This window comes from Burkholderia oklahomensis C6786 (assembly GCF_000959365.1).
In the GTDB taxonomy this organism is placed as follows: Bacteria; Pseudomonadota; Gammaproteobacteria; order Burkholderiales; family Burkholderiaceae; genus Burkholderia; species Burkholderia oklahomensis.
This window is the reverse complement of sequence record NZ_CP009555.1, coordinates 3358954-3820326: the sequence shown is the minus strand read 5'-3', so window position 1 is coordinate 3820326 and position 461373 is coordinate 3358954. Positions and strand designations below refer to the sequence as shown.

Here is a 461373-nt window from a genome sequence, read left to right as displayed (position 1 = left end):
CCGCACACCGAGGTCGACGTCGTCCGCTACCAGCCGGACGACGAGCGGATCGCGTTCGTCGCCGAGCTGAGCCGCCGCTGGTGCCGGCTGCGCACGCTCGACAATGCCGAGAAGCGCGTCGCGCTCGTGCTCGCGAACTATCCGGCGAGCGAAGGACGGATCGGCAACGGCGTCGGGCTCGACACGCCGGCGTCGGTGCTCGCGGTGCTCGCGATGCTGCGCGACGAAGGCTACCGCGTCGCCGAGCTGCCCGGAGACGGCGACGCGCTGCTCGCGCGGATCACCGAAGGCGTGACGAACGATCCGTCGACGCGCGCGCTGCGCCCGGCGTTCCAGAGCTATCCGCTCGACGATTATCTGCGCCGCTTCGCGCAATTGCCGGACGCGGTGCGCCGCGCGCTGAACGAGCGCTGGGGGCCGCCCGAAGCGGACCCGACGCTGCGGCAGCGGCGCTTTGCGATCGCCGGCTGGCGCGCGGGCCGCGTGTTCGTCGGCGTGCAGCCGTCGCGCTCGCGCGGCGGCGACGACTACGCGAACTATCACGACGCCGATCTCGTGCCGCCGCACGCGTATCTCGCGTTCTACTTCTGGCTGCGCGACGCATTCGGCATCGACGCGATCGTCCACGTCGGCAAGCACGGCAATCTCGAATGGCTGCCGGGCAAGAGCGTCGCGCTGTCGGACGCGTGCTGGCCGGACCTGATCCTCGGACCGATGCCGCACCTGTATCCGTTCATCGTCAACGATCCGGGCGAGGGCAGCCAGGCGAAGCGGCGCGCGCAGGCGGTGATCGTCGACCACCTGATGCCGCCCCTCACGCGCGCGGAAAACTACGGGCCGCTGCAGGACCTCGAGCGGCAGGTCGACGAATACTACGACGCGCTGATGGTCGACGCGCGGCGCGCGAAGGTGCTGCGCGAGACGATCCTCGCGACGATCGTCGAGCACCGGCTGCACGAAGAGCTGAGCATCGCGCGGCCCGACGGCCGCGACGCCGAGGATGCGCTGCTCACGCGCGTCGACGCGTGGCTCTGCGAGCTGAAGGAGGCGCAGATCCGCGACGGGCTGCACACGTTCGGCAGCTCGCCGCGCGGCCGGCAGCGGCGCGACACGCTCGTCGCGCTCGCGCGCTTTCCGGCGGGCGACGGACGCGGCGGGCACGCGGGGCTGATCGGCGCGCTCGCGCGCGATCTCGCGCTCGGCGACGACTTCGATCCGCTCGCGTCCGACTGGGCCGCGCCGTGGACGGGGCCGCGGCCCGACGCGCTCCGCGCGGTCAGCGGCGAGCCGTGGCGGCATGCGGGCGATACGCGCGAGCGGCTCGAGCTGCTCGCGGGCCGGTTGATCGAGCGGGTGTGCGGGGAGGGCGGCGACGCGGACGCTCACGGCGACGAAGCGTCTCTTTCCGCGCATGACGCGCGCGACGGCGGCGAATTCGCAGCCGATGCGCACGGAGCGAACGGCGCGCTCGCGAGCGAGGCGTCGCGCCGGGTGCCGGATGTGAACGGCGCGGCTTCCGCGGAAGCGCTGCGCGATGCGCCCGCGCCCGCGCACGGCCGTGCGTCGCAAAGCGGCACGGCTGCCGGCGCGATGCGTCGCGACATCCGCGCAGCGGGCCGACCGCCGGCCGATCGGGCGTCGTTCGACGGAACGGCGCTCGACCCCGCGGCGCGGCGCCTGACGACAGTGGACGGCGAAGTCGCGGCAAGCGTCGAGCCGCAGGCCGGGCCGCGACAGTCCACGCGAGCCGCGCGGGGCGAATCCACCGCAGGCGCCGCACCCGCGAGCGGCGCGACGCGCGAGGCCGAGACGCCGGATGCGGCGACGCGGCCCGATGCATCGACGTCCGTCGATCTCGCCCGCGCCGCCGCCCATTGGCCGCACGCGCACGCGGTGCTCGAGCGCATCGCGCGCGACGTGCTGCCGCGCCTCGACGCGTGCGGCGACGAAGAGCTGCGCCAGTTGCGGCGCGGCCTCGAAGGCCGCTTCGTGCCGCCGGGGCCGAGCGGCTCTCCGTCGCGCGGCCGGCCGGACGTGCTGCCGACGGGCCGCAACTTCTATTCGGTCGACACGCGCGCGGTGCCGACGCAGGCCGCATGGACGATCGGCCTCAAATCGGCGCAGCAGTTGATCGAGCGCCATCTGCAGGAGCACGGCGACTACCCGCGCGCGGTCGGCCTGTCGGTATGGGGGACAGCGACGATGCGCACGGGCGGCGACGACATCGCGCAAGCGCTCGCGCTCCTCGGCGTGCGGCCGAAATGGGCGCCCGGCAGCCACCGCGTGACCGATTTCGAGATCCTCCCGATCGAGATCTTCGACCGGCCGCGGATCGACGTGACGCTGCGCGTGTCGGGCTTCTTTCGCGACGCGTTCGCGAACGTGATGCATCTGTTCGACGCGGCGGTGCAGGCCGTCGCCGAGCTCGACGAGCCCGAGCACCTGAACCCCGTCCGCGCGCGCGTGCGGCGCGAGGCGGACGCGCTCGCCGCGCGCGGCGTGCCGGCCGACGAGGCGCGCCGGCGCGCGGGCTGGCGCGTGTTCGGCGCACGGCCGGGCGGCTACGGCGCGGGGCTGCAGGCGCTGATCGACGGCCGCCACTGGCAGACCGACGCCGATCTCGCGCACGTGTACCGCACCTGGGGCGGTTACGCGTATGCGCAGAACAGCGCGGGCGAAGCCGCGCACGACGCGTTCGGCGCGCGCCTCGCGACGATCGACGCCGTCGTGCAGAACCAGGACAACCGCGAGCACGACATCCTCGATTCGAACGACTACTACCAGTTTCACGGCGGGATGGCGGCCGCGGTCCGCCACGCGTCGGGCCGGCAGCCGAGCCTCTATCACGGCGACCACAGCAATCCGGCCGCGCCGCGGATGAACACGCTGCGCGAGGAGATCGCGCGCGTGATCCGCTCGCGGGTCGTCAATCCGAAATGGATCGACGGCGTGAAGCGGCACGGCTACAAGGGCGCGGCGGAGATCGCGGCGACCGTCGACTATCTGTACGGCTACGACGCGACCGCGCGCGTGATCGCCGATCATCAATATGCGCTCGTCACCGACGCGTACCTGCACGACCCCGACACCCGAGCGTTCCTCGAACGGCACAATCCGCACGCGCTGCACGGGATCTGCGAGCGGCTCGTCGAGGCGATGCAGCGCGGCTTGTGGCGGGAGCCGGGCGCGCACCGCGACGCGATCGAAGGCTATCTGCTCGAGAGCGAACAGCATCTCGAAGGGGCGCGGCGATGAGCGATCGGGCGATCGCAGCCGGGCGCGCCGCGCGCCGGACGAACGGCTTGAATGATGGCGGAAGCGCGGCGCAGTCGATGCGCGGGATGGACGAACCGGGTGTGGCGAACGGCGCGGCGGGTGCGATGCCGTCGCCATCAGGAATCGAATTGGGCGTGCGGCAGTGAGCGAAGGAACAACGGTCGGCGGATACCGCGTAGATCGCCCGGACGGATCGACGAACGTCGAGTGCTCGACGCCAAGCGGTGCGCGCCCCGAACGGCGCGAATGGCGACGACGTTGCGAATGGCGCGACGGGCGTTGACGGCGCGCAATCGCCGCCGTGCGAGAAACTCGTGCGAGAAACGGGAAATGCAGCGATGAGCGAAGGAAAAGCGATCGGCCGCCGCAGCGACAGCGACGCGGACGATTCGAGGCGCGGCGAGCGCGCGGCGCAATCGGCGCTTGCCGAGAACGCCGTGAACGATGCCGGCGTCGAGCGCGGCGCGACGTGCGCGCGCGGCGCGCAATCGCCGTCGGGCGAGCGCGTCCGCGACGGCGCGAGCAACGCGAATCGCGCGGTCGAGTCGAACGTCGCGCGCCACGCATGCGATGCAACGTCATCTTCATGGGAAGCCAAGTGAACAAAACGAACGAAGCCTGCGCGGCGACGGACGCCGCATCCGGCGACCGCGCGCTGCCGGCCGCATATCCGTTTACCGCGCTGATCGGCCAGGACGCGCTGCAACGAGCGCTGCTCCTCGTCGCCGTCGATCCGGGCCTGGGCGGCGTGCTCGTCAGCGGCCCGCGCGGCACCGCGAAGTCGACCGCCGCGCGCGCGCTCGCCGAGCTCCTGCCCGAAGGGCGCTTCGTCACGCTGCCGCTGTCGGCGACCGACGAGCAGGTGACAGGCTCGCTCGACCTCGCGAGCGCGCTCGCCGACAACGCAGTGCGCTTCTCGCCCGGCCTCATCGCGCGCGCGCATCTGGGCGTGCTGTACGTCGACGAGATCAACCTGCTGCCGGACGCGCTCGTCGACGCGCTGCTCGACGCGGCCGCGAGCGGCGTCAACACGGTCGAGCGCGACGGCATCTCGCACAGCCACGCGGCGCGCTTCGCGCTCGTCGGCACGATGAATCCGGAAGAGGGCGAACTGCGGCCGCAACTGCTAGACCGCTTCGGACTGATGGTCGAGCTCGCGAACTGCTACGAAGCGGCGACGCGGCAGCGGATCGTCAAGGCGCGGCTCGCGTTCGATCTCGACCCGCATGCGTTCCGCGCGCAATACCGCGACGCGCAGGCGGCGCTCGTCGCGCAAATTCGCACGGCGCGCGCCGCGCTGCCGGCGCTCGCGTTCGACGACGCCGCGCACGCGCGCGTCAGCGCGCTTTGCATCGACGCGGAAGTCGACGGCCTGCGCGGCGACCTCGTGATGCTGCGCGCGGCGCGGGCGCTGGCGGCGCTCGAAGGCGCGACGATCGTCGATGCGGCGCACGTCGAGCGCGTCGCGGCCGACGTGCTGCGCCATCGGCGCACGCGGCCCGATGCGCCGGCGGGCGCCGGGCCCGAACGACGCGCGCCGACGGACGACTCCGCGGGCGATGCCGCGACCGATCGGGCGCATCGGGACGCGCCGCCGCCCACGGGTGACGATGCGCGGCACGCAGGCGCCGCCGGGCCCGCGCGCGCGCGATCGCCCGCGTCGCCCGAGGCCGAGGAAGGCGCGGCCGGCAACCGCGGCACGCCGAACGACGGCGTCCGGCGCACATCGGCCGACGACGGCAGCGACTGGGGCTATCTGCCGCCCGAGCCTGCCGGCATGACGCCCGTCAAAGGCGTGATTCCGCTGCCGCTAAAAAAACGCTGAGCCATCGGACGGATGCCGCCGCTGCCGCCGCGAACGCGCCGGGCAGCGGATTTCGATGGCTCGAGGCAGGCATGCGCGCGGACGACGCGAGCGATGCGCGGGGCCGCCCCGGCACGCGCGTCGCGTGGCGCGCGACGCTCGCGGCGAAGCGCGGCGACGCGCTGCGCGCCGATCATCTGCGGTACCGGCCGCGGACCGGCGCGCCCGTCGCGCTGCATTGCTTCGTGCTCGACTGCTCGGCGTCGATGCTGACGGCCGGGCGGCTCGCGCGTGCGAAGGGGCTCGTCGTCGCGCTCTTCGACCGCATCGCGCGCGAGCGCGCCGATGCGGCGCTCGTCTGCTTCGGCGGCGGCTCGGCCGACGTGCGCTTCGGTCCGGCCGTGCCGCGCTGGTGGAACGAGCGCTGGCTCGCGCCCGTCGGCGGAGGCGGCGGCACGCCGCTCGCGCAAGGAATCGACGCCGCCGCGCGGCTGCTCGCGCGCGCCGCGCGCCGGCGTCCGCAGCAGCCGCGCTGGCTGTGGGTGCTGTCGGACGGGCGAACGAACGAGGCGCCGGCGCGGCCCGCGCACGTCGATCGGATCGTCGTCGTCGACTTCGACGATGCGCCCGTCAGGCTCGGCCGCTGCGAGCGGCTCGCGCATGCGTGGGGCGCGGCGCTCGTCGCGCCGGACGAACTCGCGCGCGCGTGACGGATGGGATGCGCGCCGGCCCGGCCATGGCGCGCACGTGCGGCCTTCGCGAGCGATCGGAGACCGCAGCGCGGCAAAATCGAGCGGCACCGAGCGATATCAGGCGATATCAGGAGATACCGAGCGGCGACGATGCCCACGGCGCGGCACGACAGGGCCTGGCCTGACTGCGGAGCGCGAGGAACGCGTACGCCACCGAGCCCGCACCGCATGTCGTCCCCGCAACGCCGACTGCCCGTCCTGGCATCGGCGACCCACGCCCCGCCCGGCATCGATGCAACTCCCCATGCCGGGCGCGGGCGGTCGACCGCCGCCGCGATATGCGATCATCGATCCATTTTCCCCATCCAACTTCGCGGAGCTGACCAGCATGCTCGACGACCAGCCGACGATCGAAATCGAAACCGGACCCAACCCCGCGTTTGCGGTGATCCTGATGCACGGCCTCGGCGCCGACGCGCACGACTTCGTGCCGCTCGTCCCGGAATTGCGGATCGCGGGCGGCCCCGCGGTGCGCTTCGTGTTCCCGAACGCGCCCGAGATCGCGGTCACCGCGAACAACGGCTACGTGATGCGCGCGTGGTACGACATCCTGTCGTTCGAGGGCGTGAACCGGGAGGTCGACGAAGCGGGGATCGACGCGTCGTGCGCGACCGTGCGCCGCCTGATCGACGAGCAGAACCGGCGCGGCGTTCCGACGTCGCGAATCTTCGTCGCGGGCTTCTCGCAGGGCGGCGCGATGGCTTATTCGGCGGGCCTCACGCATCCGGATGCGCTCGCCGGGCTGATCGTGCTGTCCGGCTACATTCCGTCGCCGCGCTTCATCGACGAACGGCTCGCCGACGCGAATCGCCGCACGCCGATCTTCGCCGCGCACGGCACCGACGACGACATCCTGCCGATCGGGCTCGGCGAGGCTGCCCGCGATTTCGCGCGCGCGAGAGGATGCGCCGTCGACTGGAGTGCGTATCCGATGCCGCATTCGGTTTGCGGGGAGGAGGTCGACGCGCTGCGCCGGTGGCTGGAGGCGCGGCTTGCGGCAGCGGGCCTCGCGTAACGGAAGGAACGCCGCATGGTGCCGATTCGCGCGCGGATCGACGAAGTCCGACGAGGCCGCCGCCGCGGTCTTCGCCCGATTCATCCGGATGATGCGACAGGCCGGATTTTCCGTCGCGACACGGTCGGCCGACCGCCGTCCGGCTGAGATCGGCGCTGCGTCGAATTCGTCGCAATTGGACGTCAGCCGCGCGGGCGGCTTGATCCGATCGAGCCGGGGGCAGCCGGGATTCGTCGAGAATCCGCGGCGTCGCCAGCTGAACGGTCGCCCGAGATGCCGATTTCATCGTTGGAGCAAGCATCCTCGAATGCAGCCGATCGGCAGACACGGCGTCGCGCGCCGGAGCGACATCGCGTCTTTCCGGCGCGCGACGCTCACTTCCCGTTCAGCCACGGCGACTTCGTGCTCCAGAAGATGAGATCGGCGCCGAGATAGTCTTGCGCGTAATCGACGAACTCGTCCCGCGTGAAGGGTTTGCGGGTTCGAGGATTCGTATAGGTCAACGTCGGTTCCTGAACCGCCATGGCGACCAAGGCGAGCTTACCTTTGTACCGGTGGAAAAACGGGTATGCGTTTTTCATTTGGCCTTTCTTTCCGGGCACGATGTCCGGTCCGCCGAGGCCGATCCGGTTCTGGCTGGCGAATGAAAACAGGCGGGACATGTATTGATGGTCGTTATTCCACTCGCACGGCCAGAAATTGACATATTGAACGACGTAAGACTGGCGGAATGCTTTTCTCGCGAAGTCGAGATTGCCCAAGGTCGCATCGAAATACCTGTCGCAGCTGAACCCGGTCTTATCGCGCTTCATGTCGAGATCGATCGCCGTCTCCGGCAGATTGATGCCCATGACGCGACCGTCGAACTGCTTCGCCAATGCGGCGAGGAGTTGCTGATAGCGCTTCTGTACCGCTGGATTCCACTGCTGCGCGACCCAGCCATTGCCGATAGGGCGATTTTCGCCGGGGTTGTCGTATTGCGGCACGATGCCGCCGCCATAAACCGGATCATGCTGGAGATAAGACGGGATGTTCCGGGCTTGCGGCTCGAAGAATCGATCCTGAATCTGGATAAACAGTTTTCTGTTCAAGCCGTTCAGATATCGCAAATCTTGCTCGATTCGCGAGAAGTCATATTGTCCTTTGCTTTTCTCGAGATCTTTCCAGTTGTATACGATCTGAACCCCTGCGATGTCCGGCCGCTTGATCATCGCGTCGATCTGCTTCAGGTCGCCTGAGCTGGTATAGAGAAAATTCTGTACCGCAGCGGCATTCGCCGGGCCGGCCAGGACCGACAACTGCAGGAAGGCCGCAATCACGAACCTGCGCGGCGAGATTGAGCTGGAAGGCCGCATCGAAACTCCTTGCATTTTTTAGCGGTCCGTGTGATCCGATGATCGCAGTTTGGTTCAAATGGCTCATCCATCTTCGATGGGGGCAGCGTAGTTCCCGGCAGCGCGCTCCGGCCAATCGCGCCGGCAGTTCCTGCGGCATTGCCCCGCGGGTGATATCGAGCGGCCTTCGTGCGGCGGCGGCGCGCCGCGCCGGCCCCCGCATCCGCCGGCGATATGCATCGCGCCCGGACGGAGGCGATCGATCGCGGGGCGCCGCGCGCTTCAACGAACGCGCGCGGCGTCGCCGCTGCCGGATCAGGGATGCGAGTAGAAGCTGTCGTTCTGCAAGCTGCGTGCGCGGCGATGCTTCCGGTGATGCGTTCGATGCGGGTGATGCCGATGCGGCTTCACGTGGTGCGTGCGGGCCTGCGCGGGAGCCGCGGCGGGAGCAGGCTGCGTGGCCGCGCCCGTCGGCGCCGTGCCGCCTTCGTTGAAATGATAGGTCTGGGTTTGCGCGTGCGCGGCGGACATCGCGACGCAGAACGCGGCAAGGCTCGACAGCAAGCGTTTCATGGCGGCTCCGGAAGGATCGACGCGCATCAGGATACTGCACGCGCGCGGCTTTGCCCCGTCGTCCGACCGTCATATTCCGCTCGCTTGCCGGCCGGCGTTTGCGCGCCCGAAACGACGCTCGGCGATGTTTTTGGCCGACATCGCCGGTCGATGCAGCTTGACACTGAAATTCTTGAGAGTGAATATAAATTTTCTCACAAGAATTTTGTGAATTCGACGCATCGCCCATTGAGCCGCGTCGCGAGCGCCGTCGATCCGCGCCCGCCAAGTGGCGAAGCCCGCAGCGAGCACGCCGCGCGATGCCGCGCCGCCGCGCGCGTTCGTGCCGCCGCGCGTTCGAATTCCCGCCGCTCGATCCGCCGCCGGGCAAGCCGAGGAGACATGCCGATGGATTTCGAACTGACCGACGACCAGCATGCGATCGAAGCCGCGATCGAGCGCATCTGCGCAGACTTCGACGACGACTACTGGCTCGAGCGCGACCGCGCGGGCGGCTTCCCGCACGACTTCCACCGCGCGCTCGCCGATGCCGGCTGGCTCGGCGTCGCGATGTCGCCCGAGTACGGCGGAGCCGGGCTCGGCATCACCGAGGCGGCGCTGATGATGCGCGCGATCAGCGCGTCGGGCGCGGGGCTGTCGGGCGCGTCGGCCGTCCACATGAACATCTTCGGGCTGAATCCGGTGCAGGTGTTCGGCAGCGCCGAGCAGAAGGCGCGCTTCCTGCCGCCGCTGATCGCGGGCCGCGACAAGGCATGTTTCGCCGTCACCGAGCCCGACGCCGGCCTCGACACGACGCACCTGAAGACGCAGGCCGTCCGCGACGGCGACCACTACGTGCTGAACGGCCGCAAGATCTGGATCTCGACCGCGCAGGTCGCCAACAAGATGTTGATCATCGCGCGCACGACGCCTCTCGAGCGCGTCGCGAAGCCGGCCGACGGCCTGAGCCTGTTCTATGCGGATCTCGACCGCAGCCGCGTCGACGTGCGCGAGATCGACAAGATGGGCCGCCGCGCGGTCGATTCGAACCTGCTGTTCATCGACGATTTGCGCGTGCCGGTCGCCGACCGGATCGGCGACGAGGGCGAGGGCTTTCGCTATCTGCTGCACGGGCTCAACCCCGAGCGGATCCTGATCGCGGCGGAAGCGGTCGGGCTCGGCCAGGCGGCGCTCAGGCACGCGACGCGCTATGCGAACGAGCGGATCGTGTTCGGCCGCCCGATCGGCCGGAACCAGGCGATTCAGCATCCGCTCGCGCTCGCGTGGATGCAGCTCGAGGCCGCGCATCTGATGGTGCTGAAGGCGGCCGCGCGCTACGATGCGGGCCTGCCGTGCGGCGCTCAGGCGAACGCGGCGAAGTATCTCGCGGCCGAGGCCGCGTTCGGCGCGTGCCAGGCCGCGATGGCGACCCTCGGCGGCATGGGCTATGCGAAGGAGTATCACGTCGAGCGCTATCTGCGCGAATGCATGATTCCGCGGGTCGCCCCCGTCAGCCCGCAGATGATCCTGTGCTTCATTGCGGAGAAGGTGCTCGGTCTGCCGAAATCCTATTGAAGCTTTCGCCGCGCGGCGCGAGCTCGCCTCTTGCGATGTCGCCCGGTGTGCCGTCGCCCCCTTTTCTTGCCCGATTGAGATGGACGTCAAACTCGTTTCCCGCACGCTCGATCTGTTCGAGGTGTTCGCCGCCGTCAGGCGCCCGCTGTCGCTGACCGAGCTCGCGCAGCGGCTCGACGCGCCGATGTCGAGCTGTCTCGCGCTCGCGCGCACGCTCGTCAATCGCGGCTATCTGTACGAGGTGCGCCGGCGCGGCGGTTACTATCCGACGCCGCGTCTCGCGCGGATCGCGGCCGCGCTCGGCGCGACCGATCCCGTCGTCGAGATCGCTCGCCCGCATCTGATCGCGCTGCGCGACGCAACGGGCGAAACGGCCGTGCTCGGCAAGATCGACGGCACGGCGGTCGTCTATCTGGACGTCGTCGAATCGAATCACGCGATCCGCTATACGCGAAAGCCGGGCGACATGCGCCCGCTGCACGCGAACTCGATCGGCAAGGCGATCTTCGGCGAGCTGCCGGACGACGCGCAGCGTACGCTCGGCCACCGTCTGTCGCTCGACGCGTACACCGACGCGACGGTGACGAGCCTGCCCGCGCTGATCGAGCAGGGGGCGCTCGCGCATGCGCGCGGCTTCGCGGAAAACTTCGGCGAGAGCGCGCCGGAATTGTCGGCGCTCGCGGTCGCGTTCGCCGTGCACGGCGAGTGGTACGGCGTATCGATCGCCGGTCCGACCGAGCGGATCCGCGTCGCGCGCGACGCGCACGCGGCCGCGCTCGCCGCCTGCAAGGCGGAAATTCTCGCCGACTGCTGAAAAATCCGGCGGGCTCGCGCATCTCCTCGCAAAGGTCGCCCACACGTCCACCGCGTTGGCGCCGCAGGCGGATGCAACGCGCGTCGCGCATGCGGAACGCTGCGTGGGCGACGGCGCGTTTGCGTTTCGTCGTCGCGAAGCGCGAAGCGCGGCGCGGGCGCCCGCACGATCCGCTCGAAACGGTGGCGGGCGCCATGCTGCGGTGCTTCGATAGCGCCGCGATCCGGCGGCGGTCCGCGCCCGCGCGTTCGCCCGCGCGGACCCGTGCCGTCTCGCGGCGCGCCGCGGCCTACATCACGACTTTCACGACTTCGCCCACACGCCGCCCGCGCTCGGCGTGTCGCCCTGTGTCCACCATTTCGCGCAGTACTTCGCGCCCTGGTACATCACGCACGCGCCGGCCGGATACGCGGTCGTCGACGACCACGCCGGCGCGTTGCCGCCGATCGGCTTCCACACCGACGACTGACCCGGAATGTCGCCCTGCGTCCACCATTGCGCCTGATAGGTCGTGCCCTGGTACGTGACCGTCGCGCCCGCCGTGTAAACCTGCGTCGCCGACCACGGCGCGCCCGGCTGCGGCTTGCCGCCGCCGTCCGAGCCGCCGCCGTAGTTCGGGTCCTGCGTCACGCCCGAGCCCCACTGGCCGCCCAGCTGCTTGAAGATCGACGAGAACGCGTACGGCTGCTGCGCGACGCCCGAGCAGATCGGCGACGCGTACTGCGAGCCGCCGTCGCACGCCTTGTCGCGTGTGATCGACCAGATGCCGACGAAGCCGTAGTTGTTGTTCGCGGCCGTCGTCTGCACGCTCTGCGCGTTCGCGAGCGTGAACGTTTCGCCTTGCACGTCGTTCACGCCGATCATCGGCGTGACGCCGACGAGCTGCTTGAGCTGCGCGTCGGTCTGCGGCTTGCCGACCGACTTGTATGCGGTGTCGAGCTGCGAATAGAGTCCCTGCGCCGCGCTGATCGCGGCCGCGCCCATGTCGATGCCGGCGGGGCCGTAGTCCATCGTCATGATGTTCACCGCGTCGAGCGTCACGTTGTTCGCGAGCGCCGCGTTCAGCACGTTCAGGCCGTCCTGAACCAGACCCGTCGGCATCGCCGGCAGCGTCAGCGTCACGTGCAGCGGCTTGCCCTTCGCCGCATAGTCGGCCTGCAGTTGCGCGACCGCCTGGAAATTGCGCGTGACGGCCGCCGAATCCTGCTGCGACGCGCCTTCGATGTCGAAGTCGACGTGCGTCAGGCTGTACGTGTCGATCACGGTCTGATACGCGCCCTTCAGCGCGGCCACGCTCGAGCACGCCTGCATCAGCGGCAGCCCGGCCGCGCCGCCGAACGACACCGCGACGTCGCCGCCTTTCGCGCGGTAGTTCGACACCGACGTCGCGATCGTGTTGAGCAGATCGCCCGTCGCGCCGTTGCCGATCGGCTGCACGCCGCCCCACGACGGCGCGCACTGGTTGCCGCCCGACACGACGAACGCGAGCATGAATTGCTGGATCCCTTGCTGGACGCCGATCTGATCGACGAGCGGCGTCGGATAGAGCGTCACGTCGACGTACGGCGCGTAGGCGCCCGCCGCCTGCGACGCGCCCGCCGCCGCGAACAGACAGCCCGCCGCGATCGCGCGCGGGACGAAGCGGGACAACATGCTGAAGTTCATTGTTCTCTCCATGTTGATGAGTGGATATGCTGGCCTGCATATCACCGTCGCGTCGCCGCGCTCGATGGGCGGTCGACGCTTCGGCGTGCACATCATGGAGGAATCGCTCGCATTATGGAATCGTTAGTCGTTCTTTTTATTATTCGGATTCAAGGTTTGATGCGTGACTCGATTTGAGATCCGAAACGATCGCTTTCATTGATCGCGCGGATGCGACTGCGGCGCGAGACGCGTGCGGTTCATGCACGGCCCCGCGTGCGTGAAGTGAAACGCGATGCGCGGCGCATCGCATGCCGCGCATCGCATCGTTTCGCTTCGTTTCGAGATCAGCGATACCAGCGCGGCGTGTACACCCATTCGCGCGCGCCGTCGCGAACGACGCGGCGCGTCGACGACGAGCCGACGATCACCATCGTGCGCATGTCGACCTGCTGCGCGGACAGCGCGCCGAGCGTCGTCGTGACGCGCGTCGCGCCGGGGCGGCCGATGTCGCGGCCGAGCACGACGATCGTGTCCGGCGCGCGGTGTCTGCGCACGACGTCGAGCGCGCGGTCGAACTGCACGGGCCGCGCGCGCGAGACCGGGTTGTAGAACGCGAGCGCGAGATCGGCGGCCGCCGCGTGATCGATGCGTTTTTCGATGATCGCCCACGGCTTCAGGTTGTCCGACAGCGAGATCATGCAGAAGTCGTGGCCGAGCGGCGCGCCGGCCTCGGCGGCCGTCGCGAGCGCGGCCGACACGCCGGGCACGACGTCGAGCTCGACGGCCGCCCAGCGCGCGTCGTCGGAACCGTCGAGCGCTTCGAGCACGGCCGCCGCCATCGCGAACACGCCGGGGTCGCCCGACGACACGACCGCGACGCGCCGGCCTTGCGCCGCGAGCTCGAACGCGTGACGCGCGCGCTGCAATTCTTCGCGATTGTCGGAGACGTGCAATGCCTGGTCCGCGCGAAACGGACCCGCCATGTTCACGTAGGTCGCGTAGCCGACGACGTCGGTCGCGTCGGCGAGCGCCGCGCGCGCGGCGGGCGTCATCAGGTCGGCGCGGCCGGGGCCGAGGCCGAGCACCGTCAGGCGGCCGCGCGCCGCACCGAGCGTTGCGGGATCGACGGGCGCATCGGAGACGGCGATCGCGAGATCGTGCGGCGTCGCCTCCGCGCGCGGCGCGGCGACGCGCCGCGCGAGCGACGCGGGGAGGGCGGCGTCAAGCACGCCGGACGCGTCGCGTGCGTCCGTATCGGCGAAACGCAGCGGCACGCGCAGCGCGCGCGCCGCTTCGGTCAGCGCGTGATCGGAGAGGCGACGCGCGGGCGCGACGACGGCCGCGAGCGCGAGCGGCGCGAGATCGTGCGCGGCGAGCCGCGCGACGATGCGCGCGGCGAGCGGCGGCAGGTCCGGCATCGCGCCGTTTCCGCCAGCGTTGGCGTTTTCGTTCGAGTTCGCGATTGCATCGTGATCCGAAGCATTCCGCGCGCGATCGTCGACGCGGCCTTCATCGCCGAACGCCACGACGACGCTTCGCGGATGAATCAGCAATTCGCGCGCATCGCCGCGCGACGCGTAAGGCGTCACGCGGATCGCGCGCGCCGCGTGCGATCCGCGCGGCAACGCGACGTCGTCGAGCCACTGCGCATCGCCTTCGATCCGCGTGCTTTCGCCCGCGAGCAGATCGGACACGAAGCGCTTGCCCGCGTCGAGATCGGCGAGCGCGTAGCCGTCGGGCGGATTCAGCACGCATGCGCCGAAGCGCAGCTCGCCGCTCGTCGTGATCGCTGCCGCGACGCCGAGCGCGTCGGCGATTTCGCGCGCGAGCACGTTCGCGCCCGCGAGCCCGCCCAACAGCGGCACGACCGCGCTGCCGTCCTCGGCGACCGCGAGCACCGGCGGCTCCGCGCCCTTGTCGGCCAGGCACGGCGCGACGCAGCGGATCACGATGCCGGCCGCGAAGAGCGCGACGATCGGCGCGCCGCGCGCGTACAGCTCGCGCAGATGCGGACCGAGTTCGGTGAACGAAACATCCGCATCGGCGCGGCCCGCGAGCGCATGCACCTGCGCGCCGTCGTGGCGCGCCTGGATCCGGCGCGCGGTTTCGAGCGCGCCGGGCCCGAGTATCACGATCGAGGGCGCGGTCGTCATCCTTGCCATTTTTCCCCCGGCACGACGAGCAACGAAAAATACGGCGACGCCATCGGATCGACTTCCGCGAGCGGCACGATCCGCTGCGACTGCATCGTCGCGCGCTCGACGTAGCGCGCGCGATGCGCGAGCCCGAGCTGATCGAGCACGCGGCGCACCTTGTCGAAGTTGCGGCCGAGCTTCATCACGACGGCCGCATCGGCCTTCGCGAGACGCTCGCGCAGCGCGTCCTCGGGCAGCACGCCGGACAGCACCGATAGGCTCTGATTCCGGTAGACGAGCGGCACGCCGAGCACCGCCGCGCCGCCCAGCATCGAGCACACGCCCGGCACGACTTCGGCGTCGTAGCGCGGCGCGAGCCGGTCGTGCAGGTACATGTACGAGCCGTAGAAGAAAGGATCGCCTTCGCAGATCACCGCGACGTCGCGGCCCGCGTCGAGATGCGCGGCGACGTGCTCGGCGGCCGTGTCATAGAAGTCCGCGATCACGGTTTCGTAGCAGAGCGGCGGCGGCAGCGCTTCGGTCGTCACCGGGTAGGCGAGCGGCATGTGCGTTTGCGCGTCGCTCAGATGCGCTTCGACGATGCTGAACGCGTTGCCTTTCTTGCCCTTCGCGACGAAATACGCGACGACGGGCGCCGCCTGCAGCACGCGCAGCGCCTTCAGCGTCAGGAGCTCGGGGTCGCCCGGCCCGACGCCGAGCCCGTAGAGGCGGCCGGTCTTGCGCGTCATTCGGCCTCCGAAGCGAGCGCGTTGACGGCGGCGGCGACCATCGCGCTGCCGCCGCGGCGGCCGGCGACCGCGACGAACGGCACGCCGCGGCTGTCGGCCGCGAGGAGCGCCTTCGATTCGGCCGCGCCGACGAAGCCGACCGGGAAGCCGAGGATCAGCGCGGGGCGGGGCGCGCCCGCGTCGATCATGTCGAGCAGATGGAAGAGCGCGGTCGGCGCGTTGCCGATCGCGACGACGCTGCCCGCGAGGTGCGGGCGCCACAGCTCGAGCGCCGCCGCCGAGCGCGTGTTGCCGATCTCGCGCGCGAGCCGCGGCACGTCGGGCTCGCCGAGCGTGCAGAGCACCGGGTTCGCGGCGGGCAGCCGCGCGCGCGTGACGCCTTCGGCGACCATCCGCGCGTCGCAGAGGATCGGCGCGCCGGCTTTCAGCGCCGCGCGGCCCGCCGCGCCCGCGCCCTCGGAAAACCGCAGGTCGCGAACGATGTCGACCATCCCGCACGCGTGGATCACGCGCACCGCGAGTTTTTCGAGGTCGGGCGGCACGCCCGTCAGATCGGCTTCCGCACGGATCGTCGCGAACGATTCGCGGTAGATCGCGTCGCCGTCGCGAAGGTAGTCAAGCATCAATGTCATCCTGAATGGGCCGCGCGTCGCGCGATAGCGCGGCGGCGGCCTGGTCGATCGTCAGTTGGCGCGCGACGGCGCGGCCGAAGCCCGTCGCGCCGTCGCGCCGATAGAGGTCGTAGCGGCCCGCCGCGGTCGCGACGAGCGTGTGCGCGGCCGCGTGCGGCAATGCGCACGAGCGCGCGCAGCCGGTCAAGTGCACGTCGGCGGGCGCGGCAAGCCGCGCGGCGAGCGCGTGCGCGTCGGCTTTCGTGTCGGCGGGCGAACGCGCGCAGCCCGTCGAGCCCGCGCACGCGACGACGTGCGCGAGCGGCGCCGACGCGTCGCACACGAAGCCGAGTGCGGCGATGCGCGCGAGGGCGTCGCAAGCGGCATCGCACGCGACGCCCGGCAGCATCACGCCTTGCCACGGCGTGATCCGGAGCGTGCCGTCGCCGTGCGTATCGGCGAGCGCGGCGAGCGCTTCGAGCGTCGCGGCATCGAGCCGGCCGAGCGGCGGCTGCGCGCCGACGACGCGGCGCGCCGGGTCCCGCTCGGGGTGGATGCCGAAACGCAGCGCCGCATCGGCGCGCGCGCGCCGCCAGTCGGCGAGATCCGCGCCGCGCCGCAGCGTGAACGGCAGCCGCGCTTCGGCGTGCGAAAGGAATGCATCGGGCGCGCACGTCGCGAGCAGATCACGCATGCGCGTCGCGCCGGCCGGCGCGAGCGCGACGAAGCCCGTCACGAGCGCGCGCACGCATTCGACCGCCTGCGCCGGCGCGACGGCGGCGAGCGCGCCGGCATGCGGCGCGGCCGGCTCGCCCTCGACGGGCGGGCAGCCCGCCAGGCCGATCGCGAGCCACGTTGCGCCTTGCGCGTCGCGCAGCGCGGACAGCCAGATGTCGTGCGGATGATCGAGCGCGGCGAGCCGCTCGCCGCAGTCGAGCAGCACGGAGAATTTCGGCGACAGCGCGGCGCAGCACGGCTGCGTCTGCAGCATGTCGAGGAGGCGGGCCGCGAGCGCGGCGCTGTCGATGAGCGCGTGCGGATCGCGGCCGGCCGTCGGGCTCAGCATCAGGTTGCGCACGTCGTCGCGCGCGGCGACGCATGCGTCGAGCGACGCCGCCGGCAAGCCTTCCGTCAGCGGCCCGAGCCCCGCATCGATCAGGGCGCGGCTGACGCGCGCCTCGCTGCCGGCCGTCACGCCGCGCAATTGCAGGTTCGCGCGATTGGTCGCTTCGATCACGCCCGAGCCGAACGCGCGCGCGACGGCCGCGACCGCACGCGCCTGCGCGGCGGCGAGCGCGCCGCCCGGCAGCTTGATCCGGCACAGGCCGCCGTCGCGCGCGGCGACGATGCGCACGAGCCCCGGGCACGCGCTCGCGGCGCGGGCGGCGTCGGATGAAAAAACGGCGGCGGAAGGATTCAACGGCGCTCCGGATCAAGCGTCGCGCGACGGCCCGAGCCGGCCGTTCCGCGCGAATGCGCACGGGCGGCGGGCTACGGCATCGGTACACCCCGCCCGATGTTGGCTGGCACGAACGAAACGTCCCGGCAGGTCTCCTGGCTGGCAGGTCGTCATCCGCAGCGGGCCTTCCCGGCGGCCGCGAGTGGGCGGCGTGGCCAGTGGCGTGGATCGGATGCGGACTCGCTACTCACAGTTGCGGGGGCAGCCGCAGCGGCGCGGCGCGCCCTGCGTTCCCTCTTGGGCCCCGTAGGGCGCCGGTCGACGGACGCTGTATTATGCCTTTTTTCGCCACGCCCGCGCGCAGGATGCGCGGCGCGCGGGCGACGCTTTCAGGATCGACAGGAACACGATGGAGTACGACGGATGACCGCGTGGTTGACGGTGGTGGGCATCGGCGACGACGGATACGCGGGGCTCGGCAAGAGCGCGCGGCGCGCGCTCGCGGAGGCGGCGGTGGTGATGGGCGGCGAGCGTCATCTCGCGATGCTGCCGGCGCGGCATGGGGCCGAGCGCGCACCGTGGCCGAAGCCGTTCGATCTCGCGCCGCTTCTCGCGCGCCGTCCCGCGCGCGCGTGCGTGCTCGCGAGCGGCGATCCGATGCTGTTCGGCGTCGGCGCGACGCTCGTACGCACGCTCGCGCCGCACGAATGGCGCGTACTGCCCGCGCCGTCGTCGCTGTCGCTCGCGGCCGCGCGCGTCGGCTGGGCGCTGCAGGACGTCGACGCGGTGTCGCTCGTCGGCCGGCCGCTCGCGTCGCTCCACCGGCATCTGTATCCGGGCCGGCGCCTGTTCGTGCTGAGCGCCGACGGCGCGACGCCCGCCGCGATCGCGGGCGCGCTCGTCGCACGCGGCTTCGGGCCGAGCGCGCTCAGCGTGTTCGAGCATCTCGGCGGCCCGCTCGAGCGGCGCATCGACGCGCGTGCGCAAGCATGGGGCGACGCGCGCACGGCGGCGCTCAATCTCGTCGCGATCGAATGCCGCGCGTGCGACGACGCGCCGCGTCTCGCGCTCACGCCCGGCTTGCCCGACGACGCGTACCGCCACGACGGCCAGCTCACGAAACGCGATCTGCGCGCGCTCGCGCTCGCCCGGCTCGCGCCCGCGCCGGGCGAATTGCTGTGGGACGTCGGCGCGGGCTGCGGGTCGATCGGCATCGAATGGATGCGCGCACATCCGACTTGCAGGACGATCGCGATCGAAGCGCACCCGGACCGGCAGCGCTTCATCGAGCACAACCGCGACGCGCTCGGCGTGCCCGCGCTCGAACTCGTCGCGGGCCGCGCGCCCGACGCGCTCGCGGGCCTGCCCGCGCCCGACGCGGTGTTCGTCGGCGGCGGCGTGAGCCGCGACGGCGTGCTCGACGCGTGCTGGGCAGGCCTGAAGCCGGGCGGCCGCTTCGTCGCGCACGCGGTCACGCTGCAAGGCGAAGCCTCGCTCGTCGCATGGCGCGAGCGGCACGGCGGCACGCTCACGCGCGTGTCGGTCGCGCACGCGCAGCCGCTCGGCGGCTTCGACGCATGGCGGCAGGCGCTGCCCGTCACGCTGTACGACGCGCGCAAGCCGCGCGAGCTGCACGATAGGCAGCCGGAGCGCGGATGATGCGCGACGAAACGCCCGAGCAGCGGGCGCCGCTGCGCTTCGGCTACACGACGGGCAGCTGCGCGACCGCGACGTCGCTCGCGGCCGCGCGCCTGCTGTTGAGCGGGCACGCGAGCGACATGGTCGAGATCGTGCTGCCGAAGGGGCAGCACGTCGCGATGCGGCTCGAGTTCTGCCGCGCGACCGACGACGGCGGTGCCGAGGCGGGCACGATCAAGGACGCGGGCGATGATCCCGACGTCACGCACGGCGCGCTCGTGTTCGCGCGCGTGCAGCTCGTCCACGAGCCTGGCGTGCGTTTTCGCGCGGGGCCGGGCGTCGGCACGGTCACGCGGGCGGGGCTCACGATCCCGGTCGGCGAGCCGGCGATCAACCCGGTGCCGCGCCGGATGATGACCGAGCACCTCGTCGCGCTCGCGGCCGAGCATGGCTACGCGGGCGGCTTCGACGTCGAGATCGGCGTGGAAGGCGGCGCAGCGCTCGCGTTGAAGACGATGAATCCGCGTCTCGGGATCGTCGGCGGATTGTCGATCCTCGGCACGACGGGCATCGTGCGGCCGTTCTCGTGCTCCGCGTACATCGCGTCGATTCATCAGGGGATCGACGTCGCGCGGGCGAACGGCGTGCGGCACATCGCCGCGTGCACCGGCAACGCGAGCGAGGACGCGGTGCGCGCGCGCTACGGCCTCCCCGACATCGCGCTGATCGAAATGGGCGATTTCGCGGGCGCGGTGCTCAAGTACCTGCGCCGCGCGCCCGTCGAGCGGCTCACGCTGTGCGGCGGCTTCGGCAAGCTGAGCAAGCTTGCGGCGGGCCACCTCGATCTGCACAGCCGCCATTCGAGCATCGACTTGCCGCTGCTCGCCGAGTGGGCGGGCGAAGCCGGCGCGAGCGCCGTGCTGCGGCACGAGATCCGCGCGGCGAACACGAGCCAGCAGGCGTTGGCGCTCGCGCTCGCGCACCACGTGCCGCTCGGCGACGTCGTCTGCGCGCACGTGCGTCGCGTCGCGCGCGACATCGTGCCCGACGGGGTCGAAGTCGAGGCGCTCGCGATCGACCGCGAGGGCCGCATCGTCGGCGTCGCGCCATGAGCGCGCGCCGCGTGCTGCTGCTCGGCGGCACGGGCGACGCGCTGCGCGTCGCGCGCACGCTCGCGCCGAGCGACGTATACAGCCTCGCCGGCCTCGGCAAGGTGCCGGACGATCTCGCATGCGGCGTGCGCGTCGGCGGCTTCGGCGGCGCCGACGGGCTCGCGCGCTATCTGCGCGAGCACGCGATCGCGCTCGTCGTCGACGCGACGCATCCGTTCGCCGCGCGGATCAGCGCGAACGCGGCCGCCGCGTGCCGCGCGGCCGGCGTCCGGCACTGGGCGCTGCGCCGCGCGCCATGGCGGCCGCAGCCGGGCGACGACTGGCGCGGCGTCGCCGATTGGGACGGCGTCGCCGCCGCGATCGCGCCGTTCGCGCGGCCGCTTTTCACGCTCGGGCGCGAGCCGCTCGCGCATCTCGACGACATCCCGCCGCATCAGCACTGGATCGTGCGCTGCCTCGACGCGCATCCGGGCAACGCGCGCGCGCACGTGCTCGCCGCACGCGGGCCGTTTACGGTCGACGGCGAGCGCGCGCTCTTCGCGACTGCCGGGATCGACGTCGTCGTCAGCAAGAACAGCGGCGGCGCGGCGACGGAAGCGAAGCTCGACGTCGCGCGCGAGCGGAGTGTTCCGGTCGTGATGGTCGAGCGGCCGGCGCTGCCCGATGCGGATCGCGAATTCGGCGACACGGCCGCGCTCGCCGACGCGCTGCGCGCGTTTCGTGCGTTTCGCGCGTCGTGATGAACCGCGTGTGCATTTGCTTTCGAGCGAGAGATCGGCGCGACGCGCCGACCGGGAAGGGCCGTGCACCGTGCGGATTTCTCGCGTTGCGACGAGCGGCGTATTCGGTGCAGTTGCATCGAAGCGAGACGCCGGGACGATGATCGAACGCGAACGGCCATGCGCCGCGTGCATTTCACGCGCTGCGACGAGCGGCGTGCTCAGCGCGATTGCGTCGGCGCGCGACGCCGGGACGGCGACTGCACGCGGACGATCCGGCGCACGAACCGCCGCGCAGCGCGCGGGTCGCGATACGGGCAATGGCCGCGGCACCCGGCGAACGCGAATGTCCGCTTCGCCGAAGCAATGCGCCCGCCGATACGCACGGCGCGCGGCGCATGATGCGCGGCGCGCCCATCGCATCCTCGAAACGAATCATCGAATGACGGAGCATTGAATGACGGTGTACTTCATCGGCGCGGGTCCGGGCGACCCCGAGCTGATCACGGTGAAGGGCCAGCGCCTCGTGCGCAATTGCCCGGTGATCCTGTACGCGGGCTCGCTCGTGCCGGCCGCGGTGCTCGACGGCCATCGCGCCGAACAGGTGGTGAACACGGCGGAGCTCGATCTCGACGCGATCGTCGCGCTGCTCGCGCAGGCGCACGCGAAAGGGCAGGACGTCGCGCGCGTGCATTCCGGCGACCCGTCGCTGTACGGCGCGATCGGCGAGCAGATCCGCCGGCTCGCCGCGCTCGGGATTCCTTACGAGATCGTGCCCGGCGTGACCGCGACGGCCGCGTGCGCGGCGGCGCTCGGCGTCGAGCTGACGCTGCCGGGCGTCGCGCAGACCGTGATCCTCACGCGCTACGCGGGCAAGACGACGATGCCCGAAGGCGAGACGCTGACGAGCCTCGCCGCGCACCGCGCGACGCTCGCGATCCATCTCGGCGTGCGGCATCTCGCGCGGATCGTCGCCGATGTGCTGCCGCATTACGGCACCGACTGCCCGATCGCGGTGATCTACCGCGCGAGCTGGCCCGACGAGGCGCGCGTGACGGGCACGCTCGCCGATATCGTCGACAAGGTCGCCGGCACGCCGATCGAGCGCACCGCACTGATCCTGATCGGGCGCGTGCTCGACGCAAAGGGCTTCGACGAGTCGACGCTCTACGCGAAGGGTTGACGGCCGCTTCGGGCGGCGCGTGCCGGCGCATGCGTCGATGCGGGCGCGTCGGGGACGCGTGCGAACGCGAAGGGATCGAGTGTTTCTCCAGCGGCGTGCATGCGCCGGCGCGCGCGTCGATGTCGGTGTGCGACGTTCAAGGCCCGGCGGACGGGGCGTCGGCGGAGCGGGGCGTCGGCGGAGCGGGGCGATTCGCGGCGCCTTTTGTCGAACCGTGCCGCCGGCCTCCGACGCCGCACGCCGCTTCCGGCGCCGATGCGTCGGGCCGTTTGCGACCGTCTGCGCGGCGCTTCGTTGTCGGCGCGTCCGAGCGGTCGCGTCAGTGCGCCGCCGCGGCCGGCGTGACGATGTCGATCGGCTCGCTTTCGTTCCACAGACGATCGAGCGCGGTGACCGCGTAACGGTATTCGCGATCGGCGCGCGCGGTGATGTCGACATATTCGGTTCCCCGAACCGTCGCCAGCAAATGGCGCGCGTCGTGGTCGGCGCACATGTCGTGCCGACCCGGCTCGTGGCGATAGATCGCGTACGACGTCGCGCCGTTCGAACGCGGCGTCCATCGGAGCCGCACGCCGTCCGGCGTCCGCTCCGCGCGAAGATCCTTCGCGGGCGGCGGCGAAGACGCGTCGATCGCGCGCATCGCCGGCACGAGCGCGGGACGCGAATACCACGTGCGATTGACGAGCGTCGTCGCGCCGAGACGGTCCGCGCGCACGTCCTTCGCGGAAAAGTAGATGTCGCCCTTCACCTCGGGGACGGTGCGATTGAACGCCAGGTGGTTGCTCAATTCGGCGGGCTCCGACCAGCCCGGCGATTGATTCGACGTGCCGACCTTGTACGCCGCCTGCCCGATGTACAGGTGCACGTCGCCGCCGCGCGCCTCGTTCGCCCACCACGACACGACCTTGTCGTAATCGGCGGGCGCGAAGCCTTGCGCCCAATACACCTGCGGGACGACGTAATCGATCCAGCGCTCGCGCAGCCATCGGCGCGTGTCCGCGTACAGGTCGTCGTAGGTCTGCACGGCGGCCGAGGTCGGCGAGCCCTCCGGATCGGTCGCCGCATTGCGCCAGACCGCGAACGGCGAGATCCCGAATTTCACCCACGGCTTCGCGGCCTTGATGCGCCGCGCGAGCGTCTCGACGAGGCGGTCGACGTTGTCGCGGCGCCAGTCGGCGAGCGTCGGAAAGCCGGCGCCGTATTGCGCGTAAGCCGACGCATCGTCGAACGTCTCGCCCTTGACCGGATACGGATAGAAGTAGTCGTCGAGATGAACGCCGTCGACATCGTAGCGGCCGACCGCATCCATGATCGCGTCGACGACGAACGCGCGCACGGCCGGGACGCCCGGGTTGTAGTACAGCTTGCCGCCGTAGCGGACGACCCAGTCCGGATGCTGGCGGGCCGGGTGCGTGGGAACGAGCGCGTCGATGCGCCCGTCCATCGCGATGCGATATGGATTGAACCACGCATGCAGCTCGAGATTGCGCCGATGCGCTTCGGCCACGGCGAACGCGAGCGGATCGTAGCCCGGATCGCCACCCTGCGTGCCCGTCAGATACTTCGACCACGGCTCGAACGGCGACGGCCAGAACGCGTCCGCGGTCGGACGGATCTGCAGGATCACCGCGTTGCGGTTCATGCGGACCGCGTCGTCGAGCCAGGCGCGCAGCTCGGCCTGCTGATCGGCGACGGCGAGGCCCGGGCGGGACGGCCAGTCGATGTTGATCACCGACGCAATCCACGTGCCGCGGAACTGCCGCTTCGGCATCGTCTCGTCCGGCCGGCACGCGACGTCGGACGCCGCGCCGGCAGGCGCGGCGAACGCACCGGCGGACAGCACGAGCGCGGTCGCGACGAGATGACGGAGTCGAGTCGACATCATGGGAATTTCCTTGGCCGGATCGGTTCGATAGGGGCATGAAGTTCAATAGGGACCGTGACGCTCGGAACGAGTTCCGGATCGGATCTGGAGCGGCGCGCACCGGCGACGCGCCAATGCGCCGAGGTCGGCTCGCGAAATTCGGCGCGTGAAGGAAAGCGCACGCTGCGCGGCGGATCCCGGGATCGCGCATCGCATGCGATCGTCGGCGCGCGATCCGGCGACGCGAGAACCTGCCTTCTGACGCGACATGTCCGCGCCGATCCATGTCATGCAGCGTAGCTCACGGAAGCGAGGAACGGGCGCCATTCGCGGTCGATGATTGCGCCGGCGAAGCGGGATGCGAGTCGTGACGCACGCGTCGTTGCGCCCGAAGCGGCGCAGTGCCCCGCGCCGGCAGTCGAGCCGGCAATCGCGTGCTGGTCGCCGCGTCGGCGAATCGAATCGCCGGATCCCGCCGAAATCGTGCCGCCACGGCGGCCTCGATCCGACCGCCGCCACTGCGGCCGTCGCCGGCGACGCGACAAGCATGACGGACATGGACGACTTGACGATTTGACGCGAGACGCCGGAAAACGCACGGCATACGCACCGCGTCTCGCGAAGCACGCAAATCAAATCACGCGCCGCTTCGCGCGACGGCGAGCCGCAGCGGCGCGAAGCGCGCGGCCATCGCTGCCATCACGGCGCACACGGCGGCCATGAAGCCCCACGCCGGCGACAGATCGGCGACGTTCTGCCGGATCACGCCCGCGACGAACGGGAAGAGGCCCGCGATCAGGTAGCCGATTCCCTGGACGAATCCGGCGAGCGCGCCGGCCTCGGCCGCGCTCGGCGCGTGATCGAGCGCGACGATCAGCGGCAGCGGGAACAGTGCGCCGATGCCGAGGCCGATCAGCAGCGACGCGGGCAATGCGAAATCGAGCGGCGCCGCGATCAGCGCAATCAAGCCGGCGAACAGCGACGCGATCGCGGCGAAGAGCGCGGGGCGGCGATCCGGCAGGCGATCGATGAACGTCGACACGGTGAGCCCCGCGACGACCTCGGCGAGCGTCACGCCGCCGAGCAGGCCGCCCGCCGCTTCGGGCGACCAGCCGAGCGACACGTAATAGGGCGGCAGCCACGCAAGCACGAGCGTGTAGGCGCCCGTGCCGAGGCCGAAGAAAGCGGCGAGCAGCCAGGCGCGCGCGCCGTGCGTGCGCCGCGCGGCCGGGCGCGCATGCGCGTCGCGGGCCGCCGCGCGCGTGGCGGGCGGCCACAGCATCGCGGCCGCGACGGCGGGCAACGCCCAGCCGGCGAGCGCGAGCGTCCAGCCGATCGCGTGCGCGGCAAATGGCGTCGCGACGCTCGCGAATACGGCGCCGCCCATGATCGACGTCGAATAGAAGCCCATCACGCTGCCCGCGCGCGCGGCGAATTCGGCCTTGATGAAGGCGGGCAGGAGCGCCTGCACGGCCGCGATGCCGAGCCCCGCGCAGAGCGCGGAAGCAAGCAGCACGGCGGGCGTGCTCGCCGCGGCGCGCGCCGCGCACGCGAGCCCGATCAGCGCGACGCCGAGCCACACGCCCGCGCGCACGCCGGCGCGCCGCGCGAGCCATGGCGCGCTCAGCGCGCCCGCGCCCATCAGCAGGATCGGCACGGTCGTCAGCAGGCTCGCCGCGCTGTCGGACAAGCCGGTCGCGCGCTGGATCGTATCGAGGAGCGGCCCGAGCGACGCGAGCACCGGACGCAGGTTGAGGCCGACGAGGACGATGGCGGCGAGCCGCCAAGCAGGAGAAACGAATGGGCGCATATCGATTGGATCAGCAGGCGGCCGGACGGCGTGCCTTACGTATAATTGTCTCGGCATCAAGATAAATTCGGCTTATCTCTACGTCAAGATAACTTGGATGGACGGGAGGGTTAATGGATCGTGCAGCACATGCGGTCGAGCAGTGGCGCCGCGAGCGCCCGGATCTCGACGCGTCCTCGATGATCGTGCTCGGCAGGCTGCAGGAGGCGGCGCTCGTCATCTCGCGCGACAGGCTCAATCCGCTCTTCGCGCGCTACGGCCTGCAGCCGGGCGAATTCGACGTGCTCGCGACGCTGCGCCGCAGCGGCGCGCCGTACGCGCTGACGCCGACGGCGCTCTATGATGCGGCGATGATTTCGTCGGGCAGCATGACGAACCGGATCGATCGCATCGAGAAGGCGGGGTGGGTCGAGCGGCGCCCGAATCCGGCGGACGGGCGCGGCACGCTCGTCGCACTGACGCCGGCGGGGCTCGCGCTGATCGACGACGTGGTCGTCGCGCACGTCGACAACCAGCGGCGCGTGCTGTCTTCGCTGAGCGACGCGGAGCGGCGTCAGCTCGCGAAGCTGCTCGACAAGCTGCTTCAAGGACAGGCGAAAGACTGATTGCGCGGCGTCCGGCGTCGCGCCCGGACGCCGGCCCATTTCACGGTTCGCGGTTCGAGGTTCGCACGCGAGCGTGGAACGGGGTGAGCGACGTGTCGTGCCGCCTCGCGACGATCGCGGTCGCTTGGCGCGAACCGGCCCTCCCATCCCGTGAAGACGAGCGCTGCCAGGCGATGTCCGGCCCTTCCGATCACCTGTCCTTTTCTTCTCCGCGAAACACGAAAACGGCCTTGCGGCCGCCGCGGCATCGCATGCGCAAAAAACCTTGCGGCAATTTTGATTGCCATATACTTGCATCATGCAAGCATTCGATCCGGAGCCGTCAGCATGCCCGCCGTCCCGTCCGCCACCCGAACGCCGAAATCCCCCAAATCGCAGAAACCCGCTGCGCCGCTGCGCCTGGGCAACTGGCTTCCGTATCGGCTGTTCGTCGTCGCCGCGCAGGTCGCGCGCCCGCTCGAGGCGTTCTATTCCGAGCGCTTCGGCCTGACGCAGGCGGCATGGCGCATCCTGGCGGTGATTGCCGATCGCGCGGGCGCGAACGCGACCGAGATCGGCCTCGCGTGCGCGCTCGATCCGTTCACCGTGAGCCGCGGCATCGGCCAGCTCGTCACGCTGGGCTTCGCGCGGCGCACGGTCGCGAAGAACGATCGACGCTTCGCGTCCGTCACGATCACCGCGAAAGGCCGCGCGGCGTTCGACGAAATCGCGGCGCTCGGGATTGCGATCGAGCAAAACCTGCTCGCGACGCTGTCGGACGACGAAACGCGCGTGCTCGATGCGGCGTTGCGCAAGCTCGAGAACGCGAGCGCGCGGATCGAGGCCGAGGACTGGCGCTCGCTCGTCGGGCGAGGCGCGTCATGACCGCGCTCCTGTTCGGCCTGACCGCGCTGCTGTGGGGCGGCGGCGCGCTCGCGACCGCGATGCAGGCGGGCGCGACGCCCGTGCTCTGGTCGGTGTCGATGCGCATGGCGCTCGCCGGCGTGCTGCTGCTCGGCTACGGTCGCTGGAAGGGGCAAGCGCTGGGAATCCCGCGCCGGGACCGCGTGTTCGTCGCGCTCCAGGGCGCGCTCTTTTTCGCGTTCGCGTTCATCACGTTCTACGAAGCGACGCGGCGCATTCCGAGCGGGCTCGCCGCGCTCGTGCTGTCGACGTCGTCGCTGTTCGCCGCGCTCCTCGGCCGCGCGCTGCTCGGCACGCCGCTCGCGCGCTCGTTGCTGTGGGGCGCCGCATGCGGAATCGCGGGCGTCGGCATCATCGTCGGGCCGTCGCTCGGCACGGTGCGGGCCGGGTCCGCATCCGGCTTCGCGTGGGCGCTCGTCGCGGCGGTCGCGACGGCGGCGGGCACCGTCGTCGGCGCGCGCAACCAGCGGGCAGGGCTGCCGACCGTCGCGATCCTCGGCTGGGGCGCGCTCGTCGGCTCCGCGACGAGCGCCGCCTGGGCCGGCGCGCAGCACGTGCCGTTCGTCGCCGACTGGTCGGTGCGCTACGTCGGCAGCCTGCTGTATCTCGCGATCGGCGCGTCGTGCGTGACGTTCATGCTGTACTTCGACCTCGTGCGGCGGCTCGGGCCCGGCAAGGCCGCCTATACGCTCGCCGCGGTGCCGATCGTCGCGCTCGGGCTGTCCGCGCTGTTCGAAGGGCTGCATCTGGATGCGCGGATTCTCGTCGGCGCGGCGGCCGTGCTCGCCGGAAACGTGCTCGTCCTGCGCGGATGAGCGCGGCGAGCCAAGCGTGCGGCGCGGGCTTCCGCTGGCTGCCTCGCAAGCGGATGCGCATGCGTCGAACGTCGGCCACCGTTCATCCGAGCCGGTTCGTCTGCAATTCGAATGAACGATCCGGAACGCCGCTCGCGCAAGCGCAATGCGCGCGCCGGCGATCGTCCGGCGCCGGATCGCCACCGCCGCGTCGATATCGAAGTCCCGCTCCGCACCCGAGCGCGGCGCGTCAAGCGAGCCGCTGCGCGACCATCACGGTCATCGGCCACATCAGCGCATGGCCGGCGCGCGTCGTGCTGACGCTCAGGAACGTCTCGGCCGCGGCCAGACAATCGGCGTCGGAATACGCGTCGGTCGCCGAAAAGAGCAGCCGCAGGAAATGGCCGATCGCCTTGCGGCTGTCGAATTCCCACGGCACCGTCACCTCGCAAAAACGCGGCTCGCTCCACCCGGTCAGTGCGCACAGCGTCTTCGCGAATTCCTCGGACAGGAACGCGACTTCATGTCCCGTCGAGCAGCTTTTCGCGATGAAGCCGTCGAAGTAGCGCGCGAGCGGCGTGCCCGCGAAGATGTCGTAGATCACGAGGCGCGCGCCGGGACGCACGTGACGCGCACAGGCGGCGAACGCCGACGTCTTGTCGGTCACGTGATGGATCGCGCCGCGGCTCCAGACCGCGTCGAAATCGCGCGTGTCGAGATGCAGCGCGTCGGCCGCCTGCTGGACGACGCGGATGTTCGAATCGGGCGCCCCGCGCAGCGCGTCGAGCTGCTCGATCGACGGATCGGTCACGACGAGACGCCCGGACGGTCCGAGCGCGGCCGAGATCGCACGGCTGAAATAGCCGCTGCCGCCGCCGATCTCGAGAATCTTCTCGCCCGGAGACGGCCGCAGGAAGCGGCGCATGCATTCGATGTCCTGCCGCCACGCGTCGGGATAGAGCGACAGCGCGTCCTTGTAGTGCGTCGAGCGATTGCCGGCGAATTCGATTACGTCCGTCATGTGGGATCTCCAGGCGACCGGGGCGTCTCCGGGCCCGCGGCCGCAATGAGTTCAGGATTTTTCTTCGAATGGATGTCCATCGTGTGCGTGCCGTGTGCGGCGTATGGATCGGGCGATGCAGGTTGGCCTCGTCGCGCCGTCCCGGCCATGTTCGTTTGTCGCTGCGGCCGGCTGCCGGGCGCTCCTGCGATGCGATCGATGCGATTCGGACATCGCACGCACGCGCGGCCGCCGAACCCGGCGTCAGTCGAGCACCGGCACGAGCGCGCCGCGCTGCACCCGGTAGAGCGTCACCGCGCCGTTGACGTTGTCGCCCTGCGGATTGAAGCGGATCCTGCCGATCACGCCGTCATAGCGCGTCTTCGCGAGCGCGCCCAGATAGACGGCCGGATCGGGCGAGTTCGCCCGGCGCATTGCGTCGGCGAGCAGCATCACGGCGTCGTAGCCGTACGGCGCGAACACGATCACCTTGCCGTAGCGCGCCGCGAAGCGCCGCTCGAAATCGGCGTAGCCCGCCATCTTCGTATGCGGGGCGCCCGCCTGCGTGCAGTACTGGCCTTCGTTCGCGCCCGACGACAGCGCGGTCCATTGCCCCGTGCACACGCCGTCGCCGCCGACGAAGATCGCGTCGAGCCCGAGCGCCTTCATCTGCCGCACCATCGGCCCCGCCTGCGCGTCCGCGCCTCCGTAGACGATCACGGCCGCATGCTCGCCTTTCACGCGCGTCAGGATCGATGCGAAATTGACCGCGGCGTCGGTCGTGTAGTCGCGCGAAATCCGCGTGACGCCGCTCGCGCGCAGCGTCTTCTCCGCTTGATCGATGAGACCCTGCCCATATGCGCCGCGATCGTCGATCAGCGCGATCGGCTGGCCTTTCGCGAACTTCGCGGCGAGCGCGGCGAGCGACGCGCCTTGCTGGTCGTCGGTCGCCATCAGCCGGAACGCCGTCTTGTAGCCTTGCTGCGTGTACGCGGGGGTGGTCGCGGCGGGCGCGATCTGCGGAATCCCGGCGGCCGCGTAGACTTTCGCCGCCACGATCGTCGGCCCGGAATTCAGGTCGCCGACGACGCCCGCGACGCGCGCGTCGACGAGGCGCTGCGCGACCTGCACGGCCTGGCGCGGATCGCCCTGATCGTCTTCGACGACGAGCTCGAACTTCACCGGCTTGCCGCCGATCGTGGGCGACGTGCGATTCAGATCGTCGACGGCCAGTTGCGCGCCGAACTGGACATCCTTGCCCAAGTGCGCGACGGGCCCCGTCAGCGGCATCGCGACGCCGATCCTGACGATCGATTGCGCGTGCGCGTCGAAGCCGATCGCGGCCAGCAACAATAGACACCCTATGCGAACGTTCATGTCGACCCTCGCTCGAGGACAGGTAACGACCACCGACGCCAGACGACCGGCGAAAACCGCATCGATCCGGATGCCGAATCGTTTTCCGCATGGATCGACGGCATCCGGCACGGCTGGTCGCGAACACGCCGCACTATCGAGTTCTCGTTGTGTTCGTCGCGCGCGTGCGGCGATGCCGCGCGCGATGCCCGGCCCTCGGAAATGGCCGTCGAAACCGGCGCTCAAGGCTCGTCGAGCAGGCGCTGCCAGCCGACGATCGCGAGGCGCTCGCTCTCGCGCCCGATCTTCGGCAACGTATCCCTGAGCAGCGCGCATTGCTCGGGCGTCAGCACGTCGAGCATGCGCTTCTCCGCCGCGACGCCCACGGCGGCGATCTCGTCGAATGCGTCGCGGCCGACGGACGTCGCCATCAGGCACGCGTAGCGGCGGTCGTTGTGCGCGGCGTCGCGCCGGGCGAAGCCCGCCGCGACGAGCTGCGCGATCCCTCGGCTGACCGACACCGCGTCCATGCCGAGCGCCGCGCCGATCTGCCGCGCGTTCGCGCCCGGCCTGTCGACGATCGTCGCGAGAATCCGCCACGCCTGCTGGCTGATTCCGTAGCGCGGGCCGTAGAACTCCGCGAGCAGGCGCGCGACGTGCTGCGCGGGCAGAAACAACTGGTAGGGGAGCCATTCGTCGAGCCGCAGCGCCGGCGGGGCGGAAGCCGCGAGCGAATCGTCTTGCGGCACGGCCGCCCCCGATTGTTTGCCGATTGGTTTCATTTTGAAAATATTCGAGCCCAAAAAAACGGCCGATGCCGATCCGGTGTTCATGCCGCCGCCGCCGATTGCGCGCGCAGCGCCTTTTCGTATGGAGTCCGTACGCAAGGAGCGCGCCAACGCCGCCGCCATCCTTGGCCGGCGTGGCTTCGCGGTCAAAATGAAGCACAGCGTCCCGAAACGACGCCGCGCTTTATGCACCATTCGGAGAACAATCCGCACCAACGCGCGACCGGCGTGCCGTGATCGGATGCATGCGCGCGGCGCGTGCCGGGCCGGGCGACCGGACACGGCCCGGCGGCGGATCGGGAAGAGAGGGGAAGCGAGACCTGCGCGATGCGGTCGCGCTGAGCGTTGCCGATCGCGTCCGTCACGACCGTCATGATCGCGACGGACGGGAAGAGATCGGCCGAGCCGCAGGCGGCCGCCTATGCGCCTATGCGCCGGGCGCCGGTTGCCCGGCCACGCGCGGCGGCGCATCCGCGTGACGAGACGCGGCTACGGCCGCGCGGGAATGTTCAACCCGCGCGCGACCGCGGGCCGCGCGAGAAACGCGTCGAGCGCGCGCGCGACGTTCGGATAGCGGTCGAATTCGACGAGCTCGCGCGCTTCATAGAAGCCGATCAGGTTGCGCACCCATGGGAACGTCGCGATATCGGCGATCGTATAGGCGTCGCCCATGATCCACGTGCGGTCCGCGAGGCGGCCGTCGAGCACCGCGAGCAAGCGCTTCGCCTCGCCGACGTAGCGGTCGCGCGGACGCTTGTCCTCGTACTCGCGGCCCGCGAACTTGTGGAAGAAGCCGACCTGGCCGAACATCGGCCCGATGCCGCCCATCTGGAACATCAGCCACTGGATCGTCTCGTAGCGGCGCGCGGGATCGGCCGGAACGAACTGGCCGGTCTTGTCGGCGAGATAGAGCAGGATCGCGCCCGATTCGAACAGCGCGAGCGGCTTGCCGCCCGGACCGTGCGGATCGATGATCGCCGGAATCTTGTTGTTGGGGTTCAGCGACAGGAACTCGGGCGACATCTGGTCGTTCGTGTCGAAGCGCACGACGTGCGGCTCGTACGGCAGCCCCGTTTCCTCCAGCAGGATCGACACCTTGACGCCGTTCGGCGTCGGCAGCGAATAGAGCTGGATGCGGTCCGGATGCTGCGCGGGCCATTTCTTCGTGATAGGGAACTCGGAGAGATCGGACATGGAGGGACTCGGTCGATGAATCGATGAATCGATGAAGAAGGCGAGCCCGGGCGGGCGGCGCGGTTCGCACAATGTAGCCGATCCCGCGCATTGTTGCCGGCGGCGGCGCGTTGCGCCGCGCAGGCGCTTGCGCGCGAGGCGCGCGGACCATGCCGTCGCCAGGCGAGAGCGAAGCGCGGAGCGGACCGGCGCCGCGGCGGCGAACGCGAGCCGTCAGCGCCGTCCTTCGGCCGCCGCGTGCTCGCGCAGCACCGCGATGAACGCGCGCAGCTTCGGCGGCACGTGCTTGCGGTTCGCGTAGTAGAGCCACATCGGCGGCAGCGTGCGGCACGCGCCCGGCAGCACTTCGCGCAGCGTGCCGCGGCGCAGGTCGTCCTCGATCCGCTCGCGCATGAACACGAACGCGATGCCCGCGCCCGCGCGCGCGGCGTCGATCACCGCGCCCGTATCGGTGCTGACGAAGCGGCCCGCGACGTCGAGATCGACGTCGCGGCGGCCGTCGCGCAGCGGCCACTTGTGCAGCCGGCCGCTCTTCGGGAAGCGGAAGCGGATGCACATGTGCCGCGCGAGGTCGGCGACCTTCGCCGGCGTGCCGTGCTGCGCGAGATAGCCGGGCGTCGCGACGAGCGCGCACGCGAGCGCGGGCGCGATCTTCACGCCGACCATCCCGGGCTGCAGCCGGTCGGCCAGGCGTATCCCGGCGTCGAACCGCTCCTTGACGATATCGACGAGATGATCCTCGTAGCGAATCTCGACGCTCACTTTCGGGTAGCGGCGGAAGAACTCGGCGAGCACGTCGGCCGTGACGACCGATTTCGCGAGATGCAGCGCGCTGATCCGCAGCAGGCCTTCGGGCTCGTCGCGCGCGTCGTTCAGCGCGTCGCGCGCGTCGACGACCTGCCGGTACGGCTGCGCGGTCGCGTCGTGATAGCGCTGGCCGGCTTCGGTCAGGCTCACGCCGCGCGTGCTGCGGCTGAACAGCTTGACTTTCAGCTCGCTTTCGAGCTGCCCGATCGCGAGGCTCACGGCGGCGGGCGTCAAGCCGAGCGCCGCCGCCGCGCGCGTGAAATTGCCGTGCGTGACGACGCTGATGAACACGTGCAGACCGCCGAGCGGATCGCGTCGCAGAGTCATTAGAAAAACTTGATACGTTTGTGAGCGGAATAGCGATTCTCTCAGATACCGCCGATCCCTACACTGGCTCGCAGTCGAACCGCCAGGAGCCGCCGATGTCCGCCGAACTCACCCTCGAACGCGCGCAGCGCATCATCGACGCCGGCGTCGCGAACGCCGCGCGGCTGAACGCCGCGGGCGTCGCAGTCGCGATCGCCGTCGTCGACGCCGGCGCGCATCTCGTCGCGTTCGCGCGGATGGACGACGCGTTCATCGGCGCGATCGACCTCGCGACGCGCAAGGCCGGCACGTCCGCGCGCTTCCGGATGCCGAGCGCGTCGCTCGGCGCGCTGTCGGCGGGCGATGGGCCGATCCGGACGATCGAGCACAGCAACGGCGGGCTCGTCACGTTCGGCGGCGGCCTGCCGCTCGTCGGCGCGCACGGGCGCTGCATCGGCGCGGTCGGCGTGTCGGGCGGCACGGTCGACGAGGACGACGCGATCGCCCGGGCGTGCGTCGACGCTTTCGCAACCCTTCTGAACGCAGGACAAGGAGCAAGGACATGACTCAGAAACGCATGCTGGTGACGGGCGCAGGCTCGGGCTTCGGTCGCGAGGTCGCGCTGCGGCTCGCCGCGAAAGGCCATCACGTGATCGCGGGCGTGCAGATCGCGCCGCAGATCACCGAACTGAACGCCGAGGCCGCGCGGCGCGGCGTCGAGCTCGACGTCGTGAAGCTCGACGTCACGTCGGCGCGCGACCGCGCGCAAGCCGCGCATTGGAACGTCGACGTGCTGCTGAACAACGCCGGCGCGGGCGAAGCGGGCGCGCTCGTCGATCTGCCCGTCGACATCGTCCGCGAGCTGTTCGAGACCAACGTGTTCGGGCCGCTCGAGCTGACGCAGCAGGTCGCGCGCGGGATGATCGCGCGCGGGCGCGGCAAGATCGTGTTCGTGTCGTCGATCGCCGGGCTCATCACGGGCGCCTACACGGGCGCGTATTGCGCGTCGAAGCACGCGGTCGAAGCGCTCGCCGAGGCGATGCACGCGGAGCTCGAAGCGCACGGCATCCGGATCGCGGTCGTCAATCCTGGGCCGTACAGCACGGGCTTCAACGACCGGATGATGGAGACGCCGCGCCGCTGGCTCGATCCGGCGCGCGACACGGCGACGCCCGCGAAGCTGACGTTCCCGCTCGAGCAGTTCGATCCGGAGGAGATGATCGAGAAGATGGTCGAAGTGACCGAAGGCGACGGCGGGCTGTTCCGGAACCTGCTGCCCGCCGCGGTCGAGCAGTTCGTGCGCGACGAGCAGGCGCGCGCGTGGACGCGCCGTCAGAGCGACGACGGCGGGGCGTGAGCGCACGGGCGGGCGGGGCGCGGCGTGTTGCCCGCCGGCCGCAGGACGACGATGATGCGGGCCGCATCGGCCGGCGATCTCGCGCGGGCCTCCTTCTGCACGCGATCAAGACGCCAACCACGACGATCGCGCCCGGCCGTCCACCGCTTCGCCCGCCCCCCGGCGCACGCGACGCCTTCCGTTACCGCGGCTTGCGGTAGCGGATCCCGTCCACCTTCGTGCTGACGCGCGTGCCGGCCCGGCCTTCGGCGATCGCGACGATGTCCGCCAGCGAGCCGATCACCGCGTCGCCCCCCGTCTGTCTCGCGAATTCCATCGCCGCCTGCACCTTCGGCCCCATCGAGCCGGCGGCGAAGCCGAGCCGTTCGAGCGCGTCCGGATGCGCGGCCTCGATCAGCGACTGCGTCGGTTTGCCCCAGTCGACGTACGCGCCGTCGACGACCGTCGCGATCACGAGCAGGTCCGCATGCAGCTCGCGCGCGAGCAGCGACGCGCACAGATCCTTGTCGATCACCGCCTCGACGCCCGCGAGCTTGCCGCTCGCGTCGTAGCGCGTCGGGATGCCGCCGCCGCCCGCGCAGATCACGATCGTGCCTTTCTCGAGCAGCCACTTGACCGGACGGATCTCGAAGATGCGCCGCGGCCGCGGGCTCGGCACGACGCGGCGGAACTGGTCGCCGTCGGGCGCGATGCGCCAGCCTTTTTCCTGCGCGAGCCGCTCGGCCTCGTCGCGCGAGTAGACGGGGCCGATCGGCTTCGTCGGATGATCGAACGCCGGATCGGCCGGATCGACCTCGACTTGCGTCAGCAGCGTCGCGAACGGCGCGTCGGGCGGCAGCAGATTGCCCATCTCCTGCTCGATCAGATAACCGATCATCCCTTCCGTCTGCGCGCCGAGGACGTCGAGCGGGTAGGGCGCGACCTCGGCGTAGGCCGCGCCCTGCAGCGCGAGGAGCCCGACCTGCGGCCCGTTGCCGTGCGCGATCACGAGCTCGTTGCCGGGCGCGATCTGCGCGATCTGCGCGACCGCGATCTTCACGTTGTGCCGCTGCTGAGCCTCGGTCATCGGCTGATTGCGCTGCAAGAGCGCGTTGCCGCCCAATGCGATGACGATACGCATCATGTTTCTCCTTGAAAGTGCGGACGGCGCGATGCGCCGCGCCGTCCGGTTGCGCGCGTCGAATCGTCAGATGGCGCCGAGCGTCGACACGAGAACCGCCTTGATCGTATGCATGCGGTTTTCCGCCTGCTCGAACGCGATGCAGCGGGGCGATTCGAATACTTCGTCGGTGACTTCGATGCCGTCCTTCAGATGCGGATAGCGCTCCGCGATCGCCTTGCCGACCTTCGTCTCGCAGTTGTGGAACGCCGGCAGGCAGTGCATGAAGCGCGTGCGCGGGTTGCCCGTCGATTCGATCAGCTTGCGGTTCACCTGGTACGGCAGCAGCGCCTTGATCCGCTCGTCCCACGCGTCGACGGGCTCGCCCATCGACACCCATACGTCGGTGTGGATGAAATCGACGCCCTTGACCGCCTCGTACGGATCTTCGGTCAGCGTGAGCCGCGCGCCGCTTTCGGCCGCGAACGCCTCGCATTGCGCGACGAAGTCCGCGGCGGGCCAGAGCGATTTCGGCGCGCCGATCCGCACGTCCATCCCGAGCTTCGCGCCGATCAGCAGCAGCGAATTGCCCATGTTGTTGCGCGCGTCGCCGAGATACGCGTAGCGGATGTCGTGCAGCGGCTTGTCGCTGTGCTCGCGCATCGTCATCACGTCGGCGAGCATCTGCGTCGGGTGGTATTCGTCGGTGAGCCCGTTGAAGACGGGCACGCCCGCGTGGTGCGCGAGCTCCTCGACGATCTCCTGGCTGAAGCCGCGGTACTCGATCGCGTCGTACATCCGGCCGAGCACGCGCGCCGTGTCCTTCATGCTCTCCTTGTGGCCGATCTGCGACGACGTCGGATCGATGTACGTGACGTTCGCGCCCTGATCGTACGCGGCGACTTCGAACGCGCAGCGCGTGCGGGTCGACGTTTTTTCGAAGATGAGCGCGATGTTCTTGCGCAGCAGGCGCGGCTGCTCGGTGCCGCTGTACTTCGCGCGCTTCAGGTCGCGCGCGAGGTCGAGCAGGTAGCGCAGCTCGCGCGCGTTGTGGTGCATCAGGCTCAGCAGATTGCGGTTGTGCAGGTTGAAGCTCATCTGGTTTCTCCGTAGGTTGTCGGGAGGGCGGCGCTCGCGCGCCGCGACGCTTGCGCCGGCGCTCAGTAGTCGACGGGGTCGCGCAGCACCGGGCAGGTCATGCAGTGGCCGCCGCCGCGGCCGCGCCCGAGCTCGCTCGAGCCGATCGTGATCACCTCGATGCCCGCCTTGCGCAGCAGCGTGTTCGTGTACGTGTTGCGGTCGTAGCCGACGACGACGCCCGGCTCGACGCAGACCATGTTGTTGCCGTCGTCCCATTGCTCGCGCTCGGCCGCGAAATCGTTGCCGCCCGTCTCGACGACGCGCAGCGACTTGAGCCCGAGCGCCTGCGCGACGACATCGACGAACGGCTTGTCTTCGCGCTCGATGTCGATCCCGTAGTGCGCGTCGCCGCCCGGGCGCAGCGAGAACGGCACGATCCGGTTCACGACGTCCGGGAAGACCGTCACGAGATCGCGGTCGCAGAAGCTGAACACGGTGTCGAGGTGCATCGACGCGCGCGAGTTCGGCAGGCCGGCGACGATCACGCGCTCGGCCGCCCCCTTCGCGAACAGCGACTGCGCGAGCTGGCCGATCGCCTGGCGCGACGTGCGCTCGCCCATCCCGACGAGCACGACGCCGCGGCCGATCGGCATCACGTCGCCGCCTTCGAGCGTCGCCATGCCGTGATCCTGGTCGGGATCGCCGTACCAGATGTCGAACTTCGCGTCGGCGAACTGCGGATGGAACTTGTAGATCGCGGCGACGAGGAGCGTCTCCTGCCGGCGCGCCGGCCAATGCATCGGATTGAGCGTGACGCCGCCGTAGATCCAGCACGACGTGTCGCGCGTGAACATCATGTTCGGCAGCGGCGGCAGCACGAACGACGACTGGCCGAGGTAGTCGCGGAACAGCGTGAGCACCTTCGAGCGCTCGCCGCCCGTGATGTCGCTCGCGGCGACGCCGCCGATCAGGAATTCGGCGAGCGCGCGCGGCTCGAGGCCTTCGAGCCACGCGCGCATTTCGTCGACGAGGCCGACGCCGACGCTGTCGGGCGTGATCTTCCGGTCGAGGATCCACTTGAGCGCGACGGGATTCTTGACGGTCTCGGTCAGCAGGTTGTGCATCTCGAGCACTTCGACGCCGCGCTCGCGCATCTTCGACACGAAGTCGAAGTGGTCGCGCTTCGCCTGGTTCACCCACATCACGTCGTCGAACAGCAACGCGTCGCAATTGCTCGGCGTGAGACGCTGATGCGCGAGCCCCGGCGAGCAGACGAGCACCTTGCGCAGTTTGCCGACTTCGGAGTGGACACCGACTTGAGAGATGGCGTTGGTCATGTTGGTTACCTCTTCGATCAAAGGGTGATGAGCCCGCTATGGAGCGCGTAGGCCGCGAGAACCGCCGCGGCGGCCGCCGCCGCGAAGATGGGTTTCTCGGCGGCGGTGAAAACCGGCTTGCCGAGCTCGCGCTTCGCCTTCGCGAAGAAGAGCGCGCCCGGCGCATAGAGAAGGGCGGACAGCAGCAGGTACTTGACCCCGCCCGCGTACAGCAGCCAGACCGCGTAGAGCACGGCGAGCGCGGCGACGAAGCCGTCCTTGCGGCGGGCGCGCGCGTCGTTCTCGTAGGTCTCGCCGCGCACGGCGAGAAGGAGCGCATAGGCGGCCGACCAGAAATACGGAATCAGGATCATCGACGTCGCGAGATAGATCAGCGACAGATAGGTGCTTTGCGAGAACAGCGTGATGAGCAGGAACACCTGGACGAGCGCATTCGTGAGCCAGAGCGCGTTCGCGGGCACGTGATTCGCGTTCTCCTTGCGCAGGAACGCGGGCATCGTGTGGTCCTTCGCGGCCGAGAACATGATCTCCGCGCAGAGCAGCACCCACGACAGCAGCGCGCCGGCGAGCGACACGACGAGGCCGACGCTGATGAGGACGGCGCCCCAGTGGCCGACGACGTGCTCGAGCACGGCCGCCATCGACGGGTTCTGCAGCTTCGCGAGCTGCGGTTGCGTCATGATGCCGAGCGACAGCACGTTGACGAGCACGAGCACGAGCAGCACGCCGACGAAGCCGATCACGGTCGCGCGGCCGACGTCGCTACGCTTTTCCGCGCGCGCGGAGAAGATGCTCGCGCCTTCGATGCCGATGAAGACCCAGACCGTCACGAGCATCATGCTGCGGACCTGGTTCATCACCGAGCCGAGCGACGGGTTCGCGCGGCCCCAGATGTCGGCCTTGAACACGTCGAGCTTGAACGCGAAGAAGCAGATCAGGATGAACAGCGCGAGCGGGACGATCTTCGCGACGGTCGTGACGAGGTTGATGAACGCCGCTTGCCGGATCCCGCGCAGCACGAGGAAATGCACGGCCCACAGCAGCACCGACGCGCCCGCGATCGCGGCGGGCGTGTTGCCTTCGCCGAATATCGGGAAGAAGTAGCCGAGCGTCGAGAAGAGCAGCACGAAGTAGCCGACGTTGCCGATCCACGCGCTGATCCAGTAGCCCCACGCGGACGAGAAGCCCATGTAGTCGCCGAAGCCCGCCTGCGCGTACGCGTAGACGCCGCCGTCGAGCTGCGGCTTGCGGTTCGCGAGCGTCTGGAACACGAACGCGAGCGTGAGCATGCCGACCGCGGTGATCGCCCAGCCGATCAGGATCGCGCCGGCTTCGGCGGTGGCCGCCATGTTCTGCGGCAGCGAGAAGATGCCGCCGCCGATCATCGACCCGACGACGAGCGCGGTCAGCGCGCCGAGTCGCAGCTTGTTCGCGGCGGGTTTCGCCGCGACTTCTTGAATCACTTCAGCCATGATGTTTCCTCGCAGTCGCGTTCGCGCAAAATCGCGGCGTGCACGCGGCCATCGCGCGTCCGCCGGGGCGGATGAGCGCGGCGGTCTGCCGCTTGCATGCGCGGTCCGGCGGAACGCGCGTCGTTTGAAATCCGAAGGTGCGTGCTCGATGCGAGCGTTATCGGCGGAGCGTCGTCATCGGTCCGCCTTGTGGTGGTTGTGTCCGGGCTTCGCGTTGACGCCGCGCTTCAGCCGCGTCGCTGCGTTCCCAGAACGAAAAGACCCAGATGCCGATCCGGCGCCGCTTCCAGTACATGCCGTGCAGGCGGCGGCGGATTTCCGCGAGTGCGCCCCAGTTGGCGCCTTCGATGTCGATCAGCGCGCCCGGCCTCGGGCCCGATTGCCCGATGAATTGAATAGCGGTGAATTTTTTTCCGGTGTATTTGAATAGAAAAGCTTGAAGCTCTTCTCGTGTGACCCCCGGTTGAATATTTTCAATGCAGATTCTCATCACGCTTCCTGCTTTTGCTCGTCCGAATCCGCTCTCGATCGCTTTTGGCGATCGAATTTCCGCAGGCAGCGGAATCGAGCGATATATCCCGGTTCTTGCATGCGAAACGAGCTGATCGAACCCATCCAAAATTCGTCAAACTGGGCATTTGAATTCGCTGTCGTCGAATCAATTCTTCCTGATAGCTTACCGATTGAAAACAATTTAAACGGCTCTTTATGTCATGGATCAAAAAACGCGGAAAGGCGGCCGGGCGATGTGCAAACCGTATCGGGATCGGCGTGCATGTTGCCGTCGTTCGTGCTTGCGGTGGAGCCGTTTTTATCGGCCGCGCGAATCGACGTTCGTCGGACACGTGCGTGTCGCAATGACCTCCGATCGACGCAATTCCATCTTGCTGAAATCGTGATTGGTCGCGCTTCGGAAGCACGGGCGGACGGACGCGCTTGCGTCGCGTGCGGGCAGCGGTCCCGCGTGCCATGTTCGCGGTGAGCGAAGCGTTCGCCGCAACGGGCCGGAAGTGAATTCGTGGCGATGCGTGCGCGTCCATGCGCATCCCGTCATGCGTCGAGAGCATCGATCGATGACGCTTTCGATTTGTCTGTCGCGCATCGCGATCGCTCGCGCTTCACCGAGCAGCGCGGCGAAGCATTCGGCAAGCAAGCCGCTTCGCTCGATGCGACGATAGCCCGCGCTCGCGCGCGTCGCTCCCGCGTCCTACTCGCCGCCTTCGCGCGGCGTCGCCCTCACGGGCGCGATCCATCGCCCGATCACGCCGAGCGCGTCGTAGATCAGCACCGCGAGCAGCGCGACGATGAGGCCGCCTTGCAGCACAAACGCGGTGTTCGACGTCTGCAGCCCCGCGATGATCACGTCGCCGAGCCCCTTCGCCGCGACGGTCGAGCCGATCGTCGCGGTGCCGAGATTGATGACGACCGCGAGCCGGATGCCGTTCAGGATCACAGGAAACGCGAGCGGCAGCTCGACCCATGCGAGCCGCTGCAGCGCGCTCATCCCCATTCCGCGCGCGGCGTCGACGGCATCGGCGGGCACGTCCTGCAGCCCCGCGATCGTGCTCTCGAAGATGGGCAGCAGTCCGTACAGGATCAGCGCGATCAGCACGGGCTTCACGCCGAAGCCGACGGCCGGCACCGCGAGCGCGAGCACCGCGACGGGCGGGAAGGTTTGCCCGATATGCACGACGCTGCGCGCGACCGGCAGGAATTCCGCGCCCGCGCGCCGCGTGACGAAAATCCCGGCCGCGAGCGCGACGATCGCGCCCGCCGCGCTCGCCGCGCCGACGATCGCGAGATGCGACAGCGTCAGATCGAGGAGGCTCGCGCGCCGGTAGATCGCGGGCGCGCCGTTGTCGGCGAACGGTGCGAAGAGAGGCTCGAGCCAGCCGGGCCGCGCGAGCATCACGGCGAGCGCGGCCAGCGCGGCGACGCGCGCGAGCGTGACGAGCGCGTGCCGGCCCGCGGCGCCGAGCGCGCCCGGCGTGCGCGCCGCGCCCGTATCGGGCGCGGCGCCTGCGGCTTTGATCGCGCGCCTCATGCCGGCCGCTTCGCCTGCGCGACGATCGCATCGAGCGTGATGCGCTTCGTCGCCGCGCCGTCGGCGCTCGACACGGGAAGCGCGCTCGCGCCGCGCCACAGCAGCTCGGAGATCGCGTCGCGCAGCGTGAGCGCGCCCGATATCGGCTCGCCGGGCGCCGCGCCGGGCTCGGCGAGCGCGTCGACGCGCGTGAGCGCGAGCAGGCGCAGCGGCCGGTCGAGGCCCGCGACGAGCCGCTCGACGACGCCCGGCTGCGGCCGCCCGAGAATCTCGGCGGGCGAGCCCGCCTGCAGGATGCGCCCCGCGTCCATCACCGCGATCTGGTCGCCGAGCCGCAGCGCTTCGTCGATGTCGTGCGTGACGATCACGACCGTGATCCCGAGCCGCCGCTGCAGCGCGACGAGATCGTCCTGCGCCTTGCCGCGGATGATCGGGTCGAGCGCGCCGAACGGCTCGTCCATCAGCAGGATCGCGGGCTCGGCCGCGAGCGCGCGCGCGACGCCGACGCGCTGCTGCTGGCCGCCCGACAACTGATGCGGCAGCTTGCGCGCGTACGTGTCGTAATCGAGCTCGAACAGCTCGAGCAGCTCGCGCACCCGCGCGTCGATGCGCGCCGCGCGCCAGCCGAGCAGCCGCGGCACCGTCGCGACGTTGCGCTCGACCGTCCAGTGCGGGAAGAGGCCGTGCCCCTGGATCACGTAGCCGATCCCGCGCCGCAGCGTCTCGGCGGGCACGCTCGCGGTGTCGACGCCGTCGACGCGAATCGTCCCGCTCGTCGGCGCGATCAGCCGGTTGATCATCCGCAACAGCGTCGATTTGCCGCTGCCCGATGCGCCGACGAGCGCCGTCACCGTGCCGCGCGCGACCGCGAGCGACACGTCGTCGACCGCGGCGAGGTCGCCGAACAGCCGGCTCACGCGTTCGATCTCGATCATCGGCGCGCTCCTTTCGCGATCTCGGTCGCGGCCTCGAACAGCACGGCCGTGACGAGCGCGAGCGCGATCGTCGGCAGCGCGCCGAGCAGCACGAGGTCGGTCGCCGACTGGCCGATCCCCTGGAAGATGAACGTGCCGAAGCCGCCGCCGCCGATCAGCGCGGCGACCGCGGCGAGGCCGATGTTCTGCACGAGCACGATGCGCACGCCGGACAGCACGACGGGCAGCGCGAGCGGCAGCTCGACCGCGACGAGCCGCTCGCGGCCCGTCATCCCCATCGCCTGCGCGGCCTCGACGACGGCGGCCGGCACCTGCGCGAAGCCGACGACGACGCTCGACACGATCGGCAGCAGCGCATACAGGAAGAGGGCGATCAGCGCGGGCGCGACGCCGATTCCGCTCACGCCGAATGCGGCGGCGAGCGGCACGCGCGCGGCGAGGATCGCGAGGGGCGCCATCAGCAGGCCGTACAGCGCGATGCTCGGGATCGTCTGCACGACGTTCAGGAGCGGCAGCAGCGCGCCGCGCAGCGCGGCCGAGCGCGTGCAGCCGATGCCGAGCGGCACGCCGGCCGCGACCGCCGCGGCGACCGAGCCGGTGACGAGCGCAAGGTGGCGGATCGCCTCGCTGCGGAACGTGTCGGCGCGCACCGCATATTCCTGCATCACCGACAGCCCGTCCCAGCAGCCCCCGTGGATGAACGCCGCGAGCGCCGCGACCGCGGCGGCGAGCGCGACGAGACGGATGCCCGGCGCGAGCGCGATGCGGGCGAGCGCATCGGCGATCAGCACCGCGAACGCGAACAGCAGCAGCCACGCGCCCGCCGCGGGCGACACGCGCGCGAGCGGCGTGTCGGGCGTGACGAGGTGCGCGGGCGCGGCGCCGACGGCGATGCACAGCACGACGACGAGCGCGGCGCCGGCGGCGGCGCGCAAAGCGGCGCGGCTGCGGACGAGCGCGAACAGCGCGCCCGCCGCCCACAGCGAGGCGAGCGCACGAGCGTGTAGAGCGGGAAACACCGCGTCGAGCGCAAGCCCCGATCCGCCCGCGATCCGGTTCGCGCGCAGCGTGACGAACGGCTCGAAAAATGCCGCGTACGCGACGAGCACCGCGATCAGCACGCCGACCTTGTCGACGCGCGCGAGCCACGCCGGCGCCGCGTCCGGGCGCGACGCGGGGGCGGGCGCACCGGCTCCGCCCGCCGTGCGCGCCGTCATTTGACGAAGCCCTTCGATTTCAGATAGCTCGCCGCGACGCTCGCGGCCGGCTCGCCGTTGATCTGGATCCGCGCGTTGAGCGTCTGCAGCGTCTTCAGATCGAGGCTCGCGAACACCGGTTTCAGGTAATCGGCGATCTGCGGATGCGCTTTCAGCACCGCCTCGCGGACGATCGGCGTCGGCGCGTAGACGGGCTGCACGTGCTTGTCGTCGTCGAGGACCGTGAGCCCCGTCGCCGCGATGCCGCCGTCGGTGCCGTAGACCATCGCGGCGTTCACGCCGTCCGTCTGCTGCGCGGCGGCCTTGATCGTCGCGGCGGTGTCGCCGCCCGACAGCACGAGCATCTGCTCCGGCTTCAGCTTGAAGCCGTACGCCTTCTCGAACGACGGCAGCGCGGACGCGCTGTTGACGAATTCGGCCGACGCGGCGAGCTTCACCTTGCCGCCCGCGCCGACCCACTTGCCGAAATCGCTGAACGTCTTCAGATGCTGCGACTTCGCGACCGAGCTCAGCACCGCGACGCCCCACGTGTTGTTCGCGGGCGCGGGCGCGAGCCAGACGATCCGGTTCGCCGCGTAGTCGAGCTGCTTCGCGAGCGCGTAGCCTTGCGCGGCGTTCTTCCACGCGGGATCGTCGGCCTTGTTGAAAAAGAACGCGGCGTTGCCGGTGTATTCCGGGTAGATGTCGATTTCGCCCGTCGTCAGCGCGCGTCGGACGATCGGCGTCGCGCCGAGCCCGATCTTGTCGACGACGGCGATGCCGTGCGCCTTCAGCACCTGCGCGATCACGTTGCCGAGCAGGTTGCCTTCGGTGTCGATCTTCGACGCGACGGTCACCGCGTCGGCGGCGTGCGCGCCGGGCGCGGCGCAAACGAGCGAGACGGCCACCGCGGCGGCGGCCGCGCGCAGGGTACGGCTGAAACGGGGAATCTTCATCGGGGCTGGCACTCCTGTCGGACAGCAAAGGAACGGATGCGACGGCGTTCGTGCGCCCGCCCGGCGGGATTCGGCCGGGGGCGAAGCGGGGCCGAACGCATGCGGCAGGGGTTCAAGGTACTTGAGCAGGCGCGCTTTGGCAAACGAGGGCGCATTCAGGCGCGGCCGGAACGATCGTTTTGGACTGCGCATTTCCGTACCTTGGCGATACAATGCGACGGGCGAGGCAGCATATCCGAACGGATATTGCACTGCACCGTCATTCGTCGCTTTGAGCCGCTTTTCCGCCGATTGCCGTCTACGTCAAGGAGCGTCCATCGTGAGCAGCGATCCCAACACGGCGCCACCGTCCGCGCCGCAGAACATCTACGACGACGCATCGTTCTTCGAAGGCTACCGTACGCTTCGGCACGGCGACACCGGCTTGAACGGCGCACTCGAATTTCCCGCGCTCAAGCGCCTCCTGCCCAATCTCGCGGGCCTGCACGTGCTCGACCTCGGCTGCGGCTTCGGCGAGTTCGCCCGCTACGCGCGCGCGCACGGCGCCGTGTCGGTGACGGCCGTCGACGTGTCGTCGCGAATGCTCGACGAAGCGCGCGCCCGCACCGAAGACAACGCGATCACCTACTTGCAGCGATCGATCGAGACCTATCACGCGGCGACGCGCGCGTTCGATCTCGTCGTGTCGTCGCTCGCACTGCACTACGTCGAGGACTACGCGGGCGTGGTCGCGCGGATCTACGATTCGCTGCGCTCGAACGGCCGCCTCGTGTTCTCGGTCGAGCATCCGATCTGCACCGCGTATCCGACGGGCTGGGTGCGCGACGACGACGGTCGCAAGCAGCACTGGCCCGTCGACCGCTACCGGCAGGAGGGACGGCGCGATACGCGCTGGTTCGTCGACGGCGTGGTCAAGTACCACCGCACGGTCGAGACCTACGTGAACACGCTGCTGAAGGCGGGCTTCACGCTCACGCACCTCGGCGAGCCGGCGCCGATTCCCGAGGCGCTCGCGGTGCGGCCGGACCTCGAAGCGGACTGCCGGCGGCCGCCGGTGCTGTTCCTCGCGGCGACGCGTGCGGGCAGTTGAGCGGCAATTGCGGCCGCGGGATGCGGCCACGCGCGCAGAACGGCCGTCGCGCAAGCCCGCGTCATGGGCGCGAGGGCACCCGATGCGCCGCGGCGGCGACGCCGTGTCCGCATCGACGGAAACGGATAGCACGGCTCGCTTCGGTTCTTCACGGCTGAGCGCCGCCGCGTGACGGCGGCGCAGCCGGCGTCCGATTGTCTCGATTGTCCCGATTGTCCCGATCGTCAGCGCCCCGCTGCGTGCCGCCCCGTCGATTCGACTCGACGACCGCGGCTTGTCAAGTTCGTGCAGTGGTTCGTGCGACGACTCGCCGTCACTCGCGCGCCCGCCCGGCGAGCCCTTCGCCGGCATCGGCCGGCAGCGCCGCGAACATCGGCACCGATGCGAGCACGACGAGCGCGATCGCGACGAACGCGCACGCGAAATCCATCTGGCTCGCGCGCCCGCGCCCGCCGATCAGCATCGTCAGATGCAGCGCGCTCGCCGCGACGGCGACGCCGACTGCCCTCATCAACTGCTGCGCGGTTCCCTGGAACGACGTCGCCGCCGACAGCCGGTCGCTCGGCACGTCGGAGAACACGAGCGCGCCCATCGACGCGAAGCTGAGCGAACGCGACAGACCGCCGACGAGCAAGAGCGCGAACACCGCCGCGTCCGGCCACGCGGCCGACAGCGTCGCGCACGCGACGAGCACCGCCGCGAACGACACGCTGCCCGCGATCAGCACCGTGCGCATCGACGTGCGATGCAGCGCCGCATGCGTCATCGGCCGCATCACGAGCGAGCCGAGCGCGCTCGCGAGCGTGATGACGCCGCTTTTCGACGCGCTCGCGCCGAAGCCGACCTGCAGCGTGAGCGGCACGAGAAACGGCAGCGCGCCGGCGCCCGCGCGAAACAGGCTGCCCGCGACCGTCGCCGCATGAAAGGTCGGAATCCTGAGCAGCGACAGGTCGACGGCCGGATGCTCGACGCGCCGGCAATGACGGATCGCGAGCGCGCCGAGCACGATGCCCGCGCCGATGCCGAGCGCCGGCCCGCCGGCGGGCAGCACGCCGCGGCCCGCCGTCTCGACGCCGAGCATCAGCGCGGCGAGCGCCGCGCCGACGAGCAGCATGCCCACGAGATCGGGCGGCGCGCGCCGCTCGCCCGCCGACGCGGGAATGAGCCGCGCCGCGAGCGCGATGCCGGCGATGCCGACCGGAGCGTTGATCCAGAACACCGCGCGCCACGACAGCGCGTCCGTCAGGAAGCCGCCGAGCGGCGGCCCGAGCAGCGGGCCGACGAGCGCCGGCATCGTGAGCCAGGTGGTCGCGGCGAGCATCTCGCTGCGCGACACGCCCCGGTAGAGGATCAGGCGGCCGACGGGCACCATCAGCGCACCGCCCGCGCCTTGCAGGATGCGCGCGGCGATCAGCGCCGCAAGCCCATTCGCCGCCGCGCACATCATCGACGCCGCCGTGAAGATCGCGATCGCCGCGATGAATATGCGCTTCGCGCCGAAACGGTCCGCGATCCAGCCGCTGACCGGGATGAACACGGTCAGCGCGACGAGATACGACGTGATCGCGCTGCTCAGGAACACGACGTTCACGTGGAGGTCGCGCGCCATGCTCGGCAGCGCGGTCGCGACGACCGTGCTGTCGAGGTTCTGCATGAAGAGCGCGCTCGCGACGACGGCCGCCGTCACGCGGAAATTATCGGAACGCTTCAAGATTCGGCGGGCATGACGGACGGACGACGGGACGGACGAGGAAAAGGACGGCGGTCATGACGTGCGATGGCGCTCGGCGGCTGCGGCGAGCGCGTCGTCGCCGGCGCGCTCGCCCCGTTCGACCCAATCGACCGCAAACGCATGGCGGGAGAGCCGCTCGGCGAGCGCGTCGCGCGGTCCGCGCACGGCGACCTTCGCGACGAGCCCGCGCCGCGCGTCCTGCACGACGTCGACCCGCTCGAGCGCGGCCTGCGCGTCGCGCGCGCACGCGGCGACGACGTCCGCGATCTCGCGCCGCTGCAGCTCCGGCTTGAAGATCTTGCCGACCGCGGTGGTCGGCACGGCGTCGAGGATCCGCACGTGCTTCGGCACCGCCGCGCGCTCGGGGATCGCGCCCGCGGCGAACGCGAGCAGCGCGTCTTCGTCGGCGCTCGCGCCGGCCTTCAGTTGCACATAGGCGACGGGCAGCTCGCCCGCGTGCGCGTCCGGCCGGCCGATCGCCGCCGCGAGCGCGACGGCCGGGTGCGCGACGAGCGCGTCCTCGATGACGCGCGGATCGATGTTGTGCCCGCCGCGAATGATCAGCTCCTTCTTGCGGCCGACGAGCCAGAAATAGCCGTCCGCGTCGCGGCGGCCGAGATCGCCCGTGTTCAGCCAGCGTTCGCCCGCGACGTCGATCCACAGTCCGCGCTCGTGCGCCGGATCGAGATAGCCGCGAAACACGTTCGGCCCGGACAGCGTGATCAGCCCGACCTCGTCGACGAGCGCGTCGCGCACGTAGCGGCCCGTGTCGTCGACGATCACCGCGCGCATCCGCTGATACGGCAGGCGCAGGCCGATCGAGCCGATGCGCCGCTCGCCGTCGAGCGGATTCAGCGACGCGACGCATGCACTCTCGGTGAGCCCGTAGCCTTCGACGATCTTCACGCCGGTCGTCCGCTCGAAGCTGCGCGCGAGCTCGACGGGCATCGGCGCCGCGCCGCATGCCGCGTATTCGAGCGAGCCGATGTCGTGCCGGCCGACCGGCTGCTGCAAGAGCGCCGCGTACAGCGTCGGCACGCCGGAGAACGCGTTGATCCGGTACGCCTCGACGATCTCCCAGAACCGCGCGATCACGTTCTTGCCGCGATAGCCTTGCGGCGTGCCGAGCACGACGTGATGGCCGCGCAGCCACGCCATCAGGCCCGTCACGAGCTGGCCGTTCACGTGAAAGAGCGGCAGCCCGCAGAAGACCGTCCGCGCGTCGTCGCCGTCGCGCACCTGCGTCTCGCTCGCCGACCACACGTCGAACACCTCGCAGCCGTGCGTGCGCACCGCGATCTTCGGGCGCCCCGTCGTGCCGCCCGTGCAGAAGTACGACGACGGTTCGTCGGGCGCGATCGTGCGCGGCTTGATCAGCCGGTCGCCCGGCTGCCGACGCATTTCGGCATGCAGATTGACGATCCGGACCCGCGTGCCGTGCGCGCGCGCCTTCTCGCGGCGTTCGATCCACGCGAGCGCCGCGCGCTTCGGCAGCGACACGTAAGGCCGCAGGTCGACCCACACGACGGTCTCGACGGTCGGCATCGCGTCGAGATGCGGCGCGAGCTTAGGCCAGATGTCGACGCCGGGCGTCGGCGCGACGCAGAGCAGCACCTTCGCGCGCGCCGCGTCGACGAGCTCGGCGATCTGCGCGCCGTCGAGGAGGGGATTGATCGCCATCGCGATGCCGGCCGCCTCGCCGCCCCAGATCGCGAAATGCGTTTCGGGCAGATTCGGCAGCACGAACGCGGCGACGTCGCCCGCGCCGATGCCGAGACTCGCGAGCACGTTCGTGGTCCTGACGATGTCGGCGCGCAGCTCGGCGAAGGTCCACGTGTGCGACCGCTCGTGCCGGTCGGCGTCGAGAAAGAAGGTGAGGGCGGGCGCGTCGGGCGTCTTGGCCGCGCGCTCGTCGAAGATCTGCAGCGTGTTGGCGGGCAGCGCGCGCGCGTGGAGCGGCACGCGCTCGATCTGCTCGATATCGTGGATGTCGCGAACCGCCATGGATGAACTCCTGTCGGACTGCGAAAGTCGAGTAAAGGATGCGAACCGCGCGCGGGCCGTTTTGCGCGCGGCGGCGGTTCGTTCTGGCGACGCCGGGGCGCAACGTCGCGAATGCGACGAGAGTGTAACGTGCCGCGCCCCGAAGCGCCGGCAACCGGCATCCGACCCTCCACGGGGCATCGCAGCCGCGGCGCGTCATTCCGATCCGGTCGTATCCGAATTTGTCCGAATAGAGATGGGGTCGCGAGAGCAAAACGTTCATAGAGGGATTCAATTTGCATCGGCGCTTTTGGCGTCATTCAATAGGCGTCCGCGCGCAAGCCGTTTTGTCCGTTTCCCATTCCAGCGGAGAGCAAACATGGTCCAGAATCGCGTCGACGAGATCGTCCAGGCGATCGCGTCCGAAACCCACACGCCCGCCGAGGCGGTATCCCGGCTATACGAAGAAACGCTGGCCGAATACAGCGAAGGTGCGCGGATACGCGATTATCTGGCCGTTCTCGTCGCGAAGCGCGTGAGGGAGACGCTGCTGCGCAAGCGGGCGCATTGAGCGGCGGCGCCGCGCCGGATGCGGGCGCGGCGGGCGCCCGATCGACGGCGAAAATCCGTCGGACAGAAACGCCGGCGCGTCAGCCGTCGGCAAGGCCCAACAGTACTCGGTCGTTGGGGGAAACCGGTTGAGGCGGCGACCGAGATACGGGCGACCTCGGGTGGGAATGCCACGCTATTTCCCGGCATCTTTTATTTTACATAATATCAATCGCTGTGACCCCATTTTCTTGATGAGGCGCGGCTTGAGCGGGCGAGGGCGTCACAAAATTTGTGAAGACACCTATCGCAAGTGCGGCACTAAGCCCCGCCATCTTCGGCAAAAAAATTTCCCACAGCGATTGCTGCCCCGCCTTTTCGGCGCGGTCCATGTCGGCGGCCATAATGATGAGCAATGGATTGTCCATTCCCAAGCCGGCAGCCACCTTTAGACAAACGTCGTTGCTCATGAACGCTTTGCCGTGTCTGTATTGGCTAATCGTGTTCTGCTTCAGTCCCAAAAATTCCGCAAGGGCAGTGTCAGTTTTTAGGGCTTGGGTTTCACGCAGCTTGTCGAGGTACTGAATCGATTTCACGGTGCCATCTCCGAAAAGTGCTTGACTAATCTGTATGACAGATTATCATCTGCACAACAGATATCTGTCTTGCAGATGCGCTCAGTGTATCAGGTGACGCCGAAAGGTAAACCCTGCGCTGACGGGGCCATATCACAACCAAACGGGGGTAGGTGGTGCCGAGATACCAAGTCCATGCCTACACGCAATGCGGTAACAACCGCGTTGCCGTTGTCGCTGTCACTGCCCGCAATGCCGAAAGTGCGCGGGGAAAGGCCCGCTCGGAGCTGTCGCGCCGTGGTCGCCGCGCCGAGTCCCTCACGTTGATTTCCGTTCAAGTCGGTGCGCCGTCAGGCGCTATCGCTCGCATGGCGTAGGGGGCAAGTTGAGCGAAATCTACCCTTATCGCCTCGTGTTCTGCGTTTTGCTGGCGTCCGTATCGTCGACAGTGCTCGCTATCCAGTTGGAGCGCATTCTCGACGGCTTCATTCGGCGTGTCTGGGGCCGATTGAGTCGCCGGAACCGTTAAAGCGATTCCCCTGTGGTACGCCGCGCCATTTCGGCCCTCGGATAGCGTGGCGGTTCGTGGACGGCTGACCTAGCGTCCACCTTTTTCGATTAGCGCGTTCGTCGCGCATGCATGCGGAGTCCAAGTGACTCCGTTCAATGTGAATAGCAGTCCTAAACCAAGGAACGAAGATGGCAGAGCAAAAGTTGACGATTCTGCAAGTGGTCCCGCGCGGCGGCATTTCGAAGCGAACCAATCAGCCGTGGGAAATCCATACGGCGCAATGCGTGCTCGAACAGGAAACCAGCGAAGGAAAGCAAATCCTCGTCGGAACGATCAACCTGCCGAACGCGTTGAAAGATTCGCAACCCGGCGATTACCTCGCAGAGTTCGCGCTTCAGCAGTCGATGGAGGGCAAGCTGGAACCGCGCATCGTCTCGCTCGTTCCGTTCGGCCGGCCGACTGCGAAACCGGCGGCGAACGCTACCGCATAACCCGTCATGGGCTATCGGTCGTTCGAAGCTGGCCCACTAGAACGGCCGTCTACATCCGGGCTAGAACCTGAGAGAACAGATATGAAAAAGATGATTGCAGCAGCACTGAGCTTCGCGAGCGTGGGTGCGTTCGCGGCGGACGCGGGTATGCCGGCGATGGACGTGTCGGTCGTCGTGGATTCGATCAAGAGTATCGGGCCGAGCGTCGCGCTCGTCGGCGGTGCGGTGCTCGCGCTCGCGGCAGTGACGTACGGCTACCGCGTGATCAAGGGCTTCATCGGTCGTTGATCGTGTGACGCGCATAGCCCCCGGTATGCCTCGGCGCGCCGGGGGCTTTTTCATGGAACGGATCGAATGAAACGCTTGCTGTGTGTCGCGCTGATTGGCGTCGCCTTGGGCGCGCACGCAGCGCAGGGAATCGATGTGGTCGTGTGCGGCGCTGCGCCTGCTTCGGCCGCTGTCGGTGTGCAAGTGCCGTGCACGTTGTCGGATGGCTCGGCCGGGGTGCAGCAGGTTACACACCTGACGCTTGTCAACGAAGGGGCGACGAGCGATGCGCCGATTTCCGGCGGTATTGAGGCAGGTATGGCCGTTGGTAGCGCGGTGTTTCTGGTGTTGGCGATCGCGTTCGGCATGCGCGCATTGCGGCGCTTCGTGGATTCGGCATCGGAGAGTTGATCATGCTTTGGTTCTGCATTGAGTTCGGGGTGGTCGTCGTGACCATCTATACGGCCGGATTGATTGTGCTGTCATGAGGCTTGCTCACCTTCTCATTGTGGCGTTGCTGATTGCGTCGTTTGCGACAGCATCAGCGGGTGCGCCGCCGAGCCCCGCACCGGCACCTGCGCCTGCACGAGTGCATTTCGATCCGCATGGAAATGTGGTGGTGGAGCCGGGAACGATTGCTAAACCTGCGGGACCGCTCGATCGTGTGGTTGAGGCGACCGACGCTACGTCGCCGCTCGATCGCGTAACCGTCGCTACCGAATCGCGTTCTTCGATGCAGCTGGCGGGCGTGATTGCCGCGACCGAAGCGAAGCGGGGGCATAGCGCGTTGGACGCGGTGGCTGAGGCGACGATTGCACATATCAACACGATTACCAGTGTGGGTGGCACGATCGCGGGCGGGCTCGCGGTAGCTACTTGTTCGGTGGGAAGCGGTTTTCTCGGTGTGGCCGCGTGCTCTGCGATTGGTGCTGTAGTTGGCACGTCAGTACAGATTGCGCTCGATGGCTTGATTCGCTGGGTCTTTCCAAGCAAACCGTCGCTTACGATTGAGGAGGTGGCTAAGGCGACGGATACGGCTAACGCGCCTTGCCCGACGGATGGCTTTGTCCAGTTTTTTTACGCTTGTACGGGTAACTCGGCCGGCGCAATTTGCTGGCCCGATCCCAAGCAATACGGGGCTCGTCGCGGCAATGTCACCAATTTCTTTGTGCTCGACGTGAGGAAGATGCCGACGGATGTCATTGCGTATGGAAATCGACTCACTGCTTTCCTCAGCGATATGTATCCGAAGTGCGGGCGCGAGCCAAACTATCGTGAGCAGGGGCGCTCACTACCAGTAACGGACGCTTTGAAGTTAATGCCGGATTCGGATCGTTCCAAGCCGATCAATCCGGCGATTGTGGCTGCGCTCGCTAATGCATTGTGGCAGCAGGCGAGCACTCAGCCCGGTTATCAAGGCGTGCCATACGATCCGACCTATCCGATCACGGCGGACGACGTGACCGACTGGAATCGGCGCAATCCCCAGTGGGTGCCGAGTGTGGACGAGTTCGCATCAGTGAGTCCGGGCGGCGGGTCGACAAGACTTCCGATGCCGAACGGCAATCCCGGAACGGGCACAAGCCCCGGCACCGGCACGAACCCCGGCACTGGTACGGAGCCCGGCACCGGCACGAATCCCGGCACTGGCGCGAACCCCGGCACCGGCACGCATCCCGGCACCGGTACGAATCCCGGCACCGGTACGAATCCCGGCACCGGCACGAATCCCGGCACCGGTACGAATCCCGGCACCGGCACGAATCCCGGCAACGGTACGAATCCCGGCAACGGTACGAATCCCGGCAACGGTACGAATCCGGGAGATGGTGGCGGCAAACCGTTGCCACCGCCTGACGTGTGCGCCTTGCATCCCGACGCGTCCGGATGCGCGCCCCTCGGCAGTGCGAACGATGTGCCAGTGAACCGCGATTCGAAGAGCGTTTCGCTGTCGCCCGTCTCGGTCGGTTTGCGGAATGGCGTGTGTCCGCCGCCGCGTCACGTCACGGTCCTCGGTGCCGATCTCTCGTTTAGTTACGAGCCGATCTGTGAATTCGCGATCAAGCTGCGCCCGTTGATCTTGTTGGGGTGCGCGCTGCTCGCCGGTCTGATTTTCATCATGGGGTTCATGGCATGAGTTGGGCGAGCTTGCTGGTGTCGCTGGTCGGGCCGATCGTTACGCGTGTGCTGGTTGCGCTCGGTATCGGCCTTGTGACGATCACGGGAATCGATCTCGCGTTCGATCAGGTCGTGCAGTGGATGACGGCGAGCGTCGGCGGGTTGAGTGCCGATATCGGGAACGTGCTGGCGCTCGGTGGCGTGGGCGATGGCATCGCTTATGTGCTCGGTGGGCTCTCGGCGCGCGTGTCGTTCTACATGCTCACGTCTACAACCAAAATGGTGTTCAGCAAATGATCACGCTGATTACGGGGGTTCCGGGGAGCGGTAAGACGCTACATGCGGTCTGGTTGCTGACGAAGATTGCGAAAGGGCGTCGCGTGCTGGTCGACGGGATTCGCGATCTGGCTATCGAGCATGTCGAGATTGACGAACCTTGGTTGCGCCAGTGGCACGAAAAAGCCGAAGCACACGACTTGATCGTGATCGATGAGGCGCAACGCATCTACCCGCCGACGACGGTGAGCCAAAAGCCGACGCCTGACGTGGAGCAACTGCACGTGCATCGTCACAAGGGCGTCGACTTCATCCTTATCACGCAGCATCCGCAGCGAATCAGTAAGACGGTGCGTGATCTGGTCGGGCGGCATATCCACGTGCGCAACCTTTTCGGGCTCAAGCGCGCGATGATTTACGAGTGGGACCATTGTCACAACCCAAGTAGCCTGAAAGACGCGGTGAAACGGCAATGGCGTTATCCGCGCGAGGTGTTCAAGCTTTATACGAGCGCTGAAGTCCATACGAAAAAGCAAGCGGTCATTCCCAAGGCGTTGTTTGTCGTGCCGATCGCGTTGGTGCTGTTCATCGTGCTCGCCGTGCAGATTTTCCATAACGCGCGCGGTGGCTTCGGCATTACGCCCGGAATGGAGGCTTCCGCGCCAATCGCGGCGACAGCGCCGTCGTCGCAGTCCTCACTGTCGCATCCGTCGGCCGGTGCTGCGGCGCAGTCGCCAGATTGGCGCGTTGCGGGGCGTTACGCGATCGGCAGTGCGGGCTACGTTGTGTTGGCCACGTCGGACGGCCGGTTGCGTGTGGTGTCCGGCGCGGATTTTCGCGGCGAGGGTGTGCGGTTGACAGGCGACGTTGACGGAAAGATGGTGAGCGGGTGGACGGGCGCGCGAGCGGGGAAAACAGAACAAGGCGAGAGGGCAAGATGATGCGATTGAGGGCGCTTGTTGGAGGCATGGTGCTGTACGCGGGTGTCGCTGCTGGCGCGATGCCTCCGTTACCGACGCTGCCGGCCGATCCGAGTTTGACGACCGTGGCGGCGCCGGCGACGTCGGCCGCTCCGATCATCACGCCGTTGAAGCATGTGCGCGGCACGGCGTTTGATTTGCGATTCGTGACGGTCGCGCAAGTGGTCGATTTGATCTATCAGGATGCGATGCGCACGCCCTATGTGCTCGGACCCGACGTGCTCAACGATATGCGCTTGGTGTCGTTCCGCTTGGACGATCAAACCCGCGACGTGCGTGCCGTCATGGTCGATTTTCTCGATTCGCTCGGCTTTCGCGTGACGAGCAAGAATGGTGTCGATTACGTTGCGAGAAAGGCCCCTGACAGTCGGGCGCGGGCGGATCAGGAAGTGTTCGTCTACCGGCCGCGTTACCGAAGCGCCGAATCGCTGCGCAGTCTAGTGGAGCCTGTGATTGGTTCGCGGTCGATGATGCCGATGTCCGTGATTGCTGCGACGCCGCCCGCTGTGACAAGTCCCGTTCAGGTTCCGGGCGCGCCGATCAGCACTGCGAGCGATATCGCGGCTGCGCCGGTTGCTGTGGGCGTGCAGGCGCGCGGTAACGAGCTGGTGATCGTCGGCTCGCATGATGAAGTCGCGATGCTGCGAAAGCTGGTGCCGGAACTCGATACCGCGCCGGGTGAGGTCGTGGTGCGCGGCTGGGTGTATGAGGTCGCAAACACCGGTTCGGCAAATTCTGCGTGGAGCATCGCGGTTCGGCTGCTGAGCGGTCAGCTTCGGCTTTCGAGCGGCGACACGGCGTCAGACACAAGCGCAATGCGATTCACGGGGCCGGGCGTCGACGCGGCGATATCCGCGCTGAACGCCGATTCGCGTTTCAAGGTTGTCAGCTCTCCGCACGTGCGGATCGTGTCGGGCGAGCGCGTGCGCCTGAATGTCGGGCAACAGGTGCCGACGCAATCGAGCGTGAGCTACCAAGGGTCGAACGGTACGCCCGTTCAGTCGATCACGTATCAGGATGCCGGGTTGATTTTCGACGTGGAGCCGACAGTCATGCGCGATGTGATCGAGCTGAAGGTGCGTGAGGAGATTTCCGATTTCGTCGCGACGAAAACCGGCGTCGACACGTCGCCGACGAAAAACACGCGCCAGCTACAGACGGTCACGCGCTTGAAGGATGGCGAACTGGTGGTGCTCGGCGGGTTGATTCAGGATCGCGACGCGACGGCGCGCAGTGGGTATTCGTGGCTGCCGAGCTTTTTCGATGGTCGATCCAGCTCGAAGCAACGGACGGAGGTGCTGCTCGTGTTGCAGGTGCAGCGGATCTGAGCGAGTCAGCGAATTTTATTTACCGTTACGTGTTACGAATATTGATTTTACGTTACTAGTAACGCAAAATCAGATCAATGCCGATATGGAGTGTTCGTCATGATCCACCCCGAAGACACGAAGACAATTCCGTTACCGCTTCAGCCCATAACGGAAAAACGCAGTCGCGGTAGGCCGCGCAAAGAGGGCGGCGCATTAACCAATGCACAACGTCAGGCGGCATACCGCGAGCGGCGCAAGGCATCAGGCAATCCCGTTACGGTAACGAAAAATATTCCACTTGCTGCGGACGCCTACGACGAGCTGGTAATGGAGAACGAGCGGCTTCGCGAAGAGATAGCGGAGATGCGTCACGAGGTGGAGGGACTGCGCGGATCGTTGGCGGCTGCGGAGAGGGTTGGCGACGGCTGGTGTGCGGAGAGTGAGCAGCTTCGCGAAGAATTGGCAGAACTCCGCCGCGATTTAGAGGCGTCGAAGCGCAAGGCTGTCGACGCGCAACGGTCGCGAGCGTCAGTCGTGCATGAGGTCGATTGGGTTCGACGCGTGGTGCGGCTGCCGCTATACGAGAGCAAGGATTACGGCTGCCGCCGATTCAGTTTTACGCTCGACGAACGGGCGCATTCCGCGCTTAATCGGCTGGCGGTCGATGCGGGGGCATCAAGGGCTGACGTGGTCGAGCGCTTGGCGTTTTGGGCTGACGAGTTGGTGCTGGAATCGTTTCGTTACGACGATGAGGCGTTTAGTCGTTATCTCTATCGCGGACGTAACGAAAAATCAGGCGTCTAGCGTTGGGAGTGTCCGGCCGTGGTCGAAGCGGCGTAGGGCGACGGCGGCAATGCGGAGTCCAGGCCGTCGTCGCGCGGCTCAGCGCGGCCCGCCGGACCGAGTAGCGGGTAATCGCGGGGGCGGGAAGTGAGGACGTGGCGGCGGCCAATCCCCCTTTCTGCAAGACACTGCCGCGCGAGGTGCTTCCGGCGCGATAGAGGCGGGCGTAGGCGGTTCGGTGGCGATGGGTTGGGGGTTGAAGTGCGCGCGGCTCGCCCAGCGCAGCAGAGCGCGCCGGGCGGGCCGCGCGCAGCGCGGCCCCTAAACTTGTATCTCTAACACTTAACGGAAATAGCTCACGTTGACGCCTGGAACAAGCGTGAGAAAAAGAAAAGCCCGGCGATCGTTCGCAGCGATCCCGGGCCGTGATCAACATCGGATATACGAGGTATCCAACGTGAATGCAGCCATTGTAGGACAGGAAGCGCGTTCCTTCCAAAGTTTGGTGAACGAAGCCGGTTCGATGCAGGCGCTGAATCACTCACGCCTTGACGGCGCGTCGGCGGTCCAGTGCTCGGACTATTCGCCGTTCAGCGATGAGTACATCGTGCGCACACAACGTTTCGAAGACGGGCAGCAGGAAGTCGTAGCGTTCAGCGTGGCCGTGCAGCGCCACTTTCACGAGCTGCGCTTGCGGCCGCGTGGCCTTCGTGGAAAGCGTGTGGCTCTGGAGGGCGAGACGCAGGACGACGTAGCCGCGAAGTCGGACAAGTCACTTCGCACGTCGATCGAGCGATCGAAGCGGATGATTCGTAAGCGTTGCAAGGCAATTCGCGCCGATCGCATGCTGACGCTCTCGACGCGTGCGAATGAGACGCGGATCGAGGTATGGGCGAAGTGGTGGGATGAGTTCCGGCGACGGTTGAACAAGTTGCAAGACTTCCATTACGTGGCCGTGCTCGAACGTCAGCAACGCGGCGCGTGGCATATCCACGTGGCCGTGAGCGGTCGGCAGAACTGGAAACTGTTGCGCTCGATCTGGCTCTCGGTGATCAGCAAGGCGGGTACTGACGGCGCGGTGAATGACAGCACACGTGGCTTCGGCAAGAACGGCTTTTTTCGGCGGATCGGTGGCAAGGGCCGGGCGATGCGGCATCGGATCGCGACGTACATCGCGAAGTATGTCGGCAAGGATGCGGACGCGTCGACGTTCAACAAAAAGCGCTATTGGACGAGCAAGGGCATTGTGGTTCCAGAAACGATGACCTATGCGCATTTGGACTCAGAGGCGGGTGCGATGGATGCAGTTGTGGCCGCGCATCGGTGCGTACTCGAGAATGGTGCGACGTGCGACGGGGCACAGTTCTATTGGAATCAGGGAGTGGGGGTGTTCTGGATGGCGACAGGGAACGTTAACAGCTGAATTGAGTGTCACGAACTGGCGCGAAGTACTCTCGACGCCCGGGAAGGCCTTACAATAGGTCAACCGAAATTAGGGGAAGCATATGCTTACGGTGACTTTGCCCGCCGAGCTGGAAACCGCCATCATGACGGCGGCGCATCGATCGGGCCAATCTGTCGATGAATACGCGGCGGCGGTTTTTGCTGACGCCTTGTCGCTCGAACTGGATCGCGCGCGGCTGGATTCGTACCTAGCTGGAACGCCGGGTGTGCCGCACGAGCGGGTTAGCAAGTGGTTGGAGGATCTCGCAGCAGGAAACCGTACCGAATGCCCGCGTTGATCTGGCACCCAGACGCGCTGGAAGATGTTGCACGGCTATACGATTTTCTCGTTGTAAGCAGCCCTGCGGCTGCGCGCCACGCGGCTCAAATCATCGTGGACGCCGCTGATTTGATCGCTGAAAACCCCGGCATCGGTGCGCCTCGGGCGGAATTCCGCGAATGGGCAGCCAGATTCGGCCGAAGCTCCTATGTCATCAGGTATGCCGTACTGGACGGCGACGAGGTGCTCGTAACCCGGGTATGGCATAGCCGCGAGCATCGTTGAATGTCAGCAGAGGGCCTGTCAGGTTTGCTGGTTTGCCAAATGTATGAAGATTTGGTAGCTTGCGGCCGACCAACAAACGGGGTTTCTCATGCCGATTTCGTGCACGTTTGCACTCAACAATCAGAAATTTTCGACCCTCCAATGCCCGGGCGTTGGAGCTTTTCCGGCATTTTCGGGAACGGGCAAAGGTCGGGATAATCCGACGGCAGTCGCCAAAAAAGATGTCGGTCCGTTGCCGCCTGGACGCTATTACATCGTCGATCGGGAGTCGGGCGGGCGTTTGGGCAACATACGCGATTTCGTTTTGGAGCACTTCTACGGAACCGATCGGACGAACTGGTTTGCACTGTATCGCGCGGATGGTCAAATTGACGATTGGACCTTCATTAACGGCGTGAGGCGAGGGAACTTCCGTCTTCATCCGAACGGCCCGCGAGGCTTGAGCGAAGGCTGCGTCACCTTGGTGAATCAGCGGGATTTTGTAAAGCTGCGAGCCGCACTCAAAGCAACGCCCATGATCAGCGTGCCCGGTTTCGCCGGTCGCGCATACGGTACGGTCGATGTTCGATGAAAGCTTCTCGAGTCGCGCTTAATGTAGTGGCTACGCTGGCGGTCACGTTGGTGCTTGCCAAGGTAGCTGGATCGATCCAGTTCGCGCCGTGGGCTACGGATGCCTTGATCCGTTTTGCGGGAATCTTCGGTGCTTACGGCGACGAAAGCGTTGAGGATGTGTATCTGGTCTCGTCGTTGCTGGCGTCGCTGATTCTGGCTATTGCCGTTGTGTGGGGCGCGAATCGGCTGGTGCTGCGTCCGAATCGTGAGAAATGAAGATGCAGCTTGAATTGCTGGAGCGACCGTATCTGTCGGCGCAAGAGCTGGCTGATGTGGCTCGGGATATCAGGAATCTCTACTGGGTGATTCGCAACACTCGGCGCGGCATCCACGACGCGAAGCGACGACGCGTGTACTACAAGATTGCCGAGCATAAAAAACGCCTGCTCATGGCAGGCGTGTCGAAGGAGATGATTTTGGGCTTGCTACGCTGTTGCCGGGCGCGTGATTGTCAGGGACAGGACTGCTTTGATTGCCCGAATCGTCGCAGTCAGTCTACGTACAAAATTTGACATAATATCAATTATCGACATTTCGGATTGTAGAGGCTAGATAGAAATGTCGTGTTTTTGATCTCGCAAACATCCTGCGTCTGCAGGAGCCGGCACGAATCCGACGGCGTCGCGATGAAGCCTCAACGCTCTCCGCAAACGACAGATTTCAGCCCGGCAGCTCGACGTCGGCCGTCTCGGCTTGCCCGAGCCGGTCCCACGGCGGAATCGGCGTGAAATAATCGGTCAGTTCTTCGACAACCGCCCGCACCTTCGGCGAAGGTCCGCGCGCGACCGGCCACAGCGCGTGAATGGGCATGCTGCCGCCGGTAAAATCGGGCAGCACGGTGTCGAGCCTGCCCGTACGCAGATCGTCGGCAACGAGCCACGTCGGCAGGTACGCGAGCCCGTTGCCCGACAACACTGCGTCGCGCAGCGCATCGCCCTGGCCGATCGTATGCTTCGCCCGGATGTTTGCCGTCACCGCCCGATTCCGTACGTCCGACAATACCCAAGGTATCGCCCGTCCGTCGCGAGCGAACACGATGCAATCGTGACCGGTCAATTCGTCGATCGTCTCAGGACGTCCTCGCGCCGCGAGATACGCCGGCGACGCGCACAACACCGAACGCTGAATCCCGAGCGGGCGACAAGCCGTGTTCGCGCAGTCGCGAAGCTCGCCGAGCCGCACGACCACGTCGACGCCTTCGTCGATCAGGTCGACGAACCGATCCGTGAACGACACGTCGAGTTGCAGCAACGGATGCCGTCCGGCCAAATCGATCAGGACCGGCAACACCCAGTGCCTGCCGAACGAAGTCGACAAGCTCACGCGCAGCGGTCCCGCAACTTCGTGACGCCGTTGCGCGAGCACCGCTTCGACGTGGACGAGCTGATCGAGGATGCGCAGACAGCTTTCGTAATACAGGCGTCCCTCCGTCGTGAGCGTCAGCGCGCGTGTCGTGCGCTCCAGCAGCCGCACGCCGAGCCGCTGCTCCAGCCGTGCGACGTTCTTTCCGACGGCGGACTTGGACAGACCCACTCGACATGCGGCTGCGGTGAAGCTGCCTGCCCCGACCGCGTGCACGAACGCAACCATGGCTTGCAAATGAGTCACTTTGATTCGGTTCATGAAATTGGCGACGAAATGGCGCAGATATGAGGAGCAGATATCGCCACTGCCGAGCGCGGCGCGCTCGTAAAATGAACGACAGGAATTCGCGATGGCGCGGGTTCGTTCTCGGGCGGGGCAACAGATGGCGCAGACGATGAGGATCTGGGAACTCGACGCATTCGGCATTGACCGCCTCGCGCTGGCGCAAAGACCCGTGCCGAAACCCGGTGCCGGGGAATTGCTCGTGCGCGTGGCGGCTGTGTCATTGAATTATCGAGACAAGCTCGTGATCGAAGGCCAGTTGATGTCGACAAAGCCTGCGATGCCATTCACGCCCGTCTCCGACATGTGTGGCGAAGTCGTCGCGACGGGCGCAAACGTCGCGCGCTTCAAACCGGGCGACCGCGTGATGGGCAATTTCTGGACGCCATGGATCGGCGGCACGCTGCCTTCCGAAATGCGCACGTCGGAACGTTCGCTCGGCGGGCCGTTGCCCGGCGTGCTCGCCGAATACGTCGTGCTGCCGGAGTCGGCGGTCGTCATCGCGCCCGCGTCGTTGTCCGACGCCGAGGCATCGACGCTGCCCGTCGCCGGCGTAACCGCTTGGGTTGCACTCGTCGAACGCGGGCAGCTCGCGCCGGGGCAGACCGTCGTCGTACAAGGTACCGGCGGCGTCGCCCTCTTCGGCCTGCAGATCGCGCGCGCGCTCGGCGCGAAGGTCGTCGTGCTGTCCCGTCACGACGACAAGCTCGCTCGTGCGCAGACGCTCGGCGCATGGGCGGGCATCAACACGACGCGCACGCCGAAATGGGAGGATGCCGTCCTCGAGCTCACCGCCGGCCGGGGCGCTAACGTCATCGTCGAGCTCATCGGCGGCGACAACGTGATGCATTCGGTCGGCGCGATCGCGGATCATGGTCATATCGTCCAAGTCGGCTTTCTTGCGAGCCCGAAAATGCACATCGATGCGATTCCGCTAATGCTGGCGCGCGCGTCGATCCACGGCGTCTCGGTAGGCAGCCGGCAGTCGTTCGAAGCGCTCGTCCATGCAATCGATCGGCACGCGATCAAACCGGTCATCGATTCGGTCTATCCGCTCTCCGACGCGCGCGCCGCATTCGAGCACCTCGACCGCGGGCCATTCGGCAAGATTGTCGTCTCCGTTCGCGACTGACGTCGCCGACCGGCCGTGCGTCGCGTGCGCCGTCAGGTCAACGTCGAGAACATGTCCTTGCGATACGGGACGATCCGATCGTACTCGCCCGCGCGCACCTTCGCGGGCCACGCCGGGTCGGCCAGCAAAGCGCGGCCGAGCGCGATGCAATCCGCCCTGCCCGCCTCGATTCGCGCCACCGCGCGATCGAGATTCTCGACGCCGACCGACAGACCTTCCGCGCCGCGCACCTGCGCCGCCGAGAATGCATTGTCGATCCCGACGCTCCCGACCATGATCACCGGCTTGCCGGACAGCTTCCGCACGAGCGACGCGAGATCGGCGTCGCTTTCGGACGGGAACGCGGGCTCCCAGAAACGGCGCGTGCTGACGTCGAAGATGTCGACACCCGCGGCAACGAGCGCATCGAGCATCGTCTTGAGCTCGCCCGACGATTCGACGATATGCGCGGTGTAGTCCTGCACCTTCCATTGCGAGAATCTGAAGATGATCGGCACGCTCGCGCCGACTGCCTTTCGCACCGCCGCGGCGACCTCGGTCGACAGCCGCAGGCGGTTCTCGAGCGAGCCGCCGTATGCGTCGGCGCGCGTGTTCATTTTCGCCCACAGGAACTGATCGAACAGATAGCCGTGCGCGCCATGCAGTTCGATCGCGTCGAAGCCGGTTTCGACCGCGTCGCAGGCGGCGCGCGCGAACGATGCAGCGATGTCGCGCGCGTCGGCGTCCGTCATCTTCTCGACCGCGACCACGCCGTCTTCGACGATGCGCTCGGGCCCGATGCTCGGCAATTCCGGATGAGGCGGCGTGCCGCGCCGACGCACGTTGCCTAGGTGCCAGAGCTGCGCCGCGATCGCGCTTCCGGCATCATGCACGCCTTCCACGACGCGCCTCCAGCCGTCGAGCGCTTGCTGGCCGAAGCAATGCGGCACGTCGGCGAATCCGCCGGCGACCGGATGATCGACATACGTTCCTTCGGTGATGATGAAGCCGACGCCGCCTTCGGCGCGCTTCGCGTAATAGCGTGCGACTTCGCGGTCGGGAATGCCGCCCGGTGATTGCCGCCGGGTCATCGGCGCCATGACGATACGGTTGGGCACGCGCAGGCCGCCCAGCGAAACCGGTTCAAAAATGATGTCGAAATTCGAGACGTTCGTCGTCGACATGGCGTCCTCGTCGGCTGACTATGTTGGGCGCACGCGACACGCGGCGAACCGGCGTATCGCGCACGGCGGATGGATCACAGGGGAAGTCGTGCGACCGGCGGGCCGGATCACGCGACTTCGTCGTGTTGCAGGTTTTCGCGCGGATCGCGCCTCGCCGACAGTTTTTCCGAAACCAGGAACGCGAGCTCGAGTGCCTGCGATCCGTTCAGGCGCGGATCGCAATGTGTGTGATAGCGTTCGCACAACTGATCGTCGCGAATCTGCTGCCCGCCGCCGGTGCATTCCGTCACGTCGGTTCCCGTCATTTCGAGATGCAGGCCGCCCGCGTGCGTGCGTTCCGCCTCGTGGACGTCGAAGAAGCGTTCGACCTCGAGCAGGATGCTCTCGAAGCGGCGCGTCTTGTATCCGGACGCCGACTTGATCGTGTTGCCGTGCATCGGATCGATCGACCAGATCACTTCGCGCCCTTCGCTCTTCGTCATTCGCACGAGGCGCGGCAGCAACTCGGGAAGCTTTTCCGCGCCCATTCTCGCGATCAGCGTGAGGCGGCCGGGCTCGTTGTCCGGATTGAGCGCGTCGATCAGCCGCAACAGATCGTCGGGCTTGATCGTCGGACCGCATTTGAGTCCGATCGGATTCGAGACGCCGCGCAGGAACTCGATGTGCGCGTCGTCGGCGCCGCGCGTGCGCTCGCCGATCCATAACATGTGCGCGGAGCAGTCGTACCATTCCTCCGTCAGCGCGTCCTGTCGAGTCAACGCCTCTTCGTAATGCAGGAGTAGCGCGTCGTGGCTCGTGTAGAGATCGGTTTCACGCAGCGAGCGCACCGACTCCGGCGATACGCGGCACGCGTTCATGAACACGAGCGCCTGTTCGATTCGGCACGCGATCTGCCGATAACGCTGCCCCTGCGGCGCGGACGCGACGAAACCGGCATTCCATTCCTGTACTTGACGCATGTCGGCGAACCCGCCATGGCTCAACGCGCGCAACAGGTTGAGCGTCGCGGCCGCCTGGGAATAAGCCTTGAGCACGCGCTCGGGATCCGGTCTCCTCGCGGCCGCCGTGAATTCGATGCCATTGATGATGTCGCCTCGATAGCTCGGCAGCGTGACGTCGCCGACCGTTTCATCGGGCGAACTGCGGGGCTTCGCGAACTGCCCTGCGATGCGGCCTACCTTGACGACAGGAAGCCCGGTGCTGAACGCGAGCACCGTCGACATCTGCAGGAACACGCGGAGCAAATCGCGCACCGCGTTCGGATGAAACTCGGCGAACGACTCCGCGCAATCCCCCCCTTGCAGGAGGAAGGCCTTGCCGCGCGCGACGTCCGCGAGCTGCGCCTTGAGGTCGCGAATTTCTGCGGCGAGCACGAGCGGCGGCAACCGCCTGAGCTGCTCCTCCGACGCCGCGAGCTTCTCCGCGTCGGGATAGCTCGGCACCTGGTGGATCGGCCGCTCGCGCCAGGACGATGGGAACCAGTCAGGATGCGTCATGGCGACCCTCTCGCGTCCCGGCTGGCTCGACACGCGAACCGCGGTCGCCGGCCGACATGCCGGCGAAGAATCGGCGCTCCGCCTCGGCGTGCGGCTCCGCATCGGGAGATGTCCGGTTCGCGGGAAGCGTTGCGCCAATCAACACATCGTAATCGTAGTGATCCACAGTCAGGCTCCGACAAAGCAGATGATCTCCCGCGGCGCACGCCGGCGGGTCCTTGCCTCACTCCAGCCTACTTATCGCGACCGACGTCTTTCTCCATCGGTGCTGCGGCGTCTCGTCGGCGCTCCGACGCCGTCATGCGCATCGGAACGCTCGGCCGACGACTCGCGCGCCGCATTCGCCGTGCCGAACAGCCGCAATCATCGTGTCGCCGTTTCCGGAAAAATCTGATTGACCACCTGGTATGCGAGCGCCGTCCAGTATTCGCTCGCATCGTCCGCGACGAGTTTTGATTCTGCTTCGGCAAGCCGCACGACGCCGGGATCGAGCAGGTAATCCTCGAGATCGTTGATCGAAGTGAACGCGAGGATCGACACGCCGTCGATCGTGTGCCCGACCGGATGGAAGAACGGCTGCCCTTCCTGCGTCGGACCGATGTTGTGCAACTGAACGTAGCGCTTGACATAGCGGCTCGTCGCCGGCTGGGCGAGCACCTGCTTCGCGTACTGGTTCAACCAGGCGTCGTGGAAATCGGCGCGGGACAGCGATGCGTGGCGACGCGCGACCTTGATGAGCAGAAACGACTCGCGCTGCGTTTCGCTCGGCACGATGATGTGCTGCCGGGCGAGCACCGGGCACAGCTCGCGGAAAATCGCCTGGTCTTCGGGCAAGACTTTGGCTGCGATTTCCGGCTGACTGAATACCGCCTGCAGCCCTTCGACGTTCTCGAAGCCGAGGTATGCGATGCCGTCCCACTGCGGACGGCGGTATTCGGGAATATGGCCGATTACGGTATCGAACAGCTTGCCGTCACGGTCGACGGGCGGCTCGTACGGCAGCGGTGCGCCGCTCGATGGGCCGGCCGGCAACCGGTGAATCTGGTCGTAGCGAAGCAGGTGCTGGATGCCGTTCGCCTCGGGCGGCTGAGCATAGACGAAGCGCGGTCCGTGCACCTTGCGCCAATACTCGGTCCATTTTTCGAACGCAAGATTCGGGTTGCGCTCGAAGGCGCTCGTTTCGACGGCGGGATCCTTGATCAGTTCGCCCGTGGGGTTCAGCAGCAGGTTCGGATCTCGGCGGCGCTCGTCGAGCGGCGCGTTGTCCGCGCGGGACAGCAGCGAGCAGATGACCGTCAAAGGCTCATCGTACGAACGGTAGGTTTTCAGATAAGGCGAACGAAACTGACTTTCGGCGGAAGTACTGGACACGACTGACTCCTGCTCTCCGGAATGGTTGATCGCGTTGCGGACGCTCGCCTCGTCGCCGTGCGCCGCATGGCCCGCGGCAAACAGCGAGAACGCAACGGCGAGGTCTCGCAACAGTTTTGTACTGCTTATCGTTTAATCAACGTGTTGAGCGAATCGAGTCGGCCGCGAGCGCGATGCACTTCACATATCACGACCGGCTGCGCCGACCGAACGGCGCGTCGCGTACGACCTCTCGCTCACACCCTCGGGTTCTGGATGCGACGGAAGGATCGGCGAGCCGGGCTCGAGCGAGCGGCACGGGCCCGAACGGCAGGGCCGGCCGCCTCGCTCCGCTCGGCGTAATCGATCCGTGCGTACAATAATCGCACGAGATTAGATCGCATGCAATCTAATTTGATTGGCTGCCGATGCGCCGAAGCGCAAGCGGTCCCGCGCATCGGCGAGCGCCGCTCAAGCCGGTGACGCGGGGCGTGGGCGATATCCCTCCTCGTCCTCCGAATCGTCGTCCAGAGCGACGTGGCTCGCCGGATGGACGACCGCTCGCGCGGCCCCGGACAGCACGGTCGTTCCATCCGGCAGCCACGCCCTGCCGCTGAAACGTACGACGTCGCCCCGGAGCCCCGCATGCGGCTCGACCGCCTCCACCCTCCACGCGAGCAGACAGGTGCTGCCGGGCTCGGGCGCGCGCCGGCAGTCGACCGTGAACGACAGCAGCGAGCTCGTGTCGTGCTCCGCCGCGAACATGAAGAACAGCTTCGAGAACGCGGACGCGAGCGCCGCCTGATCGGAGAGGCGATGCGTCGACATGCCGTCGTTCGGCGGCTGAATCGCGCTGCGCGCGTCGTGTTGCGCGACCGCGCGCAGCGCGACCCAATCGCTGCGCGTTTCTCCAATCGAGTATCGGAATCGTGCCATTTCTTTTCCCGGAAATGAGGGGCACATCGGCCGGCGTCGCGACGCAAAATCTGCCCTCAACATCCAACTTTTGCATCGTAGTGATATTAGTCTCTTGAGATGTATAGTGGCGAATATAGCGGAAATCGATGGGCAATTTCGTGCCAGAGGAGATATCCGGATGGGGACACTTTTCCGTCGAACGGTTCGGCGTAGTCGGCGTGGGCTCGCGGGTGGCTCGGTTGCGCGCGCGGTCGGGAAACGCCACGCCGGCGTCTGGTCGATCGGGTTCGATGCGATCGACGGCGTCCGGCGCCGCGCTCGAAACCGCGTTGCCGGACGACGCGCCGCCGGCATTGCTCGAACAACTGGAGCGCTTCCAGCGCAGACCCGCGGCTCGGCGCGATCCGATCGCCCGCGCCCCGCAAAACCCGCAGGCTCGGCTTGCGCGAGCGCCTCGATCGGCGTGTGCGTTCGCATCGGCGAAGCATCGCTTTGGCGTAGCCGGAAACGCGTGGACTCGGTAGTTACCAGTACGGGGCCCGCGCGAATGGCGACGGTACATATGCTATATTGGAAAGATTGCTCTACAAGCCGTGCGCATGCCGCAAAGCCCGAGGGCCGCAGCATTCGTGGACATTCCCCGGCAAGCGCGACGCACTGCGCACCCCGCCATTCGCGGCGGCCCGCACGCGCCGCATACCGTTTATTTTTGAGTTGGTCACATTGAATGTCTTCCAGTTTGCTCTCTCTCGCTGAAGATACGTTCTGCCTGCGCCTCCAGCGAGCAGCGCGCATGTGGCGCAAGGTCGCGGACGTCGAACTTAGCAAGCTGAATCTGTCCGAAGCAACCTCCACGCCGCTGTGGCTCATCTACAAGCTCGGCGAAGGTCTGCGTCAGCGTACGCTGGCCGAGCATCTGGGCATCGAAGGCCACTCGCTCGTCCGCCTGCTCGATCAACTCGAGGAGGCCGGGCTCGTCGTGCGCCGCGACGACACGTCGGACCGCCGTGCGAAGACGCTGTATCTGACCGAAGCCGGCCGTCGAGTCGGCGAGCAGGTCGATACGATGGTCAAGCGCATCAAGGGCAAGCTGTTGCATGGCGTCGCCGCCGATCAGCTCGCGCTCGTCGATTCGGTGTTGAACACGATCGCGACTTCCGCCGAGGAATAAGGGGGCGGCGCTGACCGCCGACCTTCGCCTCGCAGGTCTCGCCCCGCTTCGCTCCCTCGCCTCTCCCCGCCTGCCGCGCCGACGTCGGCGCTCGTCCCCGTTCATCGAATTCCGTCCAACCGTTCGCGGCCTCGCCGGCGTGACCGTGGCGTTGGGTCTTTCGCGCTTCCTCGCGCGAGCCCGTCGAGCGCCAGCGCCACGCAGGCCGCATTTTTAGGCGGACAAATTATGGAGTATTGCGATTAAATCGTTCATGATTTACTCTCGCTAGCGGATTGTTCCTGTGTCCAATCCGGACTCCCATTTACCCGAGCATCGCCGTTTACTCGTTGCTGCACCGGGCGAAGGACGGCGATTGCGCCATCGAACCATGTTCAGGGCGACTCGATGAGTGATCTTTCCGGAGTAGAAGAACGTTCCCGCGAACGGCAAGCGCAAGCGGCAGAGCCGCCCGTCCACATCCGGCGGATTCGGGAACTGCTGGACCCGGGCTCGTTTCGCGAGCTCGACGCCCTCGCCGAGCACGATTGCACATGGTTCGGCGCGGATCGCCGAAAGCAGCCGGGCGACGGCATCGCGACGGGCCATGGCACGATCGACCAGCGCCCCGTTCTCGTGTACGCGCACGACGGCGGCTTTCTCGGCGGCAGCTCGAGCCGCGTCCACGCGCTGAAGATCGGCAAGGTGCTGGATCTCGCGCTGCGTATCGGCGTGCCGGTTGTCGCGCTCAATCATTCGTCGGGCCTGCGCATCCATGAAGGCGTCGACGCCGACTCTCAGTTCAGTCACGTGTTCTACAAGACGGTGCGCGCATCGGGCGTCGTGCCGCAGGTGTCGCTGATTCTCGGCGACTGTGTCGGCGGCGCGGCCTATACGCCCGCGCTCACCGATTTCATCGTGATGGTCGATCAGGAGTCCGCGCTGTTTCTGACAGGCCCCGCGGTGATTCGGCGCGCGACCGGCGAGGAAGTCACGAAGGAGGAAATCGGCGGCGGCCATCTGCACGCGGCCGAGACCGGTCTCGCGCACTTTCTCGTCGAATCCGGCGACGAGGCGCTCGCCGTCGCGCGCGAACTGCTTTCGTATCTGCCGCAGAACAACGCGTCGCCCGTTCCGCCGACGCATGGGCCGGCAACGCTGCCTCGCATGCTCGACGGCATCGCCGACATCGTTCCCGTGAGCAAGACCGAGCCGTTCGACGTGCGGCAGGTGATCGAGCTGCTCGCCGACGACCGGGCGTTCCTCGAAGTGCACCGGCTCTACGCGCGCAACATCGTGGTGGGCTTCGCGCGCATCGGCGGCCAAAGCGTCGGCATCGTCGCGAACCAGTCGGCGTGGCTTGCCGGCTGCCTCGATATCGACGCATCGGAAAAGGCCGCGCGGTTCGTTCGCACCTGCGATGCGTTCGGCATCCCGATCCTCACGCTCGTCGACGTGCCGGGCTACCTGCCCGGCAAGCAGCAGGAGCGCTCGAACGTGATCGGCGCGGGCGCGAAGCTGATGCATGCGTACTGCGAAGCGGTCGTGCCGAAGGTCGCGGTGGTCTTGCGCAAGGCGTACGGCGGCGCCTATCCGACGCTCGCGAACCGGTCCGCGACGGACATGATCTATGCGTTTCCCTCCGCGGAAATATCGGTGATGGGGCCCGAGGCCGCGGTCGACGTGATCTTCCGCAAGGAGCTTGCAAACGCGCCGGACGCGGCCGAACATCGCGGCAGGTTGATCGACGAATATCGCGACGCGCATGCGAGCGCGCGCTATTCGGCGAGCCGCACCTATATCGAGGGACTCGTCGAGCCCGCCGAGCTGCGCAACACGGTGATGTCGACCTTCGCGCTGCTTCGCGACAAGATTCCGGGCGCACCGAGCCGCCGCCATTCGAACATTCAACTATAAAGAGAGCGCAAATGGGCATTCCGAGGGATTCGCAAAACGACTACGCCGCCGCCCAGATCGAGGCCCGCTTGCGCTGGGTCGAGGATCTGACGGGCCGGCGCTATCCGCATCTCGGCGGCGAGCCCGTCCCGCCCGAAGCCGTCAAAGGCACGTGCGAGAACTTCACCGGCTTCGTCGGCATCCCGCTCGGACTCGCGGGGCCGCTCAAGATCAACGGCGCGCATGCGAGCGGCGAATTCGTCGTGCCGCTCGCGACGACGGAAGGCGCGCTCGTCGCATCCTTTTCCCGCGGCATGAGTCTCATCTCCGACAGCGGCGGTTGCACGACGACGCTGCTCGACAACGCGCTTCCGGACAGCGAGCGGCCCGCATATCGTTTCCTCGGCGATGCGCTCACGAAGGTCTCGGCGATCGTGCTGCGTTCGGCGAACCATGCGAGCGCGTTCGACGCGTGGCTGCGCGTCCACGTCGCGCGGATCGTCGAGGCCGCGAACGCGACGAGCCGGCATGCGCGGCTGCTCGAAGTCACGCCGCTGCTGCAAGGCGATCTGGTCGGCCTCGCGTTCACGTACGAAACGGGCAACGCGATGGGCCTGAACATGGCGACGAAGGCGAACGAGGCGGCCTGCCGATACATCGCCGAGCAATGCCCGCAGTTCGTCGAGGGCTACCTGAACACGCTCGGCGGCGACAAGCGCTTCGTCGCCGACCAGGCGAAGGGCCGCTACGTGTCGGCGAGCGCGCGCATTCCGGCCGCGCTGGTCGAGGCGCGATTGCGCACGACGCCTGCGCGCATGCGGCGCTTCCTGCAGGCGTGCAACACGTTGCTCGCGCAACGCGGCGCGACCGCGCCGAACATTCACGTCGCCAACGCGCTGACCGCGCTGTTCATCGCGTGCGGCCAGGATCCGGCGTTCGTCACCGTGTCGTTCAAGAATGCGTGCACGACGTTCGACGTGCTCGACAACGGCGATCTGCTGGCGGCCGTCACGCTGCCGAACGTGATCGTCGGCGTCGTCGGCGGCGGCACGCGCCTGCCCGCGCAGCAGGAATGCCTGCGCATGCTCGGCTGCGAGAACGACGCGCGCAAGCTCGCGGAAATCGCGGCGGCCGTCGCGCTCGCCGGCGAGGTTTCGGTCGCGGGCGCCGTGAGCGCAGGCGAGTTCACGCGCGCGCACACGGTGCTCGGCCGAGGTATCGAGCAAGCGGCGCGCGCGCCGTCGGAGCTCGCGACATGAGCATCAAGCGCGTGCTGCTGTGCTGCCGCGGCGAAATCGCGCTGCGCTTCGTCCGCACCTGCCGGCTGCTCGACATCGAGACCATCGCGATCTACACCGACGACGATCGCAATGCCGGCTTCGTGCTCGCGGCCGATTCGTCGTTTCACATCGACGCGTGGAATCCGGCGACGATGATCGACACGGTCGTCTCGATCGCGCAGGCGGTGCGCGCGGACGCGGTCGCGCCGGGCTATGGGCCGCTTGCAGAAAACGCGGAATTCGCGGCCGCGTGCGCGGCTCTGCGGCTCGTCTTCGTCGGGCCGCACGCCGAGGCGATCCGCCGCACCGGCGACAAGATCGAGGCGCGCGCCGCCGCGCAGCGGGCGGCGGTGCCTGTCGTGCCGGGCGCGACCGTGCCGAGCGACGCGCAAGCGGCCGCCGCCGCGGCCGAGATCGGCTTTCCGATCCTCATCAAGGCCGCGCTCGGCGGCGGCGGCCGCGGAATCCGCGTCGTCGAGCGCGCCGAGCAGTTCGAGTCGGCGCTCGCCGAGGTTCGCCACGAGGCCAAGCTCGCGTTCGGCAGCGACGAAATCTACCTGGAGCGCTTCCTCGGCGAGCGGATCCGCCATATCGAAGTGCAGGTGCTCGGCGACCGGCACGGCAATCTGCTGCATCTCGGCACGCGCGAATGCAGCGTGCAGCGCCGGCGGCAGAAGATCGTCGAGGAGGCGCCCGCCCCCGCGCTGTCGGACGCGCTGCGCGAGCGGCTGCACGAGTCCGCGCTCGCCGTCGCGCGCGAGGTCGGCTACGACAGCGCGGGCACCGTCGAATTTCTCGTCGAGGGCGACGAGCGCTTCTACTTCATCGAGATGAACGCGCGGATCCAGGTCGAGCATCCGGTCAGCGAGGCCGTCACCGGCGTCGACATCGTCGAGCAGATGCTGCGCGCCGCGGCGGGCGAGCCGCTCGGGCTGTCGCAGGACGACGTGCGCTTTCGCGGCTCCGCGATCGAGTTCCGCGTATGCGCAGAGGACGCGCATGCGGACTTCCTGCCGACGGGCGGCGCGGTCTCGCACTACCGGGTGCCCGAAGGGCCGGGCGTACGCATCGACTCGGGCGTCCACGCCGGCGCACGGCAATCGACGCGTTTCGACAGCCTGTGCCTGAAGCTGATTGTCGACGGCGCGACGCGCGAGATCGCGCTGCGCCGCGCGCGGGATGCGTTGAGCGAACTCGTGATCGCGGGCTTCAGCACGAACCTGCCGTTCCATCGCTGGCTGATCGATCATCCGCCCTTCGGGCTCGGGCGCTACGACCTCTCGGTGACGCGCGATTTCCCGTTCGCGCACGGCGTGCCGGACGGCACGGCGCGCGTGCTGCACGCGCTCGCGGCGCTCGCCGCGCACGTCGGCGAGCCGACGCTTGCGCCGAGAGCGAGCGAGCCGACGGACCGTGCGTCGGTTCCTTCCGCATGGGTGATCCGGAACGACCGACGCTCGTGGCTGTCGTGACGACGCCCGTTCGACGAGTCCTGTCAACCACGACGAGGAGCGCTCGCATGAGCATCCCCCTGCTTCGCACAACTTATACGGGCGCGTTGAGCGACGCGCCGGAAGACGAACCGCCCGTGCGGATCGACGTCCAGACCCTCGAGCCCGACGTCTATCGCGCGACGTTCGGCGACGGTCATACGCTGCTGCTTCGCCTGATATCCCGCGAATCGCTGCCGGACGGCGTCGTCAGGCTCGTCGCCGAAGCGGACGGCGCGCATCATGACGTGCTGCTGACGCCCGCCGCGCGCGGCGGCATGACGCTCGACTACGCCGGCATTCATCGGGCGATCGGGACGCGCGGTGCGCGGCGCGGCTCGAACGGAACGCGGCGCGGAGGCGGCCGCGCCGCGCACGCGGCGATCACCGCGCCGATGCCCGCGCGCATCGCCGAAATCCTGGTCGCCGAATCGGACGTCGTCGACGAAGGCGCGCCCGTCGTCCGCATCGAGGCGATGAAGATGCTGATGACGCTGACTGCGCCGCGCCGCTGCCGAATCGAGACCGTGCACGTCGCGGCGGCGGTGAACGTCGAGGCCGGCGCGTTGCTCGTCAGCGTGGCGGACGCCGATCCCGCCTGACTGCCCTCGCCGAGCGGCCGGACCGTGCGCCGCGCCGGCGCGGCCGCTTCAATCGAAGTCCTGACCTTCCACCCTAGCGGAGTTGCCGTGAGTCTCGAATCCAACATCACGCAGTATTGCGACACCCTCACGTATTCGAAGATCGATCCCGCTGCGATCGAAATCGCGAAGCATTCGCTGATCGACATTCTCGGCGTGTCGATCGCCGGATCGCGCGACGCCGAAGTCGAGCTGCTCGCCGGCGTCATCGAGCACTGGGGGGGCCTGCCCGAAGCGCGCGCGATCGGTCGCGCGGGCCGCCTGCCCGCGCCGTCCGCCGCGCTCCTGAACGGCGCGGCCGCGCGTGCGCTCGATTTCGACGACGTCGCCGACCCGCTCGGCACGCATCCGAGTGTCGCGATTCTGCCGCCGCTGCTTGCCGTCGCGGATCTCAAGGCCGACGAAATCGATCACCGGACATTCGTCGCCGCCTACGTCGCCGGGCTCGATCTGTCGATCCGGCTGTCGCGCGCGCGCCGCGAGACGCTGCTCGAGAGCGGCCGCTACGATCTGTGCAAGGTGATCGCGGCCACCGCGGCGGCGGGCATCCTGTACGGGCTGAAGGGCGATCGTCTGCGCGATGCGCTCGGGATCGCGTACACGTCGGCGCTCGGCGAGACGCAATGCATGATCGACGGCGCGCCGACCGTGTTCTATCAGCAAGGGCTCGTCGCGGCCAACGCGGTGCGCGCGGTCGTGCTCGCGTCGCACGGCTTCACGGGCGCGCGGGACTTCCTGACGGGCCGCTGGGGCTACTATTCGGCGTTCGAGCCGGGCTCGGCAGTCGAGACGGTCGACGCCGATCTCGGCAAGACGTTCGCAAATGTCGACGGCATCGCGTTCAAGCCGTTCCCGACTTGCCGCCCGAACACGTCGGCCGCCGCGCTCGCGCTGGCGCTGACGAAGGGCGAGCGCTTCGACGCGACGCAGATCGAGCGCGTCGACATCCGGACCAATCAGCAGATCTACGATCTCGTCAGCGCGCCGGTGGCGCGCAAGCAGGCGCCGACGAGCGTCGTCGAGGCGCGCTTCAGCATCGCGTACAACGTCGCGACGGTCCTCGCCACCGGCGATCTGTTCATCGGCGACTTCACCGACGATGCGATCCGCCGCCCCGACGTGATCGCCGTGAGCCGCAAGATTCATCCGACCACCGATCCCGATTGCGAGCGCCGTGAGCTCGGCACGCACGGGAAGATCAAGATCGCGATCCAGCTCGTCGATGGGCGCGAGCTGTCCGGCGAAGTTTCGTACGCGAAAGGCAACCCGAAGAATCCGATGACGTTCGACGAACTCGTCGCGAAGTTCGACAAGTGCGTCGCCTACTCGCGCCTTCCGCACGCGCAGGCGAATCGCGCCGGCATCGTCGATTGGATCGTCGATGCGTCGAATCGGAATCCGAAGTACGCGCAATTCGCGTCGCTGCTGCACGCGCCCGCCGCGGCCTGACGCCGATTCCGCCCGCTCGCCGGGCGGGCGGCGCGGGACCGAAGCCGCATGCGACACGGGACCGACGCGCGGGGCTCCGCTTCCCGCGCGTCGGTTCCATGCGCCTTTCAGCTCACTCGACCGTCTCGGCTCCGCTCTCGTCGTGCGCCCGCACAGTGACGGGAGCCGCCGCCGGCTTCGCGTGCCCGCCCAGGATCCGCTCGACGAGCTCGGCTTGCCGTTCGCGCGCCTTCACGATCGCGCCCGCCTTCACGTATCCGTAGCCGCGAATCGCGTCGGGCGTTTTCGCCCATGCGACGACGTCGGCGAGCGTGTCGCGCGAAAGCCGCGGCAGCAAGCGATCGAGCGTCTCTTCGTATTCGTGGACGAGACGGCGCTCGTCGCGACGCTCGGCCATCCAGCCGAACGGGTCGAGCGGCGTGTGCCGAAGCACGCGCCCTGCCGCGAGCACGCGCAACGCCGGGATCATCCAGCGCGAGAATGCGCGCTTGCGCGGCGGCCGGCTGCCTTGTTTCGAGAGCGCGTCGAGCGCCGGCGGCGCGAGATGGAAGGTCAGCTTCGCGCGGCCGTCGAAACGCGCGCGCAAGTCGTCGAGAAACGCCTTCGACGTATGCAGGCGTGCGACCTCGTACTCGTCCTTGTAGGCCATCAGCTTGAACAGCATGCGCGCGACCGCGTCGACGAGCGTGACGTCGCCGAGCGGCGCCGCAGCCGCGCGCACGCGCTCGACCATTCGCCGGTAGCGGGCCGCATAGCGCGCGTCCTGGTACTGCGTGAGAAATGCCGAGCGGGACTCGATCAATTCGTCGATGGTCTCCTTCTTGCGCCGCACGAAGCCGACGGGGCGCCACGCGCCCGACGGCTTCGAGCCGGCCGTGCCGAGATGGTGCGCGACGAACGCCGGATTCGCGGCCCACAGCCGTCCCCACGAGAACGCGAGATATTTTGCGTCGGCCTGACCGCCCTGCAGGCTCAGCGCGTGGCGCAGCGACGCGAGCGATACGGGCACCGCGCCGCGCTGCCACGCGTAGCCGAACAGCAGCATGTTGGCCTGCATCGGATCGAGCAGCTCGGTCGCCAGCGCCTTCGCATCGATCGCGTCGTAACGCTCGGCGCCTGCGATCTTCTCGATCAGCGACTGGATCGCGTCCGTCTCGATGCGCGCGTCGACATCGCGCAACATCGCGCCCGTCTGCGTCTGCGCGGTATTCGCGATGACGAGCGTCTTGCCGCGTTCGAGCGACGCCAGCGCGTCGTCCTCGGTGGCGACGAGCAGATCGGCGGCGAGCAGCGCGTCGGCGCCGCCGCGGTCGATCCGATACTGATGCAGCACCTCCGCCTCGCGCGCGATCCGGATGTGGCTGAGCACCGCGCCGCCCTTCTGCGCGAAGCCCGTGAAGTCGAGCACGCTGACCGCGCGCCGGTCCAGGTGCGCGGCGAGCCCGATCGCGTTCGCGACGGTGACGACGCCCGTTCCCCCGACGCCCACCAGCATGATCTCGAACGGCTCGTCGAGCGAGTGCGGCTTCGGTGGGGCGAGCGCGTCGGCGCGCGCGATCACGTCGGCGGGATCGGCTTGCGCGGGCCGGCGCTCGCGCGGCCTGCCCGTGACCGTCACGAAACTCGGACAAAAGCCCTTCACGCACGACAGGTCGGTGTTGCACGAGTGCGCGTCGATCGCGCGCTTCAGGCCGAACGGCGTGTCGACCGGCACGACCGACAGGCAGTTGGACTTCACCTGGCAATCGCCGCACCCTTCGCACACGGCCTCGTTGATCACGACCCGGGTCTGCACCGCCGGCGGCGGCTGCCGCTTCTTCCTGCGCCGCGCCTCGGTCGCGCAGACTTGATCGAAGATGAGCACGCTCACGCCGCGCGTGTCGCGCAGTTGGCGCTGCACGTCGTCGAGCTGATCGCGGTGATGGACGTCGACGCCCTTCGGCAGGCTGTCGTGAGCCTGGTAGCGGCCGGGGTCGTCTGCCACGACGACGACGCGCCGCGCGCCCTCGCTCAGCACGAGCTCGGCCGCCTTGCGGACGGTGAGCTGGCCGTCGACCGGCTGGCCGCCCGTCATCGCGACCGCGTCGTTGTAAAGCAGCTTGTACGTGATGGTCGCGCCCGCGGCGATCGCCTGCCGAATCGCGAGATAGCCCGAATGGAAGAAGGTGCCGTCGCCGATGTTCTGGAAAATGTGCGGCGTATCGACGAAAGGCGCCTGTCCGAGCCAGTCGACGCCCTCGCCGCCCATCTGCACGCTGCCGCTCGTCGTGCGCTCGGGCATCCGCGCCGCCATCGCGTGACAGCCGATGCCGAGACGCGCCTCGCTGCCCGCCGGCACGCGCGTCGACGTGTTGTGCGGGCAGCCCGAGCACAGATACGGTGTGCGCCGGATCCACGCCTGCGCGCGGACCGCGGGCGCCGCGCCCCACGCGTGCGGGATGTGCAGCGGCACGTCGAATGCCTTCAGCTGTCGCGCGAGCGGCGGCGCGACGCGCGACGGGCGCAGTTCCTCCAGTTCCGAGACGAGCGGGGCGCCCTTCTCGTCGACTTTCCCGACGATCGTCGCACGGCGGTCGTGCCGCGCGTTGTAGAGACAGTGCTTGAGCTGCTCCTCGACGACAGGCTGCTTCTCCTCGATGACGAACACCTTGCCCGCGCGATGCGCCCACGTTTCCAGCAACGGCGACAGCGGATAGACGACGTTGATCTTCAGCAGCGCGACGCCTGCCCGCTCGAGCTGGTCGAGCGACACGCCCCCTTGCCGCAGCGCTTCGCGCACGTCGCGATAAGCCTTGCCGACCGCGGCGATCACGAGCACGGGCCGCGCGGGCGTCGTGACGGCCTCGTCGAGCGGATTGGCGCGCATGAACGCGCGCGCCGCCTTGAGCTTGTACGGATGGCGTCGCTCGATCTGCATGCCCGGCAGATCGGGCCACCGCCAATGCAGTCCGTCCGGACCGGGGTCGACGGGCGGCTGCGTGAAATGCGGCGGCTCGAACGTCGGCACCGACGCCGACGCCTCGACCGTCTCGGTGATCGCCTTGAAGCCGACCCACAGGCCCGATGCGCGCGACAGCGCCCAGCCCCACAGCCCGCAGCGCTCGTAGTCGGCGAGTCCCGACGGGTGGATCACGGGCAGGCCCCACGCGATCAGCGTGCGATCCGACTGGTGCGACATCGACGACGACACGCAGCCATGGTCGTCGCCCGTCACGACGAGCACGCCGCCGTGCGGAGAAGATCCGTACGCGTTGCCGTGCTTGATCGCGTCGCCCGAGCGATCGACGCCCGGCCCCTTGCCGTACCACATGCCGAATACGCCGTCGTAGCGCCTCGTCGCATCGGTTTCGACGCGCTGCGTGCCGATCAGCGCCGTTGCGGCCAGATCCTCGTTGATCGCCGGCTGGAACCGGATATGCGCGTCCTCGAGTCGCGCTTTCGCGTGCCAGAGCTCGTGGTCGACGCCGCCGAGCGGCGATCCCCGGTATCCGCTCACGAAGCCCGCGGTGTTCAGACCCGCCGCGCGGTCGGCGGCGGCCTGCGCGAGCAGCAGACGCACCAGCGCCTGCTGGCCGCTCACGAAAATGCGTCCGGGCGGATCCTCGAATCCTTGGCGATAAATGGAATCGCGCCTGTATTCAGTAGTCTTGAACATGGTTTCGTGCCCTCGATCGCGGAAATCCCACATTGAAACGGGCGGCAGCGTCGTCTCGCGCGCTCGCCCGGAAATTTGGCCTCGTGGATCAGTCGATGCCGGCGCGCGCGATCGCGATGGCGTCGCGCAACACGTCGGGATCCGCGATGTGATGCATCAGCACGAGCACGAGCTGAGCATGAAACAGGTGGCCCTGCGCATCGTCGAGATCGCGGCACGCATCGGTCAGCATCGAAAAACAGGCATCCGGATCGGCAAGCTCCGGAACGCGCGCGCCCATCAACGGCGCGGCAAAGCTGTCGCTCACGTTGCCGCTCATGATTGCGTCTCCTCGAACCAAAGGGGAACCGGTGCGCCGACGGCCCGATCGAGGATCGTGCGCAGCGCGCTCGAATCGACACGCTCGAACGAGCCGAGCACGTGCTGATCCGGCCGCAGCAGCACCGCGTTGCCCGGCGCGAGGCCGTAGCGCAGCGCGACGAAGCCTTCGTGATCCCACAGCGTCGAACATCCCGGCGCGTCGTGCTCGCGCGCGGGCCGGGTCGGCGACGCAACGACGATGTCGAGCAGAGCGGCGCGCGGCGCGGCGGCGAGCGCGGAGATCGCCGGGTCGTCGGGATCGCCGTAGACGAGCAGCGTGTACCCCGGCCCGCCCAGGTGCGCAAGCAGCCAGTCGGGCTCGCCGGCGCGCTTGACGGGCGCGTCGACGGCGGGCGAGCCGGGCTTCAGCACGCCGGGGTGCGCGACGGCGCCGGCGAATTGCCCGACGCCCGTCAGCACGGCCGGACGCGACAGCCGCCCGGAATTGACGAGCGCGCGGCCGAACGGCGTCGTGCGCGCGAGCGCGAGCGCCGCGCGCCGCAGCACGTCGACGGCCGGGCTCTCGGGCGAGATGAAGCGCGCGCTGCGCGTCGAGTTGAGGATATTCTCGTCGGCGGCGAACGCGCGCTCTTCGCCATACGAATCGATCAGCGATGCCGGCGCGCCATGGCGTACGATCGCGGCGAGCCGCCAGCCGAGATTGTCGATGTCCTGCAGGCCGCCGTTGCCGCCCCGTCCGCCGAATGGACTGACCTCGTGCGCGCTGTCGCCCGCGAACGCGATGCGCGAGTGGACGAAGCGCGCGAGGCGCCGGCAGCGAAACGTATAGACGCTCACCCAGTCGATCCGGAACGCCGCTTCGTCGCCGAACATCGCGCGCAACCGCTGCTCGACGCGTTCGGGCTCCCGTTCGAGCACCGGGTCGGCATCGGCGCCCAGTTGGAAATCGACGCGCCACAAGTTGTCAGGCTGCTTGTGCAGCAGCACCGACCGATTCGGATGGAACGGCGGATCGAACCAGAAGCGGCGCTCGGCGCGAAGCGACGCGTCCTTCATCTCGATGTCGACGATCAGGAAGCGATCGGGAAACATCTCCCCGACGAACGGCAGGTCGAGCACCTTTCGCACGGTCGAGCGCGCGCCGTCGCACGCGATCAGCCAATCGCAATCGAGCCGGTAATCGCCGTCCGGCGTCTCGACCGCGACGGTCGCGCCGTCGGCGCGACCGATCACGTCGGTGACGCGGCTGCGGCTGCGCAGATCGACGAGGCCGCTCTCGGCGCACGCTTGCGCGAGCCATTCTTCGATATAGGATTGCTGCACGTTGATGAACGGGGGCCACTCGAATCCCGGCTCCGGCTGGAAGTCGAAGCTGAACACTTCGCGGGATTGGTGATACAGGCGGCCGACCTTCCAGTTGACGCCCTGTTGGCGCAGCCGGGGGCCGAGCTTCATCCGCGCGAGAATTTCGAGACTGCGCTGCGCGAAGACGATCGCGCGCGAGCCGTCGATCGGCGCGTCGCGCGCCTCGAGCACCACGCTCGCCACGCCGCGCTGGGCGAGATCGCAAGCGAGCGCGAGGCCGATGAGCCCGGCGCCCACGATCACGACCGGAACGCGCGCGGGCTCGTCGAGGTCGAGTTCGGCGGGCCGGGTATAGGAAAAACGAGGTGGGGTATGCATCCGCAGGCACTCCCGAAATGCCGTTTTAGCAAAGAAACGACTGGATGAGTTGTTTCGATTTCAACGCGATGCTGCGCAATATTAGATCGCATACGGTCAATTCGCAACAGCAATTAATTTGCCGGATGCTGGCGATTTTTTCGCCTAAATTCCGTCAATTTGGACGCCAAATCCTCAAATGACACGAATTAGACTCAATTCTCTCTATCGATATGCTCATATCGATTGATTGCCACAACACAATAAATATCGCATAAGATTTATTTGCATGAGATCATATTTGGCCGCCTAATCGGCGAAAGGGTCGGATTGCAATTCGGCTGGTCGAGCCGGAATCCGCGTCGCGACATTCGCCGGCGGGCATCGGTGCGCGTCGATGGCCGCGCGCCGTCCGCCGATGGGCGTTGTCCATTCATTCTTCGAAGCAAGGAGCACATCTTGACGACACCTGCCGCGTTATCGATGGGTCATGAAACGCTGTCGCGACGCCTTGTCTTGCTGCTGGCAATCGGGACCGGGATCGGCGTCGCGAACGTGTACTACATCCAGCCGATACTCAGCCTCGTCCAGCGCGACTTCGACGTTCCGCCGCAGCTCATCGGCTGGGCGCCGACGCTCACGCAAATCGGCTATGCACTGGGCATTCTGCTGCTCGCGCCGCTCGGCGACATGCTGAGCCGCCGCTCGCTGATCGTCTGCAAGGGGCTGCTGCTCGTCCTCGCGCTCGTTGCCGCGGCGCTGTCGCCGAACTATGCGGCGCTCATCCTGACGAGCGCCGCGATCGGACTGTTCAGCAGCGTCGGGCAGGATTTCATTCCGGTGGCGGCGCAGCTCGCACCTGACGCGCATCGTGGCCGCATCGTCGGCACCGTGACGACGGGCCTGCTGACGGGCGTGCTGCTGTCCCGAACGCTCGGCGGCCTCGTCGCGCAGCAATTCGGCTGGCGCGCGATCTACGCGGTCGCGGCGGCGCTCGAAGGCCTCGTCGTGCTGGCGGTCTGGCGCCTCCTGCCGGCGCTGCCCGTGAGCGCGGGCGGCCGGTATTCGCAGCTGATGGCGAGCCTCGTCAAGCTCTGGCGGCAGCACGCGGCGCTGCGCCGGGCGGTGTATACGCAAGGACTCCTCGCGATGTCGCTCGGCGCATTCTGGTCGACGCTCGCGCTCGTGCTCGCCGCGCCGCCCTATCATCAGGGTTCGGGCGTCGCCGGCGCGTACGGCGTCGCGGGCGCCGCGGGCGCGCTCGCAGCGCCGCTTTTCGGACGGTTCGCCGACCGTGCGGGACCGCTGCCCGCGATCCGCGTCGGCTGCCTGCTCGTCATCGGCTCGTTCGTCGGCATGTGGATTTTCTCGGGCTCGCTGATTGCGCTCGCGATCGGCGCCGTTCTGTTCGATCTCGGCGTGATGGCCGCGCTCGTGTCGCATCAGACGATCGTCAACACGATCGATCCGATCGCGCGCAGCCGCCTGAACGGCATCCTCATCACGGGCGCGATGTTCGGCGTCGCCGTCGGCGCGGAAGCCGGCAACCTCGCGCTGATCTATGCGGGCTGGCCCGGTATCTGCGCCGTCGGCGTGATCGTCGGCGGCCTGGCGCTCCTGCTGCGGCTCGGCAACCGATGACCGCGCCGGCGGCGCGACTCGCGCCGAGCGCGCCGCCGTTGCGGCGCGATTCCGCCGAGGCCGCGCCGACCGGCGGCCGGCGCGGCGCAACCGCGCGTGCGCCGCGTCCCGCCAGCTCTCGCGTACGTCGATCGTGGGCTGCATGCGACGGTCGCTCGATTCTTTGTCCACCGCATCACAACCGGAACAGGTACTCCATCGTGAATCGAACCTCACTTCGCGCCGGCCGACTGATCGGCGCGCTTGCGCTCGCCGCGCTCTCCTACGCCAGCGTCGCCCAGACCTCGAACGGTCTGGCGAGGACGAACCCGTTGAAAGCGGCCGACGCGATCGAGATCCAGTATCTCATCGCGCAGTACGCGGCGACGCTCGACGCCGATACCGTCGGAGAGCCGGCGCAAAGCCGCGTGGACCGATTTACGCGCCTGTTTACGCCGGATGGCGTATGGACCCAGCACGTGTGGAACGCGGGCAAGCCCGCGGACGACGGTCCGGGCTGCTTCGTGCGCGGCCAGGCCCAGCTCGCGCGATTCGCACAGGTTCTGTTCGGCAGCGTGACGAACCGGCCCACCGCGACGACTCGGCACAATCTCGTGACGCCGCTCATCGACGTGTCGGGAGATCGCGCGGAGGCGGCCGTCAATTGGATGCAGACGCGCGACGCGACGCTTTCCGAGGGGCGCGTCGAGCTGCTCGCGACGGGCCGCTATTACCTGACGCTTCGCCGGCAGCCGTCGGGCTGGGCGATCGAAAAGCTCGATCTGATGAGCGATCATCCGCTGTACGGCACGCCGCTCGGGCCGCCGTGCACGCCGACCGGACCGCGCTAGGCGCGGCTCCGGGCGCCGCCGCGCGGCACGCCAGCGCCGCGCGGCGGCGACGCCCGCTCAACCGACGAGTCCGATATCGGCGGCCGCGATCAACCGCTCGATGTCGAGCAGAATCAGCATCCGGTCGCCGTCCTCGCCCGCGATCGAGCCGAGGTCCGTGATGAAACCGGTGTCGATCGACGCGCCGAATTCGGGCGCCGGCCGCCGGTCGGCCGCCGCGAGCTGGAGCACGTCGCTCACCGCGTCGACGACGACGCCCACCGTGCGCGTCGCGACGTTCAGCACGATGACCACCGTCGACGTGTTGTACTCGGCCGAATCGAGCGCGAACTTCAGCCGCAGGTCGACGATCGGCACGATCACGCCGCGCAGGTTGATCACGCCCTTGATGAACGCCGGCGCGTTCGCGATGCGCGTCGGCTCTTCGTACGACCGGATCTCCTGCACGCGCAGGATGTCGATTCCGTATTCTTCGGCGCCGAGCCGGAACGTGACGAACTCCTGCGCATCGCGCGCCGCGTCGTGTCCGCTCATGCGCGCCACGTGCGGCGCTTCCAGAATTGCATTCATTGCCTTCTCCTCCAAGCGCGTGACGCGCGTGTCGTCATCAGAATCAGAACCTCTGCCAGTCTTCGGTCGCGACCGCCATGGCCGGCGCCGCCTTGCCGAACGTCGGCGCGGCATGCGCCGGACGCGGCGCCGCCACGCTGCGCTTCGTCATCGGCTTCGCCGGCGTTTGCGCCGCGTGCTGCGCATGTGGCGTCGCGACGCCCGCATTCCCGCGGAAGAACGCGACGGCCTGCGTCAGCTGGCGCCCCTGCTCTTCGAGCGACTTCGACGCGGCCGCCGCCTCTTCGACGAGCGCGGCGTTCTGCTGCGTGACTTCGTCCATCTGCGCGATCGCCTGATTGACCTGCTCGATGCCGCGGCTCTGCTCGCCGGACGCCGCCGCGATCTCGCCCATGATGTCGGTCACGCGCGCGACCGCCTGCGTCACTTCGGTCATCGTCTTGCCCGCTTCGCTCGCGAGCGTCGAGCCGTCGTGGATCTTCTGCACCGACGCGCCGATCAGATCCTTGATTTCCTTCGCCGCGCTCGACGAGCGCTGCGCGAGGCTGCGGACTTCGCTCGCGACCACCGCGAAGCCGCGCCCCTGCTCGCCCGCCCGCGCCGCCTCGACGGCCGCGTTCAGCGCGAGGATGTTGGTCTGGAACGCGATCCCTTCGATGATCCCGGTGATTTCCGCGACCTTCTCGGAGCTTTGGCTGATGTCGGTCATCGTGTCGACGACCTGTCCGACCACCGCGCTGCCCTTTTGCGCGACTTCCGATGCGTTCGCGGCCAGCGCGCTCGCCTGCTGCGCGTTCTCCGCGTTCTGCCGGACGGTCGACGTCAGCTCTTCCATGCTGGACGCCGTTTCCTGCAGCGACGAAGCCTGGTGCTCGGTGCGCGACGACAGATCCTGATTGCCCGATGCGATCTGGCTCGAGCCGGTCGCGATGCTGTCCGCCGCCGTTCTCACCTGCCCGATCAGCCGCACGAGACTCGCCTGCATCTCGCCCATCGAGGCGAGCACGCTGCCCGGCGGCGCCGACTGCACGCCCGCGACCGGGCTCAGATCGCCGTTCGCGACGCGCTGCGTGACGTCGCCGAGCGTCGCGGGCTCGGCGCCCAGCGCCCGCATGAGGCCGCGCGCGATAAGGAGCGCCGCGAGCACCGCCGCGCCGACCGACGCCGCGCAGAGGCCGACCAGCAGCATGCGCTGGGTCGCGTAATGATCGGCGGACTCACGCACCATTTCCTGCGCACGGGTGCGCGTGTAGTCGCTGTACGCGTTCGTCGCCTTGATCAGCTGGGCGAGGAGCGGCCGGCACTGATCGTTCATCATCGCGATCGCTTCGTCGTGCCGATTGTTTAGCGCGGCGTTGACGATCGCGAGCGCGACCGGACCGTATTGCGCCTCGACGCGATCGATATCGGCGACGAGGCTGCGTGCCTTGTCGCTCGAATCCGATGCATTGGCGATCAGCGCCTTCAGTTGGCGCAGATGCGCCTGCACGTCCCCCTCCGCCTGCATCACGGCGGCCTTCTCGAGCTCGACGTCGGCCGGCTTCGTCACGAGCACGAGATTGCGCGCGGCGATCGCGCGCCGGTCCACCGCCGTGCGCACCTGTTCGGCCGCCTCCGCACGCGCGGTGATGCCGCTCACGTAGCTCGCGAAGCGGTCGTTCGCGTCGCCGAGCGCGTGCAGCGCGAGAACGGACACGAGCAGCACCAGCCCGACCAGCGTGCCGAACGCGATCGTCAGTTTCGCGCTCACAGTCATTTTCTGAAAATTCATTGCTTCACCTCGATTGATCCAACATCGAAACTCGCGTCGCGCCGCGCGACGCATTGCCATGTTCTAACGGCCGCGATGAGGAATGCTTGAGATGCCCTTCGGCATGGAAATCGTTTGCGTCAGGGTTTACGGCTTCAAAAATCGTTTCGATGACCGAAGCGTCAGCCAATCGTTAGCCAATCGGCAAAAATCTGTCACATGACGGGTCGCTGGCCGCGGCCAAACGGGGGGCGATCGATTCGCACAACCGATCGAGGCGAAGCGGTCGATTGCGCGGGGTGCCCCTATGTTTTTCGTCAAGCGTTAGGGGCCGACTTGGGGTGGTAAATGGTGCCGTCGCGCAGCATGGCGAGCAGGACGTCGCAGCGTCGTCGTGCGAGCGCGATGAGCGCTTGTGTGGCGCTTGCCCTGCTGGACCTTGCGCGCGTGGTAAGCCCGCGAGACGGGGTCTCGCAAGGCCGCGAAGGCGGAGCGGAGCAACGTGCGTTTGAGCATCTTGTTGCCGCGTCTGGACGGATGTTCGCCTCGGATAGACGAGCCTGAGCGCCGGGTGACCGGGGCGAGGCCAGCGTAGGCCGCCAAGTGAGCGGCCGAAGCGAATGGGGGCGTACTGTCAACGGTGCTGGATGCGATGCATGTCGCTATCGAGCGACGCGCAGGGTGTGCAGCGACACTGTAACGTTCACGATATTGCGGTCAGGATTGGAGGCCCGCTTGTCTGCCGCGCCGGCGATGATGCCCTCGGTGCGCGTGGCGGCCGGCTTTCGGCGCGCGTGGCCGCATGGATTCAGGACGGCTCTTGTACGCCGCCGCCGCTGCACCGCAATTCGAATGGCGCACGATCTTTGCCGCGAATCCACACCGGCTCGCGCCCGACGCCCGACCAGGTCGCGCCACTGACAGGGTCATAATATTTGGCCCGGACCTTTCGTCTGCCGTGCCCGCCGTCGGGAGGAAATACGTCGTCCAGGGAGAAGCCGAACTCGTCGACACAAGCGCGTATCTCGGCAAGGACAGCTTCCTTGACAGCCCTGCGCTCATCGGCCAAACGGGCCTCGAGTTCGATTTTGAGTTCCTTGAATCGTTGATATGCAATCATTTCGTCACTCTCTCAAATTTCGGATCTCACATTTTTTTGCCATTCGATTGAAATTCGTATTTCGCGAAGTCTTGCATCGCCCTCAAACCCTCCACGGTTTCCTGCGACGGAGAACGCACCGGTATTGCCTTGCTTGCAGTCGAGCTCCAGCATGAAATCCCACGACGGCGAAGTCGAACCGATGCCGGAGCCGGGAAGCGCTACGCGATCCGCGACGCGCGCGCCGACTGCCCTCGCACCCGGTGCACGCTTGCCAACCCTTCGCGCGGCATCCGCACGTTCGCCTTCGAAGGCGAACGGCGGGGCATGCGCGAAGCGCAAAGCGCCTGGCTCGGCGCGCCATCACAACGAACCGCGAAAGCGCGCGGCGCGGCCTGCATCGCCCGTCGGAATTCGACTGTACAGATCGCGGATGTGCCGCTGAATCAAAGTTCTTAGAAATGTCCGCGCAGCCGGCTCGACGCACGCGCTCGATGACGTTCGGCGCCGCGGTCAACGATGAAAGCGTGTGCGGACAACGACATGGGGACGCGTCTCTAACAATTGTGATTTCCGGGCGAAGAAAAGAAAGGCAATGTCTGATCGTAGGTTCGCGATGAGCCGAGCCGTCAGGCGATGGCGCTCGATATCGGCAGGCGAACGGACCGCGCGCCGGCCATCACGAGCCGCGCCGGCGTTGGGCCGGGCGGCCTGCGTGCGGAGACGCGCGTTCGCGCTCGCGCTCGCGCTTCATCGACATCCGTCGAACCGGCTCGCCGCGATTGCAATCGGCACGGCGTCACGCAACGCGCCGGCCGCGAACGCGTATTCCGTCGTCGGACGCATCGCACCGCGCGCGGGCCACGTCGAACGCGCGGAGCCGCCGCGCATGCGCGCACGGACACGCGCGAGCGCATCGGATGCGCGATCGGCGGGCGGCCGGATCGCCGAAGACTGGGGATGGAAAGCGTGGGCGGCATGAGCGTCATCCGCAACGCCCGCGTCAGACGTCGGCGCGCGCGAGCGCGGCGCGGATCTCACCGGCCGCGACTCGCGGCCGTCCTTGCGTCGGCGCGCGCGACGGATGCGGAACCCGGCTCGCGACGCGGGCGGGCCGGTCTGCACGCGCGCCCGATCCCGCTCTTCGGAATGAAGCCAGGTGGCCGCGTCAGAACGGCGACTCACGCAGACTCAACTGCGACAGCGCTCTCGGATTCACGCGCTCGTGCCAGACCTCGGCGCGCATCGGCTCGAACAGATAGGCGCCCTGCAGTTCGATATCGCGGAAGCGACGCAGCAGCTCGAACTGGCGGCCGTTTTCGACGCCGGACACCGTCAACGTGAAACCCAGATCGTGCGCGAGCCGCGAGACGCTCGACAGGATCGCCTCGGCAGTCGGCGAACCGGGCAGTCGCTCCGTGAACGATTCGCCGAATTTGACGCCCGTGACGGGCAGCACCATCAACGTCGACATCGCCGTGTGATGGGCCCCGAAATCGTCGAGCACGATGCCGTAACCTTTCTGCCTCAGCCGCTTCAGGCGATCGAGGAGACTCAGCGATTCCTCCAGCGCCGACATTTCCGGCACTTCGAGCGTCAACTGGCTGCTCGAGATATCGAATTCCTCGATCGATAGCGCGAGTCGCTCGAATACGCTTTCGGCGCCCAACTGGGTGCCCGAGAGCCGCATCGACAGCGCCGATACGCCGGCGCCCTGCTGCTTCCAGCGTGCGAGCTGCCTGCACGCCTCGCCGATCGCGTGGCCGGCGATCCGGGACGCCGCGCCCAATCGGTCCGCGGCGGTGTGGACGACGCGCTGAGGCAGCGCCCCCCACTCCGGATGATCCCATCGTATCGTCGCTTCGGCGCCCGTCACGGCCCCCGAACGGATCGAAACGATCGGCTGATAATCCATGACGAATTCTCCGGCCTCGAATGCCCGCTCGAGATCGGCCTCATCCAACGAAAGTCCGTTTTCGTGCTCCCGGGCAAAGAATGCACCCCTACGACGCGTGATGCCCGCTTCCATATCGCTCTCCCAAAGACGCTGCCGTCGCAGCATCGTTCGTCTCGGCTTGGCGACCGCCGGAAGACGGCCTCGCCGCACGACGCCGACGCTCGCCGGTCCAATCGCCCCGCCAATCGTCAGGAAACGTTAAATCAAGTCGCGGGTGGGGAGAATCACAAATCTTCGAATCCGAGTCGGAGCGCGCGACGCCGCGCGGAATCCCGCGCCGCGTCATCCCGGACGGGCAGCGACCCGATCCGGCATACCTGCGCCTGCGACGATCACGCGCTCGTCAGCGCCGCGACCATCCGCTCGAGCGCGTCCCGAATGGCCAGCGCCTGCAGTTCAATCTCGCGACTCCATTCGCCGGATTCGCGCGCGTAGGTCCGAAGCTCCTGACATTGCTCATGCAGCGCGGAAGGCCCGAGGACCGCGATGCCGCCCGATACGCCGTGCAGCCATCGCCTCAGTTTCGGCAGCGCGCGTTCGCGCAGGATCGCGTCGAATTCCGCAATTTCCCCGCCGGCTTGCGCGGCGAACGCACGCGCGTAGGCGGCCGGCACGTCGGGAAGCTCCGGCAGTTCGTCCTGCGCGTCTTCTTCGGCGCGCGCGCCCGCCGGCGCGCTGTAACATGCGCGAACGACCGTCTCGAGCCGCTCGAGCGAAACCGGCTTCGCGAGATAGTCCGTAAAGCCGCGCGCCCGGCCTTCCGCCACATCTTCCGGCCGCGCGCTCGCGCTCACCGCGTACACCGGCATCGTCATGCCGAGCCGCCTCATTTCGGCGAGCAACTGGAAACCGTCCATCATCGGCATGTCGATGTCGGTCATCACGACGTCCACGGGCTCCTTCGACAGCAACGCGAGCGCCTCCTCGCCGTTCTTCGCCTCGATGACCCGCACACCCAGCGTCGTCAGCTGATCGAGCAGCAGGCTGCGGTTGAGCAGATTGTCCTCGGCGATCAACACCGTCATTCCCGCCTCGGCCCCTGGCGGCTCGCGCCCCGCGTCGACGAGCGCCGTGCGGCCGGCCCCGAGCATGTGCGTCGCGGATTTCAGCCCCGCGAGGCTATACATGCTGATTTCCACTCCGCCGTCGTCGCGTCGTCTCGGCACGAGCGGGCCGGTCTGTCCGACCCACGCGATCGAGTCCGGCCTTTTCCACCACGGCAGCACCTCGGCCGGCGCGAATTCATCCGTGACCATCAGGAAGTCGTGCGCGTGCGCGTCGATCGGATCGGCCGGACGCGAGAAAGCCGTCACGGCCGTGACGGCCGGGTCGAACAGGTTGGTCAGCCACTCGAGATTTTCCTGCGCGCGGCCGAGCACGGCGACGCGCCGATAGGGAAGCGTCCAGTATGCATCGCTCGGATCGGCCTCCGACACGCCGAGCGGCAATGCCACTGCGATCCGGGTTCCCACGCCGACGGTGCTTTCCAGATCGATGCGCCCTTTCATCAGCTCGCACAGACGCGCGCAGATCGATAATCCGAGGCCGGTGCCGCGCGCCTGCCTCAGCCGGTTGCTGTCCCCCTGCGTAAAGGGCAGGAAGAGGCGGTGCTTCAGGTCGTCGGGGATGCCGATGCCGGAATCCGTCACGCTGATTTCGAGCGCGCCGGCATGCCAGCCAGCGCGCAGCACGATCTTGCCGGACGGAGTGAACTTCAGCGCGTTGCTCAGCAGATTGTTCACGATCTGCGAGACCCGGATCGGATCGAAGTAGAGTCGCGCGGGCAGGCTGCGATCGAACACTATGTAGAACTTCAATCCCTGCTGTGTCGCGAGCGGCGCGTGCGAGAGCGCGAGCCGGTCGAGCAGATCGGCGATGTTCGACCACTCCTCCATGAGGCTCAGCTCGCCGACGTCGATCTTCGAGAAGTCGAGGACGTCGTTGACGATCTGCATCAATCCGCGCGCCGACGTCTCCATCGCCTTCACGCGCGCCTGCTGCTCGGGCGCGAGCGGCCCGCGCGCGATCAGCTCGATGTTGCCCACGAGCGACGACAGCGGCGTGCGGATTTCATGACTCATCGATGCGAAGAACGCCACCTTCGCCTTGGCCGCCGCGTCGCTCGTCAGCTTCGCCTCGCGCAGCAGGATCTCCGCCTGGTGGTGCGCCGTCATGTCCGTGATCGCGCAAAAGAACACCTCCTGCGTGTTCAGCGTCGCGGGCGCGTACGTGATTTCGATGTGGACCGCGGCATGCCCTGCGCGCGACAGCGTGAACGGGAACTGGAAAATGCGCGCGTCGTCCGACTGGGTGTCCTGCGCGGCCAGCGACGATTCGAACGCGCTCTGCAATTCCTGCGGCAGGTGCCGGTCCGACAGCCGCAAGCCGAGCATCGTGCGCGCGATCGGGTTGGCGACGACGATCTCCAGTGTCGTCCGCCGCACGATGCACAACCCGACCGGCGTCGCATGAACCAGCAGATGGTTAAGCATTTCGCTTTCGAGCGCGCGCGACGCTTCCTCGTAGATGCGCGTCAAGAACCGGTAATTCCAGTACCGGAACGCGACGAACAGCAACACGATCAGCAGGAGCGTCGCGCCGCCGACGAGGCTCAGCTCGTACCGCATCGACCGCAACTGCAGATCGAGCGGAAGCAGATACGTCATGTGCCCGAAACCGGAGAACGGCGCGGGACGGCGAAGGGCCCATCCGAAGCCGGGAATCCAGTGATACAGGCCATCCTGTTTTCCGGCGAGCCGCTCGTCGACCTTCCGGACCGTTTCCGCGTCGTCCGCGTTCACGAGCGGCACGCCCTCCGAATCCACGACGACCGGCTGCTGCACGCGGCCCGCGCGTTCGATCGGCGAAACGAGGCTGTGAAGATCCACGCTCGTCAAGACGAGCGCGTAGAGCCGGTCGTCCTTGAACACGACGGACACGCCGATCATATGCAGCTCTTCGCCGCGCCCGCCGCTGCCGACCACGAACCAGAGGATCCGCTTCTTGCGCGCGGCCTCCAGCGGGTCCAGGCCGCGCTTGCTGTAGCGCTCGAGCACGGCCGACACGAGTTCGGACGGCGTGCTGGAGCGCAGCGCGCTCAGGTCGCCCGTCGGAAACAGATATCCATAGCCGACTGCACCGTCAACCGTCACCATTTCGACGCTCGGCGTCTGCCCCGAGTTGGCCAGCAACTGCACCGTGTAATCGCAGCTCTCGCGCAGGATCGCATCGTCGCGGATGTTATGGGCCATCGGCGTGCATGCGTTCGGCGCTGGCGCGTTCAGCGCCGAAGGCGCGCCGTTCATCCGAAGTTGCAGCACGAGACTCGCCGTCGTCAACATCATGCGGCGCTGCAGGAACACGTCGACTACTTCCTTCTCGTGGATGCGCGCGGATTGCTCCTCCTGCCGGAAAGCGGTCTGAAACAATCCGGTGACGGTCATGGCCGCGATGCTGAGGGCCGCCGAGACGAGCAGCATGATGACGATCGTGAAGACCCGCCGCTCGCGCTTCAGATTCGATTCGAGAGAATAAAACTTCCTCAGCGGCGACCCGTCGAGCTTTTGCAGAAGTCCTTGCATCAGAGCAGTCCTTGCTCGCGGGCGCAGTTGATGAGATCGACGTTGGTGTCCACGTGAAGCTTGCGCATTGCCGAGCGCTTCTGCGTCGACACGGTCCCCAGCGAGCGATTCAGCGTCCGGGCGATGTCCGTGAGCGACATGCCGCCCGTAAACAGCCGCACGACCTCCAGCTCCTTCGGCGTCAACGCATTGAATGCCGCTTCGCCGGGCCTGATGCTGCCGACGGCGGCAAGCCGGTGGGCCATGCCGGGCGACAACGATTGGCCGACGCCGCGCGCCACGCTCAGGCACACGCGCCCGAGCTCGGCGATCTCTTCTTCCTTGCCGACGAGCCCCGCCACGCCCATGCGGCACAGCTGGCTGATCACGCCGCTATTGGTCAGCATCGTGAACACGATGATCGGCGTGCGCTCGTACGCCCTCATCAGATGCGAGATCAAGCGCAAGCCGTCCTTGTCGTCATTCGCCTGATGCATCGTGAAATCGGTCACGACGAGATTGGCCTCCTGTTCCCGCATCGCGGACAGCAGCGCGTCTCCCGACGAAACCGACGCCACGACGTGAAAACCCGCCAGCGAATTGACGTAGTCCGTCACCGCACGGAGGACGATCGGATGATCGTCAGCCACGACGACTCTTCTTGTATGCAGGGCAACGTTGGACATGGCGGCTCCGAAAAAAAAAGCGGAAAGCGCATCCGTGCCGCGCGAATGATGTCCGGCGCGCGCTCATGCGCATTCCATGCAAAACGATAACGATTGCCTGTGTTCCTGCATATGCTTTGCGAGCACGATTCGCTCGAATGCAACGGCGCCGGCGCTTGTTCGGTTCGCCTCGCTATGCCGCGAATCGACTTCGAATCACAAGCGCATCCATTGCATATTCATATTTTCAATATGCTTTCATTTTTCATACGATGGCACTTCGCATGCATGCGCTTGCTCCGCTTGCCTGGGCAATCGTTCGGTTTCCTCTGCTCCATGCATAAACGGGCAATTCGTGTTGTAACAGCTTACCCGAAACGCACCGACCTGCCCTGATCTAAACATGCAATGAACCGTCTTCACGCCGTCGAATCCCACCGGAAACGGTAAATCGGTATCGTCCGGCTGATTCGCGTAGCACAAGGCCGTCCTCGCATCGCGCTCGCGCCGCCGCCGGCGCGATATCCGCATCATCACGAAGACGAAAAACCCGATGCCGATCAACATGGCTTCAATGAGCAGAGCGAAAGCCGCGATCAGCCATCCGGTCAAAATATCGACGTACCAGAGCGAAATCAGGAGTGCGCAGAATGCGACGAAAACGATCGGCATCAGAAAGAGAATCCATTGAGAAATCCGATCGCACGCGTCCTCGGATCGCGCACGCGAACGAGCCGCCCATCCAATCGACGTCGTGTGTTCCATCAAATCAATCTCCCATCGCCCCCGCCGCGAAAGCCGCGCGACGCAATTGCCCAATACGCTCCCAATCCAGAGAGAAAAAGTGCCCGCTCGCCGAATCGAGCGAGAATCGACGTGATTTGAAATTTCACGCATTTCCACACCGGCCTTTCACGAAGATAGACGCGCGGCCGGGCGGCGAGAATAATAGAGTTCCGAAAAAACGCCGCGAGTGGAAATCGACGAGCGCCGGCCGGACGCTTCCGCGCGAACGCGGCCGGCGAGCGCATCACGAGAAAACGCGCGTCCGGGATCGCGCCCGATGGCGGCATCTCGTTCGGAATCCGAACGCAGTACGATTCACGATCGACTGTTCGAGCGCGTGTGCGGTGAAATGGCATTCGCCGCCGAACGATCGCGCCACCGTTGACATCTTGTTGGCGCCCGACGTCCGCATCCGGACCGGCACGCCGCTATTTTCTTGCTCGGATGCGTCGCCCAGGCTTCGCGGGGCGGCCTGACTGCGGCCGATATCCATTTATATGCGAACCCGCGTCGGACGAACATCAAAGAAGTTAGAATTCCATCCGGTCGATTCGGGCATCGACCGGTCGACACGCCTACGGCACGACGTGCGAATGCGATCCATGTGTTGCGTCGATGCCGACCCGCTGGCGTGTCATGGGCATTGCGCACGCACGCTCGATTGCACCGAACCGGCCGGCGAGCGCCACGCGTGCAGGCGCGACAGCGCACGTTCCGCTCCGCTCGCTCGTTCCGGAAAATTTGCATATCGAAACGACTGCATTTGGCCACGCGCGCGCATTGCACTGGCGATCCGGCGCGAGGCTGCGTACGAAGCGACACGGGTTCGACGATAGCGTTCGCGATGAACGATCGAGTCGCGCGCTCATCTCGATCGCGACGTCGGGATTCGCGAGCGCGTCCGTGATGTCCGGCGGCGTCATGCCGAAACGCCGAAATCGGCGGGAACGCGCTCCGCGCGCTCGATACGCGTGTCCGGACCGCAACCGCGACAGCAAGACAGGTTTCGGCGACGACCGGCGAGCGCGAGCGCAGCGTCGCCATGAAAATGCAGTTCCGGCAAACACCATGCTGTCTGAGCGACCGCCCGCGCTGAAGCGCCGTGCATCGCACGCCGTTCCGCGATTTCCGAGACGCAAGCGAATGCGGCACGACCTGGTTCAACCGCGCTTCGACGCTCCGGAACGCGCACACGAATGTCCCAGTCTCTCGGCATACGCGGCGAGATTGTCCCGGCGGAACGGATCGACCGCGGCGAAGACCGCGCGAGAGCGGCATTCGTATTCGTCGGCGCATCGCGCATGGTGCGCGATTGCTCGGCCGACGAGTCGCGCGCCTTCCTCGATGTCGGCATCCGGATAGTAATAACCGCCCTGCTTCATCCGCTGCGTGTTGTGAATCAGCGGATAGCCGCCGTACAGCAGCTCGAGCGATGTGTAGTTGGGCGCGCTGCGCCGTTCGTGTGCGACTGCGATGTCGGCGAACCGCGGCATGAAGCTCACGACGCCATGCGAGCCGTGAAACGATGCGGCGCCGTCCCTGACGATGTCGAGCGAAGCGGCGAGGCGGCGCATCGTCACACGATTCGTCAGGTATTGGGCGTTCAACACGTGCATATGCCGTATCGCCGAGCGATCGCGCCGATAGACGGCGTCGCAGATCAGCATCGGAATGATGCCGCTCCTGAGCACCGACGCACTCGGCTCGAATATCGCGACGCGCGCCGCCGCTCCGCGACCGGCCGCGGGCGCATCCGCCGCGCGCCCGTATCGCAGGCCGTCACGTCGCAGCTCTTCCGCACGCCGACTCACGAATTCGCAATGCCAGACGAACGGCACGTCGAATACATCGCACCGATGCTTGGTTCGTAGCATCGGTGCAAACGCGCTGTCCCAGCCGCCGTCCGGCATCCAGATCTCGTCGAACCGGACGCCCCAGCGATTATCGCCGCCCCGACCGAAGATCAGCGGTTCCGTGAGTCGCACATCAGGTTGGTCCGCCTGATACAGCACGAGCTTCTTGCCGCGCGCCCGCATCGATTCGAGCCAGGAACGTTCGAACACGCCCGCTAGCTCGACGACGATGTCCACCATATCGCACGCTTCGCGCGCCGGCACGATCCGAAGCGCTCCGGCAACGGACGTTTCGAGCGACGTCGCCTCGGCATGCGCCGCGACGTCGATCAGCACGATGAGGGATACGAAGGGAATGCGCAGACAGACCGCCGCAAGAAAGACCGCGTTCTGATACGCGCTGTTCCGCCAGATATCCGGCGCGCGCGAATCAATCGAGATACCCACGCGCAACTGCTGCATTTCAAGCATGCGTCCATTCCTTCACTAGTCCACGGCCTCTTGCCCGTGCGCACGATCGCGCATGCCGCGCCGTCCCGAAAGGCTCGTTCCGCGCGAGCCCGGTTGAGCGTACGGCGGGCTTCGCTCGACGCGGGAAACAAGAAACGACGAACGTCGTAAAAAAAGCCGTCGCATGCACGCATGCGACGGCCCGGAAAACGGCCCGCGAACCGAGCGGCACGCGCCGGCTCGCGGGATCACCGCGCGGTTACCACTGATACGACATGCCTGCGCCCCACACGTAGTTGCTGCCGCTGTAGCTCACGCCCGTCTTCACCTTGAGGTTCTGGGTGATACGTGCGGTCGCGCCGAGCGCGGACGCCTGGTAGCCCTTGAAATTGGCCGTTCCGATGCCCACGGCCAGCGTCTTGCCCGGATCCACGTCCGGAATCATCGTCAACGCGGTCGCGGCCGCGATACCGGAGTACGCGTCGCGTGCAAGCGTATCGATCTGGCCTTGCATGCCGTTCATCTGATTCTGGATGCCCGACACGGCGCCGTTCAACTGGCCGACGTTGACGGCGTCGGTTTCATTGACGCCGGCGGCGACGTTGGTGATCCTGCGCTCGCTGCCTGCGGAACCAACCGACACCGTGTTGGCCTCCGACGCAACAGAACCGGTGCCAAGCGCGACCGAGTTCGATCCCGTGGCCGTCGCGCCCTGACCGATGGCGACACTGCCCGTGCCCGTCGCGTTCGAGCCCGTACCGTACGCCGAACTGTTCGCGCCGGACGCGATCGAACCGGCGCCCGTTGCGACGCTGTCGGTGCCCGACGCGACCGCGTTTGCGCCCAGCGCCGTGCTCGAATCGCCGGTAGCGGACGCGTTCGCGCCGGCGGCCGTGCTCGTCGTGCCCGAAGCGACCGTGTTGACGCCGAGGGCCGTGCTGCCGTCGCCGGCTGCCGCCGCGTTCTCACCGAACGCCGAGCTGCCGCTGCCGGATGCAGTCGAGTTCGCGCCGTTCGCCGTGCTGTTGTCGCCCGACGCGATTGCATTCGCACCGCCGGCCGTGCTGCTCGCGCCCGATGCGGATGCGTTGTTGCCCGTCGCCGTCGCACCCGCGCCCGTGGCTGCGGCGTTTTCGCCCGTTGCCGTCGCACCCGCGCCGGATGCGTTCGAGTTCGCGCCGTTCGCCGTGCTGTTGTTGCCCGATGCGGTCGAATCCGTGCCCGTCGCCGTGCTGTTTTCACCGGTCGCCGATGCGTTCGTGCCGCTCGCCGTGCTGTTATCGCCCGACGCAGTCGCGTTCGTGCCATTGGCCGTGCTGTTGCTGCCCGATGCGGCCGAGTCCGTGCCCGTCGCCGTGCTGTTCTCTCCGGCCGCCGATGCGTTCGTGCCGCTCGCCGTGCTGTTATCGCCCGACGCAGTCGCGTTCGTGCCATTGGCCGTGCTGTTGCTGCCCGATGCGGTCGAATCCGTGCCCGTCGCCGTGCTGTTTTCACCGGTCGCCGATGCGTTCGTGCCGCTCGCCGTGCTGTTATCGCCCGACGCAGTCGCGTTCGTGCCATTGGCCGTGCTGTTGCTGCCCGATGCGGTCGAATCCGTGCCCGTCGCCGTGCTGTTCTCACCGGTCGCCGACGCGTTCGTGCCGCTCGCCGTGCTGTTCTCACCCGACGCGGTCGCGTTCGTGCCATTGGCCGTGCTGTTGCTGCCCGATGCGGCCGAGTCCGTGCCCGTCGCCGTGCTGTTCTCACCGGTCGCCGACGCGTTCGTGCCGCTCGCCGTGCTGTTGTCGCCCGACGCGGTCGCGTTTGTCCCATTGGCCGTGCTATTGCTACCCGATGCGGCCGAGTCCGTGCCCGTCGCCGTGCTGTTCTCACCGGTCGCCGACGCGTTCGTGCCGCTCGCCGTGCTGTTCTCACCCGACGCGGTCGCGTTCGTCCCGTTGGCCGTGCTGTTCGTGCCTGACGCGGTCGCGTTGTCGCCGCTCGCCGTGCTGTTGTCGCCCGACGCGGTTCCCGTATTTGCCGAGGCGCTGCCTTGAAGATCCGACACCGAGGTACTGAGCGACGACACTTGCGACGTCAGCAGATCGTACTGCTGCGAGAATTCTTGCTGGAGCGTGTAAAGCTGCGAACCGTTCACTGCATCCGTGCTGGTCGCGGCAATCTTCCCTGCGGCCACGTTCGTCAGCAGGACAGGCGTCGTGACGCCCACGCCGCCGAGGGTGATCGTGGACTTCGACGAATCGTCGTATGACACGACGTTGTCCATCGACGTCTGCAGGCCGGCCAGATTCGCGTTGACCGCGCTGAGGCTCGTCGACAGCGACGTCACGTTGTCCGCGGTGCCGAGCAGCGACGTGGACAACGACGCAATGCCGCTATCCGCAGTGGCGAGCCCCGTCGACGCGCTCGTCGACAGCGACGTCAACTGGCCGACATTGACTGCGTCCGTATCGTTGACGCCAGCGGCGACGCCCGTCAGCGTGCGCGCGCCCTGGCCACCCGCGAAATCCACCGTCAGGCCCGGCGAATTGGCGCCGACGCTGATCGCGCCGGTCGAGGCATCTTGCGTCACGACGCCCACGCCAAGCGAAAGCATGCTCGTCGAAAGCGAAGCGATGCTGGTTGCCGTCGAAGTCGACAGCGAGGTGATGCTGGTTGCCGTCGAAGTCGACAGCGAGGTCAACTGAGACATGTTGACTGCATCGGTCGAATTGACGCCGGCCGCGAGGCCACTGAGCAATACGCCGCCGGTCGCATTCGACATCGTCAACACGTTGCCGTTTATGCCGCCCGTCCGGAAATAAATGCTGCCCGCACTGCCGTCGAGAACGATCTGCGTGTCGTCCGCGGTCAGCCCGACCCAATCCGTCTTGCTGTCCGTAACCATGCCCTGCGCCCAACCGGCCGAATTACAACCATTAGCGAACCAGCCGCCAGTACCTGACGTATTGTTGCTACTACCGTTGTACGTCAAGCACAGACCGGCGTTATTCGCCGCCATTGCCTCGCCGGCAAATGGCCCGACCACGCCCATCGCAATCAGCGATGCCGCGCCCAGAAGCGACAGCTTGAGCACCTTCTTCAATCCGCCAGCGGATTCCACGACGCTCGACGCGCGGCCACCGCGCGCCACTGCGTGCTCCGACGCCGCAACCCACGTATGCGTCTCTTCGCACCAGATCGATTTGAAAATCTTGTTCATAAGTTACCCCTCACGATATTAATTTCGGACTGCTATATGAATAAAAGAACCAGAGAACGCCGATTTGGGCATGCGACTTGTCGCTTGAATACGCGGCGAATATGAAATCAATCGAAGCTGTGGATTGAACCCCGAGCGCTCGCACTATCGGGATACGTCCGCTCCGAACCACCGATTCTGATCATCAAGATACAGAGGAGCGTCTTCCGGATACATCTCAATACTTCGAAATGAACTGCCGTTCGGCTAAATGCGCAGAGCGCAAGCATTCTCGTGCGACGTGTCGCCGCATCGGACATCCATTTGCATAGCGAAATATTGCTTCGGCATGCGACCCTCGATAAGCGAAGATCATTCTTCCGGCATCTCTGGCTGCATCGCGACGCACGGAACCATGCAGTTGCGCCTCCCTCGCGCCGCATTTCGCATCGGCGACGCCGGAGGATTCCCACGCGCGCCAATCGACGAACGGCCGCACAAGCGGCGCGAGCAAACGTGCAGAAGAGAGAGAACCGGTGAGACGACAATCCGGCTGAAGGCTCGCGCCTCGAGCGCCCGATGCGGCGCAATCGGTTTCGCGAGTGGCGGCGGCATGGCGACGCCACGGAAAACGCGCCGCCCGTTAAACCTGGCGAAAACGCCCGATGCACGACGCCGCCCGACGAATTCCCATTCGCGGCGAAGCATCGTGCAAGACAGCGCAAGCCTCTGCGTTCCCTGTGATTCCCGCTCCAGAACGATTTCGACACGCCGCATTCGATGCCGCCGGGTTCCATTTACCGAAGCCGTTCATGACGAAGCGATCCGCCTGCCATTCATGCTCGCGCAAATGGCCGATGACGGTGTGTGCGCGGCGAGCTGAAAGCGCATCGTTGAAGGCGTCCGAAACGACGCGATGGCATATCGACGTTTTCGACGGACGAGCGATCGGTCAACGCGCAAGCATGCGATGGGCGCGCATCGATCGGTTGAAGACCTATGCGCGCCGACGTTCGTTCAGGCCGGCACGCTCCTGTTGCGCCCGTAAGATTAACGGCGGTCGATCTATTCGGATATCGAAGTTCTAAGAATATGGCGGCGCGACGACGGACGGGCGTGGCGCGCGAATGAGCGTGCGAGAGGATTCATCCGCTACGCCGGCATGAGTCACTTGTAGCTGATGGCGAACGTCGCGATGCCGTTCGCCGCGCCCGGAGTCACGACACTGCCGGTCTGATAATAGCGTGCCGTCATCGGAATCGTCAGCGTCGCGCCCGCGGTCGCGCTGCCCGCGTCGAGGACGGTGCCGAAAGTCACAGGCGAACCGTTCATCAGCAACTGAATGCCGACTCCGGACGCGGGAGACGCCCCCTGCGTGATCGCGAGCACGCCCGGTGCGCCGGAACTGTCCGCCGTCGCGGAAAACGTCAGCGCGACATCGTACGTGCCGGCCGGCTGCGTGCATGTCATGCCGATACTGAAATTCTGATCCGCGAAAGTGGAGCCGATGCCACTGAAGCGATCGACGCGCACGTCGCCGAGCGGCACGGTCATGCTGCGCGACCCCGTATCGATGTCGCAGGTATAGGAAACGAACGAAATGTTGGTCAGCCCGCGGATGTAGTGCGAGCCTTTGTTGTAGTTCGTATTGCTATCGAGATAGAACGCGGGGATGTCCGCCGCGCTGACGGCGCCTTGCGCCGGCGTCACGCCCGTCTTCCTCAGTTCCAGGTCGACGGAGCCGCTCGCATAACCGGCCTTTCCGCCGAGGTCGACAACCATCGGATCCTTGATTTGCTGGGCGGTGTTGCCGCCCTGCCCTCCGTAAGTCAACCAGAACGTCAGCCCGTATTGCTGGAGCGTCGAGCTCAAGTCGGCGCGCCAAACATAAATGTTGCTGGTGTCGAACCACCCCAACGTGCAATAGGTGCTGAAGGCGATCCCTTTCCGACTCCACAACACCGTTCCCACCGGCGCATCGGCCGCCACCGCGATGGCCGGAAGCGTGACAAGCGTCTTGTCGCCTTCGCAAGTGGCCGCCCGCGCGCCAACCGGCAGCGCGGCAGCGACAAGCCACAGGCCGCATGCCGCCGTATATATGGCCAGGCGTCGCGCGCGCCGTTCGCGTTTCAATCGCATGTCGCCTCCACGGCCGAGTACGCGCCAATCGCCGCTTTTCCGGGCAGCGCGTAATTCACCCGGCATCGATTCTGTCGCGCAGCCCCCCAGCGTACGACGAAATGCCCGTCGGCGGCGGGCAAGCCCGCCACGAACGTCTCGCCATCCATCCCGACGACGCCGAGCACCTGTCCCTCGTCGTTCTCGGCCGTCGCGCCCTGCGGCGGAGACGAGCCGTCCAAGCGCGTCAACGTGAACAGCGCGCGAAGCCCGACGACGGAATCGAAGTGCGTTTGAACGACCGCCGCGCGGGTCGGCACGACTTCGCTCACCGGATTCCGGATCTCCACGTCCTGCGGCATCCGGCGCTGATCGACGACGATGCGGTTGATCCGGTATGGATTCAGACGCGGAATCACCGCTTCGCCCGCCCGATCCGTGCTCACGCCCGGGTGCATTTCGAAGCGAACGCCCCGCACGTTCGGCACGTCCACCACCGCCACGGTATCGCCGAGCGGCTGCGTGAACAACAATCCGGCTCCGTGCCACAGCATGCCGCCGGCGGCCGTGAACGCGGCCTGCGTGTACCCGCGGCCGCTGCCGATCGACGCGTCGTAGCGGCCGAACGGCGCGAGGTAACTGGTCGACACCGAGCCGCTCACGTCCGAGTGGCTGGAATGCGCGACGCCCACACTGTAGTTCAAGCGCTGATCGCTGTTGCTGCCGCCGATCGTCATCTGCTGATTGACATGGTTCTCATTGTTCCGGCTGACGAAGTACGAGACATTCGAGCTGCCGCCCGCCGTCGCACGCATGCGCGCGCCGCCGAAAAGCACTTCCAGCGGCATCGACAGCGACAACGAGACATTCCAACTCGACGGCACACCGCTTCCTTTGCTGTAGGCCGCATAGAGTCCGTAGCTCGCGCGCCCCCAATTCCCGCTGTGCCCGAGTTGATACACGGTGCTGCGCGCCGCGCTGCCCCAGTAGGTCTGCACGACCACGGTCGCGTACATCGAGCCGAAGCGGCCGAGACGCTGGTTCACCGTGCCCTCGAGACGCTGGCGTTTTGCGCCCAGCGCGGCGGGCTCGCTGCCGTCGCGCAATTGCACCGCATCGGCGAAGCTTCGATAGCCGGCGGTGGAGTAGCGGTATGCGAGCAACCGGAAATCGGTGCCCCAACTGCCCACGGCCTTCGCATAAAGCACGCGAAAGGCATGCCCCGATACCGTGTTGCTGTCGGCCAGATCAACCGCGCTGCGCGCGTGCGTCACATCAAGCGATACCGCGCCGATGTTGCCCAGGTTCTTGCCGATTCCGACGAGCACCGATTGATACATGCCGGCCCCGATGAAACCGCCATACAACGAGAATTCGCCCGCCAGCCCGCGTGCGACCGTCGCCATCGCAAAGCTCGGATGCGAGCTTGAGATGCCGTCGCGATATTGGCCCGCCGTGACGTTATATCGCCACGAACCGTCGCGCATCAACATCGGCACGGCGGAATACGGTTGCGTGAATGTCGTGACGTGCCCGTCGGCCTCGGTAATCGTCACCTCCAGATTGCCCGACGACGACGTCGGATAAAGATCGTCGATCGTGAACGGCCCGGGAGGCACGTAGGCGCTATAGATGACGAAACCATTCTGCTTGATCGTCACCTGCGCATTGGTCTGCGCGACGCCGTGCACGGTAGGCGCGTAGCCCTGCAGACTGTCGGGCAGCATGGTCTCGTCGGTATTGAGCTGCACGCCGAGAAACTGAAAACCGTCAAAAATGTTCGCGGGCGTGGTGCCTTCCCCGGCCGTCAGGCGGCTGTTCCAACCGGCGATGTCGCGCTGGACGAACGTATTGACGATCTGAAAACGATTCCTGCCGTCGAGCCCGCGCAGAAACGACGACGTGTGCGACAGCCGCCAGGCGCCCAGGTTGATGCCGCCGCGCAACCCCGCGTACAACGTCGTGCGCGAATTGGCGGACGCGAAATTGCCGCCCGCGTACTGGGCGGCGCTCAGTTGATAGTCGAGCAGCGCGGCGTCGATACCCTGATCCCAGCGCGCCGGGTCCACCGCACCGCGCGCGCGCCGCTTCAACGCGGCCTGGGGCACCGTTACGTTCAACCGCAGTTGATGGCTGTCGAACTCGGTTTGGGCGTGGGGAACGCTGTCGGCGATGTCGACGCATGCGTTTTCGCCGGCTTGCGCAAGCTTCGCAAACGCGGCGATGTCGACACCCCATTCGTCGAACATCCGGGCGGTCAGGCAGGGGGTCGCGTCCTCCCGCCCTTCGCGTGCGCCTTCGGACACGAACGTGATGTCACGCCGATCGATCGCCTCGCCGTTGACGAAGACCGACACCGGATAGACGCCGGGCAGCACACGGTTCGATGTCGCGTACACGGAAAGATCGGCGCCGCCCTGGCCGCCGCCCAACTCGAGAAAGGCGGGATCGAACTCCAGCGTCTGTTGGCCGCGAGCGGTCGCCGAAAGCGCCGTCAGCGCGGCGGCCAGCATGGTCACTCGTATGCGCGAAAGGCCGACATCGGCGACACGATGCCGAATCATCGCGCCCTACTGCGGCGCAGCCCCGGTCGAACCGGCCGGTTGGGCCGTCACTTCCGTCGCCGGCGTGACGGCGCCGTAATCGTTGATGGTGGTATAGCTGAATTTGACGGGGCCGACCTGCGAAACTGCCTTCGGCGGAATGGGAACGATCAGTTCGCCTTTCGGATTCACCATGTCGGCGTTGATGCTCGCGTTCTGCGCGGCCTGAATCTCGATCGTCGAAAAGGTCACGTGGTACGCGCTCGGGTTGCTGACCTTCAGCGCCACGCCTTGCCCGATCGGGTTCGGCACGACGGACCATTTGAGCCGCGACGGCGCGTCGGCCGCACTGCCGGCGAGGCCTGTCGGCCGGTAAAAGAGCTTGATGCGCGTGAGGACGGCAATCTTGAGCGTGTTGATGTCCGCCTTGTGCCTCTCGGTGGGCGGAATCTCCTTGACGTTGATCCAATAAACGGATTCGACGTCCTGCGGCAACCCGGCGCCCCGCTTCACGTAGCGCACGCTGACGCGCTGCTCCTTGCCGCCGTCCAGCCGAAAAAGCGGCGGCGTCACCGTAAACGGCATGCGGCGGGTGTTGCCGTTTCCGTCGTCGACGAAAATCTGGATCACGTACGGCGTCTCGCCCTTGTTGCGCACGGCAACCGATGCATCGCGCACATCGACTTTCGCATCGAAGACCACCCGCGTACCGCCTACCTGGATACCTGCGTGGGCTGCGGCGCCGCACAGGGCGAGGACGGCGGTAAAAGCGGCATGACAAACGGTAGGCAGGCGCATGTTTCGTTTCTCCCAGGGAAAGCCGCGGCTCGGGGCCGCGTCAAAGAATCCGGTTTTGCATCCTCACTTGCCCGCATGCGGGAACGATTCGGCGCCCGCTACTTGTACGTCAGCGCGAATACCGCCGTGGCATTGGCCACGCCGCCCGTCACGGTCGCGGACGTCGCGATATAGCGCGCCGCAAAATTGAAAGTGTTGTCGCCCTCGGCAATCGTGTATGCCTTGCTGCTCGAGCCGATACTGATCGGCGTGCCGGAGTCGTCGACGAGCTGCAACGCAACCCCTCCCGCCCCGCCCGCGGTCGTCTGGAGCGCCGCGGGATTGGCGCTGTCAGTCGTGCCCGTGAAGAGCACCGTCGCGCCGGTCGTCGATGCGCCGCAATTCTTGAGGACGATCTTGAATGCCGTCGTGCCGGTGGTCGATCCCACTCCGCTGAAGTCGTTCGCGAAAACCTTGGCCATCGTCACGATACTGCTCGTGGCGGCCGTGTCGATTTCGCACGGCACGTCGGTGATGCTGCCGGTGAAATTGATGGTGCCGGTCGTCGCGGTCTGCGGATAAACCGCGCCGCCTGAGAGCATCGACAGCAGAACGGCCGTCAGGCCGTATTGCATTCCTTTTGCTTTCATCTCGACTCCGTCCGCAATGGATAGGCGAAAGCATTCTAAATCCCGCCATTCATCGTGTCACCATTTGCAACAAATAAAATTCTTCGACAAAAACCGCTTTGACGCGGTGCGATTTCGGATAGCTTTTTTAGCGAATCGAAATTCATCCACTATTTGGAATATTCATTTCAATTTCGTTTCTTTGCGCTTACAAGATCGATGCGGACGCACCGGTATGGCGCATTTGATTGACCGTTCGAAGAAATGTACGCAACGGAACGCCGCATTCGAATGAACGCGTCAGCTCGTCGCCGGCTTGGGGATCGAGGTGCGCGCGACCTACCCGATGAGTGCGGTGCCCCCGCCCAAAAAAGAGCATCCTGCCAATCGACGACGCAGCGAAGATTCAACCGTGCATGCGCGACGTCTCCGGAACGAATGCATTGCCGTCCATCGAACTCAATTGTTCATATTATTTGCGAATTGTGTCATCCAAAACTGCCGCATGCCTCTATGCGACGTCCCGTAATAACGGATCGCATTTCCAGTGAAAATGATTGGCCATGCAACGAAAATTCCTGTGCCGCGCCGGCTTTTTCCGCCAATCAAATCGTCAAGGACATTCATGTTTTCAGGATATTGCGAATAATCTTTTCCGGGATGCCCAGGAATCCGAATCAGCAGACGGCACAAGGTGTTCAACGAGCTCAAGACGCGCGGCTGCCAGGACATCCTGATCGCCGTCGTCGACGGCCTGAAGGGACTGACTGAGGCCATCAGCACTGCCTACCCTCGCACGATCGTGCAGACCTGCATCGTGCATCTGATCCGCAACAGCCTGGAATATGCCGGCTGGAAGGACCGCAAGGCGATTGCGCAGGCGCCGCGGCCGCCAGCAAGGCAGGCGCTGCAAGACTTCTCTGAAGGTTCCTGTGGTGCAGTACCCGACGATCGTGCAATCGTGGCAACGCGCGTGGGAGCATGACATTCCGTTCTTCGTGTTTCCGCCGGAGATTCGACGGGTCGTGTACACCAACGCCATCGAGAGCATGCACATGTAGTGGCGCAAAATCGTCAAGGATCGCGGCCGCTTCCCGAGCGACGAAGCCGCCAGCAAACTGCTGTATCCGGCCTTGCGCAATATCGAAAAGGACTGGAAGATGCCACCCATCACTTGGCGGCAGGTGGTCAATCCGTTCGCCATTCTGTTCGGCGAGCGGTTCACCATCGCCATCAGCCGAGATTTTTAACCAACCTCAGCACACAAGATTTCTGACACCTTCGGGGCGCACACTGCTCGAAAGTCCGGGACCACCGAACCGACCACGGCACCTCCTGATGGACAAGGCATACGAAGGCAACGAAACCTGGCAACTCGCACTCGACCTCGGCTTCATCCCGGTTGTTCCTCCGTTGCATACACGCGTTGAGCCTTGGGAATACGACCGCGAAATGTACAAGCGTCGAAACGAAGTCGAACGGCTGTTCCGACGCCTGAAGGGCTTTCGGCGCATCTTCTCGCGCTTTGACAAACTCGATTTGATGTTCATCGCCTTTATCAACTTCGCCTTGATCGTCGAAGCTCTTCGATAGTGTGAACGCGCCAAAGGGACAAACACGGATCGCCGAGCGACGCGGTCGGGCTGCACGTCGTGCAATCGTTGTGTCGTGGTGATGTATATGCCGGGCGAAACGTCGTGCGTGATGCATGCGCGCGAACAATGCGGCGCTCAATCGTGAGCCGGCTCGCTGAGCAACGTGGCGGCGATCGTTCCAACGATCGCTCAACAAGCGCCTTGATCCTTGACGCCCGTCGCCACGCTCAACGGCTCGCCGATCACATGGAAGTGGCCGCCCGCGATGCGGTGAACGCTTCCGCGCGCCGGGCGGCGGGTTGCGCGTGATCTGCTTGAGGCATCCTGAACCAAACCTCCTGCATCGATTCCTGAAGAATGGCCGCAAGAGGCGGCGACCTAATGATGCGAGCCGAACACCGGGGGAGCTAGCCTCCCGCGAGCAGCCTCAAGATGCGGCTATCATGCGGCGCTTGCACGACCTCGACAATCCGCACGTCAGCCGCGTCCGAATGAACGGGATTGAGCAGGTAGTTGTGCGCGAAGGGCACGATTGCGCTCGGCACGCGCAGCAGTGCACTCGGTTGCGTTCCCAGCCATTCCGTGCCCGCGCCGCGTGTCCAGCTCGGATTCACCCGCCAATCGGTCGGCGCGTCATCCTCGGCAATCTCCGCCACTGTCATCGCGTCGGAAACGTCGACCCGCAACAGCTGATAGCCGTCCGGTAGTTGGTCAATGCTGCGAATCTCCAGATGCACCAGCGTCTCGAGCAAGGCCAGCGCTGGATGCTCGGCGAGGTAGACAACGGGCTGGCCCGCGTAGTGCCATCGACCCGCGGCGCGCAGCCCGCCGATGCCCTTCAAATCGGCATGGTTACTGATTCGCCACAGCAGCATCAGGCAAAGTACCCTTCGTCGATCTGAATCAACGCCTCTTCGACGAGGCGCGCGCCGTGCTCGGTACTCGCCATGTCGAGTGCCGACTTGCCACCGAAACGCGTCAGACCTTCGCGCAACCACGTCATCGCCTTGTCCGGCGAGCCGAAGGTCGCGGTCGCCTGCGCGAGGATCTTCGCGAGTCGAATCGCCTTGTCCGATTCGTCGGTCGATAAGCGTTCATGATGCTGGCGGCGATGGGTCAGCGTGCGGCGTGGAATGATGAACGCCAATTCGTCGTTCTTCAGTCCCAGCTCCGACAACCGGTCAATCACGCCGACCCCGACCCGCGCGCTGGCGAGCTCGGCCAGATCGGCGCCAGATCGGACGCGGGCCTCCAGCAAGCGTTCGAGCACGCTGAATTCGGCGCGCCGAGGATCGGCGGCGCCGGTCGGCTTGAATGCGATGGTGGTCATCATCCTCTCCATGGCAATTTGCCCGTCTATTATAGGCGTTTTGCCGATTGGCGCACGTGAGAATGTCTCAGCGGCAAGAGCACCGCCGGCCCCAACGTTCTCGCAGGACGATCGGGTGGGGCCGCCAAAGGAATCCGGTCCGATTATCGAGGCGCCGTACTGCCCCCTGCTCGCGCTCGCACACCGGCGTTGTTGGCGCGGCGAACTCCGTCCGGTCGTCGGCGCTGGCTCGATCAGCGTCGCTGCACGCGCCGCGCCGCGTCCTCGCCTCGCTCAAGCGTCGACCTGTGCGACGGACCGGCCGACGCGCGCCGGCCGGCCCTCTAGTTGCGCGCAGTCGTGCGTCCACCAGATCGCGCTCGGCCGTCACGAGCCGCAGTTCGCCACGCAAAGCCCCACGTCCGGCGAGCGCAGCGATCAGGGCCGGATACGCCTCGGCACTCGGCGTGACGGTATCGTTTGGCATGGCCGATGAGACCATGCCAGTACGCCGCGCGTTCAGCCGATCCGCGCGTAATAGCGCCGCGGATGCTTCTGGATCTCACCGCGAGGTCGATGCCGTCGAGCAGCCAATGCGGTTGCTCGACGCTCAACGACACCATTTCGTCACCGTCCGGCCAGATGAACCGGTCGGCTTCGAGCCGCTTGAGGCGTAACCAGCCGTGCTCGAGCGACGTGGCCGCGTACCAGCCCCGTACCGCCCGCGAGCTTTCGCCTTGTCCAGCGACGTGCAGATGCGGAACAAGGGCAATGATGCAGCAGGCTGCAGCACAAAGTCAGGCGACGGCTACGCTTGCGCGAGTGCGCGCAGGTACTTGAGGTTGCGTCAGCCTGGCGAATGTTCGAAATGTCGATCGGTCAGCGCGAGCCGGTTGATTTCATATTTGTAATCGAGGAATGCCCGGAAGCTGCTGAAATGTTCGTCGACGAGCGAGATCGCCTCGGCCCGCTTTTCATTGGATAACGGCTGTTCGAGGAAAACCGACGAATCAATCGGGTGATCCATCTCGCTGTCGATGTGCTCGGCCCCCAGATAACGCAGCCTGTCGCCCGTATCCGCCTCGTAAGCGGCCGCAATCCTGCTGGATGTGGTGAAGAAGATCTTCGAGGTCGCTTCGCCGGCCTCCATCGCGGCCATTCTCAGCAGCGGGCAGTCGCCGCAGCGCCGCGCGCGAGCCATGACCGAATACATGTATTCGCGAACCGGTTCGCCGGTATCGTCCCAGATCAGTTTGATCGCGCTTTCGCAATCGGAGGCCTTGTCATTCGTATCCAGGGTCTTGAGATCGGCCACCATCAATTGCCAATGCGAGCTATCGACGTCGACATGCTCGTTGATTGCCCGTTGCAGCTTGTCCGCCGGCTTCTTGTAATGGTAGTACATCCGGTTGATGTCCCTGAACGTCATCGCAAAATGAATCAGAAGCGGCGCCCATGTCCGCATCAATTCCTTGATTTCCGGAACCGTGACGTTGGCGAGTTGCGGGAAGAACGGATGATCGGCAAGGGTTTCTTTTTTGCGCGGATTCTATCGATAACTTTCTTCATGATGAAAACTCCTATTCATTTTAATTAATCGATCCACTTGTTCAATTGAGGTCCACATCATTCCCAGGCTCAAGCCGCAAACCTCAATGCCCATTCTGTAATTTTCACATGAATTTAAAAGATTCAATGCAAATCAAAGAAACCACAAATAAATATCAATTCGACCCGATCAAATTGATTCACAAGAATTTGAATCTCCATTTCGATATACATAAACTTAAAAAATTGAAATTAATTTTTCGATATTGAAATCGTTCGCATCAGTCAATGGTGTCTGGAAATACCTCTACCGGGCCGACGACAAGGCGGGCAACACCGCCGCTGATTTCCAGCTGCGCGCCCACCGAGACAAGGCGGCCGCCCGTCGGTATTTCGAAAAATCGATCAGCCAGAACGACGCGCCGCGGACCGTGACTGGCGTCTCGTTCTCCATCGCAAAAAAAGCTTCGTCGCCGGTCAGGCAACCATACGTCTGTCCGCCTGTTCCGCAAGGGCCATCCGCTGGCCAAGGCCGGCATCACGGTGACAGCCTTCAGCAAAGCGGAGCACGATTCGATCGTCGCAGAGGGCGCCGCCCATGCCGGTGGTACGCGCTTGCGGCGGGACTTGGCCTTTGGAAATACACGGCGATTTGTAGTGGCAGTGAGGACGTGCTGCGCGAGCGGCGCACCGGCGCGGGTCGCCGGCTGTTCGTTTCGAGTCGAAGAGGTCATTCTCGTCCTGCCACTTGTCGACGGCACGCTGGACGTAATACGGACTACGCTGGATGATCTCGACGAAGATTTCACCGATCACGGATTTCAAGAAATCCGGCTGGCCGACCCTTCACGTGAATGATCGCTACATTCAGGAGAGCATCAGTCATGGTCGAAATAAAACGAATTCATGCTGCGCTTCTCGCCTCGGCTATCGCCACGATTGCGCCGGCCTGTCAGGCGCAAAACACCACGGACTGGCTGGCGAACACCTATGGCACCCTCGCCGCCCACGTGGGCAACACCGCGCGCTCCATGTGGGTCGCGCCCGACGGCGTCATCTATACGGCCTCCATGTGGGACGAGTACGAGGGCGGCGTCGCAATCTACCAGAACGGCAAGAGCCTCGGCTCGATCGGCACGCACGCCGAGTTTCAGGGCGGCGCGATCACGGGCAACGCGACGTCGATCTTCGCGGCGCTGCAGTCCAGCAGGACGTACGGAAGCGGCGCGGTGGGACGATACAACCGCGCCACCAGAACTCGCGATCTTTTCATTCAGGTCAGTGCGTCGAGCAACCAGCCTCGGGTCGACGTCGTCACCGGGCTCGCCACGGCGGGCTCGCTGCTCTATGCGAGCGACTTCTATGGCAATCGCGTCCGGATCTTCACCACCGACGGTGTCTGGCAGCGGGACATCGACGTCTCGGGCCCGGGCGCGCTCGCCCTGGATGGTGCAGGCAACGTCTGGGTCGCACAGAAGCGTGCAGGCGCGATCGTCGAGTTCAGTCCAACCGGCGCCCTGCTGAACACCATCCGGATGCCCAGCGGGTCGCAGCCGTCGGCGCTCTATTTCGATGCGTCATCGGGGCAGCTCATGGTCGGGGACGAGGGCCCCGACATGAACATCAAGCGCTACAAGCTCTCGGGCACGCCGACGCCGGCCGGTACATTCGGCATTCAGGGCGGCTATCTCGACACCACCACGGGAATCAAAGGCCAGGTCGGCGCAAAGCGCTTCACCCGCGTCACCGGCATCGGCAAGGACAACGCCGGCAACCTCTATGTGCTCAACAACCCGTGGGGCGGCGGCTGGGATCTCGGCCGCAACGGCGGCACCGACATTCACGCGTATGGCAGTGCCGGCAACCTGCGGTGGACGCTTCAGTCCCTCAACTTCGAGGGCGTCGCCGCCCCGGACCCGGCCACGGATGGCGCCTTGTTCTATGGCGGCACCAACATCTACACCGGCAGCGCTGGGGGCACCTTCGTCGCGAACACCGTCGATCCGTTCGCCTACCCGTCGGACCCGCGCATCGACGTGAACGACGTCCAGCGCGACGAGCATTTCGGGCAACTCGTCGCCATTGGCGCGAACCGGATACTCGTGGCGTCCGGCCAGAACCCTCCGATCTTCTATTTTTTCCATTTCAACAAGGCGAATGGCTACATCGCCATTCCGGATGCATCGATTCCGGGCACCGCGTTCCAAACGACCCAGCGGGTCACAGGCGGATTCTGCATCGACAGCAAGGGGGGCGTGTGGGCCGGTCTGGACAAGACCGGCTACATCTACCACTACCCGCTGACCGGCTTCGACGCCAGCGGCAAGCCAACATGGGGACCCGGCATCCCTATCCGCATTCCCGAGAGCATTCAGCCGCTGACGCGCATCGTCTACCTCGCGGACAGCGACACCATGATTCTCGGACAGGGCATCGCCGGGAGTACGGATTGGACGTCGATCGGCACGCGGATCGAGGTGTATCACGGCTGGAGCGCGGGCAACACCACGGCGCCCAATCCGGTGATCAACCTCCCCCACGGCGACGCCAAGTCGATTGACGCGGCCGGCAGCCATCTCTTCGTCGGCTACTGGTTCAGCAGCAGCGGGCAAGCCTGGCCGAACATCGACGCCTTCAATCTCGCGACAGGCAACCTCGACGCCACGCTCGTCAACACCAGCAACGGTACCGTGGACGCCAGCAGCGCCATCGATTCGATGTACGGCATCAGGGCATACCTTCGATCGACGGGCGAGTACGTGGTCACGAAGAACAACGTCAAGGGCTCCAGCATCACCGTTTATCGCTGGACGCCCTGAACCTGCGCTTCATCCATGACAGAGGCTTGGCGGGGATTGGCGATCACGCTCCACCAAGCACGATGACGAATCCTGGTCATACCCCTTTATGCGCCGCCGACCATAATCACGAATCCTCGCCGCCCTCCAGCCGCGCCGCTCGATCAGCCACCGAAAGAGGACGCCGCGCACGGAGCGTGCGTAGGCGGCCGCCCCGCTCATCCCGTCGCCGCTCCCGTGACGGCTTCAGGAGTGACGCTGCGGCGCATCCGGCAGTCCTGTCTCGCGCATCCGTTAAAATCACGACATGCGCGATCCTCCATCGCCGCCTGATCAATCATCCACCTCGACGAAACATCAAGCGAACGGCCGCGTGGCATCCGCCCATTCATCCGGATCACACACGCCGTGGCCGCGCAACGCACGCGCCTTCACTCGAACCAGCGAAGGCGCGCAACAGAATCCAGCGGGAGAATGACCGTGTTTACTTGTAGAAACCAGAGCTGCGGCACGCAGTGGGCGCAGTCCGACGTCGTCATCAAGGACGAAGGCCAGGGACTGCTGTTCCGCTGCCCGCTGTGCGGCGCGCGCAACTACGTCGAGCGGTTCGACGCCGACGACGGCACGATCGTCTACGAGCAGCTCGAAGGCCGTCCGTTCATCCAATCCGACGCCACGACATGACGAACAAACCGACAGCCACGCCTTTCAGCGCGCTTGCGCTCGCGCCCGCCACGCTCGCCAATCTCACGCAGCTCGGCTATGTCGACATGACACCGATCCAGGCGGCGAGCCTGCCGATTGCGCTCGCGGGTCACGACCTGATCGCGCAGGCGAAGACCGGGAGCGGCAAGACAGCGGCATTCTCGCTCCCGTTGCTCGCACGGCTCGACGCGCGCCGCTTCGACGTGCAAGCGATGGTCCTCTGTCCGACGCGTGAACTCGCCGATCAGGTCACGCAGGAAATCCGCCGCCTCGCGCGCGCCGAGGAGAACGTCAAGGTGCTGACGCTATGCGGCGGCACGCCGATGCGTCCGCAGACGGCGAGCCTCGAACATGGCGCGCATATCGTCGTCGGCACGCCGGGGCGCATCATGGACCATCTGGAGCGCGGCAGCCTCGCGCTCGGCGCATTGAATACGCTCGTGCTCGACGAAGCGGACCGGATGCTCGACATGGGCTTCTTCGACGATATCGCGACAGTGGCGCGCCAGTGTCCGAAAGAGCGTCAAACGCTGCTGTTCTCCGCAACGTACCCGGACGGCATCGCCAAGCTGAGCCAGCAATTTCTGCGCAATCCGAAGGAAGTGAAACTCGAAGAGCGTCACGAAGACAGCAAGATTCGCCAGCGCTTTTACGAAGTGACCGAAGACGAGCGGCTGCACGCGGTCGGCATGCTGCTGAATCACTATCGTCCCGTGAGCACGCTTGCGTTCTGCAACACGAAGCAACAATGCCGGGATCTGCTCGACGTGCTGCGCGCGCAGGGTTTTCATGCGCTCGCGCTGCACGGCGAGCTCGACCAGCGCGAACGCGACCAGGTGCTGATCCAGTTTGCGAACCGCAGTTGCTCGGTGCTCGTCGCGACCGACGTGGCCGCGCGCGGTCTCGACATCGCGCAACTCGAAGCGGTGATCAATGTCGACGTGACACCCGATCCCGAAGTGCACGTGCATCGCATCGGGCGCACGGGCCGCGCGGATCAGGACGGCTGGGCGCTGAGTCTCGCGAGCATGAACGAGATGGGGCGCGTCGGCAGCATCGAGCAGGCGCAAAAGCGCGATGTCGAATGGCATCCGCTCGCCGAGCTCGAAGCCGAGAGCGACGCCCCGCTGTTGCCGCCGATGGAAACGCTGCAGATTCTCGGCGGGCGCAAGGAGAAGATTCGTCCCGGCGATGTGCTGGGCGCGCTGACGGGCGAAGCGGGCTTTAGCGGTGCGCAGATCGGCAAGATCAACGTGACCGAGTTTTCGACGTACGTGGCGGTCGAGCGCAGCATCGCGCGCGATGCGCTGCGCAAGCTCGGCGCAGGCAAGGTAAAGGGCAAGAAGGTAAAGGTACGACTGATGGACGAATAGCACGCGGCGCGCCGGCCGACTCGATGCGCTCCGTCAGCGCCCGATTAGCGTGGCTTCATTGGGCGCCGGTCATGCAAGGCGCCGGCGCGTAACCGTCTGTCCCGGCGAAGGCGCTCGGCGACGCGGCAAGATCGAGGCGATCCGTCCGGCGCGTGGTATCCGCCGCCGCACCGGCGCCGCTTCGTCTATCGGCTGCATTGCCTCATCGGCCGGCGATCGCCGGTACGCGCACCGTGAAGCGCGACCGATTTCAGCCGCCAAATCGCCAAATCGCGGGATCGCAAAGCCGATGATCAAGATCATCGCCAGGTCTTTCTAGAAATCAGACTCGAGCCGCCGCCCGGCCTCGCCGCTCAGATCCATTGCGGATGCAGGCAACACGGAAGCCATCGTCGCACGTCAATACTGAGTCGACCGCAATCGCGACGCCCGTGCGCTCTGTATCGATGACGTTGGCTCATCGGAGTTCGATCATGAACCGAGCGCGGAGCGCGCCACCCGCCCTCGCCGCCAACAAGCACAGCAAGCCACGCGTCCCTCCATCGCCACGCCTTTCGCTTTGGCTTTCACTCCCGAGCCGCCGATACGTCGAAGCACGCTTCTCAATAGATTGACCGATTGTTTCCCTCGCCCGGATTTGTAAATTTCGCGTCCCATCCAGCACAATCGAATCAACAATAAAAATTTCCGGCCTCTCAATTCGCACTATTCAGATGCTCGCGCATTAATCTATTTTTCGAAATGCTCAATCATTTAAATAACAAAGTAATCTTACAGATTTGAAGGAAAAGTGAAATTTTCATCAACCCTCAAATCACGACAACTACCAATTCTAGTTATTTTTAAAAAATATTCCGCCCCTTTTATTGACATCTCCGGATATATACCTAGACTCCTCGTGAGGCATAACAATTGGGTCGATAATCCCCAGCCTCGATCAAAAACCCGCAGCGATACAACTCATTCATAACAGGAGTTTTCGTCATGAGGGACATTCTCGCGACAATTCGTAAGAAAAAGGCAGCGCTCCTCGACCACCCGGTCTTTCCGCAACTCGAAGCAGTCACTCTCCCCCAAATCAAGGAAATGATGCGCGTCTGGTCGCCGTTGCTGATTCATTTGGCGATGACGTTCCGCGATATCAATCGAATGTATTACCACTACGAAAAGCCGGAAAACGACTTGCAGAACGCGATCAACGATCATGTCGACGTCGACAGCGAGCACTGGCGCATGATGGTTTCGGACATCAAGACGCTCGGCGTCAACGGTAGAGCCGTCGATTGCGAAAGCGCAATCGACGTGATCTGGGACGATCTCGGCGCGCCCGTGCGGAAGTACATGTATTCGCTCGTGTCGCGCGCGCGGCGGTGCGGCGACTGCCCGCTGCTCAAAATGGCGTCGATGGAAGCCGGCGAAGCGACGTCGAAGGTCTTCTTCACCACATCGCGCAAGCTCGCGGCGGCCTACGAGGCGGACACGGGCCATACGCTTCGCTATCTGGGCGCGGAGCACATCGACAGCGAGCTCGATCATGCGATCAACGAATCGATCTTCTTCGACCAGCGCCTGTCCGCCGACAAGCAAGCGGATGCGCTGTCGATCGTCGACGATCACTTCCGCAGCTTCCTTGCCTTCCTCGACTACAAGTACGAGGTCAACAAGCTCGCGCTCGCCAATTGACAAGAATCCGGGCACCGCCCGGGCATGACTCTCGCGAGACCGAAGTCCGGCTCAATCATTAAGTGATTCCAACCGAATTGCCGCGCCGGGCGGCGGGATCCGCTCGCGAACTTGACGTTCCCCAATACAAGGAGAAGCAAGCATGCGTCTTCCGAATCGCACCAAAGTCCTCGTGATCGGCGGCGGTCCGGCCGGGGCAACCGGCGCGGCGTTTCTCGCCCGAGAAGGCATCGATGTCATGCTGGTCGACAAAGAGGTGTTCCCCCGCTATCACATCGGCGAATCGCTGCTGCCGTCGTGCCTCGAAATCCTCACGCTGATGGGCGCGCGCGACACGTTCGACCGTCACGGCTTCCAACGCAAGCCGGGCGCCTACTTCAACTGGAAAGGCGAGACCTGGAAACTCGATTTCGGCGAGCTCGGCGGCACCTATCACTACAGCTACCAAGTGCGTCGCGAGGAATTCGACCACCTGCTCCTGCAGCATGCGCGAGCGGTCGGTGCGAAGGTGCACGAAGGCGTGAGCGTGCGCGAAATCCGGTTCGACGACGGCCGTCCGTGCGCCGCCTTGTGCGTCGCGCAAGGCTCCGACGAGACGACCGTCGTCGAATTCGACTATCTCGTCGACGCGTCGGGACGCAACGGGCTGATGTCGACCCGATACCTGGACAACCGCAAATTCCACGAGATCTTCCGCAATGTCGCGGCCTGGGGCTACTGGGAAGGTCTCGCATGGCCCGACGATTGCGCGCCGGGCTCGATTCTCGTCAGCTCGATTCCGGACGGCTGGTGGTGGGCGATACCGCTCGCCGATCGTCCGACGAGCGTCGGCGTCGTCATGCACCGCGACGCATTCGTCGCGGCGAAGCGGTCCGGCTCGCTCGAGCAGGTCTACGAGCGGGCGATCGCGCTGAGCCCGGTGATGACGAAGCTGACGCAGCACGCGCGCCTCGTCACGCCGCTCAAGACCGAGCAGGACTATTCGTACACCTGCGATTCCTTCGCGGGCGACGGCTACTTCCTGTCCGGCGACGCCGCGTGCTTTCTCGACCCGCTGCTGTCCACGGGCGTTCACCTCGCGATGTACAGCGGGATGCTCGCCGCCGCATCGCTCGCCAGCATCCTGCGCGACGAAGTGTCCGAGCGGGAGGCCGCCGCGTACTATCGCGACAGCTATCAACAGGCCTACCTGCGCTTTCTCGTGTTCGTGCAGACGTTCTACGAAGCGCACGGCAAGCTCGGCTACTACAGCAAGGCCGACGAGCTGAGCCACTACATGATCGAGGCGGGCGACATCCGGCGCGCGTTCCTGAATCTCGTGTCCGGCCTCGAAGACATCGCCGACGTCGAGCAGGCCACGTCGCACCTGATGGGCGAAATGTCCCGCCGCATCGATCAGAATCTCGCGCTTCGCAAGGACAAGGGCGCGCTCGCCGCGGCGATCGGCAGCTCGGAAATCGAGGACAACGCGCGATTCTTCGACGCGATCGAGGGCCTGCCCTGCCTGTCGCAGAACATGGCGCTCGACGGGCTTTACGTGTCGACCCGGCCGCGGCTCGGCCTGCAGCGGGTCGCCGCGGCATAGCCCGCGAGCGCGGCCGCCGCGCTCGCGCCGAGCGGCCGGCGTGGCCGAAGCCGGCTGCCCGCGCGGCGGCCGGCCGGTTGCGACCGCGTGCGGCCGTGCACGACTGCCGCGCGGCGGCGCACGCGCCGCCGGCATTCATCGAACGCAAGCAGTCAAGACCAAGGAAGCGACGAAAGATGGCTGATTGGATACTGCAACTGTGCATCGTGATCGTCGTGGCGTCCGGGCTCGGCGCACTCGCGCAACGGCTGGGGCAAGGCCGCGTCGTCGGCGAGCTGCTCGCCGGGCTGCTGCTCGGTCCGTCCGCGTTCGGCGCGCTTGCCGTGGGCGGCCCCGGCGTGCTGCTCGGCCAGGATTCGACCGCCATCCTCTCCCGGCTCGGCGAACTCGGGCTCGTGTTCCTGATGTTCCAGACGGGTTCGCACATCGTGTGGAAGCTTCCGCAGAAGCGCTCGGCCGCGCTCGTCGCGACCGTCGTCGCGGGATTCGGAATGGCGTTGCCGTTCGCGGCCGGCTGCGCCATCGCGGTCGCGTCGTCCGGCGCGTTCCAGCCGCAGGCGTCGCATCTCGCCTACGTGCTGTTCTGCGGAATCGCACTGTCCGTTTCGGCGCTGCCCGTCATGATGCGCATCGTCTCGGACGCGCGCATCGCCGAGCGCCCTTCGGCGACGCTGTCGATACTCGCGGCGACATTGACCGACTCGCTCAGTTGGCTGATTCTCGCCGCCGTCGGCGCGATCGCGACATCGGGCCTGTCGCCGGCGTCGACGATGCGCGCGGTGTGCCTGCTCGTCGTGTTCTTCGTCGTGTCGATCACGCTCGTGCGCAAGATCGTCCTTTCGCTGCTCGATCGTGCGCGCCGGGCCGGAAGCGATTCCGCGACGTTGATCTGCGCGCTGTGCTACGTGCTGCTGTCGTCGTGGGCCGCGTCGCGGCTCGGCTTTCACAGCGCGTTCGGCGCGCTCGTCGCGGCCGCCTGCCTGTCGGGCCGGGACGACCTGCGGCAGTTGTGGAACGCGCGCTTCGCGGGACTCGCAGACCTCGTCCTGATTCCGCTGTTCTTCGTCAGCATGGGGCTTCAGGCGTCGTTTTCCGCGCTCGATACGGGCGCGGCGTGGGGCTGGCTCGTCGTCTTCCTGATCGGCGGCGTCGCGGCGAAGTTCGGCGGCTGCTACGCCGGCGCGCGACTATGCGGCATCGATCGCGCGGAGGCGACCTTGATCGGCGTGCTGATGAACTGCCGCGGGACCGTCGAGCTGATGGTGCTCGCGATCGGTCTGCAGTTGCGGATCATCCCGGCTTCGCTGTACACGGTCTTGCTGATCGCGACGCTGACGATGACGTGGTTGAGCGCGATGTCGACCCACCGGCTCGCGAAGCGGCATCGACAGCAAGCGCGGCGCGTGGCCGCCGACGATTCGCCTGCGGGATTTCCGGCGCCGCAGGTCCGCGCCGCCCGCCAAGACCCAACCCAGGACACGCATCTGCCGGGATTGCCGGAGGCATCGCGACCATCGCGGTGAACGCCCATGGATACCGTCGTTCCGCTTTTTTCCGATTCCGCGGCGCACTGGCTGCCGCTCGCCCTGTCCGAGCAGGTGAACGGCGAGGCGCCGCTCGGCGTCGTCTGCATGGGGCGGCCGCTCGTGCTGTATCGCGACGCGTCGGGCGCCGTGCGCGCGATGGAGGATCGTTGCGTGCATCGCCGCGCGCCGCTGTCGCTCGGACGCATCACGCCCGACGGCCGGCTGCAGTGCGGCTATCACGGCTGGACCTACGACGGCGCGACGGGCGCATGCGTCGCCATTCCGAATCTGTCGGAGCACGAACGGGTGCCGGCGCACTACGTCGCGCGCGCGTACGAGACCCGCGAGCGCGACGGCTTCGTGTGGGGACGTGCGACGCGCGGCGTCGACGCGGGCGAGCCGGCCGACGCGGCCTCGCCTCCGTCGCGCTGCACGCAGCGATTCGCGGGCTCGGCGACGGTGGCGGTGGCGTGCGACGAATACGTCGCCGCGCTGGCCGACGGTCCGCATTTGCTGATGCGCATCGCGGGCGTGCGAATCACGGACTACGTGATCGCGGATCCGGAGCCGCGCGGCGGCCGCGTCGGCATGGAGCGCGGCGTCACGTGGGCGGCGAGCCGGCGCAATCATCGGTTCGGCGCGCATTATCCGTGGACGCTTCGGCTCACGTCGCCGCAGGACGGCGCGCTCGCGTCGGTCGAGCTCGACACGCGCGACGGCGCGCCGATGCTGTGGGCGTCGATCGCCATCGTGCCCGCGGCACGCGGCACGACGAACGTCCTGTGGCGCGGCGGCGTCGCCGCGGATACGGGCGGCGCCGGCGCGGCGTTGTTTCGCCTGTGGGCCCGTCTGCGCCGTTCTCCGTTCGCGATGCTCGAACACGTCGACGGCCGCGCGCTGTCGAAGCTCGACGTGTCGTGCTCGCGCGCCTGGCCTCGCCCACACCCGCAGGCGGCGTGCGCAGGCCCGGTGAGCGTCGATCGATTACCTTGTTCGAGGAGCAGATGATGCCGACTGTCGACGACCAAGACATCGGGACGGCAAGCCGCCGGAACGAAGACGACTGGCTGCCCAACCGGATTCGGCTGCGCAATGCATGGTTTCCGCTCGCTCACACGTTCGAGGTCGGCGAGCGCGCATCGCGCTGGCAGATTCACTCGCAGCCCTGCTATCTGTGGCGCGCCGGCGGGCGCGTCCACGCGTCGCGGCGGCATCCCGACCTGCCGGCTCCGGCACGCCCCGCTCCCGGCTCGCCGACCGATTCCGCCGGAAGCTATCCGGCGCTCGAGCGGTACGGCTACGTATGGATCTGGTACGGCGATCCCGAAGACGCGAGCGACGCGCTCGTGCCCGACGTGCCGTTCCTGTCGCGCGACGGCGGACTGCCGACGTACATGCAGGGCAACGTCCGCCTCGACTGCTGCTCGCCGCTCCTCGTCGAAAACCTGCTCGATCTGACGCACGCGGACTTCCTGCATGCGAACGTGCTCGGCAACGAGCAATCCGACGAGGACCGGATCGACGTGCAGTTCACGTCCGAGACGGTGACGATGATCCGGCGCTGCACGAACAAATCGGTCGCGCCGATCATGCGCTGGTTCGGCGGCGTGCGCGCGAAGCATCAGGACGTTCACGCCGTGATCCATGTGCACGTGCGCAGCTCGGTCGCGCTTGCGTATGGACGTTACACGCCGGGTACCGACCTGCCGTTGTTCCACCCGTGCCTGCCGGAGTCGCGCGACCGCTGCCGGCTCAGCTTCGCGTTGAACGCGACGTCCGCGCCCTGGCCGCTGCGCGTGCTGATGCCGTTGACGCCGTATGTGGTCGCGCCGCAGGACAACCGCATGGTCGGCCCGCAGAGCAGTCGCTATCAGGACGCCGGCGAGCGGCGCGATCTGTTTTCGCGCTTCGACCGCGCGGGCCTGCGCTATCGGATCCTGTTGCAGCAGCTCGCCAAACGGCAACGCGACGGTGATTTCTCGTACGCCGCCGACGCGCTCCCCGGCCAGGACGCGCGGGGCATTCTCGGCATGCCGTCCCGTTAGTGCGCGCGTCGCGCCCCAAATCCGTCGGCGGCGAAATCAGGTCGACACCGTATGCGGCGGGATCGAACGCGGCCGCCGAGCGAATCCAGTCCGGCGCGAGATCGAGCGGATAGAGCCCGCCCGACAGGAAGAACATCGGCAACATCGGCGGCAGCAAAGCGCATCGGCATCGCCGTCTTCGTCGGCTGGACGCTCGCCGTCGTGCTGTTCTTCGCGACGCTCGACCGCCGGGTGCGCCGCGCGATGCGCGCCGACAAGCGCTGGGTGTCACGGCCGAAGACCGCGAACTGGCTGATCGCGATCGGCTTCGCCGGCGGTTATGAGATGGCGAAGCCGTCGATCACGCAGGGGCCGACGCTCGCTCATTCGCTCGCGAGCGGCTGAAACTGGGGCTCTTCCTGTCCGATCCGCTCATCTTCGTCTTCTGGATCGTGATCGCCGCGACGGTGATCGTCCGAGGCCGGGTCTCTTCTGCGGCTGGATGTGCCCGTTCGGCTCGCTGTCCGGCTCGTCTACAAGATCGCACGCGCGACGGGCCTGAAAAAAGTGGCGGCGCAAGCTGCCCGCGCCGTCGCACAACCGGCCGCGCAAGCTCAAGTACGGGGTATTCGCCGCGCTGCTCGTCGTGTCGTTCTTTTCGATGCCGTGGGCCGAGAAGCTCGCCGAAAGCGAGCCATTCAAGACGACCTTCGTCATCGGCGAGGACGGGCAGTACATTCCGATCGAGCGGATTGGACGCGCGCGCGCCGCCGCACGTGACGGCCGGTGCAGCACATCGCGGCGCCCTTAAAATATTTCGCTTTCCTTTCAATTGTTTCGGATTGTCGTCGGCGATACGCAAGCCGAAAAACCGTGGCAATCTACAGCGCATCCCGGTTGTCCGTTCGCGCAACCGATCTGTAAGGTTTCCCGATGGTCCGTCATCCGAAATTCGCGCGATGCGTCGCGCTCGTCTTCCTATTGCATCTGCTCTGCGCCGTGCTGCCCGCGTCGGCAGCCGCCGACCTCGCATCGAGCGCAAGCGTGCCGCCCGCGCCGACGATCTCGCGCGACGAGGCGCTCGCCGAGCTCAAGCGCGTGCAGGCCGCGCTCGACCGAATCAAGCAGCAGGCGTCGGCCGCGACGACGGGCAAGCAGTTGAACGGGCTCGACGAGGCGACGCAAGCGCTGACGTCCGACGTGGAGAAGCTGACGGCCGCGCTCGTGCCCACGCGCGCGCAGCTGCAGGCGCAGCTCGACGTGCTCGGGCCGCCGCCCGCGCCGGGCGCCGCGCCCGAGACGGCCGCCGTCGCTCGGCAGCGCGCGGATCTGAATACGCGCAAGGCGCAGCTCGACGCCGCGCTGAAGCAGGCCGCCGACGAAAAGGACAGTCTCGCGAACCTGACCCAGCAATACTCGAAGCTGCGCCGCAGCCTGTTGCGCGATCAGCTCGTGCTGCGCTCGGGCAGCATCCTCGGCGCGCAGTTCTGGGCGCCGCTCTTCCACCCGTCTGACGACGACCGGCAGGAGCTCGACGCGTTCAGCGCGCAGATCGCGCAGGTGCTACGCGCGGCGTGGGAGCCGGGCCGGCGGATCGGCACCGCGCTCCTGCTCGCCGCCGCGCTCGCGGTGTGGACGATCGGCAGACGGCTCATCGAACGCGTGCTCGCATGGTTCAGCCTGACGAAGCTGCCGGAAACCCGTGTGCGGCGCAGCGCGCTCGCGACGTCGATCGCGCTGTCGAGCGTCGTGACGACAGGCATCGCGGTGCAGTTCGTCTATCTCGCGCTCACGCGCGACTACGCGCTGTCGAGCGCGCTGCAGGACTTCGCCGACGAGCTCGCGAAACTCGCGCTGACCTGCGCGCTGATCGCGGGCCTCGGCCGCGCGCTGTTGTGCACCCGCCATCCGACCTGGCGCCTGCCCGCGCTCGCCGACGAAGTCGCGCTCGCGATGCGGCCGTTTCCGGCGATTCTCGCCGCGCTTCTGCTCGTCGCGGGCGCGCTCGAGCAGTTGAACAGGACGGCCGACACGAGCCTGCAGGTCACGCTGTTCGGCCGCGGGATCGTGTCGCTCGTCGTCGTCGTGACGATCGGCGCGTCGCTGCTGCGCGCGAACCGAGTCCGCACCGCGCTCGCCGCGGCGGGCGAGCCGCCCGAGGCGCGCTCGACGCTCGCCGGGCTGATCCACGCGGGCGTCACGCTGACCGTCGTCGCGGCGTTCGTCGCGCTGCTGATCGGCTACATCTCGGTCGCACGTTTTCTGACCTACGAGCTCGTCTGGTTCGAGATCGTGCTCGGCAGCCTGTATCTGCTGACCCGCCTCACGCGCGATCTGTGCGCGAGCGCGTTCTCCGCGAGCCTGTCGAGCGGCAAGCTGATCAAGCATCTGTTCGGGTTGAACGACAGCCATCTCGATCAGGCGAAGACCGTGCTGTCCGGCATCGGCTCGAGCGCGCTGCTGCTCGTCGCCGTCGTCGCGCTGTTGACGGGCGGCTTCGGCACGACGCCGACCGACCTGCTCGTGAGCGTGATCTCGATGTTCGGCGGCGACAAGCTGCAGCGCCTGAACATCGTGCCCGACCGGATCCTGAACGCGGCGCTCGCGCTCGGGATCGGCATCTATCTGCTGCGCTCGATACGCCGCTGGCTCGACAACGAGCTGCTGCCCGCGGTCGGCATGGATCCGGGCATGCGCGCGTCGCTCATCACGCTGTTCAGCAATCTCGGCTACGTCGCGATCGTGCTGCTCACGCTGTCGCTTCTCGGCGTCAAATGGGACAACCTCGCGTGGATCGTGAGCGCGCTGTCCGTCGGCATCGGCTTCGGCTTGCAGGAGATCGTGAAGAACTTCGTGTCCGGGCTGATCCTGCTGACCGAGCGGCCCGTGAAGGTCGGCGACATGATCAGCATCTCGGGCGTCGAAGGCGACATCCGACGGATCAACGTGCGCGCGACCGAAATCCAGCTCTCCGACCGCTCGACGGTGATCGTGCCGAACTCGCAATTGATCTCGCAGAACCTGCGCAACGTGACGATGGGCAACAGCACGCAGGGCGTCGCGACGCTGATGCTCACATTCCCGCTCAACACCGATCCCGAACAGGTTCGCGACCTGCTGCTCGGCGCGTACCGCGAGCATGCGTCGATCCTCGAGAAACCCGCGCCGTCCGTCACGTTCAGCCAGCTGACGCCGGACGGGATCACGCTCAGCGTGACGGGCTACGTCGGCAGTCCGCGGATCGCCGGGACGACGAAGAGCGATCTGCTGTTCGAGATCCTGAAGCGGCTGCGCGCGGCGGGCATTCCTCTGTCGAATCCGCAGACGCTGATGGTGCAGAACCTGCCGCCGCCGCCGCCGCTGAGCGAGTGATGCGGGCGCGCCCGATCGCGGCGCGTCATGCGGCGTTATGCGTTGTGTATGGCGCGACGCGATCGGGCGGCGGCATGCATGATCGTTATCGTGAATGCATGGCTTGCGGCGACCGCGCGAACGACACGTTCCGCCGTCGTTCGTCCGCGGATCGGCTCGACGGGCGGCCGCGCGTCGCTTCTCGCAAAGCGCCCTGCCGCCGGCCTGCGCGGCAGCCGTCATATACGGTTGCAATCCTTTACACGCCGAGGCTCGCCGGATTTCTATCATTCGGGATACGAACCGACTTCAAAGGACTGCATCGCGATGAAAAAACTGATCTTACTGCCGCTCGTGGCGAGCGCGATGCTCGCGGGATGCGCGGTGTATCCGTCGGAGCCTGCCGTCGGCGTCGATGTCGGCATCGGCTGGCACGGGGACCGCTATTGGGACGGCCAACGCTACTGGGACCGCGGCGAATGGGAGCATGCGCATCCGCAGCCACAATACTACCGGCGCGACGATGGCCGGCGCGACAATCGCGGCGGCTACCGAGGCGACGATCGGCGCGACGGCGACCGCCGCGGCGACGACAATCGCCCGTACTGAGCTCGCCGCCCGACCCGCTGCGTCCGGCCGCATGCGGCGATCCGCGGCCGGCGCGTTTGCTTCGTCGCGCGACGCTCGGGCGTCGAATGTCCGGCGCCTCGCGCGATTGTCAAAGATCATTCGACGCAGGCAAACGGAAAGGTACGCGCGCCGCAGTCGCGCTATGCTCGTGCGCCTCATTCGACAGGAGCATACTCGTGAAGCTTTCGATCTTCATCGCGGCCGCCTGCGCCGCGCTCGCACTGACGTCGGCCGTGCATGCGCAAACGTCGCAGACCTATCAATTCGGCGAAGGCCAGTCGAATCTGTCGGGCGGCGCGCAAGCCGCGCCGGCGCGCCATGCCGCGAAAACGACGCATCATCGCAAGCAACGGCGGCACCATGCGCGCCGCACGCATGCGGTGCGCACGCAGCGTACGTACGCACATCACTGACGTACCGCGACGCGCGGGCCGCGACTTGCGGCTCGCGCGGCCGAGTCGGTGTCCGCCCTTGCCTTTTGCCGATACTCCCGCCGATCGTTGATCGTTGATCGCAAGCGAACGCGCGACATCGACAGCGACGGCACGCGCGCCGCCATCGACGCTTTCCGGTCGGCCAACCGGCTTTCGCTGCAAGCGATCCGCATGCGGCATGCGCCATGCGGCTTCGATCGCCGCAACGATCCGTCCAGGCGGAACGCAAGCCGCCGCCCGAAGTCGACTACGCGCCGTTCACGTCCGTTTCAAGCCACCGGCAACCCGCCACACGCGGCATCGCTCGACGCGACGATCACCGCGACACGCACGCCACCCGCCGAAAACCGACGACGAACGGCTCACTGCGCCCCCGACGCGCCGCTCGCCGCGACCGCGCCGCTGATCCGGTCGATCAGCGACTTCGCCGCGCCCGCGGCGAGCGCCGCATCGACGTGCGACGTCTGCCATGCGCCGTCGCTGTCCTCCGTGAACGTGAGCGTCGTGCGCAGCGACGCGTCGCCCTCGTCCTGCCGCCCGTCGTGCCACACGATCGCGACGTTGCACGAATACGTGCGCTCGGCGACCTTCGTGCAATCGCCGACGGGCTTCACCGACGCGACGTCGGCCGCGACGGGCAGCGGCTGGCCGAGCATCGTGTTGAGCGGCCCGCGGTTTTCCGCGTCGAGCGCGCGGCGCACGGCGGCGTCGATGTCTCGCTCGCCGGGACCGGCATGGAACCAGCCGCAGGCGGCGAGCATCGCGGACGATATTCCCAGTAGCAACAGTGTTCGGAGCTTCATCGATTCGAGTGGGTTCGTGTGGTTCGATGCGGCATCGCGATCGCGCCGCCGCCTGTGTTTCGAAGATTGCGCGCGTCTCGAACGCGCCGCGCATTCGGCCGCGTCCGCCGCGCGGTGCGCCCGCGCAATCGGCATGCGCTTTGCGCGCAAGTCTGACGCGTGCGCGGGCCGCGGTCCGTATCGTTTTGTAACGGCGTGTTCGCCGCGAAACGCGGCCAAATCCGCGTCGGCGACGCGATTTAACGCCGAAGTCCGCCGGGCGCGCCGAAGCGCGCGACGCGAGCGGCGGCCCCGACGATGCGAGGCGAGCGGGCGCGACCGATTGTTACACGATGCGGCGCGCGCGACGCCCGGCCTATACTAAGCGTTGCCCGTACAACCGGCCGCCGGCCCGCTCGAACGGACCGGCACGCCATCGCTCGAGGAGCCCCCCATGCACTACCTGCTGACCTACGAACTCGTCGACGACTATCTCGAACGGCGCGGCACGTATCGCGCGGAGCACCTCGCGCTCGCGAAGGCGGCGACCGCGCGCGGCGAGCTGCTGCTCGCGGGCGCGCTCGCCGATCCGGCCGATCAGGCGATGCTCGTGTTCGACGCGCCTTCGCCCGCCGTCGCCGAAGCGTTCGCGCAAGCCGATCCGTACGTCGCGAACGGCCTCGTCAAGCGCTGGCGGGTGCGGCCGTGGACGGTCGTCGTCGGCAAGCTCGCGACGCCCGCCTGACGCGCGCGCCGGCTCACAGCCAGCCGGCTTTCCTGAAGCGCCGCCACAGGAACAGGTCGGCGGCGGCCATCGCCCCCAAGCACACGTAGAAACCGAAGCGCCAGTGCAGCTCCGGTATGTTGTTGAAGTTCATCCCGTAGATCCCGGCGATCATCGTCGGGATCGCGAACAGCGCGGCGAACGAGCCGAGCCGCTTCGTCACTTCGCTTTCCGCGAGCGAGATCATGCCGAGGTTCACCTGGATCGCGGTGACGAGCATCTCGCGCCGCCCTTCGATCGTCCGCACGATCCGCAGCAGATGGTCGTAGACGTCGCGGAAATAGTGGTCCATCCCCACGCAGACCTGCGGAATACGGCCGCCGACGAGCTTCGCGAGCGGCTCGACGAGCGGCGCCGTGTGCTGGTGCAGCATCACGAGCCGGCGCTTGAGCGTATAGAGATCCTCGATCAGCGCGCGGGCGGCCGCCGTGCCCGTCTTCTCGAAGATCCGGTCCTCGAGCGCCTCCAGCTCCGCGCTCAGCGCCTCGAGCGTCGGAAAATAGCGGTCGACGACCTGGTCCATCAGCGCGTAGAACACGTACGCGGAACCCTCCTTCAGCAGATGCGGCTCGCGCTCGCAGCGGACGCGCACCGCGCGGAAGTCCTGCTCGGTATGGTTGCGGATCGACAGCACGTAGTTCGGACCGACGAACACGTTCAGCTCGCCGAGCTGGAGCTCGCCTTGCTCGTCGATCTCGACCGTGTGCAGCACCGCGAACAGCGCATCGCCGTACTCCTCGATCTTCGGGCGCTGGTGGCCCTTGCGTGCGTCCTCGAGCGCGAGCTCGTGCAGGCCGAACTCGTCGCCCATCCGCTCGATCTCGTCGGGCTCGGGGTCCTTCAATGCGACCCAGACGAAGCACTCCGGCTTCGCGACGTAGTCGCCGATGTCGTCGATGTCGATGTCGGCCAGCTTGCGGCCATCCTGGTATGCGGCGCAGTTGATCAGCATGCTCTTGCTTGGTTCGAAGCGATTCCGGCGCACAGTTTAGCCGCTGTCGCGCGCCGCGGCGGCGGCGCGTCGCTTGCGCGGGCCGCCGTTATTGGTCATGATCGGCATCGTGCACGCGTCGCCGCCCGCTCGTGCGGGCGGCGCGCCCTCGAATCGTCCGGCGGCCCGCGCCGCCGGCCTGACCGTCAAGGAGGCTGCGATGTGGTACTTCTCATGGATTCTCGGCATCGGCGTCGCGCTCGGCTTCGGCATCATCAACGCGATGTGGCTCGAAGCGAACGGCACCCTCCCGGCCGACGCCTCCGACGACAAGAGCCGGGCAGACGGGCCCGCTGTTTCGGAGGGCGGCCGTTCGTGACGTATCTGGTGTTTTTCTGCGGCCATGCGGGCACCGGCAAGACGACGCTCGCGAAGCGGCTGATCCGGCCGCTGATGAAGACGACGGGCGAGGCGTTCTGCCTGCTCGACAAGGACACGCTGTACGGCCGCTACAGCTCGGCCGCGATGGGCGCGCTGACGCACGACCCGAACGACCGCGACAGTCCGCTCTATCTTCAGCATCTGCGCGATCCCGAATACCAGGGGCTTCTCGACACCGCGCGCGAGAACCTCGAGCTCGGGATCAGCGTGATCGTCGTCGGGCCGCTGTCGCGCGAGGTGCGCGACCGCCGCCTCTTCGACCGCGCGTGGCTCGGCATCGGGCCCGACGTCGAGCTGCGCATCGTCTGGGTCCACACGTCGGAGGAGACCGCGCATGCGCGCATCGTCGCGCGCGGCAATCCGAACGACGCGTACAAGCTCGCGCACTGGGACGAATACCGGCAGCGCCGCTTCATTCCGTCGGGCGCGCAGTGCGACGGTCTCCTGATGTTCGACAACACCGCGCCGTCGGATACGGCCGTCGACGTGCTGCTCGACCACATCGCGCCGCCGCCCGCGCGCGGCGCGTCGACGGTGCCGCCGCTGCCCGCCTGATACGGCGCGACCGCCCGGCCCCGCCCTCGCCCCTGACTCGGCCACGCACGAAAAAACGCCGGGCGGCCCGAAGGCCCGCCCGGCGCTTGGTCGCGGCTCGCGCATCGCGGCTCGGTCCGGCCGTCGCATCACCGGCAGGCCGCGAAGCACGCCCGCGTGCGCGAGCGCGCGCGCGTGGCGAATGCGTTACGCGAGCGCGTGCATCCGCTCGAGCGTGCCGCCTTCGTACAGCTTGCCGAAGCGGTTCGCGAGGAACGCGTGGAGCGGCACCTGCTCCTGGCGAACGAAACCGCCTTGCGGCAGCTTCTTTTCGCGGAACAGATCGAGCACCGCGCACATCGCGCCCGCCGTCGTGATCTGGATCGCGCTCATCGGCATCCCGCAGATTTCCTTCGCGAAGATCTTGCGCGTGAACACGTCCTGCACGAGCTGGCCGTGCTTCACGCCCGTCACCGTGACGAACACGAGCACGACGTCCTGCTTCGTCGACGGCACCGCGCGGCGCATGATCGACTTCAGCGTGTCGCGGTCGGTCGACAGACGCAGGTCCTCGAGCAGGAACTGGATCAGTTCGCGGTGGCCGGGATAGCGGACCGACTTGTAGTCGAGCGTCTCGACCTTGCCTTCGAGCGTCTCGCACAGCGTGCCGAGGCCGCCCGACGTGTTGAACGCCTCGTATTCGATGCCGTCGAGTGAGAAATGCTCGAGCCCTTCGAGCGGCTGCACCCACTGGCGGCGGCCGTCGCGAACCGCTTCGCACGGCTGGCAGTATTCGTTGATGAGGCCGTCGACGCTCCACGTCAGGTTGTACTTGAGCGCGTTGGTCGGATACTCGGGCAGCGCGCCGACGCGCATCTTCACGTCGCGCACTTCGGAAAAGCCGTTGACGAGCTCGTGCGCGGCGATGCCGATGAAGCCGGGCGCCAAGCCGCATTGCGGCATGAACGCGCGGTCGGCGCCTTCGGCGAGCTCGCGGATCGCGCTCGTCGCGCGCACGTCCTCGGTCAGATCGAAATAATGGACGCCCGCGGCCTTCGCGGCGGCGGCGACGTTGACGGCCAGGTAGTACGGCAGCGCGTTGACGAGCGCATCGAAGCCCTTCACCGCTTCGCGGATCGCGGTCGCGTCGGCGGAATCGACGCGCTGCGTCGCGATGCCTTCCTTCGCGAGCTTCGCGAGCGCGTCCGGATCGCGATCGAACGCGACGACTTCGTAGTCGCCGGTTTCACGCAGCAAATGAGCGATGGTGTGACCGATGAGACCTGCGCCGACGATGGCGATTTTCATGTCTTCTCTCCTGACAAGATGATTGTTGTAGACGGCGTGTTGCCCTGTCGGAGAGTGTAGGGATGTGCAAAAACACTTTATAGACGAAAACTGATGCGGAACGACGTCAATTTTCGACGAATTGCCGATCGTTTTCGACGAATTGTCGAAAACGATCGATAAGTCGCCGTTTCGAACGAACCGCCTGCCCCTCGGCACCGCCGCACCGCATGGCCTCGGCCGCTATCCGGCGTGCGTCGCCCGCCCACCAGATTTCGCAGCTTGACGGCATGCTTTCGGCCTACTTACGCTCGATCACGGGTATCGTCGACGCCGGCCTCGTTCGGCTGGCGCGCCGATCCCGCCCGCTCCCGGCGCGCCGCCGAACGCGTCGCCGGCCCGTCGCTCCGACTCGTCCGAGGCCGGTCTCGGCCCCATCCGCTGGAGAAGAACAATGACAATCGTGACCCGAAACGCATGCCGTCTGATCCGTCTTGCCGTCGTCGCAGGCTTCGCGTCGCTCGCCGCCGCGCCCGCCGCGCATGCCGCGAAAATCAGCCAGGAAGGACGCTGCTCGATCAAGGAAAACGCGCCCGCCGATCCGTGCAAGGCCGACCGCGGACTGTCGGCCACGGGCGTCTCCCCGGGCAAGAGCCACGACGCGTGCACGGCGGCCAAGAAGCTCGCGCGGGAGAATCTGGAGGGGCTCGTCTCGAACAAGAAGTGCATGGCCTACACGGACTGCAGCAAGCCCTGCAAAGTGATCGAATCGCAGTGACCCGACGGCGCGCGCAAACGGCCGCGCATCATGCGGCATTCGCGCGCCGCCCCTTGTCATCCGCGCGGCTCACCGCCGTCCCGCAGCCGCCGCAGAACGGAAAGAACGCGAAGTTGCGCGTGCCGCACCCGCACTGCTCGAACAGCTTGAGCCCACAGTGGATGCAGAACGTCGCGCCGTCGCCGCCGAGGTTCCACGGCCTGTCGCACGATGGGCAGAGCTTCTTCCGATACGCGGCGATCGCCTTCTCGTAGCCGATCGCCTGCGCGCGCTCGTGCTGGCTGCGCCGCATCTCCTCGCGCTTGCGTTCGACGTAGCGCTGGAACGCGCGCAGCATGTAGACGCCCGCGAACACCGTCAGCACGATGCCGACGATGACGCGCACGTAGCCGCCGAAGCTCGGCAGATACGGCACGAGCTCGACGAAGAACGCCGTCAGCGCGAACATCCCGAAGCCATAGACGAACGGCCAGTAGCGCACCTTCCGGTAACGGACGAAGAGCCAGACGGCGAGCACGAGGATCGGCAGCGTGAACGCGAGCCGCCACGCGAACACGACGAGCTCGTAGCGGCGGCTCGCCTGCTCGAAGTTGCGCTCGGCCTGCGCCTGCGATTGCGCGAGCTGCGCGCTCACGTCGTCCTGCCGCTTGCGCAGCGCGTCGAGCTGGTCGCTGATCTGATCCTGCTGGCGCTGCCAGCCCGCCACCGCCGCCTGCAGCTCGTCGAGCTGGCGCGTACGCGCGAGCACGTCCGGGTTGCGGCTCGCGTCGCCCGTCGCGCTGCGCGTCGCGATCCAGTTGCGAAAGCTCTCCTTCGCCTGATCGTAGTCCTGCTGCGCGCGGTTGCGGGCGGTCGTGAACGCATCGGCCTTGTCCGTCAGCGCGCCCTGCTCGCGCTGCAGCTCCCGACGCGTCGCGCGCAGCGACGCGTCGGCCTGCGTGTCGGCGTAGCGCGCGAGCGTCGGCGGCCCGCCGCGCGGCGCGAACGCCATGTCGCGGATCACGAGGCTGCCCAGCATGTTGAGGAACAGCGCGAACGCCACGGCGATGCCCCACGACGCGATCTGCAGCAGCCGTTCGGGGCGCGAATAGGTTTGGCTCGTCGTCATGATCCCGGTCTCTCTTCAGGGTTGTCCGGTCCGCCTTCGCTCATCGGGCGACGCGGCGCGTCAGCCGATCGTCCCGCGGTCGATCTTGCGCGCGAGGATGATCGACGTCGTCGTCCGCTCGACGCCGTCGAGCGCGCCGATCTGATCGAGCAGATCGTTCAGGCGCTCGGGCGAATCGGCGCGCAGCCACGCGACGTAGTCGTACTCGCCGCTCACCGCGCACAGCAGCTGCACCTCGGGCATGCGGTCGAGGCGCTTCAGCACGTCCTTGCCGTACCTTGGCGCGAGGATGATGCCGACGTACGCGTAGATGCTCGCATCGAGCACGTCCTGCCCGAGCCGCACGCTGTAGCCCGCGATCACCTGCGTGCGCTCGAGCCGCGCGATCCGCGCGAGCACGGTCGTGCGCGCGACGCCGAGCTGCCGCGCGAGATCCGCGACGCTCGCGCGGGCGTTCGCCTGCAGCAGCGCGACGAGGTTGCGGTCGAGTTCGTCGAGTTGATCGAGTCGGGGTGGACGCATGGCGGATCGGCGAATGGAAGTGCCGCGATGATAGCGCCGAACAGCCGTGCACCCAACCATGCGCGCGTTCGCCGCGCCGCATCGGACGGCGGATCGCGCGACGCGCGCCGCGTGGGCGCGCCCGCCGCCGGCCGCACGATCCGTGCGCTGCCGCGCCGAACCACGCCCTCGCGATTTCGATTCGTTTCGGTTGTAAGCAGATGTCGCATCGCCGCCCAACGGCCCGATACCGTGCTACTAATAGCGCGGGACGCGCGTCGCGCATGCTGTCGGGCGCGCCGCGCCTCGCATCCGGACCCCGTCCGACGACCACACAGGAGCTCCAATGAAAAAGATCACGCTGACTTTCGCTGCCGCGCTCGCGCTGACGGCCGCGCTCGCGCACGCCCAGACGCCCGCGTCGGCGCCGGCGGCCGCCGCCTCCGCCCCCTCCGCGGCCGCGCGTCACGAAGCGCGCGTCGAGGAGCGCATCACGTACCTGCACAACCAGCTGAAGATCACGCCGGAGCAGGAATCGCAATGGAAGACGTTCGCCGATACGATGCGCGACAACGGCGAGACGATGGCGCGTCTCTATCGCGAACGGATCGCGAACAAGAACGCGTCCGCGCTCGACGACATGAAGCAGTACGCCGAGATGACGCAGACGAATGCCGACGGCGCGAAGAAGCTCGCCGACGCGTTCGCGCCGCTGTACGCGAGCTTCCCTGCCGAGCAGAAGGCGCTCGCCGACTCGACGTTCCGCAAGTGGCTGCACCCGGAGCCGGGCAAGGCCCGCGCACGCAAGCATTCGGGCAAGGCGGACGGCCAGGGCGCCGCGAGCTCGGGCGCCGCGCAGTAACGCGTATCGCGCGGGTCTGCGCGCGGCGCGCTCACGTTCGTCGACGTGACGCGCCGCGCAACTGCGCGACCGCGTCGACGAACGGACGGACGGCGAACCGCCCAGCGGCAATCCGCAAGCGCGCATTCGCGTCACCGATCCACGATCGCCGGCGCCGATCGCCCGCCCCTCCGCTCGCGCGAGTCCCGGCGGCTTTCCCGCGCTGCTCGCGCATCGGCGCGCACGCCGCGCCCTTCCGTCACCGCGCGGACGTGACCCGCTCGATCATCGCCCGCACCGCGCGCATCTGCGCCCCCGACTTCAGCGCATAGTTCTGCCCGGTATACGCAAACCAGTCCCAGCATCCCTGCGGATTGTTCGGCACGCGGGTCTTCGCGACCTGCGGATACAGCACGACGATCCCGTTCGCATCGGCCCAGTTGTCGTACGTCGTCATGTCGCGCACGACGGCCGCCGACTGCAGGCAGCCATGAAACACGACGTGGACCTTGCAGCCGGCATTGGCGTCGCACGCGCGCGGCACGTACGCGTAGCCGTCCGCCGCGAGCCCGCTCGACGCCGCCGCGAACTCGCGCTGGTCGAACGTGACCGCGCGTCCGGTCGGCTGGGCAATGGGCGGCGCGAGCGCCCCGTAGATCGTCTCGAGCAGCGCGCCCGCCTGGTCGTAGCCCGACTGGCCGACATTGCAGTGGCTGATGTACGGCGCGGCATTCGCGTCGCATACGTTGCCCGCGGACGGCGTGATGAACGCATGCCCGGCCGGGATGTCGGCGACGTAGATGATGTTCGACACGGGCACGCCGGCGAGCCAGAAGAAGGCCCACGTGGCGTCGACGGCGGACTCGTGAACGATCGTGTCTTTCGTCCCGCTGAACAGATAGATCTTCGCGCGCTGCAGGTTCGCGAGCGGATCGATCTGGCCGCTCGCCGCAAAGCCTTGCGCGGCGGCCAGCAGTAGCCCCGAATCGGGCACCATGTTCGACACGAGGCCCATGCAGACGCCCGTATTCGCGAGGCTGCCCGTCGCGCAATAGTACGGCCCGCCCGCGATCGCGCCCACGCCGATCACCGACGCCGAATACGCGACCTGGTACTGGATCGCCATGTACGCGCCCGACGACAGCCCGGACACCGATACCTGGTTCGCGTCCGCGCGCAGCGCGGGCAGCGGCGGCGAAGCTTGCGCGCTCGCGGGCGCGACGACGGCGAGCGTGATCGTGAACGCGGCGGCGTGGCGCATCTGCATGGATTTCCCCTTGGTCTGCGCCGAGCGACGGCGGCAACGGCCGGCGTCGCTCGGACGGGTCGAGACAGTCGGACGGCAAATCGAGACGCGATCACTTCATATTCGTATCAACGCCCGCCACCCGCAAGGTTGGCGTTCACGCGCGTCCGGATTCGCGCTAAAGTGATGCGCTTTTATTGACGAAAATCGACATGATCGAACTGAAAAACGTCGACCTCCGCAATGATCCCGACGCATTGCGCGTCGTCAAGGACGAGACGGTCCAAGTCGAATTCGCCGCGCAGCCAGGCGAGCTGATGAGCCTCGAAGGCCCGAACCGCTATGCGGCGGGCGACGCGCTCGTCACCGGGTCTACGGGCGACCGCTGGGTGGTGTCGCGCGAGCGCTTCGACGCGAAGTACGCGCCCGCCGCCGAAGGACTCGCGCACGGCGAGCCGGGCGATTACCGCAACCGCCCGGCCGTCGTGCTCGCGAAGCGAATGAACGCGCCGTTCTCGATCGCGCGCTCGACGGGCGGCGACACGCTGCGCGGCGACGCGGGCGACTGGGTGATGCAGTACGCGCCGGGCGACTACGGCGTCGTGCAGGCGAAGCGCTTCGCGCACGTGTACCGCGAGGCGGACTGACGCCGTCGCGGGCGGCGTGCCGTTCACCCCGTGCGCCGGTCCTGCGTCCGCGCGCCGGTTGCCGTTCGCGCGGCGAACGGCGAACGAAGCTCGCGCACGCTAGGCACGCCGCCGTTCGACGCCCGCCGCGCCTCTTGCGCGACCACGCTCCCGCGTCAACGCGCCGACGTCACCCGCTCAATCATCTTCCGCACCGCGCGCATCTGCGCCCCCGACTTCAGCGCGTAGTTCTGCCCGGTATACGCAAACCAGTCCCAGCATCCCTGCGGATTGGCGGGCAAATCGGCCGCCACCTGCGGGTACAGCATGACGATTTTGTTCGCATCGGCCCAGTTCCTGTACGTGGTCATGTTGCGCACGACGTCCGCCGATTGCAGGCAGCCGTGAAATACCACGTGGACCTTGCAGCCCGCGTTCGCGTCGCACGCGCGCGGCACGTAGGCATAGCCGTCCGTCGCGAGCCCGCTCGACACCGGCGCGAACTCGCGCTGGTCGAACGTGATCGCACGCCCCGTCGGCTGCGCGGCGGGCGGCGAAAGCGGCCCGTAGATCGTCTGAAGGAGCACCCCAGCCTGATCGTAGCCCGCCTGCGCGACGGTGCAATGATTGATGTACGGCGCGGCATTCGCGCTGCAAACGCCGCCCGCGGACGGCGTGACGAACGCATGCCCGGCCGGCACGTCGACGACGTAAGCGAGATTCTTCACGGGTACGCCGGCTTGCCAGAAGAACGACCACGTCGCGTCGACGACGGGCTGGCTCACGACCACATCCTTCGTGCCGCTGAAGAGATAGACCTTCGCGCGCTGAAGATTCGCGAGCGGATCGATCTGGCCGCTCGTGGCGAAAGTCTGCGCCCTGGTCAGCAACTGCTTCGAATCCGGCATGCCCTGCATGCAGTTCTTCGCATTGGCCAGTTCGCCCTTCGCGCAGTAATACGGACCGCCCGCGACCACGCCCGCGCCGATCACCGATGCCGAATACGCGACCTGGTACTGGACCGCCATGTACGCCCCCGACGACAGCCCGGACACCGACACCTGGTTCGCGTCCGCACGCAGCGCGGGCAGTGTCGGCGAGGCTCGCACGTTCGAGGACGCAACGACCGCGAGCATGATCGGGAGCGCGGCGGCGAGCATCGCACGCGACGCAACGTGACGTATCTGCATGGACTTCCCCTTTTGTCATGCCGACCGACCGTCGAATACGATCGGAGTCGATCGGCCGGTTGGCGAAACCGCTCGGCACATCGAGATGCGATGCGGGCATCTTGACCGCGCCGCCGCGCCGTCGACAAGCGCTGCGCCCGTGCGGATCCGGTTTCAAATCGGCGCGACGGTTTTTTTTCGGCGCAAACCGATGCGATCGCGCTGAAAGACGCCGACCTGCGCAACGATCCCGACGCAAGGGCAACCATCGAAGGGCAGGACAATCCGGGGAAAAGCGCTGCGCGCGGATGCATCGCACCGCGGCACCGATGCGTGTCACGGCACGCTCGCGCGAAAACGCGTGCGCGTCGCAGGCGGGGCGAAGGCGTTCCGCGCGGGGAAGGCGGGCCGTCGCCGGACCGCGCTCAAGCCGGGCGTCGATCAGGCCCGTGGGAGGAACATTCGCTAAGAAGCGAAACGAACGGCCCGTGCAAGCGCGCGCCCGCACATCCGGCAGGCGGGATCGGGGCCGTGTCCGCGACGACGCGTCACGGCGCCGGCCGATCGCCGATCCGCGGGCGCGTCGCGGCCGATTGCCAGCGCGGCGACCGCAAACGCGCGCCGCCCGTCACGCGAACTCGTCGCCCAATTCGAGCGTCGCCTCGCGCGGCACCGCCTCGCCCGCCGCGTGCCGCTCCTCGAGCGTGCCGAGCATCGCCTCCACGTACGCGCGCAACACCGCGTGGCTGCGCGCGCGCTGCATCGGCTTGAACGCGAGATAGCGCAGCAGCGCGGCGGGCGCGAAGCGCACGTCGAGCGTCATCTTGCGCGGCGTCGCGCCGAAGCGCATCGCGAGCCAATGCACGGCAAGGAAGCGCCCCGCTTCGTCGGTACGCTCGGCAAAGTGCGTCTGCTCGGGAAAGAGATCGCAGATCACGCGCGCGAGCTCGTCGAATTCGGCGCTCGCGCAGTCGTATTGATAATCATCCATCGTCGTGTTTCGGTTCAGCGTGCGGCGCGCGCGGGCCGGCACAGTTTCATCAGCGCGGCGGCGAAGCCCGCCGTCAGCAGCAGATACAGCGCGACCATCCATTCGAACGGCACGCCGCCACCGTTATACAGGATCGACGGCAGATCGATGATCGGATGCAGCACGATCATCGCCGGCAGAATCCATCGCTTGCCCGCGCGGATGCCGCGCCACATCAGCACGGAAAGCGCGGCCTGGACGACGAACGCGGCGACGCGCTCGAGCGCCGACACCGCGACCGACGCCGGCGACATCGTCGCGAGCGTCACCTGGATGCGCAGCGCGAGATCGGCGGGCATCGTCGAGAGTTGCGCGTTCAGCTCGCCGCGGTTCGCGAGCCACGCGAGATAGACCCATTGCGCGAGCACGACGACGCCGACGAACCACGCCTGCGCGCCGCCGTGGCCGATGCCGTTGGCGAAGCCGCGGGCGTCGCCGTCCGACGCGCCGTAGCGCCGCACGAGAAAGCGCAGCCCGAGATAGCGGCCGATTTCCTCGAAGAGCGCGGCGACGACGGTGCCGAACACCGCGAACGTGACGGGCTTCGACAGCCACATCACGGCCGACGGCTGGTTGAGCAGCACCGCGTAGAGGCCGCGTTCGAGCAGCGTCGCGAACAGCGCGTAGGCGGCGACGCCGACGATCGCGTCTCGCCGGTCGAGCGCCATCGGCTTGCGGAGGAATCGATAGAGGCCGATCGGCAGCAACGCCACGACGAGCGTGGCGATGACGAGCGCCGCCAGCGTGACGGGAGCAACGGTCATGACAATCCTTGTTCGGAACCCGCACCGGTGCGGTGCGTGCCCCGAATGATACTCAGCTTGCGGTCGATGCGCGTACGCAAAGCTCGCCGGGCAGCAGCGCTTCGTGGAAGTCGCCCGTGCCGCCGTCGATCCGCTCGTGGACGAATTCGACCGCGCGATAGCCGATGTCGTAGGTCGGCTGGCGGATCGTCGTCACGCCGATCAGCTCCGCCCAGTCGGGATCGTCGATCGCGATCAGCGCGACTCGCTTCTGCCACGCGTCGCCGAGCCGCGCGTGCAGATGCCGCGCGATCGCGAGCGCCACAGGCGCGTTCGCCGCGAAGATCGCCGGGCGCGCCGGCTCGCCCGCGGCCGCGTCGATGCGCGCGTCGAGCGCCGCGAGCGCGCGCTGCGTCGAATCCGGGTTCTTCGGTTCGAGCACGATCGTCGGATGCACGGTGCGCCCCGACGCGGCGATCTTCGCGCGGAACGCCGCCTCGCGCAGCCGCCGCGAGCTGACGTGCTCGAAAGGCTGCACGACGAAATGAATCGACTGGAAGCCTTGCGCGAACAGGTGCTGCAAGCCCATCTCGATCGCGGCCGTGTTGTCGAGGCCGATCATGTCGGCCTCGAAGCCTTCGACGTTGCGGTCGACGAGCACGGTCGGGATGCCGCCGCCGCGCAGCGACTTCAGCGCATTCTCGTCGGCGCCGAGCGCGTTGACGATCATGCCTTCGACGCGGTAGGTGGTGAGCAACTGCAGATAGCGACGCTCCATCTCGAGCTCGTTCGCCGCGTGGCAGATGAGCGGCATGTAGCCGAGCGCGTGGCACGCGGCCTCGACGCCGCGCAGCACTTCGACCGTATAGGGATTCGTCAGGTCCGCGGCGAGCAGGCCGAGGAGCCGGTTGCGGCCGCGCTTCAGGCCGCGCGCCATCTGGTTCGGACGGTAGTTCAGGCGCGCGATCGCATCCTCGATGCGCTTGCGCAGGTCGGCGGACAGCACGTTCGTCTCGCCGTTCAGATAGCGCGACACGCTGGTCTTGCCGGTGCCCGCCTCGCGGGCGACGTCGCTGATCGTCGCGGGACGCGACGGTTGAGTTCGGGATTCGCTCACAGTGGCGCCTCGTGACGAGCGGCCCGCGCCGCCTCGCGAACGGGCGGGTCATTGTTGTTGGATGGAAAGGCCAACTGGCGATGTCTCCTGTCGGCCGATTCCGGCCCGGCAAAGCTACGGACGGCGCACGAGCGCCCATCTTGCCGCGACGGCTCCGCGACGATTAGCGGGCGATCATAACGCAGGCGATCGGGCCGTACCAAGACGGCCTCCTCTAGCGTGGAGGGGCGCGCCGCGGGCGAAGCGGCGCGCATGCCGGATGTGCGTCGCGCAGCGGCAGCGCGTTGCCGCCGTTGCGCGGCGTGAATCGAATGAAGGGTCGCTGCGTCGCGCATCATCGCATTCTCCGCATCGAAGCCTGCGTTCGCGGGCAAGCCCGCAAGCTGTCGGACTGCTGACGATTCGGCGACCGAATGTCGCCGCCATGCCGCCGCAGAGCGGCGCCGCATCGGACGCCCGCGCTGAAAGCGCGCGATTCGTCGTGCCGCTCGGCACGACGCGCCGAAGCGCGCACGCGAGGCCGCATCGCAAATCTTCCGCTCCCCCGCTTCCTTCGCGCCCGGCGAACACGCCGCGCACGATCCGCGCGACGTTCACCTCGCCGGCTGCGCGCGCGGCAACACGTTGCGGTTGACGATGTTGCGCGCGAGCGTGCCGTCGAGCGCCGCGACCAGGTTCTGCGCCGCGCAGCGCGCCATCGCGTGCCGCGTCTCGCGCGTCGCCGAGCCGATGTGCGGCAGCGCGACGACGTTATTCATCGACAACAGCGGCGAATCCGCGGCGAGCGGCTCGCGCTCGAACACATCGAGCCCCGCCGCGCGGATCGTGCCCGCGCGCAGCGCGTCGATCAGCGCGGCTTCGTCGACGACGGGCCCGCGCGACGCGTTCACGAGGATCGCGTTCTGCTTCATCTTCGCGAACTCGCGCGCGCCGATCAGATGCCGCGTGTCCGGCGAAAGCGGCACTTGCAGGCATACGAAATCGGCGGTCGCGAGCAGCTCGTCCAGTTCGACGCGGCGCGCGCCGAACTGCGCTTCCGCTTCCGGATTCGCGCTGCGGTTCGTGTACAGCACCCGCATCCGGAAGCCGAGCGCCGCGCGGCGCGCGACCGCCGCGCCGATCCGCCCGAGCCCGACGATGCCGAGCGTCTTGCCGTTCACGTCGGTGCCGTACAACGACTCGCCGATGCTCTGCCGCCACTGCCCCGCCTTCACGTATTCGGCGAGCTCGACGACGCGCCGCGCGCTCGCGAGGATCAGCGCGAACACGGTGTCGGCCGTCGCTTCGGTCAGCACGTCGGGCGTGTGCGCGAGCACGATCCCGCGACGCGTCAGATCGGCGACGTCGAAGTTGTCGAAGCCGACCGAGATCGTCGACCATGCGCGCAGGCGCGGCGCGCGATCGAGCAGCTCGGGCGTGATCCTGAGGCTCGCGCCGAGCGCGCCGTCGGCGGTGTCGAGCGCGCGCGCGAGCGCGTCGGCGCCATCGACGACGGTCACGTCGGCGCGCTCGCGCAGGGTCGCGAGCACATCGTCAGGGAGCGGCTTGTAGACGACGATGCGATGCTTCATCGATTCATTTTCCTTGCAACGGATGGGCGAGCGGCGGCGTCTCGCCTGCCTGCTTCACGGACAGCGTGAGCACGACGGCCGCGATGAGCGCGGCGCTCATGAAAGCGTAGGATGCGGCGGGCGAGCCCGTCGCGCCGTTCAGATAGCCGACGACGTACGAGCCGACGAACGAGCCGAGCGCGCCCATGCTGTTGATGAGCGCCATCGCGCCGCCCGCGACGTTCCTCGGCAGCAGCTCCGGCACGATCGCGAAGAACGGCCCGTACGGCGCGTACATCGCCGCGCCCGCGACGACGAGGAGCGCGTACGAGATCCAGAAGTGCGTCGAGCCGAGCGCATACGACGCGGCGAACGCGGCCGCGCCGATCAGCAGGAACGGCCACACGAAGCCCTTGCGCGAGCCGAGCTTGTCGGACGCCCACGATGCGGCGAGCATCGCGATCGTCGCCGCGAGATAAGGCAGCGCGGAGAGCCACCCCGTTTCGACCATGCCGAGCGCCGAGCCGTTCTTCACGATCGACGGCAGCCACAGCACGAAGCCGTACACGCCGATGCTCCAGCAGAAGTACTGCGCGCATAATTTGACGACGGCGGGCGAGCGAAACGCCTCGCGATAATTGCGCACCGGCTTGAGCGCCGCCTGCTCGGCGGCGAGCGCGGCGTCGAGATCGCGCTTTTCCTGATCGGTGAGCCACTTCGCCTGCGCGGGCTTGTCCTGCACGAGGAACCACCAGCAGACCGCCCACACGACGGCGGGCAGCCCTTCGGCGACGAACATGTGGCGCCAGCCGAATTCGTGGACGAGATAGCCCGAGACGACCGACATCCACAGTACCGTGACCGGATTGCCGAGGATCAGGAACGTGTTCGCGCGCGAGCGCTCGCGCTTCGTGAACCAGTTGCTGATGAAGACCAGCATCGCGGGCATCACCGCGGCCTCGACGACGCCGAGCATGAAGCGGATCGCCATCAGCGACGGGATGTTGCTGACGACGCCCGTGAGCGCCGCGCAGCCGCCCCACAGCACGAGGCTCCAGAACACGAGCGTCTTCACGCTGCGCCGCTCCGCGTAGATCGCGCCCGGGATCTGGAAGAAGAAGTAGCCGAGGAAGAACAGCGCGCCGATCAGCGACGACAGCCCCTTGCTGATGCCGAGATCCTGGTTGATCCCGGCCGCGGCGGCGAAGCCGTAGTTCGCGCGGTCGAGATACGCGAGGCTGTACGTGATGAAGACGATCGGCATGATCGTCCACCAGCGGCGAAGCGCGAGCGTTGCGGGCATGATGTGAGTCTCCTGTTTCGAGCGGCGCCGTATGAAACGCGCGGTTCGCCGCGATTGTGCCCGTCCTGCGTCGGGACGGGCGGCTTATCGGGCGAGCGGCGCCTCTAGCCGATTCGGCGCATTGCTCAGGTTTTCGATTCGATCGAGCTGTTCGCGCGTCGGCAATCCTTCCGAGTCGCCGATCACCTGGATCGCGAGCGCGCCGATCCGGTTGCCGCGCCCGACCGCGTCTTCGATCGCGCGGCCTTCGAGCAGCGCGCTCACGACGCCGACCGCGAAGCCGTCGCCCGCGCCGACCGTGTCGACGACGTGTTCGACGCGCTCGGCCGCGACCGTCCCTTCGCGGCCGTCGGCCGTGCGGAAGTATGCGCCCGCCGCGCCGAGCTTGATCACCACGCCGCGCGCGCCCCGCTCGAGGTAGAAGCGCGCGATCTCGGCCGGCGTGTCGAGCCCCGTCAGCTGCCGGCCTTCGGCGAGCCCCGGCAGCACCCAGTCCGCATGCTCGGCGAGCGCGTTCAGCGTGCGCGCCATCGCTTCCGGCGACGGCCACAGCGTCGGCCGCAGGTTCGGATCGAACGACACCGTCTTGCCCGCCGCGCGCATCGCGCGCGCGAGGTGGAACGCGAGCTCGCGCGACGATTCGGACAGCGCGGGCGCGACGCCCGTCAGGTGCAGGTGCCGCGCGCCGAGCACGTAGTCGGACGCGTAGTCGTCGAGCGACAGGCGGCTCGCGGCCGAGCCCTTGCGGAAATACTCGACTGCGGGATCCGCGCCGTCGGTCGCGCGCGACTTCAGCTGGAAGCCTGTCGGATAGCGCGCGTCGACCGTCACGCGCGACGCGTCGACGCGCTCGCGCGCGAGCGTGTCGAGCACATAGCGGCCGAACGAATCGGCGCCGACGCGGCTGATCCAGCCGACGCGAAAGCCCAGGCGCGCGAGGCCGATCGCGACGTTCAGATCGGCGCCCGCGATGCGCTTCGTGAATTGCGTCGCGCTGTCGAGCGGGCCGGGCTCGGCGGCGACGAACATCGCCATCGCTTCGCCATAGGTGACGACGTCGAGCGGGGCTGGCATGGTGTTGGCTTACTCCTTCGGTCAGTGGCCCGGAGTCGGCGCGAGCGCGGCGCTTGGCCGAATCGGGCGCGAGCGGGTGGGTTTCATGCGGCCTTCAGCCACGCGACGCGCGTCGTCGCATCGTCGGCCACGCGCGCCGCGTCGAACGGAAATTCGATTCCGCGCGGCACCGTGCGCGGCAGCAGCGCGAGCGCGTCGTCGCAGAAGCGGTCGCGCGGCGGCGGCGCGATCGAGAAGCGGCGCGCGCCTTCGCCGTCGACCGCCTTGCAATGGATGTATTCGACGTGGTCCGCCAGCGCGCGCGCGGCGGCGAGCGGCGCTTCGCCCGCCCACAGCCAGTTGCCGATGTCGAACGTCATGCCGACGAGCGCCGGGAACGCTTCGTCGCGCAGCGCGGCGAACAGCGACGTGAACTGCGCGAGCGCGCCGCCCTGCCGCATCTGGCCGTTCTCGACGAGCACGCGGGCACGCGCGCCGCGCGTCGCGGCGGCGATCTCGGCCGCGTGCGCGTGCGCGGCGAAGCCGCCCAGCTGGAATTTGACGAAGCGCGCGTCGAGCGCGTCGGCTTCCGCGAGCGTAGCGGCGAGCGCGTCGCGGTTCAGGCCGCCGTCGTCCGCGTAGAGCGTCGCGGGCGTCGAGTACACCGACCACAGCCCGGCCGCGGCGAGCGCGTCGCCAAGCTGCCCGAGCGCGGGCGTCGCCGCGTCGTCGTCCGACGCGAACAGCTCGCGCCGCACCTCGAAACCCGCCGCGCCCGCGTCCGCCGCCGCGGCGACGAATGCGCGATGACCCGCGCGGCGTACCGCGTCCGCGCCGAATGCGCTCGCGACGATCACGATGTCGATCATGCTTTGCTCGCCTCCTCTGCGATCGGGTTTCACTGGAACCACGATCTTGGAACCGGTTCCATTCGCCAGTGAACGAATAGTGCGCCGAGCGTTCGAAGCGGACTATAGAGGAAATCCCTAGGCACGGCCGCCGGTGAACCCGCGGCGTTGACGGCTCGCCGCCGGTGCAGAATAGCCGACGGCGCGCCGCCGGGATGCGGACGAAAATCGGTCGTCCCGCGCCGGCCGGCGCCCCGGCGTTTCGTCCCGCCCGTCCCACAGGAGCAAACGGCATGCTCGACCTTCCGTACCTGCTTGCGAGCGCACTCTTCTTTCTTCTCGCCGTCCCGCTCGCGGCAAAGCGAATCGGCCCCAACCGCTTCTACGGCGTCAGGACACGCGCGACGCTGCGCGACGCCGCGCTCTGGTATCGCCGCAACCGGATCTTCGGCCTCGCGCTGATGCTCACGAGCGCCGTCTTCATCGTCGTCTTCGGATATGGCCGCCTGCGCGGCGCGCGCGTGCCGAACACCGTCCTGCTGGCGGCGTTCGTCGCCGAAATCGCCGTGCCGGCCGGCCTCTGCTTCCTTGCGCCGGGGCCGCCGGGCGACCGCGCCGACCGCGGCCGTCGATAGCCGGCCACCGCCCGCCTCAAGCCCGATCGGCCTGCGCGACGCACAGCTCGAGAAAGCGCGCGGCGACGCGCGACGGCGTCGCGCCGTGCGGCACGAGGATCGAGAAATGGCGCGTGAGCGGCTCGGGCGCGATCGACACCATCGCGAGCGCCGCGTCGTCATGCCGAAGCGACATCGCGGACACGAAGCCGATGCCCATTCCCGCACGCACCGCCTCTTTCACCGCCTCGACGCCCGCGATCTCGAACGCGACCGCGAGCGGCGTCGCCGCGCGCGCGAACGCGCGCTCGACGAGCTGCCGCACGCCCGAGCCCGCCTCGCGCAGCACGAGCGGATACGCGGCGAGCTCGTCGAGCGTCGCACGCGGACGGCCTGGCGCGCGGCGCGCCGCGAGCGGGTGCGACGCCGGCACGATCGCGACGATCTCGTCCTCGCGCCACTCGTGAACGGTCGTGCCGGTCGGCAGCGCGTCGCCGGGCGGGCCTTCGACGAGCGCGACGTCGAGCGACGCGAGCGACGCGACGACGTCCGACGTGTTGCCGCTCATCGTCTGGATCGCGACGTCCGGCGCGAGCGGGTGGAACGCGGCGAGCAGGTACGGCAGCAGGTAGCTCGCGGGCGTCGTGCTCGCGCCGATCCGCAGCGTGCCGCGCTCGAGCCCGCGCACCGCGTCGCGATACGCGCGCGCCTGCGCGAACGTGTCGCGCAGTTGCACTGCATGCCGCGCGAGCGCCTCGCCGACCGGCGTGAGACGCACGCCGCGCCCGTCGCGCTGGTACAGCGGCTCGCCGAACGCGTCCTGCAGCTGGCGCAGCTGGCCGGACACTGCGGGCTGCGACAGATGGAGCGCGAGCGCCGCGCGGCTGATGTTCCGATGCTCGGCAACCGCGGCGAACGTTATCAGTTGATCAGGGGTCATCGCTCGAAAATATCGGGTTTCCGGATATCTTACGTTACAAATGACGATTTTTCATATCGATATATCCAAATTAGGATTAGGTCCGTTGTCACGGAAAACGAATCGAACGACGCCATGTCCACGCTCACCTCTCCCCAACTCAGCGCCGCCGCGTCGTCGATGCGCGGACGGCTCAACGGCATCCTGTTCGTCGGCCTCTTCGCGCTCGCCGTCACGAGCGTCGCGCAGATGCCCGCGGTCGCGCATTTCGGCCTGAGCCCGCTCATCGTCGGAATCGTCGCGGGCGCGCTGTACGGCAACCTGCTGCGCGAAGGCATGCCCGCGAGCTGGGCGGCCGGCGTCGACTTCTCCGCGCGCAAGCTGCTGCGGATCGCGGTCGCGTTCTTCGGATTGCGCGTGAGCCTGCAGGAAATCGCGCAAGTCGGCCTGCCGGGGCTCACGGTGTCGGCGCTCGTCGTCGTGAGCACGCTCGCCGTCGGCACCTGGGCCGGCATCAAGCTGATGAAGCTCGATCGCGACGCCGCGCTCCTGACCGCCGCGGGCAGCGCGATCTGCGGCGCGGCCGCCGTGCTCGCGTTCGAATCGACGCTGCGCTCGAAGCCGCACCAGAGCGCGATGGCGGTCGGCAGCGTCGTGCTGTTCGGCACGCTGTCGATGTTCGCGTACCCGCTCGCCTACCGCGCCGGCTGGCTGCACCTCGACGCGACGGGCCTCGGCCTCTTTTTCGGCGGCACGATCCACGAGGTCGCGCAGGTGGTCGGCGCGGCGAGCGACGTCGGCCCGGAAGTCACGCGCGTCGCGACGATCGTCAAGATGACCCGCGTGATGCTGCTCGTACCCGTGCTGCTCGTGCTGGGCGCGTGGCTCGCCCGCGCGGCGCGCAGCTCGGCGGCCGGTCACGGCGCGTCGCGCAAGCTCGCGGTGCCGTGGTTCGCGCTCGGCTTCCTCGGCTTCGTGATCGTGAATTCGCTGCAGATGCTCCCCGCCGCCGCGATTGGCACGCTCAATGCGCTCGACACGTTCGCGCTGACGATGGCGATGACGGCGCTCGGCATCGAGACGCGAATGTCGCAGATCCGCGCGGCCGGCCCCCGTGCGCTCGCGACGGGCTTCATCCTGTATGCGTGGCTGACCTTCGGCGGCTATGCGATCGTCTGGGCGACGGAGCGCTGGCTTGGCTGAACGGCCGCCTTCTTCGTCGCGCCGCCGCGCCGCGTGCGCCGGGTCCGCCCCGCGCACGCGGCGCGATGCTATTCTTCCGCTCGATTTCATCCGCAGAACCACCTTCGTCGTGCTCTCGTTCCTGCTCAAGCTGCGCACCCGTGCGCAAACCCTGTTTCGCCTGTCCGACGCGCACACGATGCTCGTCTGGTCCGTGATCGTCGGCATCGGCGGCGCGCTCGCGACGGTCGCGTTCCGCGAAGGGATCGAGCTGATCCAGCGCGCGGTTTCCGGCACGAGCGGCAGCTTCACCGAAATGGCGAAGCACCTGCCGTGGCAGGTCCGCTTCTGGCTGCCGGCCGCGGGCGGCTTCCTCGCGGGCTGCGTGCTGCTCGTCGCGCAGCGCGGCGCGCGCAAGGAAAGCAAGAGCGACTACATGGAAGCCGTCGCGCTCGGCGACGGCATCGTGCCGGTGCGGCAGAGCCTGTGGCGCAGCGCGTCGTCGCTGCTCACGATCGGCAGCGGCGGCTCGATCGGCCGCGAAGGCCCGATGGTGCAGCTGGCCGCGCTCGCCGCGTCGCTCGTCGGCCGCTTCGCGCACTTCGATCCGCCGCGGCTGCGCCTCCTCGTCGCATGCGGCGCGGCGGCGGGGATCACGTCCGCGTACAACGCGCCGATCGCGGGCGCGTTCTTCGTCTGCGAGATCGTGCTCGGCTCGATCGCGATGGAGAGCTTCGGGCCCGTCGTCGTCGCGTCGGTCGTCGCGAACATCGTGATGCGCGAGTTCGCCGGCTACAAGCCGCCTTACGAGATGCCGGTGTTTCCGGCCGTCGCCGGCTGGGAAGTGCTGTTCTTCGTCGCGCTGGGTCTGCTTTGCGGCGCGGCCGCGCCGCAGTTCCTGCGCCTTCTCGATCTGTCGAAGACGCAGTTCAAGCGCCTGCCCGCGCCGCTGCCGGTGCGGCTCGCGCTGGGCGGACTCGTCGTCGGCGTGATCTCGGTGTGGGTGCCCGACGTCTGGGGCAACGGCTATAGCGTCGTCAACGCGATCCTGCATTCGCCGTGGACCTGGCAGGCGCTCGTCGCGGTGCTCGTCTTCAAGCTGATCGCGACCGCGGCGACGGCGGGCTCCGGCGCGGTCGGCGGGATCTTCACGCCGACGCTCTTCGTCGGCGCCGTGGTCGGCTCGCTGTTCGGCATCGCGCTGCATGCGCTGATGCCCGCGCACGTGTCCGCGTGGTACGCGTACGCGATGGTCGGCATGGGCGCATTCCTCGCGGGCGCGACGCAGGCGCCGCTGATGGCGATCCTGATGATCTTCGAGATGACGCTGAGCTACCAGGTCGTGCTGCCGCTGATGATGTCCTGCGTCGTCGCGTACTTCGCGGCGCGCGCGATCGGCAAGACGTCGATGTACGAGATCACGCTGCGCCGGCATCGCGACGACGAGGCACGGATGCGCCTGCGCACCACGCAGATGCGCGACCTGATCCAGCCCGCCGCGACCGTCGTGCCGCTCACGGCGAGCGTCGCGGACATGACGCGCGTGTTCCTCGAATATCCGGTCAAGTATCTGTACGTGACCGACGACGCCGGGCGCTTTCGCGGCGCGGTCGCGCTGAAGGACATCACGTCCGATCTGCTCGAGAAGCGCGACACGACGCACAAGCGCGCGGCGAACTACCTGCACACGCCGTTTCCGCTGCTCACGCCGGACATGCCGATCGGCGCCGCGCTCGAGCACTTCATGCAGTTCCAGGGCGAGCGGCTGCCCGTCGTCGAGCGCGCGGACGATCCGACGCTCGCGGGCGTCGTCTACAAGACGTCGCTCCTCGACGCGTATCGGCGCCTCAACGCCGACCGCTGAACGATCCGCCGGCGCCGAGCCGCGCCGTCGGCCGGCGTGCGCCGGAATCGACGATTCGTCGCGACGGCGACGCGGCGGCGCGCGAGTCCTGTCCGTCGCTCCGGGTCGCTGCGGACTGCGTCCCGCCGCGCCTCACGCGGCACGAGCGGACGAAGCCGGCCGCCGAGCGCGCCGCCGCGCACGCCGCCGAGAACCGGGCGTCAATCCGGCGTGCGACCGAGCACGACGCGTGCGAAGAAGCCGGCGAGCACCTCCTGCGCGGTATCGCCCGTCACGTGCCGCGGGTCGGCCGCATGGTACGACTGCACGCCGTCGCACAGACTCATCAGCCCGAGCGCGAGCACGTCGGCGGGCAACAGAAGCGGCGTGCCCACGCGCTCGGCGAACGTCAGGATGTAATGCGCGAAGCGATCGCGCTTTTCCTTCACGAATTCGTTGAAGCGCGTGCGGAACTTCGCGTCGCGCGTCGCCTGCAGCTTCGCCTCGCCCCACAGCAGAAACGCCTGGCTGTTGCGGAAGAACTGGCTGTAGTACTCGAGCGCGTGCGCCTCCATCTGGTCGCGCGTGCCGCCGCTCTCGAAGATCTTCTGCAGATCGGACTCCGCCTCTTCGTGATCGCGCCTGAGCAGCTCGAGCAGCAGCTCGGCCTTGCTGCGGAAGTTCGAATAGAACGCGCCGCGCGTATAGCCCGCCGCCGACGCGATGTCCTCGACGCTCGTCGCCACGTAGCCCTTCTTCGTGAAAGTCTTGTGCGCAGCGTTGAGCAGACGCTCGCGCGTCAAGTCCTTGCTTTGTTCTCGGGTCAGGCGGGTCGGTCTCATGGTCGGGGAGTCTAGCATCTTCTCGCGAATCGAAACACCTTTGCATCCAGATACAACCCTGTATTAAAATTCAGCCAAGTTTTTTTAAGGAAGTCAGCAACGTGCGCGCCGATTGTTTTTCCGCGTGCGATGCCGGGCAAGCGCATCCGGCTTGCCGGTTTTTTCCGTTTTCTCCTGTCCGAGGGGTCACCGTGAATCGTTCCGGTTCTCGCGCCGCGCTGATGATCGGCGTTGCGCTCATCGTTGCCGCCTGCCACCGCAAGGAAGCCGCGCCGCCCGCGCCGCGCCCCGTCGTCGCGGTGCCGGTCCAGGCGGACGGCGTCGCCGCCGCCGTGTCGCTGCCCGGCGAGATCCAGCCGCGTTACGCGACGCCGCTGTCGTTCCGGATCGCCGGCAAGATCGTCGAGCGCAAGGTGCGCCTGGGCGACGCCGTGAAGAAGGGTCAGGTCGTCGCGCTGCTCGACACGTCCGACGTCGCGAAGAACGCGGCGAGCGCGCAGGCGCAGCTCGACGCCGCGACGCATTCGCTCACGTTCGCGCAGCAGCAGGTCGTCCGCGACCGTGCGCAGGCGCGCGAGAACCTGATCGCGCCCGCGCAGCTCGAGCAGACCGAGAACGCGTACGCATCGGCGCGCGCGCAGCGCGACCAGGCCGCCCAGCAGCTCGCGCTCGCGAAGAACCAGCTGCAATACGCGACGCTCGTGGCCGATCACGCGGGCTACATCACCGCCGAGCAGGCCGACACCGGGCAGAACGTGTCCGCCGGCCAGCCCGTCTATCAGCTCGCGTGGTCGGGCGACGTCGACGTCGTCACCGACGCGCCGGAAAGCGAGCTGCCGCTCCTCACCCCCGGCCATGCGGCGCGCGTCACGCTGCCGGCGCTGCCCGGCCGCACGTTCGACGCGCGCGTGCGCGAGATCGCGCCCGCCGCCGATCCGCAAAGCCGCACGTACCGCGTGAAGCTCACGCTCGCGCAGCCCGATCCCGCGGTGCGGCTCGGGATGACCGCGAACGCGTCGTTCTCGTCTAACGCATCCGGCAACGCGCCCGCGCAGACGCGCTTCACGCTGCCGTCGACGGCCCTCTTCCACGCGGGCAACGCGCCCGCGCTGTGGGTCGTGCGCAAGCAGGACGACACGCTCGAGCTGCGCCGCGTCGACGTCGTCCGCTACAACGAGCGCACGGTGACCGTGTCGAACGGGCTGCAGCCGGGCGAGCGCGTCGTGCTGCAAGGCGTGCACACGGTCAGCGCGGGCGAGAAGGTGCGCGCGGTGCCGCCGCTTCATCCGGAGGACGTCGCGTCATGACGGCGGGCCGAGAAGAAGGCGGACGCTTCAACCTGTCCGCATGGGCGCTGCGCCATCAGGCGCTCGTCGTCTACCTGATCGCGCTCGCGACGATCGCGGGCATCCTCGCGTACACGCGCCTCGCGCAGTCGGAAGATCCGCCGTTCACGTTCCGCGTGATGGTGATCCGCACGTTCTGGCCCGGCGCGACCGCGCGCCAGGTGCAGGAGCAGGTCACCGACCGGATCGGCCGCAAGCTGCAGGAGACGCCCGCGATCGACTATCTGCGCAGCTACTCGCGCCCCGGCGAATCGCTGATCTTCTTCGCGATGAAGGATTCCGCGCCCGTCAAGGACGTGCAGGAGACCTGGTATCAGGTGCGCAAGAAGGTCGGCGACATCTCGTTGACGCTGCCGCCCGGCGTCCAGGGGCCGTTCTTCAACGACGAATTCGGCGACGTCTACACGAACATCTACACGCTCGAAGGCGACGGCTTCTCGCCCGCGCAGCTGCACGACTACGCGGACCAGCTGCGCGTCGTGCTGCTGCGCGTGCCGGGCGTCGCGAAAGTCGACTACTTCGGCGATCCCGACCAGCGGATCTTCGTCGAGGTCGACAACACGCGCCTCGCGCGGCTCGGGATCTCGCCGCAGCAGATCGCGCAGGCGATCAACGCGCAGAACGACGTGTCGTCGCCGGGCGTGCTGACGGCCGCGCACGACCGCGTGTTCATCCGCCCGAGCGGCCAGTACGAGAGCGTCGACGCGATCGCCGACACGCTGATCCGCATCAACGGCCGCACGTTCCGCCTGGGCGACCTCGCGACGATCAAGCGCGGCTACGACGATCCGCCCGCCACGCAGATGCGCGCGAACGGCCGCGCCGTGCTCGGCATCGGCGTCACGATGCAGCCGGGCAGCGACGTGATCCGGCTCGGCAAGGCGCTCGACGCGAAGTCGAAGGCGCTGCAGGCGCAGTTGCCCGCGGGTCTCAAGCTGAACGAAGTGTCGAGCATGCCGCACGCGGTGTCGCATTCGGTCGACGATTTCCTCGAGGCGGTCGCCGAGGCGGTCGCGATCGTGCTGATCGTGAGCCTCGTGTCGCTTGGCCTGCGCACCGGGATGGTCGTCGTGATCTCGATCCCGGTCGTGCTCGCCGTCACCGCGCTCTTCATGTACCTGTTCGACATCGGGCTGCACAAGGTGTCGCTCGGCACGCTCGTGCTCGCGCTCGGCCTCCTCGTCGACGATGCGATCATCGCGGTCGAGATGATGGCCGTGAAGCTCGAGCAGGGCTTCAGCCGCGCGCGCGCCGCCGCGTTCGCCTATACGAGCACCGCGTTCCCGATGCTCACGGGCACGCTCGTCACCGTGTCCGGCTTCCTGCCGATCGCGCTCGCGAAATCGAGCACCGGCGAATACACGCGGTCGATTTTCGAGGTGTCCGCGATCGCGCTGATCGCGTCGTGGTTCGCGGCCGTCGTGCTGATTCCCCTCCTCGGCTATCACATGCTGCCCGAGCGCAAGCATCCGCCGAAGGACGCCGCCGGCGCGCCGCACGCCCCCGACGCCGCGCACGATCACGCGCACGGCCACGACATCTACGACACGCGCTTCTACACGCGGCTGCGCGTGTGGATCAAGTGGTGCATCGAGCGGCGCTTCATCGTGCTCGCGATCACGATCGCGCTGTTCGTCGTCGCGCTCGCGGGCTTCTCGCTCGTGCCGCAGCAGTTCTTCCCGAGCTCCGATCGCCCCGAGCTGCTCGTCGATCTGCGGCTGCCCGAAGGCGCCTCGTTCGACGCGACGCTCAGGCAGGCGCAGCGCCTCGAGAAGCTGATCGAAAAACGGCCCGAGATCGACCATTCGGTGAACTTCGTCGGCTCCGGCGCGCCGCGCTTCTATCTGCCGCTCGACCAGCAACTGCAGTTGCCGAACTTCGCGCAGTTCGTGATCACCGCGAAGTCGGTCGAGGATCGCGAAAAGCTCTCCGCGTGGCTCGCGCCGATGCTGCGCGACCAGTTCCCGGCCGTGCGCACGCGGATCTCGCGGCTCGAGAACGGCCCGCCCGTCGGCTATCCGGTGCAGTTCCGCGTGAGCGGCGACAGCATCGCGACCGTGCGCTCGATCGCCGAAAAGGTCGCGGCGACGATGCGCGCCGACTCGCGCGCGGTCAACGTCCAGTTCGACTGGGACGAGCCCGCCGAGCGCTCGGTGCGCTTCGAGCTCGACCAGCACAAGGCGCGCGAGCTGAACGTCACGTCGCAGGACGTCGCGGGCTTCCTCGCGATGACGCTGTCCGGCACGACGGTCACGCAGTACCGCGAGCGCGACAAGCTGATCGCGGTCGATCTGCGCGCACCGCGCGCGCAGCGCGTCGATCCGGCGAATCTCGCGAACCTCGCGATGCCGACGCCGAACGGTCCGGTGCCGCTCGGCTCGCTCGGGCGCTTCCACAACACGCTCGAATACGGCGTCGTCTGGGAGCGCGACCGCCAGCCGACGATCACCGTGCAGTCCGACGTGGCGGCGGGCGCACAAGGGATCGACGTCACGCACGCGCTCGACACGAAGCTGAACGAATTGCGCGGGCAACTGCCCGTCGGCTACCGGATCGAGATCGGCGGCTCCGTCGAGGAGAGCGCGAAGGGCCAGACGTCGATCAACGCGCAGATGCCGCTGATGGTGATCGCCGTGCTGACGCTGCTGATGATCCAGCTGCAGAGCTTCTCTCGCGTGCTGATGGTCGTGCTGACCGCGCCGCTCGGGATGATCGGCGTCGTCGGCACGCTGCTCTTGTTCGGCAAGCCGTTCGGCTTCGTCGCGATGCTCGGCGTGATCGCGATGTTCGGGATCATCATGCGCAACTCGGTGATTCTCGTCGACCAGATCGAGCAGGACATCGCCGCCGGCCACGGCCGCTTCGACGCGATCGTCGGCGCGACGGTGCGGCGGTTCCGGCCGATCACGCTGACGGCCGCGGCCGCCGTGCTCGCGCTGATTCCGCTCCTGCGCTCGAACTTCTTCGGCCCGATGGCGACCGCGTTGATGGGCGGCATCACGAGCGCGACCGTGCTGACGCTCTTCTTCCTGCCGGCGCTCTATGCCGCGTGGTTCCGCGTGAAGCCGGACGAGCGCGACCCGGAGCCGCCCGCCACGCCCACGGGAGCCTGACCATGCGCGTTTCGATCCAACCGTTCACGGCCCGCGCCGCGCGGCGCGCGACGGCCGCGGCCGCCGTCGCCGCACTGGCCGGCCCGCTCGCCGGCTGCTCGCTGTTCGCGCCGAGCGACGCGCCGCCGGCGATGCCGTCGCCCGCGCATTACGGCGCGACGCCGCTGCCCGAGCGCACCGCCGCGGCGCAGGGCGTCGCGCAGCGCTTCGACGTCGGCGCGCAGCCGGTGCCCGACTGGTGGAAGCAGTACCGGTCGCCCGCGCTCGATTCACTCGTCGACGAAGGCCTGCGCAACAGCCCGACGCTCGCCGCCGCCGAGAAAAGCCTGACCGCCGCGCGCGAGCAGTTGCGCGCGCAGATCGGCAGCTCGCTGCTGCCGTCGATCGACGCGGGCGGCCAGGCGACGCGCGAGCGGGCGCTCGGCGTGCCGACCTTCGGTCCGCAGACCGTGCTCTACGACGTGTTCGCGGGCCAGTTGCAGGCGAGCTACACGCTCGACCTGTTCGGCGCCGCGCGTTTCGCGAACCGCGCGCTGTCCAGGCGCGTCGACGTGAGCGCGTATCAGCTCGAATCCGCGCGGCGTGCGCTCGCCGCGAACATCGTGACGGCTGCCGTCACGTCGGCCGCGCTCGCCGAGCAGGTCTCGACGACCGAGCGGCTCGTCGCGCTTGCACGCGAGCAGGCGAACGACACGGCCGCGCGCTACCGGCTCGGCGCGGCGTCGCACGCGGACATGCTGAACGCGCAGCAAAGCGCGGCGGCGCTCGAAGCGAGCCTGCCCGCGCTGCGCCAGCAATGGCAGACGACGCGCCACGCGCTCGCCGTGCTGCTCGGCCGCACGCCGGATCAGGCGAGCGCCGATCTCGCGCTCGCCGACCTGCATCTGCCCGAGGACGTGCCCGTCGTCGTGCCGTCGACACTGCTGCAGGCGCGGCCCGACATCCGCGCCGCCGAAGCCGGGTTGCAGGCGGCCGCGGCCGAGGTCGGCGTCGCGACCGCGCAGTTGTTCCCGCAGTTGTCGCTGTCGGCGTCGATGGGCCATGCGGGCTTCAACTGGCCCGCGATGCTGTCGGGCGCGGGCGCGATCTGGAGCGTCGGCGCATCGCTCACGCAGCCGCTCTTCCACGGCGGCGCGCTGCTCGCGCAGCGCCGCGCGGCGCGCGCGACCTATGACGCGGCCGTCGACCAGTACAAGCAGACCGTGCTCGCCGCATTCCAGGACGTCGCCGACAGGCTCGCCGCGCTCGACAACGACGCGAGCGCGCTCGACGCGTCGAACCGCTCGGCCGCCGCCGCGCGCGGCGCGTTCGACGACACCGCGGCGCGCGTGCGGCTCGGCGCGCTGCCGCCGTCGGCCGCGCGCGCGAGCGAACAGCAGTACCGCAACGCGCGGCTCGACGAGATTCGCGCGACGGGCACGCGGCTTGTCGATACCGCGCGGCTCTATCAGGCGATGGGCACGCCGACGGACGGCGGAAAGGATGCGAAGCGCGCGAGCGGCGCGGACGGTGCGCAGGATGCCGGCGACGCGAAGCGCATGCACGACGCTGGCGGCACGGGCATGTCCGGTACTGCCGGCACAGTCGATGCTGTTGCGGATGCCGCTCGCGCCGCGGGCACCGGTGTCGGAATTCCTGCTGCAACGAACGTTGCGACCGATGCGAACGCACCGCGTGCGATTGCCGCAACTGGCCCGACGAACGCGAAGAGCGCGGCAAGTTCGACGAATGCGCGCGACACCGCGGGCACGCAGGGCTCAGCGAACTTGCCGAACTAGGCTGGCGCGTTGAATACGTCGAGCGTTTTCGGAGACGAAGATGCGGATCTACGAGCGCTATCTGTCGCCGGACGAAGCGCGCTTCATGCGTGCGAACTACGGCGAGCGGGCGATGGAATGGCCGCAGTTGATGGCGGACCCGCGACACGGTGGCGAAGCGCGCTCGCACGTCGGCTCATGCGGCGCATCCGCGATGTGCGCCGCTTCGGCACGGCCGGTCCTCAACGGTTCTCGATGAGACGCACATGAGTCAAGAAAAGGCAAGACACCCGCTCCTCATCTGGCTGCTGATCGTAGGCACTGGCTTCGTCGTGATGGCGCGCGCGATGAGCCTGCCGTTTCTCGCCATCTATCTGCACCAACGGATGGGACTCGACGCGGCGTCGATCGGCTTGCTGCTCGGCACGGGCGCGCTCGTCGGCACGTTCGGCGGCCATCTGTCCGACGTGCTCGGCCGGCGCAAGGTGCTGATCGGCTGTCTGCTCGTATCGAGCCTGTCGTTCGCCGCGCTTCATTTCGCGGCAGACGCGTGGCAAGTCTTCGCCGTCAACCTCTTCATCAATCTCGCGAGCTCGTTCTACGAACCGGTCTCGAAGGCGACCATCAGCGACAATCTTCCGCCCGAGCAGCGACTTCGCGCGTTTGCACGACGCTACCTGGCGATCAACGTCGGCTTCGCGATCGGGCCGTTGCTCGGCGCGTCGCTCGGCCTGCTCGACAAATCGCCCGTGTTCCTCATCACGGGGGCGGTATACCTGCTGTTCTCGATCGCGATCTACGCGATCACGGCCCGGCTCGTGTTCGGCAGCCCACCGCATGGAGCGGCGGCGTCCGACCTTCCGCTCGCCGCGAAGCTGCGCATCATCGGCACCGACCGGCGCCTCATTCTCTTCACCGCGGGCAGCATGCTCGCGATCGGCGCGGCCGGCTTCGCGAATTCGCCGAACATGACCGCTCTCGTCGTGTCGATGGTCGTCTTCACGTGGGGCGAAGTGCTGCGATCCCGTCGGAATACGCCGTCCTCGACAGCATCACGCCCGAGCCGATGCGCGGCATCTATTACGGCGCGCATTCGCTCAGCAACGTCGGCAACCTGCTCGGCCCATGGCTCGGCGGCCTCGCACTGCTGCACCACGGCGGCTCCGCGATGTTCTACGCGCTGGGCATCGTCGCGCTGCTGAGCCTGTCCGCGTTCGTCGTCGGTTCGCAGATCAAGCCTGCTCCTGACGGATGGCTCGAAGTCCAAAACCGCTGACGGGCTTCGCCTGCCGGCGCATCGCGACCGCAAGCGAATACCCGCGCCCTCGTCCGCTCATATCCGATGTCGAAGTACGCGGCCTGTTCGGGCTGACGAAGGCGCGCGACTGGCCGGGTTTCCGGCGTGCGTTGGCCGACATTCAGAGCCTGTCGCTGAATTTCATGTTCGCGTCGCGCAGCGTCGACACCGGCGTCAAGACGGTCGGACGCGTGCCGCGCCGCCGCACCGGATTGAAGCACACGCTCGCGCCGAACGATTGGGACAGCTTCCTCGAATTCGATGCGCTTCCCGAGTTGCTCAATCCGCCGAGCGGCGTCATCGTCAACTGCAACAATCCGATCGCCGACGCGCGCGACGACGTTCCGCCCGCACTGCTCTGGAACCCGAGCTTCCGAGCATGGCGTGTGGACACGCTGCTGAAGGCGAAGTCGACGTGGACCGTCGGCGACATGGAAGCCGTCCTCGGCGACACGACCCATTTCCACGCCCGGCAGCGACTACCGATGCTGCTGCCGCTCCTCGACGCGCATGCGGGCGAGCACGTTGCGCTGCTTCGTCAGTGGGATTGTCGCGACGAACGTGCGTCGCCCGCCGCGCTCGTCTGACATCGCTCCTTCAAGGCGCTGGCGACGGCGATCTACGGGCCCGAATTTCAGCCGTATCGCGCCTATTTCGAGAACGGCGCGATGGCGACGACGCATCTCGTGTCGCGTGCGCCGCGCGGCGAACCGTCCCCGTGGATCCCGGCTCCCGCAGCCTTTGCATCGACCGTCGCCGCCGCGTTCGGCGACGCGCTCGAATCGCTGCGCGCGGCCGGCGATCGGCCGACATGGGGCCGGCATCATCGGCTCGGCTTCACACACCTTCTGTCGGCCGCGCCCGGCCGAATGCGCCGAGCCGCCGCGCTCTCGCCCCGGGCCCCGGGCCCCGAGATCGACACACGTCGCTGCCGTGCGGAACAGCACACCCGCCTCGGAGGACACGCGGCGCAAGCGCTGCGGAGGCAATTCCATCCCCGTTTTTGCAATGCCCCCTAGTCTCCACGCCACGGCGACCGAACGCGTCGTCATCCCGCAAATTTGATCTACTTCAAGAAAATATGGTTGTGCTTCGTTACGATCGACTTGAGGATCTTCAACGTTCGCCACCGAGTCCGAAGATCCCACGCAAGCATCTTCGATCTCGCGACCGGCACGGTACGGTCGAGTTTCCCGACGCGAAGGACATGCGTGCGCCATCTTGCGATCCCGCTCGCCGCAATCCAAGCGCGCATCGCCTCGCGTCAAGCGGAGAAACGGAGAAGACCATGAAGATCAACAAGCTCGCGGCCGGGCTGTCGGTGTCGCCGCAGATCGTCGCGGCGGATCTGCCCGCGATCCGCGACGCGGGCTTCCGGACGATCGTCTGCAATCAGGCGGACGGCGAAAGCGCGGACCAGCCGACCTTCGCAGAAATCGCCGCGGCAGCGGCGCGCGTCGGCATCGCGGTCCATTACCTGCCCGTCGAAGCCGGCAACGTCGACGACGAGCAAGGCGCGGAGTTCCGCGCGCTCGTCGCGACGCTCGACGCGCCCGTGCTCGCATACTGCCGCACCGGCATCCGCTCGGCGACGCTGTGGGCGCTGTCGCAGGCGGGCGCCCGCCCGCTGCGGGACATCGTCGCGGCGGGCGAAGCGGCCGGCTACGATCTGTCGGGCGTCGCGCGCCGCATCGCGCAACGCGGCCGGCCGGCGTCCGACACGGCGGTCGCGAGCCACGACGTCGTGATCGTCGGCGCCGGCGCGGCGGGCCTCGCGGTCGCGTCGAGCCTGCTCGCACGCGATCCGACGCTCGACGTCGCGGTGATCGATCCGGCCGACGCCCATTACTACCAGCCCGGCTGGACGATGGTCGGCGCGGGCGTGTTCCAGCCGCAGGCCACCGCCCGCCGGATGGCCGCCGTGCTGCCGCGCGGCGTGCACTGGATCAAGGCCGGCGTCGCCGCGTTCGAGCCGTTGAACAACGCCGTGCTGCTCGAAGCGTGCCGCGTCGTGCGCTACAGGCAGCTCGTCGTCTGCCCGGGCCTCAAGCTCGACTGGCACGCGATAGAAGGCCTGCCCGAGACGCTCGGCAAGAACGGCGTCACGTCGAACTATCGCTACGATCTCGCGCCTTACACGTGGCAGCTCGTGAGCGAATTCGGCGGCCGCCGCGCGCTCTTCACGCAGCCGCCGCTGCCGATCAAGTGCACGGGCGCCCCGCAAAAGGCGATGTATCTGTCGGCCGACCATTGGCAGCGCACGAGGCGGCTCGATAAAGTCGATGTCGCGTTCTACTCGGCCTCGCCGACGCTCTTCGGCGTGCCGGCCTACGTGCCCGCGCTGATGGAATACGTGAAGCGCTACGACATCGCGCTGAACTTCAGCCACAACCTGATCGCGATCGACGGCCCGGGCAGGCGTGCAGCGTTCCTGCACACGCGCGGCGACGGCTCGACCGAGATCGTCACGCGCGCGTTCGACATGATCCACGTCGTGCCGCCGCAGAAGGCGCCCGACTTCGTCCGCGCAAGTCCGCTCGCCGACGTCGCCGGCTGGGTCGACGTCGATCCCGCGACGCTGCGCCATCGTGCGTATCCGAACATCTACGCGCTCGGCGACGCCGCGAACACCCCGAATGCGAAGACCGCGGCCGCCGCGCGCAAGCAGGCGCCCGTCGTCGCGCACAACGTGCTCGCCGCGCTCGGCCGCGCGCATGGCGAGGCGGCGTACGACGGCTATGGTTCGTGCCCGCTGACCGTCGAGCGCGGCAAGATCGTGCTGGCCGAGTTCCGGTACGGCGGCAGGCTCGCGCCGACGTTTCCCGCCTGGCTCATCGACGGCACGCGGCCGTCTCGGCTCGCGTGGCTGCTCAAGGAGCGGCTGCTGCCGCCGCTCTACTGGCAGGCGATGCTCAAGGGCCGCGAATGGCTCGCGCAACCGGAGATCGTCGGTTGAGCGACGCGGCGCGAGACGCTTTACCGGGTCGAGCGGCCGCGCGTGGAATGCGGGCGCGCGACACTGGCAGGTCGCGCGTCGGCGCAGGCGCGCCGAGGCTGATCGCGCCGGTTTGTTCTCCCGTTCGTTCTCCGGTTCGCTCTCCCGTTCGTTTCCGGTTCATCCCCCGATTCATCGCGTCGAGCCGAAGCGGCGCTCACCGCCCGGCAATCGACCGCGTCACCACTTGCAGCCGTCATCCCTGACGGCGTCGATCGCGAGCGCCGGAATCGCGAGCAGGCCCATGCCCGAATACGCGTTCCGGCAATCGGCACGGCTCGCTTTCGACATCTCGCGCGCCAGGGTCGACGCCGCCGTCTCTTTTCGTGGAAGAGCGAGGCCGGACGATGTGCCCGCCGCTCCAACCGCCGCGGCCGCCGATCCTCGCCCGATCGACCGGAATGATCCGACCGAGTCCAGATCCGCCCGCCAGTTGGCGCCGGCAGCCGTTGCGCCCGGCGTCTGCGGCGGCAGCCATTGCGCGTCGTTCGCCTCGGCGTGCGCTTGCACCGGATCGGGCAGCGTGTCGCCGCCACCGCGACGCGGCGGCGAACGAACGCCGGCGCGCGCGGCCGCCCGCATGCCCCGCATCGATGCGGCGTGCGCCGGCGCGCGCCGCGCCGAAAGCGACGGCGACGGCGACGGTAACAGTAACGGCGGCGGTAACGGCCGCGACCTCGGGATCAGCCTGACGATCAACGCTCGCCTTTCCGGCTTCGGCACATAGGACGTCGATGCGCCGGGCGTCGATACATCCGCCGCCGACGGCGGCCGGCGTTCGAGCGCGAGCCAGGCCAGCACGTGAATCGACGTCGCGATCGCCAGCGCGAGCACGCCGCCCCCCAATTGCCGACACTGCCGCCGATGCCGCCCGGCGCCGCCCTCCGTCGCCTCGCCCGCGCGCATCACGCGGGGCCCGGCCACCGGCCTGCCGCCTCAACCCGCATCGACGCCGGGCTCGTCGCTGAATTCCAGCAGATCGCCGGGCTGGCAATCGAGATGGCGGCAGATCGCCTCGAGCGTCGCGAAGCGGATGCCCTTGACCTTCCCTTGCTTGAGGAGCGACAGATTCTGCTCGGTGATGCCGACGGCCGCGGCGAGATCCTTCGAGCGAACCTTGCGGATCGCGAGCATCACGTCGAGCTTGACGATGATCGGCATGGCGCGCGCGTCAGACGAATTGCCGGTGCTCGGCGTCGAGCTCGCTTGCCTGCCGCAGGATGTGCGCGACGACTGCGATGCAGGCGGCCGTAAACAGCGCGACGACGTATGGCAAGCCGAAGCTCAGCGTGACGACGCGGTGCCCGACGGGCTCGCGCATCGTCGCCCACACGCTCAGCAGCGGTTCGCACAGTACGCTCAGCACGACCCAGATGCCGACCGCACGTCCCATCTTGCCGAGATGGCGGGCGGCTTCGGCCGAGAAGTAATCGCGGCGGGCGTAGGTCCGGAACAGTTGCCGCAGGTGGCGCAAGCCGCTCGCGAGCGCGAAGAGCGGCACGCTCGACAGCACGATGCCGCCCGCCTTCTGCCACCACGGAAACGCGGCGACGTCGACGCCGAGCCCGGAGATCAGCGAATCGGTGAGACCGAACCCGAGGCCCGCGCCGGACTTGACCGCGTTCAACGACGGGTAGGCCCAGCACGCGGCGTTGAGCAGCATCATCGCGACGATGAACCAGAGCGTGACGGCAGCCATCCGTTGACTGAGACGGGCGACGCGATCGGAGTGCATGTGAATTCCTCGACGAATGAGATCATGGCCCGGATTGTAGGTCGATTTTTATCGTAAAACAATAATTAATGATTGTATAAGTTTTATTATTCGTCGCGAAGCGTGCATTGGGCGACACGCATCCGGACCCCGCCGGAAAGCACCATGCGCAACCGGCACGCGCCCGACGCGAGCCGCCATGCCGGCTCGCCGCCTGACCGATTCACGCGTCCCGCGTCGCGATCCCGAGCGCGCGCAGCCGCCGGTACAGCGTGCGCTCGCTCATCCCGATGTGCGCGGCAAGCGAGCGTCGCGTGCCCTCGAACGCGCGCGCGATGCGCGCGAGCTCATCGTCGGACAGCTTCGCCGACAGATCGGGCCGCCCCGGCGCGTCGCCCGCGCGCGCGACGTCGTCGGGCAGATGCTCGACGCGAATCACGCCGTCGTCCGCGAGCAGGCACGCGCGATCAAGCACGTTGCGCAGCTCGCGGATGTTGCCCGGCCACGCGTACGCTTCGAGCCGCGCGAGCGCCTCCGGCGCGACCGCGAAGCGCTGCCCGGAGACAGGCCCTTGCGTCGCGATCCGGCGCAGGATCGAATCGACGAGCAGCGGCATGTCGCCCGGCCGCTCGCGCACGGCCGGCAGGTGAATCGGATATGCGCTGATCCGGTAGTACAGATCCTGCCGGAACCGGCCGTCGCCGATCATCGCCTTGAGCGGCTTGTGGGTCGCCGCGACGAGCCGGAAATCCGCGCGCAGCACCTCGATGCCGCCCACCCGGCGGAACGTCCCCGATTCGATGAGCCGCAGCAGCTTCACCTGCATCGGCAGCGGCACGTCGCCGATCTCGTCGAGGAACAGCGTGCCGCCCTGCGCGGTTTCGACGAGGCCCGGCTTGCGCGCGGTCGCGCCGGTGAACGCGCCCTTCTCGTAGCCGAACAGCTCGCTTTCGAACAGCGTCTCGGCGATACCCGAGCAATCGACGACGACGAACGGCCCCATCGCGCGCGCGCTCGCCTCGTGCAGCGCGCGCGCGAACAGCTCCTTGCCGGTGCCCGATTCGCCGAGCAGCAGCACGGGCAGCATCGACGGCGCGACGCGCTGCAGCGCGGACAGCGCCGCGTTGAACGCTTCCGAGCCGCCGACGAGCCCTTCGCCGCTCGGCTTCGCCGACGCGCTGCGCACGGTCGTCAGACGCTCGACGTACGCGATCACCTCGCCTTGCGCATCGAAGATCGGCCGCAGCTCGACGTCCACGTGCTCGGGCCCGCGCGGCGTGTGATGGATGTGCAGCACGCGGTTGAGGCTGCGCGATTCGGCCGCCTGCTTCATCGGGCAATGCTCGCCCGCCTGGTCGCACGGCGCGTCGTAGTGATGCGAGACCTGATAGCAGCGCCGCCCGACGTGCGCTTCGCCGGCGATGCCGAACTGCCGCTGGTACGCGGTGTTCGCGGCGAGGATCCGGTAGGACGGATCGAGCACGATCATCGGCTGCGGGTCCTGGTCGAGGTACGAGACGAGCACGCCCACGTCGGGCGGCGAGACGGGGACGATCGGGATGACGTCGCGCTGATCCATGGCTAGGGCTCCGGCTGCGCGGCCCGCGGCCGCATCGACTGCCAATTCTGCCATCGAACTGCCAATCGTGGCAGCGAACGTGCGCGAAAACCGCCTCGGCTGCATCGCGCGTTGCGCGGCGTCAACGCAAAAACACGATATGAATCAAGTCCCTGTCCCCGGCGATCGGCAATGCTGTCTGCTTGGCACGGTTCTTGTTCAATCGATCGCCATATCGATGAATCGGATCCAGGAGGAACTTCGTGACAACAGCGTCCACGATGACCGTCGAAGGCTTTTTCGACCCGGCGACGTGCACCGTCAGCTACCTGCTGCTCGACGGCGGCAGCGGCGAATGCGCGCTGATCGACAGCGTGCTCGACTACGACCCGAAATCCGGCCGCACGCGCACCGCGAGCGCGGACCAGTTGATCGCGCGCGTGAACGCCGTCGGCGCGCGCGTGCGCTGGCTGCTCGAGACGCACGTGCACGCCGACCATCTGTCGGCCGCGCCCTACCTGAAATCGCGCGTCGGCGGCGAGATCGCGATCGGCCGCCACGTGACGCGCGTGCAGGACGTGTTCGGCGCGCTGTTCAACGCGGGGCCCGCGTTCGCGCGCGACGGCAGCCAGTTCGATCGGCTCCTCGACGACGGCGACACGCTCGCGCTCGGTTCGCTCGCGATCCGCGCGCTGCATACGCCGGGCCACACGCCCGCGTGCATGACCTACGTCGTCACCGACGGGCACGCGGCGCACGAGGCGGCCGCGTTCGTCGGCGACACGCTGTTCATGCCCGACTACGGCACCGCGCGCTGCGACTTCCCCGGCGGCGACGCGCGCACGCTCTACCGGTCGATTCGCAAGGTGCTGAGCCTGCCGCCCGGCACGCGCCTCTACATGTGCCACGACTACCAGCCGAACGGCCGCGCGATGCAGTACGCGAGCACCGTCGCCGACGAACTGCGCGAGAACGTCCACATCCGGGACGGCGTCACCGAAGACGATTTCGTCGCGATGCGCACCACGCGCGACGCGACGCTCGACATGCCGGTGCTGATGTTGCCTTCGGTGCAGGTCAACATGCGCGCGGGACGCCTGCCGGAGCCCGAGGACAACGGCATGCGCTACCTGAAGATCCCGCTCGACGCGCTCTGATCCTGCCCGCCTTCCCCAACGACGACACACTCGCGACACGCACACGCACACCATGGATATCCGCACGTTGACCGATACGCTGTCGGTCTCCCCCCAAATCGTCGCCGCCGATCTGCCGGCGCTTGCGCAAGCGGGCTTTCGCTCGATCGTCTGCAACCGGCCGGACGGCGAAGGCCCGGACCAGCCGACCGTCGCCGAAATCGAGGCCGCCGCGGAGCCGTTCGGCATCGCGGTCCGCTACCTGCCCGTCGACTCCGGCAAGGTCACCGACACGCAAGGCGAACAGTTCGGCGCGCTGCTCGGCACGCTTCCGGCGCCCGTGCTCGCGTACTGCCGCACCGGGATGCGCTCGGCGACGCTGTGGGGGCTGTCGCAGGCGAGCCTGCGGCCGCTGGACGACATCGTCGCCGCGGGCCGCGCGGCCGGCTACGATCTCGCCGCGCTCGGGCGTCGGATCATGCAGCGCAGCCGGAGCGCGTCGACGCAGACCGTCGAGGCGAGCCACGACATCGTGATCGTCGGCGCCGGCGCGGCGGGCCTCGCGGTCGCGTCGAGCCTGCTCGCGCGCGACCGCTCGCTCGACATCGCCGTGATCGATCCGGCCGATATCCATTACTACCAGCCCGGCTGGACGATGGTCGGCGCGGGCGTGTTCCAGCCGCAGACGACCGCCCGCCGGATGGCCGCCGTGCTGCCGCGCGGCGTGCACTGGATCAAGGCCGCCGTCGCCGCGTTCGAGCCCGATGCGCATACGGTCGTGCTCGACGGCTGCCGGCTCGTCCGCTACAGGCAGCTCGTCGTCTGTCCGGGCCTCAAGCTCGACTGGCACGCGATCGACGGCCTGCCCGAGACGCTCGGCAAGAACGGCGTCACGTCGAACTATCGCTACGATCTCGCGCCTTACACGTGGCAGCTCGTGAGCGAATTCGGCGGCCGCCGCGCGCTCTTCACGCAGCCGCCGATGCCGATCAAGTGCGCGGGCGCGCCGCAAAAGGCGATGTACCTGTCGGCCGACCACTGGCGGCGCACGAACCGCCTCGACAACGTCGACATCGAGTTCTTCAACGCGGGCGCGGCGCTCTTCGGCGTCGCCGACTACGTGCCCGCGCTGATGGAGTACGTGAAGCGCTACGACATCGCGCTGAACTTCGGCCACAACCTGACGGCGATCGACGGCCCGGGCAAGCGCGCGACGTTTGCGCGCACGCTGCCGGAAGGCGGCGTCGAGACGATCACGCGCGAATTCGACATGATTCACGTCGTGCCGCCGCAGAAGGCGCCCGACTTCGTCCGCGCGAGCCCGCTCGCCGACGCGGCGGGCTGGATCGACGTCGATCCGGCGACGCTCAGGCACAAGCGCCACCCGGACGTGTTCGCGCTCGGCGACGTGACGAACACGACGAACGCGAAGACCGCGGCCGCTGCGCGCAAGCAGGCGCCCGTCGTCGCGCACAACGTGCTCGCCGCGTTCGGCCGCGCGCACGGCGAGGCGGCGTACGACGGCTACGGCTCGTGCCCGCTGACGGTCGAGCGCGGCAAGATCGTGCTCGCCGAGTTCCGGTACGGCGGCAGGCTCGCGCCGACCTTCCCCGCGTGGCTCATCGACGGCAAGCGCCCGTCGCGGCTCGCGTGGCTGCTCAAGGAGCGGCTGCTGCCGCCGCTCTACTGGCAGGCGATGCTCAAGGGCCGCGAATGGCTCGCGAAACCCGAGATCGTCGGCTGATCGCCGCCCTTCGCTGACAACGACCGGAACAACGAAGCATGCTGATTTCTCTGGTGCTCGGCGGCATCGTCGGAGCGGTGCTGGGCTTGACGGGCGCGGGCGGCGGCATTCTCGCCGTGCCCGCGCTCGTCGTCGGGATGGGCTGGCCGATGCAGCAGGCGACGCCCGTGGCGCTCGTCGCGGTCGCGGGCAGCGCGGCGCTCGGCGCGCTCGAGGGCTTCCGGCGCGGACTCGTCCGCTATCGCGCGGCGCTCTTGATGGCCGCGGCCGGCGTGCCGCTGACGACGCTCGGCGTGCGGCTCGCGCACGTGCTGCCGCAGCGCGTGCTGCTCGCCCTCTTCGCGCTCGTGATGCTGATCGTCGCGGCGCGCCTGCTGCGCCAGGCGCTCGCGCATGCGGCGGGCGAGCCGCACCGCTCGCCGCTTTGCGTCGGCCGCATCGATCCCGACACCGGACGCCTCGTCTGGTCGTGGCCGGCCGGCATCGCGCTCGCGTCGACGGGCGCGCTGACGGGGCTGATGACGGGTCTCCTCGGCGTAGGCGGCGGCTTCGTGATCGTGCCGATGCTGCGCAAGTTCACGAACGTGACAATGCACGGGATCGTCGCGACGTCGCTGATGGTGATCGCGCTCGTCGGCACGGGCGGCGTGATCGCGACGATGATAAGCGGCACGCCCGCGCCGCTCGACGTCACGCTGTGGTTCACCGTGACGACCGCGCTCGGGATGGCGGCCGGGCGCTGGGTGTCGCGCTTCCTGTCCGCGCGGCACGTGCAGACGGGCTTCGCCGTCGCGCTCGTGTGCGTCGCGGCCGGTCTGCTCGGGAAGGCGGCGCTCGGCCGCTGACGCGCCCGCTGCGCGGGGCGCTCGCGTGTCGGAGCGCGGCGACGGCGGTCCGCGCGGCGATGCCGACAAAAAAGCCCGTGCGGCATCCGCCGCACGCGCTTCTTCTTCGAATTTTCTTCGACTTCGTTCAGGCGAGCGAACGACCGGCGTCCGGCATCTCGGCCACCGGGCTAGCCGCCGAGATCGCCCGCCTTCGCGTCAGGCGGCCTCCGCCATCCGCCGCCGCTCCTGACGCAGCATCACGTAGTTCGCGGCCACGACGCCGATCGTCACCGCGACGATGAAGAGCGTCGCGAGCGCGTTCATCTCGGGATTGAGGCCGAGACGCACGCGCGAGAACACGACGAGCGGCAGCGTCGTCGAGCCGGGCCCGGACAGGAACGCGGACAGCACCAGGTCGTCGATCGACAGCGTAAACGACAGCAGCCAGCCCGACACGAGCGCCTGCGAGATCAGCGGCAGCGTGATCGAGAAGAACACCTTGAGCGGCGTCGCGCCGAGGTCGAGCGCGGCCTCCTCGAGCGACGGGTTCAGCTCCCGCACGCGCGACTGCACGATGATCGCGACGTATGAGATGCACAGCATCACGTGGCCGAGCCAGATCGTGAACATCCCGCGGCCGGCGGGCCATCCGAACCACTTGCCGAGCTCGATGAACAGCAGCAGCAGCGAGATGCCCTGGATCACCTCGGGAATCACGAGCGGCGCGTTGATCATCCCGCTGTAGAGCGCGAAGCCGCGAAAGCGGCCCATCCGCGCGAGCACGAAGCCCGCCCACGTGCCGATGAACACCGATGCGAATGCGGTCATCACCGCGATCTTCAGCGACAGCCACGCGGCCGAGATCAGCTCGTCGTCCTCGATGAGCGCCGCATACCAGCGCGTCGAGAAACCGGACCAGACAGTGACGAGCTTCGACTCGTTGAACGAGTAGACGACGAGGCTCGCGATCGGGATGTACAGGAATCCGAAGCCGATCGCCAGCATCAACACCTGCAGAAAGCGATTCGGCTTCATCGGCGACGGCCCTCCTGCTCCTTCGCCTGGAAGTGCTGGAACATCGCCATCGGCACGAGGAGCAGCAGCACCATCGCGCAGGTCACGGCCGAGGCCATCGGCCAGTCCGCGTTGTTGAAGAACTCGTTCCACATGACGCGGCCAATCATCAGCGTGTTCGCGCCGCCGAGCAGCTCGGGAATCACGTACTCGCCGACGGCCGGAATGAACACGAGCAGGCAGCCCGCGATGATCCCGTTCCTCGACAGCGGCAGCGTGATCTGCACGAACGCCTTCCACGGCTTCGCGCCGAGATCGTACGCGGCTTCGAGCAGGCGCAGGTCCATCTTGACGAGGTGCGCGTAGAGCGGCATCACGAGGAACGGCAGGTACGAATAGACCATCCCGATGTAGACGCCGATATTTGTCCGGTACAGCTCGATCGGCGTGCTGATGAGGCCCGTCCACATCAGGAAGTTGTTGAGCAGCCCGTTGTTCTTCAGGATTCCGATCCATGCGTACACGCGGATCAGGAACGACGTCCAGAACGGGAGCATCACCGCCATCATCAGCATGTTGCGCGTGCCCGGGTTCGAGCGCGCGATGTAGTACGCCATCGGATAGCCGAGCAGCAGGCACAAGAGCGTCGTCACCGCCGCGACGACGACCGAGTTCACGTAGGTCGCGAAGTACAGGCTGTCGCTGAAGAGAAACGCGTAGTGCTGCAGGTTCAGCGTGACGTGCAGCACACCGTCCGCGAGCGACGTGAGCTCCGTGTACGGCGGAATGCCGAGCTGAAGCTCCGCGAAGCTGATCTTGACGACGAGGATGAACGGCACGAGGAAGAACAGCACGAGCCAGAAGAACGGGCCCGCGATCACGGCCGTGCGCCCGGTGAGGCCGAACCGCTTCACCGGCCACGCGAGCAGGGACGAAAGCGCGTTCATGAGGTCAGCACCACGCCCGCCGCGGCGCTCCAGCGCACGTAGATCTCGTCGCCCCAGCCGGGCGAGTCGAGATCGGCGATCGCGAGGCTCGACACGTTCGCGATCACGATCTTCCCGGAATCGAGCTTCACGTGATACAGCGAGTAGCCGCCCATGTACGCGACGTTCGTGACGACGCCGTGCCCCCAGTTGTACGCGCCGTCGGCGGGCTTGCGCGTGAGCGCGATCCGCTCCGGGCGCACCGACACCGTGACCGGCATTCCGAGCGGGCCCGTGATCCCGTGGTTCACGTACAGCCGGCAAGGCAGGTCAGGCGACTCGATGAACACGTGATCGGGCTCGTCCTCGACGGTCGTGCCTTCGAACAGGTTCGTCGAGCCGATGAACTCGGCCGAGAAGCGGCAGTTCGGATATTCGTAGACTTCGTGCGGCGTGCCGATCTGCACGATCTGGCCTTCGCTCATCACGGCGAGCCGGCTCGCCATCGTCATCGCCTCTTCCTGGTCGTGCGTGACCATGATGCAGGTGACGCCGACCTTGTCGAGGATGTTGACGAGCTCGATCTGCGTGCGCTGGCGGATCTGCTTGTCGAGCGCGGACATCGGCTCGTCGAGCAGCAACAGCTTCGGCCGCTTGACGAGCGAGCGCGCGAGCGCGACCCGCTGCTGCTGGCCGCCCGAGAGCTGATGCGGCTTGCGGCTCGCATAGCGCGCCATCTGCACGAGCTCGAGCGCATCGCGCACGCGCTCCTTCAGCTCGGCCTTCGGCACGCCTTCCTGCTTGAGGCCGAACGCGACGTTCGCTTCGACCGTCATGTGCGGAAACAGCGCATACGACTGGAACATCATGTTCACGGGCCGCTTGTACGGCGGCATCTGCGCGAGGTCCTCGCCGTCGATCAGGATCTTGCCCGACGTGATCGTCTCGAGGCCGGCGAGCATCCGCAGCAGCGTGGACTTGCCGCATCCCGAGCTGCCGAGAAGCGCGAACAGCTCGCCCTTGCATACGGTCAGGTCGACGTTGCGCACCGCGAAGGTCTCGCCGAACTTCTTGACGACGTCGATGATCTGGACAAAGTTCTCGGCGCGCTCGTCGGCGCCCGTCTGAGGCCGATAGGACGGCGCGCCCGCCACCGCCGCGTCCGACTGACTATTCATGATGTGCTGCTGTGCTCCTACGTTTGACGAACAAAGCCCCCGGGGACACCAGGGGCTTCTCAGGGTTGCCGCGATACTGCGCGCTTCGCGTCAGCGTCCCGATTTCAGCTCGGTCCAGAGACGCGTTTGCAGGCGCTGGATTTCAGGCGGCAGCGGCTTCAGCAGGAACAGCGTCTTCACGACGTCCGGATGCGGGTACACGGCCGGATCGTTCGCGACGTCCGGACGCACGTACTTGCGCGCTTCCGCGTTCGCGCTCGGGTAGTAGACCGCGTTCGTGATCGCCGCGTGAACCTTCGGATCCTCGATGTAGTTGATCCATTGCAGCGCGGCGTCCTTGTTCTTCGCGTCCTTCGGGATCGCCATCACGTCGAACCACACGGGCGCGCCGCCCTTCGGAACGTAGTATTCGACCTTGTACGGTTTCTTCGCTTCGAGCGCGCGGTGCTTCGCGATCACGACGTCGCCCGACCAGCCGAACGCGAAGCAGATGTCGCCGCCGACCATGTCGTTGATGTAGCCCGACGAGTTGAACTGCGTGATGTACGGGCGGATCTTCTTGAGCACCTGCATCGCGGCCTGGTAGTCGGCCGGGTTCGTGCTCATCGGATCCTTGCCGATGTAGTGCAGCGTCGCCGCGAACATCTGGTCCGGCGCGTCGAGCACCGACACGCCGCACGTCTTCAGCTTCGAGATGTTCTCCGGCTTGAACAGGATGTCCCAGTTGTCGAGCGGCACCTTGCCGAGCAGCTTCTGCGCCTTGTCGACGTTGTAGCCGAGGCCCGTCGTGCCGTACGCCCAGGGCACCACGTACTTGTTGCCCGGATCGGCGCCCGCGACGAGCGCCATCAGTTGCGGATCGAGATACTTGAGGTTCGGCAGCTTCGACTTGTCGAGCGGCGCGAAGATGCCGGCCTGGATCTGCTTGCCCGCATAGTTGCTGGTCGGCACGACGATGTCGTAGCCCGAGTTGCCGGTCAGGAGCTTCGCCTGCAGCGTGTCGTCGCTGTCGTAGTTGTCGTAGCGAACCTTGACGCCCGATTGCTTCTCGAAGTTCGGGATCGTGTCCTTCGCAATGTAGTCCGACCAGTTATAGACGTTGAGCTGCGTATCCTTCGCCGCCGCCACCGATGCGCCCGCGCAGAGCGCAAGTGCCGTCAACCGGCCCGCCACCTTTGCCTTCATCCCGTTCTCCCTGATCGAACCGATTCGATCGCAGTCAGCCTCGCCGCCGCGGCGCGCCATTTCGCGCCGCCCCTTGAAAACCTCGAAAGCTACCACTAATCCGGCCCCGCCACAAAAATTTCCCGCCTTTGTCGCACAAACGGAACACATTTGCACTTTTCGATTGCACGGCGGGTCACTGCGGCGCGGCCAGGTGGGCGCAATTTTATCGGGTTATCGCCGCGTGTCCATCCTCAAAAAAGGTCCGCGCACGACAAACGGATCATCTACCTTAAATTCAGGCGGCGCCCGTTCGTCGTTCCATACAGGAGGACGAGCCGCGCGCCCGTCCGAACACCGCGCCCGCCCCGGCCGTGCGCGTCGAACCGACCGTCGAACCGCCACCATGAACAGCAATCCGCTCGCTGCCCGCTCCGCGTCGTCGCGCCGTCCGCCCGCCTCCGGCGGGCCGGGCGGCGGCCACCGCTGGGCAACGTTCGTCGGTGCGGGCGCGCTCGTCGCCGTCGGCTACATGGACCCCGGCAACTGGGCTACCGCGCTCGCGGGCGGCGCGGGCTACGGCTATGCGCTCCTCGGCGTCGTGATCGCCGCGAGCCTGATGGCGATGCTGCTGCAATGGCTCGCCGCGCGGATCGGTGTCGTATCCGGGCGCGACCTCGCGCAGCTATGCCGCGAACGCTTCGACCCGCGCGTGACCGTGCTGCTGTGGATCGCAGCCGAAATCGCGATCGTCGCGTGCGACGTCGCCGAGGTCGTCGGCGCGGCGGTCGCGCTGCAGATGCTGCTCGGCGTGTCGCTGACGACAGGCGTGCTCATGTCGGCGGTCGGCACGCTCGCGATGCTCGCGCTCGAGCGGCGCGGCCGGCGCACGCTCGAAGCGGCGATCACGTCGCTCATCTTCTTCGTCGGCTTGTGCTTCGTGATCGAGGTCGCGCTCGCGCGGCCCGACTGGCACGCGGCGCTCGCGGGCGCCGCACCGTCGCCGCAACTGCTGCGCGACGCCGGCATGCTGTGGCTCTCGGCCGGCATCCTCGGCGCGACCGTGATGCCGCACAACCTCTACCTGCACTCGACGCTCGTCAAGCACCACGCGAACGTGCGCGACGAGCAGTCGATCCGGCACGCGCTCTTCGGCGTCAATCTCGATACGTTCGTGTCGCTCGGGTTCGCATTCGTGATCAATGCGGCGCTCCTCATCGTCGCGGCAGCCGTGTTCCACGCGAGCGGCCATCACGACGTCACCGATCTCGCCGACGCGCACCGGCTCATCGCGCCCCTCGTCGGCAACCGCTGGGCGGGCCTGCTGTTCGCCGCCGCGCTGCTCGCGTGCGGGCTGTCGGCGACCGTGACGGGCACGCTCGCCGGACAGGCAGTGATGGAAGGCTTCCTGAAGCTGACGCTGCCGCGCTGGCAGCGCGCGCTCCTGACCCGCGCGCTTGCGATGGGGCCCGCGCTCGCGGCGGTCGGCCTGTTCGGGCAGCACGGGTCGAACCGGTTGCTCGTCGCGAGCCAGGTCGTGCTGAGCCTGCAGTTGCCGCTCGCGATGGTTCCGCTCATCGTGTTCGCGTCGAGCCGCGAGCTGATGCGCAACTGGCGCGCCCGCGGCGTGCCGCTCGCGGCCGCGTGGGTGTGCGCCACCGTGATCCTGCTCCTGAACGGGGCGCTCGTCTGGCAACTCGCGACGGTGGCGTAGACGAGCGGAACGTCGGCGACGCGCAGTTGTTCGATTTGCTCGATTTGCGTTCCGCCGGCGGTTCTTCGGTTGGGACTTCGGTTGGAAGACCGGCGCGATTTCGGCTTCGCGTTTCCGCGACGCGGCTCGTCTTGCGCGGGAATTGAGTGCTTCGCTTGACGCCTCTCCAACTCAGCGCTTCGACCGAGCCGAAAGTCGAGCGCGCCGATTGTCAGTGCGGAACGGGCAACTCCGGATGAGCGGCGCCGGATCGATCATTCCCGATTGGCCGTTCCGGATTGACGGCTTCAGCCAAGCGTCTCGATTCGGCGCTTGCATCGAGCCGTACTATCGCCCACCCGGCAACGCCGGCTGCGCAGCAATCGGACGACCATCCCGGCTTCATCACAGTTGGTCGCCCGACGGCCGAAGCCGGCCGGCGCGAACACCGATGCGAATCGCCACGGACCGCGAAAGCGGCGCGCCGCCCGCCAGCCGACGAGACATCGCCGCTCGACTCATCGCCGCGACATCCCGCGATATCGCCGCGGCACCTCGGCCCAGGCCCGTACCGCTCGACTCGGCCGCGTCGGCGGAACCGCCCTCGACGGCGTCGCCGGACGTTCCGAGCACATGCTTTAACATAACGGCTTGCCGCTCGCGCGGCGACCACCGAATTCAATGTTCCAATGACCTCGAATCTTCACGACAAACCCGACAGCCCCTGCATCGGCGTCTGCTCGACGCTCTTCGACGAAGTCTGCAAAGGCTGCGGACGCACCGCGCTCGAAGTCTCGAACTGGGTGTTCATGACGGACGCCGAGAAGCAGGCGGTCTGGGAGCGCATCACGCGCGAAGGCACCGCGATGCGCTTTCAGTACGACAAGCTGTAAGCGCGGCCTGCCGCACGAGCGGCGCACACGGATTCCATCAGCATCCCGAAACGAAGCGGCGCAAAAAAAAGACGGCACGCATGAAGCCGTGCCGCCAACCCCAACACTTTTCGATTCTCTCGATACTTAGAACTTCATCCCGACGCCGACGCCCACGACGAGCGGATCGATGTTCAGCCGGCCAAGCGGCTGGCCGCCGAGCGTCGCATCGGTGTGCATCCAGATCTTCTTCACGTCGACGTTGACGAACAGCTTCTTCGTCACTTGCACGTCGACGCCGAACTGCAGCGCGGGACCGAAGCTGTGGTTGTTGATCCCGATCCCCTCGCCGCCCGCGTGCAGCCCGTTGTTGTAGAACAGCGTGTAGTTGATGCCCGCGCCGACGTACGGCCGCACCTTGCCGGCGTGATTGAAGTGATACTGCAGCAGCAGCGTCGGCGGCAGCACGCCGACGCCGCCGAGATCGCCGAGCGACGACGTGAGCTGATGCCGCGACGTGCCGAGAATCAGCTCGACGCCCAGATAGTCGCGAATCATGTAGGTGAAGTCGAGTTCGGGGACGATTGCGTTGTTCACGCCCACGTTCAACGCCGACAGCGTATTGCTCGTGCGTTCGTCCGGCATGATGCTGATCCCGCGAACGCGCGCGATGATATCGCCTTGATTGATGCCCTCCCCGGGCGAAGCCGCATGCGACAGCGACGGAATCATCGCAAGGCCGACTGCACAGGCGATGGCGGTGGTGCAATTACGAATTGTTTGACGACGCATGTTAAGGACCCCCTAAGAACAGGCTTCATTCTCAGGGGATGGTTCCCCACTTATATTGATGAACATCAAGTCTCACGCAAGCGAGAATGTAGGACGGTTTGTCGCAGGCTCGGGCGCGGTGCCCGTCAGCAGCAGCTCGAGCAGGTCGCGCACGCTGCGGATCGCCTGCCCGAACGGCAGCGACTCGCGGCCGCGGAAGAACAGTCCGTTCGCGACGTCGCCGCGCAGAGCGGCGGCGAGGCGCGTGTCGATGCAGAAGTGGCCGAAGCGCTCGATGCCGTCGCGCAATCCGCATACGGTCAAGCATTCGAGCGCTGACGGGCAGCGCTGCTTGAGCGCGCCGATCTTCGCGCGGATGCGCGCCTCGTGCCGCAGATAGCGCTCGAGCCACGGCGTCTTCACCGCGCGTGCGGGCAGCCCCGTGACGCTCACGAACTCGACGATGTCGTCCGGCGTCGCATTCGCGAGCACGCGCTTGAAGTTCGGATGGGCATCGCCCTCTTCGGTGACCGCGAACGGCGTGCCCACCTGCACGCCGTCCGCGCCTTCGGCAAGCGCCGCACGCACCGCATCGTGACTGTTGATGCCGCCCGCGACGATGAGCGGAATCTGCTCGCGCTCGAGCCCGAGCGACGCGAACGTCTGCACGGTCTCTTCGATGACGCGCGCGAATTCGAAACGCGGATCGCCCATGTCGTCGAGATTCGTCACGCCGAGATGGCCGCCCGCATGCGCCGGATGCTCGATCACGATCGCATCGGGCAGGCGCCCCTTCTTCATCCATTTCTTCAGCACGAGCGCGATCCCGCGGCTGTCCGACAGGATCGGAATCAGCGCGATGTCATGCCCCTGCGTCATATCCGGCAGATCGAGCGGCAATCCGGCGCCCATCACGATCGCGTCCGCACCGAATTCGCATGCGATGCGCACATAGTCCGCATGCGAGCGCACCGCCTTCATCACGTTGACGGCGACCATCCCATGGCCCTCGCTCCATGTCTTCGCGCGCTGAATCTCGCGCGCGAGCGCTTCGAGATTCGCGGCCTCCATCGTTTCGCGATCGGGATGCCGCTTGCAGCGCTCGATCAGATCGGTGTGGTGATGGCGCAAGTCGATGCTCGCGATCGTGCCGAGCGCGCCCTCGCGCGCGACGCTCCCGGCAAGCCGATGCGCGGAGATGCCGACGCCCATTCCGCCCTGCACGACGGGCAACAGCGAACGGCCGCGGATCTTGAGCGGCGGAAAAGGTGTGGGACCGGTCATCGCAACCTCTCGATACGGCAGAAAAAATTCGATGATCGGCGATTGCCGGCGAAGCGTCTTGACCGTCGTCAAGAAAAACGGCATGCGTCCGCGTGAACGCATGCCGTGTCGCCACAAAAAGATGCGTGCTTGATGCACGCTTATGCATGCTTCCTTATGCGTTCTTTTTCGGACGCAACTGCATCGATTTGTATTCCAGATATTCCTCGAGCCCGTACACACCGTTCTCGCGGCCGATCCCCGACTGTTTGAAACCGCCGAACGGCGCAGCCATGTTCCAGGCACCGCCGTTGATGTCGACCTGGCCCGTGCGAATGCGCCGCGCGACGCGCAGCGCGTGCTCGTCGCTGCCCGACCACACCGCACCGCCGAGACCGTACGGCGAATCGTTCGCGATCCGCACCGCGTCGTCGTCGTCGCGATACGTGACGATCGACAGCACGGGGCCGAAGATTTCCTCCTGTGCGATCGTCGCATCGGGCTTCACGCGGCCGAACACGGTCGGCTTCACGAAGAAGCCGCGCGTCAGGCCCTCCGGCATGCCGAGCCCGCCCGTGACGAGTTCCGCGCCTTCGTCGATGCCGCGCCGGATGTAGTCCTGCACGCGCGCTTGCTGAACCGCCGACGCGAGCGCGCCGAGCCGCGTCGCGTCATCGCGCGGGTCGCCCGCGACATATGCTTCGGCCGCCGCCTTCGCGAGCTCGCGCGCTTCGTCGTAGCGCGATTCCGGCACGAGCATCCGCGTGTGCGCGGAGCACGTCTGGCCCGCGTTCAGATAGCACGCGGATACCGTACCCTTCACCGCGGCCGCGAAATCCGCGTCGTCGAGAATCACCGACGCGGACTTGCCGCCCAGTTCGAGCGCGACGCGCTTCACGCCGGCCGCGGCCAGCTCGGCGACGCGCTTGCCCGCGCGCGTCGAGCCGGTGAACGACACCATGTCGACATCGGGATCGCTCGCGAGCGCTTCGCCGACGACGGGCCCGTAGCCGCATACGAGGTTGAACACGCCGGCGGGCAGCCCGGCATCGTGAATCGCTTCGGCAAGCATGAACGCATTGAGCGGCGCGATTTCGGACGGCTTCAGCGCGACGGTGCAGCCTGCCGCGAGTGCGGCCGCGACCTTCAGCGTGATCTGGTTGAGCGGATAGTTCCACGGCGTGATCGCCGCGACGACGCCGACCGGCTCGCGCACGACGAGCGAATTGCCGACCTGCTCTTCGAACGCGAACGTCTCGGCGAGCTTCGCATACGCGCCCCAGTTGTAGACCGGCCCGCCGACCTGGATCGCGCGCGACAGCTTGATCGGCATGCCGACTTCGCCCGTGATCGACTGCGCGAGTTCCTCGCTGCGCGCCTTCAGGTTTTCGGTGATCTTGTAGAGATAGCGGGCGCGCTCGGCGGGCGGCGTCGCGGCCCAGCCGTCGAACGCGGCGCGCGCGACGGCGACGGCCGCTTTCGCGTCTTCGGCGGTGCCCTCGGGAACGCGGCCGATCACGGCCTCCGTGCCGGAGTCGATCACGTCGATCGTGCCGTTGCCGGCGCTCGGGCGCCACGCGCCGCCGATGTAGAACTGTTCGTAGATCTTCATTGCAGCCTCTTGTCTCCCGTCGAAATGTGGTCATTCTACCCAGTCGAACGCATCGACTCACCCGGCATCCCTATTGCTTGGGGTAAGAAGCGGACGTTATCCCCCATCGTTGCGGAGAACGTGGGGCGCACCGGGCGAGCTACACTCGAAGGATTGCATTTCAATAGGAGACGCTCTCGCGCCGCAACGGCCTGCGGGCCCATTTCGTCGAGCCGCTCGAAACGCGCGACCGACTTTCGGTGATGTACGTTGGGCCCGCCTTTTCGCCCACCATGTGAATCGCCTTTCCTCGAAAGGACGTACGACCATGTCTAATTCACTCGAAACCCAGATTCGCCAGGCAATGAAAACAGGCAGCGCTTTCACTGTCGAATTCGATCAGAGTCTCAATCAGAAATCGCCGGGCACCTTGAGTGTATTTCTTCACTCGATGAATGGCGGCGTCAGGATCGATCTCGATTCGGGCAATCACGGCGAGTCGGCAAAAATACTTTGGCTGCCGTGGAAACAAGGCGAACTGCAAACGCTGCAACCCGGATCGATCTCGACCAAGGACATGCTGTTCTTCACCTACTACTTATCCGGTTGCAAGGTATTCGCAGGCAGTGGCGGTCCGATCTGGCACATCGACGCTCCAGTCGACGTCACGCAATTCTGGCGTAGGATGACGAGCGACGAATGGATGGAGGATTGGGACACCGGAACCGATCGAGCCGTGGCCTACCTTCATCGCGCAGGCCAAAGCGAAAACCTGTGGAATCTGTCCGAGTATCTCGAAGGCCCCGCGCCGAGCACCTACGGTAGCGGCAACCTTGGACAAGCGGTGGTGGGCGGAATCGTCAGCGGCCCCAAGCAAGTCGACCTGTATCGGTACGCCACGACATCTTCGGGCTCGTCTCCTTGGAGCCCATTGGCGTACGCCAATCAACGACGCAGGAGATAAGCGGGAACCGTCCGCCCCGCTCGAGAACCGACGGCAAAGCGCGCATCGACGGCAGAGGGCAGGAAACCCATCGGACCACATTCCTGCCCCACCTCGAACAAAACCGAATCTGATTGTCCGGCGGCCATTTCCGATCGGGCCGCCGTCATCGTCTCCCTTATTGCAGCCCCTTGCTCGCGAGGAAATCCTCGTAGTTCCCGCCGAAGTCGACGAGCGTGCCGTCCGTCGTCACTTCGATGATCCGGTTCGCGAGGCCGCTCACGAATTCGCGATCGTGCGACACGAAGATCAGCGTGCCTTCGAACTTCTCGAGCGCGATCTGCAGCGACTCGATCGATTCCATGTCCATGTGGTTGGTCGGCTCGTCCATCAAGAGCACGTTGTGGCGGCCGAGCATCAGCTTGCCCCAGATCATGCGGCCCTTCTCGCCGCCCGACAGTACCTTCACCGACTTCTTGATGTCGTCCGCCGAGAACAGCAGGCGGCCGAGCGTGCCGCGCACCATCGTCTCGTCGTCGCCGTCCTTGCGGTACTGGTCGATCCAGTCCATCAGCGTGATGTCGTTCGGAAACTCTTCGTACGTGTCCTGCGGCATGTAGCCGACGTTCGCGTTCTCGGCCCACTTGACCGTGCCGTGATCGAGCGTCAGGTTGCCGAGCAGCGAACGCAGCAGCGTCGTCTTGCCCGCGCCGTTCTCGCCGATGATCGCGATGCGCTCGCCCGGCTGCACCGACAGGTTGAAGTTCTGGAAGATCGTCCGTTCGTATTGCTTCGTGATCGAATCGGCGACGACCGCGATGTTGTGCAGCTTCTTCTCGAACTCGAAGCGGATGAACGGATTCTGCCGCGACGACGGCTTGAATTCCTCGATCTTGATCTTGTCGATCTGCTTCGCGCGGCTCGTCGCCTGGCGGGCCTTCGACTTGTTCGCCGAGAAGCGGCGCACGAAATCCTGCAGCTCGGCGACGCGCTCCTTCGCGCGCGCGTTCGCGGCCGCCTGACGCTCGCGCGCCTGCGCGGACGCGAGCATGTAGTCGTCGTAGTTGCCCGGCCAGACCTTCAGCGTGCCGTAGTCCATGTCGGCCATGTGCGTGCACACCGAGTTCAGGAAGTGACGATCATGCGAGATGATGATCATCGTCGAGTTGTAGTTGTTGAGCGTATCTTCGAGCCAGCGGATCGAATTGATGTCGAGGTTGTTGGTCGGCTCGTCGAGCAGCAGCACGTCCGGATTCGAGAACAGCGCCTGCGCGAGCAGCACGCGCAGCTTCCAGCCCGGCGCGACGTCGCGCATCGGACCGCTGTGGAATTTCTCTTCGATGCCGATGCCGAGCAGCAGCGCGCCCGCGCGCGCCTCGGCGTCGTAGCCGCCGTACTCGGCGAACTTCGCCTCGAGCTCGGCCGCGTGCATGTAGTCGTCGTCGGTCGCCTCCGGGTTCGCGTAGATCGCGTCGCGCTCGGACATCGCGGCCCACATCTCAGTGTGGCCCATCATCACGACGTCGAGCACGCGCACGTCTTCATACGCGAACTGGTCCTGGCGCAGCTTGCCGAGACGGACGTTCGGCTCGAGCGCGACGTTGCCCCCGGACGGCTCGAGATCGCCGCCGAGAATCTTCATGAAGGTCGACTTGCCGCAGCCGTTCGCCCCGATGAGGCCGTAGCGGTTGCCCTCCCCGAACTTGACCGAGATGTTCTCGAACAAGGGCTTGGGCCCGAATTGCATCGTGATGTTGGCGGTAGAAAGCACAGCGTGGCCTCGTGAAAGAGGAGAGATCGACGGGAAACCGGATATTTTAGCAGGAGTCGGTGACGTGCTGCTCGCAAGCGCGCTCGACAGGCATGCAATGCGCGGGCAAACGACCACGAGCGGCTTGTGTTGCGACAATCGGGGATCGATCGGCTTGCGCCGCGGCGGCACGGGAACGGACGCGTTTGGCCTAGCTCGGCGGCGGCGCACACATCCCGCACGGCGGCAGCGAGGAAAGGCGACAGCGGGCGCGACGGCGGCAGTCTTGCACGAGATCGCGAAGACCGCCGCCCAAGCCGTCCGCCGCTGCGAGCGGCTCCGTCGACTACCTCTTCGACACGTTCGGCGCGAGCGCCTTGGGCGGCATCTTCAACTGCGCGAACAACACCGAACACGGCACGTCCTTGTTGTTGCTCGGCGCGATCAGCGGAACCAGCGCCGCGAACGGATTGATCAGCCCGAGGCCGACCATCGCGCCCGCGCGCAACGCGAGCGCGCCCACATCGACGCCGACGTCAGGATTCTTGAACGTGCCCTTCGCGTAAAGCGGCGAGCGCAGCGAGAACACACGGAAGCCCTTCGTGTGCGGATGGATCTTCAGGTCCAGGGTTTCGTCGCGCAAACTGATCGGGCCGTCGACGTTGATCAGCGCATCGTCGGTGTCGAACGCAAACACCTTCGTATCGAGCACCCCGTTGGTCGCGACGAAATCGACCGCCGCGCAATTGATCTTCACGTCGCGGTCGCCGAACAGCTTCTCGTAGACGACGTTCGCGACGTTCAACCCGGCCGCCTCCATCAGCAGCCGGCTGATCGCGCCGTTGGTGACGAGCGCCTTCACCTCGCCGTCCGCGGTCGCCGCGAGCGCCGCCGGCGAGTTGCCGGTCGCCGACAGCGCCGCGTCGCCGTTGATCTCGCCGAACGCCGATTGCATCACCTTCTGCGTGGGGAACAGCTGCTTCAGCTTCAGGTGGCGCGCCGACACCGAGAAGCGCCCCTTCAGCGGCGCACCGCTGCCGTCGAGCCGCGCGTCGGTCGCAAGCGACCCGCCCGCGACGCCGAACTTGAGCGGCAGCAGCGACAGCACGCCGTCCTGCATCACGACGTGCGTGTACAGGTCGGTGATCGGCAAATCGGCGCGCTTGACGAGCTTCTTGCCGGTGAACTTCACGTCGGCGTCGAGCGCGCGCCAGCGGTCGGTGCGGAACGTCTCGACAGGCAGCACGCGGCCCGGCGGCTGCTTCGTCGTGTCGCCGCGCCGCGCCTTGCTCGCCGCCGTATCGGCGCCGATGATCGGCGCGAGGTCGGAGAACTGAAGCAGGTTCGACACGAGTTCGCCCGACAGCAGCGGACGCGGCTCGCGCTGCGCGTACTCGAGCGTGCCGCGCAGATCGCTGCCGCCGACGCGGCCATTGAAGTTCTCGTAGCGGAACGTGCTTCCGCCGCGCTTGAAATTGCCGATGAGGCGCCCTTCGGTCGCGTACGGCGGCGTGTCGGGCAGCGTCACGCCCGTGAGCGGATACAGATGCGACATGCTCGAGCCCTGCAGCCACAGGCGCAGATCGATCGCCGCGAGATGCACGGGGTCGGAGAGCGTGCCGACGATCGCCAAGCGCGTGTCGCCCGCCTTCACGTCGGCCTGCAGCGGGAACGGGCGCGACGCGTCCTGCAGCGCGAGCACGCCGCCCATCTTGCCCGTGCCGTCGACCGGCACGCCCTTGTAGCGTCCCTTCACCGTCAGGCCGAATGCGTAGGTCGGACCGGTCGGCTTCTTCGCAGCGGCCGCGCCGGACGCCGCGCTGGCGCTGCTCGCGCCGGAGGCGATCGTGGACGCCGGGACGGCCAAGGTGGCCGACGTCGCCGATCCGCCGGCCGCACCCGCGCCCGGCGCGGCAGGCTTGCCCGCCGCAACGCGCGCGGCGCTCGCGCCGGACGGCGCGGGCGTCGCCGATGCGGCAGTCGCATTCGATGAAACGTTCTTGCTTGCCGCCTTGGCCATCGCCGCCCGATCCGCTGCGGAAGCCTTGCCGGCCGACGCCGCCGCATTCGCGCCCGACGCGCCGCTCGCCGCGGAAGCGCCGCCCGATCCGGGCGCCGTCGCAGCCGAGGCCGCCGACGCCCCGGATGCGATCTCGGCCTGCGCCTTCGCGGTCAGCTGCGCCGCGCCCTTCTTGCCGACGCGCTGCGCCGACGCCGCCCGCGACGTCTCCTCCTGCTGCCTGAGCACGTCGCCGAGCGGGATCTGCTGGCCGAGCGTGTCGATCGCGACGGTCAGATCGGCTTTCGTGATCGCATCGCGATACACGACCGTCCCCTTTGCGAAGCCGAAGTCGCGCAATTGCACCTTCCACGGCGAGGGGCCGGCAGTCTTCTTGAATTCGAAGGTCCAGTTATTGCGGCCGTCGGCGAGGCGTTCGACGTCGAGCGCCGGGTTGACGAGCTCGATCGTCGGAATCACGACCTCGTGTGCGAGGAGCGGCAGGACCGCGAGCTCGAAGCGCGCTTCGTCGAGCGTCGCGAAATTGGGCGCCTTCGCCCAGGCCGGGTTGCCGATCACGACCTGGCTCGCCGAGAACATCGGCCACGGCACCCACGCGCGCCAGCCGGTTTCGCCGTCGGGGCGCCGCCAGCCGACCTTGATGTCGCCGCGGATCTCGAACGGCCGGCCGATCGACGCGCTTGCCTGCTCGTTGATCCAGGGTTTTGCGCGATTCCAGTCGAACGTGAAGATGAACACGCCGAGCGCCGCGGTCAATACCGCGACGATGCCGACGATCCACGCCGCCGTTTTGCCGAGGGTACGGGTGAGCGTCATGCCAGATTCCGTCACATTGTGCATCCTGAACCGGCAGCGCCGCGCAGCGCGCGCGACGCTGCCACTGACGGTTATTATGGCGCACGACGCCGCACTACCCGCCCCCATTTACCGTTTTTTGCGTTTTTTGCATTTATGACAGCCGATGTCCTGATCGAGACCCGACAGATCACCCGCCGCGACGCGGCGAGCGGCAGGACGCTCCTCGCCCCGACCGACTTCGCGCTCGCGCCGGGCGAGCGAATCGCGCTCACCGGGCCGTCAGGCTCGGGAAAGAGCGTGTTTTTACGGGTTCTGGCCCTGCTCGACCCGATCGACGGCGGCCGGCTGCTCTGGCACGGCAAGCGCGTCCCGCGCGCGGCGATCCCGCGCTACCGGCGCAGCGTCGCATACGTGCGGCAGCGCCCGGCGACGGCCGACGGCACGGTCGAAGACCTGCTGCGCTACCCGTATTCGCTCGCCGTCTATCGCGACGCGCGCTTCGATCGCGCCCGCGTCGCGCACCTCGCCGCACAGGCCGGCCGCGGCGACGACTTCCTCCGCAAGGCCTCGAGCGAGCTGTCGGGCGGCGAGGCGCAGATCGCCGCGTTGCTGCGCGTGCTGCAGCTCGATCCAGACGTGCTCCTGCTCGACGAGCCCACTTCCGCACTCGACCCCGATTCGACCCGCGCAATCGAGGCGCTCGTGTCCGCATGGTTCGACGCCGCGCCGAGCGCCCGCTCGTATCTGTGGATTTCGCACGATCCGGCCCAGGCGGCGCGCGTCGGCGCGCGGCGCCTGACGATGCGCGCCGGCGTGCTCGGCGTCGCCGCGACGGAGGAGGTCCGATGAACACGCCGCTGCAAGATCTGAGCCTCGTCGACGTCGGAATCGCGGCGGCCCTCGTCGCGATCAACGGCGCGATCTCGGTCGCGCTGTCGCTCGGCCTCGGCCGCAAGCTCGCGTGGGCCGCCGCGCGCACCGTCGTCCAGCTGCTCGCGATCGGCTACGTGCTCGGCTGGGTGTTCGGCCATCCGCACTGGTACGTCGTGCTGCCGCTCGTCGCGCTGATGACGCTGATCGCCGGCTTCGCGGGCGCCGCGCGCGGCAAGCGCACCTATGCGGGCCAGCGCGTCGACAGCATCCTGTCGATCTGGGCGAGCAGCTGGTTCGTCGCGGCGGTCGGCCTGTTCGTCGTGATCCGCATCCATCCGTGGTACGCGCCGCAATATGCGATCCCGATCCTCGGGATGATCCTCGGCAATACGCTGACGGGCGTGTCGCTCGGCATCGAGCGGATGATGGAGGAGCTGACCGCGCGGCGGGATCGCGTCGAGACGGCGCTCGCGCTCGGCGCGACACGCTGGGAGGCCGCGCAGGATGCGGCGCGGCAGGCCGTGCGCGCCGGGATGCTGCCGACGCTCAACCAGATGGCCGTCGTCGGCGTCGTAAGCCTGCCGGGGATGATGACGGGTCAGGTGCTCGCCGGGCAGTCGCCGTTGCAGGCGGTCCGCTATCAGATCGTCATCATGTTCCTGATCGCCGCGGCATCCGCGCTCGGCACCGTCGGCGCCGTGCTGTCGACGTATCGGCGGCTCTTCTCCGCCGAACACCGCTTTCTCGCTTCGCGGCTCGTCGAGCGGGCGGCGGCGAAGAGCGGCGGGTGAGATGCGGTTGTTCGCGACGCGGATCGACGACGTATCGGCTTGACGAGTCGGTGATTCGCCGGGTCGTGGCGGTTCGGGGACCCGGCGGTTTGGCGATCCGGAGAATTGACCGTTCGCGGCGCCCTTGCCATTCGCGGTTTGGCGGCGTAGCGGCGTAGCGGCGTAGCGGCAGCGATTGTCGCTGATTCGAACGATCGTCGAATCTCGTCTCGTCGCGCGGCAACCACCCGCGCGAATCGGCGCGGCCCGTCGCCAGTGCAGTTCGGCGACACCGCGCGCCCCACACGCGAAGCGCGTGCGCCGAGCACGCATCGAAATCCGGCACGCGCCGCGCGGCCATGCATGCCGCGCGTACGCCACACGCTGCGCGAACGGCGCCCGCGCAACCAACCCAGCTTACCGCTTGATCGACACCGTGACCTTCGAGCCGTCGCGCATCGTGATCGACTTCGAGCCGCCGGTCGATATCGACAGCCACTTGACCTGGCTCACCGACACCACGTTCGGGCATTGCAACGTCTTGCCGCCCGCCGCCACCTTCTTCGTGCCGTTCGGCGCGCTCGCCTGGAAGCTCAGTTGCACGTTCGCCCTGCCCTTGCTGTCGACGGACGGCGCGAGCCGAACCTGCGTCTGCCGGACCATCGCGCCGTTCGCGTCGCGCGGCAGCATGTCGGCGTTCGGGCAGGCGTCGGGCATCGGCACGGCGCCCGACGGCGGCACCGACTTCCAGTTGAAGTCGTCGGTTTCGCCAGAGCGGATCTTGCGCGTCTCCTGCATCGAACCGAACTGCTTCGAGTCGACCTTGACCGTGTATTGAAGCTGGCCGTCGTTGCCGCCGAGCACGCTCGCGTTGATGGGCGGCGCCGCATGTGCGGCAAAAGCCGAGAGCAGCGTCGCGACGGCGCACGACGCGGCGAGCGGCGACAGAATGCGTTGACTCATGCGGACCTCTCCTTTTATGGCGACGAACTGCGCGAATCGCCGGGTTATCGATGCATGACGCAGTGCCAGTCTAACGCGAAGCGGCACGCGTGGCGCTTGCCGCGCATCGGGTGTTACCCGTGCTTGCACGACGTGCGTCAAGTATGCGCGACGCACGCTCGCGCGCCTGCGATCCGCGTATCGGCGCACCAGGCGCATGCGCGCCGACGCTCGCGCGACGCGACGTCGCGGCCTGTCGCGTGGCGTTCGTTTCGCTCGCTTGTCGCTCGCTTGTCGCTAGCTTGTCGTTTACATGTCGTTTGCATGTCGTTTGCATGTCGTGCGCGATGAATCACGCGCATGTCACGGCCGCGCCCGCCGTCGGAACACGCATACGAGTTGCGCGCGAGCGTGCCAAGGTCGTGCGCGCAACACCTCGATCTTTCACGTGCTTTTGCGCCGGATCGCTTGCGCCGTCGCGCCGCCTCGACCGCGAACGCCGAGCATCGGACGCTGTCCGACCGAGAGCCGAGAGCCGAGAGCCGAGAGCCGAGAGCCGAGAGCCGAGAGCCGAGAGCCGAGAGCCGAGAGCCGAGAGCCGAGAGCCGAGAGCCGAGAGCCGAGAGCCGAGAGCCGACCCGACGCCCGAAGAGCGACGTCCGCCGCCGAGCCATTCGCCGCCAGCCATCCCTCGGCGACCGAGACATCCCCCTACCGCCCGTTGGCCGGTGCCCCCGCCGCGACCGGCTACAATGACGGGTTCGCCGAACTCACCTCGTCGGCCCCCGTCATCCGCTCCACCGTGACCCATCCATGACCACGAATCTCGTCATCCAAAGCACCGCGCCGCTGTCCGATGCGCATCACCGGCCGCTCGCCGCGCTCGCGCGCGGCAAGCGCGTCGTTCCGCTCGATGCGCGGGCGATCCGCATCGAAGGCGCGGACCCGGCGCAGCGCGCCGACGTCGACGCGTACTGCGGCGCGCATGCGCTCGACTACGCGTTCGTCGACGCAACCCGGAAGCTCGCCGACTTCGGCCTCGTCGCGATGGACATGGATTCGACGCTGATCACGATCGAGTGCATCGACGAAATCGCCGACTTCTGCGGCCTGAAAGCCGAAGTCTCGGCGATCACCGAGGCGGCGATGCGCGGCGAGATCAAGGATTTCAACGAGAGCCTGACGCGCCGCGTCGCGCTGCTGGCCGGCCTCGACGCGAGCGCGCTCGAGCGCGTCTACGACGAGCGGCTGCAACTGTCGCCGGGCGCCGAATCGATGCTCGCCGGCGTGAAGGCGGCGGGCCTGAAGACGCTTCTCGTATCGGGCGGCTTCACTTTCTTCACCGAGCGGCTGAAGGCGCGGCTCGGCCTCGACTACGCGTACTCGAACACGCTCGAGATCGTCGACGGCAAGCTGACGGGCAAGGTCGCCGGCGAGATCGTCAACGCGGACGTGAAGGCGCGCGCGGTGCGCGAGACCTGCGCCGCGCTCGACATCGAGCCGGCGCGCGCGATCATCCTCGGCGACGGGTCGAACGACTTGAAGATGATGGCCACGGGCGGCTTCTCGATCGCGTTTCGCGCGAAGCCGGTCGTGCGCAGCGCGGCGAGCGCCGCGTTCGATCACGTCGGCCTCGACGGCTTGCTGCGGCTGTTCTGAATGCGGCCGTTCTGAAGCCGCGGCTGTTCCAGACCGGAATGCTGCGCGGGCGCCGTCGCTGCACGCAGCGTCCCTCGAACGAAAACGGCGCGCGGGCGAAGGCCCGCGGCGCCGTTTTTGCATTTCGCCATGCAGAAGCGCAGCCGCACGCGAGCCACTGCGGCAAGCGCCGTGCGACGTCGCACGCGACGCTTCGCCGAACCGCCTGCGCCGCTCTCGCGTGTTACGCGAGCGCCGCGGCAAGCGCGCGCTCGATATCCGCGCACAGATCGGCTTCGTCTTCGAGGCCGACGTAGAAGCGCACCAGCGTGCCGCGATGCGGCCAGGCGGTCGTGCGCATCGATTGCACGTCGTACGGCATCGCGAGACTGCACGCGCCGCCCCAGCTCCAGCCGATCGCGAACAGCTCGAGCGCCTCGACGAAGCGATCGACCTGCCCGGCGCTGAAGCGTTCGTCGAACACGACCGAGAACAGGCCGCCCGCGCCCGTGAAGTCGCGCATGAACGCGTCGTGGCCCGGACAATCCGGCAGTTGCGGATGCAGGACCGTCGCGATCTCCGGGCGCGTCTTCAGCCAGCGTGCGAGCGACAGCGCGCTCTTGCTGTGCGCGTCGAAGCGCGCCTGCATGCTCGGCAGGCCGCGCAGCACGAGCGAGCAGTCATCGACCGACACGCCGATCCCGAGCCGCATCCGCGCGAGCTTCAGCTTCGCGTGCAGTTCGTCGTCGGCGGTGATCGTCGCGCCCATCAGCACGTCGCTGCCGCCCGACTGATACTTCGTCAGCGCCTGCACCGAGATGTCGATGCCGTGCGCGAACGGCTTGAACGCAAGGCCCGCCGAATACGTGTTGTCGATCGCGGTGACGATGCCGCGCGCCTGCGCGACCGCGGTGATCGCCCGCACGTCGGGCACTTCCATCGTCACCGAGCCGGGCGCTTCGAGCCAGATGAGACGCGTGTTCGGCTGGACCAGGTCCGCGATTCCCGCGCCGATCATCGGATCGTAGAAGCGCACGGTGATTCCGAAATCCTTCGCGAGCCATTTGCCGAAGTCGCCGTTCGGACCGTACGCGTTGTCGGGAATCAGCACGTCGTCGCCTTCCTTGACGAGGCCGAAGTACACGTTCGTGATCGCCGAGAGTCCCGACGGCTGCAGCAGCGCGTGCGCGCCGCCTTCGATCTCCGCGAGCCGCTGCGCGAGCGCGAGCGACGTCGGCGTCGCGTGCAGGCCGTAGCGCCACTGGCCGTCCTTGCGCCAATCGAGATTGCGCATCGTCGCGAGATCGGGAAACACGACCGTCGACGCTCGCGCGACCGGCACGACGAACGATTCGAAACCGGCGGGAATGCGGTCGTCCGGCTGGACGACGCGGGTCTGCAGCGCGCGCTTGGAAGTGGATGCGGTCATGACTGGGAAGGCTCGATACAGAACGAGCCCGAAAAAATTGGAATCCGGCTAGCTTAGCCGGATTCCATGCGTTTGGCCCGGTACAATCGGCGCGGCCGCGACCGTGTCGGCGAACACGTCGCCCGCCGAGACCGAACCGACGAGCAGCCGAAATCGACCGCCGCGCCGGCCGGCCGCGCTACTCGGCGGTCTTCAGGTTGCTCACGCCGCCGACGGACCGCCCCTGAGCGCCCGCTGGCGCCGCTGCGCCGGCCGACGCCGGCTGCCCGGCCGCCGCATGTTGCGGCGCGGACGCGCCGCTCGCCGGATGCAGCACGACGGGCAGCGGATCCGATTGGTCCGCGTTCATCCGGTCGGCCGACAAGCCGCCCGACGCGTCGAAGCGGCCAATCCACACGCCCGTGATGTTCGTGCCGTCGTCCGATTCCTCGATCTCGAGCGTGTCGCCGTCGCGGTCGCCCGCGAGCAGGACGACGGCGCCCGTGTCGAGATACTGGCATTCGCCGTGCACGCCCGGCTCGTCCGTCTTCGGCCCGAGGCGCACGACCACCGGCCGGCCGCCGAGCGTCCCCTCATAGCGCGGCAACCGCGCATACGCCGGATTCGGCTTGAGCGGCGCGGCGAGCGACGGCACGTCCGCCGGCATCGCCGCGGCAGGCGCCGCGCCCGATGCGCCGTCCGAAGCGGCCGCAGGCTGAGGTTGAGACTGCGCGAACGCGAGCCCCGCCGCCGTTGCGAGCGCGACGGCGAGCGCCGCGCCGCGGATTCCGATGATCAGCTTCAACAGCGCGGCCCTCTCGTCACAGACGCTCGAACACCGCGGCGATGCCCTGCCCGCCGCCGATGCACATCGTCACGAGCGCGTAGCGCCCGCCGATACGCTGCAGTTCGTACAGCGCCTTCACGGTGATGAGCGCGCCCGTCGCACCGATCGGATGGCCGAGCGAGATGCCCGAGCCGTTCGGGTTGACCTTCGCCGGATCGAAGCCGAGCTCGTTCGCCACCGCGCACGCCTGCGCGGCGAACGCTTCGTTCGCCTCGATCACGTCGAGATCGGCGACCGTGATTCCCGCGCGCTCGAGCGCCTTGCGCGTCGCGGGCACGGGGCCGATGCCCATGTACGCCGGATCGACGCCCGCATGCGCATACGAAACGAGGCGCGCGAGCGGCTTCGCGCCGCGCTTCTCGGCCGCGCCGCGCTCCATCAGCACGACCGCGGCGGCGGCATCGTTGATGCCCGATGCGTTGCCCGCCGTCACCGTGCCGTTCTCCTTGACGAACACCGCTTTGAGCTTCGAGAAGTCGTCGGGCGATGCGTCGTGGCGCACGTGCTCGTCGGCGTCGAACACGACCGTGCCCTTCCTCGACGCGATCTCGATCGGCAGGATCTGCTCCTTGAAGTAGCCGGACTTCGTCGCGTGCGACGCGCGCCGATGCGATTCGAGCGCGAGCGCGTCCTGCGCTTCGCGCGTGATCCCGTACTTCGCGGCGACGTTCTCGGCCGTCACGCCCATGTGGATCGACTGGAACGGGTCGTTGAGCGCGCCGATCATCATGTCGACGAGGCGTGCGTCGCCCATCCGCTGACCGAAGCGCGCGGCGGGCATCGAATAAGGCGCGCGGCTCATGTTTTCCGCGCCGCCCGCGACCGCGATGTCCGCGTCGCCGAGCAGCACGCTCTGCGCGGCTGACACGATCGCCTGCAGCCCCGAGCCGCACAGACGGTTCAGCGTCAGCGCGGGCGCGTGCTGCGCGACGCCGCCGTCGATCGCCGCGACGCGCGCGAGGTACATGTCCTTCGGTTCCGTGTGCACGACGTTGCCGAACACGACGTGGCCGACTTCGTCGCCCGACACCTGCGCGCGCGCGAGCACCTCGCGCACGACCCGCGCGCCGAGCTCGGTCGGCGCGAAATCCTTCAGGCTGCCGCCGAAATCGCCGATCGCGGTGCGCACACCGCTTACCACCACTACTTCGCGTTGCATCGTTGCCTCCCTTTCTTCTCTTGATGAAAACCGATGGAGCACGCGGCCGCCGCCGCGCGCGTCACGCATTCGAGTCACGCATTCAATAGCCGTTCGACCGCGTCGCGCGACGGGATCGGCGCAACCGCGCCGAAGCCCTGCGTCGACAAGGCGGCTGCCGCGTTCGCGTAGCGCGCGGCCGCGAACGGATCGTCGCCCGCGATGAGCCGCGCGACGAACGCGCCGCCGAAGCAGTCGCCCGCCCCCGTCGCGTCGACCGCGTCGACGACGAAGCCGGGCACGACGCGCCGCTCGTCGGGCGTCGCGACATACGCGCCTTCACGGCCGAGCTTCAGCGCGACGACGCTCGGCCCGTAGCCGAGCAGCGCGTCGACGATCGCGTCGCGCTCGTCGAGCCCGGTGAGCGCCGTCACGTCGTCCCAGCTCGGCAGGCAGACGTCCGTGTGGCGCAGCGCCTCGCACATCGCCGCACGCGCGCGCGGCAGCGGCCAGAGCTTGAGACGCAGGTTCGTGTCGAAGCTCACGCGCGCGCCGTTCGCCCGCGCGTGCGCGATCGCGGCGAACGCCGCGTCGCACGCGCTCGTGCTGATCGCGAGACTCACGCCCGACAAATGGACGAAACGCGCGGCCGCAAGCGCATCGAGCGGCAGATCGCGGACCGCATAGCGGCTCGCGGCCGAGCCCGCGCGCAGGTAATCGAACGCGTGGCCGTGCTCGCCGTGCGACACGAAATAGACGCCCGTCGGCGCGCGCTCGTCGATCCGCACGTACGACGTGTCGACGTGCTCGCGTCGCCAAAGATCGAGCAGCAGGCGGCCGAAGTGATCGTCGCCGACCGCCGACACGAAGCCCGCTCGCGCCCCCTGCCGCGCGGCCGCGACGCAGAAGTTCGACGTATCGCCGCCGAAGCCCTGCAGATAGTTCGGCTCGCCCGGCCGCGCCTGATTGAATTCGACCATCGCCTCGCCGAGCGCGAGCACGTCGGGGAACGTCGCGGACATCGTCAGACCTCGCCCCACAGATCGTGGCCGTCCGCGCCCGTGATCTTCACGGACACGAAATCGCCGACCTTGTAGCGCTTCGACGCCTTGGTCGCGGGCTCGACATAGACGACGCCGTCGATCTCCGGCGCATCGGCCGCAGTGCGGCCGATCCCGCCTTCCGCGTTGACCTCGTCGATCAGCACCTTGAGCGTCTTGCCGACCTTGCGCTCGATGCGCGCGGCCGACACCGCCTCGGCAACCTCCATGAAGCGCGCGCGGCGCGCCTCGCGCACGTCGTCGGGCAGCGCGCCGTCGAGCTCGTTCGCGCTCGCGCCTTCGACCGGAGAATACGCGAAGCAGCCGACGCGATCGAGCTCGGCCTCGCGAATGAAGTCGAGGAGCGTCTCGAATTGCGCCTCGGTCTCGCCCGGGAAGCCCGCGATGAACGTGCTGCGGATCGTCAGATCCGGGCAGATCTCGCGCCACTTCTGCACGCGCTCGAGCACCTTCTCCGCATTCGCCGGGCGCTTCATGCGCTTTAGCACGTCCGGGTGCGCGTGCTGGAACGGCACGTCGAGATACGGCAGCACATGGCCCTTCAGCGGGCCTTCGGCCATCATCGGGATGATCTCGTCGACGTGCGGATACGGATAGACATAATGCAGACGCACCCACGCGCCGTACTGCGCCGCGAGCTCGCCGAGCGCGCCGACGAGCTCGGTCATCCGGGTCTTGAGCGGACGGCCGTTCCAGAAGCCCGTGCGGTACTTGACGTCGACGCCGTACGCGCTCGTGTCCTGCGAGATCACGAGCAGTTCCTTCACGCCGGACTTGAACAGGTTCTCGGCTTCGAGCATCACCTCGGCGACGGGCCGCGACACGAGGTCGCCGCGCATCGACGGAATGATGCAGAACGAGCAGCGATGATTGCAGCCTTCGGAGATCTTCAGATACGCATAATGGCGCGGCGTGAGCTTGATGCCCGCGGCCGGCACGAGATCGACGAACGGATCGTGCGGCTTCGGCAGATGGCTGTGCACGGCCTGCATCACTTCGCCGACCGCGTGCGGGCCCGTGACGGCGAGCACTTTCGGATGCACTTCCTCGATGAGGCCGGAGCCGCTCGCGCTCTTCTTCGCGCCGAGACAGCCGGTGACGATCACCTTGCCGTTTTCGGCGAGCGCTTCGCCGATCGCGTCGAGGCTCTCCTGAACGGCTTCGTCGATGAAGCCGCAGGTGTTGACGACGACGAGATCCGCGCCATCGTACGTGCCGGAGATCTCGTAGCCTTCCGCGCGCAACTGGGTGATGATCTGCTCGGAGTCGACGAGGGCCTTCGGGCACCCGAGGCTGACGAACCCGACCGTGGGCGTGGCACTCGCCTTACCCATTGATTCCAAATGATTCTTCACTAATGCATCCGTGTCTTGTGGGAGCCGCGAAGCGCGCGGCTGCGAAGCCCGCATTTTACCCCGTCGGGCGACGCCTCCGGCCGTCGGCGCCTGTAAATCCTGTCGAGCGACCCTACCAGCGGCGGGAGGCCGACGCGTGGCCGGATAGAGCCGCGACGGCGGGCGCACGGACCAGCCCGGAAGCGACGACCGCTGCCGTCGGAGGCATCAAAAATGGGGATCGGCACGCTCGGCGTGGGCCCCTCCACGCATCCATCCCACCCGACAGAAATACGACAGGTTCATCCGGGAAGAACAGCCTCGCGATTTCGACGCGACTCGCGCGATCGTCGAAGACACTTTTCGCGGTCACAATTCGCGGAACGAGACAGGCCACGTCCCGCGCGAGCATCTGATGATCGACGCATTGCGCAAGGACGATGCGCTCACGCTCGGTCTCGTCGCCGTGGACGACGACGCAATCGTCGGTCACATCGCATTCCCGCCCGTGCTGAACGACGGGAAGCGGCTCGACTGGTATGCGCTCGCACCGCTGGCCGTGCGGCCGGATCGACAAAACGCGGGCGTCGGCGGCGTACTGGCGCGCGAAGGGCTCGATCGGCTGCGCCTGCTGGGCGCACATGGCTGCGTCGTGCTCGGGCACCCAGACCATTACGGCCGCTTCGGATTTATCGCGCGTGCTGCGCTGAGCCTCACCGGCGTGCCGCCCGAGTATTTCATCGCGCGGTCGTTCACGACCGATTTGCCCTGGGGCGCCGTCACGTTCCACGCGACGTTTTCCGACGAATCCCGACAGGTCCGCACGTTCGTCATATGACGATTGCCGCGCGACACCCAGCCGGAACGGCGCAACGATGATGTGGAGATGAGATCCCGCTCGCCGCGACGCGAGCGAGCGAGCGCCGTCCGCGGTCTTGCTCGCGCACCCGCACACGCGATTGCCGGCAAACCCGATCGAATCCAACGGGCACCGCACGCCATCCCCGGCCTGCGGCACGCGCCGGCCGCCGCCTCGCGGCCGCGCGCATCGAAGCAGATCATGGCCGGCGCCGGGCGCGACAACCCGTCCGGCCGCCGCACTGCGGCCACAAGACCGCCACGCGACGCGGCCGCGCCGAACGGCGCCGCGCCGTCTCCGCTTACTTCTTCTCGGGCTCGCTGCCCGGCGGCGTCGGCTTGAACGGGAACGAGCTGAACATCGTCTTCGCCTGGTTCTGCATCTGCTCCTGCATCTGCACGAACATGTTCTTCGACTGCTCGATGTAGCTCGTCATCATCCCTTGCATCATCGGCGCCTGCATGTTCATGAACTGCGACCAGACTTCCGGATTCATCGCATTGTTTTCGTACAGGCTCTTCGATTGGTCGGCGAGCTTGCTCTGGATGTCGATGAACGCCTGGATGTTCTTCTCCAGATACGCACCCATCATCCCCTGCATCGCATGCCCGTAGAAACGGATGATCTGCGACAGCATCGACGACGAGAACATCGGCACGCCGCCGCTTTCCTCTTCGAGAATGATCTGCAGCAGAATGCTGCGGGTCAGGTCTTCGTTGCTCTTCGCATCGATGACCTTGAAATCCTCCTGGCCAAGCACGAGCTGCTTCACGTCGGTCAACGTAATGTAGGTGCTCGTCTCCGTATCGTACAAACGGCGGTTCGGATACTTCTTGATCAGCCGTTCGCCAGTTTTCTTTGTAGTAGTCATGTAACGCCTTTGAGCGCCTGATGAGCGCAGTGACGGCACCCGGTGCCGCACGCAGTGCACGACCGCGCGCGGCACCGGGCGTTCCCGGAACATCCGACCCACACGGCCGGACGGCATGCGCCGCCCGGCCGCATGGCTCAGCCCATATGCAAGCCGCCGTTCAGCGAGAAATCGGCGCCCGTCGAAAAGCCGGACTCTTCCGACGCGAGCCAGGCGACGATCGAGCCGATCTCGTCGGGCGAGCCAAGACGGCGCACCGGGATCGTCGCGACGATCTTCTCGAGCACGTCCGGACGAATCGCCTTCACCATGTCCGTGCCGATGTAGCCCGGCGACACCGTGTTGACCGTCACGCCCTTCGTCGCGACTTCCTGCGCGAGCGACATCGTGAAGCCGTGAATGCCCGCCTTCGCGGTCGAGTAGTTCGTCTGGCCGAACTGCCCCTTCTGGCCGTTCACCGACGAGATATTGATGATGCGCCCCCAGCCGCGCTCGACCATGCCGTCGATCACCTGCTTCGTGACGTTGAAGAGACTCGTCAGGTTCGTGTCGATCACGGCCGTCCAGTCTTCGCGCGTCATCTTGCGGAACACGACGTCGCGCGTGATGCCCGCGTTGTTGACGAGCACGTCGACCTCGCCGATCTCGGCCTTGACCTTGTCGAACGCCAGCTTCGTCGAATCCCAGTCGCCGACGTTGCCTTCGGACGCATGGAACTCGTAGCCGAGCGCCTTCTGGTCCTCGAGCCATTTCACGCGGCGCGGCGAGTTCGGGCCGCAGCCCGCGACCACCTTGAAGCCGTCCTTGAACAGGCGCTGGCAGATGCTCGTGCCGATGCCGCCCATCCCGCCCGTTACGTAAGCAATTCGCTGAGACATAACCATCACTCCATTATCGTTTTGAGAAGCGCCGAGCGGCAACCTCTCCGTCGCCTGCCTGCCGATCCGCCTGTTCGCCGGGTCGCGCCAACCGGCACGGCCCGGCCGGTTGCCGCCTGATTCGCGTTACGGACGCTCGACCGCGAGCGCGACGCCCATTCCGCCGCCGATGCAAAGCGACGCGAGGCCGCGTTTCGCATCGCGCTTCTGCATTTCGTGCAGCAGCGTGACGAGGATCCGGCAGCCCGATGCGCCGATCGGATGGCCGATCGCGATCGCGCCGCCGTTCACGTTGACCTTCGACGTATCCCAGCCCATCTGCTTGTGGACCGCGAGCGCCTGCGCGGCGAACGCCTCGTTGATCTCCATCAGGTCGAGATCGCCGACCGACCAGCCCGCGCGCTCGAGACAGCGTCGTGATGCCGGCACGGGACCCATGCCCATCACGCTCGGATCGACGCCCGCGTTCGCATACGCCTTGATCCGCGCAAGCGGCTCGAGGCCGAGCGCCTCGGCCTTCTTCGCCGACATCACGAGCACCGCGGCCGCGCCGTCGTTGATGCCGGACGCGTTCGCGGCCGTCACCGTGCCGTCCTTCGCGAATGCGGGTTTCAGGCCCGCGAGCGACTCGGCCGTCACGCCGTGGCGGACGAACTCGTCGGTCGCGAAGCGAAGCGGCTCGCCCTTGCGCTGCGGGATCTCGACCGGCACGATCTCGTCGTCGAAGCGGCCCGCCTTCTGCGCGGCTTCTGCCTTGTTCTGCGACAGCGCGGCGAACTGGTCCTGCTCTTCGCGCGTGATGCCGTATTCCTTCGCGACGTTCTCCGCCGTGACGCCCATGTGGTACTTGTTATAGACGTCCCACAGGCCGTCGACGATCATGCTGTCGACGAGCTTCGCGTCGCCCATCCGAAAGCCGTCGCGCGAGCCCGGCAGCACGTGCGGCGCGGCGCTCATGTTCTCCTGGCCGCCCGCGACGACGATTTCCGCATCGCCCGCGACGATCGCGTTCGCGGCGAGCATCACGGCCTTCAGGCCCGAGCCGCACACCTTGTTGATCGTCATGCCGGGCACCGCGCTCGGCAGCCCCGCCGCGATCAGCGCCTGGCGCGCCGGGTTCTGGCCCGAGCCCGCCGTCAGCACCTGGCCCAGGATCACTTCGCTGATCTGCTCCGGCTTCACGCCCGCTCGCTCGAGCACCGCGCGGATCACTGTCGCGCCGAGCTCCGGCGCGGCGATCTTCGCGAGCGAGCCGCCGAACTTGCCGACCGCGGTACGCGCGGCCGATACGATCACTACGTCAGTCATTTCACTATCCTCCGAGCGAACACGGCACGGCGCGCCGCGAACCGCCCTGTTAAAAATCGGTAGCGAAGGAAAGCGTGCTCCGCCTTCCGCCGTTCGTCAATCGCGCCGCATCACATACCGGCCGGGCGCGGGCTCGATCACCGGGAAGCGCGCGGAGCCGAGCTGCGCGCGCGGCTTCACCTTGCGGCCGCCGTACTGACCGAGCCACTCGATCCACTCCGGCCACCAGCTGCCCGGATGCTCGGTCGCCGCGTCGAGCCAGTCGCTCGCCGATTCCGGCAGCTCCTTCGCACCCGCGTCGTAGGTCCAGTAGCTGCGCTTCTTCTTCGCGGGCGGGTTGATGACGCCCGCGATGTGGCCCGACGCGCCGAGCACGAACTTGAGCGGCCCCGTCAGCAGCGACGTCGATTCGTATGCGGTCTGCCACGGCACGATGTGATCCTCGCGCGAGCCGTAGATGAAGGTCGGCAAGTCGATCCGCGACAGATCGACGGGCTCGCCGCACACCGTGAGCGCGTCCGGCTCGCGCAGTTTGTTCTCGAGATAGGTGTTCCGCAGATACCACGCGTACATCGGGCCGGGCAGGCTCGTCGAATCGCTGTTCCAGTACAGAAGGTCGAACGGCGCCGGCGTGCGGCCCTTCAGGTAATTGTCGACGACGTAGTTCCAGACGAGATCGTTCGGACGCAGGAACGAGAACGTGTTCGCGAACTCGACGCCGCGCATCAGGCCCGGCGTCGCGCCGTTCTTGCCGCCGATCGTCTGCTCGCGCATTTGCACGTGCGCTTCGTCGACGAACACGTCGAGGATGCCCGTATCGGAGAAGTCGAGCATCGCGGTGAGGAGCGTCATCGATGCGGCCGGATGCTCGCCGCGCGCGGCGAGCACCGCGAGCGCCGTCGCAAGCATCGTGCCGCCGACGCAAAAGCCGAGCGTGTTGATCTGCTCGCGCCCGCTCACCTGCTGGACGACGTCGATCGCGGCGAGGAGCCCCTCGTCCATATAGTCGTCCCAGGTCTTGTGCGCGACCGACGCGTCGGCGTTGCGCCACGACACCAGATAGACCTGATGGCCGCACGAAAGCGCATGCGCGACGAGCGAATTCTCCGGCTGCAGATCGAGGATATAGAACTTGTTGATGCAAGGCGGCACGATGAGAAGCGGCCGCTCGAAGACGGTTGCCGTCGTCGGCTTGTACTGGATCAACTGGATCAGGTCGTTCTCGTAGACGACCGCGCCTTCCGTCACCGCGAGATTCTTGCCGACGACGAACTGCGATTCGTCCGTCTGCGAGATCTTGCCGCGCTGCATGTCGGCGAGCAGGTTCATCATCCCGAGCCGCAGGCTCTCGCCTTGCGTCTCGACGAGATTCTTCTGCGCCTCGGGATTGAGCGCGAGGAAGTTGCTCGGCGACGCCGCGGCCGTCCATTGCTGGACCGTGAAGCGGATCCGCTCGCGGGTCTTCGGATCGGTCTCGAGCGCGTCGGCGAGCTCCTGCAGATAGCGCGCGTTCAGCAGATACCACGCGGCCGCGAACGCGTGCGCGGGCGACGCCTTCCACGCGTCCGAGCTGAAGCGCCGGTCCTTCAGATCAGGGGCGGCCGGCGTCGCGGCCGTCGCCTGCTGGATCAGTGCGAGACAATCGCGCGAATAGTCGGCCTGCAGCTTCTGCAGTCGCGCGGGCGGCACCGACGCGACGGGCGCGAGCCCCGCGAACGACGCGGCCGCGCCGGGCCATTCGGGCATCGGCGGCATCTTCGGCATTGCGAACGGGAACGACTGAGGCGGCTGGAACGCCGCGAACGGCGGCTGCGCTAGCGCGCCGCCTGCTGCTGCCCGGGCCGGGTCTGCGAAGCCGCGCCACGCGCTGAGCCAGGCCTCGAACATCTGTTGCATGGGCTGGGTCGCCGATCCGGCTGTCTCGCGACCCTGGGGAGTATCCGTATGAGAGGACGTCGACGAATTTTTCGATGCTGTCATACCTGCCTTAACGGTGGTTCCTCGGTGTTTCCTCGGTATTGCCTGCGGGGACCCTGGAAATCCTGCTCGAGCCGCATGATGTCGACCACCCACTGCGCGCCCCGTCCAGCCGGGCGTCGCGCTCCGGAGCGTTTCTCCAGATTCTGCCGCAGTGCAGTAGTTTTATCATTATCGTTTTCCCCATGTGATCCGTCACCTCCGACAACACATGCTTCGCAAACCGGAATGACTGTTGCGAAACGCGCCGCGCGAGGCCCGGCGGCCACGCCCGGCCAATTGGGCCGGCGAGAGTCTAAGCGATCTTGATGACAGCAATCGCACAGAGCGGCGCAGCAAATCGCGCCAGGCGGCGCGGCGAAAATACCGCTTCGACTCCGTAGTGACTTGCAATAAAGGGCCGCTCGCGGCGGGCGGCCGTCATTCGGCAAGCCAGATCATCGCGGCCATGCGGCCCGTCACGCGATCGCGCCGATACGAATAGAAGCGCGCGCGCTCGGTCACCGTGCACGCGGCGGCGCCGCTCACGCGCGTGACGCCGGCTCGCGCGAGGCGCAGCCGCGCGAGCGCATGGAGATCCGCCAGATACTTGCCGGGGGCGTCCGCCCGCGGCGCGAACGCGCGCTCGGTCGCCGCATAATCGGCGAGCGGCGCCGCATCGAGAAAGGCCGAACGCACTTCGGCGCCGACTTCGAACGCGGTCGGGCCGATCGCCGGTCCGAGATACGCATGAAGACCGTCGACGCGGCCGCCCGCCAACGCCGCGACGCGCTCGGCCGTCTTCTCGACGATCCCCGCGACGAGGCCGCGCCAGCCCGCGTGTGCCGCGCCGACGGCGCGGCCCGCGCCGTCGCACAGCAGCACCGGCAGACAGTCGGCGACCATCACGACGCAGACCGCGCCCGGCGTCGCGGCCACGCTCGCGTCCGCGCGCACGACGCCGCCTGCTCCCGCCTCGCCCGATTCGCCCGCGCTCGCGGCAAGCACGTCCTCCGCGCGCACGACGTCCGTGCCGTGCACCTGGTCGAGCCAGGCCGCGCGCGACTCGCCTGTCAACGCGAGCAGCCGCGCGCGGTTCGTCTCGACGTGCGCCGGGTCGTCGCCCGTATGCCGGCCGAGGTTCATCCCGCCCGCGACCTCGCCCGCGTCGCCCCAACCGCCGTAAGGTGGCTCGCTCACGCCGCCGTTGCGCGTCGAGACGAGCGCGCGCACGCGCGGCGGCGCGTGCCAGTCGGGTTGCACGCAATCGGCCAGCGTCAGGGGTCGCAACGTCGTCATCGGCAGTCAATCCTCATCGTCGTCGGCATACGGGATGCCTTCATCGTAACCGTCGTCATAGACCGCGTCGTCATCACCGAATTCCGCATCGTCCGAGCCGAAGCCGAGCGCGTCGACGAGCGCCGCGAGATCGTCCGGCAGCGGCGCGCGCCATTGCATCGTCCGGCCGGTCGCGGGATGGACGAGGCCGAGCCGCCACGCGTGCAGCGCCTGCCGCGCGAAGCCGCCCGGCAGCGGCGCGACCGAGCGCTTGCCGCGCGCGCGGCCGTACACCGGATCGCCGAGGAGCGGATGCCCGACGTGCGCGCAGTGTACGCGGATCTGATGCGTGCGCCCGGTCTCGAGATCGCAATGGATCGCCGATACCGGCTGGCGCGCCCACATCGCCGTATCGACCGTGCGGAAATGCGTGCGCGCCGGCTTGCCCGCCGCGCCGGTGACGACCGCCATCCGCGTGCGTTCGCGCGGATCGCGGCCGATCGGCGCATCGATCGTGCCCTCGGCGGGCATCTGCCCCCACGCGAGCGCGAAATAGCGGCGCTTCACCGTGCGCGCCTGCAATTGGCGAATCAGATCGGTCTGCGCGGCGAGCGTGCGCGCGACGACCATCAGGCCCGACGTCTCCTTGTCGAGCCGATGCACGATGCCCGCGCGCGGCAGGCCGGCCGCATCGGCATAGCGGTGCAGCAGGCCGTTCAGCAGCGTGCCGCTCCAGTTGCCCGCGGCCGGGTGGACGACGAGACCGGCCGGCTTGTCGATGACGACGAGCGTGTCGTCCTCGTAGACGACCGACAGCGGCACCGGCTCCGGCGCGAACGCGAGCTGCTCGGGAAGCAGATCCGGCAACAGCTCGATCGTCGCGCCGAGCGGCACGGGCTGCCGGATTTTCGCGAGCGCGCCGTCGACGCGCACGCGCTCCGACTCGATCCATTGCTGCAGACGGCTGCGCGAGAACTCGGGGAAAAGCTGCGCGAGCGCCTTGTCGAGGCGCTCACCCGCAAGCGCGGGCGGCACCTCGATCACGCGCGGCGCATCGGCGCCGGGATCGGCGCTCGCGGGAGCGACGAGCGCGTCGCTCGTCAGATCGTCGTCGAGCGAATCGCCGGGAGAAGCGTCGGCGGGGCCGGCGCTTGGGCTATAATCGTCGCGGTTTGACGTGCCCGTACGGGCATTTAACGAACTTGAACGGGTCATTTAGACTGGGTCACTTGAGACTTGAAGCTAGGACAATGCGAGCCCTATTCACCATGATGCATTCGACCAAACGCGTCGCGAAACCTGCGGCAGCCTGGGCCGCGCTGGCTGCGGCCGCGGCGCTCGTCGCGGGCTGCCACGGCTTGCCGCAGAAGACCGATGAGACGGCAGCCTGGTCGAACAACAAATTATACTCAGAGGCTCAGGATGCATTGACGGGCGGCGACTGGGGCAAGTGCGCGAAATACTTCGAAGCGCTGCAGGGCCGCGATCCGTTCGGCCATTTCGCGCAGCAGGCGCAGATCAACGTCGCCTACTGCAACTGGAAGGACAACGAAGCGGCCGCGGCCGACCAGGCGATCGACCGCTTCATCCAGCTCCACCCGGATCACCCTGATATTGCCTACGCGTACTACCTGAAGGGGATGATCCACTTCAACGACGACCTCGGTCTCTTCGGCCGCTTCTCCGGCCAGGACATGAGCGAGCGCGATCCGCAGGCGCTGCGCGAATCGTATGACGCATTCAAGGTCGTCGTCGACCGCTATCCGAAAAGCAAGTACGCGCCGGACGCGGCCGCGCGAATGCGCTACATCGTCAACGCGCTCGCATCGCACGAAGTGCACTCGGCCGACTACTACTATCGGCGCGGCGCGTACGTCGCGGCGATCAACCGCGCGCAGCTCGCGATCAAGGAATACAAGAACGCACCCGCGATCGAGGACGCACTGCACATCATGATGCTGTCGTACGCGAAGCTGAATCAGCCCCAGCTCGCCGACGACACGAAGCGCGTGCTCGCGTCGACGTTCCCGGACAGCCCGTACGTCACGGGCCGCGCACGGCCGGGCGCGAAGAAGTCGTGGTGGCAATTCTGAGCGTCGCGCGGTCGACGCGGCAAAGAAAAACCCGGCCTGTCGAGCCGGGTTTTTCTTTTTGCACGCCTTCGATCCATGTCGCGATGACTGCGCCGGCCGCGTCGCGCGCCACGCGCCGCCGCGGCCGTCGTCGACGACGCGCCTGGGCGCCCTTGCCTATGCCTGCTCGGCCTCGCGCCGCTCGGTGAAGAATTCGCGCACGACGTCGATCTCGCGCGTGCGCTTGAAGGGCGGCAGGCTCTGCCAGATGCGCCGGCCGTACGGCTTGTCGACGAGGCGCGTGTCGCAGATCATCAGCACGCCGCGATCCGTCTCCGCGCGAATCAGCCGGCCCGCGCCCTGCTTCAGCGTGATGACGGCCTGCGGCAGTTGATGAACGGCGAACGGGCTCAATCCCTTTTTCGTCAGCGCATCGAGCCGCGCGGCCAGCACCGGATCGTCGGGCGGCGCGAACGGCAGCTTGTCGATCACGACGAGCGACAGCGCGTCGCCTCGCACGTCGACGCCTTCCCAGAAACTCTGGCTGCCGACGAGAATCGCGTTGCCGTACGCACGGAACCGATCGAGCAGCTCGGTGCGGCTCGCATCGCCCTGCACGAGGAGCGGCGTGTCCCAGCCGCGCGCCTCGATCGTGTCGCGCAGCTTCGCCGCGATCCGGTCGACCGCGCGCAGCGTCGTGCACAGCACGAACACGCCGCCGCCCGACGCCTCGATCGCCGGCAGCGCGGCGTCGAACACCGCGTCGGTGAACACGGGCGACGACGGCTGCGGCAGGTTCCGCGGCACGTACAGGAGTCCTTGCGTTTGATAGTCGAACGGGCTCGGCAGCGTCATCGAGCGGCGCGCATCGAGGCCCATCTGCGCCGCGTAGTGCGTGAAGTCGCCGCGCACCGACAGCGTCGCCGACGTGAAGATCCACGCGCGAGGCACGCCCGCGCGCTGCTTCGCGAAGATCGGCGCGACGGACAGCGGCGTCTCGTGCAGCTGGACCGTATGCGCGAATACTTCGACCCAGCGCACCTTTTCGTTCGGATCGCCGCGCTCGCCCGCTTCCGCGGCGGCTTGCGCATCGGCTGCGTCTTTTTTCTCGCCGGGCGCGACCCAGCCCGCGAGCAGATCCTGCAGTTCGCGCGCGCGGCGCTGGCATGCCGCAATCGACTCGGCGCGCTCCGCCTGCCCGGCGAGCGCGGTCGACAACGCGTCGAGCGCCGCTTCGACCGCATCGAGTGCGCCGAAAAGCGGATGGCCGTCGCCCAGCTGCGCGAGCGACATGCGCACGATGCCGTCGTCGGCGAACGCGAGCCGCACGTCGCGCGCGGCACGCTCAAGCGCGCCGCCGAGCTTCACCCATTCGACCGCGTCGCGCGCATGCGCGAGGCCCTCGACGACCGAGTCGCGCGCGAGCTCGAGCATCTGCGTCGTCGACAGCGTCTCGCCGAAAAAGAGCGTCGCGGTCTCGGGCAGTTGATGTGCTTCGTCGAAGACGATCGTGTTCGCACTCGGCAGCAGCTCGGCCATCCCGGTATCGCGCAGCATGATGTCCGCGAAGAACAGGTGATGATTGACGACGACGATGTCCGCCTGCTGCGCCTCGCGGCGCGCCTGCATCACGAAGCAGTCCTTGTAATGCGGGCATTCCTGGCCGAGGCAGTTGTCGCGGGTCGACGTGACCATCGACCACACGGGCGACGTCTCCGGCACGCTCGCGAGCTCGGCCTTGTCGCCGCTCTTCGTGAGCTTCGCGAAGCGGACGATGTCCTGCAGGTACGCGGTGTCTTGCCTCGACGGCAGGCGGCCGTTGTCGGCCGTGCGCTGCAGATAGTAATGGCACAGGTAGTTCGCGCGGCCCTTGAGCATCGCGACCGTCACGGGCACCGCGAGCGCGTCGCGCACCGTCGGGATGTCGCGCTGGAACAGTTGATCCTGCAGGTGCTTCGTGCCCGTCGACACGATCACCTTGCCACCCCAGAGCATCGCCGGGACGAGATACGCGTAGGTCTTGCCGGTGCCGGTGCCGGCCTCGACGATCAGCGTGTTGTCGCCGTTGTCGGCTCTTTCGTCGCCGGACGACGCGGCGGGCGCTCCATCGCGGCCGGCGGACGCGCCGTCCTGCAGGCGCCGCGCGGGACGCTTGCGCGTCTCGAAGATCTCGGGCTCGGGCATCAGCTTGCCCGACGCTTCCATCGCGGCGGCGACGGCGCGCGCCATGTCGATCTGCGACGCGCGCGGACGATAGCCGTCGAGCGCGCGCGCGAGCAGGCCGCCGTCGCCGAAAATGGCGTCGAGCTCGTTGATGCGTTTCACGCTCGGCGTGTACGCTCCGGCCGCCGCCCCGGCGTCGGACGTGCGTGAGCGCGCGGCGGACGACTCGTCGCGCCGCGCGTCGGAATTGGCATCAAGCGGTGAATTCAAGGCAAGCGGTTCCTAGTATCCGGCGCTTGCCGCGGCGCCGGCGCTTGCCAGGGCCGCGCCTAAGCGCGCTTATCCGGTTCGAGCTGCGATTGCAGCATGATGATTTTGTCTTTGGCCAGCAGCTTTTCCTTCTTCAGCCGGTGCAGCGCCAGGTCGTCGATATCGGAACGACCCTCCTTCAGCTCGATCTCGCGGGCAAGCTGCCTGTGCAGCTCCTGCAACGACGCCAGTCGGTTGTACAGTTCCTGTTGCGTTTCCGCCAAACGGGTTTGCATACTCGCCTCCTCACTGAACCAGCATGCCGGCCGAGCCGCCCGCATGCCCGAGATTGCCTTGCGAAACCACTACCCAACGTACCGCGTTACCGCCCCTGCTGCTTGGCCGTTACTGCTGCTGTTGCTGCTTCTGCTGCGCCTTCTCGGCGGCCTGCCGCTGGCGCTCCTCGACGTCGGCCTTGTGCTGCGCCGCGTCACGCTGCTTCTGTTCGTAGCGCCCGGCGTTCTCCGCGCGCTGCTGCGCGTCCTTCGCCGCTTGCGCATGCGCTGCATCGAGCTTGCGCTGGAACTCGGCCTGCTTCGCGTCATAGGCCTTCTGGTCCGCCGCGCGCTGCGGCGCCTGCGCGTCGCGTTCCGCGCGCTTCAGCGCGTTTTGCTGCTGCTTGCTTTCGTATGCGGCCGCGCTCGCTTTTTCGTCGGCCGCCCGCTGCGGCGCTTGCGCCTGGCGGCCGGCCTCCTTCAGCGCCAGCTGCCGGTCGCGCTCCTGCGCACGCACCGCGCGCTGCTCGTCGTCGAGCGCCAGCTGTTCCTGGCTGATGCTCGCGCGCTCGGCGCGCATCGTCTCGCGCGCCTTGTCCAGGCAACGATTGACAAAAAACGTGCTGTAGCAGTCGTGCTGGGCCACCGCATAACGATAATCGTTTTCCGCCGTGCGTTGATTGAGCACTTTTTGACGCGCATCGAAATTCGCTGGCGCAGCAAACGTGCCCGCATCGGATGCGGCGGCGACAGGCGCTGCGGTGGCGGATTCGGATATCTGCGCGATGCCGGCGACGGGCGCGCAGGACAGCGTCGCCGCAAGCGCTGCGGCGAACGCGACAACGGAGAATCGGGAGGTAGGCAACGTCGTAGGAAAGCTGCGGGTCATGGGTGAAATTCTAACACCCGCGGCTAGCCCCTTTTGCATTTATGGCAAAATGCCCCGCTCCATTCACCCGCCCACCCCGGCTCGAGGGCGCAGCCGGCCGGACCGGGCGATTTCAGCAGGCAGCAGACGCACATCACGACATGACGGAAACCGTAGCACTCAAGATCGTACAGCGCATCGCCGACGAACTGGCGGTCCAGCCCAGGCAGGTCGCCGCAGCGGTGCAACTCCTCGACGAAGGCTCCACCGTTCCGTTCATCGCCCGCTACCGGAAGGAGGTCACGGGCAACCTGGACGACACGCAGCTGCGCCAGCTCGAAGAACGCCTCCTGTATCTGCGCGAGCTCGAAGAGCGGCGCGCGACGATCATCGCGAGCATCGACGAGCAAGGCAAGCTGACCGACGAGCTGCGCGCGGCGATCGAAGCGGCCGACAGCAAGCAGACGCTCGAGGATCTGTACCTGCCCTACAAGCCGAAGCGCCGCACGCGCGCGCAGATCGCCCGCGAAGCGGGGCTCGAGCCGCTCGCGCAGGCGCTACTCGCGAACCCGCTCCTCGATCCGCAAACGGAAGCCGCCGCATACGTGGACGCCGACAAGGGCGTCGCCGACGTGAAGGCGGCGCTCGACGGCGCGCGCGACATCCTGTCCGAGCAATTCGGCGAGACGGCCGAGCTGCTCGGCAAGCTGCGCGACTACCTGTTCGAGCGCGGCGTCGTGTCGTCGGCCGTCGTCGAGGGCAAGGAAGGCGAGGAAGGCGAGAAATTCCGCGACTACTACGACTACTCGGAAACGATCAAGACGGTGCCGTCGCACCGCGCGCTCGCGCTGTTCCGCGGCCGCAACGCCGGCGTGCTGACCGTCAAGCTCGGGCTCGGCGAAGAGCTCGACGCGCAAGTGCCGCATCCGGGCGAGGCGATGATCGCGCGCCATTTCGGGATCGCGAACCAGAACCGCCCGGCCGACAAGTGGCTGTCCGACGTGTGCCGCTGGTGCTGGCGCGTGAAGGTGCAGCCGCACATCGAGACCGAACTGCTCACGCAGTTGCGCGAGACGGCCGAGCATGAGGCGATCCGCGTGTTCGCGCGCAATCTGAAGGATCTGCTGCTCGCCGCGCCCGCGGGCCCGAAGGCCGTGATCGGTCTCGACCCCGGCCTGCGCACGGGCGTGAAGGTCGCGGTCGTCGACCGCACCGGCAAGCTGCTCGCGACCGACACGATCTACCCGCACGAGCCGCGCCGCGACTGGGACGGCTCGCTCGCGAAGCTCGCGCGCATCGCCGCGCAGACGCAGGCCGAGCTCGTCAGCATCGGCAACGGCACCGCATCGCGCGAGACCGACAAGCTCGCGAGCGAGCTGATCGCGAAGCACCCGGCGCTCGGTCTGCAGAAGATCGTCGTATCCGAAGCGGGCGCGTCCGTCTACTCGGCGTCGGAGCTCGCGGCCAAGGAATTCCCGGAACTCGACGTGTCGCTGCGCGGCGCGGTGTCGATCGCGCGCCGGCTGCAGGACCCGCTTGCCGAGCTCGTGAAGATCGAGCCGAAGGCGATCGGCGTCGGCCAGTATCAGCATGATGTGAATCAGCGCGAGCTCGCGCGCTCGCTCGATGCAGTCGTCGAGGATTGCGTGAACGCGGTCGGCGTCGACGCGAACACCGCGTCGGCCGCCCTTCTTGCGCGCGTGTCGGGCCTCAATGCGACGCTCGCGCGCAACATCGTCGACTATCGCGACGCGAACGGCCCGTTCCCGTCGCGCGAGCACCTGCGCCGCGTGCCGCGCCTCGGCGACAAGACGTTCGAGCAGGCCGCGGGCTTCCTGCGCATCAACGGCGGCGAGAACCCGCTCGATCGCTCGTCGGTGCACCCGGAAGCGTACCCCGTCGTCGAACGGATGCTCGCGAAGATCCAGAAGCGCATCGACGACGTGCTCGGCAGCCGCGACGCGCTCGCGGGCCTGTCGCCCACCGAATTCGTCGACGAACGCTTCGGTCTGCCGACGGTGCGCGACATTCTCTCCGAGCTCGAGAAGCCGGGCCGCGATCCGCGCCCCGAATTCAAGACCGCGACGTTCCGCGAAGGCGTCGAGAAAGTGTCGGACCTCACGCCGGGCATGGTGCTCGAAGGCGTCGTGACGAACGTCGCAGCGTTCGGCGCGTTCGTCGACATTGGCGTCCATCAGGACGGGCTCGTCCACGTGTCCGCGATGTCGACGAAATTCGTCAAGGATCCTCACGAAGTCGTGAAGGCGGGCCAGGTCGTCAAGGTGAAAGTGCTCGACGTCGACGTGAAGCGCCAGCGGATCTCGCTGACGATGCGCCTCGACGACGACGCGGCGCCGAGTGCAGCGGGCAGCGGCGGCGCGGAACGCGGCGGAATGCGCGGCGGCAACCGTCCGCCGCGCGCGCGCGAACCGGAGCCGGCGGGCGCGATGGCCGCCGCGTTCGCAAAGCTCAAGCAGCAGCGCTGAGCGCGCGTCGCCCGCAATGAAATCTATCGCCCCCCCGGTTTTTGCAAGACTGATCTTTGATGATGCGGTTGGCTTGCCTAAATCTATCCGGCGTCGTTGTGGGGATTGCTCCCCGCGCCATGATGAGAATCGCGCCCGAGGGCCCTGAAAAAGCCCTCGGCTTCGAAAGCCGATTCCATTGACAGGTTGTCCGTCAGGCCGGTGTTCACGTCATCCAATTTCAGCGATCGCAAAACCAGGTGGGTGGACTACGGTAAAACGTGATGCGGAATCGAGCGCTCAGGCTGGCATGACGCTCGTTCCCGCATTGAAGGCAGTGTGGCGGCTCGCCCGTGCCCTAGCGGTACGCATGAGCTTGTTTGCCAACGCGCAGGCGACCACATTGGCGTGCCGTTGCGTGAGCATGGTGCGCCCCCAGTCGGCCAATCGACCGCTCTGGCGGTCGAGCCGCTGCATGCAGGCACGAGCGCATCGCACCAGCAGACGCCGGATGCTCTTGTCGACTGGCTGACCGATCGGCAGGCCGATGCCGAATTCGAGCAGAAAGCCATGCATCTGGTTGACGGCCTTCGTGCGGTCGCGGATCAGCGATTCGCGAACCCGATGCAGTGCTGACAGCGCTTGTTGCGATCCGGTTTTCGATGTGACAAAGCGCATGGACGGGCACGAAGCCGCCTCACAGATCGCCTCGGCATCCACGAAGCCGTTCTTGTTGCTCTTGACGAAGGGACGCACGAATTGCGGCGAGATGAGCTTGACCTGCTGCCCGGCGCCGGCCAGTTTGCGAGCCCGGCGCAGGCTTCCCTGACCACCTTGCAGACGTGAAATGCGGCAAAGCACTCGATCCACTGCTTGCGGCTCACCTTCTTGCGAAACACGGCCTTGCCATGCCGACCCCGCCCGTGAAGGTGAAACGAATGCCTGCCCAGATCGATTCCAACCAGCGCGACGCGCTGCATGATGGCCTCCAGAAACAAAAACACCCTACAGCGTAACCTGCGTGCAGGGTGGAGGTGACCATCTCTCGAGCCCGCATCGATGCGGGCTTTTTTGCGGTTGCGGCGCCGGTCGAGGCCGGCAAGCGGCTCAACGCCGCTCATGCGTCGAGCCGCGCCGCTCGACGACGAACGGCGCGGCATGCGTTGCTCAGATCTCGATCTTCGTGCCGAGCTCGACGACGCGGTTGGCGGGAATCGAGAAGAAGTCGGTCGGCTTCGCGGCGTTCTGGTGCATCCACGCGAACACGCGCTCGCGCCAGATCGACATGCCGGGCAGATGGGTCGGCACGACCGTCTCGCGCGCGAGGAAGAACGACGTATCCATCAGCTCGAACGTGATGCCGCGCTGGCGCGCGACTTCCTCGAGCACCGCCTTCACGTCCGGCGTCTCGTTGAAGCCGTACTCCGCCTTGACGATGTAGAGCCCCTCGCCAGCGTCTTGGATCGTCACTCGTTCGTCATCCTTCACATACGGAATGTCGCGCGTGACGAACGTGAGGAACAGCGTGCGCTCGTGCAGCACCTTGTTGTGCTTCAGGTTGTGCAGCAGGCTCACCGGCACGAGCTTGTCGTTGCCGGTCAGATAGATCGCGGTGCCCGACACGCGATGCGGCGGATGTGCGAGCAGCCCCTGCAGGAACGGCGCAAGCGGGATGCCGTCGGCCGCGGTGCGCTCCTTGACGATGTGACGCCCCTTGTACCAGGTCATCAGCAGGAAGAACAGCATCGCGCCGATGCCGAGCGGCAGCCAGCCGCCCTGTTCGACCTTCAGCAGGTTTGCGCCGAAGAAGCCGAGATCGACGACGAGAAACACGCCGATGATGAGCGAGACGAGCAGCTTGTTCCAGTTCCAGACCTTCACCATCACGACGGCGGCGAGGATCGTCGTGATCACCATCGTCGCCGTCACCGCGATGCCGTACGCGGCCGCGAGATTGTCGGAGCTCTTGAAGCCGATCACGATGCAGAGGATCACGAACAACAGCAGCCAGTTGACGACCGGCACGTAGATCTGGCCGATCGCGAGGTCGGACGTGTGCAGGATCTTCATCCGCGGCACGTAGCCGAGCTGGATCGCCTGGCTCGTCAGCGAATACGCGCCCGAGATCACCGCCTGCGACGCGATCACGGTCGCGACCGTCGACAGCACGACGAGCGGCAGCGCCGCCCACTGCGGCGCGAGCAGGAAGAACGGATTCTCGATCGCCTTCGGATCGAGGAGCAGCAGCGCGCCCTGGCCGAAGTAGTTGATCACGAGCGACGGCATCACGAGCACGTACGCGGCGAGCCGGATCGGCTTCGCGCCGAAGTGGCCCATGTCCGCGTAGAGCGCCTCCGCGCCCGTCAGCACGAGCACGACGGAACCGAGCACCACGTATGCGAGCAGCACGTGCTCGGACATGAACGAGAACGCGTAGTACGGATTGATCGCCGCGACGACCATCGGCGCGCGCGCAATGTGATAGACGCCGAGCACCGCGATCGTGACGAACCAGAGCACCATGATCGGGCCGAACAGCTTGCCGACCATCGCCGTGCCGTGCCGCTGGATCCAGAACAGCGCGATCAGGATCACGATCGTGATCGGCAGCACAAGATGCGACAGCTGCGGCGCCGCGACCTCGAGGCCCTCGACCGCGGACATCACCGAGATCGCCGGCGTGATCACCGCGTCGCCGTAGAACATGCACGCGCCGAATATGCCGAGCGCCATCATGAGCCCGGTGATGCGGGACTTCGGATTCAGCGGCCGCAGCGACAGCGCCATCAGCGCGAGCACCCCGCCTTCACCGTTGTTGTCCGCGCGCATCACGAACAGCACGTACTTGATGCCGACGACGAGAATGATCGCCCAGAACAGCAGCGAGATCACACCGAGAATCGAGCTTTGCGTGAGAGGAATGCCATGGGCCGGACTGAACGCTTCCTTGAGCGAGTACAGCGGGCTCGTGCCGATGTCGCCGAAAACCACGCCGATTGCGGCGATCGCGAGCGATTGCAGCGAATGCTGGCGCGTGGACGAGTGATTCGTGTCGGTCATAAAAGCGGTATAAATCCGTGCTGGGGTCGGAAAATCGAGCGCTATTCTAACTGGGCACGCAAAAATGCCGCCCACTGGTGTTGTCAGCGCACCACTGGCGGCGGCGAGCCAAGTGTAGCATGGGGTCGTGACGCTTCCCGCCGCGACGGGGCGTCATGATAGCCGGGCGAAGGCGGCGCGCCTACCCTCTTGCCGCGCGATTCTTCCGGCGCTTGTAAAGAGGACGTAAAAAAAACGGCGCCGTCAGGGCGCCGTTTTCGATGCGGCATTGGCCGCGCTCACGCGTCGGACGCGTCGTCGCGCTGCGTGTTGCCGCGCTTGATCCATGCCGCGAGATTGTGCGGGCGCACCGTATCCCATTCTTCGAACGGCTGATGAATCCACGGATTCGTCGGCAGGTACTGGACATGATAATCGGGCTTCACCTTCGAGCAGCCCTTGTACCAGAGCACCGCCGAACGCACGGCCGTCACGGCCGGATAGCGCTCCTTCAGGTGCTGCTGGACGCGCGCGAGCGTCACGCCCGAATCGACGAGATCGTCGACGAGCAGCACGTTGCCCGACAGATCGCCGCGCGTCATCGTGATGTACTGCGCGATGTCGAGATCGCCCTGCTGCGTGCCCGCCGCCTCGCGATACGAGCTCGTCGCGAGAATCGCGAGCGGCAGGTCGTAGATGCGCGACAACTGATCGCCGACGCGCAGACCGCCGCGCGCAAGGCACAGGATCTTGTCGAACTTCCAGCCCGAATCGTGCACCGCGAGCGCGAGCATCTCGATCAGCCGGTGGTATTCGTCCCAGCCGACCCAGAGATTCTTGTCGTCGTTGCGCGGGTCGGACATCGTGAACGTCGCCATGGGATTCTGCGTCATCGGCGCTTACACCTTGAACGGATGGCGCAGCAGGATCGTCTCGTCGCGATCCGGGCCCGTGGACACCATGTCGATCGGCACGCCGGCCACTTCCTGCACGCGCGTGAGGTACGCACGCGCGTTCGCGGGCAGCGCATCCCACGATTTGATGCCGACCGTGCTTTCCTTCCAGCCGCCGAACGTCTCGTAGACAGGCTCGCAGCGCGCGACCTCGGCCGCGCCGCGCGGCAGCAGATCGACGTCTTCGCCGTCGATCTTGTAGCCGACGCACAGCTTCACTTCCTCGAGGCCGTCGAGCACGTCGAGCTTCGTCATGCAGAGGCCCGACACGCCGTTGATCTGGATCGAGCGGCGCAGCGCCGCCGCGTCGAGCCAGCCGGTGCGGCGCGGACGGCCCGTGACGGAGCCGAATTCCTTGCCGACGTTCGCGAGCGTGACGCCGATCTGGTCCTGGCGGCTCGGATTGTCCGCGTCGTACAGCTCGCTCGGGAACGGGCCCGAACCGACGCGCGTGCAATACGCCTTGGTGATGCCGAGGATGTAGTTGAGCTTCTGCGGGCCGACGCCCGCGCCCGCCGCCGCCGCGCCCGCGACGCAGTTGCTCGACGTGACGAACGGATAGGTGCCGTGATCGATGTCGAGCAGCGTGCCTTGCGCACCTTCGAACAGCAGGTTGCGGCCCGCGTGGTTCTCCTCGTACAGACGGCGCGACACGTCCGCGACCATCGGCTTCAGACGATCCGCGTAGCCGAGCATCGTGTCGAGCGTCGCCTGGAAATCGACGGCCGCGCCGCCGAGATACTGGGTCAGCACGAAGTTATGGAAGTCGAGATTCTCGCGCAGGCGGTCGGCGAACGTTCTCGCGTCGAACAGATCCTGAACGCGCAGCGCACGGCGGCCGACCTTGTCTTCGTACGCGGGGCCGATGCCGCGGCCGGTCGTGCCGATCTTGCTCGCGCCGCGGCGCGCTTCGCGCGCCTGGTCGATCGCGATGTGGTACGGCAGAATCAGCGTCGCCGCCTCGGAGATGAACAGGCGCTCGCGAACGTTCAGCCCTGCCTCTTCCAGCTCGCCGATTTCCTTGAAGAGCGCCTCGGGCGACAGCACGACGCCGTTGCCGATGTAGCAGGCGACGCCTTCACGCATGATGCCCGACGGGATGAGGCGCAAGATGGTCTTCTTGCCGCCGATGATGAGGGTGTGGCCGGCGTTGTGGCCGCCCTGGAAACGCACGACGCCCTGAGCGTGGTCCGTCAGCCAGTCGACGATCTTGCCTTTGCCTTCATCACCCCATTGAGTCCCCACGACGACGACATTGCGTCCGGGAGTCGCGTTCACTGCGCTGGCAGACATGTTGATTCGTTAGCTGGTTAAAAACGTATTCTACCTAGGTTCGCCGCCGGTTCCGAATTTTTCCGTTTCGCTTCAACGACATTGCACTCTGGAAGCGCGTCGGAAGCCCGGCGGCGCGGCACGTTCAGCGGGGCTCGACCACCCATGCGCCGCCCTGTTCGACGAGCGCGCGATCGCACGCGAACTCGTCGAGCACGTGATCGTGCCCCGGCAGCGCCTGGATCACGACTTCGCCTGCGTCGCGCAGCGCGCCGACCGCCGCGCGCAACGCGTCGTCCTGCTTCCACGGCGCCAGAATCGCGGCGCCGCGCGCCTCGATCGGCGAAATTCGCGCAATCTCGCGCAGATCGAGCGAAAAGCCCGTCGCCGGACGCGCGCGGCCGTACGCCTGGCCGACGTGATCGTAGCGGCCGCCGTGCGCGACCGCGTTCGGCACGCCGTCGACGTACGCGGCGAACATCGCGCCGCTGTGATACGCGTAGCCGCGCAGATCGGCGAGATCGATCGCGACCTCGGCGTCCTTCACCTGCGCGGCGAGATGCGCGAGGTCGTCGAGCGCCCGCGCGATTTCGGGCAGCGCCGGCAGTTGGCGGCGCGCCTCGTCGAGCACCGACGCGTCGCCGTACAGGCGCGGCAGCGCGCGAAGCGCGGCGCGCGTATCCGTGCCGAGATCGTCGGTCAATTCGTTCAGGCGCGGCACGTCCTTGCCGGCGAGCGCGTCGTAGAGCGCCTCGCCGCGCTCGGCCGCGACCGCGTCGCGCGCGAAGAGCGCCGCCAGCACGCCCGCATGGCACAGGTCGAGCCGGATTTTCTTCAGACCAGTCAGGTGCAGCGCGTCGAGCATCAGTTGCTGAATCTCCAGATCGGCCTCGAGACCCGCATGTCCGTAGATTTCCGCGCCGACCTGGAGCTGCTCGCGGCTCGCGTGCAGCCCGCGCGGCCGCGTGTGCAGCACGGGACCCGCGTAGCAGAGGCGCGTCACGCCCTGGCGGTTCAGCAGGTGCGCGTCGATCCGCGCGACCTGCGGCGTCATGTCCGCGCGCAAGCCGAGCGTGCGTCCCGACACCTGGTCGACGAGCTTGAACGTGCGCAGCCGCAATTCGTTGCCGCCGCTCGTCAGCAGTGACTCCAGATACTCGAGGAGCGGCGGCATGACCATCTCGTAGCCGTACGAACGAAAACGGTCGAGCAGCCTGCGACGCAGTTCCTCGATCTTGCGCGCCTCCGACGGCAGCACGTCGGCAATATTCTCGGGAAGTAACCAGGTCGACATCGTTGCGATCCTACGACGGGAAACACGGCGCGCGACGCGCGCCTCGGATTGAAATCGGGTCGGCGCCCGGCGGATGGCCGGGACGCGCCGAACGGGCGCGGGCGGCCGGGTCAGGTAACGAGCAGAAGCAGCGCAAGCCCGATCGCCATCACGATGAAACCGCCGATCCGGATATGGTGCGGAGGCCGCTCCGCTATTCTACGAAACGTGTCGCGCCACGCGCTCGGAAACACGAACGGAAAGGCGCCCTCGATGATGAGCATCAGCGCGAGAGCAAGCAGTAACGAGCCAGCGAAATCCATGCGAACGACGACGCCCCTTGCACATCAACGGTTGCGGGGAGCGGCAGCCGGCGCCGCGGCGCCGCCCGTCGGGCTGCGCATGAAGCGGAAGAACTCGCTGTCCGGATCGACGACGATGACGTCGTTCGGCTTGAAGCTGTTCCGGTATGCCTGCAGGCTCGCGTAGAACTGATAGAACTGCGGATCGCGGCCGAACGCGTCGGCGGCGATCGACGCGGCCTTCGCGTCGCCTTCGCCCTTGATCGACTGCGCGGCCTTGTAGCCTTCCGCGAGAATCGTCTGCTGTTGCCGGGCCGCATCCGCCTTGATCTCTTCCGCCTGCGCCGCGCCTTCCGCGCGCTCGCGCTCGGCCTGGCGCTGCAGCTCGGCCGTCATCCGCTGGTACGCGCCGTCCGCCTGCGAGGCGGGCAGATCGACGCGCGTGAGTTGCACGTCGACGATGTCGATGCCGAGCGGCGCCGCGTCGGCCTGCAGCGCGCGCTTCGCCTCGTCGGCGATCGCGCGCTGGCTGCCGAGCGCGTCGTCGAGCTCGCGCTTCGCGAACGCGCCGCCGAGCGCGCCCTTGACGGCCGCCGACAGGCGATCGACCTCGCCGCGCGGCGCGCCGCCCGTTTCCTTGTAGTACTTGAGCACGTCGGCGACCCGGTACTTGACGACGGGGCTCACGAGCACGTCGCTCTTGTCCTTCGTCGTCAGGCTCTGCGGATCGGCCGAGTCGAGCGTCTGGACGCGAACGTCGACGAACGTCGCCGTCTGCAGCGGCTGCGGCAGCTTGAAATGAAGGCCGGGGCCGGCAAGCGTCGGCGCGTCGCCGTCGCGCGACGACAGCACGGCCGTATGGCGCGGATCGACGACGAGCACCGTCGACGAAGCGACCAGCGCGACGATGACGATCGCTACGACGAGCGCGATGATTCGGTTCATGTAATGCGCTCCTCGTTACTGCAGATCGTCGGTGCGCGAGCGGCTGCGGAACGCCTCGCGCGAGCGCAGCGGATCGCTGCCGGACGCCGGACTCGCCGCGGCGGGCGCCGACGCGCGAGGCGCGCTCGCGGCAGCCGCGGCCGACGCTGGCGCGGAGAACGCAGGCGCCTGCGCACCGCTCGCGGGCGCGGCAGTGGCGGCGCTCGCCGCATCGGCCGCGCGCTGGCGGCCCGCTTCGACAATCTTGTCGAGCGGCAGATACAGCACGCTGTTGCCCGCCTTGTTGCCGACGTACACCTTCGTCGTGTTCGAATAGATCTCCTGCATCGTCTCGAGGTACATCCGCTCGCGGATCACCGCGGGCGCCTTCGAGTACTGCGCATAGACCTGCTTGAAGCGCTCGGCGTCGCCTTCCGCCTGCGCGACGACGCGCTCCGCGTACGACTTCGCGTCGTCGACCATCTTCGCCGCGTCGCCCTGCGCACGCGGCAGCAATTCGCTCGCGTACGCCTGCGCGGCGTTCTTCGCGGCTTCGCCGTCCTGACGCGCCTTCGCGATGTCGTCGACGGCCGCCTGCACCTGCTCGGGCGGCGCGACGCTCTGCACGGTCACGCCGGTGACGACGAGCCCCGTCCGGTAGCGGTCGAGGTCGTGCTGGATCGCCTTCGCGAGCGCATCGCGCAGCACGTCGCGATCCTGCGCGAGCACGTCGTCCGCGCTCTTCGCGCCGACGATCTCGCGCACCGCCGCCTGCGCCGCCTGCGACACGCTGCGCTCGGGATCGGCGGCACGGAACAGGTAGTCGGTCGCGGACCCGATCCGATATTGAACGGCGAAGCGCACGTCGACGATGTCGGCGTCGCGCGTCAGCATCGACGCGTCCTTCACGTTGGCGAGCCGCACGACGTTGTTGCGGCCGATCTCGATCGAGCGCACCTGCGATGTATCGACGATCTCGTGCGAGTCGAACGGATACGGCAGGCGCCAGTGGACGCCGTCGCCGACGGTGCCCTTGTACTCGCCGAAGCGCAGCACGACGCCAGTCTGGCCATCCTGAACGATGAAGATGCCGCTGCCGAGATAGATTGCGATCAGCACGCCCGCGACAATGCCGACGCCGACACGCGCGGCGCGCCCGTTGTCCGGACGAAAGCCGTTGTTGCCGCCGCCCTTGCCGCCGAACCAGCCGCTCAGGCGACGGTTGAAGTTCCGCCACATCTCATCGAGGTCCGGGGGGCCGTCGTCGCGTCCGTTCGGGCGCTTCGATTCGTTCGCACGCGGCTTGTCGCCGTTGCCGCCGCGTCCCCAGCGGGGATCGTTGATCGACAGCAAGGCGCGCATCCGCCGCCAGGTACTCCGCTCGTTGTAGTCGTTCACCTGTGTTTGTTCACCAGATTGGAGCAACTTGACCGGCCGCAGCCGTCAGCGCCCATGTTCGGAAACCGGGTGGTCTTCGTGTGGTTGCGCCGGCGCGCCGTCAAGCGGCATGGCGCCGACAAGATGTTCCGCGGTAGCGATCTCGGCGATGGCGGCACGCAGCGAGTCCAGACCCTGGCCCGTGCGCGCGCTCAAAAAGACGCGCGAGATATTACCATACTCGTCCCGCTCGACCGCATCCCCTCGGGCCTCGAGCTCGGGCACGGCATCGATCTTGTTGAACACGAGAATCTGGCGGATCGAGTCCGCCCCGATTTCGTGCAGCACCTCGTTGACCTGCTCGATCTGCTCGAGCCGCACCGCGCTCGACGCATCGACGACGTGCAGCAGCAGATCCGCGTGGATCGTCTCTTCGAGCGTCGCGCGGAACGCCGCGACCAGTTGGTGCGGCAGCTCGCGGATGAAGCCGACGGTATCGGACACGACGATCTGCCCGACCTCGTCGCCGAGGTACACGCGCCGCGACGTCGTGTCGAGCGTCGCGAACAATTGATCCGCCGCATATGCCTGCGCTTTCGTCAGCGCATTGAAGAGCGTCGACTTGCCCGCATTCGTGTAGCCGACGAGCGACACCGACATCGTGCCGCTGCGCGCGCGCTGCCGGCGCTGCGTGTGATGCTGGCGGCGCAGCTTCTCGAGCCGCGTCTTCAGCATCTTGATGCGCTCGCCGATCAGGCGCCGGTCGGTTTCGAGCTGCGTTTCGCCGGGGCCGCGCAGACCGATGCCGCCCTTTTGGCGCTCGAGGTGGGTCCAGGCTCGAATCAGCCGGGTCGCGAGGTATTGGAGCTGCGCGAGCTCGACCTGCAGCTTGCCTTCGTGACTGCGGGCGCGCTGCGCGAAGATGTCGAGGATGAGGCTCGTGCGGTCGACGACGCGCCGATTAAGCATCCGCTCCAGATTGCGTTGCTGGGCGGGGGCGAGCGCGTGATTGAAGATGACGATTTCGACGTCGTTCGCTTCGCAGGCAAGCCGCAGTTCCTCGGCTTTGCCGCTGCCGACGAACATGGCGGCGTCGGGACTGGAACGGCGGCCCGTCAGCGTGACGGCGGGATGGGCGCCCGCACTGGAGGCGAGCAGACTGAGTTCTTCGAGACTGGCTTCGAAATCGGTCTTGCCGAAATCGATGCCCACTAACGCTGCGTTGATCAAATTATCGGATGTCAAGGTAAGGCGGCTGGCATCGGGTGCCGACGGCGACGCGAGCCAGCCGCGGCAAAGGGTTAGGACGCTGCTTCCGCATCCGGGTGGAAGTTCACCGGACGCGCCGGCACGACCGTCGAAATGGCGTGCTTGTAAACCATCTGTGTAACCGTGTTCCTGAGCAACACGACGTACTGGTCGAACGATTCGATGTTCCCTTGAAGCTTGATGCCGTTGACGAGATAGATCGAAACCGGCACGTGCTCTTTACGCAGTGCGTTCAAAAACGGGTCTTGTAACAATTGCCCTTTGTTGCTCATGGCGTACTCCATCTTTTTTGCAGGTTGACTAGATTGGGGCGAAGAAAAAGAGATCCGCCGCCAATCGCTACACTATAGCCGATTTTGTCCGCCCCGCCCGCCTCTGCCGTCCGGCCAACGCGGCGCGCCTCGCTCACTCCTTATCGGCGTAAGGGTTCGTCGACGAGCGAAACTCTATGCGCAATGGAGTGCCCGTCAGCGAGAAAGTTTCTCGGAATCGATTCTCGAGATAGCGCTTGTACGTCTCGGTCACGGCGTCGAGCGCGTTGCCGTGAATGACGATGATGGGCGGGTTCTGTCCGCCCTGGTGCGCATAGCGCAGCTTCGGCCGCACCGGGCCGCGGCGGCGCGGCTGCTGGAACTCGACCGCGTCGATCAGCGCGCGCGTGAGCTTCGGCGTCGGCAGCTTCTTCATCGCGGCCGCATACGCGTCGTCGACCGAGCGCATCAACGGGCCGATGCCCGTCTTCTCCGCCGCCGAGATGAAGTGGGACTTCGCGAAATCGAGGAACTTGAGCTTGCGCGCGAGATCGGCCTTCGCGCGCTCGCGCACGTGCGGATCGAGACCGTCCCACTTGTTCACGCCGACGACGAGCGCGCGCCCCTGCTCGACGACGAAGCCCGCGATGTGCGCGTCCTGATCGGAGATGTCCTGCCGCGCATCGAGCAGAAGAATGACGACGTTCGCGTCGGAGATCGACTGCAGCGTCTTCACGACCGAGAATTTCTCGATCGCCTCGAACACCTTGCCGCGGCGGCGCAGGCCCGCCGTGTCGATCAGCGTATACCGCTTGCCGTTGCGTTCGAAGTCGACGTAGATCGAATCGCGCGTCGTGCCCGGCATGTCGAATGCGATCACGCGGTCTTCGCCGATCAGCGTGTTGACGAGCGTCGACTTGCCGACGTTCGGCCGGCCGACGATCGCAATCTTGATGCCGCGCGCGGCGGCGTCCTCTTCGCTCTCTTCCGGCTGGCCCGCGTACGCGACCTCGAGCGCCTCGTTGATCATGTCGGTCACGCCGTCGCCGTGCGCGGCCGAAATCGCGCGCGGATCGCCCAGGCCGAGCTCGTAGAAATCCGACGCGACCGCCGTGTATTTCATCCCCTCGGCCTTGTTGACGACGAGGAAGATCGGCCGTCCGGTCTTGCGCAGATAATCGGCAATCGACTTGTCCTGCGGCGCGAGGCCGTTGCGGCCGTCGACGATGAACACGACGACGTCCGCCTCCTCGACCGCCTGGCGCGTCTGTCGCGCCATCTCGTGCAGGATGCCGTCCTTCGCGACGGGCTCGAAGCCGCCCGTGTCGACGACGAGATACGGCCGCGCGCCGACTCGCCCCTCGCCGTAATGGCGATCGCGCGTCAGGCCGGGCAGATCGGCGACCAGCGCATCGCGCGAGCGCGTGAGCCGGTTGAACAGCGTGGATTTCCCCACATTGGGGCGCCCAACGAGGGCAATGACCGGTTTCATCTGATGATGTCGTCTACGTGAAACGCAGCGGCGGTGAGCCCGCATGCCGCAGGCGGCTGCGCTTGATGGAAATTAGCACGAATTCGCGCCGCGTCGGCGCGCAGGCGGCGGCGTACGTGTCGCGCCGCTCATTTTTTTCGATTCGCTCCCAGCGCCCGCGGATCGCGCCATGCCGCGCCGCCGGGCCGCCGGGCCGCGCCCGCCCGGCAACGGCCGGACGCGCAAAAAATACGACGCGCGGCCGGCGAAGCGCGCGGCCGCGCGGTTGCGTCGCGCGCTTAGCGCGGACGGAAACCGTACACGCCGCCGTCCTGCGTCTGGACGACGAGCGTGTTGCCGGCGAGCACGGGCGCCGCGTTGATCGCGCTGCCGTCTGTCTTCATCCGCGCGACGAACGTGCCGTCGTCGCGCGACAGGAAGTGCACGAAGCCCTTGTAGTCGCCGAACACGACCGCGCGGCCGAGCAGGTACGGCACGCCGACGTCGCGGCTCTTCAGCTTGTCGTTGCGCCAGAGCTCCTTGCCCGTCGCGACGTCGTACGCCGACACGACCGACCAGTCGTCGCCGCCCGCGACCACCGTATCGTCCTGCGCGACGCCGCTGCGGCTCGAGAACGCCTTCTCCCACAGCGGACGGCCCGAATTCGCGTCGAAGCAGCCGAGCTGGCCCTGGAACGTCACAGCGCACGTCTCGGCGCCGACGAGCGTCGGCGCGCCCGTCACGTCGTTGATCCGCTCGACTTCGGTCACGCCCTTCGGGAACGACACGGGCGTCTGCCAGAACGGCTCGCCCGTCTGCAGGTTCAGCGCGACGAGACCGCCGCCCGGGAAGCCCGCGAGCACCGCTGCGTCGCCGGCGAACGTCATGCCGGCCGACACGCGCAGGTTGAGCGGCACCGCGCGGTTGCGGTAGACCCACTTCTGCTCGCCCGTCTGCGCGTTGAACGCGATCACTTGGCCGTCGATCGTGCGCACGATCACGAGGCCGTTGCCGACGAGCGGCGGCGAGAAGACCTCGCCCTGCACGGTCGTCTTCCACAGCAGCTTGCCGTCCGGGCCGAGCACGAACACGCCGCCCTTCAGCGCGCCGACCGCGGTCAGGTTGCCGTCGCTGCCGACGCCCGCCGACAGATCGGAGCCCACTTTCGCGCGCCAGATTTCCTGGCCCGTCTTCGCGTCGATCTTCTCGACCGAACCGTTCGCGCCGGCGACGTACACCGCGTCGCCCACCGCGACGGGAGAGAACGAGTAGCGGCCACCCTTGCCGACGCTCGCCTTCCACACCTGCTGCACGTCGAGCACGGGTTTGAACTCGGTGAGCGGCGTCGGCACGCGGCGCGCGTCCTTCGTTGACGAACAGGCCGCGAGAACCAGGACGGCCGCCGCGCAGGCAACGGGTGCAGCGTAACGTTTCAGCAGATTCATCGATAGCGAAGCAAAGTTAAGTTGTAAAACGGAGCGGGGGCGCTCAACCGCCGAGCGCGTCCAGCTTGAACTGCACGAGTTGGCGCGCGGACGCGTCGTCCTTCGACAGCGAATCGAGCGCGAGCTTGTACGCGGCGCGCGCGTCGTCGCTCTTGCCCTGCGCGGCGAGCAGATCGCCGCGGCGATCGGCGACGATGCCCTTGAACGCGTCCGACGGCGTGCCCGACAGCAGCGCGAGACCGGCGTCGTACGCCTTCTCGTCGAGCAGCAGCGATGCGAGACGCAGCTTCGCGATCTGCTTGTACTCGTCGTCCTTCGCGTGATCGGCGGCCCACTGCAGCTGCGCCTTCGCGCCCGCCGCGTCGCCCGCGCCGTACAGCGCCTTCGCCGCTTCGAGCGCCGTCATCTGCGCATAAGCGGTGCCGCCGAACTTGTCTTCCATGTCCGACGCGACGCGCGCGACCTTCGCCTTGTCGTTCGACTGGACCGCCTGCTGCACCTGCTCGTACAGCACGGCCGCCTGCGCGGCCTGGTGCCGCTGCCAGTAATTCCAGCCGTTCCAGGCGGCGGCGGCGGCGAGGACGGCGATCGCGATCCAGGTCGTCAGATTGCCCCACCGGGCCCACCACGCCTTCAGGCTTTCAATCGATTCTTGTTCGTCGTGATAACTCATCGCCTAGCGATTCCTTCCTGTACACGCTTTTGTCTTGCGGATGCGCCGCGATCAGTCGTCGCCGTCTTCGGCGGTTGCAACCATCGCATTGATTAGAAAATCGGTCAAGCTTTCGACCGGCACGGATTGCTGAACGTTCTTCTCGCCTTCGGCGCCCATGCCGCGCAACGGCTTCACGCTCGCCGTGCCGTTCGCGATCTCGTCTTCGCCGAAAATCACCGCGAACGCCGCGCCGCTCGCGTCCGCGCGCTTCATCTGCGACTTGAAGCTCGCGCCCGCGCCGTCCGCGCTGCAGTGAAGGACCACGTCGAGGCCCGTGTCGCGCAGACGCTCCGCGACGACGAACGCCTGCTCGCGCGCCGCATCGCCTTGGTGAACGACGTACACGTCGACGCCTTCCTGCTCGGGCACGAGGCTCTCTTCCTTCAGGAGCTCGAGAATGCGCTCGACGCCCATCGCCCACCCGCACGCGGCGGTCGGCTTGCCGCCCAATTGCTCGATCAGCGGATCGTAGCGGCCGCCCGCGGCGACCGTGCCTTGCGCGCCGAGCTTGTCGGTCACCCACTCGAACACGGTCAGGTTGTAGTAGTCGAGCCCGCGCACGAGCCGCGGGTTGATCGTAAACGGCAGGTTGTTCGCCTTCAGCAGCTTCTGCAGGCCTTCGAAGTGCGCGCGCGACGCGTCGCCGAGGAAGTCGATCAGCTTCGGCGCATTCTGCACGATCTCCTGCAGCGCGGGATTCTTCGTGTCGAGCACCCGCAGCGGGTTCGTGTAGAGGCGGCGCTGCGCGTCGTCGTCGAGCTGCGCGACGTGCTGCTCGAGATACTTGATGAGCTCGACGCGATGCGCGGCGCGCTCTTCGGCGAGACCGAGCGAGTTGATCTCGAGCTTGATGCCGGTGAGGCCGAGATCGTCCCACAGGCGCTGGCACATCATGATGATTTCCGCGTCCGCGTCCGGGCCCGCGAAGCCGAGCGCCTCGACGCCGACCTGGTGGAACTGGCGATAGCGGCCGCGCTGCGGACGCTCGTGACGGAACATCGGGCCGACGTACCACAGGCGCTTCGGCCCGTCGTACAGCATGTTGTGCTCGATCGCCGCGCGCACGACGGCGGCGGTGTTCTCGGGACGCAGCGTGAGGTTCTCGCCGTTCAGCGCGTCGACGAAGCTGTACATCTCCTTCTCGACGATGTCGGTCACTTCGCCGATGCCGCGCGTGAAGAGCTGCGTGTGCTCGACGATCGGCGTACGGATGTTCTGATAGCCGTAGGCGCGCAGCAGCGACTTCACGGTCGCCTCGAAGAATTCCCACAAGCCGGCATCCTGCGGGAGGATGTCGTTCATGCCCTTCACGCCCGTCAGCTTCTCGAGCTTTCGCTTTTGTTCTGTCATCTGAAATACGGTGGACGAATTAATTCTGGACCGCGGCGCGGCCATAGGTGCGCGCGACGTAGTCGCTCACGATCTGCTGGAATTCTTCCGCGATGTGCTCGCCGCGCAGCGTCTTCACTTTCTGGCCGTCGACGAACACGGGCGCGGCCGGGTTCTCGCCCGAGCCCGGCAGGCTGATGCCGATGTTCGCGTGCTTCGACTCGCCCGGGCCGTTGACGATGCAGCCCATCACCGCGACGTTCATCTTCTCGACGCCCGGATACGCCTTGCGCCACTCGGGCATCTGCTCGCGCAGATACGTCTGGATCCGCAGCGCGAGCTCCTGGAACAGCGTGCTCGTCGTGCGGCCGCAGCCCGGACAGGCGACGACCATCGGCGCGAACGAGCGCAGCCCCATCGTCTGCAGGATCTCCTGGCCGACGATCACTTCGCCCGTGCGCGGCGCGCCGGGTTCCGGCGTGAGCGAGATGCGGATCGTGTCGCCGATTCCTTCCTGCAGCAGCAAGCCGATCGCGGCCGTCGACGCGACGATGCCCTTCGAGCCCATGCCCGCCTCGGTGAGGCCGAGGTGCAGCGCGAAGCCGCAGCGGCGCGCGAGCTCGCGGTAGACGGCAATCAGGTCCTGCACGCCGCTCACCTTGCACGACAGCACGATCTTGTCGCGGCCGAGGCCGAGTTCGACCGCACGCTCGGCGGAGCCGATCGCCGACTGGATCAGCGCCTCGTACATCACGCTCTGCGCTTCCCACGGCTCGGCGCGCGCGCCGTTCTCGTCCATCATCCGTGCGAGCAGATCCTGATCGAGGCTACCCCAGTTCACGCCGATCCGCACCGGCTTGTCGTACTTGATCGCGGCTTCGATCATCTGCGCGAACTGCGAATCGCGCTTCGCGCCCTGGCCGACGTTGCCCGGATTGATCCGGTACTTCGACAGCGCCTCCGCACAGCCGGGATGGTCGCGCAACAGCAGGTGGCCGTTGTAGTGGAAATCGCCGACGAGCGGCACCGACACGCCCATCCGGTCGAGCTGCTCGCGAATCGCCGGCACGGCGGCGGCCGCCTCGGGCGTGTTCACGGTAATGCGCACGAGCTCGGAGCCCGCGTTCGCGAGCTCCTTCACCTGGATCGCGGTGCCGATCGCGTCGGCCGTGTCGGTGTTCGTCATCGACTGCACGCGCACGGGCGCGGCGCCGCCGATCGTCACGAGCGTTCCGCCCCAGCGGACATCGACCGCATGCGACACGCGCCGCGGCGCATGCCCGCCGAACACCGGCTCGGTTGAACAAATCTGACTGCTGCGTGGGGATTGAGCTTCGGATTGCATCGATAGATCCAATTTACGCCAAACGCGCCGCCGTCGGCCGCGCGCGAAAGAGAAAAGCGCCGTGCTCCATCGGCCACGGCGCTTGCCGTCAGGGCAATGCGAAACGCGCGACGTTGCCCCGAGCCGTCGAGTATTTTGCCGGATCGACGGGTTTGCCGTCGAAAGCGATCGATTCGAGCCCGGCCCTGTTGCCGATCGTGACCTTGAGCGGCGCGTCGCCCGCGACCTGCTTGGTCTCGCCGGCGCGCACGAGTGACGAGAACAGCTCCTTGCCGTTCTTGTCCCGCACGCTGAACCAGCAGTCCTGCGCAACCTTCAGTGCGACGACCGACTGGCCGGGCGCGGGCGCCACGGCTGCGTTCGCGCCGTCGGCCGCCGGCGCGGCCGGCTGAACCGCAGCCGCAGCCGACGCGGGCGGCGTGGCCACGGCGCTCGCGACTGCCGGCGCGGAACCCGCGGCAGGCGCGCTCGCCGCAGCCGGGTCGCCGGCCGATGCGCCGCCGACGGGCTGCGACGCAGGCGCCGCGACGGCGCCCGCCTGCGTCACCGTGCCCGACACCGCCGTGCTCGCGGGCAGATCGGACGCGGCGCCTTCCGGCTGCTGCGCATGCGCGGCCGACGCGGCTTCGTCCGCGCCGCTCGACTTGAAGCGCGCAAGCCAGTTCGACGACTCGCCGCCCGTGTGCCACATCACCGCGGCGACGAGCGCGACGACGACCGCCGCGACCGCCCACAGCCATGGCCGGCCGCGCGACGAGCCGCCGAGCGGAATCGATACCCGGCCGCGCGGCAGACCTGTGCCGGCCGACGCCGGCATCGACAGATCGACCTCGGGCACGCCCTTCTCGCGGCGCAGCGCCTGCGCGAACGGCTCCGGATCGACGCCGAGCATCTTCGCGTAGCTGCGCACGAGGCCGAGCGCGAAGGTCGCGCCCGGCAGCTGGCTCGTATCGCCCGCCTCGAGCGCCTGCAGCTTCGGCGCCGCGACCTTCAGCCGCGCCGACACGTCTTCGACCGACCATCCCTTCGCCTCGCGCAACTCCGCGAGCCGTGCGCCCACTGCCGCGACCGACGCAATGCCGGCACCGGCCGCCGCCGGTTTCTCGCCTGCGTTCGTCTCTGGGCTCTTTGACGGCTGCGGTTCGCTCATCCTCTTCCTCGCGTCGATTCTTCTTGCCTGCACGCCCGCGCCTGCTCCGGCCGGGCTCGCAACATCACCGTTGTCACACACTGCGCGGCGCCGCGCGCCGCCCCGATCGCTTTACGCGTATTTCACTGCCGGCCAGGGCATCCCCGTCAAACCGCCCGTACCTCGATAATCTTTGCTGCGCCCGTCCGCTCGGCGAGACGCGTGCGGTCCTTGACCGCGCCCGCCAACTGGCCGCAGGCGGCGTCGATGTCGTCGCCGCGCGTCTTGCGGATCGTCGTCACGACGCCCGCATCGATCAGGACCTGCGCGAAGCGCTTGATCTGATCCGGCTTCGAGCGCACGAGCCCCGACTCCGGGAACGGATTGAACGGGATCAGATTGAATTTGCACGGCACGTCGCGCGTCAGCGCGAGCAGCTCGCGCGCATGCGCCTCGGTGTCGTTGACGCCGTCGAGCATGCAGTATTCGAACGTGATGAAATCGCGCGGCGCGACCTTCAGATAGCGCTGGCACGCGGCCATCAGCTCGCGCAGCGGGTGCTTCCTGTTGAGCGGCACGAGCTCGTCGCGCAGCGCGTCGTTCGGCGCGTGCAGCGACACCGCGAGTGCGACGGGCAGCTCGGCGCCGAGTTTGTCCATCATCGGCACGACGCCCGACGTCGACAGCGTCACGCGCCGGCGCGACAGACCGTATGCGTTGTCGTCGAGCATCAGCCGCATCGCGGGCACGACCGCCGAATAATTGAGGAGCGGCTCGCCCATGCCCATCATCACGACGTTCGTGATGACGCGATCGGCCCGGCCGTTCGGGCCGGGCTCGCGTCCGAGCGACGCGCGGAGCGCGAATTCCGCCATCCGCAACTGCCCGACGATCTCGCCCGTCGACAGATTGCGGGAAAAACCTTGCTTGCCGGTCGAGCAGAAGCGGCAATTGACCGCGCACCCCGCCTGCGACGACACGCACAGCGTGCCGCGCGTCTCTTCGGGGATGAACACCGTCTCGACCGCGTTGCCGCTGCCGACGTTGATGAGCCACTTGCGCGTGCCGTCGGCCGACACGTGATCGCTCAGGATGTCGGGCGTGCCGATGACGGCGCGCCCCTTCAGCTTCTCGCGCAGCGATTTCGCGAGATCGGTCATCCCGTCGAAATCGGCTGCGTTGTATTGGTGGATCCAGCGCTGCAGCTGCTTAGCGCGAAACGCCTTCTCGCCGAGGCTGCCGCAGTACGCGACGAGACCCTCGGCGTCGAGGTCGAGTAGATTGACGATGGTTTCGCTCGCCATGATGCCCTGCCTTGCCGCCAAACGCGCCGGATCCCGACCCGCTTAGCGCGAGTAAACGTTCATTTCCGGGAAGAAGAACGCGATTTCGACACGCGCCGTTTCCGCGGCGTCCGAGCCGTGCACGGCATTCGCGTCGATGCTGTCCGCGAAGTCGGCGCGGATCGTGCCCTTTTCCGCCTTCTTCGGATCCGTCGCGCCCATCAGGTCGCGGTTCGTGAGGATCGCGTTCTCGCCTTCCAGAACCTGGATCATCACCGGGCCCGAGATCATGAATTCGACGAGGTCCTTGAAGAACGGACGCTCGGCGTGCACGGCGTAGAATTTCTCCGCATCGGCGCGCGACAGGTGCGCCATGCGCGCCGCCACGATCTTCAGGCCGGCGCTTTCGAAACGGCTGTAGATCTGGCCGATCACGTTCTTCGCCACCGCATCCGGCTTGATGATCGACAGGGTGCGCTCGATTGCCATAAAAACTCCAAGAAATTAAGAGGTTACAGTTTCAAATGAATCCGCTATTGTAACACGTTCCCGTGTATCATTGCGATTGAACCCTTACACGATCGAAAGGTTCTAATACATCGTGTTTCGCGGGCGCCGAGGCGTTGAAACCTCCGCTCTCGAAACCTATCTTAGGGGTAGCGGCATCACGGTTTTTTGCGGCGCAACAAGCGCGCCGCCCGCCGGCGGCGCCGCCACGTTCCATGTTAGGAGAAACCATGAACGACTATCCGTACAACTTCGGCCGCGGCGGCGCGATCAGCACGGCCGAGACCCGCAACCGCGTGCTGCGCAACACCTACTGGCTCCTCGCGCTGTCGATGGTGCCGACCGTGCTCGGCGCGTGGGTCGGCGTCGCGACGGGTTTCTCGCTGTTCGCCGCGACGAGCCCGATGATGAGCCTTCTCGCGTTCTTCGCGATCGCGTTCGGCTTCATGTTCGCGATCGAGCGCACGAAGAACAGCTCGGCCGGCGTGTTCGTGCTGCTCGGCTTCACGTTCTTCATGGGCCTGATGCTGTCGCGCCTCTTGAGCTTCATCCTCGGCTTCTCGAACGGACCGTCGCTCATCATGCTGGCGTTCGGCGGCACCGGCGTGATCTTCGCCGCGATGGCGACGGTCGCGACCGTCAGCAAGCGCGATTTCTCGGGCCTCGGCAAGTGGCTCTTCGTCGGCGTGATCGTGCTCCTGCTCGCGATGGTCGCGAACATGTTCCTGCAACTGCCGGCGCTGATGCTGACCGTGTCGGTGCTCGCGATCGTGATCTTCTCGGCGTACATGCTGTTCGACGTCCAGCGCGTCGTGAACGGCGGCGAGACCAACTACATCAGCGCGACGCTCGCGATCTACCTCGATCTGTACAACGTGTTCACGAACCTGCTCGCGCTGCTCGGCATTTTCGGCGGCAACCGCAACTGAGCCTGAGCGACGCTCGCCGCGCATCGCGAAAAACCAACCGGCCCGAGGGCCGGTTTTTTCTTGCGCGCGTGCCGCGCGGGCGCCGGCGTCATGCGCGCTCGAAGAGCGCGATCGATTCGACGTGCGACGTGTGCGGGAACATGTTGACGACACCCGCGCCCTTCAGGCGATAGCCCGCCTCGTGCACGAGGAGACCCGCGTCCCGCGCGAGCGTCGACGGATTGCACGACACGTAGACGATCCGCGCGGGCAGCGGCCCGACGCCGCTCTGCGCGATCTCCGCGAGCGCCTTCGACACCGCGAGCGCGCCTTCGCGCGGCGGATCGATCAGGACCTTGTCGAACGCGCCGAGTGCGCGCAGATCGTCGGCCGTGACCTCGAACAGGTTGCGGCATGCGAACGACGTATGGCCGTCGACGCCGTTTTCCTTCGCATTCTCGAGCGCGCGCGACGTCAGCGTCTCGCTGCCCTCGATCCCGACCACCTCGCGCGCGAGCCGCGCGAGCGGCAGCGTGAAGTTTCCGATCCCGCAGAACAGATCGAGCACGCGATCGCCGCGCGAGGGCGCGAGGAGGCGCAGCGCGCGGCCGACGAGCACGCGGTTGATCTGGTGATTGACCTGCGTGAAGTCGGTCGGCTTGAACGGCATCCGGATCCCGTATTCGGGCAGCGTGTAGTCGAGCCGCACGTCGAGCGGATAGAACGGCGCGACCGTATCCGGTCCCTTCGGCTGCAGCCAGAACTGTACGCGATGCGTGTCGGCGAATTCGCGCAAGAGCGCCTCGTCGGCCGCGTTGATCGGCTCGAGCACGCGCAGCACGAGCGCCGTCACCTGCGAGCCGACCGCGAGCTCGATCTGCGGCATGCGGTCGCGGATCGACAGTTGCTCGACGAGCCGGCGCAGCGGCACGAGCATCGCCGACACGTGCGGCGGCAGCACTTCGCAGCTCGTCATGTCGGCGACGTAGCTGCTCTTCTTCTCGTGGAAGCCGACGAGCACGCCGCCCTTCTTCGCGACGTGGCGCACGGTGAGGCGCGCCCGATACCGGTAGCCCCACGACGGGCCGTGAATCGGCGCGAACATCGCTTCCGCGCGCAGCTTCGCGAGATGCCACAGGTTGTCCTCGAGCACGCGCTGCTTGATCGCGACCTGCGCGCGCATGTCGAGATGCTGCATCGAGCAGCCGCCGCAGGTGCCGAAAAACGTGCATTTCGGCTGCGTGCGCATCACGCTCGGGCGCAGAATATCGACGACTTGCGCCTGCTCGTAGGTCGGCTTGCGGCGGAAGCTCGAATACGTGACGCGCTCGCCGGGCAACGCGCCTTCGACGAAAATCACCTTGCCGGGCTCGCCGTTTTCGTCGACGACGCGGCCGACGCCGCGCGCTTCCATGTCGAGCGAATCGATATCGAGAACCGGGGCGCGATCGGGGGCGGCGGGCGCATTCGACGCGCGGCGCGAAGGGAGAGGGACGGCTTCTGACACCAGCTTTTCCTGACGAACGATTGTGGGGAAAGGCGAGATTGTAGACGAACGGCCGTCACGCAATGGAGATTCGACGATGCGACTCATCAGTTGGAACATCCAATGGGGACGGGACGCCGACGGCACGGTCGACCTCGCTCGCACCATCGACGCCGCCCGGCGGCTCGTCGACTTCGACGTGCTGTGCATGCAGGAAGTCACGCGCGGCTTTCGCGCGCTGCCGGGCGGCCCGTCCGACGATCAGTATGCCGAACTGGCCGCGCTATTGCCAGGCTACTCCGTATTCGACGCGATCGGCGTCGATCTGCCGCCGCTCGAGCCCGGCGCGCCGCGCCGGCAGTTCGGCAACGCGCTCGCGACGCGGCTGCCCGTCGAGCGCGTGATGCGCCACGCGCTGCCGTGGCCTGCGAGCGCGGCCGCGCCGTCGATGCCGCGCTGCGCGCTCGAAGTCACGCTGCGCGCGCCGCTCGGTGCGCTGCGTGTCGTCGTCACGCATCTCGAGTACTACTCGGCCGAGCAGCGGCTCGCCCAGGTCGACGCGCTGCGACGCCTGCACCGCGAGGCAGCCGCGCATACGCGCGCGAGCGCGCCGCCGGAGACGCCGACCGGCCCGTTCGCACCGTCGGCGCGCGCGGCCGACGCGATCGTCTGCGGCGACTTCAACAGCGCGTACCGCAGCGACGCGTATCGGCGCTTTCTCGCGCCGTTTCCGGACGCGCCGCGCTTCGTCGACGCGTGGCTCGCGCGCCATCCGGGCGAGACGCCGCCGATGACGGCGGGGGTCTACGACACCGAGCAATGGAAGGAAGGGCCGCTCACCTGCGATTTCGCGTTCGTCACCGATACGCTCATCGGCCGTCTGTCGCGCTGCGAGATCGACGGCGCGGTGCGCGCGTCCGACCATCAGCCGATCGCGCTCGAATTGAGCGACACATGAGCGCCGAAGCGCCGGTCGGCTGGCAGGCGGATGGAGGCAAACGGGAAGTGCGGCGTCCGCCGCGCGGCGGACGTCCGGTCACGCGTCGAACGCGGCGAGGTACTCGGCCCAGTGCGGCGCCGGCTCCTGCGCGAGCGAGTTCTTCACGAGCGCGATCTCCTCGGCGTACTCGGCGGGCGACAGGCCGCCGCGCATCTGCTGGAACCGGCAATACAGCAAGTACGTGTTCACGACGTCGGTCTCGCAGTAGTTGCGGATCTCTTCGATCCGCCCTTCCTGGAACGCCGTCCATACCTGGCTGCCGTCCATCCCGAGCTTGCCCGGGAAGCCGCACAGCTTCGCGAGCGCGTCGAGCGGCGCGCTCGCGCGCGGCTGATAGAGCGCGAGCAGATCCATCAGGTCGAGGTGCCGCGTGTGATAGCGCGACAGATAGTTGTTCCACTTGAACTCCCGATCGTCCTCGCCCATGTCCCAGTAGCGCGGCGCCGCGACGCCGTGCACGAGTCCGCGGTAATGCAGCACCGGCAGATCGAAGCCGCCGCCGTTCCACGACACGATCTGCGGCGTGTATTTCTCGATCACGCGGTAGAACGACTGGATCAGCGTCGCTTCCGGGTCGCCGGGCGCGCCGAGCGAGCGCACGCGAAAGCCGGTGTTGTCGCGAAACACGCACGAGATCGCCGCGATCCGTTGCAGATGGAGCGGCAGGAAATCGCTGCCCGTCTTCTCACGGCGCGCGGCGAACGCGTGCTCGGCCACGTCGGCGTCGGCGAGATCGGCGGGCAGATCTTCAAGACGGCGAATGCCGTCGACATCGGGAATCGTCTCGATGTCAAAAACCAGAATCGGTGTCATTGATCAGTTACAGAACGGCGTCCTTGCGTACGCCGTTGGATGCGAAAAACCGCTTGAGCCGCACGAGCGCTTCCTGCTGGATCTGGCGAACCCGCTCGCGGGTCAGCCCCATCTCGTCGGCAAGCTCCTCGAGCGTCGCGGGTTCGATGTGGTTGAGGCCGAAGCGCCGCTCGATCACGTGGCGGTGCTTGTCCGACAGGCGCGACAGCCACGCGCGCGTCAGCGTCTCCAGCTCGCGGTGCTGAACCTCCGCATCGGGCGACTGGCTCTGGTCGTCGGGCAGCAGATCGAGCAGGCTGCTCGCCGGATCGAGATCGAGCGGCGCGTCGAGCGACGCGGTGTGCTCGTTCAGCGCGAGGATGTCCGTGACCTCCTCGGCCGTCTTGCCGGTCAGATACGCGATGTCGTCGATGCTCGCCTCGCGGCGCTCGGCCGCCTCGCCCGTGGAAAGCGAGTTCTTCTCCAGATGGCGCTTCGCGCGCAGCACCTGGTTCAGCTCGCGGATCACGTGCACCGGCAGCCGCACCGTGCGCGCCTGATTCATGATCGCGCGCTCGATGCTCTGGCGGATCCACCAGGTCGCGTACGTCGAGAAGCGGAAGCCGCGCGTCGGATCGAATTTCTCGATCGCATGCATGAGCCCGAGGTTGCCTTCTTCGATCAGATCGAGCAGCGGCACGCCGCGATTCAGATAGCCTTTCGCAATGCTGACGACGAGCCGCAGGTTCCGCTCGATCATCACTTGCCGCGCGTCGAATTCGCCCGCCTTCGCGAGCCGCGAATAGCGCTGCTCTTCCTCGACCGTCAAGAGCGGCTTCACGCTGATGCGGTTCAGGTAGTGCTGGATCGTGTCGGCGGTGAGCTCCGCCTGCAGAAGCGCCCGAAAATCGTCGAGATCGGGCGCCGCGTCGGCGGTGCCGCCGCGCTCTTCGCCCGAGTCGTCCGAATCCGCCTCGCGCGACTCGTAGTCGCGTTCGTTGTCGGCGACGTCTTCGTCCTCGTCCGTCGAAGCACCAGCACGCTCCACCGATGCTTGCGTGGCTCGACTGATTTTCTCAGACTCGGCTTGCGGCTCGTGGCGCTTCGATTTCGGCATGGTCGTCTCGTTTATTGAGGCGGCAAATACTTCAGCGGATCGACAGGTTTACCCTGCCGGCGAACCTCGAAATGCAGCATCACGCGGTCGGAATCGCTGTTACCCATCTCGGCGATCTTCTGGCCTTTCGTCACCGCGTCCCCCTCTTTTACCATCAAAGCGCGATTGTGTGCATACGCCGTGAGATAAGTTGCGTCGTGCTTGATGATAATGAGGTTGCCATAGCCGCGCAGCCCGTTCCCCGCGTAGACCACACGGCCGTCCGCAGCGGCCTTCACGGCTTCGCCGGCCGGGCCGCCGATGTTGATCCCCTTGTTCTTCGAATCGTCGAACGTGTTCAGCAGCGCGCCGCGCACCGGCCACGCGAACGACACGCCGCTGCTCGCGGCAGGCGCGCTCGTGTCGCCCGGCGCAGGCGCGGCGGGCGCGGAGCTCGCGCTGGAACCGGAGCCATAGATCGGCGGCACCGCGGCCGGGCCGCTGGAGAGCGGCGGCGTCGCCGCGCCGCCCGCGATCGGTGCGGCCGTCGTCGCGCCGCCCGGGAGAGGCGCGACGCGCAGCAGCTGATCGACTTCGATCTGGTTCGGGTTCGTGAGGTTGTTCCACGCGGCGATGTCGCGATAATTCTGACCGTTCTCGAGCGCGATCCGATAAAGCGTGTCGCCCGGCTTCACCCGGTAGAAGCCCGGTGGCGCCGGCGGCAGCGGCGCGGCCGGCTGCGTCGCAGCCGTCGTGCCGAGCGAACCGGAACGGTCGACGACGGGCGCCTGGTCGAGCCGCGTCGCGCACGCGCCGAGCAGCGTGAAAGCCGCCACGCAAATCGCGCGCTGAGCGAGCGAGAGCGGAACCTTCGAACGATTGTTTTGCATCGCGCGCAGCATACTCATCGGTATCAAATCACTCCGGATTTTAAAGGGACAAAGAAAACGCGATCAAGCCGCGACTCGCGCCACTGCGCGGGTGCGACGCGCTCCACGAGCGTCAGCACCTGCTCGCCCGCCTGCTCGCCGACAGGCGCGACGAGCCTGCCGCCGATCGCCAATTGTTCCAACAGCGCCCGCGGCACGTCGAGCCCCGCCGCCGCGATCACGATCGCGTCGAACGGTGCCGCGGCGGGCAGACCCACGCGTCCGTCGCCATAATGCAGGCGGATGTTCGGCACGCGCAGCGGCCGTAAATTCAGTTTCGCGCGCTCGTAGAGCGGCTTCACGCGTTCGATCGAATACACGTCGCGCGCGACGCGGCTCAGCACCGCGGCCTGATAGCCGCAGCCCGTGCCGATTTCGAGCACGCGCTCGAGCGTGCGGCCCGCCGCTGCGAGCTCGATCATTCGCGCGACGACCGACGGCTTCGAGATCGTCTGCTGATGGCCGATCGGCAGCGCCGCGTCTTCATACGCCTGGGCCGCAAGCCCCGGATCGACGAACATGTGGCGCGGCACGGCCGCCATCGCTGCGAGCACGCGCGGATCGGTCACGCCGTTCGCCTGCAGCCGTTCGACCATGCGCTCGCGCACCCGTTCCGAAGTCAGCGCGAGCGCGCCCGTCAGCGCGACGTTCGGCGCGGCGCTCTTGTCGCCGTTCTTCGCGGATGCGGGCGGCGCGCCCTTCGCGGCGCCGGGTGCGCCCGGCGCATGCTTCTTCGCGTGCGCGGCCTTCGCCTTCGGAACGGACACGCCGGCCGCCCCCGTCGCGCCGGCCGCGCGATGCGTGCGCCGATCGGGCTTGAGCACGGACGCGGCGGCGGGCGCTGCAGCCGCCGCGGCGGTGAGGCGCTGGCGGGCGGCGTCGCCCGTCGCCTGGCGCTCGGCCGCGCGCCCTTCGGGCTTGCGCGGCTCGCGCTTCAGGTCCTCGAGCACGAGCGGAAACCGCTTCGCGCGCTCGCCGCTCATGAAGCGCCGCTCCCGGCTCGCGCCCAATCGCGCGTGGCTGCCAGCATCTGCGTGTGCGTGAGATCGAGCTGCAGCGGCGTGATCGACACGTAGCCCGCCGCGGTCGCGTGGAAATCCGTGCCTTCGCTCGCGTCGAGCGCCTCGCCCGACGCCCCGATCCAGTAGATCGGCTCGCCGCGCGGATTGGTTTGGCGAATCACCGGCTGCGACGGATGGCGCTTGCCGAGCCGCGTCACGCGCCAGCCCTTCAGCTCGTCGTAAGGCAGGTTCGGAATGTTGACGTTCAGGAGCGGCTGGCCGGGCAGCGGATTGTCGAGATAATGGCGAACGACCTCGGCCGCGACGCGCGCCGCATCCGCGAGATGCGCCCAGTCCTTGTGAACGAGCGAGAACGCGATCGCCGGCACGCCGAACATGATGCCTTCGGTGGCGGCGGCGACCGTGCCGGAATACAGCGTGTCGTCGCCCATGTTCTGGCCGTTGTTGATCCCCGACACGACGAGGTCCGGCTTCGCGTCGAGCATGCCCGTCAGCGCGATGTGCACCGAGTCGGTCGGCGTGCCGTTCACGTAGTAGAAACCCGTGGTCGCCGAGCGCGACACCGAGAGCGGACGCGATAGCGTCAAGGAATTCGACGCGCCGCTGCAATTCTGCTCGGGCGCCATCACCATGACCTCGGCGATCGGGCGCAGCGCTTCGTACAGCGCGGCGATGCCGGGCGCGAGGTATCCGTCGTCGTTGCTGAGTAGTATTCGCATCCGGCGATTGTAACCGAGGAAAGATTGCGCGAGAGCGACAGCCCGGGCCGCCTCGCGCGCGGCGTGCAACGGTGCGCGCGAGGCGCGCCGCGCGCGGCCCCGGCGCTCAGATCGCGCGCCTCTCGCGCAGCGCGGCGATCGCCTGCGCGTCGTAGCCGAGCTCGGCGAGCACCTCGCCCGTATGCTCGCCGAGCTCGGGGCCGAGCCAGCGCGTTTCGCCCGGCGTATCGGACAGCTTCGGCGTCACGTTCGGCAGCGGGATCTCCGCGCCGCCGGCGAGTTTGAAACGCTGGATCATCTGGCGTGCGACGAACTGCGGATCGGTGAACATGTCGGCTACGCTGTAGATCCGCGACGCCGGCACGTCGGCCGCGTTCAGCACCGCGAGCGCGTCGTCGATCGTGCGCTCGGCGAGCCATGCGCCGATCGCCGCGTCGATCTCCTGCGTGCGCGGCACGCGGCCGTCGTTGTGCGCGAGCGCCGGGTCGCCCGCGAGATCGTCGCGGCCGATCGCCTTCATCAGGCGCTTGAAGATCGGATCGCTGTTGCCGCCGATCACGATGCTGCCGTCGCGGCACGGATACGTGTTCGACGGCACGATGCCCGGCAGCGACGCGCCCGTGCGCTCGCGCACGAGCCCGTAGACGCCGTATTCGGGCACGACGCTCTCCATCATGTTGAAGACGGCCTCGTACAGCGCGACGTCGACGACCTGCCCCGCGCCGCCGTTCGCGTTGCGATGATGCAGCGCCATCAGCGCGCCGATCACGCCGTGCAGCGCCGCGATCGAATCGCCGATCGAGATGCCGATGCGCGGCGGCGGCAGCTCCGGATAGCCCGTGATGTGGCGCAGCCCGCCCATCGATTCGGCGATCGCGCCGAAGCCGGGACGGTCGCGATACGGGCCCGTCTGCCCGTAGCCGGACAGGCGCACCATCACGAGGCCCGGATTTTCCGCGGACAGCACGTCGTAGCCGAGCCCGAGTTTTTCGAGCAGGCCCGGGCGGAAGTTCTCGACGACGATGTCGGCTTCGCGCGCGAGGCGGCGCACGATCTCCTTGCCCTCGTCGGACTTCAGGTTGATCGTCACCGATTTCTTGTTGCGCGCCTGCACCGACCACCACAGCGACGTGCCGCCCGCCTCCGGATACAGCTTGCGCCACTTGCGCAGCGGGTCGCCGCCGTTCGGATCTTCGATCTTGATGACTTCCGCGCCGAACTCGGCGAAGAGGCGCGCGGCGAACGGGCCTGCGATCAGCGTGCCGAGTTCGAGCACCTTGACGCCCGCGAGCGGGCCGTGGGTTGCGCTCATGTCGCTTCCTTGGATCGTTGAACGGAGCGCGGCGTTCGGCCGCGCGGTGCCGGCGCGCGCCGGCTAGAGGGTGCGCCTGTCGAGCATCGCGCGGGCGATCGTGCCGGCGTCGACGTATTCGAGCTCGCCGCCCACCGGCACGCCGCGCGCGAGCCGCGTGACGGCGAGACCGCGCGCCTTCAGCGTCTGGCCGAGGTAGTGCGCGGTCGCCTCGCCTTCGTTCGTGAAGTTCGTCGCGAGCACGACCTCCTTCACGACGCCGTCCGATGCGCGGCGCACGAGCCGGTCGAAATGGATCTCCTTCGGACCGATGCCGTCGAGCGGACTCAGGCGGCCCATCAGCACGAAGTACAGCCCGCGGTAGGTCATCGTCTGCTCGAGCATGATCTGATCGGCCGGCGTCTCGACGACGCACAGCAGCGCCGGATCGCGCTCCGGATCGCTGCAGACCTCGCAGATCTGCGCCTCCGTGAACGTGTTGCACTTCTCGCAGTGCCTCAGATGCTCGGTCGCGAACAGGAGCGAGCGCCCGAGCCGCTCCGCGCCCTCCCGATCGTGCTGCATCAGGTGGTACGCGATGCGCTGCGCGGACTTCGGTCCGACGCCCGGCAGCGCGCGCAGCGCTTCGACGAGCTCGGACAGCGCGGAAGGCGGCTTGATGCTCATGCGCAAACGGCGTCGACCGAACGGTTCATCGTCAGAACGGCAGCTTGAAGCCGGGCGGCAGCGGCAGGCCCGCCGTCATGCCGCTCATCTTTTCCTGCGACGTCGCCTCGGCCTTGCGCACCGCGTCGTTGAACGCGGCGGCGACGAGATCCTCGAGCATGTCCTTGTCGTCGGCGAGCAGGCTCGGATCGATCGACACGCGGCGCACTTCGTTGCGGCAGGTCATCGTCACCTTGACGAGCCCCGCGCCCGACTGGCCTTCCACTTCGATGAGGGCCAGCTGCTCCTGCATCTTCTTCATGTTTTCCTGCATCTGCTGGGCCTGCTTCATCAGCCCGGCGAGTTGGCCTTTCATCATGAACTTGCTCCTTCGTAATCGATTGCGAACGGGCGCGATCTTAGCGCCGGTTCATGAATATGGGAATCGGACGCGGCGAGGCGACCGATTCGCGTCAATGCAGCGTCGGCGCGGCGCCGTCCGCAGCGCCCGCTTCCGGGCCGACGGGTCGGATCGAACCCTCGACGATGCTCGCGCCGAATTCGCGCAGCAACTGCTGGACGAACGGATCGGCGCTCATTTCCTGCTCGGCCTCGCGCTGCCGCTTCGCGCGCTCGGCGGCGGCGATCGCGGCCGCGGTGCGGCGCGCCGGTCCGACTTCGACCGAGACCTCGACCGGCTTGCCGAGCGCATCCGCGAGCGCCGCCTTCAGCTTCGCGACTTGCGCGGCATCCGCGTATTGCGGCACCGGCACGGCGAGCTTGAGCACGCCGCCGTCGACCGACGTCAGCTCGCTGTTGAACGCGAGCTGATAAGCGACACCCTTGAGCGACAGGCTGGCGGCGAGCATCGGCCATTCGCCGTCGTAGCCGATCGCGTCGAGCGGAATCGCCTCCGGCAGCGGACGCGTGTCGACGGGCGGCGCGGCCGCCGGCTTCGGCGCGCCCCGGACGTCGTCGGGACCGCTGTCGAATACCGGAACGAATCCGTCGTCGGGCGGGATGAAGCCGTCGTCCATCGAAAACGGCACGTAGTCGTCGGGCGGGATGTCCTCCCACGGCGGCGGCGCGTTGCGAGACCCGGCGCGCGCGGCGCCGTTCGGCGCCGCATCGCCTTGTGCCGAGCGGGCGCGCGGCGTCGGCACCGGCACGCGCGGCGCGGACTTCGCGGCGGGTGCGGCAGCCGGCTCGGCCGAGCGGGCGGCGCCGGCGCCACGGCCGCGATCGGACGACACGCGCATGCCCGCGTTGCGCAGCACGTCGAGCGCCGCGGCCGCACCGGTCGCGCGCGACGCGGGTGCGAAAGCCGGCGCGGCGGGTGCGGCCGGCGCTTGCTCGGCTGCGGCAGGGGCCGACTCCGCCGCGATTTCAGCCGTCGACGCGGCGGCAGCAGGCATGGCCGCAGCGATCGTTGCGACGGCTGTCGGTTCAGGCGAGGCGGCCGCGCGCGCCGCGGATTCGGATGCAGCGCTTGGCTGCGAGTTCGCCGGCGCGCTCGATTCGGCGCGCGGCGCGGCGGAACGTGGCTGCGCGTCATCCGATCGAGCGCCCGCCGGGACACGCGCGTTCGCCGGCGCGTCGCCGTCGTTCGCGGGCGCATCGGCGCTTCGCTCCGCCGCTGTCGGCTCGGCTTGCGCAGGCGGCGGATCGGAGCGAGCCGCCTTCGCGCGTGCGCCACCCGCCTTCGGCGCTTGCGCCGCAGCGGCAGTCGCGGTCGGCGCCGCCGATGCACCGAGCGCCGCAGCCGCGCGCGCGCTCGACTTCGTCGCCGCACCGCTCGCCTGCGCCGGCAGCCCGCCGCCCGGCGCGCCGCCGCCCGTCGTCGCGGGTTCGAACGCAAGCATCCGCAACAGCGTCATCGTGAAGCCCGCGTATTCATCGGGCGCGAGACCGAGCTCGCCGCGCCCGACCGTCGCGATCTGGTAATAGAGCTGCACCTGCTCCGGACTCATCAGCTCGGCGAAACGGCGCAGATCGGCCGCTTCCGGCCATTCGTCGAGCACCGATGCCGGCGCGAACTGCGCCCATGCGATCCGGTGAAGCAGGCTCGCGAGATCCTGCAGCGCGGCCGAGAACGACAGGCTGCGCAGCGCCATCTCGTCGGCGACGGCCAGGATCTGCGGGCCGTCGGCCGCGGCGAGCGCGTCGAGGAGGCGCACCATGTAAGTCTGGTCGAGCGTGCCGAGCATGCCGGACACGGCGGTTTCCGTCACTTCGTTCGCCGAATACGCAATCGCCTGGTCGGTCAGCGACAGCGCATCGCGCATGCTGCCCTGCGCGGCGCGCGCGAGAAGACGCAGCGCCTGCGGCTCGAACGCGATCTCTTCTTCGCCGAGAATCCGTTCGAGATGCGACACGATGTGCCCGGCCGGCATCTGCTTCAGATTGAACTGCAGGCAGCGCGACAGCACGGTGACGGGAATCTTTTGCGGATCGGTGGTCGCGAGGATGAACTTGACGTGCGGCGGCGGCTCCTCGAGCGTCTTCAGCATCGCGTTGAACGCGTGGTTCGTCAGCATGTGCACTTCGTCGATCATGTAGACCTTGAAGCGCGCATCGACGGGCGCGTACACCGCGCGCTCGAGCAGCGCGGCCATTTCGTCGACGCCGCGATTGCTCGCCGCGTCCATTTCGACATAGTCGACGAAGCGCCCCTCATCGATTTCGCGGCACGCGCGGCACACGCCGCACGGCTGCGACGTGACGCCCGTCTCGCAATTGAGCGCCTTCGCGAAGATGCGCGACAGCGTGGTCTTGCCGACCCCGCGCGTGCCCGTAAATAGATAGGCGTGATGCAAACGCCCGCCGTCGAGCGCGTGCGTGAGCGCCCTGACGACGTGCTCCTGGCCGACGAGCGAAGCGAAATCCTTCGGACGCCACTTGCGTGCGAGAACTTGATAGGTCATCGGGAAATTGTATCAGCAACGCCGCGCCGCGCCGACAGGTTGAACGTCGCGAAATGCGCGCACATCGGAGCCGGTTGGGAAGCGAAAGGAAAGGGAGAAAAACGGAAGAATGCGAGCGGGAAATTCAAGCGGAAGGTGACGAGCCCGACCCTCGGCACTGGCGGAAAACGGCTGTGGCTGCTTCGTTCCCGACCTGACCAGGTTGACCGTCCCACCATGCGAGGAGGCCCGTCACGGCGCATTCTAGCATCGCTTCGCGAGCGGCGCGACCGTTATTCGCATACGAGACGGCAAATCGCGCCATTCCCGATGCCGATCCGCACCGTCGCGAACGCGCCGCCCGCCCGAATCCTGCCCGCCTCTCGCCTCTTGCAATTCGCCGCGCCGCTCCCATTTGATCCGCACGCGGGCGGCGAGCCGGATGGATGCGCATCCCCCCTATTCGCGTAGCGGCTACTATCGCCGTCAACAGCGGATAGCAATTTAGGCTAATATGACGCCCGAATGACCCGCGAGCCGCGGTATGCAGCCCTCACGCCCTTCTTTTCGCAAGAGCGGAGCTTCCTGCCCCGGCGACCGGCAAAGCCCGTGGGCAGCCGGCGCAGGCAGTCCCCGAACCGAAAGAGGTATTGACCCAATGAGCGAACAGATCAAACACATCAGCGACGCATCGTTCGAGCAAGACGTCGTCAAGTCCGACAAGCCGGTCCTGCTGGACTTCTGGGCCGAGTGGTGCGGTCCGTGCAAGATGATCGCCCCGATCCTCGACGAAGTCGCGAAGGATTACGGCGACAAGCTGCAGATCGCGAAGATCAACGTCGACGACAACCAGGCGACGCCCGCGAAGTTCGGCGTGCGCGGCATCCCGACGCTGATCCTCTTCAAGAACGGCGCGGTCGCCGCGCAGAAGGTCGGCGCGCTGTCGAAGTCGCAGCTCACCGCGTTCCTGGACAGCCATCTCTAAACGGATGCGCCGCGGCGCACGTGTTGTCGGCTGACAACACGTGCGCCGCGAAATCCGCCGATCGGTCGCTCAAGCCCGAATCGGCCTATGCTAGAATCAAAAACGTCGATAAGACGCACATAAGTCTCTGAGCGATTCCGCTCGCCCTCCTCCCTATATCTTTCGTCGCATCTCCTCCCTGGCGGGATCTCCGTATGCATTTATCCGAGCTCAAGTCTCTGCACGTCTCCGAATTGATCGAAATGGCCAATGGCCTGGAGATCGAAAACGCGAACCGCCTGCGCAAGCAGGAGTTGATGTTCGCCATTCTCAAAAAGCGCGCCAAGACGGGAGAAACGATCTTCGGCGACGGCACGCTCGAAGTGCTGCCGGACGGTTTCGGCTTCCTGCGCTCGCCGGAAATGTCGTACCTCGCGAGCACCGACGACATCTACATCAGTCCGTCGCAAATCCGCCGCTTCAACCTGCACACCGGCGACACGATCGAAGGCGAAGTCCGCACGCCGAAGGACGGCGAGCGCTATTTCGCGCTCGTGAAGGTCGACAAAGTCAACGGGCAGCCGCCCGAGGCCTCGAAACACAAGATCATGTTCGAGAACCTCACGCCGCTGCACCCGAACAAGCCGCTCGCGCTCGAGCGCGAAATGCGCGGCGAGGAAAACGTGACGGGCCGCATCGTCGACATGATCGCGCCGATCGGCAAGGGCCAGCGCGGCCTGCTCGTCGCGTCGCCGAAGTCCGGCAAGACGGTGATGCTTCAGCACATCGCGCACGCGATCAAGCAGAACCATCCGGACGTGATCCTGTTCGTGCTCCTCATCGACGAGCGCCCCGAGGAAGTGACCGAAATGCAGCGCTCGGTCGCGGGCGAAGTGATCGCGTCGACGTTCGACGAACCGGCCACGCGTCACGTGCAGGTCGCCGAAATGGTGATCGAGAAGGCCAAGCGCCTCGTCGAGATGAAGCACGACGTCGTGATCCTGCTCGATTCGATCACGCGTCTCGCGCGCGCGTACAACACCGTGATCCCGGCGTCGGGCAAGGTGCTGACGGGCGGCGTCGACGCAAACGCGCTGCAGCGCCCGAAGCGCTTCTTCGGCGCGGCGCGCAACATCGAGGAAGGCGGCTCGCTCACGATCATCGGCACCGCGCTGATCGAAACCGGCAGCCGCATGGATGACGTGATCTACGAAGAGTTCAAGGGCACGGGCAACATGGAAGTGCACCTCGAGCGCCGCCTCGCGGAAAAGCGCGTCTATCCGTCGATCAACCTGAACAAGTCCGGCACGCGTCGCGAAGAGATGCTGATCAAGCCCGAGATCCTCCAGAAGATCTGGGTGCTGCGCAAGTTCATCCACGACATGGACGAAGTCGAAGCGATGGAATTCCTGCTCGACAAGATCCGCCAGACGAAGAACAACGCCGAATTCTTCGATCTGATGCGCCGCGGCGGCTGACGCCCGCCCGCTCGCATGCCGCAGCAAAGAACCGCCCGCTCGCCGGGCGGTTTTTTTATCCCTCAACATGTACGTGAACGTACACGTTGATCTATAATCGCGGACATCGATCCTTCGTCGCCCGGAGATTTCCTCGCCATGAGCGACGCCCCGTCCACCCTGCTCCTGACCGTACGCGACGCCGCCGAGCGGCTCGGCGTGACGCCGCGCACGCTCAAGTACTACGAGGAGCGCGGACTCGTCACGCCGTCGCGCAGCGAAGGCCGCTACCGGTTGTACGACGTCGCGGATCTCGAGCGCTTCGAGCGCATCCTGCGGCTGCGCGCGCTCGGCTTCTCGCTGCACGGCATCACCGAGATGCTGAAGCGCCCGCTCGAAGCGACGGGTGACGGACGGCGGCGCTACTCGGACGCGTCGCTGCGCGACATTCACGCGGATCTGTCGCAGCAGATCGCGACGCTCGATGCGCGCATCGCCGCCGCGCAGCGTGAATTGAAGGAGGTACGCGCGCTGAAGAAGGAATTGCAGCACGACATCGATTACGTCGAGCGCCGGCTCGCCGGCGAAAACCCCGACGAGCTGATCGCCCAGCGCCGGGCCGCGGTGCGCGGCCGCAAGTCGAGCAGCCGCAAGACGGGCGGGACCGACGCATGAGCGCGGCGCCGGATCGGCCGCCGCTCTGGAGCGTCGCGAACCTGCGCGGCGATTTCTTTCCATGGGTGCTCGCGATCGTCACCGGCCTCGACTACTTCGACAACGCGGCTTTCTCGTTCTTCGCGAGCTACATCGCGGGCGGGATCAACGCGTCGCCCGACGAGCTCGTGTGGGCGTCGAGCGCGTACGCGGTGACCGCGGTGCTCGGCATCCTGCAGCAGCAATGGTGGGTCGACCGGCTCGGGCATCGCCGCTACGTCGCCGGCTGCATGCTGATGTTCTCGCTCGGCGCGGCCGCCGCGGCGCTCGCGGACACGTCGCTGCAGCTCGCATTCGCGCGCGGCTTCCAGGGCTATTTCATCGGCCCGATGATGGGCGCGTGCCGGATCCTGATCCAGATCAGCTTCGCGCCGAAAGACCGCCCGCCTGCGACGCGCGCGTTCCTCATCATGCTGCTGCTCGGCAGCGCGCTCGCGCCGATCGCGGGCGGCCTGCTCGTCGCCCACTTCACGTGGCGCGCCCTGTTCGCGTGCACGGTGCCGACGGGCATCCTGTTCGCGGCGCTCGCATTCGTCGCGCTGCCGGATTCCGGCCACACGCCGCCCGACGAGCGCGGCAGCGCGCACTTCTGGCCGTACGTGATCTTCGCGCTCGCGCAGGCCGCGCTGCAGATCGTGATGCAGCAGGTGCGCTTCCAGCTCTTCGCCGGCTCGCCGCAGCTCGTGCTGCTGACGGCGGGCGGCCTCGCCGCGCTCGCGTGGTTCGGCCATCACCAGTGGCATCATCCGGCGCCGCTCGTGCGGCTGCACGCGTTTCGCGAACGCACGTTCCAGGTGGGCCTGCTGCTCTACATGTTCTATTACTACGAGACGACGGGCTACAGCTACCTGATCTCGCGCTTTCTCGAGACCGGGCTCGGCTATCCGGTCGAGAATGCCGGGCGGCTCGTCGGCACGATGTCGCTGATCTCCGCGAGCGCGCTCTTCGTCTATCTGCGCTACGCGAAGCTCCTCACGCACAAGAAATGGATCATCGTGCCGGGCTTCGCGATGGCCGCGTTCGCCGCACTGTGGATGACGCGGATGGCGCCCGACGTCGGCCAGGCCGCGCTCATCGTGCCGCTTCTGATGCGCGGACTGCTGCTCCTCTTCATCGTGCTGCCCGTCGCGAATCTGACGTTTCGCGTGTTCGCGATCGAAGAGTATTCGCACGGCTACCGGCTGAAGAACATCGTTCGACAACTGACGATCTCGTTCGCGACCGCGTCCGTCATCATCGTCGAGCAGCACCGGCTCGCCGTGCATCAGACGCGGCTCGTCGAGCAGGCGAACGTCTACAACCCGCTGTTCCAGCAGACCATCGACACGCTGACGCGCGGCTTCGCCGAGGCGGGCCACGCGCTGAACGACGCGCACGCGCTCGCGCTCGTCACCGTGAGCCGGACGATCGCGCAGCAGGCGTCGTTCCTGTCGTCGCTCGACGGCTTCTATTTTCTCGCGGGCGTCGCGATCTGCGGCGGCATCTTCGCCGCCTGGCAAAAAGAGATCGATTGAGGTACGTTTAGCGCCTGTCGATTCACGCCCTCTCCGCCCCGATGTTTTCCAAACTCACCCAGTGGTTCGACGCGCGCCGCCGCGACCGCGCGCTGCGCTCGCATCCGATCCCGGATGCGCTGTGGCGCGACACGCTCGAGCGCCTGCCGTTTCTGTCGTATCTGTCGAGCGAAGACCGGGAGCGGCTGCGCGAGACGACGAGTCTCTTTCTCGCGCAGAAGTCGTTCTCGACCGCACACGGGCTCGAGCTCACCGATGCGATCGTCGTCGGCATCGCCGCGCAGGCGTGCGTGCCCGTGCTGAACCTCGGCCTCGACCTGTATCGCGGCTGGGTCGGCATCGTCGTCTATCCGGGCGAGTTCGTGATCCGCAAGACGGTCGAGGACGAGGACGGCGTCGTTCACGAAGTCGAGCACGACGCGAGCGGCGAAGCGTGGGAAGGCGGCCCGGTGATCCTGTCGTGGGAGGACGTGCAGATGTCGGACGGCTCGGACGCGTACAACGTCGTGATCCACGAATTCGCGCACAAGATCGACATGATGAGCGGCCCGGCCGACGGTCATCCGCCCCTTTTTCGCCGCTGGCATGCGCCGGGCCTCGACGCCGAACGCTGGGCCGACGTGTTCGACCATGCGTACGACCAATTCTGCGACCGCGTCGACGCAGTGCCGGACCGAGCGTGGGCGCGCTTCGAGCGCGATTCGCTGATCGATCCCTATGCAGCCGACCACCCGTCGGAATTCTTCGCGGTCTGCAGCGAGGCGCTCTTCGTGAAGCCCCGGGCGTTCGAGGCCGAATTTCCGGAGCTTTACCGGCTGCTCGCCCGCTATTACCGGCAGGATCCCGCGCAAACGGGCATCCTCGCGCAACCTGCCGCGCGCGCCTGACGAAAAATTCGCCAAGCGTCTGATTTTCTGGCATAATCGCGAGCTTTCGACCTTAGGCAAGTGGCTCGCGCCGGGCTTTCGCACCGCGCAGCGCCGACCGGCGTCGATTCACGGTGCGCCCAGCAAGCATGTCCCGGCTGTCCGGGCATGATGCGAAGCGCGCCGCGATGCGCAAGCGGCGGGCTGGCTACCGCTCTCACACTGGAAAAAACCATGAAACAAGGCATTCACCCGGATTACCGCGAAGTCGTCTTCCAAGACATGTCGAACGGCTTCAAGTTCATCACGCGCTCGACGATCCAGACGCGCGAAACCGTCGAGCTCGACGGCAAGACCTACCCGCTCGCGAAGATCGAAGTGTCGTCGGAATCGCACTCGTTCTACACCGGCCAGCAAAAGATCATGGATACGGCGGGCCGCGTCGAGAAGTTCAAGAACAAGTTCGGCGCACGCGCCAGCGGCAAGGCTGCGAAGTAAGCTTCGCGCCCACCTCGGCACCGGCCTCGCGCCGGACCGGCTCCGCAAAAAAGGCAGCCCAGGCTGCCTTTTTTTGTCCCCGCTCATCCCGCTCGGCCGCCGAGCGCCGCGCGGGCCGTCCGGTTCGCTGACGCGCGTCGTCGTGCGCGTCTACAATGCCGGATGCTCGAAATGGCCCGCCGCGCCCGCGTCGGGCATGTCACCCATCCTCTGCCGCCCATCTGCATGAAGCCTGTCGTTCGCCTTACCGCTTCCGCCACCCGCGCACTGCCGCGCTGGCTGCTGCTCACGCTCTGCATCGTCTATGCGGCGTTCGGGCTGTTCGGCCGCGATCCGTGGAAGAACGAGGACGCGGCGGGCTTCGGCGTGATGTGGACGATGGCGCAAGGCGGGCTGCACGACTGGCTGCTGCCGAATCTCGTCGGCAAGTTCATTACGTCCGACGGGCCGCTCGGCTACTGGCTCGGCAGCCTCGCGATCCGCGCGCTGCCGTGGATCGACGCGAGCAACGCGTCGCGCGTCTATTCGGGCGTGCTGTTCTGCGTCGCGTCCGCTTTCGTCTGGTATGCCGCGTATCTGCTCGGCCGGCGCGCCGAGATCCAGCCGTTCAAGTATGCGTTCGGCGGCGAGCCCGAGCCGCGCGACTACGGCCGCACGCTCGCCGACGGCGCGCTCCTCGTCCTGCTCGCCTGCTTCGGCCTCGCCGAGCGCGGCCACGAGACGACGCCGCAGCTCGCGCAGTTCGCGTGGATCGCGATGTTCGTCTACGGGCTCGTGCGTGCGATCGACAAGCCGGTGCAAGGCGCGCTCTGCTGGGGCGTCGCGCTCGGCCTCGTCGCGCTGTCGGGCAATCCGGTGCTCGTCGCCGCGCTCGCGGTCGGCACGCTCGCGCTCTATCTCGTCACGCCCGAGATCCGCTGCGTGCAGGTGCCCGCGATCGGGCTGCCGCTTGCCGTCGCGGTGTTCGCGATCTGGCCGTTCGCCGCGCTCGCCGCATTCCCCGACGACGCGGGCTGGTTCTTCGATCAATGGCTGCACGGCAGCCTGATGCGCTTCTCCGGCCCGCCGACGACGGTGCTCGCGTACGCGGCGAAGAACCTGCCGCTCTTCACGTGGCCCGCGTGGCCGCTCGCGATCTGGGCGTGGGTGAGCTGGGCGGGCCTGCGGCGCCGGCCGCATATCGCGATTCCGCTGTCGGTCGTCATGCCGCTCGTCGCGCTCGTGATCCTGCAGAGCCAGCAGACGAACCGGATGTACATGCTGCTGCTGCCGCCGCTCGCCGTCGTCGCGACGTTCGCGCTGCCGACGCTCAAGCGCGGCGCGATCAACGCGATCGACTGGTTCGCGGTGCTGAGCTTCACGATCCTCGGCACGTTCGTGTGGCTCGTGTGGCTCGCGTCGCTGACGGGCTTCCCGCATCCGCTCGCGCGCAATCTCGGCCGCCTCGTGCCGGGCTATGAGCCGCATTTCAAGGTGCTGTCGTTCGTCTGCGCGATCGCGGCGACCGCGTGCTGGCTCGCGCTCGTGCGCTGGCGCATCTCGCGGCAGCCGAAGGTGCTGTGGCGCAGCGTCGTGCTGTCGAGCGCGGGCACGACGCTGATGTGGGTGCTGCTGATGACATTGTGGCTGCCGATCGTCAACTACAGCCGGACCTATCGCGACGTCGCGCAGCAGATCGCCGCGCACCTGCCGTCCGACTACGAGTGCATCTCGCCCGTGCGTCTCGGCGACGCGCAGATCGCGACGTTCGCGTATTTCGGCGACATGCACTTCTCGTTCACCGAGGACTGCGACGTGATCCTGCGCCAGGACCGCGCGGACTTCGGCGAGCCGAGCTCGATGTCGCAGTACGTGTGGCGTCTCGTGTGGGAAGGCCGCCGCGCCGCCGACCGCGACGAGCGCTTCCGTCTGTACGAACGGATCGAACGCCCGAAAACGCCCGTCAAGCGCCGCCCGCCGCACAAGGCCCGCTGACCGATGCTCGGCGACCTCCGCAGGATTGCCGGTCTCGCGTGGCCGGTGCTCGTCGGCCAGCTCGCGATCATCGCGTTCGGCGTGATCGACACCGCGATGGTCGGCCGCTTCTCCGCGCTCGATCTCGCGGCGCTCGGGCTCGGCACGTCGATCTACATATCGGTCTACATCGGGCTGACCGGGATCCTGTCGGCGCTGCAGCCGATCACGGGACAGCTGTACGGCGCGCGACGCTACGCCGAGATCGGCGAGGAAGTGCGCCAGGCGATGTGGCTCGCCGTGCTGCTCGCGGTCCCCGGCTTCCTGCTGCTGCATTTTCCGCAGCCGCTGCTGCAGATCGCGCACGCGCCCGCCGAGCTGCACGAGCGCACGGTCGCGTATCTGCGCATCCTGTCGTTCGGGCTGCCCGCGAGCTTGCTCTTTCGGATCTACAACGCGCTGACGAATGCGGCGGGCAAGCCGCGGCTCGCGATGAGCCTGCAGATCGGCGCGCTCGCCGTCAAAGTGCCGCTCAACATCTGGTTCATTTTCGGCGGCCTCGGCGTGCCCGCGCTCGGCGGCCCCGGCTGCGGGCTCGCGAGCACGCTGATCAACTGGGCGCTCGCGATCGTCGGCTTCACGCTGCTCGCGAAGCTCGACGTGTTCGAGCCGCTCGCGATCTTCTCGCGCTTCACGCGGCCCGTCTGGCAGCGGCAGAAGGCGCTCCTCACGCTCGGCGTGCCGATGGGGCTCTCGTATCTGATCGAGGTCACGTCGTACACGTTCATGGCGCTCTTCATCGCGCAGTTCGGCACGACGACGCTCGCCGGCCATCAGATCGCGAGCAACGTCGGCGCGGTGCTGTACATGATGCCGCTTTCCATCGGCGTCGCGTCGTCGACGCTCGTCGCGCGCGCGCTCGGCGCGAAGCGGCTCGACGAAGCGCGCGCGCTCGGCCGGCACGGGATCGCGCTCGCATGCGCGGCCGCGTGCGTGTACGGGATCGTCGTGTTCGCGCTGCGGCCGCTGATCGTGTCGGGCTACACGCCGAATCCGGCCGTCGTCGCGGCTGCGATGCCGCTCGTCGCGATCGTGACGTTCTATCACTTCTTCGACGCGCTGCAGATCACGACCGCGTTCGTGCTGCGCGCGCACAAGGTCGCCGTCGTGCCGACTGCAATCTATGCGGTCGCGCTGTGGGGCGTCGGGCTCGGCGGCGGCTATCTGCTCGGCTTCGACGTCGGCGGCGTCGTGCCTGCGCCGCTCACGGGCGCGCGCGGCTTCTGGATCGCCAATACGGCGAGCCTGATCCTCGCGGGCGGCGGGCTCGCGCTCTATCTGCGGCGCATCGGGCGGCGGGAGCTGAGCGGCGGGCGGTGACGGGCGGCGGGCGCCTTCCGCCTTGTGCTTTTCGATGCGCGTCTTCCGTCTTCCGTCTTCCGTCTTCCGATTTCCGATTTCCGATCTCCGCCTTCCCGCGCCCGGCCTCCCGCTCCCAATGTCGAGCCTGCGCGTCAGCGCCCGTGCGCCAGTTCCCCCGCGTGATACGACGACCGCACGAGCGGCCCCGCCACCACTTCGGCGAAGCCGAGCGCAAGCGCGTCCGCGCGCCATGCCGCGAACGCGTCCGGCGTCGCGTAGCGCCGCACCGGCAGATGGAAGCGCGACGGCGCGAGGTACTGGCCGATCGTCAGCACGTCGACGCCGTGCGCGCGCAGATCCCGCATCGTGTCGCGCAGTTCGTCGTCACGCTCGCCGAGCCCGACCATCAAGCCCGACTTCGTCACGAGCGACGGCCGCGCGCGCTTCGCCGCCGCGAGCAGCTCGAGCGAGCCGCGATAGTCGGCGCCCGGCCGCGCCGCGCGGTACAGCGACGGCACGGTCTCGACGTTGTGATTGAACACGTCCGGCCACGCGGCCGACAGCGCGTCGAGCGCGCGCTCGGCGCGGCCTCGGAAGTCCGGCGTCAGGATCTCGACGCCGATTCCCGGCACGCGCGAACGCACGGCCGCGACGCAGCGCGCGAAGTGCGCGGCGCCGCCGTCGCGCAGATCGTCGCGATCGACCGACGTGATCACGACGAAGCGCAGGCCGAGCGCCGCGACCGCGTCGGCGAGCCGTTCGGGCTCGTCCGGATCGAGCGGCGCGGGCCGGCCGTGCGCGACGTCGCAAAACGGGCAGCGGCGCGTGCACACCCCGCCCATGATCATGAACGTCGCGGTGCGCTGCGCGAAGCATTCGCCGATGTTCGGACACATCGCCTCCTCGCACACCGAATGCAGCCGATGCGCGCGCAGCACCCCCGCCATCGCGGCGACGGTCTCGCTCATCATCGGCCGCGCACGCAGCCACGGCGGCTTCGGCAGCGCCGGGCCGTCGGCCGGGACGATGCGCACCGGAATCCGCGCGAGCTTGTCGCGACTGCGCACGCCCGGCTGGCCAAGCGCCGTCGCGCCGGCGGAATCGAGCACGGCGGCCGGTGCGGCGGTTCGCGAGGCGGCCATCGTCAGTCTCCGAGGAACGCGTCGACGAGGCGGTTCACATCGGCCGCCGCCTCCATCTGCACCATGTGCCCGCGCCCGCCGAGCACCTCGGCGCGCACGCCGTCCGGCAAGCCGCGCGCGTGATGCGCGGGGATCACCTGGTCCGCTTCGCCCCAGATCACGAGCGTGCGCGGCGCGAGCGACGCGACGCGGTCGCGGAACACGCGCCGCTGCGCGCCGCCGTCGAACGCGGCCGCCGCGATCTTCCGCAGCGCGGCCTCGACGCCCTCGAGCCGCTTGTACTTGACGAGATCCTCGACGAGCTGCCGCGTGACGAGCGAGCCGTCGGCAAACAGCTTCGTCAGATGCGGCTTCAGCGTGTTGCGGCTGTTGCCGGCGACGAAGCCGTCGATGTAGTCGCGATCGATCTCGCCGCCGAGGCCCGCGCTCGCGATCAGCGTGAGCGACGCGACGCGCGCCGGCGCGCGCTCGGCCGCCGCCATCGCGACCGCGCCGCCCATCGAGTGGCCGACGAGATGCGCGCGCTCGACGCCTTGTGCATCGAGCAGCGCGAGCACCGCGTCGGCGAGCTCGTCGAGGCTGCCGGTCTCGACCGCCTTGCCCGACTCGCCGTGTCCCGGCAGATCGAGCGCCCACACGGGCCGGCGCGCGGCGAGCGCCGCGTGGTTGAAGAGCCAGTTGTTCAGGTCGCCGCCGAAGCCGTGGATCAGCACGGCGGGCGTGCCGCCGCCGTCGCCGAGCTTCAGGAAACGCAGCGTGCGCCCGCCGATCCGCGCCTTCTCCGGCTGCGGGCCGGCATCGTCGTTCGCGGCGGCGTCCGGCACGAAGTCGCGCTGGAACGCGGCGACGGCCGCGTCGATGTCCGCATCGCTCGCGTCTTGCGCCGCGACGACGCCGAGCAGCGCGCCGACGGGCAGCGTCTCGCCCTCCTGCGCGATCTGCCGGCGCAGCGTGCCGTCGAATGCGCATTCGACGCCCGACGAGATCTTGTCGGTCTCGACGTCGACGAGCTCGTCGCCCTTCGCGACCCGCTCGCCGACCGCCTTCAGCCAGCCGTTGACCTGCCCCTGCTCCATCGACAGCCCCCACTTGGGCATCGTGATCATGTGAATCGACATCGTGTCAGCTCCTCGTTTTCAGCACGGCCTGCGCAATCGCATCGGACGACGGGATGTAAAGCTCCTCGAGCACGCTCGCGAACGGCACCGGCGTATGCGGCGCGGTGACGAGCTCGATCGGCGCACGCAGCGACCTGAACGCGCGCTGCGCGATCAGCGCGGCGATGTCGGTCGCGATCGAGCAGCGCGGATTCGCCTCGTCGACGACGACGACGCGTCCGGTGCGCGCCGCGCTCTCGAGAATCGTCTCTTCGTCGAGCGGCGACGTCGTGCGCAGATCGATCACGTCGACCTGCACGCCGTCCTTCGCGAGCTTGCCCGCCGCATCGACGGCGACGTGCACCATCCGTCCGTACGTGACGATCGTCGCGTCGTCGCCGTCGCGCACGACGTTCGCCTCGCCGAACGGAATCGCGTAGAACTCCTCCGGCACGTCGCCGTCGCGGCTGTACAGCAGCTTGTGCTCGCAGAAGATCACCGGATCGTCGTCGCGAATCGCCTGGATCAGGAGCCCCTTCGCGTCGTACGGCGTCGCGGGGCACACGACCTTCAAGCCGGGGATGTGCGTAAACAGCGACGTCAGCATCTGCGAATGCTGCGCGGCCGCGCGCAGCCCCGCGCCCATCATCGTGCGGATCACGACGGGCGTGACCGCCTTGCCGCCGAACATGTAGCGGAACTTCGCCGCCTGGTTGAAGATCTGGTCGAAGCACACGCCCATGAAGTCGATGAACATCAGTTCCGCGACGGGCCGCATCCCGCACGCGGCCGCGCCGACCGCCGCGCCGATGAAGCCGCCTTCCGACAGCGGCGTGTCGAGCACCCGCCCCGGATACTTGTGATAAAGCCCTTTCGTCACGCCGAGCACGCCGCCCCAGGCGTCGTCCTCGCCCGGCGCGCCCGCGCCGCCCGCGTTGTCCTCGCCCATCACGATGACGCTCGCGTCGCGCGCCATCTCCTGGGCGAGCGCTTCGTTGATCGCCTGCGAATAGCTGATTTTCCGTGCCATGTCTGTCTCCTGAATGCTGTTGTATGTCGGGTCGGGCGTCGGCCGCTCACGGATACGACACGTAGACGTCCGTCAGCAGATCGGCCGCGTCCGGCAGCGGCGCGGCCTTCGCTTCGGCGACCGCGTCGTCGATCAGCTTCGCGACCGCCGCGTCGATCGCGCGCAAGTCCTCGCGCGTGAGCGCCTCCGCGCGCACGACGCGTTCCTCGAAACGCTTCAGGCAGTCCTTCTCGTCGCGCAGCTTCTGCACTTCGCCCGGCGCGCGATAGGTCTGCGCATCGCCCTCGAAGTGGCCGAAGTAGCGCGAGAACTTCACTTCGACGAGCGTCGGCCCGCCGCCGCCGCGCGCGCGCTCGACCGCCTCGCCGAGCGCTTCGTGCACCGCGAAGAAATCGAAGCCGTCGACGATCACGCCGGGCATCCCGAAGCCGTTCGCGCGATCGGCGATGTTGTCGGTCGCGACCGACCAGCTCGACGCGGTCGCCTCCGCGTAGCCGTTGTTCTCCGCGACGAAGATCGCCGGCAGCCGCCACACCGACGCGAGGTTCATCGATTCGAAGACGACGCCCTGGTTCGACGCGCCGTCGCCGAAGAAGCACACGCCGACGCCGCCCGTCTCGCGCAGCTTCGCGGCGAGCGCCGCGCCGCACACGAGCGGCCCGCCCGCGCCGACGATCCCGTTCGCGCCGAGCATCCCCTTCGACAGATCGGCGATGTGCATCGAGCCGCCCTTGCCGTGGCATACGCCCGTCTTGCGGCCGTAGATCTCGGCCATCATGCTGCGCACGTCGACGCCCTTCGCGATGCAGTGGCCGTGGCCGCGATGCGTCGTCGCGACGTAGTCGACGTCGCTCAAATGCAGCATCGCGCCGACCGCGGACGCCTCCTCGCCCGCATACAAGTGCACGAAGCCCGGTATCTCGCCCGTCGCGAACTCGACGTGCAGACGCTCCTCGAATTCGCGAATCGTGCGCATCAGGCGATACGCTTCCAGCAGGCGATCCCTGCCGAGCTGATTCGAAACGGACATGTCTGTCTCCTTGGTTGGTATCGATCGGATCGCGCCGCCGTGAAATCGCCGACCATCGCGTCGGCGGATTTCGGTGCGCTCAATGGAACGTGAAGCCGCCGTCGACGTTCACCGCCTGCCCGGTCACGTTGTCCATCGTCGCGAAGAACACGGCGAGCCGGCCCATGTCCTCGGGCGTCTGCGCGCGGCCCTGCGGGATCAGCGTCAGCTGATGCCGCTGCCACGATTGCTCGACGGACTCGCCCGCCTGCTTCCATTCGTCGGACAACCGGTCCCACATGTACGTGCGGACGATGCCCGGGCAGATCGCGTTGACGGTCACGCCGTCGCGCGCGAGCTCCTTCGCGAGCGCGTTCGTGAAGCCGACGACCGCGAACTTCGATGCGCTGTAGTGCGCGAGATTCGGAAAGCCCTCCTTGCCGGCGATCGACGCGACGTTGATGATCCGGCCGCGCTGCTGCGCCTTCAGATGCGGAAGCGCCGCGCGGCAGCCGAGAAACGTGCCCTTCGCGTTGACGTCCATCACGAAGTCCCAGTCGCGCTCGGTCAGCTCGGCGACGGGACGGATGCTGATCACGCCCGCGCAGTTCACGAGGATGTCGAGCCCGCCGAGCGCGTCGATCGTGTGGGCGATCATCGCCTCGACCTGCGCCTCCTGCACCACGTCGACCTTGAGCGTCGCCGCGCGGCGGCCGAGCGCGCGCACGTCGCGCGCGGTGGCCTCGAGCGCGTCGTCGAGCAGATCGGCGAGCAAAATGTCCGCGCCGGCGGCGGCGAGCGACAGCGCGATCCCGCGGCCGATGCCGCGCGCGCCGCCCGTGACCACGGCGACCTGTCCTTCCAACGGTGTTGTCATGCTGCGTCTCCTTCTCGGGTGGAATCACGTGTGCGCCGCTCGATCGGCGGGCGTATGCGGGAGCGTGTCGAGGATCGACCGGTGCGACGCCGCGTGGCGCAGCGTGCGCTCGACATCGACCGTCAGCGGACCGCGCCAGTCGAGCGAAATCTCGTAGCGCTCGCCGCGCGCGACTTCGATCTCGCGTTCGCCGTCGAACGCGAGCGTGCCGTGCTCGAGCTCGATCGGCACCCACGCGTTCGCATCGAGCCGCTCGCAGCCGCGCATCACGACGCGCTCGATCCGGCCGGGCGCGATCGGCGCGACGAGCGGCATGCCGCCGCGCTCGCCGGGGCGCGCGAAGCGCACCGCGAGCCCGTGCGGCGCGCGGCGCTCGATGGGCGCCCATGCGCCGCCCAAGGCGGACAGGCCGATGCCGTGCGGCTCGGCGAACGTCAGGTACAGCGAATCGATGTCTTCCGGCTCCGAGATCGCGCGCGCGCCGATGAAGCGCTGCCGCGCCGCGCACACGTCGACGAGCGCGATCTCCTCGCGGCCGCGGTCCGGTCCGGCGACGCAGCGCACGACGAGCCGCTTGTTGCGCGCGAGCGCGACGTCGGCCGGCACCGCGCCCGTCGCGACGAGCGCGCCCGCGAGCCCCGCGACGGTCGCCTCGCGCAGATCGGGAAACGCGTTGTTCGTGCCGGTCGACAGCGTGAGGAGCGGCGTGTCGCCGCAATGCGCGGCCACCGCGCGATGCGTGCCGTCGCCGCCCAGCACCGCGATCAGCGCGACTTCGGCGCGACGCATGCAGGCGGTGCCCGCGTGCGTGTCCGCGACGCCGTCGGTGATCGGCAGATCGACGAATTCGACGGCGGGCCAGCGCGTGCGCCGCTCGACGGCCGCGTGCGTATCGAGCGCGCGCAGGATCAGCGTCGCGATGCCCGTCTTGTCGCGCAGCGCGAGCACGCGCTCGACACCGAGCGCGCCGAGTCCCGCGAAGAGGCGCACGACCATGTTCGCCTTCTCGGCGGTCGGAAATACCGACGCGTGCGTCGTGAGACGGCGGATGTCGCGCCCCGATGCGGGGTTCGCGATCACGCCGACGGTAACGGGCGAGGTCACGGGCTTGTCTCCTGTTCGCGAGGCGACGCGCGAACTGTTGTCATGTCCGGTGCGGGCGCACCGGGCTTGCTCGTGATCTCTGCAAGCGGCATGCCACATCGAGCAGCAGACCTGACGATCGGCGCGAGCGCGCCGCCGCACGCGGCCTTGCGGGCGATTCGGGTGCGCTCGGCGACGCGTCGCCGCATGGGACGCGTCTCGCTTCGCCGTCTCGAGCGCCGCTCGACATGCCGCATCGATTGCCGCGTCACGCGCGCAAAACCCCGCCGCATGGGCGTTCGCGCGCGTCTCACGCGCGTGAGACGCGCGCTGAGACAAATGTCTCAGCCGTTTGTCGTGCTGCAATGCAGGGTGATCGCGCGAAGCGGATGTGCTACAAGAACGCCGAGTCCCCTGCCGCGAAGTTTCAGCCGATCATGCCCTACGTCGTCCCCCAGCCCCGGCACGCGGATCGCGTGCGCGGCGCGCTCGAAGGCCGTCTGCCCGCGCCCGCCGATTCGCCGCGCCTCGCGTCGTCCTGGCAGCGCTCGTTCGAGCGCTACCGGCTCGATCCCGCATCGACGATCGGCCCGCGCGTGCTGACGGCGGCGGAGCTGCGCGAAGTGCGCGACAGGGAGGAGGCGTTTCTGCGCGCGTCCGGCCAGTGCCTGACGCGGCTGCACGAGATGATCCGCGTCGCCGATTACTGCGTGATGCTGACGAACGCGCACGGCGTGACGATCGACTATCGGATCGACCGCGAGCGGCGCGGCGACTTTCGCCACGCGGGGCTGCACATCGGCTCGTGCTGGTCCGAGAGCGAGGAAGGCACGTGCGGCGTCGCGAACGTGCTGACCGATCTCGCGCCGATCACCGTGCACAAGACCGATCACTTCCGCGCGGCGTTCACGACGCTCACCTGCAGCGCGGCACCCATCTTCGCGCCGACGGGCGAGCTGATCGGCGTGCTAGACGCGTCCGCCGTGCAGTCGCCCGACCATCGCGACAGCCAGCGCCTCGTCTTTCAGCTCGTGCGGCAAAGCGCGACGCTGATCGAGAACGGCTACTTCCTGCATCGAACCGCGCAGCACTGGGTGCTGTTCGGGCATCCGAACCGCCACTTCGTCGAAGCGCAGCCGGAATGGCTGATCGCATTCGACGAGTGCGGCAACGTCGTCGCCGCGAATCGACAGGCGCGCGACGCGCTGCCCGAGCTCGATCGGCCGCGCCACCTCGACGAAATCTTCGATACGTTCGACCTGCCGCTGCGCGATGCCGGGCGGATCGACGCGGTCGTCGCGCTGCGGCTGCGCGCCACGGGTGCGACGCTCCATGCGCGGATCCGCGCGCCGCTCGGCCGCACGCCGCGCGACGCGGGCCATGCGGCGCGCCGCCCGGCCGACGCCGGGCGCAGCGTCGGCGCACTGACGCCGTTTCTGCGCAGCGCGGACCCGCGCATCGCGCGGCACGCGGAAGTCGCGCTGCGCGTCGCGAGCAAGCGCCTGCCGATACTCGTGCTCGGCGAAACGGGCGTCGGCAAGGAAGTGTTCGCGCGCGCCGTGCACGACGCGGGCGCGCGACGCGCGCGGCCGTTCGTCGCCGTCAATTGCGGCGCGCTGCCGGAGGCGCTGATCGAAAGCGAGCTGTTCGGCTATGCGCCGGGCGCGTTCACGGGCGCGCGCCGCCATGGCGCGCGCGGCAAGATCGCGCTCGCCGACGGCGGCACGCTCTTCCTCGACGAAATCGGCGACATGCCGCTCGCGCTGCAGACGCGCCTGCTGCGCGTGCTCGCGGACGGCGAAGTGGTGCCGCTCGGCAGCGACACGCCGGTGCGCGTCGATATCGACGTCGTCTGCGCGACGCACCGCGATCTCGCGCGGATGGTCGCCGACGGCGGCTTCCGCGAAGATCTGTACTACCGATTGAGCGGCGCGGTGTTCGAGCTGCCGCCGCTTCGCGAGCGCTCGGACATTCGCGAAATCGTCGACGCGGTGTTCGGCGAGGAAGCGCAGGCGGCGGGCCACGTGCTGACGCTCGACGCCGCGCTCGTCGAGCGGCTCCGCGCGTTCGCGTGGCCCGGCAACATTCGCCAGTTGCGCAACGCGCTGCGCTATGCGTGCGCGGTGTGCGAATCGACGCGCGTCGAGCTGCGCCATCTGCCCGCCGATCTCGCCGCGCAGCTCGGCGCCGCGCCGCCTGCGAACGCTTCGCTCGCCGACGCGGCCGACGAGCGCGGCCGCATCGTCGCCGCGCTCACCGCGCATCGCTGGCGGCCCGACGCGGCCGCGCTGGCGCTCGGCATCTCGCGCGCGACGCTCTACCGGCGCATCGCCAAGTACGGCATCGTCGCGCCGCATCGCGCGTGAGTGCGGCGGCGTCGGCCGCCGCCGCGGTCGTCACGCATGCGCGCGCGCGTCGGCGGCATCGCGCTGCTCGAACACCTCGCGCGCGGCGAAGAGCGCGTTGAGCGCGGCCGGAAAGCCCGCGTACACGGCCATCTGCATGAACACCTCGACGATCTCGTCGCGCGTGCAGCCGACGTTCAGCGCCGCCTCGATGTGCACCTTCAACTGCGGCTGTGCGTGGCCGAGCGTCGCGAGCGACGCGATCGTCGCGATCTCGCGCGACTTCAGATCGAGCTGCGGCCGGCAGTAGATGTCGCCGAAGCCGAACTCGACGAGCAGCCGCCCGAAGTCGGGCGCGATCGGCGCGAGCGCCGCGACCACGCGCTCGCCGACGTCGCCGTCGATTTCCTTCAGCTTGTTCCAGCCTCGCGTATAGCGGTCTTCTGCAGTGCGCTGTTCCATCGTTCGTCCTTGTCCGGTTGGGGTTGAGTCGCCTGTCGAATCGCGTCGCGCTCGGCCCGCTCGTAGTACGCGATCTTGTCGACGATCGCGTCGAGGTTCGTCTGCAGCGCGTCGATCTGCACCCGCACCGCGTCGCGATGCGCGGCGAGAAGCGCACGCCGCTCGCCGATCGTCGCGTCGCCCTGCGCGCGCAGCTCGGCGAACGCCTGCATCCCGGCGATCGGCATCCCGGTCGCCTTCAGGCGCATCACGAAGCGCAGCCAATCGAGATCGGCGGGCGCGTATAGCCGGTGCCCCGACTGCGTGCGCGAGATCGACCGCAGCAAACCGGCCTGCTCGTAGTAGCGCAGCGTGTGCGTCGATACGCCAACGAGCGCGGCGACCTGGCCGATCGTCAATGCGCGCTGGGATGTTTGCTTCGATGCGTTCGACATGACGTTCTCAAGGTTAGGACTTAGAGTGCACTCTAAGTCAAGCGGTGCGTGATGGCCAGCGGTGGCATGGTTCGAATCGCCTCGCGCCGACGAAGGGCGCGCTGCCGGCGAGAACGGGCGCCGACGAATGAGCCGGCGGAGGTCTGGGCGCCCCGGCGAGCCGCAGCCGATATCCGAAACCTGCGGATCTCGGTCGGCGGGATTCGTGATTGCCGATTGCTTCCCGATGCCTGGCCTTCGATTTCCTGTGGGCGGCTGCGCCATATCTTCGGATGCGTCGCTTTCGTTTTTGCGCTTGCGGTCTTCGGCTTTCCGTTTTCGGCGATCGGCTTGCGGCGATCGGCTTGCGGCTTGCGGCTTGCGGCTTGCGCACGATGCCCGACAAACGGCCAACCGCCAACGATGCGCGACGGACGAGACATGACGCGCGGCCCGTTCGTGATGCCAAGCAACGCCCACCGCCGCCAGCCGCTTCGATACGCGCCACACCGCCCGCTCGCCCCCGTCCGGCCCGATTTCCGTCAAAGATGGTAAAAACCCGCCCGCACGCACCGCCGCAGCCTTTACAGTGTCGCCGTCGGTGCGCAACATTGCCCCCGCTGTCTTAAAAAGGGCACGCATTTGTCCTATGCTTGAACGCAACGCCCGGCCCGAGCCGCGCGCCGGCGTCCGTTCCGACAGCCATTCATCCGTTTCATCACAAGGGAGCCCCCGCCATGCTGAAAAAGCTGCTGATGCTGGTCATCGCACTGTCGCTTTCGCTGACTGCAGCGTTCGCCGCCGCGGTCGAAGTCAATACCGCCGATCAGGCGGCGCTCGAATCGGTGAAGGGCCTCGGCCCGGTGAAGTCGAAGGCGATCATCGACGAGCGCGCGAAGAACGGCCCGTTCAAGGACGCCGACGATCTCGCGAACCGCGTGAAGGGCCTCGGCACGAAGTCGGTCGCCAATCTCGAAGCGGCGGGCTTGACGGTCGGCGGCTCGTCGACGCCGCCGGCGGGCGCGAAAGCGAAGACCAGCACGGCGAAGCCGGCCGCGGCCACGACGAGCGCCGCACCGGCGCCGACTCCGGCCACGACGACCGCAACCCCCGCACCGTCCGCGACGACTCCGACGCCTGCCGCGACCACGCCGGCGACGGCGGCGAGCATGCCGGCCGCGAAGAAGACGCGCGCATCGAAGAAGAAGGAAAAAGCCGCAGCCGCGGCGAGCGCCGCGACCGACGCGAGCGCGCCGGCCGCCGCGTCGTCGACGAAGGCGAAGGGCTCGAAGAAGGGCAAGAAGAACAAGGCGGCGACGCCCGCGTCCGCTGCATCGGGCGCATAAGTCGGGCGCCGCGCGTCGCGCGCGGCGTCCTCGTTCCACCGGCGCCGTTCGCGGCGCCGCCTCAACCTAGCAGGTGAATCATGGGTCTACTCGACATCGTTGGCGGTCTGATCGGCGGCCAAGGCGGCAATCAGAACGCACTCGTCAGCGCCGCGCTGGAGTTCATCAACAACCAGCCGGGCGGCCTGAACGGCCTCATCGAGAAATTCAACGCGGGCGGCGCGGGCGGAATCATCGGCTCGTGGATCGGCACCGGCGAAAACCAGCCGATCTCGCCGGAGACGCTGCAGAACGTGCTCGGCTCGGACACGGTCGGCGCGCTCGCGCAGAAGATCGGCATCGATCCGCAGCAGGCGTCCGGCATCCTCGCGCAGGTGCTGCCGCACGTCGTCAACGGCGCGACGCCGAACGGCGAAGTGCCGGCGAACGGCCAGCTCGACACGTCGAACGTGCTCGGCACGCTGTCGCAGCTCGCGGGCCTGTTCGGCAACAAGCAGGCCTGAGCGGCGGCGCACGGCATCGCGTGCGGCGCCGACGGCGACCCGCGCGATGCGCCCCCGCGGCGGCCGCCGAAACGCGCCGCCGATAAAAAAACACCCCGCTCGCGCGGGGTGTTTGCTTTGGCGAGCCGGACGAAACGCCGGCCCGCCCGGCCTGAGCGCGGCGATCAATGCACGACGCGCTCGAACACGAACTTGCCGTCCTGCACGTCGACCGGGATCACGTCCTTCGGACCGAAGCGGCCCGCGAGGATGAGCTTCGCGACCGGATTCTCGATCTCCTGCTGGATCGCGCGCTTGAGCGGCCGCGCGCCGAAGAGGGGATCGTAGCCGACCTTGCCGATCTGCTCGAGCGCCGACTCGGACACGTCGAGCGCCATGTCGAGCTTCGCGAGCCGTTCGTGCAGACGCGCGAGCTGGATCTTCGCGATCGACTGGATGTTGCTGCGATCGAGCGCGTGGAACACGACGACGTCGTCGATCCGGTTCAGGAATTCGGGGCGGAAATGCTGCTTGACCTCGCCCCACACCGCGTCCTTGATCTCTTCCTGCGATGAGCCCGACATCGCCTGGATCAGCTGCGAGCCGAGGTTCGACGTCATCACGATCACCGTGTTCTTGAAATCGACGGTGCGCCCCTGCCCGTCCGTCATCCGGCCGTCGTCAAGCACCTGCAGGAGCACGTTGAACACGTCCGGATGCGCCTTCTCGATCTCGTCGAGCAGGATCACGCTGTACGGCTTGCGGCGCACGGCTTCGGTCAGATAGCCGCCCTCCTCGTAGCCGACGTAGCCGGGCGGCGCGCCGATCAGCCGCGCGACGCTGTGCTTCTCCATGAACTCGCTCATGTCGATGCGGATCAGATGCTCTTCGGTATCGAACAGGAAGCCGGCGAGCGCCTTGCACAGCTCGGTCTTGCCGACGCCCGTCGGGCCGAGGAACAGGAACGAGCCGTACGGACGGTTCGGATCGGACAGGCCCGCGCGCGAGCGACGGATCGCGTCGGCGACCGCGTCGATCGCCTCGTTCTGGCCGACGACGCGCTCATGCAGCTTCTCTTCGATGTGCAGGAGCTTTTCGCGCTCGCCCTGCATCATCCGCGACACCGGAATGCCCGTCGCGCGCGACACGACCTCGGCGATCTCCTCCGCACCGACCTGCGTGCGCAGCAGACGCGGCCGCGTCGGGTTGTGCTGCTCGCTTTCCTCCGCCTGCGTGACCTGCTTGTGGCGCGCCTCGAGCTGCGGCAGCTTGCCGTACTGGAGCTCGGCGACCTTCTCGAGCTTGCCTTCGCGCTGCAGCCGCGTGATGTCGGCGCGCACCTTGTCGATCTCTTCCTTCAGCTGCGCGCTGCCCTGCACGGCCGCCTTCTCGGCCGTCCAGATCTCTTCGAGATCCGCGTACTCGCGCTCGAGCCGCCGGATTTCCTCTTCGATCAATTGCAGGCGTTTTTGCGACGCTTCGTCCTGCTCCTTCTTCACCGCTTCGCGCTCGATCTTCAACTGAATCAGACGGCGATCGAGCCTGTCCATTTCTTCGGGCTTCGAATCGATTTCCATCTTGATCTTCGACGCGGCTTCGTCGATCAGGTCGATCGCCTTGTCGGGCAGGAAGCGGTCGGTGATGTAGCGATGCGACAGCTCCGCCGCGGCGACGATCGCCGGGTCGGTGATCTCGACGCCGTGGTGCAGCTCGTACTTCTCCTGCAGCCCGCGCAGGATCGCGATCGTCGCCTCGACGCTCGGCTCGTCGACGAGCACCTTCTGGAAGCGGCGCTCGAGCGCGGCATCCTTTTCGATGTACTTGCGGTATTCGTCGAGCGTGGTCGCGCCGATGCAGTGCAGCTCGCCGCGCGACAGCGCCGGCTTCAGCATGTTGCCCGCGTCCATCGCGCCTTCGGCCTTGCCCGCGCCGACCATCGTGTGGATCTCGTCGATGAAGACGATCGTGCGGCCTTCGTCCTTCGCGATGTCGTTGAGCACCGCCTTCAGGCGCTCCTCGAACTCGCCGCGATACTTCGCGCCCGCGAGCAGCGCGGCCATGTCGAGCGACAGCACGCGCTTGTTCTTCAGCGTCTCGGGCACCTCGCCGTTGACGATCCGCTGCGCGAGCCCTTCGACGATCGCCGTCTTGCCGACGCCCGGCTCGCCGATCAGCACCGGGTTGTTCTTCGTGCGGCGCTGCAGGATCTGGATCGAGCGGCGGATCTCGTCGTCGCGGCCGATGACGGGATCGAGCTTGCCCGCGCGCGCGCGCTCGGTCAGGTCGACCGTGTATTTCTTCAGCGCCTCGCGCTGGCTTTCCGCGTCCGCGCTGTGCACTTGCGAGCCGCCGCGCACCGCGGCGACCGCGGACTCGAGCGCCTTGCGCGTGAGCCCGTGCTGGCGCGCGAGACGGCCCGCCTCGCCCCGGTCGTCGGCAACGGCGAGCAGGAACATCTCGCTCGCGATGAACGTGTCGTTGAGCTTCTGCGCTTCCTTGTCGGCCTGGTTCAGGAGGCCCGCGAGCTCGCGGCCGACCTGGATGTCGCCGCCCGTGCCCGTCACTTGCGGCAGGCGCGAGATCGCTTCGTTGAGCGCGCCTTGCAGCGCCTGGATGTGCACGCCCGCGCGCGACAGCAGCGCGCGCGCGGAGCCGTCCTGCTGCGCGATCAGCGCGGCGAGCACGTGAACGGGTTCGATGTATTGGTTGTCGCGCCCGGCGGCGAGACTTTGCGCGTCCGCGAGCGCCTCTTGGAATTTGGTGGTGAGCTTGTCGATTCTCATGAATGAGACCTCCATTGCGAATAGCAACCAAATGAGGATGGTTATCCGCCTTTCAAGCCGGTTTTTTATTGAGGCACAGCAAAGGGACGCGCCACGCGGGCGCGTGACGGCAACGAGAACGCGCGCGGCGGTGACGCGGCCGCGCGCGCGAAAAGCGTCGGGAAAGCGCCGCGCGGCGTCAGCCGGCGACGGTCACCGGCACGCGGAGGTCGGCCGCGGGCACGATCCGCACGGGAGTGAGGCCGAGCAGCGCGGCAAGCTGCGACGCCGGCTGCGAAAGCTCGCCGATCGTGTGCTTGTCGAGCTCCGCGAAGAACGCGTCGCGAGCGGCCGCGAACACGCCCTTGAGCCGGCACGCCGACTGGATCACGCAGCTGCGGTGCGACTCGGACTCGTCCGCGAAGCAGCCGACGAGCGCGAAATCGTTTTCGGTCTTGCGCACGACTTCGCCGACCGTCAGCGCGGCGGACTGCGCGTTCAGGCGCAAGCCGCCGTTGCGGCCGCGCACCGTCTCGATCCAACCGAGCTCGCCGAGCTGCTGCACCACTTTCATCAAATGGTTCTTGGAAATGCCGTAGGCATCCGAGATCTCCTGGATCGTCGACAAGCCCTCGCCCCGGACAGCGAGGAACAACATGACGCGCAAAGAGTAGTCGGTGTAGTCGGTTAGTCTCATTACGAAATGGATGTTGTGTCAGTGCGATCGGCGCCCGCGCGAAGACCGCGCGTCTGCCATTGCCGATCCGACGACCGCGTCATAAGATGCAAGCCGTCAGCACTTTTATTGAGAGGGTGGCCGTTTATTATTGTGCGACAAAATCGCATGTCCGTGCTGCCGTGTTACCCGGCCCTTTTTTTAAATGACCCACGCTTCTTCTGAAATCTCCGCTGTCGCCGCTGCGGCGACGCGCGCCGCCGAACCGACCCCGGAGAACATCCGTGCGCTCGTCGACGCGTTCTACGAACGCGTGCGCGACGATGCCCTCCTCGGCCCCGTATTCGAGCGCAAGCTCGCCGGGCGCTGGGACGAGCATCTGCCGAAAATGGGCGAATTCTGGTCGAGCCTCGTGCTCGGCACGAAGGGCTACCGCGGCAACGTGCAAGCCGCGCACCAGCCGCTCGACGGCCTCGAGCCCGCGCATTTCAGCCGCTGGCTCGCCCTCTTCCTGAAGACCGTCGAGGCGCGCTACGAGCCCGCGGCGGCCGTGCGCTTCATGGAGCCCGCGCTGCGGATCGCGCAGAGCCTGCAATTGAGCCGCTTCGGCTGGGATTACCGGATTCCGGCCGAGCAGCAGGCCATTCTCGACCTGATCGCGCCGAAGCGGCCCGCGGACGACGACGACGCACGCGCGCGCCGGCCGCGCGGCGAGCCGTTTCCGGCGAAGATCATCGGCCGCGCGGCGCACGACGACGCGTGAGCGAACGGGCCGCCCGCCGGCCCCAGGCTCGCTCGGAATGGCCGCGCAGCGCGCCGAAGAAGGGAAAGGAAAGCGAAAAATCCTGCCGGAGCTTGACGTTTAAACATCAAAATCGACGCAATCACGAGCGCCGGGGCTCGAATGCCGCCGCCGCACGGTGCCGTGATGCCCGAAAATCGATGATCGACCGTCCGCGGAACCGCTCGGACGCTCGAAATCAAGCTTGCCCGCCTCTTCGCGCCCGACGAAACGATGCTGCGCCCGCCGAAGACCGATCGGGCGGCGCCGCGCCTACGACGATCGCTTCGCGTTCCCCGACTCGACGCCCCAGCGCGCGAGCGCCGCATCGTCGACGCTGCGCGCGTCGACCCAGCGCTCGCCCGCGGGCGTCTTCTCCTTCTTCCAGAACGGCGCCTGCGTCTTCAGGTAGTCCATCACGAACTCGCACGACGCGAACGCGTCGCCGCGATGCGCGGACACGGTCGCGACGAGCACGATCTGGTCGAGCGGATGGAGCTTGCCGACCCGGTGGACGATCGCGACGTCGATGCCCGGCCAGCGCACGATCGCGTCGTCCGCGATCGCGGCAAGCGCCTTCTCGGTCATCCCCGGATAGTGCTCGAGCTCGAGCGTGTCGACCTGATCGCCGTCGTTCAGGTCGCGCACCGTGCCGACGAAGCACGCGACCGCGCCCACCTTCGGATTGCGCGCGCGCAGCGCCGCGATCTCCGCGCTGACGTCGAAGTCTTCCGTCTGCACCCGCACCGTTGCCATCGCCGCCTCCTCAGCCGCCCGTCACGGGCGGGAAGAACGCGACTTCGCAGCCGTCGGTGATCCGCGTGCCGGCGTCCGTCATCGTGTGATTGCACGCCATCCGCAGCGCGCGGCCCTCGGCGAGCGTCTCCGCCCACGCGCCGCCGCGCGTGCGCAGCCACGCGCGCACGTCGCCCACCGTCGCGACGCCGTCCGGCAGCGTCACCGTCTCGCTCGCGACACCGAGCGCTTCGCGCACGCTCGCAAAAAACTTCAGTTCGATCTTCATCGTCGCCACACCGCCCGGCGTCAGCCGAGCAATTCGGAAAAAGGAATGAAACGCACCGTCTCGCCTGCGCTGATCGCGTGGTTCGGCGGATTGTCGATCAGGCCGTCGCCCCACACCGTCGACGTCAGCACGGCCGAGCTCTGGTTCGGGAACAGGTCGAGCCCGCCCGCCGCGTTCACGCGCGCGCGCAGGAATTCGTTGCGGCGGTCGGCCTTGCTCTGCGTGAAATCGGCGCGCAGCGACACCGCGCGCGGCGCGACCTGCGTCGCGCCCGCGACGCGCAGCAGAAACGGCCGCACGAACAGCAGGAACGTGACGAAGCTCGACACCGGGTTGCCCGGCAGGCCGATGAAATAGGCTTCGCCGTCGTTCGTGTCGTTCACCGCGGCCGGAGCTTCACCCGCGCCGGCCGCCCCGCCGCGCCTGATCGCGCCGAACGCGAGCGGCTTGCCCGGCTTCATCGCGATCTGCCACAGCGCGAGCCGCCCTTCCGTCTCGACCGCGGGCTTCACGTGATCCTCGTCGCCCACCGACACGCCGCCGCTCGTCACGATCACGTCGTGCTCGCGCGCCGCCTCGCGCAGCGCCGCGCGCGTCGCATCGAGCCGGTCCGGGACGATCCCGTAATCGGTCACGTCGCAGCCGAGCCGCTCGAGAAGCCCGCGCAGCGTGAAGCGGTTCGAGTTGTAGATCGCGCCCGGCTTGAGCGGCTCGCCCGGCATCGTCAGCTCGTCGCCCGTGAAGAACACGGCGACCTTCGCGCGGCGCGCGACCGCGAGCGACGCGCAGCCGACCGACGCGGCGAGCCCCATCGCCTGCGGCGTCATCCGCGTGCCGGCCGGCAGGATCACCGAACCGCGGCGGATGTCCGCGCCCTGCGCGGTGATCCATTCGCCCGCCGCCGGCGTGTGCAGGATGTCCACCTGTTCGCCCGCGGCCTCCGTCTGCTCCTGCATCACGACCGCGTCCGCACCGGCCGGCACGGACGCGCCCGTGAAGATGCGCGCGGCCGTGCCCGGCTCGAGCGGCTTGGCCGGATGGCCCGCCGGGATCCGCTGCGACACCGTGAGGCGCCGCTCGCCGCGCGTCAGGTCGGCGATGCGCACAGCGTAGCCGTCCATCGCGCTCGTGTTCATCGGCGGGACGTCGAGCGGCGACACGACGTCGGCCGCGAGCACGCGGTTCAGCGCATCGAGCGTCGCGACGGTCTCGGTTTCGGCGAGCGGACGCGCGGCCGCGAGAAGCGCCGCGAGCGCGTCGGCCGTCGACAGCATCGGCGCACGCGGCGTCGGGGTGTTGGGGTGGGACATCGTCGATTGAAATTTGACCGGATGCCGACATTGTAGCGACGGCTCCGCGCGGGTGTGGACGATCGAATCGGATCGATGCGATCGAGCGCAGCGGCCGTGCGCCGCGAGCGTGATGGCCGGCCGCGTTCAGCCATCGAAAAAACGGAGCGCGTCGGCGTCGTTGGAAGGCGATGGCGGGCGCGATCAGCCGCGCGTTGCGCAACCGGAATCCGCCCAAACGACGCGCGGGACGATACGTCGAGCAGCGAACACGAACGAAACAGCCGCGACGCGAATTCATCGGATCAATCCCGGATGAATTCGCGCCGCGGCTGTTTCATTGCTTTTCGGCACCCGGCCGGCATCGAGCGAAAGAAACGCCGCGAAGCGCCTCGCGTCACAGCGTCGCACCCGCCGGCGTCCGCCCTCACACCCTCACGCCCGCGCCGCCTGCACGCCGCGCGCATCGCGACCGAAGCGGCGCCGCCCGGCAGGCGAAGGCGGCACGCGTGCCGCCCGCCGCCGGCCTGCCCGAGCGTCACACGCCCGTATGCGCGGCGATGAAGTCCTTCACGTGCTGCGCGCTCGCGTCGACCACTTCGAAACGCTGCGGCAACGCCTCGAGCCCGTCGAACGCGGCCGGCCGCGAAGGCTCCTGCCCGAGCGCCTCGCGAATCGTCTCGCCGAACTTGATCGGCTGCGCGGTCTCGAGCACGATCATCGGCACGCCCGGCTGCAGATGCTCGCGCGCGACCTTCAGGCCGTCGGCCGTGTGCGTGTCGATCGTCGTCCGATAGCGCTCGAACACGTCGCGGATCGTCGCGATCCGGTCCTCGTGCGTGCTGCGGCCCGACACGAAGCCGAACTCGGCGACGCGCGCGAAATCGCCGCTCGCGGCGAGATCGAAGCCGCCCTTTTCCTCGACGTCGCGAAACAGCTGGACGACGCGCGCCGGATCGCGGCCGAGCAGGTCGAACACGAAGCGCTCGAAGTTCGATGCCTTCGAGATGTCCATGCTCGGGCTGCTCGTGTGATACGTGTTCTCCGCGCTGCGCACGCGGTACGCGCCCGAGCGGAAAAACTCGTCGAGCACGTCGTTCTCGTTCGTCGCGACGACGAGCTTCTCGACGGGAAGGCCCATCATCCGCGCAATGTGGCCCGCGCAGACGTTGCCGAAGTTGCCCGACGGCACGGTGAACGACACGCGCTCGTCATTGCCCTTCGTCGCCGCGAAGTAGCCCTTGAAGTAGTAGACGACCTGCGCGACGACGCGCGCCCAGTTGATCGAATTGACGGTGCCGATCTTGTATTGCGCCTTGAACGCGTGATCGTTCGACACGGCCTTCACGATGTCCTGGCAATCGTCGAACACGCCCCTCACCGCGAGGTTGAAGATGTTCGGGTCCTGCAGGCTGTACATCTGCGCGGTCTGGAACGCGCTCATCTTCAGGTGCGGCGACAGCATGAACACGCGCACGCCCTGCTTGCCGCGCATCGCGTACTCGGCCGCGCTGCCCGTGTCGCCCGACGTCGCGCCGAGAATGTTGAGCGTTTCGCCGTGCTTGGCCAGCGTGTACTCGAACAGATTGCCGAGCAGTTGCATCGCCATGTCCTTGAACGCGAGCGTCGGACCGTTCGACAGCTCGAGCAGCGCGAGCGGCGCGCCGTTCTCGACGCCGAGCGTCGTGAGCGGCGTGATGTCGGCCGCGCTCTCGCCGTGGCGCGGGTTGCAGTAGACGTCCGCCGTGTACGTGCGGCGAGCGAGCGCGCGCAGGTCGTCGGCGGGGACGTCGTCGCAGAACTTCGACAGGATCTCGAACGCGAGATCCGCGTACGGCAGCGCGCGCCAGCGCGCGAGCTCGTCCGCCGACACGCGCGGATACTCGGCGGGCAGATAGAGCCCGCCGTCGGCAGCGAGGCCGCCCAGCAGGATGTCGGAGAACGTGTGGCGCTCGCCGATGCCGGCGCCGCGCGTGGAAATGTAATTCATGTCGTCCTCAGTTGAGCGCTTCCATGCGCAGCTTCGTCACCTTCGACACGACCGTCGACAGCGCCTCGATGCGCGCGATCGCTGCGTTGACGTTCTTCTCGATCGTCTCGTGCGTGATCAGGATGATGTCGGTCTCGCCGTTCGCGTCGTCGACCTGCTCCGATTCCTTCTGCAAGAGCGCGTCGATCGAGATGCCCGAATCGGCGAGGATGCGCGTGATGTCGGCGAGCACGCCCGTCTCGTCGGCGACGCGCAGGCGCAGGTAGTAGCCGCTCGTCACCTCTTCGATCGGCAGGATCGGCGTGTTCGACAGGCTGTCCGGCTGGAACGCGAGATGCGGGACGCGGTGCTCGGGATCGGCCGTGTGCAGGCGCGTCACGTCGACGAGATCGGCGACGACGGCCGACGCCGTCGGCTCGGCGCCCGCGCCCTTGCCGTAGTAGAGCGTCGTGCCGACCGCGTCGCCGTGCACGACGACCGCGTTCATCGCGCCCTCGACGTTCGCGAGCAGGCGCTTCGCCGGAATCAGCGTCGGGTGCACGCGCAGCTCGATTCCGCGCTCGGTACGGCGCGTGATGCCGAGCAGCTTGATCCGGTAGCCGAGCTCTTCCGCGTACTTGATGTCGGTCGCGGCGAGCTTGCTGATCCCTTCGACGTACGCGCGGTCGAACTGCACCGGCACGCCGAACGCGATCGCGCTCATGATCGTCGCCTTGTGCGCGGCGTCGACGCCCTCGATGTCGAAGGTCGGATCGGCTTCCGCATAGCCGAGCTCCTGCGCGGCCGCGAGCGCGGTCGCGAAATCGAGGCCGCGGTCGCGCATTTCCGACAGGATGTAGTTCGTCGTGCCGTTGATGATGCCGGCGATGTACTGGATGCGGTTCGCGGTCAGGCCTTCGCGCAGCGCCTTGATGATCGGGATGCCGCCCGCGACGGCCGCCTCGAACGCGACCATCACGCCCTTCGCGCGCGCGGCTTCGAAGATCTCGGTGCCGTGCACCGCGAGGAGCGCCTTGTTGGCCGTCACGACGTGCTTGCCGTTCGCGATCGCGCGCAGCACCAGCTCGCGCGCGAGGCCCGTGCCGCCGATCATCTCGGCGACGATCGCGATCGACGGATCGTCGACGACCGCGTTGAAATCATCGCCGATCGAAACGCCGTTCGCGTCGCCGTCGAGGGCGGCGAGCGCCTTCGCGGGATTGCGCACCGCGACGCGCGCGATCTCGATGCCGCGTCCGGCGCGACGCTTGATTTCCTCCTGGTTGCGGCGCAGCACCTTGAAGGTGCCGCCGCCTACCGTGCCGAAGCCCAACAGGCCTACTTTGATCGGTTCCATGCTGCGTGTGATCTATTGAGTGAAAAAGGTGGAACGCGCCCGGTCATGCCGAGTGGCGCTTCCGGTAGCCATCGAGGAAGCGCGCGATCCGCTCGATCGAATCGGTCAGGTCGTCGACGTTCGGCAGGAACACGACGCGGAAATGGTCCGGCGTCGGCCAGTTGAAGCCCGTCCCCTGCACGAGCAGCACGCGCTCCTTCAGCAGCAGCTCGAGGATGAACTGCTGGTCGTTCTCGATCGGATAGCGCTTCGGGTCGAGGCGCGGGAACATGTAGAGCGCCGCTTCCGGCTTCACGCACGACACGCCCGGGATCGACGTGAGCATGTCGTATGCGAGCTCGCGCTGCTTGTAGAGGCGCCCGCTCGGCACGATCAGCTCGTTGATGCTCTGATAGCCGCCGAGCGCGGTCTGGATCGCGTACTGGCCGGGCACGTTCGCGCAGAGGCGCATCGACGACAGGATGCCGAGGCCCTCGAGGTAGTCGTTCGCGCGGCGGCGGTTCTCGTCCGTGAGACCCGCCACCGACATCCAGCCCGCGCGATAGCCGCACGACCGGTAGCTCTTCGACAGGCTGTTGAACGTGACCGTGATCACGTCCTCGGCGAGCGACGCGAGCGCCGTGTGCGACTGGCCGTCGTAGACGATCTTGTCGTACACCTCGTCGGCGAAGATCACGAGGCCGTGCTCGCGGGCGATCGCGATCAGCTCGAGCAGCAATTCGTCCGAATAGAGCGCGCCCGTCGGATTGTTCGGGTTGATGACGACGAGCGCCTTCGTGTTCGGCGTGAGCTTGCTGCGAATGTCGTCGGGATCCGGCATCCAGCGGTTCGATTCGTCGCAGACGTAGTGCACGGGCGTGCCGCCCGACAGACTCACGGCCGCCGTCCACAGCGGATAGTCGGGCGCGGGCAGCAGCACCTCGTCGCCGTCGTTCAGGAGCGCCTGCGTCGCCATCACGATCAGCTCGGACGCGCCGTTGCCGATGTAGATGTCGTCGAGCCCGACGCCCTTCACGCCCTTTTGCTGCGTGTAGTGCATGATCGCCTTGCGCGCGGAGAACACGCCCTTCGAGTCCGAATAGCCGGACGACGTCGGCAGATTGCGGATCATGTCCTGGATGATCTCGTCCGGCGCATCGAAGCCGAACGGGGCCAGATTGCCGATGTTGAGCTTGATGATCCGGTGCCCCTCTTCCTCGAGGCGCTTCGCGTGCTCGAGGACCGGGCCGCGGATGTCATAGCAGACGTTGAGCAGCTTGTTCGACTTCTGAATCGGTTTCACGGCGGACACGTTCCTGGGTAATGCCTGCGGGCCTGGGGGCGGGGATCAAAACTGGAGAGCGGCCGGTAGCGCGCGCTGTCTAGGAATGGCTTCATGCGGCTGCCGGACGCGGCTTGTGGCGGCGCGCGACAGAAACGCCGCCCGGGAGCGGCTAAAAAGTTATAATTTAGCGGATTTTGGCCGACTTTCGCAATGCACCAATCCGGCCGCGGCCTCCGCGCGGCAGCGTCCGTCACGACGGCCGCGCGCATCGCGGCAGGCGGCCCGCCCTGTTCGGGGCCGGATCGCCGCGCCGGCGCGGCCTTCGTTCCGGCCCTTTTCGACACCGCGGAAACCGATTTGAAATTACACCAGGACCCGAGCAACACGCTCAACACCGTCACCGGCTACGGCCCCGATTACGTCGACATCAACCTGCAGCGCCACGAAAGCAGCGTGATCGTACTGCCGGGCGCGCCCGTCGTCGAATGGCCCGTCGCGTCATTCGACGCGCTCACGCCCGAGCTGTTCGCGATGCTGCTCGAGCCTCAGCCCGAGCTGGTGATCTTCGGCAGCGGCGCGCGGCTGCGCTTTCCGCACCCGAGCCTGACGGCGCTGCTCACCGCGCAGCGGATCGGCGTCGAGACGATGGATTTCCAGGCCGCCTGCCGCACGTACAACATCCTGATGGCCGAAGGCCGGAAGGTCGCCGCAGCGCTGCTGATCGAACGTTAAGCGAACGTTAAGCCGCCCTGCGCTAAAACACCCTGCGGCGCTTTGCGTCCCGTTTCGCGCCGCGTCCCGCTCGCCGCGGACGGCAGCCGCAAGCCGCCCAATCAAATCTATCAAGCTCAATACGAATCTATGAACGATACGCCGTCGAGGCTACCGCTCAATCGCGCAGCGTCCCTCTCGCTCAATCGCGCCGCGCTTCTCATTCTCGTCGCGGCGCTCGCCGTCATCTGGTTCGCGCCGCTCGGCCTGCGCCACCTGGTCCCGAGCGACGAAGGCCGTTACGCCGAAATGGCCCGCGAGATGTTCGCGACGGGCGACTGGATCACGCCGCGCTACAACGGCTACAAGTATTTCGAGAAGCCGCCGCTGCAAACGTGGCTCAACGCGCTCACGTTCGCGTGGTTCGGCATCGGCGAATGGCAGGCGCGCCTCTACACCGCGCTCGCGAGCTTCGCCGGCGTGCTGGTCGCGGGCTTCACCGGCGCGCGCGTGTTCAACCCGCGCGCGGGCTTCTTCGCCGCGCTCGTGCTCGCGACGTCTCCGTACTGGAACCTGATGGGCCACTTCAACGCGCTCGACATGGGGCTGTCGCTGTGGATGACGGTCACGCTGTGCTCGCTCCTCCTCGCACAGCGGCCCGGCATCGGCAAGCGCGCCGAGCGCGGCTGGATGTGGCTCTGCTGGGCGTCGATGGCGCTCGCGGTGCTGTCGAAGGGCCTGATCGGCCTGATCCTGCCGGGCGCCGTGCTCGTCCTCTACACGCTCGTGTCGCGCGACTGGGCGCTGTGGAAGCGCCTCTACCTCGCGAGCGGCCTCGTCATCTTCTTCGCGATCGCGACGCCGTGGTTCGTGCTCGTGCAGTCGCGCAACCCCGAGTTCCTCAACTTCTTCTTCATCGTCCAGCAGTTCCGGCGCTACCTGACGCCCGAGCAGAACCGCCCCGGCGCGATCTACTACTTCGTGCCGGTGCTCCTCGTCGGCTTCCTGCCGTGGCTGTCCGTCAGCGTGCAGAGCATCCGGCACGCGCTGCGCATCCCGCGCCAGCCGAACGGCTTCTCGCCGATGCTCGTGCTGACCGTCTGGAGCGCGTTCATCTTCCTGTTCTTCAGCGCGTCGCACTCGAAGCTGATCTCGTACGTGCTCCCCGTGGCGCCCGCGCTCGCGCTGATGATCGGCGCGTATCTGCCGCTCGTGTCGCGCGAGCAGTTCCGCCGCCATCTGTTCGGCTATCTGGTGTTTCTCGCCGCCGCCGCGTTCGGCGCGCTGTTCCTCGCCCGGCTCGGCGACGCGCGCACGCCGAACGCGCAGTACCTCGAGTTCCAGAAGTGGGTGTACGCGGCGCTCGCCGTCGCGTTCGCACTCACGCTCGTCGCCGTATGGCTCAATCGCCGCGGCCGCGCGGGCATCGCCGCGGCGGCGACCGCGTTCGGCGCCGGCTGGCTGCTGCTCGGCACGATCGGCGGCACCGGCCACGACGCGTTCGGCCGCTACAGCTCGGGCGCGCTCCTCGCGCCCCCGATCCGCGCGGAGCTCGCGAAGCTGCCGCCCGACACGCCGTTCTATTCGGTCGAGACGCTCGACCACACGCTGCCGTTCTACGTCGGCCACACGACGATCATGGTCGCGCGCCAGGACGAGCTCTCGTTCGGCATCTCGGTCGAGCCGGACAAGTGGATTCCGACCGTCGCCGAATGGGAAGCGCGCTGGCGCGCCGATCGATACGCGCTCGCGCTGATGTCGCCCGACCGCTACAGGCAGCTGTCGGAGGCGGGCCTGCCGATGCGCGTGATCGCGCGAGACAACCGGCGCGTCGTCGTCGAAAAGCCGCAACCCTGATACCGAAGGACGCGAATCGATGAATCCCGTCTCCCTCTTTTGCATCGTCACGGGCGTGATGCTCAACGCCTGCGCGCAACTGCTGCTGAAGGCCGGCGTGCGCGCCGTTGGACACTTCGAATTCACCCGTGCGAACATTGTGCCCATCGGCTTCAAGATCGCGACCCAATTGCCGATCATCGGCGGCCTCGGCTGCTACGTGCTCTCGGTCGTCGTGTGGATCGTCGGGCTGTCCCGGGTCGACGTGTCGGTCGCGTATCCGATGCTCTCGCTCGGCTACGTCGTCAACGCGTTCGCCGCGTGGTACCTGTTCGGCGAGGTGCTGTCGGTGCAGCGCCTCGTCGGCATCGGCATCATCCTGATCGGCGTGTTCGTGCTCGCGCGCAGCTGATGCTGCCCGCACGCGGCCGGTGCGCACGACGCACGTCGGCGCACCGACAAAAAGTGACGCACCCGTTTCGACAGCCGGTGTTAAATGCGCGTGTCGGGCAGCGCCCGATTCCTTTCACACGACAACGAGCGAAGCTTACATGAGCCAGACTTCCGTTCCTTTCCTGCCGTTCGTCAAACCCGAGATCGACGAGGAAACCATCCAGGGCGTGGCCGACGTGCTGCGCTCCGGCTGGATCACGACCGGCCCGCAGTGCCAGCGCTTCGAAGCCGCGCTGTCCGAATTCTGCGGCGGGCGGCCCGTGCGCGTGTTCAACTCGGGCACGGCGACGCTCGAGATCGGCCTGCGGATCGCGGGCGTCGGCCCCGGCGACGAAGTGATCACGACGCCCGCGTCGTGGGTCGCGACGAGCAACGTGATCCTCGAGACGGGCGCGACGCCCGTGTTCGTCGACATCGATCCCGCGACGCGCAACCTCGATCTCGACCTCGTCGAAAAGGCGATCACGCCGCGCACGAAGGCGATCATTCCGGTCTTTCTCGCTGGCCTGCCCGTCGACATGGATCGCCTCTACGCGATCGCGCGCGCGCATCAGCTGCGCGTGATCGAGGACGCCGCGCAGGCGCTCGGCTCGACCTGGAAAGGCCAGCGCATCGGCGCGCTCGGCGACATCGTGTCGTTCAGCTTCCATCCGAACAAGAACATCACGTCGATCGAAGGCGGCGCGCTCGTGCTCAACGACGAAGCCGAAGCGACGCTCGCGCAGAAATACCGGCTGCAGGGGATCACGCGCACGGGCCTCGACGGCATGGACTGCGACGTGCTCGGCGGCAAGTACAATCTGACCGATGTCGCCGCGCGCGTCGGCCTCGGCCAGTTGCCGCACCTCGAACGCTTCAACGCGACGCGCCGCGCGCTCGCGCGCCGCTACTTCGACGCGTTCGCGGGCGGCCCGGCGGCGGCGCTCGGCGTCGGGCTGCCCGTCGCGGACTTCGAGAACGGCAACTGGCACATGTTCCAGATCACGCTGCCGATCGAGAAGCTGTCGATCTCGCGCGGCGAGTTCATGGAGCAGTTGAAGCGGCGCGGCATCGGCTCGGGCGTCCATTACCCGGCCATTCATCTTTTCTCGCTGTACCGCGCACGCGGCTTCAAGGAGGGCATGTTCCCCCACGCCGAGCGCTTCGGCGCGACGACCGTCACGCTGCCGCTCTTCACGCAGATGAGCGCAGAGGACGTGCAGCGGGTCGTCGACGCCGTCAACCAGATTTGCGAACAATACGGAAAATAAGCGGACATGAGTCACCCTGAAACACGCGCGACGAATCCTGAAGTCTCGATCGTCATCCCCGTGTACAACGAGGAAGCCGGGCTCGCTGCGCTCTTCGCGCGGCTCTACCCGGCGCTCGACGCGCTCGACACGTCGTACGAAGTGATCCTCGTCAACGACGGCAGCCGCGACCGCTCGGCTGCCCTCCTCGCCGACCAGTTCCGCGTGCGTCCGGACACGACGCGCGTCGTGCTCCTGAACGGCAACTACGGCCAGCACATGGCGATCCTCGCGGGCTTCGAGCAGTCGCGCGGCGAGATCGTCGTCACGCTCGACGCCGACCTGCAGAACCCGCCCGAAGAAATCGGCAAGCTGGTCGCGAAGATGCGCGAAGGCTACGACTACGTCGGCTCGATCCGGCTGCAGCGCCAGGACAGCCTGTTCCGCCGCAAGGCGTCGGCCGCGATGAACCGGCTGCGCGAGCGCATCACGCGGATCAAGATGACCGACCAGGGCTGCATGCTGCGTGCGTACAGCCGCCACATCATCGATACGATCAACCGCTGCGGCGAGGTGAACACGTTCATCCCCGCGCTCGCGTACACGTTCGCGCAGAGCCCGACCGAGATCGAGGTCGCGCACGAAGAGCGCTTCGCGGGCGAATCGAAATACTCGCTGTACAGCCTGATCCGCCTGAACTTCGATCTCGTCACGGGCTTTTCCGTCGTGCCGCTGCAATGGCTGTCGTTCATCGGCGTGATCCTGTCGCTCGGCTCGGCCGGACTCTTCGTGCTGCTCGTCGTGCGGCGCTTCATCGTCGGCGCGGAAGTGCAAGGCGTGTTCACGCTCTTCGCGATCACGTTCTTCCTGCTCGGCGTGATCATCTTCGCGCTCGGCCTGCTCGGCGAATACATCGGACGAATCTATCAGCAGGTCCGCGCGCGGCCGCGCTACCTGATCCAAACCGTGCTCGAGGCGCGCGACGGCAAGCCCGGCGTCACGCTGCCGATCGAGCGCCGCGAGGCCGCGCGATGAAGCCGCGCGCCGTCGTCTTCGCGTACCACAACGTCGGCGTGCGCTGCCTGCAGGTGCTGCTCGCGCGCGGCGTCGACGTCGCGCTCGTCGTCACGCACGAGGACAGCCCGACCGAGAACATCTGGTTCGGCAGCGTCGCGTCGGTCGCGGCCGAGCACGGGATTCCCGTCGTCACGCCCGCCGATCCGGCGCGCGCCGACGTGCGCGAAGCGGTCGCGGGCGCGAAACCGGACTTCATCTTCTCGTTCTATTACCGGCACATGCTGCCCGTCGACCTGCTCGCGCTCGCCGCGCGCGGCGCGTACAACATGCACGGATCGCTGCTGCCGAAGTACCGAGGCCGCGTGCCGACGAACTGGGCGGTGCTGAACGGCGAGACCGAGACGGGCGCGACGCTGCACGAGATGGCCGCGAAGCCCGACGCGGGCGCGATCGTCGGCCAGACCGCGGTGCCGATCCTGCCCGACGACACCGCCGCGCAAGTGTTCGACAAGGTCACGGTCGCGGCCGAGCAGACGCTCTGGCGCGTGCTGCCCGCGCTGATCGCGGGCGAGGCGCCGCACCTGCCGAACGATCTGTCGCAAGGCAGCTATTACGGCGGGCGCAAGCCCGAAGACGGCCGCATCGACTGGTCGCAGTCCGCCGCGCAGGTCTACAACCTGATCCGCGCGGTCGCGCCGCCGTACCCGGGCGCGTTCGCCGATCTCGACGGCGCGCGCTTCGTGATCGCGCGCGCGCGCCTCGCGGCCCCCGGCTCGGCGGCCGCGCGCGCGGCCGCCGATTTGCCGCCGGGCCTGCACGTAAGCGATAATGCGCTGTTCGGCGTTTGCGGCGACAGCCGCGCCGTCTCCATTCTCGAACTGCGCCGACAGCGCGACGGCGGCGAAGCCGTGGTTTCCCCGGCGGAATTCGCGCAGTTCATTCATTCCTCCCGTCATTCATGAAAGCGAAAAAAGTCCTGATCCTGGGTGTGAACGGCTTCATCGGCCATCACCTGTCGAAGCGCATTCTCGAAACCACCGATTGGGAAGTGTTCGGCATGGACATGCAGACCGACCGGCTCGGCGATCTCGTCAAGCACGAGCGGATGCATTTCTTCGAAGGCGACATCACGATCAACAAGGAGTGGGTCGAGTATCACGTGAAGAAGTGCGACGTGATCCTGCCGCTCGTCGCGATCGCGACGCCCGCCACCTACGTGAAGCAGCCGCTGCGCGTGTTCGAGCTCGACTTCGAGGCGAACCTGCCGATCGTGCGCTCGGCCGTCAAGTACGGCAAGCATCTCGTGTTTCCGTCGACGTCCGAGGTGTACGGCATGTGCGCCGACGAGCAGTTCGACCCGGACGCGTCCGCCCTCACCTATGGCCCGATCAACAAGCCGCGCTGGATCTACGCATGCTCGAAGCAGCTGATGGACCGCGTGATCTGGGGCTACGGGATGGAAGGCCTGAACTTCACGCTGTTCCGTCCGTTCAACTGGATCGGCCCGGGCCTCGATTCGATCTACACGCCGAAGGAAGGCAGCTCGCGCGTCGTCACGCAGTTCCTCGGCCACATCGTGCGCGGCGAGAACATCAGCCTCGTCGACGGCGGCTCGCAGAAACGCGCGTTCACGTACGTCGACGACGGCATCAGCGCGCTGATGAAGATCATCGAGAATCCGAACGGCATCGCGACCGGCAAGATCTACAATATCGGGAATCCGAACAATAATTTCTCGGTGCGCGAACTCGCGAACAAGATGCTCGAGCTCGCGGCGGAATTCCCGGAGTACGCGGATTCGGCGAAGCACGTGAAGCTCGTCGAGACGACGTCGGGCGCGTACTACGGCAACGGCTATCAGGACGTGCAGAACCGCGTGCCGAAGATCGAGAACACGATGCAGGAGCTCGGCTGGGCGCCGCAGTTCACGTTCGACGACGCGCTGCGCCAGATCTTCGAGGCGTACCGCGGCCACGTCGCCGACGCACGCGCGCTCGTCGAGCAGCACGGCTAAGCACGGCTAAAGAGAGAGGCATCACCGCTTGGCCCGCATCGTTCTCAAGATCGACGTCGACACGCTGCGCGGCACGCGCGAAGGCGTGCCGAACCTCGCGCGCATCTTCGATCGCTTCGCCGCGCGCGCGACGTTCCTCTTCAGCCTCGGCCCGGATCACACCGGCTGGGCGATGCGTCGCGTGCTGCGGCCGGGCTTCCTGAAGAAGGTGTCGCGCACGTCGGTCGTCGAGCATTACGGCGTCAGGCAGCTGCTGTACGGCGTGCTGCTGCCCGGCCCCGACATCGGCCGCCGCGCGACGGCCGAGATGCGCGCGATCCACGAAGCCGGCTTCGAATGCGGGATCCATACGTGGGATCACGTGTACTGGCAGGACAACGTCCGCGAACGTCCGCGCGACTGGACCGTGCGCGAGATGAGCAAGAGCCGCGAGCGCTTCGTCGACATCTTCGGCGCGCCGCCCGTCACGCACGGCGCGGCCGGCTGGCAGATGAACGACGCGGCGTTCGAGCAGATCGACGCATGGGGCATGCGCTACGCGTCGGACGGCCGCGGCCACTCGCCGTATCTGCCCGTCGTCGAAGGCAGGACGCTCGCGCACGTGCAAATGCCGACGACGCTGCCGACGCTCGACGAGATTCTCGGCATCGACGGCATCGACACCGACAACGTCGCCGCGCATCTGCTCAAGCACACCGAACGCAATCCACACGACCAGGTGTTCACGCTGCACGCGGAGCTCGAAGGACAGAAGCTCGCGCCCGTGTTCGAGCAACTGCTCGCGGGCTGGCGCGCGCAAGGCCACACGTTCGCGACGATGGGCGATTATTACGCGACGCTGGACCGCGCCGCGCTGCCATCGTACCCTGTCGCGTGGGGCGAAATCCCCGGCCGCTCCGGCGAACTGATCGTCCAGCCCGACTGAACAAAAGCCGCCCCGCCGGCCCCCCGTCTCGCATCGCCACGCGCGGCCCGCCGTCCGCGCTCGTTCATAAAAACAGGAGAAACACGTGTCCGTCGAAGTCGACCGTCAAGTTCCCGATTTCACCGCGCCTGCCACGGGCGGCGAGTTTTCGCTGTCGGGCCTCAAGGGCAAGAAGCTCGTGCTGTACTTCTATCCGAAGGACAACACGCCCGGCTGCACCACCGAGGGCTTGCAGTTCCGCGACCTGTATCCGAAGTTCGAGAAGGCCGGCGCGGAAATCGCCGGCGTGTCGCGCGACAGCCTGCGCTCGCACGACAACTTCAAGGCGAAGCTCGAACTGCCGTTCCCGTTGATTTCGGACCCCGACGAAACGCTCTGCACGCTGTTCGGCGTCATGAAATTGAAGAAAATGTATGGCAAGGAGGTGCGCGGAATCGAGCGCTCGACGTTCGTCATCGACGGCGAAGGCGTGCTGCGCCACGCATGGCGCGGCGTGAAGGTGCCGGGTCACGTCGACGAGGTGCTGAGTGCTGTACAAGCGCTTTGAGGCGCGCTATATTGGGCCGCAATGAATGCCTGTCCGACCCATTTTTCTCGTAGCTGCGCCGGTGGTCGAAACAATGCGCCCACGCATCTGACGCGCAGCACGACGGTTAGAGCCGAGCCGCTTGCCCCTGTTCGGGGGAGCGGCTTTTTTTATGGTTTTCGGGTCGGCCGATCCGCGCCGGCCGTCCAACGCGTCAAGGAGACGATCGAAATCTAGGCGAACCGGCGCTTCGAACCCCATGTGCGCCACTGCGCGCAAACTGCACGCGCCAAGCGTCGCAGGATGCGAACGGCGGCGCATGCCTGCGACACGATTCCTCCCGAGGGACACCATGCCTTTGCCTACTCCCCCCAGCAAGCTCGGCAGCCTGCTGCCGCCCGACGAATACAAGGCGAAAGCGCGGCCCGCGAAAGCCGCGAAGCCATCCGCCTCCGGGGGCCCCGCTCACGCCGTCGCGGCCGACCATAGCCCGGCGAACGTAGCCGATCCGATGGTGGTCGCCGCCAACACCGCCGCACCGCTGCGCGCGGTCGCGCCGGCGGAAGCCGCGAGCGCCGCCGAGCCGCGCGCGCGCAAGACGAAGCAGACCGCCGCGTTGCTGCAGCCGGTGCCCGCCGCGCCCAACGCCCCGGTCGCGCGCTCGCCGAAAACCGATGCGGCAAGGCCCGCCGCGACCGCGGCCGCCGCACCGCGCGGGGCCGCGAAGACGCGCGGGCGCAAGGACGCCGAAGTCGAGATGCAAAAGCTCTTCGTGCTCGACACGAACGTGCTGATGCACGATCCGAGCAGCCTGTTCCGCTTCGAGGAGCACGACGTCTATCTGCCGATGATGACGCTCGAGGAGCTCGACAATCACAAGAAGGGAATGTCGGAAGTCGCTCGCAACGCGCGTCAGGTGAGCCGCACGCTCGACGCGCTCGTCGCCGACGGCGGCCCGATCTCGGCCGGCATTCCGCTCGCGCGCCTCGGCAGCCGCGAGGCGCTCGGCCGCCTGTACTTCCAGACGACGCTCACGAGCATCGAGCCCGTCGAAGGCCTGCCGCAAGGCAAGGCCGACAACCAGATCCTCGGCGTCGTGCGCGCGCTGCAGCGCGAGCGGCCGGATCGCCAGGTCGTGCTGGTGTCGAAAGACATCAACATGCGGATCAAGGCGCACGCGCTCGGCCTGCCCGCCGAAGACTACTTCAACGACCAGGTCCTCGAAGACAAGGATCTCCTCTATACCGGCGTGCGCGAACTGCCGCAGGACTTCTGGACGAAGCACGCGAAGGGGATGGAGAGCTGGCAGGACACGAAGACGGGCACCACGTACTACCGCGTGACGGGACCGCTCGTCGTATCGATGCTCGTCAACGAGTTCGTCTACCTCGAGCCGCAGAACGGCGAGCCCGCGTTCCATGGGCTCGTGCGCGAGCTGAACGGCAAGACGGCGCTCCTGCAGACGCTGCGCGACTACAGCCATCACAAGAACAACGTGTGGGGGATCACCGCGCGCAACCGCGAGCAGAACTTCGCGCTGAACCTGCTGATGAACCCCGAGATCGACTTCGTCACGCTGCTCGGCCAGGCCGGCACCGGCAAGACGCTCGTCGCGCTCGCGGCGGGCCTCGCACAGGTGCTCGACGACAAGCGCTACAACGAGATCATCGTCACGCGCGCGACCGTGCCCGTCGGCGAGGACATCGGCTTTCTGCCGGGCACCGAGGAAGAGAAGATGCAGCCGTGGATGGGCGCGTTCGACGACAACCTCGAAGTGCTGCAGAAGACCGACGACGCAGCGGGCGAATGGGGCCGCGCGGCGACGCAGGAGCTGATCCGCTCGCGCCTCAAGGTGAAGAGCATGAACTTCATGCGCGGCCGCACGTTCGTCGACAAGTACGTGATCATCGACGAGGCGCAGAACCTGACGCCGAAGCAGATGAAGACGCTCGTCACGCGCGCGGGGCCGGGCACGAAGATCATCTGCCTCGGCAACATCGCGCAGATCGACACGCCGTACCTGACGGAAGGCAGCTCGGGCCTCACGTACGTCGTCGACCGCTTCAAGGGCTGGGGCCACAGCGGCCACGTGACGCTCGCGCGCGGCGAGCGCTCGCGGCTTGCCGACTACGCGTCCGACATCCTGTGACGGCACGCTGACAGCCGCTCCGAGCGGCCCCAGCGCGAAGCGGCGCCTGATTCGTCAGGCGCCGCTTTTTTCATTTCGGGGGTCGAATCATCTGCGAGCGAACGTTCGTCTTGCACAACATTTACGCGCACAACTTCAAGTAATTTCTCAAGAATTCTTGCGGAAGCCCCGCCGGACGCACTACTATCGCGATTAACCATCGTCATACGATTGGCGAGCGCAGCGCGTTCGCCCGCCTCTCATGCTGCGTCTTTCGCTGTCCGTTCTCGTGATCTCGCTGCTCGCGGCCTGTTCGACCGCGCCGCAGAAGCCGGCGCGCTCGTCGTCCGGCATGGCGATCACCACGCCGCGCGCATACGCGCCGCCGCGCGGCTTCCCGAACTTCGTCGACCACAGCGTCGGTCGCGAGGAAATCTCGATCCAGGCGATGAGCCTCGTCGGCGTCCCGTATCGCTGGGGCGGCAACACGCCCGACAGCGGCTTCGACTGCAGCGGCCTCGTGCGCTATGTCGTCGACCGCGCGGCGAGCGTCAACCTGCCCCGCACGACGGCCGACATGAGCTCGATCGGCGAATCGGTCGATCCCGACGGCATCGCGCCCGGCGATCTGATCTTCTTCAACACGTCGGGCCGGCCGCATTCGCACGTCGGCATCTACGTCGGCAAGCTGCGCTTCGTGAACGCGCCGTCGACGGGCGGCACCGTGCGGCTCGACTACCTGACGAATCCGTATTGGGCGAAGCGCTTCGACGGCATCCGGCGCGTCGCCGCGCCGAAGGCGAAGCCGACGCCATTCGATGCGCCGACCTATCAGGCAAGCCGGCAACCGGACGCCGCGCCGCGTGCGGCCGCGGTGGCTGCGGCCCAATCGGCCCAATCGACCTACGCGGCGAATGCCGCCGAGCAACCGGTTGCTCGCGCAACCGCGCCGAGCGCGCCGAGCGCGTCATCCGCTTATGCGGCGAATGCGAACGCACCGTCTTCGGCGCATAACGCCACGCCCGGCGCGGCGCCGGCTTATGCGGCGAATTCGCCGGCGCCGAACGCGGCTGCGCCCGCCGCGACGGCGTCCGCCGACCCGTACGAGCCGCCGCCGTCCGCGATGTCCGCCGCGCAGCGGCAGGCGCAGGCCGCGGGCGCGGCGTCGCCCGCGATTGCATCGACCGGCGCGGGCGCCTCGCCGGCGGCCGCATCGTCGTACGCGCCACCGACAGGCGGAGGCACGGCGGCCGCCGTCGCAGGCACGTCGCCGGCCGACCCGATCGACGCCGCCGCGGACGCGTTCGAGCCGCCGCCTCCCACCGCGCGCGCCGCAGCCCGCCAGGCGCAACTCGCCGCGCCAGGCAGCGTGCAGATCCTGCGCGCGTCGACCGCGCCCGGCTCCGCAAGCACCGCCCCCACCGGCACGAGCGACGATCCAATCGCTCGCTTCGCGAACGGCGGCTACTGAACCGGCCGGACCGGATCTCGCAGTCGGCGCGCGGTCCGGCGGCGTTCGAGCGCCGGCTTTCCGGCCGCAGACGAGCGCTCCGCCTTTCTCTCCGTCGAACGGCGCGCAGATCCGCGTCGGCCGCCATGCGGCACGCGGCATCCCGCACCTCAATCGAATCATTCCGGTCGATCAATAGCCACTGCGGCCGTTCCTCGGTTCCTCAGCCCTTTCCTTCGCCCTTCCGCCTCCGCTCCCTCGCGCCGTCGAATGCCCGAACACGTGAACGCCAAAACAGCGACGCAAAACGCCGCGCGCAACCCAAGCGCATGCCCCGCCCGCTTCGCCCGGCCTTCGTCTACGCCAGCGTCCGAATCGAATTCGATATTCCCCGCGCGCAGTCGATCACCGCAGGCGCGAGCCGCTGCTCGGCGTCGGCGAGCGTCCAGCGGCTCGACGGCGCGACGACGTGCACCGACGCGACCGGCCGTCGCTCGCCGTCGAGCACGGGCGCCGCGATCGTCATGTCGCCGATGAACAACTCCTCGCGATTCGACGCGTAGCCGTTGCGCCGCGCGCCGCCGAGCAGCGCCTCGATCGCGCCGATGTCGGTGACCGTGTATTGCGTGTGCGCGACGCGCTCGCTCGCCTCGAGCAGCGCGTGCGCGTCGCCGTCGGGCAGCGCGCTCAGATAAGCGCGGCCCGACGCCGTGCAGTACATCGGAATGCGGCTGCCGATCGGCATGTGGATCGGCACGAATTTCGTGCAGACGAAGCGCGCGACGTACACCATGTCGACGCCGTCCGGCTCGGTCAGATTCGTCGTCTCGCCCGTCACGTTCGTGAGCTCCGACAGGAACGGGTTCGCGACGTCGATCAGCGTATCGGCCGCCAGATAGTTGAAGCCGATCTGCATCACGCGCGGCGTCAGCTGATAGCGGCGCGTGCGCGGATGCTTCCTCACGTAGCCGAGCCGCTCGAGCGTGTAGATCATCCGCTGCGCGGAGCTCTTCGTGATCGACGTCGCCTCGGCGACCTCCGGCAGCGTCATCGTCCGCCGCTGCGCGCTGAACGCGCGCAGCACCGCGATTCCCTTTTCCAGCGACTGGTTGAAAAGCGCGTCGGAGGCGTCGCCCTGATCGCTCCCCGCTTCCGGCTGTGGCCGGCGTGCTGCTTCGCTCATGGAAAGGCCCAATGGTGTTTGCTTAATCGACACACTAGCATATCGAATATCGATATACAAAAATCTTTTGTCGATATTTTTGATTCGAATATGATTGCCAACATGAAGTTTATCGATTTTCAAACGGCAGTCGCTCCACGGAGGCACACCATGATCCAGTTCGCCAAGCGCTTCTTCCTCGGCCTCGTCGTCGCGGCCGCCCCGCTCGTGTCGAGCGCCGCGCCGCCCGTCTACGCGGTCGGCGCGACGTCGACCGGCGTGCCGTTCACCTTCCTCGACGTGAAGACGAACTCGATCCAGGGCCTCCTCGTCGACGCGATCAACGCGACCGGCAAGGCGGCCGGCTTCGACGTGAAGATCGAGCAGACGACGTTCTCCGCGCTGATCCCGTCGCTCACGACGAAGAAGATCGACGTGATCTCGGCCGCGATGCTGAAGACGCCCGCGCGCGAGCAGGTGGTCGACTTCTCGGATACCGTCTATGCGTACGGCGAAGGCCTCGTCGTGCGCGCCGACGACACCGGCAAGTACGTGACGATGGACGACCTGAAAGGCGAGATCGTCGGCGCGCAGGTCGGCACCGCGTTCGTCGACGCGCTGAACAAGAAAGGCATCTTCAAGGAAGTGCGCACGTACGACTCGATCGCGGACATCATGCGCGACGTCGCGCTCGGCCGAATCAAGGCGGGCTTCGGCGACCGCCCGATCCTCTCGTACCAATTGCGCAAGAACCCGAATCCGAAGCTGCGCCTCGTCGACGGCTATCAGTCGACGGTCACGGGCAACGTGTGCTTCATCGTGCGCAAGGGCGACCGCGAGACGCTCGACCGCCTGAACGCGGGCCTGAAGAAGATCAAGGCCGACGGCACGCTCGCGCAGCTCGTGAAGAAATGGCAGGTCGAGTGACGCGCGGCCCGTTCGCGTAAGGAGGCATGCCGATGCTCATGCAGAACCTGCTCGACTTCCTGCCGATCCTGCTGAAAGGCGCGATCGTCACGGTCGAAATCACCCTGTGCGCGTTCGTGCTCAGCTCGGTGCTCGGCCTCGGGCTCGCGCTGATGCGCGTGTCGTCGAACCGCGCGCTCTCGCATGCGGCGGCCGCGGTCGTCAACGTGATCCGCGGCCTGCCGATCATCGTTCAGCTCTTCTACATCTATTTCGTGCTGCCCGATCTCGGCGTGCAGCTCTCCGCGTTCCAGGCGGGCTTCATCGGGCTCGGGATCGCGTACTCCGCGTATCAGGCGGAGAACTTCCGCGCGGGCATCGAGGCGATCGACCGCGGGCAGATCGAGGCCGCGCAGTCGATCGGCATGCGCGGCGCGATGATCATGCGCCGCGTCGTGCTGCCGCAGGCGTTCCGGATCGCGCTGCCGCCGTACGGCAACACGCTCGTGATGATGCTGAAGGACTCGTCGCTCGCATCGACGATCACCGTCGCCGAAATGACGCGCGCCGGACAGCTGATCGCATCGTCGACGTTCCAGAACATGACGGTGTACACGCTCGTCGCGCTGCTCTATCTCGCGCTCAGCCTGCCGCTCGTCTACGGACTGCGGCGCATCGAACGCCGTCTCGGCATCAAGGGGAAGCGATGATTCGCATTCAGGACGTACACAAGCGCTTCCACGATCAGGACGTGCTCAAGGGCGTGAGCCTTCACGTCGACGCGGGCGAAGTGGTCTGCCTGATCGGGCCGTCGGGCTCGGGCAAATCGACGCTCCTTCGCTGCATCAACGGCCTCGAGACACACGACGCCGGCACGATCTCGATCGAAGGCCGGCCGGTCGACGCGAGCTCGCGCGAGATCCACGCGCTGCGCACGCAAGTCGGCATGGTGTTCCAGCGCTTCAATCTGTTCCCGCATCGCACGGCGCTCGAGAACGTCTGCGAAGGACCGCTCTACGTGAAGAAGGCGCCGCGCGACGCGGTGCGCGCGAACGCGCTGCGCCTGCTCGAGAAGGTCGGGCTCGCGCATCGCGTCGACGCGTATCCGCAGCAATTGTCGGGCGGCCAGCAGCAGCGCGTCGCGATCGCCCGCGCGCTCGCGATGGAGCCGCGCGCGATCCTGTTCGACGAGCCGACGTCCGCGCTCGATCCGGAGCTCGTCGGCGAAGTGCTCGGCGTGATGCGCCAGCTCGCGAACGACGGGATGACGATGATCGTCGTCACGCACGAAATGGGCTTCGCGCGCGAAGTCGCGGACCGCGTCTGCTTCCTGTACGACGGGCGGATCTGCGAGTCGGGCCGCGCGGCCGACGTCCTCGAATCCCCGCAGCATCCGCGCACGCGCGACTTCCTGCGCCGGATGCTCGACGCCTCCGATACGACCGCCTCTTCATCATGACCCACGCTGCCGCAGCAGAACCGCTGCCGCCTTCGCTGTGGGCGGCGACGGCGCCGCCCGGCGTCGACACGCCGCCGCTCGCCGAATCGGCGCGCGCCGACGTCGCGATCGTCGGCGCCGGCTACACCGGACTGTCGAGCGCCCTGCATCTCGCCGAGCGCGGCGCGACCGTGCGCGTGATCGACGCGCACGAGCCCGGCTGGGGCGCGTCGGGCCGCAACGGCGGCCAGGTGATCCCGGGCCTCAAGTACGATCCCGACGAGCTGCTGCGCCGCTTCGGCCCGCGCGACGGCGAGGCGCTGATCGAGATGGCGGGCAGCGCCGCCGACATCGTCTTCGAGCTGATCGGCAAGCATGCGATCACGTGCGACGCGACGCGCGCCGGCTGGATCCAGCCGACCCATTCGACCGCGCTGCTCGGCACGCTGCATGCACGCGCGCGTCAGTGGGAAAAGCGCGGCGCGGCGGTCGAGCTGCTCGATCGCGAAGCGGTCGCGCGCCGGCTCGGCACGCACGCGTTCGTCGGCGGCTGGATCGACAAGCGCGCCGGCAGCGTGCAGCCGCTCGCGTATGCGCGCGGGCTCGCACGGGCGGCGCAGGCCGCGGGCGCGACGCTGCACGGCGGCACGCGCGCCACGCGCATCGAGCGCGGCGCGAGCGGCGGCTGGCGCATCCACACCGCGCACGGGCCGACGATCGATGCGCAGCAGGTGCTGCTCGCGACGAACGGCTATACGGACGGCCTGTGGCCCGGCCTCGCGCAATCGGTGATCGCGGCGAACAGCTTCATCGTCGCGACCGAGCCGCTGTCCGACGCGCTCGCGCGCACGATCCTGCCGGGCGGCGAAGTCGCCTCCGACTCGCGGCGGCTCTTGCTCTACTTTCGGAAGGATGCATCGGGACGGCTGCTGGTGGGCGGCCGCGGGCCGTGTCGCGAGCCGCGCGGCGCGGCCGACTGGGCGCATCTCGAGCGCTCGGTGAAGCTGATGTTTCCGCAACTGGAGAACGTCCGCCATGAATACCGCTGGGCCGGTCGGATCGCGATCACGCGCGACTTCCTGCCGCACGTCCACCGTCCGGCGCCGGGGCTCACGATCGCGCTCGGCTACAACGGCCGCGGCATCGCGCTCGCGACGACGCTCGGCCGGCATCTCGCCGCCGCGATGAGCGGCGCCGCGCGCGCGCTGCCGCTCGCCGCGACACAGGTCAGGCCGATTCCGCTGCATGCGCTGCAGCGTCTGTACATCAGCGCGGGCGTCGCGTGGTACGGGCTGCTCGACGCGCTGTCGTGACGGCGACGGCCGCCCCGCCCGCGCGACGCGCGCCCACCAAAAACGATGCGCCGCAGCCTTTCGGCATGCGGCGCATCGTCGTTTTCGGCAACGCGCGGCGTCGAGCCGCGCGGCCGGCCGGATCAGGCGATCAGAACACGCGGTGGCCGATCCACCAGCCGGCCGCCGCGATCAGCGCCGACGCGGGAATCGTCAGCACCCACGCCCACACGATGTTGCCCGCGACGCCCCAGCGCACGGCCGACAGCTTGCGCGTCGCGCCGACGCCGACGATCGCACCCGTGATCGTGTGCGTGGTCGATACCGGAATGCCCATCCACGACGCGACGAACAGCGTCACCGCGCCGCCCGTCTCCGCGCAGAAGCCGCCGACCGGCTTCAACTTCGTGATCTTCTGGCCCATCGTGCGGACGATCCGCCAGCCGCCGAACAGCGTGCCGAGCCCCATCGACAGGTAGCACGCGCCGATCACCCACACGGGCGGCGCGTCGGACGTCGCGGACGCGTAGCCCGATGCGATCAGCAGCATCCAGATGATGCCGATCGTCTTCTGCGCGTCGTTGCCGCCGTGGCCGAGGCTATAGAGGCTCGCGGACAACAGCTGCAGCCGCCTGAAGCGCCGGTCGACCTTGCTGGGCGCGGTCCTGAAGTACAGCCACGACACGCCGAGCATGAACAGCGACCCGAGGACGAAGCCGAGGAGCGGCGAGATGAAGATGAACGCGACGGTCTTCATCAGCCCGTCGATGTTGAGCGATCCCCAGCCCGACTTCGACACCGCGGCGCCGACGAGCCCGCCGATCAGCGCGTGCGACGAGCTTGACGGAATCCCGTAGTACCACGTAATGATGTTCCAGCCGATCGCGCCGAACAGCGCCCCGAACACGACGTAGTGATCGACGATGCTCGCGTCGATCGTGCCCTTGCCGACGGTCTGCGCGACCTTCAGGTGGAAGATGAAATATGCGATGACGTTGAATGCCGCCGCAAACACGACGGCTTGCTGGGGCTTCAGCACCCCGGTCGACACGACGGTCGCGATCGAGTTCGCGGCGTCGTGGAAGCCGTTCATGAAATCGAACACGAGCGCGACGAGCACGAGCGCCGCGACGGCCCACAAGGCGAGTTGTATCGAGTGCATCGTGATCCGCTCAGGCGTTTTCCAGCACGATGCCTTCGATGATGTTCGCGACATCCTCGCACTTGTCGGTGATCTGCTCGAGCAGCTCGTAGATCGCCTTCAGTTTGATGAGCGTCTTGACGTCGTCTTCCTCGCGAAAGAGCTTCGACATCGCCGCGCGCAGCACGCGGTCCGCCTCCGACTCCCAGCGGTCGATTTCCTCGCACGCCTTCAGGATCTGGCTCGACTGCTTCATGTCCGACAGCAGCGCGACGGCCGCCTGCACGTGCTGCGCCGACTGCGTGACGATGTGCGCGAGCTGGCTCGCCTCGGACGTCACCGACTGCACGTCGTACAGCGACACGGCGGTCGCGACGTCCTCCATCAGGTCGAGGATATCGTCCATCGTCGTGATCAGCTTATGGATTTCGTCGCGGTCGAGCGGCGTGATGAACGTCTTGTGCAGCAGGTCGATCGCTTCGTGCGTCAACTTGTCGGCGGCCTTCTCGGCCGATTGCACGTTCTGCTTGTGAATCTCGGCGTCCGCGAGATTGTCGATCAGAAGTTCGAGCTCGCGTCCGCCAGAGACGATGTAATTCGCGTGCGCGTTGAAGATTTCGAAGAACTTGCCCTCGGTGGGCATGAATCGACCGAACATGGGATTCCTGAAAGATGGTCAAACGGCTGTCACAAAAACCGGCGACATTGTACTGTTTTACAGTTGCCCGCCAAGCGCCCGATTGCGACGACGGCGACGAGATACAACGTTTTGCGAAATAAGGGTTTACATCCGGCGCTACTCGCCGTAGAAGTTCTGCGCCCCCGCAAAATTGTCGAATTTCGTGTATTGACCCAGGAACGTGAGTCGAACGGGGCCGATCGGGCCGTTACGCTGCTTACCGATGATGATCTCGGCGGTGCCCTTGTCGGGGCTGTCGGGGTTGTACACTTCGTCGCGGTAAATGAACAGGATCACGTCCGCGTCCTGTTCGATTGCACCCGATTCCCGCAAGTCCGACATCACCGGCCGCTTGTTCGGCCGCTGCTCGAGCCCGCGATTCAGCTGCGATAGCGCGATCACCGGCACGTCGAGCTCTTTCGCGAGGCTCTTCAGCGATCGCGAGATTTCCGAAATTTCGGTCGCGCGGTTCTCGCCCTGCGACGAGCCCGACATCAGCTGCAGGTAGTCGACGATGATGAGCCCGAGCTTGCCGCACTGGCGCGAGAGGCGCCGCGCGCGCGAGCGCAGCTCCATCGGATTCAGGCCGCCCGTCTCGTCGATGAAGAGTTGCGCCTCGCTCATCTTCTGCACCGCGTGCGTGAGCTTCGGCCAATCCTCGTCGGTGAGGCGCCCGGTTCGCATCCGGTGCTGGTCGAGGCGGCCGACCGAGCCGAGCATCCGCATCACGAGCTGCGTGCCCGGCATTTCCATCGAGAACACCGCGACGGGCAGCCCGTACTCGACGGCGACGTATTCGCCGACGTTCATCGAGAACGCCGTCTTACCCATCGACGGCCGGCCGGCGACGATGATCAGCTCGCCGCCATGCATGCCGGACGTCATCCGGTCGAGATCGACGAAGCCCGTCGGCGTGCCCGTCACGTCGCTCGGATTCGCCGTGTGATAAAGCGTGTCGATCCGCTCGACGACCTGCGTGAGGAGCGGCCCGATCTCGAGGAAGCCCTGCGTGCCGCGCGCGCCGTCCTCGGCGATCGAGAACACCTTCGACTCGGCCTCGTCGAGCAGCTGACGGACTTCCTTGCCCTGCGGATTGAACGCGTCGGCCGAAATTTCGTCGGCGACCGACACGAGCCGGCGCAGCACCGCGCGATCGCGAACGATTTCCGCATAGCGGCGGATGTTCGCGGCGCTCGGCGTGTTCTGCGCGAGCGCGTTCAGGTACGCGAGCCCGCCCACGTCTTCCGCCTTGCCGGACGTCGTGAGCGCCTCGTAGACGGTCACGACGTCGGCCGGGCGCGTCGATGCGATGAGACGACCGATGTGCTCGAAGATGATGCGGTGGTCGTACCGGTAGAAGTCGCCTTGCGACAGGAAATCGGCGATCCGGTCCCAGGCGCCGTTGTCGAGCAGCAGGCCGCCCAGCACCGACTGCTCGGCCTCGATCGAGTGAGGCGGGACTTTCAGCGATTCGATTTGGGGATCTTTCGGCGCGTTCATGGCTTCGGATTATCGCGAAATGGGCGCGGCTTCGCCAGCGGGCGTCGGAAACGCCGAGAAACGAAAAAAGGCAGGAACCGGTTGCCCGGGCCCCTGCCCTTCATGTCGGACGGCGTGCGCCGCCCGTAGAGACTGCATGTCGCTTACGCGTGATCGCCGATCACGTTGACCGTCACGTCGACGACGACGTCGGTGTGCAGCGCGACTTGCACGCCATGCTCGCCGATCATCTTCAGCGGACCTTCCGGCATGCGCACTTGCGCCTTCTCGACTTCGTAGCCTGCCTTCTTCAGCAGCTCCGCGACGTCGCCGTTCGTGACCGAGCCGAACAGACGGCCGTCGACGCCCGACTTCTGCGTGATTTCGAACGACTGGCCGTTCAGCTTCTCGCCGACCGCTTGCGCGGCAGCCAGCTTCTCGGCGGCGACCTTTTCGAGTTCCGCGCGGCGGACTTCGAATTCAGCGATCGCGTCCTTCGTCGCGCGGCGCGCCTTGCGGTTCGGGATCAGGAAGTTGCGAGCGTAACCGTCCTTGACCTTGACGATATCGCCGAGGTTGCCCAGATTGGCGACTTTTTCCAACAGAATGATTTGCATTCGAATTCTCCTTATTGCGTCGCCTGATTACGCCTTGTGCTGATCCGTGTACGGCAGCAGCGCGAGGAAACGCGCGCGCTTGATCGCCGTATCCAGCTGGCGCTGATAGTGGGCCTTCGTGCCCGTCAGACGCGCCGGCGTGATCTTACCGTTCTCGCCGATGAAGTCCTTCAGCGTTTCCGTGTCCTTGTAGTCGATCTGCTCGACGCCGGCTGCCGTGAAGCGGCAGAACTTCTTGCGCTTGAAGAGCGGGTTTTGTTGCTGACGACGCTTGTCGAATTTCTTACCAGTGGGGCGGGCCATGTTCAGTCCTTTCCAATGTCCTGCAATGCTGTGATGTGAAACACCAAGGTTCTCGCGTTGCGGCTCTTTTTCGCCAGGAAGCCGGTGAAGAGCGTCTCGACGCCCATCTCGCAGCCTTCCAGCTTGCCGCTCGCCTCGCCTGCCGCCACGGCCGGGATCGTCAATTCGACCTGCCGGGCGATGCCTGCCTCGACGACTTCCGTGCGATGCTGCAACGTGGCGCTTGCGATCGGAACGCCGGCGGGGGTGTACCGCACCGGTTCACGCTCGACGACGCTCGCCGTCAATTGCAGCCTGTTCACGAAAGCGACGCGCTCCTTCCCTGGTGGCTTGTTGCGTTAAGCCTGCGCTTCGGTCGGCTGAGCAGCAGCCGCCTTCTTGGCTTCTTCGCGCTGAACTTCCTTCATCATCGGCGACGGGCCGCTTTCGGCCTTCTTCATCTTGACGATGAGGTGACGCAGCACGGCGTCGTTGAACTTGAACGCGTGTTCGAGTTCGTCGAGCGTCGTCTGGTCGCACTCGATGTTCATGCAGACGTAGTGAGCCTTCGCGAGTTTCTCGATCATGTAGGCCAGTTGGCGGCGGCCCCAGTCTTCGACGCGGTGGATCTGGCCACCGTGCGACGTGATCGTGGACTTGTAGCGCTCGATCATCGCGGGCACTTGCTCGCTTTGATCGGGGTGCACGATGAAGACGATTTCGTAATGACGCATACACACTCCTTGTGGATTGAAGCCACCCGGGCGTCGGAACCGGTGTGGCAAGTGAGAAGCCGAAGATTCTAACCCGGATATGGGTCGCGTGCAAGGTTCATCGACGATTCGCCGCGCGATTCGGCCGTGTTTTCAACGACTTGGGCAGGCAATCCGGGATCGGCGGGCCGGCGCGGCGTTCGCCGCGCGATCGAACCGGATATTAACGGGGCCACATCGTGCGCGGCGCCGTCATTCGGCTCGCGGCGCCGCGACGCGCGCGGTCAGCGCCGTCCTGAACGCCGCGAGCGCGGACGGCTCCGCATCGGTCACCGCCCACCACGTCATGCCCGCCGCGTCCCAGCGGTCGAGCGCGTAACCCTGCGATACGGTCGCATAAGGCGCCGCCCCGCCCTCGCCCGACGGCCGCACGTAGACGTCGATTACGTGCTGCCGGTAGCGGTACACGAGCACCGCGACGCGACGCTGCCCGACGTAATCGAGCCGGCCGCCCGCGAGCGCGAAGCCGCTCGCGCTCAGATCGACGACGGGCGGCGCGTAGTCAAGGCGTCCGTTGAACCATGGCTTGACCGTATGCCGATCGGTCGAGATCACGTCGATGTCGCGCGACGACAGCCCGGCCCGCACGTGGCTCGCGACGATTTCGTCGACGATGCGCTCGGTCGCCGCGCGGCGCGTGCCGACCGCGAGACCGGCCGCCGCCGCGAGCGCGATCGCCAATGCGACGCCCCAGCCGAGGCCGGGCAGCGCGGCGGCGCGCGGACGCGGCCACCGTACCGCCAGGCCCGCGTGCGTGCCGCGGGGGCCCGGCCGGCCGAACCAGCGCCATGCCCGCGCGGCGGGCGGGCCGCCGTCAGGGGCCGGAACGTCCGGGACCGGCACGTCCGGGACCGGCAATCCCGCGACGATGCGGGCGCGCAGCGCGTCCGACGCGCGATGGTATTCCGCCCGTCTTACCGCCCGACCGAGCGCGACGAGCCGGTCGCGCTCGACGCGGCACGCGTCGCAGCCGTCGACGTGCCGCTCGACCCGCAACGCGTCGGGCGCGGAAAGTTCGCGGTCGACGTCCGCGTCGAGCAGCGCGCGCGTTTCGTTACAGTCCATCGATGGCCTCCGATGCGGTTCCGGACGGCGGCGCGCCGCCTTCGCCAGCCGCGGCGCGCGCGCTCGAACGCGCCTGCGCCTGTGCGTCGGCCGCGCGCGGCGCCGGCGCCGGCGCGTCGCCGAGCAACGCGACGAGACGCCGGCGCGCCCGCGCGAGCCGCGACATCACGGTGCCGACCGGCACGTCCGCGATCGCCGCGATCTCGCGGTAGCTCAAATCCTCCATTTCGCGCAGCACGAGCACTTCGCGATACTCGGGCGGCAGCTTCGCGAGCGCGTCGTTCACGCGGTGGACGTCCTCGCTGCGCATCAGGAGCGCGAGCGGATCCTCGGCCGCCGGATGCCAGTCGTCCGGAGAATCCGCGACATCGAGCACGTCGGCCGAGGCGACTTCGCGCGCGTTCGCCCGCCGCCGCCATTCGGTGTACCAGGTGTGGCGCACGATCGTCAGCAGCCACGGCCGCGCGTTGTCGCCGCGGCACGAATCGAGAAAACGGAACGCACGCATGCACGCCTCCTGCACGATGTCCTCCGCGTCGCTCGCGTTGCCGCACAGCCAGCGCGCGAGGTTGTATGCGGCGTCCAGATGCGGCAGCGCGAGCGCCCGGAAGCGCTCGCTGCGCGCCGCCACGTCGCCCGTATCGCCCGCGTCACGTTCGTCGACCATCCGGCCGAATTGACCCACGTCACCTCCCCTGGATGCGCGGCCGCCGGCCGCTCGCGTCCGGCGCACGACGCCGCTTCAAACGGCACGCACGCGGTCAAGCATCCTTACCGCCCGTCGATCCAGTTTATTCCCGCCGCCCGCGCGCGGAGACGAAAAATAAACCGGGAATATCCGCCGCGCAGCGACGGTATGACAGGTACGTACCGTCACTTGCGAAGGAGCCGCCATGCCGAACCCGACCCTGTCCCTGAAGCGCCGCGATTTCCTGCGCCTCGCCGCGTGCGGAGGCGGCGTCGCGTTCGCGTCCGCGCTGCCCGGCTGGAGTCTCGCCGCCGACGCCGGCGCCGATTTCTTCTTCGTCCAGCTCTCCGACGCGCACTGGGGCTTCACCGGCCCCGCGATCAACCCCGACGCGCGCGGCACGCTGCCGAAGGCGATCGAAGCGGTCAACGCGCTGCCCGTCGCGCCCGACTTCGTGATGTTCACGGGCGACCTCACGCATACGACCGACGATCCCGCCGAGCGCCGCGAGCGGATGCGGCAGTTCCAGTCGATCGTCGCGCAATTAAAGGTGAAGCCGCTCCACCTGATGCCGGGCGAGCACGACGCGAGCCTCGACGCGGGCGCCGCGTACCGCGAGATCTTCGGCGACACGCACTACGCGTTCGATCACAGGGGCGTGCATTTCGTCGTCGTCGACAACGTGTCGGATCCGGCCGGCCGCGTCGGCGATGCGCAGATCGACTGGCTCGCGCGGGATCTCGCGCGGCAGCCGAAGGACGCGCGCATCGTCGTGTTCACGCACCGGCCGCTCTTCGATCTCGCGCCGCAATGGGACTGGGCGACGCGCGACGGCGCGAAGGTCGTCGACGTGCTGATGCCCTATCCGAACGTCACCGTGTTCTACGGGCACATCCACCAGGAGCATCACGCGATGACGGGCCATATCGCGCATCACGCGGCGCGCTCGCTGATGTTCCCGCTGCCGGCGCCCGGCTCGCAGGACAAGCGCCTGCCGGTGCCGTGGGACGCCGCCGCGCCGTATCGCGGGCTCGGCTGGCGCGAGGTGCGCGTCGGCGGCGCGATGCGCGCGCCCGCGCTGACCGAGATGCCCGTCGGCGCGAAGCAACCGCAACCGACCGTCTGAGGAGCGAGCGATGCGCCATTTTTTCTTCGATTCGCGTGCGCTTCGCGGCCGGGCGCAGGCGACGCCGCCGTCCGCGCCGCGGCGCCGCTGGCTGCTCGCCGCGGGCGGTGCGGCGCTTGCCGCGCTCGCGGGCGTCGACGTGTCGCGCGTGCGCGCCGCCGAGCCGCGCGTGATCAAGGTTCACGCGCGGCGCTTCGTGTTCACGCCGGACCGGATCGCGCTTGCGCCGCACGAATCGGTCGTGTTCGAGCTGACCGCGCAGGACACCGTGATGGGCTTTTCGATCCCGCAGTACGGCGTGCGTGCGGACGTGCCGCCGGGCGCGGTCGTGCGCCTCGCCGCGCAGGCGGGCGACGCGGGGACCGTTCAGTTCCTGTGCGACATCTTCTGCGGTTCCGGGCACGAGACGATGAACGGCGTGCTCGTCGTCGGGTAGCGCGGAGGCTAACCGATTGACCGATTGGCGAACTGGCGAACTGGCGAACTGGCGAACTGGCGAACTGGCGAACTGGCGAACTGGCGAACTGGCGAACTGGCGAACTGGCGAACTGGCGAACTGGCGAACTGGCGAACTGGCGAACTGGCGAACTGGCGAACTGGCGAACTGGCGCCGCGCGCGAAAGAACGCGCGCGCGGCGCCGCGCGCTCACTCGGCGCCTTCCCAATACCCGGGCCGCGCGTACACCTCGCGCAGATAGTCGATGAAATATCGGACCCGCGCCGGCACGTAGCGCTGCTGCGGATAGACGGCGAGGATGTCGTAGTCGGGCAGCGCGTATTCGTCGAGCACGGTCTCGAGCTCGCCGCGCGCGAGCTGCTGCGCGATCTCCCACGTCGAGCGCCAGCCGAGCCCGAGCCCTTCCGACGCCCAGCGGTGCAGCAGCTCGCCGTCGTTGCAGTCGAGCGTGCCCGACACGCGCATCGTGACGAGCTTGCCGTTGCGCCGGAAATACCAGCCGCGGTTCTGCCCGCCCTGCAGGTTGAACGCGAGGCAGTTGTGCGCCGCGAGGTCGTCGAGCGTCTTCGGCCGGCCGTGCCGGCGGAAATACTCGGGCGTCCCGCACACGACGCGCCGGTTCGACGCGAGCTTCACCGCGACGAAATTCGGATCGACCGCGCCGCCGATCCGGATCGACAGGTCGTAGCCCTCGCGCACGAGATCGACCACCCGGTCGGTCAGGTTGAACGACATCTGCAAGTCGGGCTTGTCGGCGATGAACGCGGGCGCGAGCGGCGCGACGTGCTTGCGGCCGAACGCGGCGGGCGCCGACACGATCAGGTGCCCGCTCACCGCGCGGCGCCCGGCCGCGATCTCGTTCTCCGCCTGCGCCCATTCGGAGAGGAGCCCGCGGCAGCGCTCGAGGAACGCCGCGCCGTCCTCGCTGACGACGAGCCGGCGCGTCGACCGGTATATCAGCTTCACGCCGAGGCGCTTCTCGAGCGCGTCGATCCGCCGCCCGAGCACGACGGGCGACACCCCTTCCTCGAGCGCGGCCGCCGCGAGGCTGCCCGCGTCGGCGACCCGCACGAAGGTTTCGATCTGCTTGAACCGGTCCATCCGCTGTCTCCTGCCCGCCCGGCGCCGCCGCATGCGCCCGGCATTCGATACTTTTAGTTTCGAAATAAGCGACTCGAGCGAATCTTATCAAACCTTTCCTGCGGCCCTAAAGTGTCTTCGACACCAGCGATAACCCGCGATTCGCATCGAACAAGGAGACATTTCATGGCCAGGATGAGAGCCGTCGACGCCGCCGTACTCGTGCTCGAGAAGGAAGGCGTGCAGACCGCGTTCGGCGTGCCGGGCGCGGCGATCAACCCGCTGTACTCGGCGCTGCGCCGCTCGGGCGCGATCGGGCACGTGCTCGCGCGGCACGTCGAAGGCGCATCGCACATGGCGGAAGGCTACACGCGCGCCGCGCCCGGCAACATCGGCGTGTGCATCGGCACGTCGGGCCCCGCCGGCACCGACATGATCACGGGCCTCTACTCGGCGTCGGCCGACTCGATCCCGATTCTCGCGATCACCGGCCAGGCGCCGCGCGCGCGGCTCTACAAGGAAGATTTCCAGGCGGTCGACATCGAGTCGATCGCGAAGCCCGTCACGAAATGGGCGGTCACGGTGCGCGAGCCGGCGCTCGTGCCGCGCGTGTTCCAGCAGGCGTTCCACCTGATGCGCTCGGGCCGCCCGGGGCCCGTGCTGGTCGATCTGCCGATCGACGTGCAACTGGCCGAGATCGAATTCGACATCGCGACCTACGAGCCGCTGCCCGTCTACAAGCCGCGCGCGACGCGCACGCAGATCGAGGCCGCGCTCGCGATGCTGAACGACGCCGAGCGCCCGCTCATCGTATCCGGCGGCGGCGTGATCAACGCGGCCGCCGAGCAGCTGCTCGTCGAATTCGCGGAGACGCTCGGCGTGCCGGTGATTCCGACGCTGATGTCGTGGGGCGCGATTCCCGACGACCATCCGCTGATGGCGGGCATGGTCGGCCTGCAGACGTCGCACCGCTACGGCAACGCGACGCTGCTCGCGTCCGACTTCGTGCTCGGCATCGGCAACCGCTGGGCGAACCGCCACACGGGCAGCATCGACGTCTATACGAAGGGCCGCAAGTTCGTCCACGTCGACATCGAACCGACGCAGATCGGCCGCGTGTTCGGCCCCGATCTCGGGATCGTGTCGGATGCGAAGGCGGCGCTCGAACTGTTCGTCGAGCTCGCGCGCGAATGGAAGGCGGCGGGCAAGCTGAAGGATCGCGGCGCGTGGGTCGCCGACTGCCAGCAGCGCAAGCGCACGCTGCAGCGCAAGACGCATTTCGACGACGTGCCGGTCAAGCCGCAGCGCGTGTACGAAGAGATGAACAAGGCGTTCGGCCGCGACACCTGCTACGTGAGCACGATCGGGCTGTCGCAGATCGCGGCCGCGCAGTTCCTGCACGTGTTCAAGGCGCGCAACTGGATCAACTGCGGCCAGGCGGGCCCGCTCGGCTGGACGATTCCCGCCGCGCTCGGCGTGCGCGCGGCCGATCCGCGGCGTCCGATCGTCGCGCTGTCGGGCGACTACGACTTCCAGTTCATGATCGAGGAGCTCGCGGTCGGCGCGCAGTTCAAGCTGCCGTACGTGCACGTCGTCGTCAACAACTCGTATCTCGGCCTGATCCGCCAGGCGCAGCGCGCGTTCGACATGGACTACTGCGTGCAGCTCGCGTTCGACAACGTCAACGCGCCCGAACTGAACGGCTACGGCGTCGACCACGTCGCCGTGGCCGAAGGGCTCGGCTGCAAGGCGCTGCGCGTGTTCAAGCCGGAAGAGATCGCGCCCGCGCTCGAACGCGCGCGGCAGATGACGGCCGAGTTCAGCGTGCCCGTCGTCGTCGAAGTGATCCTCGAGCGCGTGACGAACATTTCGATGGGCGCCGAGATCGACGCGATCAACGAGTTCGAGGATCTCGCGGGCAAGGCCGAGCACGCGCCGACCGCGATCTCGCTGCTCGACTGATGCGCGCCGCCTTCATTGCGTTGCCCTATTGATCAGCTTGGCTGATCAATTCGATCGATTTGCTCAACTGACCGACCAGCGAGACTACAGACATGCCGAAATTCGCAGCCAATCTGACGATGCTGTTCAACGAGGTGCCGTTTCTCGACCGCTTCAAGGCGGCGGCCGACGCGGGCTTCGATGCCGTCGAGTTCCTGTTCCCGTATCCGTATCAGAAGGAAGAACTCGCCGAGCGGCTCGATGCGAACCGCCTGCGCCTCGTGCTGCACAACCTGCCCGCGGGCAACTGGGATCAGGGCGAACGGGGGATCGCATGCCTGCCCGATCGCGTCGGCGAATTCCGGGACGGCGTCGGCCGCGCGATCGAGTATGCGCACGCGCTGAAGGCGCCGCAGGTGAATTGCCTCGTCGGCATTCCGTCGGCGAGCCAGAAGCGCGACACGACGCTCGTCACGATCGTCGAGAACCTGCGCTTCGCCGCCGCCGAATTGAAGCGGGCGGGCATTCGCCTGCTCGTCGAGCCGTGCAATTCGTACGACATCCCGGGCTTCGCGCTGAACCGCTCGGCCGACGCGCTCGACGTGATCCGCGCGGTCGGCTCCGACAATCTGTTCCTGCAGTACGACATCTATCACATGCAGCGGATGGAGGGCGAGCTCGCGGCGACGATCAGGCAGCACATCGGATCGATCGCGCACGTCCAGCTCGCGGACAACCCGGGCCGCCACGAACCCGGCACGGGCGAGATCAACTACGCGTATCTGTTCGATCTGCTCGACGAGCTCGGCTACGACGGCTACGTCGGCTGCGAATACAAGCCGCGCACGACGACGGCCGAAGGTCTCGGCTGGCTGCAGCGGATCGCGCACGTCGACGCGAAGCGCGCGCGCAGCGGCGCTTGATCCGGCTCGCACGCGAGCGCATCCGCTCATTCCGAACCCACGGTTCACAGGATTCACTGGACTCACAGGAGACATCGCAATGGCAACGATCGGCTTCATCGGCCTCGGCATCATGGGCGCGCACATGGCGCGCAACCTGCTCAAGGGCGGCCACCGCCTCGTCGTGAACGGCGCGTATCCGGTGCCGGCCGACCTGCGCGATCAGACGCAGGTCGTCGCGAATTCGACGGCCGTCGCGCAGGCGTCGGAAATCGTGATCACGATGGTGCCCGACACGCCCGACGTGCGAAACGCGCTGTTCGCCGACGACGGCATCGCGAAGGGCCTCGCCGCCGGCAAGCTCGTGATCGACATGAGCTCGATCTCGCCGCTCGACACGCGCGACTTCGCGAAAGAGATCAACGCGCTCGGCTGCGACTATCTCGATGCGCCCGTGTCGGGCGGCGAAGTCGGCGCGCGCGACGCGACGCTCACGATCATGGTCGGCGGCCCGCAACGCGCGTTCGAGCGCGCGAAGCCGCTCTTCGACCTGATGGGCAAGAACGTCTCGCTGATCGGCGACAACGGCGCGGGCCAGACCTGCAAGGTCGCGAATCAGATCATCGTCGCGCTGAACATCGAAGCGGTCGCCGAGGCGCTGCTGTTCGCCGCGCGCTCGGGCGCCGATCCGGAGCGCGTGCGCCGCGCGCTGATGGGCGGCTTCGCGTCGTCGCGGATTCTCGAGCTGCACGGCGAACGGATGACGAAGCGCACGTTCGATCCGGGCTTCCGGATCGATCTGCATCGCAAGGACCTGAATCTCGCGCTCGACGGCGCGCGCCGGATGAACATCGCGCTGCCGCACACGGCAAGCGCGCAGCAGCTCTTCAGCGTGTGCGCGGCGAACGGCGGCGGCGCGTGGGATCACTCCGCGATCGTGCGCGCGCTCGAGATCATGTCGAACTTCGAGATCGGCGAGCCGCCGAGCGACGCGAAGGTCGCCTGAGCGATCGCGCCGGCGCGATCCGTCGAATCGCACCGCGCGGCGGCGCGACGAAGCGAGCGGCGCGACGAAGCGCGAACGCAAGCTCGCACGAGCGCCGTTCGCGCAAGCGGAAGCCGCATCGCGATGTCGCCGGCCCGCGCCGCGACGTCGACGCTTACCACAATGACGAGTCGTCCGCGTGACGCTCGATGCAATCGAATGCGATGCGTGCGCGACGCATCCTCGACGGGGCGCCTCGCCGCGTGCGGCATGCACGCGGCAGGCAAATGAAGCCGCTTTCGGCTGAGAGCGGCGGGTGGGTCCGCAGCGGCACCCGGCGTCGACGGGGAAGCCTTGGTCGGTCAGACGTCGTCGTCGGGTGTCCGTCTGTCGGATTCGTCACAGCGCGTATTACATTTCTTTACGTTCGCCGAAGCGATTTTTCATGCAATTTGCAACGCGAGCGCCTACACTTTCGCGACGCCTTTCGAGAAGCTTCGCACCGCTGCGGTGCTTCTCTCGACTTCACGGCGCATCTTTTTTCAATCACCTGAAGGAGTGTTGCGATGGGTCTTCTTTCGTTCATCAAAGAGGCGGGTGAAAAACTGCTCGGCAAGAGCGACGAGCAAGCCGCAGCCGATCCCGCCGCGGCCAATCAGACGGCCGCCGATGCGATCAAGAACTACATCTCCGCACAGGGTCTCGACACGTCGAACCTGACGGTCGCGTTCGATGGCGCATCGCGCACCGTCACGCTGTCGGGCAGCGTCGCGGACCTCGACACGAAGGCCAAGGTCAAGGTGGCGGCGGGCAACGTGCAAGGCGTCGCGGGCGTCAACGACGACGACCTGCAGCCGGACGATCCGCAAGTGCAGTACCACGACGTCGTCTCCGGCGACAACCTGTGGAAGATCGCCGAGAAGTACTACGGCGACGGCTCGAAGAACGACGTGATCTTCCAGGCGAACCGCCCGATGCTGTCGAGCCCGGACAGGATCTACCCGGGCCAGAAGCTCGTCATTCCGCCGCAGTCCTGAACGACGCGCGCGCAGCGGGCATCATGAAAAAAACCGGCCCTCGGGCCGGTTCAGAATGCTGACGAACCCCACGTTTTTCGAAGCGTGGGGTTTCGTCTTTCTGGAATCAGGGTTACAGATTCGCCGCGAACGAGCAGTCGAATCTGCTGGGCAAACGGCTCACCAGGCGCAGTTTTTCTTGCGCGTCGACGTCGCCTCCGATTCGACGCGATTCGATCGCGCACGATGCCATTCGACGCGCTGCGCTGCGGCCCGCTCGGCGAGCCGCGCGCCGATCAATACGTGTCGAATACCTGCTGCAATTCGTGCACGCCGGCGACGCCCGCCGCGAGCGCGAGCATCAGCAGCACGCGCGCCTTGTACGGATTGAGCGAGCCTGCGCTCACGAAGCCGAGCGCGTCGTCGTTCGCCGCGCCGTTGCGCATCACGTGGCCCGAGCCGACGCGCGACGCGCGCACGACCGCGACGCCCTTCGCCGCCGCCTCGGCGAGCGCCGTCTGCAGCGTCGCGTGGATCGATCCGTTGCCCGTGCCCGCGACGACGAGCCCGCGCGCGCCCTCGGCGACGCATGCGTCGACCATCGCCCGCGACGCGCCCGCGTAGCTGACGACGACGTCGACCTGCGGCCATGCGGCGCCGATCGAAAAGCGCGAGTCGAGCGTGTGCGGGCGGGTCGCGCGGCGCGCGAATTCGATGCGGCCGTCCTGCACCCAGCCGAGCGCGCCGAGCTCCGGCGAGTGGAACGCATCGACCGCGTAGGTGCTCGTCTTCACGACGTCGCGCGCGCAATGGATCCGGTTGTTGAATGCGACGAGCACGCCCTGCCCGCGCGCCGCCGCGCTGCCTGCGACCGCCACCGCGTTCAGCAGGTTGAGCGGGCCGTCGGACGACAGCGCGGTCGCGGGTCGCATCGCCGCCGTCATCACGACGGGCTTCGCGGTCTTCACGGTCAGGTGCAGCAGGTACGCGGTTTCTTCGAGCGTGTCGGTGCCGTGCGTGATCACGATGCCGTCGATCGCGTCATTGGCGGCGAGCGCATCGATCCGCTCGGCGAGCGTCGTCCACAGCGCGGGCGACAAGTCCTTGCTGTCGATGCTCGCGATCTGCTCGGCCTCGATCGTCGCGATCTGCGCGAGCGCGGGTACGGCGGCAAGCAGCCGATCGACGCCGAGCGCGCCCGCCTGGTAGCCGGCCGTCTGCGCGGCATCGGACGCCGCGCCCGCGATCGTGCCGCCCGTCGCGAGGACGGCGATGCGTGGCAGCGCGCGCGGCGGCGCGCTCGAAACGTTGGGGGTGTTGGAAGATGTCGGTGCGTTCATGGCCGCGATTGTAACGGCAGCGGACCGCTGTTCGGCAAGGGCGGAGTTTTCCCGAGGGCGCGGGCGCGCGGCGCAAGCCGCCCTCGCCGGATGCGCGTCGCGCGTCGCAATCGTTCGCACTCCCGGACGATGCGCTCGCATCGCACCGATTCGCGCGCGCCGCGCCGGCTCGCGTTATCTCGAAATAGACAGATTCGACGGCGGCACGGCCCGGCCCGGCTTCGCACGAGCGCGCGGCGCCGGCACGGAGCATTCGCCCGAAACGCTTGCGGCATCGGCGTTTCCGGACTTGCGAAAGCACTTCGGCCGCCGCGGACGGCCGCATCCCGCGCCGGGCCGCCGCGCCCGCTTCACGCGAAAAATAGCGCACCGCTCGTTTTCCCGAGTATTTTGTCGTTTCGGCGCCGATTTGCCATAATGCAAACCGCGACCCGCGCAGGCGCGCGATTCGCGGCTTATCGAACAAGATGCAATTCACCCACTGGGAGTGTCCAATGAAGATCCGATCGCTGATGGCCGCGCTGCTCGTCGGCGGCATGCTGGCTTCGCCCGCGTTTGCCGCAAACAGCCAGCAGGACAAGATGAAGGCCTGTAACACGCAAGCCGCCGGCAAGACGGGCGACGAGCGCAAGGCATTCATGAAGGACTGCCTGTCGGCGAAGCCGGCGAAGAAGATGTCGCAGCAGGAAAAGATGAAGGCCTGCAACACGCAGGCCACCGGCAAGACGGGCGATGACCGCAAGGCGTTCATGAAGGACTGCCTGTCGGCAAAGCCTGCCGCCTGACGCTTCCAGCGAATCGGCACGATGCCGCGCACCGTTTCGACGGGCGCGGCATTTTATTTTGCGGCGCACGCGTTGGCGCGCAGCCGACTGCGGCGTTTGGCCGCATTTTCTTCTATGATGGCTGCAGCGCGGCCCTCCCCACTCAAAAGAATCGCCATCGGGCCGCCCTCATGACGGATGCGCACCGCGCATCAAATGGAGGCACGGGATGGCATGGAGACAAAGCCGCTGGTTCCGGCGCTGGCTGATCGTCATCGTGTTCTGGGCGGTGCCCGTCGCGATCGTCGCCGTGCGTGAGATCCGCGAGGAGATGGCCTACAACTACGCCGACCTCAAGCTCGCGCTGACGACCTGGGAACTCACCGACGCGCAGCGCGCGGCGGGCGCGGCGGCGGTCTGCCGCGGCGAGCCGGACGAAGCGCGCGCGGCGGGCTGCCCCGCCGACGCGCTCGCGGCGAACGCGCGCCGCCAGCAGGAGGCGCGCGACGAATTCGCAGTGCGCAAGCGCACGCTCGCGAGCTATCTGTGGCATGCGTTCGTCGGCTATTGGATCGTCCCGGCCGCGTTCCTGTTTGCGTGCGGCGTGGTGATCGGCCTTGTGCGCCGCGCGCTGCGGCGCCCGCCCATCAAGCCGCCCGTTTCCAATCACTGACGTTTGCGCGGCTCACGACATCGACATCGTCCATCGATGCAAACCTTGGCCCAGGACAACGCGCGCATACGGGTGCCGTCGCACAATGAAACGCGCGATTTGACGGTCTTTCACCTTACAGCGGTAAGGCAAAGCGGTTCGCTGTGTTATAAAGTCCCGCGTGACACGCCCGTTCGCGGGAATCACGCTGATCTACACTTGATGGAGAAAAACGATGCAGAAACGCAATCTCGTGTTGAAAGCCGCCGCCGCACTCGTCGTGGGCAGCCTGGCGCTCGCCGGTTGCACGACGACGCCGGACAAGCCCGCCTCCGCCGCGACCAACGCGTCGAAGCGTCAAGCCATCGATGCGAGCGTCGACGCGACGCTGTCGCGCCTGTACTCGACGGTGCCCGGCTCGCGTGAACTCGTCGCGAAGTCGCGCGGCGTGCTCGTGTTCCCGGACGTGATCCAGGCAGGCCTCATCATCGGCGGCCAGACCGGCAACGGCTCGCTGCGCGTCGGCGGTGCGACGGTCGGCTACTACAACACGTCGTCGCTGTCGGTCGGCCTGCAGGCGGGTGCGCAGTCGAAGGCGATCGTGTTCCTGTTCATGACGCAGGACGCGCTCGACAAGTTCCGCGGCTCGGAAGGCTGGGCCGCAGGCGCCGACGCATCGGTCGCTCTCGTGAAGATGGGTGCGAACGGCGCGATCGACACGACGACGGCGACGGCGCCCGTCGAAGTGATCGTGCTGACGAACGCCGGCCTGATGGGCGACGTGTCGATCAGCGGCACGAAGGTCACGAAGCTGAAGATCTGACGCCGACGCGCTTGGCCGCCGCACCGGCGGCCAAGCGGCGGCCGATGCGAAAACGGCGATGCGCTTTCATGCGCATCGCCGTTTTTTTCATGCGTCGCCCGATGGTCCGATCCGACGGCCCGCCGCGCGCGGCTGGCAACGCGAGGCGCGCCGCCCTCGTTCGCTCAAGACGCCGAATCGATCACCTTGAAGCGCGAGCGCTTCTGCGCGCGAATCAGCGATTGATAGACGTCGACGTATTGCTGCGCCATCCGGCGCGACGTGAAGCGCTCTTCGAAGCGCTCGCGCACGCGCTCGCGCGACAGCGTGTGCAGCCGGTTCACGGCGGCGGCGGCGCCGATCTCGTCCTCGACGATGAAGCCCGACACGCCTTCGTCGATCACCTCCGGCACCGCGCCGCGATTGAACGCGATGACGGGCGTGCCGCACGCCATCGCTTCGATCATCACGAGGCCGAACGGCTCGGGCCAGTCGATCGGGAACAGCAGCGCATGCGCGCCCGACAGGAACGCGGCCTTCTCGTGATCGGCGATCTCGCCGATGTACTCGACGTGCGGCAGCGCGAAGAGCGGCTTGATCTCGCGCTCGAAATACTCTTCGTCCGCCGCGTCGATCTTCGCCGCGATCCGGATGCGCATCCCGCAGCGCTGCGCGATCCGGATCGCCGTGTCGACGCGCTTCTCCGGCGAGATCCGGCCGAGGAACGCGAGATACGACTGCTCGACGGGCTGCGGCGTGTAGAGCATCTCCGGCAGCCCGTGGTAGACGGTCGTCAGCCACTTCGCCTGCGGCATCGGCTGACGCTGCGCGTTCGAGATCGAGATCACGGGCGCGGTGTCGAACGTGTCGAACACCGGCTGCTGCTCCGGCAGATCGAGACGGCCGTGCAGCGTCGTCACGAACGGCGTCTCCTGACGCTTGAAGACCGAGAACGAGTAGTAGTCCATGTGGAAATGGAGCACGTCGAAGTCCCGGGCGCGGCGCGCGACGGTCTCCATCAGCAGCATGTGCGGCGCGATCCGGTCGCGAATCGATAAATCGAGCCGCAGCGCGCGCGGCCATACCGCGTCGAGCTTCGCGCGCGTGATCGAGTCGCCGCTCGCGAACAGCGTCACGTCATGGCCCAGGTCGACGAGCGCCTCGGTGATGTACGACACGACGCGCTCGGTTCCGCCGTACAGCTTCGGCGGCACCGACTCGGTCAACGGGGCGATCTGCGCAATTCTCATGGGTACGATCTCCTGTGGCGGCCGGCCAGCGAGCCGGCGTCGGGCGGCGCCCGCAAACTGTCATTATTGGCGATTGACGCGCGCCCCGACGGACCGATTGCATTTTTTGGGGCTTGTTACAGGCGGGATACATTCGGACCAGCCGCATGTTTTCAGCCGCGGCGGGCATTGTCCAGCAACATGACCCTTTTTGGCGGTTTTCGCCGCGCTTTGCCGGGACGGCGGCGTTCCGGTATGCGGCGTCGTGGTGCGCCGCAATACGCCTCAATATGCCGCAATACGCGGCGCGACGCCGCGCTTGACCTTGCTCGGCCGCTTATTTCGCTTGTCGCCGCCGCCAGCCCTCGCCGCCGCAAACCTCCGATACCCGCCAGCCACTCGGGACTTGCCGATCGTCACGCATCATGCGCCGCGCGCGAGCGCTCTGCAGCCGCTCGTGAGCCGCACCGTCACGCGCCGGCTGTGCCGTCGGCTCGGCGTCGAGTCTAGCCGAGTCTAGCCGAGCCGAGCCGAGCCGAGCCGAGCCGAATCGAATCGAATCGAATCAAACCGAGCCGAGCCGAGTCGGGCCACGCGGGGCCAGGCGGGCCAGGCGGGCCAGGCGGGCCAGGCGGGCCCATCATACGCCCACGTACCCCACGGCCGCCGCGCCGCGCTCGCCTTCCGTGCGAGCGCGTCCGGACGCGCTCACCGCGCCGGCCACTTCCATGCCGGCCGGTCGAGCGCGTCCGCATCGACGATCCGCGTCGCGCCCAGCGCTTTCTCGAGCACGATCGAATGGCTGCCCGGCTCGCGTTCGAGCGACGCGACGAGACGCGCCGCGTGCGACACGACGATCACCTGCGAACGCTCGGCCGCCTGCGCAATCAGCCGGCCGAGCGCGGGCAGCAAATCCGGATGCAGGCTCGTCTCCGGCTCGTTCAGCACGAGAAGCGCGGGCGGACGCGGCGTCAGCAGCGCCGCGACGAGCAGCAGATAACGCAGCGTGCCGTCCGACAGCTCGGCCGCGCGCAGCGGCCGCAGCAGCCCCGGCTGCCGCATCAGCACCTCGAAGCGGCCGCGCTTGCCCGGATTGTCGATCTCGAGCCGAGCGCCGGGAAACGCGTCGTCGATCGCCGCATCGAGCGCCGCGGCGGCGCCGATCTCGTAGATCGTCTGCAGCGCGGCCGCAAGATCGCCGCCGTCGTCGGACAGCACCGGCGTATGCGTGCCGACTTGGGGAAGCCGCGCGGGCGCGAGCGCGTCGGTGCGGAAATGGTCGTAGAAGCGCCACGAGCGGATCCGCTCGCGCACCGCGATCATCTCCGGCGCGCCGCGCGGGTCCGAGAACTCGGTCATCATGCTGTCGAAGCTCGCGACGGGCTGCGGCACGGTCTGCCAGCCGCCCGCTTCGTCGCGCGTGCGAAGCTGCGCGCCGTGCCGGTCGACGAGGAGCGTCGACGGCCGCAGCATCGGCCCGCTCCAGATGCACTCGCGCTTGACGACCGGATCGAGCCCGAACGCGGTCTCGCCGTTCGACGACGGCAGCCCGAGATCGATCGCGTAGCCGAAGTCGTCGCACGCGAAGCCGAGCTTCAGGCTCACCGGCTCGCTGCGAACCGTGCCCGTCACCGGCACCTCGCCCGTCAGCATCCCGCGTGAGAAGCGCTCGGGGCCCGCCCACAGCGTCGACGGCAGCCCGCCCTCGCGCGCGAGCGACGGAATCACGCGGCCCTGCGCGGTATCCGCGAGCAAGCGCAGCGCGCGATACAGGCTCGACTTGCCGCTGCCGTTCGGCCCGGTGATCACGTTGAGCGTCGCGAGCGGCACGATGAGCTCGCGCAGCGATCGGTAATGGGCGATGGCGAGTGCGGTGAGATACGGCATCGGAAGAAAGATCGATCGAATCGGCGAATAGAAAATGAATGAAGCGAACGTGAATCGAAGCGTGCGCGAACCGGTTCGGAGCCGGCGAGCGGCACGAACGGCTCCGCGACGTTTCAGCCCCGCGCACGATGCGCACCGCGGCACGGCCAACCACGCCGCCCGTCGCGACGCGCCCCGCCCGATTACGGCGCGCGCGGCGCGCCGGTCTCCGACGCCGTCGGATCGGCCGCGGTAAACGCCGCGGTGCTCGCGGCCGGCTCGAGCACGCCCTCGCCCGGATGCGGCTCGCGCGCGGCCGCGCCGGGCGTCGTCCATTCGGCGCGCTCGCGCGGCAGGCAATGCGGATAGTGCGCGTTGATGAACGCGACGAGCCCCTCGCGCACGCGGCAGCGCAAGTCCCACGCGAGCGACGAATCCCGCGCGCTGACGAGCGCGCGCAACTGCATCGAGCGCTCGGTCGCGTCGGTCACCTGCAGCACCTGCACGCGGCCGTCCCATTCGGGCGCGGCGGCGACGATCCGCGCGAGCTCGGCGCGCAACGGATCGAGCGGCAGCCGGTAATCGACGTACAGAAACACCGTGCCGATCAGCTCGGCGCTGCTGCGCGTCCAGTTCTGAAAAGGATTCTCGATGAACCACTGCAGCGGCACGACGAGCCGCCGCTGGTCCCACAGGCGCACCGATACGTAAGTGCCCGTGATTTCCTCGATGCGCCCCCACTCGCCCTGGATGATGACGACGTCGTCGAGCCGGATCGGCTGCGACAGCGCGATCTGCAGCCCGGCGATCAGGTTGCCGAGCACCGGGCGCGCGGCGATACCGGCGACGAGGCCCGCGACGCCCGCCGACGCGAGCAGGCTCGCGCCGACCTGCCGCACGTTCGGGAACGTCATCAGCGCGGCGCCCGTGCCGATGATCACGATCAGCACCATCACGGTCCGCGCGAGCACGCGGGTTTGCGTGTGGATGCGGCGCGCCTCCAGGTTGTCGGGCGTATCGATCGGATGCGCGCGGATGATCGCGTCGCCGACCGCGGCGGCAAGCCGCATCAACAGCCACGTCAGCGACACGATCGTGCCGACCGCGGCGAGCGTGCGCAGCCCGGCCGCGTGCGGCAGCGTGTCGGCGACCTGCAGCCACAGGAATTCGAGCGCGAGGAACGACAGCAGGACGAGCGACGGCCGGTCGACGTACGACACGATCACGCTCATGAACGAATAAGGCCGGGCGATCGGCACGACGATGCGCGCGCCGATCCTGTGAATGCCCGCGACCACGAGCACGACGAGCGCCGACACGACAAGCGTGCCGAGCCAGGTATGAAGCGGCGCATCCGCGATGCGCCACAGGTCGTCGATCGTCATCATGCGCGCCGTATCTCCGTCAGGTTCGCGGGGAACGCGTCCCCGCGCTGGTGGGGCGGCGGCCGGCCCGGATCAATAGCTGCGGCAGGGAAACGCCTTGCCGAGCCCGAGCGACACTGCCGTGCTCGCGTTGTAGTCGGCGAGCTTCGGATTCTCCGCGATGTACTTGCGCACCGCGTCGGTCATCTGCTGCGCCTTGATGTCGGGCGGCAAGCAGAAGTACTGGCCGACGCGCGGCCCGGTCGTGCCGCCGATCGCGTCGATCGTGTTGTAGACGCCGTCCGCCGCGCCTTCAATGTACGCCGCGCACGACGCCCGCGACTTGACGTCGGTCTTCGCACACAGCTTGTCGAGGTCGCCGGCCGTAAAGGCGGCCGCCGTCAGCGGCACGGCGAGCGCGGCGGCACAAAACATAGCCCGCAACATGAATCTTCCTTATGTCAGAAGGCGAAACCGCCGATACGACGAAAGGCGCGGCAGGCCGCCGCGCCGAAAACCGTTATTTTGCACTCTTTTGCGCATTCGGCGCTGGCGCATCGCCGATGCGCACCGTACGCTTCGACAGGATCGCGGTCGCGTCCGGCGCGTTGTAGTGCTTCGCGAACTCGAGCGCGGTGATGCCGAGCTGGTTCTTCAGCGCGGGATCGGCGCCCTGGTCGAGCAGCAGCGTGACGGTCGAGCCGTGGTTGCCGCGCGCGGCCATCATCAGCGGCGTCGTGCCGTTCGGCGACGCGGCGTCGATGTACGCGGACTTGTCGAGCAGGTACTTGACGACGTCGTCGTTGCCGTTCGTCGCCGCGTAATGGAGCGGCGCCCAGCCCTTCTTGCTCACCTCGGCGCCCTTGTCGACGAGCAGCTTCACGAGCTGCAGATCGCCGTTCAGCGCGGCGAGCATCAGCGCGTTCTCGCCCGCCTTGTCTTCCTTGTCGAGATCGACGTTCGGCGCGGCGGCGAGCGCGGCGGCGACCTGATCGGACTTCTCGCGCGCGGCGACCACGATGAGCGGATCGCCGTTCGGCGCGACCGTGTTCGGGTCGAGGCCGTTCTTCAGCTGCTTCGAGATGTCCTTGATGTCGTCGAACTTGACGGCCTTCACGATCCCGTCGAGCGACTCCGCGTGCGCGGACGCCGCCGCGAGCGCGCCGAGCCCGGCCGCGACCGCGAGCGTGCGCAGCACGGCGCCCATCGTGCGCTGTTTCGACAAGTATTTGATCGACTTCATTTTTTCAGCTCCTACCCCTGGTTGACTGGGCTGGCGTCGCCCGTGCAGGCGATCTTGAACAGCCGGAAAAAGTTCCGCGACGTCGCGGCGGCGAGCGCCTCGTCGGTCATCCCGCGTTGCGCCGCGATAAAGCGTCCGACATGACTGACGTACGCAGGTTCATTCGGCTTGCCGCGATACGGCACGGGCGCAAGGTACGGCGAATCGGTCTCGATCAGCAGACGGTCGAGCGGCACGCGCCGCGCGACGTCCTGCACGTCGGTCGCGCTCTTGAACGTGACGATGCCGGAGAGCGAGATGTGGAAGTTCTGCGCGAGCGCCGCTTCGGCGACGGGCCACGGCTCGGTGAAGCAGTGCATCACGCCGCCCGGCACGCTCGCGCGCTCCTCGGCCATGATCCGCAGCGTGTCTTCCGACGACGCGCGCGTATGGACGATGAGCGGCTTGCCCGTCGCGTGCGCGGCGCGGATGTGCGTGCGAAAGCGCTCGCGCTGCCATTCCATGTCGGCGATCGAGCGGCCTTCGAGACGGTAGTAGTCGAGGCCCGTCTCGCCGATCGCGACGACCTTCGGATGCGCGGCGAGCTCGACGAGCTCGGCGACCGTCGGCTCCCTCGCGTCCTCGTGGTCCGGATGCACGCCGACCGACGCGAAGACGTTGGCGTGATCGCGCGCGATCGCGAGCACCGACGGCAGCGTCTCGAGATCGACCGACACGCACAGCGCGTGCGTGACGCCGTGCTCGCGCATGTTGTCGAGCACCTGCGGCAGGCGGTCGGCGAGCCCTTCGAAATTGATGTGACAGTGAGAATCGACGAACATGATGAATTCCTTGCTGCGCGCGACGGCGGGCGGCGCGGCGGACGAGCCCGCCCGCGCCGCCCGCGCGCGCTTACGCGTCGACGAGCCGCTTGCCGACGATCACGAGATCGCGCTCGACGCCGTCGAGCACCGCGACGCGCGGCAGCGCGCCCCAGGTCGAGAAGCCGTAGCGCGCGAAGAGCCGCAGGCTCGGCTCGTTGTGGCCGAAGATGAAGCCGAGCGCCGTGTGGACGCCGAGCTCGGGCGCCTTCGCGAGCGCGAGCTCGAGCAGCTTGCCGCCGAGCCCCTTGCCGCGCGCGGCCTCGTCGAGATAGATGCTGATCTCCGCCGTGTGGCCGTATGCGGGACGGCCGTAGAAATCGGAGAAGCTCAGCCACGCGATCACCCGCCCCGCTTCCTCGACGACCCACAACGGCCGCGCGTGCGGATTGTGCGCGTCGAACCATGCGCGGCGGCTGTCGACCGTCACGGGCTCGGTATCGGCCGTCACCCGGCGCGACGCGACCGTCGAATTGTAGATCGCGACGATTTCGGACAGATCGTCGGGCGTGGCGTCGCGGCAGGCAAGCTGGGTCATGGATGGCAATCGGATGGACGAAACGGTTGGGCAGGACTACGCGAACAGCTCGCGGTAGCCGAGAAACAGCTCCTCGAACACGAGGCGCGCGCTGAGCGGATGGTTCTCCACCGCGCGCTGCCGCGTGACCGTCTTCTGGAAACGCGCGAACGCGTTCGCGTCGAGCGCCGCCGCGCAGCGCGCGAGCGCCGCGCGCTGCGCGGGGAAATAGCGCGGCGCGCCCGCCGCGCGCTCGGCGAGCAGATCGTACAGCCAGCGCTGCAGCCAGCCGAGCACGACGGGCACGGGCAGCTTCTGCAGCGTCTCGCCGCACGCGAACGGATCGCACGCGGCGCCCGCCGCGAGCTGCGCGAGCGTCCAGTCGCGCAGCGGCCGGTTCTCGTCGCTCGCGAGCGCGAGCGCGGCGAGCGGCGCGCCGCCCGCCTCGGCGAGCAGCGCGTTGGCGTCGGCGACGTTCTGCGCCGCGAGCCAGGCCGCGGCCGCGTCGGGCGCGGGCACCGTCATCGGCCATTGGCGGCAGCGGCTCACGATCGTCGGCAGCAGCCGGTCGATGCGCGCGGACACGAGCAGGAACACGACGCCCGCGGACGGCTCCTCGAGCGTCTTCAGGAGCGCGTTCGCGGCCGCGACGTTGAGCGCCTCGGCCGGATACAGCACGACGACGCGCGCGCCGCCGCGATGCGACGCGATCCCGCAGAAGTCGACGAGCGCGCGCACCTGCTCGATCTTGATTTCCTTGCTGGGCGTCTTGGTCTTCTTGCCGCCTTCGTCGGCGTCGCCGGCCTTCGGCTCGTCGGCCGCGCCCGGCAGCTCGCCCGCGAGCGCCTCCGGCACGACGATCCGGTAATCGGGATGGTTGCCCTGCTCGAACCACGTGCATGCGGCGCACGCGCCGCACGGCTCGCCGCTCTCGTGCGGCGTCTCGCACAGGAAGCCCTTCGCGAGGTGCCGCGCGAAGGCGAGCTTGCCGATTCCCGCCTGGCCGTATAGCAGCAGCGCGTGCGGCCAATGCGCGCGCAGCGCCTGCAGGCGGTTCCAGTCGTCGGTCTGCCACGGATAAATCATCGTTCGCGTCTTCCTTTCGTCACAGCGCGGCGAGCACGCCTTCGAGCTTCTTGCGAATCTGCGGAATCGGCTCGCTCGAATCGACGATCGCGAAACGATGCGGCGCCTCCTGCGCGCGGCGCAGGTACTCGGCGCGGGTGCGCGCGAAGAACGCGTCGGACTCGCTCTCGAACTTGTCCGGCATCCGCACCGCGCCGCGGCGCGCGCTCGCGACTTGCGGCTGCACGTCGAACAGCACCGTCAGGTCCGGCTGGAAGCCGCCCTGCACCCAGCGCTCGAGCGCCTCGAGCTTGTCGCGCGGCAGCCCGCGCCCGCCGCCCTGGTACGCGAACGTCGCATCGGTGAAGCGGTCCGACACGACCCAGTCGCCGCGCGCGAGCGCGGGCTCGATCACGAGCGCGAGATGCTCGCGCCGGCCGGCGAACATCAGGAGCGCCTCGGTCTCGAGATCCATCGGCTGGTTGAGGAGGATCTCGCGCAGCGTCTCGCCGAGCCGCGTGCCGCCCGGCTCGCGCGTGACGACGACGTGCTTGCCGCTTTTCCCGAGCCTTTCCTGGAGCCGGTCGCAGAACCACTGCAGATGCGTGGTCTTGCCCGCGCCGTCGATCCCTTCGAACGTGATGAATTTGCCACGCGCCATTCATTGACCTCGTATGTATTTGTCCACGGCTTTGTTGTGATCCCCGAGCGTGTCGGAAAAAACGCTGGTGCCGTCGCCCTTCGCGACGAAATAGAGCGCGGACGTCGCCGCGGGATTCACCGCGGCGTAGAGCGCCGCCTCGCCCGGCAGCGCGATCGGCGTCGGGGGCAGCCCGCGGCGCGTGTAGGTATTGTACGGAGTGTCGGTCTGCAGATCGCGCTTGCGCAGCCGCCCGGCGTACGCGTCGCCCATTCCGTAGATCACCGAAGGATCGGTCTGCAGCGGCATCCCGACCCGCAGGCGGTTCGCGAACACGCCCGCGACGAACGCGCGATCGGCCGCGTGCCCCGTCTCCTTCTCGACGAGCGACGCGATCGTCAGCGCTTCGTAAGGCGTCTTGAACGGCAGGCCGGGCCGGCGCGTCGTCCACGCGTCGGCGAGGCGCATCTGCATCAGCTTGTAGGCGCGGCGATAGACGTTCAGGTCGCTCGTGCCCTTGTCGAACAGATAGGTGTCCGGAAAGAACAGGCCCTCGCCGCTGCCGCGCGCGACGGCCTCGCCGGGCGCGCCGATCGCGCGCAGCAGCTCCGCGTCGCTCATCCCGGCGCTCGCGTGCGCGAGCGCGGCGTTCGCATCGAGCTCCGCGCGCATCCGCCGGAACGTCCAGCCCTCGATCACCGTGACGACGTACTCGTTGACGTCGCCGCGCGCGACCTTCTGAAGCACCTCGTACGGGGTCACGCCCGTCTTGAATTCGTAGTTGCCGGACTTGAGCCGGCTCGACAGCAACAGCACGCGCGTCATCGCGACGAAGAGCCTCGGCTCGACGGGCACGCCGCCGTGCGCGAGCTGCAGCGCAACGCCGCGCACGCTGCTGCGGGGCTTGATCGTGACGTCGAGGGTCGGCGCGGCGAGCGCGAGGGGCCGAGTGGCCCAGTAATAGGCGCCGCCCGCGCACGCGGCGCCCAGCAATACGACGGCGAGCGCCGCGAGCGCGGCGCACTTCTTCAGTAGGGACATGCGAAACGTGAATCAGGTAAGACCCATATAATACTTGCTCGCCTCTGCCAAAGTCAGGATTGACTGTTCCCTCATTCCATGAGCACACCGATCGCCTCCCCGGCCGCGCAGGCCGCCGTTTCCGCCGTGCCGCCGGCGCTGCCCCGTCCGTCCGCCGACGATTTCGCCGCCGTGCTCGAGCGCGGCGCGTTCGCGGTGCTCGAGCAGTTCGGCATCGTCGACGTGACGGGCGCCGACGCCGCAACGTTCCTGCACAGCCAGTTGACGAACGACATCGAACATCTCGACGCCGCGAGCGCGCGCCTCGCCGGCTACTGCTCGCCGAAGGGGCGCCTCCTCGCGTCGTTCCTCGCGTGGCGCGCCGGCCACGACGTGCGCCTCCTCGTGTCGAAGGACGTGCAGCCCGCGGCGCAGAAGCGCCTGTCGATGTTCGTGCTGCGCGCGAAGGCGAAGCTCGCCGACGCGAGCGACGCGCTCGTCGCGATCGGCTTCGCGGGCGACGTGCGCGCCGCGCTGTCGGGCGTCTTCGACGCGCTGCCGGACGGCGTCCACACGAAGGTCGACGCGCCCGCCGGCGCGCTGATCCGCTTGCCCGACGCGGCCGGCCGCGCGCGCTATCTGTGGATCGGCACGCGCGCCGAGCTCGACGCGCGCCTGCCCGCGCTCGAAGCCGCGCTGCCGCGCGTGTCGGCCGCCGTCTGGGACTGGCTCGACGTGCGCGCGGGCGAGCCGCGGATCACGCAGCCCGCCGTCGAGCAATTCGTCCCGCAGATGGTCAACTTCGACGTGATCGGCGGCGTCAACTTCCGCAAAGGCTGCTATCCGGGCCAGGAAGTCGTCGCGCGCAGCCAGTACCGCGGCACGATCAAGCGCCGCACCGCGCTCGCGCACGTCGCGGTCGGCGCCGACGCCGCGCATGCGGGCGTCGAGCTCTATCATTCGGACGACCCCGGTCAGCCGTGCGGGATGATCGTCAACGCGGCGGCGGCGCCCGAAGGCGGCGTCGACGCGCTCGTCGAGATCAAGCTCGCCGCGCTCGAGAGCGGGTCGGTCCACCTGGCTTCCGCGAGCGGTCCGACGCTCGCGTTCCTGCCGCTTCCTTACGCGCTGCAGGCCGAAGCCTGACGGCCGCACGCCGCCGGACGACACGCGCCGCGACGCGCCGCCCGGCCTCACCCAGCGAGGATATCGCCCGATGTGCCTGATCGTATTCGATTGGCAGCCCGACGCCACGCACGGCCCGGTGCTGACGCTTGCCGCGAACCGCGACGAATTCTTCCGCCGCACGAGCGCGCCGCTGTCCTGGTGGAGCGACGCGCCGAACGTGCTGGCGGGCCGCGATCTCGAAGGCGGCGGCACGTGGCTCGGCGTCGCGCGCGACGGCCGCTTCGCCGCGCTCACCAACTATCGCGCGCCGTTCGACATCCGCGCGGGCGCGCCCACGCGCGGCAAGCTCGTCTCCGAGTTCCTCGCGGGCGACAACGTCGCGCCGCTCGACTATCTCGCGAAAGTCGCCGAAAAGGCCGTGTTCTACAACGGCTTCACGCTGCTCGTCGGCGACGTCGTGCGCGGCGAGCTCGCGTGGTACTGCAACCGCCCGGCCGACGCGCAGCCGGCGCTCGACGCGCCCGCGCTCGTCGCACCCGGCTTGCACGGGCTGTCGAACGCGCGGCTCGACACGCCGTGGCCGAAGCTCGCCAACAAGCGCAGCGAGCTCGGCGCGCTGCTCACGGGCGACGCGGCCGCCCCCCTCGACGCGCTGATCGAGATGATGCGCGACACTCGCGAGGCCGCCGACGACGCGCTGCCGCGCACGGGCATTCCGCTCGAGCGGGAGCGCGCGTTGTCCGCGGCGTTCATCGAGACGCCCGAATACGGGTCGCGCGGCACGACCGCGCTGCGGGTCGCGCGCGATGTCGAGGGACGGCTGAGGTTCGACGCCAAGGAGCGCTGCGACGACGACGGCTCGCACCGGATCGTGCGGCCGGGCGCGTTCGAGCGGGCGTTCACGTTCGACGTCGACGGGGGCGGCACCGCGCGGCGGTGACGGCTTCGCCGCCGGCGCGGGATTCGGGATTCGGGATTCGGGATTCGGGATTCGGGATTCGGGATTCGGGATTCGGGATTCGGGATTCGGGACTCGGGACTCGGGACTCGGGACTCGGGACTCGGGACTCGGGACTCGGGACTCGGGACTCGGGACTCGGGACTCGGGACTCGGGACTCGGGACTCGGGACTCGGGACTCGGGACTCGGGACTCGGGACTCGGGACTCGGGACTCGGGACTCGGGACTCGGGACTCGGGACTCGGGACTCGGGACTCGGGACTCGGGACTCGGGACTCGATCAGCATAGGCCGCCGTATCGAAACCGGCGGTCGCGCTGGAATCGCGGCGGTTCACGTTCATCACCTGCCGCCGCGTCCGCCTCCTGCCTGACCGACCGGGCCGCAAACGGATCGTGCTCCGCTCCGCTTTGCGCACTTCAAGCGCGCCGACTCGGCGCCTACGCGCGACGCCGGACCGCTCACGGCTCGCGCGCCATTTCGACATGCTGCACGCCCGCCTCGACGAACGGCTCGCCGACGACCCGGAAGCCAAGCCGCAAATAGAACGCGACCGCGCGCTGCTGCGCGTAAAGGCGCACGAGCGCGTCGCCGCGCATCCGCGCGTCGGCGAGCAGCGCATGCAGAAGCCGCGAGCCGACGCCGCGGCCGCGCGCGTCGGCGAGCACCGACACCCGGCCGATCGCGCCCGTCGGCAGCAGCCGCCCCGTCGCGACCGGGCGCCGCGCGCCCGCCGCCCGGTCGACCAGATACGCGACCGCGTGCCGCGCATGCGGATCGTCGTCGTCGAGGTCGAGCTCGGCCGGGATGCGCTGCTCGCGCACGAACACGGCATCGCGGATTCGCGACGCGTCGCAGCCCAGGCGTGACCAGTCGCCGGTTTCGATCTCGATGCTGTCCATGTGCCGTGTCCTCGTTAGCCGGCCTGCGTCGGACGCCGCGCACCGCGCTCGCGCCCCGCGTGTCCGGCGGTTCCGCGCCGCGCCGGTCGCAGCCGGAAGCGGCAAAATCGGTGCAGATCTCGTCTGTCGAATGCTACGCCGCGGCAATCGGCCGATCGCCGGCACCCGCCGCCCGGCCGACCATGCCCGTCCTCGCAGCCGCCTCGAATCTCGCTCGGCCGGTGGGCGAAGCTCGTCCAATTCGCAAGGCCCGCGCCCGGCCCCGCCGATCGCCTCGCTCACGTTTCGCGCTCAATCGCCCTCGAACGCCGCGCGCAACGCCAAAGCCGCGTCCGCATGCGCAAGACGCACTTCCGGCACGAAGCCGCCCATCTTGAAGAACTCGTGAATCATCCCCGCGTACGCGACGAGCGTCACCTTGTTGCCCGCGGCACGCAGCTTGTCCGCGTACGCGTCGCCTTCGTCGGACAGCGGATCGTACTCCGCCGTCGCGATCCACGCGGGCGCGACGCGCTCGAACGACGGCGCGCCGCGCGTGCCGTCGAGCGGCGCGAAGCGCCAGTCGTCGCGGTCCGACGCGTCGCGCACGTAGTGCGTGAAGAACCACTGGATCGTGTCGGCCGACAGCAGATAGCCCTTCGCGAGCCGTGCATGCGATTCGGTCTGCTGGTGCCCCGTCGTCCCCGGATAGATCAGCAGTTGCAGCGCGAGCGCGATCCCGCGGTCGCGCGCGAGCACCGCGCACACGGTCGCGAGCGTGCCGCCCGCGCTGTCTCCGCCGACCGCGAGCCGCGCCGGATCGATTCCGAAGCTCGGCGCGCGCGCGTGCAGCCACACGAGCGCGTCCTCCGCGTCGTCGACCGCGGTCGGGAACTTGTGCTCCGGCGCGAGCCGGTAGTCGACCGACAGCACCGCGCAGCGCGCGTCGCGCGCGAACATCCTGCACAGCGCGTCGTGCGTGTTCACGCTGCCGACCGTGAATCCGCCGCCGTGAAAGTAGACGAGCGCAGGCAGCGGCTCGGCCAGGCTAGGCTCGACGGGTAGATAGAGCCGCGCGCCGAACGCGCCGCCGTCGCGCGACGGCAGCCGCAGGTCTTCGACCGAGAACATCGGCGCTGCCGCGACGTCGAGGATCGGCGCGCTCTTCTCGTAGGCCGCGCGCGCCTGCGCGGGCGTCTGTTCGTGATAATCGGGACGTTTTGCGCGCTCGATCATGTCGAGCACCTGCGCGATCTTCGGGTTCAGCGGCATCGTAAAAGGCAAACAGCGGGCAAGCGGCGCGAACGCGCCGACGGAAAGCTCGGGACAAGCGCCGTATGATGCCACGGCCCGTCAGACGAGCGCGACGAGCTGCTTGCCGAAATTGCGCCCCTTGAGCAGCCCGAGCAGCGCGTCGGGCGCGCGCTCGAGCCCCTGCGCGATCGTCTCGCGGTAATGCAGCTTCTTCTGCGCGACGAGCGCGGCGAGCTGCGCGAGCGCCTCCGGCCACACGTCGACATGCTCGGACACGATGAAGCCCTGCACGAAGAGCCGCTCGCGCAGGATCAGCGCCGGGTTCGCGAGCGGCGCCGACGCGCCGTCGTACACCGAGATCATCCCGCACATCGCGACACGGCCGAACGGATTCATCAGCGCGAGCGTCGCGTCGAGCACCGCGCCGCCGACGTTCTCGAAGCAGCCGTCGACGCCGTTCGGCGCGGCGGCCGCGAGGTCGTCGGCGAGCCGGCCCGCCTTGTAGTCGACGCATGCATCGAAGCCGAGCGTGTCGACGACGTAGCGGCACTTGTCCGCGCCGCCCGCAATGCCGACCGCGCGGCAGCCGGCGAGCTTCGCGAGCTGCCCGACGACGCTGCCGACGGCGCCGCTCGCCGCGCTGACGACGATCGTCTCGCCGGCGCGAGGCCGGATGATCCGATTCAGGCCATACCACGCGGTCACGCCGGGCATGCCGACCGGCCCGAGATACGCGGACAGCGGCACGTGCGTCGTGTCGACCTTGCGCAGCTCCTCGCCCGTCGACGTGCCGTACTCCTGCCAGCCGAACGCGCCGACCACCTTGTCGCCGACCGCGAACGCCGGATTGCGCGACTCGACGACCTCGCCCGCGGTGCCGCCCCCCATCACTTCGCCGAGCGGCTGCGGCTGCGCGTAAGACTTTCCCGCATTCATCCGCCCGCGCATGTACGGGTCGACGGACAGGAAATGATTGCGCACCCGCACCTCGCCGTCGGCGAGCGGCGCGAGCGGCGTCTCGACGAGCTTGAAGTTGTCGACGCTCGCCTCGCGCTCGGGGCGCGAGGCGAGCAGCACCTGCCGATTGATCTGTGACATCGCCTGCCTCCTCGTCCGTCGCTGCGCGCTTTGCCGCGCGCCAATGGCAAACGGCCCCGCCGATGGGCGGGGCCGTTCGGATGCGTCATGCGTCGCTCGGGCCGGGATGCGCGCCCGGATCCGTGCGGGTGCGCTGCCGCGCGATGTCGCGGCCGACCGCGAGCCGCTTCATGTACTTGAACGTGCCGAGCGCCTTCGCGACGAAGTTGCCCACGCTGTCGCGGACCTCGCCTTCGCAGTACGCCATCGTGGTCGAGCGGTGCAGCACGCGGCCGTACGCGCGCAGCTCGCCGCGCCCGGGCTGCATGAAGTTCACCTTCATCTCGACCGTGACGACGCCGACGCCGTCGTCGGTCAGGCTGCGCGCGGCCATCGCGAGCGCGACGTCGGCGAGCGTCATCGTGACGCCGCCGTGCGCGATGTTCCACGTGTTCATGTGCTGTTCGGCGAGCGGCAGCACGATCTCGCTCGCGCCGTCCTTCGCGGATACGAGCTGCACGCCGAGCGCGTCGACGAACGGACTCTCGATCACCGGCTCGTGGCCGGTCGTGGCCGAACCGGCGCTCATCGTGCTTCGTCGACGAGGTAGTCGACGCATTCGCGGCTCTCGCGCACCGCGCCGACGAACTTCTTCACTTCCTCATGCACCGGATGCACCTGGTATGCGTCGAGCGAAGCCTTGTCGGCGAAGTCGGTGACGAGCACGACGTCGCAGGTCGCCTCGAGACCGGGCGTCGCGACCCCGACTTCGAGAGAAAGAAGGCCCGGCACGATGCCGCGGCACGCTTCGAGCTTCTCCTTCAGCTTCTGCGCGTTCTGCGCACGCGTCGCGCCTTCGGCCGATTCCTTCAGTTTCCACATCACAATATGCCTAATCACTCTGTTCGCTCCAGTTCGCAATCGTCCGGGAATCCGCCTCGATCCCTCGCCTGGCGGACTTCACCCGGCACGTTTTCGTTCGTTTTCGTTCGCCTTCGTTCGCTGGAAACCGACATCGTCCGGAGCAGTGCCGGATAAGAAAACCGGACGTCGTGCCGACCTCGTCGACACGATACCCGGTTTTACCGCGCCTCTCAGCGACGTCGAGACCAGGCGGACCGAGGCAGGCGATAAGCCTACCAAACTTGCCGGCTCCAATGGGCTCGTCTCGCGTCCCGAAGTCAGCCCGCGCCGCACGGCGGTCCGGCGAAATCGCGGCGGTCCGGCGGTCCGGCGGTCCGGCGATCACCCGGCGCGTCGAGGATCGCGGTTCGCCGTCGATGGCGACCGCGAGTCTCGCCAGTATGTCTCGTCCGTATTGCGGTCACGCTAAGGGCCGACGCCGAGCCAGACTCGGTGTCGGTGCAACTGGGCGAAGTCCTCAGGCTGCCGACCGAAAACGCACGCGCGCCGCGTCGAGCGCCGCACCGTCGTGCCGATCGTTCGGGTGTCGAAACATTCGCCGCAATCGGGCCGAGGCCGAGTGCCGACCGCGGAAGCACGCCGCATGCATCGATCGCTATTTTCTCGATTCAACCATAGCGAGTCCTGAGCCATTCCTTGGCCCATATCTGCGCATAGGCGATTGCATCGTCGCGCAGGTCGAATCCCTTTAGGTCGCCGCTCATGTGCACGTCGGACTCGCTCCCGTCACGATCGACTTCGATGATCCGGGCATGAGCCATGTACTCGCCGTCGGCTCGCCGCGGCGTCGGGTCGATACGAAATAGTGTCGAATTGAATTGCATTCTGCTTTCCCCTGCTGGCGTTGCATCGACCTTCGCGAACGCAACGCCGAAGACACCGAAACCACCTAAGTCAGACGCGCTTTCCGGGATACCGGACGCACCTCGCTCGGAGGATGACCACGCCGCAATTGCGTCGTCGCCCACGGGAAAGACGTCGTCGTCAGTTGGGCCAACGGAATCAAACATGCTTCCATGCGAGATGCGGCTCGACGGCACGATATCGCGTGCGGCCCGAGCCGACCCGCCTCGATTCCTCCTATCATATTAGGCGCGCAGCAGCATCGGCCATGCGCGGATCGCCTCGACGCCTTGATCGACGACAATGCGCCCACTCGCGCAAATCCCGAAGTCGTCGGCGACGGCCGGGCGCAGGCGCTTGCCCTCAAGCGTGCAACGGCATGCCGGCGCCTTCATCGAGCGTCCATTGCTCGCCGCGATTTTGGTCGATGACTCCCTCCGCGTAACGCAACGAAGCCCTGCGTGCATCACCCGCACTCGAAAATGGCGAGTCGCCGTGGAGCCTGAACGTCCGGCTGCGGGTCAGCGTGGTATCCGTGCCGCGAAGGCAGATCTTCACGGCCGCATCGAAGCCTGCCTCGTAGTCGGAAGCGTGGCCGTCTCGGGCCGGGAGGTGAGGATAAATCAGCGGGTAGATCTCGAACCCGCAATACGTGTACATGCTCATGACGCGCTCCCAGCGATCCTCATGGGCGGATCGCACGGACTAATACGATTGGACCTATCCAGGCATCGCATGACGCGACAGGCGAGAGCGAGGGGGGGTAGATAATGCGCTCGGGCGGAAGGGAAACGCTGCACAGCAATGAGACAGACGATGCGGCGTACGGTCAGGAGTTGGGCCGGCCGATGACAGCCCTTGACGACTCATGATACGCGCGCCGATTCAAATGTCCAGCGCTCATCCGCCGGCCGCTCGTGACGAAGGACGCACGCCGCTTCGCGCATCGCGCCGGCCTGCTTGATCGATATGCCGGCGAGATCCGCCCGAGACTTCGTCGCTTATCCGAGACGCCAAACGATGCGTTGTTCACGAACCGCGCCGAGCGGCCTGGACGACGGGGACGAACGCCACGGCATAAACGCATCGGTGCCGCCCCATTCCGCCAACTCGTCGACGCGTTGTCGCGCAGCCGGCTCGCACGAGTCGCGGCGATTGCTGCGCTAGACATCGGCTGCGTCGATCGCGAACGCCGGAACCGTGGGCGCACCACGCACCGCGCGCCGTCGCCGCACCGTCGCGCCGGATGAGCGATACAGTCGGCGAGCCTCTCCAGTTCATCGACTCCGATCACGTTTCGCGTCAAGCCTCAGCCACTTTCATTCGTCTCCCGGCTCGATCGCTTGTCAGACGATCCCGACGATCTATACTTCGTTTTGCCTGACGATAGTGCGCCGGAGCGCGCCGAAACGCGTACGGCGGCACATTCGGCGCCGCTTCGCGCGGACCGCCCGTCGCGGCATTCGAAGGGCTCGAAATATAACTTGCACGCATCGCGGACGGCCCCGCCCGACATCTGCCCCGACGCCCGCCCGTCCCGGATACAAGGAGCGCAACGTGTCTTCCTCTTCCAAGGCGTCCGTCATCCGAAGACTGATCGCGGACTGGACCAGCTACCACTCGTCGATCGAACCCGAAGCCAAGCGGTATCTGCGCCTGAGCCAGGATCTCTACCAGGTCCGCAATCCCGGCCTGAACGGCAGCCCGCCGCTGTCGTCCTGGCCGAAACACCTGCTCGACCCGGACGACGAGATCATGGCCTGCGTCGAGCACTATTTTCTGGCCCGGGCGTGGATCGGCACGGGCAGGCTCCCCGCGTGGGAATTGCGCACGCTGTCCAGTATCTACAACGTCGGCAAGCTGCTCGGCGTCACCCCCCGGCACAATCCGGACAATCCGGTGACGCCGCCGTCGCAGCTGCAACGGTCGTTCCAGATGGAAGGCGTCATCGCCGGCAAGGTCGATCGCGCGAAAGCCGGCGTGCGTGCGCCGCTCGTCAAGTCGCCGCCGACCTACTGACGCACGCATCGCCGCGCGCATTGCGGCAGGCTCCCGGCCGCACGCCGAATCGGCGAGCCCCGTTCGCGCGCGGCCAGGCATCGTGTGACGGCGCGGATCGCCGCGCCATCGGCTGCGGCGGGCACGGTCGCTTCAAACGACGCGCGGCGGGCGAGCGCGATCAAGCGGATGGGGCGGACTGCGTTCGGCGCGGCGCAGCACCGATTGCCGCATCGGTCGAGTGATCGCCTGGCGGCGGCATCGTGGCCGCGACGCTACGGCGCGACGGGCCGCGCCGCACGCGAGTGCCGCCCGGCGGCGCGCATGGCTGCTTCAGCGCGTCTGCGCGCCGCCCGCCCCGGCCGCGCAATACGCGCTCAAGCGCGCGACGAGTTCCGGAATCCGCGCGTCGATCGCCGGGCCGTGCATCGGCAGGCTCAGACCGATGTCGAGCGCCCGCGGCTTCTTCAACGCCGCGGCGAGATGAGCGAGCGACGGCGGGAACCCGCCGCGCTCGATCGACGCGATGCGGCGCAGCGCGCGAACGGCGCGCTTGCCCGCCGCATGCGATGCGGCGCAGGCCGAAGCCGCCCGGCTCCGCCCCGCACGCACCCGACGTCCCGCCGTCAAGCCACTTCGAACAATCCCGCCGCACCTTGCCCGCCGCCGATGCACATCGTCACGACGACGTACTTCGCGCCGCGCCGCTTGCCTTCGATCAGCGCATGGCCCGTGAGACGCGCGCCCGACACGCCGTACGGATGGCCGACCGCAATCGCGCCGCCGTTCACGTTCAGCCGATCGTCGGGAATCCCGAGCGTGTCGCGGCAATAGAGCACCTGCACCGCGAACGCTTCGTTCAGCTCCCACAGACCGATGTCGGACACCTCGAGCCCCGCCTGCTTCAGCAGCTTCGGCACCGCGTAGACGGGCCCGATGCCCATCTCGTCCGGCTCGCAGCCGGCGACCGCGAAGCCGCGGAAGATGCCGAGCGGCGCGAGCCCTTCGCGCTCCGCGACCTTCGCGTTCATCACGACGCACGCGGCCGCGCCGTCCGAGAACTGGCTCGCGTTGCCCGCGGTGATCACGCCGCCCGGCAGCGCCGCACGGATCTTCGCGACGCCTTCGAGCGTCGTGTCGGCACGGATGCCCTCGTCGGCCGCGAGCGTCACTTCCTTCGTGTAGAGGCGTCCCGTCGCCTTGTCGGCAATGCCCGCGCGCACGGTGATCGGCACGATCTCGTCGTCGAAGCGCCCCGCCGCCTGCGCGGCCGCCGCGCGCAGCTGCGAGTTCACGCCGTACTCGTCCTGGCGCTCCTTCGAGATGCCGTAGCGCTTCGCGACGTTCTCGGCCGTCTGCAGCATCGTCCAGTAGATCTCCGGCTTGTGCGCGTCGAGCCAGCCCTCGCGCAGCATGTGGCGGTTCATCTCGTTCTGCACGCACGAGATCGATTCGACGCCGCCCGCGACGAACACGTCGCCCTCGCCCGCGATCACGCGCTGCGCGGCGAGCGCGATCGTCTGCAAGCCCGACGAGCAGAAGCGGTTCACGGTCATCCCCGGCACGCTGACGGGCAGCCCCGCGCGCAGCGCGATCTGCCGCGCGATGTTCGCGCCCGTCGCGCCTTCGGGGTTCGCGCAACCGATCAGCACGTCCTCGACGCGCGCGGGATCGAGCTTCGCCCGCTCGACGGCGGCCGCGACCACGTGGCCGCCGAGCGTCGCGCCGTGCGTCATGTTGAACGCGCCGCGCCAGGATTTCGCGAGCCCGGTGCGGGCGGTCGATACGATTACGGCTTCGGTCATCCGAGTCTCCTGATTCTGAATTTCGTGTGTCGATGCGATGAAATGGGTAACGGCGGCGTCTACGGATTGACGTCGGCGGACTGCACGCGGGCGACGCCCGCCGCCGCGAGCGACGTCCACGCGCGCGCGAGCGAGCCGTCGAGATCGATCGCGCGGCACGCGTCCTCGATCACGGCGGCCTCGAAGCCTGCCGCGCGCGCGTCGAGCGCGGACCACGCGACGCAATAGTCGGTCGCGAGCCCGCAGCACCAGACGCGCTTCACGCCGAGCTCGCGCAGATAGCCGGCGAGGCCCGTCGGCGTCTTCCGATCGGCTTCGACGAACGCCGAGTAGCTGTCGACCGATGCGTCATGCCCCTTGCGGATCACGAGCCGCGCATGCGGGATGTCGAGCTCGCGATGCAGCGCGGCGCCTGCCGTGCCCTGCACGCAGTGCACGGGCCACAGCACCTGCTCGCCGTACGGCAGCGCGATCGTCGAGAACGGCGCGCTGCCCGGATGGTTCGCCGCGAACGACACGTGATCGCGCGGATGCCAGTCCTGCGTCAGCACGACCTGATCGAAGCGCGCGGCGAGGCGGTTGATCGCCGGCACGATTTCGTCGCCGTGCGCGACGGCAAGCGCGCCGCCCGGCATGAAATCGTTCTGCACGTCGATCACGAGAAGGACATCGTCGGTGCGCTGCATCGTAGTGCTCCGTCAATGGGCGACGCCGCCGCGCGTCACGGGTTGAATCCGCGTCCGCTCGCAGCGAGCTCGACGATCGACGGCGCGATCCGCCACGCGTCGCCGTTCGCGCCTTCCGCGTAGCCGCGCATCGCGCGCTCGACGTTGTAGAGGCCGACCGTGTCGGCGTACAGCATCGGGCCGCCGCGCCAGAGCGGAAAACCGTAGCCCGTCAGATAGACCATGTCGATGTCGGACGCCTTCGACGCGATCTTCTCTTCGAGAATCTTCGCGCCTTCGTTGACGAGCGCGTAGACGAGCCGCTCGACGATCTCGGCGTCGCCGATCCTGCGCCGCTCGACGCCGCGCTCCTTCGAATACGCGGCGACCATCTCGTCGACGAGCTTCGACGGCTGCGCCTTGCGGTCGCCCGGCACGTAGTCGTACCAGCCCGCGCCCGTCTTCTGGCCGAAGCGGCCCTGCTCGCACAGGCGATCGGCGATCTTCGAGTAATGCAGATCCGGCTGCTCGACGTAGCGGCGCTTGCGGATCGCCCAGCCGATGTCGTTGCCGGCGAGGTCGCTCATCCGGAACGGCCCCATCGCGAAGCCGAACTTCTCGATCGCGCGGTCGACCTGCGCGGGCAGCGCGCCTTCCTCGAGCATGAAAAGCGCCTGGCGGATGTACTGCTCGACCATCCGGTTGCCGATGAAGCCGTCGCACACGCCCGACACCACCGCGGTCTTCCGGATCTTCTTCGCGATCTGCATCACGGTCGCGAGCACGTCCTTCGCGGTCGCGTCGCCGCGCACGACCTCGAGCAGCTTCATCACGTTCGCCGGGCTGAAGAAGTGCATGCCGACGACGTCCTGCGGCCGCTTCGTGAACGCTGCGATCTTGTTGACATCGAGCGTCGACGTGTTCGACGCGAGGATCGCGCCCGGCTTCGCGACTTCGTCGAGCCGCCTGAACACCTGCTCCTTCACGCCGAGCTCCTCGAACACCGCTTCGATCACGAGATCGGCGTCCTTCAGGTCGTCGTATGCGAGCGTCGGCTTGACGAGCGCCATCCGCGCGTCGAGCTTCTCCTGCGTGAGCTTGCCCTTCTTCACCTGCGCATCGTAATTTTTGCGGATCGTCGCGAGCCCGCGGTCGAGCGCGTCCTGCTTCGTCTCGAGCAGCGTCACGGGCAGCCCCGCGTTCAGGAAGTTCATCGCGATCCCGCCGCCCATCGTGCCCGCGCCGATCACGGCGACCGACTCGATCGCGCGCGCCGGCGTGCCGGCCGGCACGTCGGGAATCTTGCTCGCCGCGCGCTCGCCGAAGAACGCATGACGCAGCGCGCGGCTCTCGGGCGTCTGCACGAGCGCGATGAAGCAATCGCGCTCGAACGCGAGGCCCTTGTCGAAGCCTTGCAGCACGCCCGCTTCGATCGCGTCGATGCACTTGTGCGGCGCCGGATAGTGCTGCGCGAGCGCCTTCACGCTGTTGCGCGCGAACTGGATGAAGCCCGCCGCGTTCTGGTGGACGATCTCGCGGTCGCGCACGCGCGGATGCGGGCCGCTCGCCGCCCCGACCTTGCGCGCGAACGCGACGGCCGCGTCGAGCAGATCGCCCTCGACGAGTTCGTCGAAGAGCCCGCTCTTCGCGAGCTGTTCGGACGGCACGGGCGCGCCCGACACGATCATGTTGAGCGCCGTCTCGAGGCCCACCGCGCGCGGCAGGCGCTGCGTGCCGCCCGCGCCCGGCAGGATGCCGAGCTTCACTTCGGGCAGCGCGATCTGCGCGCCGGGCGACGCGACCCGATAGTGCGCGCCGAGCGCGAGCTCGAGGCCGCCGCCCATCGCGACGCCGTGGATCGCGACGACGACGGGCTTGCCGCTCGCCTCGACCGCGTCGATCACGGTGTGCAGCGTCGGCTCCTGCAGCGCTTTCGGCGTGTTGAATTCGGTGATGTCCGCGCCGCCCGAGAACGCGCGGCCCGCGCCCGTGAGCACGATCGCCGCGACCGACGGGTCGCGCTGCGCGCGTTCGAGCCCTTCCATGATGCCGAGCCGCGTCGACAGACCGAGCCCGTTGACGGGCGGATTGTCGAGCGTGATGACGGCGACGCCGTCGCGAGTCGTGTAGTCCACTGCCATCTGCCTGCCTCCATGCGTTTGCGCGGCCGGTGCGGCGGCGCCAGCCTTGATGCGGTCATTGTCCGCCAACGGCCGAAAGGCCGCGCGGTCGATGCGCCGTTTTCCGAGAAACAGAGGCAGGATACAACAAAAAAGAACGACCGTTCAATTTGGTGACGGGCCCGCGCGGCGATGCGCGCGCGGGCCCGTCTCGCGGACGTTCAGGCGTCGGCGGCCGTCGGCAGCACGTGGCCCCGGAACTGCTCGCGCAGCTTGAGCTTCTGCAGCTTGCCCGTCGCCGTGTGCGGCAGCGCGTCGACGAACACGACGTCGTCCGGAATCCACCATTTCGCGACCTTGCCCTCGTAGAACGCGAGCAGCGCGTCGCGCGTCACGTCCATTCCGGCGCGCCTGACGACGACGAGGAGCGGCCGCTCGGTCCACTTCGGATGCGCGCACGCGATGCACGCGGCCTCGGCGACGGCCGGATGCGCGACCGCGACGTTCTCGATGTCGATCGAGCTGATCCACTCGCCGCCCGACTTGATCACGTCCTTGCTGCGGTCGGTGATCTGCAGGAAGCCGTCGGCGTCGATCGTCGCGACGTCGCCCGTCGGGAACCAGCCGTCGGCGAGCGGCGACCCGTCGATGCCGAAATAGCGATCGATCACCCACGGGCCGCGCACCTGCAGATCGCCGAACGCGACGCCGTCCCACGGCAGCTCGCGGCCGTCTTCGCCGACGATCCGCATGTCGATCCCGTAGATCACCCGGCCCTGTTTTTCGAGGAGCCGCCGCTGCTCGTCGACGGGCCGCTGCGACTGCGCCCAGTTGAGCTTCGACAGCGTGCCGAGCGGCGACAGCTCGGTCATCCCCCACGCGTGGATCACGCGCACGTCGTAGACGTCCTCGAACGTCTTCAGCATCGACGGCGGACACGCGGAGCCGCCGATCACCGTGCGATCGAGCGTCGAGAAGCGCACGCCGGCCTCGCGCATGTAGTTGAGCAGGCCGAGCCAGACGGTCGGCACGCCCGCCGAGAACGTCACGCGCTCGGTTTCCATCAACTCGTACAGCGACTTGCCGTCGAGGTCCTTGCCCGGCAGCACGAGCTTCGTGCCCGTGAGCGCCGCCGTGTACGGCAGGCCCCATGCGTTGACGTGGAACATCGGCACGACGGGCAGCGCCGCGTCGAGCGACGACAGCCCCATCGCATCGGGCAGCGCCGCGCCGTACGCGTGCAGCACCGTCGAGCGATGCGAATAGAGCGCCCCCTTCGGATGGCCGGTCGTGCCCGACGTGTAGCAGAGCGACGACGCCTGCCGCTCGTCGAGAAGCGGCCATTCGTAATCGCCGTCTTCCGCGCCGACGAGCGTTTCGTAACAAAGATACGGCGTCGCGCCCTTCGGCAGGTGCGCGTCGTCCGTCATCGCGATCCAGCCTTTCACGTTCGGGCATTGCGGCGCGAGCTGGTCGACGAGCGGCGCGAAGCTCAGGTCGAAGAGCACGTAGCGGTCTTCGGCATGATTGACGATGTATGCGATCTGCTCGGGAAAAAGGCGCGGATTGATCGTGTGGCAGACGGCGCCCATCCCGCTGATTCCGTAATACGCCTCGACGTGCCGGTAGCCGTTCCATGCGAGCGTTCCAATCCGGTCGCCGACGCCCACGCCCAGGCGGATCAGCGCCTGCGCGAGCCGTTTGGAACGCGTTTCGCAATCGCGATAGGTATAGCGGTGAATGTCGCCCTCGACGCGCCGCGACACGATCTCGACATCGCCCGCATGCCGCGCCGCGTGCGCGATCAGCGACGACACGAGAAGCGGCATATCCATCATCTGGCCCAGCAACGGCTTACCCATCGTCTTCCTTCTCCCTGAAGTATTTTTCCGATACGGTCTGCTGCGAACGGCTCGACGGCGCGCGGGCGGCTTCAAGCGGCCCGCGCGGCGCGGACTTACAATATCGGCTAACTTACAGATCAGCAATATGTCGTTTTCCAGAAGCGAGGCCGCACCGGCCGCCCCTCTTCCCGATCTCGCCGCGACGCTCGCCGCGCCGCGCGACGATGCGTTCCTGCAACTCGGCACCGCGTTCCTGACGCGGCTGCCCGCCGCGCCCCTGCCCGCGCCGTACGTCGTCGGCTTCTCCGACGAAGCGGCGCGGATGCTCGGGCTCGATCCCGCGCTGCGCGACGCGCCCGGCTTCGCCGAGCTGTTCTGCGGCAATCCGACCCGCGACTGGCAGCCGACGTCGCTGCCGTACGCATCGGTCTACTCGGGCCATCAGTTCGGCGTGTGGGCGGGCCAGCTCGGCGACGGACGCGCGCTCACGATCGGCGAGATCGAGCACGGCGGCCGCCGCTACGAGCTGCAACTGAAGGGCGCGGGCCGCACGCCGTATTCGCGGATGGGCGACGGCCGCGCGGTGCTGCGCTCGTCGGTTCGCGAGTTCCTGTGCTCGGAGGCGATGCACCACCTCGGCATCCCGACGACGCGCGCGCTCGCCGTGATCGGCTCCGACCAGCCGGTGATCCGCGAGGCAATCGAAACGTCGGCGGTCGTCACGCGCGTCGCGGAGAGCTTCGTGCGCTTCGGCCATTTCGAGCACTTCTTCGCGAACGACCGGCCCGATCTGCTGCGCGCGCTCGCCGATCACGTGATCGACCGCTTCTATCCGTCGTGCCGCGACGCCGACGATCCCTATCTCGCGCTCCTCGCGGAAGCGACGCGGCGCACCGCGGAGCTCGTCGCGCAATGGCAGGCGGTCGGCTTCTGCCACGGCGTGATGAACACCGACAACATGTCGATCCTCGGCGTGACGATCGACTACGGCCCGTTCGGCTTCCTCGACGCGTTCGACGCGAAGCACATCTGCAATCACTCGGACACGCACGGCCGCTACGCATACCGGATGCAGCCGCGCATCGCGCACTGGAACTGCTTCTGCCTCGCGCAGGCGCTCCTGCCGCTCTTCGGCCTCCATCGCGACGCGCCGAACGAAGACGCGCGCGCCGAGCGCGCGGTCGAGGACGCGCACGCGGTGCTCGGACGCTTTCCCGAGCAGTTCGGCCCCGCGCTCGAACGCGCGATGCGCGCGAAGCTCGGCCTCGAGCTCGAACGCGAAGGCGATGCGGCGCTCGCGAACCAGCTGCTCGAGATCATGGACGCGAGCCATGCCGATTTCACGCTGACGTTCCGCCGCCTCGCGCGCGTGTCGAAGCACGACGCGCGCGGCGACGCGCCGGTGCGCGACCTCTTCATCGATCGCGACGCGTTCGATCGCTGGGCGAACCTCTACCACGCGCGCCTGTCGGACGAAGCGCGCGACGACGCGACGCGCGCGGCCGCGATGAACCGCGCGAATCCGAAATACGTGCTGCGCAACCATCTCGCGGAAACGGCGATCCGCCGCGCGAAAGAGAAGGACTTTTCCGAAGTCGAGCGCCTCGCGGCCGTGCTGCGGCGCCCGTTCGACGAGCAGCCGGAATACGACGCCTACGCGGCGCTGCCGCCCGACTGGGCGAGCGCGCTCGAGGTGAGCTGCTCGTCGTGACGCCGCGCCGCGGGCGTTGCGCATGAATCCATCAGGAGAATCGAAGATGTCAGGAGATCGAGACGACCGGCGTTATCCGTATCAAGAGGACGACGCCGAGCTGCGCCGCCGGCTTTCGCCGCTGCAATACGAAGTCACGCAGCATGCGGCGACCGAGCGGCCGTTTACGGGCGAGTACACGGACACCGAGGACGCGGGGATCTACCACTGCGTCGTCTGCGGCACCGCGCTCTTCGAATCCGGCGCGAAATACCACTCGGGCTGCGGCTGGCCCAGCTACTTCAAGCCGATCGACGGCGAGGTGATCGACGAGAAGATCGACTACACGCACGGGATGACGCGCGTCGAAGTGCGCTGCAACCATTGCGGCGCGCATCTCGGACACGTGTTCGAGGACGGCCCGCGCGACAAAACCGGATTGCGGTACTGCATCAACTCGGCTGCGTTAAACTTCGAGGCTAAACCCGAGCGGAAGTGAGCCCGCGCCGGCCCCGAAAGCCGGCCGGCGCGCGCGCCGCGACGGGCGTCCCTACAACGGTGGCGGGCCATGCGCCCGCCACGCAGCCGCGAGCACCATGAAATTCCTGTTCGATCTGTTCCCGATCATCCTGTTCTTCGCCGCCTTCAAGGCATGGGGCATCTTCACGGCGACCGCGGTCGCGATCGCCGCCACCCTCGCCCAGGTGGCATGGGTCGCCTTCCGGCACCGGAAAGTCGACACGATGCTGTGGGTGAGTCTCGGCGTGATCGTCGTGTTCGGCGGCGCGACGCTCGTGCTGCACGACGAGAAGTTCATCCAGTGGAAGCCGACCGTTCTCTATTGGCTGTTCGCGGCCGGCCTCGTCGCCGCGCGCTATGCGTTCGGCAAGAACCTGATCGAGAAGATGATGGGCAAGCAGCTCACGTTGCCCGGTCCGGTCTGGGACAAGCTGAACCTCGCGTGGGCCGCGTTCTTCGCGGCGCTCGGCGTGACGAACCTGTACGTCGTGCGCAACTTCACCGAATCGCAGTGGGTCAACTTCAAGCTGTTCGGCACGACGGGCGCGATCGTCGTTTTCGTCATCCTGCAAAGCCTCTGGCTCGCGAAATACCTGAAGGACGAGTGACATGAGCGAAGCCTTTCTGCACGCCGCACCGGCCGCGCGCATCGCGCTCATCGAGACGCGTCTTTCCGCCGCGCTCGCCCCCGAATCGATCGACGTGCGCGACGACAGCGCGCAGCACGCGGGCCATGCGGGCGCCGCCGCGGGCGGCCACTACACGGTCACGATCGTGTCGGCCGCGTTCGCCGGCAAGACCCGCGTCGCGCGGCACCGGCTGGTGTATGATGCGCTCGCCGATGCCATGCAGCGCGGCATTCACGCGCTCGCGATCCTTGCGTACACGCCAGAAGAATATCTAGAGTCTTCCCATTCTCAATAAATCCGTCTCATTAGGAATTTCCCGATGATCCTGAAATCTCCCCGTCTGTGGGCCGCGGCAGCCGCTCTCGCCGCCGCCCCGGCTTTCGCCCAGAACATCGCCGTCGTGAACGGCACGCCGATTCCGAAGTCGCGCGCCGACGCGATGATCGCGCAGCTCGTTCAGCAAGGTCAGCAGGACACGCCGCAGCTCGAGCAGGCGGTGCGCCAGGAGCTCGTCAACCGCGAGATCCTGATGCAGGAAGCGATCAAGCGCGGGATTCCGAATCGTCCGGACGTGAAGGCGCAGATCGTCGTCGCGCAGCAGACCGCCGTGCTGCGCGCGCTGATCGAGGATTTCCTGAAGAAGAACCAGCCGAGCGACGCCGAGCTGAAGGCGCGCTACGACGACCTCGTGAAGAGCGCGGCGGGCCGCGAGTATCACCTGCACCACATCCTCGTCGACAACGAGCAGCAGGCGAAGGACCTGATCGCGAAGATCAAGGGCGGCGCGAAGTTCGAAGATCTCGCGAAGCAATACTCGAAGGACCCGGGCTCGGCGAAGAACGGCGGCGATCTCGACTGGTCCGATCCGAAGGCATACGTGCCGGAATTCGCAGCGGCCGCGCAGCAGCTGCAGAAAGGCCAGATGACGGATGCGCCGGTGAAGACGCAGTTCGGCTGGCACATCATCCGCGTCGACGACATCCGCAGCATCACGCCGCCGCCGTTCGAGCAGGTCAAGCAGCAGATCGCGCAGCAGATGGTCCAGCAGAAGCTGCAGGCGTTCGAGGAAGGCCTGCGTCAGCAAGCGAAGGTCCAGTAACGATCGTCGCTTCGACGCCGCGTATCGCGCGCGGCCGAACGTCGCAAAAAAAGCCGCTCCAACTTTGGAGCGGCTTTTTGCATGCGGCGGAGACGAAACGCCGGTGTCGCGGCATCGCCTTCCGCCTTCGCATCCGTGAGGCTCGCGCGGCGGACCGGCCTGCGGCACGAGCAGCGAAGGCGGCGAAGTACGCCGGCCGCAACCTTGCGGCAGCCGATCGCCCGACCGGCGCCGCGAAGGACGATGCCCGCCTGGCGCCTGCGCTCAGCCGAGCCAGCGGCGCGCGTTGCGGAACACGCGCAGCCAGGGGCTCGCGTCGCCCCAGCCTTCCGGATGCCAGCTCATCGTCACCGTGCGGTGCACGCGCTCCATGTGCGGCATCAGCACCGTGAAGCGGCCATCCGCCGTCGTCACCGACGTGATGCCGGCGGGCGAGCCGTTCGGGTTGAACGGATAGCGCTCGGTCGCGTCGCCGCGGTGGTCGACGAAGCGCATCGCGACCGCGACGCGGCTGGCATCGCCCTGCTGCGAGAAGTCCGCATAGCCTTCGCCGTGCGCGACCGCGACCGGAATCCGCGAGCCTTCCATGCCGGCGAAGAAGATCGACGGCGAGCGCTGCACTTCGACGAACGACAGGCGCGCCTCGAACTGCTCGGACTTGTTGCGCGTGAACTTCGGCCACGCTTCGGCGCCCGGAATCATCGACGCGAGGCTCGACATCATCTGGCAGCCGTTGCAGATGCCGAGCGCGAACGTGTCGGGACGCGCGAAGAATGCGGCGAACATCTCGGCCAGCTTGTCGTTGAAGCGGATCGTCTTCGCCCAGCCTTCGCCCGCGCCCAGCACGTCGCCGTACGAGAAGCCGCCGCACGCGACCGCACCCGCGAAATCGGCGAGCGACGCACGGCCCGCGAGCAAGTCGCTCATGTGGACGTCGTGCGCGTCGAAGCCCGCGCGGTCGAACGCGTAGGCGGTCTCCAGATGCGAGTTCACGCCCTGCTCGCGCAGGATCGCGACGCGCGGCCGCGCGCCCGTCGCAATGAACGGCGCAGCGACGTCCTCCGCAGGATCGAACGACAGCACGGGCGACAGGCCCGGGTCTTCCGCGTCGAGGATCGCGTCGTATTCGGCGTCCGCGCAGGCCGGGTTGTCGCGCAGCCGCGCGATCCGCCAGCTCACTTCGCTCCACGCGCGCTGCAGCTCGACGCGCGGCGCTTCGTAGACCTTCTTCGCGTCGCGGTACACCTCGATCGCGTCGGTCTCGTTGACCGCGCCGATCACGTGCGAGCACGCGGACAGGCCATGCTCGCGCAGCACGCCGAGCACCGCGTCGCGGTCTTCCGCGCGCACCTGGACGACCGCGCCGAGCTCTTCGGAGAAGAGCGCGCGGATCGTCCGGTCTTCGCGGCGGCCGCTCGTCTGCTTCGCCCAGTCCTTCGCATCGCCGTAATCGGATTCGTGCTGCGGGTCGAGCGTCAGCATGTCGACGTTCAGCGACACGCCCGCGTGCCCCGCGAACGCCATTTCGCAGACGGTCGCCCATAGGCCGCCGTCCGAGCGGTCGTGATACGCGAGCAGCCTGCCCGCGCCGTTCAGCGACTGGATCGCCGCGAAGAAGCGCTTCAGGTCTTCCGGATCGTCGACGTCGGGCGCCGCGTCGCCGACCTGCTGCGTGACCTGCGCGAGAATGCTGCCGCCCAGGCGATTCTTGCCGCGGCCGAGGTCGATCGCGATCAGCACGCTCGCGCCGACGTCCGCGATGCGGCGCAGCTCCGGCGTCAGATGGCGGCGCACGTCCTCGACGGGCGCGAACGCCGAGATGATCAGCGACACCGGCGCGACGACTTCCTTCGCGACGCCGTTCTCGTCCCACTTCGTCTTCATCGACAGCGAATCCTTGCCGACCGGGATGCCGATGCCGAGCGCGGGGCACAGCTCCATGCCGATCGCCTTGACGGTGTCGAAGAGCTTCGCGTCCTCGCCTTCGGTGCCGCACGCGGCCATCCAGTTCGCGGACAGCTTCAGCTTGTCGAGCGACGCGATCGGCGCGGCCGCGATGTTGGTGATCGCCTCGCCGACCGCCATCCGGCCCGACGCGGGCGCGTCGATCACCGCGAGCGGCGTGCGCTCGGCCATCGTCATCGCCTCGCCCGCGAAGCCCGCATAGTCGAGCGCGGTGACCGCGCAGTCGGCGACGGGCACCTGCCACGGGCCGACCATCTGGTCGCGCACCGACGTGCCGCCGACCGTGCGGTCGCCGATCGTGATGAGGAACGACTTGCTCGCGACGGTCGGGTGCTTCAGCACGTCGACCGCGACAGCCGACAGCGCGACGCCCGTCACGTCGACCGGCGCGCGCTCGGTCGTCGCGCGGGCGACGTCGCGGTGCATCCGCGGCGGCTTGCCGAGCAGCACTTCCATCGGCATGTCGACCGGGTATTCGGCGGCGCCCGTCGCCTGATCGTCGACGAGCTGCAGCTGGCGCTCGTCGGTCGCGACGCCGACCACCGAGAACGGGCAGCGCTCGCGCGCGCAGATCGCCTCGAAGCGCGGCAGCTCGGCGGGCGCGATCGCCAGCACGTAGCGCTCCTGCGCCTCGTTCGACCAGATCTCGCGCGGCGACAGGCCCGACTCCTCGAGCGCGACCTTGCGCAGCTCGAAGCGCGCGCCCTTGCCGGCGCCGTCGACGATCTCGGGGAACGCGTTGGACAAGCCGCCCGCGCCGACGTCGTGGATGCTGAGGATCGGGTTCGCGTCGCCGAGCTGCCAGCAGCTGTTGATCACTTCCTGCGCGCGCCGCTCGATTTCCGGATTGCCGCGCTGGACCGAGTCGAAGTCGAGCTCGGCCGTGTTCGCGCCCGTCGCCATCGAGCTCGCCGCGCCGCCGCCCATGCCGATCCGCATGCCGGGGCCGCCGATCTGGATCAGCAGCGAGCCGGCCGGCACGTCGTGCTTGTGCGTGTGCGCGTCGGAGATGTTGCCGATGCCGCCCGCGATCATGATCGGCTTGTGATAGCCGCGCACCTGGCCGCCGACGTTCTGCTCGTAGACGCGGAAATAGCCGCCCAAGTTCGGGCGGCCGAATTCGTTGTTGAACGCGGCGCCGCCGAGCGGGCCGTCGATCATGATCGAGAGCGGCGACGCGATGCGGTCCGGGCGGCCGTACGGGCCGTGCGGCTCGTCGGCATTGCGCTCGCCGACGGGCTGCGCGGCGTCGCGCGCGTTTTCCCACGGCTGGCGTGCGCCGGGCAGGTCGAGGTTCGACACCGTGAAGCCCGCGAGGCCCGCCTTCGGACGCGCGCCGCGGCCCGTCGCGCCTTCGTCGCGGATCTCGCCGCCCGCGCCGGTCGCCGCGCCCGGGAACGGCGAGATCGCCGTCGGGTGGTTATGCGTCTCGACCTTCATCAGCGTGTGCGTGAGCTCGGTGTGGCGGCCGTAGCGCTCGGCGGGCTCGCCCGAGCCGTTCGCGCCGCGCGGGAACCAGCGTTCGGCCTGCGCGCCCCGCATGATCGACGAGTTGTCCGAATACGCGACGATCGTGCCTTGCGGGCTCATCTTCTCGGTGTTGCGGATCATCGCGAAGAGCGACATGTCCTGCGCCTGCCCGTCGATCGTCCACTGCGCGTTGAAGATCTTGTGGCGGCAGTGCTCGCTGTTCGCCTGCGCGAACATCATCAGCTCGACGTCGGTCGGGTTGCGCTCGAGCTTCTTGAACGCGTCGACGAGGTAGTCGATCTCGTCGTCGGCAAGCGCGAGGCCGAGCTCGACGTTCGCGCGCTCGAGCGCGCCGCGGTCCTGCGCGAGCACGTCGACCGTCGCGAGCGGCTTGGCCGGCAGCTCGTCGAACAGATGGCGCGCGTCGTCGCGCGAGCCGACGACGCTTTCCGTCATCCGGTCGTGCAGCGCGGCCGCGACCGCCGCGCGCGCGTCGGCCGACAGCGCCTTCTTCGCGCCGACGCCGAGGACGCCGGCCTTGAGCGTCACCGTGAACTCGATTCCGCGCTCGATCCGGCGCACGCGCGACAGGCCGCAGTGCCGCGCGATGTCGGTCGCCTTGCTCGCCCACGGCGACACGGTGCCGAAGCGCGGCAGCACGACGAACGTTTCGGTTGCGCCCTTCTCGGCGGCGGGCTCGAACGGCGCGCCGTAGTGCATCAGCGCGTCGATGCGCGCGTTGTCGTCCGCGGCGAGCGGCTCATGCGCATTGACGAAATGCAGATACTGGCCGCGGACCGCGACGATATCGCCGTCGATTTGCTTGAGCGCGTCGAGCAGGCGGGTTTGACGGAAATCGGAGAGCGCCGAAGCACCGGGAAAACACGAGAAGTGAGCCATGGGCTGGACTGACGTCGATGAGTCGCGCAAGCTGGCGACGTGGGGCGTAAGGAAGGCCGTAATTATACCCGGAAGTCGCCCGCCGAACGGCCGCCCGCATGCGCCCGCCCGCGTGCCCCGAGCCGCGCCGCGCGCGCCGCACCGGCCGGCGCGCGTCATTTGGCGCTATCATGCGCGCTTCACCAGGCCGGGCACGGCCTGCCACGCGGATCCTCAATCGGGCCGGATGCGGCGCCCGACATCGAATCGAACATGGATGTAATCGTCATCGGCGGAGGCATGGCCGGCATCGCCACCGCCTATCAGTTGCGCGCGGCCGGCCATCGCGTGTGCGTCGTCGAACGCCACGCGACGGTCGCGCAAGGCGCGAGCTACGGCCAGGGCGGCGCCCTGCTGCCGACGCCGCTCGACGTGTGGTTCGGCCCGACCTTCATGCGCGAGCGGCGCGCGCAGAAGAGCGGCGTCGTCTACAAGCCGGGCTTCAACGGCGCGCTGCGGCGCTTCACGAGCCGCCTCGACGCGCTGCGCGAGCCCGCCGCGTTCACCGCGCAGTACACGAAGCTGCGGCCGCTCGTCGAGCTGTCGCGCGATGCGATCGCCGACGTCGAAGCCCGCTTCGGCCTCGAATTCGAGCAGAAGAGCGGCGTGCTGCACGTCGTGCGCGAGCAAGCCGAATGGGACGACGCGCAGCCCGCGCTCGACCTGATGCGCGACCTCGGTCTGCCTTACGAGACGCTCACGCCCGACGCATGCGCGGCGCTCGAGCCGTCGATGCCGACCGAGCCCGCGTTCGCGGGCGGCGTGCTGTTCGCCCAGGAGCGCACCGCGAACTGCCCGCTCTTCGTGAAGCTCGTCAAGCAGGTGCTCGACGAGCACGACGTGCAGTTCCGGCTCGGCCGCGCGGTCGCCGCGATCCGCACCGACGCGAAGCGCGCGGCCGTCGAGCTCGCGCCCGACCCGGCCGATCCGCGCGCGGCGAAATCGAAGGAAGTCGACGTGGTCTCGGCCGACGCGATCGTCGTCGCGGCGGGCACCGAGAGCCTCGCGCTCGTCGAGCGGCTCGGCGTGCACGCGCCGCTGCATCCGGTGCGCGTCCATACGCTGACGGTGCCCCTCGCGTACGACGAGCACGCGCCGCATCTGAGCATCGTCGATTCGGTCAAGCGGATCACGATCACGCGGCTCGGCCAGCGGCTGCGGATCGGCGGCGGCGCGGTGCTGCAAAGCGCGAAGGACATCGCGCGGCCGCTGCCCGAGCCGCTGTCGGAAGCCGCGCTCGCGCTCCTCGGCCAGGCAACGCACGACTGGCTGCCCGGCACCGCGAAGATCTCCGCCGCGCGCGCGTGGCAAGGCGCGAAGCTGTTGTCGCCGGACGGTCTGCCCGTCGTCGGGCCGACTTCCGATCCGCGGATTTTCGTCAACTTCGGCCACGGCCCGGCGGGCTGGGGCCTCGCGTTCGGGTCTGCTAAAGTGGTGGCGGATTACGTCGGCGGCGGCGCGCAGCGCGTGCCCGCCGACACGCTCGCCGCGCTGCGCGCGGAGCGCTTTGCCACCTGACGCCGCCCGTCTGCGCGCGGGCGGCGCGTGATCGCGAGCCGCCCATGATCGTCACCGCCGATTCTCCCCTGCTTCACTCGCTCGATCCGTTCGACGAGCCGCCGATTCACGCGAGCGAGCCGCTCCTGACCGTCGCCGAGCTGCGCGACGTCGAGACCGGGGCCGCCGCCGCGCTGCCGCCGCACACGCTGATGGACCGCGCGGGCAGGTCCGCCGCGCAATGGCTCGCCGCGCGGCTCGTCAGCGACCCGCGGCCCGTCTGGTTCGCGGTCGGCCCCGGCAACAACGGCGGCGACGCGCTCGTCGCCGCGGCCGAGCTGCGGCGGCTCGGCTTCGCGGCCGACGCCTGGATGCCGATCGAAGCGAAGCCCGAAGACGCGCGCTGGGCGCTCGAACGCGCGCGCGCGGCGAACGTGCCGATCGACGACACGGCGCCCGAATCGTTCGACGGCTACGGCTGGCTCGTCGACGGCCTGTTCGGCATCGGCCTCGCGCGGCCGCTCGACGGCGCGTTCGCGGCGATCGCGCAACGGATGGCGGCGCGCGCGCGGCACACGGGCCGCGTGCTCGCGCTCGACGTGCCGAGCGGCCTCGACAGCGACACCGGCATGCGCGTCGGCGCGGGGCCCGCCGTCGCGGCGACCGACACGCTGTCGTTCATCGCCGCGAAGCCCGGCCTCTACACCGGCGACGGGCGCGATCTCGCGGGCGAGATTCACGTCGCGCCCCTCGATCTCGACGCGCTCGCCGCGCCCGCGATCCGGCTGAACGCGCCCGGTCTCTTCGACGCGCGCCTGCCCGAGCGCGCGTTCGCTTCGCACAAGGGCACGTACGGCAGCGTCGCGATCGTCGGCGGCGACACCGGCATGTGCGGCGCGCCGATCCTCGCCGCGCGCGCGGCGCTCTTCGCGGGCGCGGGCAAGGTCCACGTCGGCTTCGTCGGCGCGGGCGCGCCGCCGTACGATCCGCCGTATCCGGAGCTGATGCTGCATCCCGCCGACGCGCTGCCGACCGACGCGCTTACCGCGCTCGCGATCGGTTGCGGGCTCGGCGCGAGCGAGCGCGCCGCGCGCACGCTCGCGGCGCTGCTGCCGCTCGACGCGCCGAAGCTGATCGACGCCGACGCGCTGAACCTGATCGCGAAGACGCCCGAGCTCGCCGACGCGCTCGCCGCGCGCGGCCGCGCGGGCGACGCCGCGGTCCTCACGCCGCATCCGCTCGAAGCCGCGCGCCTCCTCGCGACCGATGCGGCCGACGTCCAGCGCGACCGCGTCGCGGCCGCCCGCGCGCTCGCCGGGCGCTTCTCGGCGGTCGTCGTGCTGAAGGGGTCCGGCACAGTGATCGCCGCGCCCGACGGCCGCGTCGCGATCAACCCGACCGGCAACGCGGCGCTCGCCACGGGCGGCACGGGCGACGTGCTGGGCGGCCTGATCGGCGCGTTCCTCGCGCAGCGGATGCCGCGCTACGAAGCGGCGCTCGCGGGCGTCTACCTGCACGGGCTCGCCGCCGAGCGGCTGTGCGCGGCGGGCGCGGGCCCGGCGGGCACAGCCGCGGGCGAGCTCGCGGCCGCGGTGCGCCTGCTGATCAATCGGCTGTTTTATACGCGACCCGCCGCGCCGGGCCAAGCGCCGCTATACTGATCGTCCCGCCGCAGGCGGGCTCCTCGTCCGCCCGCATGCCGCGCGCCGGCATGCGGGCGCGGCCTTCCCCGATTCGTGCTGTTTCGCTCCTGATCGCCATGACGCTGAATTCGCTCCCCGCTTGGCCCGCGCTGCAAGCGCACTACGAAGAGATCCGCGACGCGCATCTGCGCGACTGGTTCGCCCCCGCCAACGATCCCGCCCCGACGCGCGCCGAGCGCTTCACGTTCGAAGGCGGCGGCCTCGCCGCCGATTTCTCGAAGAACCGCATCACCGACGCGACGCTGCGTCTTCTCGTGCAGCTCGCGCGCGAAGCGGGCGTCGAAGCGCGCCGCGACGCGATGTTCGCGGGCGAAACCGTGAACCCGACCGAAGGCCGCGCCGCGCTGCACACCGCGCTGCGCGCGAATTCGCCCGACGCGCCGTTCCAGGCGCAGGTCGCGGCCGAGCGCGCGAAGATGGCGCGCTTCGCCGACGCCGTACGCAGCGGCGCGTGGACGGGCTACACCGGCAAACGGATCCGCCACGTCGTGAACATCGGCATCGGCGGCTCGGACCTCGGGCCGAAGATGGTCGTCCATGCGCTGCATCACGTCGCGGCGCCCGACATCTCGACGCACTTCGTGTCGAACGTCGACGGCGCCGATCTCGCGCGCGTGCTCGAGCGGATCGATCCGGAAGAGACGCTCGCGATCATCGTGTCGAAGACCTTCACGACGCTCGAGACGATGACGAACGCGCGCTCGCTGCGCGACTGGTTCGTCGCGAAGGGGTGCCCGGAGAATGCGCTCGCGAAGCACTTCGTCGGCGTGTCGGCGAATCCCGCCGAGGTCGTCAAGTTCGGCATCGCCGAGACGAACGTGTTCGAGATGTGGGACTGGGTCGGCGGCCGCTATTCGCTGTGGTCGGCGGTCGGCCTGTCGATCATGATCGCGATCGGGCCCGAGCGCTTCGACGAGCTGCTCGCCGGCGCGCACGACATGGACGAGCACTTCCGCACCGCGCCGCTCGAACGCAACCTGCCGGTGCTGCAGGGCTTGGTCGGCATCTGGTATCGCAATTTCTTCGGCGCGCAGAGCTACCTCGTCGCGCCGTACTCGGAAGCGCTGCATTACCTGCCGTCGTATCTGCAGCAGCTCGAGATGGAGAGCAACGGCAAGTCCGCGCGGATCGACGGCGCGTTCGTCGACTACCCGACGTCCGCCGTCACCTGGGGCGAGCCCGGCACGAACGGCCAGCACGCATTCTTCCAGATGCTGCACCAGGGCCCGACGCTCGTGCCGATCGACTTCATCGCCGTGCTCACGCCCGAGCATCCGCTCGCGAGCCATCATCCGAAGCTGCTCGCGAACTGCTTCGCGCAAAGCGAGGCGCTGATGCTCGGCCGCACGCTCGACGAAGCGCGCAAGATCGCCGGCCCGGACAAGCCCGAGCTCGCGCCGCACCTGACGTTCCCCGGCAACCGGCCGACGACGACGCTGCTCGTCGACGCGCTCACGCCGCGCACGCTCGGCGCGCTGATCGCGCTGTACGAGCACAAGGTGCTCGTGCAGGCGGCCGTGTGGAACATCAATCCGTTCGATCAGTGGGGCGTCGAGCTCGGCAAGATCCTCGGCAAGGTCGTCGAGGCCGATCTCACGGCCGCGCAGGCCGATCCGGCGAAGCACGATTCGTCGACGTCGACGCTGATCGCGCGCGCGCGGAAGGCGCTGGGTCGATAGGCAAGAGGCTAGCGGCGGCGGCCGCGATGCGCCGCCGCCGCGCCGCTCGAGGCCCACAGCGCGATGTATCGATTCCGAGTGGGCCCGGCTGCGGTCTCGGCGTCTTGACGTTTCGGTTTCGGTTTCGGCGTTTCGCAGCATCGACTTCTCCGCGCCGCCCAGGCCGAACGCCGCCTCGCTGCGCGGGCGCCCGCAGCATCGCCGAATCGATCCGCGACGGGCCATTCCCCGACCGCCGGCCGATGACCGGCCGATGCACCGGCTTCGCGCTTGCGTTGCGCCCCGCGTCAGCTCGCCTCGTGCCGCGCGTGATCCGCGCCGCGCAAATGCCCCGCTTCGAGCACGACCGTCGTCCCGCAGCGGCGCGCAAGCTCGGGATCGTGCGTGACGAGCACGAGCGTCGCGCCGTGCGTGCGATTCAGCTCGAACATCAGGTCGATGACCGCATGGCCCGTCGCCGCGTCGAGACTGCCCGTCGGCTCGTCGGCGAACAGCAGCGCCGGACGCGTGACGAATGCGCGTGCGAGCGCGACGCGCTGCTGCTCGCCGCCCGACAGGAGCTTCGGATAGTGGCCGGTGCGCGCGCCGAGGCCCACTTCCTCGAGCAACGCACGCGCCCGCTGCGCGGCCTCGCGCGCGCCGACGCCGCCCTGCAGCTCGAGCGGCAGCATCACGTTCTCGAGCGCGGTCAGATGCGGCATCAGCTGGAACGACTGGAACACGAAGCCGACTGCGCCGTTGCGCAGCGCCGCGCGTGCGTCCTCGTCGAGCTGGCCGAGATCCTGGCCGAACAGGCGAACCGTGCCCTCAGTCGCGCTGTCCAACCCGGCGAGCAGGCCGAGCAGCGTCGATTTGCCCGACCCGGACGCCCCGACGATCGCGACGCTGCCGCCCGCGCGAACCGTCAGGTCGATGCCGTCGAGAATCGTCAGCTCGCCGACGGCATCGGCGACACGCTTGCATACATTCCGTACTTCGATAATCGGATCGGTAATCTTGAGCATGAAACGCACATTTCACTGGAAGGTCGGCGCGACGCTCGCCGTGATCGCGGCGTTCGCCGGCGCGGCATCCGCCGCAACGAATGCCGCGCCGTCGACGGACGTTCACGGCGGCAAGCCGGTGATCGTGGTGCTCGGCGACAGCCTGTCGGCCGAGTACGGCCTGCCGCGCGACACGGGCTGGGTTGCGCTGATGCGCGCGCGCCTCGCGACCGAACGGATCGATTATAGCGTCGCAAACGCGAGCATCTCCGGCGACACGACGAGCGGCGGCCGCGCGCGGCTGCCCGCGGTGCTCGCGCGGCTCAAGCCCGCCGTCGTCGTCGTCGAGCTCGGCGCGAACGACGCGCTGCGCGGCGTGCCGCTCACCGCGACCGAAAACAACCTGCGCGAGATCGTCGCGCAGGCGCGGCAGGCGCGCGCGCAGGTACTGCTCGTCGGCATGTACGTGCCGCCGAACTATGGGCCCGACTACACGCAGAAATTCCACGGCGTCTACACGGCACTGTCGAAGGAGATGCGCGTGCCGCTCGTGCCGTTCCTGCTCGCCGGCATCGAGAACAAGCCCGACATGTTCCAGGCCGACCAGATCCATCCGACGCAGGCCGCGCAGCGCCGGCTGCTCGACAACGTATGGCCGGCGCTCAAGCCGCTGTTGCGCACGTCGACGCATTGAGACGCTGATGCGCTGATGCGCTGATGCTCGGAGATGCCGGGCGCCGGCGGGCCGGCCGATGCGGCGCATGCCGGCATGCCGATGCGGCTTCGCCGCGCGCCGCCGCCCCCGCCCGACATCGCTCGACGCATCGAGCCCCGAACGCCCGCCGAGCCCCTCGAGCCGCCGAGCCCGTCAAAACGAAACAGCCCCGCACGATGGCGGGGCTGTTTCTTCATCGAACCGGCACGCTCGCGCGCACCGCCGACCGTCGATTGCCGGCCGTCAGTTCGAGCCCTCCTGCGCGGCATCGGCGGCCGAGCCGTAGAGCTTGACCTTCGAGCGCGCGCGCAGCGACGCGAGATACGCTTCCGTCTCGCTTTGCGCGTACACCTGCGCGAGTTGCTGCTGAGCGGCCCCGAGACGCTGATCGTCGACGGGCGCCGCGGCCGCGACCGAATTCACGCGGAAGATCGCGTAGCCGTCGTTGCCGAGATCGACGCCGACGTACGCGGGCAGTGTCTTCGGATCGACCTTGTAGATCGCGCTCACCGCCGCGGGCGGCAGCCCGTGCGCTTGCGTGCGCGAGATCTTGTCGGCCGCGGCGAAGCCCGCCGTCGCCTTCGACTTGCGCAACTCCGCGAGCTTCGCTTCGCCGTCCTGCTTCGCGAGGCGCGCCGCCTCATCGGCGGCCACCTTCGCGCGCACCTGGTCCTTGATCGCGTCGAGCGCGAGCACGACCGACGGCTGGTGATGCGTCACGCGCGCGGCGATCAGCGTGTTGTTGCCGACGTCGATCGCCTGCGTGTTGTTGCCGTTCTTCACCGAATCGGCGGCGAACACGGCCGCGAGGAACTTCGCGTTGTTGAGCGGGCTGTCGGGCGGCAGCGCCGGGTTCGGCTGCGGCGACACCGTCGCGGTCTGGATCGTCAGCTTGTACTTGTCGGCGGTCGGCTGCAGGCTCTTCGCCTTCTCGTACACGGTCGACGAGAAGCCCTCCGCGTTGTCGGCGAACGCTTTCGCCGCGAACTGCTGCTTCAGGTCGGCGGCGATCGAATCCTTCACCTCCGCGAGCGGCTTCACGACGGCCGGCTTCAAGTCGGTCGCCTTCAGGATGTGGAAGCCGAAGTCGCCCTGCACGACGCCGCTGATTTCGTCCTTCTTCAGCGCGAACGCGGCGTCGTCGAACGCGGCGCCGCCCGCGGTCGAGCCGCGCGTGATGAAGCCGAGGTCGCCGCCCTTCGCGGCCGACGGCGCATCCTGCGAGTTCTTCCCGGCGATCTGCGCGAACTGGTCCGGATGCGCCTTCACTTCGGCGAGCAACTGCTCGGCCTTCGCCTTCGCGGCCGCCTTGTCGGCCGCGCTCGCGTCCTTCGCTGCGGCGATGAAGATGTGGCTCACGCGCACCTGCGCGTCGGTGCGGTAATGCGCGATGTTGTCGTCGTAGTACTTCTTGATGTCGACGTCGCTCGGCTGCGCCGTCGCGGCGGCCGTTGCCTGCGAGTAGACGAGGTACTGGATCGTCGCCGTCTCGCGCGTCGCGAACGCTTGCTTGTGCGCGTCGTAATAGGCGGAGATCTGCGCGTCGGTCGGCTGCACCTTCGCCGCGTAATCGGCCGACTTCAGCACCATCGGCTGCACTTCACGCTGCTGCTCGGCGAGTTCGGTCAGCCGGCGCGCAACGCTCTTCGGCGTGAACGCGCTCGACACGATGCTCGCCGGAATCTGCTGCAGCGCAAGGCTGTAGCGCACGCGCTCCTGGTATTGATCGGGCGTCATGCCCTGCATCGCGAGCATCTGCGTGTAGCGCTCGGCGTCGAACGAGCCGTCCGGCTTCTTCAGCGACGAGATCACGGGATCGCTGAGGAGCGTCTGGCGCACGGCGCCGTCCGATGCGGTCAGGTGCAGGCGCTGCGTCTCGTCGGCGAGCGCGCGCTGCTGGATCAGCCCGTCGAGCAGTTGCTGACGGCGCTCCGGCGTGTCGAACGTCTTCGAGTCGAACTGCGCGCCGAGCGCCTGGCGCGCCTGGTCGATCTGCTGGCGCAGCATGCCGTCGAACTCGGCGCGCGTGATCTTGCGTCCGTTGACGGCCGCGACGTTCGCGCTTTCGTCGAAGAACCCACGGAAACCCTGAATGCCGACGATCCCAAGCCCCGGCAGCACGATCAGGAGCAGGAAGAACATCATCAGGCGCTGGTGATTGCGAAAGAAATCGAGCATGCGTGACGGCGTGAGCTGGACAAAACGCCCGATATTACAACAGCGGGCAAGAAAAAAGGCGAACCGGAGTTCGCCTTTCGGGATGATGGCGGAGCGGACGGGACTCGAACCCGCGACCCCCGGCGTGACAGGCCGGTATTCTAACCGACTGAACTACCGCTCCTTGGTCTGGCTTGCATGCGGGGACACGGAACCGGACCGCATGCCAAGGCGCCAATTTCCAAGGCGCCCGGCTCGCTCGAACCCTGGACGGGCAACGCGCGCGCTTGGTCGGACCCAGCAGCTACCGCGACATCGCGGTAATCCGCAATGGTATCCGAAGTTGTCGTTCGGGCGCAACGGCAATTTGTTTGCCCCTTGCGATTCTCGAGGCGCGGTCCAGAACGGCTCACGCCTCGAGAATCGCCGATCGCCATTCACGGCTCCCGCCCCCCGTCGACGATCTGAAACGCGCGAAATGCCGGCCGCATTGGCCGCGACGGCCGGCACGAAGGCCAAAGCACGAATCGCACCGCGCCGCACGGCCAACCGACTGCCGCCGCACGCCGACAGTCGCCCGGCCGAGACGAGTGCGAAAAACCGCGACACTCGATCGGGATCGGCGACGGTCGCGGCGCCGGCCCCGATCGCCGCGCAACGCGCATCGGTCGCGCGACGATGCGGCTCAACCAAGAGCACGCCGAACGCAATCGGCTCGATTCACGGCTCGGCTTGCTTCTGCCGCCTTCGCCCTACCGGTCGGAACGAGCCATGCGGATTTCGCGGCGCCCGCCCTGTCGACCACGCTCACCGCGTCCATTCGTCGTCGGTTGCGTCCGCAACGAAGCGGCGCCTCGCCCTCGCCCTCGCCCTCGCCCTCGCCCTCGCCCTCGCCCTCGCCCAACGCTTCGCCCGCGCGATCGCGATGCGGATCGCGCTGCCTTCCGACATCCCCTCTCTCAGCAGCGCATTGGCGATCTCGATCGCCTTGTCGCGCACCGGAGGCGCGATGTTGCGCATCGATACCGGGTAGCGATCGACCGTCCAGCGCATGTCGTCTCCAGGTCCGAGAGTACGTCGATCGAACCGGCCTGCACGGGTGGCCGGCTCCGGATGCGGCGCCGCGCGCCGCATGGCGGCCGGGTTGCCGGCGCCGATGTTCAGGCAGGCTTGGCCTGCGCCATCGCACGACATCGATATGCGCGCACACGACCATTGCGCATCGGCTGCCTGCACGCGGCGAAGCTGCGGCAAACGCCCGCGCACGGGCGGCCGCGACACGCGGACAACGCCACATGCGCCGCGTCGCTCATCGACGCCAATACGCGCGGACGAGCTGTTCGTCGAGACTGTATTTGAGGTCGAGCGAGCCCTGATACGCGGACTTCAGCGCCGAACCCAGATTGCGCGCCAGATGGACGTCGGTGGTGGTTACGACCGTCGCGCCGCCATCCGTGTCGATCGACATGATCCGCTGCATCGGGTGCCCCGCGCGCGCCCGCTCCTCGTGATGGCGCAGCAACTGGAGCAGTTCGGACAGATGCTCGTTGGCGAATGGTCCGTCTATATGGAGATAGCCGGCCGGCAGACGCTCGGCGGTGCGCTGACAGGCGCCGCATTGATGCTCGTGCGCGTCGCCGGGACGCGCGAGCCACTGCCAGCGCCCGGCGCTGAAAACCGCGCCGCAGGTCGGGCACACCGTCGGCTCGTGCAGTTTGCGACGCATCGCATAAGGATCTTGCGCGAGTCCGGGATAGACCTCTTCGTGACTGCCTGCCTTGAAAGGCCGCGTGCGATGGTTCATGGAGACGCTCCTTGCATGACACCGAACGAATGCAACGACAGTTTCAGCCTATGGCAGGCGTCCTCGCCGACGTTGACCTGAGTCAACGAAGCAATGCCGCGCATCCGGGCGCTCGCGCACCGAGCGCCGCGACGTACGGCGCTCGCGTTGCACGCCATGCGCGCCGCACCTCTCCCGCTTGCGCAAGATGCGCCGCCGCACTGCGGCGCATTCGCGCCGAAAACGCATCCCGTGCGCACCCGAGCGCAATCGCCCAGCGTTGATCGACGTCAAGCCGCCATTCGCGCCGCGACGAACAATGAAGGCGTTGCCGCCCGCAAGGAGCCGGGCCGCGCGAATCCGCTTCGCGCACCGTCCGCGGTCGACGACGCATACGCTCGCCCCATTTCGTCTACCTCGTCTTTCACCGAGTACAACAATGAAATTACCGCTCGAAATCTCGATTCAAGGCATGCCTCGCTCCGACGCGCTCGAAGAGGCCGTCGCCCGCCACGCCGCCAAGCTCGAACGCTATTGCGCCGACATCATCCGCTGCCGGGTCAGCGTGATCCTCGACGACAAGCACAAGCGCCAGGGCAAGCCGTTCGACGTGCACATCGACGTGACGATCCCGGGGCACGAGCTCGTGTCCAATCGCGAATCCGACGAGGACGTGCACGTCGCGTTGCGCGACGCGTTCAAGAATGCCGAGCGGATGCTCGACGACGCGGTGAGCAGGCGCCGGGATCGGACGAGGCAGTCCGCGTAACGTGGCACGGCATCGCCGCGGCCGCGGCGAGCCACGAGCGCGCGGCGCACGCGCATGCGAGCCGACAACGCCGCATCAATAGCGTCTTGGCGCCGAGCGAACGACGCCAAACGATCGCGGTGTGGCGCCGCAATACGCGCACCCGCCATCGTCGCGGCAATTCGGCGACTGGCCGGAAGCGGCTCCTTCGCGCGAGCCGCGCCTCTTCAACGGCGTCGCCAAAACAAAAACCCGCAAAGCCAATCGCCATGCGGGTTTCAGTCGCTGCTGCAGTCTTCTTCGGGCTGCGTCGAACGCGTGTCGCGAAACGGAACTGGTGGGTGCTGAGAGGCTCGAACTCCCGACCTACGCCTTGTAAGGGCGCCGCTCTACCAACTGAGCTAAGCACCCGCTCCGGATTCACGCCGTTCTCGATCGGAGTATCGCACCCCTCAAGCAGCAAGCCGGCTAGTTTAGCGCATCCTTCAGTGCTTTGCCAGCCCTAAATTTGGGCACGTTCGCCGCGCGTATCTCGATCGCCGCGCCGGTGCGCGGGTCGCGGCCGCCGCGCGCGGCGCGCTTGCCGACCTCGAACGTGCCGAAGCCAACGAGCGTCACCGCGCCGCCCCGCTGCAGCGTGTTCGTAACGCCGCCGAGCAGCGCGTCGAGCGCACGCGCTGCCGACGACTTCGACAGGTCCGCTTGCCTTGCGATATGTTCGATCAATTCGGTCTTGTTCATCCGTGCTCCGTGGTCGGTCGGCTTGTTCGTCGCTCGGCGCGCAAGCAGGAAAAAAGCGCCACGCGCCGCCTCCATCCATTAGAGGAAGCCGAAACGAAAACGTCAAGACGCGTCCGCCGCACTCGCAGGCTCGCTCGCGAGCGCAACCTGCCGTCGCGCGCAAAAACAAAGCCCACGGCCTCGCGGCCGTGGGCTTGTCAGCGAAACGCGAACTGCCCGCGCGCGCTCAGTGCTTGACGACCTCGGTCGAGCCCGCGTCCTTCGCGGGTTCGGCGACGGGCGCCGCCGCCTTCGCCTCTTCCTCGGGCAGCGCGCTCGGCAGACGTTCGAGCGCGAGTTCGAGCACCTTGTCGATCCAGCGGACCGGCACGATTTCGATCGCGTTCTTCACGTTGTCCGGAATGTCCGCGAGATCCTTCACGTTCTCTTCCGGAATCAGCACGAGCTTGATGCCGCCGCGATGCGCTGCGAGCAGCTTCTCCTTCAATCCGCCGATCGGCAGCACTTCGCCGCGCAGCGTGATCTCGCCCGTCATCGCGACATTGGCGCGCACCGGAATGCCCGTCAGCACCGAAACGAGCGCCGTCGTCATCGCGATGCCGGCGGACGGACCGTCCTTCGGCGTCGCGCCTTCCGGCACGTGGATGTGGATGTCCTGCTTCTCGAACGCCTCGTCCTTGACGCCGAGCCGGCGCGAGCGCGAGCGCACGACCGAGCGCGCGGCCTCGACCGACTCCTTCATCACGTCGCCGAGCGAGCCCGTGCGGATCACGTTGCCCTTGCCGGGCATCACGGCCGCCTCGATCGTCAGCAGATCGCCGCCCACTTCGGTCCATGCGAGACCCGTGACCTGGCCGACCTGGTTCTCCTTCGCGGCAAGACCGAAGTCGTACTTGCGCACGCCGAGGAACGTGTCGAGGTTCTCGCCGTCGACCTTGATCGCACCCGTTGCCTTCTTCAGCAGCAGCATCTTCACGACCTTGCGGCAGATCTTCGAGATTTCGCGCTCGAGCGATCGCACACCGGCTTCCCGCGTGTAGTAGCGGATGATGTCGCGGATCGCCTGCTCGGTGACCTCGACCTCGCCGTCCTTCAGGCCGTTGTTCTTCTTCTGCTTCGGCAGCAGGTAGCGCTGCGCGATGCTGACCTTTTCATCCTCCGTGTAGCCCGACAGACGGATCACTTCCATCCGGTCGAGGAGCGGCGGCGGAATATTCAGCGAGTTCGACGTCGCGACGAACATCACGTCCGACAGGTCGAAATCGACCTCGACGTAGTGGTCGGCGAACGTGTGGTTCTGTTCCGGATCGAGCACTTCGAGCAGCGCGGACGACGGATCGCCGCGGAAATCCATCCCCATCTTGTCGACTTCGTCGAGCAGGAAGAGCGGATTGCGCACGCCGACCTTCGACAGGCTCTGCAGGATCTTGCCCGGCATCGAGCCGATGTAGGTCCGGCGGTGACCGCGGATCTCGGCCTCGTCGCGCACGCCGCCGAGCGCCATGCGGACGAACTTGCGGTTCGTCGCGCGCGCGATCGACTGGCCGAGCGAGGTCTTGCCGACGCCCGGAGGCCCGACGAGGCACAGGATCGGCGCCTTCACCTTGTCGACGCGCTGCTGCACCGCGAGGTACTCGAGGATCCGTTCCTTGACCTTCTCGAGGCCGTAGTGATCCTCGTCGAGGACTTTCTCGGCGTTGGCCAGGTCGTTGTTGACCTTGCTCTTCTTGCGCCACGGCAGCGCGATCAGCGTGTCGATGTAGTTGCGCACGACGGTCGCTTCCGCCGACATCGGCGACATCAGCTTCAGCTTCTTGAGCTCGGCGTCGGCCTTCTTCTTCGCTTCCTTCGGCATGCGCGCGGCGTTGATGCGCTTCTCGAGCTCCTCGAGATCCGCGCCTTCCTCGCCCTCGCCCAGTTCCTTCTGGATCGCCTTGACCTGTTCGTTCAGGTAGTACTCGCGCTGGCTCTTCTCCATCTGGCGCTTCACGCGCCCGCGGATGCGCTTTTCGACCTGCAGGATGTCGATCTCGGCTTCGAGCTGGGCAAGCAGGTGCTCGAGCCGCTCGATGACCGGGAACATCTCGAGGATGTGCTGCTTCTGGTCGAGCTTGAGCGGCAGGTGTGCCGCGATCGTGTCGGCAAGCCGGCCCGCCTCGTCGATACCCGACAGCGACGTCAGGATTTCGGGCGGGATCTTCTTGTTCAGCTTCACGTACTGATCGAACTGCGACACGATCGCGCGGCGCAGCGCCTCCGTCTCGGCGCTGTCGGCGTGGTCCGGTTCGAGCGGCATCACTTCGCACGAGAACTGCGTCTCCTGCTCTTCGATCGAGAGCGCCTGCGCGCGCTGCAACCCTTCGACCAGCACCTTCACGGTGCCGTCGGGCAGCTTCAGCATCTGCAGGATGTTCGCGATGCAACCGACGTCGTACATGTCTTTATCGGTCGGCTCGTCCTTTGCGGCGGTCTTCTGGGCGACGAGCATGATGTGCTTGCCGCCTTCCATCGCCACCTCGAGGGCCTTGATCGACTTCGGCCGGCCCACGAAGAGCGGAATCACCATGTGCGGGAAAACGACGACATCGCGCAGCGGCAGCAGCGGGAGCGTGGTGCGTTCCGGCGGGAGAAGTTGGGTGCCTGACATTTCATTTCCCCATGAGTGGAATCAATTGTTCGGTAAGTAAGGCCGGCACAGTGGATTGCAAGCCTTCAGCGCGTGGGAAATATTCAGTAAAAAAGTTACCGTGCGGTTCGAGTCAGAGTTACCCACAAGATAAACGAAAAAAAGCCGTTCACGATTCCATGAACGGCTTTTTGCTCATGAAACTTCAAAGCCGATCAATTCGAACCCGCCACTTTCGGCGTGTCCTCATAAATGAGTAACGGTTTGCCGTCTCCTTCGATGACGTTGTCGTCGATGATCACCTTGCCGACGCCTTTGAGGGTCGGCAACTCGTACATCACGTCGAGGAGCGCCTGCTCGATGATCGAACGCAGCCCGCGCGCGCCCGTCTTGCGACGGATCGCCTTGCGGGCGACCGCCTGCAGCGCGTCCGGGCGAATCTCGAGTTCGACCCGCTCCATCGCGAACAGCTTCTGATACTGCTTGACGAGCGCGTTCTTCGGCTCGACGAGGATCTTCATCAGCGCGGCTTCGTCGAGCTTGCCGAGCGTCGCGACGACGGGCAGACGGCCGATCAGCTCGGGGATCAACCCGAATTTGATCAGGTCTTCCGGCTCGACCTCGCGCAGCACTTCGCCCGCGTCCCGCTCCTGCTTGCTCTTCACGGTCGCGCCGAAGCCGATGCCGGTCTTCTCGGTGCGGTCGGTGATCACCTTCTCGAGGCCGTCGAACGCGCCGCCGCAGATGAACAGAATGTTCGTCGTGTCGACCTGGATGAAATCCTGGTTCGGGTGCTTGCGGCCGCCCTGCGGCGGCACCGACGCCATCGTGCCCTCGACGAGCTTCAGCAGTGCCTGCTGGACGCCCTCGCCCGACACGTCGCGCGTGATCGACGGGTTGTCCGACTTGCGGCTGATCTTGTCGATCTCGTCGATGTAGACGATCCCGCGCTGCGCCTTCTCGACCTCGTAGTTGCAGTTCTGCAGCAGCTTCTGAATGATGTTCTCGACGTCCTCGCCGACATAGCCCGCTTCCGTCAGCGTGGTCGCGTCGGCGATCACGAACGGCACGTTCAGAAGGCGTGCGAGCGTCTGCGCGAGGAGCGTCTTGCCGGAGCCCGTCGGGCCGATCAGCAGGATGTTGCTCTTCGACAGCTCGACGTCGTCCTTCTTGTCGAGATGCTTCAGGCGCTTGTAGTGGTTGTAGACGGCGACGGCGAGGATCTTCTTCGCGCGCTCCTGTCCGATCACGTATTGATCGAGGATGTCGCGAATCTCCTGCGGGCTCGGCAGGTCGGATTTGGACAGACTGGCTTCGACGCCCGCCGCGGCCGCTTCGTCGCGAATGATCTCGTTGCACAAATCGATGCATTCATCGCAGATGAACACCGACGGCCCCGCGATGAGTTTTTTCACCTCATGCTGGCTTTTTCCGCAAAACGAGCAATACAACAGCTTCTCGCTGTTCGAACCTTTCTTGTCCGCCATGAATTAGAGCCTCCGGACACGTGAGTTACATGATACGCCGTTTGTCCCCGATACCATGACCTGGTAAATACTCGGGAGACGGCGGCGATGTTCTTTTGCCGCAGATGCTCGGGGCGTCTGGCGGGCGCCGCGCCTATTGGGGCGGCACCCCACTAAAGCTTACGGGCGCTTGATCGACACGTGATCGATCAGCCCGTACGCCTTCGCATCTTCGCTGGACATGAAATTATCGCGGTCGGTGTCGCGCGCGATGCGCTCGACGTCCTGACCGGTGTGTTGGGCGAGCAGGTGGTTCAGGCGGTCCTTCAGGTAGAGGATCTCGCGTGCCTGGATCTCGATGTCCGACGCCTGGCCGCGCGCGCCGCCGAGCGGCTGATGGATCATCACGCGCGCGTTCGGCAGCGCATAGCGCTTGCCCTTCGCGCCCGACGCGAGCAGGAATGCGCCCATGCTGGCCGCGAGGCCCATGCAGAGCGTCGACACGTCCGGCTTGACGAACTGCATCGTGTCGTAAATCGCCATCCCGGCCGAAACCGAGCCGCCCGGGCTGTTGATGTAGAGGCTGATGTCCTTGTCGGGATTCTCGCTTTCGAGGAACAACAGCTGCGCGACCACGAGATTCGCCGTCTGGTCGTTGACTTCGCCGACCATGAACACGATGCGCTCTTTCAGGAGCCGCGAGTAGATGTCGTACGAACGCTCGCCGCGGCCGCTCGTCTCGACGACGATCGGCACGAGCCCGAGCGCTTGCGCCTCGAAATCCCGCGGGGCTTGCGAAGCCAACGTGTCCAGCAATTGAGCGCGATTAATCATTCAATGAGCCTTGTCCGGGAATGAGTATTGAACGGCAGGAAACGAGCCCGAGGACGTCGCACGCGGCGCCGCATCATGAAAAAACGGCGTGCGGGCCGTCGCTCCGACAGCCGGCACGCCGCTAGAGCAACACTTATGCTTGCGCCGTTGCGCTCGCTAGTGTTTCGAAGCTTACTTCCTTGTCCGTCACCTTCGCCTTGCCCAGCACGAAATCGACGACGTTGCTCTCAACGACGAACGCTTCCATTTCGGCGAGGCGCTGCTGATTCGAATAATACCAGCGGACCACTTCCTTCGGGTCTTCGTAGCTCTTCGCGAATTCGTCGACTTCCGCACGGATCTGCTCCGGCTTCGCCTCGAGGCCGTTCGCCTTCACCAGCTCGGCCAGCACGAGGCCGAGCTTCACGCGGCGCTCGGCCTGGTCGGCGAACATTTCGACCGGAATCGGCGCATCCTTCGCGTTCGGCACGCCGCGCTGCGCGAGGTCCTGACGGGCCATCTCGACGAGGCGCTGCTGGTCCTGCTCGATCAGCGCCTTCGGCACGTCGAGCTCGGAAATCTTCAGGAGCGCGTCCATCACCTGGTTCTTCACGATCGACTGCGTGCGGCGCTTCGCCTCGCGCTCGAGGTTTTCCTTGATCTCGCCGCGCATCTTGGTCAGATCGCCGTCCTCGATGCCGAGCGACTTCGCGAAATCGGCGTCGATCGCCGGCAGGTGCGGCCACTCGACCTTCTTCACCGTGACCGTGAACTGCGCGGTCTTGCCCGCCACGTCCTTGCCGTGGTAATCGTCCGGGAACTTCAGGTCGAATTCGCGCGACTCGCCCGCCTTCAGGCCGAGCGCCGCCGTCTCGAATTCGGGCAGCATCCGCCCTTCGCCGAGCACGAACACGAAGTCTTCGGCCGTGCCGCCCTGGAACGCGACGTCGTCGATCTTGCCGACGAAATCGACCGTCACGCGGTCGCCGTTCTGCGCCGCCGTGTCCGCGCCGCCGTCGCCGTGCTCGCCGCCTTCGCCGCGCGCGTGGAAGTGCACGCGCTGCTTGCGCAGGATGTCGAGCGTGCGGTCGATTTCGGCGTCGCCGATCGTCGTCGTCGAGCGCTCGACTTCTGCCGCCTCAAGATCGCCGATCTTCACTTCCGGGTACACCTCGAACGTCGCGTCGAACGCGTACGCGCCCTCCGCCACGTCCTGCTTCGGCTCGAAGCTCGGCTGGCCCGCGACGCGCAGGTTCTCCGCGCGGCTGATCGTGAAGAACTCCTGACCGATCTTGTCGCTCAGCACCTCCGCCTCGACCTGGCCCGCATACTGCTGCGCGACCATCTTGAGCGGCACCTTGCCCGGGCGGAAGCCCGGCATGCGCACGTTCTTCGCGAGTTTCTGAATACGGGCGTCGATCTCCTTCTGCACGACATCCTTCGGCAGGGAGATCGTCACACGGCGTTCGAGCTTGCCGAGGTTTTCAACAACGTTAGCCATGGCTTCAATCGTCCTAAAATTATTCGAGCGAATCGGTTTTTCCTTGCCGTGCCAGCCTTGCGACGGACGCGCTGCCGCGCACCGTCCGTTCGCTCGTGCGAGCGCATCGGGCGCAGGCCGCGCGGGCGGCCCGCTCAACCCCGCGCGCGACTCCCGCGTGCGACTCGATCGGCGGCTTGGAGCAACGGCTTTGGCCGGAAGAATCGACTATTCTAGCAAACTATTTTCCTCTCACCGCGAGTTCAGGCGGTGGCGCGCCGCAGCATCGCGCACGCCGCGCCCTCCGTGCGATCCCGGACATGCGCGGCGCGGTATCCCGCACCCGCCGGCCATCCGGTAAGCTCCCTTTTCGACCCCGTCGGTCTTCGCGCCGCACGCACGCGCCGCATCCGCCGTGCCCGCCCGCGCGATCCGCCCGCCGTCATCACGAACAGCATCCGGAGACACCATGTCGCAGCATTCGTCCGCGCCCGTCGTCGTCATTGCGCCCGACTCGTTCAAGGGGTCGCTGTCCGCCGAACAGGTGGCGAACGCGATCGCCGCGGGCGTCGCGCGGGCGCGCCCCGGCGCCGTCGTGCGGCGCTGCCCGATGGCGGACGGCGGCGAAGGCACGCTCGACGCGCTCCTCGCGCACGGCGGCACGCGCCGCACGCTGCGCGTGCCCGGCGCGTCGCTCGCGCCGCGCGACGCGGCCGTCGGCCTCATCGACGCGCGCACGGCGATCGTCGAGACGGCGGAAATCGTCGGCATCACCGATCCGGCCGGCATGAGCGTGCCCGTCGCCGCGCGCAGCACGCGGGGCTTGGGCGACGCGATCCGCGCCCTGCTCGACGAAGGCGTGCGCACGTTCTACGTCGCGCTCGGCGGCAGCAGCACGAACGACGCCGGCGCAGGCCTTCTCGCCGGCCTGGGCTTGCGCGCGTTCGACGCGCACGGCCGCGAAATCGAGCCGACGCCAGAGCGGCTCGCGCACGTCGCGAGCATCGACGCCGCCGAGCTCGACACGCGGCTTGCCGAGGCGTCGTTCGTCGCGATGTCCGACGTCGACAATCCGCTCACGGGCGAGCACGGCGCGACCGCCGTGTTCGGCCCGCAAAAGGGCGTGACGCCCGCGCAGGTCGCGCCGCTCGACGCGGCGCTCGATCATTTCGCGACGCTCGTCGAGGCGGCGCTCGGCCGCCGTCCCACGGGGACTGCCGCTCGTCGCGCCCGCGATCTGCCCGGCGCCGGCGCGGCGGGCGGGCTCGGCTTCGCGCTGCACGTGCTCGGCGCGCGCTTCGAGCCGGGCGCCGAAGTCGTCGCGCAGCAGATCGGACTCGACGCGGCGCTCGCGGGCGCGAACTGGATGATCACGGGCGAAGGCCGCTCGGATGCGCAGACGCTGCACGGCAAAGCCCCGTTCGTCGCGTGCCGGCATGCGCGCGCGGCGGGCGTGCCGGCGACGCTGCTGTCGGGCGCGATCGACGCGGCGGCGCTGCCGCAATTGTCCGATCATTTCGACGGCTGCTTCTCGCCCGCGCCCGGACCGATCACGCTCGACATCGCGCTGCGCGACGCCGCGCGCCTGCTCGAGAACGAGGCCGAGCAACTGACGCGGCTGCGCTACGGCCGGGCCTGACGCGCTCGGCACGTGCGGCCCGCGCGGGCCGCACCGTTGACCGCGCGCCGCGATGCGGCAACAATCGGGCCCGCACCCCTCATTCAGGACACGACATGACAGGCAGCAAAGTCGGGCTCGACCAGTTCATGACCTACCGGATGCACATGCTGAACAAGCTCTCCGACCGCGGCATCGGTGAGCTGTATCAGACGAAGCTCGGCGTATCGCTGCCCGAGGCGCGGATCATCGCGTCGGTCGGCGCGTTCGGGCCGTTCTCGATCATGGAGCTCGCGCGGCGCGCGAACCTCGACAAGAGCCAGGCGAGCCGCGCGGCCGAGGCGCTGATCCGGCGCGGGCTCGTCAAGCGCGGCCCGAGCGACGCGGACGGACGCGTCGTGCTGATCGCGCTCACGCCGGCGGGCGCCGCGCTCAACCGGAAAATCATGCCGATCGCGCGCAAGTGGAACGCCACGCTGCTCGATTGCCTGAGCGAAAGCGAGAAAGCCGCGTTCAGCCGCGCGCTCGACAAGATCATCGCCGGCGCGCGGGAACGGGCCGATTGATCGCTCGGCGAGCGGATGGCCGGGGCTCGTTTGGCACGCTCGGGCGCGGGGTCCATCGGTCGGGTAGCCGCGGGGCGGTGACGATTCGTTCGCGTTTTCCGCGGACTACCGTGCCCGCGTCGAAATTCGGAGAATTGGCCGATTAGCTGATCGACTGATCGGCGACGAACGTCACTCGACAACCTTCGCCCCCCCGCTGCGCGTCGGCGACACGCTCCCGAGCGTTGCCCGCTCCGCCCCGCTCGCGCGGACGAACGCGGCGCCGTCGCGCGGCGCCTTCGAACGAGCCGCCCGCGTCGATCGGCCGCCACCCGCCGCGCGACACGTCACACCCCGGAATTGAACGCACGCTGCCGCAGCAGCCCGAGCACCGCGTCGCAATACGGCGTCGGCACGCCGAGCTTGCGGCCGAGCTCCGGGAACACACCCAGAATCGGCCCGATCTCGAGCGGCCGCCCCGCCTCCAGATCCTGCAGCATCGACGTCTTGAACGCGCCGAGCCGGCGCGTCACCGCGACCCGCTCCGGACCGCTCATCCCGGCCGACAACCCGAGCCGCGCGCCGATCGCGTCGGCCTCCTCCATCATCCGCAGCGCGAGCTCGTGCGTATGCGGATCGTCGAGCAGGCGATCCGCCGCCGAGCCCGTCAGCGCGCTCAACGGATTCATGTTCATGTTGCCCCAGAGCTTCGCCCAGATGTCGGTGCGGATGTCGGCCGAGCGCTCGACGTCGAAGCCGCCCGCCGCGAGCGCGTCGGCGATGCGCGCGGTCGGACCGAGCAGCTCGCGCCGCGGCGCGCCGACGATCAGCCGGTTGCCGAGCCCGCGCGCGACGACGCCCGGCTCGCGCGTCGCCGACGACAGATGGACGACGCAGCCGATCGAGCGCGCAGGCGGCAGCGCCGCGGCCGTCGCGCCGCCCGGGTCGACCGCGTCGAGCACGGCGCCGTCGAGCGGCCCGCCGAAGCCGTCGAAGAACCACCACGGCAGGCCGTTCATCGCGGCAACGATGGTCGTCCTCTGCCCGACGAGCGGCGCGAGGCGCGCGGCGACGTCGGGCAGCGCCTGCGCCTTCAGCGCGACGACGACGTAATCCTGCACGCCGAGCACGTGCGCGTCGTCGCTCGCGCGCAACGCGACCATCGTCTCTTCGCCCGGTTCGCCGACGATCCGCAGCCCACGCTCGCGCAACGCGTCGAGCGTCGCGCCGCGCGCGAAGGCGCTCACGTCCCAGCCCGCGCGCGCCAACGCCGCCGCGAACAATCCGCCGATCGCGCCGACCCCGACGATCGCCGCGCGCACCGGTGCTCGATCCATTTGCGTGTCTCCTCGTTCGATGAAGCGCCGAGCATAGAGCCAAATAGTTGCGGACACAACCATTCCGCCGCGCGGCGCCACGCCCGGATCGCGCGTCAGTCGCCGCCGTCGCGCTCCGCGCCGACTCCTTCCGCAGCGCGATCGATCTCGCCGAGCACGCCCGAGATCTGGCTCTTGTCGTGCATCCCGAGCTTGCGATACGCGCAGCGCAGATAGTGGCGCACGGTGGCGGGCGCGATCTCCATCTGCTGCGCGACTTCCTTGTGCGAGCGCCCTTCGCCGTAGTAGCGGATCGCCGCGAGCTCGCGCGGGCTCAGGCGGTCGAGCAGCGAGCGTGGCCGCACCTCCAGCTGAAACAATCCGGCGACGGGCACGCAGCGCATTCGCAGCGCATCGCCCGAATACGGCTGCGACGCATGGCGGCGCATGTGATCGACGAGCGCGGGCGGCAGCTGCGAGCCGCTCCAGTCCGGCCACTCGGTTCGCAGCACCGCGCCGAAGCCGGCGTCCGCGTGATGCAGCACGCCGAAGTTGTCGCAGATCGCGCGCACCGTCGACGCGGCCGCCTCGCTGCGCAAGCGGCCCAACTGCGCGGCGCGATTGATCGTCAGCGCGGCCGCGAGATGTGGAATGACGTCTTCGTAGCGGCGCGCGTCGTCTTCGGTGAACTGACGATTCAAGCCCTGCCGGTAGATCGACATGAACGTCGTGAGTCCGAAACGACGGTCGAGCGTGCACACGCACATGAGCTGCGCGAGTCCGTACTTGACGCACCAGTCGCGAAACCGGCCGTCGAGTCCCGGCTCGACGACCGACAGGATCGCCGCCTGGCCGTACGCGCCATGCAGGGTGCGATGCGCGAGCGGATCGCAATCGCGCACGCGTTTCCAGTCGGTGAAGAATTCGTGCGGCAGCCGGTACAGATAGCTGTTGTGCATCACGGGGCCGGTCGGCATGTGGTTCGCGACGCCCGTCCATCCGGCGTCGAACGGCAGATAGCGCGACAGCAGCTGGAAAAAACGGCACTCGAACTCGCCGATCGACGCGCGGCTCGCGACCGCATACAGGTCGAGCAGGAACAGGCTCAGCTCGCGCGACGCCGCGCCCGGCGTCTGCGTGACGCCGTCGAAGTCGCGCCTGCGCAGCGCAAGCGGCGGCCACGCGGCTTCGTCGAGCACGATCGCCGCCGGCACGTCGCGCAGCGCATCGATGTCCTGCCGGATCCCCGCACTGATCGCCACCACTGACCGCTCCCTTGCCCGCTCGTATCGCCGGCCTTGTGCGCTTCGATGAGCGATCGATTATAGCCGCCGGCCTTTTTTGAAAACCGCCCGCGCGCAAACGCACGAATGCCCCATCCATTTGAACGGTATCGGTGCGCTGCTGCGCCGCGTCATCCGCGCCGCCGCCCCGCGACCGCGCAGATACACCGGCATGACGGCATTCAGGACGCTTCGAGGGTTTCCCGCACCGTTCATCTGAACGGCTTTGCAGCGGCATTGCCGCTACCGACACTGCGGACGCCCCCACAAAAACGATCACCCGGTTTGGAGAAACGAAGCGATGAGGACGTTCAGGCACATATGCAGACGACGCGCGCTCGCGGCAACCGCGACGCTCGCCGCGCTATCCGGTTCGACGCATGCCCAGTCGACGCTCACGCTGTACGGCGTCGCCGACGCCGGCGTGCAATACCTGTCGCATGCCGACGGCCAAAAAAGCGCATGGCGGCTGCAGAATTACGGAATCCTACCGTCCCAGATCGGCCTGAAAGGCGAAGAGGATCTCGGCGGCGGCTGGCGCGCGCTCTTCAAGCTCGAGCAAGGCATCAACCTGAACGACGGCACGGCGACCGTGCCGGGCTACGCGTTCTTTCGCGGCGCGTACGTCGGCATCGGCGGCCCGGCCGGCACCGTCACGCTCGGCCGTCAGTTCAGCACGCTGTTCGACAAGACGCTCTTCTACGACCCGCTCTGGTACGCGGCGTACAGCGGCCAGGGCGTCCTCGTGCCGCTGTCGGCGAACTTCATCGACAACTCGATCAAGTACCAGTCGGCAACGTTCGCGGGCTTCGACGTCGAAGCGCTCGCCGCGACGGGCGGCATCGCCGGCAACACGCGCGCCGGCCGCGTGCTCGAGCTCGGCGGGCAGTTCACGAGCAACGGACTGTCGGCGAGCGCCGTCGTGCATCAATCGCACGGCACGCTCGACGGCGGCGTCGACCGCTCCGCGCAGCGGCGCGAGATCGGCACGTTCGCCGCGCGCTATGCGTTCGCGTCGCTGCCGCTCACCGTCTATGCGGGCGTCGAACGCCTGACGGGCGATCTCGACCCCGCGCGCACGGTCGTCTGGGGCGGCGCGCGCTATCAGACGAGCGGACGCCTCGGCTTCGCGGGCGGCATCTACCACACCGACTCGCCGACGCCGCAGATCGGCCACCCGACGCTCTTCATCGCGAGCACGACCTATTCGCTGTCGAAGCGCACCGTCGCGTACCTGAACCTCGGCTACGCGAAGAACAGCGGCCGGAGTTCGCAGACCGTCTACGAATACGACCCGACGCCGCTCGCCGGCACGTCACAGTTCGGCGCGATGCTCGGCATGTACCACGTCTTCTGAATCGAGCTTTCGAGATCACGACCATGAAAACACTGCTGCAAGATTCCGCGCTGCCGTCCGCGACGCCGTCCGACGGCACGCCCGTCTTCACGAGCGGCACGCTCGCCGCGCTCGTCGCGTTCGCTGCGATTACGCCGCTCCTGCTGCTCGTCGCGCCCGCCGTCGCGGGGCAGCTCGGCGCGCAGCTCGGGCTGTCGGCGTCGCAGGTCGGCACGTACTTCTTCGTCGAGCTGGGCGCGTTCAGCCTCGCGACGCTGCCGTCGTATCTGTGGCTCGGCCGCATCGACGCGCGGCGCGTTGCGTGGTGCGCGACCGTCGCGTTCTGCGCCGGCAATCTCGCGACGGCCGTGCTGATGCCGGACTTCGTCCCGCTCCTCGCGCTGCGTGCGGTAACGGCGCTCGGCGGCGGCACGCTGATGGTGCTCTGCATGACGAGCGCCGCGGCGAGCGGCAACAGCGATCGCGTCTACGGGCTTTGGGTCGTCGGCCAGTTGATCGCGGGCGCGGCCGGCCTCTTTCTGCTGCCGCATCTGTTCGACGCGGTCGGATTGCGCGCGCTGTATGCGGTGCTCGCCGCGCTCGCGCTGTGCGCGGCGCCGCTCGCGAACCGCTTTCCGGCCGTGCCGCGCGCGCGCCCTCGACGCGTCCACGGTGCACGTCCGGATGCGTCGCGCGCCCCGGCCGCGCTCGCGATCGGCGGCGTGCTGACGTTCTATCTCGCGATCGGCGGCGTGTGGACCTTCGCGAACAAGGCCGCGGCCGCGGTCGGCTTCGACGCGCAGGCGAGCGGCAACGTGCTCGCGATCGCGAGCCTGATGGGAATCGCGGGCGCCGCGCTCGCGTCATACCTCGGCGGCCGCGCCGCGCGGCGCGCAATGCTCTACGTCGGATACGGCATCCTCGCCGCATCGCTCGTCATGCTCGCGGCAATGCCGAACGCATCCGGCTACACGACGGCGATCTTCGGCTTCAAGTTCGCGTGGACGTTCGTCCTGCCGTTCATTCTCGCGAGCGTCGCGGCCGTCGACGCGACGGGACGCCTGATCGCGACGCTCAATCTCGTGATCGGCGCGGGGCTCGCCGCCGGACCGCTCGTCGCCGGGCTGCTGCTCGACGGCGGCGGCACGCTGCGCACGCTGTTCACGATCGCAGCAACCGTGTCGCTCGTCTCGCTCGCGGCGCTGCTGCGCGTCGAGCGCGGCGCGCATTGACGCCGCACTTCGCTTCCCCTTTCCTTCATCGCTTCACCTCATCGCAATGAAAAAAACCGCATTCTTCACCGACGAACGCACTTTCTGGCACACAGGCGGCGCACATGCGCTGTTCTTTCCGGTCGGCGGCTGGGTGCAGCCGCCGTCGAGCACGGGCTACGCGGAATCGCCCGACTCGAAGCGACGCCTGCTGTCGCTCGTGCACGCATCGGGGCTCGCCGCACGTCTCGACATGCCGAGCGCGCCCGCCGCAACCGACGCCGATCTGCTGCGCATCCATCCCGCGCATTACCTCGAAGCGTTCAAGCGCGCGAGCGACGCGGGCGGCGGCGACCTCGGCGAGCTCGCGCCGTTCGGCAAGGGCAGCTACGAAATCGCGGCGCTGTCGGCAGGGCTCGCGATCGCCGCCGTCGACGCGGTGCTCGCCGAGCGCGCGGCGAACGCGTTCTCGCTGTCGCGCCCGCCCGGCCACCATTGCCTGCGCGACAAGCCGATGGGCTTTTGCCTCTTCGCGAACATTCCGATCGCGCTCGAAGCCGCGCGCGCGAAGCACCGGATCGAGCGCGTCGCCGTGATCGACTGGGACGTGCATCACGGCAACGGCACGCAGGCGATTTATTACGACGATCCGCACACGCTGACGATCTCGCTGCATCAGGACCGCTGCTTTCCGCCCGGCTACAGCGGCGCCGACGAGCGCGGCGCGGGCGCGGGCGTCGGCGCGAACGTCAACGTTCCGCTGCTCGCGGGCGCGGGCGACGATGCGTACCGCTACACGTTCGAGCGGATCGTGCTGCCCGCGCTCGACGCGTTCAAGCCGGAGCTCATCGTCGTCGCGAGCGGGCTCGATGCGAACGCGGTCGACCCGCTCGCGCGGATGCAATTGCACAGCGACAGCTACCGGTTCATGACGCACGCGGTGAAGGAGGCCGCGCAGCGGCATTGCGGCGGGCGGCTCGTCGTCGTTCACGAAGGCGGCTATTCGGAGGCCTACGTACCGTTTTGCGGACATGCGATCGTCGAGGCGCTGTCGGGCATTCGCACCGACGTCGCCGATCCGATGCTCGAGCTCGCGATCGCGCAGCAGCCCGGCGAGCGCTTCAACGTGTTTCAACGACAATTGATCGACGAGATGGCGGCGAGCTTCGGCTACTGACGGGACGAAACGAAGCAAGACGAAACGATGCGGCGCCGCGCGGCGCCGTGCGTCTTCATCGGACGACACGAAGTTCTCGGCCAAACGGCGAAAAATCGCGCCGATGCCGTTACACTCTCGTCCTCTTCAGTTTCAAGCGTTCAAGAATCACATGCAGTTGCAAAAGCGGCTCGCCGCCGCGTGTCTCGCCGCCGTTTTCCTGTCTGCTGCGCCGCCCGCCGTCAGCAAGACGAATTCCGAATCGCTGCTTACCCGCCTCTTCGACCTGATCGCCGACGCGCTGCCGTCGTCCGCGAAGGAGGCGCCCGCAGGGCAGGTCGTCGAAGCCGCGTTCTCGCCCGACGGCGGCGCCGAGACGCTCGTGCTAAAGGTGATCGGCGCGTCGCGCGCGTCGATCCGCCTCGCGGGCTATTCGTTCACGTCGCCGAAAGTCGTGCGGGCGCTGCTCGACGCGCATCGCCGCGGCGTCGACGTCGCGATCGTCGTCGACAACGACGGCAATCGCTCGAAGGCGTCGAAGCAGGCGCTCAACCTGCTCGTCAACGCGAAGGTGCCGACGCGCACGATCGACCGCTATGCGATCCATCACGACAAATACATCGTCGTCGACGGCCGCCATGTCGAGACGGGCTCGTTCAACTACAGCGCCGCCGCGGCCGCGCGCAATTCGGAGAACGTGCTCGTCGTCCGGAACAATCCGGCGCTCGCTGCGCAATACCTGAAGCACTGGCAAACCCGGTTCGATCAGGGGGCCGACTATCGGTCGACCTATTGATCGGCGGCTCGCGCGGACGGGCCGCGTGCGCAGCAGCCGCGACAGCAGAAAGCCCGGCGGCCGCCCGAACATGCGATCGCTAAGCGACGCATTCGCCCGGCGATGCGTTCTCGGCGCGCGGCGAACGGCGAACGGCGTCCAGCGAACGGCCGCCGCGAATCAGACGTCCGTCCACCTGCGATAGGTCGCGGCCTGACCCCGATACGTTCCGTCGCGATCGATCAGATTCCAGACGGTGACATCCTCGATCCAGAAGCGCCGTCCCGACTTCGAAATCCGCAAGCCGCGATAGCCGGTCGCGAAGCCACGCGTGCGCACCGATTCGAGCAGCCTCGCGCGTTCTTCGCGATTCGGGTGCTCCGCGGACAGCCGCGAATGCAGCGCCGTCATCTCGTCCCAGCTGTATTCGAAACATCGCTGCACGGTCTTGTTCGCGTAGATGTACCGAGGGTCTTCGGCCGTGTCGTGAGCGAGCACGCAAAACGGCGCGTCCTCGTAGAGCCAGCGCGGGCCGTCCGCATGCGGCACCGCGGGGTCGAGCAGCGAGGCGCCCGTCAGCCGGAGGTGGCTGTCGGCGAGAAGATCGAAAAAATCCGGATCCAGCGCAAGTGAATTGGACATGGTGCAGGTCTGGCAAGGGGGCAAGGGATTGAGGAAGTCGCCCGACAACGGCAGGTGGTGCGGCTGCGCGAACGTCTCGATGAATCCGACTGCAGATTGTGTGCTTGGTTCGGAAGAATGTGCGAAACGATCGGCGGCGATCGCTCGATCGAATGCAACGTCCGGATGCCGCTCGATTCGATACTTCGGACCGCGTGCGAAGGACACGCTGCGAGAGCCGCGCGCGCCGAAGACGTGCTTCGAAGCCCCATCGAACATAAACGGCGGTCCGCGTTCGCTGCATCGCGCGAAGCGGGAAATCGACGAGCGTATTGGCCCCGATCGCGCAGACCGCGCCGACATTCGGCCGGAGCTGACGGGACGCAGTGGAAACGCTTCCCGAGATGAACCAAACGATGCGAGCACCCGACTGGGGCGCCCCGGATCCGATCTCGATCGGCCCGACGGAAGCAGGGAAAGTGTGGATGGTGCGTGAGGCCGGACTCGCCGACGCCCATCCGAATGTGATCTCACGAGGTTATGCGTAGAAATTGCGTAGGCGAAAAAAATTACACCTGCCATCCCAAATCAGTTCTTGCACGTCGTGCGTGATGTCGCAGGAATCGAACTGAACAGCCACCCATGATGCATAGGTCTTTCGCCTTACCCGGCAAGGCCGTGGTCAGAAGGTTACGCCAAAACATACGCTCGATCCTTTCTAGGTCGGCCGTTCCCGACCCATTGCAGCCTGTCGGCGTACTCAAGGTCCACGACATCTATCGATTGCACAACAGTCACTCGCCGAGGGGGCGGAGTCCGTGTGACAGGCGCTTGACCGATAGAGACAACATGGCGGGCGGCTTTGGGGCAGTCTAGAACCGACCGAGATCCACCCTGTCTGCCAGAAAGTCCAGTAATGCACGCACCCGGAGCGGCAGGTAGCCGCCCTGACCGACATAGACGGCATGGACCTCTTCAACGTCGCCCGGATTGCAGTTCTCAAGCACCGGCAGCAACCGGCCGGCAACGATGTCGTCGCGTACCTGAAAGGCGGCCAATCGTGCCAGCCCCACACCAGCCAGAGCCAGATGGCGTAACGCTTCGCCATCGCTGGCTTGGGCGTTACCAGTTACCGGAAGCACGACATCTTCGTTCGCGTTTCGCAGCGGCCAGCCCGACCGCGCTCGCGCGTAGTTCGCCCCCAGGCGATTGTGTGCAAGCAGTTCTTCCGGTGTAGCGGGCATGCCATGGCGCGTCAGGTAGCCTGGTGCGCCTACGATCACCATGCGCGTGTCGCCCAGCTTGCGTGCCAGCAGGTTCGAGCTTTTCAGCGGGCCGGCGCGCACGGCCACGTCGGTACGTTGCTCCAGGATGTCGATGACCTCATCGGTCAGCACGATGTCGAGCGTCACGTCTGGATGAAGTTCCAGGAATTCGGGCACGAGTGGCAGCAGGAAGTGGTGTCCGAAGGGGACGTTGGCGTTTATGCGCAGGCGGCCGCGAGGCGTGGTATATGCGCTCGCGCATCGTTCGGCTTCTTCCAGGTCGGCCAGGATGCGCACACCGCGTTCGTAGAACGCGCAACCTTCGGGGGTGAGCTGGAATTGCCGCGTGGAGCGGTTGACCAGACGCGTACCCAGGCGCTGCTCCAGCCGTGTAACCAGTTTGCTGACTGCCGAGGGCGTCATGCCACAGGCGCGTGCGGCGGCGGAGAAACCGCCCAGCTCGATCACGCGCACGAACACTTCCAGTTCGCCGGATCGGTTGACTTCCAGACGAGCCACGATCCTCTCCCCGTGAATTCAATTCACAAATGCTGTTCCTGTGACTGGTCTATTCTACATTGGTCTTTGAATTCATTATTGCTGCATCAATGGCCAATGAATTCACCGACATGACAGAACCCAGAAAACCTCTTCCCGTTTCGGCAGCACTGCCCCTGGCACTGGCGGCTGGCATCGTTACGACCGTCGCACCGGCGATGGCGGCCTCGCCGGCCTGGGTTGCAACCTGGCAAGCCAGCCCGCAACCGGTCTGGGGATCGGACTTCCTGTTTCCCACTAATGTCCCGCCGGTACTGCACGAACAGACCGTGCGGCAGGTAGCGCGTGTCAGTTTGGGCGGCCAACGCCTGCGCATCGTGTTGTCCAACACCTACGGCCACCAGCCGCTTACCGTAGGCAGGGCTACGGTCGCACGGCCCAGGCAGGACGGTGAGGTCGTTGCGGGCAGCCTGCGTACAGTGACATTCGGTGGTCGAGAAGTGGCGAGCGTCCCTCCCGGCGCCTCATGGGTCAGCGACCCGGTGGCCTTGCCAGTATCTGCACGGGCACAGGTAGCGGTAAGCATTTATTTGCCGAAAGTCACCCCGATGAGCACGTTCCATTGGGACGGCCGGCAGACAGGCTGGATCGTGCCTGGCGATCAGAGTTCGGCCCTGACATTGACGAAGGCGGATGGCGCCATAGAGAGCACAACGGCCCGACCACTGTTGACGGGAATTCAGGTCGAAAGCGAACAAGCCGCGCAGGCGGTCGTGGTGATCGGTGACTCCATCACCGATGGCGCGGCAGCCAGCCTCGACAAAGACAGCCGCTGGCCGGACTTCCTGGCTGCCCGACTGGCCCCGCACGGTGTTGCAGTCGTCAATGCTGGCATCTCCGGCGCGCGCCTGCTGTCCGATGGCATGGGAGTCAACGTGCTGGCGCGGCTGGATCAAGACGTGCTGGCGCAGCCGGGCGTGCGCAGCGTGATCGTTATGGTGGGCATCAACGACATTTCCTGGCCTGGTACTGCGTTCGCGCGGGATGCGCAGCGCCCCTCGCTGGACGCCCTGACGGCAGGCTATCGTCAACTTGTCGAACAAGCCCATGCGAGGGGTGTGCGCGTGATCGGCGCCACGCTGACGCCGTTCGAGGGCGCGTTGCCCGGTACGCCGCTGGACAACTACTACCAGCCCGCAAAGGACATCCTGCGCCAGGAGGTGAACGACTGGATTCGCCACAGCGGCGTATTCGATGCGGTCGTTGACTTCGATGCGGCCTTGTGTGACCCCACCCATCCAACCCGGATCGCTGCGCGCTACGACTCTGGCGACCATTTGCACCCCGGTGATGAAGGCAATCGCGCGATGGCCGAAGCCGTCGATCTCGAAGCATTGCTGCCGGGAATCGATACCTCGCACGACGAGACCTCACCCAAGACCTCACGGGAGCGTTGAACCATGCTGTTCACACCATATCGCCTGGGAAACCTGGAACTGCCCAACCGTATCGTTATGCCACCAATGACCCGCTCGCGTGCGGGAGCGGGCAATGTGGCCACTACGCTGATGGCCGAGTATTACGCCCAGCGCGCGTCGGCCGGCTTGATCGTCAGCGAGGGCACGCAGATCAGCCAGCAGGGCCAGGGCTACGCCTGGACGCCAGGCATCCACACACCAGAGCAAGTGGCAGGCTGGCGAGGCGTGACCAACGCCGTACGTGCCGCTGACGGGCGGATATTCGCGCAACTCTGGCATGTCGGGCGCGTTTCGCACGTTTCGCTGCAACCTGGTGGCGCTGCGCCGGTGTCATCCTCGCCGCTCGTGGCTGACGGCGTCAAGGTATTCATCGACCCCGAAGGAAAGGGACCGCAATCGGGTGTTGGAGAGATGGTGCAGCACTCAGCGCCGCGCGCCCTATCCGAAGCGGGAATCGCCGAGGTGGTGAAGGATTTTGCCGCTGCTGCACGCAACGCGCTGGAAGCCGGCTTCGATGGTGTGGAACTTCATGGTGCCAACGGGTACCTCATCAACCAGTTCATCGACTCTCAGGCCAATTCGCGCACCGATGCTTATGGTGGTTCGTTGTCCAACCGGCTGCGTCTCCTGCAAGAGGTCACTGAAGCGGTAGTCGCGGTGGTTGGGAGGGAGCGTATCGGTGTACGGCTGGCACCGCTGACCACGCTGCAAGGTGCCGTAGATGACACGCCACAAGCTACTTACCTGGGAGCGGCAAAGATACTCAACGATATCGGCGTGGCGTATCTCCACATCGCCGAAGCCGATTGGGAAGATGCCCCAGATATGCCCGCGGCCTTCAAAGAGGCGCTACGGCTGATCTACGATGGCACGCTGATCTATGCGGGCAAATACACCCTGGAGCGCGCAGAAGCCGCGCTGCGCAATGGTTGGGCCGACCTGATTGGCTTTGGTCGGCCGTTTGTTGCCAACCCTGATTTACCTGCGCGCCTGCGCAACGGCCGTGCGCTCGCTGCGCCCGATTCCAGGTACTTCTTCGGAGGAGCGGCAGCCGGCTACACCACCTATCCTCGCTCGTTGCACAACAACGCGCCGAGCGAGGAAATTCCGTGCGCCAATACGACCGCGTTAAAAGAGGGCATCCATCGCTGATTCACCCGAAGCGCCATACGTCACGCCAATGAAGGCTGTTGTTTATCCCGAAACGACCGTCGAACGTCTGCATTTACTATGCATGTCAATGCCCGCTTCTGGCCGGTAACCGCCGCTATGCCACTTTTCGACACTATCTCTTATTTTGCGATTTGGATGCTGCTCCGCCTAGAGCATCGGCAGGTTTTGAATTATCTTGGCTCGTTGCAGCCATATGCTCCCTGATCAATTCAGTCTGAAAGCGTGTGATCGAGTCGGGATCGGTGATTACGCAGGCGGTATTGTTCTGAGCTTTATAGCCCAAGCCACCTGCCACAGGTTTACTGCCGGCACGAGTTATGAAGATCCCTTCCCCTGTTGTAGACCAATTTGTCGACCCTTCGAGAGCAACCCGTCCGTCGGCCACGAATCCCTTGGTATGGCTAATCTGATGGGTGAGCGACTCGCCAATCGCAAAGTGTGTATTAAGCGCCGCCGCATTCTGGATCAAGTCTTTGCTAAGAATGCCTTTCTCTTTCACGCCTTTGGCTTGCGATCGGTCAAGCGTTACTAGCATCGTGACTGACTGGTCTTCCGCCAACTGCATCAGGATATCGTTGAGCTCCGGGTCATCGTAGCCGAACATATTCAGATATAGCGACACACTCACACGCGAGAGGATATGCTTAAGGATGTCGTGAACATCATCCCTACCGACATAAAACAGATGAACGTCGTTGCTGGCGTTCTCTGAATAAGCGCCCTCAGATGTGTACTGCTGTAGGTCCAAAAGATTGAACGTTTGTAGAGTTTGCTTTGGATCATCAATAACGTTGGACGCACTAACCGTCGACTTACGTAGCTTCTTGGCAGGCATTTTAGATACCCCCTGAAAGACGAAAAAGCAAGCACGACCCACGTACAAACTTTGTCACGTACCATGGGCAACGTCAAGTAAGCTACGCACCAATAAATTCGATGTTCGAGTTCAGCCATACCTACTAAAACTAGTAGGTCTACGAATTGCCAGACGCACTACCCTCAATATGGGATTTCTATCCTCAACACAGCGTTCTACGTCATCTTCACACGCGCGGGCTAGACAACGTCGAAAACTCCACTCCGACGTGTCATGCATGCTATCTTCCCTCTCAACTTGTGGAATTGTCGTACATGAAACGCAACTTCTTCGAGGACAGCTATGAACTCCACGATAACCAATGCCGGCTACGGCGTATGGAACAGTACGATTGACGTCACGCAACAGGTTCAAAGGCAATACGCCAGTGAACGCGCGTTTTCCTCGCCAGCAATCAGTACGGCGATCCGCCCCCCCAGTCAACACAAATATCTGTACATATTCTGGACTACTGGTAACAGTGTGGACTTGCCCCTGCATGACCGGACACGCGGTCACGCTTAGGTTGGAGAATTTGCTTGCTGGCGAAACTCGCGCGGCGAGCAGTATTTCAAGGCGCTGTGCGGATGCGACTCGTTGTAGTGGTCGAACGCAATGGCCAGGTTCTGCAGCGCCGTTCGGGCGTCGGGCTTGGGCATCCACGAAACGTAATCGCGCTTCATCGTTTTGACGAAGCTCTCGGCCATCCCGTTGCTCTGCGGACTTCTGACGGGTGTCGTGACCGGCTTCAGGCCGATTTCACGCGAGAACGTCATTGTCTCGTCGGCAATGTAGCAGGAACCGTTGTCGCTCAACCACTCGATTTCGCTGTCAGCCTTCAACGCACCGGCGAAACGGTTTTCGACCGCCTGAAGCATCACGTCGCGCACCATGTCACCGGTGTAACCGCCGGTGGTCGCAGCCCAGCTCATGGCTTCCCGGTCGCAGCAGTCCAGTGCGAAGACGACGCGCAAAGGGGCACCGTCGTCGCAGCGGAATTCGAAACCGTCCGAGCACCAGCGCACGTTGCTTCTGTCCACCGCGACCTTGCCATCGTGCCGACGCGTCGATGGGACATGACGAGGTCGGCGTTCGAGCAGCAGGCCGTGGCGACGCATGACGCGATACACCCGCTTTGCATTGACGCGAGGTTGGCCCAGCGCGTCCCGGCTTCGCCTCAGCAGCGCCCATGCGCGCCGGTAGCCGTACGTGGGCAGGTCGGCAACCAGCTCTCGCAGTTCGGTGACGAGCGGCATGTCATCCAGAACGGGCGTCTTGCGCCGGTCGACCCACTCAGCAGGACGCTTCGACTTGACCGCGAGATTCGCGCGCGACACACCCAGGACTTCACAGACCGTCTTCAACGGTCGTCCCCCGGCAGCAATGGTGAGCGCGCAATCAACTTTTTTGCTCGACCGTACTCCACTGCTTCGCGGAGAATTTCCACTTCCATCGTTTTTTTGCCCAACAGCCGCTGAAGTTCGCGAATCTGCTTCATCGCTTCGGCCAGGTCCGATGCCGGAACCACCTGTTCGCCAGCACTGACGGCCGACAGGCTTCCATCCTGATAGAGCTTGCGCCAGCCGAAGACCTGGTTGGCATTCACCTGATGGCGACGGGCAACACCGGAAACTGTCGCGCCGGGCTCGAACGTCTCGCGCACTATCGCGAGCTTCTCCTCGACAGAACGCCGGCGGCGCTGCTCCGGCTGGGTCAGAACTTCGACCGGTTCTACGTTGTGGTTAGGCTTAAACATAGGCAGAAGACTACCTCATAATTTAAGCGTTACCACGTGTCCGGTTTTCGCGGGGGCTGCTCCACAGTGGGAATCAATCGGGCGTGACCGGAGAAAGTGATAATCACGGCATTACAATCCCATAAGCGCATGTCATGCGAATCGGTTCCCCAATGAATGAACCGATTCGCCACTCCGCGCTGTTGCAGCCGTCAGCACACCATTGCCCGCGAATTGTGGCGACTGATCGCGAACATGAAGTGGGTTTGTCCGATCTTCACTTCAGCAGCGTCGCTTACCTGCGGCTACGGCACGTTCAAAGTTGCGAAAGCCGCTCGCGAAGATCCCAGATTGGTACGACGGTCGACCAACGAGGAAGGGAAATTAGACCCACATAGGCCTTTCCAAAGACTGCGCGATCTGCGCCGAAACGAGTTGTACAAATTCGGTTGGGCAGCCATAGAGCGCATACGGCCACACCCATAAGGTCGAATGTTCGATCGGCGTGCATCACGGTCAAGGACCAGTGGGTAACGCTGCTTTGGGATGCCCGTTCGATCTATGACGAGTACAACGCTCCTCTGCTCAGTACCGCGAGACACCACGCAACTGACAGAACTGGCAGGTGTTGCGGCTGCACAACCGTAACAGTCGTCCGCCGGGCATCCTCAATGGTAAATTCGCACGCAAATTCCCATGAGAGGGCCCTGTGGTCAAGCGCGCGATCATCTGCGTCGGCGACACGACGACGCACGGCGGCAAGGTGCTCGAAGGCTCGCCGACGTTCACGCTCAACGGACGCAATGTGGCCGGCGTCGGCCACAAGGTACTTTGCCCGCGCTGCAAAGGCGTTTTCCCGATCCTCCCCGATCTGCTCGGACGCCGCTACCCGCACACGATTGGCGACCGCGACACCGCCGTCGAGGGCATGCGCACGGCCTGCGGCGCGGAGCTGATCGCGTCGCAGGGCACGGGAACGATCGACGATGTCGGCTCGGGCGAACGCGGGGATGGTGGTTCGCCCGGCGGATCGGTGGCCGCAGCGACGGCCGCGGTCGCCCCTTCCCCTACGCTCTGCCTCGAATGCCTGAAGGCGGCGGCGAAGAATGCCGCGACGATGGTCGCACGCGGATGACCATGACGCCGCCGACCATCGAAGCGCATTTCGAGATGCGCCGCCAGCAAATCACACTGCCTGCGCGGCTCTTCGCGGTGGTCGACGCGCTGCTCTTCGCCGAGGCGTCAGACGCCCCGCCGCTGCGTCGCGCGAACTATTCGATTGCGCTCTTCGACGGCACGCCCGACGCGTCGCTCGCCGATCACGGCCCGTGGCTGATCGACTACGCGCTCGCGCCGGGGTCGATCCGGCGCGTGCTGGCCGAGCTCGCGGCCGGGCCGGTCGGCATGTCGTGGCTGATCAGCGCATATCCGTTCGAGCGGCTGGCCGCCGAGCTGCGCGAGCACCTCGACGTGCGGCTCCCGAACGGTCACACGGCGCTGCTCCGGTTCTACGACGCGCGCATCATGCCCGACATCGCGCGCGTAATGAGCGCCCCGCAGCGCACGCAATTCTTCGTCGCGACGTACGACTGGCTCGTCGAGATCGACGGACGGCTGACCGGAGTGCATCCGCATGCTTGAACTGACCGCTGAACAGGTCGCCGGACTGGCGGAAATCGACGAGCGCGGCTTCGTCGAGCGCGTTCGGCAGGATCTCGTGAAGGAGAATCCGGCGTTCGCCGATGACGGCAGCCTGTCGTCCCGGCTTTGGACCGCGTATCGCGCCGCACGCGCGTTCGGTATTCAGAAAGACGAAAATATCGTCGCGTTTCTGAGGCTCGAGGCGTATGCGCCAGGCTTCTACGAAAAGCCCGCGACGAAGGCGTGGATCATGCGCCCCGGCCGCTCGGCCGACGCGCGTTTTCATGATTATCTACGCGTCATCAGATGGCGCATCGAACACCCAGACGGAGGGCTGGAACATGGCGGGATTGGTGGTTCCGATCGTGGAAGCGGCGGCGGTGGAGCTTGGTCCGATCTTGGCGCGCGTTGGCGTCGCCTTGTTGGGCGGGGCGACGGCGGCGGGAACGGCGAGTCTGTCGGGTGACACGCCGAAGGAAGACAGCAAGGCGACGCCGGATGTGCGGGCTTTGCCGCGCACCGGAGAGAGCTGCAAGAAGTGCCCGCCCGAACAAACGGGCACTCCTGTGCGCCGCCGCTACCGGATGAATCGAGAGCCTCGAGAGTATCAAGGAAGAATCACCGGCCGCCCCTACAGCGTCGAGGAAGGGTGGAGCGAGGAATGGAACTGGTACAACGTCGACTTCGACGGCTTTCGGAGCGACGAATGTCTGCTACAGGAAGCAAAAGGCGACTATGACCAGTTCTTCAGTCGCAGTACGAAGAAGCCTTTCAGGTGGTTCAAGGGGTTCAGCAAAATTACTCGCGAGATCGAGGTGCGAGCGATGGTGATACACGCGAACCCACCGACGAAGCTGAAGTACTATTTCCAAACACCGCTCACGATGTCCTATTTTCGGACCACGCTCGCGGAAAATGGCATTCCTTTCGTTGTTACTGGTTGAACATGAAAATTACGTCCCGATTCAGAGATCCTCTGCACGACGCGGCTGATTTGCCCGTGGTTTTCGAGCAACTCGGAGCGATTGCAAAGGCGATTCACGCACGTGCCCCCGCTCTATCGACATGGTACTTGACTGGCGATACGAAAGAGGAAGCGCACCTTTACCCCGCCTTCGAAAACTGGAAGCCGACCACGCCCGCGCTAGCTGTCCTGAGGACGGAGTTTTCGGATGCGCCCCATCAGCCGCAAATCATATCGCTTTGGGACGGAGGCGACGATGAGAGTACCGGCGCAACTCTGACCTTTCTCGTTGCCGCAAAGGAACGCCCGAAGAAGATTGAAGCGGATTTCAATGACGAGTCCGTATTTAGTGCCGACCAAGCGATAGACGTCGTCAGAGACATCACTCAACTGACGTCCCCGGCTTACGTCACCGTCGAGCCGTTCGGGTATGTCGACAAGCAAGTTTTCGACGACAAGCCCGGCGTCGGCTGGATGCTCTATTTGCCGAAGATCATCACGCAACAGCAGGTTCCCGAGGCCCGCGCGCTGATTCCCGTACCCGCCAAAGGTAAACAGACCGGCACGATCATCGTCAGCGTCACGGACGCCCCGTTCTCGGTCGACAACCCCGAGCACATCGCGATCGCGAACCGCATCGAGATCCGGCTCGTCGATCAAGACCTGCTCCCCGCCTACGTAGATATCTGAGCCAACCGGCGCGATTATCGCGCCGGCTGCATTCATCAAAACAACTCGGCCGGCTCGGCTGAATCGTTCCAACTGGAAATAACCAGCTCGCGACGCTCGACGCCCTTCCCCCCGCCCACCGTGCACTGAATCGGCGCGCTCTTGATGTGAAAGCCGTCGAACACCCGCCGAATCTCCGGATGGTCATTCGGGCTGACGATCGCCCGTCCCTTGATCGATCGCAACCGCTCGGCCATCTTCTCGTACTCCGAGAACGGAAACGCGACGCCGTACCCTTCCGTCTCGAAGTACGGCGGGTCAACGTAGAACAGCGTGTGCGGCCGATCGTAGCCCAATAATCTCCCCGGAGCGCATGGCGGTTTCGATCGCAAACAAGAACGCAACGGCAACGCACTGCGATGCGATGCGAACCGGACTGGCATGCCATCCTGAAATCCAAGCGCAAGTGTCATCGCGTCAATTTCGGACTGTGAGATAAGGCGTTCGCGGCCGGGCCCAGGCGTTGGTCGCTTGATCTCCTTCATGGGTGACGATGCAAGCCAACCCCATTCTTTGCGCGCAGTGTCGAGCGCATGAGACAACAGGGTCATTTCACGGTTAACGCTTGCCGGCGATACTTCTTTCAAGCGCTCGTCACGCCATGCAGCAACGTGCGCAGGCTTCAGATCGGCGAGGCGAATTTCGGCGAAGGGGGCCGTCCATTGATTTTTTTTCGGCCGATCAGAGCAAGGCGAAAGCGCTCCCACTGCTCGCCACGCTTTTAGGACTTACCTTATCGCGGTACTCCGCAAGCACGTCACCAACCGTATGGGTCTTGCTGCCTTGCCCGGTCGCGATCGACCTCAATTCAGTCTCGCGCTTAAGCGCCCAAGCTTGCGCCTCGTGTCACGAACGGCTGAATCCCGCACGCTTTTAACGTAGACCTCCGCGCGCCAGCCACCAGCCGCTGTCTTTCTGAACGACGCCATGCGTAGCCCTCTGCGTAATTTATGCGTAGTGAGGCGTAATTTAGCGTGTTTTAGAGTGATGCTTTGGAGGGGAGAGGCAGGCCCGAAAAGCAACGCAAGTCATTGAAAACAAATGCCTTATGGTGCCTTATGGTGTCGCTTGAAGATACTTGATGGTGCGTGAGGCCGGACTCGAACCGGCACACCCTTGCGGGCGTCAGGACCTAAACCTGGTGCGTCTACCAATTTCGCCACTCACGCACGCGAAAAATGCTGCGCCGAACGGGCCTGCGCGTCGCTGCCGCGACCGCCCGAAAAGCGCGAGCGCGAGATTCTAACCGATCTCCCTACGCTTGTCTCTAGCGGCCGGCCTTTCCCTTGCCGCGATGCTAAAATTCGCCGATGTCCGCGCGCGGCGGCCGCGACGCCGTGCCGTCGAACGGCCCCGCGCCCGTCCGAGCCGATCTCGCCCCACTCGTTCCCGTCCCCGTGAATTTCGACGAATACTGCCAGCAGAAAGCCGCACCGCCCGGCTCCAGCATCTACTATGCGCTGCGCCAGGCGCCGCTCGCGCGCCAGCCGCTCGTCGCCGCGCTTTTCGCGCTGCGACGCGAGCTCGAACAGACCGTGAAGGAAGTCAGCGATCCGACCATCGGCCACACGAAGCTCGCGTGGTGGCAGAAGGAACTCGCCGCACTCGCGGCCGGCAATCCGTCGCATCCGGTATCGCAGGCGCTCGCCGCGCACCATCCGGACATCGCACGCGAAGCCGACGCGCTGCAGACGCTCGTCGCCGGCTACGGGATGGATCTCGAGCAGGCGCGCTATCTGGACTTCGCGAACCTGCGCCGCTACGTCGACCACACGGGCGGCACGTTCGCGGAGCTCGTCGCGCGCGCGAGCGCGAGCCGGCCGGCCGCGGACGGCGCGCGCTGGGCGCAGCCGCTCGGGCACGCGCTGACGCTCGCGCAATTCGTGCAGGATCTGGGGCAGGACGCGCGCCAAGGCCGCATCTACATTCCGATCGACGAACTGCAGCGCTACGGCGTGACGGCGGCCGACCTCCTCAACCGCCGCTACAGCTCCGCATACACCGAGCTGATGCGCTTCCAGGCATCGCGTGCGCGCGATGCGCTCAACACATCGCTGTCCGGCATCCCCGCCGACGAGCGCCGCGCGCAGCGCACGCTGCGCGCGCTCGGCGCGCTCGCGCTCGCGGTGCTCGACGAGATCGAGCGCGACGGCTTCCAGGTGCTGCACCAGCGGCTCGCGCTCACGCCGATCCGCAAGCTGTGGATCGCGTGGCGCGCCGCGCGGCGCCGCTGACGCGCGCCGCCCGTCACGCGCGCAACAACGGCAGCGGCTCGAAGCGCTGCTGCAGGACGCTCGTCGCGTCGAGTCCCCACCACGGGCCGAGCACCGTCGCATAAAGCTGACGGAAGTCGACCGCGACGGGCAGGTTGCCGTTGCCGTCGAGCCGCGCGAGCGCGGGCGGCGCGCCATACAGGCCGCCGCGCACGCGCCCGCCCATCACGAAATGCGGCGCGGCCGTGCCGTGATCGGTGCCGTTGCTCTGGTTCTCCCGCGCGCGCCGGCCGAATTCCGCATACGTCATCACGAGCGTGTCGTTCCAGCGCCCGAGCTCGGTCAGTGCCGAGCGCATCGCGACGAGCCCTTCCGCCAACTGCTTCAGCAAACCCGCCTGCTGGCCGGGCTGGTTCTGGTGCGTGTCGAAGCCGCTCAGCGTGAGGCGCAGCACCGCGATGCCCTGCCCCGGCATCGGCGTGCGCTGCGGCGTGTCGCACGCGGCGAGCACCTGCATCGCGGTCTTCACCGACGTGCCGAACGGCCCTGACGGAAACGCGGTCGCGAGCGCGGGCGTGCCCGCGTGCGGACGCAGCCGGTCGGCTGCCTTGACGATGTCGTTCTCGACGTCGATCACGTGGGCGAGCGCGGGATTCTGCTCGCGCAGCGACACCGGCTGCACGAGCCGCGCCTCGCGGATGAACTGCGCGGGATTGACGAGCGCGATCGCGCGCGCGCCGTTCGCGAGCGGCCCCATCTCCGCGCTGCCGAGCACGACGCCGTCGGCGGCGAAGCCGGGCGGCACGCGCGCCTGCGCGAACGCGCGCGTCAGCCAGCCTTCGCGCAGATACTGATCGGCGCGCGACGCGGTATCCCAGATCTCGATCGAACGGAAATGCGACAGGTTCGGCTGCGGATAGCCGACGCCTTCGACGATCGCGAGCCGTCCGTCGCGCCAGATCGGCACGAGCGGCGCAAGCGCCGGGTGCAGCGCGCCGCGCTCGTCGAGCTGCACGACCTGCTCGCGCTTGACGCCGATCGTCGGACGCAGCGAGCGGTACAGCGGGTCCGCATACGGGATCACCGTGTTGAGCCCGTCGTTGCCGCCCTTCAGCTCGACGAGAACCAGCAGGTTCGAATAACTCGCGGCGCCCGATGCGCCCGCAAACGCGCCGCGCGCGGCCGACGCCGCGCCGGCCGCCGTGGCCGCGAACGCGTGCGGCATCGAGAGCGATACGCCCGCCGCGCCAGCGAGACTCGCCAAGGCCAGAAAATCGCGTCGTTTCATCCTGCTTTCCTCGTTCTACGTTTGACGCGCCCCGCGGATCGCCGCGTCGCGCGGCATCGCCTCGTCGTCGTTTCCATGTTCGTCACTTCAGTTGATACGCCGGGTCCATCAACAGTGCCTGCAAGTACGCGCTGCTCGTCGCGCCGGCCTCGATCGCCGCGACGGGCGAAATCGGCAGCACCGCGTGCTGCATCTGCAGCTCAGTCGACAGGTCCGGCTGCGCCTGCGGCTTCGTCCGATACGCGGCGAGCCACGCGTCGAGATCGAAGCGCATTCCTCGCCGCTCCGGCGCCGGTTTGCCTGCCATGTCGTGGGAACCGGGCGCCGCGCGCATGCCGGACGCCTCCGTCGCGCGCATCATCTGCTCGACGAACTGCTTGCGCGCAAGCAGCGTCGAGCTGTTGATCCAGATCGCGCCGCCCGGCCAGCCCTTCACGTTCGGCGGATAGAAAAGAGGCTGGCCGAGCGCGCGCAGCGTGTTCGCGAACGGCGCGGCGTCGCCATAGCCGACGTCGAAGAGCCGCACGGTGCCGACCACGAACTCCGCGGGCGACTTGACGAGCACGCCGCGATTGCGATCGGCCCAGAACGCATCCGACGACAGCAGCCCCGCGAGCGCCGCCTTGATGTCGTAGCCGCTCTGCCTGAATCGCACGGCGACGTGCTCGACGACGTCGGCATCGGGCGTATCGGAGACGAACTCGCGCCACAGCTTCGCGGCGACGAAACGCGCGGTCTCGGGACGGGCGAGCAGGATGTCGAGCACCGCGTCGCCGTCGAAGCGACCGGCTTCGCCGAGCACGGTCTTCACGCCGTCGTCGTGAACGTTCGGCCGGAACACGTACGCGAGCGTGTCGGGATCCAGCCCCCAGCCGGTGTACGCGCGCGCGGCCTCGGACACGTCGCGCTGCGTATAGTGGCCCTCGCCGAGCGTGAAAAGTTCCATCACCTCGCGCGCGAAGTTCTCGTTCGGCCGGCCCTTGCGATTGCTCGCGCCGTCGAGATACTGCAGCATCGCCGGATCCTTCGCGACGCCGTGCAGCATCGCGCCGAAGTTGCCGAGCGCATCGGCGCGCAGCAGCGCGTTTTGCGCCGCAATCGTTTGCGGAAACGGTACCTTGTCCTGGCCGGACGTGAAGTGGTTGTGCCAGAAGAGCGTCATCCGCTCGGTGAGCGGCGACGGCGTCACGAGCATCTCGCGCACCCACCACGCGCGCAACTCGTCGTAGCGGCGGTTGCGCAGTTGCTGCTCCGCGCGCCGCTCGTCGGGCGTGAACGCGGCGCGCGCCGCGCGCGACGGCGGCAACTCGCGCACCCAGTCGGGCGGCGGCGTGACGCTTTGCGTGCGCGTGCCGTCGAGCAATTCGGCGAGCGCCTGCGCGCGCGTCATGCCGACGAAATGCGCAACGTCGCGCGGCGGCGGCGAGAAGCCGGTGCGCGTCAGCAGGAAGCGCGCGTCGTCCGCGTCGAGAAGCGTCTGCATCGCGGCCGGCATCCGGTCCGCCTTCGCCGGGGACCGCCCGGCCGGGCTCGAATCGCTCATCGTCGACCGTTCTCCGAAAGAGGAAAACCACGGCAGCTCGCGCGGCGCGCGAGCGTCGGTGATGGCGATTCAACGGCTCGCGGCGACGCGCAGTTGACGATCGAATTGATACGGAGTTTTTCAGGGCGGCAAGCGCCCGACGACGCGCAGGATTTAACGATTCAACGCTTGTAAAGTTCGCGGACCGCGTCTTCGATGTGCTGGCGCAAGAGATGCCGTTCTTCCGGCGTCATGTGGCCGTCGCGGCGGCGCTGATCGAGATCGGGCGGAACGGCGGCCGAGCGGGACGGGGGCTCCGCGCGATCGGGCGACGCGGGACGCGCCGGTGCGCCCTTGCCGCGCGGCACCTTGTGCGACGACGCGGCGCCGCGATCCGGGCGCTGCGCACAGGCGAACTCCGAAGCGAGGACGCCGACGCATGCGAGCGCCAGCACGAACGCCATCTTCGTCGGCCGCATCACTGGCCTCGCCTCTTTCGTCGTTTTGTTCCCTTCGTCACGCGGCAACCGGCTACCTTTGGCACACGAACAAACCCTGCGAGAATCGGGCGTGCAAACCATGTAAATGTTAAGTGGAGGGAGTATCCACCGAATGTCGTCTTCGAGTAAAGGAGTCTGTCGCGACTGTCTTTACTCGGCACAATAGCGCGGGTAAATTTTGTAACTGACTGTAACCCGTCGAAAGCCGCAACCGCGCGGTTTTTCCTAATCGCGATAAGATGCCACTCATGGAAACGAAAAACCCCTCGAAAATTCTCGTCGTCGACGACGACCCGCGCCTGCGCGATCTGCTGCGCCGCTATCTCGGCGAGCAGGGCTTCAACGTATACGTCGCCGAGAACGCGACGGCGATGAACAAGCTCTGGGTGCGCGAACGTTTCGATCTACTCGTGCTCGACCTGATGCTGCCTGGCGAGGACGGCCTGTCGATCTGCCGCCGCCTGCGGGGCAGCAACGACCGCACGCCGATCATCATGCTCACCGCGAAGGGCGAGGACGTCGACCGCATCGTCGGCCTCGAGATGGGCGCCGACGACTACCTGCCGAAGCCGTTCAATCCGCGCGAGCTCGTCGCACGCATTCACGCGGTGCTGCGCCGCCAGGCGCCCGCCGAACTGCCGGGCGCGCCCTCCGAGACGACCGAGGTGTTCGAGTTCGGCGAGTTCTCGCTGAACCTCGCGACGCGCACGCTCACGAAATCCGGCCAGGAGATTCCGCTCACGACGGGCGAATTCTCGGTGCTGAAGGTGTTCGCGCGCCACCCGCGCCAGCCGCTGTCGCGCGAAAAGCTGATGGAGCTCGCGCGCGGCCGCGAATACGAAGTGTTCGACCGCAGCCTCGACGTGCAGATCTCGCGCCTGCGCAAGCTGATCGAGCCGGATCCGGGCAGCCCGCGCTTCATCCAGACGGTGTGGGGTCTCGGCTACGTGTTCATCCCCGACGGTGCGGCCTGATTTCCGTTTCGACGCGGCACACGCCTCCGACGCCACGCCTTTGACGCCAGTTACACAGCCAGTCCTATGCGTATCGACCGGCGCCTTTTGACGCTCGTGTTCGGCGGGCTGTTCTGGCGCACCTTCCTGCTGATCGCGCTGTTGATCGCAGTGAGTCTTGCCGCGTGGTTCCAGAGCTTCCGGGTGATCGAGCGCGAGCCGCGCGCGCAGCGCGTCGCGCTGCAGCTCGTCGCGATCGTGAAGCTCACGCGCACGGCCCTCCTCTATTCCGATCCCGACCTGCGCCGCGCGCTGCTGCAGGATCTCGAGAGCAACGAGGGCGTGCGCGTCTATCCGCGCGAAAAGACTGACAAGTTCAAGCTGCAGCCCGACGAGTCGCTGAACCGGCTCATCGAGCACGACATCCGCAGCCGCTTGGGCGACGACACGGTGATCGCGCAATCGGTCAACGACATCGCCGGCGTGTGGATCAGCTTCAAGATCGACGACGACGACTACTGGGTCGCGCTCGACCGCGATCAGCTCGACACCGTCACCGGCCTGCAATGGGCGGGCTGGGGCCTGTTCGCGCTCGCGCTGTCGCTGTTCGGCTCGGCGTTCATCACGAGCCTCGTGAACCAGCCGTTCTCGCGGCTCGCGCTCGCCGCGCGCAAGGTGGGCTCCGGCCAGACGCCGGAGCCGCTGCCCGAGCGCGGGATGGGCGTCGCCGCCGACACCAACCGCAGCTTCAACCAGATGGTGCGCGACCTCGAGCAGCTCGAGGCGGACCGCGCGCTGATGCTCGCGGGCATCTCGCACGACCTGCGCACGCCGCTCGCGCGGCTGCGCCTCGAAACCGAGATGAGTCCGTCCGACCAGGCGACGAAGGACGCGATGGTCGACGACATCGAGCAGATGGACCGCATCATCGCCGCGTTCATCGACTACGCGCGCCCCGCGCAGCGCACGCCGGAGCCTGTCGATCTGTCGCACGTCGCGCGCGAAGTCGCCGCGCGGATCGTGAGCGAAGATGGCGTGCAGCTCGACATACGCCTCGCGCCCGCGGCCGTCATCGAGGCGGACGAGACGGACATGCGCCGCGTGATCGGCAATCTCGTCGAGAATGCGCGCAAGTACGGACAGAGCAAGAAGGACGGCATCGCGCGCATCCTGCTCGAGACGCGCGTGACGCACGCGCGCGTCGAGCTCGTCGTCGCCGACGAGGGCCCCGGCATCCCCGAGGATCAGCTGCCGCTCGTGATGCGTCCCTTCTACCGCGTCGACACCGCGCGCAGCAAAGCCGACGGCACCGGGCTCGGGATGGCGATCGTGCTGCGCCTCGTCAGTCGCTATCGCGGCACGCTGCGGCTGCGCAATCGCACGCCCGACGCCGGCCTCGAAGTCACGCTGGAGTTTCCGAGCGCGAAAGCGCGTGCGGCCGCGTGACGCACGACGAATCCCTCATCCGATGGTCGAACCCTATCGGCGTCTTTGAAAATTTCTATGAGAGTCGTTAGTTAAAATCTATTGAAAGAAAAATTCAATAGAGTTATAGTGTCTCCGATGCTGTCACGGAAACGTTGCAGCGCATAGGTAGCTTGACCGCAGGTAGCAGTTTTTCCCAACTCACACAGGAGCATCCGCATGAAAACCGTGGGCGATAAACTCGAAGCTTTCACCGTGGTAGCCGCGAAGCCGGGCTTCAACAATCATGAAGAAAATGGCCAGTCGGCCTTCGAGACGGTCACCGAAGCGTCGTTCCCGGGCAAGTGGAAGGTCATCTACTTCTACCCGAAGGATTTCACGTTCGTCTGCCCGACGGAAATCGTCGAATTCGCGAAGCTCACGAAGCAGTTCGAAGAGCGCGACGCCGTCCTGCTCGGCGGCAGCTCGGACAACGAATTCGTCAAGCTCGCATGGCGCCGTGAGCACAAGGATCTCGACAAGCTGAACCACTACTCGTTCGGCGACGTCAAGGGCGAACTGATCGACCAGCTCGGCGTGCGCGACAAGGAAGCCGGCGTGGCGCTGCGCGCGACGTTCATCGTCGACCCGGACAACACGATCCAGCACGTGTCGGTGAACAACCTGAACGTCGGCCGCAGCCCGGAAGAAATCCTGCGCATTCTCGACGGTCTGCAAACGGACGAACTCTGCCCGTGCAACCGCGCAATCGGCGGCGCGACGCTGTAAGCGTTCGATGCACGAAAGCCCGCGGCGCTGCGTCATGCCTGCGGGCTTTTTTAACGGCCCAATCATAGGAGATATCAATGGAATTCATCGATTCGATTAAGGCCCAGATTCCCGACTACGCGAAGGACATTCGCCTGAACCTCGACGGCACGATCTCGCGCTCGTCGCTCGAAGGCACCGACGCGGTCGGCGCGGCGCTCGCGGCGGCGTTCGCGGCGAAGAGCACCGTCCTCGTCAACGCGATCCGCGAAGCGGGCGTGCTGTCGCCCGAGGAAACCAACGCGGCGCTGACGGCGGCCGCGCTGATGGGGATGAACAACGCCTGGTATCCGTATGTCGAGATGGCCGACGACGCCGACCTGAAGACGCAGCGCGCCGAGCTGCGGATGGGCGCGTATGCGTCGCACGGCGGCGTCGACAAGCGCAAGTTCGAGATGTACGCGCTCGCCGCGTCGATCGTCGGCAAGTGCCACTTCTGCGTGAAGTCGCACTACGCGCTCCTGAAGAACGAGCAAGGCATGACCGTCACGCAGCTGCGCGACGTCGGCCGCATCGCGTCGGTGATCAACGCCGCCGCGCAGGTGATCGCAGCCGAAGGCAAATGAATGCGATGACGGTGCGATGACGGTCGCCGCCGATTGCGATCGCGAGCACGGCCGCCGCCGCAACGCAAAACGCCACGCGCATCCGTCGCGTGGCGTTTTGTTTGTGTTTCCGCACCGGAACGCGGCCCGGCAAGGGCGCGCCGGTCGCCCGGGTCAGTCGATTTCTCCGGCCCTTTACGTCGTTGCGCGCAACGTGGCTTGCTTCGTCGCACGTTGGATCACTTCGACCGCATGGCTTGAATCGCTTCGAACGCTCCAAGCGTCTGTGCCTTTTCGAGCGTCCGCGGCCATTCGGCGATTTCCGTCACCCCAATCGCTTCCCGACTACCCGCGGGCTGTGGCGCCTCGCGCCGCCGTTCAGGCCCGCCCGAGCCGCCCGAGCCGCCCGAGCCGCCCGAGCCGCCCGAGCCGCCCGAGCCATCAAGCCGCCCAAGCCGCCAATTACGCCGCCGCCTCGCGCACGACGAGCGCCGCCGCCTGCGCCTCGATGCCTTCGCCGCGTCCGAGGTAGCCGAGCTTCTCGTTGGTCTTCGCCTTCACGTTCACGCGATCGAGCGGCAAGCCGAGATCGGCTGCGATGTTCGCGCGCATCGCGTCGATGTGCGGCGCGAGCTTCGGCGCCTGCGCGACGATGGTGCTGTCGACGTTGCGGATCGAAAAGCCCGCCTGCGCGACGCGCGCCGCGCATTCGCGCAGCAGCGCGCGGCTGTCGGCGCCCTTGAAGCGCGGATCGGTGTCGGAGAAATGACGGCCGATGTCGCCGAGCGCCGCCGCGCCGAAAAGCGCATCGGTGATCGCGTGCAGCAGCACGTCCGCGTCCGAGTGGCCGAGGAGCCCCCGCTCGTACGGGATCGTCACGCCGCCGATGATGAGCGGCCGCCCGGGAACGAGCTGATGCACGTCGTAGCCTTGTCCGATTCTGAAATCCATGTGATTCGATCCGAGTGTGATGCGATGATGAAAATGCGGTTCAGGAAGCGCGCGCCGGATGCGCGAGGATCGCTTCCGCGAGGTCGAAATCCTCCGGATACGTGACCTTGAAATTGCGCAGGCTGCCCTGCACGACGCGCGGCGTATGGCCCGCCCATTCGATCGCGCTCGCTTCGTCGGTCAGGTCGTGGCCTTCGAGCTGCGCGCGCTGGATCGCGTCGCGCAGCATCCCGATGCGGAACATCTGCGGCGTCTGCGCCTGCCAGAGGCCGGCGCGCGGCTCGGTGCGCTCGATCGCGTCGCCGCCCGCCGGCACGCGCTTCAACGTATCGGCGACCGGCAGCGCGACGATGCCGCCGACGGGATCGTCCTTCAGCGCGCCGATCAGCGTGCGGATCAGCGCAGGCGTGACGCCGGGGCGCGCGGCGTCGTGCACGAGCACCCAGTCGGCGTCCGTCGCGCCGAATTCGGCGAGCTGGATCAGCCCGTTCATCACCGACGCCTGCCGCGATGCGCCGCCGCAGCGCCGCACCGCGAAGCGCAGGCCGGAAAAGCGCCGCGCGTCGAAATGAGGATCGTCGGGCGAGATCACGACGAGCGTCTGCGCGAACTCGCTGCACGCGTCGAACGCGGCGAGCGTGTAGTGCAACAGCGCGCGTCCGGCAAGCGTGCGGTATTGCTTCGGCAGCGCGGAGCCGGAACGGCTGCCGGTGCCGGCGCACGGAATCAGGGCGAATAGTCGGGAGGTCACGGAAGGAAACGCCGGAAAAGATGAAATCGAAGGACGGATTTTATAATACGTCTTTCGCCGTGATGAGCCGCGCCGAGCTCGTCCCCATCCGGCGCCCGCCAACCAGCCGCCCGTTATGTCAGACAACGCCTCCCCATCGCAGTCCCCCGTCGCGCTCGTCAAAGCGGGCCAGCGCTTCGCGTTCGACGGTGCGCACGGCTCCGCCGACGCGCTCGTCATCGCCCGCTACCTCGCCGTGCACCGCGCGCAGGTGCCGCTTCTCGCCGTGATCTGCGCGAACGCGGTCGACGCGCAGCGGCTCGCGCAAGAGCTCGGCTACTTCGCGCCCGACGCGCGCGTGCGCGTGCTTCCCGACTGGGAGACGCTGCCGTACGACACGTTCTCGCCGCACCAGGATCTCGTGTCCGAGCGTCTCGCGACGCTGCACGATCTGGGCGAAGGCCGCTGCGACATCCTGCTCGTGCCCGCGACGACGGCGCTCTACCGGATGCCGCCCGCGTCGTTCATGGCCGCATACACGTTCGCGTTCACGCAGGGCGAGCGGCTCGACGAGGCGAAGCTCAAGGCGCAGTTGACGCTCGCGGGCTACGAGCACGTGAGCCAGGTCGTGCGGCCCGGCGAATACTGCGTGCGCGGCTCGCTGATCGACCTGTACCCGATGGGCTCGCCGCTGCCGTACCGGATCGACCTGTTCGACGACCAGGTCGACTCGATCCGCGCGTTCGATCCGGACACGCAGCGAAGCCTCTATCCGGTGCGCGACGTGCGCCTCTTGCCCGGCCGCGAGTTCCCGTTCGACGAGGCCGCGCGCACCGCGTTCCGGAGCCGCTGGCGCGAGACGTTCGAAGGCGACCCGAGCCGCGCGCCGATCTACAAGGACATCGGCAACGGCGTGCCGTCGGCCGGCATCGAATACTATCTGCCGCTCTTCTTCGACGAGACGGCGACGCTCTTCCACTATCTGCCCGAGAACGCGCAGCTCGTGTTCGCGGGCGATCTCGACGCGGCGATCAAGCGCTTCACGAACGACACGAAGCAGCGCTACGCGTTCCTGTCGCACGACCGCGAGCGGCCGATCCTCGAGCCGCAGCGCCTCTTTCTGTCCGACCAGGATTTCTACGCGTTCGCGAAGCCGTTCGCGCGCATCGCGCTGCCCGCGCAGCCGTCGGGCGGCTGGGCGACGCCGCTGCCGAGCCTCGCGCTCGATCGTCACTCGGACAAGCCGCTCGCCGCGCTCGCCGCGTATCTCGACACGACGGAAAACCGCGTGCTCTTCACCGTCGAATCGGCGGGCCGCCGCGAGACGATCGCGCAATTGTTCGCCGAGCACCGTCTGCGGCCCGCGGGCAGCGACAGCTTCGCCGCGTGGCTCGAGAGCGATGAACGCTTCGCGCTCGGCGTCGCGCCGCTTTCGAACGGCTTCGCCGTGCCGGGCGAAGGCTACGCGATCGTCACCGAGGCCGAGCTGTACGGCGCGCTCGGCCGCCGCGCGGGACGCCGCCGCCAGGAGCAGGCGAGCAACGTCGACGCGATGGTGCGCGACCTGTCGGAGCTGAAGGTCGGCGACCCGGTCGTGCACGCGCAGCACGGCATCGGCCGCTACATGGGCCTCGTGTCGATGGATCTCGGCGAAGGCGAGACCGAGTTCCTGCATCTCGAATACGCGGGCGACAGCAAGCTCTACGTGCCGGTTTCGCAACTGCACGTGATCTCGCGCTACAGCGGCGCCGATCCGGACAGCGCGCCGCTGCACGCGCTCGGCTCCGGGCAGTGGGAGCGCGCGAAGCGCCGCGCCGCGCAGCAGATCCGCGACACCGCGGCCGAGCTGCTGAACCTGTACGCGCGCCGCGCGGCCCGCGAGGGCCACGCGTTCGCGCTCGAGCCGCGCGACTACGTGAAGTTCGCCGAGAGCTTCGGCTTCGAGGAAACGCCCGACCAGGCCGCGGCGATCGCGGCCGTGATCGGCGACATGACGAGCGGCAAGCCGATGGACCGCCTCGTGTGCGGCGACGTCGGCTTCGGCAAGACCGAGGTCGCGCTGCGCGCGGCGTTCATCGCGGTGATGGGCGGCAAGCAGGTCGCGCTGCTGTCGCCGACCACGCTGCTCGCCGAGCAGCACACGCAGACCTTCATCGACCGCTTCGCCGACTGGCCGGTGCGGGTCGCCGAGCTGTCGCGCTTCAAGACCGCGAAGGAAGTGAACGCGGCGATCGCGCAGATCAACGAAGGCAGCGTCGACATCGTGATCGGCACGCACAAGCTGCTGTCGTCGGACGTGCAGTTCAAGCGGCTCGGCCTCGTGATCATCGACGAGGAGCACCGCTTCGGCGTGCGCCAGAAGGAAGCGCTGAAGGCGCTGCGCGCGGAGGTCGACGTGCTGACGCTGACCGCGACGCCGATCCCGCGCACGCTCGGGATGGCGCTCGAAGGGCTGCGCGACTTCTCGGTGATCGCGACCGCGCCGCAGAAGCGGCTCGCGATCAAGACCTTCGTGCGGCGCGAGGAAGAAAGCGTGATCCGCGAAGCGATGCTGCGCGAGCTGAAGCGCGGCGGGCAGGTGTACTTCCTGCACAACGAGGTCGAGACGATCGAGAATCGCCAGGCGATGCTCGAGGCGCTCGTGCCCGAAGCGCGGATCGTGATCGCGCACGGCCAGATGCACGAGCGCGAGCTCGAGCGCGTGATGCGCGATTTCGTCGCGCAGCGCGCGAACGTGCTGCTCTGCACGACGATCATCGAGACCGGCATCGACGTGCCGAGCGCGAACACGATCATCATGCACCGCGCGGACAAGTTCGGCCTCGCGCAGCTCCACCAGTTGCGCGGACGCGTCGGCCGCTCGCACCACCAGGCGTATGCGTACCTGCTCGTCCACGATCCGCAGGCGCTGACGAAGCAGGCGCAGCGGCGGCTCGAGGCGATCCAGCAGATGGAGGAGCTCGGCTCGGGCTTCTATCTCGCGATGCACGACCTCGAGATCCGCGGCACGGGCGAGGTGCTCGGCGACAAGCAGTCGGGCGAGATCCACGAGATCGGCTTCCAGCTCTACACCGAGATGCTGAACGACGCGGTGAAGGCGCTGAAGAACGGCAAGGAGCCCGACCTCACCGCGCCGCTCGCCGCGACGACCGAGATCAACCTGCACGCGCCCGCGATCCTTCCCGCCGACTATTGCGGCGACGTGCAGGAGCGGCTGTCGCTGTACAAGCGGCTCGCGAACTGCGAGCACGGCGATTCGATCGACGGCATCCAGGAGGAGCTGATCGACCGCTTCGGCAAGCTGCCGCCGCAGGCGCACGCGCTCGTCGAGACGCATCGGCTGCGGCTTGCCGCGAAGCCGCTCGGGATCGTGAAGATCGATGCGAGCGAGGCGGCGATCGGGCTGCAGTTCGTGCCGAATCCGCCGATCGATCCGATGCGGATCATCGAGATGGTGCAGAAGCACCGGCACATCAAGCTCGCCGGCCAGGACAAGCTGCGGATCGAGACGCGCACGCCGGATCTCGCGGTGCGCGTGTCGACGGTCAAGGAGACGCTGCGCGCGCTCGGCCAGCCGACCCAGCCGCGCGCGCAGGCGGCCGCGCGCTAGCCAGCGGCCGACGAACGCCGGCCCGGCGCACCGGACCGCCGGCGCTACTGGCGCGCGAAATCGACGGCGACGCCGTCGATCCACGACCGCAGCTCGTCGATGCCGATCTCGCCGCCGCCGTCGACGAGCCGGCCGATCTCGTCCGCGTACGCGATCATCGCGCGCCGCGCGCTCGGCTGCGTCGCGGCCGACAGGAACTCGGCCTTCTCGATCGCCATGCCGTGCTCGAGCGGCAGCGAGCCGCCCTCGTAGATCGCGCGCTTGACCGCGCGAATCGAGTGGCTCGGCCGGCGCGCCATGCGCTCGGCGAGCGCCTCCGCCTCCGCGCGCAGTTGCTCGCCCGGCACGACGCGGTTCACGAGCCCGAGCGCGAGCGCCTCGCGCGGCGACAGCAGCCGGCCGTCGAGGCAAAGCTCGATCGCGCGCGCGACGCCGACCGTGCGCGCGAGCATCTGCGTGCCGCCGCCGCCCGGCAGCAGCCCGATGTAGATTTCCGGCTGCCCAAGGACATGACCGCGGTCGGCGTCGCCGTCCACCATCACACGCAGGTCGCACGCCTGCACCATCTCGTAGCCGCCGCCCATCGCACGCCCGTTGACGGCCGCGACGAACACCTTGTCCATCGCGCGCATCTGCGCGGTCACCTCGTGAAACAGGTTCATCTGCGCGACGCCCGCCATCGGCGTGCGCTCGACGAACCGGCGCGCGCCCGGCACGCGGCTCAACGCGGATTCGACGCGCATCGCGGCGCCCGTGACGGCGGCCGGCAGCGGCACCGCCATTCCCTCGGCGGCCGCCTTGATCTCGCCGACGTCGAAATGCGTGAGGAACGCATCGGGCACCGCGCTCGCGAGGATGACCGCGCCGACGCCGGCGTCGTGCTCGAGCCCGTCGAGCACGCCCTTCAGCTCGCGCATCATCGCGGTCGTCAGAAAATTGAACGGCGGATGATCGAACGTGATCGTCAATGCGCGATCCTTGCGCTCGATGCGCAGATATTTCATTTCTTCTCTCCCTTTCCTGCCATGCGTTGATTGCGCCGCGGCCGGACGCGACGTCATGCCGGCCGCCGCGACACGCGGCTCACGGGCTCCATATACGTTCGTGTCACGCTCGGCCAGATTAAGTTCCAAAATAGAACCAAGTCAAGCCTTTTCATCGATGCGGCGACGATCGCCGCAAAAACGCAAACGCCGGCGGCACTCAAGCGCCCGCATCCGCGCGCCGGCGGAACGCGCGATGCTGCGCCGCAAAGCGGCGCGCAAGCGCGTCCCCTGTCGTTTTTGAGTATGATCTTTGCATTCATCCGCCGGAGTTCCGCCATGTCCACACTCGACGCAACGGCGCCGCCCGCGTCCTCCCCCGCCGCCCCTTCCGAGCCCGTCAGCCTCGACTGGGTGAAGCGGCTCGTGTCGATCGACACCACGAGCCGCGTGCCGAATCTCGGTCTCATCGAAATGGTCCGCGACGCACTCGCCGCGGCCGGCATCGCATCGACGCTCACGCACGACGCCCGCGACGGCTGGGCGAACCTGTTCGCCACCCTCCCCGCGCACGACGGCGCGACCGACGGCGGCATCGTGCTGTCGGGTCACACCGACGTCGTGCCGGTCGACGGTCAGCAATGGGACAGCGATCCGTTCAAGCCGGAAGTGCGCGACGGCAAGCTCTACGGGCGCGGCACTTGCGACATGAAGGGCTTCATCGGCGCGGCGCTCGCGCTGCTGCCCGAGATGCAGGCGGCCAGGCTCGCGCAGCCGATCCATTTCGCGCTGTCGTTCGACGAGGAGATCGGCTGCGTCGGCGCGCCGCTGATGCTCGCCGACCTGAAGGCGCGCGGGATCGCGCCCGCCGGCTGCATCGTCGGCGAGCCGACCGGCATGCGTCCCGTGATCGCGCACAAGGGCATCAACGTCTACCGCTGCTGCGTGCGCGGCCACGCGGCGCATTCGTCGCTGACGCCGAAGGGCTTGAACGCGATCGAATACGCGGCGCGCCTCATCTGCCACATTCGCGATCTCGCCGACGAATTCCGCGCGCAGGGCCCGTTCGACGAGCTGTACGACGTGCCGTTCACGACCGCGCAGACGAGCCTCATCCAGGGCGGCAACGCGGTCAACACGGTGCCCGCCGAATGCCAGTTCTCGTTCGAGTTCCGCAACCTGCCGACGCTCGATCCCGACGCGATCTTCGCGCGCATCGACGCGTACGCGCGCGACACGCTGCTGCCGCGAATGCGCCGCGAGCATCCGAACGCGGCGATCGAGTTCTCCAAGGTCGCCGCGGCGCCCGGCCTCGACGCGGCCGAGCAGGCGGCGATCACGCAGCTCGTGCGCTCGCTCACCGCCGATCAGGACAAGCGCAAGGTCGCGTACGGCACCGAAGCGGGCCTGTTCCAGCGCGCGGGCATTCCGAGCGTCATCTGCGGGCCCGGCTACATCGAGCAGGCGCACAAGCCGAACGAGTTCGTCGAGCTCGACCAGCTCGCGTCGTGCGAGCGCTTCCTGCGCAAGCTCGTGCACGGCATGACGCTCGCCTGATGCGGCGCGCCGCCGCGAGCTTCGTTCGGGCCGGGCGATCGGCCCTCGTCATCGATACGCGCACGCACATGCCGACTTCAACCCACCGCCCCGCTCACCTGACGATCAACGGCGAACCGATTCCGACGCTCGACGAAATCGCCGCGCAGCACTTCGCGCTCACGCCATGGGTGATGCGCACTCCGGTGTTCGAGCGCGCCGATCTGCCGTCGCTCGACAACACGCACGTGAACTTCAAGTTCGAGCTTTTGCAGGCGAGCGGCAGCTTCAAGGCGCGCGGCGCGTTCACGAACCTGCTCGCGCTCGGCGAGGACAGGAAGAGCGCGGGCGTCACCTGCGTGTCGGCGGGCAACCACGCGGCGGCCGTCGCTTACGCGGCGATGCGGCTCGGCACGAGCGCGAAGGTCGTGATGTTCGACACGGCGAGCCCGGCGCGCATCGCGCTGTGCCGCCAATACCAGGCGGAAGTCGTGATGGCGTCGAGCCCCGCCGAGGCGTTCGAGATCGTGCGGCGAATCGAGGCCGAGGAAGGCCGCTTCTTCGTGCATCCGTTCAACGGCTATCACACGATCCTCGGCACCGCGACGCTCGGCTACGAATGGGCGACGCAAACCCCCGACCTCGACGCGGTGATCGTGCCGATCGGCGGCGGCGGCCTCGCGGCCGGCACGTCGACCGCGCTGCGGCTCGCGAATCCGCGCGTGCACGTGTACGGCGTCGAGCCCGAAGGCGCGGACGCGATGAGCCGCAGCTTCGCCGCGAATCACCCGATCCGGATGGGCGCGATGCACACGATCGCCGATTCGCTGATGGCGCCGCACACCGAGGAGTACAGCTACGAGCTGTGCCGCCGCCATGTCGACCGTATCGTCACGGTATCGGACGACGCGCTGCGCGCGGCGATGCTCTATCTGTTCACGCATCTGAAAGTGGCGATCGAACCCGCGTGCGCGGCCGCGACGGCCGCCCTTCTCGGACCGCTGCGCGAGACGCTGCAAGGCAAGCGGGTCGGCGTGCTGCTGTCGGGGACCAACATCGATTCGACGGCGCTCGCCGCGCATCTCGAGCATGCGCGGCTGCATCGAACGCCGCGGCCGTGATGCCGGTTATCCCCAGTTCGTGTTGAAGAGCATGTTGAAAAGCCGCGAACAAGCACGCTAACGCGTTGATCGCGCGGCGTTTTCGGGAGGCGCCGCGAAATGCGTCGCGGGCGCCCCGGGCGGCCCGGCGACACGGCGCGGTTATCCCCAGTTTGTGTTGAAAGGGCTGTTGATAAGCATGGGGCAGCCACGCTAACTGCTTGATCCGATTCGGATCGCCCGCCCCGGTGCGGCGCGTTGCACGATCGAGGCGCACCGGCCGCACGTCGCGTCGGGTGCCGTGTTTTCCACAGATCGTGTTGACAGGCTTGTTGATAAGCGGCCGAACAACCGCGCAAGTGCTTGAGCACGCAGCGCTTTGCGCCGGCGCTCGCGTACGCGGCGATGCGTGCGCGGCGCGCGCATCGAGGCCGGCGAGATCGCTCGTCGCACGCATGCGCAGGCGCGGCTGCGCGGCCGGTCGATCACGATCATCGACGAGGATCATCCGATGCGCTCTTCGCATTCGATTTGGATCGGCATCGCGCTCTGCGCGGCCGTCGCGTCGCTGCCGGGATGCGCGAGCGCGCCGCCATCGGCCGCAAGCGACCCGCTCTGCGCGCACGCAGGCGGCACGCGCGAATTGCAGGCGGACCTGCTGTTCGGCCGCGACGTCGTCGGGCGCGAGCCCGTCACCGGCGCGGAACGCGAGCGCTTCGTCGCCGACGTCGTCACGCCGCGCTTCCCCGACGGCCTCACGACATGGGACACGCGCGGCCAATGGCGCGATCGCGCGACGGGCGACATCGTGCGCGAGGAAAGCTTCGTGATCCGTATCGTTGCCGCCGATTCGCCCGCGACGCTCGACAGTCTCGCCGCGATCCGGCGCGCATACGCCGAGCGGTTTCATCAGCAATCGGTCGGGCTGGCGGTGTCGCACGTGTGCGCATCGTTCTGAGCGTGCTGCGCCGACGACGCAGTACCAAGCGCGTCGCTTCCGTCGGCACGATCGAAGCGGCCCGAAGCGGCTGAAAGCGCCCCGAGCGCACGGCCCGCCGAAGCGCTGCATCGAGCGCGCCGCACGACGCGCGTCAACCGGGCATGTCGACCCGAAGCCGCATGCGCGGCGCCGCCGACTCGTCGCTACGCGAAAGAAAGCAGGAAACGAAGCGCACGCCCGCCGCCCGCAAACGCGGCCGCGCCACCGAAGAAGCGGCCGCTTCCCGATCGCGTCGACAAAAAAAACGGGCGCCGCCGGCGCCCGTCTTCATCAGGATGATCAAGGCTTGTTGCCTTCGAACATGTCGATGATCTGCCGCTTCTCCTCCGGCGTCACCTGCGGCGGCGTCAGGCCCGCCGCGCCGGCCGAGCCGAGCGCATCGTTCGCGTTCACGGTCGGGCTCGCGGCCGGGTTGAAGTCGACGCTCGCGACGAAGCCCGCGCCCGGCGTGCGATCCGCGTAGTACAGCTCGCCGTCGATCGTCGTGAGCCCGTCCGGCATCGCCATCTGCTGCTCCGGCACGCCGTTGAGCGCGGTGCGCATGTAGTTCACCCAGATCGGCAGCGCGAGCTGCGCGCCGAATTCGCGGCTGCCCAAGCTCTTCGGCTGGTCGAAGCCCATCCACGCGACCGCGACGAGCGATTGCTGGTAGCCCGCGAACCAGCCGTCCTTCGCGTCGTTCGTGGTCCCGGTCTTGCCTTGCAGGTCGCCGCGGCCGAGCGCGTTCGTGCCCGCGCCGGTGCCGGCCGTCGCGACCGTATGCAGCAGGCTGTTCATCACGTACGCGTTGCGCGGATCGACCGTGCGCGTCGCGGTCGAGCCCGCGACGACAGGCTGTGACTTTTGCAGCGTCTGCCCGCGCGCATCGTCGACCTCGGCGATCAGATACGGGTCGACCTTGTAGCCGCCGTTCGCGAACACCGCGTAGCCGGACGCGAGCTGCAGCGGCGTGACGAGGCCCGCGCCGAGCGCCATCGGCAGATACGGCGGCGTCTTCGCGGGATCGAAGCCGAAGCGCTGCGTCACATAGTCCTGCGCATACGACGTGCCGATCGACGCGAGAATCCGGATCGACACGAGGTTCTTCGAGCGCTGCAGCGCGGTGCGCATCGACATCGGGCCATCCGGCTGGTCGTCGTCCTTCGGCTCCCACGGCTGGCCGCCCGGCACGCTCGGCGGGAAGTACAGCGGCGCGTCGTTGATGATCGTCGCGGGCCCCAGGCCCTTTTCGAGCGACGCCGAATAGATGAACGGCTTGAAGCTCGAGCCCGGCTGCCGCCACGCCTGCGTCACGTGGTTGAACTTGCTCTTGTTGAAGTCGAAGCCGCCGACGAGCGAGCGGATCGCGCCGTCCTGCGGCGCGATCGCGACGAGCGCGCCTTCGACCTGCGGCAGCTGCGCGATCTGCCATGCGCCCTTCGCATCCTTCATCGCGCGCACGATCGAGCCCGGCTTGATCTTCAGCGCGGCCGACGCGCGCGAGCTGAGCGCCCCCGCCGCGAAGCGCAGCCCGGCGCCGTTGATCGTCGTCGTCGCACCGCCGACGAACTGCACCTCGACCGCCGTCGGCGACGCGGCGAGCACGACGGCCGACTGGAGATCGCCGTTGTCCGGATGATCGGCGAGCGCGTCGTCGATCGCCTCGTCGCGTTCGTCGCCCGCGGGCGGCAGCGCGACGAAGCCTTCCGGCCCGCGATAGCCGTGGCGGCGCTCGTAGTCCATGATCCCGCGGCGCACCGCCTGGTACGCGGCTTCCTGGTCGGCCGCGTTGATCGTCGTCGTGACGGTCAGGCCGCGCGTGTAGGTTTCGTCCTTGTACTGCGCGTACATCATCTGCCGCACCATTTCGGCGACGTACTCGCCGTGCACCGCGTACTGATTGCCCGGCGTGCGCGTGTGGATCTCCTCCTTCACCGCCTGGTCGTACTGCTGCTGCGTGATGTAGCCGATCTCGAGCATCCGCTTCAGGATGTATTCCTGGCGCACCTTCGCGCGCTTCGGGTTGACGACCGGGTTGTACGCGGACGGCGCCTTCGGCAGGCCCGCGAGCATCGCCGCCTCGGCGAGCGTGATGTCCTTCAGGTCCTTGCCGAAGTACACGCGCGCGGCGGCCGCGAAGCCGTACGCGCGCTGGCCCAGATAGATCTGGTTCATGTACAGCTCGAGAATCTGGTCCTTCGTCAGCGCCTTCTCGATCTTGTAGGCGAGCAGCATCTCGTAGAACTTGCGCGTGTACGTCTTCTCGCTCGACAGGAAGAAATTGCGCGCGACCTGCATCGTGATCGTGCTCGCGCCCTGCCGCGCGCCGCCGTGCAGGATGTCGGCGACGCCCGCGCGCAGGATGCCGAGGAAGTCGACGCCGCCGTGCTCGTAGAAGCGGTAGTCCTCGATCGCGAGCACCGCCTTCTTCATCACGTCGGGGATGTCCTGGAAGCGCACGAGGCTGCGGCGCTCCTCGCCGAACTCGCCGAGCAGCACGTGGTCCGCGCTGTAGACGCGCAGCGGCACCTTCGGCTGATAGTTCGTGAGCGCGTCGAGCGACGGCAGCTGCGGCCCCATCACGACGAGCGCGTAGCCGACGATCAGCGCACCGACGACGAGGAGCGTCGCGAACAGCCCGGCGAACCACAGCGCGACGCGCGAGCCGAACGTGCGCGAACCGCCGTCGCCGCTCGTGCGGCGCGCCGCGCGGTCGTCGTCATCGTCATCGGTGTAGTAGGCGCCGGCGGGCGAACGTCGTAGCGAATAATGGTGCTCGTTCGTGGCGCGGGAGGAAGACGGTCGTTTGATAATAGGCATGTCGGATTGGCGGCGCACGAGGCGCGCCTCGAACGCACGCGATGCGCGTGCGCGGAACGGTAGACGTAGCGTCGTGGAGCGTATCACGTCGACGGATCCCGGCGCGCGTTGGTCCATACGGCGTCCGGTCCGCGGCGTGACAGCGCATTTTAATGAAATCGATGGGCGCCCTTCAGGATTTTTTGTAAAAGATCCTCCAATTCATTGCGCCGCGCACCGTCGCGCGCCGCGAACGCTCCTATGATGAAGGCGGAACGCCGGGCGCCGCTCGCTTTCATATTGAAAGGCGCTCGCGCGAAAAAATTGCGCGCGATGCACTGGAAATTTCCGCCGCCCGTCCGCATTTTCGGTCCCGGCCGGCGGCGTTCGCGCCGCCCGTCGGGGCCCGCGTTTAAGCGGTGTTTAAGCGAACCGGTGGTGTAATATCCGCCGACGCCGACCACCCCGCGCCGCGGCGAGGGATCGCACGCGGTGCGCGGCGCGCGCATCGTTCATTACTTACGGAGGAATCCATGTCGCTTTTCGACTCTATTTCGCGCACGATCAAAGGTCTGCTGAACGACGCGGCAGACTCGGTGCAGGATCCGTCGCGCGACGCGCGGCAGATCGTGCGGGAGCTCGACGACAGCATCGGCCGCGCGGAGAACTCGCTGATCGAGATCGAAGCGCAGGTCGCGACGCAACGCAGCAAGCGCGACACCGCCGACGAGCGCGCGAAGAAGTACGAGGACGGCGCGAAGCGCGCGCTGCAATCGGGCGACGAAGGCCTCGCGCGCGAAGCGCTCGCCGCGCAGGCGAACGCCGAGGCCGAGCGCGACTCGCTCGCACGCGAGCTCGAGACGCTCGAGCCGTCGGTCGACAAGCTCAAAGGCCAGATCGCCGACATGCGCGGGCGCCGCAACGACCTGAACGCGCGTTCGAACATCCTGCAGGCGAAGCAGGAAATCGCGCAGGCGAAGGACGTCGCGGCCACCGCGCTTGGCGGGATCGGCGGCAAGAACCTGTCCGAGGACTTCCAGAAGCTCGAAGACAAGGTCGCGCTGTCCAACGCGCGCTCCGACGCGCGCCTGAATTCGGCCGACACGAACAGCGGCCGCGCGCTCGAAGACAAGCTCGCGGCGCTGAACAAGGGCCCGTCCGTCGAGGACCGCCTCGAAGCGCTGAAAAAGCAACTGAACACGCCGGCGCAGTAACGGCGGCACTCCGCCCGCCGGCGCTTCGCGACGCGGCGGCGGTGCGCATCGAACGCGTCCGCCGCCGCGCGCGAAAATCCGCAAGGAGACGGGCCGAGCGCCCGAACCGATCATGAAAAAGCTTCTCGCAGCCGTCGGATTGTCGCTGATCCTCGTGTCGGCCGCCGCCAACGCGGCGGTGCCGTCGCTACAGCAAATCCAGCAATCGATCGCGCAAGGCAACTGGCAACGCGCCGACGCGCAGCTCTCGCAAGTGATCGACGCGTATCCGGACAACGCGCGCGCCCGCTATCTGTACGGCCAGGTGCTCGACCGCGAAGGCCGCTCCACCGAGGCGCTCGCGCAGATCGAACGCGCGAAGTCGCTCGATCCTCAGTTGCGCTTCACCGATCCGTCGCGCTTCGCGCAAACGGAAGCGCGCGTGCGCGCCGATGCGCGCCGCGTGGCTGCGCAGACGTCGCGGCCGGCGACGTCGGGCGGCATGCTCGCCGCGCCGCAGACGCAAGCGCAAGCGCAGTCGCAGTTCGCCGCGGTACCCGCCGCGCCCATGCATCGCGGACCGTCGACGGGCATGTGGATCGGCATCGCGGTGCTGATCGGCGCGATCGCGCTCGTGCTGCGCTGGACGCTGCGCCGCGCGCGCTCGACGGACGACAAGCGCGCCGACGAAGAGCGCCGCGCGCAATTGAAGCGCGCGACCGACATCCTCAACGACGTGCGCCCGCTCAAGCTCGACGCGCGGCTGTCGACGGCGCCCGGCGCCGCCGCGCTCAACGGCGAGATCGAGACGCTCGAAGCGCAGGCGCGCGAGCTCGTCGAGACGCTATCAAACGGCAAGAATCCGGCGCCGCCGTACCGACTCGACGAGTTGGAGAAGCAATGCGCGAGCCTGAAGGCGCGCGTCGAAGGCCGCCCCGATCCGAACGCGGCCGCGGCGGGCGCGCCCGGCAACTCGGGCTCGGTGTTTGCTCAGGAGGCCGATCGACTGACGGGCGCGCCGGGCCAGCCGCCCTACTCGCCGTATCCGCCGCAACCGCAGCAGCCGCCCGTCGTGATCCAGCAGGGCGGCGGTTTCGGCGGCGGCATGGGCGGCCTGCTGACGGGCGTGCTGCTCGGCGAGGCGATGTCGCACGGCCGCGACCGCGTGATCGAGCGCGACGTGATCGTCGACGACGAAGCGCGGCGCCGCGCGGCCGATCCGGGCGTCGACTTCGGCCAGGGCGACAGTTGGGACAGCGGCGGCTCCGACGGCGGCAGCGGCGTCGATCTCGGCAGCAGTGGCGACGATTGGAGCAACAACGGTTGACGATGCATCGTTAGAACGACGAAATGGGCCGGAACGGCCCATTTTTTTATCGGTCCCCTTTGTCAAGATTTCTCAGATGTACTACCGATAAAGGACCGGGTTCGTTATGATGACGGCCATCAACGCGCCGTAACGAATCGTTGCGCTGCGCCCCATTTCATTTTCGACAGGAGCAAGCCGCCCATGAGCATCATCCAGGAATTCAAGGAATTCGCCGTCAAGGGCAACGTCATGGATCTCGCCATCGGCGTGATCATCGGCGGAGCGTTTTCGAAGATCGTCGACTCGGTGGTGAAGGACCTCATCATGCCCGTCATCGGCGTGCTGACGGGCGGCCTGGATTTCTCGAACAAGTTCGTGCTGCTCGGGCAGATTCCGCCTTCGTTCAAGGGCAATCCGGAATCGTTCAAGGACCTGCAGGCGGCAGGCGTCGCCGCGTTCGGCTACGGCTCGTTCATCACCGTGCTGATCAACTTCGTCATCCTCGCGTTCATCATCTTCCTGATGGTCAAGTTCATCAACAAGCTGCGCAAGCCGGTCGAGGCCGCCCCCGCCGCGACGCCCGAAGACGTGGTGCTGCTGCGCGAGATCCGCGATTCGCTGAAGCAGCGCTGAACGCACGCGCCGCACGATCGCAACCGGGCCCGCTTCGCGCGGGCTTTTTTTCGTCGTCCGGATGGTCTCGGGCACCGTGCGCGATGCGGCGCCGCGCGCGGGGGCAGAGAATACCCGAATCATTTTTTGCGACGTTCGGTCGCACGCGCGGCGCTACCGGGTCTATCATGGAGACTCAACGACAGTGCAGGCGCAAAAGCGCTGGCTTTGGCGATCGTAGGCTCTCCCCGGTTCGGTCGACGCACGGCAATACGGCATCGGCGAACTTCGTGAAGCCGGCATTTTCGTATGCTATAAAAGATCGACATGCGGCGCGCATAGCCGGGAGTGGGTCGCATGAGGATGCCGCATTTCTTGCAATTGTTTTTGAGGCGAGTGTTTATGTCCTTCCCGAAAAAACGCCGACGCGCGCAACCGGACGGCCAGGAATCGTTCCTCGCGGTGCTGCGTCATGCGAAGCCGTTCGCCCAGCTCGACACGAAGATCGCGCGCGCCCGCGCACAGGACGAGCCCGTGCTCTACGCGCACGTGCTGCCCGGCCTCGACGTCCTGCTCTGCAGCGTGCGCGGCGCGCAACCGCCGTATCCCGCGATCGCCGAACTGCGCAAGCGCTGTATCGAATCGATCGCCAACGCGCTCGAGCAGCCGCTCGACGGGCTCGAGAACGGCGGTTACTGGTACGAAGCGAACGGATTCGGCTTCCTCGTGTTCGCGAGCCGCGCCCGCGCGCGCATCCTGCCCGAATTTGGTGCAGGCGTGAAAGCCGGGCTGCGAAGCGGGATCGGACAGCCGAACGCCGGCGACACGACGCCTCGCTCGCTGTAGCCAGCGCAACAATGAAACGGGCCGTTTGAAACGGCCCGTTTCTTCATCAGGACGCCGCCTCGCGATCGTGCGGCGGGCACGCGTCGTCGACGCACGCGCGTCGCTCGCGCTTCGTTTATTCGTGCCGTCTCGCCTGCGGCCGCACGATGTCGATGAACGCCGCGAAATCGGCTTGCGCGAGCCCCATCGCCGCTCCGAGCCTCAGCACTTGCTGCACCGTCGCCGCGACGGGCATCACCGCGCCCGCGTCGCGCGCCGCGTCGGCAATCGCGTCGACGTCCTTCTGGAACGTCTTCAGCGCGCCGATCGGCGGATGGCCGCCGCCCGTCATCCTCGGCACGAACGTCTGCAGCAGCACCGAATCCGCCCAGCCGCCCGCGAGCGCTTCGGCGAGACGCGCCGCGTCGATGCCGCTCGCCTGCGCAAGCCCCACCGCCTCCGCGATCGCGGTGACGGTCGCCGTCACGATCGCCTGATTGCACAGCTTCGCCGTCTGCCCCGCGCCCGCGTCGCCGAGATGCGTGACGCGCGACGCATACGCGCCAATCAGCTCGCGCACCGCGTCGACGTCCGCCTGCGGGCCGCCCGCCATCACCGCGAGCGTGCCCGCTTGCGCGCCCGGCACGCCGCCCGATACCGGCGCGTCGACCCAGCTCACGCCGAGCGCCGCCGCACGCGCCGCAAACGCGCGTGTCGCCGCGGGCGGAATGCTCGAATGATCGACGATGCGCCGCACGCGGCGCGCGGCGGCATCGCCCGCGAGCACGCCCGACGCGCCGAACACGACGTCGCCGACCGCCGGTGCGTCGAGCACGCAGAGCATCACCGTCTGCGCGCGCGCGGCAAGCTCGGCCGGCGTATCGACGACCTGCGCGCCGTGCCCGGCGAGCGCGTCGGCCTTCTCGCGCGTGCGATTCCATACGTGCACCCGATGGCCGGCCGACAGCAGATGCCGAATCATCGGCGCGCCCATCAATCCCGGTCCGCAAAACCCTACGTCCACGTCTTCCCCTTTCCTCTCGTTCGAATACCGATTGAAGTTGCCGCCCATCATACCTATCACTCAACAAGGCATGCGCGAAAACGAAGGATGCGCGCACCGCTCTGGACCAAACGTCGAACGACTCACTGGAGAACGTCATGAACGACCACGTCTACAAGCTGCTCGAGCTCACCGGCTCGTCGCGCCAATCGAGCGACGACGCGATCCGCAACGCGATCATGAAGGCCGCGAAGACCGTGCGCAATCTGCACTGGTTCGAAGTAACCGAAATGCGCGGACACATCGAAGGCGATCAAGTGATTCACTGGCAAGTGACGCTCAAGGTCGGACTGCGCATCGAAGACTGACCGGCTGCGCCGGGGCGGCGTCGAACGATCGTTTGGAACGCTCGCACCGCGCGCGCGGACGGCGCATCGCAAGCGCGCGGCGCGCGTCGAGCGCGCTATTGCCGCTTTCACGCGGTGCGTGCTCGGCGAGCCGCTTGCGTTGAGCATCATGCATTCGGCTTGTCTGCCGGCCGGCGTCGCAAAGGCGCGTGACGCGCGCTCGCGATTCGCGCGTTTGCGCGTTCGTCATCGCGCCGGTCGTCGAAGTCGGCCGCGATGCGAAGGCGCCTGCGTCGGCAATCCGCAACCGGCAGTCGGCAATCGCCGGCGGACGGCGTGCACCCGCGGCGAGGCGCACGCCACGCGCGAAGCGTGTCGCATGACATGCCGGCTCTTCGGCGTCCTTTCGGCGTCCTTCACGCGCCGTCACGCCGTCCCTTTTTTCGCCGTCTTCGTCGCCCGATTTCATAGCCTTTACGCGGCAACACCGCAAGTACGCCGCCCACCGCGCGCAACGTTCGCGCCCCGCCGATCCCGTGCGCCGCGCCGGGCGATTCAAAAAAGCCGCGCTTGACGCCCCTTTATGTCCATATTAAAAACCATATACCCCCATCCCCAATCGATCAGCCTGCACATATAAATGGAGAGAGCATGAGCCAGCAACGCGAGGCGATCGACACGTATCTTTTGCGCGTCCTGCACACTTTGCTGATGGAGCGCAGCGTGACGCGCGCGGCCGTCAAACTGAACCAGTCGCAGCCGGCGATCAGCGCCGCGCTGCGCCGCCTGCGCGACATCACGGGCGACCCGCTCCTCGTGCGCGGCAAGTCCGGCATGGTGCCGACCGAGTACGGCCTGCGCCTCCTCGAGCCTGTGCAGAACGCGCTGCGCGAGATCGAGCGGATCAAGTTCCAGCAGCACAATTTCGATCCGGCGACGTCGATTCGCTGCTACCGGATCGGCTGCCCCGACTATCTGAACGTGCTGTTCGTGCCGACCGTCGTCGAACGCTTCCGGCAAGCCGCGCCCAACGCGACGCTCGAATTCCATTCGCTCGGCCCCGCATTCGACTACGAACTCGCGCTCGAGGACGGCAAGCTCGACATCGTCGTCGGCAACTGGCCGGAGCCGCCCGAGCAACTGCATCTGTCGAATCTGTTCGTCGACGAGATCGTCTGCCTGATGAGCAACACGCATCCGTTCGCGAAGCGCGGCGGCCTCACGCTCGACCAGTACCTGAACGCGCCGCATCTCGCGCCGACGCCATATTCGGTCGGCCAGCGCGGCGCGATCGACGTCCATCTCGCGCGCGAGCGCCTGAAGCGCCACGTCGTCGTCACGCTGCCGTACTTCAATCTCGCGCCGTACGTGCTCGTGAAGTCGGATCTGATCTTCACGACGACGCGGCTCTTCGCCGATCACTACGCGAAGTTCCTGCCGCTTTCGGTCGTGCCCGCGCCGCTCGATTTTCCGCCGATGCAGTACTACCAGCTCTGGCACGAGCGCTGCCACTACTCGGACGAGGTGCGCTGGCTGCGCGGGCTCGTCGCCGAGGCGACCCGCACGCTGATCGACATGTGAGCGCGCGGGCTGCGCGGCTGCGCGGCTCGCGGCTCGCGGCTCGCGGCTCGCGGCGCAAGCGGCGCGCATCGCGCAATCGACGGCGAAGTCGCTTGCGCAGCGCGCCGGCGAGTGCGCCGGCGAGTGCGCCGTCGGATGCGCCGTCGGATGCGCCGCCGAATGCACTGTCGAATGCATTTCGAATGCACTGTCGAATGCACTTCGAATGCGGCCCGCGGGCCTGCCGGCCACGCCGCTCAGCGCGCGGCTTCGTAGAGCGTGCGCGCGAGCGCGTTGTGCCGCGCGACGACCGGCTCGATCTCGAGCGTCGTCAAGCGCCCTTCCCGCACGACGACGCGCCCGTTGACGACGCTGTACGCCGCCTGCGACGGCGCGCAGAACACGAGCGCCGCGACGGGATCGTGCAACGCGCCCGCAAACTGCGGCGCGCGCAAGTCGAACGCGACGAAATCCGCCGCCATGCCGGGCGCGAGCGCGCCGATGTCGTCGCGGTTCAGCACGCGCGCGCCGCCCAGCGTCGCGATCTCGAGCGCATCGCGCGCCGTCATCGCATCGGGCCCGAAGCCGACGCGCTGCAGCAGCAGCGCCTGCCGCACCTCGGCGACCATCTGCGCGCCGTCGTTCGACGCGGAGCCGTCGACGCCGAGCCCGACCGGCACGCCCGCGACACGCATCCGCCGCACGGGCGCGATGCCGGACGCGAGCCGCATGTTCGAGCACGGGCAATGCGCGACGCCCGTGCCGGTGCGCGCGAACAGCGCGATGCCCGGCTCGTCGAGCTGCACGCAGTGCGCGTGCCACACGTCGCGCCCGACCCAGCCGAGATCCTCCGCGTATTCGGCGGGCGTCATCCCGAACTTCTCGCGGCTGTACGCGACGTCGTTGACGTTCTCCGCGAGGTGCGTGTGCAGCGACACGCCGTACTCGCGCGCGAGCGCCGCCGCATCGCGCATCAGCCCGCGGCTCACCGAGAACGGCGAGCACGGCGCAACGACGACGCGCAGCATCGCGTAGCGGCCGTCGTCGTGATAGGCCTCGATGACGCGCTGCGTGTCGCGCAGGATGTCCGGCTCCCGCTCGACAACCGAGTCGGGCGGCAACCCGCCGTCGCGCCGGCCGACGCTCATGCTGCCGCGGCTCGCGTGAAAGCGCATGCCGATGCGCCGCGCGGCCGCGATGCTGTCGTCGAGCCGGCTGCCGTTCGGATAGATGTACAGATGATCGCTCGACGTCGTGCAGCCGGACAGCAGCAGTTCGGCCATCGCGGTCAGCGTCGACACCTCGATCATCTCCAGCGTCAGGTGCGCCCAGATCCGATACAGGCTCGTGAGCCAGCCGAACAGCTCGGCGTTCTGCGCGGCGGGAATCGCGCGCGTGAGGCTCTGGTACATGTGGTGGTGCGTGTTGACGAGCCCCGGGATCACGAGATGGCCGCGCAGGTCGAGCACCTCGTCCGCGTGCGCCGGCAGCCCGGCGCTCGGCCCGACCGCGACGATCCGGTTGTCTTCGACGTAAAGGCCCGCGTCGCGCAGTTCGCGGCGCGCGCCGTCCATCGTCACGAGCACGTCGGCGTGCTTGACGAGCAGCGTCTTCGGACGGGCCGGGGAAAGGGATTGCGCGCCGTCGCGCGCGCTCGGGTGTCGTTCCATCGTCGTTCGATCTCCATATCGTTCCGCCGTCGAGGCGGTGCGTCTTGCTCGAACGCGACGCGCGGCACGCACCGTGCCGCCGCGTCCGTTCGAACGCCCTGGCCCGGTTACCCGGCGTACCTGCCGTCTTCGGGGTGCGCGGCCGGCCGCGATCCCCATCGGACCGCCGGGCGCCTGCGCACCGGCCGAGCATCGCGCAACGCGGCGCGCCGCGCAAGCGGGCCGCGCGCATATTCGCCTTCACGCAGCCAATATGTTCGGCTACCTTCGATCACGGGACAACGCAAAAACGCGCCGTATCGCCCGAGCGCCGTTTCGCCGGCGCGGCCCGCGCGCATACGCGCTCCGGCGCGCATGGACGCGCCGTCATGCGGCGCGCATTATCTTCGTTATCGCTCACGGTTTCCTGTCCGAACCTTTTTACAATGGCTGCACGGCGCTCGCTTCGATCCGCCGACGGGTATGTAGCCACTGACGTGGAGCCTCGATCCGCCATAGCAGCATCGGATCGAGCCGCCGCCGATCCTCGCAACTACACAAGGACATTGCGAATGGGAAAGCTCACTACCCACGTACTCGACACCGCGCACGGCCGTCCGGGCGCCGCAATCAAGATCGAACTCCATGCGCTTTCGGGCGACGGATACCGCCTGCTGAAGACCGCGCTCACCAATGACGACGGCCGCTGCGACGCGCCGCTCCTCGAAGGCGACGCGCTCACGGCCGGCACCTACGAACTCGTGTTCCATGCGGGCGACTACTTCGCCGCGCAGGGCGTCGCGCTGCCCGAGCCGCGCTTCGTCGATCTCGTCGTGCTGCGCTTCGGCATCGCCGATCCCGCCGCGCACTATCACGTGCCGCTCCTCGTGTCGCCGTGGTCGTACAGCACCTATCGCGGCAGCTGACCACGTATCGCTGCCCACACACGACAACGATCGACTCAGGAGGAGTTCATGGAAGGCTTCATCACCGACTGGCTGAATCTCGCGATCCGCTGGCTGCACGTCGTCGCCGCGATCGCATGGATCGGCGAGTCGTTCTACTTCGTCGCGCTCGACAACAGCCTCAAGCCGCCGAAGGACGCGCAGCTGAAGGCGCGCGGCGTGTTCGGCGAGCTGTGGCACGTGCACGGCGGCGGCTTCTACAACATGCAGAAATATCTCGTCGCGCCGCCCGAGATGCCGGAAGACCTGCACTGGTCGAAGTGGCCGTCGTACACGACGTGGATGTCCGGCTTCGGCCTCTTCTTCGTGCTGTACCTGCTCGCGCCGAACACGTATCTGATCGACAGGAACGTGCTCGACATGGGCCCCGTCGTCGCGGTCTCGGCCGCGCTCGGCTTCCTGCTCGCGGGCTGGATCGTCTACGACTGCGCGTGCCGCCTGCTCGGCGGCCGCGACAAGCTGCTCGGCGTGTTCGTCGGCGTCTACGTGGTCGCGGCCGCGTATCTCGCGTGCCACGTGTTCTCGGGCCGCGCCGCGTATCTGATCGTCGGCGCGATGCTCGCGACGATCATGACGGCCAACGTGTTCTTCGTGATCATCCCCGGCCAGCGCAAGATGGTCGACAAGCTGCTCAAGGGCGAAACGCCCGATCCGATCTACGGCAAGCGCGGCAAGCAGCGCTCGGTGCACAACACGTACTTCACGCTGCCCGTCGTGTTCGCGATGCTGTCGAACCACTACGCGATGACGTATGCGAACCGGTACAACTGGATCGTGCTCGTCATCATCATGCTCGCGGGCGCGCTGATTCGTCAGTTCTTCGTGATGCGCCATCGCGGCCAGCAGCGATGGTATCTGCCGCTCGGCGGCGTCGCGCTGATGGTGATCGCGCTCGTCGCGACGATGCCGAAGCCGATCGCGCCCGAGGCGCAGGCCGCGAACGCGCCGAAGGTGGCGATCAAGGACATCGCGCCGATCCTGCAGCAGCGCTGCGTCGCGTGCCACTCGGCAAAGCCGACGCTGATGGGCAGCGCACCCGCCGGCGTGATGTTCGACACGCCCGACGAGATCGCGCAGAACGCGCCGCGGATCTATCAGCAGGCGGTGCAGTTGAAGGCGATGCCGATCGGCAACGTCACGCACATGACCGACGGCGAGCGCACGCAGATCGCCGCGTGGTTCGAGGGCGGCGCGACGAAATAGCTGTGTGAAGACGTCTGACGAACCGTCGGACCGGCGACCCGGCGACCCGACGATCGCCATGCTTTGCAGGCTCGCTTCGCGAGCCTGTTTTTTTTGACAGGCATCCTTCTTCTCGAACCCGAACCGCGTCGAAGCGGCGCGATGCCGAAACGACCGTGCGCCGATCGATCAGCGCGAACCGTCCGGCAAGCTCGGACAGCTTCCGCGCGATCGCGACCCGCTTGGGTCATGCACGGCTTCGCATCCCTACTGTTGAGCGCCGCTGCATGCTCGCGCCGCGCTCAATCACGCGCGGCGGCAAGCGCTTCCCGCTGCAGTGCGACGAGCGCGGCGAGCGCGCGCTCGCCGTCTTCGAACGGCACGAAGATATGATCGTGATGCGCGGCGGCGAGCACGTTGCAGCTGATGCCCGCGCGGCCGAGCGCCGTCGCGAACGCGGCCGTCAGGCCGACCGCGTGCAGGTCCGAATGCACGGTCAGCGTGATCCACGCGGCGCGCATCAGGATCGGCCAGCCGTGGCGCGCCACGACCGGCTCCTCGGCGACGACCGTCAGGCCTTCGGCTTCGCGAAACGTCGCGACGACGTCGGCGAGCAGGACCGGCGCGTCGGGCGCGATCGTCGTGAATGCATAGACGCCCGGCTGCAACGCGGGCTGAAGCGTGCACAGCAGTTTCGTCAGATCGGATTCGGGTTGGATCATCGGTAGCAATGTCGATGTCGGCATGTTGGCCGAACGCGTGGCGTGGATCGACGCGATAGCATCCGCCCACACGCGTCCGGCGTCGAATCGCGCCGCGCATACGCGACGATGCGCGATAAAAAAATGGCCCGACCGGCGCAAGCCGATTGGACCATGTTTCTTCGGTAGACGAAAGATCGGGCTTCGCGCGACCGTGCGCCGATGCTCGTTCGTCCTCGCTGCTGAGCCTTTGAACGATGCCCGGCGCACGTCAGACCGATGCTCGTTCAAGCTCCCCGCTTTCGCCTCGGGATGCCTGCCGGCGATGCGCGGCGGATGCCCGACGCAAACGACGTGACGCAACGTACCGCGTACTGCGCACCGCGCCGCGACGACGCGGCGCCATCACGCATCGCGACGCGCAGCCTCAAGCCGACACCACTTGCAGCGCATCCTCCGTCAGCCACAGCGACTCCGGCAGCCGCTGCTCGTTCAGGTTGAGCCCGTCGCCGCCGCGATCGACGACGATGAAATCGCTGACGCCGTGAAGCGCGATGAGCGGATGGTGCCAGACGCCCTTCGCATAGTTGACGCCCTGCCAGCCGCGCGTGACGAACGCGCGAATCCTCGAGGGATCGAGATCGCCCGCGGGCGCGACGACGACGAGATACGGCGCGTCGGCGAGCGGCACGAACGCCTGGCTGCCGAGCGGATGCCGCTCGAGCATCGTTACCTCGAACGGCAGCGTGCGCGGCTGTCCGCGAAACAGGTTCACGAGCGGCCGCCCGCCTTCGTCGGCGACGTCGACGCGCGCGAGATCGTGAAAGCGCATCGTCGTGCCGAGGTTGATCGGGATCTGCTTCGCACCGTCCGTCTCGATGACGTCGCCGAACGGCGCGAATGCGGCGCGGGTCAACGGTTCGATCGCGAGCGTCTTCATTGGTCGAGCGTGCCCCACACGCGCAGGCGCGACACGCCGCCATCCGGAACGATGTTCAGGCGCACGTGCGTGACGGGCCCGAGCGCGGCGAGCTCCGCTTCGAATTCGTGCTGCTTGTCCATCTGCAGCTTCTGCTCGCCGAGCAGCACCGGCCAGAACATCGCCTGCGTGACGAGCGAGCTGTCGGTGCCGCCCGTCACGTATGCGGCCTGGATCGAGCAGCGATCCGGATAATTGCCCTTGAAGTGCGCGGTATCGATTTCGATCTTGCGGATCACGCCCGGCTGCGCGAGCGCGATGATCGCCCAGTCGTTGCCCGGCTCGCGGCGGCGGCGCGTCTCCCAGCCGTCGCCCATGTTCACGCCGCGGCCCGGCAACAGCAGGTTCGACGCGAGGCCGAAGTGCTGGTTGTTCGCCGCGACGACGTAGCCGCCGTTCTCCATCGCGGCGAGATCGAACCGCTCGGACTTGCTCGCGCCCGCCCAATCGAGCTGCGGCTGACCGTGCACGCGCAGCCGCGCGATGCCGCCGTCCGGGTAGATGTTCACGCGCAGATGCGTGTACGCGTTCGCGTCTTGCGCTTCGACGTAGTGATGGCTGTTGCCCTGCAGCGTCGTCGACGGCACGATCTCGACCCACTTCGTCGCTTCGTTCGGCGCGCCTTCGGGAACGTGCGCGGCTTCGATCGACGCGGCGGGCGGGAAATTGCCGGTGAAGTGGCTCGTGTCGATGTCGAAACCCTTGATCACGCCGGGACGCGCGAGCTTCACGATGCACCAGTCGTAGCCCGTCGTACGCTTGCGGCGCGTCTCCCAGCCGTCCATCCATTTGCCGTGATCGTCGTACTTGCCCGGAATGAAGACGGCCGGCTCCGGATTCAGCATGCGCTCCTTCGGCGCGAAGAAATCGTCGCTCGCCTCGAGCGCCTGCGCGCCGAGGCGCGGATCGGCCAGATTCACGTAGCGCCGCGTGAACTCGGGTGCGTTCGGATCGGAAAGCGGAAGAGCCATCGTATTGTCCTTGTCGTGATGCGTGATGAGTGGAAAGCCGTCGCTGCACGTCGTCGCGTGCGTGCGCGGCGGGAAACGCGGCGCGCCGTGCGCACCGCAGCGGATGTCGTCGCGGCGAACGTGCCGCGCCGCGCATCGCCTGATTCGTTTTCGCCTCGCCGCGCGCGGCGGCATCGCGCCGCGCCGGCCGCGGCGTTCAGCCGACGCTCACGCGTCGATCAGGTCGTCGAGCCTGAAGCGCGCGATCCGATAGATCTGCTCGAGGTTCGTGCGCAATTCCTCGTCGCGCGAATGATCGACGCGCGCCTCGAAGTTCGCGATGATTCCATGCCGGTCGTAGCCGCGCACGGCGAGGATGAACGGAAAGCCGAACTTCTCGCGATACGCGCGGTTCAGCCGCTGCAGCTTGTCGAACTCGTCCTGCGTGCAGCGATCGAGGCCCGCGCCGCTCTGCTCGCGCGTCGATTCGGCGGTCAGTTCGCCGCGCACCGCCGCCTTGCCGGCGAGCTCCGGGTGCGCGTTGACGAGCGCGAGCCGCCGCGCCTCGCCCGCGGTCTCGACCGCGTGCCTCATCGTCCGAAGCAGCGCGTCGACGCTGTCGAACGGGCGCGCCTGCGCGGCCGCCTCGGCGACCCACGGCGAATGCTCGAAGATGCCGGACAGCGCCGCGACGAACGCATCCGTCGACATCGCGTTCAATCGATCGAGCGTGTAGCGCATCGCCTTCATCATGCGTCCCCCTCGCGTCGAGCGGGCCGATACGGATGATGCTCGCGCCAGTGCCGCGCGATGTCGACGCGGCGCGTCACCCACACGCGATCGTGCCGCTCGAGGTGATCGAGGAAGCGCTGCAGCGCGCGGAAACGGCCGGGGCGGCCGAGCAGCCGGCAGTGCATGCCGATCGACATCATCTTCGGCGCTTCGTCGCCCTCCTCGTACAGCACGTCGAACGCGTCGCGCAGATAGTGGAAGAAATGATCGGCGGTATTGAAGCCCTGCGGCGTCGCGAAGCGCATGTCGTTCGCGTCGAGCGTGTACGGGACGATCAGTTGCGGCGCCGTCGCGCCGCCCGACACCTCGACGTCCATCCAGAACGGCAGGTCGTCGCCGTAGTTGTCGGAGTCGTACAGGAAGCCGCCGTATTCGGCGACGAGCCGGTGCGTGTTCGGACTGTCGCGGCCCGTGTACCAGCCGAGCGGGCGTACGCCCGTCACGCGCTCGATCGCTTCCATCCCGAGCTTCATGTGCTCGGCCTCGCGCTCGGGCGTCATGTCCTGATAATGGATCCAGCGCCAGCCGTGGCAGGCGATCTCGTGGCCGAGCTCGACGAACGCGCGCGCGAGCTCCGGATGCCGCTCGATCGCCATGCCGACGCCGAACACGGTGAGCGGCAGCCCGCGTCTCTCGAACTCGCGCAGGATGCGCCACACGCCCGCGCGCGAGCCGTATTCGTAGATCGACTCCATGCTCATGTGGCGCGCCGGATACGCGGCCGCGCCGACGATCTCGGACAGGAACTGCTCGGACGCCGGATCGCCGTGCAGCACGCAGTTCTCGCCGCCTTCCTCGTAGTTGAGCACGAACTGCACCGCGACGCGCGCGCGGTCCGGCCAGTTCGCCTGCACCGGATGTCGGCCGTAGCCGATCAGATCGCGTGGATAGTTGGGATCGAATGCCATGATTGGATGCGAAGTAATGCCCCGTCAGCAGGTTCGCGCCCGCCGCGCGGCGCCTGGAAACTGGCGCTGCGAGGCCGGTGCGACGGATGGCCCAGTGTAGCGAAAACGCCCGGGACCGCCCATACGGGCACACGGATAGTGCATGTCAGACGGAATGTATGTGCGGTTGCGGAAAAACGTCGGGCGTCGCGGCGGCGAGCGTCGCCGTGCCGGATGCAGCCGTGCCGGCGGGCGCGGCATGCCCGGGCGCGAGCGCGCCGCCCGGGCTGAAGCGCGCGAACTCGCCGTCGTAGCGCTTCGCGAGCGGCCGCGCGAAGTCGCCGCGCTTCGCGGTCGAGAGCTTGAGCGCAATCAGCGCCTCCGCCCATTTGACGGCGGCCGTCACGCCCTCGACCACGGGCGCGCCGATCGCCGCCTCGATCTCGTGCGCGAACTCCGCCATTCCCGCGCAGCCGAGCACGATCGCGTCCGCGCCGTCCTCGTCGAGCGCGCGCCGGCATTCGTCGACGATCACGCGGCGCGCGGCCGAGCCGGGCTTGTCGAGATCGAGCACCGCGACGTCGGTCGCGCGCACGTTGCGGCAAAAACGCTTCATCCCGTAGCGCTCGGCGAGATGCCACGCCATCCCGCAGGTGCGCGCGAGCGTCGTCACGACCGAGAAGCCCGGCGCGAGCACGCTCGCCGCATGCATCGCCGCCTCGGCGATGCCGATCACGGGCCCCCGCGCGAGCTCGCGCGCCGCGTACAGCCCCGGATCGCCGAAGCACGCGATCACATAGCCGTCGAAGCCGTCGCGCTCGCCCGCCGCGACTTCGGCGAGGAGGCCCGGCGTCGCGAGCGCCTCGTCGTAATAGCCTTCGATCGAGGGCGGCCCCATCGACGGGCTCACGGCGACGATCGCCGTGCCCGCCGATGCGACCTCGCGCGCGCAGCGACCCATCGTGTCGGCCATCCGCTGCGTCGTGTTCGGATTGATGAGCTTGATCTTCATACGGACTCCGTCATGCTTTTGCGAATGCGAGATAGAACACGCCGCCGAGCGCCGCGCCGATGAACCACGAGAAGTTCGCGAATCCGGACAGCGCCGGCGCCATCACGCACGCGACGGCGATCGCGGCCGCGGGCAAGAGCGCCGCGATCGCTCGCCGGTTCACGCCGCCGCGATACCAGTACGCGCCGTCCGTCGACATCGTGTACAGATCGCCGCGCACGAGCGCGCCGCGCTTCACGAGGTAGAAATCGACGATCAGCACGCCGTACAGCGGCCCGATGAAGCTTCCGAGCACGTCGAGCGTGTAATGGATCACGGCGGGATTGTTGAAGAGATTCCACGGCGTGATGAACACCGACGCGACCGCTGCGAACATCCCGCCCGCGCGCCAGCTGATGAGGCGCGGCGCGACGTTCGAGAAGTCGAACGCGGGCGACACGAAGTTCGCGACGATGTTGATGCCGATCGTCGCGATCATGAAGGTCAGCGCGCCGAGGATCACCGCGGTCGGATGGTCGATGCGGCCGACCGTCTCGACGGGATCGGTGATCAGTTGTCCGAACACAGGCAGCGTCGCGGCCGTCGTGATCACGGTGACGAGCGAGAACGCGAGGAAATTGACGGGCAGCCCCCAGAAATTGCCGCGCTTCACGCCCGCGTAGCTCCCGCAGTAGCGGGAGAAGTCGCCGAAGTTGAGCATCGGTCCGGAAAAATACGACACGACGAGCGAGATCGCCGTCGCCATCACCGGAATCACTTCGGCGCCGTGATACTTGACGCCGCCGAGATTGAGGCCGATGTTGCGCCAGCCCGCGCGCCACACCATGTAGCCCGCGAGGATGAACATCACGACGTAGACGGCCGGGCCTGCGAAGTCGATGAACTTCTTGATCGTCTCCATCCCGTTCCAGAACACGAGCGCCTGCAGCACCCAGAGCAGCATGAAGCCCGCCCAGCCGAGCGCCGAGAGCCCGAGGAAGCCATAGCGATGCACGTCCGCGTACGGCATCCATTGCGGGAAGAACTTGAGCACGACGATCACGAGCGCGCTCGACGCGAGATAAGTTTGGATTCCGTACCATGCGATCGCGATGAGCCCGCGGATCACGGCGGGCACGTTTGCGCCGAGCACGCCGAACGTCGCGCGGCACGCGACCGGATACGGCACGCCGAGCTGCTGGCTCGGCTTCGCGATCAGATTGCACAGCACGTTGACGACGGAAATGCCGACGATCAGCGCGACCAGCACCTGCCAGCTCGTCAGGCCGAGTGCGAACAGGCTGCCCGCGAACACGTAACCGCCGACGCTGTGCACGTCGGACATCCAGAACGCGAAGATGTTGTATGCGCCCCAGTTCTGGTTCGCGAGCGGCGCGAGATCTTCGTTGTACAGACGTTTGCTGTAGCCGGCGGGCACCGCCGCGCCGCCGTCCGGATCGCCGGGGCGATCTTCGTTCGGCCGATACGAGGCGCTTTGCTGCGCCACACTGAACTGAGCCATGACATCTCCTTGCCTGCCGCGGACGAGCCGCGCGATCGTCATTGAAACGCGGCCCGAACGTGGTCGCCCGGCGCCGCCCTGGCGGGCGGCCGCGTGCGCGGCCTCCCGGCATTTCGTCAGTTCAGTGAGCGCTGGGGCGCACGGCCGGGCCGTCAGCCCGGATTGCCGAACACCTCGCGCAGATCGACCGCGCCTTGCGCCGGCCGATCGAGCATCTTCAGCTCGACGTGCTGCAGATGGTGCGCCATCAGTTGCGCCGCGCGCTTCGCGTCGCCCGCTTCGAGCGCCGCGAGGATCTGCGCATGGTCGTCGAACGAGCACGGGCTGCGCCCGTGCGATTCATACAATGCCGACATCAGCGTCGAGCGCGCGACGAGCCCCTCCAGGCAATCGCGCAGCACCGTGTTGCCGGTCAGCGCCGCGAGCTCGGTATGGAACTCGCCGGACAGGCGGATCCACGCCGGGAAGTCGCGCCGCTCGAATGCGCTGCGCTCCTTGTCGATCATCGCCGCGACGCCCTTCAGGCGCTTCGCGCCCGGTCCCGTCGCGAGCCGCTCCATCACCGCGAGCTCGACGATCCGCCGCATCTCGAACACCTCGTGCACGTCCTGCAGCGTCGGACTCGCGACGAACGCGCCGCGATTCGGCTCAAGGTCGACGAGCCGATCGGTCGCGAGGAGCGCGAGCGCCTGCCGGATCGGGCCGCGCTTCACGCCGAACACTTCGCACAGCTGCGCTTCCGTCAGCTTCGTGCCGGGCGCGAGCCGATGCTCGAGGATCGCGGTGCGGATCCGTTCGGCGATCGACTCGGGGCTCGCGCCCGTCTGAGCGGAATCTTTCTTCGTCATGGTTCGCATCTCGTTATGGACAGCATCCTAGATTGGACATAAACATTGTCAACAATTTTGTTTCGTGATTTTGCACAATCCCGGCGATTCGGTTTGCTCGATGTTGGAACCATTGCCCCTCTTTGGCGCATCGCATCGAGCTTTCAGCGCATTCAATCGAGACTATCGACGCAAGCGCCCCTCTTTTTTGTCGACAATTTCGCCTCCGAATGATGCGCCGCGACAGCTCCGGCACGTTGCGACGGTGGATCGTTAGTTGCGTAATAGCGCACAAAAAAAGGCGGTCGCCCGCCTTTTCGTTCCGCATCCGCACGCGCGCGGCGCTCACGCCGCAAGGCACGGATAGTCCGACATCGTGAGCCTGAAGCCGTGCTCGTTCGCGACGAGTTCCGCGCGCGCGCCGAACGGCAGCGTCAGCAGATCGGGCACGTGGCCGAACTGCAGTCCCGTGACGACCGGAATGCCGATCACGCCGCGCACCTGGTCGATCATCGTCTGCATGTCGTAGCCGTTGTCGTACTCGAACGGGCGCGCGCCCGTGAACTGGCCGAGCACGAGCGCCTGCTGGCGCGCGAGGATGCCCGCGAGATGAAGCTGGTAGATCATTCGCTCGATCCGGAACGGCTGCTCGTTGACGTCCTCGACGAACAGGATCCCGCCTTCGATCTGCGGCATGTACGGCGTGCCGACGAGCGACGAGACGATCGCCAGGTTGCCGCCCCACAGCGTGCCCGACGCGTTGACGACTTGCGTTTGCGGCACGTCGGAGACGATCGTCGTCGACGGCTGCGTGAGCGTCTGCCAGAAATGCGCGAGCGTGAACGCGCTCGGCGCTTCCGCGCCGAAATCGGCGGACAGCATCGGCCCGCCGAACGTCTTCACGCGCGCCTTCGCGTAGAGCGCGAGCTGGATGGCGGTGAAGTCGCTGTGGCCGACGAGCGCGATCGGCTTGTCGCGCAGCCGGCTTTCGAGCCCCCGATAGTCGAGCCCGTGAAGAATCCGTGCGGCGCCGTAGCCGCCGCGCACCGCGAGGCCGATGTCGGGCAGCGGCAGCGACGCGTCGGCGAGCCGGTTCAGATCGCCCGCGCGCTCGCCGTCGGTGCCGGCGAAGCGCTGATAGCGGCGCTGCGTCGCGTCGAGGTTCTCGACGCGATGCTGCTCGACGCTCAGGCGTTCGAGCGCGCGATCGATGGCGGCGGGGTCGTGCGGATAACCGGAGGGCGCGAGAAGGCGGATGGTGCGCGGCGTGCGGAACGTGGAAGTCATGAATTCGCTGGGAAGAATCGATCGGACGTATTTAGAGGCGCCCCGCACCGCTCGGTTCATTCGTCGCGCGGCGGCGCATCGGGCGCCTGCTGCGCGCGGCGAGCCTCGCGGATCGCCTGCCGCCGCTCCGCGAAGAATGATTTGAGCGCCGCGCCGCATTCGTCGGCGAGCACGCCGCCTTCGACCGCCGTGTGATGGTTCAGGCGCGCATCGGCGAACGCGTCGACGACGCTGCCGCACGCGCCCGTCTTCGGATCGGGCGCGCCGAACACGACGCGTGCGATCCGCGCGTGCATGATCGCGCCCGAGCACATCAGGCACGGCTCAAGCGTCACGTACAGCTCGCAGCCCGGCATCCGGTAATTGCGCAGCGCGCGCGCGGCGGCGCGCAGCGCGGCCATCTCGGCGTGGGCGGACGGATCGTGGCCGCCGATCGGGTGGTTGAAGCCGCGGGCGATCACCTCGTCGCCGCGCACGATCACCGCGCCGACCGGCACTTCGCCTGCCGCGCGCGCTTCGTCGGCGGCTTCGAGCGCCATGCGCATGTAGCGGCGATCGCGCTCGGCGTCGGCGCGCGCGAGCGGCGATGGCGGCTCGTCGGGCAGGATGCCGGCTGCTGACGCGTCGGCGGGCCTCACATCGGCCCCGCTTCGCCCTGCGCGTCGCCGAGCACGCGCTCGGACACACGCTCGGCGATGCGGCGGCAGTATTCGCGCGGCACGACCATCGGGCCGCCGCGCAGCGACTCCAGCGCCATGTCGAGGGCGAGCATCTTCGCCTGCAGACGGCAACGCGTCGCGCGGTCGCTGACCGCGCGCAGTTCGTCCTGCAGGTTGCGCAGCGCCCGCAGTTGCTCGACCGCGGGCGGCACGAAGCCCGCGTTCTTCAGGATCCGATTCGCGACGCGCACCTCTTCCGGAACGAGCAGATCGTCGTCCAGTTCCATCGGCGCGCCGGCGCCCGGCAAATCGTCGAACGCTCCCCGCGCGGCGGCGGCGGCGATACGTTGTTCGACTAGAGCGTCAAGCAGTTTCATCGGGATTTCATAACAATGCGGCATGCGGATTTTAGCAGGCAGCGCGCCCAGGTCCAGCCCATCCGAGCAAATGCTCGATATCCGAGCCCGGACGCGGGGAAAGGCGCTATTCTTGCTGCGGCCTCTCCAACCGCGCGGCGCTTGCCGCTCCACGCTCGCTCAGCGCAAAGAAGCAATGTCGATCGCCATTCGGCGCCGTGTTCGCGCCCTCGTTTTTGCCGCTTCGCTCGCCGTCGCCGGACTGTCGTCGGGCTGCGGCGCGATGTGCAGCGGCGTCGGCGGCAATGGCGGGTTTGCGGGCGGGTGTGCGACCGGGCTGAGGTTCTAGACGCAGCGGAACGCGCGGCGGGAGCGGATTCGGGCGGCGAAACGCCCGCCGCTCGCGGCATGGCCGCCGGCGGGCGGCTGTCGACGGCGGCTTTTCGCTCGTTCGGCCTGCAATGACCTGCGGTCGCTATCGCTCGTCCTTGCTTTCTGTCTTTTGCCTTTTGCGCCTCGCCGGCGCCCCGGCCCGTTTCGCGCGACGTCGTCCGACAGCCGTCGCTTCGTCATGCGCACGCGCTTCGCGACAGGCTCGGCCACCTCCCGCTTCCGGGCCGAATACGCCGAGGACACGCCCGTCGCCTCATCTTCGACGATCACGGCCCTAGCGTCTTCCCGGCTCTGCTCCAGCAAGCCATTCCTTGTTCCGGCGGCGCGCCCATTCCCGATCGGCGAGTCGCCGGGCCACCGAATCGCCCCGAATCGCCCCAATTGTTCCGAATCACTGCCCGCGGAAGCCGCCGGCGACGGCGTCCGCGCGCCGGCTTCGCGTCAGCGCCCGCCGAGATAATCCATCTTGCCGAGCGGCACGCCCTTGTGCCGCAGGATGTCGTACGCGGTCGTCGTATGGAAATAGAAATTCGGCAGCGCAAAGCCGAGCAGATACGACTTGCCGTCGAACGTCATCACGCCGTCCCGCAGCGGCAGCTCGATCGTGCGCGTTTCGCTGCCGTCGAGTTGCACCGGCTGGATCGTCTTCAGGAAATCGATCGTCTTGCCGACGCGCGCGCGCAGCTCGGCGAACGTCGTTTCCGTATCGGCGAACGACGGCACCGCAATGCCCGCGAGCCGCGCGCCGCATCCCTTTGCGGTATCGCTCGCCCGCTGGACCTGCGCGTCGAGTGAGTACATGTCGTCGTGGAGCCGCGCGCGAACCAGTTCGGCGGGATCGATGCCCTGCGAGCGCGCGTGCGCATCGCCCTTGTCGAGCACGGCCGACAGGTTGTTCAGGCCGCGAATCAGAGCGGGAATCGAGACGTCGTACATCGAAAGTGCCATGGGTTCTCCTTGACGGGTTCGTTGATTGTCCGCGGGCGGCCGGCTGCGGCCGACGCCGGCTTCGTAGCATAGACCGGATCGGCCGGCCACGCTCGCCGTCGCGCGGCGGCGTTCGGCGGCGTTCGGTGTGCGATACGCACGGGACCACTGGGAAGACTCACGGCCTCGAACCCGCTTTCCTGCCGTCGCGCCCTTCGCCGCGATCACGACCTCGCCTCTGCATCGCGACCTTGCGCCATCCAGTTGCATTTCAAAACCATCAGATCTATTCTCCGCATAGTTTCATTTTGCAACTACACAAACGGAACACTCGCATGCAAGCTCCCCAAGCGGCGCCTGCCGCCCCTCCGATTCGCACGACCGATTCCCCGGCGGCGTCTGCGACGCTGCCGCGCGGCGCCGTCGCGCTGTTCGCCTGCGCGAGCGGCCTGAGCGTCGCCAACGTCTATTACGCGCAGCCGCTCCTCGATGCGCTCGCCGCCGAGTTCGCGATCGGACGCGCGGCGATCGGCGGCGTCGTGACCGCGACGCAAGTCGGCTGCGCGCTCGCGCTGCTGCTGCTCGTTCCGCTCGGCGACCTCGTCGACCGCTGGCGGCTGATGCTCGTGCAATCGCTCGCGCTCGCGGCGACGTTGACCGTCGTCGGCATCGCGCCCGCCGCGTCCGTCCTGTTCGCCGGCATGCTCGGCGCGGGGCTTTTCGGCACGGCAATGACCCAGGGGCTGATTTCGTATGCGGCGAGCGCCGCGGCGTCGCACGAGCGCGGACGCGTGGTCGGCGCCGCGCAGGGCGGCGTCGTCATCGGGCTGCTGCTCGCGCGCGTATTGGCGGGCGTCGTCAGTGATCTGGCCGGATGGCGCAGCGTCTATTTCTGCTCGGCGGCGACGATGCTCGTGCTCGCGGCGCTGCTCTGGCGCAAGCTGCCCGGCCTCGCGCCGGCATCGCCGCGCATCGGCTATCCGCGCCTCATCGTGTCGCTCTTCGTGCTGCTGCGCGACGCGCGCGTATTGCAGATCCGCGGAACGATCGCACTGCTGATGTTCGCCGCGTTCAACATCTTCTGGAATGCGCTCGTGTTGCCGCTGAGCGCGCCGCCCTACGGGTTCTCGCACACCGCGATCGGCGCGTTCGGGATCGTCGGCGCGCTGGGCGCGCTCGCCGCCGCGCGCGCCGGGCATTGGGCCGACCGCGGCTTCGGACAACTGACGAGCGGCACGGCGCTCGCGCTGCTGCTCGCATCATGGCTGCCGCTGTCGCTCATGCCCGCGTCGTTGTGCGCGCTCGTGACCGGCATCGTGCTGCTCGACGTCGGCGGGCAGGCGATTCATGTGATCAATCAGAGCATGATCTTCCGCGCGCAGCCCGACGCGCACAGCCGGCTCGTCGCCGTCTACATGCTGTTCTACTCGGCAGGCAGCGGCCTCGGCGCGATCGCGTCGACCGCGGTCTACGCGACGGCCGGATGGCGTGGCGTCTGCATGTTGGGCGCGTCCGTCAGCGCGGCGGCGCTCGCGTTCTGGGCGGCGACGCTCAGGCTGATGCCGGGCGAGTTCCCGCTTCGCATCACGGCGAACGAGCGCGGTAGCGAAACAGCGCGGTAGTCGCCTATCGGCGCGCGAGGTCCGCTCTGCCGCCGATATATCGCATTCGGACTCGGGCAGCCGGGATCGCGTTGCGTCGAGCGCCGCCGTCCCGAGCAGCATCCCGACGGCATCCCGACGGCAATCGATCGGCCGCGCGAAGCCGCCGCGACGCCGGGCGCGAGCGGCCGGTGCGGCGCACCGCTTTGCCGCTTCGCGCCGCCTCGCTTCCGCGCATCGTTCGTCAGGCCCCGTCGGGCACGAGCAGATCGATTCTGCGCGTGCCCGGATAGGCGAACGTGCAGGCGCACAGCAGGACGCTCGCCGCGCCGCTGACGACGAACAGCAGCGCGACGCCCCCGCCCTTGCCGATGCCGAACCATGCGCTCGCGATCTGCGCGGCCGCGCCGCCCGCCGACAGCGCGGGCTCGAGCAAACGATCGACGACGAATCCGCTCGCCGCGACGACGGCGGTCACCGTCGCAATCGTCGACATGCTGACGAGCGACAGCACGCTCGCCTTGTGCCGCACCGGTATCTTCCGCATCCACAGCGCGTTGCAGCATCCTTCGGCGACGCTGCCCGCCGCGAGCGCGACGAACGCGATCGCGCAATACGACGACGTCGCCGACACGAGGCCGATCGACAGCATGCACAGAGACAGCACGGCGTCCGCCGCCACGACGATCAGCATCAGGCGCTGCGGATTCGTCGTCGCGACGAGGAGCGACATGCCGGCAAACCCGCCAAGCGCCGCCGACGCATAGACGAGCCCGAGCTGTTCGCTCGCGTGATTCGCGAGCACGAGCGGCGCGATCATCAGCGTCGCGAGCGAAATCAGCGCGCTCTGGATCGTCACGTACGCGAGCAGGCCGAGCATCAGCGGCTCCGCCCGGAAGAAGCGCAGCGCGCTCGCGATGCTCGTCAGCACGTCGCGGATCAGCGGCCGGCCTGCGCGATACGGATCGCCGCGCGCCGGGCCGAGATGCCGCAGCGCCTCGATCACGAACAGCATCGCCGCGCCGCTCGCGACGAGATTGATCGCGAATACCGCCTGCAGCCCGACGCCGCCCATGATCATCCCGCCGAGCAACGGCGCGACGAGCGTCGAGACGTTCTTGCCCATGCCGATCAAGCCGTTCGCGCGGGTCAACGGGCCCTTCTCCAGGATCGAATTGATCGATGCCTGATACGAAGGCGTCCGAAACGCGCCGACCGCCGATGCGCAGCCGTTGAAGACGTACAGATGAACCGGCTGCAACCGGTCGGTCCATAGGAGCGCCAGCAACAGCGACGTCAACAGCGCGAGCGTCGCGTCCGCCGCGACGATGATGGTCTTCCGGTCGACCCGGTCGGCGAGACCGCCTGCGAACGGCAGAATCAGCAACGACGGCAGCGTCGCGGCGATCACCGTGTTCGAGAACGCCATCACCGAGCCGGTCTGCCGATAGACCCACACGCCGAGCGCAAACGACATCAGCGCCGCGCCGAACTGCATCGACGACTCGCCGAGCCAGAAAAAATAGAAACGTCGACCTAGCGACATGCAGTCCTTATCGGTTCGAGCACGATCAAGCGCAAGCGGCGCGAACGTCGTCGCGATCGGCGTGCGCGCCGCGCGACGGCAGCGCGGACAGGCCTGCCGGATTAGATCATCGGCCATGCGCGATGTCTGTCACGGGAATGCATGACGAAGGCCGTTGTCCGGCGTTCCGGGGACAGACGCTCCGCCGGCGCGGTGCTTTAATTTGCGTCACTTGCAAACGGCCGCGATCGCCGCCCGCGTTCGTCGACAGACGCCGAAGGCCGAATCGGGACGAACGACGCGAGCGCGACGCCGCTCGTCCCGCGACGCGTGCACGACGAGTCGACATCCGAAGGACATTCGAAAGCGAATCAATCTACTGCGGGCAGTCAGATGAGATATCCCTTGCGGGCGGCACAGCGCAACATCCACGCAGCGAAAAAGATCCACGAAGACCACCGGCTCGCGAATATCGGCGCGACGGCGCGCATCGTCGGCCCGCTCGATCACGATCTGTTCTGGCGCGCGGCGGACTTCGTCGCGCGGCACAGCCCGGCGCTGCGCTCATCGCTGTACGACGGCGTCGACGGCGTGTTCCAGATCGTGCACGACGACGCGCGCTTCGCGCGCGACACGCTCGACCTGCGCGCGCACGCCGATCCGCACGCGGCCGCGCGGCGCTTCGTCGACGACGATTTCGAACGCCGCCCCTTCGCGTCCGACGGGCGCGAGATCGCGAACGGCATGGTGCTGATCAGGGTCGGCGACACCGAGCACATTGCCTATGTGAAGTATGACCACACGCTGTTCGACGGGTGGGCAACGTCGCGCTTCTATACGCTGCTCTGCGATGCATACAACCGGCTGCGCGCGGGCGGCGAACCGGTCGCGTGGAGCGAGACGCGCATCGAGTCGATGCTCGACGACGAGCGCGCCTACCTGTCGTCCGGCAAATGCGCCGCCTCGCGCCGATATTGGGCCGAACGTCTCGCGTCGTACGACAGCACGTATTTCCGCCGCGCGACGTCGCTGTCGAACCGCCGCACGGTGCTCGAGCTGACCGCGCGCGAAGCCGCCCAAGTGCGCGCCTGGGCCGGAACGCGACACGCGAACGCATTCCATTTCTTCGCAGCCGTCCTGCACGCGACGCTGTTTCGCCTCGTCGCCGCGCGCGATCTCGCGATCGGACTGCCGATCCTGAATCGGCGCACCGCGACCGACAAGCAGACGATCGGCCTCTTTCTCGGCTTCTGCGTGCTGCGCACGTCGGCCGCGCCGGCCGATACGTTCTCCGATCTCGTCACCCGCATCGCCGCGCAGTTGAAGGCCGACTTCAGGCATCAGCGTTATCCGCTCGACGCGCTCGCCGGCGAGCAGGGCCGCCTTCCGTTCGAAGTGAGCCTGTCGTACGAAAAGCACGACTACGATGCGACGTTCGACGGCACGTCGATGACGGTGACGCCGCTGCGCACGCCGGTGCAAAGCTATCCGCTGCGGGTCTACGTGCGCGACTTCGACACACGGCGCCCGATCTTCGTCGACTTCGACACGAACGATTCGTGCTTCGGCGATCTCGCGCCAAATGCGCTCGTCGAAACGTTCCGGTCGGTGATGCGCGAAGCGCTCGACGATACGAACGCGCGCCTCGTTCCGGCGAAGCCATCGCGCAGCGACGCGCCGGCTGCGCGCACGGCCGCGGCCCCGATGCCGCGCCATGCGAATCTATGCAGCGCGTTCGAGGCGATCGCCGCCCGTCATCCCGCCGCCCTCGCCGTCTCGGGCGACGCCGGCTCGCTGACCTACGCCCAGCTCGACGCCCGCGCCAACGCGCTCGCCTGGTCGCTGCGCGCGATCGGCGCACGCCCCGAGCAGCGCATCGGCCTGTGCACCGGCCGCGACATCCATTTCGCGATCGGCATGCTCGCCATCCTCAAGACCGGCTCCGCCTACGTGCCGCTCGACTCCGCCTATCCCGGCGAGCGCCTGCGCTTGCTCATCGACGACAGCGCGATGATCGCCATCGTCGGCATGACCGACGAGCTCGACCGGCTCCCCCCGCACGGCCTGCCCCGCCGCGCGATCGAGCTCGACGGCGACGCGGCCCCGCGTCCCGCGCCGCCCCGCACCCTCTGCGCCGACCAGGCCGCCTACGTGATCTACACGTCCGGCTCCACCGGCACGCCCAAAGGCTGCGTCGTCACGCACGCGAACGTCCTGCGCCTCTTCGACGTCACCCGCGACCCGTTCGAACTCTCCAGCAACGACGTCTGGAGCGTCTTCCATTCGACCGCCTTCGACTTCTCCGTCTGGGAGCTGTGGGGCGCGCTGCTGCACGGCGCGCGCGCCGTCTTCGTCCCTTACGAGACGAGCCGCGACCCGCTCGCGTTCGCCGGCTTCCTCCGCGATCACCGCGTCTCCGTCCTCAGCCAGACTCCGTCCGCCTTCCGCCTGCTCGACCGGCAGCCCGCGCCGCTCCCCGCGCTGCGCCTCGTCGTGTTCGGCGGCGAGGCGCTCGCCCCGGCCAGCCTGCGCGGCTGGTTCGGCCGCCACGGCGACGCGCGCCCCCGGCTCGTCAATATGTACGGCATCACCGAAACCACCGTCCACGTCACCGCCCGCCCGCTGCAACGCGCCGATGCCGACGCCGACGCCGCCCTCTGCCCGATCGGCGAACCGCTCGCCGATCTCTCGCTGCAGATCCTCGATCCCCACGGCGCGCCCGCCCTCGACGGCGTCGCCGGCGAGATTCACGTCGGCGGCCCCGGCGTCGCGCGCGGCTATCTGAACCGGCCCGGCCTCACCGCCGCCCGCTTCGTCCCCGATCCGTCCGGACCGCCCGGCGCGCGACGCTATCGCGCGGGCGACCTCGCCCGGCGCCGCGCCGACGGCGAGATCGACTATCTCGGCCGCGCCGATCAGCAGATCAAGATCCGCGGCTTCCGGATCGAGCCCGCCGAGATCGAGGCCGCGCTGCGGCGGCATCCGGCCGTGCGCGACGCCGCCGTCGTCTGCGACGCCGACGCACGCGGCAATGCGCGGCTCGTCGCGTACGTCACGCGACGCGGCATCGACAACGCCGGCCGCGCGAGCGATTCGAACCCGCCGCCGCCCGGTTCCAGCGAACCGGACCGCCCGAGCCGCGCATTCGACGCATTCGACGCAGCCGCGCTCCGCGCCCATCTCGCCGCCTGCGTGCCCGCTCACATGCTCCCCGCGCACTTCGTCGCGCTCGCCGCGCTGCCCCTCACCGTCAACGGCAAGCTCGACCGCCGCGCGCTGCCCGCGCCCGAGGCCCTCCCCGACGCCGTCGCCCACGAGCCGCCCGCCACCCCCACCGAACGCCTCCTCGCCGACATCTGGACCCGCGTCCTCGGCCGCTCGCCGTCCCGCCACGACAGCTTCTTCGCGCTCGGCGGCGACAGCATCAATTCGCTCGCCGTCGTCACCGGCGCACGCGCGCAAGGCGTCTACGTATCGCCGCGGCAACTGCGCGAAAGTCCGACGCTCGAGGCGCTCGCCGAAGCGGTCGATCGCGATCCGCAATGGGGTGCGGCCGCCCCCGCCGCGCCCGTGCCGTTCGAACTGCTGACGGACGCCGACCGCGCATCGCTGCCCGACGGACTCGAAGACGCGCTGCCGATGTCGCGCCTGCAGCTCGGCATGCTGTTCCATCGGGAGCGCGACGGCGGCGCGGTCTTCCACGACGTGTTCCGCTACCGGCTGCGGATCGCCGCATGGAACGAGACCGCGTGGCGCGGCGCGCTCGCGGCCGCAACGCGCGCGCACGCGGCGCTGCGCACCGTGTTCGCGCTCGACGGCTTCTCGGCGCCGCTGCAGTTGATCCGGCGCGAAGCCGCCCCCGCGCTGCAGGTCTTCGATTGCCGCGCGCTCGACGACGCGGCGCAGCGGGCCGCGCTCCGCGCGTTCGTCGACGCGGAGCAGCGGCGCGACTTCGACGTCTCGCACGGTCCGATGCTGCGGCTCTTCATCCATCGCGTGGCCGACGACGCGATCGACGTCACGCTGAGCTTTCATCACGCGATCGTCGACGGCTGGAGCGTCGCGTCGCTGATGACGGACATCATCGTCCGCGCATGCGGCGGCCGAGCGGCCGCGCCCGAAAGCGATGCGCCCGTGCTCGCGCTGCACGCGGCCGCCGAGCGCGACGCGCTCGCGAACGACGCACTGCGCCGCGCGTGGCGCGAACGTCTCGCGCATTCGCCGGCGACGCCGCTCGCGAACGGCGACGCCAACGAACGCGGCGCGGCGCGCGCCCCCGATGGCCGGCGCGCGGTCGAGCGCGTCGTGCGGCGCGTGCCGTCGGCGCTGTCGCTCGCGCTCGTCGAGCGCGCCCGCGCACTCCGCGTCGAGTTGCGCTCGCTGCTGCTCGCCGCGCATCTGCGCACGCTATCGATGCTGACGGGATCGGACCGGCCGGTCACGGGCTACGTCGTCCACAACCGGCCCGATCATCCTCGCAGCGCGCGGGCGGCGGGCCTCTTCCTCAACACCGTGCCGTTCGGCGCGCGGCTCGCGCCCGGCTCGTGGGCGGCGCTGATCGGGCAGGTGGCCGCCGCCGAACGCGAGCTCGACGCGCTGAAGCGCCTGCCGCTCGCCGCGATGGCCGACGAGGCCGGCGCCGGCCGCCTGTTCGACGTCGCATTCAACTACATCCATTTCCATGTCTATCGCGACGCGCTCGCGCTGCCCGGCGTCGCGGTCGTCAATTTCGAGGCCCGCGAGGAAACCGACTTTCCGCTGCTCGTGCAGTTCGCGCGCGACCCGGCCGCCGACTGCGTCGACGTTTCGCTGCATTACGACGTCGCGCATTTCGCCGCGCCGCAAATCGAGCGGCATCTCGCGGTACTCGACGCGGCGCTGCGCGACATCGCCGCCGACGTCGACGCGTCGTGGCTCGCGATGCCGGTCGCCGGCGTACGCGACGCGCCAACCGCGCGCACGGCCGCGGCCCCGATGCCGCGCCATGCGAATCTATGCAGCGCGTTCGAGGCGATCGCCGCCCGTCATCCCGCCGCCCTCGCCGTCTCGGGCGACGCCGGCTCGCTGACCTACGCCCAGCTCGACGCCCGCGCCAACGCGCTCGCCTGGTCGCTGCGCGCGATCGGCGCACGCCCCGAGCAGCGCATCGGCCTGTGCACCGGCCGCGACATCCATTTCGCGATCGGCATGCTCGCCATCCTCAAGACCGGCTCCGCCTACGTGCCGCTCGACTCCGCCTATCCCGGCGAGCGCCTGCGCTTGCTCATCGACGACAGCGCGATGATCGCCATCGTCGGCATGACCGACGAGCTCGACCGGCTCCCCCCGCACGGCCTGCCCCGCCGCGCGATCGAGCTCGACGGCGACGCGGCCCCGCGTCCCGCGCCGCCCCGCACCCTCTGCGCCGACCAGGCCGCCTACGTGATCTACACGTCCGGCTCCACCGGCACGCCCAAAGGCTGCGTCGTCACGCACGCGAACGTCCTGCGCCTCTTCGACGTCACCCGCGACCCGTTCGAACTCTCCAGCAACGACGTCTGGAGCGTCTTCCATTCGACCGCCTTCGACTTCTCCGTCTGGGAGCTGTGGGGCGCGCTGCTGCACGGCGCGCGCGCCGTCTTCGTCCCTTACGAGACGAGCCGCGACCCGCTCGCGTTCGCCGGCTTCCTCCGCGATCACCGCGTCTCCGTCCTCAGCCAGACTCCGTCCGCCTTCCGCCTGCTCGACCGGCAGCCCGCGCCGCTCCCCGCGCTGCGCCTCGTCGTGTTCGGCGGCGAGGCGCTCGCCCCGGCCAGCCTGCGCGGCTGGTTCGGCCGCCACGGCGACGCGCGCCCCCGGCTCGTCAATATGTACGGCATCACCGAAACCACCGTCCACGTCACCGCCCGCCCGCTGCAACGCGCCGATGCCGACGCCGACGCCGCCCTCTGCCCGATCGGCGAACCGCTCGCCGATCTCTCGCTGCAGATCCTCGATCCCCACGGCGCGCCCGCCCTCGACGGCGTCGCCGGCGAGATTCACGTCGGCGGCCCCGGCGTCGCGCGCGGCTATCTGAACCGGCCCGGCCTCACCGCCGCCCGCTTCGTCCCCGATCCGTCCGGACCGCCCGGCGCGCGACGCTATCGCGCGGGCGACCTCGCCCGGCGCCGCGCCGACGGCGAGATCGACTATCTCGGCCGCGCCGATCAGCAGATCAAGATCCGCGGCTTCCGGATCGAGCCCGCCGAGATCGAGGCCGCGCTGCGGCGGCATCCGGCCGTGCGCGACGCCGCCGTCGTCTGCGACGCCGACGCACGCGGCAATGCGCGGCTCGTCGCGTACGTCACGCGACGCGGCATCGACAACGCCGGCCGCGCGAGCGATTCGAACCCGCCGCCGCCCGGTTCCAGCGAACCGGACCGCCCGAGCCGCGCATTCAACGCATTCGACGCAGCCGCGCTCCGCGCCCATCTCGCCGCCTGCGTGCCCGCTCACATGCTCCCCGCGCACTTCGTCGCGCTCGCCGCGCTGCCCCTCACCGTCAACGGCAAGCTCGACCGCCGCGCGCTGCCCGCGCCCGAGGCCCTCCCCGACGCCGTCGCCCACGAGCCGCCCGCCACCCCCACCGAACGCCTCCTCGCCGATATCTGGACCCGCGTCCTCGGCCGCTCGCCGTCCCGCCACGACAGCTTCTTCGCGCTCGGCGGCGACAGCATCGCGTCGCTCAAGGCGCTGAACGCGGCGCGGCATGCGACGGGCATCGATCTGCCGCTGCAGGGCATGTTCGCGCAGCCGACGCTGCACGCGCTCGCCGCGTGGATCGATTCGCTCGCCGCCGACGCGCGCGGGCCGGACACGCCGTCGCCCGTTCGCCGCGCGCCGCGCGTGCGCGCGCGGATTTCCGCCGAGCAGGACGGCTCGCGCCTCACCACTCTCGACAAAGCCCTCTGAGATGACGCAAACGAACCGCGATCCGATCGACGCGCAAGACGTATTCGTCTTTCCGCAATCGCGCGCGCAGCGGCGCGTGTGGATGCTGGCCGAGCTCGATCCGGACTCGACCGCGTATGCGATACCGCTCGCGCTGCGCATCGGCGGCGCGCTCGACGCCGACGCGCTCGCGCGCAGCCTCGATGCGCTCGTGCGCCGGCACGAGATCCTCCGCACGAGTTACGGCGCGGTCGACGGCCGGCCGATGCAGTTCGTGCACGCGACGGCCTCGTTCGAGCTCAAGCGCGCGCGGATCGCCAGCGACGCGCTGCACGCGCGGCTCGCCGACGAAGCGGCGACGCCCTTCGACCTGCGCCGTCCGCAGATGCTGCGCGCGGCGCTCTTCGAGCTCGCGCCGGACGAGCACGTGCTGTCGCTCGTGTTCCATCACATCGCGTGCGACGGCTGGTCGCTCGACCGGATCGTCGCCGAGCTCGACGCGCAATACGCGTTCGAAACGGGCGCCGCCGCGCGCGCGCCCGCCGAGCCGGCGCTCCAGTACGGCGACTACGCGGCGTGGGAGGAAGACGCCGGCGATGCGCTGACGGCCGACGTCGACTTCTGGGCGAAGCGGCTTGCGCCGATCGAGCCGCTTCCGTTCGCGCTCGCGCGCGCCCGCGCCGAGGAACCGGCGTGCGAGCGCGCGGCCCGCGCGCGACGCGCGGAGCGCGGAAGGACGGCGCAACGCGCGCTGCCCGCATCGCTCGCCGAGCGCGCGGCGCGGGCAGCGCGCGAAGCCGACACGACGCCGTTCGTCGTGCTGCTCGCCGCGTTCGCCGCGCTGCTGCATCGCGCGAGCGGCGCGACGCGGCTTGCGATCGGCACGCCGGTCGCGAACCGGCCGCGGCCGGAGTTCGAGCCGATGATCGGCTTTTTCGCGAACACGCTCGTGCTCGACGTCGACGTTTCGAACGAGCCCGGCTTCGCGACGTTGCTCGAGCGCTGCCGCGGCGTCGCGCTCGAAGCGTTCGCGCATTCGCGCGCGCCGTTCGACGAAGTCGCGCGGCGTCGCGCGCGCGACGCCGTCGACACGCCGCTCTTTCACGCGATGTTCGCGCTGCAGAGCGCGCCGCTTCGCGAGCCGCGACTCGGCGCGTCGACGATCGACGTCGTGCCGGTATTCCCCGCCGCCGCGAAATTCGACCTGACCTTCATGCTCGAGCCGCGCGCGGACGCGCTGCACGCGGCGCTCGAGCATCGCAGCGACGTGCTCGATGCGCCGACGGCCGATCAATGGCTCGCAAGCTTCGCCGATCTACTCGACGCCGTGCTGCGAGAGCCGGGCATGCCGATCGCGCGCCTGTCGCTGCCGAGGCTCGCGGCGCCGCCCGCGATCGGCTCGCCGCGCGCGGCCGCTCCGTCGTCGCGGCCCGCCGCGGCAAGGCGCGGGGACGACTGCGGCAACGGCAACGGCAACGACAACGACAACGACAGCGACAGCGACAGCGACAACGGCGACGTCGCCCGCACGCCGCCCGCGACGCCCACCGAGCGCGCGCTTGCGGACATCTGGGCTCGCATTCTCGGCCGCGAACCGGGTCGCGACGAGAGCTTTTTCTCGCTCGGCGGCGACAGCCTGAGCGCGTTGCGCGCGATCGTCGAAGCGCGCGGCAAAGGATTGCTGCTGACGCCGGGCCAGATGCTCGGCGGCCTCAGCCTGCGCGCGCTCGCCGACGAGCTCGACCGGCAGCCGCGCGCCGAGGCCGCGCCCGCCGCCGCGCCCGCCGCCGGCGAGCCGCGCGCGCACGACGCGCTGCCGCCGACGCCGATCCTTGCGTGGTTCGCCGGGCTCGCGCTCGACGCGCCGGATCACTGGGCGCAGACGATCGTGCTCGAAACGACGCACGCGATCGCGCCCGAACGGCTGCGCGGCGCGTTGCGCGAGTTGGCCGCGCAGCACGCGGCGCTGCGTCAGCGCGTGACGCTCGACGCGGGCCGCGCGAGCGTCGTGTTCGAGCCGGACGACGACCGCTCGCCCGACGGGCGCGACATGATCGACACCCTCGATATGCACGACGGGCGCGACCGCTTTCCGCTCGACGTCCGCACGGTCGAGCACGACGACGAAGCACGCGACGCGATCGCGTCGCTCGCCGCAAGGCTCGATCTGCGTCGCGGCCCGCTCGCGCGCGCCGCGCTGCTCGCCCGCGACGGCGCGCCGACGCTGCTCGCGCTCGCCGTCCATCACGTCGCCGTCGATGCGTTCTCGTGGTCGGTGCTGCTGCACCAGCTCGCCGCGTCGCTCGCCGGCGACGCGGCGCCGCCCGCCGCAGCCGCATCGCTCGCCGACTGGCATCGTGCGGCGCGCACGGCGGCGCTGGCGGCCGATCCGGCGCCGTGGCTCGCGCTCGCCGCGCGCGGCTTCCCGGCCTTGCCGACGCGCCCGGACGCGACCGCGCCCGGGCTCGAAGCGGATACGCTCGTCGAAACCCGCCGTCTGCCGCCGCAGCAGACGGCGCGCCTGCTGGACACCGCGCCGGCCGGCCGCCGTTCGCGCACGCAGGCGATCCTGCTCGCATCGCTGTGCGCGGCGCTCGCGCCCGCGCTCGCGAGCGAGCGCGTCGCGCTCACGCTCGAGCATCACGGCCGGGACGGCGAGCACGGCGTCGACGTGTCGTCGCTCGTCGGCTGGTTCACCGCGCTCAGCCCGATCGTCGTCGACGACTGCCTGCGCGGCGCGCCGCTCGATCTCGTCGCCCGCGCCGCGCATGCGCTCGCCGCGCTCGCGCCGCGCCGGCACGAGTACGGCCTCGCGCGCTGGCTCGGCGCGTCGCCCGACGTCCGCCGGCGGCTCGACGCGGCCGGGCTGCCGGAGATCAGCTTCAATTTCCTCGGCGTCGTCGCCCGCCCGGCGGGCGGCGCGTTCGCGCTGCGCCCGGACCTGATCGTCGGCGAGCGCGCCGCCGCGAATCGCCGCAGCTTCACGCTCGATGTCGTCGCGAGCGTCATCGACGGCGAACTGCGGATGGACTGGCGCTACTCGCCGAAGGTGCTCGATCCACAGCTCGTCCGCGACGCGGCGCAGCGCTGGATCGAGCAGCTCGCGGCGCTGCTCGACGCGATCGCGCGCGCACCGCGGCTCGCGGCCGACCATCCGCTCGCGCGCGTCACGCAGCGCGAGCTGGACGAACTGGCGCCCCGCGTCGCCGATGCCGCGACGCTCTGCAGCCTCACGCCGCTGCAGGAAGGCATGCTGTTCGAGGCGAACGCGCATCGCGCATCGTCGGCGTTTCACGAGCAGCTCACCGCGGTCGTCGACGGCCCTCTCGACCCGCGTCGCTTCGCGGCCGCGTGGCAAACGATGCTCGAGCGGCACGACGCGCTGCGCGCGGGCTTCATCGCGCGCGCGGACGGCCGCCCGATCCAGTTCGTCGATGCGCGGCCGACGTTGCCCGTCGCGTGGCTCGACTGGTCCGCGGCGGCCGCGCCCGGCGATCAGGACGCGCTGCTCGCACGATGGCTGCGCGACGACGCCGCACGGCCGTTCGACCTGTCACGCCCGCCGCTGATGCGGCTCGCGATCGCGACGCTCGGGCCGCGGCGTCATCGCTGGCTGTGGAGCTTCCATCACATCCTGCTCGACGGCTGGTCGATTCCCGTCTTCTTCCGCGAGTTGATCGCGATCTACGCGGGCCGCGAAGCCGCGCTGCCCGCGCCGCGTCCGTTCGCCGACCACCTCGCGTGGCTCGCGCTGCGCGCGCCCGACGCGACGCGCGACGCCTGGCGGCAGCGCCTGGCCCGCCTGCAGCCGGCGCGTCTCGCCGCGCCCGCGCGCGGCCCCGCGCGTCACGCGCGACGCGAGATCGCGCTCGACCGAGCGACGAGCGACGCGATCGAGCGGCTCGCGCGCGACGCGGACGTCACCGCGAGCGCCGTGTTCGACGCGGCCTGGGCGCTGCTGCTCGCGCGCAGCGGCGTCGGCGCCGACGTCGCGTTCGGCGTCACGCTGTCGGGCCGCTCGAGCGGCGCGCCGGGCGCCGACGCGATGATCGGCCTCTTCATCAACACGCTGCCGCTGCGCGTGACGCTCGCGCCCGCGCAGACCGTCCGCGCGCTGCTCGCGCGCGTGCGGCAGGGGCTCGCCGAGCTGCACGCGAGCGAGCACGAACGGCTGTCCGACATCCTGCGCGCGGCCGACGCCGGCACGAACGACTTGTTCGACACGCTCGTCGTGTTCGAGAACTACCCTGTCGAAGGCGACTTCGCCGCGCCGAGCGGTCTCGCGTTCGCGCGGCCCGACTATCACGAGCACACGAACTATCCGGTCACGCTCGCGGTCATTCCCGGCGAGCGCTTCGCGCTGCGGCTCGAATACGACGCGAACCGCTATCCGGATGCGCACGCGGCGGCGCTCGTCGAGCGCCTCGCGCGGCTGCTCGAACGGTTCGCGGCGACGCCCGACGCGACGCTCGCGACGGTCGGCGACGACGGCGGGCGTCTCGCGGCCGCCCGCGCGCGGCCGGCATTCGCATTCACGTTCGCATCCGGCTCCCGATCCGCGAGCGCGCCGGTTGCCGCGCCGGTTGCCGATCCGTCGAGCGACGACGATGCGCCACCGCTCGCGCACACGCTGTTCGAACGCGCCGCCGCGCGCTACCCGCATGCGCCCGCGCTGATTGCGCCGGAGGGCACGCTGACCTATGCGGCGCTCGCGCGCCGCGCCGGCGCGATCGCCGCGCAACTGCGCCGGCGCGGCGTCGGACCGGAGGCGATCGTCGGCATGATGCTGCCGCGCGGCGCCGACGCGATCGCGGCGCTTCTCGGCATCCTGAAAGCGGGCGCCGCGTACCTGCCGCTCGACCCGGCCTACCCGCCCGCGCGCTCGGGCTACATGCTGCGCGACGCCGGCGCGCGCTTCGTGATCGGTCCGGCCGGCCTGACGCCGATCGATGCCGGCGATGTCGTCGCGCTTCGCCTCGCCGATTTGCTCGAACTCGAGTTCGACGCGAACGCGAACGCCGGCGCCGGCGCGCCGACGCAAGCTGCGCCCGGCCGCGCACAGCCGCCTTCGAGCCTCGCATACGTGATCTATACGTCGGGCTCGACTGGTGAGCCCAAAGGCGTCGGCGTCACGCACGCGGGCATCGCGAACATGTGCCGCGCGATGCGCACGGGCTTCGCGGTCGACGCGACGAGCCGCGTTTTCCTGTTTCCGCCGCTGACGTTCGATGCGTCGGTCGCCGAGATCTTCACCGCACTGTCGAGCGGCGCCGCGCTCGCGCTGCCGCCCGAGGGCGCGAAGCAGAGCGACACGTCGACCGCGCTGATCGAAGCGGCCCGCTCGGGCGGCGTCACGCACGCGACGCTGCCGCCGTCGCTCCTCGCAGTACTCGACGACGCGGATCTCGCCGGCGTGAAGACGATCGTCGCCGCCGGCGAAGCCGCGCCCGCCGGCCTGCTCGCGCGCTGGGCGCGCAGCCGGCGCGTCGTCAACGCGTACGGGCCGAGCGAGGCGACCGTCTGCGCGAGCATGCACGTCTGCGATGCGCGCGAGCCGCTGCCGCCGATCGGCGCGGGCATCGACGGCGCACGCACGATCGTGCTCGACGACTGGCTCGGCGCGGCGCCCGTCGGCGTCGCGGGCGAGATCTGCGTCGGCGGGCCCGCGCTCGCGCGCGGCTATCTCGGCCGCCCCGGCCTCACCGCGGCGAGCTTCGTGCCCGACCCGACGTCGGCCGAGCCGGGCGCGCGCCTCTATCGGACGGGCGATCGCGGCGTCGCGCTCGCCGACGGCTCGATCCGCTACCTCGGCCGCGCGGGCGGCCACGTGAAGCTGCGCGGCTACCGGATCGATCCGGACGGCATCGCCGGCGTGCTGCTGCGGCATCCGTCGGTGCGCGACGCGCTCGTCGACGTGACCGAGCATCGGCGTCGTCCGGAACTGACCGCGTTCGTGATCCCGCACGCCGGCGCGCTCGACGTCGACACGCTCCGCGCGCACGCGGCGCGCGAGCTCGCGCCGCACGAGGTGCCCGCGCGCTTCGTCGGCGTGCCGGCCTGGCCGCTCACGTCGTCGGGCAAGATCGATCGCGCGGCGCTGCGCGACGCGCACGCGCCGCGCGCGGACGCGGACGCGGACACGGTTGCCGACGCGCCGCGCGACGACGTCGAAACATGGGTCCGCGACGCGTTCCGGCACGTGCTCGGCGCGCCCGACGCGCGCGTCGACGACGACTATTTCGCGCTCGGCGGCGACTCGATCCTCGCGTTGCAGGTGAGCGCGACGATGCTGCGGCACGGCGTCAAGATCGGCGCCGGCGAAGTGCTCGAACTGCGCACGCCGCGCGCGATCGCCCGGACCTGCCGCGAGCGGCTCGCGACCGACGCGCGAACGCTCGCTCACGAGGCCGAGCCCGAATCGGCCGACGTCCCGCTCGCGCCGATCCAGCGATGGTTCCTCGAGCGCGGCGGCGACGCGCCGCGGCGCTTCACGATCGACGTGCGCCTCACGCTCGCGGCGCCGCTCGATCCCGACGCGCTCGCCCGCGCGCTCGCGACGCTGTCGCAGCGTCACGACGCGTTGCGCCTGCGCGTCGAGCGCGGGCCGCGCGGCTGGCGCCAACGCTACGCGCCGCGCGACGGCGCGCCGCTGCTGCCGCTCGCGATCGCGTCCGGCGCGCTGCTCGACGAGGCCGCGCTCGACGCGCATGCCGCCGCGCAGCAGGCGGCGCTCGATCCGGTGCGCGGGCCGGTCGCGCGGGCGTCCTATGCGCCGCACGGACCGAGCGGCGCGCCGGAGCTGATTCTCGTCGCGCATCACCTCGTGATGGACGTCGCGTCGTGGCGCATCCTGCTGGCGGATCTCGACACGTGCTACGGCGCGGCGCGACGCGGCGAGCCGATGCCCGCCGCGCCCCGCTCGACGAGCTACCGCCGCTGGAGCGAAGCGCTGCTCGCGACGGCGCACGCACGCGAGCCCGAGCGCGCGTTCTGGGAATCGATGCTCGCCGCGGACGCGCGCGACGCGGGCCGCGCGCTCGGCTCGCCGGGCCGCGTCGGCGCGCTCGACGTCGTGCGGATCGGCTTCGACGCCGCGCTCACCGCGCGGCTGAACGGCTCGCTGAACCGCGTGCACGACACCCGCGCGCCAGAGCTGCTGCTCGCCGCGCTCGCCCGCGCATGGGCGCGCTGGACGCGCGGCGCGGCGCTGCGGCTCGACGTCGAAGGCCATGGACGCCACGCGCCTCCGGGCGTCGACGCGGACCTGTCGCGGACGGTCGGCTGGTTCACCTGCGTGTATCCGCTGCGCATCGAATCCGACGACGACTGGGACGCCGCGATATCGCGCGCGAAAACGCTGCTGCGCGCGGTGCCGGACGGGGGCGTCGGCTTCGGCGTGCTGACGCGGCACGAAGGCGCCGACGCGCTCGTCGACGCGCCCCCGCGCGCCGTCAGCTGGAACTACCTCGGCGCGGCCGCCGACGGCGACGCCGGCGCGCTGCCCGAGCTCGGCGCGCGCGTCGCGGCGGGCGGCCTGCCCGACGGCCGCGCCCCCGACGACACCGTCGCGCATCCGCTCGCGATCGACGCCGCGATCGCCGCGGGCGAGCTGTCGATCCGCTTCGCGTACAGCGGCGAGCCGCGCGATGCCGCCGAGCCGCCCGACATCGCCCGGCTCGCCGCGCTGACGGACGAAGCGATCCGCGCGCTGTGCGCGCATCTGAGCGCGCGGCTCGACGCATCGCCCGCCCCGTCGCAACGGCATCTGCACCCGCTGCCGGGCGGCGAGCATCTGAAGCCCGCCGAACTCGACGCCCTGATTCTCGACATTACGGATACCGAATGAGCCAAGCGCAGATCAGCCCCGCGATCCCCGAGTCGCGAACCGCTCCTGTCGTGGAGCGCATCATCGGACTGTCGCCGCTGCAACGCGGGATGCTGTTTCACGCGTTGGCGGCGCCCGACAGCCCGGCCTATTTCGAGCAGATCGTCTGCCGGCTCGACGGCGACGTCGATCCCGAGCGCTTCCGCCGCGCGCTCGCCGCGCTCGTACGCCGCCACGAGACGCTGCGCAGCGCGTTCGTCACGCGCGGGCAGTCGGAGCCGCGGCAGGTCGTGTTCGCCGACGCGACGGTGCCGCTTACCGTCGAGGACTGGCGCGCACGCGCGGCCGACGCGCGCGCCGACGCGCTCGAACGCTTCCTCGACGCGCAGCGCGGGCAGGGCTTTCGGCTGAACCGCCCGCCGCTGATGCGCGTCGCGCTGATCCGCGAAACGGACGTGCGCTGGACGCTCGTCTGGACGCACCATCACGTGATCATCGACGGCTGGTCGCTCCCGCTGCTGCTGAAGGATTTTCTCGCGCTCTACGCGAATCCGGCACACGCGCCGCGGCCGCCCGCCCGCTTCGCCGATTACGTCGACTGGCTCGGCGCGCAGGATCGCGCGCGCGACGTCGCCGCGTGGCGCATGCTGCTCGACGGCGCGAACCTGCCGATGCCGCTCGGAATCGACCGCCCGGCCCGCCCGGGCGAAGACGGCAAGCGCATGCGCGCGTTGCGCGCCGCGCTTCCCGCCGCGGACATCGCACGGCTCGCGGCAACCGCGCGCGTCTCGGTCGGCACCGTGCTGATCGGCGCATGCGCGCTGGTGCTGAGCCGGCTCTCCCGCGCCGACGAAGCCGTGTTCGGTCTCGTGCTGTCGGGCCGCACGGCGCCCGTCGACGGCATCGAGCAGATGGTCGGGCTCCTCGCGAACACTGCGCCGTTCCGGATCGGCGTGCCGGGCGCGCGCGGCGTCGCCGACTGGCTCGGCGACGTGCAGCGCGGCCAGCACGGCCTGCAGCGGCTCGCGCACTGCGCGCTGCCCGACGTGCGCGACGCAGCGGGCGTCGCATCGGACCGGCCGCTCTTCGAATGCCTCGTCGCGGTCGACAACTTTCCGTTGCAGGACGCGCTCGAGACAGCCGGCGTCGGCTTCCGGATCTCGGACGTGCGGCAGGAAGAGCATACGCATCTGCCGCTCACGCTGAGCTTTGCGCCGGGGCCCCGGCAGATCGCCGTCAAGCTCGGCTTCGACGAAGCGCGCATCGACGCGCACGCCGCGCACGGCGTGCTCGCCGCGTTGCTTCACGTCGCGCGGACCTTCGTCGAGCACGCGTCGGCCGAGCTGCGCGACATCGGCCTGCGGCCGGCGAGCGCCGCAGCGCACGCGGCGGCGGCAGCGGCGCCGCCGGCGCGCTTGCCCGCCGCGCGCGCGCCCGGCCTCGCGCAGCAATTCCTCGCCGTCGCCGCCGGCGCGGGCGAACGCATCGCCGTCACGCATCCGGGCGGCCACGCTTCATACGCGCAGCTCGCCGACGCGGCCCGCGCGATCGCCGCGCGGCTGCGCGACGCGGGGCTTGCGCGCGGCGATCGCGTCGCGCTGCTGCTCGAACGCGACGCCGCGCAAGTCGCCGCGATGCTCGGCGTGCTGCTCGCGGGCGGCTGCTACGTGCCGCTCGACAGCACGCATCCGGACGAACGGCTCGCGTACATCGTCCGCGACAGCGGCGCGCGTCATCTGCTCACGGTGCGCTCGACGGCGGCGCGCGCGCCGCAGGGCTGCGACGCGCTGCCGATCGACGACGCCTTCGGCCGGCCCTGCGCCGCCGGCGCCGCGTTCGAGCCCGTCGAGCGCGATCAGCCGGCGTACGTGATCTATACGTCGGGCTCGACCGGCGCGCCGAAGGGCGTGCTCGTGAGCCACGACAACGTGAGCCGCCTGTTCGCCGCGACGCGCGAGCCCTTCGGCTTCGGCCCCGCCGACACGTGGAGCTGCACGCACTCGTTCGCATTCGACTTCTCGGTGTGGGAGCTGTGGGGCGCGCTGCTGCACGGCGGGCGCGTCGTGATCGCGTCGCGGGACGCCGCGCGCGATCCGGATGCGCTCCTCGCGCTCGTCGCCGACGAGCGCGTGACGATGCTGAGCCAGACGCCGTCGTCGTTCCGGATGCTCGACGAGGCCGACGCGCGGCGTCGGCCGGCGCTCGCGCTGCGGCACGTCGTGTTCGGCGGCGAGGCGCTCCACCCGCGCGACCTCGCCGGCTGGATCGCGCGGCACGGCGACGCGGCGCCGCGCCTGACCAACATGTACGGCATCACCGAGATCACCGTGCACGCGACGCTGCGACGGATGCGCGAGCGCGACGTCGCGACCGACGCGTCGCCGATCGGCGAGCCGCTTTCGGACCTGTCGATCCGCGTCGTCGACGCGTACGGGCACGACGTCCCGGACGGCGCGACGGGCGAGCTCCTGATCGGCGGCGCGGGCGTCGCGACCGGCTACCTGAACCGCCCCGACCTCACCGCGCAGCGCTTCACGGGCGACGGCGCGGCGCGCGTCTACCATTCGGGCGACCTCGCGCGGCGCGACGCGAACGGCGAGCTCGTGTTCGTCGGCCGCAGCGACGACGCGCTCAAGATCCGCGGCCACCGGATCGAGCCGAACGAAGTCCGCGCGGCGCTCCTCGCGCATCCGGAGATCGCGGACGCGTTCGTCGCGGCCGAGCGGCGCGATGCCGACGCGCGCCTGTGCGCGTGGTTCATCGCGAAACCCGGCGCCGCCGTCGACGCCGACGCGCTGCGCCGGCATCTCGAAGCGCGGCTGCCGGCGCACGAAGTGCCGTCGTTCCTGATCGCGACGCGCGCGTTCGAGCTGACGTCGAACGGCAAGCTCGACCGGCGCGCGCTGCCCGCGCCGGCGCGCGCGGCCGATGCGCCCGTGCCGCCGCGCAACGCCGACGAGGAGGCGCTCGCCGCCATCTGGCGCGAAGCGCTCGGCGTCGACGTGGTCGGCGTGCGCGACGACTACTTCGCGCTCGGCGGCGACTCGATCCGCAGCATCCGCGTGGCGGGTCTCGCGCGCGAGCGCGGCTTCGACGTCGACATCGCGGATCTGTTCAGGCACCGGACGATCGAGGCGCTGCTCGCCGCGAAGCCGCACGGCGGCCGGCCCGGGCACGCGCCGCGCGACGATGCGCGGCCCGCCGCCGCGTTCGCGCTGATCACCGACGACGAGCGCCGGCGCCTGCCCGCGGACGTCGACGATGCGTACCCGCTCGCCCGCTTGCAGGCGGGCATGCTGCACCACGCCGAATCGGGCGACGAGCGCGGCCTGTACTACGACGCGATGTGCTTTCACGTCCGCGCGCGCATCGACGTCGCACGCCTGCCCGCCGCGCTCGACGCGCTCGCGGCCGCGCATCCGGCGCTGCGCACGAGCTTCCTGCTCGACGGCGTCGACCGTCCGCTGCAGCTCGTGCATGCGCGGGCGACGCCGCAGGCGAGCGTCGAGGACCTGACCGCGCTCGATCCGCTCGAGCGCGAGCGACGCTTCACGGACTTGCTCGCGCGCCTGCGCGCCGAGCGGTGCGACCCGCGGCGGCCGTCGCTGCTGCGGATCGTGCTGCAGGCGCTCGATCGCGACGAATGGCAGATCGGCATCGCCTTCCATCACGCGATCCTCGACGGCTGGAGCGTCGCGCGGCTGCTCGCCGATTTCGCGACGCTCGTCGGCGGCGGGGCGATCGCCGCGCCGGCCACGCCGTATCGCGAATTCGTGAGGCTCGAGCGCGAAGCGGCCGCGAACGCCGATACGCAGCGCTTCTGGGCGCAGCGGCTCGCCGACGCGCCGTCGAGCGCGCTGCCGCGCTGGCCGCGCGCGGCGCGCGACGACCGCACGCCGCGCGCCGGCCGGCGCGAGCGCGCGCTGCCCGCGGCGACCGCGGCCGCGCTGCGCGCGCACGCGGAACAGAGCGGGCTGCCGCTCAAGTCGCTGCTGCTCGCGATCCATCTGCAGGTGCTGTCGCTCGCGTGCGGCGCGCGCGACGTCGTGACGGGGCTCGTGTCGAACGGCCGCCCGGCCGCGTCCGACGGCGCGGCGATGGTCGGGCTGTTCCTCAACACGCTGCCGCTGCGGCTGCGCGTCGACGCGCGCAGCTGGGCCGATCTCGCGCGCGCGGCGGCCGCCGCCGAGGCGGATCTGTTCCCGCATCGCCGCTATCCGATGGCCGCGATGGCGAGCCTGCGCGCCGCCGGCGATCGCGCGGCATGGTTCGACACGTCGTTCAATTTCGTCGACTTCCACGCATACGACGCGCTGCGGCGCGACGGCGCGCTGACCGTCGTCGAGGCCCGCCGCCACGAGGCGCTCGAGATTCCGTGCGCGACGACGTTCGCGGTCACGCGCGACAACGACGGCGCGCGCGGCGTGACGGTCTCGCTGTCGTACGATCGCGACGCGTTCTCCGACGCGCAGATCGATTGGCTCGCCGATCGCTACGTGCAGGCGGCCGAGCGCTTCGCCGCACGGCCGGACGACGCCTGCGAGCGCTTCGCCGCGGCGGACGGCGCCGCGCTGCGCGCGTCGTGCGGCGCGCATGCCGACGTGCCCGCGGGCGACCTGCTTGCGCGCGTGCGTGCGGCGGCGCGCGCGCATCCGCAGCGCTGCGCGGTGCGCGGCGTCGACGAGCGCCTCGACTTCGCCGCGCTCGACGCCGCGTCCGATGCGCTCGCCGCGCGCCTCGCGCAGCGCGGCGTCGGCGCGGACACGATCGTCGCGATCGCACTCGCGCCAGGCGACGTGCGGCTCGCGATCGCGCTCGTCGGGGTGCTCAAGTCGGGCGGCGCGTATTGCCTGCTCGACATCGCCGGGCTGCCGCTCGCGCGGCTGCAGTCGACGCTTGACGACGCGCGGCCTGCGCTCGTCGTCGCGACCGCGGCGACGGCCGCGCAACTGCCGCCTTGCCATTGCGACGTCGTCCTGATCGACGACTGCCGCGCGCCGGCCAACGCCGCGCCGCGCGTCGAGGCGATCGTTCGCAACGTGCCGGACGACGCGCTCGCATACCTCGTCTTCACGTCGGGCTCGACCGGGCGGCCGAAGCCGATCGCCGTCTCGCGCGGCGCGCTCGCGAATCACATGCGGTGGATGGCGCGCCGCTTCCCGCTCGACGCAGCGGACGTCGTGCTGCAGAAGACGCCCGTGAGCTTCGACGCGTCGGTCTGGGAATTCTGGGCGCCGCTCGCGAGCGGCGCGACGCTCGCGCTCGCGCCGGCCGACGCGTCGCGCGACGTGGGCGCGCTCGCCGACGCGATCGAGCGCAGCGGCGCGACGGTCGTGCAACTCGTGCCGAGCCTGCTCGACGTGATGCTCGACGCCCCGGCCGCGCTCGCGCGGATGGGGCGCGTCACGCGCGTGTTCGTCGGCGGCGAGGCGCTGCGCGGCGCGACGGTCGAGCGCTTCCGGCAAAAGCTGCGCGCGCGGCTGATCAACCTGTACGGCCCCGCCGAGACGACCATCGACGCGTCGAGCTGCGTTGTCGTCGATCGGGCGGACGCGAACGATGCGAGCGATGCGAACGACGCGAACGACGGCGCGAGCGACGCCCGCATCGCACACGCCCCGGCCGCGGCGGCCGTTGCATCGCCCGCCGCGCCGCCCTCGCTCGGCGCGCCGATCGACAACGTTCGCCTGTTCGTGCTCGACGACCGGATGCAGCCGTCGCCGCCCGGCGTCGCGGGCGAGATCTGGATCGGCGGCGCGGGACTCGCGCGCGGCTATCACGGCCGCCCCGGCGAAACGGCGCGGCGCTTCCGCCCTGACCCGCTGCCGGGCGTCGACGGCGGCCGCCTCTACCGCACGGGCGACCTCGCGCGCCGCCTGCCCGACGGCCGCCTCGACTATCTCGGCCGCCGCGATCATCAGGTGAAGCTGCGCGGCTGGCGAGTCGAGCTCGGCGAGATCGAAAGCCTGCTCGCGACGCATCCGGCCGTGCGCCGCTGCGCGGTACTGCCGCGCGACTTGCCGGACGGCAGCGTGCGCCTCGTCGCGTGGATCGAGCCGCACGCGCCGACGCCCGCGTCCGGCGACGCCGCGCCGCCCGACTACCGGCGCTTCCTGAGCGAGCTGCTGCCCGCGTCGCTGATACCGGGCGCGTTCCGCGAAATCGCCGACTGGCCGCGCTTGCCGAACGGCAAGACCGATCGCGGCGGCTTCCCGTCCGTCGATTCCGCGCACGGCGCGCCGCCGTCGCGCGCCCCCGCGACGGCCGTCGAGCGGATGCTCGCCGAGATCTGGCGCGAGCTGTTGCCCGGACAGGCGGAGATCGGCGTCGATGACGATTTCCTCGCGCTCGGCGGCGACTCGATCGTCAGCCTGCAAGTGAGCGCGCGCGCCCGGCAGCGCGGCTGGCAGATCTCGCCGCGCGACCTGTTCGAGCATCCGACGATCGCCGCGCTCGCGCGCGTCGCGGTGCGCGCCGCGCCCGACGCGCGGGCCGCCGCGCAGCCGGGCCCCGTGCCGCTCACGCCCGCGCAGGCGTGGTTCTTCGCGCTGCGCCAGCCGACGCCCGCGCACTGGAACCAGGCGCTGATGCTGCGCGTGCCGGGCGCGCTCGGCGAGGATGCCGTGCGTGACGCGCTCGCGGCCGTCGTCGCCGCGCACGACGTGTTCCGCCTGCGCTTCCGGATCGGCGACGACGGCGTCGAGCAGGATCTGCTCGCCGACGCGCCCCCGCCGCACGCGTGGTTCCGCTCGGCGCGCGTGCCGTCAGACCGCGCGGCCGCCGCCGGCGCGCTCGCGTCGCTCGCGGGCGAAGCGCAGCGCGGCCTCGACCTCGCCGCGCCGCCGCTCTTTCGCGCCCTTCACGTGCACGGCTTCGCGGACGGCTCGGCGCGGCTGCTGCTCGTGATGCACCACCTGATCGTCGACGGCGTGTCGTGGCGCGTGCTGACGAGCGACCTGCACGACGCGCTGAACGCGCGGCCCGTCGCCGCGTCGCCGTCCGGCTTCGTCGACTGGGCGCGCGCGCAGGCCGCGCTCGACGTCGACGACGCCGAGCGCGGCTACTGGCTCGACGCCGCGCCGCGCGCCGCCCTCGCGTGCCGGGGCGCGGCGCCCGCCACGCGGCGCGCGCATGCGGCGCGCTACGCGGATCTGCGCACGCTCGAGCTCGCACTCGACGCCGACGCGACGACCCGCGTGCTGCGGGACGGCGCGGCGCGCCTGCACGCGAGCGCGCAGGAGCTCCTGCTCGCCGCGCTCGCGACGGCGCTCGCCGAAGCGGCGCGCGCGGACAGCGTCGGCGTGACGATCGAGCACCACGGCCGCGGCGACGGCGACGACGCCGACGCGACGCTCGTGCGCGCGGTCGGCTGGTTCACGACGCTCTACCCGCTCGCCGTCGAACGGCTCGACGCGGCGTCGCCGCTCGCGCGGCTGCGCGCGGTGAAGCATGCGCTGCGGGCCGTGCCGGCGCACGGCCGCGGCTACGGGCGGCTGCGCCACGGCGCGCGGCCCGACGACACGCTTGCGCGGGCCACGCTGCCCGACGTCTGCTTCAACTATCTCGGCCAGACGGACGGCGCGCTGCCCGCCGCGTCGCCCGTGCGGCTCGCCGACGACGACTGCGGCCCGAGCGCCGCCGCCGGCAACGACCGCGGCTTCGCGCTCGACATCGTGTCGTTCGTCGCGAACGGCCGGCTCGTCGTGCGCTGGAACTACGACGCGCGGACCTTCGACGAAGCGCGGGTGCGAGAGATGGCCGCGCGCGCGCAGGACGAGCTGCATGCGCTCCTCGCGGCGAGCGACGCACGGCTCGCCGCGGTGCCGAGCGACTTCCCGCTCGCGCGGGTCGCGGCCGACGCGCTGCCGGCGCTGCTCGACGCCGAGCCGAGCGTCACCGACGTGTGGAGCCTGACGCCGACGCAACAGGGCATGCTGTATCACGCGCGCGCCGCCGACGCGTCGGCGGGCGTCTATCTCGAGCAGATCGTCGCGGAGATCGAAGGCGAATGCGACGCGGCGCTGCTCGAACGGGCGTGGTCGCACGTGTATGCGCGGCACGACGCGCTGCGGGCGAGCTTCGCGTGGCGCGGCCTCGACGAGCCGGTGCAGCGCGTGCACGCGCCGCAGCCGCTCGCACTCGATACGCGCGAGATCGGCGCGCACGACGATCCCGAGCGCGCGCTCGCCGCGTTCCTCGCCAAGGACCGCGCGCGCGGCCTCGACCTCGCGCGGCCGCCGCTGATGCGCATCACGCTGCTGCGCCGCGGCGGCGCGCCGTGGCGTCTCGTGTGGACCCATCATCACGCGCTGCTCGACGGCTGGTCGATGGCGATCCTGCTCGGCGAAGTCGCGCACTGCTATGCGGCGTTCGCCGCCGCGCGCGCGCCCGAGCTGCCGGCCGCGCCGTCGTACGGCCGCTTCGTCGCCGCGCGCCGGCATGCGGCGCACGACTTGCGCGATGCCGAAGCATTCTGGCGCGCGACGCTCGGCGCGCATCACGCGCCGCTCGACCTGGGCCTCGCGCCCGTCGCCGCGACGGTCGCGACGGCCGCGCATGCGGCGCCGCCCAACACGCTGCGCCGCCGGCTGCCGCCCGGGCTGACGGCCGCGCTGAACGCCGTCGCCGCGCGCGAGCGCGTGACGCTCAACACCGTGATCGAAGGCGCGTACGCACTGCTGCTGTCGCGGATCGCGCGCACGCGCGACGTCACGTTCGGCGTCACCTTCGCCGGCCGCGACGTGGACGTCGCCGACATCGAACGCATGGTCGGCGCGCTGATCTCGACGCTGCCCGTGCGCGTCGACTGCCGGCCGGCGCTGTCCGTCGGCGCGTTCCTGCGCAAGCTGTTCGCCGCGCAGTCGGCGGTCGGCCGATACGCGCATTGCAGCCTCGTCGACATCCAGCGCTGGAGCGGCGCGAGCGCGCAGCAGCCGCTCTTCGACAGCGTGTTCGTCTACGAAAACTATCCGGTCGACCGGCGCGCGGGCGCGCACGAACGCGGTCTGCGGATCGGCGCGATCGACGCGAACGAAGCGTCGAACTATCCGCTGATGCTCTACGTGAAGCCGAACGCCGACGGCCTCGTCATCGACGCGGTGCACGACGCGTCGCGGCTGCCCGCCGCGCGCATGGGCCATCTGCTCGATGCGCTCGTCGAGCTCGTCTCGGGCATCGCATCCGGACGCGCTTGCACGATCGGCGCGCTCGCGTCGCGCGCGCCGGCCTCCCCACCGCGGCAAGCCGCGCCGCGCGCCGGCGACGACGCGCTGATCGACCTGTTCGGCCGAGCGCTCGACGCCGCGCCGGCAAGCGCGATCCGCGGGCCGGACCGGGCGATCGCTCGCGCCGCGCTGTTCGCGCAAGCGGGTCAGCTCGCCGAGCGGCTGGCGGCGGCGGGCGCGGCGCCCGGCTCGACGGTCGCCGTCTGCCTGCCGCGCGGCGTCGATTTGCTCGCGTCGCTCGTCGGCGTGCTGCTCGCGGGCGCCGCGTACGTGCCGATCGATCCGCTGCTGCCGGCCGAGCGCCGCGACCTGATGCTCGCCGACGCCGCGCCTGTCGCGATCGTCGCGCAGCCGGGCAGCGACATCGGCCGCGCGGGCGTGCCGATCGTCGCGCCGGCCCGCTTCGATGCGCGCGATCCGGACGGCGCGCGCGACGCCGAAGATGCGCAAGCCGCGCTGACCGCGGCGAAAGCGGCGCTCGCCCGTGCGCGGCGCGCGCATCCGGACGCGCTTGCGTACACGATCTTCACGTCCGGCAGCACGGGCCGCCCGAAAGGCGTCGACGTGCGCCACGGCGGCCTCGTCAATCTGCTGCGCAGCTTCGCCGCGCGCTTCCCGCTCGCGGCCGGTGACGTGCTGATGAGCGTCACGACGGTCTCGTTCGACATCGCGGCGCTCGAGCTCTTCCTGCCGCTCGTGACGGGCGCGCCGCTCGTGATCGCGTCCGCCGAGACGGCCGCGAACGGCGTCGCGCTCGCGCAGGAGATCGCGCGTCATCGCGTGAACGTGCTGCAGGCGACGCCGCTCACGTGGCGGCTCCTGCTGTCGGCCGACTGGCGGCCGCAGCCGGGCTTTCGCGCGTGGTGCGGCGGCGAGGCGCTGCCGCAGGATCTCGCCGACGCGCTCGTCGCGCGCGGCGTCGCGCTGCTGAACGTGTACGGCCCGACCGAGACGACGATCTGGTCGGCCGCGCAGCCCGTCGTCGACGCGGCCGTCGCCGGGCGGATCGGCGGCGCGCTCGATGCGACGCGCCTTCACGTCGTCGACGCGGACGGCCATGAAACGCCGACGGGCGTCGTCGGCGAGCTGATGATCGCGGGCGCGGGCCTCGCGCGCGGCTATGCGCGCCAGCCGGGGCGCACCGCGCGCAGCTTCCGCCCCGACCCGTTCTCGGCCGAGCCGGGCGCGCGCGCATACGCGACGGGCGACCTCGCGGTGCGCCACGACGACGGCACGCTGACGCTGCTCGGCCGCGCGGACGACCAGGTGAAGATCAACGGCTTTCGGATCGAGCTCGGCGACATCGAGACGCATCTGCGCGCGCTCGATCACGTCGCGGACGCGGCCGCGTCGGTCCGGCGCGGGCTCGACGGACGCGCTTGGGGCATCGAGGCGCACCTCGTGCTGCGCGACCCGGCGCGGCCGTTCGACGACGCGCCGCTGCGCGACGCGCTCGCGCGCCGGCTGCCCGCCTACATGGTCCCGCAGATGTTCGCGCTGCACGACGCGCTGCCGCGCACCGCGAACGGCAAGCTCGACCGCCGCGCGCTCGCGGCGCCGCCCGCGCGGCCGCTCGCCGCCGCGCCGCCGCGCGCCTCCGCGAACGCGCTCGAAGAAGCCGTGTGCGCGCTGTGGCGGCGCGTGTTCGACGACCGGTCGATCGCGCCCGACAGCGATTTCTTCCAACTGGGCGGCAACTCGCTGCTGCTCACGCAGATCCACGCGCGCGTGATCCGGCTGTTCGGCATCGAGCCGCCGCTCGGCGACATGCTCGCGAGCCGCACGCCGGCCGGCATGGCCGCGCTGATCGAGCGCCACGAAGCGTCGCCGGGCGCGGCGGCGAGGATCGCGGCCGCGTGGTCGAGGCTGCGCGACATGACGCCCGCCGAGCGCGACGCGCTGCGGCACGCGCACGCGGCGAAGCAATCCGGTTCCGCCGTCGTCAACGAGGAGATCGGCGATGCGAATTGAAGGAGCGACGGCGCTCGTGACGGGCGCGGCGAGCGGCATCGGCAAACGCTTGTGCGAGGCGCTGCTGGCGGCGGGCGCGGCGCGGGTGATCGGCTTCGACCACCATGCGGCGGGCCTGCGCGCGCTCGCCGACGCGCTCGACGCGCCCGCGCGGCTACGCGCGATGGCGGTCGACGTGAGCCAGGAGCGCGCGGTCGCGGCCGCGATGGCCGAGCTCGTCGAAGACGACGCGCTGCCCGACGTGCTCGTCAACAACGCGGGCGTGCTGCGCGACGGCCGGCTCGCGACGCTCGACGCAAGCGGCTACGCGCGCAAGCTGCCGACCGCGCAATGGGGCGGCGTGATCGGCATCAACCTGACGGGGCCGTTCCTGCTCGCGCGCGAGTTCGTGGCCGCGCGGCTCGAGGCCGGCGCGCGGCGCGACGGCCTCATCGTCAACATCTCGTCGGTCAGCAGCGCCGGCAACGCGGGCCAGTCGAACTACGCGGCCGCGAAGGCCGGTCTCGACGCGCTGACCCGCACGTGGGCGATCGAGCTCGCCGAGCATCGCGTGCGCGTCGCGGGGCTCGCGCCCGGCCTCACCGACACGCCGATGGCCGCCGCGCTCGACCCCGCGACCCGCGAGCAGTTGATCGCCGCGATGCCGCTTCGCCGGATGGTGACGACCGATGAAATATGGCTCGGGCTGCGCTTCATCATCGAATGCGACGCGTACGTCGGCCGCACGCTCGCCATCGACGGCGGCGCCGCGTTCGGATGAGCGCCGCCGTCGCCCGCCCGTCGCTTCGCATACCGGATCTTTTCGACTTCCCAAGGAGAACGCAGATGGCAGACATCGACAACGACACCGTCTACACGGTCGTCATCAACGACGAAGAACAGTACTCGATCTGGCCGACCTACCGGCCCGTGCCCGCCGGCTGGCGCGAAGTCGGCAAGACGGGCACCGAGGACGAATGCATCGCGTACGTCGACGAGGTGTGGACCGACATGCGCCCGCTCAGCCTGCGGCGCTTCCTCGAGCAATCGCAGTCGTAAGCGCCGCGCGCCCTCGCCAATTGCCGGTTGCCGGTTGCCGGTTGCCGGTGCCGATTCCGATCCGACGGAGCGTACATGACCCACGATACCGGTCTCGATCTCGATTTCGATCTCGATCTCGCGTTGCTGAAGTCGCTCGCGGGCGACGACGTCGCCCACGGCGCGCCCGACCGCGCGATCCCGCGCCGGCCGCCCGGCGGCGCCGCGCCGCTGTCGTTCGCGCAGCAGCGCCTGTGGTTCCTGCACGAGCTGAACGAGAGCGGCAACGGCTATACGATCGGCAGCGCGTTCCGGCTGCTCGGCGAGCTCGACGAGACGCTGTTCGTCGAATGCGTCGGCGCGCTCGTGCGCCGCCACGAAGCGCTGCGCACCGCGATCCGCGTGCGCGACGGCGTGCCCGAGCAGCACGTGTGCGCGGCGGGCAACGCCGACATCGCGCTCGAAGACTGGACCGACCGCCCCGCCGCGACGCGGCGCGCGGCGCTTCTCGACGCCGCGCGCGCGCTCTTCGCGACGCCGTTCGATCTCGCGGCGGGACGTCCGTTCCGGCTGCGCATCGTGCGGCTGTCGGCGCGCGAGCGCGCGGTGCTGATGCATCTCGACCATCTGTTCGGCGACGCGACGTCGATGGGCATCCTGCTGCGCGAGCTCGTCAGCCTGTACGACGCGCGATGCGCGGGCCGCGCGCACGCGCTGCCGCCGCTGCGCATCCAATACGGCGACTTCGCCGCGTGGCAGCGCGCGAGCGGCGACGACTGGGCGCGCGAGCGCGCGTTCTGGCGCAAGCAGCTCGCCGGCGCCGCGCCGCTCGAGTTGCCGCACGACGGCGTGCGCTCGCACGCGCGGCGCAAGACGGCGGCGACGGACCGCCTGCTGCCGTTCGCGATCGGCGCCGACACGACGGCCTCGCTCGAGCGCATCGCGCGCGCCGAGCACACGACGCTCTTCTCGGTGCTCGTCGCGGGCTTCATGGCGCTCCTCGCGCGGCATGCGAGACAGGATGACGTCGTGATCGGCACGTCCGTGTCGGGGCGCGACCGCGTCGAGACGCAGGCGATGGTCGGCTTTTTCGCGAACATGGTCGTGCTGCGCGGTGACCTGTCGGGCGACCCCGGATTGCGCGAGCTGACGCGCCGTCAAACGGCCGTGATCCGCGACGCGATGAGCCATGCGGCGCTGCCGTACGACAGGCTGATCGAAGCACTGCGCGTGCCGCGCGAAGCCGGCCGCAACCCGCTGTTCCAGGTCGCCGTCACGATGCTCGATCAATCGCCCGACGCGACGTTCGAGATCGGCGGACTGACGGTCGAGCCGATCGTCACGCAAGAGGCGTCGCGCTTCGATCTCGAGCTGTTCGTCGTGCGCGACGGCGACGCGCTCGCGCCCGCGTTCTCGTTCGACGCGGCGCTGTTCGAGCGCGCGTCGGTCGAGCGCCTCGCCGCGCAGTTCGTCGCGCTGCTCGGGCACGCGGCGCGCGAGCCGGACCGGCCCGTGTCGCGGCTCGCGCTGTCGACGGCGCCGCCGACGGCCGTTGCGTCTGCCGTACCGGCCGCGCCGCTCGCCGCCGAACGCTTCGAGCCCGTCTCGGAGCGCGTGCGTGCGCAGGCGCGCGCGCGGCCCGACGCGATCGCGCTGCGGCTCGGCGCGGCGACGCTCGGCTATCGCGCGCTCGACGCGCGCGCCGACGCGCTCGCGCACCGGCTGCTCGACGCGGGCTTCGGCGCCGGCGCGCACGTCGGCCTGTGGTTCCGGCCCGGCTTCGACATGATCGTCGCGATGCTCGCCGTCCTGCGCGCGGGCGCCGCGTACATCCCGCTCGACCCCGGCTATCCGGAAGCGCGCGTGCTGACCGTGCTCGAAGACGCGCGGCCCGCCGCCGTCCTCACCGAGCGCGCGTTGCGCGCGACGCTGCCCGCCTTCGCGAGCGCGTCGTCGACCGTCTGGGCGATCGACGACGACGCGCCGCCTGCCGCGCCGCGGCCGCTGCCCGCGCCCGACCCCGACGCGACCGCGTACGTGATCTTCACGTCGGGCTCGACCGGCCGCCCGAAGGGCGTTTGCGTGACGGCGCGCAACCTCGCGCGGCTGTTCACGACGACCGACACGCTGTTCGGCTTCGATTCGACCGACGTGTGGACGCTGTTCCATTCGTACGCGTTCGATTTCTCGGTGTGGGAAATCTGGGGCGCGCTCGTGCACGGCGCGCAGCTCGTCATCGTGCCCGAGGCGGTGCGGCGCACGGCCGACGCGTTCTACGACCTGCTGTGCGACGCGCGCGTGACCGTGCTGAACCAGACGCCGTCGGCGTTCCGCCAGTTGATCGCCGAAGAGGAGCGCAACGGCCGCGAGGCGGAGCTCGCGCTGCGCCACGTGATCTTCGGCGGCGAGGCGCTCGAGCTGTCGAGCCTGCGCGGCTGGATCGACCGCCACGGCGACGACGCGCCGGCGCTCGTCAACATGTACGGGATCACCGAGACGACCGTGCACGTCACGTATCGGCGCATCACGCTCGCCGACGTGCGCGGGCGCCACGGCAGCCTGATCGGCGAGCCGCTGCCCGACATGTCGATCCGGTTGCTCGACGCGCATCTGCAGCCCGTGCCGCCCGGCATGGTCGGCGAGATCGTCGTCGGGGGCGCCGGCGTATCGCGCGGCTATCTCGGCCGCGAGGCGTTGACGGCCGAGCGCTTCATCGTCGACGACGCCGGCAGCCGCTTCTATCGCAGCGGCGATCTCGGCCGCGTCGACGCGCACGGCCGGCTCGAATACCGCGGCCGCGCGGACACGCAGGTCAAGCTGCGCGGCTTCCGGATCGAGCTCGGCGACATCGAGGCGGCACTGCGCGCGCATCCGGCCGTCGCCGACTGCGCGGTCGTCGTGACGGGAGCGGGCGACGCCGCGCAGCTCGCCGCCTACGCGGTGCCGCGCGGCGGCGACGCCGGCGCGCGCGGCCCGCACGCGGCCGGCGGCGCGGCCCCGGAGCCGGCCGGGGCCGCACCCGGCTGGCGCGACAGCTTCGACATGATCTACAGCGGCGGCGACGCCGACGATGAGCTGCTCGATCTCGTCGGCTGGGCCGACAGCTACGACGGCGCGCCGATCCCGCGCGACGAGATGCGAATGTGGCGAGACGAGGTGCTCGCGCGCATCCGCGAGCGGCCGTCGCGCCGCGTGCTCGAGATCGGCTGCGGCACGGGCATGCTGCTGCTGCCGCTCGCGGCGTCGTGCGAGCGCTTCGTCGGGCTCGACTTCTCCGCGCAGGCGATCGCGCGGCTTCGCCGCGTCGTCGCACGGCGCGGGCTCGACACGGTGACGCTCGTCGAGCGCGCCGCCGACGAACTCGACGGCCTCGCCCGCGACTTCGACACGATCATCGTCAACTCGGTCGCGCAGTACTTTCCTGACGCCGCCTACGCGCTGCGCGTCGTGGATCGCGCGCTCGGCCATCTCGCGCCGGGCGGCCGGCTGATCGTCGGCGATCTGCGCAGCCTGCCGCTGCTGCGGCATTTTCAGGCGACGAAGCTGCTGCGGCGGCGCGACGGTGCGCGGGATCGCGCGACGCTGCGCGAGCAGTTGCGCCGCCTCGTCGCGCACGAGCCGGAACTGCTCGTCGATCCGGCGTTCTTCGACGCGCTATGGCGGCAGCGCGACGACATCGCCGGCGTCGACGTCCGGCTCAAGGGCTTTGCGAGCGCCAACGAACTCGCGTCGTATCGCTACGATGCGATCGTCACGAAGGCGGGCGGCGCAACGGCCGCCTCGCCCGCCGCGCCGCGCGCGCTCGATGCGACGGCCGCCGCCGACCTGCCGGCGCTATGCGCGGACGCGCTGCGCGCCGAGCCGGGCGTCGTGGTCCGGCGGCTTCCCAACGCCAGGCTCGCGCAGGCGAACGCGTTCCTCGCGTGGCTCGACGGCGAAGACGACGGCGCGCCGCTGCCCGACGCGTTCGCGACGATGGCCGGCGGCGACGCGGTCGATCCGGCCGCCGTCGACGCGGCGGCGACGGCGGCCGGCGCGGCGTGCCGGCTGCGGTGGTCGACGGGCGATGCGCACGGCGCGTTCGATGCATTCGTCGCGCCGTCGAACGCCGCGCGCGACATGCTGCGCGCGGGGACGCCGGAGACTTCGGCGGTGTTCGGGGCGGGCGATGCGGCTGAAACAGCGGGTGCGGCTGATGTGCCTGATGCACCCGATGCACCCGATGCGCCCGATGCGCCCGATGCGTCCGATGCGTCCGATGCGTCCGATGCGTTGGCCAAGCATGCCCCGGCCAACGGCGATCTGCTGCGCTTCTTCAACATCCCGTTCCGCGGCGGCGACGACCTGCCGCGCACGTTGCGAGCGCATCTGCAAAAGCGCCTGCCCGCGCACATGGTGCCGTCGGCCGTGCTGCTGCTCGAACGCCTGCCGCTCACGCCGAACGGCAAGCTCGACCGCGACGCGCTGCCGTCGCCGCAGCAGGCATCGGCCATTGGCCGTCCGGTCGACGGCGAGCCGGCGACAAGCGATGCGTCCGATGCGGCGACCGCGACCGAGCGGCTCGTCGCCGCGGTCTACGCGGAAGTGCTCGGCGTCGCGCGGGTCGGCCGCGCCGGGCACTTCTTCGAGCTCGGCGGGCATTCGCTGCTCGCGACGCAGGCGATCGCGCGGCTGCGCGGCGATCACGGCATCGACCTGCGGCTGCGGACGATTTTCGATCGGCCGACCGTGCAGGATCTCGCAGCCGCGATCGACGCGGCCGCGCAAGCGGCCGAATCGCCCGCCGAGCGGCGCGAACGTGCGGACGAGCGGTCGGACGAGCGGGAGAACGAACGAGCCGACGAGCACGCGCCCGATCGCCACGCAGCACCGTCCGGCGCGACTGCGGCCGCGACGACGACGGCCGCCTCTGCATCCGCATCCACATCCACATCCACATCCACATCTGCACCTGCACCCACGCCTACATCTACGACCGGCACGACACGCACAGACAACGACCGCGCCACCAAGCCGTCGTCCCGGCTGACGCCGATGCAGCCGGCTACGCCGCCGAACGCGCACACGCCCGCCCGGCCGCGCGCGGACGGGCGCACGACCGCCGACGCGCGAGCGCCGGCGTCGACACCGTCGCCGTCCTCCACCGCCACGGCCGGGACCGGCAACGCGAGTCCGGCCGCGGCCGTCGCCGAAACCGAAACCCGCCGCGCCGCCCCGCTGTCGTTCGCGCAACAGCGCTTCTGGTTCCTCGACCGCCTCGCGGGCGACGACAGCGCGCTCTATCACATCGCGTCCGCGCTGCGCCTGCGCGGCCGGCTCGACGTGGCATCCGCGCGGCGCGCGATCGACGCGATCGTCGCGCGCCACGAAAGCCTGCGCACGACGTTCGAACTCGTCGGCGACGAGCCGCGCCAGCGCGTGCACGCCGGCTGGCGGCCCGGGCTGCGCGTCGTCGATCTCGCCGGCGCCGACGACGCCGCCATTCGCGACGCCGCGCGCCGCTTCGCCCGCGAGCGCTTCGATCTCGCCGCCGCGCCGCCGCTGCGCGTCGGCTTGCTGGAACTCGGCGCGAACGACGCGCTTCTCGTCGTCGCGATGCATCACATCATCTGCGACGGCTGGTCGCTCGGCCTCTTCGCGCGCGAGTTCGCGCACTTCTATGCGGGCGAAGCGCCGCTCGAGCCGCTGCCGTTCGGTTATGCCGATTACGCGACGCGCCAGCGCGCCGCCGCGTCCGACGCGCGCCTCGACGCGGCGCTCGCGCGCTGGCGACGGCGGCTCGCGGGCGCGCCCGAGACGCTCGCGCTCGCGACCGACCGCCCGCGACGCGCACGACGCGGCCACGCGGGCGGCAAGGTGTCGTTCACGCTCGATGCCGGCGAAACGGCCGCGCTGCGCGCGCTTGCGCGGCAAACGGACACGACGCTCTTTGTCGTGCTGCTCGCCGGCTACGCGTCGCTCCTCGCCCGCCACGCGGATCAGGACGAGGTCGTGATCGGCAGCCCGATCGCGCAGCGCCCGACACGCGACGCCGAGCGAATGATCGGCTGCTTCCTGAACACGCTGCCGCTGCGCTGCGACTTCCGCGGCGAACCGAGCGCGCGCGACGCGCTGCGCGGCTTGCGCGACGTCGTGCTCGACGCGTTCGAGCTGCAGGACGTGCCGTTCGAGACGATCGTCGCGTCGTCGGGCCACGCGCGCGCGCTCGATCGCACACCGCTGTTCCAGGCGATGCTCGTCCTGCAAAACGCGCCCCGGCATGCGATCCGCCTGCCGGGGCTCGCGGTCGACGCGTTCGACGACGCCGAAACCGCCGCGCAGTTCGAGCTGACGCTGTTCGCGCACGAAGACGCGGCGTCCGGACAACTGCGGCTCGATTGGCAGTACGACGCGGACCTGTTCGACCGCGAGACG

390 protein-coding genes, 3 tRNA genes, 1 other RNA gene, 9 pseudogenes and 1 riboswitch (2 of these 404 cut by a window edge) are annotated in these 461373 nt (G+C 68.0%); of the genes and pseudogenes, 174 read left to right on the top strand and 229 right to left on the bottom strand.

All coding sequences use genetic code 11. The features are described 5' to 3' along the window. Positions 1–3255, top strand: the 3' portion of a protein-coding gene (gene cobN, locus BG90_RS33105; protein WP_082094614.1) for a cobaltochelatase subunit CobN. Its footprint begins 1023 nt before the window's first position; 3255 of the gene's 4278 nt are visible here — the last part of the coding sequence; the start codon falls outside the window, past its left edge; its stop codon occupies positions 3253–3255. Positions 3256–3392: 137 nt separating this feature from the next. Here cobN and BG90_RS36175 read toward each other — a convergent pair whose 3' ends face one another. Beyond that, positions 3393–3839, bottom strand: coding sequence for a hypothetical protein (locus tag BG90_RS36175; RefSeq protein ID WP_157135690.1), 447 nt, complete (start codon positions 3837–3839; stop codon positions 3393–3395). A gap of 35 nt (positions 3840–3874) precedes the next feature. Here BG90_RS36175 and BG90_RS17005 point away from each other — a divergent pair, with 35 nt between their 5' ends. From BG90_RS17005 to BG90_RS16995, 3 genes are all read left to right on the top strand, one after another. Beyond that, positions 3875–5101 (top strand): magnesium chelatase ATPase subunit I, encoded by a 1227-nt coding sequence (locus tag BG90_RS17005; protein WP_045568242.1) that lies wholly within the window; start codon positions 3875–3877, stop codon positions 5099–5101. Positions 5102–5172: 71 nt separating this feature from the next. Continuing rightward, positions 5173–5790, top strand: a complete 618-nt coding sequence (locus BG90_RS17000) for a vWA domain-containing protein (RefSeq protein WP_038802613.1) — start codon at positions 5173–5175, stop codon at positions 5788–5790. A 370-nt stretch (positions 5791–6160) separates the two neighbouring features. Beyond that, on the top strand, positions 6161–6847 hold the full coding sequence (locus BG90_RS16995; protein ID WP_025989810.1) for an alpha/beta hydrolase: 687 nt from the start codon (positions 6161–6163) through the stop codon (positions 6845–6847). Positions 6848–7221: 374 nt separating this feature from the next. On the opposite strand, the gene BG90_RS16990 is transcribed toward BG90_RS16995, so the two are convergent. The 3 genes from BG90_RS16990 to BG90_RS35240 all read right to left on the bottom strand — a co-directional run bounded on the left by BG90_RS16990 (position 7222) and on the right by BG90_RS35240 (position 9171). Next, the gene (locus tag BG90_RS16990; RefSeq protein WP_038801958.1) at positions 7222–8202 is read right to left on the bottom strand and encodes a hypothetical protein; all 981 of its coding nucleotides are present in this window, start codon (positions 8200–8202) and stop codon (positions 7222–7224) included. Positions 8203–8496: 294 nt separating this feature from the next. Continuing rightward, the gene (locus tag BG90_RS16985; RefSeq protein ID WP_010103668.1) at positions 8497–8754 is read right to left on the bottom strand and encodes a hypothetical protein; all 258 of its coding nucleotides are present in this window, start codon (positions 8752–8754) and stop codon (positions 8497–8499) included. Between the two features lie 69 nt (positions 8755–8823). Then, on the bottom strand, positions 8824–9171 hold the full coding sequence (locus BG90_RS35240) for a hypothetical protein (RefSeq protein WP_124072269.1): 348 nt from the start codon (positions 9169–9171) through the stop codon (positions 8824–8826). Here BG90_RS35240 and BG90_RS16980 point away from each other — a divergent pair. Together BG90_RS16980 and BG90_RS16975 are read left to right on the top strand one after the other, a co-directional pair. After that, positions 9142–10308 carry an acyl-CoA dehydrogenase family protein gene (locus tag BG90_RS16980; RefSeq protein WP_010115423.1) on the top strand — a complete coding sequence of 389 codons (1167 nt, stop codon included), beginning with the start codon at positions 9142–9144 and terminating at the stop codon, positions 10306–10308. The two genes, BG90_RS35240 and BG90_RS16980, sit on opposite strands and share 30 nt — an antisense overlap. Positions 10309–10387: 79 nt before the next feature. Then, entirely contained in the window at positions 10388–11122 is a 735-nt protein-coding gene (locus BG90_RS16975) for an IclR family transcriptional regulator (RefSeq protein ID WP_010103665.1), read from the top strand. Positions 11123–11425: 303 nt separating this feature from the next. On the opposite strand, the gene BG90_RS16970 is transcribed toward BG90_RS16975, so the two are convergent. Beyond that, the gene (locus tag BG90_RS16970) at positions 11426–12787 is read right to left on the bottom strand and encodes a chitinase (RefSeq protein WP_010103660.1); all 1362 of its coding nucleotides are present in this window, start codon (positions 12785–12787) and stop codon (positions 11426–11428) included. Here BG90_RS16970 and BG90_RS36785 point away from each other — a divergent pair. Beyond that, a complete protein-coding gene (locus tag BG90_RS36785; protein ID WP_010115422.1) occupies positions 12774–12914 on the top strand; it encodes a hypothetical protein in 141 nt (46 codons plus the stop codon). The genes BG90_RS16970 and BG90_RS36785 overlap by 14 nt on opposite strands. Before the next feature lie 199 nt (positions 12915–13113). On the opposite strand, the gene cobJ is transcribed toward BG90_RS36785, so the two are convergent. The 4 genes from cobJ to cobG are packed head-to-tail and all read right to left on the bottom strand — an operon-like array spanning position 13114 to position 17684. Then, positions 13114–14922, bottom strand: a complete 1809-nt coding sequence (gene cobJ / locus BG90_RS16965) for a precorrin-3B C(17)-methyltransferase (protein WP_045568241.1) — start codon at positions 14920–14922, stop codon at positions 13114–13116. Continuing rightward, positions 14919–15653 (bottom strand): precorrin-2 C(20)-methyltransferase, encoded by a 735-nt coding sequence (locus BG90_RS16960; RefSeq protein ID WP_010115413.1) that lies wholly within the window; start codon positions 15651–15653, stop codon positions 14919–14921. Before BG90_RS16960 ends, cobJ begins: the two co-directional genes overlap by 4 nt. Continuing rightward, positions 15650–16276, bottom strand: a complete 627-nt coding sequence (locus BG90_RS16955; protein ID WP_010115411.1) for a precorrin-8X methylmutase — start codon at positions 16274–16276, stop codon at positions 15650–15652. Before BG90_RS16955 ends, BG90_RS16960 begins: the two co-directional genes overlap by 4 nt. Continuing rightward, on the bottom strand, positions 16269–17684 hold the full coding sequence (cobG, locus tag BG90_RS16950; RefSeq protein ID WP_045568240.1) for a precorrin-3B synthase: 1416 nt from the start codon (positions 17682–17684) through the stop codon (positions 16269–16271). The genes BG90_RS16955 and cobG overlap by 8 nt, the downstream gene beginning before the upstream one ends. Positions 17685–17791: 107 nt before the next feature. Further along, positions 17792–17997: riboswitch (cobalamin riboswitch) on the bottom strand. A gap of 89 nt (positions 17998–18086) precedes the next feature. Here cobG and BG90_RS16945 point away from each other — a divergent pair. The 4 genes from BG90_RS16945 to cobM all read left to right on the top strand — a co-directional run bounded on the left by BG90_RS16945 (position 18087) and on the right by cobM (position 22315). Continuing rightward, positions 18087–19322, top strand: a complete 1236-nt coding sequence (locus tag BG90_RS16945) for a bifunctional cobalt-precorrin-7 (C(5))-methyltransferase/cobalt-precorrin-6B (C(15))-methyltransferase (protein ID WP_010115400.1) — start codon at positions 18087–18089, stop codon at positions 19320–19322. Further along, positions 19319–20413 (top strand): cobalt-precorrin-5B (C(1))-methyltransferase, encoded by a 1095-nt coding sequence (locus BG90_RS16940; RefSeq protein ID WP_010115398.1) that lies wholly within the window; start codon positions 19319–19321, stop codon positions 20411–20413. Before BG90_RS16945 ends, BG90_RS16940 begins: the two co-directional genes overlap by 4 nt. After that, a complete protein-coding gene (locus BG90_RS16935; protein ID WP_045568239.1) occupies positions 20410–21153 on the top strand; it encodes a cobalt-precorrin-6A reductase in 744 nt (247 codons plus the stop codon). Before BG90_RS16940 ends, BG90_RS16935 begins: the two co-directional genes overlap by 4 nt. Positions 21154–21589: 436 nt before the next feature. Beyond that, entirely contained in the window at positions 21590–22315 is a 726-nt protein-coding gene (gene cobM / locus BG90_RS16925) for a precorrin-4 C(11)-methyltransferase (RefSeq protein ID WP_010115386.1), read from the top strand. A 319-nt stretch (positions 22316–22634) separates the two neighbouring features. On the opposite strand, the gene BG90_RS16920 is transcribed toward cobM, so the two are convergent. After that, positions 22635–24200, bottom strand: a complete 1566-nt coding sequence (locus BG90_RS16920) for a glycoside hydrolase family 10-like protein (RefSeq protein WP_010115384.1) — start codon at positions 24198–24200, stop codon at positions 22635–22637. A 616-nt stretch (positions 24201–24816) separates the two neighbouring features. Further along, positions 24817–25989, bottom strand: a complete 1173-nt coding sequence (locus BG90_RS16910; RefSeq protein ID WP_045568238.1) for an MFS transporter — start codon at positions 25987–25989, stop codon at positions 24817–24819. Between the two features lie 113 nt (positions 25990–26102). Between BG90_RS16910 and BG90_RS16905 the strand changes: the two genes are divergently transcribed. From BG90_RS16905 to BG90_RS16895, 3 genes are all read left to right on the top strand, one after another. Then, positions 26103–26594, top strand: coding sequence for a MarR family winged helix-turn-helix transcriptional regulator (locus BG90_RS16905; protein ID WP_010115376.1), 492 nt, complete (start codon positions 26103–26105; stop codon positions 26592–26594). A gap of 327 nt (positions 26595–26921) precedes the next feature. Beyond that, positions 26922–27458, top strand: coding sequence for a MarR family winged helix-turn-helix transcriptional regulator (locus BG90_RS16900; RefSeq protein WP_010115375.1), 537 nt, complete (start codon positions 26922–26924; stop codon positions 27456–27458). After that, the gene (locus tag BG90_RS16895; protein ID WP_010115372.1) at positions 27455–28312 is read left to right on the top strand and encodes a DMT family transporter; all 858 of its coding nucleotides are present in this window, start codon (positions 27455–27457) and stop codon (positions 28310–28312) included. Before BG90_RS16900 ends, BG90_RS16895 begins: the two co-directional genes overlap by 4 nt. Positions 28313–28541: 229 nt before the next feature. On the opposite strand, the gene BG90_RS16890 is transcribed toward BG90_RS16895, so the two are convergent. The 5 genes from BG90_RS16890 to BG90_RS16870 all read right to left on the bottom strand — a co-directional run bounded on the left by BG90_RS16890 (position 28542) and on the right by BG90_RS16870 (position 33763). Continuing rightward, entirely contained in the window at positions 28542–29312 is a 771-nt protein-coding gene (locus BG90_RS16890; RefSeq protein ID WP_010115370.1) for a class I SAM-dependent methyltransferase, read from the bottom strand. A 243-nt stretch (positions 29313–29555) separates the two neighbouring features. Continuing rightward, entirely contained in the window at positions 29556–30668 is a 1113-nt protein-coding gene (locus tag BG90_RS16885) for a branched-chain amino acid ABC transporter substrate-binding protein (RefSeq protein ID WP_025989808.1), read from the bottom strand. Between the two features lie 221 nt (positions 30669–30889). After that, complete coding sequence (locus tag BG90_RS16880) at positions 30890–31429, bottom strand: MarR family winged helix-turn-helix transcriptional regulator (RefSeq protein ID WP_010103610.1); 540 nt, start codon at positions 31427–31429, stop codon at positions 30890–30892. A 495-nt stretch (positions 31430–31924) separates the two neighbouring features. Continuing rightward, positions 31925–32629: a glutathione S-transferase N-terminal domain-containing protein gene (locus BG90_RS16875; RefSeq protein ID WP_010115368.1), complete on the bottom strand. Its 705-nt coding sequence runs from the start codon at positions 32627–32629 to the stop codon at positions 31925–31927. A 213-nt stretch (positions 32630–32842) separates the two neighbouring features. Beyond that, positions 32843–33763 carry a LysR family transcriptional regulator gene (locus BG90_RS16870; RefSeq protein ID WP_010115366.1) on the bottom strand — a complete coding sequence of 307 codons (921 nt, stop codon included), beginning with the start codon at positions 33761–33763 and terminating at the stop codon, positions 32843–32845. Positions 33764–33858: 95 nt separating this feature from the next. Between BG90_RS16870 and BG90_RS16865 the strand changes: the two genes are divergently transcribed. Together BG90_RS16865 and BG90_RS16860 are read left to right on the top strand one after the other, a co-directional pair. Beyond that, a complete protein-coding gene (locus tag BG90_RS16865) occupies positions 33859–34308 on the top strand; it encodes a GlcG/HbpS family heme-binding protein (RefSeq protein WP_010103607.1) in 450 nt (149 codons plus the stop codon). Beyond that, positions 34305–35099, top strand: coding sequence for an SDR family oxidoreductase (locus BG90_RS16860; RefSeq protein WP_010103606.1), 795 nt, complete (start codon positions 34305–34307; stop codon positions 35097–35099). Before BG90_RS16865 ends, BG90_RS16860 begins: the two co-directional genes overlap by 4 nt. A 181-nt stretch (positions 35100–35280) precedes the next feature. Here BG90_RS16860 and arcC read toward each other — a convergent pair whose 3' ends face one another. The 9 genes from arcC to osmF form a co-directional block, all read right to left on the bottom strand. After that, positions 35281–36222: a carbamate kinase gene (gene arcC / locus BG90_RS16855; protein WP_010115364.1), complete on the bottom strand. Its 942-nt coding sequence runs from the start codon at positions 36220–36222 to the stop codon at positions 35281–35283. A gap of 63 nt (positions 36223–36285) precedes the next feature. Next, complete coding sequence (locus tag BG90_RS16850; RefSeq protein WP_010103604.1) at positions 36286–37296, bottom strand: ornithine carbamoyltransferase; 1011 nt, start codon at positions 37294–37296, stop codon at positions 36286–36288. Between the two features lie 62 nt (positions 37297–37358). Next, the gene (arcA, locus tag BG90_RS16845; RefSeq protein WP_010103603.1) at positions 37359–38615 is read right to left on the bottom strand and encodes an arginine deiminase; all 1257 of its coding nucleotides are present in this window, start codon (positions 38613–38615) and stop codon (positions 37359–37361) included. Positions 38616–38632: 17 nt separating this feature from the next. Continuing rightward, on the bottom strand, positions 38633–40087 hold the full coding sequence (gene arcD / locus BG90_RS16840) for an arginine-ornithine antiporter (protein WP_010115363.1): 1455 nt from the start codon (positions 40085–40087) through the stop codon (positions 38633–38635). A gap of 157 nt (positions 40088–40244) precedes the next feature. After that, positions 40245–40577, bottom strand: coding sequence for a hypothetical protein (locus BG90_RS31145; RefSeq protein ID WP_010103601.1), 333 nt, complete (start codon positions 40575–40577; stop codon positions 40245–40247). A gap of 717 nt (positions 40578–41294) precedes the next feature. Continuing rightward, positions 41295–42131 (bottom strand): ABC transporter permease, encoded by an 837-nt coding sequence (locus BG90_RS16830; RefSeq protein ID WP_045568237.1) that lies wholly within the window; start codon positions 42129–42131, stop codon positions 41295–41297. Then, positions 42128–43066 (bottom strand): ABC transporter ATP-binding protein, encoded by a 939-nt coding sequence (locus tag BG90_RS16825; RefSeq protein WP_010115358.1) that lies wholly within the window; start codon positions 43064–43066, stop codon positions 42128–42130. The genes BG90_RS16830 and BG90_RS16825 overlap by 4 nt, the downstream gene beginning before the upstream one ends. Beyond that, complete coding sequence (locus BG90_RS16820; protein ID WP_045568236.1) at positions 43063–44283, bottom strand: ABC transporter permease; 1221 nt, start codon at positions 44281–44283, stop codon at positions 43063–43065. The genes BG90_RS16825 and BG90_RS16820 overlap by 4 nt, the downstream gene beginning before the upstream one ends. Further along, positions 44280–45218 carry a glycine betaine ABC transporter substrate-binding protein OsmF gene (osmF, locus tag BG90_RS16815; RefSeq protein ID WP_010103588.1) on the bottom strand — a complete coding sequence of 313 codons (939 nt, stop codon included), beginning with the start codon at positions 45216–45218 and terminating at the stop codon, positions 44280–44282. Before osmF ends, BG90_RS16820 begins: the two co-directional genes overlap by 4 nt. Positions 45219–45537: 319 nt before the next feature. Here osmF and BG90_RS16810 point away from each other — a divergent pair, with 319 nt between their 5' ends. Further along, entirely contained in the window at positions 45538–46308 is a 771-nt protein-coding gene (locus BG90_RS16810) for a class I SAM-dependent methyltransferase (protein WP_010115343.1), read from the top strand. 313 nt (positions 46309–46621) lie between these two features. On the opposite strand, the gene BG90_RS16805 is transcribed toward BG90_RS16810, so the two are convergent. Beyond that, entirely contained in the window at positions 46622–47962 is a 1341-nt protein-coding gene (locus BG90_RS16805) for an MFS transporter (protein WP_045568326.1), read from the bottom strand. Between the two features lie 111 nt (positions 47963–48073). Then, positions 48074–50044 carry an acyl-CoA synthetase gene (locus BG90_RS16800; RefSeq protein ID WP_045568235.1) on the bottom strand — a complete coding sequence of 657 codons (1971 nt, stop codon included), beginning with the start codon at positions 50042–50044 and terminating at the stop codon, positions 48074–48076. Positions 50045–50402: 358 nt separating this feature from the next. Here BG90_RS16800 and BG90_RS16795 point away from each other — a divergent pair, with 358 nt between their 5' ends. Then, a complete protein-coding gene (locus tag BG90_RS16795; protein ID WP_010122927.1) occupies positions 50403–50594 on the top strand; it encodes a DUF3562 domain-containing protein in 192 nt (63 codons plus the stop codon). A 196-nt stretch (positions 50595–50790) separates the two neighbouring features. Here BG90_RS16795 and BG90_RS16790 read toward each other — a convergent pair whose 3' ends face one another. Beyond that, positions 50791–51168 carry a helix-turn-helix domain-containing protein gene (locus BG90_RS16790; RefSeq protein WP_010122926.1) on the bottom strand — a complete coding sequence of 126 codons (378 nt, stop codon included), beginning with the start codon at positions 51166–51168 and terminating at the stop codon, positions 50791–50793. A gap of 678 nt (positions 51169–51846) precedes the next feature. On the opposite strand from BG90_RS16790, the gene BG90_RS16785 reads away from it, so the two are divergent. The 14 genes from BG90_RS16785 (at position 51847) to BG90_RS16730 (ending at position 61015) form a co-directional block, all read left to right on the top strand. Continuing rightward, positions 51847–52149 (top strand): hypothetical protein, encoded by a 303-nt coding sequence (locus tag BG90_RS16785; protein ID WP_010122925.1) that lies wholly within the window; start codon positions 51847–51849, stop codon positions 52147–52149. 81 nt (positions 52150–52230) lie between these two features. Further along, positions 52231–52437, top strand: coding sequence for a major capsid protein (locus BG90_RS16780; protein WP_009906984.1), 207 nt, complete (start codon positions 52231–52233; stop codon positions 52435–52437). Between the two features lie 66 nt (positions 52438–52503). Continuing rightward, on the top strand, positions 52504–52827 hold the full coding sequence (locus tag BG90_RS16775; protein WP_010112574.1) for a hypothetical protein: 324 nt from the start codon (positions 52504–52506) through the stop codon (positions 52825–52827). A gap of 73 nt (positions 52828–52900) precedes the next feature. Beyond that, positions 52901–54553 (top strand): virulence factor TspB C-terminal domain-related protein, encoded by a 1653-nt coding sequence (locus BG90_RS16770; RefSeq protein WP_025990621.1) that lies wholly within the window; start codon positions 52901–52903, stop codon positions 54551–54553. Continuing rightward, on the top strand, positions 54550–54831 hold the full coding sequence (locus BG90_RS16765; RefSeq protein ID WP_010112616.1) for a DUF2523 family protein: 282 nt from the start codon (positions 54550–54552) through the stop codon (positions 54829–54831). Before BG90_RS16770 ends, BG90_RS16765 begins: the two co-directional genes overlap by 4 nt. Next, positions 54828–55751 (top strand): zonular occludens toxin domain-containing protein, encoded by a 924-nt coding sequence (locus BG90_RS16760; protein ID WP_010122921.1) that lies wholly within the window; start codon positions 54828–54830, stop codon positions 55749–55751. The genes BG90_RS16765 and BG90_RS16760 overlap by 4 nt, the downstream gene beginning before the upstream one ends. After that, positions 55748–57118 (top strand): type II secretion system protein GspD, encoded by a 1371-nt coding sequence (locus BG90_RS16755; RefSeq protein ID WP_025990620.1) that lies wholly within the window; start codon positions 55748–55750, stop codon positions 57116–57118. The genes BG90_RS16760 and BG90_RS16755 overlap by 4 nt, the downstream gene beginning before the upstream one ends. Positions 57119–57217: 99 nt before the next feature. Further along, the gene (locus BG90_RS16750) at positions 57218–57904 is read left to right on the top strand and encodes a hypothetical protein (protein WP_025990619.1); all 687 of its coding nucleotides are present in this window, start codon (positions 57218–57220) and stop codon (positions 57902–57904) included. Between the two features lie 502 nt (positions 57905–58406). After that, positions 58407–59306 carry a rolling circle replication-associated protein gene (locus tag BG90_RS16745; protein WP_010122917.1) on the top strand — a complete coding sequence of 300 codons (900 nt, stop codon included), beginning with the start codon at positions 58407–58409 and terminating at the stop codon, positions 59304–59306. Between the two features lie 82 nt (positions 59307–59388). Beyond that, positions 59389–59625: a hypothetical protein gene (locus BG90_RS33100; protein WP_081464431.1), complete on the top strand. Its 237-nt coding sequence runs from the start codon at positions 59389–59391 to the stop codon at positions 59623–59625. Beyond that, positions 59613–59891, top strand: coding sequence for a type II toxin-antitoxin system RelE/ParE family toxin (locus tag BG90_RS33095; protein WP_010122916.1), 279 nt, complete (start codon positions 59613–59615; stop codon positions 59889–59891). Before BG90_RS33100 ends, BG90_RS33095 begins: the two co-directional genes overlap by 13 nt. Before the next feature lie 88 nt (positions 59892–59979). Then, entirely contained in the window at positions 59980–60462 is a 483-nt protein-coding gene (locus tag BG90_RS31135) for a DUF2778 domain-containing protein (protein WP_009905287.1), read from the top strand. Beyond that, the gene (locus tag BG90_RS16735; protein WP_038801770.1) at positions 60459–60719 is read left to right on the top strand and encodes a hypothetical protein; all 261 of its coding nucleotides are present in this window, start codon (positions 60459–60461) and stop codon (positions 60717–60719) included. Before BG90_RS31135 ends, BG90_RS16735 begins: the two co-directional genes overlap by 4 nt. After that, positions 60716–61015: a hypothetical protein gene (locus BG90_RS16730; protein WP_010111931.1), complete on the top strand. Its 300-nt coding sequence runs from the start codon at positions 60716–60718 to the stop codon at positions 61013–61015. Before BG90_RS16735 ends, BG90_RS16730 begins: the two co-directional genes overlap by 4 nt. A gap of 148 nt (positions 61016–61163) precedes the next feature. Here the strand turns inward: BG90_RS16730 and BG90_RS16725 are convergent, their stop codons facing one another. Next, positions 61164–62294: a LysR family transcriptional regulator gene (locus tag BG90_RS16725; protein ID WP_232239013.1), complete on the bottom strand. Its 1131-nt coding sequence runs from the start codon at positions 62292–62294 to the stop codon at positions 61164–61166. Between BG90_RS16725 and BG90_RS16720 the strand changes: the two genes are divergently transcribed. Continuing rightward, positions 62251–63282, top strand: coding sequence for a zinc-dependent alcohol dehydrogenase family protein (locus tag BG90_RS16720; protein ID WP_010122914.1), 1032 nt, complete (start codon positions 62251–62253; stop codon positions 63280–63282). The genes BG90_RS16725 and BG90_RS16720 overlap by 44 nt on opposite strands. 32 nt (positions 63283–63314) lie before the next feature. Here the strand turns inward: BG90_RS16720 and BG90_RS16715 are convergent, their stop codons facing one another. Together BG90_RS16715 and BG90_RS16710 are read right to left on the bottom strand one after the other, a co-directional pair. After that, the gene (locus BG90_RS16715; RefSeq protein WP_010122912.1) at positions 63315–64445 is read right to left on the bottom strand and encodes an oxidoreductase; all 1131 of its coding nucleotides are present in this window, start codon (positions 64443–64445) and stop codon (positions 63315–63317) included. A 107-nt stretch (positions 64446–64552) separates the two neighbouring features. Then, the gene (locus BG90_RS16710; RefSeq protein WP_010111927.1) at positions 64553–65941 is read right to left on the bottom strand and encodes a class II 3-deoxy-7-phosphoheptulonate synthase; all 1389 of its coding nucleotides are present in this window, start codon (positions 65939–65941) and stop codon (positions 64553–64555) included. Here BG90_RS16710 and BG90_RS35235 point away from each other — a divergent pair. Next, a complete protein-coding gene (locus tag BG90_RS35235; protein ID WP_144411693.1) occupies positions 65940–66335 on the top strand; it encodes a hypothetical protein in 396 nt (131 codons plus the stop codon). The two genes, BG90_RS16710 and BG90_RS35235, sit on opposite strands and share 2 nt — an antisense overlap. Here the strand turns inward: BG90_RS35235 and BG90_RS16705 are convergent. After that, positions 66305–67312 carry an EthD domain-containing protein gene (locus tag BG90_RS16705; protein WP_232239012.1) on the bottom strand — a complete coding sequence of 336 codons (1008 nt, stop codon included), beginning with the start codon at positions 67310–67312 and terminating at the stop codon, positions 66305–66307. The two genes, BG90_RS35235 and BG90_RS16705, sit on opposite strands and share 31 nt — an antisense overlap. A 450-nt stretch (positions 67313–67762) precedes the next feature. Further along, positions 67763–68227, bottom strand: coding sequence for a hypothetical protein (locus tag BG90_RS16700; RefSeq protein WP_010111924.1), 465 nt, complete (start codon positions 68225–68227; stop codon positions 67763–67765). A gap of 775 nt (positions 68228–69002) precedes the next feature. On the opposite strand from BG90_RS16700, the gene BG90_RS16695 reads away from it, so the two are divergent. From BG90_RS16695 to BG90_RS16670, 6 genes are all read left to right on the top strand, one after another. Next, positions 69003–69380, top strand: a complete 378-nt coding sequence (locus BG90_RS16695) for a MarR family transcriptional regulator (protein ID WP_010111923.1) — start codon at positions 69003–69005, stop codon at positions 69378–69380. Between the two features lie 387 nt (positions 69381–69767). Continuing rightward, positions 69768–71276 (top strand): acyl-CoA carboxylase subunit beta, encoded by a 1509-nt coding sequence (locus tag BG90_RS16690; protein WP_010111922.1) that lies wholly within the window; start codon positions 69768–69770, stop codon positions 71274–71276. 11 nt (positions 71277–71287) lie between these two features. Beyond that, positions 71288–72514: a hydroxymethylglutaryl-CoA reductase gene (locus BG90_RS16685; protein WP_010111921.1), complete on the top strand. Its 1227-nt coding sequence runs from the start codon at positions 71288–71290 to the stop codon at positions 72512–72514. Further along, a complete protein-coding gene (locus BG90_RS16680) occupies positions 72511–74007 on the top strand; it encodes an acetyl-CoA carboxylase biotin carboxylase subunit (RefSeq protein WP_010122910.1) in 1497 nt (498 codons plus the stop codon). The genes BG90_RS16685 and BG90_RS16680 overlap by 4 nt, the downstream gene beginning before the upstream one ends. Before the next feature lie 47 nt (positions 74008–74054). Further along, on the top strand, positions 74055–74627 hold the full coding sequence (locus BG90_RS16675; RefSeq protein WP_232239011.1) for an acyl-CoA carboxylase biotin carboxyl carrier protein subunit: 573 nt from the start codon (positions 74055–74057) through the stop codon (positions 74625–74627). Between the two features lie 87 nt (positions 74628–74714). Beyond that, positions 74715–76115 (top strand): MmgE/PrpD family protein, encoded by a 1401-nt coding sequence (locus BG90_RS16670; protein ID WP_010111918.1) that lies wholly within the window; start codon positions 74715–74717, stop codon positions 76113–76115. Between the two features lie 112 nt (positions 76116–76227). On the opposite strand, the gene BG90_RS16665 is transcribed toward BG90_RS16670, so the two are convergent. The 3 genes from BG90_RS16665 to BG90_RS16655 form a co-directional block, all read right to left on the bottom strand. After that, positions 76228–79770, bottom strand: coding sequence for an indolepyruvate ferredoxin oxidoreductase family protein (locus BG90_RS16665; RefSeq protein WP_010122909.1), 3543 nt, complete (start codon positions 79768–79770; stop codon positions 76228–76230). Between the two features lie 88 nt (positions 79771–79858). Next, entirely contained in the window at positions 79859–80089 is a 231-nt protein-coding gene (locus BG90_RS16660; protein ID WP_010111916.1) for a DUF2783 domain-containing protein, read from the bottom strand. Next, positions 80086–81774, bottom strand: coding sequence for an FAD-dependent monooxygenase (locus tag BG90_RS16655; RefSeq protein ID WP_038801769.1), 1689 nt, complete (start codon positions 81772–81774; stop codon positions 80086–80088). Before BG90_RS16655 ends, BG90_RS16660 begins: the two co-directional genes overlap by 4 nt. Positions 81775–82212: 438 nt before the next feature. On the opposite strand from BG90_RS16655, the gene BG90_RS16650 reads away from it, so the two are divergent. Both BG90_RS16650 and BG90_RS16645 read left to right on the top strand, forming a co-directional pair. Then, positions 82213–83394 (top strand): MFS transporter, encoded by a 1182-nt coding sequence (locus BG90_RS16650; protein ID WP_232239010.1) that lies wholly within the window; start codon positions 82213–82215, stop codon positions 83392–83394. Continuing rightward, a complete protein-coding gene (locus BG90_RS16645; RefSeq protein WP_107950804.1) occupies positions 83391–84224 on the top strand; it encodes a nuclear transport factor 2 family protein in 834 nt (277 codons plus the stop codon). The genes BG90_RS16650 and BG90_RS16645 overlap by 4 nt, the downstream gene beginning before the upstream one ends. Positions 84225–84281: 57 nt before the next feature. Here the strand turns inward: BG90_RS16645 and BG90_RS16640 are convergent, their stop codons facing one another. From BG90_RS16640 to BG90_RS16555, 15 genes and pseudogenes are all read right to left on the bottom strand, one after another. Continuing rightward, positions 84282–84794 carry a chemotaxis protein CheW gene (locus BG90_RS16640; protein ID WP_010115247.1) on the bottom strand — a complete coding sequence of 171 codons (513 nt, stop codon included), beginning with the start codon at positions 84792–84794 and terminating at the stop codon, positions 84282–84284. Positions 84795–84837: 43 nt separating this feature from the next. Continuing rightward, positions 84838–86565, bottom strand: coding sequence for a methyl-accepting chemotaxis protein (locus BG90_RS16635; RefSeq protein ID WP_010115246.1), 1728 nt, complete (start codon positions 86563–86565; stop codon positions 84838–84840). Between the two features lie 296 nt (positions 86566–86861). Next, a pseudogene (locus tag BG90_RS33090) lies at positions 86862–87165 on the bottom strand (transposase); the annotation flags it as partial. A 187-nt stretch (positions 87166–87352) separates the two neighbouring features. Then, on the bottom strand, positions 87353–87664 hold the full coding sequence (locus BG90_RS31130) for an H-NS histone family protein (protein WP_010103473.1): 312 nt from the start codon (positions 87662–87664) through the stop codon (positions 87353–87355). Positions 87665–87676: 12 nt separating this feature from the next. After that, positions 87677–87985, bottom strand: coding sequence for a hypothetical protein (locus tag BG90_RS33085; protein ID WP_124072268.1), 309 nt, complete (start codon positions 87983–87985; stop codon positions 87677–87679). A gap of 826 nt (positions 87986–88811) precedes the next feature. Then, positions 88812–89558, bottom strand: a complete 747-nt coding sequence (locus tag BG90_RS16620; RefSeq protein ID WP_045568232.1) for an EAL domain-containing protein — start codon at positions 89556–89558, stop codon at positions 88812–88814. Positions 89559–89932: 374 nt separating this feature from the next. Then, on the bottom strand, positions 89933–93181 hold the full coding sequence (locus BG90_RS16615; protein ID WP_010115238.1) for an ATP-binding protein: 3249 nt from the start codon (positions 93179–93181) through the stop codon (positions 89933–89935). Then, on the bottom strand, positions 93181–93846 hold the full coding sequence (locus BG90_RS16610; protein WP_010115236.1) for a response regulator: 666 nt from the start codon (positions 93844–93846) through the stop codon (positions 93181–93183). Before BG90_RS16610 ends, BG90_RS16615 begins: the two co-directional genes overlap by 1 nt. Before the next feature lie 237 nt (positions 93847–94083). Continuing rightward, entirely contained in the window at positions 94084–94497 is a 414-nt protein-coding gene (locus BG90_RS16605; protein ID WP_010115234.1) for a hypothetical protein, read from the bottom strand. Positions 94498–95771: 1274 nt separating this feature from the next. Further along, complete coding sequence (locus tag BG90_RS16595; protein WP_232288876.1) at positions 95772–96935, bottom strand: DUF2827 family protein; 1164 nt, start codon at positions 96933–96935, stop codon at positions 95772–95774. A 238-nt stretch (positions 96936–97173) separates the two neighbouring features. Further along, positions 97174–100116, bottom strand: a complete 2943-nt coding sequence (gene bpaC, locus BG90_RS33045) for a trimeric autotransporter adhesin BpaC (RefSeq protein WP_082094613.1) — start codon at positions 100114–100116, stop codon at positions 97174–97176. Between the two features lie 1146 nt (positions 100117–101262). Continuing rightward, positions 101263–102234, bottom strand: a complete 972-nt coding sequence (locus BG90_RS35215) for a fimbrial protein (RefSeq protein ID WP_025990510.1) — start codon at positions 102232–102234, stop codon at positions 101263–101265. Then, positions 102225–104726, bottom strand: a complete 2502-nt coding sequence (locus BG90_RS16565; protein ID WP_010121947.1) for a fimbria/pilus outer membrane usher protein — start codon at positions 104724–104726, stop codon at positions 102225–102227. The genes BG90_RS35215 and BG90_RS16565 overlap by 10 nt, the downstream gene beginning before the upstream one ends. 57 nt (positions 104727–104783) lie before the next feature. Beyond that, entirely contained in the window at positions 104784–105554 is a 771-nt protein-coding gene (locus BG90_RS16560; RefSeq protein WP_025990509.1) for a fimbrial biogenesis chaperone, read from the bottom strand. 98 nt (positions 105555–105652) lie between these two features. Beyond that, on the bottom strand, positions 105653–106183 hold the full coding sequence (locus BG90_RS16555) for a fimbrial protein (protein WP_025990508.1): 531 nt from the start codon (positions 106181–106183) through the stop codon (positions 105653–105655). Positions 106184–106853: 670 nt separating this feature from the next. Here BG90_RS16555 and BG90_RS33020 point away from each other — a divergent pair. Beyond that, positions 106854–107412: pseudogene (locus BG90_RS33020) on the top strand (transposase); the annotation flags it as partial. Positions 107413–107440: 28 nt separating this feature from the next. Then, a pseudogene (locus BG90_RS16545) lies at positions 107441–107755 on the top strand (transposase); the annotation flags it as partial. A 409-nt stretch (positions 107756–108164) separates the two neighbouring features. Here BG90_RS16545 and BG90_RS16540 read toward each other — a convergent pair. From BG90_RS16540 to BG90_RS16530, 4 genes are all read right to left on the bottom strand, one after another. Beyond that, complete coding sequence (locus tag BG90_RS16540; protein WP_025990507.1) at positions 108165–108635, bottom strand: RES family NAD+ phosphorylase; 471 nt, start codon at positions 108633–108635, stop codon at positions 108165–108167. Beyond that, positions 108632–109087 carry a type II RES/Xre toxin-antitoxin system antitoxin gene (gene parS / locus BG90_RS16535; protein ID WP_010111507.1) on the bottom strand — a complete coding sequence of 152 codons (456 nt, stop codon included), beginning with the start codon at positions 109085–109087 and terminating at the stop codon, positions 108632–108634. The genes BG90_RS16540 and parS overlap by 4 nt, the downstream gene beginning before the upstream one ends. Before the next feature lie 323 nt (positions 109088–109410). Further along, positions 109411–109710: a hypothetical protein gene (locus tag BG90_RS38055; protein ID WP_414629724.1), complete on the bottom strand. Its 300-nt coding sequence runs from the start codon at positions 109708–109710 to the stop codon at positions 109411–109413. A 203-nt stretch (positions 109711–109913) separates the two neighbouring features. After that, the gene (locus tag BG90_RS16530; RefSeq protein WP_025990506.1) at positions 109914–110534 is read right to left on the bottom strand and encodes a hypothetical protein; all 621 of its coding nucleotides are present in this window, start codon (positions 110532–110534) and stop codon (positions 109914–109916) included. A gap of 364 nt (positions 110535–110898) precedes the next feature. Here BG90_RS16530 and BG90_RS37375 point away from each other — a divergent pair. Then, positions 110899–111051, top strand: a pseudogene (locus BG90_RS37375) (DDE-type integrase/transposase/recombinase); the annotation flags it as partial. A gap of 40 nt (positions 111052–111091) precedes the next feature. Here the strand turns inward: BG90_RS37375 and BG90_RS37370 are convergent. Continuing rightward, positions 111092–111439, bottom strand: a complete 348-nt coding sequence (locus tag BG90_RS37370; protein ID WP_025990505.1) for a hypothetical protein — start codon at positions 111437–111439, stop codon at positions 111092–111094. A gap of 59 nt (positions 111440–111498) precedes the next feature. Between BG90_RS37370 and BG90_RS16520 the strand changes: the two genes are divergently transcribed. The 8 genes from BG90_RS16520 (at position 111499) to BG90_RS16485 (ending at position 122329) form a co-directional block, all read left to right on the top strand. Next, positions 111499–113433, top strand: a complete 1935-nt coding sequence (locus tag BG90_RS16520) for an SMP-30/gluconolactonase/LRE family protein (RefSeq protein ID WP_010121932.1) — start codon at positions 111499–111501, stop codon at positions 113431–113433. 459 nt (positions 113434–113892) lie between these two features. Further along, positions 113893–114096 carry a hypothetical protein gene (locus tag BG90_RS16515; RefSeq protein ID WP_025990504.1) on the top strand — a complete coding sequence of 68 codons (204 nt, stop codon included), beginning with the start codon at positions 113893–113895 and terminating at the stop codon, positions 114094–114096. Then, positions 114093–115490, top strand: a complete 1398-nt coding sequence (gene dbpA / locus BG90_RS16510) for an ATP-dependent RNA helicase DbpA (protein ID WP_010121930.1) — start codon at positions 114093–114095, stop codon at positions 115488–115490. Before BG90_RS16515 ends, dbpA begins: the two co-directional genes overlap by 4 nt. 984 nt (positions 115491–116474) lie before the next feature. Continuing rightward, positions 116475–117173, top strand: a complete 699-nt coding sequence (locus BG90_RS16505; protein WP_010111491.1) for a hypothetical protein — start codon at positions 116475–116477, stop codon at positions 117171–117173. Between the two features lie 142 nt (positions 117174–117315). Further along, positions 117316–118758 carry an NAD(P)/FAD-dependent oxidoreductase gene (locus BG90_RS16500; protein ID WP_045568231.1) on the top strand — a complete coding sequence of 481 codons (1443 nt, stop codon included), beginning with the start codon at positions 117316–117318 and terminating at the stop codon, positions 118756–118758. A 176-nt stretch (positions 118759–118934) separates the two neighbouring features. Continuing rightward, positions 118935–120281 carry a cation:proton antiporter gene (locus BG90_RS16495; protein ID WP_045568230.1) on the top strand — a complete coding sequence of 449 codons (1347 nt, stop codon included), beginning with the start codon at positions 118935–118937 and terminating at the stop codon, positions 120279–120281. 6 nt (positions 120282–120287) lie between these two features. Continuing rightward, entirely contained in the window at positions 120288–121292 is a 1005-nt protein-coding gene (locus BG90_RS16490; RefSeq protein WP_010115205.1) for a Rieske 2Fe-2S domain-containing protein, read from the top strand. Next, complete coding sequence (locus BG90_RS16485) at positions 121292–122329, top strand: hypothetical protein (RefSeq protein ID WP_010115203.1); 1038 nt, start codon at positions 121292–121294, stop codon at positions 122327–122329. The genes BG90_RS16490 and BG90_RS16485 overlap by 1 nt, the downstream gene beginning before the upstream one ends. A gap of 34 nt (positions 122330–122363) precedes the next feature. Here the strand turns inward: BG90_RS16485 and BG90_RS37015 are convergent. Then, positions 122364–122474, bottom strand: a pseudogene (locus BG90_RS37015) (ABC transporter permease); the annotation flags it as partial. A gap of 5 nt (positions 122475–122479) precedes the next feature. Between BG90_RS37015 and BG90_RS37365 the strand changes: the two are divergent. From BG90_RS37365 to BG90_RS16465, 4 genes and pseudogenes are all read left to right on the top strand, one after another. Next, a pseudogene (locus BG90_RS37365) lies at positions 122480–123029 on the top strand (4Fe-4S binding protein); the annotation flags it as partial. Between the two features lie 212 nt (positions 123030–123241). Continuing rightward, on the top strand, positions 123242–125680 hold the full coding sequence (locus tag BG90_RS16475; protein ID WP_010115197.1) for a DUF3772 domain-containing protein: 2439 nt from the start codon (positions 123242–123244) through the stop codon (positions 125678–125680). A gap of 306 nt (positions 125681–125986) precedes the next feature. Beyond that, positions 125987–126268: a hypothetical protein gene (locus BG90_RS16470; protein ID WP_025989793.1), complete on the top strand. Its 282-nt coding sequence runs from the start codon at positions 125987–125989 to the stop codon at positions 126266–126268. Between the two features lie 197 nt (positions 126269–126465). Beyond that, entirely contained in the window at positions 126466–126702 is a 237-nt protein-coding gene (locus BG90_RS16465) for a hypothetical protein (RefSeq protein ID WP_010115193.1), read from the top strand. 383 nt (positions 126703–127085) lie between these two features. On the opposite strand, the gene BG90_RS16460 is transcribed toward BG90_RS16465, so the two are convergent. Then, positions 127086–127526: a hypothetical protein gene (locus BG90_RS16460; RefSeq protein WP_025989792.1), complete on the bottom strand. Its 441-nt coding sequence runs from the start codon at positions 127524–127526 to the stop codon at positions 127086–127088. Between the two features lie 433 nt (positions 127527–127959). Here BG90_RS16460 and BG90_RS16455 point away from each other — a divergent pair, with 433 nt between their 5' ends. Continuing rightward, on the top strand, positions 127960–128250 hold the full coding sequence (locus BG90_RS16455) for a YciI-like protein (protein WP_010103420.1): 291 nt from the start codon (positions 127960–127962) through the stop codon (positions 128248–128250). Between the two features lie 13 nt (positions 128251–128263). Here BG90_RS16455 and corA read toward each other — a convergent pair whose 3' ends face one another. Then, positions 128264–129241, bottom strand: a complete 978-nt coding sequence (gene corA, locus BG90_RS16450; protein WP_010115189.1) for a magnesium/cobalt transporter CorA — start codon at positions 129239–129241, stop codon at positions 128264–128266. Between the two features lie 199 nt (positions 129242–129440). On the opposite strand from corA, the gene cydX reads away from it, so the two are divergent. Together cydX and BG90_RS16440 are read left to right on the top strand one after the other, a co-directional pair. Next, positions 129441–129599 (top strand): cytochrome bd-I oxidase subunit CydX, encoded by a 159-nt coding sequence (cydX, locus tag BG90_RS16445; protein ID WP_025989791.1) that lies wholly within the window; start codon positions 129441–129443, stop codon positions 129597–129599. Further along, a complete protein-coding gene (locus BG90_RS16440; RefSeq protein WP_010103415.1) occupies positions 129596–130216 on the top strand; it encodes a P-loop nucleotide/nucleoside kinase family protein in 621 nt (206 codons plus the stop codon). The genes cydX and BG90_RS16440 overlap by 4 nt, the downstream gene beginning before the upstream one ends. 186 nt (positions 130217–130402) lie before the next feature. Here the strand turns inward: BG90_RS16440 and BG90_RS16435 are convergent, their stop codons facing one another. After that, on the bottom strand, positions 130403–131503 hold the full coding sequence (locus BG90_RS16435; RefSeq protein ID WP_010103413.1) for a saccharopine dehydrogenase family protein: 1101 nt from the start codon (positions 131501–131503) through the stop codon (positions 130403–130405). 433 nt (positions 131504–131936) lie between these two features. Here BG90_RS16435 and BG90_RS16430 point away from each other — a divergent pair, with 433 nt between their 5' ends. Beyond that, positions 131937–132260 carry a hypothetical protein gene (locus BG90_RS16430; RefSeq protein ID WP_010103409.1) on the top strand — a complete coding sequence of 108 codons (324 nt, stop codon included), beginning with the start codon at positions 131937–131939 and terminating at the stop codon, positions 132258–132260. 28 nt (positions 132261–132288) lie between these two features. Here BG90_RS16430 and BG90_RS16425 read toward each other — a convergent pair whose 3' ends face one another. Both BG90_RS16425 and BG90_RS16420 read right to left on the bottom strand, forming a co-directional pair. Further along, positions 132289–133368: a zinc ribbon domain-containing protein gene (locus BG90_RS16425; RefSeq protein WP_010115184.1), complete on the bottom strand. Its 1080-nt coding sequence runs from the start codon at positions 133366–133368 to the stop codon at positions 132289–132291. A gap of 60 nt (positions 133369–133428) precedes the next feature. Continuing rightward, positions 133429–133890: an Lrp/AsnC family transcriptional regulator gene (locus BG90_RS16420; RefSeq protein ID WP_010103406.1), complete on the bottom strand. Its 462-nt coding sequence runs from the start codon at positions 133888–133890 to the stop codon at positions 133429–133431. Between the two features lie 325 nt (positions 133891–134215). On the opposite strand from BG90_RS16420, the gene BG90_RS16415 reads away from it, so the two are divergent. Beyond that, positions 134216–134731 (top strand): Spy/CpxP family protein refolding chaperone, encoded by a 516-nt coding sequence (locus BG90_RS16415; protein WP_010115182.1) that lies wholly within the window; start codon positions 134216–134218, stop codon positions 134729–134731. A 238-nt stretch (positions 134732–134969) separates the two neighbouring features. On the opposite strand, the gene BG90_RS16410 is transcribed toward BG90_RS16415, so the two are convergent. Further along, the gene (locus BG90_RS16410) at positions 134970–135977 is read right to left on the bottom strand and encodes an extracellular catalytic domain type 2 short-chain-length polyhydroxyalkanoate depolymerase (RefSeq protein ID WP_010115181.1); all 1008 of its coding nucleotides are present in this window, start codon (positions 135975–135977) and stop codon (positions 134970–134972) included. 191 nt (positions 135978–136168) lie between these two features. Between BG90_RS16410 and BG90_RS16405 the strand changes: the two genes are divergently transcribed. Next, positions 136169–136603: a PGDYG domain-containing protein gene (locus BG90_RS16405; RefSeq protein ID WP_010115180.1), complete on the top strand. Its 435-nt coding sequence runs from the start codon at positions 136169–136171 to the stop codon at positions 136601–136603. A gap of 155 nt (positions 136604–136758) precedes the next feature. On the opposite strand, the gene BG90_RS16400 is transcribed toward BG90_RS16405, so the two are convergent. The 8 genes from BG90_RS16400 to BG90_RS16365 form a co-directional block, all read right to left on the bottom strand. After that, on the bottom strand, positions 136759–137772 hold the full coding sequence (locus BG90_RS16400) for an extracellular catalytic domain type 2 short-chain-length polyhydroxyalkanoate depolymerase (RefSeq protein WP_010115179.1): 1014 nt from the start codon (positions 137770–137772) through the stop codon (positions 136759–136761). Positions 137773–138379: 607 nt separating this feature from the next. Further along, a complete protein-coding gene (locus tag BG90_RS16395) occupies positions 138380–138742 on the bottom strand; it encodes a DUF3022 domain-containing protein (RefSeq protein ID WP_010115177.1) in 363 nt (120 codons plus the stop codon). Positions 138743–138756: 14 nt separating this feature from the next. Beyond that, positions 138757–139545, bottom strand: a complete 789-nt coding sequence (locus tag BG90_RS16390; RefSeq protein ID WP_045568229.1) for a YhfC family intramembrane metalloprotease — start codon at positions 139543–139545, stop codon at positions 138757–138759. A 52-nt stretch (positions 139546–139597) separates the two neighbouring features. Next, on the bottom strand, positions 139598–140641 hold the full coding sequence (locus BG90_RS16385; RefSeq protein ID WP_010115174.1) for a LacI family DNA-binding transcriptional regulator: 1044 nt from the start codon (positions 140639–140641) through the stop codon (positions 139598–139600). A gap of 593 nt (positions 140642–141234) precedes the next feature. Further along, a complete protein-coding gene (locus BG90_RS16380) occupies positions 141235–142212 on the bottom strand; it encodes a 2-hydroxyacid dehydrogenase (protein WP_010103386.1) in 978 nt (325 codons plus the stop codon). Between the two features lie 4 nt (positions 142213–142216). Then, positions 142217–143494 carry an MFS transporter gene (locus BG90_RS16375; RefSeq protein WP_010103385.1) on the bottom strand — a complete coding sequence of 426 codons (1278 nt, stop codon included), beginning with the start codon at positions 143492–143494 and terminating at the stop codon, positions 142217–142219. Between the two features lie 84 nt (positions 143495–143578). Then, on the bottom strand, positions 143579–144568 hold the full coding sequence (locus BG90_RS16370) for a sugar kinase (RefSeq protein WP_010103384.1): 990 nt from the start codon (positions 144566–144568) through the stop codon (positions 143579–143581). Positions 144569–144651: 83 nt separating this feature from the next. Beyond that, positions 144652–145416, bottom strand: a complete 765-nt coding sequence (locus BG90_RS16365) for a TIM barrel protein (RefSeq protein ID WP_010115173.1) — start codon at positions 145414–145416, stop codon at positions 144652–144654. A 272-nt stretch (positions 145417–145688) separates the two neighbouring features. On the opposite strand from BG90_RS16365, the gene BG90_RS16360 reads away from it, so the two are divergent. Next, positions 145689–146030, top strand: coding sequence for an SdpI family protein (locus BG90_RS16360; RefSeq protein WP_010103371.1), 342 nt, complete (start codon positions 145689–145691; stop codon positions 146028–146030). A 16-nt stretch (positions 146031–146046) separates the two neighbouring features. Here the strand turns inward: BG90_RS16360 and BG90_RS16355 are convergent, their stop codons facing one another. Then, positions 146047–146949: a LysR family transcriptional regulator gene (locus tag BG90_RS16355; RefSeq protein ID WP_045568228.1), complete on the bottom strand. Its 903-nt coding sequence runs from the start codon at positions 146947–146949 to the stop codon at positions 146047–146049. 114 nt (positions 146950–147063) lie between these two features. Here BG90_RS16355 and BG90_RS16350 point away from each other — a divergent pair, with 114 nt between their 5' ends. Then, positions 147064–148131 carry a YeiH family protein gene (locus BG90_RS16350; protein ID WP_010115170.1) on the top strand — a complete coding sequence of 356 codons (1068 nt, stop codon included), beginning with the start codon at positions 147064–147066 and terminating at the stop codon, positions 148129–148131. Between the two features lie 109 nt (positions 148132–148240). After that, complete coding sequence (locus tag BG90_RS16345) at positions 148241–149974, top strand: ClcB-like voltage-gated chloride channel protein (RefSeq protein ID WP_010115169.1); 1734 nt, start codon at positions 148241–148243, stop codon at positions 149972–149974. A 200-nt stretch (positions 149975–150174) separates the two neighbouring features. Here BG90_RS16345 and BG90_RS16340 read toward each other — a convergent pair whose 3' ends face one another. Beyond that, positions 150175–150795 carry a TetR/AcrR family transcriptional regulator gene (locus BG90_RS16340; protein WP_025989790.1) on the bottom strand — a complete coding sequence of 207 codons (621 nt, stop codon included), beginning with the start codon at positions 150793–150795 and terminating at the stop codon, positions 150175–150177. A gap of 191 nt (positions 150796–150986) precedes the next feature. Here BG90_RS16340 and BG90_RS16335 point away from each other — a divergent pair, with 191 nt between their 5' ends. The 7 genes and pseudogenes from BG90_RS16335 (at position 150987) to BG90_RS16295 (ending at position 161264) form a co-directional block, all read left to right on the top strand. Then, positions 150987–152102, top strand: a complete 1116-nt coding sequence (locus BG90_RS16335) for an efflux RND transporter periplasmic adaptor subunit (RefSeq protein ID WP_025989789.1) — start codon at positions 150987–150989, stop codon at positions 152100–152102. Beyond that, complete coding sequence (locus tag BG90_RS16330; RefSeq protein WP_010115167.1) at positions 152099–155254, top strand: efflux RND transporter permease subunit; 3156 nt, start codon at positions 152099–152101, stop codon at positions 155252–155254. Before BG90_RS16335 ends, BG90_RS16330 begins: the two co-directional genes overlap by 4 nt. A 2-nt stretch (positions 155255–155256) precedes the next feature. Next, positions 155257–157032 (top strand): efflux transporter outer membrane subunit, encoded by a 1776-nt coding sequence (locus BG90_RS16325; RefSeq protein WP_045568227.1) that lies wholly within the window; start codon positions 155257–155259, stop codon positions 157030–157032. A 13-nt stretch (positions 157033–157045) separates the two neighbouring features. Next, positions 157046–157192 (top strand): annotated as a pseudogene (locus tag BG90_RS37360) (MerR family transcriptional regulator); the annotation flags it as partial. An 85-nt stretch (positions 157193–157277) separates the two neighbouring features. After that, entirely contained in the window at positions 157278–158213 is a 936-nt protein-coding gene (locus BG90_RS16315; RefSeq protein WP_010122789.1) for an MFS transporter, read from the top strand. A gap of 49 nt (positions 158214–158262) precedes the next feature. Next, positions 158263–158895, top strand: a complete 633-nt coding sequence (locus tag BG90_RS16310) for a penicillin acylase family protein (protein ID WP_232289021.1) — start codon at positions 158263–158265, stop codon at positions 158893–158895. Positions 158896–159596: 701 nt separating this feature from the next. Next, entirely contained in the window at positions 159597–161264 is a 1668-nt protein-coding gene (locus BG90_RS16295) for a bifunctional protein tyrosine phosphatase family protein/NAD(P)/FAD-dependent oxidoreductase (RefSeq protein ID WP_045568226.1), read from the top strand. Between the two features lie 219 nt (positions 161265–161483). Here the strand turns inward: BG90_RS16295 and BG90_RS37355 are convergent, their stop codons facing one another. From BG90_RS37355 to BG90_RS16275, 4 genes are all read right to left on the bottom strand, one after another. Continuing rightward, positions 161484–162227, bottom strand: coding sequence for a hypothetical protein (locus BG90_RS37355; protein ID WP_010115163.1), 744 nt, complete (start codon positions 162225–162227; stop codon positions 161484–161486). 12 nt (positions 162228–162239) lie between these two features. After that, positions 162240–162464: a helix-turn-helix domain-containing protein gene (locus BG90_RS16285; RefSeq protein ID WP_010103349.1), complete on the bottom strand. Its 225-nt coding sequence runs from the start codon at positions 162462–162464 to the stop codon at positions 162240–162242. Between the two features lie 10 nt (positions 162465–162474). After that, entirely contained in the window at positions 162475–163038 is a 564-nt protein-coding gene (locus BG90_RS16280) for a DUF2975 domain-containing protein (RefSeq protein WP_010115162.1), read from the bottom strand. A gap of 202 nt (positions 163039–163240) precedes the next feature. Further along, positions 163241–164596: a sigma-54 interaction domain-containing protein gene (locus tag BG90_RS16275; RefSeq protein ID WP_010115161.1), complete on the bottom strand. Its 1356-nt coding sequence runs from the start codon at positions 164594–164596 to the stop codon at positions 163241–163243. Positions 164597–164856: 260 nt separating this feature from the next. On the opposite strand from BG90_RS16275, the gene BG90_RS16270 reads away from it, so the two are divergent. The 3 genes from BG90_RS16270 to BG90_RS16260 are packed head-to-tail and all read left to right on the top strand — an operon-like array spanning position 164857 to position 168300. Beyond that, complete coding sequence (locus BG90_RS16270; RefSeq protein WP_010115160.1) at positions 164857–165732, top strand: MBL fold metallo-hydrolase; 876 nt, start codon at positions 164857–164859, stop codon at positions 165730–165732. A gap of 52 nt (positions 165733–165784) precedes the next feature. Next, positions 165785–167455, top strand: a complete 1671-nt coding sequence (locus BG90_RS16265) for a bifunctional protein tyrosine phosphatase family protein/NAD(P)/FAD-dependent oxidoreductase (RefSeq protein ID WP_045568225.1) — start codon at positions 165785–165787, stop codon at positions 167453–167455. Positions 167456–167493: 38 nt separating this feature from the next. Then, complete coding sequence (locus BG90_RS16260; protein ID WP_045568224.1) at positions 167494–168300, top strand: sulfite exporter TauE/SafE family protein; 807 nt, start codon at positions 167494–167496, stop codon at positions 168298–168300. A gap of 198 nt (positions 168301–168498) precedes the next feature. On the opposite strand, the gene BG90_RS16255 is transcribed toward BG90_RS16260, so the two are convergent. From BG90_RS16255 to BG90_RS16240, 4 genes are all read right to left on the bottom strand, one after another. Then, positions 168499–169317, bottom strand: coding sequence for an ABC transporter permease subunit (locus BG90_RS16255; protein WP_010112070.1), 819 nt, complete (start codon positions 169315–169317; stop codon positions 168499–168501). Next, entirely contained in the window at positions 169314–170243 is a 930-nt protein-coding gene (locus tag BG90_RS16250; protein WP_010112071.1) for an ABC transporter permease subunit, read from the bottom strand. Before BG90_RS16250 ends, BG90_RS16255 begins: the two co-directional genes overlap by 4 nt. Continuing rightward, on the bottom strand, positions 170240–171400 hold the full coding sequence (locus BG90_RS16245; RefSeq protein WP_010115150.1) for an ABC transporter ATP-binding protein: 1161 nt from the start codon (positions 171398–171400) through the stop codon (positions 170240–170242). Before BG90_RS16245 ends, BG90_RS16250 begins: the two co-directional genes overlap by 4 nt. Positions 171401–171490: 90 nt before the next feature. Beyond that, positions 171491–172585, bottom strand: coding sequence for a polyamine ABC transporter substrate-binding protein (locus BG90_RS16240; protein WP_010112073.1), 1095 nt, complete (start codon positions 172583–172585; stop codon positions 171491–171493). 385 nt (positions 172586–172970) lie between these two features. On the opposite strand from BG90_RS16240, the gene BG90_RS16235 reads away from it, so the two are divergent. After that, entirely contained in the window at positions 172971–174278 is a 1308-nt protein-coding gene (locus BG90_RS16235; protein WP_010115148.1) for an Nramp family divalent metal transporter, read from the top strand. A 668-nt stretch (positions 174279–174946) separates the two neighbouring features. Continuing rightward, positions 174947–175150 carry a DUF1289 domain-containing protein gene (locus tag BG90_RS16225; protein WP_009973325.1) on the top strand — a complete coding sequence of 68 codons (204 nt, stop codon included), beginning with the start codon at positions 174947–174949 and terminating at the stop codon, positions 175148–175150. A 126-nt stretch (positions 175151–175276) separates the two neighbouring features. Here BG90_RS16225 and BG90_RS16220 read toward each other — a convergent pair whose 3' ends face one another. From BG90_RS16220 to BG90_RS16210, 3 genes are all read right to left on the bottom strand, one after another. Continuing rightward, complete coding sequence (locus BG90_RS16220) at positions 175277–175921, bottom strand: OmpW/AlkL family protein (protein ID WP_010103326.1); 645 nt, start codon at positions 175919–175921, stop codon at positions 175277–175279. A gap of 72 nt (positions 175922–175993) precedes the next feature. Continuing rightward, positions 175994–177184: an NAD(P)H-dependent flavin oxidoreductase gene (locus tag BG90_RS16215; RefSeq protein ID WP_010115146.1), complete on the bottom strand. Its 1191-nt coding sequence runs from the start codon at positions 177182–177184 to the stop codon at positions 175994–175996. 154 nt (positions 177185–177338) lie between these two features. Further along, positions 177339–178775, bottom strand: coding sequence for an aldehyde dehydrogenase family protein (locus BG90_RS16210; protein ID WP_010115144.1), 1437 nt, complete (start codon positions 178773–178775; stop codon positions 177339–177341). Positions 178776–179082: 307 nt separating this feature from the next. Between BG90_RS16210 and BG90_RS16205 the strand changes: the two genes are divergently transcribed. Beyond that, positions 179083–179718, top strand: coding sequence for an eIF4A-inactivating lethal factor BLF1 (locus tag BG90_RS16205; RefSeq protein ID WP_025989786.1), 636 nt, complete (start codon positions 179083–179085; stop codon positions 179716–179718). Between the two features lie 157 nt (positions 179719–179875). Here the strand turns inward: BG90_RS16205 and BG90_RS16200 are convergent, their stop codons facing one another. Together BG90_RS16200 and BG90_RS16195 are read right to left on the bottom strand one after the other, a co-directional pair. Continuing rightward, complete coding sequence (locus tag BG90_RS16200; protein ID WP_010103319.1) at positions 179876–181468, bottom strand: ABC-F family ATPase; 1593 nt, start codon at positions 181466–181468, stop codon at positions 179876–179878. A 325-nt stretch (positions 181469–181793) separates the two neighbouring features. After that, complete coding sequence (locus BG90_RS16195) at positions 181794–184283, bottom strand: AsmA family protein (protein WP_045568223.1); 2490 nt, start codon at positions 184281–184283, stop codon at positions 181794–181796. 135 nt (positions 184284–184418) lie between these two features. On the opposite strand from BG90_RS16195, the gene BG90_RS16190 reads away from it, so the two are divergent. Both BG90_RS16190 and BG90_RS16185 read left to right on the top strand, forming a co-directional pair. Continuing rightward, positions 184419–185114, top strand: a complete 696-nt coding sequence (locus tag BG90_RS16190; protein WP_010115131.1) for an ABC transporter ATP-binding protein — start codon at positions 184419–184421, stop codon at positions 185112–185114. Continuing rightward, positions 185111–185929, top strand: coding sequence for an ABC transporter permease (locus BG90_RS16185; RefSeq protein ID WP_010103309.1), 819 nt, complete (start codon positions 185111–185113; stop codon positions 185927–185929). Before BG90_RS16190 ends, BG90_RS16185 begins: the two co-directional genes overlap by 4 nt. A 396-nt stretch (positions 185930–186325) precedes the next feature. Here BG90_RS16185 and BG90_RS16180 read toward each other — a convergent pair whose 3' ends face one another. Further along, positions 186326–186871: a DUF6013 family protein gene (locus BG90_RS16180; protein WP_010103308.1), complete on the bottom strand. Its 546-nt coding sequence runs from the start codon at positions 186869–186871 to the stop codon at positions 186326–186328. 792 nt (positions 186872–187663) lie between these two features. On the opposite strand from BG90_RS16180, the gene serB reads away from it, so the two are divergent. Then, complete coding sequence (gene serB / locus BG90_RS16175) at positions 187664–188509, top strand: phosphoserine phosphatase SerB (RefSeq protein WP_010103301.1); 846 nt, start codon at positions 187664–187666, stop codon at positions 188507–188509. A 223-nt stretch (positions 188510–188732) separates the two neighbouring features. Here the strand turns inward: serB and BG90_RS16170 are convergent, their stop codons facing one another. From BG90_RS16170 to rimO, 5 genes are all read right to left on the bottom strand, one after another. Continuing rightward, complete coding sequence (locus BG90_RS16170; RefSeq protein WP_010115128.1) at positions 188733–189917, bottom strand: cystathionine beta-lyase; 1185 nt, start codon at positions 189915–189917, stop codon at positions 188733–188735. 178 nt (positions 189918–190095) lie between these two features. Continuing rightward, a complete protein-coding gene (locus BG90_RS16165; RefSeq protein ID WP_010115126.1) occupies positions 190096–190701 on the bottom strand; it encodes a hypothetical protein in 606 nt (201 codons plus the stop codon). 16 nt (positions 190702–190717) lie between these two features. Then, positions 190718–191902 (bottom strand): beta-ketothiolase BktB, encoded by a 1185-nt coding sequence (gene bktB, locus BG90_RS16160; RefSeq protein WP_010103295.1) that lies wholly within the window; start codon positions 191900–191902, stop codon positions 190718–190720. Positions 191903–191976: 74 nt separating this feature from the next. Beyond that, positions 191977–192903 (bottom strand): sugar kinase, encoded by a 927-nt coding sequence (locus BG90_RS16155; protein WP_010115124.1) that lies wholly within the window; start codon positions 192901–192903, stop codon positions 191977–191979. 2 nt (positions 192904–192905) lie between these two features. Continuing rightward, positions 192906–194276 carry a 30S ribosomal protein S12 methylthiotransferase RimO gene (gene rimO, locus BG90_RS16150; protein ID WP_010115122.1) on the bottom strand — a complete coding sequence of 457 codons (1371 nt, stop codon included), beginning with the start codon at positions 194274–194276 and terminating at the stop codon, positions 192906–192908. Positions 194277–194691: 415 nt separating this feature from the next. On the opposite strand from rimO, the gene BG90_RS16145 reads away from it, so the two are divergent. Continuing rightward, on the top strand, positions 194692–195114 hold the full coding sequence (locus BG90_RS16145; protein WP_010115121.1) for a GNAT family N-acetyltransferase: 423 nt from the start codon (positions 194692–194694) through the stop codon (positions 195112–195114). 322 nt (positions 195115–195436) lie between these two features. On the opposite strand, the gene phaR is transcribed toward BG90_RS16145, so the two are convergent. The 6 genes from phaR to BG90_RS16115 all read right to left on the bottom strand — a co-directional run bounded on the left by phaR (position 195437) and on the right by BG90_RS16115 (position 202641). Then, positions 195437–196006: a polyhydroxyalkanoate synthesis repressor PhaR gene (phaR, locus tag BG90_RS16140; RefSeq protein ID WP_010103286.1), complete on the bottom strand. Its 570-nt coding sequence runs from the start codon at positions 196004–196006 to the stop codon at positions 195437–195439. A gap of 137 nt (positions 196007–196143) precedes the next feature. Continuing rightward, positions 196144–196884, bottom strand: a complete 741-nt coding sequence (locus tag BG90_RS16135; RefSeq protein ID WP_010103285.1) for a 3-ketoacyl-ACP reductase — start codon at positions 196882–196884, stop codon at positions 196144–196146. Positions 196885–197010: 126 nt separating this feature from the next. Beyond that, complete coding sequence (locus tag BG90_RS16130; protein WP_010103284.1) at positions 197011–198192, bottom strand: acetyl-CoA C-acetyltransferase; 1182 nt, start codon at positions 198190–198192, stop codon at positions 197011–197013. A gap of 96 nt (positions 198193–198288) precedes the next feature. Next, entirely contained in the window at positions 198289–200088 is a 1800-nt protein-coding gene (phaC, locus tag BG90_RS16125; RefSeq protein WP_010103282.1) for a class I poly(R)-hydroxyalkanoic acid synthase, read from the bottom strand. A gap of 501 nt (positions 200089–200589) precedes the next feature. Next, positions 200590–201447: a peptidoglycan editing factor PgeF gene (gene pgeF, locus BG90_RS16120; protein ID WP_045568221.1), complete on the bottom strand. Its 858-nt coding sequence runs from the start codon at positions 201445–201447 to the stop codon at positions 200590–200592. A 6-nt stretch (positions 201448–201453) separates the two neighbouring features. Continuing rightward, positions 201454–202641, bottom strand: a complete 1188-nt coding sequence (locus BG90_RS16115; protein ID WP_010103279.1) for an RluA family pseudouridine synthase — start codon at positions 202639–202641, stop codon at positions 201454–201456. 53 nt (positions 202642–202694) lie between these two features. Here BG90_RS16115 and BG90_RS16110 point away from each other — a divergent pair, with 53 nt between their 5' ends. Further along, on the top strand, positions 202695–203519 hold the full coding sequence (locus tag BG90_RS16110) for an outer membrane protein assembly factor BamD (protein WP_010103277.1): 825 nt from the start codon (positions 202695–202697) through the stop codon (positions 203517–203519). Between the two features lie 156 nt (positions 203520–203675). On the opposite strand, the gene BG90_RS16105 is transcribed toward BG90_RS16110, so the two are convergent. The 3 genes from BG90_RS16105 to BG90_RS16095 form a co-directional block, all read right to left on the bottom strand. After that, positions 203676–205931 carry a DNA repair helicase YoaA gene (locus BG90_RS16105; protein ID WP_010115097.1) on the bottom strand — a complete coding sequence of 752 codons (2256 nt, stop codon included), beginning with the start codon at positions 205929–205931 and terminating at the stop codon, positions 203676–203678. Between the two features lie 59 nt (positions 205932–205990). Continuing rightward, positions 205991–206206 (bottom strand): HP1242/YdcH family protein, encoded by a 216-nt coding sequence (locus BG90_RS16100; protein ID WP_010103275.1) that lies wholly within the window; start codon positions 206204–206206, stop codon positions 205991–205993. A gap of 109 nt (positions 206207–206315) precedes the next feature. After that, positions 206316–207074, bottom strand: coding sequence for a hypothetical protein (locus BG90_RS16095; RefSeq protein WP_010115096.1), 759 nt, complete (start codon positions 207072–207074; stop codon positions 206316–206318). Positions 207075–207214: 140 nt separating this feature from the next. Between BG90_RS16095 and BG90_RS16090 the strand changes: the two genes are divergently transcribed. Further along, on the top strand, positions 207215–209539 hold the full coding sequence (locus tag BG90_RS16090) for a Tex family protein (RefSeq protein ID WP_045568220.1): 2325 nt from the start codon (positions 207215–207217) through the stop codon (positions 209537–209539). A gap of 279 nt (positions 209540–209818) precedes the next feature. Here the strand turns inward: BG90_RS16090 and BG90_RS16085 are convergent. Continuing rightward, positions 209819–210498 (bottom strand): annotated as a pseudogene (locus tag BG90_RS16085) (IS110 family transposase). Positions 210499–210685: 187 nt separating this feature from the next. After that, entirely contained in the window at positions 210686–212578 is a 1893-nt protein-coding gene (locus BG90_RS16080; RefSeq protein WP_010103270.1) for a potassium transporter Kup, read from the bottom strand. On the opposite strand from BG90_RS16080, the gene BG90_RS32985 reads away from it, so the two are divergent. Continuing rightward, complete coding sequence (locus BG90_RS32985; protein ID WP_010103269.1) at positions 212543–212737, top strand: hypothetical protein; 195 nt, start codon at positions 212543–212545, stop codon at positions 212735–212737. The two genes, BG90_RS16080 and BG90_RS32985, sit on opposite strands and share 36 nt — an antisense overlap. 119 nt (positions 212738–212856) lie before the next feature. Here BG90_RS32985 and BG90_RS16075 read toward each other — a convergent pair whose 3' ends face one another. The 16 genes from BG90_RS16075 to ndk all read right to left on the bottom strand — a co-directional run bounded on the left by BG90_RS16075 (position 212857) and on the right by ndk (position 229384). Beyond that, the gene (locus tag BG90_RS16075; RefSeq protein ID WP_025989781.1) at positions 212857–213450 is read right to left on the bottom strand and encodes a phosphoribosyltransferase; all 594 of its coding nucleotides are present in this window, start codon (positions 213448–213450) and stop codon (positions 212857–212859) included. Positions 213451–213456: 6 nt separating this feature from the next. Then, positions 213457–214803, bottom strand: coding sequence for an adenylosuccinate synthase (locus BG90_RS16070; protein WP_010115076.1), 1347 nt, complete (start codon positions 214801–214803; stop codon positions 213457–213459). 124 nt (positions 214804–214927) lie between these two features. Next, the gene (locus BG90_RS16065) at positions 214928–216076 is read right to left on the bottom strand and encodes an ATP phosphoribosyltransferase regulatory subunit (RefSeq protein ID WP_010103264.1); all 1149 of its coding nucleotides are present in this window, start codon (positions 216074–216076) and stop codon (positions 214928–214930) included. A gap of 110 nt (positions 216077–216186) precedes the next feature. Beyond that, positions 216187–216378, bottom strand: coding sequence for a DUF2065 domain-containing protein (locus BG90_RS16060; RefSeq protein WP_010103262.1), 192 nt, complete (start codon positions 216376–216378; stop codon positions 216187–216189). A gap of 24 nt (positions 216379–216402) precedes the next feature. Then, positions 216403–217302 (bottom strand): protease modulator HflC, encoded by a 900-nt coding sequence (hflC, locus tag BG90_RS16055; RefSeq protein ID WP_010115075.1) that lies wholly within the window; start codon positions 217300–217302, stop codon positions 216403–216405. A gap of 15 nt (positions 217303–217317) precedes the next feature. Beyond that, a complete protein-coding gene (gene hflK / locus BG90_RS16050; RefSeq protein ID WP_045568219.1) occupies positions 217318–218643 on the bottom strand; it encodes an FtsH protease activity modulator HflK in 1326 nt (441 codons plus the stop codon). Between the two features lie 81 nt (positions 218644–218724). After that, on the bottom strand, positions 218725–219888 hold the full coding sequence (gene hflX / locus BG90_RS16045) for a GTPase HflX (protein WP_025989779.1): 1164 nt from the start codon (positions 219886–219888) through the stop codon (positions 218725–218727). A gap of 71 nt (positions 219889–219959) precedes the next feature. Beyond that, entirely contained in the window at positions 219960–220199 is a 240-nt protein-coding gene (hfq, locus tag BG90_RS16040; protein ID WP_004192796.1) for an RNA chaperone Hfq, read from the bottom strand. 133 nt (positions 220200–220332) lie between these two features. After that, on the bottom strand, positions 220333–221670 hold the full coding sequence (der, locus tag BG90_RS16035; protein ID WP_010115066.1) for a ribosome biogenesis GTPase Der: 1338 nt from the start codon (positions 221668–221670) through the stop codon (positions 220333–220335). 278 nt (positions 221671–221948) lie between these two features. After that, positions 221949–223094, bottom strand: coding sequence for an outer membrane protein assembly factor BamB (gene bamB / locus BG90_RS16030; RefSeq protein WP_010103239.1), 1146 nt, complete (start codon positions 223092–223094; stop codon positions 221949–221951). 43 nt (positions 223095–223137) lie between these two features. After that, positions 223138–223767 carry a tetratricopeptide repeat protein gene (locus BG90_RS16025; RefSeq protein WP_010115064.1) on the bottom strand — a complete coding sequence of 210 codons (630 nt, stop codon included), beginning with the start codon at positions 223765–223767 and terminating at the stop codon, positions 223138–223140. 51 nt (positions 223768–223818) lie between these two features. Next, a complete protein-coding gene (gene hisS, locus BG90_RS16020) occupies positions 223819–225159 on the bottom strand; it encodes a histidine--tRNA ligase (RefSeq protein ID WP_010115062.1) in 1341 nt (446 codons plus the stop codon). A 19-nt stretch (positions 225160–225178) separates the two neighbouring features. Continuing rightward, positions 225179–226483 carry a flavodoxin-dependent (E)-4-hydroxy-3-methylbut-2-enyl-diphosphate synthase gene (gene ispG / locus BG90_RS16015; protein ID WP_038800602.1) on the bottom strand — a complete coding sequence of 435 codons (1305 nt, stop codon included), beginning with the start codon at positions 226481–226483 and terminating at the stop codon, positions 225179–225181. A gap of 88 nt (positions 226484–226571) precedes the next feature. Then, positions 226572–227633: a helix-turn-helix domain-containing protein gene (locus BG90_RS16010; protein ID WP_045568218.1), complete on the bottom strand. Its 1062-nt coding sequence runs from the start codon at positions 227631–227633 to the stop codon at positions 226572–226574. Between the two features lie 146 nt (positions 227634–227779). Next, positions 227780–228916, bottom strand: a complete 1137-nt coding sequence (gene rlmN, locus BG90_RS16005; protein WP_010115055.1) for a dual-specificity RNA methyltransferase RlmN — start codon at positions 228914–228916, stop codon at positions 227780–227782. A gap of 42 nt (positions 228917–228958) precedes the next feature. Further along, the gene (gene ndk / locus BG90_RS16000; RefSeq protein WP_010103230.1) at positions 228959–229384 is read right to left on the bottom strand and encodes a nucleoside-diphosphate kinase; all 426 of its coding nucleotides are present in this window, start codon (positions 229382–229384) and stop codon (positions 228959–228961) included. 248 nt (positions 229385–229632) lie between these two features. Between ndk and BG90_RS15995 the strand changes: the two genes are divergently transcribed. Continuing rightward, entirely contained in the window at positions 229633–230331 is a 699-nt protein-coding gene (locus tag BG90_RS15995; protein WP_010103228.1) for a Bax inhibitor-1/YccA family protein, read from the top strand. Between the two features lie 88 nt (positions 230332–230419). Here BG90_RS15995 and rlmD read toward each other — a convergent pair whose 3' ends face one another. Next, on the bottom strand, positions 230420–231817 hold the full coding sequence (gene rlmD, locus BG90_RS15990; protein ID WP_010103224.1) for a 23S rRNA (uracil(1939)-C(5))-methyltransferase RlmD: 1398 nt from the start codon (positions 231815–231817) through the stop codon (positions 230420–230422). 76 nt (positions 231818–231893) lie between these two features. Here rlmD and BG90_RS15985 point away from each other — a divergent pair, with 76 nt between their 5' ends. Then, positions 231894–232754 carry an endonuclease/exonuclease/phosphatase family protein gene (locus BG90_RS15985; protein WP_010115054.1) on the top strand — a complete coding sequence of 287 codons (861 nt, stop codon included), beginning with the start codon at positions 231894–231896 and terminating at the stop codon, positions 232752–232754. Positions 232755–232832: 78 nt separating this feature from the next. Here the strand turns inward: BG90_RS15985 and BG90_RS15980 are convergent, their stop codons facing one another. From BG90_RS15980 to ffs, 10 genes are all read right to left on the bottom strand, one after another. Then, positions 232833–233609: a 3'-5' exonuclease gene (locus BG90_RS15980; RefSeq protein WP_010103219.1), complete on the bottom strand. Its 777-nt coding sequence runs from the start codon at positions 233607–233609 to the stop codon at positions 232833–232835. A gap of 7 nt (positions 233610–233616) precedes the next feature. Beyond that, positions 233617–234705 (bottom strand): RNA polymerase sigma factor RpoS, encoded by a 1089-nt coding sequence (gene rpoS, locus BG90_RS15975; protein ID WP_010103218.1) that lies wholly within the window; start codon positions 234703–234705, stop codon positions 233617–233619. 11 nt (positions 234706–234716) lie between these two features. Then, the gene (locus tag BG90_RS15970) at positions 234717–235586 is read right to left on the bottom strand and encodes a peptidoglycan DD-metalloendopeptidase family protein (RefSeq protein ID WP_010115051.1); all 870 of its coding nucleotides are present in this window, start codon (positions 235584–235586) and stop codon (positions 234717–234719) included. Between the two features lie 11 nt (positions 235587–235597). Next, on the bottom strand, positions 235598–236596 hold the full coding sequence (locus BG90_RS15965; protein ID WP_038802897.1) for a protein-L-isoaspartate(D-aspartate) O-methyltransferase: 999 nt from the start codon (positions 236594–236596) through the stop codon (positions 235598–235600). Further along, a complete protein-coding gene (gene surE / locus BG90_RS15960; protein WP_010103208.1) occupies positions 236593–237354 on the bottom strand; it encodes a 5'/3'-nucleotidase SurE in 762 nt (253 codons plus the stop codon). The genes BG90_RS15965 and surE overlap by 4 nt, the downstream gene beginning before the upstream one ends. A 106-nt stretch (positions 237355–237460) precedes the next feature. Further along, positions 237461–238666, bottom strand: coding sequence for a CaiB/BaiF CoA transferase family protein (locus tag BG90_RS15955; protein WP_010103207.1), 1206 nt, complete (start codon positions 238664–238666; stop codon positions 237461–237463). A 63-nt stretch (positions 238667–238729) separates the two neighbouring features. Beyond that, complete coding sequence (gene recR, locus BG90_RS15950) at positions 238730–239332, bottom strand: recombination mediator RecR (protein WP_010103205.1); 603 nt, start codon at positions 239330–239332, stop codon at positions 238730–238732. 31 nt (positions 239333–239363) lie between these two features. Beyond that, a complete protein-coding gene (locus tag BG90_RS15945) occupies positions 239364–239690 on the bottom strand; it encodes a YbaB/EbfC family nucleoid-associated protein (protein WP_006026979.1) in 327 nt (108 codons plus the stop codon). Positions 239691–239784: 94 nt separating this feature from the next. Next, positions 239785–242235: a DNA polymerase III subunit gamma/tau gene (locus BG90_RS15940; RefSeq protein WP_045568217.1), complete on the bottom strand. Its 2451-nt coding sequence runs from the start codon at positions 242233–242235 to the stop codon at positions 239785–239787. A 134-nt stretch (positions 242236–242369) separates the two neighbouring features. Continuing rightward, positions 242370–242468, bottom strand: an RNA gene (gene ffs, locus BG90_RS32980) — signal recognition particle sRNA small type. Positions 242469–242872: 404 nt separating this feature from the next. Here ffs and trxA point away from each other — a divergent pair. From trxA to BG90_RS15900, 8 genes are all read left to right on the top strand, one after another. Continuing rightward, on the top strand, positions 242873–243199 hold the full coding sequence (trxA, locus tag BG90_RS15935) for a thioredoxin TrxA (RefSeq protein WP_009890789.1): 327 nt from the start codon (positions 242873–242875) through the stop codon (positions 243197–243199). 194 nt (positions 243200–243393) lie between these two features. Continuing rightward, entirely contained in the window at positions 243394–244656 is a 1263-nt protein-coding gene (rho, locus tag BG90_RS15930) for a transcription termination factor Rho (RefSeq protein WP_010103198.1), read from the top strand. 138 nt (positions 244657–244794) lie between these two features. Further along, a complete protein-coding gene (locus tag BG90_RS15925; protein WP_010115035.1) occupies positions 244795–245310 on the top strand; it encodes a MerR family transcriptional regulator in 516 nt (171 codons plus the stop codon). Further along, positions 245307–246863: an MFS transporter gene (locus BG90_RS15920; RefSeq protein WP_010115033.1), complete on the top strand. Its 1557-nt coding sequence runs from the start codon at positions 245307–245309 to the stop codon at positions 246861–246863. The genes BG90_RS15925 and BG90_RS15920 overlap by 4 nt, the downstream gene beginning before the upstream one ends. A 41-nt stretch (positions 246864–246904) precedes the next feature. Continuing rightward, the gene (locus tag BG90_RS15915; RefSeq protein ID WP_010115031.1) at positions 246905–247750 is read left to right on the top strand and encodes a M90 family metallopeptidase; all 846 of its coding nucleotides are present in this window, start codon (positions 246905–246907) and stop codon (positions 247748–247750) included. Positions 247751–247963: 213 nt separating this feature from the next. Beyond that, complete coding sequence (locus BG90_RS15910; RefSeq protein ID WP_010103191.1) at positions 247964–248227, top strand: type B 50S ribosomal protein L31; 264 nt, start codon at positions 247964–247966, stop codon at positions 248225–248227. Positions 248228–248452: 225 nt separating this feature from the next. Continuing rightward, complete coding sequence (locus BG90_RS15905; protein ID WP_010115027.1) at positions 248453–250201, top strand: ArnT family glycosyltransferase; 1749 nt, start codon at positions 248453–248455, stop codon at positions 250199–250201. A gap of 3 nt (positions 250202–250204) precedes the next feature. Further along, positions 250205–251560, top strand: coding sequence for an MATE family efflux transporter (locus BG90_RS15900; RefSeq protein WP_010115026.1), 1356 nt, complete (start codon positions 250205–250207; stop codon positions 251558–251560). Positions 251561–251694: 134 nt separating this feature from the next. On the opposite strand, the gene lipA is transcribed toward BG90_RS15900, so the two are convergent. From lipA to BG90_RS15870, 6 genes are all read right to left on the bottom strand, one after another. Beyond that, positions 251695–252684 carry a lipoyl synthase gene (gene lipA, locus BG90_RS15895; protein WP_010115024.1) on the bottom strand — a complete coding sequence of 330 codons (990 nt, stop codon included), beginning with the start codon at positions 252682–252684 and terminating at the stop codon, positions 251695–251697. Positions 252685–252686: 2 nt separating this feature from the next. Then, positions 252687–253802, bottom strand: a complete 1116-nt coding sequence (locus tag BG90_RS15890) for an acetoin dehydrogenase dihydrolipoyllysine-residue acetyltransferase subunit (RefSeq protein ID WP_010115020.1) — start codon at positions 253800–253802, stop codon at positions 252687–252689. Between the two features lie 4 nt (positions 253803–253806). Next, positions 253807–254811 (bottom strand): alpha-ketoacid dehydrogenase subunit beta, encoded by a 1005-nt coding sequence (locus BG90_RS15885; RefSeq protein WP_010115018.1) that lies wholly within the window; start codon positions 254809–254811, stop codon positions 253807–253809. Positions 254812–254857: 46 nt separating this feature from the next. Continuing rightward, positions 254858–255841, bottom strand: coding sequence for a thiamine pyrophosphate-dependent dehydrogenase E1 component subunit alpha (locus BG90_RS15880; protein ID WP_010111773.1), 984 nt, complete (start codon positions 255839–255841; stop codon positions 254858–254860). Positions 255842–255920: 79 nt separating this feature from the next. Then, complete coding sequence (locus BG90_RS15875; RefSeq protein WP_010115016.1) at positions 255921–256697, bottom strand: SDR family NAD(P)-dependent oxidoreductase; 777 nt, start codon at positions 256695–256697, stop codon at positions 255921–255923. Between the two features lie 24 nt (positions 256698–256721). Then, positions 256722–257801, bottom strand: a complete 1080-nt coding sequence (locus BG90_RS15870) for an ATP-NAD kinase family protein (RefSeq protein WP_045568216.1) — start codon at positions 257799–257801, stop codon at positions 256722–256724. A gap of 416 nt (positions 257802–258217) precedes the next feature. Here BG90_RS15870 and BG90_RS15865 point away from each other — a divergent pair, with 416 nt between their 5' ends. Beyond that, positions 258218–260146, top strand: a complete 1929-nt coding sequence (locus tag BG90_RS15865; RefSeq protein WP_045568321.1) for a sigma-54-dependent Fis family transcriptional regulator — start codon at positions 258218–258220, stop codon at positions 260144–260146. A gap of 30 nt (positions 260147–260176) precedes the next feature. On the opposite strand, the gene BG90_RS15860 is transcribed toward BG90_RS15865, so the two are convergent. The 3 genes from BG90_RS15860 to BG90_RS35165 are packed head-to-tail and all read right to left on the bottom strand — an operon-like array spanning position 260177 to position 261473. Then, positions 260177–260587, bottom strand: coding sequence for a carboxymuconolactone decarboxylase family protein (locus tag BG90_RS15860; RefSeq protein ID WP_010115008.1), 411 nt, complete (start codon positions 260585–260587; stop codon positions 260177–260179). Then, the gene (locus BG90_RS15855; RefSeq protein WP_010103172.1) at positions 260536–261021 is read right to left on the bottom strand and encodes a MerR family transcriptional regulator; all 486 of its coding nucleotides are present in this window, start codon (positions 261019–261021) and stop codon (positions 260536–260538) included. The genes BG90_RS15860 and BG90_RS15855 overlap by 52 nt, the downstream gene beginning before the upstream one ends. 32 nt (positions 261022–261053) lie before the next feature. Continuing rightward, a complete protein-coding gene (locus tag BG90_RS35165) occupies positions 261054–261473 on the bottom strand; it encodes a hypothetical protein (RefSeq protein WP_124072264.1) in 420 nt (139 codons plus the stop codon). Between the two features lie 264 nt (positions 261474–261737). On the opposite strand from BG90_RS35165, the gene BG90_RS15850 reads away from it, so the two are divergent. Both BG90_RS15850 and BG90_RS15845 read left to right on the top strand, forming a co-directional pair. After that, complete coding sequence (locus BG90_RS15850; RefSeq protein ID WP_010115006.1) at positions 261738–262346, top strand: ComEA family DNA-binding protein; 609 nt, start codon at positions 261738–261740, stop codon at positions 262344–262346. Positions 262347–262426: 80 nt separating this feature from the next. Then, entirely contained in the window at positions 262427–262849 is a 423-nt protein-coding gene (locus BG90_RS15845) for a YidB family protein (RefSeq protein ID WP_010103168.1), read from the top strand. Between the two features lie 164 nt (positions 262850–263013). Here the strand turns inward: BG90_RS15845 and clpB are convergent, their stop codons facing one another. Next, the gene (clpB, locus tag BG90_RS15840) at positions 263014–265611 is read right to left on the bottom strand and encodes an ATP-dependent chaperone ClpB (protein ID WP_010115004.1); all 2598 of its coding nucleotides are present in this window, start codon (positions 265609–265611) and stop codon (positions 263014–263016) included. 178 nt (positions 265612–265789) lie between these two features. Further along, positions 265790–266287 carry an Rrf2 family transcriptional regulator gene (locus tag BG90_RS15835; protein ID WP_010103163.1) on the bottom strand — a complete coding sequence of 166 codons (498 nt, stop codon included), beginning with the start codon at positions 266285–266287 and terminating at the stop codon, positions 265790–265792. A gap of 184 nt (positions 266288–266471) precedes the next feature. Between BG90_RS15835 and BG90_RS15830 the strand changes: the two genes are divergently transcribed. Next, a complete protein-coding gene (locus BG90_RS15830; RefSeq protein WP_010115003.1) occupies positions 266472–267029 on the top strand; it encodes a group III truncated hemoglobin in 558 nt (185 codons plus the stop codon). A gap of 291 nt (positions 267030–267320) precedes the next feature. On the opposite strand, the gene moaE is transcribed toward BG90_RS15830, so the two are convergent. From moaE to BG90_RS15800, 6 genes are all read right to left on the bottom strand, one after another. After that, positions 267321–267803: a molybdopterin synthase catalytic subunit MoaE gene (moaE, locus tag BG90_RS15825; protein ID WP_010115002.1), complete on the bottom strand. Its 483-nt coding sequence runs from the start codon at positions 267801–267803 to the stop codon at positions 267321–267323. A 10-nt stretch (positions 267804–267813) separates the two neighbouring features. Continuing rightward, complete coding sequence (gene moaD, locus BG90_RS15820; protein ID WP_010115001.1) at positions 267814–268071, bottom strand: molybdopterin converting factor subunit 1; 258 nt, start codon at positions 268069–268071, stop codon at positions 267814–267816. Positions 268072–268091: 20 nt separating this feature from the next. Next, positions 268092–269381 carry a molybdopterin molybdotransferase MoeA gene (locus tag BG90_RS15815; protein ID WP_025989775.1) on the bottom strand — a complete coding sequence of 430 codons (1290 nt, stop codon included), beginning with the start codon at positions 269379–269381 and terminating at the stop codon, positions 268092–268094. 517 nt (positions 269382–269898) lie between these two features. Continuing rightward, complete coding sequence (thrC, locus tag BG90_RS15810) at positions 269899–271350, bottom strand: threonine synthase (RefSeq protein ID WP_010114997.1); 1452 nt, start codon at positions 271348–271350, stop codon at positions 269899–269901. A 7-nt stretch (positions 271351–271357) separates the two neighbouring features. Continuing rightward, the gene (locus tag BG90_RS15805; protein ID WP_025989774.1) at positions 271358–272686 is read right to left on the bottom strand and encodes a homoserine dehydrogenase; all 1329 of its coding nucleotides are present in this window, start codon (positions 272684–272686) and stop codon (positions 271358–271360) included. A gap of 43 nt (positions 272687–272729) precedes the next feature. Continuing rightward, positions 272730–273968 carry a pyridoxal phosphate-dependent aminotransferase gene (locus BG90_RS15800; protein ID WP_010114993.1) on the bottom strand — a complete coding sequence of 413 codons (1239 nt, stop codon included), beginning with the start codon at positions 273966–273968 and terminating at the stop codon, positions 272730–272732. A gap of 339 nt (positions 273969–274307) precedes the next feature. On the opposite strand from BG90_RS15800, the gene BG90_RS15795 reads away from it, so the two are divergent. The 9 genes from BG90_RS15795 (at position 274308) to BG90_RS15755 (ending at position 282682) form a co-directional block, all read left to right on the top strand. Then, positions 274308–274682, top strand: a complete 375-nt coding sequence (locus tag BG90_RS15795; protein ID WP_025989773.1) for an Mth938-like domain-containing protein — start codon at positions 274308–274310, stop codon at positions 274680–274682. A 129-nt stretch (positions 274683–274811) separates the two neighbouring features. Beyond that, entirely contained in the window at positions 274812–276518 is a 1707-nt protein-coding gene (locus BG90_RS15790) for a glycosyltransferase family 39 protein (RefSeq protein ID WP_010114991.1), read from the top strand. A gap of 19 nt (positions 276519–276537) precedes the next feature. Continuing rightward, positions 276538–276909, top strand: coding sequence for an SMR family transporter (locus tag BG90_RS15785; RefSeq protein ID WP_004192320.1), 372 nt, complete (start codon positions 276538–276540; stop codon positions 276907–276909). A gap of 139 nt (positions 276910–277048) precedes the next feature. Beyond that, positions 277049–278200: a DegT/DnrJ/EryC1/StrS family aminotransferase gene (locus BG90_RS15780; RefSeq protein ID WP_010114989.1), complete on the top strand. Its 1152-nt coding sequence runs from the start codon at positions 277049–277051 to the stop codon at positions 278198–278200. Positions 278201–278206: 6 nt separating this feature from the next. Beyond that, positions 278207–279214, top strand: coding sequence for a glycosyltransferase (locus BG90_RS15775; protein ID WP_010114987.1), 1008 nt, complete (start codon positions 278207–278209; stop codon positions 279212–279214). Beyond that, positions 279211–280158: a formyltransferase gene (locus tag BG90_RS15770; RefSeq protein ID WP_038802645.1), complete on the top strand. Its 948-nt coding sequence runs from the start codon at positions 279211–279213 to the stop codon at positions 280156–280158. The genes BG90_RS15775 and BG90_RS15770 overlap by 4 nt, the downstream gene beginning before the upstream one ends. Continuing rightward, entirely contained in the window at positions 280155–281210 is a 1056-nt protein-coding gene (locus tag BG90_RS15765; RefSeq protein WP_010103137.1) for a bifunctional UDP-4-keto-pentose/UDP-xylose synthase, read from the top strand. The genes BG90_RS15770 and BG90_RS15765 overlap by 4 nt, the downstream gene beginning before the upstream one ends. A gap of 28 nt (positions 281211–281238) precedes the next feature. Further along, positions 281239–282135: a polysaccharide deacetylase family protein gene (locus BG90_RS15760; RefSeq protein ID WP_010114983.1), complete on the top strand. Its 897-nt coding sequence runs from the start codon at positions 281239–281241 to the stop codon at positions 282133–282135. 85 nt (positions 282136–282220) lie between these two features. Continuing rightward, positions 282221–282682, top strand: coding sequence for a peroxiredoxin (locus BG90_RS15755; protein ID WP_010103134.1), 462 nt, complete (start codon positions 282221–282223; stop codon positions 282680–282682). Positions 282683–282875: 193 nt separating this feature from the next. Here the strand turns inward: BG90_RS15755 and BG90_RS32970 are convergent, their stop codons facing one another. Beyond that, on the bottom strand, positions 282876–283130 hold the full coding sequence (locus tag BG90_RS32970; RefSeq protein WP_010103132.1) for a hypothetical protein: 255 nt from the start codon (positions 283128–283130) through the stop codon (positions 282876–282878). Between BG90_RS32970 and BG90_RS15750 the strand changes: the two genes are divergently transcribed. Beyond that, positions 283014–284810: a PhoH family protein gene (locus BG90_RS15750; RefSeq protein ID WP_038801946.1), complete on the top strand. Its 1797-nt coding sequence runs from the start codon at positions 283014–283016 to the stop codon at positions 284808–284810. The two genes, BG90_RS32970 and BG90_RS15750, sit on opposite strands and share 117 nt — an antisense overlap. Before the next feature lie 241 nt (positions 284811–285051). After that, the gene (locus tag BG90_RS15745) at positions 285052–286260 is read left to right on the top strand and encodes a C40 family peptidase (RefSeq protein WP_045568215.1); all 1209 of its coding nucleotides are present in this window, start codon (positions 285052–285054) and stop codon (positions 286258–286260) included. Positions 286261–286597: 337 nt separating this feature from the next. Here BG90_RS15745 and BG90_RS15740 read toward each other — a convergent pair whose 3' ends face one another. Beyond that, positions 286598–287422 (bottom strand): IclR family transcriptional regulator, encoded by an 825-nt coding sequence (locus BG90_RS15740; RefSeq protein ID WP_010121536.1) that lies wholly within the window; start codon positions 287420–287422, stop codon positions 286598–286600. A 150-nt stretch (positions 287423–287572) separates the two neighbouring features. Between BG90_RS15740 and BG90_RS15735 the strand changes: the two genes are divergently transcribed. The 4 genes from BG90_RS15735 to BG90_RS15720 are packed head-to-tail and all read left to right on the top strand — an operon-like array spanning position 287573 to position 291058. Continuing rightward, complete coding sequence (locus tag BG90_RS15735) at positions 287573–288328, top strand: ABC transporter substrate-binding protein (RefSeq protein ID WP_010121535.1); 756 nt, start codon at positions 287573–287575, stop codon at positions 288326–288328. A 32-nt stretch (positions 288329–288360) separates the two neighbouring features. Then, positions 288361–289017, top strand: coding sequence for an amino acid ABC transporter permease (locus BG90_RS15730; RefSeq protein WP_025990480.1), 657 nt, complete (start codon positions 288361–288363; stop codon positions 289015–289017). After that, on the top strand, positions 289014–289766 hold the full coding sequence (locus BG90_RS15725) for an amino acid ABC transporter ATP-binding protein (RefSeq protein ID WP_010112881.1): 753 nt from the start codon (positions 289014–289016) through the stop codon (positions 289764–289766). The genes BG90_RS15730 and BG90_RS15725 overlap by 4 nt, the downstream gene beginning before the upstream one ends. Further along, positions 289763–291058, top strand: a complete 1296-nt coding sequence (locus BG90_RS15720; protein ID WP_045568214.1) for an NAD(P)/FAD-dependent oxidoreductase — start codon at positions 289763–289765, stop codon at positions 291056–291058. The genes BG90_RS15725 and BG90_RS15720 overlap by 4 nt, the downstream gene beginning before the upstream one ends. Positions 291059–291188: 130 nt before the next feature. Here the strand turns inward: BG90_RS15720 and BG90_RS15715 are convergent, their stop codons facing one another. The 10 genes from BG90_RS15715 to BG90_RS15675 all read right to left on the bottom strand — a co-directional run bounded on the left by BG90_RS15715 (position 291189) and on the right by BG90_RS15675 (position 297758). Then, positions 291189–292199 carry an inorganic phosphate transporter gene (locus tag BG90_RS15715; protein WP_025989771.1) on the bottom strand — a complete coding sequence of 337 codons (1011 nt, stop codon included), beginning with the start codon at positions 292197–292199 and terminating at the stop codon, positions 291189–291191. 10 nt (positions 292200–292209) lie between these two features. Further along, positions 292210–292836 (bottom strand): DUF47 domain-containing protein, encoded by a 627-nt coding sequence (locus BG90_RS15710; RefSeq protein ID WP_010103114.1) that lies wholly within the window; start codon positions 292834–292836, stop codon positions 292210–292212. Positions 292837–292974: 138 nt separating this feature from the next. Then, positions 292975–294357: a replicative DNA helicase gene (locus tag BG90_RS15705; RefSeq protein ID WP_010103112.1), complete on the bottom strand. Its 1383-nt coding sequence runs from the start codon at positions 294355–294357 to the stop codon at positions 292975–292977. A 9-nt stretch (positions 294358–294366) separates the two neighbouring features. Then, positions 294367–294495 carry a hypothetical protein gene (locus tag BG90_RS37350; RefSeq protein ID WP_010103111.1) on the bottom strand — a complete coding sequence of 43 codons (129 nt, stop codon included), beginning with the start codon at positions 294493–294495 and terminating at the stop codon, positions 294367–294369. A 5-nt stretch (positions 294496–294500) separates the two neighbouring features. After that, positions 294501–294953 carry a 50S ribosomal protein L9 gene (rplI, locus tag BG90_RS15700; RefSeq protein WP_010103108.1) on the bottom strand — a complete coding sequence of 151 codons (453 nt, stop codon included), beginning with the start codon at positions 294951–294953 and terminating at the stop codon, positions 294501–294503. A gap of 27 nt (positions 294954–294980) precedes the next feature. Then, entirely contained in the window at positions 294981–295256 is a 276-nt protein-coding gene (gene rpsR / locus BG90_RS15695; protein ID WP_004193360.1) for a 30S ribosomal protein S18, read from the bottom strand. 2 nt (positions 295257–295258) lie between these two features. Continuing rightward, entirely contained in the window at positions 295259–295558 is a 300-nt protein-coding gene (priB, locus tag BG90_RS15690; RefSeq protein WP_010103106.1) for a primosomal replication protein N, read from the bottom strand. A gap of 36 nt (positions 295559–295594) precedes the next feature. Next, complete coding sequence (rpsF, locus tag BG90_RS15685) at positions 295595–295969, bottom strand: 30S ribosomal protein S6 (protein ID WP_010103105.1); 375 nt, start codon at positions 295967–295969, stop codon at positions 295595–295597. Positions 295970–296200: 231 nt separating this feature from the next. Then, positions 296201–297073 carry an anti-sigma factor family protein gene (locus tag BG90_RS15680; RefSeq protein ID WP_045568213.1) on the bottom strand — a complete coding sequence of 291 codons (873 nt, stop codon included), beginning with the start codon at positions 297071–297073 and terminating at the stop codon, positions 296201–296203. Beyond that, positions 297063–297758, bottom strand: a complete 696-nt coding sequence (locus tag BG90_RS15675) for an RNA polymerase sigma factor (RefSeq protein ID WP_045568212.1) — start codon at positions 297756–297758, stop codon at positions 297063–297065. Before BG90_RS15675 ends, BG90_RS15680 begins: the two co-directional genes overlap by 11 nt. A 208-nt stretch (positions 297759–297966) precedes the next feature. On the opposite strand from BG90_RS15675, the gene BG90_RS15670 reads away from it, so the two are divergent. Then, positions 297967–298887 (top strand): metallophosphoesterase family protein, encoded by a 921-nt coding sequence (locus tag BG90_RS15670; protein WP_010114963.1) that lies wholly within the window; start codon positions 297967–297969, stop codon positions 298885–298887. Positions 298888–298897: 10 nt separating this feature from the next. Further along, a complete protein-coding gene (locus BG90_RS15665; RefSeq protein ID WP_038802651.1) occupies positions 298898–299323 on the top strand; it encodes a cupredoxin domain-containing protein in 426 nt (141 codons plus the stop codon). A 210-nt stretch (positions 299324–299533) separates the two neighbouring features. Here the strand turns inward: BG90_RS15665 and BG90_RS15660 are convergent, their stop codons facing one another. Continuing rightward, entirely contained in the window at positions 299534–300445 is a 912-nt protein-coding gene (locus tag BG90_RS15660; protein ID WP_010103093.1) for a LysR family transcriptional regulator, read from the bottom strand. Positions 300446–300610: 165 nt separating this feature from the next. Here BG90_RS15660 and gcl point away from each other — a divergent pair, with 165 nt between their 5' ends. The 4 genes from gcl to lysM all read left to right on the top strand — a co-directional run bounded on the left by gcl (position 300611) and on the right by lysM (position 305289). Then, complete coding sequence (gcl, locus tag BG90_RS15655) at positions 300611–302386, top strand: glyoxylate carboligase (protein WP_010114951.1); 1776 nt, start codon at positions 300611–300613, stop codon at positions 302384–302386. Between the two features lie 92 nt (positions 302387–302478). Further along, on the top strand, positions 302479–303288 hold the full coding sequence (hyi, locus tag BG90_RS15650) for a hydroxypyruvate isomerase (protein WP_010103089.1): 810 nt from the start codon (positions 302479–302481) through the stop codon (positions 303286–303288). Positions 303289–303367: 79 nt separating this feature from the next. Then, positions 303368–304273 carry a 2-hydroxy-3-oxopropionate reductase gene (locus BG90_RS15645; protein ID WP_010103087.1) on the top strand — a complete coding sequence of 302 codons (906 nt, stop codon included), beginning with the start codon at positions 303368–303370 and terminating at the stop codon, positions 304271–304273. Between the two features lie 545 nt (positions 304274–304818). After that, positions 304819–305289, top strand: coding sequence for a peptidoglycan-binding protein LysM (gene lysM / locus BG90_RS15635; protein ID WP_010103083.1), 471 nt, complete (start codon positions 304819–304821; stop codon positions 305287–305289). Between the two features lie 275 nt (positions 305290–305564). On the opposite strand, the gene BG90_RS15630 is transcribed toward lysM, so the two are convergent. After that, positions 305565–306608, bottom strand: coding sequence for an asparaginase (locus BG90_RS15630; RefSeq protein ID WP_010114949.1), 1044 nt, complete (start codon positions 306606–306608; stop codon positions 305565–305567). A 494-nt stretch (positions 306609–307102) separates the two neighbouring features. On the opposite strand from BG90_RS15630, the gene BG90_RS15625 reads away from it, so the two are divergent. From BG90_RS15625 to BG90_RS15615, 3 genes are all read left to right on the top strand, one after another. Beyond that, positions 307103–307393, top strand: a complete 291-nt coding sequence (locus BG90_RS15625; RefSeq protein WP_010103077.1) for a PsiF family protein — start codon at positions 307103–307105, stop codon at positions 307391–307393. Positions 307394–307601: 208 nt separating this feature from the next. After that, positions 307602–308045 carry a membrane protein gene (locus tag BG90_RS15620; RefSeq protein ID WP_045568211.1) on the top strand — a complete coding sequence of 148 codons (444 nt, stop codon included), beginning with the start codon at positions 307602–307604 and terminating at the stop codon, positions 308043–308045. Between the two features lie 214 nt (positions 308046–308259). Beyond that, positions 308260–308847 (top strand): BPSL1445 family SYLF domain-containing lipoprotein, encoded by a 588-nt coding sequence (locus BG90_RS15615; RefSeq protein ID WP_010103067.1) that lies wholly within the window; start codon positions 308260–308262, stop codon positions 308845–308847. A 164-nt stretch (positions 308848–309011) separates the two neighbouring features. Here the strand turns inward: BG90_RS15615 and BG90_RS15610 are convergent, their stop codons facing one another. From BG90_RS15610 to mltG, 10 genes are all read right to left on the bottom strand, one after another. Further along, entirely contained in the window at positions 309012–310076 is a 1065-nt protein-coding gene (locus BG90_RS15610; RefSeq protein WP_010103066.1) for a glycosyltransferase family 4 protein, read from the bottom strand. 687 nt (positions 310077–310763) lie between these two features. Further along, a complete protein-coding gene (locus BG90_RS15605) occupies positions 310764–311942 on the bottom strand; it encodes an AAA family ATPase (RefSeq protein WP_010103065.1) in 1179 nt (392 codons plus the stop codon). A gap of 182 nt (positions 311943–312124) precedes the next feature. Further along, complete coding sequence (locus BG90_RS15600) at positions 312125–313309, bottom strand: mechanosensitive ion channel family protein (protein ID WP_010103064.1); 1185 nt, start codon at positions 313307–313309, stop codon at positions 312125–312127. Positions 313310–313378: 69 nt separating this feature from the next. Further along, complete coding sequence (locus tag BG90_RS15595) at positions 313379–313732, bottom strand: Rap1a/Tai family immunity protein (protein WP_010103063.1); 354 nt, start codon at positions 313730–313732, stop codon at positions 313379–313381. A gap of 73 nt (positions 313733–313805) precedes the next feature. Further along, positions 313806–314528 (bottom strand): ankyrin repeat domain-containing protein, encoded by a 723-nt coding sequence (locus BG90_RS15590; RefSeq protein WP_010103062.1) that lies wholly within the window; start codon positions 314526–314528, stop codon positions 313806–313808. Positions 314529–314539: 11 nt separating this feature from the next. Further along, the gene (locus BG90_RS15585; RefSeq protein ID WP_010114940.1) at positions 314540–315349 is read right to left on the bottom strand and encodes a TatD family hydrolase; all 810 of its coding nucleotides are present in this window, start codon (positions 315347–315349) and stop codon (positions 314540–314542) included. Positions 315350–315419: 70 nt separating this feature from the next. After that, on the bottom strand, positions 315420–315926 hold the full coding sequence (locus BG90_RS15580) for a GNAT family N-acetyltransferase (protein ID WP_010103059.1): 507 nt from the start codon (positions 315924–315926) through the stop codon (positions 315420–315422). Positions 315927–315962: 36 nt separating this feature from the next. Next, positions 315963–316991, bottom strand: coding sequence for a DNA polymerase III subunit delta' (locus BG90_RS15575; protein WP_045568210.1), 1029 nt, complete (start codon positions 316989–316991; stop codon positions 315963–315965). Between the two features lie 19 nt (positions 316992–317010). Then, positions 317011–317631 carry a dTMP kinase gene (gene tmk, locus BG90_RS15570; RefSeq protein ID WP_010103045.1) on the bottom strand — a complete coding sequence of 207 codons (621 nt, stop codon included), beginning with the start codon at positions 317629–317631 and terminating at the stop codon, positions 317011–317013. Next, on the bottom strand, positions 317632–318651 hold the full coding sequence (mltG, locus tag BG90_RS15565; RefSeq protein WP_010103043.1) for an endolytic transglycosylase MltG: 1020 nt from the start codon (positions 318649–318651) through the stop codon (positions 317632–317634). Positions 318652–318729: 78 nt separating this feature from the next. Between mltG and ygfZ the strand changes: the two genes are divergently transcribed. Both ygfZ and BG90_RS15555 read left to right on the top strand, forming a co-directional pair. Then, complete coding sequence (gene ygfZ, locus BG90_RS15560) at positions 318730–319776, top strand: CAF17-like 4Fe-4S cluster assembly/insertion protein YgfZ (protein WP_010103041.1); 1047 nt, start codon at positions 318730–318732, stop codon at positions 319774–319776. 70 nt (positions 319777–319846) lie between these two features. After that, complete coding sequence (locus BG90_RS15555) at positions 319847–320698, top strand: NRDE family protein (RefSeq protein ID WP_010103039.1); 852 nt, start codon at positions 319847–319849, stop codon at positions 320696–320698. Between the two features lie 480 nt (positions 320699–321178). Here BG90_RS15555 and BG90_RS15550 read toward each other — a convergent pair whose 3' ends face one another. The 8 genes from BG90_RS15550 to BG90_RS15520 all read right to left on the bottom strand — a co-directional run bounded on the left by BG90_RS15550 (position 321179) and on the right by BG90_RS15520 (position 326362). Further along, positions 321179–321619, bottom strand: a complete 441-nt coding sequence (locus BG90_RS15550; protein ID WP_038802654.1) for a GNAT family N-acetyltransferase — start codon at positions 321617–321619, stop codon at positions 321179–321181. A gap of 291 nt (positions 321620–321910) precedes the next feature. Beyond that, complete coding sequence (locus tag BG90_RS15545) at positions 321911–322870, bottom strand: alpha/beta hydrolase (protein ID WP_010114919.1); 960 nt, start codon at positions 322868–322870, stop codon at positions 321911–321913. An 81-nt stretch (positions 322871–322951) separates the two neighbouring features. Then, complete coding sequence (locus BG90_RS15540) at positions 322952–323950, bottom strand: NADP-dependent oxidoreductase (protein WP_010103033.1); 999 nt, start codon at positions 323948–323950, stop codon at positions 322952–322954. An 85-nt stretch (positions 323951–324035) separates the two neighbouring features. Then, positions 324036–324518, bottom strand: a complete 483-nt coding sequence (locus BG90_RS15535) for a PaaI family thioesterase (RefSeq protein ID WP_010114917.1) — start codon at positions 324516–324518, stop codon at positions 324036–324038. Then, the gene (locus BG90_RS15530) at positions 324515–324829 is read right to left on the bottom strand and encodes a Dabb family protein (protein ID WP_025989768.1); all 315 of its coding nucleotides are present in this window, start codon (positions 324827–324829) and stop codon (positions 324515–324517) included. The genes BG90_RS15535 and BG90_RS15530 overlap by 4 nt, the downstream gene beginning before the upstream one ends. Before the next feature lie 632 nt (positions 324830–325461). Beyond that, positions 325462–325677 carry a hypothetical protein gene (locus tag BG90_RS15525; RefSeq protein ID WP_010103027.1) on the bottom strand — a complete coding sequence of 72 codons (216 nt, stop codon included), beginning with the start codon at positions 325675–325677 and terminating at the stop codon, positions 325462–325464. A 264-nt stretch (positions 325678–325941) separates the two neighbouring features. Beyond that, positions 325942–326091, bottom strand: a complete 150-nt coding sequence (locus tag BG90_RS36775; protein WP_010114915.1) for a hypothetical protein — start codon at positions 326089–326091, stop codon at positions 325942–325944. Next, positions 326060–326362 (bottom strand): hypothetical protein, encoded by a 303-nt coding sequence (locus tag BG90_RS15520; RefSeq protein ID WP_010114913.1) that lies wholly within the window; start codon positions 326360–326362, stop codon positions 326060–326062. The genes BG90_RS36775 and BG90_RS15520 overlap by 32 nt, the downstream gene beginning before the upstream one ends. 891 nt (positions 326363–327253) lie before the next feature. On the opposite strand from BG90_RS15520, the gene BG90_RS15515 reads away from it, so the two are divergent. Beyond that, the gene (locus tag BG90_RS15515) at positions 327254–327715 is read left to right on the top strand and encodes a hypothetical protein (protein WP_010103021.1); all 462 of its coding nucleotides are present in this window, start codon (positions 327254–327256) and stop codon (positions 327713–327715) included. 312 nt (positions 327716–328027) lie between these two features. Here the strand turns inward: BG90_RS15515 and BG90_RS15510 are convergent, their stop codons facing one another. From BG90_RS15510 to BG90_RS15490, 5 genes are all read right to left on the bottom strand, one after another. Further along, positions 328028–328324 carry a hypothetical protein gene (locus tag BG90_RS15510; RefSeq protein ID WP_010114908.1) on the bottom strand — a complete coding sequence of 99 codons (297 nt, stop codon included), beginning with the start codon at positions 328322–328324 and terminating at the stop codon, positions 328028–328030. Next, positions 328321–329499, bottom strand: a complete 1179-nt coding sequence (locus BG90_RS15505) for an acetyl-CoA C-acyltransferase (protein ID WP_010114906.1) — start codon at positions 329497–329499, stop codon at positions 328321–328323. The genes BG90_RS15510 and BG90_RS15505 overlap by 4 nt, the downstream gene beginning before the upstream one ends. Before the next feature lie 59 nt (positions 329500–329558). Next, the gene (gene pncA, locus BG90_RS15500; protein WP_010114904.1) at positions 329559–330185 is read right to left on the bottom strand and encodes a bifunctional nicotinamidase/pyrazinamidase; all 627 of its coding nucleotides are present in this window, start codon (positions 330183–330185) and stop codon (positions 329559–329561) included. A gap of 35 nt (positions 330186–330220) precedes the next feature. After that, positions 330221–332305: a 3-hydroxyacyl-CoA dehydrogenase NAD-binding domain-containing protein gene (locus tag BG90_RS15495; protein WP_010114902.1), complete on the bottom strand. Its 2085-nt coding sequence runs from the start codon at positions 332303–332305 to the stop codon at positions 330221–330223. A gap of 200 nt (positions 332306–332505) precedes the next feature. After that, positions 332506–334146, bottom strand: coding sequence for a 3-(methylthio)propionyl-CoA ligase (locus BG90_RS15490; protein WP_010114900.1), 1641 nt, complete (start codon positions 334144–334146; stop codon positions 332506–332508). A gap of 127 nt (positions 334147–334273) precedes the next feature. On the opposite strand from BG90_RS15490, the gene BG90_RS15485 reads away from it, so the two are divergent. From BG90_RS15485 to BG90_RS15465, 5 genes are all read left to right on the top strand, one after another. After that, complete coding sequence (locus BG90_RS15485; RefSeq protein WP_010114898.1) at positions 334274–335839, top strand: protein adenylyltransferase SelO; 1566 nt, start codon at positions 334274–334276, stop codon at positions 335837–335839. Between the two features lie 46 nt (positions 335840–335885). Continuing rightward, a complete protein-coding gene (msrB, locus tag BG90_RS15480) occupies positions 335886–336317 on the top strand; it encodes a peptide-methionine (R)-S-oxide reductase MsrB (protein ID WP_010103007.1) in 432 nt (143 codons plus the stop codon). A gap of 97 nt (positions 336318–336414) precedes the next feature. Beyond that, on the top strand, positions 336415–336945 hold the full coding sequence (locus BG90_RS15475; RefSeq protein WP_010114896.1) for a septation protein A: 531 nt from the start codon (positions 336415–336417) through the stop codon (positions 336943–336945). 1 nt (position 336946) lies between these two features. After that, on the top strand, positions 336947–337261 hold the full coding sequence (locus BG90_RS15470) for a BolA family protein (RefSeq protein WP_010103005.1): 315 nt from the start codon (positions 336947–336949) through the stop codon (positions 337259–337261). A 24-nt stretch (positions 337262–337285) separates the two neighbouring features. After that, a complete protein-coding gene (locus BG90_RS15465) occupies positions 337286–338065 on the top strand; it encodes a peptidylprolyl isomerase (RefSeq protein WP_010103003.1) in 780 nt (259 codons plus the stop codon). 264 nt (positions 338066–338329) lie between these two features. Here the strand turns inward: BG90_RS15465 and purL are convergent, their stop codons facing one another. Continuing rightward, positions 338330–342400: a phosphoribosylformylglycinamidine synthase gene (purL, locus tag BG90_RS15460; protein WP_045568209.1), complete on the bottom strand. Its 4071-nt coding sequence runs from the start codon at positions 342398–342400 to the stop codon at positions 338330–338332. Between the two features lie 39 nt (positions 342401–342439). Between purL and BG90_RS15455 the strand changes: the two genes are divergently transcribed. The 3 genes from BG90_RS15455 (at position 342440) to pgi (ending at position 347318) form a co-directional block, all read left to right on the top strand. Next, positions 342440–343957 carry an FAD-dependent oxidoreductase gene (locus BG90_RS15455; RefSeq protein WP_374189753.1) on the top strand — a complete coding sequence of 506 codons (1518 nt, stop codon included), beginning with the start codon at positions 342440–342442 and terminating at the stop codon, positions 343955–343957. Positions 343958–344001: 44 nt separating this feature from the next. Next, positions 344002–345597 carry an NAD(P)H-hydrate dehydratase gene (locus BG90_RS15450; protein WP_045568208.1) on the top strand — a complete coding sequence of 532 codons (1596 nt, stop codon included), beginning with the start codon at positions 344002–344004 and terminating at the stop codon, positions 345595–345597. Between the two features lie 98 nt (positions 345598–345695). After that, on the top strand, positions 345696–347318 hold the full coding sequence (gene pgi / locus BG90_RS15445) for a glucose-6-phosphate isomerase (RefSeq protein WP_010114876.1): 1623 nt from the start codon (positions 345696–345698) through the stop codon (positions 347316–347318). Positions 347319–347605: 287 nt separating this feature from the next. On the opposite strand, the gene BG90_RS15440 is transcribed toward pgi, so the two are convergent. Further along, positions 347606–348322, bottom strand: a complete 717-nt coding sequence (locus BG90_RS15440) for an ABC transporter ATP-binding protein (RefSeq protein WP_010114875.1) — start codon at positions 348320–348322, stop codon at positions 347606–347608. On the opposite strand from BG90_RS15440, the gene BG90_RS15435 reads away from it, so the two are divergent. Next, complete coding sequence (locus BG90_RS15435; protein ID WP_010114874.1) at positions 348321–348995, top strand: arylesterase; 675 nt, start codon at positions 348321–348323, stop codon at positions 348993–348995. The two genes, BG90_RS15440 and BG90_RS15435, sit on opposite strands and share 2 nt — an antisense overlap. A 264-nt stretch (positions 348996–349259) precedes the next feature. Here BG90_RS15435 and BG90_RS15430 read toward each other — a convergent pair whose 3' ends face one another. From BG90_RS15430 to BG90_RS15415, 4 genes are all read right to left on the bottom strand, one after another. Next, a complete protein-coding gene (locus tag BG90_RS15430; protein WP_025989766.1) occupies positions 349260–351194 on the bottom strand; it encodes a SurA N-terminal domain-containing protein in 1935 nt (644 codons plus the stop codon). A gap of 86 nt (positions 351195–351280) precedes the next feature. Beyond that, positions 351281–351357, bottom strand: a tRNA-Asp gene (locus BG90_RS15425). Between the two features lie 623 nt (positions 351358–351980). Next, positions 351981–352226: a DUF2188 domain-containing protein gene (locus tag BG90_RS37345; RefSeq protein WP_045568207.1), complete on the bottom strand. Its 246-nt coding sequence runs from the start codon at positions 352224–352226 to the stop codon at positions 351981–351983. A 256-nt stretch (positions 352227–352482) separates the two neighbouring features. Beyond that, positions 352483–352977 carry a BCAM0308 family protein gene (locus BG90_RS15415; protein WP_010102973.1) on the bottom strand — a complete coding sequence of 165 codons (495 nt, stop codon included), beginning with the start codon at positions 352975–352977 and terminating at the stop codon, positions 352483–352485. 418 nt (positions 352978–353395) lie between these two features. Between BG90_RS15415 and BG90_RS15410 the strand changes: the two genes are divergently transcribed. Beyond that, positions 353396–353725, top strand: a complete 330-nt coding sequence (locus tag BG90_RS15410) for an HPF/RaiA family ribosome-associated protein (RefSeq protein WP_010114871.1) — start codon at positions 353396–353398, stop codon at positions 353723–353725. Between the two features lie 314 nt (positions 353726–354039). Here the strand turns inward: BG90_RS15410 and BG90_RS15405 are convergent. The 6 genes from BG90_RS15405 to tig form a co-directional block, all read right to left on the bottom strand. Further along, positions 354040–354115, bottom strand: a tRNA-Val gene (locus BG90_RS15405). 57 nt (positions 354116–354172) lie between these two features. Continuing rightward, positions 354173–354445: an HU family DNA-binding protein gene (locus BG90_RS15400; RefSeq protein WP_010114869.1), complete on the bottom strand. Its 273-nt coding sequence runs from the start codon at positions 354443–354445 to the stop codon at positions 354173–354175. Positions 354446–354671: 226 nt separating this feature from the next. Further along, positions 354672–357092, bottom strand: a complete 2421-nt coding sequence (gene lon, locus BG90_RS15395) for an endopeptidase La (RefSeq protein ID WP_010102970.1) — start codon at positions 357090–357092, stop codon at positions 354672–354674. A 194-nt stretch (positions 357093–357286) separates the two neighbouring features. Further along, the gene (gene clpX, locus BG90_RS15390; RefSeq protein ID WP_010102969.1) at positions 357287–358558 is read right to left on the bottom strand and encodes an ATP-dependent Clp protease ATP-binding subunit ClpX; all 1272 of its coding nucleotides are present in this window, start codon (positions 358556–358558) and stop codon (positions 357287–357289) included. A gap of 159 nt (positions 358559–358717) precedes the next feature. Beyond that, the gene (gene clpP, locus BG90_RS15385) at positions 358718–359371 is read right to left on the bottom strand and encodes an ATP-dependent Clp endopeptidase proteolytic subunit ClpP (protein ID WP_025989765.1); all 654 of its coding nucleotides are present in this window, start codon (positions 359369–359371) and stop codon (positions 358718–358720) included. A gap of 133 nt (positions 359372–359504) precedes the next feature. Beyond that, complete coding sequence (tig, locus tag BG90_RS15380; protein WP_010102965.1) at positions 359505–360851, bottom strand: trigger factor; 1347 nt, start codon at positions 360849–360851, stop codon at positions 359505–359507. Between the two features lie 448 nt (positions 360852–361299). On the opposite strand from tig, the gene BG90_RS15375 reads away from it, so the two are divergent. Further along, positions 361300–362469, top strand: coding sequence for a glycerate kinase (locus BG90_RS15375; RefSeq protein ID WP_010114867.1), 1170 nt, complete (start codon positions 361300–361302; stop codon positions 362467–362469). 95 nt (positions 362470–362564) lie between these two features. Beyond that, complete coding sequence (locus tag BG90_RS15370; RefSeq protein ID WP_010102959.1) at positions 362565–363014, top strand: MarR family winged helix-turn-helix transcriptional regulator; 450 nt, start codon at positions 362565–362567, stop codon at positions 363012–363014. 326 nt (positions 363015–363340) lie between these two features. On the opposite strand, the gene BG90_RS15360 is transcribed toward BG90_RS15370, so the two are convergent. Both BG90_RS15360 and BG90_RS15355 read right to left on the bottom strand, forming a co-directional pair. Continuing rightward, positions 363341–364330, bottom strand: a complete 990-nt coding sequence (locus BG90_RS15360) for a 2-dehydropantoate 2-reductase (RefSeq protein WP_045568205.1) — start codon at positions 364328–364330, stop codon at positions 363341–363343. A 95-nt stretch (positions 364331–364425) separates the two neighbouring features. After that, positions 364426–365571: a helix-turn-helix transcriptional regulator gene (locus tag BG90_RS15355; protein ID WP_010114859.1), complete on the bottom strand. Its 1146-nt coding sequence runs from the start codon at positions 365569–365571 to the stop codon at positions 364426–364428. 322 nt (positions 365572–365893) lie between these two features. Here BG90_RS15355 and BG90_RS15350 point away from each other — a divergent pair, with 322 nt between their 5' ends. The 4 genes from BG90_RS15350 (at position 365894) to BG90_RS15335 (ending at position 370091) form a co-directional block, all read left to right on the top strand. Then, positions 365894–366949, top strand: coding sequence for a porin (locus BG90_RS15350; RefSeq protein WP_010102947.1), 1056 nt, complete (start codon positions 365894–365896; stop codon positions 366947–366949). A gap of 23 nt (positions 366950–366972) precedes the next feature. Continuing rightward, on the top strand, positions 366973–368160 hold the full coding sequence (locus tag BG90_RS15345; protein ID WP_010114857.1) for an MFS transporter: 1188 nt from the start codon (positions 366973–366975) through the stop codon (positions 368158–368160). Between the two features lie 46 nt (positions 368161–368206). After that, positions 368207–369316: a class II histone deacetylase gene (locus BG90_RS15340; protein ID WP_010114855.1), complete on the top strand. Its 1110-nt coding sequence runs from the start codon at positions 368207–368209 to the stop codon at positions 369314–369316. A gap of 151 nt (positions 369317–369467) precedes the next feature. After that, a complete protein-coding gene (locus tag BG90_RS15335) occupies positions 369468–370091 on the top strand; it encodes a phospholipase D family nuclease (RefSeq protein ID WP_010114853.1) in 624 nt (207 codons plus the stop codon). Positions 370092–370250: 159 nt separating this feature from the next. On the opposite strand, the gene BG90_RS15330 is transcribed toward BG90_RS15335, so the two are convergent. Continuing rightward, on the bottom strand, positions 370251–370760 hold the full coding sequence (locus BG90_RS15330) for an MEKHLA domain-containing protein (RefSeq protein ID WP_232239006.1): 510 nt from the start codon (positions 370758–370760) through the stop codon (positions 370251–370253). An 803-nt stretch (positions 370761–371563) separates the two neighbouring features. Next, complete coding sequence (locus BG90_RS15325) at positions 371564–372475, bottom strand: LysR family transcriptional regulator (protein ID WP_025989763.1); 912 nt, start codon at positions 372473–372475, stop codon at positions 371564–371566. Between the two features lie 89 nt (positions 372476–372564). Here BG90_RS15325 and BG90_RS15320 point away from each other — a divergent pair, with 89 nt between their 5' ends. Both BG90_RS15320 and BG90_RS15315 read left to right on the top strand, forming a co-directional pair. Further along, positions 372565–373911: an SGNH/GDSL hydrolase family protein gene (locus BG90_RS15320; protein ID WP_038801942.1), complete on the top strand. Its 1347-nt coding sequence runs from the start codon at positions 372565–372567 to the stop codon at positions 373909–373911. Positions 373912–373914: 3 nt separating this feature from the next. Continuing rightward, positions 373915–375084, top strand: a complete 1170-nt coding sequence (locus BG90_RS15315) for an alkene reductase (RefSeq protein WP_045568204.1) — start codon at positions 373915–373917, stop codon at positions 375082–375084. A gap of 133 nt (positions 375085–375217) precedes the next feature. On the opposite strand, the gene BG90_RS15310 is transcribed toward BG90_RS15315, so the two are convergent. Beyond that, positions 375218–375940 (bottom strand): phospholipase D-like domain-containing protein, encoded by a 723-nt coding sequence (locus tag BG90_RS15310; protein ID WP_232288873.1) that lies wholly within the window; start codon positions 375938–375940, stop codon positions 375218–375220. 542 nt (positions 375941–376482) lie between these two features. Beyond that, a protein-coding gene (locus BG90_RS15305; RefSeq protein ID WP_107950792.1) for an IS3 family transposase occupies positions 376483–377717 on the bottom strand; the annotation gives its coding sequence in 2 pieces (ribosomal slippage) (positions 376483–377363 and positions 377363–377717; 1236 coding nt in all). A gap of 688 nt (positions 377718–378405) precedes the next feature. On the opposite strand from BG90_RS15305, the gene BG90_RS15295 reads away from it, so the two are divergent. From BG90_RS15295 to BG90_RS35140, 5 genes are read left to right on the top strand one after another with little or no spacing between them, the layout of a single operon-like run. Continuing rightward, a complete protein-coding gene (locus tag BG90_RS15295) occupies positions 378406–378831 on the top strand; it encodes a PAAR domain-containing protein (RefSeq protein WP_045568203.1) in 426 nt (141 codons plus the stop codon). A 2-nt stretch (positions 378832–378833) separates the two neighbouring features. Beyond that, entirely contained in the window at positions 378834–379337 is a 504-nt protein-coding gene (locus BG90_RS15290; RefSeq protein ID WP_045568202.1) for a DUF4123 domain-containing protein, read from the top strand. Next, positions 379330–379803: a hypothetical protein gene (locus BG90_RS15285; protein WP_045568201.1), complete on the top strand. Its 474-nt coding sequence runs from the start codon at positions 379330–379332 to the stop codon at positions 379801–379803. Before BG90_RS15290 ends, BG90_RS15285 begins: the two co-directional genes overlap by 8 nt. After that, positions 379688–380281 (top strand): restriction endonuclease fold toxin 5 domain-containing protein, encoded by a 594-nt coding sequence (locus BG90_RS15280; protein WP_232355209.1) that lies wholly within the window; start codon positions 379688–379690, stop codon positions 380279–380281. The genes BG90_RS15285 and BG90_RS15280 overlap by 116 nt, the downstream gene beginning before the upstream one ends. A 2-nt stretch (positions 380282–380283) precedes the next feature. Then, positions 380284–380991, top strand: a complete 708-nt coding sequence (locus BG90_RS35140; RefSeq protein ID WP_025989868.1) for an immunity 52 family protein — start codon at positions 380284–380286, stop codon at positions 380989–380991. Between the two features lie 35 nt (positions 380992–381026). On the opposite strand, the pseudogene BG90_RS15270 reads toward BG90_RS35140, so the two are convergent. Both BG90_RS15270 and BG90_RS15265 read right to left on the bottom strand, forming a co-directional pair. After that, positions 381027–381320: pseudogene (locus BG90_RS15270) on the bottom strand (hypothetical protein); the annotation flags it as partial. Between the two features lie 792 nt (positions 381321–382112). Next, positions 382113–382199: transfer RNA gene (locus BG90_RS15265), tRNA-Leu, on the bottom strand. Between the two features lie 228 nt (positions 382200–382427). Here BG90_RS15265 and hpnD point away from each other — a divergent pair. Continuing rightward, positions 382428–383264, top strand: coding sequence for a presqualene diphosphate synthase HpnD (hpnD, locus tag BG90_RS15260; RefSeq protein WP_010115884.1), 837 nt, complete (start codon positions 382428–382430; stop codon positions 383262–383264). A 13-nt stretch (positions 383265–383277) separates the two neighbouring features. On the opposite strand, the gene BG90_RS15255 is transcribed toward hpnD, so the two are convergent. The 4 genes from BG90_RS15255 to BG90_RS32905 all read right to left on the bottom strand — a co-directional run bounded on the left by BG90_RS15255 (position 383278) and on the right by BG90_RS32905 (position 386714). Beyond that, entirely contained in the window at positions 383278–384531 is a 1254-nt protein-coding gene (locus BG90_RS15255; RefSeq protein WP_025989869.1) for a DUF1501 domain-containing protein, read from the bottom strand. Between the two features lie 82 nt (positions 384532–384613). Next, positions 384614–386026 (bottom strand): DUF1800 domain-containing protein, encoded by a 1413-nt coding sequence (locus tag BG90_RS15250; protein WP_010115885.1) that lies wholly within the window; start codon positions 386024–386026, stop codon positions 384614–384616. 209 nt (positions 386027–386235) lie between these two features. After that, the gene (locus BG90_RS15245; protein WP_010104412.1) at positions 386236–386532 is read right to left on the bottom strand and encodes a hypothetical protein; all 297 of its coding nucleotides are present in this window, start codon (positions 386530–386532) and stop codon (positions 386236–386238) included. Further along, positions 386532–386714 carry a hypothetical protein gene (locus BG90_RS32905; protein WP_010104413.1) on the bottom strand — a complete coding sequence of 61 codons (183 nt, stop codon included), beginning with the start codon at positions 386712–386714 and terminating at the stop codon, positions 386532–386534. The genes BG90_RS15245 and BG90_RS32905 overlap by 1 nt, the downstream gene beginning before the upstream one ends. 78 nt (positions 386715–386792) lie before the next feature. Here BG90_RS32905 and ompR point away from each other — a divergent pair, with 78 nt between their 5' ends. The 4 genes from ompR to BG90_RS15225 all read left to right on the top strand — a co-directional run bounded on the left by ompR (position 386793) and on the right by BG90_RS15225 (position 390304). Continuing rightward, on the top strand, positions 386793–387527 hold the full coding sequence (ompR, locus tag BG90_RS15240) for an osmolarity response regulator transcription factor OmpR (RefSeq protein WP_004192636.1): 735 nt from the start codon (positions 386793–386795) through the stop codon (positions 387525–387527). Between the two features lie 66 nt (positions 387528–387593). Next, positions 387594–388952 (top strand): ATP-binding protein, encoded by a 1359-nt coding sequence (locus BG90_RS15235; protein ID WP_025989870.1) that lies wholly within the window; start codon positions 387594–387596, stop codon positions 388950–388952. A 198-nt stretch (positions 388953–389150) separates the two neighbouring features. Continuing rightward, the gene (locus BG90_RS15230) at positions 389151–389699 is read left to right on the top strand and encodes a peroxiredoxin (protein WP_010104417.1); all 549 of its coding nucleotides are present in this window, start codon (positions 389151–389153) and stop codon (positions 389697–389699) included. 77 nt (positions 389700–389776) lie between these two features. After that, positions 389777–390304, top strand: coding sequence for a carboxymuconolactone decarboxylase family protein (locus BG90_RS15225; protein ID WP_010104419.1), 528 nt, complete (start codon positions 389777–389779; stop codon positions 390302–390304). Between the two features lie 441 nt (positions 390305–390745). Here the strand turns inward: BG90_RS15225 and ispF are convergent, their stop codons facing one another. Together ispF and ispD are read right to left on the bottom strand one after the other, a co-directional pair. Continuing rightward, the gene (gene ispF, locus BG90_RS15220) at positions 390746–391234 is read right to left on the bottom strand and encodes a 2-C-methyl-D-erythritol 2,4-cyclodiphosphate synthase (protein WP_010104424.1); all 489 of its coding nucleotides are present in this window, start codon (positions 391232–391234) and stop codon (positions 390746–390748) included. A 40-nt stretch (positions 391235–391274) separates the two neighbouring features. Further along, positions 391275–391985: a 2-C-methyl-D-erythritol 4-phosphate cytidylyltransferase gene (gene ispD, locus BG90_RS15215; RefSeq protein WP_010104426.1), complete on the bottom strand. Its 711-nt coding sequence runs from the start codon at positions 391983–391985 to the stop codon at positions 391275–391277. Between the two features lie 115 nt (positions 391986–392100). Here ispD and mfd point away from each other — a divergent pair, with 115 nt between their 5' ends. Next, positions 392101–395574, top strand: coding sequence for a transcription-repair coupling factor (mfd, locus tag BG90_RS15210; RefSeq protein WP_010115887.1), 3474 nt, complete (start codon positions 392101–392103; stop codon positions 395572–395574). Between the two features lie 44 nt (positions 395575–395618). On the opposite strand, the gene BG90_RS15205 is transcribed toward mfd, so the two are convergent. Beyond that, positions 395619–396578, bottom strand: coding sequence for an enoyl-CoA hydratase/isomerase family protein (locus tag BG90_RS15205; protein ID WP_010115888.1), 960 nt, complete (start codon positions 396576–396578; stop codon positions 395619–395621). A 318-nt stretch (positions 396579–396896) separates the two neighbouring features. Here BG90_RS15205 and argE point away from each other — a divergent pair, with 318 nt between their 5' ends. From argE to BG90_RS15190, 3 genes are all read left to right on the top strand, one after another. Then, positions 396897–398114, top strand: coding sequence for an acetylornithine deacetylase (argE, locus tag BG90_RS15200; protein ID WP_010115889.1), 1218 nt, complete (start codon positions 396897–396899; stop codon positions 398112–398114). Between the two features lie 68 nt (positions 398115–398182). Next, entirely contained in the window at positions 398183–399214 is a 1032-nt protein-coding gene (locus tag BG90_RS15195) for a threonine/serine dehydratase family protein (protein WP_025989871.1), read from the top strand. A gap of 490 nt (positions 399215–399704) precedes the next feature. Continuing rightward, positions 399705–400151 carry a DUF3574 domain-containing protein gene (locus BG90_RS15190; RefSeq protein ID WP_025989872.1) on the top strand — a complete coding sequence of 149 codons (447 nt, stop codon included), beginning with the start codon at positions 399705–399707 and terminating at the stop codon, positions 400149–400151. 133 nt (positions 400152–400284) lie between these two features. On the opposite strand, the gene BG90_RS35125 is transcribed toward BG90_RS15190, so the two are convergent. The 3 genes from BG90_RS35125 to BG90_RS36160 all read right to left on the bottom strand — a co-directional run bounded on the left by BG90_RS35125 (position 400285) and on the right by BG90_RS36160 (position 403480). Then, positions 400285–400476, bottom strand: a complete 192-nt coding sequence (locus tag BG90_RS35125; RefSeq protein ID WP_038801971.1) for a hypothetical protein — start codon at positions 400474–400476, stop codon at positions 400285–400287. After that, positions 400473–402992, bottom strand: a complete 2520-nt coding sequence (locus BG90_RS15185; protein ID WP_010115891.1) for a penicillin-binding protein 1A — start codon at positions 402990–402992, stop codon at positions 400473–400475. The genes BG90_RS35125 and BG90_RS15185 overlap by 4 nt, the downstream gene beginning before the upstream one ends. Positions 402993–403141: 149 nt before the next feature. Next, on the bottom strand, positions 403142–403480 hold the full coding sequence (locus tag BG90_RS36160; RefSeq protein ID WP_157135621.1) for a hypothetical protein: 339 nt from the start codon (positions 403478–403480) through the stop codon (positions 403142–403144). 24 nt (positions 403481–403504) lie between these two features. On the opposite strand from BG90_RS36160, the gene BG90_RS15180 reads away from it, so the two are divergent. The 4 genes from BG90_RS15180 (at position 403505) to BG90_RS15165 (ending at position 406931) form a co-directional block, all read left to right on the top strand. Further along, on the top strand, positions 403505–404185 hold the full coding sequence (locus BG90_RS15180; protein WP_010104443.1) for a PspA/IM30 family protein: 681 nt from the start codon (positions 403505–403507) through the stop codon (positions 404183–404185). A gap of 112 nt (positions 404186–404297) precedes the next feature. Next, positions 404298–405491: a tetratricopeptide repeat protein gene (locus tag BG90_RS15175; protein WP_010115892.1), complete on the top strand. Its 1194-nt coding sequence runs from the start codon at positions 404298–404300 to the stop codon at positions 405489–405491. 183 nt (positions 405492–405674) lie between these two features. Next, positions 405675–406106: a large conductance mechanosensitive channel protein MscL gene (gene mscL / locus BG90_RS15170; RefSeq protein ID WP_010115893.1), complete on the top strand. Its 432-nt coding sequence runs from the start codon at positions 405675–405677 to the stop codon at positions 406104–406106. 381 nt (positions 406107–406487) lie between these two features. Then, positions 406488–406931 (top strand): hypothetical protein, encoded by a 444-nt coding sequence (locus BG90_RS15165; protein ID WP_004191671.1) that lies wholly within the window; start codon positions 406488–406490, stop codon positions 406929–406931. A gap of 115 nt (positions 406932–407046) precedes the next feature. On the opposite strand, the gene BG90_RS15160 is transcribed toward BG90_RS15165, so the two are convergent. Continuing rightward, positions 407047–407985: an NAD(P)-dependent oxidoreductase gene (locus BG90_RS15160; RefSeq protein WP_038801972.1), complete on the bottom strand. Its 939-nt coding sequence runs from the start codon at positions 407983–407985 to the stop codon at positions 407047–407049. Between the two features lie 86 nt (positions 407986–408071). Here BG90_RS15160 and BG90_RS15155 point away from each other — a divergent pair, with 86 nt between their 5' ends. Together BG90_RS15155 and BG90_RS15150 are read left to right on the top strand one after the other, a co-directional pair. Further along, a complete protein-coding gene (locus tag BG90_RS15155; RefSeq protein ID WP_010104450.1) occupies positions 408072–408281 on the top strand; it encodes a dodecin in 210 nt (69 codons plus the stop codon). Positions 408282–408911: 630 nt separating this feature from the next. Beyond that, positions 408912–409841 carry a LysR substrate-binding domain-containing protein gene (locus BG90_RS15150; protein ID WP_010104452.1) on the top strand — a complete coding sequence of 310 codons (930 nt, stop codon included), beginning with the start codon at positions 408912–408914 and terminating at the stop codon, positions 409839–409841. A gap of 236 nt (positions 409842–410077) precedes the next feature. On the opposite strand, the gene BG90_RS15145 is transcribed toward BG90_RS15150, so the two are convergent. Continuing rightward, on the bottom strand, positions 410078–411490 hold the full coding sequence (locus tag BG90_RS15145; RefSeq protein WP_010115897.1) for an 8-oxoguanine deaminase: 1413 nt from the start codon (positions 411488–411490) through the stop codon (positions 410078–410080). A 551-nt stretch (positions 411491–412041) separates the two neighbouring features. On the opposite strand from BG90_RS15145, the gene uraH reads away from it, so the two are divergent. Together uraH and BG90_RS15135 are read left to right on the top strand one after the other, a co-directional pair. After that, on the top strand, positions 412042–412395 hold the full coding sequence (gene uraH, locus BG90_RS15140) for a hydroxyisourate hydrolase (protein WP_010104464.1): 354 nt from the start codon (positions 412042–412044) through the stop codon (positions 412393–412395). 48 nt (positions 412396–412443) lie between these two features. Next, positions 412444–413637, top strand: coding sequence for a urate hydroxylase PuuD (locus BG90_RS15135; RefSeq protein ID WP_010104466.1), 1194 nt, complete (start codon positions 412444–412446; stop codon positions 413635–413637). Positions 413638–413918: 281 nt separating this feature from the next. Here the strand turns inward: BG90_RS15135 and BG90_RS15130 are convergent, their stop codons facing one another. The 12 genes from BG90_RS15130 to BG90_RS15075 all read right to left on the bottom strand — a co-directional run bounded on the left by BG90_RS15130 (position 413919) and on the right by BG90_RS15075 (position 424908). Then, positions 413919–414338, bottom strand: coding sequence for an ACT domain-containing protein (locus BG90_RS15130; RefSeq protein WP_010115898.1), 420 nt, complete (start codon positions 414336–414338; stop codon positions 413919–413921). A 406-nt stretch (positions 414339–414744) separates the two neighbouring features. Continuing rightward, complete coding sequence (locus BG90_RS15125) at positions 414745–415257, bottom strand: ureidoglycolate lyase (protein ID WP_010115899.1); 513 nt, start codon at positions 415255–415257, stop codon at positions 414745–414747. Continuing rightward, positions 415254–416267 (bottom strand): allantoicase, encoded by a 1014-nt coding sequence (gene alc, locus BG90_RS15120; RefSeq protein WP_010104471.1) that lies wholly within the window; start codon positions 416265–416267, stop codon positions 415254–415256. Before alc ends, BG90_RS15125 begins: the two co-directional genes overlap by 4 nt. Before the next feature lie 207 nt (positions 416268–416474). Continuing rightward, a complete protein-coding gene (uraD, locus tag BG90_RS15115; protein ID WP_025989873.1) occupies positions 416475–416996 on the bottom strand; it encodes a 2-oxo-4-hydroxy-4-carboxy-5-ureidoimidazoline decarboxylase in 522 nt (173 codons plus the stop codon). Next, the gene (gene puuE, locus BG90_RS15110; protein ID WP_010115900.1) at positions 416996–417946 is read right to left on the bottom strand and encodes an allantoinase PuuE; all 951 of its coding nucleotides are present in this window, start codon (positions 417944–417946) and stop codon (positions 416996–416998) included. The genes uraD and puuE overlap by 1 nt, the downstream gene beginning before the upstream one ends. A 145-nt stretch (positions 417947–418091) precedes the next feature. Then, complete coding sequence (locus BG90_RS15105) at positions 418092–418937, bottom strand: aspartate/glutamate racemase family protein (protein ID WP_010115901.1); 846 nt, start codon at positions 418935–418937, stop codon at positions 418092–418094. A 10-nt stretch (positions 418938–418947) separates the two neighbouring features. After that, positions 418948–420438 carry an NCS1 family nucleobase:cation symporter-1 gene (locus BG90_RS15100; RefSeq protein ID WP_038801975.1) on the bottom strand — a complete coding sequence of 497 codons (1491 nt, stop codon included), beginning with the start codon at positions 420436–420438 and terminating at the stop codon, positions 418948–418950. Positions 420439–420590: 152 nt separating this feature from the next. Next, a complete protein-coding gene (locus tag BG90_RS15095; RefSeq protein ID WP_010115903.1) occupies positions 420591–421286 on the bottom strand; it encodes a GntR family transcriptional regulator in 696 nt (231 codons plus the stop codon). Between the two features lie 324 nt (positions 421287–421610). Then, the gene (gene ldcA, locus BG90_RS15090; protein ID WP_010104483.1) at positions 421611–422552 is read right to left on the bottom strand and encodes a muramoyltetrapeptide carboxypeptidase; all 942 of its coding nucleotides are present in this window, start codon (positions 422550–422552) and stop codon (positions 421611–421613) included. Between the two features lie 56 nt (positions 422553–422608). Continuing rightward, positions 422609–423190 (bottom strand): tRNA adenosine(34) deaminase TadA, encoded by a 582-nt coding sequence (gene tadA / locus BG90_RS15085; RefSeq protein ID WP_010104484.1) that lies wholly within the window; start codon positions 423188–423190, stop codon positions 422609–422611. After that, complete coding sequence (locus tag BG90_RS15080) at positions 423187–423588, bottom strand: DnaJ family domain-containing protein (RefSeq protein WP_010104485.1); 402 nt, start codon at positions 423586–423588, stop codon at positions 423187–423189. The genes tadA and BG90_RS15080 overlap by 4 nt, the downstream gene beginning before the upstream one ends. Positions 423589–424401: 813 nt before the next feature. Beyond that, positions 424402–424908 carry a DUF1993 domain-containing protein gene (locus BG90_RS15075; RefSeq protein ID WP_010104486.1) on the bottom strand — a complete coding sequence of 169 codons (507 nt, stop codon included), beginning with the start codon at positions 424906–424908 and terminating at the stop codon, positions 424402–424404. A 314-nt stretch (positions 424909–425222) separates the two neighbouring features. Between BG90_RS15075 and BG90_RS15070 the strand changes: the two genes are divergently transcribed. Further along, positions 425223–426509 (top strand): MFS transporter, encoded by a 1287-nt coding sequence (locus BG90_RS15070; RefSeq protein WP_010115904.1) that lies wholly within the window; start codon positions 425223–425225, stop codon positions 426507–426509. 223 nt (positions 426510–426732) lie between these two features. Here the strand turns inward: BG90_RS15070 and BG90_RS15065 are convergent, their stop codons facing one another. Further along, positions 426733–428034: an MFS transporter gene (locus BG90_RS15065; RefSeq protein WP_010115905.1), complete on the bottom strand. Its 1302-nt coding sequence runs from the start codon at positions 428032–428034 to the stop codon at positions 426733–426735. Positions 428035–428406: 372 nt separating this feature from the next. On the opposite strand from BG90_RS15065, the gene BG90_RS15060 reads away from it, so the two are divergent. The 6 genes from BG90_RS15060 to BG90_RS15040 all read left to right on the top strand — a co-directional run. After that, positions 428407–434943 carry a non-ribosomal peptide synthetase gene (locus BG90_RS15060; protein ID WP_082094609.1) on the top strand — a complete coding sequence of 2179 codons (6537 nt, stop codon included), beginning with the start codon at positions 428407–428409 and terminating at the stop codon, positions 434941–434943. 1 nt (position 434944) lies between these two features. Then, on the top strand, positions 434945–442768 hold the full coding sequence (locus BG90_RS31115; protein WP_052712369.1) for a non-ribosomal peptide synthetase: 7824 nt from the start codon (positions 434945–434947) through the stop codon (positions 442766–442768). Beyond that, positions 442765–453942, top strand: a complete 11178-nt coding sequence (locus BG90_RS15055; RefSeq protein ID WP_052712368.1) for a non-ribosomal peptide synthetase — start codon at positions 442765–442767, stop codon at positions 453940–453942. Before BG90_RS31115 ends, BG90_RS15055 begins: the two co-directional genes overlap by 4 nt. Further along, positions 453932–454702 carry an SDR family NAD(P)-dependent oxidoreductase gene (locus BG90_RS15050; protein WP_010121584.1) on the top strand — a complete coding sequence of 257 codons (771 nt, stop codon included), beginning with the start codon at positions 453932–453934 and terminating at the stop codon, positions 454700–454702. Before BG90_RS15055 ends, BG90_RS15050 begins: the two co-directional genes overlap by 11 nt. A 65-nt stretch (positions 454703–454767) precedes the next feature. Continuing rightward, positions 454768–454980 carry an MbtH family protein gene (locus BG90_RS15045; RefSeq protein ID WP_010121583.1) on the top strand — a complete coding sequence of 71 codons (213 nt, stop codon included), beginning with the start codon at positions 454768–454770 and terminating at the stop codon, positions 454978–454980. A 75-nt stretch (positions 454981–455055) separates the two neighbouring features. Further along, positions 455056–461373: the 5' portion of a non-ribosomal peptide synthetase gene (locus BG90_RS15040; RefSeq protein WP_045568198.1), read on the top strand. Its footprint extends 2856 nt past the window's final position; only the first 6318 of its 9174 coding nucleotides appear in the window; it begins with the start codon at positions 455056–455058; its stop codon lies off the right edge, out of view.

Bases quoted from the DNA above. Each gene is read 5' to 3' on its own strand.
- BG90_RS17000 (WP_038802613.1), top strand. From the start codon at position 5,173: ATGCGCGCGGACGACGCGAGCGATGCGCGGGGCCGCCCCGGCACGCGC.
- BG90_RS16995 (WP_025989810.1), top strand. From the start codon at position 6,161: ATGCTCGACGACCAGCCGACGATCGAAATCGAAACCGGACCCAACCCC.
- BG90_RS16990 (WP_038801958.1), bottom strand. From the start codon at position 8,202: ATGCGGCCTTCCAGCTCAATCTCGCCGCGCAGGTTCGTGATTGCGGCC.
- BG90_RS16985 (WP_010103668.1), bottom strand. From the start codon at position 8,754: ATGAAACGCTTGCTGTCGAGCCTTGCCGCGTTCTGCGTCGCGATGTCC.
- BG90_RS16980 (WP_010115423.1), top strand. From the start codon at position 9,142: ATGGATTTCGAACTGACCGACGACCAGCATGCGATCGAAGCCGCGATC.
- BG90_RS35240 (WP_124072269.1), bottom strand. From the start codon at position 9,171: ATGCTGGTCGTCGGTCAGTTCGAAATCCATCGGCATGTCTCCTCGGCT.
- BG90_RS16975 (WP_010103665.1), top strand. From the start codon at position 10,388: ATGGACGTCAAACTCGTTTCCCGCACGCTCGATCTGTTCGAGGTGTTC.
- BG90_RS36785 (WP_010115422.1), top strand. From the start codon at position 12,774: ATGCTGAAGTTCATTGTTCTCTCCATGTTGATGAGTGGATATGCTGGC.
- BG90_RS16970 (WP_010103660.1), bottom strand. From the start codon at position 12,787: ATGAACTTCAGCATGTTGTCCCGCTTCGTCCCGCGCGCGATCGCGGCG.
- cobJ (WP_045568241.1), bottom strand. From the start codon at position 14,922: ATGACGACCGCGCCCTCGATCGTGATACTCGGGCCCGGCGCGCTCGAA.
- BG90_RS16960 (WP_010115413.1), bottom strand. From the start codon at position 15,653: ATGACGCGCAAGACCGGCCGCCTCTACGGGCTCGGCGTCGGGCCGGGC.
- BG90_RS16955 (WP_010115411.1), bottom strand. From the start codon at position 16,276: ATGCTTGACTACCTTCGCGACGGCGACGCGATCTACCGCGAATCGTTC.
- BG90_RS16945 (WP_010115400.1), top strand. From the start codon at position 18,087: ATGACCGCGTGGTTGACGGTGGTGGGCATCGGCGACGACGGATACGCG.
- BG90_RS16940 (WP_010115398.1), top strand. From the start codon at position 19,319: ATGATGCGCGACGAAACGCCCGAGCAGCGGGCGCCGCTGCGCTTCGGC.
- BG90_RS16935 (WP_045568239.1), top strand. From the start codon at position 20,410: ATGAGCGCGCGCCGCGTGCTGCTGCTCGGCGGCACGGGCGACGCGCTG.
- cobM (WP_010115386.1), top strand. From the start codon at position 21,590: ATGACGGTGTACTTCATCGGCGCGGGTCCGGGCGACCCCGAGCTGATC.
- BG90_RS16920 (WP_010115384.1), bottom strand. From the start codon at position 24,200: ATGATGTCGACTCGACTCCGTCATCTCGTCGCGACCGCGCTCGTGCTG.
- BG90_RS16910 (WP_045568238.1), bottom strand. From the start codon at position 25,989: ATGCGCCCATTCGTTTCTCCTGCTTGGCGGCTCGCCGCCATCGTCCTC.
- BG90_RS16905 (WP_010115376.1), top strand. From the start codon at position 26,103: ATGGATCGTGCAGCACATGCGGTCGAGCAGTGGCGCCGCGAGCGCCCG.
- BG90_RS16900 (WP_010115375.1), top strand. From the start codon at position 26,922: ATGCCCGCCGTCCCGTCCGCCACCCGAACGCCGAAATCCCCCAAATCG.
- BG90_RS16895 (WP_010115372.1), top strand. From the start codon at position 27,455: ATGACCGCGCTCCTGTTCGGCCTGACCGCGCTGCTGTGGGGCGGCGGC.
- BG90_RS16890 (WP_010115370.1), bottom strand. From the start codon at position 29,312: ATGACGGACGTAATCGAATTCGCCGGCAATCGCTCGACGCACTACAAG.
- BG90_RS16885 (WP_025989808.1), bottom strand. From the start codon at position 30,668: ATGAACGTTCGCATAGGGTGTCTATTGTTGCTGGCCGCGATCGGCTTC.
- BG90_RS16880 (WP_010103610.1), bottom strand. From the start codon at position 31,429: ATGAAACCAATCGGCAAACAATCGGGGGCGGCCGTGCCGCAAGACGAT.
- BG90_RS16875 (WP_010115368.1), bottom strand. From the start codon at position 32,629: ATGTCCGATCTCTCCGAGTTCCCTATCACGAAGAAATGGCCCGCGCAG.
- BG90_RS16870 (WP_010115366.1), bottom strand. From the start codon at position 33,763: ATGACTCTGCGACGCGATCCGCTCGGCGGTCTGCACGTGTTCATCAGC.
- BG90_RS16865 (WP_010103607.1), top strand. From the start codon at position 33,859: ATGTCCGCCGAACTCACCCTCGAACGCGCGCAGCGCATCATCGACGCC.
- BG90_RS16860 (WP_010103606.1), top strand. From the start codon at position 34,305: ATGACTCAGAAACGCATGCTGGTGACGGGCGCAGGCTCGGGCTTCGGT.
- arcC (WP_010115364.1), bottom strand. From the start codon at position 36,222: ATGATGCGTATCGTCATCGCATTGGGCGGCAACGCGCTCTTGCAGCGC.
- BG90_RS16850 (WP_010103604.1), bottom strand. From the start codon at position 37,296: ATGAGCTTCAACCTGCACAACCGCAATCTGCTGAGCCTGATGCACCAC.
- arcA (WP_010103603.1), bottom strand. From the start codon at position 38,615: ATGACCAACGCCATCTCTCAAGTCGGTGTCCACTCCGAAGTCGGCAAA.
- arcD (WP_010115363.1), bottom strand. From the start codon at position 40,087: ATGGCTGAAGTGATTCAAGAAGTCGCGGCGAAACCCGCCGCGAACAAG.
- BG90_RS31145 (WP_010103601.1), bottom strand. From the start codon at position 40,577: ATGAGAATCTGCATTGAAAATATTCAACCGGGGGTCACACGAGAAGAG.
- BG90_RS16830 (WP_045568237.1), bottom strand. From the start codon at position 42,131: ATGAGGCGCGCGATCAAAGCCGCAGGCGCCGCGCCCGATACGGGCGCG.
- BG90_RS16825 (WP_010115358.1), bottom strand. From the start codon at position 43,066: ATGATCGAGATCGAACGCGTGAGCCGGCTGTTCGGCGACCTCGCCGCG.
- BG90_RS16820 (WP_045568236.1), bottom strand. From the start codon at position 44,283: ATGACGGCGCGCACGGCGGGCGGAGCCGGTGCGCCCGCCCCCGCGTCG.
- osmF (WP_010103588.1), bottom strand. From the start codon at position 45,218: ATGAAGATTCCCCGTTTCAGCCGTACCCTGCGCGCGGCCGCCGCCGCG.
- BG90_RS16805 (WP_045568326.1), bottom strand. From the start codon at position 47,962: ATGCAGAACCTCGACAGCACGGTCGTCGCGACCGCGCTGCCGAGCATG.
- BG90_RS16800 (WP_045568235.1), bottom strand. From the start codon at position 50,044: ATGGCGGTTCGCGACATCCACGATATCGAGCAGATCGAGCGCGTGCCG.
- BG90_RS16795 (WP_010122927.1), top strand. From the start codon at position 50,403: ATGGTCCAGAATCGCGTCGACGAGATCGTCCAGGCGATCGCGTCCGAA.
- BG90_RS16785 (WP_010122925.1), top strand. From the start codon at position 51,847: ATGGCAGAGCAAAAGTTGACGATTCTGCAAGTGGTCCCGCGCGGCGGC.
- BG90_RS16780 (WP_009906984.1), top strand. From the start codon at position 52,231: ATGAAAAAGATGATTGCAGCAGCACTGAGCTTCGCGAGCGTGGGTGCG.
- BG90_RS16775 (WP_010112574.1), top strand. From the start codon at position 52,504: ATGAAACGCTTGCTGTGTGTCGCGCTGATTGGCGTCGCCTTGGGCGCG.
- BG90_RS16770 (WP_025990621.1), top strand. From the start codon at position 52,901: ATGAGGCTTGCTCACCTTCTCATTGTGGCGTTGCTGATTGCGTCGTTT.
- BG90_RS16765 (WP_010112616.1), top strand. From the start codon at position 54,550: ATGAGTTGGGCGAGCTTGCTGGTGTCGCTGGTCGGGCCGATCGTTACG.
- BG90_RS16760 (WP_010122921.1), top strand. From the start codon at position 54,828: ATGATCACGCTGATTACGGGGGTTCCGGGGAGCGGTAAGACGCTACAT.
- BG90_RS16755 (WP_025990620.1), top strand. From the start codon at position 55,748: ATGATGCGATTGAGGGCGCTTGTTGGAGGCATGGTGCTGTACGCGGGT.
- BG90_RS16750 (WP_025990619.1), top strand. From the start codon at position 57,218: ATGATCCACCCCGAAGACACGAAGACAATTCCGTTACCGCTTCAGCCC.
- BG90_RS16745 (WP_010122917.1), top strand. From the start codon at position 58,407: ATGCAGGCGCTGAATCACTCACGCCTTGACGGCGCGTCGGCGGTCCAG.
- BG90_RS33100 (WP_081464431.1), top strand. From the start codon at position 59,389: ATGCTTACGGTGACTTTGCCCGCCGAGCTGGAAACCGCCATCATGACG.
- BG90_RS33095 (WP_010122916.1), top strand. From the start codon at position 59,613: ATGCCCGCGTTGATCTGGCACCCAGACGCGCTGGAAGATGTTGCACGG.
- BG90_RS31135 (WP_009905287.1), top strand. From the start codon at position 59,980: ATGCCGATTTCGTGCACGTTTGCACTCAACAATCAGAAATTTTCGACC.
- BG90_RS16735 (WP_038801770.1), top strand. From the start codon at position 60,459: ATGAAAGCTTCTCGAGTCGCGCTTAATGTAGTGGCTACGCTGGCGGTC.
- BG90_RS16730 (WP_010111931.1), top strand. From the start codon at position 60,716: ATGAAGATGCAGCTTGAATTGCTGGAGCGACCGTATCTGTCGGCGCAA.
- BG90_RS16720 (WP_010122914.1), top strand. From the start codon at position 62,251: ATGGCGCAGACGATGAGGATCTGGGAACTCGACGCATTCGGCATTGAC.
- BG90_RS16725 (WP_232239013.1), bottom strand. From the start codon at position 62,294: ATGCCGAATGCGTCGAGTTCCCAGATCCTCATCGTCTGCGCCATCTGT.
- BG90_RS16715 (WP_010122912.1), bottom strand. From the start codon at position 64,445: ATGTCGACGACGAACGTCTCGAATTTCGACATCATTTTTGAACCGGTT.
- BG90_RS35235 (WP_144411693.1), top strand. From the start codon at position 65,940: ATGGCGACCCTCTCGCGTCCCGGCTGGCTCGACACGCGAACCGCGGTC.
- BG90_RS16710 (WP_010111927.1), bottom strand. From the start codon at position 65,941: ATGACGCATCCTGACTGGTTCCCATCGTCCTGGCGCGAGCGGCCGATC.
- BG90_RS16700 (WP_010111924.1), bottom strand. From the start codon at position 68,227: ATGGCACGATTCCGATACTCGATTGGAGAAACGCGCAGCGATTGGGTC.
- BG90_RS16695 (WP_010111923.1), top strand. From the start codon at position 69,003: ATGTGGCGCAAGGTCGCGGACGTCGAACTTAGCAAGCTGAATCTGTCC.
- BG90_RS16690 (WP_010111922.1), top strand. From the start codon at position 69,768: ATGAGTGATCTTTCCGGAGTAGAAGAACGTTCCCGCGAACGGCAAGCG.
- BG90_RS16685 (WP_010111921.1), top strand. From the start codon at position 71,288: ATGGGCATTCCGAGGGATTCGCAAAACGACTACGCCGCCGCCCAGATC.
- BG90_RS16680 (WP_010122910.1), top strand. From the start codon at position 72,511: ATGAGCATCAAGCGCGTGCTGCTGTGCTGCCGCGGCGAAATCGCGCTG.
- BG90_RS16675 (WP_232239011.1), top strand. From the start codon at position 74,055: ATGAGCATCCCCCTGCTTCGCACAACTTATACGGGCGCGTTGAGCGAC.
- BG90_RS16665 (WP_010122909.1), bottom strand. From the start codon at position 79,770: ATGTTCAAGACTACTGAATACAGGCGCGATTCCATTTATCGCCAAGGA.
- BG90_RS16660 (WP_010111916.1), bottom strand. From the start codon at position 80,089: ATGAGCGGCAACGTGAGCGACAGCTTTGCCGCGCCGTTGATGGGCGCG.
- BG90_RS16655 (WP_038801769.1), bottom strand. From the start codon at position 81,774: ATGCATACCCCACCTCGTTTTTCCTATACCCGGCCCGCCGAACTCGAC.
- BG90_RS16645 (WP_107950804.1), top strand. From the start codon at position 83,391: ATGACCGCGCCGGCGGCGCGACTCGCGCCGAGCGCGCCGCCGTTGCGG.
- BG90_RS16640 (WP_010115247.1), bottom strand. From the start codon at position 84,794: ATGAATGCAATTCTGGAAGCGCCGCACGTGGCGCGCATGAGCGGACAC.
- BG90_RS16635 (WP_010115246.1), bottom strand. From the start codon at position 86,565: ATGAATTTTCAGAAAATGACTGTGAGCGCGAAACTGACGATCGCGTTC.
- BG90_RS31130 (WP_010103473.1), bottom strand. From the start codon at position 87,664: ATGATTGCATATCAACGATTCAAGGAACTCAAAATCGAACTCGAGGCC.
- BG90_RS16620 (WP_045568232.1), bottom strand. From the start codon at position 89,558: ATGGATTATCAGCCGATCGTTTCGATCCGTTCGGGGGCCGTGACGGGC.
- BG90_RS16615 (WP_010115238.1), bottom strand. From the start codon at position 93,181: ATGCAAGGACTTCTGCAAAAGCTCGACGGGTCGCCGCTGAGGAAGTTT.
- BG90_RS16610 (WP_010115236.1), bottom strand. From the start codon at position 93,846: ATGTCCAACGTTGCCCTGCATACAAGAAGAGTCGTCGTGGCTGACGAT.
- BG90_RS16605 (WP_010115234.1), bottom strand. From the start codon at position 94,497: ATGCCGATCGTTTTCGTCGCATTCTGCGCACTCCTGATTTCGCTCTGG.
- BG90_RS16595 (WP_232288876.1), bottom strand. From the start codon at position 96,935: ATGCTTGAAATGCAGCAGTTGCGCGTGGGTATCTCGATTGATTCGCGC.
- bpaC (WP_082094613.1), bottom strand. From the start codon at position 100,116: ATGAACAAGATTTTCAAATCGATCTGGTGCGAAGAGACGCATACGTGG.
- BG90_RS35215 (WP_025990510.1), bottom strand. From the start codon at position 102,234: ATGCGATTGAAACGCGAACGGCGCGCGCGACGCCTGGCCATATATACG.
- BG90_RS16565 (WP_010121947.1), bottom strand. From the start codon at position 104,726: ATGCTGGCCGCCGCGCTGACGGCGCTTTCGGCGACCGCTCGCGGCCAA.
- BG90_RS16560 (WP_025990509.1), bottom strand. From the start codon at position 105,554: ATGCGCCTGCCTACCGTTTGTCATGCCGCTTTTACCGCCGTCCTCGCC.
- BG90_RS16555 (WP_025990508.1), bottom strand. From the start codon at position 106,183: ATGAAAGCAAAAGGAATGCAATACGGCCTGACGGCCGTTCTGCTGTCG.
- parS (WP_010111507.1), bottom strand. From the start codon at position 109,087: ATGACCACCATCGCATTCAAGCCGACCGGCGCCGCCGATCCTCGGCGC.
- BG90_RS16520 (WP_010121932.1), top strand. From the start codon at position 111,499: ATGGTCGAAATAAAACGAATTCATGCTGCGCTTCTCGCCTCGGCTATC.
- dbpA (WP_010121930.1), top strand. From the start codon at position 114,093: ATGACGAACAAACCGACAGCCACGCCTTTCAGCGCGCTTGCGCTCGCG.
- BG90_RS16505 (WP_010111491.1), top strand. From the start codon at position 116,475: ATGAGGGACATTCTCGCGACAATTCGTAAGAAAAAGGCAGCGCTCCTC.
- BG90_RS16500 (WP_045568231.1), top strand. From the start codon at position 117,316: ATGCGTCTTCCGAATCGCACCAAAGTCCTCGTGATCGGCGGCGGTCCG.
- BG90_RS16495 (WP_045568230.1), top strand. From the start codon at position 118,935: ATGGCTGATTGGATACTGCAACTGTGCATCGTGATCGTCGTGGCGTCC.
- BG90_RS16490 (WP_010115205.1), top strand. From the start codon at position 120,288: ATGGATACCGTCGTTCCGCTTTTTTCCGATTCCGCGGCGCACTGGCTG.
- BG90_RS16485 (WP_010115203.1), top strand. From the start codon at position 121,292: ATGCCGACTGTCGACGACCAAGACATCGGGACGGCAAGCCGCCGGAAC.
- BG90_RS16475 (WP_010115197.1), top strand. From the start codon at position 123,242: ATGGTCCGTCATCCGAAATTCGCGCGATGCGTCGCGCTCGTCTTCCTA.
- BG90_RS16470 (WP_025989793.1), top strand. From the start codon at position 125,987: ATGAAAAAACTGATCTTACTGCCGCTCGTGGCGAGCGCGATGCTCGCG.
- BG90_RS16460 (WP_025989792.1), bottom strand. From the start codon at position 127,526: ATGAAGCTCCGAACACTGTTGCTACTGGGAATATCGTCCGCGATGCTC.
- BG90_RS16455 (WP_010103420.1), top strand. From the start codon at position 127,960: ATGCACTACCTGCTGACCTACGAACTCGTCGACGACTATCTCGAACGG.
- corA (WP_010115189.1), bottom strand. From the start codon at position 129,241: ATGCTGATCAACTGCGCCGCATACCAGGATGGCCGCAAGCTGGCCGAC.
- cydX (WP_025989791.1), top strand. From the start codon at position 129,441: ATGTGGTACTTCTCATGGATTCTCGGCATCGGCGTCGCGCTCGGCTTC.
- BG90_RS16435 (WP_010103413.1), bottom strand. From the start codon at position 131,503: ATGAAAATCGCCATCGTCGGCGCAGGTCTCATCGGTCACACCATCGCT.
- BG90_RS16430 (WP_010103409.1), top strand. From the start codon at position 131,937: ATGACAATCGTGACCCGAAACGCATGCCGTCTGATCCGTCTTGCCGTC.
- BG90_RS16425 (WP_010115184.1), bottom strand. From the start codon at position 133,368: ATGACGACGAGCCAAACCTATTCGCGCCCCGAACGGCTGCTGCAGATC.
- BG90_RS16420 (WP_010103406.1), bottom strand. From the start codon at position 133,890: ATGCGTCCACCCCGACTCGATCAACTCGACGAACTCGACCGCAACCTC.
- BG90_RS16415 (WP_010115182.1), top strand. From the start codon at position 134,216: ATGAAAAAGATCACGCTGACTTTCGCTGCCGCGCTCGCGCTGACGGCC.
- BG90_RS16410 (WP_010115181.1), bottom strand. From the start codon at position 135,977: ATGCAGATGCGCCACGCCGCCGCGTTCACGATCACGCTCGCCGTCGTC.
- BG90_RS16405 (WP_010115180.1), top strand. From the start codon at position 136,169: ATGATCGAACTGAAAAACGTCGACCTCCGCAATGATCCCGACGCATTG.
- BG90_RS16400 (WP_010115179.1), bottom strand. From the start codon at position 137,772: ATGCAGATACGTCACGTTGCGTCGCGTGCGATGCTCGCCGCCGCGCTC.
- BG90_RS16395 (WP_010115177.1), bottom strand. From the start codon at position 138,742: ATGGATGATTATCAATACGACTGCGCGAGCGCCGAATTCGACGAGCTC.
- BG90_RS16390 (WP_045568229.1), bottom strand. From the start codon at position 139,545: ATGACCGTTGCTCCCGTCACGCTGGCGGCGCTCGTCATCGCCACGCTC.
- BG90_RS16380 (WP_010103386.1), bottom strand. From the start codon at position 142,212: ATGAAGCATCGCATCGTCGTCTACAAGCCGCTCCCTGACGATGTGCTC.
- BG90_RS16375 (WP_010103385.1), bottom strand. From the start codon at position 143,494: ATGCCCGCAACGCTCGCGCTTCGCCGCTGGTGGACGATCATGCCGATC.
- BG90_RS16370 (WP_010103384.1), bottom strand. From the start codon at position 144,568: ATGCCAGCCCCGCTCGACGTCGTCACCTATGGCGAAGCGATGGCGATG.
- BG90_RS16365 (WP_010115173.1), bottom strand. From the start codon at position 145,416: ATGATCGACATCGTGATCGTCGCGAGCGCATTCGGCGCGGACGCGGTA.
- BG90_RS16360 (WP_010103371.1), top strand. From the start codon at position 145,689: ATGCTCGACCTTCCGTACCTGCTTGCGAGCGCACTCTTCTTTCTTCTC.
- BG90_RS16355 (WP_045568228.1), bottom strand. From the start codon at position 146,949: ATGACCCCTGATCAACTGATAACGTTCGCCGCGGTTGCCGAGCATCGG.
- BG90_RS16350 (WP_010115170.1), top strand. From the start codon at position 147,064: ATGTCCACGCTCACCTCTCCCCAACTCAGCGCCGCCGCGTCGTCGATG.
- BG90_RS16340 (WP_025989790.1), bottom strand. From the start codon at position 150,795: ATGAGACCGACCCGCCTGACCCGAGAACAAAGCAAGGACTTGACGCGC.
- BG90_RS16330 (WP_010115167.1), top strand. From the start codon at position 152,099: ATGACGGCGGGCCGAGAAGAAGGCGGACGCTTCAACCTGTCCGCATGG.
- BG90_RS16325 (WP_045568227.1), top strand. From the start codon at position 155,257: ATGCGCGTTTCGATCCAACCGTTCACGGCCCGCGCCGCGCGGCGCGCG.
- BG90_RS16315 (WP_010122789.1), top strand. From the start codon at position 157,278: ATGAGTCAAGAAAAGGCAAGACACCCGCTCCTCATCTGGCTGCTGATC.
- BG90_RS16310 (WP_232289021.1), top strand. From the start codon at position 158,263: ATGGCTCGAAGTCCAAAACCGCTGACGGGCTTCGCCTGCCGGCGCATC.
- BG90_RS16295 (WP_045568226.1), top strand. From the start codon at position 159,597: ATGAAGATCAACAAGCTCGCGGCCGGGCTGTCGGTGTCGCCGCAGATC.
- BG90_RS16285 (WP_010103349.1), bottom strand. From the start codon at position 162,464: ATGCCGATCATCGTCAAGCTCGACGTGATGCTCGCGATCCGCAAGGTT.
- BG90_RS16280 (WP_010115162.1), bottom strand. From the start codon at position 163,038: ATGCACTCCGATCGCGTCGCCCGTCTCAGTCAACGGATGGCTGCCGTC.
- BG90_RS16275 (WP_010115161.1), bottom strand. From the start codon at position 164,596: ATGGATCAGCGCGACGTCATCCCGATCGTCCCCGTCTCGCCGCCCGAC.
- BG90_RS16270 (WP_010115160.1), top strand. From the start codon at position 164,857: ATGACCGTCGAAGGCTTTTTCGACCCGGCGACGTGCACCGTCAGCTAC.
- BG90_RS16265 (WP_045568225.1), top strand. From the start codon at position 165,785: ATGGATATCCGCACGTTGACCGATACGCTGTCGGTCTCCCCCCAAATC.
- BG90_RS16260 (WP_045568224.1), top strand. From the start codon at position 167,494: ATGCTGATTTCTCTGGTGCTCGGCGGCATCGTCGGAGCGGTGCTGGGC.
- BG90_RS16255 (WP_010112070.1), bottom strand. From the start codon at position 169,317: ATGAAGCCGAATCGCTTTCTGCAGGTGTTGATGCTGGCGATCGGCTTC.
- BG90_RS16250 (WP_010112071.1), bottom strand. From the start codon at position 170,243: ATGAACGCGCTTTCGTCCCTGCTCGCGTGGCCGGTGAAGCGGTTCGGC.
- BG90_RS16245 (WP_010115150.1), bottom strand. From the start codon at position 171,400: ATGAATAGTCAGTCGGACGCGGCGGTGGCGGGCGCGCCGTCCTATCGG.
- BG90_RS16240 (WP_010112073.1), bottom strand. From the start codon at position 172,585: ATGAAGGCAAAGGTGGCGGGCCGGTTGACGGCACTTGCGCTCTGCGCG.
- BG90_RS16235 (WP_010115148.1), top strand. From the start codon at position 172,971: ATGAACAGCAATCCGCTCGCTGCCCGCTCCGCGTCGTCGCGCCGTCCG.
- BG90_RS16225 (WP_009973325.1), top strand. From the start codon at position 174,947: ATGACCTCGAATCTTCACGACAAACCCGACAGCCCCTGCATCGGCGTC.
- BG90_RS16220 (WP_010103326.1), bottom strand. From the start codon at position 175,921: ATGCGTCGTCAAACAATTCGTAATTGCACCACCGCCATCGCCTGTGCA.
- BG90_RS16215 (WP_010115146.1), bottom strand. From the start codon at position 177,184: ATGACCGGTCCCACACCTTTTCCGCCGCTCAAGATCCGCGGCCGTTCG.
- BG90_RS16210 (WP_010115144.1), bottom strand. From the start codon at position 178,775: ATGAAGATCTACGAACAGTTCTACATCGGCGGCGCGTGGCGCCCGAGC.
- BG90_RS16205 (WP_025989786.1), top strand. From the start codon at position 179,083: ATGTCTAATTCACTCGAAACCCAGATTCGCCAGGCAATGAAAACAGGC.
- BG90_RS16195 (WP_045568223.1), bottom strand. From the start codon at position 184,283: ATGACGCTCACCCGTACCCTCGGCAAAACGGCGGCGTGGATCGTCGGC.
- BG90_RS16190 (WP_010115131.1), top strand. From the start codon at position 184,419: ATGACAGCCGATGTCCTGATCGAGACCCGACAGATCACCCGCCGCGAC.
- BG90_RS16185 (WP_010103309.1), top strand. From the start codon at position 185,111: ATGAACACGCCGCTGCAAGATCTGAGCCTCGTCGACGTCGGAATCGCG.
- BG90_RS16180 (WP_010103308.1), bottom strand. From the start codon at position 186,871: ATGAGTCAACGCATTCTGTCGCCGCTCGCCGCGTCGTGCGCCGTCGCG.
- serB (WP_010103301.1), top strand. From the start codon at position 187,664: ATGACCACGAATCTCGTCATCCAAAGCACCGCGCCGCTGTCCGATGCG.
- BG90_RS16170 (WP_010115128.1), bottom strand. From the start codon at position 189,917: ATGACCGCATCCACTTCCAAGCGCGCGCTGCAGACCCGCGTCGTCCAG.
- bktB (WP_010103295.1), bottom strand. From the start codon at position 191,902: ATGCAACGCGAAGTAGTGGTGGTAAGCGGTGTGCGCACCGCGATCGGC.
- BG90_RS16155 (WP_010115124.1), bottom strand. From the start codon at position 192,903: ATGTCCGCGACGTTCCCCGACGTGCTCGCGCTCGGCGAGGCGATGGTC.
- rimO (WP_010115122.1), bottom strand. From the start codon at position 194,276: ATGGGTAAGGCGAGTGCCACGCCCACGGTCGGGTTCGTCAGCCTCGGG.
- BG90_RS16145 (WP_010115121.1), top strand. From the start codon at position 194,692: ATGATCGACGCATTGCGCAAGGACGATGCGCTCACGCTCGGTCTCGTC.
- phaR (WP_010103286.1), bottom strand. From the start codon at position 196,006: ATGACTACTACAAAGAAAACTGGCGAACGGCTGATCAAGAAGTATCCG.
- BG90_RS16135 (WP_010103285.1), bottom strand. From the start codon at position 196,884: ATGTCTCAGCGAATTGCTTACGTAACGGGCGGGATGGGCGGCATCGGC.
- BG90_RS16130 (WP_010103284.1), bottom strand. From the start codon at position 198,192: ATGACTGACGTAGTGATCGTATCGGCCGCGCGTACCGCGGTCGGCAAG.
- phaC (WP_010103282.1), bottom strand. From the start codon at position 200,088: ATGCAACAGATGTTCGAGGCCTGGCTCAGCGCGTGGCGCGGCTTCGCA.
- pgeF (WP_045568221.1), bottom strand. From the start codon at position 201,447: ATGACGACGTTGCGACCCCTGACGCTGGCCGATTGCGTGCAACCCGAC.
- BG90_RS16115 (WP_010103279.1), bottom strand. From the start codon at position 202,641: ATGACCCGTTCAAGTTCGTTAAATGCCCGTACGGGCACGTCAAACCGC.
- BG90_RS16110 (WP_010103277.1), top strand. From the start codon at position 202,695: ATGATGCATTCGACCAAACGCGTCGCGAAACCTGCGGCAGCCTGGGCC.
- BG90_RS16100 (WP_010103275.1), bottom strand. From the start codon at position 206,206: ATGCAAACCCGTTTGGCGGAAACGCAACAGGAACTGTACAACCGACTG.
- BG90_RS16095 (WP_010115096.1), bottom strand. From the start codon at position 207,074: ATGACCCGCAGCTTTCCTACGACGTTGCCTACCTCCCGATTCTCCGTT.
- BG90_RS16090 (WP_045568220.1), top strand. From the start codon at position 207,215: ATGACGGAAACCGTAGCACTCAAGATCGTACAGCGCATCGCCGACGAA.
- BG90_RS32985 (WP_010103269.1), top strand. From the start codon at position 212,543: ATGCTGGCGCGTGGACGAGTGATTCGTGTCGGTCATAAAAGCGGTATA.
- BG90_RS16080 (WP_010103270.1), bottom strand. From the start codon at position 212,578: ATGACCGACACGAATCACTCGTCCACGCGCCAGCATTCGCTGCAATCG.
- BG90_RS16075 (WP_025989781.1), bottom strand. From the start codon at position 213,450: ATGACGCAGAATCCCATGGCGACGTTCACGATGTCCGACCCGCGCAAC.
- BG90_RS16070 (WP_010115076.1), bottom strand. From the start codon at position 214,803: ATGTCTGCCAGCGCAGTGAACGCGACTCCCGGACGCAATGTCGTCGTC.
- BG90_RS16065 (WP_010103264.1), bottom strand. From the start codon at position 216,076: ATGTCGACCTGGTTACTTCCCGAGAATATTGCCGACGTGCTGCCGTCG.
- BG90_RS16060 (WP_010103262.1), bottom strand. From the start codon at position 216,378: ATGGATTTCGCTGGCTCGTTACTGCTTGCTCTCGCGCTGATGCTCATC.
- hflC (WP_010115075.1), bottom strand. From the start codon at position 217,302: ATGAACCGAATCATCGCGCTCGTCGTAGCGATCGTCATCGTCGCGCTG.
- hflK (WP_045568219.1), bottom strand. From the start codon at position 218,643: ATGCGCGCCTTGCTGTCGATCAACGATCCCCGCTGGGGACGCGGCGGC.
- hfq (WP_004192796.1), bottom strand. From the start codon at position 220,199: ATGAGCAACAAAGGGCAATTGTTACAAGACCCGTTTTTGAACGCACTG.
- der (WP_010115066.1), bottom strand. From the start codon at position 221,670: ATGAAACCGGTCATTGCCCTCGTTGGGCGCCCCAATGTGGGGAAATCC.
- bamB (WP_010103239.1), bottom strand. From the start codon at position 223,094: ATGAATCTGCTGAAACGTTACGCTGCACCCGTTGCCTGCGCGGCGGCC.
- BG90_RS16025 (WP_010115064.1), bottom strand. From the start codon at position 223,767: ATGAGTTATCACGACGAACAAGAATCGATTGAAAGCCTGAAGGCGTGG.
- hisS (WP_010115062.1), bottom strand. From the start codon at position 225,159: ATGACAGAACAAAAGCGAAAGCTCGAGAAGCTGACGGGCGTGAAGGGC.
- ispG (WP_038800602.1), bottom strand. From the start codon at position 226,483: ATGCAATCCGAAGCTCAATCCCCACGCAGCAGTCAGATTTGTTCAACC.
- BG90_RS16010 (WP_045568218.1), bottom strand. From the start codon at position 227,633: ATGAGCGAACCGCAGCCGTCAAAGAGCCCAGAGACGAACGCAGGCGAG.
- rlmN (WP_010115055.1), bottom strand. From the start codon at position 228,916: ATGGCGAGCGAAACCATCGTCAATCTACTCGACCTCGACGCCGAGGGT.
- ndk (WP_010103230.1), bottom strand. From the start codon at position 229,384: ATGGCAATCGAGCGCACCCTGTCGATCATCAAGCCGGATGCGGTGGCG.
- BG90_RS15995 (WP_010103228.1), top strand. From the start codon at position 229,633: ATGAACGACTATCCGTACAACTTCGGCCGCGGCGGCGCGATCAGCACG.
- BG90_RS15985 (WP_010115054.1), top strand. From the start codon at position 231,894: ATGCGACTCATCAGTTGGAACATCCAATGGGGACGGGACGCCGACGGC.
- BG90_RS15980 (WP_010103219.1), bottom strand. From the start codon at position 233,609: ATGACACCGATTCTGGTTTTTGACATCGAGACGATTCCCGATGTCGAC.
- rpoS (WP_010103218.1), bottom strand. From the start codon at position 234,705: ATGCCGAAATCGAAGCGCCACGAGCCGCAAGCCGAGTCTGAGAAAATC.
- BG90_RS15970 (WP_010115051.1), bottom strand. From the start codon at position 235,586: ATGCTGCGCGCGATGCAAAACAATCGTTCGAAGGTTCCGCTCTCGCTC.
- BG90_RS15965 (WP_038802897.1), bottom strand. From the start codon at position 236,596: ATGAGCGGCGAGCGCGCGAAGCGGTTTCCGCTCGTGCTCGAGGACCTG.
- surE (WP_010103208.1), bottom strand. From the start codon at position 237,354: ATGCGAATACTACTCAGCAACGACGACGGATACCTCGCGCCCGGCATC.
- BG90_RS15955 (WP_010103207.1), bottom strand. From the start codon at position 238,666: ATGAGCGCAACCCACGGCCCGCTCGCGGGCGTCAAGGTGCTCGAACTC.
- recR (WP_010103205.1), bottom strand. From the start codon at position 239,332: ATGAGCATCAAGCCGCCTTCCGCGCTGTCCGAGCTCGTCGAAGCGCTG.
- BG90_RS15945 (WP_006026979.1), bottom strand. From the start codon at position 239,690: ATGATGAAAGGCCAACTCGCCGGGCTGATGAAGCAGGCCCAGCAGATG.
- BG90_RS15940 (WP_045568217.1), bottom strand. From the start codon at position 242,235: ATGACCTATCAAGTTCTCGCACGCAAGTGGCGTCCGAAGGATTTCGCT.
- trxA (WP_009890789.1), top strand. From the start codon at position 242,873: ATGAGCGAACAGATCAAACACATCAGCGACGCATCGTTCGAGCAAGAC.
- rho (WP_010103198.1), top strand. From the start codon at position 243,394: ATGCATTTATCCGAGCTCAAGTCTCTGCACGTCTCCGAATTGATCGAA.
- BG90_RS15925 (WP_010115035.1), top strand. From the start codon at position 244,795: ATGAGCGACGCCCCGTCCACCCTGCTCCTGACCGTACGCGACGCCGCC.
- BG90_RS15920 (WP_010115033.1), top strand. From the start codon at position 245,307: ATGAGCGCGGCGCCGGATCGGCCGCCGCTCTGGAGCGTCGCGAACCTG.
- BG90_RS15915 (WP_010115031.1), top strand. From the start codon at position 246,905: ATGTTTTCCAAACTCACCCAGTGGTTCGACGCGCGCCGCCGCGACCGC.
- BG90_RS15910 (WP_010103191.1), top strand. From the start codon at position 247,964: ATGAAACAAGGCATTCACCCGGATTACCGCGAAGTCGTCTTCCAAGAC.
- BG90_RS15905 (WP_010115027.1), top strand. From the start codon at position 248,453: ATGAAGCCTGTCGTTCGCCTTACCGCTTCCGCCACCCGCGCACTGCCG.
- BG90_RS15900 (WP_010115026.1), top strand. From the start codon at position 250,205: ATGCTCGGCGACCTCCGCAGGATTGCCGGTCTCGCGTGGCCGGTGCTC.
- lipA (WP_010115024.1), bottom strand. From the start codon at position 252,684: ATGGCCGCCTCGCGAACCGCCGCACCGGCCGCCGTGCTCGATTCCGCC.
- BG90_RS15890 (WP_010115020.1), bottom strand. From the start codon at position 253,802: ATGTCGATTCACATGATCACGATGCCCAAGTGGGGGCTGTCGATGGAG.
- BG90_RS15885 (WP_010115018.1), bottom strand. From the start codon at position 254,811: ATGGCACGGAAAATCAGCTATTCGCAGGCGATCAACGAAGCGCTCGCC.
- BG90_RS15880 (WP_010111773.1), bottom strand. From the start codon at position 255,841: ATGTCCGTTTCGAATCAGCTCGGCAGGGATCGCCTGCTGGAAGCGTAT.
- BG90_RS15875 (WP_010115016.1), bottom strand. From the start codon at position 256,697: ATGACAACACCGTTGGAAGGACAGGTCGCCGTGGTCACGGGCGGCGCG.
- BG90_RS15865 (WP_045568321.1), top strand. From the start codon at position 258,218: ATGCCCTACGTCGTCCCCCAGCCCCGGCACGCGGATCGCGTGCGCGGC.
- BG90_RS15860 (WP_010115008.1), bottom strand. From the start codon at position 260,587: ATGGAACAGCGCACTGCAGAAGACCGCTATACGCGAGGCTGGAACAAG.
- BG90_RS15855 (WP_010103172.1), bottom strand. From the start codon at position 261,021: ATGTCGAACGCATCGAAGCAAACATCCCAGCGCGCATTGACGATCGGC.
- BG90_RS15850 (WP_010115006.1), top strand. From the start codon at position 261,738: ATGCTGAAAAAGCTGCTGATGCTGGTCATCGCACTGTCGCTTTCGCTG.
- BG90_RS15845 (WP_010103168.1), top strand. From the start codon at position 262,427: ATGGGTCTACTCGACATCGTTGGCGGTCTGATCGGCGGCCAAGGCGGC.
- clpB (WP_010115004.1), bottom strand. From the start codon at position 265,611: ATGAGAATCGACAAGCTCACCACCAAATTCCAAGAGGCGCTCGCGGAC.
- BG90_RS15835 (WP_010103163.1), bottom strand. From the start codon at position 266,287: ATGAGACTAACCGACTACACCGACTACTCTTTGCGCGTCATGTTGTTC.
- BG90_RS15830 (WP_010115003.1), top strand. From the start codon at position 266,472: ATGACCCACGCTTCTTCTGAAATCTCCGCTGTCGCCGCTGCGGCGACG.
- moaE (WP_010115002.1), bottom strand. From the start codon at position 267,803: ATGGCAACGGTGCGGGTGCAGACGGAAGACTTCGACGTCAGCGCGGAG.
- moaD (WP_010115001.1), bottom strand. From the start codon at position 268,071: ATGAAGATCGAACTGAAGTTTTTTGCGAGCGTGCGCGAAGCGCTCGGT.
- BG90_RS15815 (WP_025989775.1), bottom strand. From the start codon at position 269,381: ATGTCCCACCCCAACACCCCGACGCCGCGTGCGCCGATGCTGTCGACG.
- thrC (WP_010114997.1), bottom strand. From the start codon at position 271,350: ATGAATTACATTTCCACGCGCGGCGCCGGCATCGGCGAGCGCCACACG.
- BG90_RS15805 (WP_025989774.1), bottom strand. From the start codon at position 272,686: ATGGAACCGATCAAAGTAGGCCTGTTGGGCTTCGGCACGGTAGGCGGC.
- BG90_RS15790 (WP_010114991.1), top strand. From the start codon at position 274,812: ATGAACGATACGCCGTCGAGGCTACCGCTCAATCGCGCAGCGTCCCTC.
- BG90_RS15785 (WP_004192320.1), top strand. From the start codon at position 276,538: ATGAATCCCGTCTCCCTCTTTTGCATCGTCACGGGCGTGATGCTCAAC.
- BG90_RS15780 (WP_010114989.1), top strand. From the start codon at position 277,049: ATGAGCCAGACTTCCGTTCCTTTCCTGCCGTTCGTCAAACCCGAGATC.
- BG90_RS15775 (WP_010114987.1), top strand. From the start codon at position 278,207: ATGAGTCACCCTGAAACACGCGCGACGAATCCTGAAGTCTCGATCGTC.
- BG90_RS15770 (WP_038802645.1), top strand. From the start codon at position 279,211: ATGAAGCCGCGCGCCGTCGTCTTCGCGTACCACAACGTCGGCGTGCGC.
- BG90_RS15765 (WP_010103137.1), top strand. From the start codon at position 280,155: ATGAAAGCGAAAAAAGTCCTGATCCTGGGTGTGAACGGCTTCATCGGC.
- BG90_RS15750 (WP_038801946.1), top strand. From the start codon at position 283,014: ATGCCTTTGCCTACTCCCCCCAGCAAGCTCGGCAGCCTGCTGCCGCCC.
- BG90_RS15745 (WP_045568215.1), top strand. From the start codon at position 285,052: ATGCTGCGTCTTTCGCTGTCCGTTCTCGTGATCTCGCTGCTCGCGGCC.
- BG90_RS15740 (WP_010121536.1), bottom strand. From the start codon at position 287,422: ATGAGCGAAGCAGCACGCCGGCCACAGCCGGAAGCGGGGAGCGATCAG.
- BG90_RS15735 (WP_010121535.1), top strand. From the start codon at position 287,573: ATGATCCAGTTCGCCAAGCGCTTCTTCCTCGGCCTCGTCGTCGCGGCC.
- BG90_RS15730 (WP_025990480.1), top strand. From the start codon at position 288,361: ATGCTCATGCAGAACCTGCTCGACTTCCTGCCGATCCTGCTGAAAGGC.
- BG90_RS15725 (WP_010112881.1), top strand. From the start codon at position 289,014: ATGATTCGCATTCAGGACGTACACAAGCGCTTCCACGATCAGGACGTG.
- BG90_RS15720 (WP_045568214.1), top strand. From the start codon at position 289,763: ATGACCCACGCTGCCGCAGCAGAACCGCTGCCGCCTTCGCTGTGGGCG.
- BG90_RS15715 (WP_025989771.1), bottom strand. From the start codon at position 292,199: ATGCACTCGATACAACTCGCCTTGTGGGCCGTCGCGGCGCTCGTGCTC.
- BG90_RS15710 (WP_010103114.1), bottom strand. From the start codon at position 292,836: ATGTTCGGTCGATTCATGCCCACCGAGGGCAAGTTCTTCGAAATCTTC.
- BG90_RS15705 (WP_010103112.1), bottom strand. From the start codon at position 294,357: ATGAACGCGCCGAAAGATCCCCAAATCGAATCGCTGAAAGTCCCGCCT.
- BG90_RS37350 (WP_010103111.1), bottom strand. From the start codon at position 294,495: ATGCAGTCTCTACGGGCGGCGCACGCCGTCCGACATGAAGGGCAGGGG.
- rplI (WP_010103108.1), bottom strand. From the start codon at position 294,953: ATGCAAATCATTCTGTTGGAAAAAGTCGCCAATCTGGGCAACCTCGGC.
- rpsR (WP_004193360.1), bottom strand. From the start codon at position 295,256: ATGGCCCGCCCCACTGGTAAGAAATTCGACAAGCGTCGTCAGCAACAA.
- rpsF (WP_010103105.1), bottom strand. From the start codon at position 295,969: ATGCGTCATTACGAAATCGTCTTCATCGTGCACCCCGATCAAAGCGAG.
- BG90_RS15680 (WP_045568213.1), bottom strand. From the start codon at position 297,073: ATGGACTGTAACGAAACGCGCGCGCTGCTCGACGCGGACGTCGACCGC.
- BG90_RS15670 (WP_010114963.1), top strand. From the start codon at position 297,967: ATGCCGAACCCGACCCTGTCCCTGAAGCGCCGCGATTTCCTGCGCCTC.
- BG90_RS15665 (WP_038802651.1), top strand. From the start codon at position 298,898: ATGCGCCATTTTTTCTTCGATTCGCGTGCGCTTCGCGGCCGGGCGCAG.
- BG90_RS15660 (WP_010103093.1), bottom strand. From the start codon at position 300,445: ATGGACCGGTTCAAGCAGATCGAAACCTTCGTGCGGGTCGCCGACGCG.
- gcl (WP_010114951.1), top strand. From the start codon at position 300,611: ATGGCCAGGATGAGAGCCGTCGACGCCGCCGTACTCGTGCTCGAGAAG.
- hyi (WP_010103089.1), top strand. From the start codon at position 302,479: ATGCCGAAATTCGCAGCCAATCTGACGATGCTGTTCAACGAGGTGCCG.
- BG90_RS15645 (WP_010103087.1), top strand. From the start codon at position 303,368: ATGGCAACGATCGGCTTCATCGGCCTCGGCATCATGGGCGCGCACATG.
- lysM (WP_010103083.1), top strand. From the start codon at position 304,819: ATGGGTCTTCTTTCGTTCATCAAAGAGGCGGGTGAAAAACTGCTCGGC.
- BG90_RS15630 (WP_010114949.1), bottom strand. From the start codon at position 306,608: ATGAACGCACCGACATCTTCCAACACCCCCAACGTTTCGAGCGCGCCG.
- BG90_RS15625 (WP_010103077.1), top strand. From the start codon at position 307,103: ATGAAGATCCGATCGCTGATGGCCGCGCTGCTCGTCGGCGGCATGCTG.
- BG90_RS15620 (WP_045568211.1), top strand. From the start codon at position 307,602: ATGGCATGGAGACAAAGCCGCTGGTTCCGGCGCTGGCTGATCGTCATC.
- BG90_RS15615 (WP_010103067.1), top strand. From the start codon at position 308,260: ATGCAGAAACGCAATCTCGTGTTGAAAGCCGCCGCCGCACTCGTCGTG.
- BG90_RS15610 (WP_010103066.1), bottom strand. From the start codon at position 310,076: ATGAGAATTGCGCAGATCGCCCCGTTGACCGAGTCGGTGCCGCCGAAG.
- BG90_RS15605 (WP_010103065.1), bottom strand. From the start codon at position 311,942: ATGCCGTATCTCACCGCACTCGCCATCGCCCATTACCGATCGCTGCGC.
- BG90_RS15600 (WP_010103064.1), bottom strand. From the start codon at position 313,309: ATGATGACGATCGACGACCTGTGGCGCATCGCGGATGCGCCGCTTCAT.
- BG90_RS15595 (WP_010103063.1), bottom strand. From the start codon at position 313,732: ATGTTGCGGGCTATGTTTTGTGCCGCCGCGCTCGCCGTGCCGCTGACG.
- BG90_RS15590 (WP_010103062.1), bottom strand. From the start codon at position 314,528: ATGAAGTCGATCAAATACTTGTCGAAACAGCGCACGATGGGCGCCGTG.
- BG90_RS15585 (WP_010114940.1), bottom strand. From the start codon at position 315,349: ATGTTCGTCGATTCTCACTGTCACATCAATTTCGAAGGGCTCGCCGAC.
- BG90_RS15580 (WP_010103059.1), bottom strand. From the start codon at position 315,926: ATGACCCAGCTTGCCTGCCGCGACGCCACGCCCGACGATCTGTCCGAA.
- BG90_RS15575 (WP_045568210.1), bottom strand. From the start codon at position 316,991: ATGATTTATCCGTGGCAGACCGACGACTGGAACCGCCTGCAGGCGCTG.
- tmk (WP_010103045.1), bottom strand. From the start codon at position 317,631: ATGGCGCGTGGCAAATTCATCACGTTCGAAGGGATCGACGGCGCGGGC.
- mltG (WP_010103043.1), bottom strand. From the start codon at position 318,651: ATGTCCCTACTGAAGAAGTGCGCCGCGCTCGCGGCGCTCGCCGTCGTA.
- ygfZ (WP_010103041.1), top strand. From the start codon at position 318,730: ATGAGCACACCGATCGCCTCCCCGGCCGCGCAGGCCGCCGTTTCCGCC.
- BG90_RS15555 (WP_010103039.1), top strand. From the start codon at position 319,847: ATGTGCCTGATCGTATTCGATTGGCAGCCCGACGCCACGCACGGCCCG.
- BG90_RS15550 (WP_038802654.1), bottom strand. From the start codon at position 321,619: ATGGACAGCATCGAGATCGAAACCGGCGACTGGTCACGCCTGGGCTGC.
- BG90_RS15545 (WP_010114919.1), bottom strand. From the start codon at position 322,870: ATGCCGCTGAACCCGAAGATCGCGCAGGTGCTCGACATGATCGAGCGC.
- BG90_RS15540 (WP_010103033.1), bottom strand. From the start codon at position 323,950: ATGTCACAGATCAATCGGCAGGTGCTGCTCGCCTCGCGCCCCGAGCGC.
- BG90_RS15535 (WP_010114917.1), bottom strand. From the start codon at position 324,518: ATGAGCGCCGGTTCGGCCACGACCGGCCACGAGCCGGTGATCGAGAGT.
- BG90_RS15525 (WP_010103027.1), bottom strand. From the start codon at position 325,677: ATGCAATTCAATTCGACACTATTTCGTATCGACCCGACGCCGCGGCGA.
- BG90_RS36775 (WP_010114915.1), bottom strand. From the start codon at position 326,091: ATGAAGGCGCCGGCATGCCGTTGCACGCTTGAGGGCAAGCGCCTGCGC.
- BG90_RS15520 (WP_010114913.1), bottom strand. From the start codon at position 326,362: ATGAGCATGTACACGTATTGCGGGTTCGAGATCTACCCGCTGATTTAT.
- BG90_RS15505 (WP_010114906.1), bottom strand. From the start codon at position 329,499: ATGACCGAAGCCGTAATCGTATCGACCGCCCGCACCGGGCTCGCGAAA.
- pncA (WP_010114904.1), bottom strand. From the start codon at position 330,185: ATGCAGCGCACCGACGATGTCCTTCTCGTGATCGACGTGCAGAACGAT.
- BG90_RS15495 (WP_010114902.1), bottom strand. From the start codon at position 332,305: ATGGCAGTGGACTACACGACTCGCGACGGCGTCGCCGTCATCACGCTC.
- BG90_RS15490 (WP_010114900.1), bottom strand. From the start codon at position 334,146: ATGGGTAAGCCGTTGCTGGGCCAGATGATGGATATGCCGCTTCTCGTG.
- BG90_RS15485 (WP_010114898.1), top strand. From the start codon at position 334,274: ATGTCGTTTTCCAGAAGCGAGGCCGCACCGGCCGCCCCTCTTCCCGAT.
- msrB (WP_010103007.1), top strand. From the start codon at position 335,886: ATGTCAGGAGATCGAGACGACCGGCGTTATCCGTATCAAGAGGACGAC.
- BG90_RS15475 (WP_010114896.1), top strand. From the start codon at position 336,415: ATGAAATTCCTGTTCGATCTGTTCCCGATCATCCTGTTCTTCGCCGCC.
- BG90_RS15470 (WP_010103005.1), top strand. From the start codon at position 336,947: ATGAGCGAAGCCTTTCTGCACGCCGCACCGGCCGCGCGCATCGCGCTC.
- BG90_RS15465 (WP_010103003.1), top strand. From the start codon at position 337,286: ATGATCCTGAAATCTCCCCGTCTGTGGGCCGCGGCAGCCGCTCTCGCC.
- purL (WP_045568209.1), bottom strand. From the start codon at position 342,400: ATGGCTCACTTCTCGTGTTTTCCCGGTGCTTCGGCGCTCTCCGATTTC.
- BG90_RS15450 (WP_045568208.1), top strand. From the start codon at position 344,002: ATGATCGTCACCGCCGATTCTCCCCTGCTTCACTCGCTCGATCCGTTC.
- pgi (WP_010114876.1), top strand. From the start codon at position 345,696: ATGACGCTGAATTCGCTCCCCGCTTGGCCCGCGCTGCAAGCGCACTAC.
- BG90_RS15435 (WP_010114874.1), top strand. From the start codon at position 348,321: ATGAAACGCACATTTCACTGGAAGGTCGGCGCGACGCTCGCCGTGATC.
- BG90_RS15440 (WP_010114875.1), bottom strand. From the start codon at position 348,322: ATGCTCAAGATTACCGATCCGATTATCGAAGTACGGAATGTATGCAAG.
- BG90_RS15430 (WP_025989766.1), bottom strand. From the start codon at position 351,194: ATGCTCGATTTCTTTCGCAATCACCAGCGCCTGATGATGTTCTTCCTG.
- BG90_RS37345 (WP_045568207.1), bottom strand. From the start codon at position 352,226: ATGCGCTGGACGGTCGATCGCTACCCGGTATCGATGCGCAACATCGCG.
- BG90_RS15415 (WP_010102973.1), bottom strand. From the start codon at position 352,977: ATGAACCATCGCACGCGGCCTTTCAAGGCAGGCAGTCACGAAGAGGTC.
- BG90_RS15410 (WP_010114871.1), top strand. From the start codon at position 353,396: ATGAAATTACCGCTCGAAATCTCGATTCAAGGCATGCCTCGCTCCGAC.
- BG90_RS15400 (WP_010114869.1), bottom strand. From the start codon at position 354,445: ATGAACAAGACCGAATTGATCGAACATATCGCAAGGCAAGCGGACCTG.
- lon (WP_010102970.1), bottom strand. From the start codon at position 357,092: ATGTCAGGCACCCAACTTCTCCCGCCGGAACGCACCACGCTCCCGCTG.
- clpX (WP_010102969.1), bottom strand. From the start codon at position 358,558: ATGGCGGACAAGAAAGGTTCGAACAGCGAGAAGCTGTTGTATTGCTCG.
- clpP (WP_025989765.1), bottom strand. From the start codon at position 359,371: ATGATTAATCGCGCTCAATTGCTGGACACGTTGGCTTCGCAAGCCCCG.
- tig (WP_010102965.1), bottom strand. From the start codon at position 360,851: ATGGCTAACGTTGTTGAAAACCTCGGCAAGCTCGAACGCCGTGTGACG.
- BG90_RS15375 (WP_010114867.1), top strand. From the start codon at position 361,300: ATGTCGCAGCATTCGTCCGCGCCCGTCGTCGTCATTGCGCCCGACTCG.
- BG90_RS15370 (WP_010102959.1), top strand. From the start codon at position 362,565: ATGACAGGCAGCAAAGTCGGGCTCGACCAGTTCATGACCTACCGGATG.
- BG90_RS15360 (WP_045568205.1), bottom strand. From the start codon at position 364,330: ATGGATCGAGCACCGGTGCGCGCGGCGATCGTCGGGGTCGGCGCGATC.
- BG90_RS15350 (WP_010102947.1), top strand. From the start codon at position 365,894: ATGAGGACGTTCAGGCACATATGCAGACGACGCGCGCTCGCGGCAACC.
- BG90_RS15345 (WP_010114857.1), top strand. From the start codon at position 366,973: ATGAAAACACTGCTGCAAGATTCCGCGCTGCCGTCCGCGACGCCGTCC.
- BG90_RS15340 (WP_010114855.1), top strand. From the start codon at position 368,207: ATGAAAAAAACCGCATTCTTCACCGACGAACGCACTTTCTGGCACACA.
- BG90_RS15335 (WP_010114853.1), top strand. From the start codon at position 369,468: ATGCAGTTGCAAAAGCGGCTCGCCGCCGCGTGTCTCGCCGCCGTTTTC.
- BG90_RS15320 (WP_038801942.1), top strand. From the start codon at position 372,565: ATGGCCAATGAATTCACCGACATGACAGAACCCAGAAAACCTCTTCCC.
- BG90_RS15315 (WP_045568204.1), top strand. From the start codon at position 373,915: ATGCTGTTCACACCATATCGCCTGGGAAACCTGGAACTGCCCAACCGT.
- BG90_RS15310 (WP_232288873.1), bottom strand. From the start codon at position 375,940: ATGCCTGCCAAGAAGCTACGTAAGTCGACGGTTAGTGCGTCCAACGTT.
- BG90_RS15290 (WP_045568202.1), top strand. From the start codon at position 378,834: ATGACGCCGCCGACCATCGAAGCGCATTTCGAGATGCGCCGCCAGCAA.
- BG90_RS15285 (WP_045568201.1), top strand. From the start codon at position 379,330: ATGCTTGAACTGACCGCTGAACAGGTCGCCGGACTGGCGGAAATCGAC.
- BG90_RS35140 (WP_025989868.1), top strand. From the start codon at position 380,284: ATGAAAATTACGTCCCGATTCAGAGATCCTCTGCACGACGCGGCTGAT.
- BG90_RS15255 (WP_025989869.1), bottom strand. From the start codon at position 384,531: ATGAAACGACGCGATTTTCTGGCCTTGGCGAGTCTCGCTGGCGCGGCG.
- BG90_RS15250 (WP_010115885.1), bottom strand. From the start codon at position 386,026: ATGCCGGCCGCGATGCAGACGCTTCTCGACGCGGACGACGCGCGCTTC.
- BG90_RS15245 (WP_010104412.1), bottom strand. From the start codon at position 386,532: ATGCGGCCGACGAAGATGGCGTTCGTGCTGGCGCTCGCATGCGTCGGC.
- ompR (WP_004192636.1), top strand. From the start codon at position 386,793: ATGCCACTCATGGAAACGAAAAACCCCTCGAAAATTCTCGTCGTCGAC.
- BG90_RS15235 (WP_025989870.1), top strand. From the start codon at position 387,594: ATGCGTATCGACCGGCGCCTTTTGACGCTCGTGTTCGGCGGGCTGTTC.
- BG90_RS15230 (WP_010104417.1), top strand. From the start codon at position 389,151: ATGAAAACCGTGGGCGATAAACTCGAAGCTTTCACCGTGGTAGCCGCG.
- BG90_RS15225 (WP_010104419.1), top strand. From the start codon at position 389,777: ATGGAATTCATCGATTCGATTAAGGCCCAGATTCCCGACTACGCGAAG.
- ispF (WP_010104424.1), bottom strand. From the start codon at position 391,234: ATGGATTTCAGAATCGGACAAGGCTACGACGTGCATCAGCTCGTTCCC.
- mfd (WP_010115887.1), top strand. From the start codon at position 392,101: ATGTCAGACAACGCCTCCCCATCGCAGTCCCCCGTCGCGCTCGTCAAA.
- BG90_RS15205 (WP_010115888.1), bottom strand. From the start codon at position 396,578: ATGAAATATCTGCGCATCGAGCGCAAGGATCGCGCATTGACGATCACG.
- argE (WP_010115889.1), top strand. From the start codon at position 396,897: ATGTCCACACTCGACGCAACGGCGCCGCCCGCGTCCTCCCCCGCCGCC.
- BG90_RS15195 (WP_025989871.1), top strand. From the start codon at position 398,183: ATGCCGACTTCAACCCACCGCCCCGCTCACCTGACGATCAACGGCGAA.
- BG90_RS15190 (WP_025989872.1), top strand. From the start codon at position 399,705: ATGCGCTCTTCGCATTCGATTTGGATCGGCATCGCGCTCTGCGCGGCC.
- BG90_RS15185 (WP_010115891.1), bottom strand. From the start codon at position 402,992: ATGCCTATTATCAAACGACCGTCTTCCTCCCGCGCCACGAACGAGCAC.
- BG90_RS36160 (WP_157135621.1), bottom strand. From the start codon at position 403,480: ATGCGCGCGCCGCGCACCGCGTGCGATCCCTCGCCGCGGCGCGGGGTG.
- BG90_RS15180 (WP_010104443.1), top strand. From the start codon at position 403,505: ATGTCGCTTTTCGACTCTATTTCGCGCACGATCAAAGGTCTGCTGAAC.
- BG90_RS15175 (WP_010115892.1), top strand. From the start codon at position 404,298: ATGAAAAAGCTTCTCGCAGCCGTCGGATTGTCGCTGATCCTCGTGTCG.
- mscL (WP_010115893.1), top strand. From the start codon at position 405,675: ATGAGCATCATCCAGGAATTCAAGGAATTCGCCGTCAAGGGCAACGTC.
- BG90_RS15165 (WP_004191671.1), top strand. From the start codon at position 406,488: ATGTCCTTCCCGAAAAAACGCCGACGCGCGCAACCGGACGGCCAGGAA.
- BG90_RS15160 (WP_038801972.1), bottom strand. From the start codon at position 407,985: ATGATGGGCGGCAACTTCAATCGGTATTCGAACGAGAGGAAAGGGGAA.
- BG90_RS15155 (WP_010104450.1), top strand. From the start codon at position 408,072: ATGAACGACCACGTCTACAAGCTGCTCGAGCTCACCGGCTCGTCGCGC.
- BG90_RS15150 (WP_010104452.1), top strand. From the start codon at position 408,912: ATGAGCCAGCAACGCGAGGCGATCGACACGTATCTTTTGCGCGTCCTG.
- BG90_RS15145 (WP_010115897.1), bottom strand. From the start codon at position 411,490: ATGGAACGACACCCGAGCGCGCGCGACGGCGCGCAATCCCTTTCCCCG.
- uraH (WP_010104464.1), top strand. From the start codon at position 412,042: ATGGGAAAGCTCACTACCCACGTACTCGACACCGCGCACGGCCGTCCG.
- BG90_RS15135 (WP_010104466.1), top strand. From the start codon at position 412,444: ATGGAAGGCTTCATCACCGACTGGCTGAATCTCGCGATCCGCTGGCTG.
- BG90_RS15130 (WP_010115898.1), bottom strand. From the start codon at position 414,338: ATGATCCAACCCGAATCCGATCTGACGAAACTGCTGTGCACGCTTCAG.
- BG90_RS15125 (WP_010115899.1), bottom strand. From the start codon at position 415,257: ATGAAGACGCTCGCGATCGAACCGTTGACCCGCGCCGCATTCGCGCCG.
- alc (WP_010104471.1), bottom strand. From the start codon at position 416,267: ATGGCTCTTCCGCTTTCCGATCCGAACGCACCCGAGTTCACGCGGCGC.
- uraD (WP_025989873.1), bottom strand. From the start codon at position 416,996: ATGAAGGCGATGCGCTACACGCTCGATCGATTGAACGCGATGTCGACG.
- puuE (WP_010115900.1), bottom strand. From the start codon at position 417,946: ATGGCATTCGATCCCAACTATCCACGCGATCTGATCGGCTACGGCCGA.
- BG90_RS15105 (WP_010115901.1), bottom strand. From the start codon at position 418,937: ATGAAGATCAAGCTCATCAATCCGAACACGACGCAGCGGATGGCCGAC.
- BG90_RS15100 (WP_038801975.1), bottom strand. From the start codon at position 420,438: ATGGCTCAGTTCAGTGTGGCGCAGCAAAGCGCCTCGTATCGGCCGAAC.
- BG90_RS15095 (WP_010115903.1), bottom strand. From the start codon at position 421,286: ATGACGAAGAAAGATTCCGCTCAGACGGGCGCGAGCCCCGAGTCGATC.
- ldcA (WP_010104483.1), bottom strand. From the start codon at position 422,552: ATGACTTCCACGTTCCGCACGCCGCGCACCATCCGCCTTCTCGCGCCC.
- BG90_RS15080 (WP_010104485.1), bottom strand. From the start codon at position 423,588: ATGAAACTGCTTGACGCTCTAGTCGAACAACGTATCGCCGCCGCCGCC.
- BG90_RS15075 (WP_010104486.1), bottom strand. From the start codon at position 424,908: ATGGCACTTTCGATGTACGACGTCTCGATTCCCGCTCTGATTCGCGGC.
- BG90_RS15070 (WP_010115904.1), top strand. From the start codon at position 425,223: ATGCAAGCTCCCCAAGCGGCGCCTGCCGCCCCTCCGATTCGCACGACC.
- BG90_RS15065 (WP_010115905.1), bottom strand. From the start codon at position 428,034: ATGTCGCTAGGTCGACGTTTCTATTTTTTCTGGCTCGGCGAGTCGTCG.
- BG90_RS15060 (WP_082094609.1), top strand. From the start codon at position 428,407: ATGAGATATCCCTTGCGGGCGGCACAGCGCAACATCCACGCAGCGAAA.
- BG90_RS31115 (WP_052712369.1), top strand. From the start codon at position 434,945: ATGACGCAAACGAACCGCGATCCGATCGACGCGCAAGACGTATTCGTC.
- BG90_RS15055 (WP_052712368.1), top strand. From the start codon at position 442,765: ATGAGCCAAGCGCAGATCAGCCCCGCGATCCCCGAGTCGCGAACCGCT.
- BG90_RS15050 (WP_010121584.1), top strand. From the start codon at position 453,932: ATGCGAATTGAAGGAGCGACGGCGCTCGTGACGGGCGCGGCGAGCGGC.
- BG90_RS15045 (WP_010121583.1), top strand. From the start codon at position 454,768: ATGGCAGACATCGACAACGACACCGTCTACACGGTCGTCATCAACGAC.